This window comes from Salinicoccus carnicancri Crm, from assembly GCF_000330705.1.
Classification (GTDB): Bacteria; Bacillota; Bacilli; order Staphylococcales; family Salinicoccaceae; genus Salinicoccus; species Salinicoccus carnicancri.
On sequence record NZ_ANAM01000006.1, the window covers coordinates 1 to 461,373 of the forward strand.

General features: G+C 48.0%; 486 protein-coding genes, 2 tRNA genes, 1 other RNA gene, 3 pseudogenes, 5 riboswitches and 1 other annotated feature (1 of these 498 only partly in view). Of the genes and pseudogenes, 412 read left to right on the plus strand and 80 right to left on the minus strand.

The window, feature by feature from the left end:
• The 3 genes from C792_RS14960 to C792_RS0104820 all read left to right on the plus strand — a co-directional run.
• A partial coding sequence (locus C792_RS14960; protein WP_017548316.1) for a helix-turn-helix domain-containing protein occupies positions 1-868 on the plus strand: 868 nt, incomplete at its 5' end.
• Positions 869-2,929: 2,061 nt separating this feature from the next.
• Positions 2,930-3,244, plus strand: coding sequence for a hypothetical protein (locus C792_RS0104815; protein ID WP_017548319.1), 315 nt, complete (start codon positions 2,930-2,932; stop codon positions 3,242-3,244).
• Positions 3,245-3,255: 11 nt separating this feature from the next.
• Positions 3,256-3,732, plus strand: a complete 477-nt coding sequence (locus C792_RS0104820) for a hypothetical protein (protein ID WP_017548320.1) — start codon at positions 3,256-3,258, stop codon at positions 3,730-3,732.
• 386 nt (positions 3,733-4,118) lie between these two features.
• On the opposite strand, the gene C792_RS0104825 is transcribed toward C792_RS0104820, so the two are convergent.
• The 4 genes from C792_RS0104825 to C792_RS0104845 all read right to left on the minus strand — a co-directional run bounded on the left by C792_RS0104825 (position 4,119) and on the right by C792_RS0104845 (position 6,235).
• Entirely contained in the window at positions 4,119-4,406 is a 288-nt protein-coding gene (locus C792_RS0104825) for a hypothetical protein (RefSeq protein ID WP_017548321.1), read from the minus strand.
• A 655-nt stretch (positions 4,407-5,061) separates the two neighbouring features.
• The gene (locus tag C792_RS0104835; RefSeq protein WP_017548323.1) at positions 5,062-5,811 is read right to left on the minus strand and encodes a phospholipase A2 family protein; all 750 of its coding nucleotides are present in this window, start codon (positions 5,809-5,811) and stop codon (positions 5,062-5,064) included.
• A 23-nt stretch (positions 5,812-5,834) separates the two neighbouring features.
• Positions 5,835-5,909: transfer RNA gene (locus C792_RS0104840), tRNA-Cys, on the minus strand.
• 71 nt (positions 5,910-5,980) lie between these two features.
• Positions 5,981-6,235, minus strand: coding sequence for a glutaredoxin family protein (locus C792_RS0104845; RefSeq protein ID WP_017548324.1), 255 nt, complete (start codon positions 6,233-6,235; stop codon positions 5,981-5,983).
• Positions 6,236-6,445: 210 nt separating this feature from the next.
• Between C792_RS0104845 and C792_RS0104850 the strand changes: the two genes are divergently transcribed.
• Genes C792_RS0104850 through C792_RS0104860 form a run of 3 tightly spaced genes read left to right on the plus strand, consistent with a single transcriptional unit; the run spans position 6,446 to position 7,460 of the window.
• Complete coding sequence (locus tag C792_RS0104850; protein WP_017548325.1) at positions 6,446-7,000, plus strand: sigma-70 family RNA polymerase sigma factor; 555 nt, start codon at positions 6,446-6,448, stop codon at positions 6,998-7,000.
• A gap of 15 nt (positions 7,001-7,015) precedes the next feature.
• Positions 7,016-7,264 carry a hypothetical protein gene (locus C792_RS0104855; protein ID WP_017548326.1) on the plus strand — a complete coding sequence of 83 codons (249 nt, stop codon included), beginning with the start codon at positions 7,016-7,018 and terminating at the stop codon, positions 7,262-7,264.
• A gap of 16 nt (positions 7,265-7,280) precedes the next feature.
• Entirely contained in the window at positions 7,281-7,460 is a 180-nt protein-coding gene (locus tag C792_RS0104860) for a hypothetical protein (RefSeq protein ID WP_017548327.1), read from the plus strand.
• 324 nt (positions 7,461-7,784) lie between these two features.
• Here C792_RS0104860 and C792_RS14865 read toward each other — a convergent pair whose 3' ends face one another.
• The 3 genes and pseudogenes from C792_RS14865 to C792_RS0104870 all read right to left on the minus strand — a co-directional run bounded on the left by C792_RS14865 (position 7,785) and on the right by C792_RS0104870 (position 8,928).
• Positions 7,785-7,898, minus strand: a complete 114-nt coding sequence (locus C792_RS14865) for a type I toxin-antitoxin system Fst family toxin (protein WP_380569808.1) — start codon at positions 7,896-7,898, stop codon at positions 7,785-7,787.
• An 85-nt stretch (positions 7,899-7,983) separates the two neighbouring features.
• Positions 7,984-8,115: pseudogene (locus C792_RS14735) on the minus strand (helix-turn-helix domain-containing protein); the annotation flags it as partial.
• 138 nt (positions 8,116-8,253) lie between these two features.
• Positions 8,254-8,928: an IS6-like element IS257 family transposase gene (locus tag C792_RS0104870; protein ID WP_017548329.1), complete on the minus strand. Its 675-nt coding sequence runs from the start codon at positions 8,926-8,928 to the stop codon at positions 8,254-8,256.
• Between the two features lie 99 nt (positions 8,929-9,027).
• On the opposite strand from C792_RS0104870, the gene C792_RS0104875 reads away from it, so the two are divergent.
• Positions 9,028-9,309, plus strand: a complete 282-nt coding sequence (locus tag C792_RS0104875) for a hypothetical protein (protein WP_017548330.1) — start codon at positions 9,028-9,030, stop codon at positions 9,307-9,309.
• Positions 9,310-9,443: 134 nt separating this feature from the next.
• Here C792_RS0104875 and C792_RS0104880 read toward each other — a convergent pair whose 3' ends face one another.
• From C792_RS0104880 to C792_RS0104890, 3 genes are all read right to left on the minus strand, one after another.
• Complete coding sequence (locus C792_RS0104880; RefSeq protein WP_017548331.1) at positions 9,444-10,157, minus strand: hypothetical protein; 714 nt, start codon at positions 10,155-10,157, stop codon at positions 9,444-9,446.
• Positions 10,158-10,317: 160 nt separating this feature from the next.
• Positions 10,318-10,389: transfer RNA gene (locus C792_RS0104885), tRNA-Cys, on the minus strand.
• Between the two features lie 71 nt (positions 10,390-10,460).
• Positions 10,461-10,715, minus strand: coding sequence for a glutaredoxin family protein (locus C792_RS0104890; RefSeq protein ID WP_017548332.1), 255 nt, complete (start codon positions 10,713-10,715; stop codon positions 10,461-10,463).
• Between the two features lie 210 nt (positions 10,716-10,925).
• On the opposite strand from C792_RS0104890, the gene C792_RS0104895 reads away from it, so the two are divergent.
• Positions 10,926-11,480, plus strand: coding sequence for a sigma-70 family RNA polymerase sigma factor (locus tag C792_RS0104895; protein ID WP_017548333.1), 555 nt, complete (start codon positions 10,926-10,928; stop codon positions 11,478-11,480).
• A gap of 15 nt (positions 11,481-11,495) precedes the next feature.
• Entirely contained in the window at positions 11,496-11,741 is a 246-nt protein-coding gene (locus C792_RS14285; RefSeq protein WP_017548334.1) for a hypothetical protein, read from the plus strand.
• Between the two features lie 367 nt (positions 11,742-12,108).
• Here C792_RS14285 and chbG read toward each other — a convergent pair whose 3' ends face one another.
• Positions 12,109-12,813, minus strand: coding sequence for a chitin disaccharide deacetylase (gene chbG, locus C792_RS0104905; RefSeq protein ID WP_017548335.1), 705 nt, complete (start codon positions 12,811-12,813; stop codon positions 12,109-12,111).
• 19 nt (positions 12,814-12,832) lie between these two features.
• A complete protein-coding gene (locus C792_RS0104910) occupies positions 12,833-13,552 on the minus strand; it encodes a GntR family transcriptional regulator (protein ID WP_017548336.1) in 720 nt (239 codons plus the stop codon).
• 166 nt (positions 13,553-13,718) lie between these two features.
• Here C792_RS0104910 and C792_RS0104915 point away from each other — a divergent pair, with 166 nt between their 5' ends.
• The 5 genes from C792_RS0104915 to C792_RS0104940 all read left to right on the plus strand — a co-directional run bounded on the left by C792_RS0104915 (position 13,719) and on the right by C792_RS0104940 (position 18,030).
• Positions 13,719-15,050 carry a 6-phospho-beta-glucosidase gene (locus C792_RS0104915; RefSeq protein ID WP_017548337.1) on the plus strand — a complete coding sequence of 444 codons (1,332 nt, stop codon included), beginning with the start codon at positions 13,719-13,721 and terminating at the stop codon, positions 15,048-15,050.
• On the plus strand, positions 15,043-16,329 hold the full coding sequence (locus tag C792_RS0104920) for a PTS sugar transporter subunit IIC (protein ID WP_017548338.1): 1,287 nt from the start codon (positions 15,043-15,045) through the stop codon (positions 16,327-16,329). Before C792_RS0104915 ends, C792_RS0104920 begins: the two co-directional genes overlap by 8 nt.
• Before the next feature lie 3 nt (positions 16,330-16,332).
• Positions 16,333-16,671: a PTS lactose/cellobiose transporter subunit IIA gene (locus C792_RS0104925; protein WP_017548339.1), complete on the plus strand. Its 339-nt coding sequence runs from the start codon at positions 16,333-16,335 to the stop codon at positions 16,669-16,671.
• Positions 16,671-16,976, plus strand: a complete 306-nt coding sequence (locus C792_RS0104930; protein WP_026090234.1) for a PTS sugar transporter subunit IIB — start codon at positions 16,671-16,673, stop codon at positions 16,974-16,976. The genes C792_RS0104925 and C792_RS0104930 overlap by 1 nt, the downstream gene beginning before the upstream one ends.
• A 403-nt stretch (positions 16,977-17,379) precedes the next feature.
• Positions 17,380-18,030, plus strand: coding sequence for an HAD-IA family hydrolase (locus C792_RS0104940; RefSeq protein ID WP_017548342.1), 651 nt, complete (start codon positions 17,380-17,382; stop codon positions 18,028-18,030).
• 95 nt (positions 18,031-18,125) lie between these two features.
• Here the strand turns inward: C792_RS0104940 and C792_RS0104945 are convergent, their stop codons facing one another.
• Positions 18,126-19,058 carry an aldo/keto reductase gene (locus tag C792_RS0104945; protein ID WP_017548343.1) on the minus strand — a complete coding sequence of 311 codons (933 nt, stop codon included), beginning with the start codon at positions 19,056-19,058 and terminating at the stop codon, positions 18,126-18,128.
• Positions 19,059-19,242: 184 nt separating this feature from the next.
• Between C792_RS0104945 and C792_RS0104950 the strand changes: the two genes are divergently transcribed.
• A complete protein-coding gene (locus C792_RS0104950; RefSeq protein WP_026090235.1) occupies positions 19,243-20,703 on the plus strand; it encodes a protein adenylyltransferase SelO in 1,461 nt (486 codons plus the stop codon).
• Between the two features lie 26 nt (positions 20,704-20,729).
• Here C792_RS0104950 and C792_RS0104955 read toward each other — a convergent pair whose 3' ends face one another.
• Positions 20,730-21,311 carry a pyridoxamine 5'-phosphate oxidase family protein gene (locus C792_RS0104955; RefSeq protein ID WP_026090236.1) on the minus strand — a complete coding sequence of 194 codons (582 nt, stop codon included), beginning with the start codon at positions 21,309-21,311 and terminating at the stop codon, positions 20,730-20,732.
• Between the two features lie 399 nt (positions 21,312-21,710).
• The gene (locus tag C792_RS0104960) at positions 21,711-21,926 is read right to left on the minus strand and encodes a hypothetical protein (protein WP_017548346.1); all 216 of its coding nucleotides are present in this window, start codon (positions 21,924-21,926) and stop codon (positions 21,711-21,713) included.
• 261 nt (positions 21,927-22,187) lie between these two features.
• Between C792_RS0104960 and C792_RS0104970 the strand changes: the two genes are divergently transcribed.
• Both C792_RS0104970 and C792_RS0104975 read left to right on the plus strand, forming a co-directional pair.
• Positions 22,188-23,966 carry an SLC13 family permease gene (locus C792_RS0104970; RefSeq protein ID WP_017548348.1) on the plus strand — a complete coding sequence of 593 codons (1,779 nt, stop codon included), beginning with the start codon at positions 22,188-22,190 and terminating at the stop codon, positions 23,964-23,966.
• A 60-nt stretch (positions 23,967-24,026) separates the two neighbouring features.
• Entirely contained in the window at positions 24,027-25,001 is a 975-nt protein-coding gene (locus tag C792_RS0104975; RefSeq protein WP_017548349.1) for an LLM class flavin-dependent oxidoreductase, read from the plus strand.
• 45 nt (positions 25,002-25,046) lie between these two features.
• On the opposite strand, the gene C792_RS0104980 is transcribed toward C792_RS0104975, so the two are convergent.
• From C792_RS0104980 to C792_RS0104990, 3 genes are all read right to left on the minus strand, one after another.
• Entirely contained in the window at positions 25,047-25,613 is a 567-nt protein-coding gene (locus C792_RS0104980) for an NADPH-dependent FMN reductase (RefSeq protein WP_017548350.1), read from the minus strand.
• A 12-nt stretch (positions 25,614-25,625) separates the two neighbouring features.
• Positions 25,626-26,681 carry an LLM class flavin-dependent oxidoreductase gene (locus tag C792_RS0104985; RefSeq protein WP_017548351.1) on the minus strand — a complete coding sequence of 352 codons (1,056 nt, stop codon included), beginning with the start codon at positions 26,679-26,681 and terminating at the stop codon, positions 25,626-25,628.
• Between the two features lie 140 nt (positions 26,682-26,821).
• A complete protein-coding gene (locus tag C792_RS0104990) occupies positions 26,822-28,123 on the minus strand; it encodes an acetamidase/formamidase family protein (protein WP_017548352.1) in 1,302 nt (433 codons plus the stop codon).
• A 410-nt stretch (positions 28,124-28,533) separates the two neighbouring features.
• Between C792_RS0104990 and C792_RS0105000 the strand changes: the two genes are divergently transcribed.
• The 6 genes from C792_RS0105000 (at position 28,534) to C792_RS15030 (ending at position 39,029) form a co-directional block, all read left to right on the plus strand.
• Positions 28,534-30,153 (plus strand): SLC13 family permease, encoded by a 1,620-nt coding sequence (locus C792_RS0105000; protein ID WP_017548353.1) that lies wholly within the window; start codon positions 28,534-28,536, stop codon positions 30,151-30,153.
• 157 nt (positions 30,154-30,310) lie between these two features.
• Positions 30,311-31,744, plus strand: coding sequence for an APC family permease (locus C792_RS0105005; RefSeq protein WP_017548354.1), 1,434 nt, complete (start codon positions 30,311-30,313; stop codon positions 31,742-31,744).
• A 158-nt stretch (positions 31,745-31,902) separates the two neighbouring features.
• Positions 31,903-32,625, plus strand: coding sequence for a hypothetical protein (locus C792_RS0105010; RefSeq protein ID WP_017548355.1), 723 nt, complete (start codon positions 31,903-31,905; stop codon positions 32,623-32,625).
• A 194-nt stretch (positions 32,626-32,819) separates the two neighbouring features.
• A complete protein-coding gene (locus tag C792_RS0105015) occupies positions 32,820-34,445 on the plus strand; it encodes a hypothetical protein (protein WP_017548356.1) in 1,626 nt (541 codons plus the stop codon).
• A gap of 149 nt (positions 34,446-34,594) precedes the next feature.
• Complete coding sequence (locus tag C792_RS15060; RefSeq protein WP_020379991.1) at positions 34,595-36,760, plus strand: adhesive domain-containing protein; 2,166 nt, start codon at positions 34,595-34,597, stop codon at positions 36,758-36,760.
• Positions 36,744-39,029 carry an Ig-like domain-containing protein gene (locus C792_RS15030; protein ID WP_020379992.1) on the plus strand — a complete coding sequence of 762 codons (2,286 nt, stop codon included), beginning with the start codon at positions 36,744-36,746 and terminating at the stop codon, positions 39,027-39,029. Before C792_RS15060 ends, C792_RS15030 begins: the two co-directional genes overlap by 17 nt.
• 122 nt (positions 39,030-39,151) lie before the next feature.
• Here C792_RS15030 and C792_RS0105030 read toward each other — a convergent pair whose 3' ends face one another.
• From C792_RS0105030 to C792_RS0105040, 3 genes are all read right to left on the minus strand, one after another.
• The gene (locus C792_RS0105030) at positions 39,152-39,376 is read right to left on the minus strand and encodes a hypothetical protein (protein WP_017548357.1); all 225 of its coding nucleotides are present in this window, start codon (positions 39,374-39,376) and stop codon (positions 39,152-39,154) included.
• A 190-nt stretch (positions 39,377-39,566) separates the two neighbouring features.
• The gene (locus C792_RS0105035) at positions 39,567-39,746 is read right to left on the minus strand and encodes a CsbD family protein (protein ID WP_017548358.1); all 180 of its coding nucleotides are present in this window, start codon (positions 39,744-39,746) and stop codon (positions 39,567-39,569) included.
• A 34-nt stretch (positions 39,747-39,780) separates the two neighbouring features.
• On the minus strand, positions 39,781-39,996 hold the full coding sequence (locus C792_RS0105040) for a hypothetical protein (protein WP_017548359.1): 216 nt from the start codon (positions 39,994-39,996) through the stop codon (positions 39,781-39,783).
• A gap of 95 nt (positions 39,997-40,091) precedes the next feature.
• Between C792_RS0105040 and C792_RS0105045 the strand changes: the two genes are divergently transcribed.
• The gene (locus C792_RS0105045) at positions 40,092-40,547 is read left to right on the plus strand and encodes a hypothetical protein (protein ID WP_017548360.1); all 456 of its coding nucleotides are present in this window, start codon (positions 40,092-40,094) and stop codon (positions 40,545-40,547) included.
• Positions 40,548-40,569: 22 nt separating this feature from the next.
• Here the strand turns inward: C792_RS0105045 and C792_RS0105050 are convergent, their stop codons facing one another.
• The gene (locus C792_RS0105050) at positions 40,570-40,809 is read right to left on the minus strand and encodes a hypothetical protein (protein WP_017548361.1); all 240 of its coding nucleotides are present in this window, start codon (positions 40,807-40,809) and stop codon (positions 40,570-40,572) included.
• A gap of 164 nt (positions 40,810-40,973) precedes the next feature.
• Here C792_RS0105050 and C792_RS0105055 point away from each other — a divergent pair, with 164 nt between their 5' ends.
• Entirely contained in the window at positions 40,974-41,486 is a 513-nt protein-coding gene (locus C792_RS0105055; protein ID WP_017548362.1) for a type 1 glutamine amidotransferase domain-containing protein, read from the plus strand.
• Positions 41,487-41,538: 52 nt separating this feature from the next.
• Here C792_RS0105055 and C792_RS0105060 read toward each other — a convergent pair whose 3' ends face one another.
• Positions 41,539-42,276, minus strand: coding sequence for an immunoglobulin-like domain-containing protein (locus C792_RS0105060; RefSeq protein ID WP_156811647.1), 738 nt, complete (start codon positions 42,274-42,276; stop codon positions 41,539-41,541).
• 5 nt (positions 42,277-42,281) lie between these two features.
• Positions 42,282-42,698: an RrF2 family transcriptional regulator gene (locus tag C792_RS0105065; RefSeq protein WP_017548364.1), complete on the minus strand. Its 417-nt coding sequence runs from the start codon at positions 42,696-42,698 to the stop codon at positions 42,282-42,284.
• A gap of 183 nt (positions 42,699-42,881) precedes the next feature.
• On the opposite strand from C792_RS0105065, the gene C792_RS0105070 reads away from it, so the two are divergent.
• The 6 genes from C792_RS0105070 (at position 42,882) to C792_RS0105095 (ending at position 48,178) form a co-directional block, all read left to right on the plus strand.
• Entirely contained in the window at positions 42,882-44,015 is a 1,134-nt protein-coding gene (locus tag C792_RS0105070; protein WP_017548365.1) for a globin domain-containing protein, read from the plus strand.
• Between the two features lie 154 nt (positions 44,016-44,169).
• Positions 44,170-44,856 (plus strand): response regulator transcription factor, encoded by a 687-nt coding sequence (locus tag C792_RS0105075; protein ID WP_017548366.1) that lies wholly within the window; start codon positions 44,170-44,172, stop codon positions 44,854-44,856.
• Complete coding sequence (locus tag C792_RS14295; RefSeq protein ID WP_017548367.1) at positions 44,856-46,295, plus strand: sensor histidine kinase; 1,440 nt, start codon at positions 44,856-44,858, stop codon at positions 46,293-46,295. Before C792_RS0105075 ends, C792_RS14295 begins: the two co-directional genes overlap by 1 nt.
• Positions 46,296-46,381: 86 nt before the next feature.
• On the plus strand, positions 46,382-46,774 hold the full coding sequence (locus C792_RS0105085) for a hypothetical protein (protein ID WP_017548368.1): 393 nt from the start codon (positions 46,382-46,384) through the stop codon (positions 46,772-46,774).
• A gap of 95 nt (positions 46,775-46,869) precedes the next feature.
• A complete protein-coding gene (locus C792_RS0105090; RefSeq protein WP_017548369.1) occupies positions 46,870-47,826 on the plus strand; it encodes a calcium/sodium antiporter in 957 nt (318 codons plus the stop codon).
• 127 nt (positions 47,827-47,953) lie between these two features.
• Positions 47,954-48,178: a hypothetical protein gene (locus tag C792_RS0105095; protein WP_017548370.1), complete on the plus strand. Its 225-nt coding sequence runs from the start codon at positions 47,954-47,956 to the stop codon at positions 48,176-48,178.
• Between the two features lie 144 nt (positions 48,179-48,322).
• Here the strand turns inward: C792_RS0105095 and C792_RS0105100 are convergent, their stop codons facing one another.
• Entirely contained in the window at positions 48,323-49,174 is an 852-nt protein-coding gene (locus tag C792_RS0105100) for a bifunctional 5,10-methylenetetrahydrofolate dehydrogenase/5,10-methenyltetrahydrofolate cyclohydrolase (RefSeq protein WP_017548371.1), read from the minus strand.
• Positions 49,175-49,503: 329 nt separating this feature from the next.
• On the opposite strand from C792_RS0105100, the gene purE reads away from it, so the two are divergent.
• The 11 genes from purE (at position 49,504) to purD (ending at position 60,666) form a co-directional block, all read left to right on the plus strand.
• Positions 49,504-49,986, plus strand: a complete 483-nt coding sequence (gene purE / locus C792_RS0105105; protein ID WP_026090237.1) for a 5-(carboxyamino)imidazole ribonucleotide mutase — start codon at positions 49,504-49,506, stop codon at positions 49,984-49,986.
• Entirely contained in the window at positions 49,973-51,097 is a 1,125-nt protein-coding gene (purK, locus tag C792_RS0105110) for a 5-(carboxyamino)imidazole ribonucleotide synthase (protein WP_017548373.1), read from the plus strand. Before purE ends, purK begins: the two co-directional genes overlap by 14 nt.
• Entirely contained in the window at positions 51,094-51,798 is a 705-nt protein-coding gene (gene purC / locus C792_RS0105115) for a phosphoribosylaminoimidazolesuccinocarboxamide synthase (RefSeq protein WP_026090238.1), read from the plus strand. The genes purK and purC overlap by 4 nt, the downstream gene beginning before the upstream one ends.
• Positions 51,798-52,055 carry a phosphoribosylformylglycinamidine synthase subunit PurS gene (purS, locus tag C792_RS0105120; RefSeq protein ID WP_017548375.1) on the plus strand — a complete coding sequence of 86 codons (258 nt, stop codon included), beginning with the start codon at positions 51,798-51,800 and terminating at the stop codon, positions 52,053-52,055. Before purC ends, purS begins: the two co-directional genes overlap by 1 nt.
• Positions 52,052-52,732, plus strand: coding sequence for a phosphoribosylformylglycinamidine synthase subunit PurQ (gene purQ, locus C792_RS0105125; protein WP_017548376.1), 681 nt, complete (start codon positions 52,052-52,054; stop codon positions 52,730-52,732). The genes purS and purQ overlap by 4 nt, the downstream gene beginning before the upstream one ends.
• Positions 52,716-54,896, plus strand: a complete 2,181-nt coding sequence (gene purL, locus C792_RS0105130) for a phosphoribosylformylglycinamidine synthase subunit PurL (protein ID WP_017548377.1) — start codon at positions 52,716-52,718, stop codon at positions 54,894-54,896. Before purQ ends, purL begins: the two co-directional genes overlap by 17 nt.
• On the plus strand, positions 54,875-56,293 hold the full coding sequence (gene purF, locus C792_RS0105135; protein ID WP_017548378.1) for an amidophosphoribosyltransferase: 1,419 nt from the start codon (positions 54,875-54,877) through the stop codon (positions 56,291-56,293). The genes purL and purF overlap by 22 nt, the downstream gene beginning before the upstream one ends.
• Position 56,294: 1 nt before the next feature.
• Entirely contained in the window at positions 56,295-57,317 is a 1,023-nt protein-coding gene (gene purM / locus C792_RS0105140) for a phosphoribosylformylglycinamidine cyclo-ligase (protein WP_017548379.1), read from the plus strand.
• Positions 57,307-57,876: a phosphoribosylglycinamide formyltransferase gene (gene purN, locus C792_RS0105145; RefSeq protein WP_017548380.1), complete on the plus strand. Its 570-nt coding sequence runs from the start codon at positions 57,307-57,309 to the stop codon at positions 57,874-57,876. The genes purM and purN overlap by 11 nt, the downstream gene beginning before the upstream one ends.
• The gene (gene purH / locus C792_RS0105150) at positions 57,876-59,354 is read left to right on the plus strand and encodes a bifunctional phosphoribosylaminoimidazolecarboxamide formyltransferase/IMP cyclohydrolase (RefSeq protein WP_017548381.1); all 1,479 of its coding nucleotides are present in this window, start codon (positions 57,876-57,878) and stop codon (positions 59,352-59,354) included. The genes purN and purH overlap by 1 nt, the downstream gene beginning before the upstream one ends.
• 67 nt (positions 59,355-59,421) lie before the next feature.
• Positions 59,422-60,666, plus strand: coding sequence for a phosphoribosylamine--glycine ligase (purD, locus tag C792_RS0105155; protein ID WP_017548382.1), 1,245 nt, complete (start codon positions 59,422-59,424; stop codon positions 60,664-60,666).
• 219 nt (positions 60,667-60,885) lie between these two features.
• Here purD and C792_RS0105160 read toward each other — a convergent pair whose 3' ends face one another.
• A complete protein-coding gene (locus C792_RS0105160; RefSeq protein WP_017548383.1) occupies positions 60,886-61,077 on the minus strand; it encodes a hypothetical protein in 192 nt (63 codons plus the stop codon).
• Positions 61,078-61,272: 195 nt separating this feature from the next.
• Here C792_RS0105160 and auxA point away from each other — a divergent pair, with 195 nt between their 5' ends.
• From auxA to C792_RS0105210, 10 genes are all read left to right on the plus strand, one after another.
• Positions 61,273-62,517 (plus strand): lipoteichoic acid stability factor AuxA, encoded by a 1,245-nt coding sequence (auxA, locus tag C792_RS0105165; RefSeq protein WP_017548384.1) that lies wholly within the window; start codon positions 61,273-61,275, stop codon positions 62,515-62,517.
• Positions 62,495-63,400: a formimidoylglutamase gene (locus C792_RS0105170; RefSeq protein WP_017548385.1), complete on the plus strand. Its 906-nt coding sequence runs from the start codon at positions 62,495-62,497 to the stop codon at positions 63,398-63,400. The genes auxA and C792_RS0105170 overlap by 23 nt, the downstream gene beginning before the upstream one ends.
• Positions 63,397-64,569, plus strand: a complete 1,173-nt coding sequence (locus C792_RS0105175) for a class I SAM-dependent rRNA methyltransferase (RefSeq protein ID WP_017548386.1) — start codon at positions 63,397-63,399, stop codon at positions 64,567-64,569. The genes C792_RS0105170 and C792_RS0105175 overlap by 4 nt, the downstream gene beginning before the upstream one ends.
• 80 nt (positions 64,570-64,649) lie before the next feature.
• Positions 64,650-65,105 (plus strand): hypothetical protein, encoded by a 456-nt coding sequence (locus tag C792_RS0105180; RefSeq protein ID WP_017548387.1) that lies wholly within the window; start codon positions 64,650-64,652, stop codon positions 65,103-65,105.
• A gap of 228 nt (positions 65,106-65,333) precedes the next feature.
• Positions 65,334-65,600 (plus strand): phosphocarrier protein HPr, encoded by a 267-nt coding sequence (locus C792_RS0105185; RefSeq protein ID WP_017548388.1) that lies wholly within the window; start codon positions 65,334-65,336, stop codon positions 65,598-65,600.
• Positions 65,600-67,327 (plus strand): phosphoenolpyruvate--protein phosphotransferase, encoded by a 1,728-nt coding sequence (ptsP, locus tag C792_RS0105190; RefSeq protein ID WP_017548389.1) that lies wholly within the window; start codon positions 65,600-65,602, stop codon positions 67,325-67,327. The genes C792_RS0105185 and ptsP overlap by 1 nt, the downstream gene beginning before the upstream one ends.
• Before the next feature lie 191 nt (positions 67,328-67,518).
• Positions 67,519-68,820, plus strand: coding sequence for an MFS transporter (locus tag C792_RS0105195; protein WP_017548390.1), 1,302 nt, complete (start codon positions 67,519-67,521; stop codon positions 68,818-68,820).
• 132 nt (positions 68,821-68,952) lie between these two features.
• Positions 68,953-70,302 carry a cytochrome ubiquinol oxidase subunit I gene (locus tag C792_RS0105200; protein WP_017548391.1) on the plus strand — a complete coding sequence of 450 codons (1,350 nt, stop codon included), beginning with the start codon at positions 68,953-68,955 and terminating at the stop codon, positions 70,300-70,302.
• Positions 70,302-71,327 carry a cytochrome d ubiquinol oxidase subunit II gene (locus tag C792_RS0105205; protein WP_017548392.1) on the plus strand — a complete coding sequence of 342 codons (1,026 nt, stop codon included), beginning with the start codon at positions 70,302-70,304 and terminating at the stop codon, positions 71,325-71,327. The genes C792_RS0105200 and C792_RS0105205 overlap by 1 nt, the downstream gene beginning before the upstream one ends.
• A 39-nt stretch (positions 71,328-71,366) precedes the next feature.
• Entirely contained in the window at positions 71,367-72,029 is a 663-nt protein-coding gene (locus C792_RS0105210) for a potassium channel family protein (RefSeq protein ID WP_017548393.1), read from the plus strand.
• Positions 72,030-72,082: 53 nt separating this feature from the next.
• On the opposite strand, the gene rnjA is transcribed toward C792_RS0105210, so the two are convergent.
• Both rnjA and C792_RS0105220 read right to left on the minus strand, forming a co-directional pair.
• Positions 72,083-73,777, minus strand: a complete 1,695-nt coding sequence (gene rnjA, locus C792_RS0105215; protein WP_017548394.1) for a ribonuclease J1 — start codon at positions 73,775-73,777, stop codon at positions 72,083-72,085.
• A complete protein-coding gene (locus C792_RS0105220) occupies positions 73,777-73,992 on the minus strand; it encodes a DNA-dependent RNA polymerase subunit epsilon (protein WP_017548395.1) in 216 nt (71 codons plus the stop codon). The genes rnjA and C792_RS0105220 overlap by 1 nt, the downstream gene beginning before the upstream one ends.
• A gap of 300 nt (positions 73,993-74,292) precedes the next feature.
• Here C792_RS0105220 and C792_RS0105230 point away from each other — a divergent pair, with 300 nt between their 5' ends.
• On the plus strand, positions 74,293-74,556 hold the full coding sequence (locus C792_RS0105230; protein WP_017548397.1) for a hypothetical protein: 264 nt from the start codon (positions 74,293-74,295) through the stop codon (positions 74,554-74,556).
• 28 nt (positions 74,557-74,584) lie between these two features.
• Here the strand turns inward: C792_RS0105230 and def are convergent, their stop codons facing one another.
• On the minus strand, positions 74,585-75,139 hold the full coding sequence (gene def, locus C792_RS0105235) for a peptide deformylase (RefSeq protein ID WP_017548398.1): 555 nt from the start codon (positions 75,137-75,139) through the stop codon (positions 74,585-74,587).
• Between the two features lie 113 nt (positions 75,140-75,252).
• Between def and C792_RS0105240 the strand changes: the two genes are divergently transcribed.
• The 7 genes from C792_RS0105240 (at position 75,253) to C792_RS14640 (ending at position 82,407) form a co-directional block, all read left to right on the plus strand.
• Positions 75,253-75,879, plus strand: coding sequence for a YkyA family protein (locus tag C792_RS0105240; RefSeq protein WP_017548399.1), 627 nt, complete (start codon positions 75,253-75,255; stop codon positions 75,877-75,879).
• A gap of 169 nt (positions 75,880-76,048) precedes the next feature.
• A complete protein-coding gene (gene pdhA, locus C792_RS0105245; RefSeq protein WP_017548400.1) occupies positions 76,049-77,155 on the plus strand; it encodes a pyruvate dehydrogenase (acetyl-transferring) E1 component subunit alpha in 1,107 nt (368 codons plus the stop codon).
• A 3-nt stretch (positions 77,156-77,158) separates the two neighbouring features.
• The gene (locus C792_RS0105250; RefSeq protein WP_017548401.1) at positions 77,159-78,136 is read left to right on the plus strand and encodes an alpha-ketoacid dehydrogenase subunit beta; all 978 of its coding nucleotides are present in this window, start codon (positions 77,159-77,161) and stop codon (positions 78,134-78,136) included.
• 24 nt (positions 78,137-78,160) lie between these two features.
• The gene (locus C792_RS0105255; protein WP_017548402.1) at positions 78,161-79,465 is read left to right on the plus strand and encodes a dihydrolipoamide acetyltransferase family protein; all 1,305 of its coding nucleotides are present in this window, start codon (positions 78,161-78,163) and stop codon (positions 79,463-79,465) included.
• A gap of 6 nt (positions 79,466-79,471) precedes the next feature.
• Positions 79,472-80,878 carry a dihydrolipoyl dehydrogenase gene (lpdA, locus tag C792_RS0105260; RefSeq protein ID WP_017548403.1) on the plus strand — a complete coding sequence of 469 codons (1,407 nt, stop codon included), beginning with the start codon at positions 79,472-79,474 and terminating at the stop codon, positions 80,876-80,878.
• Positions 80,879-80,944: 66 nt separating this feature from the next.
• Complete coding sequence (locus C792_RS0105265; protein WP_017548404.1) at positions 80,945-81,220, plus strand: UPF0223 family protein; 276 nt, start codon at positions 80,945-80,947, stop codon at positions 81,218-81,220.
• A gap of 143 nt (positions 81,221-81,363) precedes the next feature.
• Positions 81,364-82,407, plus strand: a complete 1,044-nt coding sequence (locus tag C792_RS14640) for a DUF4064 domain-containing protein (protein ID WP_017548405.1) — start codon at positions 81,364-81,366, stop codon at positions 82,405-82,407.
• A gap of 48 nt (positions 82,408-82,455) precedes the next feature.
• Here C792_RS14640 and C792_RS14305 read toward each other — a convergent pair whose 3' ends face one another.
• Positions 82,456-83,094 (minus strand): TetR/AcrR family transcriptional regulator, encoded by a 639-nt coding sequence (locus tag C792_RS14305; RefSeq protein WP_017548406.1) that lies wholly within the window; start codon positions 83,092-83,094, stop codon positions 82,456-82,458.
• 269 nt (positions 83,095-83,363) lie between these two features.
• Here C792_RS14305 and C792_RS0105280 point away from each other — a divergent pair, with 269 nt between their 5' ends.
• From C792_RS0105280 to ilvA, 10 genes are all read left to right on the plus strand, one after another.
• The gene (locus C792_RS0105280) at positions 83,364-84,344 is read left to right on the plus strand and encodes a bile acid:sodium symporter family protein (RefSeq protein ID WP_017548407.1); all 981 of its coding nucleotides are present in this window, start codon (positions 83,364-83,366) and stop codon (positions 84,342-84,344) included.
• Positions 84,345-84,379: 35 nt separating this feature from the next.
• Positions 84,380-86,083 carry a dihydroxy-acid dehydratase gene (ilvD, locus tag C792_RS0105285; RefSeq protein ID WP_017548408.1) on the plus strand — a complete coding sequence of 568 codons (1,704 nt, stop codon included), beginning with the start codon at positions 84,380-84,382 and terminating at the stop codon, positions 86,081-86,083.
• 605 nt (positions 86,084-86,688) lie between these two features.
• On the plus strand, positions 86,689-88,428 hold the full coding sequence (gene ilvB / locus C792_RS0105290) for a biosynthetic-type acetolactate synthase large subunit (protein WP_017548409.1): 1,740 nt from the start codon (positions 86,689-86,691) through the stop codon (positions 88,426-88,428).
• Complete coding sequence (gene ilvN / locus C792_RS0105295; protein ID WP_017548410.1) at positions 88,416-88,937, plus strand: acetolactate synthase small subunit; 522 nt, start codon at positions 88,416-88,418, stop codon at positions 88,935-88,937. Before ilvB ends, ilvN begins: the two co-directional genes overlap by 13 nt.
• A gap of 70 nt (positions 88,938-89,007) precedes the next feature.
• Entirely contained in the window at positions 89,008-90,042 is a 1,035-nt protein-coding gene (gene ilvC, locus C792_RS0105300) for a ketol-acid reductoisomerase (RefSeq protein WP_017548411.1), read from the plus strand.
• Positions 90,029-91,576, plus strand: coding sequence for a 2-isopropylmalate synthase (locus tag C792_RS0105305; protein ID WP_017548412.1), 1,548 nt, complete (start codon positions 90,029-90,031; stop codon positions 91,574-91,576). Before ilvC ends, C792_RS0105305 begins: the two co-directional genes overlap by 14 nt.
• 23 nt (positions 91,577-91,599) lie before the next feature.
• Positions 91,600-92,706 (plus strand): 3-isopropylmalate dehydrogenase, encoded by a 1,107-nt coding sequence (leuB, locus tag C792_RS0105310; protein ID WP_017548413.1) that lies wholly within the window; start codon positions 91,600-91,602, stop codon positions 92,704-92,706.
• A gap of 17 nt (positions 92,707-92,723) precedes the next feature.
• Complete coding sequence (gene leuC, locus C792_RS0105315; RefSeq protein ID WP_017548414.1) at positions 92,724-94,127, plus strand: 3-isopropylmalate dehydratase large subunit; 1,404 nt, start codon at positions 92,724-92,726, stop codon at positions 94,125-94,127.
• Between the two features lie 11 nt (positions 94,128-94,138).
• Positions 94,139-94,762 carry a 3-isopropylmalate dehydratase small subunit gene (gene leuD / locus C792_RS0105320; RefSeq protein ID WP_017548415.1) on the plus strand — a complete coding sequence of 208 codons (624 nt, stop codon included), beginning with the start codon at positions 94,139-94,141 and terminating at the stop codon, positions 94,760-94,762.
• 91 nt (positions 94,763-94,853) lie between these two features.
• Positions 94,854-95,813: a threonine ammonia-lyase gene (ilvA, locus tag C792_RS0105325; protein WP_017548416.1), complete on the plus strand. Its 960-nt coding sequence runs from the start codon at positions 94,854-94,856 to the stop codon at positions 95,811-95,813.
• 109 nt (positions 95,814-95,922) lie between these two features.
• Here the strand turns inward: ilvA and C792_RS0105330 are convergent, their stop codons facing one another.
• Complete coding sequence (locus C792_RS0105330; protein WP_017548417.1) at positions 95,923-96,531, minus strand: YktB family protein; 609 nt, start codon at positions 96,529-96,531, stop codon at positions 95,923-95,925.
• A 77-nt stretch (positions 96,532-96,608) separates the two neighbouring features.
• Here C792_RS0105330 and C792_RS0105335 point away from each other — a divergent pair, with 77 nt between their 5' ends.
• The gene (locus tag C792_RS0105335) at positions 96,609-97,424 is read left to right on the plus strand and encodes an inositol monophosphatase family protein (protein ID WP_017548418.1); all 816 of its coding nucleotides are present in this window, start codon (positions 96,609-96,611) and stop codon (positions 97,422-97,424) included.
• Between the two features lie 304 nt (positions 97,425-97,728).
• Here the strand turns inward: C792_RS0105335 and C792_RS0105345 are convergent, their stop codons facing one another.
• Both C792_RS0105345 and C792_RS0105350 read right to left on the minus strand, forming a co-directional pair.
• A complete protein-coding gene (locus tag C792_RS0105345) occupies positions 97,729-98,292 on the minus strand; it encodes a hypothetical protein (RefSeq protein WP_017548420.1) in 564 nt (187 codons plus the stop codon).
• A 174-nt stretch (positions 98,293-98,466) separates the two neighbouring features.
• Positions 98,467-98,658 carry a DUF5325 family protein gene (locus C792_RS0105350; protein WP_017548421.1) on the minus strand — a complete coding sequence of 64 codons (192 nt, stop codon included), beginning with the start codon at positions 98,656-98,658 and terminating at the stop codon, positions 98,467-98,469.
• A gap of 159 nt (positions 98,659-98,817) precedes the next feature.
• Here C792_RS0105350 and typA point away from each other — a divergent pair, with 159 nt between their 5' ends.
• Positions 98,818-100,662 (plus strand): translational GTPase TypA, encoded by a 1,845-nt coding sequence (typA, locus tag C792_RS0105355; protein WP_026090240.1) that lies wholly within the window; start codon positions 98,818-98,820, stop codon positions 100,660-100,662.
• A gap of 24 nt (positions 100,663-100,686) precedes the next feature.
• Complete coding sequence (locus C792_RS0105360) at positions 100,687-101,016, plus strand: YlaH-like family protein (protein ID WP_017548423.1); 330 nt, start codon at positions 100,687-100,689, stop codon at positions 101,014-101,016.
• Positions 101,017-101,089: 73 nt separating this feature from the next.
• On the opposite strand, the gene C792_RS0105365 is transcribed toward C792_RS0105360, so the two are convergent.
• Positions 101,090-101,572 (minus strand): hypothetical protein, encoded by a 483-nt coding sequence (locus C792_RS0105365; protein WP_017548424.1) that lies wholly within the window; start codon positions 101,570-101,572, stop codon positions 101,090-101,092.
• 147 nt (positions 101,573-101,719) lie between these two features.
• On the opposite strand from C792_RS0105365, the gene C792_RS0105370 reads away from it, so the two are divergent.
• From C792_RS0105370 to C792_RS0105385, 4 genes are all read left to right on the plus strand, one after another.
• Positions 101,720-102,007, plus strand: coding sequence for an Fpa/YlaN family protein (locus C792_RS0105370; RefSeq protein WP_017548425.1), 288 nt, complete (start codon positions 101,720-101,722; stop codon positions 102,005-102,007).
• Positions 102,008-102,049: 42 nt separating this feature from the next.
• A complete protein-coding gene (locus tag C792_RS0105375) occupies positions 102,050-103,243 on the plus strand; it encodes an FtsW/RodA/SpoVE family cell cycle protein (protein WP_017548426.1) in 1,194 nt (397 codons plus the stop codon).
• Between the two features lie 74 nt (positions 103,244-103,317).
• A complete protein-coding gene (locus C792_RS0105380) occupies positions 103,318-104,145 on the plus strand; it encodes a hypothetical protein (protein ID WP_017548427.1) in 828 nt (275 codons plus the stop codon).
• A 152-nt stretch (positions 104,146-104,297) separates the two neighbouring features.
• Positions 104,298-107,732 carry a pyruvate carboxylase gene (locus C792_RS0105385; protein WP_017548428.1) on the plus strand — a complete coding sequence of 1,145 codons (3,435 nt, stop codon included), beginning with the start codon at positions 104,298-104,300 and terminating at the stop codon, positions 107,730-107,732.
• A 39-nt stretch (positions 107,733-107,771) separates the two neighbouring features.
• Here C792_RS0105385 and C792_RS0105390 read toward each other — a convergent pair whose 3' ends face one another.
• On the minus strand, positions 107,772-108,665 hold the full coding sequence (locus C792_RS0105390) for a COX15/CtaA family protein (protein ID WP_017548429.1): 894 nt from the start codon (positions 108,663-108,665) through the stop codon (positions 107,772-107,774).
• Positions 108,666-108,974: 309 nt separating this feature from the next.
• Between C792_RS0105390 and cyoE the strand changes: the two genes are divergently transcribed.
• From cyoE to C792_RS0105425, 7 genes are all read left to right on the plus strand, one after another.
• Positions 108,975-109,895 carry a heme o synthase gene (gene cyoE / locus C792_RS0105395; protein ID WP_017548430.1) on the plus strand — a complete coding sequence of 307 codons (921 nt, stop codon included), beginning with the start codon at positions 108,975-108,977 and terminating at the stop codon, positions 109,893-109,895.
• Positions 109,896-109,923: 28 nt separating this feature from the next.
• Positions 109,924-111,069, plus strand: a complete 1,146-nt coding sequence (gene coxB, locus C792_RS0105400; RefSeq protein ID WP_026090243.1) for a cytochrome c oxidase subunit II — start codon at positions 109,924-109,926, stop codon at positions 111,067-111,069.
• 2 nt (positions 111,070-111,071) lie between these two features.
• Positions 111,072-112,988, plus strand: coding sequence for a cytochrome c oxidase subunit I (locus tag C792_RS0105405; protein ID WP_017548432.1), 1,917 nt, complete (start codon positions 111,072-111,074; stop codon positions 112,986-112,988).
• The gene (locus C792_RS0105410; protein WP_017548433.1) at positions 112,988-113,614 is read left to right on the plus strand and encodes a cytochrome c oxidase subunit 3; all 627 of its coding nucleotides are present in this window, start codon (positions 112,988-112,990) and stop codon (positions 113,612-113,614) included. The genes C792_RS0105405 and C792_RS0105410 overlap by 1 nt, the downstream gene beginning before the upstream one ends.
• A 1-nt stretch (position 113,615) precedes the next feature.
• Positions 113,616-113,960 carry a cytochrome C oxidase subunit IV family protein gene (locus C792_RS0105415; RefSeq protein ID WP_017548434.1) on the plus strand — a complete coding sequence of 115 codons (345 nt, stop codon included), beginning with the start codon at positions 113,616-113,618 and terminating at the stop codon, positions 113,958-113,960.
• Between the two features lie 117 nt (positions 113,961-114,077).
• Complete coding sequence (gene ctaG / locus C792_RS0105420) at positions 114,078-115,040, plus strand: cytochrome c oxidase assembly factor CtaG (protein WP_040608716.1); 963 nt, start codon at positions 114,078-114,080, stop codon at positions 115,038-115,040.
• A gap of 20 nt (positions 115,041-115,060) precedes the next feature.
• Positions 115,061-115,519 carry a DUF420 domain-containing protein gene (locus C792_RS0105425; RefSeq protein ID WP_017548436.1) on the plus strand — a complete coding sequence of 153 codons (459 nt, stop codon included), beginning with the start codon at positions 115,061-115,063 and terminating at the stop codon, positions 115,517-115,519.
• Positions 115,520-115,602: 83 nt separating this feature from the next.
• On the opposite strand, the gene C792_RS0105430 is transcribed toward C792_RS0105425, so the two are convergent.
• Complete coding sequence (locus tag C792_RS0105430) at positions 115,603-115,959, minus strand: YugN family protein (protein ID WP_017548437.1); 357 nt, start codon at positions 115,957-115,959, stop codon at positions 115,603-115,605.
• Positions 115,960-116,102: 143 nt separating this feature from the next.
• Between C792_RS0105430 and C792_RS0105435 the strand changes: the two genes are divergently transcribed.
• Positions 116,103-116,546 carry a YlbF/YmcA family competence regulator gene (locus C792_RS0105435; protein ID WP_017548438.1) on the plus strand — a complete coding sequence of 148 codons (444 nt, stop codon included), beginning with the start codon at positions 116,103-116,105 and terminating at the stop codon, positions 116,544-116,546.
• A gap of 86 nt (positions 116,547-116,632) precedes the next feature.
• Here C792_RS0105435 and C792_RS0105440 read toward each other — a convergent pair whose 3' ends face one another.
• Positions 116,633-117,553 carry a glycerophosphodiester phosphodiesterase family protein gene (locus C792_RS0105440; RefSeq protein ID WP_017548439.1) on the minus strand — a complete coding sequence of 307 codons (921 nt, stop codon included), beginning with the start codon at positions 117,551-117,553 and terminating at the stop codon, positions 116,633-116,635.
• An 89-nt stretch (positions 117,554-117,642) separates the two neighbouring features.
• Here C792_RS0105440 and C792_RS0105445 point away from each other — a divergent pair, with 89 nt between their 5' ends.
• Positions 117,643-117,906: a DUF2129 domain-containing protein gene (locus C792_RS0105445; RefSeq protein WP_017548440.1), complete on the plus strand. Its 264-nt coding sequence runs from the start codon at positions 117,643-117,645 to the stop codon at positions 117,904-117,906.
• A gap of 3 nt (positions 117,907-117,909) precedes the next feature.
• Here the strand turns inward: C792_RS0105445 and C792_RS0105450 are convergent, their stop codons facing one another.
• A complete protein-coding gene (locus C792_RS0105450) occupies positions 117,910-118,278 on the minus strand; it encodes a DUF7147 family protein (protein ID WP_017548441.1) in 369 nt (122 codons plus the stop codon).
• Positions 118,279-118,338: 60 nt separating this feature from the next.
• Between C792_RS0105450 and rsmD the strand changes: the two genes are divergently transcribed.
• Both rsmD and coaD read left to right on the plus strand, forming a co-directional pair.
• Positions 118,339-118,875 (plus strand): 16S rRNA (guanine(966)-N(2))-methyltransferase RsmD, encoded by a 537-nt coding sequence (gene rsmD, locus C792_RS0105455; RefSeq protein ID WP_017548442.1) that lies wholly within the window; start codon positions 118,339-118,341, stop codon positions 118,873-118,875.
• A gap of 2 nt (positions 118,876-118,877) precedes the next feature.
• Entirely contained in the window at positions 118,878-119,363 is a 486-nt protein-coding gene (coaD, locus tag C792_RS0105460) for a pantetheine-phosphate adenylyltransferase (protein WP_017548443.1), read from the plus strand.
• Here coaD and C792_RS0105465 read toward each other — a convergent pair.
• Positions 119,338-120,486 carry a nucleotidyltransferase gene (locus C792_RS0105465; RefSeq protein ID WP_017548444.1) on the minus strand — a complete coding sequence of 383 codons (1,149 nt, stop codon included), beginning with the start codon at positions 120,484-120,486 and terminating at the stop codon, positions 119,338-119,340. The genes coaD and C792_RS0105465 overlap by 26 nt on opposite strands.
• A 137-nt stretch (positions 120,487-120,623) precedes the next feature.
• Here C792_RS0105465 and C792_RS0105470 point away from each other — a divergent pair, with 137 nt between their 5' ends.
• A complete protein-coding gene (locus C792_RS0105470; RefSeq protein ID WP_017548445.1) occupies positions 120,624-121,145 on the plus strand; it encodes a YceD family protein in 522 nt (173 codons plus the stop codon).
• 3 nt (positions 121,146-121,148) lie between these two features.
• Positions 121,149-121,322 carry a 50S ribosomal protein L32 gene (gene rpmF / locus C792_RS0105475; RefSeq protein ID WP_017548446.1) on the plus strand — a complete coding sequence of 58 codons (174 nt, stop codon included), beginning with the start codon at positions 121,149-121,151 and terminating at the stop codon, positions 121,320-121,322.
• Between the two features lie 62 nt (positions 121,323-121,384).
• Here the strand turns inward: rpmF and C792_RS0105480 are convergent, their stop codons facing one another.
• A complete protein-coding gene (locus tag C792_RS0105480; RefSeq protein ID WP_017548447.1) occupies positions 121,385-121,852 on the minus strand; it encodes an N-acetyltransferase in 468 nt (155 codons plus the stop codon).
• Positions 121,853-121,966: 114 nt separating this feature from the next.
• Between C792_RS0105480 and bshC the strand changes: the two genes are divergently transcribed.
• From bshC to pyrE, 29 genes are all read left to right on the plus strand, one after another.
• The gene (gene bshC, locus C792_RS0105485) at positions 121,967-123,550 is read left to right on the plus strand and encodes a bacillithiol biosynthesis cysteine-adding enzyme BshC (RefSeq protein WP_017548448.1); all 1,584 of its coding nucleotides are present in this window, start codon (positions 121,967-121,969) and stop codon (positions 123,548-123,550) included.
• Positions 123,551-123,694: 144 nt separating this feature from the next.
• Positions 123,695-124,126, plus strand: a complete 432-nt coding sequence (gene mraZ / locus C792_RS0105490; RefSeq protein WP_017548449.1) for a division/cell wall cluster transcriptional repressor MraZ — start codon at positions 123,695-123,697, stop codon at positions 124,124-124,126.
• A gap of 11 nt (positions 124,127-124,137) precedes the next feature.
• Positions 124,138-125,067: a 16S rRNA (cytosine(1402)-N(4))-methyltransferase RsmH gene (gene rsmH / locus C792_RS0105495; RefSeq protein ID WP_017548450.1), complete on the plus strand. Its 930-nt coding sequence runs from the start codon at positions 124,138-124,140 to the stop codon at positions 125,065-125,067.
• 11 nt (positions 125,068-125,078) lie between these two features.
• Positions 125,079-125,459, plus strand: a complete 381-nt coding sequence (gene ftsL, locus C792_RS0105500) for a cell division protein FtsL (RefSeq protein WP_017548451.1) — start codon at positions 125,079-125,081, stop codon at positions 125,457-125,459.
• Positions 125,446-127,596 carry a penicillin-binding transpeptidase domain-containing protein gene (locus C792_RS0105505; RefSeq protein ID WP_026090245.1) on the plus strand — a complete coding sequence of 717 codons (2,151 nt, stop codon included), beginning with the start codon at positions 125,446-125,448 and terminating at the stop codon, positions 127,594-127,596. Before ftsL ends, C792_RS0105505 begins: the two co-directional genes overlap by 14 nt.
• Positions 127,597-127,607: 11 nt before the next feature.
• The gene (gene mraY, locus C792_RS0105510) at positions 127,608-128,585 is read left to right on the plus strand and encodes a phospho-N-acetylmuramoyl-pentapeptide-transferase (RefSeq protein WP_017548453.1); all 978 of its coding nucleotides are present in this window, start codon (positions 127,608-127,610) and stop codon (positions 128,583-128,585) included.
• Positions 128,586-129,926, plus strand: a complete 1,341-nt coding sequence (murD, locus tag C792_RS0105515) for a UDP-N-acetylmuramoyl-L-alanine--D-glutamate ligase (protein ID WP_017548454.1) — start codon at positions 128,586-128,588, stop codon at positions 129,924-129,926.
• Positions 129,927-129,943: 17 nt separating this feature from the next.
• Positions 129,944-131,176, plus strand: coding sequence for a cell division protein FtsQ/DivIB (locus C792_RS0105520; protein WP_017548455.1), 1,233 nt, complete (start codon positions 129,944-129,946; stop codon positions 131,174-131,176).
• A gap of 113 nt (positions 131,177-131,289) precedes the next feature.
• Positions 131,290-132,750, plus strand: coding sequence for a cell division protein FtsA (ftsA, locus tag C792_RS0105525; protein ID WP_017548456.1), 1,461 nt, complete (start codon positions 131,290-131,292; stop codon positions 132,748-132,750).
• Positions 132,751-132,776: 26 nt separating this feature from the next.
• The gene (gene ftsZ, locus C792_RS0105530; protein WP_017548457.1) at positions 132,777-133,916 is read left to right on the plus strand and encodes a cell division protein FtsZ; all 1,140 of its coding nucleotides are present in this window, start codon (positions 132,777-132,779) and stop codon (positions 133,914-133,916) included.
• 56 nt (positions 133,917-133,972) lie between these two features.
• Positions 133,973-134,746, plus strand: coding sequence for a purine nucleoside phosphorylase YfiH/LACC1 family protein (locus C792_RS0105535; RefSeq protein ID WP_040608717.1), 774 nt, complete (start codon positions 133,973-133,975; stop codon positions 134,744-134,746).
• A gap of 4 nt (positions 134,747-134,750) precedes the next feature.
• Entirely contained in the window at positions 134,751-135,392 is a 642-nt protein-coding gene (locus tag C792_RS0105540; protein ID WP_017548459.1) for a YggS family pyridoxal phosphate-dependent enzyme, read from the plus strand.
• Between the two features lie 5 nt (positions 135,393-135,397).
• Positions 135,398-135,997, plus strand: coding sequence for a cell division protein SepF (locus tag C792_RS15090; RefSeq protein ID WP_017548460.1), 600 nt, complete (start codon positions 135,398-135,400; stop codon positions 135,995-135,997).
• 11 nt (positions 135,998-136,008) lie between these two features.
• A complete protein-coding gene (locus C792_RS0105550) occupies positions 136,009-136,314 on the plus strand; it encodes a YggT family protein (protein ID WP_017548461.1) in 306 nt (101 codons plus the stop codon).
• A 112-nt stretch (positions 136,315-136,426) separates the two neighbouring features.
• A complete protein-coding gene (locus C792_RS0105555) occupies positions 136,427-137,209 on the plus strand; it encodes a YlmH family RNA-binding protein (RefSeq protein ID WP_017548462.1) in 783 nt (260 codons plus the stop codon).
• Positions 137,210-137,230: 21 nt separating this feature from the next.
• Positions 137,231-137,740, plus strand: a complete 510-nt coding sequence (locus tag C792_RS0105560; protein ID WP_017548463.1) for a DivIVA domain-containing protein — start codon at positions 137,231-137,233, stop codon at positions 137,738-137,740.
• 267 nt (positions 137,741-138,007) lie between these two features.
• Positions 138,008-140,746, plus strand: a complete 2,739-nt coding sequence (gene ileS / locus C792_RS0105565) for an isoleucine--tRNA ligase (protein WP_017548464.1) — start codon at positions 138,008-138,010, stop codon at positions 140,744-140,746.
• 9 nt (positions 140,747-140,755) lie between these two features.
• Positions 140,756-141,241 carry a signal peptidase II gene (gene lspA, locus C792_RS0105570; protein WP_017548465.1) on the plus strand — a complete coding sequence of 162 codons (486 nt, stop codon included), beginning with the start codon at positions 140,756-140,758 and terminating at the stop codon, positions 141,239-141,241.
• Positions 141,228-142,133 (plus strand): RluA family pseudouridine synthase, encoded by a 906-nt coding sequence (locus C792_RS0105575; RefSeq protein WP_017548466.1) that lies wholly within the window; start codon positions 141,228-141,230, stop codon positions 142,131-142,133. Before lspA ends, C792_RS0105575 begins: the two co-directional genes overlap by 14 nt.
• Positions 142,134-142,349: 216 nt before the next feature.
• Entirely contained in the window at positions 142,350-142,877 is a 528-nt protein-coding gene (gene pyrR / locus C792_RS0105580; protein WP_017548467.1) for a bifunctional pyr operon transcriptional regulator/uracil phosphoribosyltransferase PyrR, read from the plus strand.
• 26 nt (positions 142,878-142,903) lie between these two features.
• Positions 142,904-144,220 (plus strand): uracil-xanthine permease family protein, encoded by a 1,317-nt coding sequence (locus C792_RS0105585; RefSeq protein ID WP_026090247.1) that lies wholly within the window; start codon positions 142,904-142,906, stop codon positions 144,218-144,220.
• Positions 144,213-145,094: an aspartate carbamoyltransferase catalytic subunit gene (locus tag C792_RS0105590; RefSeq protein WP_017548469.1), complete on the plus strand. Its 882-nt coding sequence runs from the start codon at positions 144,213-144,215 to the stop codon at positions 145,092-145,094. Before C792_RS0105585 ends, C792_RS0105590 begins: the two co-directional genes overlap by 8 nt.
• On the plus strand, positions 145,095-146,369 hold the full coding sequence (locus C792_RS0105595) for a dihydroorotase (protein WP_017548470.1): 1,275 nt from the start codon (positions 145,095-145,097) through the stop codon (positions 146,367-146,369). It abuts the gene before it with no gap.
• Complete coding sequence (carA, locus tag C792_RS0105600; RefSeq protein WP_017548471.1) at positions 146,369-147,460, plus strand: glutamine-hydrolyzing carbamoyl-phosphate synthase small subunit; 1,092 nt, start codon at positions 146,369-146,371, stop codon at positions 147,458-147,460. The genes C792_RS0105595 and carA overlap by 1 nt, the downstream gene beginning before the upstream one ends.
• Positions 147,453-150,629, plus strand: a complete 3,177-nt coding sequence (gene carB / locus C792_RS0105605) for a carbamoyl-phosphate synthase large subunit (RefSeq protein ID WP_017548472.1) — start codon at positions 147,453-147,455, stop codon at positions 150,627-150,629. The genes carA and carB overlap by 8 nt, the downstream gene beginning before the upstream one ends.
• A gap of 8 nt (positions 150,630-150,637) precedes the next feature.
• Complete coding sequence (locus C792_RS0105610) at positions 150,638-151,387, plus strand: dihydroorotate dehydrogenase electron transfer subunit (protein WP_017548473.1); 750 nt, start codon at positions 150,638-150,640, stop codon at positions 151,385-151,387.
• Positions 151,388-151,440: 53 nt separating this feature from the next.
• Entirely contained in the window at positions 151,441-152,322 is an 882-nt protein-coding gene (locus tag C792_RS0105615; RefSeq protein WP_051021718.1) for a dihydroorotate dehydrogenase, read from the plus strand.
• Positions 152,319-153,023, plus strand: a complete 705-nt coding sequence (gene pyrF / locus C792_RS0105620; RefSeq protein WP_017548475.1) for an orotidine-5'-phosphate decarboxylase — start codon at positions 152,319-152,321, stop codon at positions 153,021-153,023. Before C792_RS0105615 ends, pyrF begins: the two co-directional genes overlap by 4 nt.
• Positions 153,020-153,628 (plus strand): orotate phosphoribosyltransferase, encoded by a 609-nt coding sequence (pyrE, locus tag C792_RS0105625; RefSeq protein ID WP_017548476.1) that lies wholly within the window; start codon positions 153,020-153,022, stop codon positions 153,626-153,628. Before pyrF ends, pyrE begins: the two co-directional genes overlap by 4 nt.
• A gap of 124 nt (positions 153,629-153,752) precedes the next feature.
• Here pyrE and C792_RS0105630 read toward each other — a convergent pair whose 3' ends face one another.
• Together C792_RS0105630 and pulA are read right to left on the minus strand one after the other, a co-directional pair.
• Positions 153,753-155,396, minus strand: a complete 1,644-nt coding sequence (locus C792_RS0105630; protein WP_017548477.1) for a phospho-sugar mutase — start codon at positions 155,394-155,396, stop codon at positions 153,753-153,755.
• The gene (pulA, locus tag C792_RS14310; protein WP_017548478.1) at positions 155,389-157,485 is read right to left on the minus strand and encodes a type I pullulanase; all 2,097 of its coding nucleotides are present in this window, start codon (positions 157,483-157,485) and stop codon (positions 155,389-155,391) included. Before pulA ends, C792_RS0105630 begins: the two co-directional genes overlap by 8 nt.
• A 168-nt stretch (positions 157,486-157,653) precedes the next feature.
• Between pulA and glgB the strand changes: the two genes are divergently transcribed.
• Genes glgB through C792_RS0105655 form a run of 4 tightly spaced genes read left to right on the plus strand, consistent with a single transcriptional unit; the run spans position 157,654 to position 163,267 of the window.
• On the plus strand, positions 157,654-159,582 hold the full coding sequence (glgB, locus tag C792_RS0105640; protein ID WP_017548479.1) for a 1,4-alpha-glucan branching protein GlgB: 1,929 nt from the start codon (positions 157,654-157,656) through the stop codon (positions 159,580-159,582).
• A 1-nt stretch (position 159,583) separates the two neighbouring features.
• The gene (locus C792_RS0105645; RefSeq protein WP_017548480.1) at positions 159,584-160,741 is read left to right on the plus strand and encodes a glucose-1-phosphate adenylyltransferase; all 1,158 of its coding nucleotides are present in this window, start codon (positions 159,584-159,586) and stop codon (positions 160,739-160,741) included.
• On the plus strand, positions 160,734-161,840 hold the full coding sequence (gene glgD, locus C792_RS0105650) for a glucose-1-phosphate adenylyltransferase subunit GlgD (protein ID WP_017548481.1): 1,107 nt from the start codon (positions 160,734-160,736) through the stop codon (positions 161,838-161,840). The genes C792_RS0105645 and glgD overlap by 8 nt, the downstream gene beginning before the upstream one ends.
• Before the next feature lie 20 nt (positions 161,841-161,860).
• On the plus strand, positions 161,861-163,267 hold the full coding sequence (locus C792_RS0105655) for a glycogen synthase (protein WP_017548482.1): 1,407 nt from the start codon (positions 161,861-161,863) through the stop codon (positions 163,265-163,267).
• Positions 163,268-163,369: 102 nt separating this feature from the next.
• Here the strand turns inward: C792_RS0105655 and C792_RS0105660 are convergent, their stop codons facing one another.
• Positions 163,370-165,067, minus strand: coding sequence for an Rqc2 family fibronectin-binding protein (locus C792_RS0105660; protein ID WP_017548483.1), 1,698 nt, complete (start codon positions 165,065-165,067; stop codon positions 163,370-163,372).
• Positions 165,068-165,206: 139 nt separating this feature from the next.
• Here C792_RS0105660 and gmk point away from each other — a divergent pair, with 139 nt between their 5' ends.
• From gmk to C792_RS0105710, 10 genes are all read left to right on the plus strand, one after another.
• Positions 165,207-165,827 (plus strand): guanylate kinase, encoded by a 621-nt coding sequence (gene gmk / locus C792_RS0105665; protein WP_017548484.1) that lies wholly within the window; start codon positions 165,207-165,209, stop codon positions 165,825-165,827.
• Entirely contained in the window at positions 165,827-166,021 is a 195-nt protein-coding gene (gene rpoZ, locus C792_RS0105670; protein WP_017548485.1) for a DNA-directed RNA polymerase subunit omega, read from the plus strand. Before gmk ends, rpoZ begins: the two co-directional genes overlap by 1 nt.
• 40 nt (positions 166,022-166,061) lie before the next feature.
• Positions 166,062-167,252 carry a bifunctional phosphopantothenoylcysteine decarboxylase/phosphopantothenate--cysteine ligase CoaBC gene (coaBC, locus tag C792_RS0105675; RefSeq protein ID WP_017548486.1) on the plus strand — a complete coding sequence of 397 codons (1,191 nt, stop codon included), beginning with the start codon at positions 166,062-166,064 and terminating at the stop codon, positions 167,250-167,252.
• The gene (gene priA, locus C792_RS0105680; RefSeq protein ID WP_017548487.1) at positions 167,252-169,630 is read left to right on the plus strand and encodes a primosomal protein N'; all 2,379 of its coding nucleotides are present in this window, start codon (positions 167,252-167,254) and stop codon (positions 169,628-169,630) included. Before coaBC ends, priA begins: the two co-directional genes overlap by 1 nt.
• 12 nt (positions 169,631-169,642) lie before the next feature.
• Complete coding sequence (gene fmt / locus C792_RS0105685; protein WP_017548488.1) at positions 169,643-170,587, plus strand: methionyl-tRNA formyltransferase; 945 nt, start codon at positions 169,643-169,645, stop codon at positions 170,585-170,587.
• A complete protein-coding gene (gene rsmB, locus C792_RS0105690; RefSeq protein ID WP_017548489.1) occupies positions 170,588-171,889 on the plus strand; it encodes a 16S rRNA (cytosine(967)-C(5))-methyltransferase RsmB in 1,302 nt (433 codons plus the stop codon).
• Between the two features lie 2 nt (positions 171,890-171,891).
• Positions 171,892-172,995 (plus strand): dual-specificity RNA methyltransferase RlmN, encoded by a 1,104-nt coding sequence (gene rlmN, locus C792_RS0105695; protein ID WP_017548490.1) that lies wholly within the window; start codon positions 171,892-171,894, stop codon positions 172,993-172,995.
• Positions 172,996-172,998: 3 nt separating this feature from the next.
• On the plus strand, positions 172,999-173,745 hold the full coding sequence (locus C792_RS0105700) for a Stp1/IreP family PP2C-type Ser/Thr phosphatase (RefSeq protein ID WP_017548491.1): 747 nt from the start codon (positions 172,999-173,001) through the stop codon (positions 173,743-173,745).
• Positions 173,742-175,721 (plus strand): Stk1 family PASTA domain-containing Ser/Thr kinase, encoded by a 1,980-nt coding sequence (pknB, locus tag C792_RS0105705; RefSeq protein ID WP_026090249.1) that lies wholly within the window; start codon positions 173,742-173,744, stop codon positions 175,719-175,721. The genes C792_RS0105700 and pknB overlap by 4 nt, the downstream gene beginning before the upstream one ends.
• A gap of 67 nt (positions 175,722-175,788) precedes the next feature.
• On the plus strand, positions 175,789-177,060 hold the full coding sequence (locus C792_RS0105710) for a cytochrome P450 (RefSeq protein ID WP_017548493.1): 1,272 nt from the start codon (positions 175,789-175,791) through the stop codon (positions 177,058-177,060).
• 92 nt (positions 177,061-177,152) lie between these two features.
• On the opposite strand, the gene C792_RS0105715 is transcribed toward C792_RS0105710, so the two are convergent.
• Entirely contained in the window at positions 177,153-177,458 is a 306-nt protein-coding gene (locus C792_RS0105715) for a rhodanese-like domain-containing protein (protein ID WP_017548494.1), read from the minus strand.
• Positions 177,459-177,554: 96 nt separating this feature from the next.
• Here C792_RS0105715 and rsgA point away from each other — a divergent pair, with 96 nt between their 5' ends.
• Genes rsgA through C792_RS0105735 form a run of 4 tightly spaced genes read left to right on the plus strand, consistent with a single transcriptional unit; the run spans position 177,555 to position 180,423 of the window.
• Entirely contained in the window at positions 177,555-178,421 is an 867-nt protein-coding gene (rsgA, locus tag C792_RS0105720; protein WP_017548495.1) for a ribosome small subunit-dependent GTPase A, read from the plus strand.
• A 2-nt stretch (positions 178,422-178,423) separates the two neighbouring features.
• Positions 178,424-179,068 carry a ribulose-phosphate 3-epimerase gene (rpe, locus tag C792_RS0105725; RefSeq protein WP_017548496.1) on the plus strand — a complete coding sequence of 215 codons (645 nt, stop codon included), beginning with the start codon at positions 178,424-178,426 and terminating at the stop codon, positions 179,066-179,068.
• A gap of 11 nt (positions 179,069-179,079) precedes the next feature.
• A complete protein-coding gene (locus C792_RS0105730; protein WP_245537519.1) occupies positions 179,080-179,703 on the plus strand; it encodes a thiamine diphosphokinase in 624 nt (207 codons plus the stop codon).
• A gap of 18 nt (positions 179,704-179,721) precedes the next feature.
• A complete protein-coding gene (locus tag C792_RS0105735) occupies positions 179,722-180,423 on the plus strand; it encodes a DUF554 domain-containing protein (protein WP_017548498.1) in 702 nt (233 codons plus the stop codon).
• Between the two features lie 103 nt (positions 180,424-180,526).
• On the opposite strand, the gene rpmB is transcribed toward C792_RS0105735, so the two are convergent.
• Positions 180,527-180,715 (minus strand): 50S ribosomal protein L28, encoded by a 189-nt coding sequence (rpmB, locus tag C792_RS0105740; RefSeq protein WP_017548499.1) that lies wholly within the window; start codon positions 180,713-180,715, stop codon positions 180,527-180,529.
• Positions 180,716-180,910: 195 nt separating this feature from the next.
• Here rpmB and C792_RS0105745 point away from each other — a divergent pair, with 195 nt between their 5' ends.
• The 21 genes from C792_RS0105745 to rplS all read left to right on the plus strand — a co-directional run bounded on the left by C792_RS0105745 (position 180,911) and on the right by rplS (position 200,285).
• Complete coding sequence (locus tag C792_RS0105745; protein ID WP_017548500.1) at positions 180,911-181,279, plus strand: Asp23/Gls24 family envelope stress response protein; 369 nt, start codon at positions 180,911-180,913, stop codon at positions 181,277-181,279.
• A gap of 22 nt (positions 181,280-181,301) precedes the next feature.
• The gene (locus tag C792_RS0105750) at positions 181,302-182,936 is read left to right on the plus strand and encodes a DAK2 domain-containing protein (protein ID WP_017548501.1); all 1,635 of its coding nucleotides are present in this window, start codon (positions 181,302-181,304) and stop codon (positions 182,934-182,936) included.
• 70 nt (positions 182,937-183,006) lie between these two features.
• Positions 183,007-183,672 (plus strand): L-serine ammonia-lyase, iron-sulfur-dependent subunit beta, encoded by a 666-nt coding sequence (gene sdaAB / locus C792_RS0105755; protein ID WP_017548502.1) that lies wholly within the window; start codon positions 183,007-183,009, stop codon positions 183,670-183,672.
• A 13-nt stretch (positions 183,673-183,685) separates the two neighbouring features.
• Entirely contained in the window at positions 183,686-184,558 is an 873-nt protein-coding gene (sdaAA, locus tag C792_RS0105760) for an L-serine ammonia-lyase, iron-sulfur-dependent, subunit alpha (protein WP_017548503.1), read from the plus strand.
• Positions 184,558-186,531 (plus strand): ATP-dependent DNA helicase RecG, encoded by a 1,974-nt coding sequence (gene recG / locus C792_RS14315; RefSeq protein WP_017548504.1) that lies wholly within the window; start codon positions 184,558-184,560, stop codon positions 186,529-186,531. Before sdaAA ends, recG begins: the two co-directional genes overlap by 1 nt.
• A complete protein-coding gene (locus C792_RS0105770) occupies positions 186,528-187,172 on the plus strand; it encodes a class A sortase (protein ID WP_017548505.1) in 645 nt (214 codons plus the stop codon). The genes recG and C792_RS0105770 overlap by 4 nt, the downstream gene beginning before the upstream one ends.
• A gap of 127 nt (positions 187,173-187,299) precedes the next feature.
• Positions 187,300-187,881, plus strand: a complete 582-nt coding sequence (gene fapR, locus C792_RS0105775; RefSeq protein ID WP_017548506.1) for a transcription factor FapR — start codon at positions 187,300-187,302, stop codon at positions 187,879-187,881.
• Positions 187,874-188,854 (plus strand): phosphate acyltransferase PlsX, encoded by a 981-nt coding sequence (plsX, locus tag C792_RS0105780; protein WP_017548507.1) that lies wholly within the window; start codon positions 187,874-187,876, stop codon positions 188,852-188,854. The genes fapR and plsX overlap by 8 nt, the downstream gene beginning before the upstream one ends.
• Positions 188,851-189,756, plus strand: coding sequence for an ACP S-malonyltransferase (fabD, locus tag C792_RS0105785; protein ID WP_017548508.1), 906 nt, complete (start codon positions 188,851-188,853; stop codon positions 189,754-189,756). The genes plsX and fabD overlap by 4 nt, the downstream gene beginning before the upstream one ends.
• Entirely contained in the window at positions 189,749-190,483 is a 735-nt protein-coding gene (fabG, locus tag C792_RS0105790) for a 3-oxoacyl-[acyl-carrier-protein] reductase (RefSeq protein ID WP_017548509.1), read from the plus strand. The genes fabD and fabG overlap by 8 nt, the downstream gene beginning before the upstream one ends.
• A 33-nt stretch (positions 190,484-190,516) precedes the next feature.
• Entirely contained in the window at positions 190,517-190,753 is a 237-nt protein-coding gene (locus tag C792_RS0105795; protein WP_017548510.1) for an acyl carrier protein, read from the plus strand.
• A gap of 95 nt (positions 190,754-190,848) precedes the next feature.
• The gene (rnc, locus tag C792_RS0105800) at positions 190,849-191,616 is read left to right on the plus strand and encodes a ribonuclease III (protein ID WP_017548511.1); all 768 of its coding nucleotides are present in this window, start codon (positions 190,849-190,851) and stop codon (positions 191,614-191,616) included.
• Entirely contained in the window at positions 191,616-195,170 is a 3,555-nt protein-coding gene (smc, locus tag C792_RS0105805) for a chromosome segregation protein SMC (RefSeq protein ID WP_017548512.1), read from the plus strand. Before rnc ends, smc begins: the two co-directional genes overlap by 1 nt.
• Positions 195,167-196,276 carry a signal recognition particle-docking protein FtsY gene (gene ftsY / locus C792_RS0105810; protein ID WP_017548513.1) on the plus strand — a complete coding sequence of 370 codons (1,110 nt, stop codon included), beginning with the start codon at positions 195,167-195,169 and terminating at the stop codon, positions 196,274-196,276. The genes smc and ftsY overlap by 4 nt, the downstream gene beginning before the upstream one ends.
• Complete coding sequence (locus C792_RS0105815; RefSeq protein WP_017548514.1) at positions 196,276-196,611, plus strand: putative DNA-binding protein; 336 nt, start codon at positions 196,276-196,278, stop codon at positions 196,609-196,611. The genes ftsY and C792_RS0105815 overlap by 1 nt, the downstream gene beginning before the upstream one ends.
• Before the next feature lie 11 nt (positions 196,612-196,622).
• The gene (ffh, locus tag C792_RS0105820; RefSeq protein ID WP_017548515.1) at positions 196,623-197,969 is read left to right on the plus strand and encodes a signal recognition particle protein; all 1,347 of its coding nucleotides are present in this window, start codon (positions 196,623-196,625) and stop codon (positions 197,967-197,969) included.
• A 99-nt stretch (positions 197,970-198,068) separates the two neighbouring features.
• The gene (gene rpsP / locus C792_RS0105825) at positions 198,069-198,344 is read left to right on the plus strand and encodes a 30S ribosomal protein S16 (protein WP_017548516.1); all 276 of its coding nucleotides are present in this window, start codon (positions 198,069-198,071) and stop codon (positions 198,342-198,344) included.
• Positions 198,345-198,350: 6 nt separating this feature from the next.
• A complete protein-coding gene (locus tag C792_RS0105830) occupies positions 198,351-198,578 on the plus strand; it encodes a KH domain-containing protein (protein ID WP_017548517.1) in 228 nt (75 codons plus the stop codon).
• A 61-nt stretch (positions 198,579-198,639) separates the two neighbouring features.
• Entirely contained in the window at positions 198,640-199,134 is a 495-nt protein-coding gene (gene rimM, locus C792_RS0105835; protein ID WP_017548518.1) for a ribosome maturation factor RimM, read from the plus strand.
• Positions 199,131-199,799: a tRNA (guanosine(37)-N1)-methyltransferase TrmD gene (trmD, locus tag C792_RS0105840; RefSeq protein WP_017548519.1), complete on the plus strand. Its 669-nt coding sequence runs from the start codon at positions 199,131-199,133 to the stop codon at positions 199,797-199,799. The genes rimM and trmD overlap by 4 nt, the downstream gene beginning before the upstream one ends.
• Before the next feature lie 138 nt (positions 199,800-199,937).
• Complete coding sequence (rplS, locus tag C792_RS0105845) at positions 199,938-200,285, plus strand: 50S ribosomal protein L19 (RefSeq protein WP_017548520.1); 348 nt, start codon at positions 199,938-199,940, stop codon at positions 200,283-200,285.
• Between the two features lie 157 nt (positions 200,286-200,442).
• Here the strand turns inward: rplS and C792_RS0105850 are convergent, their stop codons facing one another.
• From C792_RS0105850 to C792_RS0105860, 3 genes are read right to left on the minus strand one after another with little or no spacing between them, the layout of a single operon-like run.
• Positions 200,443-203,088: a YfhO family protein gene (locus tag C792_RS0105850; protein WP_017548521.1), complete on the minus strand. Its 2,646-nt coding sequence runs from the start codon at positions 203,086-203,088 to the stop codon at positions 200,443-200,445.
• Positions 203,089-203,090: 2 nt separating this feature from the next.
• Positions 203,091-203,477, minus strand: coding sequence for a GtrA family protein (locus C792_RS0105855; RefSeq protein ID WP_017548522.1), 387 nt, complete (start codon positions 203,475-203,477; stop codon positions 203,091-203,093).
• Positions 203,464-204,411, minus strand: a complete 948-nt coding sequence (locus tag C792_RS0105860; protein ID WP_017548523.1) for a glycosyltransferase family 2 protein — start codon at positions 204,409-204,411, stop codon at positions 203,464-203,466. The genes C792_RS0105855 and C792_RS0105860 overlap by 14 nt, the downstream gene beginning before the upstream one ends.
• 90 nt (positions 204,412-204,501) lie before the next feature.
• Here C792_RS0105860 and ylqF point away from each other — a divergent pair, with 90 nt between their 5' ends.
• From ylqF to rny, 41 genes are all read left to right on the plus strand, one after another.
• On the plus strand, positions 204,502-205,353 hold the full coding sequence (gene ylqF, locus C792_RS0105865; protein ID WP_017548524.1) for a ribosome biogenesis GTPase YlqF: 852 nt from the start codon (positions 204,502-204,504) through the stop codon (positions 205,351-205,353).
• Positions 205,354-206,118, plus strand: a complete 765-nt coding sequence (locus C792_RS0105870) for a ribonuclease HII (RefSeq protein ID WP_017548525.1) — start codon at positions 205,354-205,356, stop codon at positions 206,116-206,118.
• A gap of 81 nt (positions 206,119-206,199) precedes the next feature.
• On the plus strand, positions 206,200-207,369 hold the full coding sequence (gene sucC, locus C792_RS0105875) for an ADP-forming succinate--CoA ligase subunit beta (RefSeq protein WP_017548526.1): 1,170 nt from the start codon (positions 206,200-206,202) through the stop codon (positions 207,367-207,369).
• Between the two features lie 17 nt (positions 207,370-207,386).
• Positions 207,387-208,295 (plus strand): succinate--CoA ligase subunit alpha, encoded by a 909-nt coding sequence (sucD, locus tag C792_RS0105880; protein WP_017548527.1) that lies wholly within the window; start codon positions 207,387-207,389, stop codon positions 208,293-208,295.
• A gap of 159 nt (positions 208,296-208,454) precedes the next feature.
• A complete protein-coding gene (dprA, locus tag C792_RS0105885; RefSeq protein ID WP_017548528.1) occupies positions 208,455-209,291 on the plus strand; it encodes a DNA-processing protein DprA in 837 nt (278 codons plus the stop codon).
• 69 nt (positions 209,292-209,360) lie between these two features.
• Positions 209,361-211,427, plus strand: a complete 2,067-nt coding sequence (gene topA, locus C792_RS0105890; protein ID WP_017548529.1) for a type I DNA topoisomerase — start codon at positions 209,361-209,363, stop codon at positions 211,425-211,427.
• 217 nt (positions 211,428-211,644) lie between these two features.
• On the plus strand, positions 211,645-212,520 hold the full coding sequence (gene xerC, locus C792_RS0105895) for a tyrosine recombinase XerC (protein ID WP_040608718.1): 876 nt from the start codon (positions 211,645-211,647) through the stop codon (positions 212,518-212,520).
• An 11-nt stretch (positions 212,521-212,531) separates the two neighbouring features.
• Positions 212,532-213,071 (plus strand): ATP-dependent protease subunit HslV, encoded by a 540-nt coding sequence (gene hslV / locus C792_RS0105900; RefSeq protein ID WP_017548531.1) that lies wholly within the window; start codon positions 212,532-212,534, stop codon positions 213,069-213,071.
• Positions 213,072-213,085: 14 nt separating this feature from the next.
• The gene (gene hslU, locus C792_RS0105905) at positions 213,086-214,456 is read left to right on the plus strand and encodes an ATP-dependent protease ATPase subunit HslU (RefSeq protein ID WP_017548532.1); all 1,371 of its coding nucleotides are present in this window, start codon (positions 213,086-213,088) and stop codon (positions 214,454-214,456) included.
• Between the two features lie 18 nt (positions 214,457-214,474).
• Positions 214,475-215,245: a GTP-sensing pleiotropic transcriptional regulator CodY gene (gene codY / locus C792_RS0105910; RefSeq protein ID WP_017548533.1), complete on the plus strand. Its 771-nt coding sequence runs from the start codon at positions 214,475-214,477 to the stop codon at positions 215,243-215,245.
• Between the two features lie 150 nt (positions 215,246-215,395).
• On the plus strand, positions 215,396-216,163 hold the full coding sequence (rpsB, locus tag C792_RS0105915) for a 30S ribosomal protein S2 (RefSeq protein ID WP_017548534.1): 768 nt from the start codon (positions 215,396-215,398) through the stop codon (positions 216,161-216,163).
• A gap of 110 nt (positions 216,164-216,273) precedes the next feature.
• Positions 216,274-217,152 (plus strand): translation elongation factor Ts, encoded by an 879-nt coding sequence (tsf, locus tag C792_RS0105920; RefSeq protein WP_017548535.1) that lies wholly within the window; start codon positions 216,274-216,276, stop codon positions 217,150-217,152.
• Positions 217,153-217,221: 69 nt separating this feature from the next.
• On the plus strand, positions 217,222-217,944 hold the full coding sequence (pyrH, locus tag C792_RS0105925) for a UMP kinase (RefSeq protein ID WP_017548536.1): 723 nt from the start codon (positions 217,222-217,224) through the stop codon (positions 217,942-217,944).
• Between the two features lie 15 nt (positions 217,945-217,959).
• Positions 217,960-218,517 (plus strand): ribosome recycling factor, encoded by a 558-nt coding sequence (gene frr, locus C792_RS0105930; RefSeq protein ID WP_017548537.1) that lies wholly within the window; start codon positions 217,960-217,962, stop codon positions 218,515-218,517.
• Between the two features lie 126 nt (positions 218,518-218,643).
• Positions 218,644-219,396: an undecaprenyl pyrophosphate synthase gene (locus C792_RS0105935; protein WP_017548538.1), complete on the plus strand. Its 753-nt coding sequence runs from the start codon at positions 218,644-218,646 to the stop codon at positions 219,394-219,396.
• Position 219,397: 1 nt separating this feature from the next.
• Positions 219,398-220,186 carry a phosphatidate cytidylyltransferase gene (locus tag C792_RS0105940; RefSeq protein WP_017548539.1) on the plus strand — a complete coding sequence of 263 codons (789 nt, stop codon included), beginning with the start codon at positions 219,398-219,400 and terminating at the stop codon, positions 220,184-220,186.
• Positions 220,187-220,209: 23 nt separating this feature from the next.
• Positions 220,210-221,334 (plus strand): 1-deoxy-D-xylulose-5-phosphate reductoisomerase, encoded by a 1,125-nt coding sequence (gene dxr / locus C792_RS0105945; protein WP_017548540.1) that lies wholly within the window; start codon positions 220,210-220,212, stop codon positions 221,332-221,334.
• 4 nt (positions 221,335-221,338) lie between these two features.
• Complete coding sequence (rseP, locus tag C792_RS0105950) at positions 221,339-222,622, plus strand: RIP metalloprotease RseP (protein ID WP_017548541.1); 1,284 nt, start codon at positions 221,339-221,341, stop codon at positions 222,620-222,622.
• Between the two features lie 12 nt (positions 222,623-222,634).
• A complete protein-coding gene (locus C792_RS0105955) occupies positions 222,635-224,323 on the plus strand; it encodes a proline--tRNA ligase (protein WP_017548542.1) in 1,689 nt (562 codons plus the stop codon).
• Between the two features lie 57 nt (positions 224,324-224,380).
• A complete protein-coding gene (locus tag C792_RS0105960) occupies positions 224,381-228,661 on the plus strand; it encodes a PolC-type DNA polymerase III (protein ID WP_017548543.1) in 4,281 nt (1,426 codons plus the stop codon).
• Positions 228,662-228,780: 119 nt separating this feature from the next.
• Positions 228,781-229,248: a ribosome maturation factor RimP gene (gene rimP, locus C792_RS0105965; RefSeq protein ID WP_026090253.1), complete on the plus strand. Its 468-nt coding sequence runs from the start codon at positions 228,781-228,783 to the stop codon at positions 229,246-229,248.
• Positions 229,249-229,264: 16 nt separating this feature from the next.
• Entirely contained in the window at positions 229,265-230,335 is a 1,071-nt protein-coding gene (gene nusA / locus C792_RS0105970) for a transcription termination factor NusA (protein WP_017548545.1), read from the plus strand.
• A 19-nt stretch (positions 230,336-230,354) separates the two neighbouring features.
• Positions 230,355-230,639, plus strand: coding sequence for an RNase P modulator RnpM (rnpM, locus tag C792_RS0105975; RefSeq protein WP_017548546.1), 285 nt, complete (start codon positions 230,355-230,357; stop codon positions 230,637-230,639).
• On the plus strand, positions 230,636-230,944 hold the full coding sequence (locus C792_RS0105980; RefSeq protein WP_017548547.1) for a L7Ae/L30e/S12e/Gadd45 family ribosomal protein: 309 nt from the start codon (positions 230,636-230,638) through the stop codon (positions 230,942-230,944). The genes rnpM and C792_RS0105980 overlap by 4 nt, the downstream gene beginning before the upstream one ends.
• A 4-nt stretch (positions 230,945-230,948) precedes the next feature.
• Positions 230,949-233,117, plus strand: coding sequence for a translation initiation factor IF-2 (gene infB, locus C792_RS0105985; protein WP_017548548.1), 2,169 nt, complete (start codon positions 230,949-230,951; stop codon positions 233,115-233,117).
• Positions 233,118-233,123: 6 nt separating this feature from the next.
• A complete protein-coding gene (gene rbfA, locus C792_RS0105990; RefSeq protein WP_017548549.1) occupies positions 233,124-233,459 on the plus strand; it encodes a 30S ribosome-binding factor RbfA in 336 nt (111 codons plus the stop codon).
• A 52-nt stretch (positions 233,460-233,511) separates the two neighbouring features.
• A complete protein-coding gene (gene truB, locus C792_RS0105995; protein ID WP_017548550.1) occupies positions 233,512-234,435 on the plus strand; it encodes a tRNA pseudouridine(55) synthase TruB in 924 nt (307 codons plus the stop codon).
• On the plus strand, positions 234,432-235,373 hold the full coding sequence (locus C792_RS0106000; RefSeq protein WP_017548551.1) for a bifunctional riboflavin kinase/FAD synthetase: 942 nt from the start codon (positions 234,432-234,434) through the stop codon (positions 235,371-235,373). Before truB ends, C792_RS0106000 begins: the two co-directional genes overlap by 4 nt.
• Positions 235,374-235,472: 99 nt before the next feature.
• A complete protein-coding gene (gene rpsO, locus C792_RS0106005) occupies positions 235,473-235,742 on the plus strand; it encodes a 30S ribosomal protein S15 (protein WP_017548552.1) in 270 nt (89 codons plus the stop codon).
• A gap of 108 nt (positions 235,743-235,850) precedes the next feature.
• On the plus strand, positions 235,851-237,962 hold the full coding sequence (gene pnp, locus C792_RS0106010) for a polyribonucleotide nucleotidyltransferase (protein WP_156811656.1): 2,112 nt from the start codon (positions 235,851-235,853) through the stop codon (positions 237,960-237,962).
• Position 237,963: 1 nt separating this feature from the next.
• Entirely contained in the window at positions 237,964-238,221 is a 258-nt protein-coding gene (locus C792_RS0106015; RefSeq protein ID WP_017548554.1) for a hypothetical protein, read from the plus strand.
• Between the two features lie 18 nt (positions 238,222-238,239).
• Positions 238,240-239,913, plus strand: a complete 1,674-nt coding sequence (locus C792_RS0106020; RefSeq protein ID WP_017548555.1) for a ribonuclease J — start codon at positions 238,240-238,242, stop codon at positions 239,911-239,913.
• Positions 239,914-239,968: 55 nt separating this feature from the next.
• Positions 239,969-242,386, plus strand: a complete 2,418-nt coding sequence (locus C792_RS0106025; protein ID WP_017548556.1) for an FtsK/SpoIIIE family DNA translocase — start codon at positions 239,969-239,971, stop codon at positions 242,384-242,386.
• Between the two features lie 10 nt (positions 242,387-242,396).
• Positions 242,397-243,671 carry an EF-P 5-aminopentanol modification-associated protein YfmF gene (yfmF, locus tag C792_RS0106030; protein WP_017548557.1) on the plus strand — a complete coding sequence of 425 codons (1,275 nt, stop codon included), beginning with the start codon at positions 242,397-242,399 and terminating at the stop codon, positions 243,669-243,671.
• Entirely contained in the window at positions 243,646-244,935 is a 1,290-nt protein-coding gene (yfmH, locus tag C792_RS0106035; protein ID WP_245537520.1) for an EF-P 5-aminopentanol modification-associated protein YfmH, read from the plus strand. The genes yfmF and yfmH overlap by 26 nt, the downstream gene beginning before the upstream one ends.
• On the plus strand, positions 244,928-245,614 hold the full coding sequence (locus C792_RS0106040) for an SDR family NAD(P)-dependent oxidoreductase (protein WP_017548559.1): 687 nt from the start codon (positions 244,928-244,930) through the stop codon (positions 245,612-245,614). Before yfmH ends, C792_RS0106040 begins: the two co-directional genes overlap by 8 nt.
• Positions 245,611-246,435, plus strand: coding sequence for a DUF3388 domain-containing protein (locus C792_RS0106045; RefSeq protein WP_017548560.1), 825 nt, complete (start codon positions 245,611-245,613; stop codon positions 246,433-246,435). The genes C792_RS0106040 and C792_RS0106045 overlap by 4 nt, the downstream gene beginning before the upstream one ends.
• Positions 246,436-246,443: 8 nt before the next feature.
• The gene (locus C792_RS0106050) at positions 246,444-247,268 is read left to right on the plus strand and encodes a helix-turn-helix domain-containing protein (RefSeq protein WP_017548561.1); all 825 of its coding nucleotides are present in this window, start codon (positions 246,444-246,446) and stop codon (positions 247,266-247,268) included.
• 4 nt (positions 247,269-247,272) lie between these two features.
• Positions 247,273-247,860 carry a CDP-diacylglycerol--glycerol-3-phosphate 3-phosphatidyltransferase gene (gene pgsA / locus C792_RS0106055; RefSeq protein ID WP_017548562.1) on the plus strand — a complete coding sequence of 196 codons (588 nt, stop codon included), beginning with the start codon at positions 247,273-247,275 and terminating at the stop codon, positions 247,858-247,860.
• Positions 247,861-248,029: 169 nt separating this feature from the next.
• The gene (gene recA / locus C792_RS0106060) at positions 248,030-249,091 is read left to right on the plus strand and encodes a recombinase RecA (RefSeq protein ID WP_017548563.1); all 1,062 of its coding nucleotides are present in this window, start codon (positions 248,030-248,032) and stop codon (positions 249,089-249,091) included.
• A gap of 163 nt (positions 249,092-249,254) precedes the next feature.
• The gene (gene rny / locus C792_RS0106065; RefSeq protein ID WP_017548564.1) at positions 249,255-250,814 is read left to right on the plus strand and encodes a ribonuclease Y; all 1,560 of its coding nucleotides are present in this window, start codon (positions 249,255-249,257) and stop codon (positions 250,812-250,814) included.
• Positions 250,815-250,861: 47 nt separating this feature from the next.
• Here the strand turns inward: rny and C792_RS0106070 are convergent, their stop codons facing one another.
• A complete protein-coding gene (locus C792_RS0106070) occupies positions 250,862-251,074 on the minus strand; it encodes a hypothetical protein (protein WP_017548565.1) in 213 nt (70 codons plus the stop codon).
• Between the two features lie 86 nt (positions 251,075-251,160).
• On the opposite strand from C792_RS0106070, the gene C792_RS0106075 reads away from it, so the two are divergent.
• The 15 genes from C792_RS0106075 (at position 251,161) to hfq (ending at position 268,846) form a co-directional block, all read left to right on the plus strand.
• Entirely contained in the window at positions 251,161-251,934 is a 774-nt protein-coding gene (locus C792_RS0106075) for a TIGR00282 family metallophosphoesterase (protein ID WP_017548566.1), read from the plus strand.
• Between the two features lie 87 nt (positions 251,935-252,021).
• On the plus strand, positions 252,022-253,761 hold the full coding sequence (locus C792_RS0106080) for a 2-oxoacid:acceptor oxidoreductase subunit alpha (RefSeq protein ID WP_017548567.1): 1,740 nt from the start codon (positions 252,022-252,024) through the stop codon (positions 253,759-253,761).
• Positions 253,761-254,627: a 2-oxoacid:ferredoxin oxidoreductase subunit beta gene (locus C792_RS0106085; protein WP_017548568.1), complete on the plus strand. Its 867-nt coding sequence runs from the start codon at positions 253,761-253,763 to the stop codon at positions 254,625-254,627. The genes C792_RS0106080 and C792_RS0106085 overlap by 1 nt, the downstream gene beginning before the upstream one ends.
• A gap of 121 nt (positions 254,628-254,748) precedes the next feature.
• Complete coding sequence (locus C792_RS0106090) at positions 254,749-256,470, plus strand: ABC transporter ATP-binding protein (RefSeq protein ID WP_017548569.1); 1,722 nt, start codon at positions 254,749-254,751, stop codon at positions 256,468-256,470.
• Positions 256,463-258,289: an ABC transporter ATP-binding protein gene (locus C792_RS0106095; protein ID WP_017548570.1), complete on the plus strand. Its 1,827-nt coding sequence runs from the start codon at positions 256,463-256,465 to the stop codon at positions 258,287-258,289. Before C792_RS0106090 ends, C792_RS0106095 begins: the two co-directional genes overlap by 8 nt.
• A 51-nt stretch (positions 258,290-258,340) precedes the next feature.
• Positions 258,341-258,433: riboswitch (TPP riboswitch) on the plus strand.
• A gap of 48 nt (positions 258,434-258,481) precedes the next feature.
• Entirely contained in the window at positions 258,482-259,078 is a 597-nt protein-coding gene (locus C792_RS0106100; protein ID WP_051021714.1) for an ECF transporter S component, read from the plus strand.
• A 3-nt stretch (positions 259,079-259,081) separates the two neighbouring features.
• Positions 259,082-260,506, plus strand: coding sequence for an ABC transporter ATP-binding protein (locus C792_RS0106105; protein WP_017548572.1), 1,425 nt, complete (start codon positions 259,082-259,084; stop codon positions 260,504-260,506).
• Positions 260,478-261,272, plus strand: a complete 795-nt coding sequence (locus C792_RS0106110; RefSeq protein ID WP_245537521.1) for an energy-coupling factor transporter transmembrane component T family protein — start codon at positions 260,478-260,480, stop codon at positions 261,270-261,272. Before C792_RS0106105 ends, C792_RS0106110 begins: the two co-directional genes overlap by 29 nt.
• 142 nt (positions 261,273-261,414) lie before the next feature.
• Positions 261,415-261,837 (plus strand): YlbF/YmcA family competence regulator, encoded by a 423-nt coding sequence (locus C792_RS0106115; protein WP_017548574.1) that lies wholly within the window; start codon positions 261,415-261,417, stop codon positions 261,835-261,837.
• A gap of 74 nt (positions 261,838-261,911) precedes the next feature.
• The gene (gene thiW, locus C792_RS0106120; protein ID WP_017548575.1) at positions 261,912-262,409 is read left to right on the plus strand and encodes an energy coupling factor transporter S component ThiW; all 498 of its coding nucleotides are present in this window, start codon (positions 261,912-261,914) and stop codon (positions 262,407-262,409) included.
• 41 nt (positions 262,410-262,450) lie between these two features.
• Entirely contained in the window at positions 262,451-264,967 is a 2,517-nt protein-coding gene (gene mutS, locus C792_RS0106125; RefSeq protein ID WP_017548576.1) for a DNA mismatch repair protein MutS, read from the plus strand.
• A gap of 4 nt (positions 264,968-264,971) precedes the next feature.
• Complete coding sequence (gene mutL / locus C792_RS0106130; RefSeq protein ID WP_017548577.1) at positions 264,972-266,837, plus strand: DNA mismatch repair endonuclease MutL; 1,866 nt, start codon at positions 264,972-264,974, stop codon at positions 266,835-266,837.
• A gap of 12 nt (positions 266,838-266,849) precedes the next feature.
• A complete protein-coding gene (locus tag C792_RS0106135; protein ID WP_017548578.1) occupies positions 266,850-267,725 on the plus strand; it encodes an alpha/beta fold hydrolase in 876 nt (291 codons plus the stop codon).
• A complete protein-coding gene (gene miaA / locus C792_RS0106140) occupies positions 267,718-268,662 on the plus strand; it encodes a tRNA (adenosine(37)-N6)-dimethylallyltransferase MiaA (protein ID WP_017548579.1) in 945 nt (314 codons plus the stop codon). Before C792_RS0106135 ends, miaA begins: the two co-directional genes overlap by 8 nt.
• Entirely contained in the window at positions 268,649-268,846 is a 198-nt protein-coding gene (gene hfq / locus C792_RS14320) for an RNA chaperone Hfq (protein WP_040608735.1), read from the plus strand. Before miaA ends, hfq begins: the two co-directional genes overlap by 14 nt.
• A gap of 48 nt (positions 268,847-268,894) precedes the next feature.
• Here the strand turns inward: hfq and C792_RS0106150 are convergent, their stop codons facing one another.
• A complete protein-coding gene (locus C792_RS0106150) occupies positions 268,895-269,386 on the minus strand; it encodes a glutathione peroxidase (RefSeq protein WP_026090257.1) in 492 nt (163 codons plus the stop codon).
• 133 nt (positions 269,387-269,519) lie between these two features.
• Between C792_RS0106150 and hflX the strand changes: the two genes are divergently transcribed.
• The 7 genes from hflX (at position 269,520) to C792_RS0106185 (ending at position 275,709) form a co-directional block, all read left to right on the plus strand.
• Positions 269,520-270,755 carry a GTPase HflX gene (gene hflX / locus C792_RS0106155; RefSeq protein ID WP_017548582.1) on the plus strand — a complete coding sequence of 412 codons (1,236 nt, stop codon included), beginning with the start codon at positions 269,520-269,522 and terminating at the stop codon, positions 270,753-270,755.
• Positions 270,756-270,804: 49 nt separating this feature from the next.
• Entirely contained in the window at positions 270,805-272,016 is a 1,212-nt protein-coding gene (locus C792_RS0106160; RefSeq protein WP_026090258.1) for a methionine gamma-lyase family protein, read from the plus strand.
• Between the two features lie 98 nt (positions 272,017-272,114).
• A riboswitch (SAM riboswitch) is annotated at positions 272,115-272,224 on the plus strand.
• Positions 272,225-272,320: 96 nt separating this feature from the next.
• Positions 272,321-273,703 (plus strand): LLM class flavin-dependent oxidoreductase, encoded by a 1,383-nt coding sequence (locus C792_RS0106165; protein WP_017548584.1) that lies wholly within the window; start codon positions 272,321-272,323, stop codon positions 273,701-273,703.
• A gap of 114 nt (positions 273,704-273,817) precedes the next feature.
• The gene (locus C792_RS0106170; RefSeq protein WP_017548585.1) at positions 273,818-274,300 is read left to right on the plus strand and encodes a DUF2975 domain-containing protein; all 483 of its coding nucleotides are present in this window, start codon (positions 273,818-273,820) and stop codon (positions 274,298-274,300) included.
• Between the two features lie 11 nt (positions 274,301-274,311).
• Positions 274,312-274,533, plus strand: coding sequence for a helix-turn-helix domain-containing protein (locus C792_RS0106175; protein ID WP_017548586.1), 222 nt, complete (start codon positions 274,312-274,314; stop codon positions 274,531-274,533).
• A gap of 63 nt (positions 274,534-274,596) precedes the next feature.
• Positions 274,597-275,283, plus strand: coding sequence for a cyclase family protein (locus C792_RS0106180; RefSeq protein WP_017548587.1), 687 nt, complete (start codon positions 274,597-274,599; stop codon positions 275,281-275,283).
• A 159-nt stretch (positions 275,284-275,442) separates the two neighbouring features.
• Positions 275,443-275,709: a hypothetical protein gene (locus tag C792_RS0106185; RefSeq protein WP_017548588.1), complete on the plus strand. Its 267-nt coding sequence runs from the start codon at positions 275,443-275,445 to the stop codon at positions 275,707-275,709.
• Positions 275,710-275,734: 25 nt separating this feature from the next.
• Here the strand turns inward: C792_RS0106185 and C792_RS0106190 are convergent, their stop codons facing one another.
• Entirely contained in the window at positions 275,735-276,601 is an 867-nt protein-coding gene (locus C792_RS0106190; RefSeq protein WP_017548589.1) for a 2-dehydropantoate 2-reductase N-terminal domain-containing protein, read from the minus strand.
• 89 nt (positions 276,602-276,690) lie between these two features.
• Here C792_RS0106190 and panB point away from each other — a divergent pair, with 89 nt between their 5' ends.
• The 4 genes from panB to C792_RS0106210 are packed head-to-tail and all read left to right on the plus strand — an operon-like array spanning position 276,691 to position 279,765.
• Positions 276,691-277,497: a 3-methyl-2-oxobutanoate hydroxymethyltransferase gene (panB, locus tag C792_RS0106195; RefSeq protein ID WP_017548590.1), complete on the plus strand. Its 807-nt coding sequence runs from the start codon at positions 276,691-276,693 to the stop codon at positions 277,495-277,497.
• Complete coding sequence (gene panC, locus C792_RS0106200; RefSeq protein WP_017548591.1) at positions 277,494-278,342, plus strand: pantoate--beta-alanine ligase; 849 nt, start codon at positions 277,494-277,496, stop codon at positions 278,340-278,342. The genes panB and panC overlap by 4 nt, the downstream gene beginning before the upstream one ends.
• A complete protein-coding gene (gene panD, locus C792_RS0106205; RefSeq protein ID WP_017548592.1) occupies positions 278,335-278,727 on the plus strand; it encodes an aspartate 1-decarboxylase in 393 nt (130 codons plus the stop codon). Before panC ends, panD begins: the two co-directional genes overlap by 8 nt.
• Positions 278,728-278,775: 48 nt before the next feature.
• Positions 278,776-279,765 (plus strand): CAP domain-containing protein, encoded by a 990-nt coding sequence (locus tag C792_RS0106210; RefSeq protein WP_017548593.1) that lies wholly within the window; start codon positions 278,776-278,778, stop codon positions 279,763-279,765.
• A 310-nt stretch (positions 279,766-280,075) separates the two neighbouring features.
• Here C792_RS0106210 and lexA read toward each other — a convergent pair whose 3' ends face one another.
• The gene (gene lexA / locus C792_RS0106220; protein ID WP_017548594.1) at positions 280,076-280,690 is read right to left on the minus strand and encodes a transcriptional repressor LexA; all 615 of its coding nucleotides are present in this window, start codon (positions 280,688-280,690) and stop codon (positions 280,076-280,078) included.
• A gap of 139 nt (positions 280,691-280,829) precedes the next feature.
• Between lexA and C792_RS0106225 the strand changes: the two genes are divergently transcribed.
• The 6 genes from C792_RS0106225 to C792_RS0106250 all read left to right on the plus strand — a co-directional run bounded on the left by C792_RS0106225 (position 280,830) and on the right by C792_RS0106250 (position 287,330).
• On the plus strand, positions 280,830-281,078 hold the full coding sequence (locus C792_RS0106225) for a hypothetical protein (protein WP_017548595.1): 249 nt from the start codon (positions 280,830-280,832) through the stop codon (positions 281,076-281,078).
• 73 nt (positions 281,079-281,151) lie between these two features.
• Positions 281,152-281,388, plus strand: a complete 237-nt coding sequence (locus tag C792_RS0106230) for a DUF896 domain-containing protein (protein WP_017548596.1) — start codon at positions 281,152-281,154, stop codon at positions 281,386-281,388.
• Between the two features lie 13 nt (positions 281,389-281,401).
• Positions 281,402-283,387 carry a transketolase gene (gene tkt / locus C792_RS0106235; RefSeq protein WP_017548597.1) on the plus strand — a complete coding sequence of 662 codons (1,986 nt, stop codon included), beginning with the start codon at positions 281,402-281,404 and terminating at the stop codon, positions 283,385-283,387.
• A 66-nt stretch (positions 283,388-283,453) separates the two neighbouring features.
• Positions 283,454-283,711, plus strand: a complete 258-nt coding sequence (locus C792_RS0106240; protein ID WP_017548598.1) for a YneF family protein — start codon at positions 283,454-283,456, stop codon at positions 283,709-283,711.
• A 229-nt stretch (positions 283,712-283,940) separates the two neighbouring features.
• Positions 283,941-285,650 (plus strand): glutathione ABC transporter substrate-binding protein, encoded by a 1,710-nt coding sequence (locus tag C792_RS0106245; RefSeq protein ID WP_017548599.1) that lies wholly within the window; start codon positions 283,941-283,943, stop codon positions 285,648-285,650.
• A gap of 147 nt (positions 285,651-285,797) precedes the next feature.
• Complete coding sequence (locus C792_RS0106250; RefSeq protein WP_017548600.1) at positions 285,798-287,330, plus strand: AbgT family transporter; 1,533 nt, start codon at positions 285,798-285,800, stop codon at positions 287,328-287,330.
• Positions 287,331-287,417: 87 nt separating this feature from the next.
• Here C792_RS0106250 and C792_RS0106255 read toward each other — a convergent pair whose 3' ends face one another.
• Positions 287,418-288,470, minus strand: coding sequence for a homocysteine S-methyltransferase family protein (locus tag C792_RS0106255; protein WP_017548601.1), 1,053 nt, complete (start codon positions 288,468-288,470; stop codon positions 287,418-287,420).
• Between the two features lie 108 nt (positions 288,471-288,578).
• Positions 288,579-288,679, minus strand: a riboswitch (SAM riboswitch).
• Positions 288,680-288,843: 164 nt separating this feature from the next.
• Positions 288,844-288,939: riboswitch (TPP riboswitch) on the plus strand.
• Between the two features lie 107 nt (positions 288,940-289,046).
• On the opposite strand from C792_RS0106255, the gene C792_RS0106260 reads away from it, so the two are divergent.
• The 9 genes from C792_RS0106260 (at position 289,047) to C792_RS0106300 (ending at position 297,780) form a co-directional block, all read left to right on the plus strand.
• A complete protein-coding gene (locus C792_RS0106260; RefSeq protein ID WP_017548602.1) occupies positions 289,047-289,661 on the plus strand; it encodes a thiamine phosphate synthase in 615 nt (204 codons plus the stop codon).
• The gene (thiO, locus tag C792_RS0106265; protein WP_017548603.1) at positions 289,658-290,788 is read left to right on the plus strand and encodes a glycine oxidase ThiO; all 1,131 of its coding nucleotides are present in this window, start codon (positions 289,658-289,660) and stop codon (positions 290,786-290,788) included. Before C792_RS0106260 ends, thiO begins: the two co-directional genes overlap by 4 nt.
• Complete coding sequence (gene thiS, locus C792_RS0106270) at positions 290,785-290,994, plus strand: sulfur carrier protein ThiS (RefSeq protein ID WP_017548604.1); 210 nt, start codon at positions 290,785-290,787, stop codon at positions 290,992-290,994. The genes thiO and thiS overlap by 4 nt, the downstream gene beginning before the upstream one ends.
• Positions 290,995-290,996: 2 nt before the next feature.
• On the plus strand, positions 290,997-291,767 hold the full coding sequence (locus tag C792_RS0106275) for a thiazole synthase (protein ID WP_017548605.1): 771 nt from the start codon (positions 290,997-290,999) through the stop codon (positions 291,765-291,767).
• Positions 291,754-292,779 (plus strand): ThiF family adenylyltransferase, encoded by a 1,026-nt coding sequence (locus tag C792_RS0106280; RefSeq protein WP_017548606.1) that lies wholly within the window; start codon positions 291,754-291,756, stop codon positions 292,777-292,779. The genes C792_RS0106275 and C792_RS0106280 overlap by 14 nt, the downstream gene beginning before the upstream one ends.
• A 173-nt stretch (positions 292,780-292,952) precedes the next feature.
• Positions 292,953-294,728: an ABC transporter ATP-binding protein gene (locus C792_RS0106285; RefSeq protein WP_026090261.1), complete on the plus strand. Its 1,776-nt coding sequence runs from the start codon at positions 292,953-292,955 to the stop codon at positions 294,726-294,728.
• A complete protein-coding gene (locus tag C792_RS0106290; RefSeq protein ID WP_017548609.1) occupies positions 294,728-296,509 on the plus strand; it encodes an ABC transporter ATP-binding protein in 1,782 nt (593 codons plus the stop codon). Before C792_RS0106285 ends, C792_RS0106290 begins: the two co-directional genes overlap by 1 nt.
• A 79-nt stretch (positions 296,510-296,588) precedes the next feature.
• Positions 296,589-297,293, plus strand: coding sequence for a cytochrome c biogenesis protein CcdA (locus C792_RS0106295; protein WP_017548610.1), 705 nt, complete (start codon positions 296,589-296,591; stop codon positions 297,291-297,293).
• A 1-nt stretch (position 297,294) separates the two neighbouring features.
• Entirely contained in the window at positions 297,295-297,780 is a 486-nt protein-coding gene (locus C792_RS0106300; RefSeq protein ID WP_017548611.1) for a CcdC family protein, read from the plus strand.
• On the opposite strand, the gene C792_RS0106305 is transcribed toward C792_RS0106300, so the two are convergent.
• Positions 297,772-298,266: a DUF2621 family protein gene (locus C792_RS0106305; protein ID WP_017548612.1), complete on the minus strand. Its 495-nt coding sequence runs from the start codon at positions 298,264-298,266 to the stop codon at positions 297,772-297,774. The two genes, C792_RS0106300 and C792_RS0106305, sit on opposite strands and share 9 nt — an antisense overlap.
• A gap of 91 nt (positions 298,267-298,357) precedes the next feature.
• On the opposite strand from C792_RS0106305, the gene C792_RS0106310 reads away from it, so the two are divergent.
• Complete coding sequence (locus C792_RS0106310; RefSeq protein ID WP_017548613.1) at positions 298,358-298,558, plus strand: DUF1659 domain-containing protein; 201 nt, start codon at positions 298,358-298,360, stop codon at positions 298,556-298,558.
• A gap of 26 nt (positions 298,559-298,584) precedes the next feature.
• Positions 298,585-298,755 carry a DUF2922 domain-containing protein gene (locus C792_RS14745; protein WP_017548614.1) on the plus strand — a complete coding sequence of 57 codons (171 nt, stop codon included), beginning with the start codon at positions 298,585-298,587 and terminating at the stop codon, positions 298,753-298,755.
• An 8-nt stretch (positions 298,756-298,763) separates the two neighbouring features.
• Here C792_RS14745 and C792_RS0106320 read toward each other — a convergent pair whose 3' ends face one another.
• Genes C792_RS0106320 through C792_RS14325 form a run of 3 tightly spaced genes read right to left on the minus strand, consistent with a single transcriptional unit; the run spans position 298,764 to position 300,989 of the window.
• Positions 298,764-300,152 (minus strand): recombinase family protein, encoded by a 1,389-nt coding sequence (locus C792_RS0106320; protein WP_017548615.1) that lies wholly within the window; start codon positions 300,150-300,152, stop codon positions 298,764-298,766.
• A gap of 3 nt (positions 300,153-300,155) precedes the next feature.
• On the minus strand, positions 300,156-300,641 hold the full coding sequence (locus C792_RS0106325) for an ImmA/IrrE family metallo-endopeptidase (protein WP_017548616.1): 486 nt from the start codon (positions 300,639-300,641) through the stop codon (positions 300,156-300,158).
• Between the two features lie 15 nt (positions 300,642-300,656).
• Positions 300,657-300,989: a helix-turn-helix domain-containing protein gene (locus tag C792_RS14325; RefSeq protein ID WP_017548617.1), complete on the minus strand. Its 333-nt coding sequence runs from the start codon at positions 300,987-300,989 to the stop codon at positions 300,657-300,659.
• A gap of 160 nt (positions 300,990-301,149) precedes the next feature.
• On the opposite strand from C792_RS14325, the gene C792_RS0106335 reads away from it, so the two are divergent.
• The 28 genes from C792_RS0106335 (at position 301,150) to C792_RS0106480 (ending at position 311,723) form a co-directional block, all read left to right on the plus strand.
• The gene (locus tag C792_RS0106335) at positions 301,150-301,368 is read left to right on the plus strand and encodes a helix-turn-helix domain-containing protein (RefSeq protein ID WP_017548618.1); all 219 of its coding nucleotides are present in this window, start codon (positions 301,150-301,152) and stop codon (positions 301,366-301,368) included.
• 156 nt (positions 301,369-301,524) lie between these two features.
• Complete coding sequence (locus tag C792_RS0106345; protein ID WP_017548620.1) at positions 301,525-301,704, plus strand: hypothetical protein; 180 nt, start codon at positions 301,525-301,527, stop codon at positions 301,702-301,704.
• Positions 301,701-301,898: a hypothetical protein gene (locus tag C792_RS0106350; RefSeq protein WP_017548621.1), complete on the plus strand. Its 198-nt coding sequence runs from the start codon at positions 301,701-301,703 to the stop codon at positions 301,896-301,898. Before C792_RS0106345 ends, C792_RS0106350 begins: the two co-directional genes overlap by 4 nt.
• Positions 301,895-302,620: a phage repressor protein gene (locus C792_RS0106355; protein WP_017548622.1), complete on the plus strand. Its 726-nt coding sequence runs from the start codon at positions 301,895-301,897 to the stop codon at positions 302,618-302,620. Before C792_RS0106350 ends, C792_RS0106355 begins: the two co-directional genes overlap by 4 nt.
• On the plus strand, positions 302,613-302,831 hold the full coding sequence (locus tag C792_RS0106360; RefSeq protein WP_017548623.1) for a hypothetical protein: 219 nt from the start codon (positions 302,613-302,615) through the stop codon (positions 302,829-302,831). The genes C792_RS0106355 and C792_RS0106360 overlap by 8 nt, the downstream gene beginning before the upstream one ends.
• The gene (locus C792_RS0106365; RefSeq protein WP_017548624.1) at positions 302,831-303,016 is read left to right on the plus strand and encodes a hypothetical protein; all 186 of its coding nucleotides are present in this window, start codon (positions 302,831-302,833) and stop codon (positions 303,014-303,016) included. Before C792_RS0106360 ends, C792_RS0106365 begins: the two co-directional genes overlap by 1 nt.
• A 75-nt stretch (positions 303,017-303,091) precedes the next feature.
• Positions 303,092-303,793, plus strand: a complete 702-nt coding sequence (locus C792_RS0106370; protein WP_017548625.1) for a helix-turn-helix domain-containing protein — start codon at positions 303,092-303,094, stop codon at positions 303,791-303,793.
• Between the two features lie 8 nt (positions 303,794-303,801).
• Entirely contained in the window at positions 303,802-304,149 is a 348-nt protein-coding gene (locus C792_RS0106375) for a hypothetical protein (protein ID WP_017548626.1), read from the plus strand.
• On the plus strand, positions 304,142-305,410 hold the full coding sequence (locus C792_RS14330; protein WP_017548627.1) for a DnaB-like helicase C-terminal domain-containing protein: 1,269 nt from the start codon (positions 304,142-304,144) through the stop codon (positions 305,408-305,410). Before C792_RS0106375 ends, C792_RS14330 begins: the two co-directional genes overlap by 8 nt.
• Before the next feature lie 5 nt (positions 305,411-305,415).
• Positions 305,416-305,745, plus strand: coding sequence for a hypothetical protein (locus C792_RS0106385; protein ID WP_017548628.1), 330 nt, complete (start codon positions 305,416-305,418; stop codon positions 305,743-305,745).
• Positions 305,720-305,956 carry a hypothetical protein gene (locus C792_RS0106390; RefSeq protein ID WP_017548629.1) on the plus strand — a complete coding sequence of 79 codons (237 nt, stop codon included), beginning with the start codon at positions 305,720-305,722 and terminating at the stop codon, positions 305,954-305,956. The genes C792_RS0106385 and C792_RS0106390 overlap by 26 nt, the downstream gene beginning before the upstream one ends.
• Positions 305,956-306,156, plus strand: coding sequence for a hypothetical protein (locus tag C792_RS0106395; RefSeq protein ID WP_017548630.1), 201 nt, complete (start codon positions 305,956-305,958; stop codon positions 306,154-306,156). Before C792_RS0106390 ends, C792_RS0106395 begins: the two co-directional genes overlap by 1 nt.
• Positions 306,153-306,410: a hypothetical protein gene (locus C792_RS0106400; RefSeq protein WP_017548631.1), complete on the plus strand. Its 258-nt coding sequence runs from the start codon at positions 306,153-306,155 to the stop codon at positions 306,408-306,410. The genes C792_RS0106395 and C792_RS0106400 overlap by 4 nt, the downstream gene beginning before the upstream one ends.
• A complete protein-coding gene (locus C792_RS0106405; protein WP_017548632.1) occupies positions 306,411-306,614 on the plus strand; it encodes a hypothetical protein in 204 nt (67 codons plus the stop codon).
• Positions 306,611-306,832 carry a hypothetical protein gene (locus C792_RS0106410; RefSeq protein ID WP_017548633.1) on the plus strand — a complete coding sequence of 74 codons (222 nt, stop codon included), beginning with the start codon at positions 306,611-306,613 and terminating at the stop codon, positions 306,830-306,832. Before C792_RS0106405 ends, C792_RS0106410 begins: the two co-directional genes overlap by 4 nt.
• 12 nt (positions 306,833-306,844) lie before the next feature.
• Positions 306,845-307,357, plus strand: coding sequence for a hypothetical protein (locus C792_RS0106415; protein ID WP_017548634.1), 513 nt, complete (start codon positions 306,845-306,847; stop codon positions 307,355-307,357).
• Positions 307,357-307,662, plus strand: coding sequence for a hypothetical protein (locus C792_RS0106420; protein WP_017548635.1), 306 nt, complete (start codon positions 307,357-307,359; stop codon positions 307,660-307,662). Before C792_RS0106415 ends, C792_RS0106420 begins: the two co-directional genes overlap by 1 nt.
• Positions 307,659-307,892, plus strand: coding sequence for a hypothetical protein (locus tag C792_RS0106425; protein ID WP_017548636.1), 234 nt, complete (start codon positions 307,659-307,661; stop codon positions 307,890-307,892). The genes C792_RS0106420 and C792_RS0106425 overlap by 4 nt, the downstream gene beginning before the upstream one ends.
• A gap of 1 nt (position 307,893) precedes the next feature.
• Positions 307,894-308,067 (plus strand): hypothetical protein, encoded by a 174-nt coding sequence (locus tag C792_RS14880; protein WP_017548637.1) that lies wholly within the window; start codon positions 307,894-307,896, stop codon positions 308,065-308,067.
• Positions 308,068-308,069: 2 nt separating this feature from the next.
• The gene (locus C792_RS0106435; protein ID WP_017548638.1) at positions 308,070-308,291 is read left to right on the plus strand and encodes a hypothetical protein; all 222 of its coding nucleotides are present in this window, start codon (positions 308,070-308,072) and stop codon (positions 308,289-308,291) included.
• The gene (locus C792_RS0106440; protein WP_017548639.1) at positions 308,288-308,476 is read left to right on the plus strand and encodes a hypothetical protein; all 189 of its coding nucleotides are present in this window, start codon (positions 308,288-308,290) and stop codon (positions 308,474-308,476) included. The genes C792_RS0106435 and C792_RS0106440 overlap by 4 nt, the downstream gene beginning before the upstream one ends.
• A complete protein-coding gene (gene dut / locus C792_RS0106445; protein WP_017548640.1) occupies positions 308,473-308,937 on the plus strand; it encodes a dUTP diphosphatase in 465 nt (154 codons plus the stop codon). Before C792_RS0106440 ends, dut begins: the two co-directional genes overlap by 4 nt.
• 180 nt (positions 308,938-309,117) lie before the next feature.
• Positions 309,118-309,576, plus strand: coding sequence for an ArpU family phage packaging/lysis transcriptional regulator (locus C792_RS0106455; RefSeq protein ID WP_017548642.1), 459 nt, complete (start codon positions 309,118-309,120; stop codon positions 309,574-309,576).
• Positions 309,573-310,124, plus strand: coding sequence for a tyrosine-type recombinase/integrase (locus tag C792_RS0106460; protein WP_017548643.1), 552 nt, complete (start codon positions 309,573-309,575; stop codon positions 310,122-310,124). Before C792_RS0106455 ends, C792_RS0106460 begins: the two co-directional genes overlap by 4 nt.
• A gap of 168 nt (positions 310,125-310,292) precedes the next feature.
• On the plus strand, positions 310,293-310,937 hold the full coding sequence (locus C792_RS0106465) for a hypothetical protein (RefSeq protein WP_017548644.1): 645 nt from the start codon (positions 310,293-310,295) through the stop codon (positions 310,935-310,937).
• A gap of 5 nt (positions 310,938-310,942) precedes the next feature.
• Positions 310,943-311,218: a hypothetical protein gene (locus tag C792_RS14335; protein WP_017548645.1), complete on the plus strand. Its 276-nt coding sequence runs from the start codon at positions 310,943-310,945 to the stop codon at positions 311,216-311,218.
• On the plus strand, positions 311,215-311,376 hold the full coding sequence (locus C792_RS14885) for a hypothetical protein (protein ID WP_017548646.1): 162 nt from the start codon (positions 311,215-311,217) through the stop codon (positions 311,374-311,376). The genes C792_RS14335 and C792_RS14885 overlap by 4 nt, the downstream gene beginning before the upstream one ends.
• Positions 311,377-311,381: 5 nt before the next feature.
• Positions 311,382-311,723 carry a hypothetical protein gene (locus tag C792_RS0106480; protein ID WP_017548647.1) on the plus strand — a complete coding sequence of 114 codons (342 nt, stop codon included), beginning with the start codon at positions 311,382-311,384 and terminating at the stop codon, positions 311,721-311,723.
• Between the two features lie 20 nt (positions 311,724-311,743).
• Here C792_RS0106480 and C792_RS0106485 read toward each other — a convergent pair whose 3' ends face one another.
• Entirely contained in the window at positions 311,744-312,538 is a 795-nt protein-coding gene (locus C792_RS0106485) for a hypothetical protein (RefSeq protein ID WP_017548648.1), read from the minus strand.
• A 284-nt stretch (positions 312,539-312,822) separates the two neighbouring features.
• Here C792_RS0106485 and C792_RS0106490 point away from each other — a divergent pair, with 284 nt between their 5' ends.
• The 17 genes from C792_RS0106490 to C792_RS0106570 all read left to right on the plus strand — a co-directional run bounded on the left by C792_RS0106490 (position 312,823) and on the right by C792_RS0106570 (position 327,463).
• Complete coding sequence (locus C792_RS0106490; RefSeq protein ID WP_017548649.1) at positions 312,823-313,167, plus strand: HNH endonuclease; 345 nt, start codon at positions 312,823-312,825, stop codon at positions 313,165-313,167.
• Between the two features lie 21 nt (positions 313,168-313,188).
• On the plus strand, positions 313,189-313,362 hold the full coding sequence (locus C792_RS14890) for a hypothetical protein (RefSeq protein WP_017548650.1): 174 nt from the start codon (positions 313,189-313,191) through the stop codon (positions 313,360-313,362).
• A 181-nt stretch (positions 313,363-313,543) separates the two neighbouring features.
• Positions 313,544-313,927 (plus strand): hypothetical protein, encoded by a 384-nt coding sequence (locus tag C792_RS0106500; RefSeq protein WP_017548651.1) that lies wholly within the window; start codon positions 313,544-313,546, stop codon positions 313,925-313,927.
• On the plus strand, positions 313,927-315,645 hold the full coding sequence (locus tag C792_RS0106505) for a terminase large subunit (RefSeq protein WP_017548652.1): 1,719 nt from the start codon (positions 313,927-313,929) through the stop codon (positions 315,643-315,645). Before C792_RS0106500 ends, C792_RS0106505 begins: the two co-directional genes overlap by 1 nt.
• Positions 315,646-315,659: 14 nt before the next feature.
• Positions 315,660-316,925: a phage portal protein gene (locus tag C792_RS0106510; protein ID WP_017548653.1), complete on the plus strand. Its 1,266-nt coding sequence runs from the start codon at positions 315,660-315,662 to the stop codon at positions 316,923-316,925.
• Entirely contained in the window at positions 316,903-317,553 is a 651-nt protein-coding gene (locus C792_RS0106515) for an HK97 family phage prohead protease (RefSeq protein ID WP_017548654.1), read from the plus strand. Before C792_RS0106510 ends, C792_RS0106515 begins: the two co-directional genes overlap by 23 nt.
• Entirely contained in the window at positions 317,546-318,796 is a 1,251-nt protein-coding gene (locus tag C792_RS0106520) for a phage major capsid protein (RefSeq protein WP_017548655.1), read from the plus strand. Before C792_RS0106515 ends, C792_RS0106520 begins: the two co-directional genes overlap by 8 nt.
• Positions 318,797-318,968: 172 nt before the next feature.
• Entirely contained in the window at positions 318,969-319,208 is a 240-nt protein-coding gene (locus tag C792_RS0106525) for a hypothetical protein (RefSeq protein ID WP_017548656.1), read from the plus strand.
• A 2-nt stretch (positions 319,209-319,210) separates the two neighbouring features.
• Positions 319,211-319,501, plus strand: a complete 291-nt coding sequence (locus C792_RS14340) for a head-tail connector protein (RefSeq protein WP_017548657.1) — start codon at positions 319,211-319,213, stop codon at positions 319,499-319,501.
• Positions 319,485-319,841 carry a head-tail adaptor protein gene (locus C792_RS0106535; RefSeq protein ID WP_017548658.1) on the plus strand — a complete coding sequence of 119 codons (357 nt, stop codon included), beginning with the start codon at positions 319,485-319,487 and terminating at the stop codon, positions 319,839-319,841. Before C792_RS14340 ends, C792_RS0106535 begins: the two co-directional genes overlap by 17 nt.
• Positions 319,838-320,233, plus strand: a complete 396-nt coding sequence (locus C792_RS0106540) for a hypothetical protein (RefSeq protein WP_017548659.1) — start codon at positions 319,838-319,840, stop codon at positions 320,231-320,233. The genes C792_RS0106535 and C792_RS0106540 overlap by 4 nt, the downstream gene beginning before the upstream one ends.
• A complete protein-coding gene (locus tag C792_RS0106545; RefSeq protein ID WP_017548660.1) occupies positions 320,230-320,625 on the plus strand; it encodes a hypothetical protein in 396 nt (131 codons plus the stop codon). Before C792_RS0106540 ends, C792_RS0106545 begins: the two co-directional genes overlap by 4 nt.
• Before the next feature lie 12 nt (positions 320,626-320,637).
• Positions 320,638-321,219, plus strand: a complete 582-nt coding sequence (locus C792_RS0106550) for a phage tail protein (protein ID WP_017548661.1) — start codon at positions 320,638-320,640, stop codon at positions 321,217-321,219.
• Between the two features lie 69 nt (positions 321,220-321,288).
• Positions 321,289-321,642 carry a phage tail assembly chaperone G gene (gene gpG, locus C792_RS0106555; protein ID WP_017548662.1) on the plus strand — a complete coding sequence of 118 codons (354 nt, stop codon included), beginning with the start codon at positions 321,289-321,291 and terminating at the stop codon, positions 321,640-321,642.
• Between the two features lie 16 nt (positions 321,643-321,658).
• Positions 321,659-321,793, plus strand: a complete 135-nt coding sequence (locus C792_RS15095; RefSeq protein WP_017548663.1) for a hypothetical protein — start codon at positions 321,659-321,661, stop codon at positions 321,791-321,793.
• A 17-nt stretch (positions 321,794-321,810) separates the two neighbouring features.
• Positions 321,811-326,649: a phage tail tape measure protein gene (locus tag C792_RS14645; RefSeq protein ID WP_017548664.1), complete on the plus strand. Its 4,839-nt coding sequence runs from the start codon at positions 321,811-321,813 to the stop codon at positions 326,647-326,649.
• Positions 326,639-327,463: a phage tail family protein gene (locus C792_RS0106570; protein ID WP_017548665.1), complete on the plus strand. Its 825-nt coding sequence runs from the start codon at positions 326,639-326,641 to the stop codon at positions 327,461-327,463. Before C792_RS14645 ends, C792_RS0106570 begins: the two co-directional genes overlap by 11 nt.
• Positions 327,464-327,559: 96 nt before the next feature.
• Here C792_RS0106570 and C792_RS0106580 read toward each other — a convergent pair whose 3' ends face one another.
• Positions 327,560-327,820 (minus strand): hypothetical protein, encoded by a 261-nt coding sequence (locus C792_RS0106580; RefSeq protein WP_017548667.1) that lies wholly within the window; start codon positions 327,818-327,820, stop codon positions 327,560-327,562.
• 115 nt (positions 327,821-327,935) lie between these two features.
• Here C792_RS0106580 and C792_RS0106585 point away from each other — a divergent pair, with 115 nt between their 5' ends.
• The 36 genes and pseudogenes from C792_RS0106585 to C792_RS0106765 all read left to right on the plus strand — a co-directional run bounded on the left by C792_RS0106585 (position 327,936) and on the right by C792_RS0106765 (position 358,918).
• The gene (locus tag C792_RS0106585; RefSeq protein ID WP_017548668.1) at positions 327,936-330,362 is read left to right on the plus strand and encodes a M14 family zinc carboxypeptidase; all 2,427 of its coding nucleotides are present in this window, start codon (positions 327,936-327,938) and stop codon (positions 330,360-330,362) included.
• 4 nt (positions 330,363-330,366) lie between these two features.
• A complete protein-coding gene (locus C792_RS0106590) occupies positions 330,367-332,253 on the plus strand; it encodes a phage tail protein (RefSeq protein ID WP_017548669.1) in 1,887 nt (628 codons plus the stop codon).
• Between the two features lie 12 nt (positions 332,254-332,265).
• The gene (locus C792_RS0106595) at positions 332,266-332,556 is read left to right on the plus strand and encodes a hypothetical protein (RefSeq protein WP_017548670.1); all 291 of its coding nucleotides are present in this window, start codon (positions 332,266-332,268) and stop codon (positions 332,554-332,556) included.
• Between the two features lie 58 nt (positions 332,557-332,614).
• Positions 332,615-332,995 carry a hypothetical protein gene (locus C792_RS0106600; RefSeq protein WP_017548671.1) on the plus strand — a complete coding sequence of 127 codons (381 nt, stop codon included), beginning with the start codon at positions 332,615-332,617 and terminating at the stop codon, positions 332,993-332,995.
• Between the two features lie 179 nt (positions 332,996-333,174).
• Complete coding sequence (locus tag C792_RS0106610) at positions 333,175-333,474, plus strand: hypothetical protein (protein WP_017548672.1); 300 nt, start codon at positions 333,175-333,177, stop codon at positions 333,472-333,474.
• Between the two features lie 50 nt (positions 333,475-333,524).
• Positions 333,525-334,994: a peptidoglycan DD-metalloendopeptidase family protein gene (locus tag C792_RS14650; RefSeq protein ID WP_017548673.1), complete on the plus strand. Its 1,470-nt coding sequence runs from the start codon at positions 333,525-333,527 to the stop codon at positions 334,992-334,994.
• 169 nt (positions 334,995-335,163) lie between these two features.
• The gene (locus tag C792_RS0106620) at positions 335,164-335,460 is read left to right on the plus strand and encodes a DUF3467 domain-containing protein (RefSeq protein ID WP_017548674.1); all 297 of its coding nucleotides are present in this window, start codon (positions 335,164-335,166) and stop codon (positions 335,458-335,460) included.
• Positions 335,461-335,587: 127 nt separating this feature from the next.
• Positions 335,588-335,860 (plus strand): hypothetical protein, encoded by a 273-nt coding sequence (locus C792_RS14655; RefSeq protein WP_017548675.1) that lies wholly within the window; start codon positions 335,588-335,590, stop codon positions 335,858-335,860.
• An 87-nt stretch (positions 335,861-335,947) separates the two neighbouring features.
• Positions 335,948-336,325: a YolD-like family protein gene (locus tag C792_RS14355; protein WP_017548676.1), complete on the plus strand. Its 378-nt coding sequence runs from the start codon at positions 335,948-335,950 to the stop codon at positions 336,323-336,325.
• Positions 336,326-336,627: 302 nt separating this feature from the next.
• Positions 336,628-337,095: a hypothetical protein gene (locus C792_RS0106635; RefSeq protein WP_017548677.1), complete on the plus strand. Its 468-nt coding sequence runs from the start codon at positions 336,628-336,630 to the stop codon at positions 337,093-337,095.
• A 35-nt stretch (positions 337,096-337,130) separates the two neighbouring features.
• The gene (locus C792_RS0106640) at positions 337,131-337,931 is read left to right on the plus strand and encodes a YqiA/YcfP family alpha/beta fold hydrolase (RefSeq protein WP_026090265.1); all 801 of its coding nucleotides are present in this window, start codon (positions 337,131-337,133) and stop codon (positions 337,929-337,931) included.
• 218 nt (positions 337,932-338,149) lie between these two features.
• Complete coding sequence (locus C792_RS14750) at positions 338,150-338,269, plus strand: YvrJ family protein (RefSeq protein ID WP_017548679.1); 120 nt, start codon at positions 338,150-338,152, stop codon at positions 338,267-338,269.
• A 67-nt stretch (positions 338,270-338,336) separates the two neighbouring features.
• Positions 338,337-339,455 (plus strand): exonuclease SbcCD subunit D, encoded by a 1,119-nt coding sequence (locus C792_RS0106650; protein ID WP_017548680.1) that lies wholly within the window; start codon positions 338,337-338,339, stop codon positions 339,453-339,455.
• A complete protein-coding gene (locus C792_RS0106655; protein WP_017548681.1) occupies positions 339,442-342,456 on the plus strand; it encodes an AAA family ATPase in 3,015 nt (1,004 codons plus the stop codon). The genes C792_RS0106650 and C792_RS0106655 overlap by 14 nt, the downstream gene beginning before the upstream one ends.
• A 152-nt stretch (positions 342,457-342,608) precedes the next feature.
• On the plus strand, positions 342,609-343,220 hold the full coding sequence (locus C792_RS0106660) for an SCO family protein (RefSeq protein ID WP_017548682.1): 612 nt from the start codon (positions 342,609-342,611) through the stop codon (positions 343,218-343,220).
• A gap of 99 nt (positions 343,221-343,319) precedes the next feature.
• The gene (locus tag C792_RS0106665) at positions 343,320-344,261 is read left to right on the plus strand and encodes a nucleoside hydrolase (protein ID WP_017548683.1); all 942 of its coding nucleotides are present in this window, start codon (positions 343,320-343,322) and stop codon (positions 344,259-344,261) included.
• Positions 344,262-344,399: 138 nt separating this feature from the next.
• Positions 344,400-344,624: pseudogene (locus C792_RS15155) on the plus strand (PfkB family carbohydrate kinase); the annotation flags it as partial.
• Positions 344,625-344,652: 28 nt separating this feature from the next.
• On the plus strand, positions 344,653-344,775 hold the full coding sequence (locus C792_RS15100) for a hypothetical protein (RefSeq protein WP_281166629.1): 123 nt from the start codon (positions 344,653-344,655) through the stop codon (positions 344,773-344,775).
• 237 nt (positions 344,776-345,012) lie between these two features.
• On the plus strand, positions 345,013-345,798 hold the full coding sequence (locus C792_RS0106675) for a transporter substrate-binding domain-containing protein (RefSeq protein WP_026090266.1): 786 nt from the start codon (positions 345,013-345,015) through the stop codon (positions 345,796-345,798).
• Positions 345,799-345,825: 27 nt separating this feature from the next.
• Positions 345,826-346,557, plus strand: a complete 732-nt coding sequence (locus tag C792_RS0106680) for a glucose 1-dehydrogenase (protein ID WP_017548686.1) — start codon at positions 345,826-345,828, stop codon at positions 346,555-346,557.
• Positions 346,558-346,572: 15 nt separating this feature from the next.
• Positions 346,573-347,412 carry an amidohydrolase family protein gene (locus C792_RS0106685; RefSeq protein ID WP_017548687.1) on the plus strand — a complete coding sequence of 280 codons (840 nt, stop codon included), beginning with the start codon at positions 346,573-346,575 and terminating at the stop codon, positions 347,410-347,412.
• Positions 347,413-347,546: 134 nt separating this feature from the next.
• On the plus strand, positions 347,547-348,029 hold the full coding sequence (locus C792_RS0106690) for an RrF2 family transcriptional regulator (protein ID WP_017548688.1): 483 nt from the start codon (positions 347,547-347,549) through the stop codon (positions 348,027-348,029).
• Positions 348,030-348,053: 24 nt separating this feature from the next.
• The gene (locus tag C792_RS0106695) at positions 348,054-349,025 is read left to right on the plus strand and encodes an LLM class oxidoreductase (RefSeq protein WP_026090267.1); all 972 of its coding nucleotides are present in this window, start codon (positions 348,054-348,056) and stop codon (positions 349,023-349,025) included.
• 17 nt (positions 349,026-349,042) lie between these two features.
• Positions 349,043-349,276, plus strand: coding sequence for a DUF896 domain-containing protein (locus tag C792_RS0106700; RefSeq protein WP_017548690.1), 234 nt, complete (start codon positions 349,043-349,045; stop codon positions 349,274-349,276).
• A gap of 21 nt (positions 349,277-349,297) precedes the next feature.
• Positions 349,298-350,290: an LLM class flavin-dependent oxidoreductase gene (locus tag C792_RS0106705; protein WP_017548691.1), complete on the plus strand. Its 993-nt coding sequence runs from the start codon at positions 349,298-349,300 to the stop codon at positions 350,288-350,290.
• Between the two features lie 168 nt (positions 350,291-350,458).
• Entirely contained in the window at positions 350,459-350,929 is a 471-nt protein-coding gene (locus tag C792_RS14360) for a nucleoside 2-deoxyribosyltransferase (RefSeq protein WP_017548692.1), read from the plus strand.
• A complete protein-coding gene (locus tag C792_RS0106715; protein WP_017548693.1) occupies positions 350,929-351,408 on the plus strand; it encodes a SprT-like domain-containing protein in 480 nt (159 codons plus the stop codon). Before C792_RS14360 ends, C792_RS0106715 begins: the two co-directional genes overlap by 1 nt.
• A gap of 159 nt (positions 351,409-351,567) precedes the next feature.
• The gene (locus C792_RS0106720; protein ID WP_169315526.1) at positions 351,568-353,295 is read left to right on the plus strand and encodes a DUF2207 domain-containing protein; all 1,728 of its coding nucleotides are present in this window, start codon (positions 351,568-351,570) and stop codon (positions 353,293-353,295) included.
• Between the two features lie 266 nt (positions 353,296-353,561).
• Positions 353,562-354,278 (plus strand): prepilin peptidase, encoded by a 717-nt coding sequence (locus tag C792_RS0106725; protein WP_017548695.1) that lies wholly within the window; start codon positions 353,562-353,564, stop codon positions 354,276-354,278.
• Positions 354,275-354,958 carry a RadC family protein gene (radC, locus tag C792_RS0106730; RefSeq protein WP_017548696.1) on the plus strand — a complete coding sequence of 228 codons (684 nt, stop codon included), beginning with the start codon at positions 354,275-354,277 and terminating at the stop codon, positions 354,956-354,958. The genes C792_RS0106725 and radC overlap by 4 nt, the downstream gene beginning before the upstream one ends.
• An 11-nt stretch (positions 354,959-354,969) precedes the next feature.
• Entirely contained in the window at positions 354,970-355,332 is a 363-nt protein-coding gene (locus C792_RS0106735; protein ID WP_017548697.1) for a hypothetical protein, read from the plus strand.
• A gap of 88 nt (positions 355,333-355,420) precedes the next feature.
• Positions 355,421-356,035 (plus strand): PH domain-containing protein, encoded by a 615-nt coding sequence (locus C792_RS0106740; protein WP_017548698.1) that lies wholly within the window; start codon positions 355,421-355,423, stop codon positions 356,033-356,035.
• A 323-nt stretch (positions 356,036-356,358) separates the two neighbouring features.
• Complete coding sequence (locus C792_RS15105; RefSeq protein ID WP_017548699.1) at positions 356,359-356,940, plus strand: sugar O-acetyltransferase; 582 nt, start codon at positions 356,359-356,361, stop codon at positions 356,938-356,940.
• A gap of 94 nt (positions 356,941-357,034) precedes the next feature.
• On the plus strand, positions 357,035-357,781 hold the full coding sequence (locus tag C792_RS0106755) for an SDR family oxidoreductase (RefSeq protein ID WP_017548701.1): 747 nt from the start codon (positions 357,035-357,037) through the stop codon (positions 357,779-357,781).
• A 13-nt stretch (positions 357,782-357,794) separates the two neighbouring features.
• Positions 357,795-358,193 (plus strand): MerR family transcriptional regulator, encoded by a 399-nt coding sequence (locus C792_RS0106760; RefSeq protein WP_017548702.1) that lies wholly within the window; start codon positions 357,795-357,797, stop codon positions 358,191-358,193.
• A complete protein-coding gene (locus tag C792_RS0106765) occupies positions 358,190-358,918 on the plus strand; it encodes a dihydrofolate reductase family protein (protein ID WP_017548703.1) in 729 nt (242 codons plus the stop codon). The genes C792_RS0106760 and C792_RS0106765 overlap by 4 nt, the downstream gene beginning before the upstream one ends.
• Positions 358,919-358,995: 77 nt before the next feature.
• Here C792_RS0106765 and C792_RS0106770 read toward each other — a convergent pair whose 3' ends face one another.
• Positions 358,996-359,370, minus strand: coding sequence for a VOC family protein (locus C792_RS0106770; RefSeq protein ID WP_017548704.1), 375 nt, complete (start codon positions 359,368-359,370; stop codon positions 358,996-358,998).
• A 187-nt stretch (positions 359,371-359,557) separates the two neighbouring features.
• On the opposite strand from C792_RS0106770, the gene C792_RS15110 reads away from it, so the two are divergent.
• A complete protein-coding gene (locus tag C792_RS15110; RefSeq protein ID WP_017548705.1) occupies positions 359,558-359,692 on the plus strand; it encodes a hypothetical protein in 135 nt (44 codons plus the stop codon).
• A gap of 51 nt (positions 359,693-359,743) precedes the next feature.
• Positions 359,744-360,853, plus strand: coding sequence for a uracil/xanthine transporter (locus tag C792_RS14365; RefSeq protein ID WP_017548706.1), 1,110 nt, complete (start codon positions 359,744-359,746; stop codon positions 360,851-360,853).
• Between the two features lie 112 nt (positions 360,854-360,965).
• Here the strand turns inward: C792_RS14365 and C792_RS0106780 are convergent, their stop codons facing one another.
• Entirely contained in the window at positions 360,966-361,586 is a 621-nt protein-coding gene (locus tag C792_RS0106780) for an NAD(P)-dependent oxidoreductase (RefSeq protein ID WP_017548707.1), read from the minus strand.
• 556 nt (positions 361,587-362,142) lie between these two features.
• On the opposite strand from C792_RS0106780, the gene C792_RS0106785 reads away from it, so the two are divergent.
• From C792_RS0106785 to C792_RS0106910, 26 genes are all read left to right on the plus strand, one after another.
• Positions 362,143-363,876, plus strand: a complete 1,734-nt coding sequence (locus C792_RS0106785; RefSeq protein ID WP_017548708.1) for an ABC transporter ATP-binding protein — start codon at positions 362,143-362,145, stop codon at positions 363,874-363,876.
• Positions 363,876-365,618: an ABC transporter ATP-binding protein gene (locus tag C792_RS0106790; protein ID WP_017548709.1), complete on the plus strand. Its 1,743-nt coding sequence runs from the start codon at positions 363,876-363,878 to the stop codon at positions 365,616-365,618. The genes C792_RS0106785 and C792_RS0106790 overlap by 1 nt, the downstream gene beginning before the upstream one ends.
• 52 nt (positions 365,619-365,670) lie before the next feature.
• Positions 365,671-365,774, plus strand: a riboswitch (SAM riboswitch).
• Positions 365,775-365,836: 62 nt separating this feature from the next.
• Positions 365,837-366,850 carry a methionine ABC transporter ATP-binding protein gene (locus C792_RS0106795; protein ID WP_017548710.1) on the plus strand — a complete coding sequence of 338 codons (1,014 nt, stop codon included), beginning with the start codon at positions 365,837-365,839 and terminating at the stop codon, positions 366,848-366,850.
• On the plus strand, positions 366,843-367,502 hold the full coding sequence (locus C792_RS0106800; protein ID WP_017548711.1) for a methionine ABC transporter permease: 660 nt from the start codon (positions 366,843-366,845) through the stop codon (positions 367,500-367,502). Before C792_RS0106795 ends, C792_RS0106800 begins: the two co-directional genes overlap by 8 nt.
• Positions 367,503-368,306: a MetQ/NlpA family ABC transporter substrate-binding protein gene (locus C792_RS0106805; protein WP_017548712.1), complete on the plus strand. Its 804-nt coding sequence runs from the start codon at positions 367,503-367,505 to the stop codon at positions 368,304-368,306.
• Positions 368,307-369,461: an aminotransferase class I/II-fold pyridoxal phosphate-dependent enzyme gene (locus C792_RS0106810; protein ID WP_017548713.1), complete on the plus strand. Its 1,155-nt coding sequence runs from the start codon at positions 368,307-368,309 to the stop codon at positions 369,459-369,461.
• Between the two features lie 288 nt (positions 369,462-369,749).
• Complete coding sequence (mreC, locus tag C792_RS0106815; RefSeq protein WP_017548714.1) at positions 369,750-370,598, plus strand: rod shape-determining protein MreC; 849 nt, start codon at positions 369,750-369,752, stop codon at positions 370,596-370,598.
• Between the two features lies 1 nt (position 370,599).
• Positions 370,600-371,118 carry a rod shape-determining protein MreD gene (mreD, locus tag C792_RS0106820; protein ID WP_017548715.1) on the plus strand — a complete coding sequence of 173 codons (519 nt, stop codon included), beginning with the start codon at positions 370,600-370,602 and terminating at the stop codon, positions 371,116-371,118.
• Positions 371,119-371,160: 42 nt separating this feature from the next.
• Positions 371,161-371,234: a sequence feature (ribosomal protein L21 leader region), on the plus strand.
• Between the two features lie 12 nt (positions 371,235-371,246).
• Positions 371,247-371,555 carry a 50S ribosomal protein L21 gene (gene rplU, locus C792_RS0106825; RefSeq protein WP_017548716.1) on the plus strand — a complete coding sequence of 103 codons (309 nt, stop codon included), beginning with the start codon at positions 371,247-371,249 and terminating at the stop codon, positions 371,553-371,555.
• Positions 371,555-371,875, plus strand: coding sequence for a ribosomal-processing cysteine protease Prp (locus tag C792_RS0106830; protein ID WP_017548717.1), 321 nt, complete (start codon positions 371,555-371,557; stop codon positions 371,873-371,875). Before rplU ends, C792_RS0106830 begins: the two co-directional genes overlap by 1 nt.
• Positions 371,876-371,885: 10 nt before the next feature.
• Positions 371,886-372,170, plus strand: coding sequence for a 50S ribosomal protein L27 (gene rpmA, locus C792_RS0106835; RefSeq protein WP_017548718.1), 285 nt, complete (start codon positions 371,886-371,888; stop codon positions 372,168-372,170).
• A 93-nt stretch (positions 372,171-372,263) separates the two neighbouring features.
• On the plus strand, positions 372,264-373,544 hold the full coding sequence (obgE, locus tag C792_RS0106840) for a GTPase ObgE (protein ID WP_017548719.1): 1,281 nt from the start codon (positions 372,264-372,266) through the stop codon (positions 373,542-373,544).
• A 10-nt stretch (positions 373,545-373,554) separates the two neighbouring features.
• Complete coding sequence (ruvA, locus tag C792_RS0106845) at positions 373,555-374,142, plus strand: Holliday junction branch migration protein RuvA (RefSeq protein WP_017548720.1); 588 nt, start codon at positions 373,555-373,557, stop codon at positions 374,140-374,142.
• A gap of 12 nt (positions 374,143-374,154) precedes the next feature.
• Positions 374,155-375,174, plus strand: a complete 1,020-nt coding sequence (gene ruvB, locus C792_RS0106850) for a Holliday junction branch migration DNA helicase RuvB (protein WP_017548721.1) — start codon at positions 374,155-374,157, stop codon at positions 375,172-375,174.
• A 3-nt stretch (positions 375,175-375,177) separates the two neighbouring features.
• A complete protein-coding gene (gene queA / locus C792_RS0106855) occupies positions 375,178-376,212 on the plus strand; it encodes a tRNA preQ1(34) S-adenosylmethionine ribosyltransferase-isomerase QueA (RefSeq protein WP_017548722.1) in 1,035 nt (344 codons plus the stop codon).
• Entirely contained in the window at positions 376,209-377,357 is a 1,149-nt protein-coding gene (gene tgt, locus C792_RS0106860; protein ID WP_026090270.1) for a tRNA guanosine(34) transglycosylase Tgt, read from the plus strand. The genes queA and tgt overlap by 4 nt, the downstream gene beginning before the upstream one ends.
• 21 nt (positions 377,358-377,378) lie before the next feature.
• Complete coding sequence (yajC, locus tag C792_RS0106865) at positions 377,379-377,642, plus strand: preprotein translocase subunit YajC (RefSeq protein ID WP_017548724.1); 264 nt, start codon at positions 377,379-377,381, stop codon at positions 377,640-377,642.
• Positions 377,643-377,746: 104 nt separating this feature from the next.
• Positions 377,747-380,026: a protein translocase subunit SecDF gene (gene secDF / locus C792_RS0106870; protein ID WP_017548725.1), complete on the plus strand. Its 2,280-nt coding sequence runs from the start codon at positions 377,747-377,749 to the stop codon at positions 380,024-380,026.
• A gap of 47 nt (positions 380,027-380,073) precedes the next feature.
• Positions 380,074-382,317 (plus strand): single-stranded-DNA-specific exonuclease RecJ, encoded by a 2,244-nt coding sequence (gene recJ, locus C792_RS0106875; RefSeq protein WP_017548726.1) that lies wholly within the window; start codon positions 380,074-380,076, stop codon positions 382,315-382,317.
• Positions 382,318-382,329: 12 nt separating this feature from the next.
• A complete protein-coding gene (locus tag C792_RS0106880; protein ID WP_017548727.1) occupies positions 382,330-382,848 on the plus strand; it encodes an adenine phosphoribosyltransferase in 519 nt (172 codons plus the stop codon).
• A gap of 107 nt (positions 382,849-382,955) precedes the next feature.
• The gene (locus tag C792_RS0106885) at positions 382,956-385,133 is read left to right on the plus strand and encodes a RelA/SpoT family protein (RefSeq protein ID WP_017548728.1); all 2,178 of its coding nucleotides are present in this window, start codon (positions 382,956-382,958) and stop codon (positions 385,131-385,133) included.
• 9 nt (positions 385,134-385,142) lie between these two features.
• On the plus strand, positions 385,143-385,595 hold the full coding sequence (gene dtd, locus C792_RS0106890) for a D-aminoacyl-tRNA deacylase (protein WP_017548729.1): 453 nt from the start codon (positions 385,143-385,145) through the stop codon (positions 385,593-385,595).
• Positions 385,595-386,317, plus strand: a complete 723-nt coding sequence (locus C792_RS0106895; protein WP_017548730.1) for an N-acetylmuramoyl-L-alanine amidase family protein — start codon at positions 385,595-385,597, stop codon at positions 386,315-386,317. Before dtd ends, C792_RS0106895 begins: the two co-directional genes overlap by 1 nt.
• 300 nt (positions 386,318-386,617) lie before the next feature.
• Positions 386,618-387,880, plus strand: coding sequence for a histidine--tRNA ligase (gene hisS / locus C792_RS0106900; RefSeq protein ID WP_017548731.1), 1,263 nt, complete (start codon positions 386,618-386,620; stop codon positions 387,878-387,880).
• Between the two features lie 2 nt (positions 387,881-387,882).
• Positions 387,883-389,640, plus strand: a complete 1,758-nt coding sequence (gene aspS, locus C792_RS0106905) for an aspartate--tRNA ligase (RefSeq protein ID WP_017548732.1) — start codon at positions 387,883-387,885, stop codon at positions 389,638-389,640.
• 112 nt (positions 389,641-389,752) lie between these two features.
• Positions 389,753-390,481, plus strand: a complete 729-nt coding sequence (locus tag C792_RS0106910) for a metallophosphoesterase family protein (protein ID WP_017548733.1) — start codon at positions 389,753-389,755, stop codon at positions 390,479-390,481.
• A gap of 52 nt (positions 390,482-390,533) precedes the next feature.
• Here C792_RS0106910 and C792_RS0106915 read toward each other — a convergent pair whose 3' ends face one another.
• The 5 genes from C792_RS0106915 to C792_RS0106935 form a co-directional block, all read right to left on the minus strand.
• The gene (locus C792_RS0106915) at positions 390,534-391,025 is read right to left on the minus strand and encodes a DUF4188 domain-containing protein (RefSeq protein WP_017548734.1); all 492 of its coding nucleotides are present in this window, start codon (positions 391,023-391,025) and stop codon (positions 390,534-390,536) included.
• A gap of 4 nt (positions 391,026-391,029) precedes the next feature.
• On the minus strand, positions 391,030-391,491 hold the full coding sequence (locus C792_RS0106920; RefSeq protein WP_017548735.1) for a DUF3021 domain-containing protein: 462 nt from the start codon (positions 391,489-391,491) through the stop codon (positions 391,030-391,032).
• Complete coding sequence (locus C792_RS0106925) at positions 391,488-391,928, minus strand: LytTR family DNA-binding domain-containing protein (RefSeq protein ID WP_017548736.1); 441 nt, start codon at positions 391,926-391,928, stop codon at positions 391,488-391,490. The genes C792_RS0106920 and C792_RS0106925 overlap by 4 nt, the downstream gene beginning before the upstream one ends.
• Before the next feature lie 185 nt (positions 391,929-392,113).
• Entirely contained in the window at positions 392,114-392,578 is a 465-nt protein-coding gene (locus C792_RS0106930) for a GNAT family N-acetyltransferase (protein WP_017548737.1), read from the minus strand.
• 19 nt (positions 392,579-392,597) lie between these two features.
• The gene (locus C792_RS0106935; RefSeq protein WP_017548738.1) at positions 392,598-393,629 is read right to left on the minus strand and encodes a S66 family peptidase; all 1,032 of its coding nucleotides are present in this window, start codon (positions 393,627-393,629) and stop codon (positions 392,598-392,600) included.
• 151 nt (positions 393,630-393,780) lie between these two features.
• Here C792_RS0106935 and aac(6') point away from each other — a divergent pair, with 151 nt between their 5' ends.
• From aac(6') to C792_RS0106960, 5 genes are read left to right on the plus strand one after another with little or no spacing between them, the layout of a single operon-like run.
• Positions 393,781-394,212, plus strand: coding sequence for an aminoglycoside 6'-N-acetyltransferase (gene aac(6') / locus C792_RS0106940; protein WP_017548739.1), 432 nt, complete (start codon positions 393,781-393,783; stop codon positions 394,210-394,212).
• 47 nt (positions 394,213-394,259) lie between these two features.
• Entirely contained in the window at positions 394,260-395,135 is an 876-nt protein-coding gene (locus C792_RS0106945; RefSeq protein ID WP_017548740.1) for a DMT family transporter, read from the plus strand.
• Positions 395,136-395,164: 29 nt separating this feature from the next.
• Positions 395,165-395,809 carry a uridine kinase family protein gene (locus C792_RS0106950; RefSeq protein ID WP_017548741.1) on the plus strand — a complete coding sequence of 215 codons (645 nt, stop codon included), beginning with the start codon at positions 395,165-395,167 and terminating at the stop codon, positions 395,807-395,809.
• A 31-nt stretch (positions 395,810-395,840) separates the two neighbouring features.
• Positions 395,841-396,227: a hypothetical protein gene (locus tag C792_RS0106955; protein ID WP_156172370.1), complete on the plus strand. Its 387-nt coding sequence runs from the start codon at positions 395,841-395,843 to the stop codon at positions 396,225-396,227.
• Between the two features lie 50 nt (positions 396,228-396,277).
• Complete coding sequence (locus C792_RS0106960; RefSeq protein WP_017548743.1) at positions 396,278-397,156, plus strand: YitT family protein; 879 nt, start codon at positions 396,278-396,280, stop codon at positions 397,154-397,156.
• Between the two features lie 40 nt (positions 397,157-397,196).
• Here the strand turns inward: C792_RS0106960 and C792_RS0106965 are convergent, their stop codons facing one another.
• A complete protein-coding gene (locus C792_RS0106965; RefSeq protein WP_017548744.1) occupies positions 397,197-398,204 on the minus strand; it encodes an NADP-dependent oxidoreductase in 1,008 nt (335 codons plus the stop codon).
• 183 nt (positions 398,205-398,387) lie between these two features.
• Between C792_RS0106965 and C792_RS0106970 the strand changes: the two genes are divergently transcribed.
• Positions 398,388-399,149, plus strand: a complete 762-nt coding sequence (locus tag C792_RS0106970) for a MerR family transcriptional regulator (protein ID WP_017548745.1) — start codon at positions 398,388-398,390, stop codon at positions 399,147-399,149.
• Positions 399,150-399,212: 63 nt separating this feature from the next.
• Here C792_RS0106970 and C792_RS14370 read toward each other — a convergent pair whose 3' ends face one another.
• Positions 399,213-399,683: an HAD hydrolase-like protein gene (locus C792_RS14370; protein ID WP_083854846.1), complete on the minus strand. Its 471-nt coding sequence runs from the start codon at positions 399,681-399,683 to the stop codon at positions 399,213-399,215.
• An 89-nt stretch (positions 399,684-399,772) separates the two neighbouring features.
• Here C792_RS14370 and C792_RS0106980 point away from each other — a divergent pair, with 89 nt between their 5' ends.
• Complete coding sequence (locus tag C792_RS0106980; RefSeq protein WP_017548747.1) at positions 399,773-400,732, plus strand: IS30 family transposase; 960 nt, start codon at positions 399,773-399,775, stop codon at positions 400,730-400,732.
• Here C792_RS0106980 and C792_RS0106985 read toward each other — a convergent pair.
• Positions 400,719-400,928: an HAD hydrolase-like protein gene (locus C792_RS0106985; RefSeq protein WP_017548748.1), complete on the minus strand. Its 210-nt coding sequence runs from the start codon at positions 400,926-400,928 to the stop codon at positions 400,719-400,721. The genes C792_RS0106980 and C792_RS0106985 overlap by 14 nt on opposite strands.
• A 412-nt stretch (positions 400,929-401,340) precedes the next feature.
• On the opposite strand from C792_RS0106985, the gene C792_RS14375 reads away from it, so the two are divergent.
• Together C792_RS14375 and C792_RS14660 are read left to right on the plus strand one after the other, a co-directional pair.
• A complete protein-coding gene (locus tag C792_RS14375; RefSeq protein ID WP_040608720.1) occupies positions 401,341-401,718 on the plus strand; it encodes a DUF6241 domain-containing protein in 378 nt (125 codons plus the stop codon).
• Positions 401,719-401,795: 77 nt separating this feature from the next.
• Positions 401,796-402,359: a DUF6241 domain-containing protein gene (locus C792_RS14660; protein ID WP_017548751.1), complete on the plus strand. Its 564-nt coding sequence runs from the start codon at positions 401,796-401,798 to the stop codon at positions 402,357-402,359.
• Between the two features lie 35 nt (positions 402,360-402,394).
• Here the strand turns inward: C792_RS14660 and C792_RS0107005 are convergent, their stop codons facing one another.
• Entirely contained in the window at positions 402,395-403,012 is a 618-nt protein-coding gene (locus C792_RS0107005) for a phosphotransferase family protein (protein WP_017548752.1), read from the minus strand.
• Between the two features lie 104 nt (positions 403,013-403,116).
• Between C792_RS0107005 and C792_RS0107010 the strand changes: the two genes are divergently transcribed.
• Both C792_RS0107010 and C792_RS0107015 read left to right on the plus strand, forming a co-directional pair.
• Positions 403,117-403,611, plus strand: coding sequence for a GNAT family N-acetyltransferase (locus tag C792_RS0107010; protein ID WP_017548753.1), 495 nt, complete (start codon positions 403,117-403,119; stop codon positions 403,609-403,611).
• A 36-nt stretch (positions 403,612-403,647) separates the two neighbouring features.
• Positions 403,648-404,097, plus strand: coding sequence for an ASCH domain-containing protein (locus C792_RS0107015; RefSeq protein ID WP_017548754.1), 450 nt, complete (start codon positions 403,648-403,650; stop codon positions 404,095-404,097).
• Positions 404,098-404,147: 50 nt separating this feature from the next.
• Here the strand turns inward: C792_RS0107015 and C792_RS0107020 are convergent, their stop codons facing one another.
• Both C792_RS0107020 and C792_RS0107025 read right to left on the minus strand, forming a co-directional pair.
• On the minus strand, positions 404,148-405,662 hold the full coding sequence (locus C792_RS0107020) for an ABC transporter permease/substrate-binding protein (protein ID WP_017548755.1): 1,515 nt from the start codon (positions 405,660-405,662) through the stop codon (positions 404,148-404,150).
• A gap of 245 nt (positions 405,663-405,907) precedes the next feature.
• Positions 405,908-406,618 (minus strand): annotated as a pseudogene (locus tag C792_RS0107025) (ABC transporter ATP-binding protein); the annotation flags it as partial.
• Positions 406,619-406,861: 243 nt separating this feature from the next.
• Here C792_RS0107025 and ssrS point away from each other — a divergent pair.
• Positions 406,862-407,053: non-coding RNA, 6S RNA (gene ssrS, locus C792_RS14755), on the plus strand.
• 84 nt (positions 407,054-407,137) lie between these two features.
• Here the strand turns inward: ssrS and C792_RS0107030 are convergent.
• On the minus strand, positions 407,138-408,406 hold the full coding sequence (locus C792_RS0107030) for a replication-associated recombination protein A (protein WP_017548757.1): 1,269 nt from the start codon (positions 408,404-408,406) through the stop codon (positions 407,138-407,140).
• Positions 408,407-408,487: 81 nt separating this feature from the next.
• On the opposite strand from C792_RS0107030, the gene C792_RS0107035 reads away from it, so the two are divergent.
• Positions 408,488-408,904 carry an RrF2 family transcriptional regulator gene (locus C792_RS0107035; RefSeq protein WP_026090271.1) on the plus strand — a complete coding sequence of 139 codons (417 nt, stop codon included), beginning with the start codon at positions 408,488-408,490 and terminating at the stop codon, positions 408,902-408,904.
• Positions 408,905-408,939: 35 nt separating this feature from the next.
• Here C792_RS0107035 and C792_RS0107040 read toward each other — a convergent pair whose 3' ends face one another.
• Both C792_RS0107040 and C792_RS0107045 read right to left on the minus strand, forming a co-directional pair.
• Complete coding sequence (locus tag C792_RS0107040; RefSeq protein WP_017548759.1) at positions 408,940-410,625, minus strand: ABC1 kinase family protein; 1,686 nt, start codon at positions 410,623-410,625, stop codon at positions 408,940-408,942.
• A 110-nt stretch (positions 410,626-410,735) separates the two neighbouring features.
• A complete protein-coding gene (locus C792_RS0107045) occupies positions 410,736-412,100 on the minus strand; it encodes an aspartate kinase (protein ID WP_026090272.1) in 1,365 nt (454 codons plus the stop codon).
• 155 nt (positions 412,101-412,255) lie between these two features.
• Between C792_RS0107045 and C792_RS14385 the strand changes: the two genes are divergently transcribed.
• The 3 genes from C792_RS14385 to thrB are packed head-to-tail and all read left to right on the plus strand — an operon-like array spanning position 412,256 to position 415,419.
• A complete protein-coding gene (locus C792_RS14385; protein ID WP_017548761.1) occupies positions 412,256-413,482 on the plus strand; it encodes a homoserine dehydrogenase in 1,227 nt (408 codons plus the stop codon).
• A gap of 1 nt (position 413,483) precedes the next feature.
• Complete coding sequence (gene thrC / locus C792_RS0107055; RefSeq protein WP_017548762.1) at positions 413,484-414,566, plus strand: threonine synthase; 1,083 nt, start codon at positions 413,484-413,486, stop codon at positions 414,564-414,566.
• Positions 414,547-415,419, plus strand: coding sequence for a homoserine kinase (gene thrB / locus C792_RS0107060; protein WP_017548763.1), 873 nt, complete (start codon positions 414,547-414,549; stop codon positions 415,417-415,419). Before thrC ends, thrB begins: the two co-directional genes overlap by 20 nt.
• A gap of 41 nt (positions 415,420-415,460) precedes the next feature.
• Here thrB and C792_RS0107065 read toward each other — a convergent pair whose 3' ends face one another.
• A complete protein-coding gene (locus C792_RS0107065; RefSeq protein ID WP_017548764.1) occupies positions 415,461-416,459 on the minus strand; it encodes an LLM class flavin-dependent oxidoreductase in 999 nt (332 codons plus the stop codon).
• A gap of 144 nt (positions 416,460-416,603) precedes the next feature.
• On the opposite strand from C792_RS0107065, the gene C792_RS0107070 reads away from it, so the two are divergent.
• The 24 genes from C792_RS0107070 to C792_RS0107190 all read left to right on the plus strand — a co-directional run bounded on the left by C792_RS0107070 (position 416,604) and on the right by C792_RS0107190 (position 438,188).
• The gene (locus C792_RS0107070; protein WP_017548765.1) at positions 416,604-417,731 is read left to right on the plus strand and encodes an aminotransferase class V-fold PLP-dependent enzyme; all 1,128 of its coding nucleotides are present in this window, start codon (positions 416,604-416,606) and stop codon (positions 417,729-417,731) included.
• Positions 417,732-417,758: 27 nt separating this feature from the next.
• Positions 417,759-418,865 carry a tRNA 2-thiouridine(34) synthase MnmA gene (gene mnmA / locus C792_RS0107075; protein ID WP_017548766.1) on the plus strand — a complete coding sequence of 369 codons (1,107 nt, stop codon included), beginning with the start codon at positions 417,759-417,761 and terminating at the stop codon, positions 418,863-418,865.
• Positions 418,865-419,512, plus strand: a complete 648-nt coding sequence (locus tag C792_RS0107080; protein ID WP_017548767.1) for a tetratricopeptide repeat protein — start codon at positions 418,865-418,867, stop codon at positions 419,510-419,512. Before mnmA ends, C792_RS0107080 begins: the two co-directional genes overlap by 1 nt.
• Positions 419,513-419,536: 24 nt before the next feature.
• Entirely contained in the window at positions 419,537-421,903 is a 2,367-nt protein-coding gene (gene recD2 / locus C792_RS0107085) for an SF1B family DNA helicase RecD2 (RefSeq protein ID WP_017548768.1), read from the plus strand.
• A gap of 251 nt (positions 421,904-422,154) precedes the next feature.
• The gene (gene alaS / locus C792_RS0107090; RefSeq protein ID WP_017548769.1) at positions 422,155-424,785 is read left to right on the plus strand and encodes an alanine--tRNA ligase; all 2,631 of its coding nucleotides are present in this window, start codon (positions 422,155-422,157) and stop codon (positions 424,783-424,785) included.
• A 55-nt stretch (positions 424,786-424,840) separates the two neighbouring features.
• A complete protein-coding gene (locus C792_RS0107095) occupies positions 424,841-425,104 on the plus strand; it encodes an IreB family regulatory phosphoprotein (protein WP_017548770.1) in 264 nt (87 codons plus the stop codon).
• Entirely contained in the window at positions 425,097-425,528 is a 432-nt protein-coding gene (gene ruvX / locus C792_RS0107100; RefSeq protein WP_017548771.1) for a Holliday junction resolvase RuvX, read from the plus strand. Before C792_RS0107095 ends, ruvX begins: the two co-directional genes overlap by 8 nt.
• Before the next feature lie 3 nt (positions 425,529-425,531).
• Positions 425,532-425,837: a DUF1292 domain-containing protein gene (locus C792_RS0107105; protein ID WP_017548772.1), complete on the plus strand. Its 306-nt coding sequence runs from the start codon at positions 425,532-425,534 to the stop codon at positions 425,835-425,837.
• Positions 425,838-425,907: 70 nt separating this feature from the next.
• Positions 425,908-427,038, plus strand: a complete 1,131-nt coding sequence (mltG, locus tag C792_RS0107110) for an endolytic transglycosylase MltG (RefSeq protein WP_017548773.1) — start codon at positions 425,908-425,910, stop codon at positions 427,036-427,038.
• Positions 427,039-427,149: 111 nt separating this feature from the next.
• Positions 427,150-427,788 carry an O-methyltransferase gene (locus C792_RS0107115; protein WP_017548774.1) on the plus strand — a complete coding sequence of 213 codons (639 nt, stop codon included), beginning with the start codon at positions 427,150-427,152 and terminating at the stop codon, positions 427,786-427,788.
• Positions 427,785-428,405, plus strand: coding sequence for a uridine kinase (gene udk, locus C792_RS0107120; protein WP_017548775.1), 621 nt, complete (start codon positions 427,785-427,787; stop codon positions 428,403-428,405). The genes C792_RS0107115 and udk overlap by 4 nt, the downstream gene beginning before the upstream one ends.
• Before the next feature lie 37 nt (positions 428,406-428,442).
• The gene (gene greA, locus C792_RS0107125; protein WP_017548776.1) at positions 428,443-428,919 is read left to right on the plus strand and encodes a transcription elongation factor GreA; all 477 of its coding nucleotides are present in this window, start codon (positions 428,443-428,445) and stop codon (positions 428,917-428,919) included.
• Complete coding sequence (locus tag C792_RS0107130; protein WP_017548777.1) at positions 428,912-429,616, plus strand: 5'-methylthioadenosine/adenosylhomocysteine nucleosidase; 705 nt, start codon at positions 428,912-428,914, stop codon at positions 429,614-429,616. The genes greA and C792_RS0107130 overlap by 8 nt, the downstream gene beginning before the upstream one ends.
• A 193-nt stretch (positions 429,617-429,809) precedes the next feature.
• Positions 429,810-430,334: a YqeG family HAD IIIA-type phosphatase gene (locus tag C792_RS0107140; protein WP_017548779.1), complete on the plus strand. Its 525-nt coding sequence runs from the start codon at positions 429,810-429,812 to the stop codon at positions 430,332-430,334.
• Positions 430,335-430,337: 3 nt separating this feature from the next.
• Positions 430,338-431,444, plus strand: a complete 1,107-nt coding sequence (gene yqeH, locus C792_RS0107145; RefSeq protein WP_017548780.1) for a ribosome biogenesis GTPase YqeH — start codon at positions 430,338-430,340, stop codon at positions 431,442-431,444.
• Positions 431,444-432,253, plus strand: coding sequence for a shikimate dehydrogenase (gene aroE, locus C792_RS0107150; protein WP_017548781.1), 810 nt, complete (start codon positions 431,444-431,446; stop codon positions 432,251-432,253). The genes yqeH and aroE overlap by 1 nt, the downstream gene beginning before the upstream one ends.
• Positions 432,250-432,546, plus strand: a complete 297-nt coding sequence (yhbY, locus tag C792_RS0107155) for a ribosome assembly RNA-binding protein YhbY (RefSeq protein WP_017548782.1) — start codon at positions 432,250-432,252, stop codon at positions 432,544-432,546. The genes aroE and yhbY overlap by 4 nt, the downstream gene beginning before the upstream one ends.
• The gene (gene nadD / locus C792_RS0107160; protein WP_017548783.1) at positions 432,543-433,106 is read left to right on the plus strand and encodes a nicotinate (nicotinamide) nucleotide adenylyltransferase; all 564 of its coding nucleotides are present in this window, start codon (positions 432,543-432,545) and stop codon (positions 433,104-433,106) included. Before yhbY ends, nadD begins: the two co-directional genes overlap by 4 nt.
• On the plus strand, positions 433,096-433,665 hold the full coding sequence (gene yqeK, locus C792_RS0107165; RefSeq protein WP_017548784.1) for a bis(5'-nucleosyl)-tetraphosphatase (symmetrical) YqeK: 570 nt from the start codon (positions 433,096-433,098) through the stop codon (positions 433,663-433,665). Before nadD ends, yqeK begins: the two co-directional genes overlap by 11 nt.
• A gap of 4 nt (positions 433,666-433,669) precedes the next feature.
• On the plus strand, positions 433,670-434,005 hold the full coding sequence (gene rsfS / locus C792_RS0107170; protein ID WP_017548785.1) for a ribosome silencing factor: 336 nt from the start codon (positions 433,670-433,672) through the stop codon (positions 434,003-434,005).
• A complete protein-coding gene (locus tag C792_RS0107175) occupies positions 433,992-434,735 on the plus strand; it encodes a class I SAM-dependent DNA methyltransferase (RefSeq protein WP_040608722.1) in 744 nt (247 codons plus the stop codon). Before rsfS ends, C792_RS0107175 begins: the two co-directional genes overlap by 14 nt.
• Before the next feature lie 111 nt (positions 434,736-434,846).
• A complete protein-coding gene (locus C792_RS0107180; protein WP_017548787.1) occupies positions 434,847-435,464 on the plus strand; it encodes a helix-hairpin-helix domain-containing protein in 618 nt (205 codons plus the stop codon).
• 19 nt (positions 435,465-435,483) lie between these two features.
• Entirely contained in the window at positions 435,484-435,948 is a 465-nt protein-coding gene (locus C792_RS0107185; RefSeq protein ID WP_026090276.1) for a ComE operon protein 2, read from the plus strand.
• A 77-nt stretch (positions 435,949-436,025) separates the two neighbouring features.
• Positions 436,026-438,188 (plus strand): DNA internalization-related competence protein ComEC/Rec2, encoded by a 2,163-nt coding sequence (locus C792_RS0107190; RefSeq protein WP_245537522.1) that lies wholly within the window; start codon positions 436,026-436,028, stop codon positions 438,186-438,188.
• A 14-nt stretch (positions 438,189-438,202) separates the two neighbouring features.
• On the opposite strand, the gene C792_RS14760 is transcribed toward C792_RS0107190, so the two are convergent.
• Positions 438,203-438,340, minus strand: coding sequence for a YqzM family protein (locus C792_RS14760; protein ID WP_017548790.1), 138 nt, complete (start codon positions 438,338-438,340; stop codon positions 438,203-438,205).
• Positions 438,341-438,432: 92 nt separating this feature from the next.
• Between C792_RS14760 and holA the strand changes: the two genes are divergently transcribed.
• Positions 438,433-439,395, plus strand: coding sequence for a DNA polymerase III subunit delta (holA, locus tag C792_RS0107200; protein WP_017548791.1), 963 nt, complete (start codon positions 438,433-438,435; stop codon positions 439,393-439,395).
• A 61-nt stretch (positions 439,396-439,456) separates the two neighbouring features.
• On the opposite strand, the gene rpsT is transcribed toward holA, so the two are convergent.
• Positions 439,457-439,702: a 30S ribosomal protein S20 gene (gene rpsT, locus C792_RS0107205; protein ID WP_017548792.1), complete on the minus strand. Its 246-nt coding sequence runs from the start codon at positions 439,700-439,702 to the stop codon at positions 439,457-439,459.
• Between the two features lie 161 nt (positions 439,703-439,863).
• Between rpsT and lepA the strand changes: the two genes are divergently transcribed.
• From lepA to C792_RS0107295, 17 genes are all read left to right on the plus strand, one after another.
• Complete coding sequence (gene lepA, locus C792_RS0107215; protein ID WP_017548794.1) at positions 439,864-441,687, plus strand: translation elongation factor 4; 1,824 nt, start codon at positions 439,864-439,866, stop codon at positions 441,685-441,687.
• Positions 441,688-441,730: 43 nt separating this feature from the next.
• Entirely contained in the window at positions 441,731-442,849 is a 1,119-nt protein-coding gene (hemW, locus tag C792_RS0107220; protein WP_026090277.1) for a radical SAM family heme chaperone HemW, read from the plus strand.
• 96 nt (positions 442,850-442,945) lie between these two features.
• The gene (gene hrcA / locus C792_RS0107225) at positions 442,946-443,932 is read left to right on the plus strand and encodes a heat-inducible transcriptional repressor HrcA (protein ID WP_017548796.1); all 987 of its coding nucleotides are present in this window, start codon (positions 442,946-442,948) and stop codon (positions 443,930-443,932) included.
• 5 nt (positions 443,933-443,937) lie between these two features.
• Positions 443,938-444,522, plus strand: a complete 585-nt coding sequence (gene grpE, locus C792_RS0107230) for a nucleotide exchange factor GrpE (RefSeq protein ID WP_017548797.1) — start codon at positions 443,938-443,940, stop codon at positions 444,520-444,522.
• 48 nt (positions 444,523-444,570) lie between these two features.
• Positions 444,571-446,409, plus strand: coding sequence for a molecular chaperone DnaK (gene dnaK / locus C792_RS0107235; RefSeq protein ID WP_017548798.1), 1,839 nt, complete (start codon positions 444,571-444,573; stop codon positions 446,407-446,409).
• Between the two features lie 95 nt (positions 446,410-446,504).
• Positions 446,505-447,632: a molecular chaperone DnaJ gene (gene dnaJ, locus C792_RS0107240; protein WP_017548799.1), complete on the plus strand. Its 1,128-nt coding sequence runs from the start codon at positions 446,505-446,507 to the stop codon at positions 447,630-447,632.
• Positions 447,633-447,634: 2 nt separating this feature from the next.
• Positions 447,635-448,567: a 50S ribosomal protein L11 methyltransferase gene (gene prmA, locus C792_RS0107245; protein WP_017548800.1), complete on the plus strand. Its 933-nt coding sequence runs from the start codon at positions 447,635-447,637 to the stop codon at positions 448,565-448,567.
• A 4-nt stretch (positions 448,568-448,571) separates the two neighbouring features.
• On the plus strand, positions 448,572-449,309 hold the full coding sequence (locus tag C792_RS0107250) for an RsmE family RNA methyltransferase (protein ID WP_017548801.1): 738 nt from the start codon (positions 448,572-448,574) through the stop codon (positions 449,307-449,309).
• Positions 449,310-449,380: 71 nt separating this feature from the next.
• On the plus strand, positions 449,381-450,733 hold the full coding sequence (gene mtaB / locus C792_RS0107255; RefSeq protein WP_017548802.1) for a tRNA (N(6)-L-threonylcarbamoyladenosine(37)-C(2))-methylthiotransferase MtaB: 1,353 nt from the start codon (positions 449,381-449,383) through the stop codon (positions 450,731-450,733).
• 81 nt (positions 450,734-450,814) lie between these two features.
• On the plus strand, positions 450,815-451,480 hold the full coding sequence (deoC, locus tag C792_RS0107260; RefSeq protein WP_017548803.1) for a deoxyribose-phosphate aldolase: 666 nt from the start codon (positions 450,815-450,817) through the stop codon (positions 451,478-451,480).
• 104 nt (positions 451,481-451,584) lie between these two features.
• Entirely contained in the window at positions 451,585-451,761 is a 177-nt protein-coding gene (rpsU, locus tag C792_RS0107265; RefSeq protein WP_017548804.1) for a 30S ribosomal protein S21, read from the plus strand.
• 122 nt (positions 451,762-451,883) lie between these two features.
• A complete protein-coding gene (locus C792_RS0107270; protein WP_017548805.1) occupies positions 451,884-452,579 on the plus strand; it encodes an NfeD family protein in 696 nt (231 codons plus the stop codon).
• A gap of 24 nt (positions 452,580-452,603) precedes the next feature.
• The gene (floA, locus tag C792_RS0107275; protein ID WP_017548806.1) at positions 452,604-453,614 is read left to right on the plus strand and encodes a flotillin-like protein FloA; all 1,011 of its coding nucleotides are present in this window, start codon (positions 452,604-452,606) and stop codon (positions 453,612-453,614) included.
• A gap of 11 nt (positions 453,615-453,625) precedes the next feature.
• Positions 453,626-454,351 carry a hypothetical protein gene (locus C792_RS0107280; RefSeq protein WP_017548807.1) on the plus strand — a complete coding sequence of 242 codons (726 nt, stop codon included), beginning with the start codon at positions 453,626-453,628 and terminating at the stop codon, positions 454,349-454,351.
• A gap of 102 nt (positions 454,352-454,453) precedes the next feature.
• Entirely contained in the window at positions 454,454-455,224 is a 771-nt protein-coding gene (locus tag C792_RS0107285; RefSeq protein WP_017548808.1) for a DeoR/GlpR family DNA-binding transcription regulator, read from the plus strand.
• A complete protein-coding gene (gene pfkB, locus C792_RS0107290; protein WP_017548809.1) occupies positions 455,202-456,116 on the plus strand; it encodes a 1-phosphofructokinase in 915 nt (304 codons plus the stop codon). The genes C792_RS0107285 and pfkB overlap by 23 nt, the downstream gene beginning before the upstream one ends.
• On the plus strand, positions 456,116-457,999 hold the full coding sequence (locus C792_RS0107295; protein ID WP_017548810.1) for a PTS fructose transporter subunit IIABC: 1,884 nt from the start codon (positions 456,116-456,118) through the stop codon (positions 457,997-457,999). The genes pfkB and C792_RS0107295 overlap by 1 nt, the downstream gene beginning before the upstream one ends.
• A 68-nt stretch (positions 458,000-458,067) precedes the next feature.
• Here C792_RS0107295 and C792_RS0107300 read toward each other — a convergent pair whose 3' ends face one another.
• Complete coding sequence (locus tag C792_RS0107300) at positions 458,068-458,559, minus strand: small multi-drug export protein (protein ID WP_017548811.1); 492 nt, start codon at positions 458,557-458,559, stop codon at positions 458,068-458,070.
• A gap of 134 nt (positions 458,560-458,693) precedes the next feature.
• Between C792_RS0107300 and C792_RS0107305 the strand changes: the two genes are divergently transcribed.
• On the plus strand, positions 458,694-459,872 hold the full coding sequence (locus C792_RS0107305; protein ID WP_017548812.1) for a M20 metallopeptidase family protein: 1,179 nt from the start codon (positions 458,694-458,696) through the stop codon (positions 459,870-459,872).
• 36 nt (positions 459,873-459,908) lie between these two features.
• Here C792_RS0107305 and C792_RS0107310 read toward each other — a convergent pair whose 3' ends face one another.
• Positions 459,909-460,484 carry a tetratricopeptide repeat protein gene (locus C792_RS0107310; RefSeq protein ID WP_017548813.1) on the minus strand — a complete coding sequence of 192 codons (576 nt, stop codon included), beginning with the start codon at positions 460,482-460,484 and terminating at the stop codon, positions 459,909-459,911.
• A gap of 185 nt (positions 460,485-460,669) precedes the next feature.
• Between C792_RS0107310 and C792_RS0107315 the strand changes: the two genes are divergently transcribed.
• Positions 460,670-460,942, plus strand: coding sequence for a GNAT family N-acetyltransferase (locus tag C792_RS0107315; RefSeq protein ID WP_017548814.1), 273 nt, complete (start codon positions 460,670-460,672; stop codon positions 460,940-460,942).
• A gap of 87 nt (positions 460,943-461,029) precedes the next feature.
• Positions 461,030-461,373: the 5' portion of a DNA topoisomerase III gene (locus C792_RS0107320; RefSeq protein ID WP_017548815.1), read on the plus strand. It continues 1,840 nt past the right edge of the window; only the first 344 of its 2,184 coding nucleotides appear in the window; the start codon lies at positions 461,030-461,032; its stop codon lies beyond the right edge, outside the window.

Genomic DNA, 461,373 nt, shown 5'->3' on the forward strand with positions numbered 1-461,373 from the left:
CTTCACCGACTACCAGAACTTCGACAGCATCCAAGAAATGGATGCGACCGTCCGCCAATTCAATGCCCGTATCAGCAAACCGCACTATGAAACGCTCAATGTCTTGAAACAACATTCCTGTAAGGTGATTGGAGTGTCACATCTGAAGGTGGCGACGATTGCCAATGCGGTGAGGCGGTCGACCCGTGCCATCCACCGTCACCTCAAATACTTGGCCGACAATGGCTTCATTACAGTGGCCAACACCTCCCGTAAAAAATCCGGCGGCAAGGGCGCCAACATCTACATCATCAATACCGTGGAACAACAAAAAGCCCTGCAAAAAAAGAAAGTGTCATATCGTAAAGTGTCATATCGTGAACAGGTAAAACACACCATCAAAACCCAGCAGGCCCAAGCCTTTGAGTACATCAAGGTTAAAAAACAAACTATGTATTCTTTAAAACTATTAACTACTCTGTTTAGTAGTACTACCCGTAGATATAAGCGCATGAAAAATAAATTGAGATTGGAACGCATCGAAAACATCAAATCAGCCACATTCGACAACCACATCGTACCAAGCCGGGTTTATCAGCAGTTTAAACCCTTCTTCAGTGATGCCCAACTCACTACACTGTATAAAACCGCAATCAATAGCTTAAAAACATTTGATCTTGATGCAGAACAACAAAGGGATGCCATCGTATATGGCATGGAATCGCTCGTAAAAGCAATGAAACGCTATCACAAACACGCAAGGGAACCGGTATATAATATCTATGCTTACTTGAATCGTACACTGCTCCATATCGGTTTTAATGCAGAGTTCTATGATGATATTTATGCCTATACCGATGCAGAAAGTTTTAGAAAAATTCTCTCTTAAATGCAATACCTGTACATCAACCACATTTTAACAATGGCAAATGGTTTAAATCTAACGACCAATAAAAAAAACCACGATATTATCGTGGTTCGGATTAGTTCGGTTTTGGTGAGCACTGGAAACTCGGGATAACCCCCTGTATTAATATTGTTTTATTTGATATTGATTGTAACAGGTAAAAGTAAAAATCAACCATGAAAATTCTCAGACTGAGGTGAGTAAATGGATATGTATCAATTAGTCCTCGTAAATCACCTGATAATTCGTGTCGGCTAAATCGATTTTAACAATATCAAATGCCTCATACCAATCACCTTGCTGAATTAATTTTTTGATCGTAGACATTAAAAAGGCATCGGAAAAATCACCAGTGTAAGGGTCATCTGAGTGTTTCTCTTTGTCTAATTCTTTAAGATATTCTAAAGCAAATTGCGGTTCGTCATTCCAAAACTGTCTGGCATTGCTTTCAATCCATGAATCAACATAATCATCTTTCTCTTGTTCATTTAATTGTTGCAGGCGTTCAGGGTCTCCATTTTGATCTATATCAAACAGATATCCTTGACTTGATCATCGTGATGAAAACTTGAAAGCAGTCCATCACCCAAAGAAAAATTGGGGGTGGGTCTAATAGATTTATATCCAGAAGAATAATACATGTGATAGTCGGGAGTACCCATTTAAGATATGTTTATCCTGAATGTTATATGCGCTTTGGCATTGTATGTAGAATGATTTTTTCTTTAAATGCTCAAAAATCACTTTAAATTTGCGTATATACTTTTATATATATTTGTATTATTACACCGAAATAAGGCCGTTTTTATATATAAAATCATATATACTTAGCCGAAAACCGTCCGGAAGAAAAATATGTCGGCACTGCCGACATATCAAGAGGTTTGAGGTTTTGCAGGATAGAAATCCGGAAAAACCTCCTTATGCTCTTACTTAAATTAGCTGTTTTCTAATTTTGAATTGTTTCCTGGTATTTAAACTAACTTGAAGTTAGATGCCTTTTTAAAGTTCAAAAAGCCTGTATGAGCGTTTAAATGAATTTAAAGGGTACTTTTATTGGTCTTTAGAATAAGATAACGTGTGAGGGTGCACTTATACGTCGCATACAACGTTTCTGTGTAAATTTTTCTCGCCTGCGCTCAAAAAACAGTGGAGATCCATTTATGCCGAGAAAACTTTTGGAGGGAAAAGCAACCCTGGATAAACTAAAAAGCCGGTAGGCATCTTTTGGGTTTTTAGGGTTGCCCTTGGTTCACACCAAAAGGAAATTGGAATAAATTCATGGGGGTAAATTATGAAAAACTTTTTCTACAGGACATTACTTGCGATTGCTATTGTCATTCTTTTTTATTTAATTTTTAATATTAAACCTAACGGATTTATATTACTCATACTTAGTTTGTGTATTTTTTATTTATTTGTGATGTTTTTTAAGAATATTTTTGTAGGAAAAAGCAAAGAAAAAGAGAGGAATTTTTAAGAGGTTTTGATCGGTTTTTTCTTATCTTGATACTATACGTCATATCTTTTTCAGTTGCTTTTATCTAAAAGAATAAGATATGACTTTAATGCTATAACTTTGTAATATTCAATACGAATATATATCATCAACTTTGAAAATATTTAATCTTTGTAATATTTTGATCCCTGAATTGCTTAACTTAAGTAATTTATATGATGACGAACAAAGAAAAAAGCAAGATAGAAGCAAGCTTGCTTCGCCTTATTCGGGGATAGAATCTTTTGAAGAAGACATAAAAGATATCGAAAATGACATTGAAGGACGTGAGGAAAAGCTTTCAATCCTTGAAGCAAATCTCTCAAATTGATTTTTTAAGTAAGAGCATAAGGAGGTTTTGCATGCATTGCTGCATTTCAAACCGCAAACCCCTTGATATGCCGGCAGTGCCGGCGATATTTTTTCTTCCGGATGATTTTCAATTAAATGTACACGTTTTTGTACATAAAACAGGGCTATTTGTGGTATAATAATACAAAGGTACATTTTTTTGTACATCTAAATTTAAAAAGGAGTGGGACATTTTGGCGCGAATCGATGTAAAAGATTTTGATGAACAGGTCATGGTTCAGTTAAAAATGATTGCGAAAGAAAGAGGCATCCCTTTCAGTGAATTGGTCAGAGAAGTATTAGAAAAATATGTAGAAGACCGGATATTATCTTCTTCTATCACGAAGTTTGAAGTCGCATTAAGGAATACGCAGATCAGTTTAGATGCAAATACGGAAGCATATAACCAATTCATCGAAGAAAATAAACGGTTCCGAGGGTTCTTCATTGATTTACTGACTAAAGAAGAACTACAGCTTGATGAAGATAATTATGATGTGTCCAATTAAGGAGGAGCTTTATGATTTCAAAACGATATGATTTTGAAGCAGATACCGTTTCAAAGATACACACGATAAAGACGGCCAAAGGAATCAAAACAGAAAAAGAGGTTTTAATCCGGGCATTGGATCATTACCTGCTTTCAGAAATGATTGAGTATGAATCCGTTGAATTTAAAACATTGCAGAAGATGAATGAGATAGAATCCCAACTCGAAAAGTTGAACAGCAAAATGAACCATGTGGATCTCGGCGTCAGCGTCAACAACTTATTCCTGGCTGCTGAATTTGAAATCGCGCGGCATCCGAGAGCAATTATTGATAGAGATACTCTGGAAGGATACTATTTTTCTGAAGCTAAAAAAGAAATTCAAAAGATGATTCGCACAAAAGATCAGGAGAACCGCATAAAACAATCGAAGCACGATGACAGGAAAGCTACAGATTCCAGAAAGAAATTTCAAGTGAGTGATGACGATGATTGGTTGAATATTTAATTGCGTATACTAGACATACTTAAAAAATACTCTTGAAAGCGTAATAGTTTAGTAAAAAGAAGTGCTTTAAAATGAAGTCACAGAATTCTGTTCCTTAAATTAGGTTGTAGGAATATTATGAAGGAAGGGTGTGAGGGGGTTGTTTCTCCTTCAAGGCAAGTGATAAGTTTTGCATCACAGTAAGGGACATTGTCGCCGAAAACTCTCCAATACGCGTTATGTCCCTGGCAATGATTATCTGTTGCATTGATAGGAATGTTCCTGCCGTCAGTTAAACCAACGTCACATTCAGGGTCGCAATGTTTCTGTTCTTCAGTCATTCGGGTATCTGTTGGAAACTGTGCACGCAAAGGATCTTCAACTTGAGCGATTTTCCACAATTCTTTTTATACACCAAATATTAGTGTGACAAAGATGTTGTACGCAATTGGAAACAAAAATAATATGATATTAAAAATAATACCAATCATTGATAATTGATCTTTTCGATATCTATATGCGATAAAACCAATAATTGCTCCTATTGGACATAAAAACATAGGCATAACTAGTGGCAGTCCTTCAATTTTTTTTATGGGAACAATCCCCAGTAAGAAGTTCAAAATGAGTATTGATACGATAGTGGGGATTAAAATCGAAAGAATTCCTAAGATGTTTATCTTCTCGTTTTTCATTAAAAAATCCTCCGTTCATTACTGATAAAAAATCAAAAATAGCTTTATAAAAAAACATAATAATATTTAAGAACACTAAAGTAATAAGTCCGGACAAATGAAGAAAAAGCCTGAAGAAAAGGTTCTTCAAGCTTTTTCGTTTAAAGAGAATTAGAGATTTCTTTAAAATTTTTTATTAACTATTTAATAATCGGTGGACATGCCAGATACAATATAAATAAATAAAAAGAAGATACCGAATGCTATTGCTAAAAAGAGAGAGATCCCAGGAAGAAAATTATTTTCTGATTTTTTTATAAGACCAACTACAGAGAAAATTAAAGACAGAACTAATAATATAAGAATCACAGATATTTCCACGGTGGGACTTAATCCAATGATTGTTCCTCTTAACATAATAATCATAAAAAGAATAATAGAAAGGAGTATACTATATAATGAGATTTCACTCATCCAAGAATATTTTTTCATAAATGATTAATACCTTCTTTACTAAGAGTATTCTTTTTCACCATAACATATACAAAAGTAATAAAAAATTATTAATATGTAGCAAGAAAAATACTGGATATAAAATCTTTTATTTAAGACTTTACATCCAGTATTTTACTACATTGGAGAATTCATCTTGGTGTTATTTTCCTTACTATACATACTACGTATAGCATCCATCTGAAAAAGCTCTAAAACGAATCCCCAATCCCATGATGGTATCACCTGGGGCGGAATAACTGCCCAAACAGTTTAATAGTAGCTCATGACATGTGCAGGACGAGGTTGTCCCTGCAATTAAACAGTCATCATGTTGCTCACAGCAGCCATCGACAGTATTAATTGGATCTCCGCCTCCCGCTGATTCATTATCCCCACAATAAGCACCGCAATGATTGTATGTTACTCCTTCAAATTGGCAACAACTGCCACTTGCAGTGCAAGTATGAGCATCTCCAATAGCCGAAGGTTTTATAATATTTTCTTCATTCTCAGAGTTAATGATTGAAAATTCAGGGATATACTCTGGTTGTTTATATCCTTCTTCTACCATCTCATCAAATACAAGTTCATGATTTATAAATTTTTGATGATGGTAAAGATCATATTTTTCTTTATACTTCCATACTTTTTCAATTAGTTTTCTACTTTCATTTCTATTTTTGAGATTCATCAATAAAACTTGCACGTTTTCGTTATAATATAAATATCTAATGGTAAGTTCATCGAACAATTCGCCTGAATCTTCAAATGTTGAAATAACTGCCATTCTTTGTTGAATGTTATTTATTTCGTTATTAAAACTTTCAACACCTGCCTTTAATTCTTGATCTGATAATACCTTGCTGTCGTTAAACATTTCGTTATACTGCGAATACTCAGTGGGTTTTAAAAATTTTCCTTTTTGTAACATTATAATTCCTCCTCTTATAATTTTGGAGGCGATACCCGGGTTCGAACCGGGGAATAAAGGTTTTGCAGACCTTTGCCTTGCCACTTGGCTACATCGCCGTCTCTCTCAAACATGTTCTACTTATAAAAGAGCGTTCAAAGTAATAAATCACAACCTGCTGAAAGAAAGATTAAATATTTTCTTTTAGCATTCTTTCTAATTTCTTGCGTTGAAAGCCTTGCACCGATGCTGTGACTCCGTCTGAATTGATAACAACGGTCAATGGCGTTCCCGTCCCTCCTTGTTGAAAAAATTCCTCACGATGCTCCGGATCCGATACTTCTTTCGTGACAAAGGTATATCCTTCTTGCTCCATCCAATCAATTTGGCGGTGACAGTGCAGACAAGTGTCCTGAATATATACAGTAGGTTCCAAATGACTCATGATTATCTTCTCCTTTTCTTCGTGTTTTGGCTTACATATATAAAAGAGAGATAAATTATCCAAAACACAACCTGAGTTAAAAAATGGTTGTGTTTTTAGTTTTCCATCTTCCTTTTATAAGTACATAAACATATAGAAGTATTTGAAAATATTTGAAGAATATGCTACTTTTAATACGAACGTATGTTCGCATTAAAGCGAGGTGTTTAAATGTATTCGACCTGTGAGTATCAAACGCCACCCCCGTATCACAAGCTTTGGCAGTCATTTTTAAGCCAAGAAGAAAACAAAAGGTTACTATATCGTTATATTCGTCAACCAAATAAAGAACGAAGGAAAACCCTCGAACAAACATTTCAACAATTTATTTTTGAACGCCGATTTATTTCTTATTTTGCAAAAACCATTCATTATACAGCCGTGCAATTTGATAAAAGGGAACGTCGTTTTCTAGACCGTAATCAACGGTATTTGGACGCGCCAATGGGAGAAGGACGTCCAACTGGAGAAATTCCCGCCGCAATGCCTGAGTATGATTCGAATGCGTATACCTTGGAGGGCCATATGTTTTCGAATTTTCTTTCTTCCGCATGGGAGCAGTTAACAGAGAAACAGCAACACGTATTGGATTTATCTTTTGTATACGGCTATACAGATACCGAAATTGGAACAATGTTTAATCAGAGTCAGCAATCGATTTCTCGTTTGAAACAACGGGCACTTCAGCATATGCGCCGATGGTATGACCAGAAACAGTATGAATAAGAAGGAGGATCTTTTATGCAGGAGCAACCAGCATTCACTACGCTAGTTCAGGAAATTCAAAACCGTGAGTATGAGGAACAAGAAGAACCATTAGATAGGGTATTTGAACGATTACAACCCAAAATCCAACACGCCTTATTTCAGACATCGCCAGATCGACGAGAGGATCTGGAACAAGAAATTCGTATAAAACTAATAGAAATCACTCGGGATTACCAGTGGAAAGAAAATCCGGAAATCGACCATTTTATCCGATGGGATTAATAGAAGGAGGGTGCGTATGAATACAGAAATTTTTGATTGCTGGTGTCGATGCCGGGGGTTAAGTTCTTCGATTACACAAATGCTCGATAACGAAAATTTAACCGTGGAAGAAAAAGCATTATTGTATGACACGTTGATTGATATTCAAACAGCTGCAAATAAGATTCAACAGTTCTGTACAATGCCTTTAGAATAAGAATGTCCGTGAGCATTAGAAATCATAAGCTGATCTTTCATGGAGATGAAGCAAACGACGAAGCAGGGTTTTTCGAAAAAAAAAACTACATTTGGAAAAAAGGATGATAGATAGAGCGATTTTAAGACAAGTTAGGTGTGTTGATATGGATAGAGAGGCATAACTTACCTTTAAATGGCTCTGTAGACCTTGGTTTATTTACGAGGCAACGTGAAAATGCTATAATATAAGTAATCAAACATTGTTGCTTAACATGGCACACCAAACCCCCAATCTATGGCAGTAGATTGGGGGTTATTTGGTGTTATCGGTATAGTCATCTAGTTAGTCTTCACGATTATCCAACCAATACGAGAATAATGTGATTACTGCACCGACTAAAATTGGTGCAATAAGGAACTCAAACATTGTTGCAAACATGGTGTCACCTCCTTCCATGCTATCCGCACAGAAGTGAACTAGATGACTTCATCGATTTTATCATATAAAAAATTTTTGAATACAGGGCATTTATATAGTGGTACTAGTTTAAATTGTTCTTGATTATATAGATTGTTTGTCTTGTAATCCCTGCCTTTTTCGCAATTTGAGATATCGCAATACCTTCGTTCAATTGAGAAACCACCCGATGATAAATAAGTCTTTTTTGCCGGTCTCTGTTGGAAGAACTGTCTAGCTTATTTTGACAAATGAAGTATAAATAACGATTGTTTTTGAGACGGTTCATTAGTGAGGGTTCTGTTGCAAAGTAAAAAAATATAGCTAACCACTAATTTATCATGTCAGTGTTCGCTTAACTTGCTAGCATGATGCTAATTTCGTGGCATGGCGAAAATCCGTAGATCTGAAGAGACCTGCGGTTCTTTTTATATAGAGCGTAAATACATTCAATACCTTTTAAAGTATTCTTTGCTGTATTGATACTTTGATACCTTGTCTTTCTTACTTTAATATAACGGTGATCTTGCTCAATGAGGTTATTCAGATATTTCGATGTACAATGACAGTCAGGTTTAAGTTTAAAAGCTTTAATTACTTTAGCCATTGCTACCTTCGTTGAAGGTGCCTGATCTGTAATTACCTTTTGAGGTTTACCAAATTGTTTAATGAGACGTTTGATAAACGCATATGCTGAATGATTATCTCGTTGCTTACGCAACCAAATATCTAATGTATGTCCCTCTGCATCAATGGCACGATATAAATAACTCCATTTTCCTTTTATTTTGATGTACGTCTCATCAATACGCCATTTGTAATAAGCTTTTTTATGCTTTTTCTTCCAAATTTGATATAAAATTGGGGCATATTCTTGAACCCAACGGTAGACCGTTGAATGATGAACGTTTACACCACGTTCCCTTAATATTTCAGATATATCACGATAACTCAATGCATATCTTAGATAGTAGCCAACGGCTACAGTGATAACATCCTTGTTAAATTGTTTATATCTGAAATAGTTCATACAGAAGACTCCTTTTTGTTAAAATTATACTATAAATTCAACTTTGCAACAGAATCGAAACAAGTCTATTTCTAATTTGATGAAGATTGGAGAGTTAGTATGAAAAGTTGGTATATTCATGGTTTAAATATAATTGTTCTAGTTGCTATGTCAGTATTTGGTCTATTTGCTCTGTTTGGAAATGCAATGAGTGCTGTCTCATCTCCTAGCATCAATTTTGCAGTCTACACTTCTTTTTTACTGTGGGGAATTTTTTATGGCATTCAGCTTTTAAAGAAAAATAATATTTGGAGGATTACTTGGTTTTTAGTTTCCCTAACTGTTTTATGGTATTGGTTGTTTGGAGGGGGAGCTTCATTTTGGAATATGATATTCGGATAAACTAGATGAAATGCTTACAGCTAAGAAATTAAATGCAAAGACCCTAGCTTTAATAAGTAGAATCTTTGCATTTTTATACTGTCTTTAAAAATATTCTCAGAAATATAATGTTTTAGTCTGCATTAGGCCCACTTTTACCAATATTGTTCATAATCACAAGCTGCCACGGCTGCGGCTGCACGAATCCCTGCTCCCATGATTGAATCTCCTGGACACGAGTTAATAGAATAGCAATAGTTTAAATTTTCATCGCAATAGCATCTGTCATCATTATCTCTTCCCTGTAAACAGTCATCATGTGTTTCACAACATGCATCACAGTTATTTATATGCCCACCGCCGCCTGCTGATTCGTGGTCTCCGCAATTAGCACCGCAATGATTATATGTTTGAGCTTCAAATTGACAACAACTGCCACTGGCAGTACAAGTATGGAGGTCACCAATACCTAAAGTTTGGACATTTTCAAATTCAGCAATATCCTCTGGTTTTCCATATCCATTATCTTCATCTCTCTCTACGGTTAATTTTCCATTAAAATATTTTTTATGGGTAAATTTATCCTTGCTTTCGTCATATTCCCAAAGTTTTTCCGTGAATTCAACAGTATTATTATTGTGGTCTTTTGTTTCGGCCACTAGCAACTGTGATTCTTCATTGATATAGTAATATGACGTTATTATCTTAAAGTATAAATCTCCATCTATACCTATTTCGGAAACAGCAATAGCTGGTGTCACATCCTTGCTTTTATCAATTTTTTTCCTCACCAAGTCACTCTGCTTCAAATCACCTGCCACATTCTGAGCTTGTTGCAAAGTTATGAAATTTCTTTTAGATTGTTCCATTAATCTTCCTCCTTTAAATAGTTTTTGAAATTTCTTTCTTCATTATTTTTCTTTGATCTGTACTCTTCCATAATTCAGGCACAACAGTGGCTTGAATACCCCAAGGAAGCTCCGTGGTATTGTTTAAATAAATATACTTTTCACCTCCTGAATTTTAATAAGGCAATGCCCGGATTCGAACCGGAGAATCAAGGTTTTGCAGACCTTCGCCTTACCACTTGGCTACATCGCCGTCTCTCTCAAACATGTTCTACTTATAAAAGAGGGTTCAAAGTAATAAATCACAACCTGCTGAAAGAAAGATTAAATATTTTCTTTCAGCATTCTTTCTAATTTCTTGCGTTGAAAGCCTTGCACCGATGTTGCGACTCCGTCTGAATTGATAACAACGGTCAATGGCGTTCCCGTCCCTCCTTGTTGAAAAAATTCCTCACGATGCGCCGGATCCGATACTTCTTTCGTGACAAAGGCATATCCTTCTTGCTCCATCCAATCAATTTGGCGGTGACAGTGCAGACAAGTGTCCTGAATATATACAGTAGGTTCCAAATGACTCATGATTATCTTCTCCTTTTCTTCGTGTTTTAGCTTACATATATAAAAGAGAGATAAACGCTCCAAAACACAACTTCAGGTAAAAAATGGTTGTGTTTTTAGTTTTCTATCTTCCTTTTATAAGTACATAAACATATAGAAGTATTTGAAAATATTTGAAGAATATGCTACTTTTAATGCGAACGCATGTTCGCATTAAAGCGAGGTGTTTAAATGGATTCGACCTGTGAGTATCAAACGCCACCCCCGTATCACAAGCTTTGGCAGTCATTTTTACGCCATCAAGAAAACAAGGGATTACTATATCGTTATGTTCGACAACCAAACGAAGAACGAAGAAAAACCCTCGAACAAACCTTTCAACAATTTATTTTTGAACACCGATTTATTTCGTATTTTGCAAAAACCATTCATTATACAGCCATACAATTTGATAAAAAAGAACGTCGTTTTCTAGACCGTAATCAACGTTATCTGGATGCGCCAATGGGAGAAGGGCATTCTGTTGGAGAAATTCCGTCTACAGTGTCTGAGTATGGTTCAAGTTCGCATACCTTGGAAGATCATATGTTTTCGAGTGTCCTTTCTTCGGCATGGGAACAGTTGACAAAGAAACAGCAACGGGTATTGGATTTATCCTTTGTATATGGCTATACAGATACCGAAATTGGAGAAATGTTTAACCAGAGCCAGCAATCGATTTCACGTTTAAAACAACGGGCACTTCGAAATATGCGTCAATGGTATGTGCAGAAACAGTATGGATAAGAAGGAGGTGCTTTCATGGAGAAGCAACCAGCGTTTGCCACGCTCGTTCAGGAAATTCAAGATCTGGAGTATAAAGCACAGGAAGAACCATTGGATATATTATTTGAGCGATTACAACCCAAAATCCAACACGCCTTATTTCAGACATCGCCAGACCGGCGAGAGGATCTGGAACAAGAAATTCGTATAAAACTAATGGAAATCACGCGGAACTATCAATGGAAAGAAAGTCCGGAAATCGACCGTTTATTGGAACATTAGAAGTAGATAAAATATGGTTGGTTTTATTATAGATTGCGGGTACAAAAACACGTACACTTATCTTTGTGCAATATTTAAAAAACTTATTGAGTTTTTGTACTCTGGCCAGGGCTTGTGAGATCTAATTAGAGAATAGAATACATATACCTCCTTACCGGGAGATGAGTAAGGAGGTAATATCATGAGCTGAATTGGTTATGCCAGGGTCAGTACGAAGGATCACAATTTATATAGTCAAATTGATGTGTATCACGGGTCGCTCTTTTTATGTGCCCAGCTTAATTTTACAATCAGCGAGCTGTCTAGATTATGGGTCACAGTTCATCTTTCCTTGAAGAGCCTTTTCTTATAGATATTTCCTGATATTCTACGGGGTTTCCATGTCTGCCCATTCAGGCACTTCCATATTACATAAAAGGTGCAATTCTTTTTCTCTCTGTTCAACGTAAGAACTTACTGTCTCCAGTTTTTCATCCGCAAACCCGGGGTGTGTCATAATTTCTACAGAAGCTGCCTGGGGAAGTTTGATATTTTGGAAAAGGTCAGAATAAATGCCTTCTCCGTAAAACCCGGTCCATAAACTGTCTGTGAGCAGCAGTTCTCGGTGGTCCTGTAAAGATGGAACGTACCGGACCGGGACTTGGTATTCATCAGCAAGGGTAAGAACTATATCTTTCAATGGTTCCCATCCGTGAATATGGTGATGGCTGTCCAAGTGATGAAGGGATAGTCCGGTGTTCACAAAAGCGTCGATTTGGGCGCGCCATTCCCTTTCTGCTTCTTGAAGGTTCGGGGCTTCCATGTTGTTAAAGGCGCTTGTGTAATAAAATGTGCCATCTTCATTTACCAGGCTTTCCACATTTGTAGAAAGCGGTTTTCCAGCAGTTAAGACCAGATGCACTCCTACGTGAAGCGTAGGGGTGTTTTTGGCTTGTTCAATAGCATAATCAACCGCCTGACCGTTCATCATCATGGTCGTTGATTGAACAATCCCCTTTTGGTGAGCCTTCACTATCCCATCTGTAACGCCTTTCGTTAAGCCGAAATCGTCTGCATTGATCAACACCTTCATGGCTTTCTCTCCTCCTCTGTCAGTCATAATTCCTTTCGATCGTGAAGTTTGTTTTATCACCTCTGAAATAGGATCTTGAAAATTCGACTTTTCTTCCTTCTTTATCTTCTGTGATTGTTTCGATATAGAAACATGGGTGACCAGGCTCACACTGAAGAATAGAGGACACTTGTTCATCTGCCAGCGTAATTTCTATATGTTCCGTTGTTTTGTGGATAGAAACGTTAAATTCTTCTGCTAATGCTTCGAATAGAGACGTTTCTGCATGATTTTTGGTAACGCCTGGGGCAATGGTCCAAGGAATGTACGAAATTTCATATTGCGTAGGTTCTTCATTTACATAGCGTTTCCTTTCAATACGCTGGATCGGATCATTTGGTGAAACTGTCAAAGATTGAGCTAATCGTTCCTCGGCTGGAATGACTTTGATATCTATAAGAGAGATATCCGGCTTCTTTCCTTGAGTAGTCACCTGCTCATTGAAACTGTCCATCGTGGGGGAGAGGGTCTGATTTACTTTCTTTTCTGCAACGAATGTCCCTTTTCCCTGTTTGCGGACCAGGTGCCCTTCGAGTGTCAGTTGATGAAGGGCCGAGCGTACGGTCGTCCGGCTGACTTCATATGTTTGACAGAGCTCTAACTCGGTAGGGATCTTCTCCCCTTTTTGGAAATCTCCTGATTTGATTTGGTTTAAGAGATCATCTTTGATACAGGCATGCAGTGATTGGTTTTTATCCATAAGGCGAATCCCTTCTGTATTGATATTATATCAAGTGTACATGATGATACAATTCAATACAATCCATTTAATTGTAGTTACAACTTATAAAAAGTTTGGACATTTAAAAAGTTGTATGATACATTTTTGTTAAGCGTTTTCAAATAAAGGGGAAGGAGTTCTGTTTATGGGACTAAAAGTTGTTGTAATAGGCGGAGGATCGAGTTATACACCTGAAATCATCGAAGGGCTGATTCAGCGTCAGGAACAATTTCCGGTAACGGACATTGTTCTTGTTGATGTGGAAGAAGGAAAAAGGAAATTGGAGACCATCGGTCGATTAGGAAAGAGGATGATAGAAAAAGCGGATGTGTCCATTCAGTTGTCATGGACGATGGATCGCCGTAAAGCATTGGAAGGGGCTGACTTCGTTTCCACCCAAATACGTGTCGGTGGTCTTGATGCACGGATGAAGGATGAACTTATCCCTCTGAAACACGGCTACATCGGGCAGGAAACAAACGGAGCCGGAGGAATAATGAAGGCATTCAGAACCATCCCTGTTCTCATGGAGCTGGCTGAAGAAGTGCAGAACATCTGTCCGGAAGCTTGGATTATCAATTTCACAAACCCAGCTGGGATTGTAACGGAAGCGTTGCTGAAACATTCTCCTCATAAGAAGATCATCGGGGTATGCAATGTTCCGTTCAATATGAGGCATTCAACGGCAGAGATGCTTCAAGCAGAACCGGAAGATGTACAGATTGATTTTGTGGGAATGAACCATTTTGTTTTTGGCAGACGAGTCTACGTCAAGGGAGTCGATGTCACGAAGGAAGTGATGACGAAGCTGTCGGAAGGCAGCTTGGACTATTCACCTGCCAACATCATAAATCTCGGTTGGTCGAGGACTTTTATAGAAGCCATGCAGTTATTACCGAATCCGTATCATCAGTACTATTTTCAGACGGCGGAGGTATTAAGAAAAGACAAAGAAGGCTTGCGGGACAAGGGGACCCGGGCTGAGCAGGTTATGGAGCTCGAAAAATCGCTGTTTTCCATTTACGAAGATCCAGGGTTGAACAAGAAGCCTGAAGAACTGGGGGAGCGCGGGGGAGCGTTCTATAGTGAGGTGGCCTGCAACCTTATGGACTCGCTCTATAATGATCGGAGCGATATCCAGACCGTAAATACATTGAATAAAGGAGCTGTACCGGAGTTGCCCTATGATTCTGTCGTCGAAGTCAATGCTGTGATAACGAGTCACGGGCCGGTACCATTGTCAACCGAAGGGATACCTATCGAGGTGAGAGGAATCATGCATCAAATGAAAGCATTTGAAGAGCTGACCATTCAAGCTGCAATTTCCGGGACCTATCATGACGCTTATCGGGCTTTTTTGATGAACCCTTTAATCATGCATGAAGGTGACAGCAAAGTGCTATTGGATGAATTATTGAAAGTTCATCGTGATCATTTGCCTCAGTTTTCTAAAGAGGAGGGGAGCATAGATGAATAGTTCGTTGATGCAGAACTTCATAAAAGTAGCAGGGTTCATTGGATCTCAACGTCATCTGGTTGCTGTGCGTGATGGGTTTATTTCTATTATGCCATTGATAATTATTGGATCTCTTGCGATTCTGATCAATAACTTTCCTCCCCTCGGAGGATTCAGCTTCGTAGGATGGATGGACGGTATATTTGGCGAAGGAAACTGGCAAGCCGTCGGCGGAAGTATTTGGAATGGGACCTTTGCCATACTTGGGTTACTTGTAGCTTTTTCAATCGCTTATAACCTTGCTAAGAGCTACGGCGTAGATAGTTTATCTGCAGCCCTTATTTCGGCAGGGTCCTATATCATGCTGGTGCCATGGACAGAAGATGGGGGATTGACCGTAGCATGGCTTGGCGCTCAGGGGCTTTTCGTAGGAATCATCATTTCTATCATAACAACAGAACTGTTCCGGTTACTGGTCCAATCAAAACTTACAATTTCCATGCCGGAAGGGGTGCCGGAAGGAGTCATTAAATCGTTTCGGGCACTGATTCCGGCTACAATTATCTTATTGCTTATTGGGCTGTTTCAAGCAATCATCAGTGTCTTTATTGAACTGAGTGTTTTTGAAATAATTTTCCAAGTGATCCAGCAACCACTTCAAGGGATTGGAAACACATTGCCTGCTGCCATCGTGATCGCATTCCTGAATCACATTTTGTGGTTCTTTGGCCTTCATGGTACGAACATTATCGGCTCCGTTATCGAACCCTTATATCTTCCATTGATTGAAGAGAATCTGGAGATGTTTAAAAACGGTGTGCCGGCCACGGAAGTTCCGAATCTTGTTACGAAGCCGTTTCTCGATTCCTTTGTGTTCATGGGTGGTTCGGGAACAACGATTGCTCTTTTGATAGCGATATTTATCGTATTACGTCATGAGCAAAAGCATCCATATAATGAAGTAGCGAAAGTAGGTGCGCCTGCAAGTCTATTTAACATCAATGAACCGGTTATTTTCGGTCTGCCCATCGTCCTGAATCCGATCATGCTCATTCCGTTCATTCTCGTTCCTGTAACGTTGACGGTCATGTCTTACGTAGCATTGGCTTCCGGAATTGTACCTAGAACTGTGGCTATCGTTCCATGGACAACGCCGCCAATTTTGAGCGGGTATCTCGTAACAGGGGGCAGTTGGCGAGGAATAGCTTTACAAATTGTCAATTTGGCCGTCGCAATCGCAATTTATATTCCGTTTGTCACAGCAGGAGCACGTGCTTTGAAACAAAATAAGGAGGCGTAGAAAATGAGTGATACCATCGAAAATTTAGAAGAGGTTTCTTTCAAGATTATTTTACATGCAGGAAATGCCAGATCTAGTGCCATGAAAGCAATCAGTCTTGCCAAAGAATATAAATTCAAAGAGGCTGGTGCTGAATTGGAAGAAGCTGAATCGGAAACGACGAAGGCGCATCATGAACAAACGAAGTTGCTTAAAAATGAGGCGGACGGAAAGAAAAACGACATCAGTGTCATATTGATACACGCCCAGGATCATTTGATGACGTCTATGACAGTGAAAGATCTTGCCAGAGAAATAATAGACATGCACCGGAAAATGCAAATATTGGAGGGGGAATCATGATGAGGATAATACTGGTTTGTTCGGCGGGGATGTCTACATCGATCCTTGTGCGGAAAATGCGTAACGCTGCTGAGGAAAGAGGGATGGAAGCTGATGTGAATGCAATGCCGGAGTCCGAACTTCATGCGCATGCAGGAAATGTTGATGTCGTTCTGATCGGTCCACAGGTTCGATACCTTGAGGATCAAATCAAAGAAAAGGTGAAGGGCTATGACGTTGCAGTGGCTGTGATTGATCAAATGGCTTACGGTATGGCCAGGGGGGAGAAGGTATTGGATCAAGCGCTGGAACTTAAATCCGAATAACATACAGGGGAAATGTAAGAAGGGGAGAGGCACTTATGTGCCTCTCCCCTTCTACAATCCGAGGTTCCAAGGTGGTACAGCTGTCACCCCGGATATTGTTTCTAACGCAGAGGCACCAGAAAAGTTGGTGCTGGACGAAGACTTGTGGAGTGGTTGCTGGACAGCAATTGAAGGAAGTGCTGAAATGATTCGAAATTTAGCTGACTTTACCGAAGAAGAAGGTCAAAAAGTGTGGAAAGATCTCATACACTGGAACCTAGTTTTAAAAATCTTCGTTTGTCAAAATAAGTAGGAGCAGTCAGCGAATCAGCAAAAATCCCAAATCGCACGCTTTATATTTGGTTCAAGTATCATGGAAGCTGTGATAGTATATGTGAAAATACAATTGTAAGGATGTGTTTGCATGAGTATCGGTGTAATTCTGGATTTTGACGGCACGATCATCGACAGTGAAACGAATCTATATAATGCGATCAATAGAAATCTTGCAGACAGGGGGCACAAGCCTCTGGAAATAGAGAGGTATAAAGAATCGATTGGCTCGGAGTCCGACGAACTGGATGACTATATATTGGAACGTGTGGGCGAGGAGGGCGTGCGTGCGATTGCCGAAGATCACCTGCGTACTTGTCTTGATCTGGAATGCTATCCGCACATTTTGAAACTGATGGACTATTGCAGGAACAATGGAATCCCGATGGCAGTGGCGACGAGCAGCAGGCGTGAGGATATCACCCCGTTGCTTCAACATTTCGGCATTCTTGATGCATTTGTCAGCGTGCGCGGCAAGGAGGACGTGGAACATGTGAAGCCGGATCCTGCACTCTACCGGCTCGCCGGGGAGGATCTGGGGCTCCCGTCTGCCAATATTTACGCCATCGAAGACACGGTGAATGGTTCGCTTGCGGCAGTCCGTGCGGGCATGAATGCCATCGTGCTGACGAATGAGATGACCGGAGACATGGATTTCGGCATGGTGGATTATTTCGCAAAAGACATCAAGTCCGAGGAAATCATTGCAATACTGGAGGGTGAACCTGCCGTAACGGAATAGAATGTAATCCGGATCCGGGCTCATAGTGGATATGAGCCTTATTTTTGTTTAATGGTGTAAAAAAAGACAGCCGGAGCTGTCTTCTTGAAACTTGGTTATGAGAATATATTATCAATCTGTGCAACCTCTTCGCGCGTCAGTTCGACGTCTTGTGCCTTCAGGTTGCTCAACACCTGTTCGGAGCGTTTGGCGCCGGGAATGATCACATCGATGACATCTCTGGTGAGATACCATGCCAGTACGACATGGGCGATGTCGACGCCTTTTCCTTCAGCGATCGGACGGAGTTTTTCCACTTTATCGATGTTGCTTTCGAATTCTCCGCTCTGGAAGGCCGGCAGGTTTTCACGCAGGTCCTTGAATGTGTCTTCTTTCGTGAATTTACCTGTCAGGAGGCCGGATGCCAGCGGGAAGAACGGAACGAATGATATGCCCTGTTCTTTCAGATAAGGGAACAGTTCATCTTCCGCCCCGCGATTCAGCAGGTTGTATTCCCCCTGGAACACATCGACATGACCGTCTTTGTTCGCCTCTTTCAACTGATCGGGAGAGAAGTTGGATACGCCGATGGCGCGTATTTTGCCTTCATCCTTCAATTGTTTGAGGGCGGCGACCGCCTGATCCTTCGGTGTTCCTTCATCAGGATAGTGGAGGTACATCAGATCGATATAGTCGGTCTGAAGACGTTCCAGGCTTTTTTCCACTTCCTCTTTCAGGAATGTCGGTTCGTTGCTCTGGGACATGTCATCACCGTCGAAGACCGGTGAGATTTTCGTCGCGATGACGAGTGAGTCACGTTTTCCGGTTTCTTTCACAGCTTCGCCGACGAGCTCCTCGGAACGGCCGGCACCGTAAAGATAGGCAGTGTCTATGAAGTCAATGCCATTTTCAATTGCAGTTTTGACAAGGTCCTTGCCCGCCTGTTCATCGAGGTCCGGGAAAAGATTGTGTCCGCCGACTGCATTCGTACCCAGCCCGATCGGGTTAACGTTCAAATCAGATTTACCAATTTTAACTTCTTTCCTCATAATATCAACCTTCCTTCCTTTGATACGGGTGAAATCCTACCCACTCCATCCAGAATAGGAAACATTCATGATTAATGCAAAAATATTGATTGGCATTTCATGTTGTCCTGAAATCGTTTGTTAGGGGTGAAGGCTGTTAGATGGTAGAATGAAGACAGCGACCCACAGTGAAAGAAGGGATAATATGGATCCATTCGGATTTAATTTTGATAACACTTTTGAATTGCTGCCGGACAGCTTCTATCGCAAAGCAGGCGCGACGCCTGTGGATTTTCCCGAGATCGTCGCCTTCAACAGTACTTTGGCAGCGGAGCTCGGGCTTGATGAAGAGACGCTCCAGACGGATGAGGGGAAGCAGGTTTTTGCAGGCAACGATATGCCAGAAGGCGCCTCGTCAATTTCCCAGGCCTATGCGGGCCATCAGTTCGGCAATCTGTCGATGCTCGGTGACGGCCGGGCGGTGCTGATCGGGGAACAGGTGACGCCGGAGGGGGAGCGGTTTGATCTGCAGCTGAAAGGCTCAGGCCGTACGGTTTTCTCAAGGTCGGGTGACGGCCGGGCGCCAATCGGACCGATGCTCCGCGAGTACATCATCAGCGAAGCGATTCATGCCCTCGGCATCAAGACCTCAAGGAGTCTTGCGGTTGTAACGACCGGGGAAGGGGTGACCCGCGAGGAAATCCTGCCGGGCGGCATACTGACCCGCGTGGCCAAGAGTCATCTGCGTGTCGGCACGTTCGAGTATGCAGTCAGGACGGGTAATGAGACGGATATCAAAACGCTTGCGGATTACGCGATCAGCAGGCACTATCCGGAACTTGAGGAACTGCCTGACAGTGATAAATATATGTCATTCCTGAAATCGGTCATCCGGAACCAGGCAGCACTCATATCAGACTGGATGTTGGTGGGATTCATCCATGGGGTGATGAACACCGATAACATGACAATCAGTGGCGAGACGATCGACTACGGCCCATGCGCGTTCATGGACGCCTATCATCCGGAGACGGTATACAGTTCGATTGACATCAACGGGAGGTACAAGTACCAGAACCAGCCGGCAATCGGACAGTGGAACCTGGCACGGTTTGCTGAGACTTTATTGACGCTGATCGCTGATGATAAGGATGAGGCGATAACGCTTGCCCAGGATGCATTGTCGGAATACGGCAGATTGTATGAAGGGTTCTGGCTCGATGGTATGCGGAAGAAACTTGGTCTGACTGAGGAGTCCGAAGACGACGAGGCGTTCATCACAGAACTGCTGGACATGATGGTGGCGGCTGAAGCCGACTACACACAGGTGTTCAGGATGATGGCGCACGGACGGCCTGAAAAAACCGCGCTTGCGAAAGCGGAAGGTTTCGGTGAATGGCATAGTAGATGGCAGCAGAAGCTCGGAAGCCAGAAGACGGGAATCGAGGCGGCTTATGAACTGATGAAATCGGTGAATCCGGCAGTCATCCCGAGGAACCATCTCGTGGAGAAAGCACTGGATGAAGCGATGCATTACGGCGATTACAGCCATTTCAACAAATTGAATGAGGTGCTGGCAAAGCCTTATGATGATTCACACGAGGATGTATTTAAAACCCCGCCTGAAGCATCGGAAGCCGTGCTTCAGACATTTTGCGGAACTTGATGAGTGAGGGGATTTCCCCTCACTCATTATTTTTTGACGTCGAAGTAGTCCCCGCTGTTTTTCTTTCGGGATTCTGGATCGGAAATCCCCGCCTGTTTCTTCATGACGGGAATATGCTTTGAACAATGGATGTACGCTTCATGGACATCGACGGCGACCCAGCGTTCGGCACGGCCCTGCTCGATGTCCTGCATAAGCCGGATGTTTTCTTCGGTGAGTCCGAGTGTGTGCAGTGCATCATGCTCCACTATATGTGCTGCACCGTTTATATGAAGTCCGATCTGATCCTCTGTAAAATCGATGAACATGAGGCCGATATGCGGGTTTTCAAGAATATTTCCCATGCTTGCCATGACACCGTTTCCACGGTATTCAGGATAGATCAGTGTCCTGTCATCCAGGACCCTCACGAAACCGGGCTGTCCTGCCCTGAGTGATGAATCGCAGTTTCCTGCAGCATCCGATGTTGAAATGAAGAGCAGATCACGCGCTGCAATGAATTCCTTCATGCGCGGGTTGAGGAAATCAATCATCTGATTGTTGTAGAATGCATCCGCCCGCCGCTTTGTACCATACTTTTCCTGGAGTTCCTTTTCACCTTGTGACATTACAACAGACCTTTCTTTGTATACATAAAACGGCTGCACCGTCCGGCGCAGCCGAGTCATATTTTAGGGGAGGTAAAATGTGTTACACCACTAATGTGATGTACATAGAATATAGTACCTCACCTCTTTAAAGTAAAGTAAATACCATTGCAGCCGCAATAATTCATAATATGTTCAATAATGACGATTTTTGCGATTCCCTGTACGCCGGGGGCAGTTGGAATACTTACTCCCTGCGCCTGGTTGCGGGTCATACTGTCTCTTGTTCCCGGCTCCTGATTGTTAAACCGGCTGGCGGAATCCCAATGACTGCGGGACCTTCTGTGCGGTTCTCTGCCGGCTCACAGTGTTAACAATCAGCATCGGTATTCACCTTTGATCAGCCCCCGGATTTTGGTCTCAATGAATCAGTCTGTGTGAACATTGGTATTTGAAAAATGCCGCCCTGTTCTTGCTTGGCATGCCGCATTCTGTACATACATATTTGTCGGGGGCTCCCTTGTCATAGCTTTTGACGATGTTTCCATGCCGGCATTTCTCAGGTACATTCAGCATGGAAATGTTCCCTTTTTCCATCAGCATGGTGCTGATGTCATCTTTGGAAAACTTCTCCATTTCCTTACCTCCTTTTCTCCCTGATAATGATTTCCTGATTGTAATATTTTTTATAACCGATTTTGAGGCGTTTAATCATGGTAATATGAAAAAATACAACTTGAAGCGGTTTCATTTTAAAATTTTCCCGCTTTGGCATATATATGTATTCACATGAATATTAAACGGAAATTTCAGACAAAAATGATTCCTGCGTTTCTGTCCATATGCTATCATATGAGGTAATAAGAGGAACGAACACCTGGGATGGGGGGGATGGATATGACCGGAGAAATGATATTTGTCGCATTGATGATAGTGGTTATGCTGATCATGCTGCTGTTTGAAGTGATGCGTGCAGATTTCACAGTGTTTTCCTTCCTGGTCATCTTCCTGTTGACGGGTGTGATTTCAACAGAGCAGGCACTCAGCGGTTTTTCCAACGAGGGTATGCTGACCGTACTTCTCCTGTTCATCGTGGCAGGGGCGATACAGAAGCACGGCATCATTGAAAATTTCATCAACAGGATTCTCAATGACAGCCGAAGTCCGAGAAAATCCATGCTGAAACTGCTGACGCCGGTCGCTGTTTCCTCCGGGTTCCTGAACAATACGCCCATCGTCGTTACGCTGACCCCCATCATCAAGAACTGGTGTCAGAAAAACGGCATATCGCCTTCCAAATTTCTGATTCCGCTTTCCTATATGACAATACTCGGCGGTACGATAACCCTGATCGGGACATCGACGACCCTTATCGTCCATGGGCTGCTTATTCAGTCCGGACTCGAGGGCTTCTCATTTTTCCAGCTGTCGGTTGTCGGTATACCGATTACAATATCCGGCCTCATATATATCCTGACAATCGGCTACCTGCTTCTGCCGAGTACACTCGGTGCGAAGGAGCAGATCAGGCAGGAAGTGAAGGAATTTCTGGCCGAGGCGGTCGTTGAGAGGGACTTTGAATATATCGGCTCCCATATCATCGATGCTTCCACCACATCTCTCAAAAATGTATACATCATCGAAATCATCCGGGAGGAGGAGCGTATTTTTCCGGTTACCCCGACGACGATCATCCGTGAAGGGGACCACCTCCTGTTTTCGGGAACCTTGAATACGATTGCCGACCTCCAGAAGCAAAAAGGGCTCAATGTGATCACCGGTACGAACGAAACTCTGGAGAGCCTGAACTATGGTGATAACCATCTGGTTGAAGCGGTCGTCTCCCATCAGTCATCGATGGTCTCCCATTCCCTGAAATCGTCGATGTTCCGCAATAGATACAACGCAGGTGTCATTGCGGTCCACCGCAACAATGAACGGATCAAAAGCCGTGTGGGGGATATCATCATGAAGCCCGGTGACACACTTTTGATGCTTTGCGGTGAAAGGTTCCTCGAGGATCACATGCATTCCTCGGATTTCTATGTAATGACGTCGGTCTCGCCGCCTGATTCACTGAAACAGAACAGCGTGAAAGGGTGGATTGCAATCATCCTGCTGCTTGCCATGGTCAGTTCCGTCACTTTCGGCCTGCTCAGCATGTTTGAAGCGATGCTGATTGCAGTGGTCATTCTTCTTGGGTTCAAGCTCATCGATGCAGAGGAGGCATTCAGATATATACAGGTGAATGTACTCCTTCTGATAGCCAGCGCATTTGGTGTGGGTGCCGCCCTCACACAGTCGGGGCTGGCACAGCTGATAGCTGAAAACATGGTGGCGTTCGCAAGGCCCTTCGGCATTATAGGAATCATCGTCATTCTGTATATCGTGACCAATATATTCACCGAGCTGATTACCAACAGTGCAGCAGCGGTCCTCATGTTCCCGATAGCGCTTGAAATTTCCTCGCAGATGGACAGCGATCATATCGGATTCGTCGTACTGATTGCCGTTGCAGGTTCTGCGAGTTTCATTACACCGATCGGCTATCAGACAAACCTCATAGTGTATGGGCCCGGCGGGTACAAATTCTCGGACTACATCAAAGTCGGCACCCCTCTGTCACTCATTACCATGGTGATTGCGACATTCATCATTTATACAGTCTGGTTCTGAAAAGTATATTGGAGAAAGATGGATTCCATCTGATAAACTGATTTTAAGGAGCATCAATGAATGAGAATTGGAATATTGGATCAGATGCCACAGCCAAAAGGGCGGACGGCTGAAGAGACTGCGGCTGGTGCGCTTGAGATGGCCCGTCATGCAGAAAATATGGGTTATGGAAGCTATTGGTTCGCAGAGCACCATGCGACCCGCGGCATGGTATCGAGTTCACCGGAAATCATGATGGCCGCTGCTGCGGCACGGACTGAGAGTATAAAAGTCGGGTCTGGCGGCATTCTTCTGCCCCAGTACAGTGCATATAAGGTAGCAGCACAAATATCACAGCTCGAATCTCTGTATCCGGGAAGGATAGAGGCCGGTGTCGGGCGTTCCACAGGCGGAGGCGAGTTCGTCAGGAAAAGGCTTGCCGATTTCAAGCACAATCAGATGGGGGACTATCCGGAGAAACTGGAAGCTTTGACCGGCTATCTCAACAAAGAAGGGCAGATCAGGGCGGCACCGAGGACAGAAGGCAAGCCGGATCTCTATGCCCTCGGCCTCGGGGAGAACAGTGCAGAACTGGCGGCATCTCTCGGTATCGGATATGTTTTTGGACATTTCATCAAGCCGGACAGGGGTGCAGAAGCACTTGAAGCATACCGCAGGAGTTTCAGACCGGGACTGCTCGGATCACCGAAGGCGAAGGCATGCGTGTTCGTTGTCTGCGGCGAGGATGATGAACATGCAGAGTACCTCTCGGCATCACAGCATATCTGGCTGTTGAACGTGGAAAAAGGACTGGACAGCCAGGTGCCGGATGTCACAACTGCACAGGAGCGCATGGCCTCATTGAGCGAAAAGGAAAAAGAAAGTGTCGGGAAGAACAGGAAACGGATGATCATCGGCGGTCCTGAAAAAGTCAAAAGGGAACTTGACAATGTCAGTGAAATCTACCAGTGTGAAGACTGGCTGCTGCTCTGTAATCTGTATGACTGGGAAGAGAAGCGGAAATCTTTTGAACGCATAAGCAAGCTTTACTTATGAACGAAACCCCGGCGGATATCAGATCTGATATCCGCCGGGGTTTTGTCAGAACCCGTATGATGCTTCCTTCACTTCTTTTATCTTCCTGTAGGTTTCTGCCAGGAGCAGGGTTTCTTCTGCCAGTCTGTCGATGCGGAATATGACGTCGTCATCGATGATTTCCCCGTTTGCAAAGTATCGTTCTTCTATGAACACATAGGACTGCAGGATCTGTGCTTTCATATATCCGATTATCGGTTTCAGCTGGTTTTCAGGGATGAGGAAGTGTTTCGATGATCCTGCTGTGACAAGCATGCTCACTGTCTTATCCCTGAGACCGTCCTGGGGAAGCAGGTCGAAGACGTTTTTCAGTGCACCCGGGATGGAAGCCTGGAAAATGGGTGTGCCGATGACTATGGCATCAGCTTCCATCAGGGTTTTGGTGACATATCCCGTATCTCCGCCATAATCCAGAAAATTGCGGCCGTCACTGAATTGTATATCAAAGTCCGACAGATCAAGGAGTTCAGTATCATGCTCCGGATGGTTCCTGTTGAAAGATGCTTTTACATATTCCATCGCAGTCCGTGTTTTGGAACCTGCAACGGAACCGGCTAATATTACGATGTTCATGGAAGGTGCCTCCTATTTTTTCGTATGTTTTCTGATTGCCGGCAGTATTTCACTGCCGATGAGATCGATGTTACGTTTCAGCTTGTCGAATGGGACGCCGCCGAAATCCATCTGGCCGATATAGCGCTGATGACCGAACACTTCATGCTGGAAGAGTATCTTTTCGATGATCTCCTGCGGACTGCCGACATTCATGACATCTCTCGGATCCGCCCCCTGTGCGAAATGCTGTCTGGGATATCCGCGGCCGTTCGTACGGATCATGCCGTCATTGATGTGCGGATAGACCTCCCTCTGTGCTTGCTGTGTTGTTTCTGCGGGGTAGAAGAATCCTGCGGTCGCCACCGGCAGGCTGTCCGGGTCGTATCCGCTTCGTGCAGCAGCCTGTCTGTATACATCAATCGTGTATTTATATGAAGACACTGGGCCTCCGAGTGTTGCCAGGAACATGGGAACGCCGGCCCGTCCGGCTTTTTCAGCACTTGCAGGGGGACCGCCGACTGCCCGCCAGATGGGCATCGAGCCATTTTTCGGGCGGGGGAGTATCCGGGCATTGCGCAGCGGTTTCCGGAATTGTCCTTCCCAGTTGATGACTTCGTTCTCATTGATAAGGCGGAGAAGATCGAACTTCTCCTCATAAAGTGCTTCGTAATCATGCAGGTCGTAGCCGAGCAGTTCAAAGTTGCCGACTCTGGATGCCCGCCCGGCGATGATCTCCGCCCTGCCGTCTGATATGAGATCGATCGTTGCAAAATCTTCATACACCCGGACGGGATCCAGTGTACTGATGATGGTGGAAGAGCTCGCGATCTTGATTTTCTCTGTCGCCTGGGCGATGGCACCGAGCACAACCGAATGTGCCTGGGTCGTAAAGTATTCCTGATGGCTTTCACCGACTGTGAAGAGATCGACGCCGGCCTGTTCGGCGAGCCTGGCGATTTCTATGATTTCCTTTAGGCGCTGCCCGGCCGAAATACGTTCACCGGTATGCGGGTTGTGGAGATGGTCCCCCAATGTATAGAGACCGAATTCAAGGCCATAGTCTTTGTCTATCCTGTATTGATCCATCCAATTCATTCCTTTTTATAAGTGAGTTACCATATATAAATTATAACGGAATGGATGATTTTATACATCCAGGACGAAAGTATGAAAGTGGAGCACAATAAAAATCAGTGAACCCTAAAGAGGGATGCACTGACGAAAAACTACAGATATGCATTCCTGACTGTATTCCAGAGTCCGGCCTGTCTGAGATGTGTTTTTGGTGCCAGGAACGTCACGGTCACAACCCCGGGGTTCCTGCCGATATCGATTGACCCGTTGATGGTTGCCCGGTTCATGATTTCCGGCACTGTCACATTGAATAGCGTTGCTGCGCGAGCCATGCCATTTTCAGTTGCTGCGTTCAGATCTGCGCCCGTGCCGATGAATGAGACAGGATAGCTTTCTTCGATTTCAGCCATGTTCCATTTACCGGCAAGCTCCTTTGCCCTTTTCAGTTCATTTCCGGTGAATGGTTTTGCAAGCGGCGGCAGGTCCTCAGTGAGCGGGAGCAGTACCGGGCCCGTGAGATGCGTCCCCTTGATGACTTCGATCTGCAGGTCCACGATGCCGGCGACATCTGTCGTATGCCCGGCAATTTCACCATTCCCCTGCATTGCATGCATATCCCCGAGATATACCCCGCCCCCGGGAACTTTTACCGGACAGATCAGCACGGCACCTTCCCGGACACGGTTTATGTCCATATGTCCATCGGTGCGTTCTTCAAGCTGTTCTTCGGTCATGCTGTAGTCGTGTGGCGCGTCGATCAGGAATTGTCCGAAGTCCCCGGCATTATGGGAGTCGGGGAAGGCACGGGAGGGCGTGGTCCCCAGCTGGCCGAGGAATGGGATGACCCTTGCCATGGCACCGACGATGTCATGCGGTGCGAAAGTCACTACGGGATGCTGTATGGAATTTTCAGGAGTGCACATGTATTTCTTGCCTTCCCGGGCGATGATTTCCGCATTTTCCTTGTTAAGGGTCAGGCCTATGGTCCGCTGTCTGTCAAAAGCCATCGTATAGGCATTCGTGAAGGTGAACGGCGTGACATCTTCGCCACATTCGGCACACCTTACCGCACCCTGGCCGATACCTTCGACTTTCGATTTCGGGTTTTTTGCACCGCAGCTGGGGCATACGCCGGCGACAAACGGGTCGCCCGTGAACCGGCCTTCCATCGGCTTGTCATTGCCCGAAGCGGTGGCGTCTGACGTCACACGGATTGAATTGATATGAATCGCCACCGCATCACCGGCTTCCGCCCCCTCCACATAGACCGGTTTCGTCACCTCATGGCCGCCTTTCAGTTCAGGTGTGATCATCGGCCCCCAGCAGCCCGGTGCAGTATTGGCCACGATGTGGCCGCCGTCCTTCACAAAATAGCGCATCTCTTCTTCCGGATCCAGTATGCCGTTGGTAAACTCGTCAACAAATACAGTATGTCTTGCTTTTCGTTCTGCCATTTGATACAGCTCCTTCCGGGTATATTATCAATACTTCCATTTTATCACGACAGCGGGGAAAGGGCTTTCATTATGCATGTGTGCCTTCCATCACAGTAAGGCTGCCGTATCATTACACGATATTTACATTTCCTTAATTCGAATTTCATATTCGCCTGTTATATTGTAATCAGCCTCAGATACTCCTCCAGTAATCTGTTGGCTGTACATGCATTGTACTCCCATCCCTCTTGTCTGCCTTATAAAAAATATTCCTGATTGATGCACTGCCATGCCGGCAGTGCATTTTTTCTTCCGGAAGATGATGTATCAGATATTTCATTTGCATCATTAAAATAAAGATAGTAAAATTTCTGAAAATATGATAATGTTTTTTAAGATATTGAATTCAGTCTATTAGGAGGTAAAATGTGAGCGATTCCAAAGTTAAAAAATCTTATGACAATCTGTGGCGTGAATCCAAAAAGACGAAATCACTGCTGAAGTTCTTCAGTGTGAACGAGTCTAAAAAACACGCTGAAAAGGGCAGCTATTCTACCGATGATGAGGGGCCTGAAAAGTCCTATAACCGTCTCCAGCTGACCGGGCTGATACTGGGGCCGGTGCTTTTCATCCTGACACTCCTGTTTTTGGAAGCCGAAGGGCTGGACAGTGCGGGTGTGTTCGTTGTCGCTTCAACACTATGGATTGCGAGCTGGTGGATCACTGAAGCCATACCGATTCCGGCTACATCCCTCATGCCCCTGTTCCTGTTCCCGATGGGCGGTGTCATGGACAGCGGCACGACAACCAGCTCCTACGGCAATGACATCATCTTCCTGTTCCTCGGCGGTTTCCTGATTGCGCTGGCGATGGAGAGATGGAATCTACATACCCGGATTGCACTGTCGATCATCAATGCGATCGGGACAACGACGGCGACCATCCTTCTAGGCTTCATGATCGCAACGGGGCTGCTCTCCATGTTCGTGAGTAACACCGCAGCGGTGATGATCATGATTCCGATCGGTATGGCGATCATCAATGAAGCGAACGCCCTTACCGAATCCGGTATGGAAGCGGATCTGAAAATGTTTGAGAAATCCCTTGTACTCGGTATTGGCTATGCCGGCACCATCGGGGGGCTTGGGACATTGATCGGTACACCGCCGCTCATCATCATGGCGGGCCAGCTGAAAGAGATCTTCGATCTGGACCTGAGTTTCGCACAGTGGATGATGTTCGGTGTGCCGATTGTCATCATCTTCCTTGGACTCGCATGGGCTTATATGAACTATGTTGCTTTCAGGCATAATATGAAACAGTTGCCCGGCGGCAAGAAGATCATCACAAGTGAACTTGAGAAACTGGGCAAAATATCAAGAGAAGAGATTCTCGTACTGATCGTCTTCCTGTTTGCCGCATTCATGTGGATCACACGCGGATTCATCTGGGAGAACATCGAAGTGACTTCAATGCTCACTGACGGAGCGATTGCGATGCTGGCTGCAGTGATCCTGTTCCTGCTGCCGACAAAAAGGGGCTCAAAGCGAATACTCGACTGGTCAGTTGCAAGAGAACTCCCATGGGGCGTGCTCCTTCTTTTCGGAGGCGGTCTTGCGCTTGCGGCGGCGATTGTGGAAACCGGTGTGGACCAGTGGCTGGGTGAACTGCTTAGCCAGGTTGAAGGGGTACACATCGTCATTGTCATAGCCATCGTTGCACTGGGCATCCTGTTCCTCACTGAAATCACTTCCAACACGGCAACGGCAACAATGATCATCCCGGTGCTTGCAGGTCTTGCGATTGCACTGGAAGTCCATCCGCTTACGCTGATGGTACCGGCAGCAATGGCAGCGAACTGCGCATTCATGCTTCCGGTGGGCACACCGCCGAATGCCATCGTGTTCGGTACGAATAAGATCAGCATCCAGGAAATGGCGAAAACAGGCTTTGCACTCAACATAGCTGCGGTTGTGCTGATCGTTATCTTTGTATACCTTCTGATGCCGGTTATATTCGGCATCGACCTGATGAATTTCAGCGGATGATGTAAAGAGGGAGGTGCAGCAAAATGCTGCACCTCCCTCTCTGTATTTCATCCCGTCTCCGTGTCCGTCCCAATCGCAATTTTACGTTTACACCCTATTCTGATAGGATATAATCTATAGAGAAAAGTTAAGCATAACAGGGGAGTTAAAATCAATCATGGTACAAGATAATACCGCTTTTAAACGTGAAGAACTTGAAACGACGATGTCGAAACGGTTCATCTGGGCGATTGCCTACGGTTCGAGCATCGGCTGGGGAGCATTCATCCTGCCGGGAGACTGGCTGATTTCATCGGGGACACTCGGATCCACTCTGGGCATAACGATCGGCGGACTGCTGATGCTGATCATTGCCGTGGCCTATGGCGCACTGACGAGCAAGTTTCCGGTTTCGGGAGGGGAGTTCGCTTTCAGCTACGTCGGATTCGGACGGAATGTCAGTTTCATCGCTTCATGGTTCCTGGCACTCGGTTACATATGTGTCGTCGCACTCAATGCCAGTGCATTCAGTCTGCTGTTTAAGTTCATACTCCCTGATTTCCTTGAAATAGGCTATCTGTATACGATTGCAGGCTGGGATGTCTATATAATGGAAGTTCTTCTGACATCACTTGTCCTCATAGCATTTGCCTTCATCGGCATCAAAGGCAGTGGACTGTCCGGAAACATCCAGTTCATTTTCTGTATGTTCATGGCCGCAGTCGTTGCGACTCTGTTCGTGAGATCTTTCTTTGTCGGTGAGTTCTCACTCGAGAATGCGCAGCCTCTGTTCAATAATGAGAGCGGCATATGGACATCAATCATCCTGATTGTTGCGATTGCACCCTGGATGTATGTCGGTTTCGATAATATCCCGCAGGCAGCCGAAGAATTCAAATTCAGCGCAGACAAGACGTTCAGGCTGATCGTCTTCGGCATCATTGCATCAATCATCACTTACGTCCTGATGATTCTTGTCACGTCATGGATCTATCCGGACCAGGAACAGATCGGCGGTGCCCTTTGGGTGACGGGGTCCGTCGTACAGACCTCCATGGGAGGACTCGGCATGGCACTGCTCGCACTCGCGATATCATTCGGCATCTTTACAGGGCTCAACGGGTTCTTCATGTCCTCATCGAGGCTTCTGTTCGCACTCGGCCGTGCCCACTTCATACCGTCAGTGTTCGCGAGACTGCACCACAAGAATAAAACGCCGTACGTCGCAGTACTCTTCGTCATGACTGTGTGCCTGGCCGCACCGTGGCTCGGACGCACGGCCCTCAGCTGGATTGTCGATATGTCATCCACAGGTGTATCGGTTGCATTTCTTGTGACCAGCCTCGTTGCGGCGAAATTCTTCAGCAGCAGGGAAAACTTCAATCTGCTGTATGTCATCTTCGGATGGCTCGGTGCGGTCATCTCGATCGTATTCCTTGTGCTGCTGCTGTATCCGGGTTCACCGGCATCGCTCACAGCGCCGTCCTACCTTGCGCTCGGTGCCTGGGTGGCACTCGGTGCACTGTTCTTCATAATCCAGTACAGAAAGCTCAACTCGATGAAAAAAGAGGAGCTGGATTATCTGATATTGAATGAGAAAAATGATAAGTAGAACCATGCAGCACCCGGATACATTCAGCCGGGTGCTTTTTTCGTCATGCAAATGATTGCGTACCCGGAATCGTTCTTTTTCTAATGTTACAATCATGTTACAATGAAAAACGATGTTTCGATAACCGGACAATTTTTTCAAATCAGGGAGACGACAAAGTGAAAGCAAAATTTTTGATATTCGCATCCGTCTTTTTATGCAGTTGCGGCCAGGGTGAGGGACAGGAAATTAAACAGGGGAGCCACAAGGCCAATCCGCCTGCACTTACCACGATGGATAATTACAGTCTGCCGACGGATACCGCCGACAGCCGGGAAACGATGTCTGACAGCGGACACCCGGAACTGAAGACGGCCGGTTTGGACGGGAAGCATGCCGGTACACCGATGAATGCATCAGACGGTGCCGGAGCGGCCGATATGGAAGAACTGGCGAGCACAGTGAACGGCATCCAGTCGGATATTACAGCAATATGGAACAACGTGTTCATCCCGATGTATCAGCAGTATAATTCTGACGGCATAAGCAGGGACAGAGTGGCAGGTGAACTCGAAACCCTGCATGGGGAATATGATGAGCTCGAGGAGCGGGTGAATAACATAAAAGTCGCAGATGCATTTTCCCCAGAACACAAGGAAGAGATGGAAGAAATGAAATCGGATCTGGCACTCGCAATCTCCAACAGGACACTCGCATTGATAGAATTCAAACTGATGAACACTTCTGGGGACACCCGGATGCATTCAGAACTCCTTGAAATACATACGGAAAACAGCCGTAAATATATGAGCAGTGCAGCAATCCATATGAAAACGCTGGAAGAGCTGCCCGCAGAAGGCAATTCCGCATCCGGGGGAAAACCCGCAGCTACAAGCAGATGACAGTCTCAGGCCGCCCGTAAATGGCGGCCTGTTTTTATGAAATCACAGAATGGAAAATTCAGATATTTTACCATACCCAGTATCTGTTAATGTATACTGGATGTATGGTGTGTTGAAAAACGGCAGGTTTGCAGACAGTGGAAAAATGAGAATAAAACATAAAATGATGACCCGTATACAAAGGAGCAATTGACATGGACCTGGGATTGATAGAAGACATCAGAAGCAGATCAGAACATGAAGGTGATAAATGGCTTTTCATATCTCTCGGTTTTCCGGGCAGAAGGGCCCACGTATTCAAACTGAAAAATAACAGTTATCTCATCGCCAAAGTGAAAGATGAGATGAAGAAATTGAAAGACAGCGGCTATGATACCGAATGGCTGAGGGTGGACCTGATAACATCAGAGGAGAAAATCAAATTCACAGACTTACATGATGAAATGATAAAGACCAGAAGAAATTATGTAGACTACGGGATTGCTTTCGATCCGGACTACAGCCTAGCCTTCCTTCCGGAAGAAATTAACGCAAATGCATTCATCCGTCCGGTGCCGGGCAAAGATCACCGGACCCTTTTCATGTGCGAACGTAACATAAACACTTATTTGAAAAAGTTCAAGTCGTACCGGGGAATTTATTTTCATAAGAAATATGCAAATAGATCGGTCACCAAATTTTATACAAAAGGCTATCTGGTAGAGGACGGTAAAATTTACGATCTTATTCCGGACGGTCATATGCACGGCATAAGGAAAATTGGTGCCAACCAATCAAAATCGGAGTACCGGCGGCTCGTAAAAACTGCGACAAAATATCTGTCGGATCAGCTCAATGAAAATGGCCGCTATGAGTACGGGAAGTTCCCCCATTTCGATAAGAACATTGGGTTCTACAATATACTGAGACATACATCGAGTACATATTCCCTGCTCGAGGGACTGGAATACCTTAATGATAAGTCGGGGATAGAGTGGGCAAAAAAATCACTTGATTATCTGCTTGAAAATTATATGCATATCGATCCAGAGGAGAAAGAAGCGGCATATATATTCGACGACACTAAAAACATCAATGAAATCAAACTTGGACAGAACGGTGTTGCACTCATTGCCCTGACAAAGTATATGTCCATGACCGGCAGTGAAGAGTACCTGGATGCAGCGAAAAAGATCGCACGGGGCACGATGCGGATGATAGGGGAAGACGGTGACACGGTACACGTACTCAATTATCCGGAACTCACGGTAAAGGAAGAGAAGCGTGTCATCTATTATGATGGTGAAGCGGCATTCGGTCTGATGCGCCTGTATCAGCTCGATCAAAATCCGGAATGGCTCGAATATGTCGAGATACTGTTCAATCATTTCATTGAAAATGATTACTGGAAATATTCCGATCACTGGCTCAGCTATTGTACTTATGAACTGACAAAAGTAAAACCGGAGGAAAAGTATTTCATCTTCGGCCTGAAGAACATCTCCAAGCGGTTGAATTATATATATCAGAGGGAGACTACCTTCCCGACATTCCTGGAGATGCTGATGGCTGGGTATAAGATGGTGGAACTGATGAAAGAAAAAGGCAAACAGCATATCGTAGGTGAATATCTCGATGAAGAAAAATTCAATGAGACAATTGAAAAACGCGTGGATTACCAGCGTACAGGATACTTCTATCCAGAGGTGGCGATGTATTTCAAAAATCCGGGCAGCATCCTCGGCAGCTTCTTCATAAAGCACCATGGCTACAGAGTCCGTATAGATGATGTCCAGCACTATATCTCAGGTTACATACAATACCTCGAGAACTACAAATGATTAAAAAAGATGTAAAATTCTGTTTTTAGCGTTTCTTTTCCTTACATGCTTTGATAATATATGAATTAGGTGACAAAAGATCAACATTTTGTCACCTTTTTTAGAATCATCTGCATCAGAAAGTTTTGACAAAACGGAGGAGGAAGGAAATGTCGAGTAAGAACAGGAAGAAATCTCTTAGAAATTACGATTACAAGAAGGCATTCAAACGCAAATCCGAACACTCTTTGATGAAAAAAGTAGGTATGTCTGTCATAGCGGCCAATCTCATGGTTGGACCTGTCGGCTCATACATATCAAATACCGGCGGGGTTAATTATCTGCCACAGGAAAACGTAGCAGAAGCGGCGTCACTGGCAGAAGTGCAGCTGCTGACAGATGTGACAATCGACGCAGAGCGCAATGACCCGGCAGCCGGAGAACCGTATAATTTGAATCTTAATCTGAATGGAACGGGTCTGGCGGATGCAGAGCTGGTCAGCCCCGATAGAACCGTCGTATTCCATGCGCCGGAATTGGCCGGTCAGCTGCAGCATAGTGGGGGTACTGCGACTGTGCAGGTGGATATACTGCCGATCAATCTCGAAGAGGATCTGCCAACTTTATATGGTCTTATCAATCCAATCACCGACACTTTGACTACTTCTATAACTACTATTACAAGTCTTTTAGCAGCAAATCCCTTAGTTACCTTAAATGGGATTGATGAATTAAATGAATCACTCGATGCTCTGAATAATTTGGATGACTCACTGGATAATTTATTGTCATATGAAGATAACGTAGAATACACAGTTGGTCCGGATGGAGAGATAGTTGTATCATTTAGCGATGGTTTAGGAAACCATCTCGATACTGCTGTCAATGATTTAGTTCTACAACTATTGAATGATGTAGTTGATGCCATTGGCAACTTAAATGCAACCGGGGTAGGCAGCGGCATACTTAATCCAGTGCTAGACACTTTAAGTGGGCTGGTGGATAGCACTGTCCTTCCATTAGTAAATCAGATCACTACTGGGACCGTTGATCTAACTTCTGATTTAGCAAGTGTACAGGTTATCGGGAACACCAATGTTAACCTGGATGTACTTGTAAATAACCCGCCCGGTGATGTAGAAGGGACGACGCCCGTCCTGGGTGCCGGTATCCAGGACTCTGTGATTGATGCTGCATTGCTCAACTCTTTACAGAGCCAGGATACAGTGACCTTCCCCGAGCAAGCCGATGATGTTGCTCCGGTCCTGGACCCTGCAACAATTGAAGGCACATCTGAGACAGGCTATACCGTTTCAGGTACAGGCGAAGAACCGGGGGATACAGTCAATGTCACCAATGCGGACGGTACGAATGTTGGCACAGGCACCATTGATGCGGAAGGCAACTATTCAATTGCTTTGACTGAAGCCGTATCGCCGAATGAAGTCCTGGATGTCCAGGCCATTGATGAGGCGGGAAATGAAAGTAACACCGTCCAGGTTACTGTACCGGATGATCCGGATGCGACAGCGCCTGTGCTGGATTCAGTAGATATTGAAGGCACATCTGAGACAGGCTATACCGTTTCAGGTACAGGCGAAGAACCGGGGGATACAGTCAATGTCACCAATGCGGACGGTACGAATGTTGGTACAGGCACCATTGATGCGGAAGGCAACTATTCAGTTGAATTGACAGGCGAAGTGACGCCGGGTGAACCATTGAGTGTCCAGGCAGTAGACGAAGCGGGCAATACTAGTGATTCACTCGAAGTTGTAGTCCCGGATGATCCGGACGCGACTGCACCTGTTCTTGGGTCAGCGGAAATTGATGGGAACACTGTAGATGGTTATACCGTTTCCGGTGATGCACAGGAGCCGGGCGATACGGTCAACGTATTTGACTCAGAAGGGAATCCAGTAGGCACTGCAGATATTGATGAAAATGGACTATATAATGTTGATATTCCTTCTGGAACTGTTGAAATTGGGGAAGAACTTACAGTAATTGCTGTAGATGAAGCAGGAAACGAAAGTGACCCGCTAGCTGTTATTGTACCTGAAGACGATGATGACACCGACGCCGATGCCGACGCAGATGCCGACGCTGACGCCGACGCAGATGCTGACGCAGATGCCGACGCAGATGCTGACGCCGACGCCGACGCGGATGCGGACGCTGACGCCGATGCCGACGCCGACGCCGATGCGGATGCGGATGCTGACGCTGATGCGGATGCTGACGCCGATGCAGATGCGGACGCTGATGCCGATGCCGATTCCGACGCCGATGCCGATTCCGACGCGGATGCCGACGCGGATGCCGACGCCGACTGATGCGGACGCTGACGCCGACGCGGATGCTGATGCGGACGCTGATGCGGATGCTGACGCCGATGCTGACGCCGACGCTGACGCCGATGCCGACGCCGACGCCGATGCGGATGCGGATGCTGACGCGGATGCGGACGCTGATGCGGATGCTGACGCCGATGCAGATGCGGACGCTGATGCCGATGCCGATTCCGACGCCGATGCCGATGCCGACGCCGATGCGGATGCGGATGCTGACGCCGATGCCGATGCCGACGCCGATGCGGATGCGGATGCTGACGCCGATGCGGATGCCGACGCTGACGCTGATGCGGATGCGGATGCCGACGCTGACGCCGACGCTGACGCTGATGCCGACGCTGATGCGGATAGTGACGGCGATCAGGATGTTGTACCGGAACTATCAGATGTAAATATTGATGGTGACTATGTAGCTGGATACAATATCACAGGGCAGACTGAACCTGGTCAAACTCTTATATTCACTAATGAAGAAAATGAAGAAATCGCACAGCTTGTAGCGGATGAAAATGGCAGTTTCACTCAGTACTTCACCAGGGATGAAGTTAATGAAGATGAAAATATCACTGTTGTATCTGTAAATGAGGATGGAGCAGAAAGTGAGCCGGCAGTCGTAAAAGTCCCTGTATCTGTACTTGAAGCTCCTGTTTCTGAAGACATTTATGAAGATGAAACAGTTATCGAAGGAGAAGGCATAGCTGGTTCTGAAGTTACAGCATATGTAGATGGTAATGAAGTTGGATCAAGCTCTGTATCTCAACCGATGTCACTATTCAGTACCATCGTGCAAATTGAAAATGATGGAGCTTTCACTATTGAGTTAGATGACACACTTCCCGTAGGAACAGAAATTACTCTGGCTCAAATGCTTGATGGAAAAGTGAGTGAAACATCGATAATAACAGTTCTACCATTAGATGATACTGACGCCGATGCGGATGCTGACGCCGATGCGGATGCGGATGCCGATGCAGATGCTGACGCCGACGCGGATGCCGATGCTGATGCGGACGCTGATGCTGATGCGGACGCGGATGCGGATGCTGATGCCGACGCCGACGCGGATGCGGATGCTGATGCGGACGCTGATGCGGATGCGGATGCCGACGCCGACGCGGATGCGGACGCAGATGCCGACGCGGATGCGGACGCTGATGCGGATGCGGACGCCGATGCGGACGCTGATGCGGATGCGGATGCGGACGCTGATGCCGATGCTGATGCCGACGCGGATGCTGATGCCGATGCGGATGCTGACGCCGACGCGGATGCTGATGCCGATGCGGATGCTGACGCGGATGCTGATGCGGATGCTGATGCCGATGCGGATGCGGACGCCGATGCTGATGCCGACGCGGATGCGGATGCCGATGCTGATGCGGACGCGGATGCCGACGCTGATGCAGATGCCGACGCGGATGCTGATGCCGATGCGGATGCTGACGCCGACGCGGATGCTGATGCTGACGCCGATGCGGACGCTGACGCTGATGCCGATGCCGACTCAGATGATCAAGAGGATACAACTCCGCCTGAACTTGGCGATGTGGGCATTGATGGCAACGAAACGGATGGCTATGAGGTTTCCGGATCTACTGAACCTGCATCTGCGGTTACAGTGACTGACGCTGATGGTAATGTTGTGGGTACTGGGACTGCTGATGATGAGGGTAACTTCTCAGTTGGTGTTTCTGCCGACGATGTGGATCCTGGTGAGGATCTGTCAGTGACAGCTTCTGATGATGCCGGCAACGAAAGTGATCCGGCGGTCGTAACTGTACCTTCCGGAGGTGAAGGTGATGGTATTGATACTACTGGACCTGTTCTCGGGAATATTGGCATCACAGGTGATTCTTCATCCGGCTACACGGTAACGGGTGAAGTGAATGAGCCGGGTGTCGTGTCAATCTACGATGCTGATGGTAATCTGATTGCTGAAGCTGAAACAGGCGAAGATGGTACTTTCCAAGCTGATATCGGAAGTGATGCAGTGTCTCCTGGAGATTTACTGACAGTGGCAGCTGAAGATGAAGCTGGAAATACAGGACAGACTGCCGATGTGACGGTTCCCGGTGATGAAGCTGGAGCTGGAACTGACGGTGATCAGGTTGATGATGAGTCAACTGCTGCCGCTGGTTCTGATTCCCTGCCGAATACAGGGGTTCCTGCAGCTCCAATCGGGGCAGCAGCAGCGCTTCTGCTTGTGGCGGGTACAGTGCTCACATTCTTCAGAAGAAAACCGAATAAATAATCAAGGACAATTTTACAGCGGCCGTTTTGGCCGCTGTATTTTTATGTCCAACATTTCCCCATTATAAATACCCGGTCTCTGTTGAAACCGGGCATGGGGTAGTGTAATCATTTTAATGAATATTATTTGTTTTCTTCTTCGTCGTTTTCGTCGCCACCCAATTTATCCATGGCGCTGTCGCCCTTTTCTTTGGCGCTGTTCCATTTTTCATTGTCGCCAAGGTGTTCATCACCATGTTCTTTTGCTGTGTCCCAGCCCTGCTGGACATCTTCTTTGCTTGTGTTGTCTTTGAGTTCGTTAACCTTGTCTTTTGCCTTGTCAAATAGTCCTTTTTTTTCTTCTGCCATGTTAAACATCTCCTTTTAATGAGTGATGTTTTTCCTTACCCTATCTATACAAGCAGTCAAACATGATATTCGAACTTTCATGTTTTTTGAGGTTCCTGGCTGCAGTACCAGGTCTGTCTGCATATACTTGGTTGAACTGGTTATCGACTGTTTTTCCTGGGCTTTCACTTTCAACTGTATCTCTGTCCGGTCATTTCTCTCTGAACATGTCTTTTCCTTTTTCCTTGATATCTTTTGCGGCATTTTTCACTTTGCCTTCTGTCTCCTGGCGCTTTCCTTCATTTTTGGTCTTTTCATCATCCAGTGCATCACCGGCAGCCTTTTTCGCTTTGCCGATGAATTCATCTTTCTTGCCATTATCCCCAGTCATTTCATTTCACCTCATTTTCGATTCCTTTTCCATTTTATCTGTTGCCTGAATCATGACGGTTGTCGTGGAATACGCTTTTGTCGGTTTCTTCATCGTAATAGTATTCCTTGCCGAGTCTGTTGTAGTCATCGAGATGATCCTGTTCCCTGTCTTCATATCCGTAGTCGTCTTCCTTATCTCTGTACTGGTATTCTTTCGGCAGGTCTTCCTGCCGTTTGGCGGGTTCGTCTTTCCTGTCCTTTGCTGCCATATCAACCAGCTCCTTATATAGATAAATTACCCGGCTGATTCTGCATGAAACATGGAGTGGCGGGGTAGAGTGCTGTAAAGACGAGGTGGTATTGTATGTATTTCATCAATGGCAAATTTAACAGTACGTTCCGGGATTATGACCTGTATAAGAAGCTCGGGATTATCAGTGTGAGCGGAAAGAGCAATATACATGACATAATGGGAATCGCAAAAGGGGAGATCATCGCACTTTATTCCACCAGATACGGTTACCTTGGCGCCGGCAGGGTCAAGGCGTCTGCGGTACCGCTTGAAACGATTGAAATGCACCAGGGAGGGCTCATGATCGACCGGGACGAGTACCCGTTCAGGGAAATCATGAGAATCAACCCTCATTTCGGCAGTGAGGAATATGTCCTCAGGGTGGACTGGCTGGCACTGGTTCCGGAGCTTGATGACGGTCTGTTGGACGATGGACTTTTTGTCGGCGGCAAACCGGTCGAGAAGATTGAAGATGAACGGACCAGGGCCTGGGTCATAGATACATTCAAACTGGATGTGGAAGTATAAAAAAAGACCCTTGCGGGCCAGTTTAGGAAGCTTTCTGTGAGAGCTTCCGGTCACCATCTGCGGTGAGTTCGATGTTGCTGTAGTAGAAATCGTATGCGAATGGTGTAAGTACGATCAGACCTTTTTGTTCCATCATCTTCATATGGAAATCGACGGTTCTGATATCGTATTCGGACATGCTTGTATTTGGATAGTCGAACACATCGTGTTTGACGTTGTATAGAATCTTGTATTCAAGTTCCTCATCATATGAGAATTGCATATCATCACTCCTGCCATACAATTATAAGAACGCCTGTTCGTTTTGTCAAATGACCTTATATGTCTTTTTCATATAAAATGTCCGCGGAATGTTTAGGAATTGACGGTACGTGGAAGATATAGTGTGTAGAAAGAATAAGGACATTTCCAAAGGAGAGATGTATTGTGGCAAAAAAAGTAGCAGTAATCATGACGGATATGGTTGAAGATGTAGAATATACAAGCCCGGTGGAGGCACTTGAAGCCGAAGGGCATGAAGTTGAAGTCATCTCCACCGAAGCCGGTGAAATCGAAGGCAAACAGGGCGGCAAATTCAAAGCCGACAAATCTATCGCCGACGTAAATGCGGACGATTATGATGCGATTCTGATTCCGGGCGGATTCTCACCGGATCTTCTGCGCTCAGATGAAGAGGGACGTTTCGGCAAGTTTGCAGCGAACTTCCTGCAGAATGATAAACCAACGTTCGCAATCTGTCACGGCCCGCAGGTGTTGATTGATACGGATCTGGTGAATGACCGTAACATGACCGCGTTCCGTTCGGTGAGGAAGGACCTTGAAAACGCCGGAGCGAAAGTACAGGATGCATCTGTCGTTGTCTGCAGCAATCTTGTAACCAGCCGTACGCCTGATGACCTTCCGGACTTCAATGCTGAAATCAAAAATCAGCTTGCATAAAAATGAACGACAGAAACCGCAGCGGAATCCCCGCTGCGGTTTCTTTTTTGCATCATTCCACTGTGACAGTCCTGGCCTTGGCATGGGAATCGCCGAAGTGGTCGAATACTGCATAGGCAATCGTGTATTCCCCCGGCTGGTCCGTGTTGACCTCGCCTGAAATGTACAGTTTGTTTGTGATATCACTGCCGTCTACATCAATGATCTGGATGTCTTCCTTCGGATCGAATTCATCCCCCTGCTGGATGGTGATGTCATCGAGGCCGAGGAAGGTGATTTTCGAGGAAGATTCCGGATCGGATTCTTCTTCTGCACTTTCCCCTGAGAGCTGCTCTTCTGTCGGCGGCACCATAGGCACCGTGTCACTCTCTGCATCCGATACCTGTATCTGGCGGGTGTATTCATACCAGTTGCCGCTGGAATTTTCCACCCTGTAGGATACGGTATAATTGCCGGCCCTGTCCGTATTCACACTGTTGTCGGTCACTTCAATGCTATCTGTGATGTTGCCGTCGGAACTGTCGACGGCATAGACGCCGGCCAGCGGATCGAATTCATCCCCGACCTGCACATTGATGGTTTCCGTCCCTTTGAGGGCGGGGACGCTGCCACTGTGGGATGAGATTTCCTCTTCCATCGTCGGCCCGTCATAATCCGCATATTTTGAATCCGTGCTGCTGTCGGACTCACTGACTTCTTCTGTATCTATGCTTTTATCAATGAAGTCCCCCGTAATCGGTGCCGCAGGCAGCAGTCCTGCCATGACTTTCAGCATCGTTTTTGAATTCATCTTCATCACCCCGGAATTCCGCTTGGAAGTATATCTTCCAATGTATAGTTATCGAGCACTTCAAGATAGGCTTTCAATGCATCCCCCAGTACGAACTTCAGGCTGCATACCGGTGTCAGTACGCACTGGTTGTTTTCGGCATTGAAGCATTCCGCCATGTGGAAGTTGTCTTCCGTACTGCGGACGACCTCTCCTATGTTCAAATCCTCTGGTTCATAGTTTAGCATAATCCCCCCGCCCCGGCCACGGACAGTTCTGACGTATCCGAGCTTCGAAAGGTGATGGACGACTTTGGTCAGATGATTTTTCGATATATTGTAAAAGTCTGCGATTTCATCAATCTGGATTTTCTTTTCCGTTTCCTTCATCCCCAGGTACATGAGCACCCGCAGGGAGTAGTCGGTGTACAAAGTGAGCTTCATTCTCATCAACTCCTCCAGAAGATTATACACGGAATTGTCATTTTAATAAAACATCCCATCTTATGTAAGCGATTTTGTGAACGATATGTGAAAATAGTAACAAAGGTCTTGAAAAAGTAAACATACACCCTTACACTAAAGATGCATTAAAAATATATGTTTTATAAAAAGGGGCTTGAACACATGATTGCTGAAGCTAAAAGACAGATTATCAAAGAAACCGTACCGGTTCTCGAAGAACACGGAACTGAAATTACGACAGTATTCTACAAAAGGATGTTTGAAGCACACCCTGAACTTCTCGACATCTTCAACAAGACGAACCAGAAAGTCGGAGACCAGCCGAAGGCACTGGCAATGACGGTGCTTGCTGCGGCAAGGCACATCGAAGATATCGAAGCCATTGTACCTGCAGTAATGGGGATCGCACATAAGCACCGTGCACTTGAAGTGCTGCCGGAACATTATCCGATTGTCGGCAAATATCTCCTCGCAGCAATCCGGGAAGTGCTGGGTGACGCTGCGACACCTGAAATCATCGATGCGTGGGGAGAGTACTACGGCAAGATCGCCGATGTATTCATCGGCATTGAAAAAGAGATGTATGATACTGCGGCCTGGGACGGCTTCAAACCGTTCATCGTCAAGAAGAAGGAGCAGGTGACACCGGACATCGTCAGGTTCACTGTGGATTCCGACGAAGTGGAGAAAACGTTCACAGCCGGCCAGTACATCACCGTCAAAGTGAAGCCGGAAGGCTACGGCAACACTGCCCTCCGCCACTACTCAATCTGTTCAATCGACAAAGAGGATGGCATCCGATTTGCCGTCAAACGCGAAGCGGTCAAGGGCAGGGAAGGAGTCGTTTCCAACTACATGCATGACGAGATCGAGGAGGGTGATGCACTGTTCATGTCAGCGCCTGCCGGCGACTTCAAAGTCGGGGAGGATCATGACAGACTGCTCTTCATCGCAGGCGGCGTCGGTGCGACGCCGGTGATGTCCATGGCGGAAGATGCCGTGGCCAAAGGCAAGGATGTCAAATATATCTACAGCTGCATAAACGCTGACCATCAGCCATTCAAGGACCAGATGGCTGCAATCCGGGAAAAGGGTGCTGACCTTAAAGTCAAATTCAGCGAAACAGAAGGCTTCCTGGACAAAGGGGACTTCAAAGATATAGAGGACAGGCAGGTTTACATCTGTGGATCCATGGGCTTCATGGGAACAATGATGAAGGAGCTCAAGGAGATGGGGGTCGACGAGAGCCGCATCCACTTCGAGCCGTTCGGCCCGAAAATGAGTCTCGGCGCATAATGAATGCTTCCGGTACTTAAACGTCCACCGCATGGCGCGGTGGGCGTCTTTTTCTTTTATGCGGGTATGGGGCAGGGTGAGATTTTCATTTCTAAAATATTTATATTGTGTTTATATAAGTATGATAGAGTTTTTTTACGGAGGTGCATGGGTGATGGATAAAGTGATGGTGGTCGAGGATGATGCGAATATCCGCAATCTGGTTGTACTCTACCTGAAGAGAAACGGTTTCGATGTGACGGATTTCGGGGATGCAGACGGCGCCCTCCGGCATCTTGAGGATGAGGAAGTGGATATTGCGGTCGTGGATGTGATGATGCCCGGGATGGATGGGTTTGAACTGACACGCATCCTGAGCGGGGACCTTGAGACACCTGTGATTCTGCTCACCGCGAAAGGGCAGCTCGATGACAAGGAGGAGGGGTTCACAGCAGGGGCGGAGGATTATATAGTGAAACCCTTTGAACCGAAAGAGCTTCTGTTCCGGATACGTGCGGTGCTGAAGCGGGTCCGCCCTGTATCGGATACGAAGCTGTCATTTGCGGGGATGACGATCGACCGGGAGCATTATGAGGTGGAAGTCATGGGCCGCACGCACATGCTGCCGGTGAAGGAACTCGAGATGCTCGGCTGCCTGATGGAGACACCTGAAAAAGTGGTGACCCGCGAGCATCTCGCCGAAAGTGTGTGGGGTGATCTTGAAACGAGTACATATACGATCAATACCCATATGAACCGGCTGCGGCAGAAGCTCGGGAGATTCGGTGCAGAAGTGCGCGTGCTGACGGTGCGTGGTGTCGGTTACCGTCTGGAGCAGAGCGTTGCGGGGAGAGATCTTTGATGGATATGCTATATAAACGATTCATAGCGGTGCTTTTTGCCGTCGTTGGCGTCAGCCTGGCAGTGTCGCTGCTGGCATCGAATGTCCTCTATGCGGTCTACTCCAAGCCGAAGATGAATGAACAGATGCTCGGGACGGCTGAAAATCTGAAGGATGCGCTGGAGCAGGATATTCCGGCGGGTTCCGGTCTCACTGTGGCCATGGATATGCTCGATGCGCTGGACTACCAGGTGGTGCTGGTATCCGGCGACGGGGCGGATGATACAGGCGGTGGGGTGACGCTGACGGAAGGGCCGTTCAACAGCGGATACGAGGCGCACTTTGCCGGTATTCCGTTTGAGAGGACCGTCATGGAACAGTCGACGCTTAACTCGGTGCTGTCCGGCGGGGTGTACGAGGGAGAGGATGCCGCTGTGGCGAACTGGTTCATGATGGGGCATTTCATGAATGATGTGCGCAACACCGTCGGTGTGCCAGTCATGCTCGGCGGCGAACGCCACGCGCTGTTCATCAAGCAGGACAGCAGTCTGATGTTCAGTGAATTCCATATCATCCTGCTTGTGTTCTTTGTGACGGCGGTGCTGGTGAGCCTCATATTCATCATCGTGATGAGCCGCCGTCTGACAGAACCCCTGGGCCATCTCAGGACGGCGGCGAATGAAATCCGGCGGGAGAATTTCGACTATGACATCGCTCCCGGGAACTACAGCAGGGATGAGATCGGACAGCTTGCTGCAAGTCTCGATGCGATGAAGGGACAGCTGCAGGAAAACCATCACATGCGCCAGAAATTCATCAGTGATGTGACGCATGACCTCCAGTCGCCGCTGGTCAACATCCAAGGATACGCGAAGCTGCTTGAGGAGGGGGAAGTGGACGGCCACGAGGCGCGGGAAGCTGCCTCGGTCGTGCATTCGGAGGCGAAGCGGCTGTCCTCGCTGGCGAGGCAGCTTATGCTGCTCAACAAGTTCGATCACCAGTCCTATACGGCGAAGGTGGAGCCCATCCGGCTCGACTCGCAGATCCGGGATGTGATACGCGTGTTCCGCTGGCGGCTGGATGAATCCGGAGTCGACCTGTCCTATTCCCTGGACGAAGTGACGGTGGAATCCGACAGCGACCTCCTGTGGAATATATGGGACAACCTGGTATCCAACGCAGTGAAATATTCATCAGATGGTGATGAAATCGCCGTTACACTTAAGGATATGGGAGATAATGTCGAAATCAGTGTACGGGACACGGGCATGGGTATTCCGGAAGATGCACTTGATAAGGTGTTCGAACGGTTCTACCGCGTGGATGCTGCGCGTTCGAGTGAGGGCTCCGGCCTCGGTCTTGCGATCGTCCTGGAAACTGTGGAAATGCTTGGTGGCACGATTGATGTGGAGAGTACGCCGGGGGCCGGCACGGAATTCATCGTGAAGCTTTGGAAATGATTACAGGGAATGTTCCAGGGGCGGCGGTGTGTCCGTGGCGGCATGAATTTTATCAGAATAACGAATAAAGGGAGGAATTACGGAAAATGGAAAGAAAATGGGGAATCAACCTGATCAGGATTGCAACAGTATTCGGGCTGCTCGGTGTGTTCATCGGATCGCAGATGGCCGGGGAGATGGATTATGCGATGCGACCGATTCATACGCACATACTTCTTGTGGGATGGCTGTCGATGTTTGCATGGGGAGTATTCTACAGTATCTACACTGTTTCGAAGCCGCTGCTCGTGCATCTGCACTGTGTCTTCGGTATTGCGGGGGCCCTGGTTCTGACGTCGGGGATGTATTTCTATATGCTTAATCCGTTCGGATTCAATGAGACGTTCACAATCGTGTATTTCATCATCGGCGGCAGTATTACGCTGATTGCGTTTCTGTTGTTCGTTGTTGTCACGTTCTTTGTTGAAAATAGGAAATGATTGAAGATGCCTGCTTTTTGTATGAAAAGTGGGTTTTTTTGTCATTCTTCGGGAATAGAGGGATGATAGCCTGTATTTTAAAGGAGAGTGCATCTGTGTCTTATATTATACTTATTGCGGGATTCGTCCTCCTCATCAAGGGGGCGGACTATTTTGTGGAAGGTGCATCGAATATTGCGATCAAACTCAATGTATCGCCCCTGCTGGTCGGGCTGACGATCGTTGCCCTCGGCACAAGTTCACCCGAGGCAACGGTCAGCATACTGGCTGCGCTGGATGATAACGCCGGCATGGTGCTCGGCAACATCGTGGGAAGCAACCTTTTCAACATCACCATGGTGCTCGGGGTGACGGCGATGATCACCCCGCTCACCGTCAAGAGCGAAACAATCCGAAAGGAGATTCCCTTCTCACTGCTTGCAGCTGTCGTCCTGCTTATACTGATGGCGGACGTTTTCCTGAACGGGGCAGTGGAGAATATTGTCTCCCGCGGGGATGGTCTGATCATCCTCCTGTTCTTCAGTGTGTTTCTGTATTACGTCTTTGAAATGGCTATGAAGAACAGGTCTGAGGGCGGTGATGCGGTGGATACGGATGTTGGTGCTCCGTGGGGGAAGAACGCACTCTACACTGCTGGCGGACTCGCTGCAATCATATACGGAGGACGCCTTGTAGTGGACAGCGCCACTGAGATTGCACTTTCACTCGGAATGAGCGAGACGCTGGTCGGTCTTACAATTGTGGCCATTGGCACTTCACTCCCCGAGCTGATCACTTCCGTCACGGCTGCGATGAAGAATCAGGGAGACATCGCGATAGGGAATGCTGTCGGCAGCAGCATTTTCAACATCTTTTTTGTGGCGGGCAGTGCTGCATCAGTTGCCCCGCTGACACTGGATGCGAAAATCTTCACTGATATGTGGATCATGATACTTCTGACGGTGCTGCTGCTCATATTTTCAAGGACCCGCTACAACATCGGCCGGGGAGAAGGTTTTGTACTTGTATTTGCATACATCATCTACATGATCTTCATTATCATCAGGAACTGATCGGCCTGGCCATGTGTTAATCAATTTTCTCAGACTAAATAAAATACTTGATGGAACAAATAATCAAACCGGCCTTTTTCCGCATATATAGGGAAAGGGCTTTTTTATTGGAAGGAGGATTTGTTCAATGCGGAAGAAGACTTTGGAGCATCAGTGGCTGGAGGCAGCGGAATGCAGGCGGAGGCCGGACATCCGGGCCGGGGGAGCAGTCGTGTTAGTGAATGAACATTTGGAGCTGGAGACGAAATCACCTGCACTTGATCGGGTGGTGACACATAATCGTATCAGGAAGTATCTGATGGAGGTGGAAGGGGCGGCTGTTTATGAGATGTGTGAATTGCGGGTTTTGTGAAGGTAAAGAAAAAAGTGTCTGAGGACAATTTGTCAGTATGGGGTACAATCAATGGAATGAGAAGCGGCTGACCGTTGGCACAAACATAGATTAAAACCAAAAACCGCACCCTGTAAAAGGGTGCGGCCGTCTACTGCGGTAAAGCTATTCCACTCCGTTGTGCCATTTGGCGGCGAGTAATGTGTTGTTCAGCACCATGGTGATTGTGAGGGGGCCGACGCCGCCCGGGACTGGTGTGATCCAGCCGGCTTTTTCTTTGACGGCGTCGAAGTCTACATCGCCGACGAGTTTGTCGCCGACCATTGTGTTGCCGACATCGATCACAATTGCACCGTCTTTGACATGTTCGGCTTTGACGAGTGCCGGGGAGCCGACGGCACTGACGATGACGTCAAAGCCGCTCAGTTTATCGGTCATGTTCTTCGTGCGGGAGTGCATCAGTGTGACGGTTGCGTTCTGGTCGGTCAGCAGTTTTGCGACGGGCTGGCCAACGATGTGGGAGCGTCCGATGACGGCGACGTCTTTGCCTTCAAGCGGTCCTGTTTGCTTGAGGAGTTCCATGATGCCGAGTGGTGTACAGGGGATGAATGTGCGCTGGCCTGTATACATGCGGCCGATATTGACCGGACTGAAGCCGTCGACATCTTTATGGGGTGCAATGGATTCAAGCACCTTCTCTTCGCTGACATGCTCCGGCAGGGGAACCTGCACGAGAATTCCGCTGACATTGTCGTCGTTGTTCAGGCGGTCGAGTTCTTCCAGGACCTCGTCCTCGGTTACATCTTCATCCAGATGGACGATGTCTGATGTCATACCAATCTTTTCGGCCGCCCTGTTCTTCGACCGTACATAGCTCAGGGAGGCGCCATCATTGCCGGCTATGATGACTGTGAGGTTTGGCGTTATGCCGTTGTTCTTCAATTTTTCAACTTCTTCTGCGAGTCCGGCACGATAATCTTTGGCGATTTCGCGTCCGTTCAACAAATTTGCTGTCATTTTTAATTCTCCAATCTGTTTAGTCTGTCTCCCTCCATTATCCATAACTTGCCTGAAAATTTCCACAGTGAATCCTGATCGGCCGTTTGGGTCATACTGATACAAGCCGTTCCTGTGTTGCACTTATGGAAACAAAATACATAAAAATCTTCCGATTATACATAAAATCCGAACTTAATGGATGTGAGTTCAAACTCAATGTTCGTAAACACATACAATTAAAATGATTATATATAAATTGTTCGTTTTTCAGTTGAATAAACCGCCTGCTATTGTTAAACTTGGCATGAGTTGAAAACAAACATATTTCAAAGCGAGGTTATACTACTATGACTGTTGGAGTAATCATGGGCAGCTCTTCCGACTGGCCTGAGATGAAGCATGCATGTGATATGCTGGATCATTTCGGCGTGGCTTACGAGAAGAAAGTGGTGAGCGCGCACCGCACCCCGGAGATGATGGTGGACTATGCGAGAAATGCCAAATCGAACGGCATCGATGTGATCATCGCCGGCGCCGGCGGTGCGGCGCATCTGCCGGGGATGGTGGCGTCGATGACAAACGTCCCGGTAATCGGCATACCTATCGAGTCCAAAGCGCTGCATGGCATGGATTCGTTATTATCCATCGTGCAGATGCCGGGCGGCATTCCGGTCGCCACGACGGCAATCGGCAAGGCGGGCAGCAAGAATGCGGGGATACTGGCCGCGCGCATGCTTGCAGTGAACTCGCCGGAACTTTACGAAAAACTGGATGATTATCAGAAGTCACTCGAAGATAAAGTGGAGGAGATGCAGAATGACCTCAATTAAACTGGAACCGGGAGCAACGATAGGTATCATCGGCGGTGGACAGCTGGGCAAGATGATGGCACAGTCGGCACTCAGAATGGGCTACAGAGTGGCGGTCCTCGACCCTTCGGAGGATGCGCCGGCAAGTGCGACGAGCCACACTTTCATCAATGCGGAATTCGGCGACCTTGAAGCATTGAAATCGCTGTGCAAAATATCAGATGTCGTCACCTATGAATTTGAAAACATCGATGCGCGCATTCTGCACACACTGGTCGGCGACTACCATGTGCCGCAGGGGGCAGAGACGGTGCTCGCGCTGCAGAACCGTGAGACGGAAAAAGAGGCGATCAGTGCTTCCGGTGCGAAAATAGTCCCTTATGAAAAAGTGGCAGCAGCAGAGGATGTGCGCAGATTCATGGATACGCACGGTGCGCCTGTCATCGTCAAGACGGCAACGGGAGGATATGACGGAAAAGGACAGTATCTGCTGGAGACGGCGGCGGACATCGATCGGGCCGGCATTCCTTTTGATGAGACGGTGTTTGTGGCGGAAAAATATATCAGACTTGAGCGGGAAGTGTCCCTGACCATCGCCAGGAGTGTCAGCGGACAGGTCGTCTATTTCCCGCTGCAGGAAAATCTGCACAAGGACCAGGTCCTCTACCGCACGATCGTTCCATCCAGGGTGGATTATACGGAACAGGCACAGAGGGAAGCGGAAAAGATCATGGACGCGCTGCACTTTGTCGGGACATTCACCATCGAATTCTTCATCGATACAGACGGCATACTCTATGTGAACGAGATTGCGCCGCGGCCCCACAATTCCGGGCACTATTCGATTGAGGCATGCAATATCAGCCAGTTCGATGCGCACATCCTTTCTATACTGGGTCACCCGATGCCAGAAGTGCATCTCTATCAGAACGCGGTCATGATGAACCTCCTGGGTGAGGATCTGGACCGGCTGGACAATGAATTGTTCACGCATCCCGAATGGCACATCCATATATACGGCAAGACGGTGCGTAAGCCGGCCCGCAAGATGGGACATGTCACCGTACTCACCGGCAGCCTCGAAAATACACTGGAAGCGCTCAGCCGCGATTTCACAAAGGAGAGTAAGTGATGCTGCTGTATGAAGGAAAGGCAAAAAAAATCTTCAAGACTGAAGATCCCGAAGTGCTCCGCATTGAATATAAGGATGAAGTGACTGCCGGCAATGGTGCGAGACGTGATTTCATGGAAGGCAAAGGCCGGCTGAACAACCTGATTTCCTCCGATATCTTCAAATATCTTGAGAAAAACGGCGTCAAGTCCCATTTCATCGAACGCATCAGCGATACGGAACAGACGGTTAAGCCGGTGGGCATCATTCCGCTTGAAGTGACGGTGCGCAACAGGGCGGCAGGGAGCATCGTCAGGCGGCTCGGCTTTAAAAGAGGCGATGAATTCACACCGCCGCTTGTGGAATTTTATTATAAAGAAGATGCACTCGATGATCCGATACTGACTGATGACCACGTGCTGAAGCTCGGCCTTGCTACAAAAGAGGAGATCGGGGAACTTAAGGCGGCGGCGCTCAGAGTTAACAAAGCCCTCACCCGGATGATGGACATGATGGGCATGGAACTGGTCGATTTCAAAATCGAATTCGGCAGGGATAATGAGGGGGACATCCTCCTGGCCGATGAAATTTCACCGGATACATGCCGCATATGGGACATTGAGACTGATGAGAATTTCGACAAGGATGTCTACCGCAACAGGACAGGCTCACTGATCGACACTTATACAAAATTCTATGAAAAGATGGAGGCAGTAAAATAATGAAAAAGGTAGAACTTAAAGTGACATTACAGCAGCAGGTGCTCGATACACAGGGGGAGGCGCTGAACCGTGCAGTGCATGAACTCGGGCATGATGAAATCAGCAACATCCGTGTAGGGAAAATCCTGAATTTTGACATAGATGAAACCGGGGCGGACAACATTGACAGAATCGTCAAATCCCTGTCTGAACGCCTGTTTACCAATACGGTGATTGAAACGTATGAGTATACGATTATGGATGAGGTGTCGGAATGAAGAAATTCGCTGTAGTACAGTTTCCAGGCTCCAACTGTGACCGTGACCTGCTGAATGCCGTTTTGAAAGCGGGCGCTGAGGCAGAATTTGTAGACTACAGGGCGGCATCGCTCGCCGGATATGACGGTGTACTGATTCCCGGCGGTTTCTCCTTCGGCGACTATCTCCGCAGCGGAGCAATGGCGGCGGTCGCCCCGGTTACAAAAGCGATCGAAGAAGCGGCGGATGCGGGAAAGCCGGTTCTCGGCATATGCAACGGTTTCCAGATCCTGACCGAAATCGGGCTGCTGCCGGGTGCGCTCATCTTCAACGACCAGCACACTTTCGTCTCCCGCGACGAATCGCTGAAAATCGTCAACAATGAGACATTGTTCACCCGTGGCTACAGGCAGGATGAAGATATCGTGTACCCGGTGGCCCACGGTGAGGGCCACTACTACTGTGATGATGCAACATACGAAAGGCTCAAAGCGCACAACCAGATTGTACTGACATACAATGAAAACCCGAACGGCTCGAGGAATGATATTGCGGGAATCGTCAACGAACGCGGCAACGTGCTCGGTATGATGCCGCATCCTGAACGGGCGCTTGAGACGCTGCTCGGCAGCGACGATGGATTGAGATTATTTGAGGAATTGATCAGGTGGGAGGCAAATCATGTCCAGATTCATTGAACCAACGACAGAAGATATCAGAAACCAGAAACTCTATGCGGAAATGGGGCTGACGGATGCGGAATACGATAAGGTGATCGATATTCTCGGCCGTGAGCCGAACTACACGGAGCTCGGCATTTTCTCTGTAATGTGGAGTGAACATTGCTCGTACAAACATTCAAAACCTTTCCTTAAACAGTTCCCGACTTCCGGAGACCGCGTACTGATGGGACCGGGCGAAGGTGCGGGTGTTGTGGACATCGGTGACAACCAGGCGGTCGTATTCAAAGTTGAATCCCATAACCACCCGTCTGCAGTCGAACCCTATCAGGGAGCGGCAACAGGTGTCGGCGGCATCATCCGAGACATCGTCTCCATCGGTGCCCGTCCAATCGGGCTGCTCAATTCCCTCAGGTTCGGCGAGCTGACTGAAGCGAACAACCGCCGCCTGCTGCGGGGCGTCGTTTCCGGTATCGGCGGCTACGGCAACTGCATCGGCATACCGACAGTTTCCGGCGAAGTGGAGTTTGATCCCTCATACGACGGGAATCCGCTTGTAAATGCAATGTGCGTGGGCGTAATGGAACATGACAAAGTGCAGAAGGGTACGGCGAAAGGTGCAGGCAACAAGGTGATCTACGTCGGCCTCAAGACTGGGCGAGACGGCATCCATGGTGCAACATTCGCTTCAGAGGAGCTGAGCGAGGAATCGGAGTCCAAACGCCCGTCCGTGCAGATTGGCGATCCATTCACGGGCAAGAAGCTCATGGAAGCGACACTTGCGGCCATCGACCAGCCCGAACTCGTCGGCATCCAGGACATGGGTGCGGCCGGTCTTACTTCTTCCAGCTCTGAAATGGCGGCCAAAGGCGAAGCGGGCATGAACCTTTACCTGGATCAGGTGCCGGTGAGGGAAGAGGGGATTTCCCCATATGAAATGATGCTTTCCGAAACGCAGGAGCGCATGCTGCTTGTTGTTGAAGACGGTACGGAGCAGAAGTTCCTGGACATGTTCGAAGGTTTTGAGCTTGATGCGGCTGTGATCGGCGAGGTGACGGATTCGGACAGGCTGAAACTTTACTACGGAGATGAATTGTATGCGGATATCCCGGTACAGCCACTGTCCGACGAAGCACCGGTCTACATCTTGGAAGGAGAAAAACCGGAGACGGGTGAAAAGGTCTATGACTACTCAAAAGAGGATCTGAACCGAGTGTTCGATGAGCTGGTTGGCCATCCTACACATGGTTCCAAGCGCTACATCTACGAACAGTATGACAACCAGGTCGGTTCGAACACGGTGCAGAAGTCCGGGTTCGGCTCCGGTGTCGTCAGGGTTGAAGGAACACAGAAGGCGATAGCGATGGCAATCGACGGCAAGAGCCGCTATGTGTACGCGGATCCATACAATGGCGGCAAGGAAGTCGTCGCGCAGACGTTCAGAAGCATCATAGCGACTGGTGCAGAGCCGCTTGCGATGACGGACTGCCTGAACTACGGCAGCCCTGAAAACCCTGAAATCTACAACCAGCTTGAAGAATCGACGAAAGGGATGGCAGAAGCCTGCCGTGCACTCGCAACGCCGGTCGTCTCCGGCAACGTGAGCCTGTATAATGAAAACCGAACTGCTTCCATCCTGCCGACACCGGTCATCGGTATGGTCGGACTCATCGAGGATGTGAATTTCATGGACGGCCTGTCCATCGGAGCGGGCGACGCACTGTATCTGGTGGGTGAAACGGAGAAAGCATTCGCCGGCAGCCAGATCGAGAAACTGATTGATGATGAAGTGTCGAAGCAGGTCCGCAATATCGACCTTGAGCTTGAATACAGCCGTGGCATGGATCTGCGCCGGCGCCTTACAGAAGGTGATATCAGGAAGATATCCCCGGTGGGGCGCGGGGGCATCGCTGTCAAACTGGCACAGCTCGCCGCATACCATGGACTCGGAGTGGATGTTTCCATGGATGTCGACGGGGAGGATCTATTCGCCGAGAATGCATCAAGGTACATCGTCGTTTCGGATGCAGGAAAAGAAATCAAAGATGCGGTGCAGATAGGAAGACTGACAGCAGAAGGGGTCAGAATCAAAGCACGCGATGTGGAAATCAGCAGGGATCTTGCTGAAGTTGCAGAAGCGTGGGAAGGGGCAATCCCGAAATGTATGACATCCGTGGATTGAACGAAGAGTGCGGAATATTCGGAGTATGGAATCATGAGCGTGCAAGTGAGCTGACGTATATCGGTCTCCACAGCCTGCAGCACAGGGGCCAGGAGGGCGCTGGTATCGTATGCTCTAATGGCGAGTATCTGTTCGGCGCCCGCGGCATGGGTCTCCTGACCGATGCGCTGTCCAAGGACCAGCTGGTCTCCCTGCGCGAGTTCCCGCATGCCATCGGGCACGTGAGGTATGCGACGACCGGCGGCAGCGAGCTGTCCAACGTACAGCCTTTCCTGTTCAAGAGCCATCGTGGTGACCTTGGCCTCGCCCATAACGGCAACCTGGTGAACGCGGTAAGGCTCCGGGAGGCACTGGAGGATGATGGTGCGATTTTCCAGACGTCCTCCGATTCGGAAGTTCTGGCACATCTGCTGCGCAAGAATAAGAGCAGTGACAGGAAGACGCGCATGAAATCTGCACTCAGGCAGCTTAAGGGTGCATTCGCCTTGGTCGTGCTGGATGAGGATTCACTGACGATTGCGCTCGATGACCACGGCGTCCGCCCGCTCATGCTCGGTAAGATAGATGACTCATACTGTGTGGCCAGTGAGACGTGTGCATTTACGGCGACCGGTGCGGAGTATATCCGTGATATCGAGCCCGGGGAGCTGATTACACTGAGTGATGACGGCATCGATTTCGACAGATACACAGAGAGTGAGAAGCCGAATATGTGCTCGATGGAATATATATACTTCGCACGGGCGGATTCCGAATTCCGTCACACTTCAACATATACGATCCGCAAATCGCTCGGCAAACAACTGGCCAAAGAGATGGATGTGGATGCAGATATCGTCATCGGTGTCCCGGATTCGAGTCTGGCCGCAGCCAAGGGATTCTCGGAGGAGACAGGCATCAGGCAGGAGCAGGGGCTCCTGAAGAACCGCTACGTCGGCAGGACGTTCATATCCCCGGGGCAGGAAGCGCGTGAACGTGCTGTGCGCATGAAGCTCTCACCCGTGCGGGATGTTGTTGAAGGGAAACGGATCATCGTCATCGACGACTCCATCGTCCGGGGGACGACGAGCCGATTCATCGTTAAGGCACTCAGGAAGGCGGGGGCAAAAGAGGTGCATATGGGCGTATCTTCACCACCGCTTAAAAACCCATGTTTTTACGGCATCGATGTTTCCACCCATGCGGAAATCATTGCATCACAGAAATCCACTGAGGAGATCCGTGAGGAAATCGATGCGGACTCCCTGACATACCTGTCGGTGAATGCGATGCATGACGTCTATCGTTCATACGGTTCAAGAGGGCAGTGTGATGCATGCTTTACGGGGGATTATCCGATTGAAATCATCGACCAGGTCCTGCCTCAGGAAAAAGACCTGAAGACGAAAGGAGTCTGACATGTCAGAACAATACAAGAAGGCCGGTGTCGACATCGAAGCCGGCTATGAAGCGGTTGAAAGAATGAAGACCCATGTCCGGCGCACGATGCGCAGTGAAGTCATCGGGGGCCTGGGCGGCTTCGGTGCGGCATTCGACCTGTCCGCGCTCAATATGAAGTCGCCGGTGCTCGTATCGGGTACGGACGGTGTCGGCACGAAACTCAAGCTTGCAATCGATCACGGCCGTCACAATACCATCGGCATCGATGCGGTGGCGATGTGTGTAAACGATATACTGACAACCGGCGCCGAGCCGCTTTATTTCCTCGATTACATCGCTGTCAATAAAGTGGTTCCGGAAATGGTTGCTGACATCGTGGATGGTGTATCGGAAGGCTGCGTGCAGGCCGGCTGTGCACTGATCGGCGGGGAGACTGCCGAAATGGGAGAGATGTACGGCAGCGGTGAATACGATATCGCCGGCTTCGCCGCCGGCGCAGTGGAGAAGGATGAGTATATCGACGGCTCCGGCGTGAAGCCGGGTGACAGGATCATTGGACTGACTTCAAGCGGCATCCATTCCAACGGCTACAGTCTGGTGAGGAAACTCATTGCCGACAATGATATTGATGTAAACAAGGACCTTGACGGCAGATCCATCATCGATCAGCTGCTTGAACCGACGCGCATCTATGTAAAAAGTGTGCAGGCGCTCATGGCAAAAGTCGAAGTCAAAGCGATGAGCCATATTACCGGCGGGGGATTCATCGAAAACATTCCACGTGCGCTGCCCGGGCATCTCGGTGCTGATGTTGATGTGAGCGGCATTGAAGTGCCCCGCATCATCTCATGGCTGCTCGAACTCGGCGGAATCGACTCCCGAGAAGCATACAATGTTTTCAATATGGGGATTGGCTTCATAGTTGCAGTTGATGAAAAGGATGCGGACGAGGCACTCCGTGCACTTGAGTCGGCGGGTGAATCCCCACAGATCATCGGTACTGTAACCGGGGAAAGCGGAGTCAGGATCCATGGTCGTTAAAGCGGCGGTACTCGCCTCCGGCGGCGGTTCGAATTTCGAGAATCTTGTCAGGCATTCAGGCGGCATCGGCATGGATATTGAAGTCATGGTCACTGATCACGGGGAAGCCCATGCAATCAGGCGCGCCGGCAGGCTTGGGGTGCCAGTGCGCGTATTCCAGCGGGAAGATTTTGAGTCGGGGGCGGCCCATGAGCATGCGATACTCGAAGCACTGCATGAATTTGAAGTGGAGTATGTGCTGCTTGCAGGCTATATGCGCATACTCTCGCGCCATTTCATAGAGGCGTACGAGCACCGGATCATCAACCTTCATCCGTCCCTGCTCCCTTCATTCAAGGGTAGAAACGGGATAGCCGATGCATATGATTATGGGGTGAAGGTGACCGGTGTGACGGTCCATTTCGTGGATTCAGGTATAGACACAGGCGAAATCATTGCCCAGGAGGCGATTGAAATCTCTGAAAATGATACACTTGAACTGTTGGAGGAAAAAATCCACAGTCTCGAATATGAACTTTATCCAAAAGCGTTAAAAAAAGTGATTGAAGGTGTCGAATGATGAAAAAAGCATTGATCAGCGTTTCTGATAAAAGCGGTCTGGAAGCTTTCGTCCGCGGTCTTGCCCGGAATGACTATGAAATCTATTCGACCGGAGGGACAAAAAAGGCAATTGAATCCTTCGGTGTGGCAGTCGAAGGCGTAGACGCCCTGACAGATTTTGAAGAGATCATGGACGGCCGTGTCAAGACGCTCCATCCGGCAGTCCACGGCGGCATACTTGCCGACCGGGACAATCCGGAGCACATGGAGGAACTGAAGAAGAATGGCATTGAAACGATCGACCTTGTGGCCGTCAATCTCTATCCTTTCAAGGAGACCGTCAGGAAGGAAGGGATCTCAGAAAATGAAGCGGTCGAGAACATCGATATCGGCGGCCCGACGATGCTGCGCGCCGCAGCGAAGAATTTCAGGCATGTGACGACAGTCGTGGATCCCGAGGATTACGGGGAAGTGATCCAGAAGATAGAGGAGGACACGCTGGATATTACATACCGGCGGGGTCTGATGATCAAAGTGTTCAGCCACACGAATGATTACGACCAGGCGATCGTGAATCATTTCAGCCAGGCGGAGGAGGTGCTGCGCTATGGGGAGAATCCGCATCAGACCGCCCGTCTCGTCCGCACATCCGCTAAGCACAATACCATACTGAATGCGGATGTGCTTCACGGCAAGGCGCTTTCCTACAACAATCTGCGGGATGCGGATGCGGCCTTCGCGCTGGCAAAAAAATTCGACATGCCTGCAGCAGTGGCAGTAAAGCATATGAACCCGTGCGGTGTGGGTACAGGGGAGACGATTGCAGAGGCGTTCAAAAATGCGCATGAGGCAGACTCCCAGTCCATATTCGGCGGCATTGTTGCGCTGAACAAGACAATCGACAAAGAGACTGCCGAGCAGCTCCACAGCATCTTCCTCGAAGTGATCATCGCTCCCGGCTTCGATGAAGCGGCGTTAGAAGTGCTGACACAGAAGAAGAATGTCCGCCTGCTCGAAGTGGACTTCCATGAAGATGAGCATGCGGAGGAGTTCGTCAGTGTATCCGGGGGTTACCTTGTGCAGTCTGAGGATACCGGCTCGCTCAGGGAAGATGACATCAAAGTTGTTACAGAAGCCAGCCCGACCAGGGACCAGATGAAAGCCATGGCCCTTGCCTGGGAAGTGGCCAAACACGTCAAAAGTAACGCCATCGTCCTTGCGAACGACCGGCAGACAGTGGGGATCGGAGCGGGACAGATGAACCGCGTCGGTGCTCTGAAAATCGCAATCGACCGGGCGCTTGAGCTCGGAGATAATGTTGTCATGGCAAGCGACGGATTCTTCCCGATGCCGGATACCGTCGAGCTTGCGCATGAACACGGCATAAAGTCCATCATCCAGCCTGGTGGTTCCAAGCGGGATCAGGAATCCATCGACTACTGTGACGCTCATGACATGGCGATGGTCGTAACAGGCATGCGCCACTTCAAACATTAATATGCATATATAACAGATGGTCCCGAGCGGACATGGGAGTCCCTCTTACACTGAAAGGAGCAGACTTATGAATGTAGCGGTGATCGGCGGCGGAGGCCGCGAACACGCTCTGGTGAGAAAATTTGCAGAATCCAGTAAAGTAGACCGGATATTTGCGATACCGGGCAATGCCGGAATGTCAGATGTTGCCGAGGTGATCCACGGTGTTACGGAAAATGATTTCGAAGCCATTGCCGGCGTCTGTCTTGAGAATGAAGTCGAGTGGGTGGTTGTCGGACCGGAAGCGCCGCTGACTGCAGGAATCGTGGATTACCTCGAGGACGAACACGACATCAGAGTATTTGGCCCGAGAAAGAAAGAGGCGCAGATGGAGTCCTCCAAAGCCTTCACTAAAGAATTGATGGAGAAATACGATATACCGACGGCGAAGTTTGCACGCTTTGATGATTATGATGCGGCCCGTTCCCATATCGAAAGCGAGGGGGCCCCGATAGTCCTGAAAAAAGACGGGCTTGCGGCGGGCAAGGGCGTAGTGGTTGCGATGGATATGGACGAAGCGCTGGCCGGCCTGGATGAACTGATGGATGACGGCAGTCCGGTTGTGATCGAGGAATTCCTGGAAGGGGAAGAGTTCTCACTCATGGTTCTCGTCAATGGTGAATATACCCATTCGTTCGAGATGATTGCACAGGACCATAAGCGCGCATTCGACGGGGATACCGGTCCCAATACTGGCGGCATGGGTGCCTATGCACCCGTCAGCCATATCGATGAATCCCACCGTACTGAAGCGATCGAGAAAATCGTCAAGCCCGTTGCCAAAGGCATGGTGGAAGAGGGGCTTGAGTATTTCGGCATCCTCTATCTCGGTGCCATGGTGACTTCAGAAGGTGTCAAAGTGATAGAATTCAATGCACGCTTCGGGGACCCGGAGGCCCAGATCCTACTTTCGTTGATGGAGGATGATCTCGGAGAGGTACTGGAGAAAGTCCACCGTAAAGAGCCTTTCGAGCTCCGCTTCAAACCCGGATGCATGGTCGGTGTCATGCTCGCAAGTCATGGGTATCCGAAAGCCTATCAAAAAGATAAGTATGTAGAGTTCGATGCCGTCCGTGATGACTGCTATATCAGCGGGTTGCGCCAGGATATGGATGGTCTGTATATGACATCCGGCGGTCGGGTGCTGCTCGTCACCGGCTATGGCGAAACAGTGGACCAGGCAGTGAAGGCGGCATACGACAATGTCGGGCAGGTGAAGTTTGACGAGGGCGATCTGTTCTTCAGAAAAGACATTGCCCACAGGGCTTTATGATGAACCGGAACAATATAGGCACACTGCAATACCCCGGATGAGATGCGTCCGGGGTATTGCTTATTCCACAGGTATCCTGGGCCTCTTCAAACTGTTTTCCAGCAATTGAAACATATGCGGACTTCCAGTGCGAATTACAACGTCCCTGTTCAGTAAACTGTAACTTACAAATCAGAGTCCGCGGATACCTGGTACTGCTTTATGGTTTTTTCATTCAGCCTATTCAAATGAATCCTGGATTTCCTTTTCAGTCCTGTCGGTGCCTTCCTCGTCGCTTTCGAGGTCTTTGCCCTTCGGCACTTTGCGGTCTTCGTCATTTTCCACTTCATCCGCAGGATTCTCTTTCTCACGCGCCTTTTCGGCGGCATCTACCAGTTCTTCTTTTTTATCTTTCTCATCTTTGAAGCTCATTTGGTAATCACTCCCAATCAGGCATGGATATCATATAATGTTATTTCTTATCTGTATTACTATTAGATACCCAAGTGTCATGTATGATAAACATGTTTTACCGCCGGTGTGAAAGTTTATGTGTCCCCGGTACTATGATTCAATGCATTGTGAAGGATATTCCTCTATAATGGGAGTGGATTGAGGTGAAACTGAATGAAAAAGATCAAACAGCAGAGCGAAGTCTATACCAGTATACTGCTCGGTGTATTCTTTGTGCTGCTTGGCATATTCGTACTATTCAATACAGGGCATATCCGCATCGGAACAGCGGAAGTGGATGAGTCGGAAATCAGGACGGTCTTCGATCTGATAAATGCATTCTTCCTGGAAGGGACCACTGTCCTGAGCATGCTGATCGGTGAATTTCCAATCATCGCCGGTATACTCATCATAGTTTTTGGCGGTTTCATGCTGAAGGTTGCACAGACGATCAGACAGACGACAGAGTATGATACAGGCCTGTCGTTTTTCTTCATCGGCCTGTCATTCTTCCTGTTCATCATAACAACCGTCCTGATGCACCAGGTATACGGATGGTTCTCACTGCTGTATCTGCTGGCGTTCATCGTCCATATGCTTTATAACATATTCAATGAATACCTGGACCCCGCACACCGGAAAGAGCACTATATGATCATTCTTGCAGTGTACGGAATCGCCTATTTCTTTACGCAGAACGCTGTGTACTCCAATATTGAGAGGGCGACGACCCCTACGGACGTACTGTCTATAAACACTTTCTTTACACTTATCTGGGTGCTGTCGCTGCTCTCTCTCGGTGTCGGGGTGTTCCTGTCCAAGTCCAAAAACCTGCTCAAAAAACCGAGGAAAGAGGAGGATGCTGCACTGTCGCGGAAGAGCAGGCGCCAGAAGCTCGACCCGAACCAGTTCCTCGGATTCTCAGAAAAGCTTTATGATTTCCGGAACAGGCTGCTCGAGCGGACGAAAAAATTCCTTGAAGTCGACTTTCCGTCATGGCTGAAGGCAAACTATGTCGAACTCCTTTTGGGCACAATCGTCCTGTTCTTCATACTGATAGAGTTCAACAACCGCCACGGCGTATTCACAGAAGGATATTTCAGGATTTCGCAGATGAAATACATCTACGAATGGGTGAACCTGTTCCTGGCACTTGCGCTCGCTGCCGCCTATCTGTTCTTTACATTTTTCAATATGACACAGAACAAATTCTATCACAGGCAGATGATCATCATCGTACTCCTGTGGCTGAAGCTCACAACGAGCCTCTTCATCACACTGTTCAATGATGTCGAACTTTCACTTTTCATCCTGCCGTTCAACATCCTGCTCGTAATGGTGTCGACACCGCTTGTGCTTATCAGCATATTCAAAGACTTTGAAAGGGGTAATGATAATGAAAGGATTAAAGCATCATGAATACAGCGGCCGCGTTGATGATGAAAACAAACCGGAGCGGTTCCACCAGGTGGTAAAACAATGGGCGGAAGGCACCGGGAGCGGCAGACCGGTCTTCATCGGCTTTTGTTCCGAGGAAGGGGTGCGCCGCAACAAGGGACGACCCGGTGCGAAGGGGGGTCCATATAAAGTCAGGGAGAAGATGGCTTCCCTCCCCTATACAGATACCGTCTTCGACTACGGCAGCATCAGCGCCGAACAGGATCTGGAAGCATCACAGGAGGCGCTCGGTCAATGCGTGGCCGAAGTCTTCGCCAACGGCCAGTTTCCGATGATCGTGGGCGGTGGGCATGAGACTCTGTATGGCCATTATCTTGGCGTGCGCAGACATTATCCGGATGCCAGGGTCGCCGTCGTGAATCTGGATGCACATTTCGATATGCGGGATGAAGCCCCGTCTTCAGGCACTATGTTCCATCAGATACTGACCGGGGATGAAAACATCGACTATTTCGTGTTTGGCATCCAGTCCGGAGCGAATACAAAAACTTTATTCGACGCTGCAGATGCATTCGGTGTCAAATATGCACTGATCGAAGAAATGAGAAATACCGGGATATTTGAAGAGTCGCTTGAATCACTTGGGGAATATGACGCTGTATTTGCAACTCTGTGCATGGATTCCGTGCAGCAGGGAGTGGCTCCCGGGACGAGCGCGCCATCACCGAACGGCTTTACAGCGTCGGAAGTGCACGAGTTGGTCGGGAACCTTGCGAAACTTCCGAACATCGTGAGTTTCGACATCAGCGAAGTGGCACCACGGCTTGATATAGATGAACGTACCAGCGGACTGGCAGCCAGCCTGTTCCACAGGTTCATGATAGAAAAGGAGACTTTCAGATGAATACAGTCCAGCTGAAGCGTGGAATGGAGAAAGCATATGCCAACGGACAGCTCAACATCGAACGTGATGACCTGAGCGATGATACATTTTTAAAGGACGGGGAAATAGTCAGGGTGACCGATCACTTCGGCAGGCTCATCGGCATCGCCATGATCAGTTTCGAGCAGAAGACGGCCGGCTGGATACTGTCGGACAGGGAGGAAGCCATTGACCGTGATTTCATAGCAGCAAAGATTGAAGCGGCGATCGGTGCGAGAGGCCCTCTGTTCAACCAGGAGGATACGAATGCTTTCCGCCTGTTCAATGAAATCGGCGATGGCCTGGGCGGTCTCACAGTCGATTATTACGACAACCATCTGCTCGTGACTTTCTACAGCCGTGGCATCTATAAGATCCGCGACCTCATCATAAAGGAACTGATGGTAAGATTAAAACCGGATTCCATTACAGAACAGACCCGGTTCAGTGCGGATGGGCGCATGCAGATAGAAAACCGGCGGGTGAGCGGCAATGTGGAATTTCCGATTACCGTGCTCGAATCCGGACAGCGCTTTTTTGTCCATCTCGAGGATGGGCCGATGACAAGGCTGTTTCTGGACCAGCGGGAGACGCGCCGATCACTCATGAAAAACCAGACAGGGGGTCGGACTTTCCTCAATCTTTTCGCCTACAGCGGGACATTTTCAATCTCTGCCGCGCTTGGCGGCATGGCGACGACGAGCGTCGACCTTGCCAACCGGACGAAGGAACTCGTCACAGATAATTTCAACACCAATAATCTGCCGCTGGATGCGCATAGGATATATATAATGGAGACTTTTGAATTCCTGAAGTATGCAGCAAGGAACAACCACAGCTATGATACGATCCTGATCGATCCGCCGAGTTTCTCGAGATACAAGAAGAAAGTGTTCAAGGTGGACCGCGATTATCCAAAACTTATCATCGAAGCACTCAAAGTGCTTGATTGGGGCGGCACGCTGATTCTCAGCCAGAACCTAGAGACAGGCACATTGAACCAGTTCAAAAAGCAGATCGGCACCACGCTGGAGAAAGCGGGACGTTCATACACGATCAAGGATGCAAAGGGCCTGCCGAAAGATTTTGTGACGGTCAAAGGTTACAAAAAGGGGAAATACCTGAAAGTTGTAACGATGAGAGTGGACTGAAACCGTCAGGTTTAACATTAATATGAAAATGGGTATATATACGCATGTAACGAAAATTTACAGGCGAAGGAGTTTTGTTCATGAGTGCGTATCCGATGACAGATGCCCAGATATCGGAAAAAGAAAGGGAGGCGCGTGAACTGGTGAAGCGGAAAGCGCGTTTTTCCTCAATTGCTGCAGCACTGCCCATTCCGTTTCTCGATATCGGCACAGATATGAAACTGATGAATGACATAACGGGTGAGATAGAGGAAATATTCGAATTGGATCATAAACAGGTCAGCGGCATGCCGGATGATATGATGAACCGGGCAGCCGTGATGGCAACGAGCATGGGAAGTGAATTCGTCGGACGTCAGACGACAAAGTTCCTCATAAAAAGAGTCGTGAAAGGATCAAGCAGACGGGCTTTCCGGTTTGTTCCCATCATCGGACAGGCAGTGGGTGCATTCGTCAGCTATATGATGATGAAGAAGCTCGGGAATGATCATATCCAAAAATGCACCGCTGCTTTAAGGCAGCAGACATTGGTCTAATTTGTGAAAGGCATCCCTTCGGGGGTGCCTTTTGTCACCGGATATGATATAAATGGAGTGTGAGTCAAAATACGTCCCGCCAGGGACGGAAATTGTAAAGTTTATGTATGCAATGTTAGTGGTATATTGGCAATATCGGAATGAAACGTGATAGAATATATGTAATCATGTTTAACAATCATGAACTCACTTTAAATAAATCATAGCCAAGCAAAAGGAGACTGCATAATGGAACAAAAATCTTACTTGATCACAGACGAAACGGGAATCCACGCAAGGCCGGCAACAATCCTGGTACAGACAGCATCCAAATTCGATTCTGATATCCAGCTTGAATACAATGCCAAAAAGGTGAACCTCAAGTCCATCATGGGTGTAATGTCACTCGGCGTCGGGAAAGACTCTGAAGTCACTGTCTATGCTGAAGGGAAAGACGAAGCGGAGGCACTTGAAGCAATCACTGAAACTCTTTCTAAAGAAGGACTGACTGAATAATGTCTAAAATTCTCAAAGGGATTGGAGCAAGTGATGGCGTAGCGATCGCTGCGGCGTATTCACTTGAGGAACCGGACCTGACGATTCAGGAGACTTCCATTGAAGCCTCCCGGGCGGATCAGGAAGTTGAGCGTTTTAAAGGCGCTTTCAACCAATCCAAGGTTGAAGTAACCAAGATAAGAAATCATGCAGAGGAAGCGGTCGGCCCTGAGCATGCGGCGATTTTTGATGCGCACCTGCTCGTTCTGGACGATCCTGAATTTCTCGGACCGATTGAAGATGGCATCCGCAGCGAAAATAAAAGCGCTGCGCAGTCACTTGTTGACACACGTGACCAGTTTGTGGCCATTTTCGAAGGCATGGATAACGAATACATGAAGGAAAGGGCGGCGGACATAAAAGACGTGTCCAAGCGTGTCCTTGCCCATATTCTCGGCAAACAACTGCCGGATCCGAGCAATATCGACAAACCGGTTGTCATCGTGGCTGAAGATCTGACACCTTCAGATACAGCCCAGCTCGACAAGAAGTTCGTCAAAGGCTTTGTCACAAATATCGGCGGCCGAACCTCCCATTCCGCAATTATGTCACGTTCACTTGAAATCCCTGCAGTGGTGGGGACTAAGGAAGTTACTGAAGCTGTCAAAGTAGGTGATCAGATCATCGTTGACGGCAGTGCGGGTGACGTCATCGTGGAACCGTCTGAAAAGGAGATCAAGGCCTACGAAGAGAAAGCGGCTAAAGTAGAGGAAGAGAAAGCCGAGCTGCTGAAGCTGGTCGATGAACCATCCAAAACAATGGACGGCGTCGAAGTTGAGCTTGCAGCAAACATCGGGACACCGGATGACCTGGAAGGTGTCATTGCGAACGGTGGAGAAGGCATCGGACTGTACCGTACCGAATTCCTGTATATGGGCAGAAATGAAATCCCGAGTGAAGAGGAACAATATGAAGCCTACAAAAAAGTGCTGGAAGGCATGGACGGAAATCCCGTCGTTGTCCGTACGCTTGACGTAGGCGGGGACAAAGAGCTTCCTTACCTGGACCTGCCCAAGGAAATGAACCCGTTCCTCGGTTACCGTGCAGTGCGCATGACACTGGATAATCAGGAACTGTTCAGAACCCAGCTCCGGGCACTGCTGCGTGCAAGTGCGCACGGCAATCTGAAGATCATGTTCCCGATGATCGCTACAATCGATGAGTTCAACCGTGCGAAAGCACTCCTCATCGAAGAGAAAGAAAAACTCGTATCGGAAGGTACAGCTGTAAAAGAAGATATCGAAGTTGGTATCATGATTGAGATACCTTCTGCTGCAATCATTGCGGACCAGTTCGCGAAAGTTGTGGACTTCTTCTCCATTGGTACAAATGACCTCATCCAGTATACAATGGCGGCAGACCGCATGAACGAAGCAGTCAGCTACCTGTACCAGCCATATCATCCGGCACTTCTGCGACTGATCCAGATGGTGGTTAATGCAGCCCATAAAGAAGGAAAATGGGCAGGCATGTGCGGCGAAATGGCTGGGGATGAAAAAGCAATTCCATTGCTGCTCGGACTCGGCCTGGATGAATTCTCCATGAGCGCATCATCCATATTGAAAGCGCGCAAACAGATTTCCGGCCTCAAGAAAACAGACATGGAGCAGCTTGCGCTGTCTGCAGTTGAGTGTGCAGAGACAGACGAAGTGCTCGCGCTTGTCGAAGAGTATACAAACAGGGCATAACTGAATGAAAGACTCCCGTACCGATGGTGCGGGAGTCTTTGCGTGCTAGGGTATATCATCTTTGTCCAATCTATGATAGGAGGAGTGTCTTGCTTCGGTTCGCCACGGCAGTCCGGAATCTACTTATACAACAGCCTGCATACTCGAATACCGCAATCTGATATAATTAAAAGAAAAGTGAGGTGGCCGGTTTGAAAGATCAGTCCCGCAGTCCGATCCAGCTGTATCTTACTCTGCCGATCCTGGCATGGGCACTGTTTGATTTTGCGAATACGATTTTCAGTGCGAACATCGTGACTCTGTTTTTTCCTCAATACATAACTGAGACGGTGGGGACGGACCCGCGTCTTGAACAGATTGCTTCAACCATTATTGCATACGCCAACGCAGTATCTGCGGTGCTGCTCATTTTATTCTCGCCTCTTTACGGTGTGACGATGGACCGCACGGGCAGGCGGAAGAAGTATGTCATGATTTTCACTCTGATGTGTGTGGCTGCGACGATTATGATGGGAATTTTCGGCGGCATGGACTCGGGTACATGGTTCCGTCTGCCGAACGGGCTTGTGCTGACGATCATACTTTTCGTATTCGCCAAGTTCTGCTTCAGCTCGGGCAATGTATTCTATGATGGAATGCTGTCTGGGCTCGGCACCAAACGTGAGATTCCGCTCATTTCGGGATTCGGCGTCGCACTGGGCTATCTGGGGACTCTGTTCGGCATCTTCGCAGTCATCCTGATCATCGGTGACTCACCGACGTACCACACGTTCTGGCTGTCGGGAATCCTGTTCCTGATATTTGCGCTGCCAATATTCCTTGTCAATAAAGACCGCAAAATTGCCCCGGAGCCGAAACAGCCGTTTTTGAAGGGGTACAGGGATATCTATCATACTTTTCGTGAGGCGCGCCGGTACCCTTCGATATTCTTTTTCATGGTTGCATACTTTTTCGTCAATGATGCGCTGGCGACGGCGATTGCGATGATGCAGCCGTATGCGACGACTGTTGTCGGTTTTGAACCCGGCGCTTTCCTCGTGATCTTCATGGTGGCAACAGCCTTCAGCATCATCGGTGCCATCGTCTTCAGCTTCATCAACCGGAAGATCGGATCCAAGAAGACGTTCCTTTCAATCTCTGTTCTGCTTGCTGCGGCCATATTGATTGCAGCAGTGCCGCTGCCGATGTGGACATTCTGGATCGCTGCGTGCCTGTTCGGAATCGCGATGGGGTCAACCTGGGTGGTCAGCCGGACCATGATCATAGAACTGGCGCCGCCGGGCAGGGAAGGGCAGTTTTTCGGCCTGTTCGCCTTCAGTGCAAAGATGAGTGCAATCATGGGACCATTCATTTACGGTTCCATTATTCTGCTGCTCGCCGATTACGGAACCATCGCCTCCAGGATGGCAATCACGAGTCTGATGGTCATGATACTCATCGGTGTCTTTTTTCACATGAAAGTGAAGGAGACGCCGCCTGAGGCTGCTGAATGAGGGATGAGATTTATTGTCCGTGAAAATTGATAATTATTTCACAAAATTGTCATGGAAAACATATAGTTCTTATTATCAATGGGCCGGCTTACGGTCTATAATTAGGGGTAAGTTATTAGAGAGGTGATCTTGATGGATGATGTTATACTTGGGCGCGTACTGACAGCGACAACACTGGGCTTCCACATCATATTTGCAACTATAGGCGTCGGTATGCCAATCGTCTTCATGGTGCTTGAATTCCTCGGCATCAGGAAGAAGGATACGGATTACCTGACCATGGCACGCCGTATCGCAAAAGGATATACGGTTACTGTCGCAGTGGGGGTTGTGACCGGCACCATCATCGGTCTGCAACTGTCACTCATATGGCCTGATTTCATGAGGCTCGGCGGCCAGATCATTGCGCTGCCTCTGTTTATGGAAACATTCGCTTTCTTCTTCGAAGCGATTTTCCTCGGGATTTTCCTGTATACATGGGACCGTTTTAAAAATCCGTGGCATCACTGGCTCCTGAACATCCCGATTGTCATCGGTTCTTCGTTGTCCGCGGTGTTCATCACAACGGTGAACTCATTCATGAACACACCGGCGGGTTTTGATCTGGTGGACGGCGAACTGATCAACATTGACCCGCTGGCTGCGATGTTCAACCCGTCGACATGGGTGAGGGTGTTCCACGTCGTTGTGACTGCATATACAACGGCCATCTTCATCATTGCCGCAATCGGCGCATTCAAACTGCTCCGTTCCAAATTCGGTGAAGACCGTGAATACCATAAGAAAGGCCTCAAGGCGATGATGGTCGTCGGGCTTATCATGGCTGCACTGACTGCACTGGCAGGGGATTTTTCAGCAAAATTCCTGCATGAGCATCAGCCGGAAAAACTCGCTGCGATGGAGTGGCATTTTGAAACTGAGGAGAGTGCGGACCTCGTCCTTTTCGGTATGCTGGACGAGGATACCCAGGAAGTTAAGTATGAACTCAGGATACCCGGGTTCCTGAGCTTCCTTGCAGGCAACTCATTCGATACTGAAGTCACCGGATTGAACGATATACCGGAGGATGAACACCCGCCGCTTGTGATCCACTACTTCTTTGACATCATGGTGTTCTTCGGCATGTATGCACTCGGCATATCAGCCCTTTACTTCATAGCGAAGTTCACGAAACTGAATGAACACCATCCGGCGCTGCTTTACGCCTATGTGCTGACCGGGCCGCTGACTATGGCTTCGATCGAGGCCGGCTGGTTCCTTGCTGAGATGGGCCGCCAGCCATGGATCCTGCGCGGATATATGAGAGTCTCGGAAGCCGTCACCAACGCCGACGGCCTCGGCATCACGCTGATTGCATTCGCTGCCCTTTACGCGGTGCTCGGCTTTACATGCACCTATGTGCTCCTCAGGATGTTCAAGGGAAAAAGCGCCCAGCAGGAACGCTTCGACCTTTACGGCGAGCGCTATGGAGGAGGGATGTAATGAACTATGAAATCATCGGTGTCACAGTACTCTGGACGTTCCTGTACGGCTATATCATCATTGCGTCAATCGACTTCGGTGCGGGATTCTTCAACTTCTACAGCAAGATGACAGGGACGGATAATATCATCAGCCCGATCATCGGACGCTACCTGAATCCGGTATGGGAAGTGACGAACGTATTCTTCGTCTTCTTCTTCGTCGGGATTGTCGGATTCTATCCGGATACGGCGTATTATTACGGGACAGCACTACTGATTCCGGCAAGCATCGCACTGATACTGCTTTCCATACGGGGAAGCTACTACGCTTTCAATTCCTATAACAGGGAACAGAAAATGTCATGGGCGTTCCTCTACGGTGTAACGGGTCTGCTCATCCCGGCTTCGCTGTCGGTTGCCCTCGTCATCTCTGAAGGCGGTTATATCATTGAAGACGCGGACGGCATCCAGCTCAATCTTGAGGAACTGCTGTTCAGCACATATTCCTGGTCGGTCGTCTTTCTGGCTATCATCACTGTGCTTTATGTTTCAAGCGCGTTCCTGACATTCTATGCAAACCGGGCGCGGGCCAAAGAGGCGACGGAACTGACTCGGCGCTGGTTCCTCATCTGGACGCTGCCGATGCTTGTCATCACACAGTTCGTCTTCCTCGGGCTCCGCGACCATAACTATGAGCATTTCATGAATGCCCAGAATGTCTGGTACATGTTCGGTCTGAGCCTTGTATTTATGGGTATCGCCGTGTATATGATCTATAGGCGCATCAACTACGGGCTTGCTTTCATAATGATCATGCTGCAGTACGGTTTTGCATTTTTCGGCTACGGAATCAGCAAGATGCCCTACATTCTGTACCCTTATGTGGAAATAGACACTTCAGTCGTCAACGATGCGATGGCCATGTCGCTGACGGTGGTGTTCATACTCGGCCTGTTCATGCTCATACCGAGTCTCGGCCTTCTGCTCAGACTTTTCCTGTTCGATAAGGATTATGTACAGGGCAGAGATAAAAACAAGTACTAGAGTCATTCAATCTGACAAGTCATGAAGGGGAAATGAACGATGAATAAAGAATTTGCAGTAATCGGCCTGGGGCGTTTCGGCGGCAGTATTGTCAAAGAACTGAGAGAGCTGGAAACGGATGTCCTGGCCATAGATGTCGATGAGGAACGTGTGAATGAGTTTGCGGATATTGCCACTGAGACTGTGATCGGCAACACCACTGACGAAGCTGTGCTCAAAAACCTGGGTCTCCGTAATTTTGACAATGTCATCGTCGCAATCGGGGACAATATCCAGTCGAGTATACTGACGACCCTGCTGCTCAAGGATCTCGGAGTGAAAAAAGTGACCGTGAAGGCACAGAGTGATTATCATGCAAGGGTTCTCGATAAGATCGGTGCCGACGTGGTTGTCCATCCCGAGAGGGACATGGGCCGCCGCATCGCACACCGTCTGGTCTCTTCATCTGTACTCGATTACCTCGAGCTTTCCGATGAGCATTCCATCGTGGAGATATACGCCACTGAAAAGCTGTCTGGACAGTCTCTGCTCGACCTCGACATCAGAGCTGAATATGGTGTGAGCGTCATTGCCATCAAGCGGGGGGCTGACATCATCGTCAGCCCCGATCCGACGGTCAATATCAAGGATACCGACGTACTCATCGTCATCGGCAAGGATAATGATCTGAACAGGTTTGAAAAACTGCTCAATAGAGAATGATGGACAGCAAAAACCTCCCCCGTCTTCGTGACGGGGGAGGTTTTCTGGTTCATTTACTTTTTGACTGCGCCTGTTTCCTGGTCGACTCTCATGATCATTGGCAGGATCATCGGTCTTCTGCGCGTCTTCCTGTACAGATGATTGCTCAGTTCTTCGATGATAAGCTGCTTCACATGGTACCACTGTGCATTTTCCTTGGTGTTCAGAAGGTTGATCACATCGCCTTTGATTTTCTTTTCGGCACTGCGGATCAGACCGTAGGATTCTCTCATATACACAAAACCGCGTGAGATGATGTCCGGTCCGCTGAGCAGTTCGCCGGTCTTGAAATCGATGGAGACGACTACGATTGCGAGTCCTTCCTCGGAAAGATCCTTCCTGTCGCGGAGCACGATGTTTCCGATGTCGCCGATGCCGATCCCGTCCACGAATACCGTACCGGCCTGGATGCGGCCGAAATGTCTTGCACTGTCTTTCTTCAGTGCAAGCACGTCGCCGATTTCCATCAGGAAGATGTTCTCTGGATCCATGCCGGTGTTGACGGCAAGCTCCTTATGAAGATGGAGCATGCGGTATTCACCGTGGATAGGCATGAAATACTTCGGCTTGATCAGTCTCAGCATGAGTTTCTGCTCTTCCTGGGAACCATGCCCCGAAGTATGGATATTTGACAGTCTGCCGTGAATGACATCAGCGCCGGCTTTATACAGAGCGTTGATTGTACGGTTTACGCTCAGCGTGTTCCCCGGGATGGGGGAGGAGCTGAAGACGACGGTGTCATCTGGGATGATGCTGATCTGCCGGTGGGTACCGTTTGCGATCCTTGACAGGGCCGCCATCGGTTCGCCCTGGGAGCCGGTACAGAGTATCATGACCTTATGCTTTTCAATCTTATTGATCATTTTCGGTTCAATGAACGTTTCCGGCGGTGCCTTGATGTAGCCGAGCTCTGTGCCGATGCGGATATTGTTTTCCATGCTGCGGCCGAAGATGCAGATCTTACGGTCGAACTTTACTGCAGCATCAATCGCCTGCTGCACACGGTAGATGTTTGAAGCAAACGTTGCAAAGATGATCCTGCCTGCACACTTCCTGAAAATGTCTTCCACATTCTGCCCGACAGCTTTTTCACTGATCGTGAAGTTTGGTACTGTGGCGTTTGTGGAGTCGGAGAGCAGGCACAGGACACCCTCTTCACCGAGGCGGGCCATCTTAGCGATGTTGGCGGGTGCACCGACCGGTGTGAAGTCGAACTTGAAGTCGCCCGTATGGACGATATTGCCTTCCGGTGTCTTTACCACGACACCGTATGCTTCCGGTATGGAGTGGGTCGTGAGGTAGAATTCAACAGACATATGTTTGAATTTGAGCACCGTATCTTCCTCTATTGGGTTGAGTTGTGCAGTTCTCAGGAGGTGGTGCTCCTCCAGTTTATTGCGGATGAGTCCCAGTGCGAGCGGCCCGGAATATATCGGTACGTTGATTTCCTTGAGAAGGAATGGTATGCCGCCGATATGATCCTCGTGGCCGTGGGTGATGATCAGTGCGCTGATTCGCTCCTGGTTCTCTTTCAGATAGGTGTAGTCCGGAATGACGTAGTCGATACCGAGCTGTTCATCATCCGGGAACTTGATTCCGGCGTCGATGACGATAATTTCATCCTTATATTCAATGCAGTAGGTGTTCTTGCCGATTTCCCCGAGTCCCCCGAGGGCGAATACACCCACTTCACCTTTTTCAAGATTCATCAGACATTCTCCACATTGAAGTCAGCGTTGTTCTCACGTTCGTATGCCAGGTGATCGGGACTCAGTTCCTGTACGAATTCAATGTTGTAGCCGCTGTCCTTCAGCGACTGTCTGACCTCTGTTTCGGACGCCGCTTCAAAGTAGCGGGTCATTGTATCCTCGCGGATGATTCTGTTATCCAGTGACTCCTGGAAAAATACTTTAAAAACTCCCATTTGTTATTGACTCCTTTATAATATCTGTATAGTTTTCTTAAAATGAAGGGGTAATCCCCGCAATAAAAAAATGTGTGCTGCTCTGGACAGCACAAGGGCAGAGGACCTATTCGTCCTTCTTCATATATTCGTTGTTCAACAACCCTTTTCTACCGAGAATGCGTTTAAGTTTCTGCTTCAGCTTTTTTCGTAAACGTCTAAGCATACAGACCACATCCCTCATTCAGCTTAAGTTTATTTTACATTATAGACGTATGACATGCAAAGACTTTATAATAGAAGAAAGTGGAGGGATGGAATATGAAAGAAAAGCGTATCCTCGAGACAATCCTGCTGGAGCGGGAAAGGCAGGACCGCAGCATGGTGAGGCTCGAATTCAATGTGCACCCCGATGTCGTCGTCATGAACTTCATCTATGAAGATCCGGCGGATGATGGGGATGTACATAAGCAGCGTCATAACCATGATCCGGAACTGCTTGATGAAGAGACGTTTGAAGCACTCAAGAAAGAATTGTATGAACGGAGTATACCATTCAAACAAAGACGCGACGAGTTCATGTGAACCCGCCGCGTCTTTTTCATCTGGTGCTTCAGAATTCAACCGGCCGTGCGCCGATTTTGGGCTCCATCGGCATATCTTCATCGATCCTGTCATAGAACATGATGCCGTCCAGGTGGTCGAGTTCATGCTGGAGCACGACTGCGAGGTGCCCTTTCGCCTTGATTTCAACCGGCTTGCCCTCTGTGTCGAGCGCCTTGATCCTTATGCGCTGGTAGCGGTGCACCAGACCGGGGATATCTTCATCGACACTCAGGCAGCCTTCGCCGCCCGGGAGATAGGTTTCTGTCACGGAATGGCTTTTTACTTTCGGATTGATGAGCATATAGTCGTGTTCAGCCACGCCGTCCTCATTTTCCATATAGACGGCAAGCATCCTTTTGTCCAGGCCGATCTGGGGTGCGGCCAGGCCGACTCCGGGCCTGAGTCCGTATTTTTCGGCAGTCTCCTCATTTTGGGAGTTTACGAGGTAATCCCTCATTTCTTTGAGCTGGTTTACAGTCTCATCATCTATTTCTTCTATTTCCCCGACTTTCTTCCTGAGAATCGGATCCGGGTCGCGGACGATATCTTTTGCTGTGAGCATTCTTAACCCTCCTGTTTCATAAATACCCTCATTTATTATACTATAATATACGAGGGATTGTTATATTCACAAATTATTAATATTCAATCCAATTAATCTTTGGAGGTTGAAGTATGCGAAAAATGATAGCGGGTCTGGGGCTGACGGTTCTGTTCATCGCCGGTTGCTCTTCTGACGAAGACGAACTTCTGGATTTCTATAATGCGTTTCAAGAGACGGTTGAGGTGGAAAAGGAGATTGAGACGGTTTCCGAGGAGTTCAATTCCCTGGAGAGTGAGAAAGGGGAACTTCAGGAATCACTTCAGGATGCATCGAGGGAGGAACTGCCTGAAATCAGCTCAGAGCTCGTGGAAAACACCGAAGCCCGCATCGATCAGCTGGATGCCGAAGCCGGCGTAATGGGGGACAGCAGAAGTCGTATGGAAACGTCCACTCAATATATAGAGGAGATTTCCAATGAAACCAACAGGGACAAAGCGGAATCGCTTGTGGAAGCGATGGAGGCAAGATATCAGGCCCATGGCGATATGATTGAGAGCTACAAGTCTGTCCTGGAAAATGAGAAGGAGATTTTTGAATACCTCGGAGAGGAGGACGTTTCACAGGATGAAGTGGATGAACGCCTGAACGGATTGAACGAGCAATACCAGGAAGTTGAAGATACAGGGGCCGCATTCAGTGAAGAGACGGAGAAAGTGAACGAGCTGAAAAAAGAGATTCAGGATGTGATTGAAGGGTAATGAATGAAAGCGCTGTATTATACAACAGATTTCTCTGTTATATCACAGTTTATCCTGTTAAATCAACGTTTTAAAGGGCCTGTTATAGTAGCGGTCATTTTACTAATGTAACAGCATATGATAGAATATGGTTAATCAATGAAAATTTGAAAGGTATGGTGAACAGTTTATGGCACCGAAGAAAAAATTCGATCCTGTAAAAGTTTTGCAAGAGATCGAAAGTAAGTTTGAAATGTTCCAGATTCTCGATATGGACGGCAAGATTGTCAACGAACAGGAAATGCCCGACTTATCAGATGAGGAGCTTGTGGAATTGATGAAACGCATGGTTTGGACGCGTGTCCTGGACCAGCGCTCAATCTCGCTCAACCGTCAGGGACGCCTTGGTTTCTATGCACCTACTGCAGGCCAGGAAGCTTCCCAGCTGGCGAGCCAGTTCGCTCTTGATAAATCAGATTACATCCTGCCCGGGTACCGGGATGTACCACAGCTTATCTGGCAGGGCTTTCCTCTGACTCAGGCATTCCTGTTCTCAAGGGGACACTTCAAGGGGAACCAGTTCCCTGAAGGCATGAATGCGCTCAGTCCGCAGATCATCATCGGTGCGCAGTATGTACAGACTGCAGGTGTTGCGCTCGGCATCAAAAAGCGTGGCAAAGATCTGGTGGCCATCACTTACACAGGTGACGGCGGGACCTCCCAGGGTGACTTCTATGAAGGCATCAACTTTGCGAGTGCCTACGCTGCGCCGGCAATTTTCGTGATCCAGAACAACAACTATGCAATCTCCACTCCGCGTGAACTGCAGACCGCGGCAAAAACGCTTGCCCAAAAAGCGGTTGCATCAGGTGTGCCGGGCGTACTCGTTGACGGCATGGACCCGCTTGCGGTCTACAAAGTGACCAAGGATGCACGCGACCGTGCAGTGGCGGGTGAAGGTCCGACTGTAATCGAAACACTATGCTACCGCTATGGGCCGCATACGATGGCCGGAGACGACCCTACCCGCTACAGGACTTCCGATGAGGATTCAGACTGGGAGAAAAAAGATCCGCTCGTACGTTTCCGCAAGTTCCTCGAAGAGAAAGGTCTGTGGAGCGAAGAGAAGGAAAACGAAGTGATGGAACAGGCCAAAGAAGATGTCAAGGCTGCTATCAAAGAAGCAGACGCGACTGAAAAGCAGACTGTCACACAGCTGATGGATAATATGTATGAAGATATGCCTGCCAACTTGAAAGAGCAGTATGAAGTATATAAAGAAAAGGAGTCGAAATAATCAATGGCACAGATGACAATGATTCAGGCAATCACTGATGCGATGGCCACTGAATTGAAAAATGACGAGAACGTCCTCGTCTTCGGTGAAGACGTCGGTGTGAACGGTGGTGTGTTCCGTGCTACTGAAGGCCTTCAAAAAGAATTCGGGGAAGATCGCGTATTCGATACACCGCTTGCAGAAAGCGGACTGACTTCCCTGGGGCTCGGGGTTACGCTGGAGGGCTACCGTCCGGTTGTCGAAATCCAGTTCTTCGGCTTCCTTTTCGAGGCAATGGACGGCGTAGCCGGTCAGATTGCCCGTCACAGAGCACGTTCCGGGGCGTCCAAGGAAACGCCTGTAGTAATCCGTGCGCCATTCGGCGGCGGGGTTCACACACCTGAACTCCATGCTGACTCACTGGAAGGCCTCATGGCCCAGACGCCGGGCCTCAAAGTAGTCATCCCTTCCAATCCGGCGGATGCAAAAGGGCTGCTGATCGAAGCGATCCGCTCCAATGATCCGGTTGTATTCCTTGAGCACATGAAGCTCTACCGTTCGTTCCGTGAAGATGTACCGGATGAAGAGTACACAGTGGAAATCGGCAAGGCGAATGTCAAACAGGAAGGCGACGACATCACACTGATCGCGTACGGTGCAATGGTACAGGAAGCGATGAAAGCAGCTGAAGCCCTTGCAGAAGAGGACATCTCGGCTGAAGTCATCGACCTGAGGACCGTATCGCCGGTTGATTATGAAACGCTGGTCAAATCCGTTGAAAAGACGAACCGTGCGGTTGTCATCCAGGAAGCACAGCGCCAGGCGGGAGTTGCTGCGAACGTGGCATCAGAACTCTCAGAACGCGCCATACTGAGTCTGGAAGCACCGATCATGCGTGTCACAGCACCTGATACTGTCTATCCGTTCACACAGGCGGAAAGCATCTGGCTTCCGAACAAGGACGATATCATAGAGCGTGCTAAACAGGTAATGGATTTTTAATCACTACTAAAGGAGGAAGTTACTGTGGCATTTGAATTTAAACTGCCTGATATCGGTGAAGGTATCCACGAAGGTGAGATCGTAAAATGGTTCATCTCAGAAGGCGAAGAAATCAAAGAAGACGATGTGCTTGCAGAAGTACAGAACGACAAAGCTGTTGTTGAAATCCCGTCCCCGGTTGATGGTACAGTCAAGAAGCTTCATGTTGAAGAGGGTACTGTCACTACTGTCGGTGAAACGATTGTAACGATTGACGACGGTTCTGAAGGCAGCGGTGATGAAGGATCATCCGACGACAAGTCAGAAGAGAAACAGGAAGACTCTCAAAAAGAGGGGGCCGGTTCTGAAGAAGAGAAGAAAGAGGATACTTCAGAAGATAAGGAATCTGCCAAAAAAGAAACTTCCGGAGAGCGCGTCATAGCGATGCCTTCCGTACGCAAGTTTGCCCGCGACAATGACGTTGACATCAGCGAAGTGTCCGGCAGCGGCAAGAACGGCCGTGTGCTGAAAGAGGATGTTGAAGCGTTCAAGAATGGTGAACAGCCTTCTGGAACTGCAGAAGCAGAAGAAGCGGCACAGGAAGCACCAGCTTCCAAAGAGGCAAAACAGGCAGTGCCTGAAGGCCAGTATCCGGAAACACGCGAGAAGATGAGTGGCATGAGAAAAGCGATTGCCAAGGCAATGGTCAACTCCAAGCAGACGTCACCTCACGTAACACATCTGGATGAAGTGGAAGTGGAAGCGCTCTGGAACCACAGGAAGAGATTCAAGGATGTGGCAGCTGAACAGGGTGTCAAACTGACCTTCCTTCCGTATGTGGTGAAAGCGCTCGTATCCATGCTCAAGAAGTTCCCTGAGATGAATACTTCAATCGATAATGAAACATTTGAAGTAATCCAGAAACATTATTATAATGTTGGTATTGCTGCCGATACAGAAAAAGGTCTCGTTGTACCTGTAGTCAAAGATGCGGACAAGAAATCAATGTTCGAGATTTCTGATGAAATCAATCAGCTTGCCGGCAAAGCACGGGACGGCAAATTGAGCGGCGAGGAAATGAAAGGCGGATCCATGACGATTTCCAACCTTGGATCAGCAGGTGGACAATGGTTCACACCGGTTATCAACCAACCTGAAGTTGCAATTCTCGGCATAGGCCGTATTGAACAGAAACCAATGGTTGTAGATGGTGAAATCGTTGCTAAACCAGTTCTTGCACTTTCTATGAGCTACGACCACAGACAGATTGACGGTATGACAGCACAGAATGCATTGAACCATGTTAAGCGTCTGCTTAACAATCCGGAATTATTACTGATGGAGGGATAAGAGCATATGGTAGTTGGAGATTTTCCTATTGAAACTGATACTGTAGTAGTTGGCGCCGGTCCGGGCGGATATGTTGCAGCAATCCGTGCAGCACAGCTTGGCCAGAAAGTGACGATTGTCGAGAAAGGCGATCTTGGCGGTGTATGTCTGAACGTCGGATGTATTCCTTCCAAAGCAATGATCGCTTCCTCGCACCGCTTCCATCAGGCTCAGCACTCTGAGGACATGGGTGTTGTGACTGATGGCGTCAAACTGGACTTCTCAAAAGTGCAGTCGTTCAAAGACAGCGTAGTGAAGAAACTCGTTGGCGGGGTTGAAGGGCTGCTCAAAGGCAACAAAGTGGAAATCGTAAAAGGCGAAGCGTACTTCGTCGACTCTAACAAGATGAAAGTCATGGATGAAAAACAGTCCCAGACTTATGAATTCAAAAATGCAATTATCGCTACAGGTTCACGTCCGATTGAAATCCCAGGATTCAAATTCGGCAAGCGTGTGCTGGATTCCACAGGAGCGCTTGCTCTTGAGGAAAAACCTGAAAAGCTTGTCGTAATCGGCGGCGGCTACATCGGCTCAGAGCTTGGTACAGCCTATGCAAACTTCGGTACTGAAGTGACTATTCTCGAAGGTGCCAAAGACATCCTCGGCGGTTTCGAAAAACAGATGACCCAGGTTGTCAAAAAGAACCTCAAGAAAAAAGGCGTTACAGTCGAAACCGAAGCGATGGCACAATCTGCTGAGGAAACAGACAATGGCGTCAAAGTCACTTATGAAGTCAAAGGTGAAACGAAAGAACTCGAAGCTGACTATGTACTCGTCACTGTCGGACGCCGTCCTAACACGGACGAACTCGGTCTTGAAGAGCTTGGCATCAAGATGACTGACAAAGGTCTCGTGGAAGTGGACAAACAATCCAGGACTTCCATCGACAATATCTTTGCTATTGGTGATATCGTTCCAGGCCTCCCACTTGCACATAAGGCGAGCTATGAAGCCAAAGTTGCAGCAGAAGCGATTTCCGGTGAAAAATCCGAAGTGGACTACCTCGGGATTCCGGCTGTATGCTTCACTGAACCGGAACTTGCCACTGTCGGCCACAATGAAGCCAGTGCCAAAGAGGCAGGATTCGAAGTCAAAACAGGCAAATTCCCGTTCGCAGCCAACGGCCGCGCACTGGGCCTCAATGAAACAGACGGCTTCGTAAAACTTGTTTCCCGCAAAGAAGATGGACTTCTCATCGGTGCCCAGGTGGCAGGCACAGGAGCTTCAGATGTCATCGCCGAACTCGGCCTTGCTGTTGAGACGGGCATGACTGCGGAAGACATTTCCCTGACAATCCATGCGCATCCGACGCTCGGTGAAATTCCAATGGAGGCTGCAGATGTCCTCCTTGGCAAGCCGGTACACACTATGTAATCGTAAAATCATGAATCAGGCGTCCTTTCATAAGGGCGCCTTTTTTCATACTGGAGTGATGAATAGATGGCAGAAGAATACAGTTATCCGATCGATGCCGACTGGACGACCGAAGAAGTGATTGATGTCGTTGAGTTCTTTGAAGCAGTGGAAGCTGCTTTCGATAAAGGGGTAGACTCCCGTGTTCTTAAAGAGAGGTATGACAGATTTAAAAACGTGGTGCCCTCCAAGGCGGAAGAGAAGACGATATTCCGCGACTTTAAACAAAGCAGCGGCATGGAGGCATACCGGGCTGTGAAGCAGCTGAAGGATTTGGAGGAGGATGTGACGATAAAAGTCTGATCCGGCAGGCTGTGAAAAACACAGCCTGTTATTACATATCATACTCTTCATGGAATTTTACCAGATCGTATTAAGTATGTTTGATTAAAATATGACCTGTAGGGTATTATTCACTATGAAGGCATAAATATTTGGAGGATAATATGGCTAAAAAACACTACACACAAACTGTAGAACCTGTCAGCCGGATAGCTGAAAGAATTTTTGGCTGGCTGGCATGGATAGCACTGCTTGCGATTACAGGTCTAATTCTATTCTTTTCCCTTGTAATGGTGAATGACCCTGCAATCATCGAAACAGTCAGAATGCAGGTACAGGATGCAGTTGCGCAGCAGGGGTCGGGCGATCTCTCAGCTGACCAGATGACTGATGCAGTACTCAGCATGCTCAACAGTTCATGGATGGTTGCACTCTACCTTGCAGTGCCTCTGATCATCGGACTGTTTGGACTGCTTACTCTCAGACGGAGGATACTGTCCGGCTTCCTGCTGCTCATAGCAGGGGTGCTGACAGCACCGCTGGTATTTGCAGTCATTACGGGTCTCATCCCGTTGTTCTTCGTCATTGCAGCCATTCTGCTCTTTGTCCGCAAGGATCGCGTCATCACACACGATGATGGCTATCCTGCCGGAGAGGAAAGGAGACGGGAACGATTTGCGGAAGACCGCCGTACTCCAGAATCGGACAGGACGGCAGGCACTGGCTCACTGCGTGACCATGACCAGGATGACGTGAAAACCTATGAACGTGAACCGCAAAACCGCGACCGTTCATATGGGGAGGATGATCTGGAGTCGACCCGTCAGTACCGCGCGATCGATGATGAGACCGAGCGTGAATACAGGGACCGGCAAAAAGACGGTACAGCCGGACTGTCAGCATATGATGATGAACGTTCTGAGCGTGGTGATGACCGCTATGTGGATGAAGACAATATCGGCGGGGAACCGGACCGTTATGTCGATGGAAACATTGATTCCCAGGAAGCCACGGAACCAGTGACAGAGGAAGAATATACGAGACGTGGCGGCACGGGTCGCTTTAATGACGGAGTATCCGGGGATGATGGTGAAACTCCTGATGATACAGATGAAAAACGCCGCGGCTCCTTGAAGAACAGTGAATATGATTATGATGCTTCACGTGAAAGAAGGAATAACCTGGACCGTCGCAACAACGGTGAATAGCAGCAGATGAAAGCGGCACCCGGCCTGATTCAGGCCGGGTGCCGCTTTTTACTGCTGGGGCTTTAAATATTCGAGGTATATCCTGCTCACGGTTTCCAGCTGGTTTTCAGCTGACAGGCCACCGCTTAGATCGACGATTGGATGACTCATCGCAAGTTTTTGTGTATAGATGCTGAAATTATTGAGTATCGGCAGCATGATTTTTCTGCAGCACCTCTCAGAATGCAGTGAGCCGTCCTCTTTTCCCATATCGATCAGTTCCATGAAGTGGTCTGCAATCCGTCTGCGTGCGTTGAAGTAGGGGAGCATGTTGTCCATCGGATCCAATACATTGTCCGCGTAGACCAGGAAAGCACTATTGAATTTGGATTTCTTTGCTCCGGGGTGATTCTTTGAGTCTTTCATATATTTAAAGCAGTCTTCAAGCTTCTCGTATGCTGTACGGCCGGGCTGGTCCAATATATTTTTGAAAGCATCTGCTTCTGATTCCATTATTGAAGTCGCTACTGCTAAAATCAGCTGCTTCTTTTTAGGAAAGTACCGGAATAACGTGGCGATTCCAATACCTTCGGCATCGGCAATATCCTGCATATGCACTGCGTTGAAGCCCTTTTTTATGAAAAGTTCTTCGGCAGTACTGATTATGCCGGAACGACGACGCTCTTTATTAGCTTCGCGTAATCCCATTCTGCTGTCTCCTTTTAATAATCTATAATCATTATAATATAAAACCCGGAATTTATATATCAAAATCATATAGTTTTTTGTGACCGTTTGTAAGCGATGCCAAAGCAAGGGGAGTTATTGATCATCCCCCTCCAGCAGTCCTTGCGTATTTAAAAGATTCGAAAGATTTTAACTAAACATCTAGGATAATTTTGAATTATCTGCTAATATACTCTTTATAGTTTCAAGCGAAACTGAATGAACTTCTGTCCAATGAAGGAGGGCCTGTAATGAATGCTGTATCCAGATTCAGCCAGTTTGTGGGAAACACTTTCGCAGTCTGGGTGATTTTATTTGCAGTAGTATCGTTTTTATTCCCCGGAGGATTTACATGGATTGGTGCCTATATCAATCTGCTTCTCGGGATCATAATGTTCGGTATGGGGCTTACATTGAAGCCTGGGGATTTCAAAAGGGTGTTGAATGCCCCGAAAATCGTATTTATCGTGGTCATTGCCCAATATACGATCATGCCGATCATTGCACTTGGGCTCGTCATGCTGTTCCAGCTTCCGCCTGAAATCGCGGTGGGTGTAATCCTGGTCGGGTGCACACCGGGAGGGACGTCCTCCAATGTCATGACATATCTTGCGAAAGGGAATACGGCACTGTCCGTCACGGCCACGGCTGTATCCACTGTACTTGCCCCGGTGCTGACCCCGGCGCTCACACTGATCCTTGCCAGTGCATGGCTGCCTGTATCTTTCATGGATCTGTTCGTATCCATCGTCCAGATTGTCCTGGTTCCTGTCATTCTGGGGCTTGTCGTGAGGTACCTTGCAGGTGACCGCATTGAAAAAGGCATTGCAATATTGCCGCTCATATCAGTGATCGGCATCGTCGGTGTTGTCGCAGCAGTCGTTTCAGCCAACACTGATGCGATCGTCCAATCCGGGCTTCTCATATTCCTGGTTGTGATACTGCATAATATGGTCGGGTATACCGTCGGATTCCTGGCTGCCAGAGTATCGGGTCTGAAACTTGCGGATCAGAAAGCGACCTCGATAGAAGTCGGCATGCAGAACTCCGGCCTTGCCGCTGCTTTGTCAGCAGCACATTTCTCACCGCTGTCCGCAGTGCCGGCGGCACTGTTCAGTGTCTGGCATAATATTTCAGGTTCGCTGATTGCCACCTGGATGAGTAAAAAGACTGACGGCAGTGAAGAGGCTGGAGTGACACAGGAGCCGAAAGCGGACAGAGTACGCACATAAAAAGAGATGAAGGTAAATGAAAGGTGGTCCACAGTATGTCTACTGAGGGAAAAACAAAAAAAGATCTACGGATCAAAAGCCATGTCTATACTGAAAGCAACGTGAAAGCGCCGAACCGGGCGATGCTCCGGGCGGTTGGATTGACTGATGAAAGTTTTACAAAGCCGCAGATTGGCGTTGCGAGTACATGGGCGGAAGTGACGCCCTGCAACATACATCTGAACGACCTTGCACTTGAAGCCAAGAAAGGGGCACAGGAGGCAGGCGGTGTACCGCTTCAGTTCAACACGATCACAGTATCTGACGGAATCTCCATGGGTACGCAGGGCATGCGCTATTCACTGCCGTCCCGTGATCTGATCGCGGATTCCATCGAGACGGTCGTCGGTGCGGAGAACCTGGACGGACTTGTTGCCATCGGAGCGTGCGACAAGAACATACCCGGCTGTGCAATTGCGATTGCGAATGCTGAAGTGCCTGCCGTATTCGCCTACGGCGGCACCATTGCGCCGGGGAACCTGCGCGGTACTGACATCGATCTGGTTTCAGTTTTTGAAGGTGTCGGCAAGCACAATAACGGTGATATCGACGACAAAGAGCTGAATGCCATAGAGTGCAGTGCCTGTCCGGGAGCCGGTGCCTGCGGCGGCATGTATACTGCGAATACCATGGCTTCCGCGATGGAGGCGATGGGGATGAGCCTGCCCGGCAGTGCCTCCAACCCTGCTGAGTCCAAAGCGAAAGCCGAGGATCTAAAAGCAGCCGGTGAAGCGGTATACAATCTGCTTGAGAAGGAAATATATCCAAAAGATATCATGACAAAAGAAGCGTTTGAAAACGCAATTACTGTCGTCATGGCACTTGGCGGCTCAACGAATGCCATCCTCCATATCCTTGCGATTGCACATGCGGCTGAAGTGGACGTTACAATCGACGATTTCAACCGTCTGCAGGAGAGTGTGCCTCATCTGGCAGACCTGAAGCCGAGCGGCCGCTATGTAATGCAGGATCTGTATAAGGCGGGCGGTGTACAAGGCGTCATGAAAATGCTTCACAGGGAAGGTTACATCCACGGCGGCTGCATGACAGTTACAGGCAGGACGGTTGCCGAGAACCTGGCGGAAGTGGACGACCTTAAAGAGGGTCAGGATGTCATCATGCCGCTTGACAATCCGAAACGCGCAGACGGACCGCTGATCGTGCTGAAAGGGAACCTTTCACCGACAGGGGCAGTGGCGAAAGTTTCCGGTGTCAAAGTGAAACATCACCAGGGACCGGCGCGGGTTTTCGATAACGAAAAAGAGGCGACAGATGCGGTACTCAACAATGAAATCAAGGAAGGGGACGTACTTGTCATCCGCTATGTCGGACCAAAAGGCGGACCGGGGATGCCTGAGATGCTTTCCGTATCCAGTCTGCTCGTCGGCAAAGGCATGGGGGAGAAGGTGGCACTTCTGACAGACGGCCGGTTCTCCGGCGGGACACATGGACTTGTAGTGGGGCACATCTCACCTGAAGCGCAGGCCGGCGGTCCGATCGCCTTCCTCCGTGAAGGTGATCTCGTCACTGTGGATTCCGACAAAAAGGAAATATCATTCGATGTAACTGATGAGGAGATCGACAGGCGCAGAAAAGAATGGAAAGCACCTGAACTGTATAAAAAAGGTGTGCTGGGGAAATATGCACATAATGTGACGTGCTCTTCCCAGGGTGCTGTTACTGATTTCCTCACAAAATAAAGCATGATGGGAACCTCTCCGGAACTTTCGGGGAGGTTTTTCTATTGAAAGCAAAAATATTTAAGAAAAATTGTTTTTTTCTAAACCTTGATATGTAGCCAATGTAAGCGATAACAAAATCAGAAATATCAGACGATTTAAAATAATTTAATATTTAGGTGTTGATTTCTTATTCCAAACGTTATAAGATTACTTTCAATATCACATATCAGAAATGTCTGATAGCTTTTCGGATACACATACAGGAAAACGACGATGGGACATTATGATTACAAGTGACATTTACCAGAGACCCGGGAGCTGCTGGAACCCGGGAATGTCAGAATCATGATTCTCGACCCTGAGTGCCGGACTGAAAGATGAGTTCATCGAATAGGCCGAGCCGGGTGCAGGGCACCCGTTACCAAAAAGGACTGCCGTCGGCAGTCCAGGAGGCATCCACCGTAAGGTGAATGCAGATTTGGGTGGTACCGTGAAAAAGGACTCTTTTCTCCCCATGCTGATACTTATTTCAAATAGGTGTCTTCAGGGAGGAAAGAGTCTTTTATTATTACAAAGCTTTCACAGGAACCTTTCCAGTGTGAAATACAAGGAGGTAAGTGGTAATGAGAACTCAGACAAAGAGTGAAATGAAAATTGAAGCGCAGGAGCAGAAGCTAAGGACGGGCGCAGACCTGTTCATCGAGTCGCTGGTTGAACAGGGTGTCGATACAGTATTCGGTTATCCGGGTGGTGCTGTACTTCCAATATACGATGCGCTGCACCGTGCGGAAGCGCCGTTCCAGCATATACTGTGCAGACATGAACAGGGGCTCATCCATGCAGCAGAGGGATATGCAAGGGTTACAGGTAAGCCGGGCGTCGTCATTGCCACTTCCGGTCCGGGGGCGACCAACCTGGTCACAGGCATTACAGATGCGATGATGGATTCGCTGCCGGTGGTTGTCTTCACCGGTCAGGTATCCACGGCAGTCATCGGTTCTGATGCTTTCCAGGAAGCGGATGTCATCGGGGTGACGACACCGATCACGAAACATAACTATCAGGTTACGGACCTCAAGGAACTCCCGCGGATCATAAACGCTGCATTCCATATCGCGACGACGGGAAGACCCGGCCCGGTTGTTGTGGATATACCCAAAAACATTGCACAGGAAATTTCCGGAGAAACTTTCAGCGGTGATTTCCATCTGCCGGGGTATCAGCCGACATACAGGCCGAACCCGCTGCAGATCAGAAGGCTGGCTGATGCACTTGCATCGGCGAAGCGGCCGGTCCTGCTGGCAGGAGCCGGCGTGAATTTTTCCGGGGCAGACGGGGAGCTGCTCGAATTTGCAGAAAAGCACAGACTCCCGGTAACGACCACGCTGCTCGGAATCGGCAGCTTCCCGGGCGGCCACAGACAGGCGCTCGGCATGGCGGGTATGCATGGGTCGTACGCCGCCAATATGGCAATCTATGAGGCGGATCTGCTCATCAATATCGGAGCAAGATTCGACGATCGCCTGACCGGTGCACTGCAGCATTTTGCTCCGGAGGCGAAAGTTGCCCATGTCGATATCGACCCGGCCGAGATCGGCAAAAATGTCGAAACGGACATCCCGGTGGTCGGAGATGCCAAAGAGGCACTTCAGGGATTGCTTGAAACGCACATTGAAAAAGCGGACTGTACGGAGTGGTACAGTCGTGTAATGGATAATAAAGACAGCAGCCCATTCTGGTTCGAACGTTCGGATGAGCTGATTTCACCGCAGTGGCTGATCGAGGAGCTGCATCGCGAAACAGACGGTCAGGCCATCGTGACAACGGATGTCGGACAGCACCAGATGTGGGCGGCGCAGTTCTATCAGTTCAATGAACCCCATAAATGGGTGACTTCGGGCGGACTGGGGACGATGGGATTCGGCTTGCCGGCAGCCATCGGTGCACAGCTCGGCCGTCCCCGGGAGACGGTGGTCTCAATCGTAGGGGATGGTGGTTTCCAGATGACGATGCAGGAACTTGCGGTCATCAAACAGCACCGGCTGCCAATCAAAGTCATCATTGTCAATAATGAAGCACTCGGTATGGTAAGGCAGTGGCAGGAGAAGTTTTATGAAGAACGGTATTCCTCATCGCTGATGACTGAAAACCCGGACTTCGTCAAACTGGCCGAAGGGTTCGGCATCAGAGGAATAAGGGTTTCGAATGAAGCGGAGGTTCCTGCGGTGGTGAATGAAATCTTCTCTTATGACGGGCCGGTGCTGGTAGACGCCAGAGTGCAGAAATTGGATAAGGTATTCCCGATGGTTGCACCGGGCAAGGGCAACCACGAAATGCTGGGGGTGAGAAGATGCAGCGAATAATTACAGCCACAGTCCAGAACTCAAGCGGTGTCCTGAACAGGATTACAGGGATGCTGTCCAAAAGGGCGTTCAACATCGAGAGCATCACAGTCGGGACTTCCGAAACAGCAGGAATTTCAAAAATGACCTTTGTCGTGGATGTGCCGGACGAGAACAAGATTGAACAGCTGACAAAGCAGCTGAACAAACAGATTGATGTACTGAAGGTCAATGACATCACCGATTATTCGATCGTAGCCAGGGAACTTGCACTGATAAAGGTGGGGAGTACAAGCGCAACACGCTCTGAGATACAGGGCATAATCGAACCCTTCCGGGCAAGGGTGCTCGATATCTCCCGGGACAGCATGATCATCGAAGTGACCGGCAAACCGGATAAGATAGATGCCTTGGCGGACCTGCTCCGGCCATACGGCATCATCGAACTCAAGCGAACAGGTGTTACTGCTTTCCGTCGGGGGAAGCAACCCGCCAGACAGATCCAGGACTTCAGCACATTAAGCATCTGAGCGGGAAAGAACCGGAACATTCATATGGAAAATATTAAAAATACACTCAAAAATTGGAAGGAAGATTATAATGACACAAGTATTCTATGACAAAGACATCAACAAAACGGCACTCGAGGGCAAAAAAGTGGCTATTGTCGGCTACGGCTCACAGGGACATGCACATGCACAGAACCTTAGGGATAGCGGATATGAAGTCGTTGTAGGACTCCGTCCGGGAAAATCGCAGGAGAAGGCGCGGGAAGATGGTTTTGACACGAAAGCGGTGGCGGAGGCAGTGGCTGAAGCGGATGTCACCATGGTATTGCTGCCGGATGAGAATCAGCCGAAAGTATACGAGGACAGTATCAAAGACAACTTGAAATCAGGCAGTGCGCTAGCATTCGCCCACGGCTTCAACATCCATTTCAACCAGGTTGTGCCAAGAGAGGATATCGACGTGTTCCTTGTTGCACCGAAAGGTCCTGGACATCTTGTACGCAGAACGTATGAAGAGGAAGCAGGCGTTCCCGCACTGTACGGTGTGTTCCAGGACGTGACGGGCAATGCGACGGACGTGGCGATGGCCTATGCAGCCGGAATCGGGGCAGCGAGAGCGGGTGTACTTGAAACTTCCTTCCAGGAAGAGACGGAAACGGATCTCTTCGGGGAGCAGGCTGTACTCTGCGGCGGACTCACAAGTCTTGTCAAAGCCGGGTTTGAAACATTGACAGAAGCGGGATACCAGCCGGAGGTCGCTTATTTCGAATGTCTCCATGAGATGAAGCTCATCGTTGACCTTATGTATGAAGGCGGCATGGAAAACATGCGCTACTCCATCTCCGATACGGCACAGTGGGGGGATTTCGTATCCGGACCGCGTGTAGTCAATGACGAAACCAAAGCACGCATGAAAGAGGTGCTTTCGGAAATCCAGAGCGGTGAATTCGCCAAAGGCTGGATTCTTGAGAACAAGGCGGGACGTCCTCAGTATAATGCGATCAATAATAAGGAGTATCAGCATCCAATCACAAAAGTAGGTCAGGACCTGCGCGAATTGATGCCATTTGTCAAACAGCCGGTCAGTGGCAAAAAGAAAGAAGGGGATGTTCATGTCACGAATTAGGATCTTTGATACTACACTCCGGGACGGTGAACAGTCCCCGGGTGTCAATCTGAATAAGATGGAGAAGCTTGAAATTGCAAAGCAGCTGGAAAAGTTGGGCGTGGATGTCATGGAAGCCGGTTTTCCGGCCGCCTCGGAAGGTGATTTCCAGGCGGTGAGACTGATCGCCGATACTGTAACGGATGTATCGGTGACAGCACTCGCCCGTACGAGGAAAGAAGATATCGACCGTGCATGGGAAGCGTTGAAAAATACACCGAACCCGCGGATCCACATTTTCCTTGCGACATCTCCGATCCATATGGAATACAAGCTGAAGATGACACCCGAAGAGGTGATAAAGCAGTCTGTGGACATGGTCAGATATGCTCGTGAAAGATTCTCTGAGGTGGAATGGTCCGCAGAGGATGCCACCCGTTCTGACTGGGATTTCATGGCGAACATCATCGAGCAGGTCATTGATGTCGGTGCAACGGTGATTAATCTGCCGGATACTGTAGGGTATACTACACCGGATGAATACGGCAGGATGTTCAAGTATATGAAGGAAAATGTGCCCAACATCGCAAAGGCTGACCTGTCCTGCCATTGTCACAATGACCTTGGCCTGGCAGCGGCAAATACGATGGCGGCCATTGAAAATGGCGCCACGCAGGTCGAGGGTACCATCAACGGGATTGGCGAGCGTGCCGGCAACGTCGCGTTGGAAGAAGTAGCGGTGGCGCTTCATATACGCGCCGATCGTTACAACTATGAAACAGGCCTCAAGCTCGATGAAATCAAACGGACAAGCGATCTGATTGCCAAGCTTTCAGGCATGTATGTGCAGGCGAACAAGGCGATCATCGGACGCAATGCATATGCACATGAATCCGGCATCCACCAGGACGGAGTCCTGAAAAACGCAGAAACCTATGAAATAATCACGCCGGAACTCGTCGGCGTATCGTCGAATACACTGTTCATGGGCAAGCATTCCGGAAAGCATGCATTCAAGGATAAAGTCAAAGAGTTCGGTGTAGAAATGACGGATGAAGAAGTGAAGAGCACCTTCAGACGGTTCAAGGAGCTTACCGACCATAAACGTGAAGTGACGGATGACGATATTTATACTCTGATCATGGAAACGAAGACTGCACATTCAGCAGTGAACAAATACAGTCTGGAAAACTTCCAGGTGAACTACGGTACGGCAAACATCACTACGGCGACTGTTTCACTCAGCACACCAGCCGGTAGGACGGTGCAGACTGCGGCGACGGGCAACGGCAGCGTAGAAGCACTGTACAAGACGATACAGGAACTCATTGATGCAGAACTCAAGCTGCTCGACTACCAGCTCAACTCCGTAGGCGGCGGTAAGGACGCACTAGCAGAATCCCACGTACAGCTCCTGGTAAACGGAGAGAGGACCAACGGACGCGGCACTGCGCAGGATGTCATCGAAGCATCTGCAAATGCCTACATCAATGCAGTCAACAGATATCTCATAACAGCACAGGCATCTAAAGAAAAGGAAGCAGTCAACGGATAAAATTTTAGGATGGAGGGGTTCGGATGAAAAAGCAGATTATAATGTTGCCGGGTGACGGCGTCGGGAAAGAAATAATGGAAGGTGCCAGAGCAGTGCTCAATGCTGTGGCGGGTGAACACCATCACGAATTCATCTTCCATGAACATGCGATCGGCGGAAGTGCAATCGACCGCTATGGTACACCGCTTCCTGAAGAAACTGTAAAGGCATGCAGCAGTGCGGATTCTGTGCTGCTCGGTGCGGTCGGAGGTCCGAAATGGGATCATGTGGAAGCGTCGAAAAGACCTGAACGAGGCTTGCTCGGAATACGCAAGTCACTCGGACTCTTTGCGAATCTGCGTCCCGTGACAGGATTCAGTTCCCTCGTACATTCCTCTCCATTAAAAACTGAAATCGTTGACGGCTGTGACATCCTGATTGTACGCGAACTGACCGGCGGACTCTATTTCGGCAAACCAAGCGAAAGAAGGGAAGGCGGCCGGACGGTTATAGATACTCTCAAGTATACCCGTGAGGAAATGGAGCGAATTGTTGACAAAGGGTTTGAGTCGGCCAAAATGAGACGCGGGAAACTCACATCCGTGGACAAGGCAAATGTCCTTGAATCCAGCCGGATGTGGAGGGAAGTGGTCGATGAGAAAGCCCGTGACCATCCGGAGGTGGAAGTTGAACACCTGCTTGTTGATGCAGCTGCCATGAAGCTGATCATAAACCCGAGACAGTTCGATGTCATTGTGACAGAAAATCTCTTCGGTGACATACTGAGTGATGAGGCCTCGGTATTGACGGGATCGCTCGGTATGCTGCCATCGGCGAGCATCCGCACAGACGGTATCGGATTGTATGAACCTGTGCACGGGTCTGCCCCCGACATCGCCGGCCAGGATATCGCAAATCCGCTAGGCATGATACTTTCAGCGGCAATGATGCTCCGGCATTCATTTGGGATGGAAGACGAGGCGGATGAAATAGAACGTGCAGTCAGTGACACGCTTGAGGGCGGATACCATACAGCCGACCTGGATATAGAAGGCGGCCGCATAGTCGGCACCCGTGAGATGGTGGAAAAGGTGATCGAGAATCTTTCGACCAAAAGCATTTCGAATGCAATTTGCAGCTCATATATGTAAGGAAAAGGTGTATTGATATGGGAAAAACAATTATTGAAAAAATCTGGGAAAATCATATAGTGCATTCAGAGGCAGATAAGCCGGATCTGATTTATATCGATCAGCACCTTGTCCATGAAGTGACTTCACCGCAGGCTTTTGAAGGGCTGCGTCTGAATGATCGCAAAGTCCGCCGGCCTGATCTGACATATGCCACGATGGACCATAACGTTCCAACCCGGGACAGGGATGTCATCAAGGATGAAATATCGAAGAAACAGATGGAGACGCTCAGGAAAAATTGTGCGGACTTCGGTATCAGGCTTGCTGATATGTATCATCCCGACCAGGGCATCGTCCACGTCATCGGGCCGCAGCTCGGACTCACCCAGCCGGGCAAGACAATCGTTTGCGGTGACAGCCACACTTCCACGCACGGTGCCTTTGGTGCCCTGGCATTCGGCATCGGTACAAGTGAAGTGGAGCATGTACTCGCCACTCAGACCTTGATGCAGTCCGAACCGAAGACGATGAATGTCAGGGTGAATGGTAATCTTGAAGCGGGTGTGACTGCGAAAGACCTGATTCTGGCGATCATTGCAAAATTCGGAGTGAAATTCGGCACCGGCCACGTCATTGAATATACGGGGGAAGCAATCCGGAACCTGTCAATGGAAGGACGCATGACGGTCTGCAACATGTCCATCGAAGGCGGTGCCCGTGCGGGGCTGATCAGTCCCGATGCGACAACGGTGGAATTCCTGAGGGGACGGGAATATGTGCCCGAAGGGGAGGCATTTGACTCGCTGGCCGGGAAATGGCTGGAGCTGGCAACGGATGAAGATGCAGAGTACGATGTCACTCTTGAAATCGATGCTGCCGAAGTCGAACCCCAGGTATCATGGGGGACGAATCCAGGCATGGTCGTGCCTATCAGTGCGGCGACGCCTAAAATTTCCAATGTTGAGAACAAGGATGAAGTCAGAAGAGCTCTTGAATATATGGGGCTCGGGGAGGATCAGCCGATTACTTCCATTGAAATCGATCATGTGTTCATCGGCTCCTGTACGAACTCCAGACTTCCGGATCTTCAGAATGCAGCGGATATCGTGAAGGGCCACCGTGTCAAAGAGGGGGTCCGGGCGATTGTTGTTCCGGGGTCGTTCAGCGTCAAGATGCAGGCGGAAGAACTGGGCTTGGACAGAATATTCAAGGATGCCGGATTCGAATGGAGGGAATCAGGGTGCAGCATGTGCCTTGCGATGAACGATGATATCGTTCCTTCGGGCGGGCGCTGTGCATCCACTTCAAACCGCAACTTTGAAGGCAGACAGGGATCGGGTGCACGCACGCACCTTGTCAGCCCGGAAATGGCTGCTGTTGCTGCCATTGAAGGAACTTTCACGGATGTAAGAAAATTCACAGCCGGTGTGCCAAGTTAGGAGAAGATAATATGGAAGCAATCAGTGAACATAGAGGAAAGGTGTTCCCTCTTGAAAGAAGCAATGTGGATACGGACCAGATTATTCCGAAACAGTTTCTGAAACGGGTTGAAAGGACCGGATTCGGACAGTTTGTATTTCACAACTGGCGTTTCGATGAGGACGGAAACAGACGCGATGGTTTTGAACTGGATGAAGCGAAGTTCGAAGGTGCATCCGTTCTCCTCGCGGGCGAAAACTTCGGCTGCGGGTCTTCCCGTGAGCACGCCCCGTGGGCGCTCCTGGATTATGGATTCAGAGTGATCATTGCACCAAGCTATGCGGATATCTTCTACAATAATGCATTCAAGAACGGCATCATCCTCATCAAGGCGGATGAGGATAAGGTCTGGGATTGGATGCAGAAATCGGAGGATGGCACATACAACATCCATGTAGACCTGAAACAGCAGAAAATTACAGATGATGATGGAATTGCCGTACCTTTTGATATCCCGGGTTACCATAAGGAGAAACTTCTGAACGGCTGGGATGACATCGCATTGACCTTACTGCTCGACGAGAAAATCAAAGAATACGAGGGCAAGCAGCCCAAAGCTGTGACACCCCTCGCCAACGATGGGATTTTTAAATGATATAAATTTAAATCCAAAATAACTGATCAAGGAGAGTGACTTACATGGGGATTTCCTGACTGGTGGATTAGTCCATGACGCCTGGAAGCGTTTGGACCCTGTAGTCCATCAAACACCGATACGCACATCAGCTACTACGAATCTGCGCACTGGCAAAAACATCTATTTCAAAATGGAGAACCAGCAAAAAACCGGGGCTTTTAAATTCAGGGGCGCCAGCTACAAGCTTATGCGCCTCTCCCCGAAAGAACTTGACCGCGGCGTAATCACTGCGTCAGCAGGCAATCACGCCCAGGGGCTTGCCCTTGCTGCATATAAACTGGGTGTGAAAGCAACGATCTATATGGCAGAGGCAACACCCGAAGCAAAAGTAGAAGCAACAAGAGGATATGGTGCCGAAGTCGTACTCACCGGCGAAAGTTTCCAGGAGGCTTTTGAAGCTTCGCTGAAGCAGCAGGAAAGATGCGGTGCCACATATGTCCATCCCTTTGACGACTATGACATCATGGCGGGCCAGGGGACGATTGCCCTCGAGCTGCTCGAGCAGGTAAATACGATTGATACCATCGTTGTGCCTATCGGAGGCGGCGGTCTCATCAGCGGTATCGCTGTCGGTGCCAAATCGGTGAATCCGGATATAAAAGTCATCGGAGTGCAGGCAAAAGCTGCACCTGCAATGCATACCGCTTATCACCGAGGTGTCGTCAAAAAGCTGGATAAAGTCTCTACGATTGCCGAGGGCATCGCTGTAAAACAGCCTGGCGAAAATACACTGCCGCTCATCAACAATTATGTTGATGACATAATAACGGTGAGTGAAGAGGAAATTGCAGACGCCATAGTGAATATGCTCGAACGTGGCAAATCATTGGTTGAAGGCGCAGGTGCAGCTGCATTCGCGGGATTATTGTCACACAATGATCAGATCGATTCCAGGCATTGTGGAGTAATCGTCAGCGGCGGCAATTTTGATATCAGCCGTATGGCCGAGATACAGTCGCTCGCAAATCAGTTGAAACCCGAACAGTCCCATGCAGCCCTCTCATTCTAAATTCTGCAATATGCGGAAGCTGCAAGGATCCATGCCCGCCACTCAGTGTGGCGGGTTATTTTTACATATATGAACCGGATCGACCAATTCCGATCCGGTTCATATATCATCAGTATATCCTGACAAGCTTGTCCATCACCGCTTCCAGGTCTTTGATGAATGTTTCGTCACTTCCAAATGCTTCATCATCCGGACGATATACTTTTCCGACCAGAAACTCACCTTTTTTGACATTTTTCAGTCGGAGCAGACCAGATTCAAGATCTTCATCACTCATCTCGGAAAGGGCTGTCTTCTCCGGTTTCATGTGGTCGAGGGACACTTGATAACTCTGCGGGAAATCACGGAAAACCTCGAAGTCATCAAGCCACTTGTCTGCAGCAGCCTTTTTGTCCGGAGATTCGTATATGACCCCGTACATGCAGAAAGCGTGGTCGCCGAACAGTCCGATCTGGAAGTGCGGCATCATCTTGTAGCCGCGCGGGTTTGTGCTGAAGCTGACCCATGTGTCATCCGGCGGGTTTACTTTTCTGCGGGCATGTTTTGCCACATGCGCAAATTGTTCCTCCCCCGTGAGTTCTGTCAGATATTCACTGAAATGGCTCCCCAGGTTCTCAAGTTTCGGACGGATATTTTCTATAAGAGCCTCCATTCGCGGTTCCAGGCCCTCGATGTTGAATACTTTAAAATCTTTTTCTGTAAAATGGTAATCTGGCATTATACGGCTCCTTTCAAAACATTACTTATATGATAGAATAATCGATAACGGCAATCAAACATTTGAGGTGGACATTTATGGAAATTTACGAGTTTGGAAAAGAACTGATCAGTGAAGCGGGCGATTTCATCAGAGGAAGGATGCTTGAGGATTTCAGGGTTGATGCAAAGCTGAACCCGAATGACCTGGTTACTGATGTAGATCATGAAACCGAAGCGTTCATATACGAGCGGATACTTGAACACTGGCCGGAGCACAGGATTATAGGCGAGGAAGGCCACGGCACAGATGTAGAAGATACGCGTGGTGTCCTCTGGATAGTAGATCCGATTGACGGTACACTGAATTTTGTGCACCAGCTTCAGAACTTCGCCATTTCCATTGGTGTCTATATCGACGGCAAACCATATGCCGGTTTTATCCTTGATGTCATGAATGACAACCTGTACCACGCCTTGGCAGGGCAAGGGGCATATAAGAATGACGTTCGCCTTGGCAGGGTACAGGGTACACACCTCTCGAAGTCGCTCGTTTCACTCAATTCGAACTGGGTGGTCAAAGAAGGAATCGGGCATACGTTCACCGAAATTGTGAGAGATGCCCGTAGCACACGATCCTACGGTTCGGCAGCGCTCGATTTCGTAAATACAGCCCAGGGTATAGTAAGCGCTGCGCTTTTCTTCAGGCTGCATCCATGGGATTACGCAGCAGGTATGATCATTCTGGCTGAGACAGGCGGTGTCATGACAAACCTGCTTGGTGAAGAGATCAGTATTCTGAGAAAGGGCAGCGTGCTTGCAGGGAATCCTGAAATCCATGAAGAACTGAAGCAGTATTTCACACGTGATGAGAAGTTCATTGACAGTCACCGGAAGGCTCACGGCGAAAAATAATATATACGTTCCTTATTGTCCAGCTTCCTGAAGCTGGACTTTATTACTTTCTGCAGTGTATATTCGGTGAGACCAATATTAATGTGTTCTTTTATGTCCCGCCTTGTATATACTTCATCCGGTATGATTTTCGTATAATTAAGGAAATAGTGCCGGATCTGATTTTCAACCCCAACCACAACTCCGCAGTCACTGCACATGAAAAGCCTGCTGCTCAGAATATCCATATCAAATGAATGGCAGTCGGAGCATTTGATACCTTTTCTATAGCTTTCCATGTTCACAGTGTATTCTCTGCAGCTTTTCAGAATTTTGTCGAAGCCGGGTGATGGTTCTTTTTTCTGATCACCGCCGAATGCTCTATCGCTTTCAGGTAATACGGCAGGTTCTTCACATCGAGGAACAGGTCGGAACGCCTGCCCTGCAGACCGAATTTGCTGTTCATCATCACATATTTCAAAATGATGGGACGCTGGTATTTCCCTTCATCGATAAGTTGGGAGCGGAACATTTCATAAATGCGTTCGCTCCTGTTCAAATCAAGCGCCGCTTCATGATTGTCCCTGCAAAGTATGTTGAATGGGTTGATATAGAACTCACCTGCAAGATCGTGCAGGACGAAGAGGTAGTAGCAGTAATCCGTAACGATGAGCACATTGACGATTTCATAGTCGCTGTCGATGAGCATTTCCGTGTGCCAGTGTATACTCATGTTCTGCGTTTTGATCCTGGCCAGTTCCCTTTCGAATCTTGCCTCCAGCTTTTCCATGCGCTGCATCGCGCGGAATTCCTGCTTTTCCGTATCGGAGAAGGGGAGCCGGTTGTAGAGGAATTCATACACTTTCAGTTTTTCATGCTTTTCTCTCATTTCTGTCACTCCTGTCAGTTGAATTACAGCTATTGTCGGCTCTGAGTGAATTTTATGCAAAGCGCAGAATTTTGAAAATGGGCATGAAAAAAGGAGGGTTTCAGGAAAACAGTGACCTGTTTCCCATAATCCTCCTGTTCAGCGGGCAGAAGCCCGATATTTGCATTTGCAGTGCTACAGCCAGCCGTTTTCCCTGTATCTCTTCTTCAGTGTGAAACCGATGCCGAAGATGGCGATGAACAGTACAACAGACAATATGGCCATGATGGGCATTGCTTCCGCAATGAATACAGAGAAAGCGACCATCATCAGGACGGCAAGTGTCGCAAGCACCGCAAAAATCGCTTTCGATTTTTTTTGAGCCATGCATAAACATCCCTTTCGAAGTGCTTTCAGGCGATATTATACCATAATTCCATCCGTATTTATATGGAATCCCCTGTATTTGCAGGGTGTAATTATAGTTCATATTATGATATAATAGTTAAGTTATGAAAGAGTAATTCTAAAAACGAAGGGAAAGTCCTGATGAATTCCAGAGAAGATATCCGCAATATTGCAATTATTGCACACGTAGACCATGGTAAAACGACACTTGTTGACCAGCTGCTCAAACAATCCGGTATATTCCGTGAGAATGAGCACGTGGAAGAACGGGCTATGGACTCCAACGATATAGAACGCGAGCGCGGTATTACAATACTTGCGAAGAACACGGCAATCGATTACAAAGGTACGAGAATAAATATCCTGGATACGCCCGGGCACGCAGACTTCGGCGGTGAAGTGGAGCGTATCATGAAAATGGTGGATGGTGTCATCCTCGTCGTCGATGCATACGAGGGCACAATGCCGCAGACACGTTTTGTGTTGAAAAAGGCGCTCGAACAGGACCTCAAACCGCTTGTCGTCCTCAACAAGATCGACAAGGGAACCGCACGCCCGGAGGAAGTCGTCGATGAAGTATTGGAGCTTTTCATCGAACTCGACGCCAACGATGAGCAGCTTGAATTCCCGGTTGCGTATGCATCGGCAGTGAACGGTACTGCGAGTCTCGATGCAAAAAAACAGGATGAGAACATGCAGTCCATATATGACATGATCGTCGAGCACATACCGGCCCCTGTCGACAACAGTGATGAGCCATTGCAGTTCCAGATTGCACTGCTCGACTACAATGACTACGTCGGCCGTATAGGTGTCGGACGCGTATTCCGCGGCGAGATCAAAGTTGGGCAGCACGTATCGCTCATGAAAAAAGACGGCTCCATCAAAAACTTCAGGGTGACCAAGCTGTTCGGTTTCTTCGGCCTGAACAGGCTGGAAATCGAGAGCGCCAAAGCAGGGGACCTGATTGCTGTCAGCGGCATGGAGGATATCAATGTCGGTGAGACTGTCACGCCTATTGACCATCAGGAAGCACTGCCGGTACTGCACATCGATGAACCGACTCTGCAGATGACATTCTCTGTCAACAGTTCACCATTTGCCGGACGCGAGGGGAAATATGTGACAGCACGCCAGATTGAGGAACGACTTGCTCAGCAGCTTGAAACCGATGTATCCCTCCGTGTCGACGAGACGGACCGGCCGGATGCGTGGAAAGTCTCCGGACGCGGCGAACTCCACCTGTCCATCCTTGTGGAGAACATGCGCCGTGAAGGCTATGAGCTCCAGGTCTCAAAACCGGAGGTCATCGTAAAGGAAGTGGACGGTGTAAAATGCGAGCCATATGAACGTGTACAGGTCGATGTGCCGGAAGAGCACACAGGAAGTGTCATCGAGTCACTCGGGCAGAGAAAAGGCGAGATGATCGATATGATGAACACCGGCAACGGACAGACACGCATCCAGTTTGATGTGCCCGCCCGCGGTCTTATCGGGTACCGCACCGAGTTCATGTCAATGACGCGCGGATATGGTATAATGAACCATACATTCGAAGACTACCGTCCCCTGTTCAAAGGACGCATCGGCGGCCGCCACAACGGTGTGCTGGTATCCATGGACAAAGGTGTGGCATCAACATATGCGATACTCCAGCTCGAAGACCGGGGGGAGAACTTCATGGAGCCGGGTACGGAAGTATATGAAGGCATGATCGTCGGACAGAATACACGCGATAATGACCTTACTGTCAACATCACCAAGGTCAAAGCGGCAAACAACATCCGCTCTGCGACGAAAGAGCAGACGTCCACGATGAAAAAGCCGAGAATACTGACACTTGAAGAAGCGCTAGAATTCATCAACGACGATGAACTGGTGGAAGTGACACCGGAAACAGTGCGCCTCAGAAAGCAGATCCTTGGAAAAAGTGAACGTGAAAAAGCGCAAAAGCAAAATAAGTACAAACTTGAAGCGGAGTGAGTATAATTGTTTCTCCCAGTCTTGATGAATGTCAGTGTCACTGAGCGGCTGACATTTTTCGGCAGAATCTACGGTCTGGATACAAACCCCCAGACAGGCATGTGGTATTTATTCATCACAATCTATCTGTTATGCATACTTGTGTATGTCCTCGGATTTGCCAGAAAGATAAAACTCTGGCAAAATGTAGTGATTTACATCGTCATGTTCGTCGGCTGCATCATGCTGACGTTTTTTGGAGCATTCCTGCCGGTGGCCGAAAGTCTGGCCGTTGCAGCAGTCGTACTCGGACTGTACCGCTTCAGGCTTCATCAGGAGAGGAAAGCGGGAAACATCAAAACCTCCAAAAAATGATATACTGGATTTCGGAGCACCCTGCGTGGGGTGCTCTTTTTTTGCACAAAAAAAGCAGCCGTTACGGCTGCGGTCAATCGAATTTGATACCTGTGACATGGATTAGCTTTTCTTTTATCTCCCCGTTTTCGATGACCAGGATATCCACCATGCCATCGTCATAGAGGCGCCTGCCTTCGTGGCTGAACTGTGCATATATGAGTCGGCGGTCACTGTAGGGGATGATGGATGCGCCTTCGTCATGAGTGAAGGTGATCATGGCATCTTCGCCGCGTTCGGGTTCCGTATACTCGAAGAACGGTTCCAGGCAGATGATGAATGTCCCTTCGAGAAGATCCTTCTTTTTGAATTTCTTCTCGGATTTGAGAGTCGGCGGCTTGGATGAACCTTCTATGATCTGACGGTTCCATTCCGTCGAGTCCTCGAACCTGATCTCTTCCTTATCTGACTCTTTTGCCAGCACTTTCTCAAGCTCTTCCTTGCGGTCGTCAAATATCCATGCGGATGGGTCCAGTGTAATCTGGTAGCGGACATTGCCCAATATTTGTATAATCATTATCTTCTCTCCTTACACTATAATTATAACAGACTTGCAGATTGAAAATAAATGACATTTGCACTTTTATGAGCTCTGTAATTGCTTGCTTTTTTGTACTCTGTGAGATAGAATTTTATAGAGAGTTCGAGGAAAGGGGATTTTTTCGTGTCCAGTAAAGAAGAATTAAGTAAACAGGCATATGAGCAGCTCGAGAAGGACGCGGAGAAGATTGTCCAGCTCATAGAGGTTCAGATGGATAATCTGACAATGCCCCAGTGTCCTGTCTATGAAGAGGTTCTAGACACTCAGATGTTCGGCCTGTCCAAGGAAGTGCATTTCGCATCGAGGCTTGGCCTGATTGATCCGGTAGTTGGACATGAACTTTTGGAACGGCTTGAGCAGGAAGTTTCCAAAGTGCATGATGCATATATGAGAGACGAGAATAGAGTCTAAAGAGATTTTGATCTTTAGACTTTTTTTAAATGAGGGATTGTTTTGACATTCATTAAGGACTTCTTCAACTACGTTAAGGTGTATTCCAAATACGTGGATTTCACCATTGTGATTACATATGTTCTGCTCAGCCTGGTCGGGCTGACGATGATATACAGCGCCAGTATGGTGGTTGCATCAAAGAGCGATATCACCGGCGGTAATCCGAGCCATTATTATACCAGGCAGATAGTATCCATGATACTGGGTTACGGCATTGTTTTCGTCATGGCGTATTTCATGTCAGGGGAATTCCTCAGGAATAAATACTTCCAGATGCTCGCGACGGTGGCCATACTGCTTCTGCTGATCGTCACAGTCATTTTCGGTACGGAAGTGAACGGTGAGAAAAACTGGATCCGCCTTGCCGGATTCAATTTCCAGACATCCGAGTTCTTCAAAATAGTGACGATATTGTATCTGTCATATATTTATGATCGCAAGAAAGACCGGTTGAAACGGCTGGAATGGGGGCATCTTGCTCCCGTCGGATTCATAGGCATGTGTACGATGCTCGTCATTTCCAATGACTTCGGCACGGGGCTTGTGATTGTCGGTATCATCGCGGGCATATTCATCTATTCAGGCATCCCGCTGAGATTCCTGCTGAAAGTCGGCACGGCACTGTCACTCGCCGCCGGCGCTGTTGGTGTAATCATCTACCTGATCAAAGGGAGCATCCTGTCTCCGCACCAGTCGGCACGGATTGATACATTCCTGCACCCATTCAACGATCCGACGGGGACAGGATATCAGCTGACCAATGCACTTGTTTCCATTTCGCACGGAGGGGTTACAGGCACCGGACTCGGGAACGGCATCATGAAGCTTGGCTATCTGCCGGAACCTCACACCGACTTCATATTCGCGGTCATCGCTGAAGAGCTCGGTCTGATCGGTGTCATTGTCATACTCGTCCTGTATCTGGTCATCGTCATAAAAGCATTGAGGTATGCTGCGATCTCAAAAGATAAATTCTACAGTCTCGTCTGTATGGGTGTCGCAATCTACATCACCTTCCAGCTGTTTGTAAACCTCGGCGGCATTTCCAAGCTGATACCGCTGACCGGCGTACCGCTGCCGCTGCTGAGCTACGGAGGTTCTTCATTCTTGAGCATATCCATAGCCATCGGACTGCTTGTCATTTCAGCCAAGCATGTCAAAAAGGAAGAGATTGCGAAAAAAGGGAAGATATAGAGTCCCGGAACAGAAGGAATATTGGACAGTCCACCGCAAGTGGACTGTCTTTTATATAGAAGGGGAGTTTTTGGATGGGAATAACAGTACTCGGCAGAAAGCTGCAGATTGACGGAAACAGGGCAGCAGCAGATTATGCTGCATATGAAGATCCTGCTGCATACCATAAAGGCGGAGATGTGTGGCATTTTGTCGACCTGAAAGATGCAGCCGGGCGCATTGCCCGTATTGCTGTCATACGAAACGGGGGGCTCGAGGACGGAATGTCTGCAAAGGCTCCCCTTTCCCGGAAAATAATCAAAGATGAAGTCCGGGGTCTTCTGGATGATGAATCTCTTTTGAAAGAACGCTTCCGCACCGCCAGGCGGACCCGCGGGCTTTTCCGAACTCTGACTGAAGTGGCGTCACAGGACAGCCGGTACGTGACGCTCAGGGAACATGTTGAAATGATGATGCAGCTTGAAGGCAAACTTGAGTCGGCACTCGTCATTCTAAAGGGGACGATGGCGGATATAGCTGAAACCGGATCATACGATGAAGAGAAGATGGAGGCTTGTCTGGATGATTATGTGCGGAACTACCTTTTCCCGCTGGAATATGAAATCCAGGTGAAAGGATATCTTTTGCAGGCGGTCTATTCTGACCTCCACGCCGATCTCGAAGCGAAAAGATTCAGGCTCGGCCGGTACAGATCAGGCAGGCTGAGGAAGCATGCGGAAATGATGGCGGGACTGGATATGAAAAACACGCCGTGGGTCACCATACTGGAAGAAAATCTGGAAAAGCCGATGGATGACAACACCGGTGATGAAAAAATGATCGCTGCTCTGAAGAGGCATCTCAAAAGACAGTCAGAACTGAAAGCGGAGAGTATCATATACAATGAGGCCGGCTGCATCTGAGCAGCCGGCCTATTATAGGATGGACGTGAATCAAGTCATGCCGGCCTTTTTGAAAACGTTTACATTTGTAAAAAGTAAAAATGGTGGTGAATATTATTGTATATATTCTGAATATTTATTATAATTAGCTATTATGTGGAAGGGGGATTAACATGAAAAAGATTAATAAGCTCATGGCGGCAAACCGTGGGGAGATAGCCATCCGGATATTCCGGGCATGTACAGAGCTCGATATCACGACGGTTGCCATCTACAGTAATGAAGATAAAGGGGCATTACATAGATACAAGGCGGATGAAGCGTATCTGGTCGGGGAGGACCTCTCTCCAACTGAAAGCTACCTCAATATTGAAGCCATCATCAAGGTCGCAAAAGATGCCGGTGTGGATGCAATCCATCCGGGTTATGGCTTTTTAAGTGAAAACAAGGAGTTTGCAAAGCGGTGTGAAGAGGAGGGTATCATCTTCGTCGGACCGGAACTCCGTCATCTGGATATGTTCGGTGACAAGGTCAAAGCGCGTGAGACGGCACTGGCTACAGGTCTTCCGGTCATCCCGGGTACGGACAGTGCAGTCCAATCCTATGAAGAAGTCGAGACATTCATCGAGGAGCATGGCTATCCGATCATCATCAAGGCGATTTCAGGCGGCGGTGGAAAAGGCATGCGCATCGTAACAGAAGATGACAATCTGAAAGACAGCTACGAGCGTGCCAAAAGTGAAGCCGACAAGTCGTTCGGGAACAGCGATGTCTATCTGGAGAAATACATCGACCGTCCGAAGCATATCGAAGTGCAGATCCTTGGCGACAATGAAGGGAATGTTGTCCATCTGTATGAACGCGACTGTTCAGTGCAGCGCCGCCACCAGAAAGTCGTAGAAGTGGCACCGTCGGTCGGACTGACAAAGACAATGCGCGAGAAAATATGTGAGGCGGCCAAAGACATGTCCCAAAAGGTCGGATATGTGAACGCCGGTACTGTAGAATTCCTAGTGTCGGGTGATGAGTTCTATTTCATCGAAGTGAACCCAAGGGTACAGGTTGAGCACACGATCACCGAGATGGTGACAGGTGTCGATATCGTGCGGACGCAGATTCAGATTGCCGATGGCAACAGCCTGTTTGGCGGTGTCATCAATATGCCTGCACAGGAAGATATCCCTCTGATGGGATATGCGGTCCAGTGCCGTATTACGACTGAGGATCCTCTCAACGACTTCATGCCGGATACGGGTGAAATCATGGCGTACCGTTCCGCAGGCGGCTTCGGTGTGCGTGTCGATGCAGGTGATGGATTCCAGGGTGCGGTCATTTCACCTTACTATGACTCACTGCTTGTAAAACTGTCGACCCACGGCCTCACATACAAGGATGCGAATGATAAGATGGCGCGGAGCCTCAAGGAGATGCGTATACGCGGCATCAAGACGAACCTGCAGTTCCTGACAAATGTCATCGGCGATGAAAGTTTCCGTAAAGGTGACTATTCCACAAAGTTCATCGATACGACACCGTCCCTTTTCGTGTTTGAAAAGCCGAAGGACAGGGGTACGAAGACACTGGAGTATATATCAACGATCACAGTGAACGGATTCCCCGGGGTCGATAAACGCGACAAGCCGGTGTTTGAAAAACCGAGAATTCCGGATTTCAAGCCTGAAGTACAGGATGGCACAAAGCAGATTCTCGACAAGGAAGGACCAAAAGGGCTTGCGAAGTGGCTGAAGGAGCAGGATGATGCGCTGATCACGGATACGACGATGCGTGATGCCCATCAGTCCCTGCTGACGACCCGCATGCGCACATATGACATGAAAAAGATTGCACCGTATACCGCACATGATCTGAAAGATGCCTTCTCACTTGAGATGTGGGGGGGAGCGACATTCGATGTTGCGTACAATTTCCTTAAAGAAGATCCATGGAGACGCCTGGAAACACTCCGGAAGGAAATTCCGAATGTACTGTTCCAGATGCTGCTCCGCGCTTCAAATGCAGTGGGCTACAAAAATTATCCGGATAATGTGGTCGAGAAATTCGTGAAGGAAAGTGCCGCATCAGGCATCGATGTGTTCCGGATATTCGATTCACTGAACTGGCTTGAGGCGATGAAGCATCCAATCGAAGCGGTGCTGAAAACAGGCAAGGTGGCAGAGGGTGCCATCTGTTATACAGGGGATATTCTGGATCCCGGACGCTCAGACATCTATACGCTTGATTACTATAAAAACATGGCGAAGGAATTGGAGGCACAGGGTGTCCACATCCTTGCCATCAAAGATATGGCGGGGCTGCTCAAACCTGAAGCTGCATACGAACTGGTCGGTGAGCTGAAGGCAACCGTCGATATCCCGATCCATCTGCATTCACACGATACGAGCGGCAACGGCATCATGATGTACTCCAAGGCGATCGAAGCCGGAGTGGACGTCGTGGATACGGCTCTTGGTGCGCTGAGCGGCCTGACCTCCCAGCCGAGTGCGAACAGCCTGTATTACGCCCAGTCCGGCAACGGCAGACAGATACGGGCTGACATTGAAGGACTGGAGAGGCTCAGTGAGTACTGGGAGGATGTCAGGAAGTACTATACCGATTTTGAAAGCGACATAAAGAGTCCGCATACTGAGATCTACAAGCATGAGATGCCGGGCGGCCAGTACTCCAACCTTCTCAGCCAGGCGAAATCCATGGGCCTCGGAGACCGTTACGGTGAAGTGAAGAAGATGTATCAGAGAGTCAATATGATGTTTGGCGACATAGTCAAAGTGACACCTTCATCCAAAGTGGTCGGTGATATGGCACTGTTCATGGTACAAAACGACCTGGATGAAGAAAGTGTCATCTCACGCGGTCCGCATCTTGATTTCCCGGATTCCGTGGTCAGCTTCTTCAAAGGTGAGATCGGCAGACCGGTCACAGGGTTCGATGAAGAACTCCAGAAAACGGTGCTGAAAGGGACGGAACCATTGGCAGAACGTGCCGGTAAAGTGCTGGAACCTGTGGATTTCCTTGAACTCAAGGAAGAGATGTCCCAATTCTGTGAGCATGATATCACGGATAAGGATCTGCTCTCATACGCGCTCTATCCGAAAGTATACAGGGAATTCCTGGCGACAAACCAGAGGTACGGTAACGTGGAAGTTCTTGATACACCGACGTTCCTGTTCGGCATGCGGAAGAATGAAATACTTGAGATCGAGATTGACAAAGGCAAGACACTCATCGTGAATCTCCTTTCAATCGGACATGTTCACGAGGACGGCTACCGCTGGATGTACTTCGAACTCAACGGGTTCCCAAGAAAAGTATATATCAAGGATGAAAATGTCGAGTCCAAAGTGGCAAAACTGAAAAAGGCGGACCCGACCGACGTCGGCCATATCGGTGCCCAGATGCCGGGTACGGTCAGTGCAATCAAATTCAAGGCAGGAGAGGAATTCAAGAAAGGGGATATCATCATCATCACGGAGGCGATGAAGATGGAGAACTCCGTCAAAGCACCATTTGACGGCAAGGTGAGCGAAGTGTTCATTGAAGCCGGGGATGCTGTTGAATCCATGGATCTGATGATGACTGTTGAAAAATAGATGTAAAAAAGCGATCCCGCGGGATCGCTTTTTTTGAGTCTACTTTGCCCTTGAAAGCAGCATGATGAAGTAGCACAGCAGTCCGAAAAGAAGGGTGATGAACAATGCGTGCAGCAGTGCTATGAATATGTTCACCAGTGTGAACACACTGAGCATCCCTGTTGTCGCCTGCAGCAGCACGAGGATGAAGGCCAGGATCCATCCGTTCCTGATTACCCTGTATCTGCTGTAATGTCTTATCGCATGCAGCATTATGATGAAAATCCATATGACTACTATACCTGCAAGGGCACGGTGGCCCATCTGCACCCACTGGTAGAAGTCCATCGCCCAGAACTGTCCGGGCTGACAGTGCGGCCAGCTCAGACAGGCGAGTGAAGATTCGGTATGTCTGACGAGGGCTCCGCTGTAGACCACCAGATATATATATATCGTCAGGAAGATCGTGTTGTACCTGAGGAACGGACCGAAAGCCATGATTTCTGCTTCAAATTTGGTATCAACTTCAAAGATGAGCAGCGTAAGCAGCAGTACCGCGGCGAAGCTGATGAGTGATATTCCGAAATGTGCTGCGAGAATGAAATCATTTTGTCCCCACATTACTGCTGCAGCACCAATCAGAGCCTGTGCCAGGATGAAGCCGATGCTGAGTGCGACGAGGAATTTCGTCTCTCTCTTATGCGGGATGACTTTCAGAACCATGTAGCTCAGCACCCCGACCAGTATTATTGCGATGCCTGATACACCTCTGTGGGCAAGTTCGATGATGGTTTCAATCGGCCAGTCGGTCGGTATGAGCTTTCCGTGGCACAGGGGCCAGGATTGACCGCATCCTTCGGCTGACCCCGTCTTGGTGACAAGGGCGCCTCCGATTTGAACAAAGACCATCATGAGCGTTGTTACCGCAGCCACAATTTTCAAGTTTTTATACAATGGTAACACCTCAATAATTCAAATGCTTTTTGTGGTATCAGAATTACAATATATATGAAAGAACCCGTCAGAGCAAATGTTAATCTTCTGAAATGCCCTTAACAATTCTGGAATATATGGTAAAATCGATATGTACAGAAGCTCTCTAACAAGTATAAAACAGATTGGCGTTTTCCATGTGGCACATTCATGAACAATTTTTGAACAATATAAAATGTAACGAATTTATTTCAGAAATGTATAGTAAATGTGACCTTTTTAATTTATTATTAAATATAAATGTGTTTATTGGCGAAAGGAGGCGTATGGATGCAAAGTGATGTATATGGAAATGATGTGCATCATGTCGACAAGGAAATAACTTTCAAAGCTGTAAAGACCTTGGTAAAGGAAGGGATCATAAAAGCGAACCTGGTGCCCGCTTTTGCTGCCGGTTTCCTGGCGGTGATGTATTACGGACAGTCTTTCTTCGCAAATATTCCCATCCTTCTGCTCATGATTCTCGCAACTGCACTGGTCATCGGCGGCGTTGCCGCACTCAATAATTTCTATGACCGTGATATCGATTCAGTAATGGAATCGAAGCTCGACAGACCGAGTGTCGACGGCACTTTCAGTGTCGGACAGATACTGAAAACCGGTTTTTCGATGCTGATTGCGGGTGAGATCATTTTGTTCATGATCAATCCGACAGCTGGAACGCTTGGACTGATTGCCGCTTTTGGATATGCAGTCGTCTACTCGATCTTTGCAAAAAGGCATCTGCTGTCCAATACAGTAATCGGTGCGATTCCCGGAGCGATGCCGCCTTTGATCGGCTGGGCCGTAATCGACCCGGGCCTGCACATGCTTGCCTGGGCGATGTTCATTGTAATGTTCATATGGCAGCCGCCGCATTTTTATGCGCTGGCCATCAGACGGAGTGATGAATACAGCGAGGCTGGCGTACCAATGCTTCCTTCCGTAAAAGGAAATCACCGAACACGGGTATCCATCATATCCTGGGTGGCACTTCTTTTGTTCACACCGCTGCTCATGATGGAACTCGGCTTGTGGTTTGCCGGGCTTGCCACGCTGCTGAATGCCGCCTGGCTCCTTGTTGCTCTCAACAGGTTCCGCCGCATTGAAGACTATAACCGCTATGCCGGTCGGGTATTTGTCTTCTCATTGAACTACATTATCATTTTCTTTGTAATGATCATCATTGCCGGCCTATTATTTAATTTCTAAAGCTTAGTATGAAAGAGGGGCTATTTACATGAAAAATCGTTGGATGAATGCCAAATGGATAGGTCTTTTATCTGTCCTAATGGTGTTTCTGTCGGGTTGTGGTAAGAATCATCTTAGTACACTGAAGCCTGCTGGTGAGGTTGGGCAGGAACAGTTTAACCTGATGCTTCTGTCAATCATCATCATGATCCTGGTAATCCTGGTTGTTGTTGTACTCTTTACATTTGCACTGACAAAGAGCCGCAGAAGCAAAGTCGGTGAGGAGTTTGAACCGAAGGATATTGCCGGAAACCACACGCTGGAAGTAATCTGGACAAGTATCCCTATACTGCTGCTCATCATTCTTGCCATACCTACTATCTACTTTACGTTCAAACAGGCAGATACACAGGCCATGGAAACCGAAGATGGCGAATTGAACGGGGAAGAAGTTATCGTCAACGTAACAGCGCATCAGTACTGGTGGGAATTCGAGTATCCGAACCAGGAAGTGGTCACTTCCCAGGAACTTGTAGTACCGACTGATACGAAAGTATACTTCAACCTTCAGGGTGCGGATGTGAAACACTCATTCTGGGTGCCTGCCGCCGGAGGTAAGATGGATACGAACATAGACGGAATTAACAGTTTTTACTTAGTCTTTGACGATGACAAGGCGCAGGATTCCAACCGTCTCTTCTACGGTAAATGTGCGGAACTGTGCGGACCTTCACACGCATTGATGGATTTCAAGGTCGAAGCGCTTCCTCAGGAAGAATATGAACAGTGGCTTGCCGACATGCAGGCTGTTGAAGAACCTGCACAGGCATCAACCGAAGACGCAGCCGAAGGACAGGAAATCTTCAATAACTCATGTATCGGATGTCACGCTGTAACACCTCAGGGTGCCGGCGCACAAGGGCCGAACCTTGCAAACTTCGGTGACCGGGATCTCATAGCAGGCTATCTTGAACACGACAAGGAGAACCTGGTGGACTGGATCTCCGATCCTGAAAGCCTGAAACCGGGCAACAAGATGACAGGTGCATATGACCTGTCCGAAGAAGAGATAGATAAAGTCGCTGAATATCTGATGGAACTGAATGTTGAGGAAGGTTCCGGAGATGTCAGTACGTTAAAAGAAAATGCTGAAGAATCTTCAGAGGAAGAGTCATCAGAAGAGGGGGGTAACTGATAATGGCATCCGCAACTACAAAGAGAAGTGTCGGTTCTGTAATATGGGATTACATGACTACAGTCGACCATAAAAAAATAGCAATCCTTTATCTGATTGCCGGTGGATTCTTCTTTGCTCTGGGCGGTATAGAAGCAATGCTGATTCGTATTCAGCTTGCCGTACCAAACAGCGACTTCCTGTCTGCAGGACTGTTCAACGAAGTAATCACCATGCATGGTACAACGATGATATTCCTGGCTGCAATGCCGCTTTTGTTCGCGTTCATGAACGCCACGGTGCCATTGCAGATCGGGGCACGTGACGTAGCCTTCCCATTCCTTAACTCACTGGGTGTCTGGCTGTTCATCTTCGGCGGTATCTTCCTGAACCTTTCATGGTTCATGGGAGGGGCGCCGGACGCAGGCTGGACGAGCTATGCTTCACTTTCAATCAATTCACCTGGACATGGTATCGACTTTTACGCAGTCGGGCTTCAGATTGCCGGTGCAGGTACGCTGATTTCAGGTATCAACTTTGTCACTACAATCATTTCAATGAGAGCACCGGGTATGACCTACATGAGGATGCCGCTGATGACATGGACAACACTTGTGGCTTCAGTGCTCATCGTATTCGCATTCCCGCCGCTTACAGTAGGCATTTTCCTGCTTACATTTGACCGTATGTTCGGATCCAGTTTCTTCCTTGTTGAAACCGGGGGCAACACGATCATCTGGGAGCATCTGTTCTGGATCTTCGGGCACCCTGAAGTTTACATCCTGATCCTGCCGGCATTCGGTATTTTCTCGGAAATATTCGCGACGTTTGCGCGTAAGAGGCTGTTTGGCTACTCTGCGATGGTATTTGCGACCGTACTGATCGGCTTCTTCGGGTTCATGGTGTGGGCCCACCACATGTTCACAGTTGGACTCGGGCCGACTGCCAACGCAATTTTTGCAGTAGCCACAATGGCTATCGCCGTACCAACGGGTATCAAGATCTTCAACTGGATATTCACCATATGGGGCGGCTCGATCGAGTTTACGACCCCGATGCTCTATGCACTGGCATTCATCCCGTCATTCGTCATGGGCGGGGTTACAGGTATCATGCAGGCAGCTGCACCGGCCGACTATCAGTACCATGACTCATACTTCATCGTAGCGCACTTCCACTACGTTATCGTTGGCGGTGTAGTCTTTGCACTCCTTGCCGGTCTGCACTACTACTGGCCGTTGATGTTCAGCACGATGCTCAGCGAGAAGCTCGGCAAGATTACATTCGTGCTGTTCGTTGCAGGATTCCATGTGACATTCCTGATCCAGCACTTCCTTGGTCTTTGGGGCATGCCGCGCCGCGTGTTCACTTACCTGGATGGGCAGGGATATAACACCGCGAACTTGATATCCACCGTGGGAGCAATCATGATGGCGGTTGCCGTCATCATCCTGCTGATCAACATCATCATCACTGTTGCTAAGAACGAAAAAGTCGGGCGCGACCCTTGGGGCGACGGACGTACACTTGAATGGTCCCTTCCACTTCCGGTTCCGCACTACAATTTTGCACAGACACCGCTTATCCGCGGCCTTGATGCATACTGGATCGAGAAGAAGGAAAACGGCGGCAAGATGATGCCGGCCGAATCCCTGGAGGACTTCCATATGCCGAATGGTTCCATCATTCCATTCATACTGTCCTTCGGTCTCTTCGTCGCAGGATTTGGTGCACTGCACTTCGCTTCCGGTAAAGACTGGGCCATCGATGCAGTGGCGGATCTGCCGAATCATCCTTGGGCACTTCCAGTCCTTATCGCGGGCCTCGCGATTGTATTCATCTCAATGGGTGTCCGTTCCTGGAAGGATGACCTCGGCCACTACGTGAAAAAAGAAGAGGTACTTAAAGATCTTGAAGAACAAGAAAGGGGTGCGAAATAATGGCTAACATGGAATATAATGTGCCGTCAGAAAGATGGCCGGCACACCCGGAAACGGCAACACTTGAAGGTAAAAACAAATTTATCGGTTTCTGGACTTTCCTTGCCGGTGAGACTGCACTTTTCGCATCTCTCTTTGCAACATACCTTGCACTCAAAGACTCTGTGCCAAGCGACGACCATCTGCTTGCCGCAGACCTGTTCCACCTGGAGCTCGCATTTGTCATGACGATGTTCCTGTTGACTTCGTCGCTGACAAGTGTCTATGCAGTCTATCACATGAGAAACAACAACTTCTCAAAAATGCAGCTGTGGCTTGGTGTGACTGTACTGCTCGGGCTTGGGTTCCTGGCACTTGAGATCTATGAGTTCATCGAATACACCCATCTCGGACATACGTTCCGTTCCAGTGCATTCGGCAGTGCATTCTATTTCCTGATCGGTACACACGGTTTCCACGTATGTATCGGCCTGGTCTGGATCACGCTCCTCATCCTGCGTAACGCAAAGCGCGGTCTGTCCGTCTACACTGCAGCGAAAGTGAACACTGCAGCACTGTACTGGCACTTCATCGACGTTGTGTGGGTCTTCATCTTCACAATAGTCTACCTGTTGGGAGTGATGTAATATGGCAGAAATCAAACAAGAAGCGATTTCGCAAAAGAAGCTTGAATACATCAGGCGTGAGCGCACGAAGGAAATGCGTCAGCAGATGGTTTCCTTCGCCCTCATGATCTTCCTGACTTTTGTGGCATTCGGTCTGGTGGCGATGGATCTCGATGCATCGTTTGTCATCCCGATTGTAATCGGTATGGCATTCCTGCAGGTCATCCTTCAGTTCTATTACTTCATGCACATGAAAGACAAGGGTCATGAATACATCAAACTCATGATGCTTACAGGCATGTTCTTTGCGATTGCATTCGTAACGACATTCATCTATATCGTATGGATCGGAGCTCCGATCGAGTAGGACAGCAAAGAGGCCGGCACATTTGTGCCGGCCTCCTTTGTCATCATATTGTCACCTGTAGGCGCTTGATGCGATCGGGGTTTGATTCTATACTTGAAATAAGCGAATTTTTAAAGGATGATCAGTTTGGAAAATATATCGTCTATATCCATATTCGGCTTCGTGGCAAACTGGAGCCCTTATTTCTTCTTGTTCACTGTCCTTTTGACAGTATTCTATTTCCTGATTACTAAAAAGTGGTACCGGAACTTTGAAGGGGGCAGACCACTCAGAGTGAAAGAAGGTGCCGTCTTCGTCACCAGCATGGTCCTTCTGTACGGTATGTACGGGGCGCCAGTCGATATACTGAGCCACATATTGTTCAGTTTCCATATGCTGCAGATGGCGGTTGTATTCCTTCTCATTGCACCGCTGATGTTCTATGCGGTGCCTGAATATATATGGAAAGCTTTTGTGAATCTGCCTGTCGTGAAACAAGTATTCCTGATTACCAAAAAACCGCTTGTGACACTCATCCTGTTCAATGGCGTATTCTCCATCTACCACCTGCCTGTGGTTCTGGATTTCCTTAAGCAGAGCGGGACGCTGCACTCGGCATTCAATGCGCTTCTGTTCCTGCTTGCGATACTCATGTTCTATCCGGTATTCAACAAAGTCGAACCGAGGGAGAATCACATGGGCGGCCTGTTCAAGATGCTCTATGTTTTCGGTATCGGAGCGCTGCTCACACCTGCCTGCGGACTGATCATTTTCGCCGGAACACCTCTTTATGAGACGTATACGGACGGAGATGCATGGCTGTCGGCGATGGAGCTCTGCGTACCTTCCGGTGTACTTGACGGCCTGCGCGGTCAGGGTCTGATTTCAGGACCCGAATACTTTACGGATACGACACCTGTCATGGATCAGCAGACAGGCGGTATCATCATGAAGGTGCTGCAGGAAGTGTTCTTCGGCTTCATGCTCGGCTTCATCTTCTTCAAGTGGTTCAGGGAAGAGCGCATGGATGAAGAGGAGACGACCAGACGCTCTGTTGAAAATGCCCGTATCCAAAAAGAACTATTCAACCAATACAGATAACCAGTAAGGAGAAATACACCGTGCATCTATTACCAACAATAAGTACTTTTTTCATTGTGCTCAGTGCCATCTTCATGGCAGCCGGCATTGTCAGGGTCAAAAAGCACCGGGATATTGGCGGCCATCAGAAAATGATGAAATACGCCGCTGTCAGTGCAATCATATTCTTCATAATATATGTATCGCGCACGATATTCATCGGCAACACAGCCTTCGGCGGTCCGGATTATCTGGTGCCGTTCTACACGGTGTTCCTCATCTTCCACATTGTGCTCGCAACATCGGGCGCTTTCCTGGGCGGGACACAGATCTATTTCGGTGCCAAGGAGAAACTCTCGAAACACAGGAAACTCGCACCGTGGGCTTCAGTCATCTGGTTCGGCACAGCAGTCACAGGCGTCATGGTTTATGTGCTGCTCTATGTGCTTTATCCGGGCGGCGAAACTACATCGCTGATCAGGGCGATCCTGCAGAACTGATTTTGAACGGATCCGTCAGGGTCCGTTTTTTTATAGGCAAATAAAAACAGGACACCGTAGTGTCCTGCAGATGTGTCATCGTTTTAAACGAGCGCTTTCAAGTCCTTGACGACAGCCCTGATCTTCTCGACTGCATGGTCGACGATGCGGTCCGGGAAATGTTCATCCGCACCGTACTCGATGCCGGTCGGATAGTAATGTTTACCCATGTAAGGGTCCATAAGCTGGAGGACTGCGTTATTGGCACCCACATCGCCTTCCAGGGTATAGCCTGGAAGACGTAAGTAGTAGATCCCCTCCGGCACCTCATATTTGAAGTCATAGGTCATCCGTTCATAGTCCCAGGAACCCCCGAGTACGAGACCGTTTTTGTTCATTGTGTCTTGCAGTATATCCTGAGAAATAACCATCGTCTCAAGACCAGAGTTTTCAAATACCATGAAATTTCCTCCCTAAGCATTTTGCATTACTTTAATTTTAATCCATATCCATAAGACTTGCAAATGGAATTTAAGCATTTTGGAAAAACCGGTGTAGAAGGGAGGTATTACAGTATGATACCATTGGGGGAGAGGTGATGTGTATGATAACTGAAAAGGAACTGGAAATCATGGATCAGCTCGATGCCTTGAACAGCAAGGTTATGGAGACTACGGAATACAGGCACTATTGCAAATACAGGGAACTGCTGGATACTGATCCGGCGGCAGCCGGACTTATATATCGTTTTACAAAAATGAAAGAGGAGTTCGAGGAAGTGCAGAGATTCGGTAAATATCATCCGGATTTCAGTACGAAAAGAAGGGAAATCAACCAGTTCAAAAAAGAGCTGGATATGAATCCGGTCGTCATGGAGTACCGGAAAGCGGAGTATCAGCTCCAGGCGCTCCTTGATGAAATACTCTATCATGTGAGCATCGGCGTGAGCCAAAATGTCAATGTGGTCAGCAGTAATCCGTTCTTCTCTGTCGGAGGGGAGTCCGGATGCTCGACCGGCGGCAGCTGCGGCTGCCAGACGGCGATATAGAATGAAGACGAATGAAGACGGTCCATCGGGCTGTCTTTTTTATTATGGCAAAATAAAAGCCCCCCTCACCGGGGGGGGGGACAGTATTAATATCTTTCGTTCAGAAGATGATGGCTGATGTCAGGGAAATCGGTCACGATGGAATGGGCGCCTTTTTGGATGAGTGAATCCATTTCATCCATCTCATTGATCACCCAGTAGCCGACCGCAACGTTCAGACTCTGAAGGTAGTCTATGAAACCTTCGCGGTCAAGCGGTATATTGTTGTATCTCGGCGGAATCTGGAAAGTATCCGCTTTTGGTGTATACAGGTGTTTGAAGCAGGTTGAATATGCGAGGTACGCATTCCGGACCTGGTCTTCGCCGGCACCAAGCGCCACATCGTCGCCTGAATAGAGACGGAAGCGCTCAATCTGTTCATCGTGGAAACTTGTCACCAATACACGGTCCACAACATCAAGCTCCGTCGTCAGCCTGTACAGAAGGCTCGGCATCAGACTGCCTTCATAGGATTCAGGAGTATCCTTGATATCGATGTTGATGAGCTTATCCGGGTATTTGCGGATGAGCTCTCTGAGTGTGACGATTTTCGCATCCTCTGATCCCCTGAACGGATGATTGCCTTCGACATCACGGAAGTGGTAGCCGAAGTCGAGGGCACGCAGTTCGTCGAGTGTCATATTGCTGACACGGCCGGCACCGTTTGACGTCCGGTCGACGTATGCGTCATGGAAGACAACAATTTCTTCATCCTTGGTCATGCGGACATCAACTTCGAAGCCATCCACATCGAATTCCGATGCTTTGTCGAATGCTGCAACAGTGTGTTCAGGTGCAAGTCCCATTCCTCCGCGGTGTGCGAAAACATAGGGGGAACGGTGTCTGAAGTAAGGCTTGATATCACGAATCTTCGTTTCGCTCATGAGTTTCGTACCGACCCAAAGACCTCCGATGACACCACCGGCAACACCCACGGCTGTTAAAAATCCTTTGAAACACTTGTTCATAATTCATTGCCTCCAGTAATAGATTCATTTTAAAACTGCTCACTAACATGGTATCATATCTTTATATAAATTTATAAGGTGGGAGTACGATGCTCAAAGCGCGCATTGGCATTTATATATATTTTAAACAAAATAAGTTTATACGACAATTGAAACGGCACGGCCACCTCATATACGTGAATAAAGATAAAAAGTACTTACTATTATATATATACGAATCCGAACTTTCTCAAACAATGAAAACACTGGAACAGCTTAAATACGTCAGGGAAGTCGTCGTAAGTGAATACCCGAATATAAGACGGGAGTACAGTACTGAAAACTATGAGGCGAAGGACTACCGTGTCATCTGAGCGTCAGAGGGGCGGAATCAGATGGTTCAGCCGCAGTACTCCGGTGATATACTGATAGAACTGTCCACGTTCATAAAAATCTTCGGGGTCCCGTGTGGAAAATTCGACGACCGGGATATTGGCGGTTTCACACCATCTGCGGATCATCACGTATTTCCCGCCTTCCCCGGCATTGTACCGGATTCCGTTGTAGATGGCATAGATGGCCTGGAAATTACCGCGGACCGGCTGCATGACGAGCAGGAATGTGGAAAGTTTCCCCTCTGTATGTAAAAAAATTGCTTTGTCTATGCGTGTCTGATTGTGGGCAACCAGCGCTTCCAGTTCGAACAGGTCGCCGTACCCTTCACCAAGTGTGATGAATTTTTGCATGCTTATCAACTCCCATCACCAGTTTAAACCAACCCCGGGAGGAAAGAAAGAGGATTTAGAGTGAGAATCATCAGTGGAAAATACAAAGCGAGGAAAATCGAAACATTGAATTCGAATGATACCCGCCCGACAACCGATAAGGTGAGGGAGAATGTCTTCAATATACTGGGGCCGGTGGAAGGTGATGTCCTTGACCTGTTTGCGGGAAGTGGCGCGCTGGGCCTTGAGTCTCTCAGCAGAGGGGCGGAGTCTGCAGTGTTCATCGACGGTGCCGGGGATGCTGTCGGCATACTGAGGAAAAATGCAAAAGACATGCAGGAGCATGTTGAAATATTCAGGAACGACTACCGGCGTGCGCTCAAAGCGCTGGCCAAGCGCGGCAGGCACTTCGACCTGATATTCCTCGACCCGCCGTATCATAAAGGGATAGTAGCAGATGCCCTTGCCATGATCAGTGAGCTCGGTATACTGGACACGGGCGGCAGGATCGTTGTGGAGACCCATAGGGACGAGAGCTACAGGCCGGGGCCATTCATGAGTATCAAAGAGGCCGTCTATGGCACGGTTAAAGTAAATGTACTTGTAAAGGAAGGGTAAACATGGGAAGAATCGCAGTATGTCCGGGGAGCTTTGATCCTATTACATACGGACACTTGGATATTATCGAAAGAACGAGCAGAGTATTCGACACAGTGTATGTTTCAGTGCTGAAGAATTCATCAAAACAGGGGCTTTTCACACCGGAGGAACGCGTTGAGCTGATCAGGAAGGTGACCAGTGACCTGCCGAATGTGGAAGTCAGGGAGTTCAACGGACTGCTCATAGATTTCTGCCAGGAGGTCGGGGCGGGTTCCATCGTCCGTGGACTGCGGGCGGTCAGTGACTTTGAATATGAAATGCAGCTGACATCCATGAATAGGAAACTCGACAGCAGCATAGAAACGATTTATATGATGACAAATAACAATTATTCCTTCATATCTTCATCAATTGTCAAAGAAGTGGCAAAATACGGCGGCAAGACAGAGGATGTCGTACCGCCGCTTGTAGAAGAGGCACTCAAGGAGAAGTTCGCCCGGCAATGATCACCGGTGTGTTGAAATCATTTCTGTCAGAGCCGGAAAAAACGTTATAGATGTCAGTCGCCGCAATTTCCGGCATGACGGAATTGCGGTTTTTGCTGTTTACGTTCGTGATGATCTCGAGATCTTCCGGCAGCTGCCGGAGATACTCCTGTCCCGTCCGGTTCATGGCAAGCACCCGGACGGCGTCCGGCAGGACATAATCTTTCATTTTGTCCTTCGTAATGTTCAGGAGGATGGAAATCATGAGGCGGTTTAGGCGGGTCCTCGTATAACGCTTGGTCTTGACATCATTGATGAAGGAATCGTATGAATTGTGATGTCTGACCCGGTCCTTTATCCGGTGTTCGAGCCCTTCTGTCATCATGTAGATTCCGCGGAGTTCCATATGGCTCATGCGGCTGATGATGATTTTCAGACTGTCGAAAATATCCGCATTGGACAGCGGGGTGCCGTTTGCTATCTCCCCGGCAAGTGTTTTTGGCATATACCGTGCAGCTTCTGTCAGCCGGTTTTCCATCAGTGCCTTCCTGAGACTCGTGGCGCTGGAAAAACGGGATTCAGATAGATTCTCATCATCAAAGCGGTTGCCGAGCCGCGGTATGGTCAGCGGTTCGATATCCGCCCCGAGTGCATCGATGGCCCCGATGTATGACAGGCCGAGTATATTGTTGGATCCGCTGAACAGGTCGGAACCGATGGCTTTGTCCACGGCACGCGGATAGCTGTAGCCCTCTTTCATCAGCGCAGTCATAGTGCGTTTTATATCAGAACTTCTCAGTCTCGTGTGAATATCCTTCAGATCTTCGATGTCACCGGACTCGCTGCCGAATACGATATGGGTGCTTTGGAGCAGTGCGGCCGCATGCACACCGCCCAGGGCGAAGTCATCGGCATAGCTTACGGCATTGTAGAGCGGAAGTTCAACAACCAGATCGACATGTTTGACGGCCGCTTCCGCTCGGGTGAATTTATCAGTGATGGCAATTTCCCCGCGCTGTGTAAAGTTGCCCGACATGATTGCGATGACGACGTCCGCGCCCGTCAGTCTGCGCGAAGCTTCGATATGGTGTATATGTCCGTTATGGAACGGGTTGTATTCGGTGATTAAAGATGTGATAATCATCTATGAAACTCCTTTCCTGTGCATCATAATTGTAACAGATGGCAGAGTGGTTATAATGTGTTGTGTTAAGAAAATAACTTGACAGAAGACCTTGTTAACTGTACAATGTTTTTTGTGCTCATAAGAGGTGAAACTATATGAGATGGTCATTGACACAGCTGAAAAAGTTCAGTAATGAAAGTATCGCTGTGAACGAAAAAGTCCAGTTCAAAGAAATAACAGACCGCAAAGATGTGCTCGGCCTCTCCGAGACATCTGTCGAGGGTGAAATGCATGTCGGCGCGAGCCGGATTGGTGCAGATCTCACAATCGATACTGTGGTCCATATGCTCGATAGCCGGACATCGGAGAATATCGAGGTTCCGCTCCACATCGAATCCTATGAGGAATTTGATGAAGAGGCGGAAGAGACCGATGAATTGGATGAAAATGTTCATCCGGTGACCCACACTTTGGATTTGGAACCCGTGGTCCGTGAACTTATCGTCGTCAATCTTCCGAATGTTGTGACAGAAAGTGATGAAGTTCCTGCCGGCGGCAGGAACTGGTCCGTCATGACAGAAGACGAACTGGCGGATGAGGAAGAACAGAAAGTGGATCCAAGATTATCAAAGCTTAAGTCACTGCTGGAAAGTGACAATGAGAATAAGGAGGATTAAGACATGGCAGTACCTAAGAGAAGAACCTCAATTACACGTAAAAGAAAACGCCGTACGCACCAGAAACTTTCAGTGCCGGGCATGGTGGAATGCCCGAACTGCGGAGAGATGAAGCTTTCCCACCGCGTATGCAAAGAGTGCGGCAGCTATAAAGGTGAAGATGTCGCAGCCAACTAAGCGACAGTGGCAAAGAGAGCCGTTGATGTTCAACATCAACGGCTCTCTTTTATTATGTGCGGCTATTGATTCAGTACATAGCCTTTCGGGTACCATACGAGTGGATCGTCCGCCATATCGCGTTCAATATCATATTTGAGTGTTTCAAAACCATGCTTCTCAAAGAACGGTCTCGCGTTCTGACGGCTGATCGCCTTGATGGGCATTTTAAAGCTTTTGGCGTAGTCGATCATTTCACTGCCGAATCCTTTGTCCTGGTACTTTTCAAGGACTTCGAGCTTCCAGATGACCATGTATTCGTGGGGCGGATCGAAAATCGGCTGGTTGTTATCCTCTTTCGTGTAGAGGCACATGCGGGCGGCAAGATTGTCGCCGACATAGATGCCGTAGAAAGGTGAGTTGATATCAGCATCAATCATGTTCCCTTCAAGCTCTTTTGTCATCTGGAGTTCCTGCGCACCATACTCCCTGAATTTCTTGAAATCTTCCACAGTCTTGTAGTTTATTGCCAAGTTTTTTACTTCTGCCATTGTTATTCTCTCCTTTGTCATCATTATAGTATAGTTCTCTGAAATCATTCAATTGTTTTATAAGCATATAGTATTTATAATTAGATTAGCATATTTTGATGAAGGAGTTTGGTTATGGAGATCGAATGTATGGACTTCCAGCAGGATCGCTTTACACAGCGTTTCAACGAGGGGGATGAATCCCTGCTTAAATATTACCAGGGCCTCTCCTATGACAAGGAGAGCATCGATACTGTGCTCGGGAGACCTGTACATAAGCATACAGAGGAGCTTGCCGGCATAATCAGGAGCGAAATGTCGCCATATGGACTGAGCAGGTCCCAGGAAGATAATATAGAAAGACTGGGGAAAGGGCAGCGTGTGGTCATCGGCGGCCAGCAGGCGGGCCTTTTTATGAGTCCGGCATATATCATCCACAAGATCATCACCCTCCTGGTGCTGGTCGAGGAAATAAAGAAAGACCATGGCTACGAGGCAGTTCCCGTATTCTGGGTAGCCGGTGAGGACCATGATTTTGAAGAGGTGAACCATACACATATATATGACGGCGACCACAGAAGGAAGCGCAAAATATCATATAAGCCGAATCTCTCGGTGCCGATGAGCCTCGGGTTCTACAAGTATGATAAGGCCGAGATGAAAAGGGTCCTGTACAGGATTGCAGAAAGCTGCGGTGATTCAGATTTCCTGAAAGGCAAAAAGGACGAAGTCGAGAGGATGATAGAGTCGAACGACTACTGGACGGAACTTTTCCACGCGCTCGTCCATGATACATTCAAAGATGAAGGGCTGCTCATATTCAATGCCCACTCAAAGAAGGTCCGCCAGCTTGAGATTCCCATGTTCGAGGCGATGATCCAAAGACGCAAGGAGATGGATGCCGCCTTCAGGGAAGGGCAGGCTGCCTTCGACAGGGAAGCGGGCATAGACAGGATGATAGAAACGGACACGAATGTTCACTTGTTCACCGGTTCCGAGTACACTCGTACATTGCTGACATATGAAGAAGGCAGATTCATCTCGGACGAGGCTCCGGCAGACGAGCGGGAACTTATGAGACGTCTCGGGGAAACGCCGGAAACGTTCAGCAACAATGTTGTGACCCGGCCGCTCATGCAGGAGATGCTCTTCAATACCCTTATTTTTGCAGGCGGCGGTGCAGAGGTGAAATACTGGGGTGAACTCCATAAAGTGTTTGAAACATTCGATGTGCCGATGCCGATCGTCTTGAAACGTATGGAGATTGTCCACGAAGACATGCGGATTGAAAAGCTCAAGGACGAGTATGGGCTGGCGCTTTCTGCCGGAATGCCCGATGATATTGGAAGAAGCAAGGAGGCGCTCATCGAATCGCATACCGACATCGCCTTCCTCGATGAAGTGGAGGAAATCGGGGGAAGGCTGGCCCGGGACTACACCGACCTCAAAGAAAAGGAGGGAGGGCAGTACCGGCAGCTTATAGAAGCGAATATGAAGGCGCACCAGAAGCAGCTGGACTACCTCAAAAGGAGATATCAGCTCACAGTCCGACGCAGTCTGCGCCGGCAATTGAATGACCTTGACGAAGTGGCGGAGAAACTGATGCCGGGCGGTGCGCTTCAGGAACGTGTGTATCATCCATGGATGTTCCAGGGACACACCCCCACTCTCCCTCCACTTTCATACACAACGCAGCTTACAGTCATAAAAACATTGTAATGACGGTTGTTAAAGACAGTTCTTCCAAAGTCGGAAGAACTGTCTTTTTTATTGTCTGAGAATAAAATAAGACGAACGGCATAGAAATTGTGGTATGAAGTGGGGAGATGTGGTAAATTATTTATAGAGGCGGAGGTGATGGACATGTTCATGGGAGAATTCAGGCACCAGCTCGATACAAAAGGAAGAATGATTGTTCCGAGCAGGTTCCGTGACGAATTGAAAGAACAGTTCATCATCACTCGTGGTCTTGATAAATGCCTGTTTGGATATACTATGGATGAATGGGCAAAGATCGAAGAGAAAATGAAGGCATTGCCGCTGACCAAAAAAGACGCAAGAAAATTCATGAGGCTGTTCTTTTCGGGTGCAACAGCTGTGGAGCTTGACAAACAGGGCAGGATCAATATCCCCCAGAACCTGAGGGATTACGCAGGATTGACAAAGGAATGCACGGTCATCGGCGTTTCCGGACGTATTGAAATCTGGGATTCTGCGGAGTGGGACGCTTTCTATGATGAATCCGAAGAGAATTTTGAAAACATTGCAGAAGATTTAATCGACTTTGATCTATAGGGTGTGAAAGAATGTTCAGGCACGAAACCGTTCTATTGGAAGAAACAGTGGATGGACTGGATGTACATCCGGAGGGTATCTATGTGGATGCCACCCTGGGCGGCGGAGGCCACTCCGAATATCTTCTTGACAAGCTGACAACAGGCAGGCTGATTGCATTCGACCAGGATGCGACGGCCATAAAGAATGCTGAGGGGAAATTCAGGGGACGGGAAAATCTGACGCTGATCCATTCCAATTTTGAAAATCTGCAGGAAGAACTCGACAGGATAAATGTACATAAAATTGATGGTATTTTATACGATCTCGGGGTATCGAGCCCGCAGTTCGATGTAACAGAACGGGGGTTCAGCCATTCCAGGGAAGCGAGGCTGGATATGAGGATGGACCAGAGCCGTGACCTCGATGCACATGAAATAGTCAACAGCTATTCATATGAACAGCTCGTCAGCATCTTTTTCCGATACGGAGAGGAGAAGTTCTCCAAAAAGATTGCGAGAGAAATAGAGCGCAGGCGGGCTGAAGCTCCGATTGAGACGACCACAGAGCTGACTGAAATAATCAAATCGCAGATTCCGCATAAGTTCAGAAGAACGGGCGGGCATCCTGCCAAACGTGTTTTCCAGGCACTGCGCATTGCAGTGAATGACGAACTCGGTGTGTTTGAACGTTCGCTTGAACAGGCGATAGAGCTCCTCGATAAAGGCGGAAGGGTCTCTGTCATAACGTTCCATTCGCTGGAAGACAGAATATGCAAACAGATGTTCATGGAATATGAGAAGGGTCCGGATCTGCCAAGGAACATGCCGGTGGTGCCGGAGGAATACCAGCCAATCTTAAAGCGGGTCAACAGAAAGCCGATCACGGCTGAAGCCGGGGCGGTCGAGGATAATCCGCGTGCAAGAAGCGCGAAGTTGCGAGTAGCAGAGAAACAGAGGTAGGGAGTGTTATCATGGCGGTAGAAAGTTATAGACGTAATGTCATGCCTGAGCCCCAGGTTGAACCGAAGACCCGGGAAAAATCCGGCACGAGGACCAGGACACGTGTCGTAAGCCTGAAAAAGGCGGAGACCCTGGTATATTTGGCACTGTTTGTTTTGATTGCGGCTGCTGCGATTTTTGTGCTATCTTTAAAAATGGAAGCCTATGAGCTGCAGACTGAAAAGGCCCAGCTTGAAAATGAAATTGCAATCAAGGAAGGCGAGATCAGCGAACTCAGGACGGAAGTGACGGACCTTGCATCCTACGACAGAATATATGAAAAGGCAAATGAACTCGGGCTCGATCTGAACAATGGAAATGTAAAGGTTGCTGAGAAGTATGGCAAGGATTAGATTCAAGCTTGGCGATAAAACAAAAAGACTATCTGTCGGTGCGCTCCTAATTTATCTTGGTATAGGAGTGCTTTTTGTTTGCATATTTTGGCAATTCAGCTATTTAATGATTGTCAAAACACTGGATGACGAAGATCTGGTGGCACACGGGCAGGACAAATTTTCACGTTCTGCCGAAATGGAGTCCGAACGCGGACAAATAACCGACAGGGAAGGGAACGTGCTTGCGAGCGACATGGAATCCTACCGTCTGGCGCTCATAACAGACTCTGACTATCCGAATCATGTCACGGATCCGGAAAAAGCGGCTGAAACACTTGCCGGTGTGATAGATATGGAACAAAAGGATATCGAAGCCCGTATCAAAGAGGGAATTGACAAGGAGCAGTTCCAGGTGGAATTCGGCAGGGAAGGCAGGGACCTTTCCTATAATCAGAAGAAGACGCTCGAGGAATCCGGGACCGCCGGGCTGGTCTTCGTACCTGAGACGAGGCGTTTCTACCCGAACGGTGACTTTGCCTCCCATCTCATCGGCTACGCTGAAGAGAGCGGCGGGGGCGATGAACTTTCGGGTCAGGTGGGTCTCGAGCGTGCCTATGACGATGTTTTAAACGGTCAGGACGGCACAATAGACTATACACAGGACCTGTGGGGGTATATCGTTCCGAATAGTGATACGGTGAAGCCGCCGCAAGACGGAGCAAATATGAAACTGACCATCGATTCGAACATCCAGCTCTACCTGGAGGATTCACTGGATACCATGGAAGAGCATTTTGAACCGGAGGAACTTTTCGCAGTTGTTGCCGATGCAGAATCGGGAGAGATTCTTGCGAGCGGACAGCGGCCTTCATTCAACCCGCGGACGCGTGAAGGATTCGGCAACAGCTGGTTGAACATGCTCTATCAGTACTCTTTCGAGCCTGGTTCCACGTTCAAGGTGTTCGGCCTGGCGGCTGCCATTGCAGAAGGGGAATATGATCCGAATGCGACGTATGAATCCGGTTCCTATGATGTGGACGGGCATACCATCTACGATTGGCAGAAAGAAGGGTGGGGCAATATTACCTACAACCAGGGGATGCAATATTCATCCAATGCACTGATGATGCTTCTGCAGGATAGAGTTGGTGAAGAGAAGATGCTCGAATACTACAGGAAATTCGGATTCGGCGAACCGACGGGATCGGAATTTCCCAATGAACCATCCGGCATCCTCGCCTGGGACAATGAACTTCAGAGAAAAACCACTGCCTTCGGTCAGAGTTCCACAGTCACCCCGATACAGATGATCCAGGGAATGACTGCGATATTGAACGGTGGAAAGATGAAGAAGCCGTACGTCGTTGATGAAATCACCGACCCTGAAACGGGTGAAGTAATCCATGACGGTAAAGAGACGGCCGTGCGTCAGGTCATTCCGAAAGAAGCGGCCGACAAGACGCAGGAAGAGATCAATACATTCGTCGGCGGTTCGGAAGACCATAATTCACAATACCTGCTGGATGATTACGAAGTTGCCGGCAAGTCCGGAACGGCACAGATCATCGATCCCGAGGGCGGCGGCTATATGGACGGCGATTACGAATTCCTGACGTCATTCCTCGGCTATGCTCCGGAGGATGACCCTGAGGTGATTGTCTACTACGGCATCAAACTTGCAAGCAAGAATAAATCCGATACATGGGATTATGGTGTCATGCACGGATTCAATCCGTTGATGGAACGCACTCTGAAATACCTTGAAGTGGAAGGTGCGGATGATGGTGAAGGCGGAGAAGCTGTTGAAGTCGGTGATTATACCGGACGGCAGCTATCTGAAGCAGAGCCGGCGGCCGAGGATACGATCCAGACGATCATCACCGGTGACGGCAAAGAGATTGTCGACCATTATCCGAAAAATGATACACTATTGCCATATGATACATTCTTTGTCAAAACGGATGGTGAACAGCTGATGCCTGATCTTCAGGGATTGTCGAAGCGGGAGGCACTGATGTTTGGCGAATTCATGGGAATCGATGTGTCAGTTGAAGGCGAAGGCTTCATCCAGGAGCAATCCGTCAAACCGGGTACACCGATTGATGGAGAGACATCGCTGGAGCTGACACTGTCATCGAATGACCCGAATGATTAGAGGAGGAAAAAATGTTTACACTACTACCATTATCTATTTTAGGGCTGGCTGCATTCATACTGACTGCTGTGCTCGTGCCGTTTTCCCTGCCGATCCTGAAGCGGTTGAAGTTCGGCCAGTCCATCAGGGAGGAAGGGCCAAAGAGCCATCAGGTCAAGACCGGCACGCCCACGATGGGCGGCCTGACATACCTGGTTCCAATGCTCGCGCTCGCGCTCATATCCCTGCTGTTTGCCGACGATGCCTATAAGATGCTTGTACTGATCATCGTCACTGTCGGTTTCGGCCTGATCGGGTTCATCGATGACTACATCATCGTTGTCAAAAAAGACAACACCGGCCTGACTTCTAGGCAGAAGTTCCTGGCACAGATAGCCGTCTCCGTCATCGTCTATTTCATACTTACATTTGCGATTCCGGACATTTCTCCTGCAGTCCATATTCCTGGCACAGGCATAAATATTCCGCTCGGAGTCCTGTTCATAGTATGGATTGTATTCTGGCAGGTCGGGTTCTCCAATGCTGTGAATCTGACAGACGGACTCGATGGCCTTGCAACAGGACTTTCGATCATTGCTTCCGCAAGCTTCCTCGCCATTGCACTGATGCGCGGGGAGATGGCTGTTGCGATTTTTTTGACCATCATGATCGGAGCACTGGCCGGATTCCTGCTGTTCAATAAATATCCGGCGAAGCTGTTCATGGGTGATACCGGCTCACTTGCCCTCGGCGGGATCATCGCGACTGTCTCCATCATGCTGAATGACAGTCTGCTGCTCCTCATCATCGGCATTGTGTTCGTCATCGAGACGGCATCTGTAATGCTGCAGGTTGCATCATTCAAACTGACGGGCAAAAGGATATTCAAAATGACGCCGATCCATCATCATTTCGAGCTCACCGGCTGGAGCGAATGGAAGATTGTCATCGTTTTCTGGGTGACAGGTGCAGTTTGCGGTGTAATCGGTGTATTGCTGGGGGCGCTCTAAATGGAAAAATATGACGGCTTCAAAAACAAGAGAGTGATTGTTCTGGGTTACGGCAGAAGCGGGCGGAGTGCTGTTTCTTCACTCGTGTCGCTCGGTGCGGATATTGTCCTTACAACCAATGAAGTACTTGCCGATGAGCGCCTCAGGCAGACGATGAAAGGGTGGGGCGTTGAAATTGTAGACGGCCATCATCCATCGAGTCTCCTGAACGATGCACAGCTTATCGTAAAAAATCCGGGGATCCCCTACGATATAGAGTTCCTTCAGGAAGCTGAAAAAAGAGGCATTCCGATCATAACGGAAGTCGAGATTGCCGGACATATTTCAGAGGCACCGATCATCGGCATTACAGGTACAAACGGCAAGACGACCGTGACCCATCTGATAGGGGAAATGCTGACTCATTCGGGCCTCAGTCCGATCCTTTGCGGTAACATCGGCTATCCGGCCACAAGTGCCGCAAAAGAGGCGGACGGAAATGATATTCTCGTAATGGAGCTTTCTTCATTCCAGCTTATGGGAATCATGGATTTCAAGCCGGATACAGCAGTCATCACCAACATATACAAAGCGCATATCGATTATCACGGATCGGTGGAGGCGTATGAAGCGGCGAAACTCAATCTTCTGAGGAATATGGGGGAAGATGACAGACTGGTTTTCAACGGCATGCAGAAGGGAAAACTCGACAGGCTTGACCACGCCATCGATGTTGAATTCTTCTCGATTGAAGGTGATGCAGCTGCCTGTATAAAGGACGGAAAGATTACCTATAAGGACAGACCGCTCATCCATGTGGATGATGTGAAGCTTTTGGGTGGCCATAACCATGAAAATATACTGGCTGCGGTAATCGCTGCAAAAATGCACGGGGCGACTGATGAAGGAATTGTAAAGACGCTCACCACCTTCGGAGGTATCCCGCACAGGATGGAGTATCTGGGTGCTGTCGGCGGGACCGATTATTACAATGACTCCAAGGCGACCAATAATCTGGCTACATCATTTGCGCTTAAGACATTCAAATCGCCTGTAATTTGGATTGCCGGAGGATTGGACAGGGGCCAGTCACTCGATGAACTCATTCCCCGCATGGAACGTGTCAGGACGATTATCACGTTCGGTGAAACGAAGGATAAATTCATTGCGCTGGCCGACAGGACAAACAAGGAAATTCTGACCGTGGAAAATCCATATGATGCAGCCGGACTTGCTTCATGCATAAGCGGTCCGGGGGATACGGTACTGTTTTCCCCTGCCTGCGCAAGCTGGGATCAATACAAAGATTATGAAGCACGGGGCGATCATTTCAAAGAAGGCTTCAGTAATTTGGAAGACTGAAATCAGGAGGTGAGCCGATGGAAGAACGTCCGGATATCAATGACCTGAAAAAAAGACTGAAAGATGACCGCACGGAAGGTAAGGACGAGCATGAAGATATGCTGAGGGCGCGTCTTGAAGGCGAACCCAATGAAGATGCTGCAGCGCCCGGGGAGGAACCTGGAGCCCCTGCTGAAATGGAGAAGGCAGGAAATGACAATCCAACAGCCGCTGCAGAAACTGAAACCGCAAGCCAGTATGAACAGGAAGAAGCCGAAGAGGGCTCAGATGAGATAGAGACATTCACCAGGGACGGCAAGCCGATTTCCGTCGATACCTACAACCGGACCGATGATGAAAAGGAAAAACATCGAACGGGACAAAAAGCGCGCCGTTTCGAAAAAACGGCAGCGAAAGAAAAAGTGAAAAAAGAGAGGAAACCTCTGAAGTCGTATTTCAGGAAGCCGAAGCGTGTACATGTCTATACGGGATTGATCATACTGGCTCTCATGATGTTCGGCGTGCTCGTCTGGTATGTTTTTTCCGATGCAAGTTCGGTCAAGGAAGTCAGTATTTCCGGCAACAGCCTGATCAATGATGAGGAGATTGCCGAAAGGCTGCAGTTTTCAGAAGGTGACAAGATGTTCAGCATCAATACAGACCGGGCGGAAGAGAACATTGCCCTTCTGCCTGCGATAGAGGAAGTCCATGTGGCGCGTTCCTGGTGGAACGGCGTGGATGTGAACATTTCAGAATACAGGCCACTCGGTTATGTCACCAACGACACAAACTACTACCCGGTCCTTGAAAATGCCAGGGTGCTGCGCGGTTATCCGGCACCGCCGAATGAGGCCCCCATCCTCCATTATTTCGAAGGTGAGGAATTTGACGCCCTGGTGGAAAGTCTGGGTAAAATCGACCCTTCGATACTTGGCGGAATATCGGAAATCTATTACCGTCCGTCTGAACAGTCATCTACACGGATCCATATGTTCATGAATGACGGGCAGGAAATTGTGGCCGACTATCGTACAATCGACAGCAAGATGAACTATTATATCGGCATGCGCGAAGAGATAGGCGACAGCAAAGAGGGTGTAATCGATCTTGAGATAGGCAGCAGTTTCCTGCCGTATGACAGTGCGGAGGCGGAAGATATAAAGCAGGGCATCTATGAAACGCCGGTCCAGGCGCAGTATATAGAAAATGTGAGTGGCTCTCTTGGCAATGTGAAGGAAGTATTGTCCGGTTTCGGGGACGGGGATGAGTGATTCCCCGTCCATTTTTTTACTGGACTATTCCCCCTAAATAGTTCACAATATATAAGGTATAATGTAAACTGTATATAGAGAAAACTGAAAAAGCTTGCTAGGAGGCAGACGAGTTGAAGGAACATTATTATGTCGCCCTTGATATCGGTTCCACCAGTGTCAAAGCGGTGGTCGGTGAAAAATTCCATGATGGTGTGAACGTCATCGGTACCGGTCAGACCTTCACTGATGGGATTTCCAGGGGAATGATCAAAGATTTTGAACTGGCAAGAAATGCTATAAAGGATACTATTAAAAAGGCGAAGATTTCATCAGGGATTGAAATTGATGAAGTCTTTCTTAAAATGCCGATAACCGGCACGGAGTTCAGGACTGGTGAAGAGGAACTACGTTTCGGTGGAAACTCCACGGAAATCACCGGGGAGCATATCGAAGAGCTCCTTGAAACGATCAGGGAGCGTGAGATGCACAGTGACAAAGAGGTCATCACTGTCTTCCCTAATTACTTCAGAGTGGATGATCTGCATGAAGTGGCCGATCCGAAGGAAATGATGGCAACCCAGTCGCTGTATGTGAATGCAGGCATCATACTAATCAACAGGTCACTACTGATGAATGCAGTCAAATGCGTTGAAGACTCGGGTCTGACCGTCCTGGATGTATACTCTGATGCTGTGAACTATCAGCATGTCCTGAGTGAATCCGAAGTTGAACTCGGTGGAGCGGTCATTGATATCGGCGCCGACCTGACCCAGTTCGGCTACTATGAGCGTGGTGCATTGAAATTTGCAGGCAGCCTTCCTGTCGGCGGCAGCCATATTACAAATGATTTGTCGGAGGCTTTCAATACACCGTTCGAAGTTGCGGAGAAAGTGAAGCACCAGTACGGTCATGCATTCTTCGACCTCGCTTCGGATGAAGATATCGTCAGACTTCCCCAGAGGGACGGAGAGCCTGATGTCGAGGTTACCCCGAAGGATCTGGCGGATATCATCGAACTCAGACTCGAAGAGATGCTTCTTGATGTATTCGCAGAACTTCAGACAGCCGGCATTACAAGAGTGAGCGGCGGATTCATAGTCACAGGCGGGACTGTCAACCTTCTCGGAGTCAAAGAACTTCTCCAGGACCTCGTAAGCGAAAAGATCAGGATCCATATTCCCAAACAGATGGGGGCAAGAAAGCCTGAATATACGAGCGCCATTTCAACCATATCCAGTGGAATAATGTTTGATGAACTACTTGAGTATGTTACAATTGATAATTATGAGACGGAGCCTGAGGAAGCTGTCGGGGAAACGCCGGCAGAGGATTCCGGGAGCTTCTTTACGGGACTGTTCAATAAGCGTAAGGAAAACAATGCCCGTCAGCTGGAGGAGGAAACTGATCAGTACTCCTACGATGGAGAAAGTGCCGAAACATCCGAGAAGGATGAAGAATATTCCGATTACGCTTATGAAGATGACCGGCCGGATGAACCTGTCACGAGAAGTGATGAGGAAACAAAACGGCCGGATAAACCCAAGGACTACCGTGGATATATGAAAAAATTATTTAAAAATCTGTTCGAGTAAGATGAATGACTGGGAGGAAAAATAAAATGTTAGAATTTGAGCAAGGTTTCAACCATATGGCTTCGTTGAAAGTCATCGGCGTAGGGGGCGGCGGAAACAACGCCGTCAACCGCATGATTGATGACGGCATGCAGAATGTGGAGTTCATCGCCATCAATACTGACGGACAGGCGCTGAATCTTTCAAAAGCTGAATCCAAAATCCAGGTCGGTGAAAAACTGACACGCGGTCTCGGTGCGGGCGCCAATCCGGATATCGGTAAAAAGGCGGCTGAGGAATCCCGTGAACAGATCGAAGATGCAATCCAAGGAGCGGACATGGTGTTCGTCACTGCCGGAATGGGCGGTGGAACAGGTACGGGGGCAGCACCGGTTGTAGCAAAGATTGCAAAAGAGATGGGTGCGCTTACTGTCGGTGTCGTTACAAGGCCGTTCTCATTCGAGGGAAGAAAACGCCAGACACAGGCAGCGGCGGGTGTAGATGCAATGAAGGCGTCAGTGGATACACTGATTGTCATCCCGAACGACAGGCTCCTAGATATCGTTGATAAATCCACGCCGATGATGGAAGCTTTCAAAGAAGCGGATAACGTACTCCGTCAGGGTGTACAGGGCATCTCCGACCTCATCGCTGTAAGCGGTGAAGTCAACCTCGATTTCGCAGATGTCAAGACGATCATGACGAACCAGGGTTCCGCACTCATGGGAATCGGTGTATCAAGTGGTGAAAACCGTGCAATCGAAGCGGCCAAAAAAGCCATTTCAAGCCCGCTCCTTGAAACATCGATCGTCGGTGCGCAGGGCGTTCTTATGAACATCACAGGCGGAGAGTCACTCTCGCTGTTCGAAGCCCAGGAATCCGCAGACATTGTACAGGATGCGGCAGATGAAGATGTGAACATGATCTTCGGTACAGTGATCAATCCTGAACTCGAGGATGAAATCGTGGTTACGGTCATTGCGACCGGCTTCAACGAAAAATCCGTAAACAGAACACCTGAAAGAGAAGAAAAACGGGATTCTGTTTCATCTCCGACCTCCCAGAGAGTCGATGATACACCGCCGTCACGACCGGCGCGTGAACCTGAAAGAAGCACTCCGGAAACGAAAGATGAAGACTACGAAGTGCCGACATTCCTTAGAAACCGTTCAAGACGCAGACGATAGAATAGAACTTAAGTCAGAAAGGCGAGCCTTTCTGACTTATTTTTTGAGGTGTGACGATGATGAATCTTGTAAACCACCGCCATCATGTCGGTTTTGAAAATCATGAAATATTGATGGGCTATACAAAAAGGGGAGGCGGCCGGAGCAATTATCCCAAGGACAGCTTCAACATGGCACTTTACATAGGTGACGAGGACAGAAATGTCCATTCACACCAGGATGCACTGGGTCAAGAAATCGGTTTTCCGCCTGAGGAATGGATACTGCCCATACAGAAACACGGCGGGAATATCCGGGAGGGCGGAACACAGGATGCAGGTGTGAATATAAGACGGCTGACCGGTGAACTTCATGATGTGGACGGCATATACACATATGATCCCCGCCTGCTGCTGACCATGAATTATGCAGATTGTGTGCCGGTCTATATGTGGAGCAGGAAAAACAGCTTTACCGCCCTGGTCCATGCAGGGTGGCGGGGGACATCACACAATATAACAGGCCGGATGGCTGGATATTATGACGGCGATCCTGCCGATCTGGAAGTTGTCATCGGTGTGGCGATCAACGGTTCCTGTTATACTGTGGATAATAAGGTCATCGATGCGCTGGAATCTGCCGGCCTGCCCGCATGGGCATTCGAGGCGCATCAGGGCGGGTTCGACCTGGATCTGAAGGCTGTGAACCGACATCAGGCGGTCATGGCAGGCGTGGATGCCCGCTCGGTGCATGTCACTGAAATTGGAACTGAAGAGACGGAGAAATTCTTCTCTTACCGTCTTGAGTCGGGCGACACAGGACGCGCCCTTGCATTCATCGGGAGGAAATAGATAAATGATCAGAGAGAATTACACACGTATCAAAGAGGAAACGGGTGATGATGCGACAATCATTGCCGTGACGAAATACCATACTGTCGAAGAGGCCCTGGAAGCTTATGATGCAGGTATACGGGATTTCGGCGAAAACCGTCCGGAAGGATTCCGCGAGAAACGGGAGGCGCTGCCCGCGGATGCAAATGTGCACTTCATAGGCACCCTCCAGTCGCGCAAAGTGAAACTGATTGCGGACGATCTTTATTACCTGCATTCGCTTGACCGTGAGTCGGTCGCAAAAAAAATTGAACAATACAGCGATCATACTGTAAAATGTTTTATACAAGTCAATGTCTCCGGCGAAGATTCAAAACACGGGCTTGCTCCGGCGGATGTCCCTGGATTCCTCGGTGCTCTCAGAGACTGCGAAAAGATCGAAGTCATCGGTCTGATGACCATGGCACCGAATACTGGAGACAGGCAGCTGATAGATGATGTTTTCAGGAGGCTTTCGGAGCTGAACCGGGAGCTTTCTGCGGAAAACGGCGGCAATATTCAGATCAGTGAGCTCAGCATGGGGATGAGCAATGACTATGACATTGCACTCCGCCATGGTGCGACCTTCGTCCGGATCGGCAGCAAAATTATGGGAAGCAGGTGAATGCCATGGCCATCAAGAAATTTTTTAAAGATATGTTCGTAGTGGAATACGAAGAAGACGTCCCGGCAGAAACTCAGGAGCCGGAGAAAAAGAAATCCCAGGCAAATCCAAAGGTGACCAGTTTTGAGCAATCAGCCAAAAAACGCCCAGCTCCTGTGGAAACTGAAAAAGACGGGGATAAGAAACAGGCGAAGGGCCAGGGTGCCAGGGAAAAGAAGATGACGGAAGGCACCCGGGGTCCCGACAGAAGAAAATCAGCTGCAGGGCGCCGGGAGAAAGACAAGAACACAATCAGGAACGAGAAGGAGACGAAACTGATGACGGCAGAAACGAGCAATACGAAAGTTTGTCTTTTCGAACCGAGGGTTTTTTCAGAAACACAGGATATTGCCGATGAGCTGAAGGCTGAACGTGCAGCACTTGTTAATCTGTCCAAAGTGGACCATGGTCCGAAGATGCGCATTGTCGATTTTCTGAGTGGAACGGTATATGCGCTTGACGGTGATATTCAGAAAGTCGGAAGCGACATCTTCCTGTGCACTCCGAACAGTGTAGGTGTAGAAGGGGAAATCAGCGGACAGAAAGACCACTCAGAAGAAATTTAAGGAGAGTTATTTTGGATAATCAATTAATCATTGAAATACTTTTGTTTATAAGGAACTTCATCAATACAGTATTCCCCATCTTCACATGGGGACTGATCATATACATTCTGAGTTCGTGGCTGCCGGCACTGCGTGAATCCGCGTTCGGCCGGATACTCGGGAAAATCTACGAACCGATATTGGAACCGGTCAGGAATCTGATCCCGCCTCTCGGAGGGATGCTCGACCTTTCCCCGATCATCCTTCTTATCGGGCTGAAATTATTCCAAAGCGGCCTGAACTCCATTTTCCAGGCGATCATCACGGCACTGGTCTGAACCGAATATGAGGTATGGGCGCCCGGGACGGATATGTCATGAATGCGTATCCCGGAGCGCCCAATTTTTATATGCAGCACGAGTATCAAAGTAGGATGGCGGAGGATGAATGATGAAAGAGATCTATCAGCATTTCAGGAAAGAAGAACATGATAGGATTACGATGCTGAACGGTAAGTTTGAAATAGCGTCCAGGGATTACTACCCGGTCCTCCTGGATTTCCTTGATCCCCGGGAGCGGAAGATTGTACGCAGTATCGCCGGTTCATATCCGGATCTGAGGGTCGAATTTTACGGCGGAGGCACAGGGGAGCGGGAACGTGAGCGTGCGATGATAATCCCGGAATTGCTCGAAGCAGCGAAGGATGACTTTGAGGTGCTGGTATTTGAAATAGGCTATCCCGAAAAATTCGTCACGCTGACCCACCGCAATGTTCTCGGCGCTGTCATGAATGTCGGACTCGACCGATCCCTCATTGGTGACATCATAACAGGGGACAGGATCCAGCTCGCAATCGCGGCACCCTATGCGCCGATGTTCGAAGAGACGCTCAGCAGGATAAAAAATGCACCGGTGACCCTCACCGAAATCCCCCATGAATCATTCATGGATCCTGTGGATGATGGAAAGAGCCACGTCATACTGTCGTCATCATTCAGGCTGGATACCGTCATTTCGGAGGTCATCAACGAAGGCAGGGCCAAGTCCAAAAGCCGCGTGGAGAAGGGCAGAGTGAAGGTGAATCATTCGATTGTTAACGAACCATCGTTTATAATGGAAACCGGCGATATCATATCGGTGAGGCACTTCGGCCGTTTTGTCATCGATTCCCTGATTGCAGAAACCAGGAAAGGGAAGTACCGCATTCTGGTTAGACTGTACAGAGACGGGTAAACACAAGTTGAGGTGAAGGATATGGATAGAGAGGAAGCGGTGAACAGGAAGTTCGCAACAGTATACCGCGGATTGGATGAAAAAGAGGTGCGCGACCACCTGAAAAGGCTGCAGGATGAAATTGAATCCCGTGAGGAGAAAATCAGGCAGCTTGAAGGTCTGCTTGATGACCGCGAGGAGAACCTGAACAGTTTCAGAAATGTCGAAACGAGCATCAACGAGGCAATCCTTACTGCCCAGCGTGCAGGGGATGAGACTAAGCGCATTGCCAGTGACCGTGCCGAAGAGATAGTTGCGGGGGCTTCGGCAGAACGCGAACGCATCATTGAGGATGCGATGGCACGCGCCCGTAACATAGCGTCACAGACAGAGGATATGAAACGGCAGTCCAAAGTTTTCAGGGCGAGGTTCAAAATGCTCGTCGAAGCACAGCTAGACCTTCTCAAATCGGAGGATTGGGACTATCTTCTCGATTTTGAGCAGAATCAGGCACACCGGCTGGACGACAGGGAGCCGGGGTCCGGCGAATGACATATTGACGGATTGTCAAATATTTAGCATAATAATAGTATTGTTAGACATGCAGGCGTCATTGAGTGATACCAGCGACCGGAGGATGGTGAGAGCTCCGGCTCAGGGTGACGGTGCTGATATCACTAATGATGTATTTGAATATACTGGACAAGTGGACTCATGTCGTGGGTCAATGAGGGTGGTACCGCGGATATTCATTCGCCCCTGTTGAAACACGGCATGAGTCCTTTTTAATGACAATACATTTGAAAAGGAGTTAGGAAAATGGACTATAAAGACACATTGCTGATGCCAAAGACGAAATTCAAGATGCGCGGCGGCCTTGTCAATAAAGAACCGCAGATGCAAAAAGAGTGGGCTGAAGCCAACCTTTACGAAAAGAAACTGAAACAGAACGAAGGCAACACGCGGTATGTGCTTCATGACGGCCCGCCGTATGCGAACGGTTCGCTCCACATGGGTCATGCCCTGAACAAGATCATCAAGGACATCATCATCAGAAACAAGCAGATGCGCGGTTTCTATGCCCCGTATGTTCCCGGGTGGGACACTCACGGCCTGCCGATAGAGCAGGCGCTGACAAACAAAGGCGTGGACCGCAAAAGCATGTCCATCGAGGAATTCAGGAACAAATGCATCGAATTTGCGAATACGCAGATCGATCAGCAGCGCGAAGGATTCAAACGCATGGGAATCGATGGTGAGTGGGACAATCCTTATCTGACATATAAGCCGGAATTCGAAGCCGCGCAGGTCCGGGTGTTAAAAGATATGGTCGGAAAAGGTCTGATCTACAAAGGGAAAAAGCCGATCTACTGGTCTCCTGTAAGCGAATCCTCGCTTGCTGAAGCTGAACTTGAATATAAGGACAAACGTTCGCCGTCAATCTATGTCGCCTTTGATGTGGAAGATGGTAAAGGCGTGGTGGATTCCGGAGTCAAAATCGTCATCTGGACAACCACTCCTTGGACGATCCCGTCCAACCTGGGCATTGCTGTCCACCCAGAACTGAACTATGTACAGTTCAACTATGAAGGGGCGGAGTATATCGTAGCGGAAGGCCTTCTTGACTCATTCTGCGAGGATGCTGATCTCAACAAGGAAAAAGTTGTGCGCACCAGGGAATTCAAAGGTTCAGAACTTGAATATATAACGGCAAAACATCCACTTTTCGACAGGTCGAGCCTTGTGGTCCTCGGCGAGCATGTCACACTCGACGGTGGAACAGGCTGTGTTCATACTGCCCCGGGACACGGTGACGATGACTTCATCATCGGCCAGAAATATGAACTGGGTGTATTAAGTCCTGTCGACGACAAAGGGGTGTTCACAAATGAAGCGGGCAAATATGAAGGGCTTTTCTATGACAAGGCCAACAAAGTGATTACAGAAGATCTTGAAGCGGCCGGTGCACTTGTGAAAATGAACTTCATCACGCACTCCTATCCACATGATTGGAGGTCGAAGACGCCCGTCATCTTCCGTGCGACACCACAGTGGTTTGCTTCAATAAAAAATGTGCGCCAGGATATCATCGATGCCCTTGATGATACAAAGTTCCAGGTGGAATGGAACCGCAGGCGCATGTCGAACATGATCAAAAACCGTGGTGACTGGGTCATTTCCCGCCAGCGTGTATGGGGTGTACCGCTGCCGTTCTTCTATGCAGAAAGTGGAGAGGAAATCGTCGATACCGGAGTCATTGAACATGTTGCCGCCCTGTTCGAAGAGCACGGTTCGAACATCTGGTTCGAATGGGATGCAAAAGCGCTTCTGCCGGAAGGGTTTACGCACCAGGGCTCACCGAATGGTGAATTCACAAAAGAGACGGATATCATGGATGTATGGTTCGATTCCGGTTCCACCCACCGTGGTGTGCTCACAACGCGGGACTATCTCACATATCCGGCAGACCTTTATTTTGAAGGTTCCGACCAATACCGTGGATGGTTCAATTCTTCAATCATCACCAGCGTGGCGACCAGGGGAATCGCCCCTTACAAGGAACTTCTGAGCCACGGGTTCGTCATGGACGGACAGGGCAGGAAGATGTCCAAGTCCGTTGGGAACGTGATACTGCCTGAGAAAGTGATGAAGCAGATGGGGGCTGACATCATCCGTCTGTGGGTAATGTCATCTGACTTCGAGGAGGATGTGAGGATTTCAGACGACATCCTGAAGCAGGTCTCCGAAGTGTACCGCAAGGTCAGGAACACATTCAGGTTCCTGCTCGGAAACGTGGCGGACTTCAATCCATCGGAAGATGCGATCCGGTATGATGACATGATGGAAGTCGACCAGTTCATGTATCAGCGCTTCAATGAAATGATCAACCTGATGCGCGACTGCTATGAAAGGTACGACTATGTATCCATGTACCAGGCACTCCAGAACTACATCAATGTCGACCTGTCGAACTTCTATCTGGACTACGGCAAGGACATTCTCTACATCGAACAGGAGAATGCACACATCAGGCGCAGCATGCAGACGGTCCTGTATAAGATTGTGACGGAACTAAACCGGCTCCTCGCACCGGTCCTTGTGCATACATCAGAAGAGATCCACCGGCACACACCGCATGTGGAAAAGGAAAGTGTACATCTTGAGTATCTGCCGGAAGAGGCGGAAGTTGATGAAAAACTCGTTCAGAAGTGGAAGGAATTCATGGCCGTGCGCGATGATGTATTCAAAGCCCTTGAATCGGCAAGGAATGAAAAGGTGATCGGCAAATCACTCGAGGCAAAAGTTTATGTGACACGTCCTGACGGATTTGACTTTTCTGATATCAACGGCAGTCTCGAGCAGCTGTTCATCGTATCCCAGGTCGAAGTCGCGGATGCGCTTTTCGACGGCATTGAATATGACAATGTCACTGTCAAAGTGGAGCATGCGGAAGGCACACGCTGCGAACGCTGCTGGAACTATTCCACGGCAGAGTCAATCAATGAAGGTGACGATGATATCTGTCCGAGATGCCGCAGTGTTGTCGATGCGCTGTAGGAGGGGCTCATGAAAAGCTATAGAATCATACCGATGGCCCTCTTTGCCGCCTTTCTGATCGGGCTGGATCAGCTGACCAAATTTCTGGTTGTCACCCGGATGGAGGAGGGTGAGTCCATACCGGTCCTCGGAAAATACCTTGCGATCACTTCCCACCGCAACAGTGGTGCCGCCTGGGGGATGCTCCAGGGGCAGATGATCTTCTTTTATATCATCACTGTGGTCGTACTCGCCATTTTGGTTTATGTGTACATCAGGGAAGCAAAAGATAATTTACTGCTGCAGACTGCCATCGTGATGCTCGCTGCCGGTTCATTCGGCAATTTCATCGACCGCATTCTGTTCCAGGAAGTAGTGGATTTTGTTGACGTACTCCTGATCTTCTACGACTTTCCGATCTTCAATGTTGCCGACAGTGCACTGACTGTCGGCGTCGTGCTGATGATCGTTGAATTCTTCTTTATGGGAAAAGGTGAAAAAGATGCAGGAAATTAAAGTGACACATGCAGAGGATGGTCTCAGGATAGACCGTTTCCTTGCGGGAGTCGTGCCGGATACATCCCGCAGTGACATGCAGGGGCGTATCAAAGAAGGCATAGTACTGGTAAACGGGAACACTGTGAAACCGAATTACAGAGTGAAGAAGGATGACCTGGTGAAAGTGGATGAGCGTGAGCTTGTCGAAAGCGACATCGTCCCTGAAGACCTTGGTCTTGATATCGTCCATGAAGACGATCATGTGGCCGTTGTGTACAAGCCGCGCGGCATGGTGGTGCACCCCGCCGCCGGCCACACTTCCGGTACGCTCGTCAACGGTCTGATGCACCAGTTGGATAACCTGTCCGGCATCAACGGTGAATTGAGGCCCGGTATCGTGCACAGGATTGACAAGGATACGAGCGGGTTGCTCATGGTGGCCAAAGACGATGTGACGCACCGGGCGCTTGTCGATCAGCTTGTGGACAAGTCCGTGACGCGCAGATATACTGCACTGGTCCACGGCGTGATCCCCCATGACAAGGGAACAATCGAGGCGCCGATCGGCAGGAACCCGAAAGAGCGCCAGGCAATGGCCGTAGTGGATGATGGCAAGGAAGCTGTGACGCATTTCAATGTGATTGAACGCTTCGATGATTTCACTCTGGTGGAATGCATACTCGAGACCGGCCGCACTCATCAGATTCGCGTCCACATGAAATACATCGGCTACCCCCTTGCCGGCGATCCGAAGTACGGACAGCGCAAAACACTTGATACAGACGGTCAGATGCTCCATGCGGGCACCATCGGATTCGTCCACCCGGCGAAGGATGAGTATATGGAATTTACGTCGCCGCTGCCGGATGAATTCGAAGATATCATTTCAGAACTTGAACACAAATCCTGATAAATCCTTGACTTTGGAATTCATTAGGCATAGACTGTTATAGAAAAGTGAATAGAAAATGTCTTTAAACGGAGTCCCGTGAGGCTCCAAAGACATGATATGGACGGATGCATCCTGCCCGCGGGCGGGACTGCAGGTTTTTTGGGATACGTGTATACTCATGTCTTTGGACATGAGTATTTTTTTATACAAAAATTCGGATAGGAGACAGGGAAAATGAAAAAGAGAACGATTCTGGATGAATCACAGATCACAAGATCACTGACGCGCATATCACATGAAATACTGGAACGGAATAAAGGGACGGAGGGCCTCGTATTCGTCGGAGTCAAAACGAGAGGGGAGTTCCTGGCCAACCGTCTTCAGAAGAAGGTCGAGGAGATAGACGGTGTCACGATTCCGACAGGCACACTGGACATTACAGCCTACCGGGATGACAAGGAACCTGATACCGATGCACTGGCGGATGCGATAGACATCGATGTTGCGCTTGATGGCAGACATGTCATCATCGTCGATGATGTACTCTATACCGGCCGCACCATCCGGGCGGCGATGGATGCGATACTGAACCGGGTGCGGCCATCGAAAATATCCCTTGCAGTCCTGATAGACCGCGGGCACAGGGAGCTGCCGATCCGGGCAGATTACGCCGGCAAGAATATCCCGACCGCACGGGATGAAAAGATAAGTGTCAATCTGGAAGAATACGATGATGTGAACGAAGTGGTCATCAGCGAATAACGGGGGGATCCTGAATGGAAGAGAAAGTGGAGAATGAAGAGATGTACGAAAGAACCACGGAGCCCGTCCTCGATGTTGGAGATCGGCCCACCCCGAGCCAGTGGCTGCTCCTGAGCTCACAGCATCTGTTCGCCATGTTCGGTGCGACAGTGCTCGTGCCGTTTCTGACCGGGCTGCCTGTCTCAGCTGCACTCATTGCGAGCGGGGTCGGTACGCTGCTCTACATAATGATCACGAAAGGTCAGATTCCGGCCTATCTTGGATCAAGTTTTGCATTCATACTGCCCATCACGATCGCGCTCGGGTCAAACAGTCTCGGTGAAGTGCTCACAGCATTGTTTGCGAGCGGGGTGCTGTACGTAATCATCGGGCTTGTGATCAAAATATTCGGTGTCAGATGGCTGATGCACCTGCTGCCTCCGGTGGTGGTCGGCCCGGTCATCATGGTCATCGGCCTCGGCCTTGCACCGGTGGCTGTGGATATGGCGATGTATACGGATTCCGGCAATCAGGAAGGCTACAGCATGACCTATATATTCGTCGCATTCGTCACGCTCGCAATCACGATACTCGCAAGCGTCTTCCTGCGCGGTGTCCTCGGCCTGATACCGATACTGATCGGAATCATCGGGGGATACATTACAGCGGTGTCCACGGGCATAGTGGATTTCACACAAATCATGGAAACCGGCTGGTTCCATATGCCGGATGTCTATATCCCGTTCGTTTCATATGAGCCAACAGTCAATCCGGGACTTCTCGCCGTAATGCTGCCGATTGTCTTTGTAACGGTCAGTGAACATATCGGCCACCAGGTAGTCATCAACAAAGTTGTCGGCAGGAATTTCTTCAAGAATCCGGGGCTGCACCGCTCACTGGCCGGCGACGGCGTCGCTACGATGTTTGCAGGCATAATCGGCGGGCCGCCGACAACGACTTACGGGGAGAACATCGGGGTGCTGGCTATCACAAGGATATTCAGCGTATGGGTCATCGGCGGGGCTGCCGTTCTTGCCATTATACTCGGCTTTGTCGGTAAGTTCACCGCTGTTGTACAGAGTATACCGTCACCTGTGATGGGCGGGGTTTCCATACTGCTGTTCGGCATAATCGCAGCTAGCGGGCTCAGGATGCTGATCGATGCACAGATCGACCTTGATTCCAAAAGGAATCTCAGCATCGTATCCGTCATACTGGTCGTCGGCATAGGAAAGGCACATCTCGATTTCACGATTGGTGACATCCCCTTCAACCTCGAAGGGATGGCGCTCGCTGCACTCACAGGCATCATACTGAATGCAATTCTGCCAGACGACAAGGAGGAACCGGTAACCCATGGATAATCTGCTTTCAATGGAACATATGGATGAGGAGGAGGTCATGCGCCTCATCAGACGGGCGCTTGAGATGAAGGCCGGCAATTATATGCCTTATCAGGAGCCCAGATATATCGCAAACCTATTTTTTGAAAATTCGACGCGGACGAAAACGAGTTTCGAGATGGCTGAGCTGAAGATGGACGTCACATCGATTCCTTTCGATGTGAATTACAGTTCCGTTTCAAAAGGGGAGACACTTTACGACACATGCAAGACACTCGAATCGCTCGGTGCGGATGCATTGGTCATCCGGCACTCTGAAAAGGAGTATTATGGGCAGCTTACGGGTCTCGGCATCCCGGTGATAAATGCCGGCGACGGCAGCGGATCGCATCCGACACAGTCTCTGCTCGACCTGATGACGATTTACGAGCGGTTCGGCACTTTCCGCGGTCTCAAAATCGTCATCGCCGGCGACATCGTCCACAGCCGTGTTGCCCACAGCAACCAGCAGGCGCTCGAACGGCTCGGGGCGGATGTATGTTTCTCAGCACCTCCTGAATGGGTCGACCATGATGCCCTTGTGCCATATAAGGAACTCGATGAGGTGATCGGAAATGCGGACGTGATTATGCTGCTCCGTGTGCAGCACGAGCGGCATGATGTCGCAGCGAAGTTTACAAAGGAAGACTATAACAGGAAGTACGGGATGAACCTTGCGCGGTACGGCCTCATGAAAAAGGATGCAATAATCATGCATCCCGCCCCGGTCAACCGTGGCGCTGAGATATCGGAAGAACTTGTTGAAAGCGAAAAATCGGTCATTTTTGAACAGATGAAAAATGGTGTTTTTGCACGCATGAGTGTACTACAGGAAATTCTGGGGAGTGTTGAATAGATGAGTCTGCTTTTGAAAAATGGAATGATACTGGAACAGGGCGGAAAAGTGAGAAGAGATTTACTTATCGAAAACGGCAAAATTGAGCGGATGGATGAAAGAATAGAGGCAGAGGCAGAGGAAATAATGGATCTTGGAGGAAAACTTGTCACACCGGGGTTCGTGGATGTCCATGTCCATCTCCGTGAACCGGGGGGTGAACATAAGGAAACGATAGAGACGGGGACACTGGCAGCAGCAAGAGGCGGTTTCACCGCTGTCTGTCCGATGCCGAACACACGGCCCGTACCTGACAATGTGGAAACGATGAACAGGCTCCGGCAACGGATCAGGGAGACGGCGCATGTCAAAGTGCTGCCCTATGCCTCGATCACCATACGCCAGCTCGGCCGTGAACTGGTCGATTTCGAAGGTCTGAAGGAAGCGGGCGCATTCGCCTTCACCGATGATGGTGTCGGTGTACAGAGTGCTGACATGATGCTCCGGGCGATGTACAAAGGTGCAGAAACAGGCATGCCGATCGTCGCCCATACCGAAGAGAACACACTGATCCACGGCGGTGCAGTACATGAGGGTGAAACGAGTGAAAAACTGGATATACCAGGCATCCCGGCAGTGACCGAATCCGTCCATATCGCAAGGGACATACTGCTCGCGGAAGCGGCGGGCTGCCACTACCATGTGTGTCATGTGAGTACAAAGGAAAGCGTGCGTATAATCCGGGACGCCAAGCGGGCCGGCATCCATGTGACGGCGGAAGTCACGCCGCACCATCTTGTCCTGGACGATACGGATATTACCGGCAAAGACCCGAATTTCAAGATGAACCCGCCGCTCAGGGCACCGGCAGACCGCGAGGCACTTATCGAAGGGCTGCTTGATGGCACGATCGACTTCATCGCAACAGACCATGCACCTCATGCCGAAGAGGAGAAGGCGGTTGGCATAGAGACTGCCCCGTTTGGCATCACCGGCAGTGAAAATGCCTTCCAGCTCCTTTATACGAAACTGGTGAGAGCCGGGGTATTTACACTCCATCAGTTGGTGGAATGGCTGACAGTCAGGCCGTCCGAAGTTTTCGGACTCGGCATGGGTGTCCTCACAGAAGGACAGGCTGCCGATATTACGGTGATCGATCTCGGGAAGCAGTACGTTCTGGACAAAAATGAATTCTACAGCAAGGCAAGGAACACGCCATTTCACGGAGAACAGCTTGAAGCGGATATCTACATGACAATTGTCGACGGCAACGTGGCATACAAGGAGGAAAAATAATGCTTACAGAGAAAAGGTACCTGGTATTGGAAGACGGTACAGTCTATGAAGGATACAGATTCGGGAGCGACCGTACTGCAGAAGGGGAACTGGTTTTTAATACGGCCATGACCGGTGCACAGGAAATAATTACAGACCTGTCGTATACCGATCAGATCATCACATTCAGCTACCCGCTGATCGGGAACACGGGCGTTAACATCGAGGACAACGAAACGCTCGTCCCCTCGGCGAGAGGGGTTGTCGTAAGAGAAGCGTGCAGCGAGCCGTCGAATTTCAGGGCATCCGAATCACTGGATTCTTTTCTCAGAAGGCATAACATACCGGGAATCAGCGGAGTGGATACGCGGAGCATTACGAGAAAGATCAGGGACAAGGGCGTCATGAAAGCCGTCATGACAGATGACGAAAACCATGAAGAGCTGGTCGGGCTGCTTCAGAATGCAAGTTTCAGGACGGATCAGGTTAAGCGGGTATCCACCAGGGCACCGTATATTTCAACCGGACCCGGGAAACGTGTGGTACTTGTCGACTATGGTAAGAAAGAGAATATCGTAAGATCACTCAATACGCACGGCTGTGACGTCACAGTCGTCCCGCATGATACCACAGCGGAAGACATTCTGAAGATGAAACCCGATGGCGTGATGCTCTCAAACGGGCCGGGTGACCCGGAAGATGTGGAGGCGGGTATCCGCACTGTGAAAAATCTAATCGGCAGGGTACCTTTATTCGGCATATGCCTTGGCCATCAGCTCATCGGCCTCGCCTGCGGCGCGAAGACCTTCAAGATGAAATTCGGACACAGGGGAAGCAACCAGCCGGTCATCAATCATGCAACGGGCAGGGTCGAGATCACTGCGCAGAATCACGGTTTCGCAATCGATGCCGACTCGCTCGGGAGCACCGGGCTTGAAATCACGCACACCGCACTGAACGACAGGACGGTCGAAGGCGTCAGACATGTCAAGCATCCTGTGTTCTCCGTCCAGTACCACCCCGAGGCATCTGCAGGACCGCATGATTCGGAATATCTTTTCGGTGAATTCGTAAATATGATGGAAACAAAAAAGGAGGCTAACAATGCCTAAACGTACAGACATCAAAACAATCATGGTAATAGGCAGTGGCCCGATCATCATCGGCCAGGCAGCAGAATTCGACTACGCAGGTACACAGGCCTGCCTTGCTCTCAGGGAAGAGGGTTACCGGGTCATCCTTGTAAACTCGAATCCGGCGACGATCATGACGGATAAGGAGATTGCCGATGTGGTCTACATAGAGCCGCTGACGACAGATTTCCTTTCCAGGATCATCCGCAAGGAACAGCCCGATGCCCTCCTGCCGACTCTCGGCGGGCAGGTCGGTCTGAACATGGCTGTTGAGCTTGATGGGCTTGGTGTTCTCGAAGAGAACAGCGTCGAGCTGCTCGGTACGAGACTGGATTCCATCAAACAGGCGGAGGACCGTGATCTGTTCAGGACACTCATGAACCAGATGGAGGTTCCTGTGCCGGAATCGGATATCATCAATACTGTAGAACAGGCCTATGATTTTGTCGGGAAGGTGGGCTATCCGTTCATCGTCCGTCCGGCATTCACGATGGGGGGCACAGGCGGCGGCATATGCTATAACGAGGACGACCTTACGGAAATCGTGGCGAACGGGCTGAAATATTCACCTGTCAGCCAGTGCCTGGTCGAAAAGTCCATCGCCGGTTTCAAGGAAGTAGAATACGAAGTGATGAGGGACTCGAATGATAATGCCATCGTCGTATGTAACATGGAAAATATCGACCCTGTCGGCATCCATACCGGCGATTCCATCGTCGTTGCCCCGACGCAGACGCTGACGGACAAGGAGAACCAGATGCTGCGTGATGTGTCACTCGATGTCATCCGCGAGCTCGGCATCGAGGGCGGCTGTAACGTTCAGCTTGCCCTCGACCCGAATTCATTCGACTACTATATCATCGAAGTGAATCCGAGGGTCTCAAGGTCATCCGCCCTGGCTTCGAAGGCGACAGGGTATCCGATCGCAAAGCTTGCTGCCAAGATTGCAGTCGGACTGACGCTGGATGAGATGATCAACCCGGTGACGGAAACGAGCTATGCCGCCTTTGAACCGGCTATCGACTATGTGGTATCGAAAATACCGCGTTTTCCGTTCGACAAGTTTGCCAAGGGTGCACGCAAACTCGGGACACAGATGAAGGCGACCGGTGAAGTAATGGCCATCGGCCGTACGTATGAGGAATCGCTCTTAAAAGCGATCCGTTCCCTTGAATACGGAGTGCATCATCTTGGCCTGCCGAACGGTGACGAGTTTGAGCTGGACTACATCATCCGCATGATCGAGGCACAGAGTGATGAAAGGCTGTTCTACATTGGCGAGGCGCTGAGACGCGGGGTTTCCATGGAGGAAATCCATGAATGGACCATGATAGACATGTTCTTTTTGAGGAAGTTCCAGCATATCATCGACATTGAACATGAGCTGAAAGAGAATACCGGTTCCATTCCGCATCTGAAATGGGCGAAGGAGTACGGCTTCAGCGACAGGGTCATTGCACATCGCTGGAATACTGATAAATCTGCGGTGTTCAGGTTGCGCAGGGAGAACGGAATCATGCCTGTCTATAAGATGGTGGATACATGCGCTGCGGAATTTGAATCGGCCACCCCATATTTCTATGGTACCTACGAGTTTGAAAACGAATCGGTGAGAAGCGACAGGAAAAAAATCCTGGTGCTCGGCAGCGGACCGATCCGCATCGGTCAGGGGGTTGAGTTCGACTATGCGACAGTCCATGCCGTATGGGCCATACAGGAAGCAGGGTACGAGGCAATTATCGTCAACAACAACCCGGAAACCGTGTCAACGGACTTTTCAATCTCCGACAAACTTTATTTCGAACCTCTGACGCATGAAGACGTGATGAACATCATCGAACACGAACAGCCTGAAGGCGTGGTTGTCCAGTTCGGAGGCCAGACGGCGATCAACCTGGCCGACAAGCTGGAAGAGGACGGCGTGAAAATTCTCGGCACGACGCTCGATGATCTTGACAGGGCGGAGAACAGGAAACGGTTCGAACAGCTGCTGCATGACATCGACGTTCCGCAGCCGCTCGGGAAGACAGCGACCAATGAAGAAGAGGCGCTCGGAAATGCCGAATACATCGGCTATCCGGTACTTGTGCGCCCAAGCTATGTGCTGGGTGGACGTGCAATGGAAATCGTCTATAACGAAACGGAACTGAAAAACTATATGAGGGACGCCGTCAAGGCCTCCCCGGAACACCCGGTGCTGATTGATCGCTACCTGACCGGCAAGGAGATTGAGGTGGATGCCATCAGCGACGGTGAGAAAGTGATCATCCCGGGCATCATGGAGCATATCGAGCGCGCGGGTGTGCACTCCGGTGATTCCATCGCGGTCTATCCGCCGGTGACACTCTCCGACAGTGAAACCGATACGCTCAGGGATTATACAGAGAGGCTGGCGCTCGGGTTGAATACGGTCGGGCTGATCAATATACAGTTCGTCCTCTCAGATGGTGAAATCTATGTGCTCGAAGTCAATCCGAGAGCGAGCCGTACAGTGCCGTTCATGAGCAAGATCACTGGAATCCCTATGGCAAACCTTGCAATGAAGGCCATCCTCGGGATGAAAATCGAAGAGGTCGGATTCCAGCCGGGACTGGCACCGTTCAAGGAAGGCTATCATGTCAAAGCCCCCGTGTTCAGCTTCAGCAAGCTGAAAAACGTTGACATCACACTCGGACCGGAGATGAAATCGACCGGTGAGGTCATGGGTAAGGATATGAGTCTGAACAAGGCACTTTTCAAGGGGCTTGTCGCAAGCGGTCTTGAAGTGAAAGACCACGGCACTGTTCTGTTCACTGTGGCGGACAAAGACAAGGAAGAAGCGGTGGAGCTTGCCCGCAGGCTGTCCCAGTGCGGTTACAGACTGATGGCGACAGAAGGCACCGGCAGGACGCTTGGGAAACATGGCATTCCATTCATCACAGTTGACAAAGTGGGAGCGGGACAGACCAGCCTGCTGCGTGCGATACAGGGCGGCAGTGTGCAGATTGTCGTCAACACGATGACAAAAGGCAAGCAGGTTGAACGCGACGGCTTCCGCATCCGGAGGGAATCCGTGGAAAACGGCATACCATGCCTGACATCCCTTGATACGGCGCGGACGCTTGTGGAAGTGATTGAAAGCATGACATTCAATATGGAAAAAATGTAGGTGATGGAATGAAGAATCTGATGAACATTAAGAGCCAGAGCCGGATTGCAGATCACATATATGAAATGGTGCTTGAAGGTCCCATCACTTCGGGCATGAAGACCCCCGGCCAGTTTGTGCATGTTCGTGTGCCTGGCTCGACCGAGCATGTCCTGAGACGCCCGATCTCCATTGCGGATATCGACCGCGGGCAGTCACGGTTTACGATTGTCTACCGTGCTGAAGGCGGGGGGACTACGAAGATGTCAGAGCTCGGTGCAGGGGATACACTGGACATCCTCTCCCCGCTCGGCAACGGCTATCCGCTTGAGGCGAACGACCATGTCCTCATCATAGGCGGCGGAATCGGTGTACCGCCTTTGTATGAACTGTCGAAGCAGCTGAATGCGATGGGAGTGAGGACGACGCATGTGCTCGGCTTCAACTCAAAGAAAGATGTCTTCTACGAAAGCAGGTTCAAGGCACTCGGGGAGACCCATGTGGCAACCGCAGACGGTTCATATGGCACCGAAGGGTTCGTCACGGATGTCATCAGGGAGCTAAGAGACGACTTCGACCTGTTCTACGCCTGCGGTCCCAAGGTCATGCTGAAAGTGCTGTCGGAAACGATGGACCTTGATGGATACATTTCCCTCGAGGAACGCATGGGATGCGGTTTCGGGGTATGCTATGCCTGTGTGTGTGAAAAAACAGATGGCGAATACATCAAACTGTGTACAGAAGGGCCAGTATTCAAAAAAGGGGAGATTGTCCTGTGAACAGTGAAAGACTCAATATCAGACTGCCCGGCCTAGATCTTAAAAATCCGGTCATGCCGGCGTCCGGCTGTTTTAGTTTCGGGGAGGAATTTTCAAAGCTGTATGATCTGTCGCATCTTGGCGCCATCATGGTCAAGGCGGCGACACATGAACCGAGGTCCGGCAACCCGACACCGCGTGTAGCGGAGACTTCAAGCGGCATGCTCAATGCCATCGGCCTCCAGAATCCGGGTGTGGATCATATCGTGGAACATGAGTTAAGGTATCTAGAACAGTTTGACGTGCCCATCATCGCCAATGTTGCCGGGACTGCCATCGAGGATTACAGGATGGTTGCGGATAAGATTTCCAAGGCGGGGAATGTCAGAGCGCTGGAACTTAACATCTCCTGTCCCAATGTCAAGGAAGGCGGCATCCAGTTTGGCACTGATCCCGAGACGGCACGGCGCCTGAGTGCCGCCGTGAAGGAAGTGTCGGACGTGCCGGTATACGTGAAGCTGTCACCGAATGTAACGGATATCACCGCCATGGCAAAAAGTGTGGCTGATGTTGCGGACGGCCTGACTATGATCAATACGCTCGTCGGCATGCGGCTCGGACGTGACGGCAGGCCGATCATCTCCAACATTACAGGGGGGCTGAGCGGTCCCGCAATAAAACCTGTCAGCCTTAACATGATCTATCAGGTGCGGCAGCACCTTCCGGATATCCCCATCATTGGAATGGGCGGCATTGCGGACACCGATGATGTCCTGGATTACATTTCCGTCGGAGCGGATGCGGTTGCAGTCGGCACGATGAACTTCACCAATCCATATATATGTCCGGAACTGATCAGTGATCTTGACCGGAGAGTGGAGGAAATGGGTCTTGCCCACCTGCATGACATAAAAGGCAGGGCGTATAAAACGCTGCAGGGGAGTGGTTTTCAGTGAACAGGCCGATCATAGCGCTTGATTTTGGCACGTTTCAGGAAGTGAAGCACTTCCTGAAACGGTTCAACGAGCCTCTTTTCGTCAAAATCGGAATGGAACTCTATCTGCAGAACGGGCCGGATATCATAAAGGAGGTCAGGGCGATGGGTCATGACATTTTCCTTGACCTGAAGCTGTATGACATTCCGAATACGGTCGAAAAAGCCATGGCCGGGCTCGCAGGTCTTGATGTGCAGATGACGAATGTGCATGCCCAGGGCGGCAGCGTCATGATGCAGCGCGCACTTGAAGCTTTCAAATCCGGCAACCCGGACGGCATCCTGATTGCGGTTACGCAGTTGACTTCGATGGGTGAAAGGAATGTGAGAGAAGAGCAGCAGTCTATTCTCAAGCTTGAAGACAGTGTGAAACACTATGCCGGACTTGCACGTGCAGCTGGCCTTGACGGTGTCGTTTCGTCGCCGCTTGAAGCAAAGATGATCCATGAGTGCTGCGGCGGGGATTTCCTCACTGTCACGCCCGGCATCAGGCTGCAGCGGGACGCGAAAGATGATCAGGTCCGGGTCGTCACACCGGCCGATGCAAACAGGCTCGGCACCGACTATATCGTGGTCGGCCGGTCGGTTACGCAGGCGGAGGACCCTGCTGAGAGATACAGGATGGTAAAAGAAATGTGGGAAAGCGGGGACGAATTGCCATGAAGGGAAAAATAGCGGAAATACTTCTGGATATAAATGCGGTGGAGCTGAGACCGGACGATCCATTTACATGGTCGAGCGGAATCGTTTCGCCGATATACTGTGATAACAGGAAAGTCATCGGCGATGTCCATGCACGCGCAGAAATTGCGGATGCATTCACGTCACTGATCGAGCGGCATGCACCGGACGTGGAAGTCATTGCAGGGACTTCCACTGCAGGCATTCCGCATGCTGCCTATATCAGCGAGCGTATGAATCTGCCGATGTGTTATGTGCGCGGATCCAGGAAAAAGCACGGCAAAGGCAATCAGATTGAAGGAGCGGATGTATCCGGCCGCAAAGTTGTTGTCATCGAAGATCTGATTTCAACCGGAGGCTCAAGCCTCGAGGCGGTATGGGCGCTCAGGGAGAACGGCGCTGAAGTGATGAGTGTATTCGCCATCTTCACCTACGGCATCAAAAAGGCGGCCGATGCATTCGAAGCGGCTGAGGTGTCATTCCATACGCTGAGCGGCCTCGATGCACTTCTTGACATCAGCATGAAAAAAGGTACGCTGGATGAAGGGAATAAGCAGGCCGTCATCGATTTCAAGAACAGCCTGTGAATTAAAAATAAGAATCTATAGCACAAGACCCGCACGTCAGTCTCCCCGGGAGCATGATGTGCGGGTCTTGTGCTATAGATTTACTGCATATCGGCTTTTTAAGTATTCTTTTGCATATAGACGCCTAAACACCAAAAATCATATCATTGATGATCTTGCCCTCCTGTTCGATCTGTGTGCTGTCCAGTGATACATATAGCTTTATTTTGGGCTCAGTACCCGAAGGTCTGAGGGCAATCCAGCCGTCTTTGAAATGGAGTTTGATGACATTGGCTTCGGGGAGATCGATTTCTTCACTGTTTCCTGAGCTATCGGTACGTCTGCCGAGGAGGAAATCCTCGACCAGGATGACTTCCCGCCTGCCGATCTCTTTGGGCGTATTACTTCTGAAATTGCTCATGATCTCGTCGATGTATTCACGGCCTTCTGTTCCCTCGAATGTATGGCTGTACAGGACTTCCATAATACGTCCATGTTCCTCGTATATGTCCTCCAGCTGATCGACGAGCGTCCGCCCCTCATTCCTGAGTCCGGCTGCCATGGATATGATGTAGGGCACGACCTGGATGGCGTCTTTATCCCTGACGAATGGTTCGAGCAGGTAGCCGTAGCTCTCCTCATAGCCGAGCACAAACTGCTTATCAGACTCATTTTCCAGAGACTTTATCCGTTCGCCGATATATTTGAAGCCGGTCAGCACTTCGATCATTTCCCCACCTGCCGCTTCTGTAATTTTACGGCCGAGATCGCTCGTAACGATGGATTTTATGACCACAGGCGTTTTACCTCTCTTTTCCTTCATGCGCTGATCCAGCAATAGAATCCCGAGCTGGTTGCCATTCAGATGCACATACCTGTCTTCATGCCTGACGATCACGCCCATCCTGTCTGCATCGGGGTCTGTGGCAATCAGCAGATCTGCACCGGTCTCACGCCCGAGCACCTTCGAGTATTCGAAGGATTCCGGGCTCTCCGGGTTCGGGGAAGTGGTGGTCGGGAAGTCGCCATCAGGCACACACTGTTCAGTTACAAGTGAGTAGTCATTGAATCCGAGAGAATCAAGCAGTTCGGGAACGATGGGAACGCTTGTTCCATGAAGGCTTGAGAACACGATGGAAAGCTCCGATTCAGGGATGCTGCCGATGAAGCTGGTGACATGATTCCTGTAGCTGTCCACCACTTCACCTGATACATACTGGATGATCCCTTCCCCAAGACCGTCTTCGAACGGTTGGCTTCCGATAGAGAATACATCCTCGATCGCATTGATCTTTTCGCTGAGGGCGGCAGCCGGTGCATCGATCAGTTGCGCGCCGTCCGGCCCGTATACTTTTATGCCATTGTATTCGGGCGGATTATGGCTCGCTGTGATCATTACTCCGATGGAAGCGCCGTAACTGCGTATGAAAAACGAAAGTTCAGGTGTCGAAGTGTACTGCTTTGTCACCTTGACTGAAATGCCGTTGTGTGCAAGGACTGAAGCCATGGTCTGTGAAAATTCGATGGAGAAATGTCTTGTATCATAACCGATTACAACAACCGGGTCAGATTCATCTTTCAGTGAATGTGCAAGACCAAGTGCCACCTTTTCGACAGTGTAGCGGTTCAGGCGGTTTGGCCCAAGCCCGATTTTCCCTCTGATGCCTGCCGTCCCAAAAGACAGTGTGCCGCCAAATGATTCCTCCTTGTCAGCCGTACTCAGTGCCTCATAACTTTTCCTGTCTATGAAACTTCCGCTGATGTGGTCTTCCCATTGTTTTCTATCCATTTAATCCACGCTCCTCAATGTTTATAGATTCACTGCCTGACCTTGCAAGGATTACGACTTCGTAACCTTTTATATAAAAACTGTTTCTATAGATGGCTTTATCCGTATTCCGCTGATTGGAAAGCCTGATGCCGAATGCCTCATCACTTCCCAAGGAGAGTTCCGCCGAAGTCTCCGCCGGATTGATCAGAATCGTGAAATCACTGTCCCTGTATCTGATTCTGGCCCCGAATACCCGGGGCATGCGGTCGAATGAAAGGAGAGTCACCGCTTTCTCCACGGATTCCCGGTCCTTCAGTCTGAATACCGGTTCAGATTTTCTGAATGCAATGAGGGATTTCACAAATTCAATATTATCCTGATATCTGGCACGCCGGTTCCAGTCCATCCTGTTCAGCATGTCGCTCAGATTGTAAGTATTGCCGTGACCGAATTTGGTCCGGAAGAATTCCTGGCCGGCATGCAGAAACGGTGTGCCGAATGACAGAAGCACGAGCGCCGTGGCAAGCTGATGCTGGCTTTCAAGCACATACTGGCGTTTGCCGGAGGAATACCTCAGGCGGTCATATAATGTGTGGTTGTCATGGACTTCCACATAATTGATGCTCATATCTGCGGAAAAATCTTCAAATGAGCCGGTGAACAATTTGCGGATTGCATCTATCCCTGCACCTTCACCATTCACATACCCTTTTGCAGCAAGCTCAAAATTAGCGCCTTTGACTGCATCCCTGAAATGATCGTTGAAAAAATGTATGGATGCGGGACGGTCCAAGGAATCTGGCAGTGTCTTTTTGGATTGATCGAGCGCGGTCGGCAGATCCCATCCTTCACCGAGCAGAAATATTTCACGGTCCTGACGCCGGGCGATTTCTGCGACACCCTGCATCGTTTCGATATCGAGCGCGCCCATCAGGTCGAACCTGAAGCCGTCCACCCTGTAATGATCGAGCCAGAATGAGATGGTATCGTGGATGAATCGTCTTGCCATCAGCTTTTCAGAAGCAAAATCATTGCCCACGCCTGTGCCGTTTGACAGGGAAAGGTCGGCATTATGCCTGAAATAGTAGCCCGGGACAAGCTTTTCAAAACTGGAGTTTTCCACTTCATAAACGTGGTTGAGCACCACATCGAGGATGACTTTCATGCCGTTTTCATGCACAGCTTTCACCAGTTCCTGCAATTCGAGCACCCGGATCAGCGGGTTGTTCGGATCGGTGGCATAACTGCCTTCAGGGACCATGAAGAACTTCGGGTCGTATCCCCAGTTATAGCTTTTCGAAGCATTGAGTTCATCGACGGTGGGAAAGTCATTGACAGGCATGAACTCGACATGGGTGATACCGAGTTCCTTCAAATAGTTGAGGCCGCTCGAAAGGCCGTGTTCTGTGAAGGCATATTCAGCCATCCCGGAATACTTCCCCCGGTGTTCTTTTTTCACCCCGCTGTTTTGGTGGACGGTCATATCCCGTATGTGTATTTCGTAGATGATGGCCCCATCATTTTGGGCATCAGGGACGGGATGTTTCCTGAAGCCCGGGTTAAGCCGTTCGAAATCAATTACCATGGCTTCCCGCGAGTTCGCTGATACACCTTTGACGTAGGGGTCGATGACGAAATGCGTCACATCATTATGGCTGACTTCGTAGTGGTAGTGACTGCCGTGGCAGTCTGAATGGACTGTAATTTCAAAATAGCCGCCCCTTTTTTCCATTTCCTTCACTTCGTTATCAAGCAGCAGACGGCAGATGACTGCGGTCGGCGCAAATACTCTGAACACCGTATGCGTTCCCGTGTAGGTTACGCCCATTTCTTCGGCGGTCGAATACTTCATATCGAAATCGATGGAATGGATGTACGTTCCGTTAAGCAGCGGGTACATTCTCCCTTCATATTCTATATGGGAAAATTGATCGAGGCCGATATCCTCTTTATATTTCAGGCGGACCTGTCCGTCTGAAACCACTTCGCTTTCCCGCTCCAACAGCGCCCCGTCCTGCAGCAGATTTATATTCCCATAGTTCAATTCATGACCATCAAAAGGTCTGACTGTAATTTCATCAGATGAGTCAAGGTAGGCTCTGAGCATAGATTCCCCACATCCCTTTTCAGGAGAGTATTTTAAACGGAATAATAAAAAATATTAATTTTTTGAAAATTTTGATAGAATTATATTAATACAGGTTTTTTCTTTCTGAACAGTAGTATACTTACGAATAAGGGTATAACTACAGTATAACCGAAAGGGGGGATTTTTTTGAGCATAGATGACTTTGATCTCGACAAATATCTTTTCCATCAGGGGAATCATTACCATGCCTATGAATTTATGGGCGCCCATCCTGAGCCGGAAGGGAAAATACGATTCATCACATGGGCGCCGAAAGCGGATCATGTGCAGCTCGCGTGTGATGTGAATGACTACACCGGCAGGGGCATGGACTTTGAACGGCTGGGAGATAACGGCCTGTGGATATTCAGGAGCGGGGAATTGTCCATCGGTGACACTTACAAATACAGGATCCACTTTGACGGAACTTCCCATCTCAAGTCAGACCCTTACGGCTTCTATCATGAAATTCGGCCGGCTACCGCAAGCATCATCCATGCGGATGAATTCGAATTTACAGATGATGCCTGGCTCAACCGGCGCAGCGGCTCGAATGTCTACCGGTCTCCGATAAGCATATATGAAATGCATATGGGAACGTGGATGAAGCATGAGGTCACCGAAACAGAAGGACTTACAGATGATGAACTGACCGACCTTGCCCATTATTCCTACAGGGAAACGGCAGAGGAGCTGATTCCTTATCTCAGGGAGATGGGATACACCCACGTGGAGTTTCTGCCGCTTACAGAATACCCTTTTGACCTGTCATGGGGATACCAGGTGACGGGTTACTTCTCTGCAACAAGCCGCTACGGTGACCCTGAAGGGCTGAAATTCCTGATCAATGAACTGCACCGGGCGGAGATAGGAGTGATCATGGATTACGTCCCCGCCCATTTTTGCAGGGATGACCATGGCCTGCGTCTGTTTGACGGCACACCAACCTACGAACATCCGGATCCGCGCATTGCGGATAAAAGACAGTGGGGGACGCTGACATTCGACTACGGCCGCCCGGAAATCCAGTCATTCCTCATCTCGGCTGCGATGTTCTGGTTCAGGGAATTCCACGTGGACGGTCTCCGTATAGATGCTGTGCACAGCATGATCGACCTGAACTTTGAAAATCATGAACCGCACGAGAAAATCTACAACAGTGACGGTACAGAGGTTAACAGAGAAGGTGTGAGTTTCCTGAAAAAGCTCAATACGGCGGTCTTCGCTTACGATGAATCACTGCTCATGATGGCGGAGGACTCTTCGGATACACCAATGGTAACCTCGCCTGTGGATGCCGGAGGTCTGGGATTCAACTTCAAATGGGACCTGGGCTGGATGCATGACAGGCTCTCCTATATGGACAAGGATTTCAGCGACAGGGATTATTTCCACAACCGTATGACGTTCTCTCTTGCCTATAAGTACCATGAAAACTATGTACTGCCATTGTCACATGATGAGGTGGTCCATGGAAAAAAATCCATTGTGGGGAAGATGTACGGGGACCAGTGGCAGCAGTTTGCCCAGGCACGTCTCCTGTACGGCAGCCAGGTGTCGGAGCCGGGCAAGCAGCTTTTATTCATGGGACAGGAAATCGGAATGTATCATGAATGGAAGGACAAAGAGCAGGTCGATTGGCATCTGCTGGACTATCCCTATCACCGGACACTGAAAAGATATGTGCAGTCACTGAACGGGCTCTACAGGGCTAATCCCGAATTCTACAGGGCAGATTATGATCCGGACGGGTTCAGGTGGCTCGTTGTCGATGACAAAGTACATTCTGTCTTCAGCTACGTGAGACGGTCGGGTGCGGAATTCAAAGTCTGCATACTGAATTACAGGCCGGTTGCTTACCATGATTTTAAAATTCCAGTACCGTCACCGGGCACGTACAGGGAAGTATTCAACAGTGACAGTACGGAATTTTCCGGTTCCGGTGTAACGAATCCCGGCCGGCATTTCAGCTTCGATGAACACCATATCAGGGAAAATCAGCATATAAAGGTTACGGTGGCACCTCTGGCGTTCCAAGTATTCGAAATAGAAAATAATCCAGATGGAGGTTTTTAATATGACGTCCAAAGTTGTAGCCATGCTTTTGGCCGGAGGAAAGGGAACAAGGCTTGGGGAATTGACAAAAGACCTTGCAAAACCGGCAGTCCCGTTCGGCGGCAAGTACAGGATCATCGACTTTACGATGAGCAACCTGGCCAACTCGGGTATTTCGACGGTCGGAGTGGTGGTGCAGTACTCCCCGCTCATGCTCAATAAACACATCGGTATCGGCAAGCCGTGGGGACTGGAGAGGCAGACCGGTGGTGTCAGTGTACTTGCACCCTTCTCTGATAAGGGGGGAGGTTCATGGTTTTCCGGGACAGCGGATGCCATCGTCAAAAATTTGAAGTATGTCGAACAGTTCGAACCGGATGAGCTGCTGATACTGAGCGGTGATCATGTATATCAGATGGATTATACGAAAATGCTTGACTTCCACAGGTCCAGGGGAGCGGATGCGACAATTTCGGTCATTGAAGTTCCGATGGAGGAAGCGGACCGTTTTGGCATTCTGAATACCAATGAAGACTTCAGCATCTATGAATTTGATGAGAAGCCCGAAAATCCGAAAAACAATCTTGCTTCCATGGGGATCTATATTTTCAGATGGGATATTATAAGGTCATATCTTCTCGAGGATGAAAAGGATGAATTGAGCGATCACGATTTCGGCAAGAATATCATACCGAAAATGCTTTTGGATGAGAGGCGTTTATTCGCCTACAGATTCGTCGGCTACTGGAAGGATGTCGGAACTGTTACCAGTTACTGGGAAGCGAACATGGATCTCCTCAAGGAGGATTTCCAGACGCTGCTCAGGTCCAATTCATGGGCGACTTATCCGAATGAAGAGAACAGGCCGCCGGAATATATAGGAGAGACTGCTGAAGTCACCAATTCGCTGATTTCCTCCGGTTCCTTCATAGAGGGCAGAATCGAAGATTCAGTCCTGTTCACAGGCGTCAGGACATGCGGGGGCACGGAAGTGAAATCTTCCATCATACTGCCTGATGCCGTGATTGGCAATAATGTCATACTGGAGCGGGTCATTGTGACCACCGGACTCAGGGTGCCGGCGGGGACCGTGGTGCGGGCGGCTGGTGATGACCCCGTTGTATTGAGTGAAGGCACTTTGGGAGACTATCTGCATAAGGGGGGCGGAAAAAATGAATAGAGATGTCCTTGGACTGGTGAATCTGCAAGCGGAACAGGATGACCTGGATGAGCTGACATATTTCAGAAGCGGAGGCTCTGTGCCGTTCATGGGAAGATATCGACTGATTGATTTCGCATTGACAAACATGTCTCACTCCGGCATAAAGACTGTCGGTGTATTCGCCGGCAATAAATTCAGATCGCTGCTCGATCATCTGAGCCGCAAGGAGGACTTCGGTTTCGAGGGCAGGAACTCGAGGATATTCATCCTGCCCCCGGATTGGAACGATCCTTCGGACATTTCAGAAGGGGACCTGAGGCACTTCCATAACCACTGGGACCTGTTCGACCGTTTCAAAGGCGACCACGTCATGGTTACGGGCTCGCAGTTCATTACGAACACCAATTGCAGGGGGGCAATCCGGTATCATAAAGAGCAGGATAATGATATCACCTTCATCGCAGAGAGGCGGCCGCAGGAAGACATCCCCGGCGCACCGGCCCTGAAAATCCTGACGGAGGGAGACAGTCTTACCGGTTTCAACAATAGCAGTGATCACAATCATATCTATACGGGTATTTTCATAATCAAAAAGCAGGTACTGCTCGACATAGTGCGCTACTGCATCGACAACTACAAAACGAATCTGTTCCACAACGGCATCCGTGAGCAGCTGGACCGCTTCCGTACCGGCTATTTTGACATTGAAGGGTCGACCTATTATTTCCATAATGTCCAGGCATATTTCAAAAACAGCATGTCGCTGCTCGTCAAGGAGAGGTACCAGGATTTCTTCCATGGCGAAAACCTTGTAAAAACGAAGATCAGTACAAACCCGCCGGCGTTGTACAAGAAGGGCAGTGATGTAAAATCTTCAATTGTCGCCAACGGTGTAGTGATTGAAGGCAAGGTGGAATCCTCGGTCATTTCCAGAAATGCGGCGATTGGAGAAGGGGCAACCGTCAAAAACTCAGTGGTATTTGCGAATTGTTCGATCGGCCGGGGGGCATACCTGGAAAATGTAATATTGGATAAAGGCGTGACTATTACAGAAGACCGCAGACTCATTGGTTCAGAAGATAAACCGTACATCGTTGCGAAGCGGTCCACGATTTAAAAGAAGGAGGCGGCAGTTACATGAAACATGTGCTTTTTGCAGCGAGTGAATGCACTCCGTTTATAAAGTCCGGGGGGCTGGCGGATGTCGCCGGCAGTCTGCCCCAGGCACTGGCAGAACAGGGGATGGGAGTTTCTGTCATACTGCCGCTCTACAAGGAGATCATAGAGTCCGGTTACCGTCCTGATATGGAGGAAGTCATTGTCTTCAGCACCCCGGTAGGCTGGCGCAACCAGTATACGCGAATACTGAAGCTTAATGACCGGGGTGTCGACTACTATTTTGTCGACAATGAATACTATTTCAACCGTGACGGTCTGTACGGCTATGTCGATGACGGCGAGCGATTCATCTTTTTCTCCAGTGCAATCATAGAGTTCATGTACCGCACAGAAGAACATTTCGACGTGCTGCACTGCCATGACTGGCAGACCGGTGCCGCTGTAGCGATCGGCAGCATCAAACGGCCGCATCCTGGGATGAAGACGGTCTATACGATCCATAACATAAAATATCAGGGATGGTTCGAACATTCAGGATTCGGGGAAATGCTCGATCTCGGCATGGAACATTTTGCAGGATTTGAATGGCGCGGGATGATGAACATGATGAAGGCGGCAATCTATCATGCGGATATTATAACGACGGTTTCGCAAACATATGTGGATGAAATTCTTACCCCCTTTTTCGGAGAAGGGCTGGAAACGGTGCTTGCCGACAGGCGCGGCGATCTGTACGGCATCCTCAACGGTCTGGACACAAAGGGCTATGATCCGCTCTCGGATCCTGCCATCAGCTCGCACTTCAGCTCTTCACGCGCCGGCAAACTGGAGAATAAGACAGCCATGCAGGGAGCGCTTGGATTCAAAGTGGATGAACGCATACCGATGTATGGCATCGTCACCCGGCTTGTTGCCCAAAAAGGGCTGGACCTCATCAGACACATCATGCATGGATTTCTTGAATCAGACGTCCAGCTTGTGGTCCTCGGCTCCGGTGATACTGAATATGAAGAGTATTTCAGGTCACTTGAAGCGCGTTTCCCCGGGAAAGTCCACGTTAAAGTCGGTTTCAGTGAACCATTCGCCAGGAGAATCTATGCCTCGGGTGACTTCTTCATCATGCCGAGCCTTTTTGAACCATGCGGTCTCGGCCAGCTGATTGCGATCCGCTATTTGAGTGCGCCGATCGTAAGGGAGACCGGGGGGCTGAAGGACACAGTCATACCGTATGATGAATATGACCATACAGGGAACGGCCTGTCATTTGCCAATTACAATGCGCATGAATTGCTGGACAGGCTCGAGTACAGCCTGAGATTGTACAGGATGCCGGAACATATGGATGCACTGTGCAGGAACATGGCGGCTTCCGACTACAGTTGGGCGGCTTCCGCACAGCACTATGTGGAATTGTATGATAAATGAAGCGGTGCCTCCTCATTGAGAGGGATTGCCTTCGCCAAAGGGGTACCCTGCCAAAAATTAAAAAATACGGACCGTAATCGGCCCGTATATCCATGATGGAGTTCATTTCACTGCCATGCTGTCGACTTTTTTCTTCTCGGGGGTCACGAACACAGTCTGCTGGTCTGTATATGTGACAAATCCGGGTTTGGCCCCGCTGATCTTGTGTACATGCCTGATTTCTGTGAAATCGACGGGTACGGATTCGGATTCCTTCGCCTTTGAGAAGTAGGAGGCAAGCATGGCGGCCTCCAGTATGTCCTGCTCTTCGATCTGACCAGGTGGATGGGTAAGGACGACATGTGAGCCGGGAATGTCTTTTGTATGGAACCACAGGTGGTTGTTCTGTGCTTTCCTCGATGTCAGATAATCGTTCTGCTTGTTGTTCTTGCCCACCAGCACGTCCAGACCATTGGTTGTCCGGAACTGGTGCAGCTGGATATGACGGTTCTTCTTTTTCTTCCCTCTGTTCTTTCTCGCCTTGATGATTCCCTGTTCATACAGTTCGTCACGGATTTCACCGACCTCCTCTTCTGTTGTGATCTCTTCCATCTGATGGAGCAGGTTCGAGAAGTACTCCATATCCATACGCGCCTGGTCGAGCTGCTTTGCCGCCTCGCTTTCACGCTTTTTCAGCTTGTTGTACCTGCTGTAGTATTTCTGGGCATTGTCACTCGGTGAAATATCCGGGTCGAGTGGTATGGTGGCTTCTCCGCCTGTGTAATAGTCGAGAACCGTAACGGAATCCTGGTGTGGCTGCACCTGATGCATGTAGGCGGTGAGCAGTTCCCCGTATTTCTGATGTACATCTTTCTCAGCCGCTTCCCCCAGGTCTCCCTTCAGTTTTTCTATCTTCCGCTCCGTGCGCTCATATTCCCGGCTGATGACATTCAGGTAATCATTCGCCTTCTGCTTGATCAGTGCAGTCTGGTAGCGGTTGTGATAGTAATGGTCCGCGAGCTCAGACAGCGTACCGAAAGTTTCAGAGGGTTCCCCGAGATGCCCAAGGGGTGTATGATAAAATGTCTCGCTGCCGCCCCCCTCATAAAGGGAGGGGCGGATTTCCCCGGCCTTGGCGAGTGTCTCCCTGACTGCCGGCACGATATTCCGTATGTTGAAGTGCCCGGCGTTGTACTCGATTTCCCGGACGAACAACGGACTGAATCCCTCAACGGCGGCAAGGATCTGCCTGCTCACCTTGCCGCTGTTGAAATCAATACGGGAAGGCAGCTTTTCTATTTCCTCCGTCCTCGGATTGAGCTTTTCCGCCGTCGGGGGTGCCTTGTATGCGAACCCCGGCATGATCGTGCGGGCATTGTTGTTTGGTGTCAGGTGCTTGATGCCTTCCAATATATTATATTGTTCATCGGTGATGATGATGTTCGAGTGCCTGCCCATGATCTCGAGGATGAGTATGCGCCCGACGTCATCCCCGATCTCATTGCGGGACTGGATATGGAATTCCACCCGCCGGTCGTTGCCGATCTGCCGGATGCTTTTGATGATGCCGCCTTCGATATGTTTTCTCGCGACGCGCAGGAACATCGGCGGGTCGAACGGGAATTCATACTTCTGATGCGTCAGATGGAAACGTGCATACATCGGGTGTGCACTGATCAGGAGATTATGATTTGCCCGCTGCGAGCGGATTTTGAGTATAAGGGATGTATCATCCATCTGCTGGATCTTATTGATCTTGCCTTTTTCCAATATTGAAAGTTCGTCGGTGAGTGCATGGACAAAGTTGCCGTCAAATGCCATTGGCTGTTCCTCCTGTGATTTGCTATCCTGTATTTTAACATGAAATGGGTGAGTTTGGTCGATGCAGTGATTTTATGATGAATTTCAGGCTTGGATATGATACATTAAGAGATAATCACAAATAGAAAGGTTACGTGTTATGACTTCAGAAAAAGGACTTCTAATTGTTCTTTCCGGACCGTCCGGTGTCGGCAAAGGTACTGTGAGAAAGGCGATTTTCGATCACCCGGATACGGATTTCAAGTACTCGATCTCAATGACAACAAGACAGATGCGTGAAGGGGAAGTGGATGGCATCGACTATTTCTTTAAGACAAGGGAAGAGTTCGAATTGCTCATTGACCAGGACAAGTTTATCGAGTATGCCGAATATGTCGGCAACTACTACGGGACTCCTGTAGAATATGTGGAACAGACAATGGCGGATGGACATGATGTATTCCTGGAAATTGAAGTCGAAGGTGCCAAACAGGTCAGGGAAAAATTCCCGGACGCTCTGTTCATCTTCCTTGCGCCCCCGAATCTTACACAGTTGGAGGAACGGCTCGTCAACCGCGGTACGGATTCACCGGATATCATCAGACACCGGATAGATGAGGCCAAACGTGAGCTGAAACTCATGAACCTGTATGATTATGTTGTGGTGAACGACGATGTCGATGCTGCCCGCCAGCGTGTCCAATGCATCGTGGAAGCATCCCATATGAGGCGTGCACGTGTAGAATCTAAATTAAGAATGCTGCTGGAGGTTAATAATTAATGCTTTACCCATCAATCCATGAACTGAAAAAGAATGTCGATTCCAAATATCTCGTCGTGACCATGGCTGCCAAACGCGCACGACACCTGCAGGATGAACCCGAAGATCTGATTTTGGATGAGTATAAGACACTCAAGACTGTAAGTCGGGCTTTAGAGGAAATCGCAGAAAACAAAGTGACAGAACAACGCTAGCTGACAATTCATTGTCAGCTTTTTTTAAAGAGGTGAGGACATGGCAAATATTGTAATAGGTGTGACAGGCGGCATCGCTGCCTATAAAGCAATCGATCTTACGAGTAAACTGATACAGTCCGGACATGCAGTCCGTGTCGTGCTCACGGATAATGCACTTGAATTCGTAACGCCTCTTGCCTTCCAGGCAATCGGGCGCAATCATGTTTATACGAATACATTCAAAGAGGAAGATCCTTCTGTCATCTCCCATATAAAAATTGGGGAGTGGGCGGATGCAATCGCTGTTGTTCCGGTCACTGCAAATACGATCGGCAAGCTGGCAAACGGGATTTATGACAATATGCTGCTCAATGTACTTGCTGCAAACACGAAACCCGTCATCATGGCCCCCGCCATGAACGTGCATATGTACAACCAGCCGGCCGTCCGCCGCAATATAGAACTGCTTATGGGAGAGGGCTATCATTTCATCGATGCGGAATCGGGTTTCCTTGCCTGCGGCTATAATGCAAAAGGCAGGATGGCAAACGTCCCTGAAATAAAAGCCTATATAGAGGATATGCTGACGGTTGAGAAGACGCTTGAGGGCAAAAAAGTGCTCATCACAGCAGGCCCGACCCGGGAGGCCATCGACCCGATCCGTTATCTGACCAACCATTCCAGCGGCAAGATGGGATATGCGATCGCTGAAGCGGCCTCTGCGCGCGGCGCGGATGTCGTACTCGTCTCAGGCCCGGTCAACCTGCCCGCGCCGCCCGGTGTGACAGTGATCGATGTGGAGTCGACTGCGGATATGTTCGAGGCGGTCAAAAGCCATATGGATTCGGATCTCGGCATTTTCACCGCGGCCGTCAGTGATTTCACACCAAGGGACGTACAGAGTTCCAAAATGAAGAAATCAGAAGATGATGATGAACTGTCCATTGAACTGAAAAAGACAGAGGACATTCTCCAGTATGCAGGGGATCATAAAGGGGATATGTTCGTTGTGGGATTTGCCGCGGAGACTGACAATGTGCGCAAGTACGCCTCAGCCAAACTGGAAAAGAAAAATGCAGACTGCATCGTCATGAATGATGTATCGAACAAAGAGATAGGGATGAACAGTGATGATAACGAGGTCATCATGCTGTTCAGAGACGGTTTTGAACAGCCTTATCCGAAGATGGACAAGCAGGCGCTCGGTGCAGAGATCATCGGTACGGTCGTCAAGAGGTGGCGGGGTTGATGTTTGCTTCAGTAATAGTTGATGTACCGAGTAAAAGCGTCAACCAGGTTTTCGATTACCGGATACCGGAGGGCATGCAGGGCATCGTCAAAGTCGGGCACAGGGTCCTCGTGCCGTTCGGCCGCCGGACGATACAGGGCTATGTGATGAACATGAAGGATACCGCGGATTTCGATCCGTCCAGGATAAAGCCGGTTGCAAGGACATTGGATATCGAGCCGGTTCTGACCGAAGAGATGATCGTGATTGCGAAATATCTTGCGGAATACTACGTCGACCAGTATATCAGTGTCATTGAGACCATCCTTCCCGCCGCGCTGAAGGCAAATTACAAAAAGATCATCCGTCCCACTGCTGATGACAGGGAAGCGGCACAGGCGCTGTCATCGCTTGGTTTTTCAAAAGAAGCGGAAACGCGCCGTCTCACAGCAGAACAGCTGAATATCCTGCGTCCTTACCTGAAATCCGGTGCACTCGCTGAGGAAACGGTGATGACCCAGCATACCCGCAAAAAGACGGCGCTTGGTGTTTATTCGCTGAAAGTGCCGGAACCGAACCTGGGCCGGGCTAAAAAGCAGGCTGAACTGCTTGAGCGCATCGATATGTCATCCGAACCCGTGCTAATCAGAGACCTCAGCGCAGAGGGCTATTCGAATGCCATGGTGAACGCGCTATACAAAAAGGGACTCATCGATAAAGTGGACGTCGAAGTCGAACGCGACCCGTACTCCGGCCGGATCTTTGAGTATGACCGGCCGAAGGTCATGAACGAGGAACAGCAGCATGCCTATGATGAAATCACCGCATCCATGGACACGGAGACTGCAGACACCTTCCTGCTCCATGGCATCACGGGCAGCGGCAAGACGGAAGTCTACCTTCAGGTCATCCAAAAAGTGCTGGAAGGGGGGCAGTCGGCGATCATGCTTGTGCCTGAAATCGCACTGACACCGCAGATGGTGAACCGCTTCAAGATGCGCTTCGGAGATGATGTGGCGGTGCTCCACTCCGGCCTGTCCGCCGGTGAGAAATATGATGAATGGCGCAAGATCAAAGAAGGCCGTGCAAGAGTGTCCGTCGGTGCACGGAGCAGTGTGTTTGCACCGTTTGAGGATGTCGGGGTCATCATCATCGATGAAGAGCACGAAACAACATACAAACAGGGTGACCGGCCGATGTATCATGCGGCAGAGGTTGCGAAATTCAGAAGCCGGCGCCACAGGTGTCCGCTTATCCTCGGTACAGCGACACCGAGCCTCGAAACATATGCAAGAAGTGAAAAAGGCGTATACAGACGCCTTGAGCTCACCGAAAGGGCAGGGGCGAAAGTGCTGCCCGAAGTCCGGGTCGTCGACATGTCGGAAGAGCACCGCACGGGAAACACTTCGATCATATCCAAACAGCTCCATGACGCGATACAGGACCGGATTGAAAAACGGGAGCAGACGGTCCTGCTTTTGAACCGGAGGGGCTATTCGAATTTCCAGATATGCCAGAACTGCGGGCATGTGCCAATGTGCCCGAACTGCGACATATCACTCACATATCACAAGTCCAACAGTTCGCTTCTGTGCCATTACTGTGGCTATGAGTCAGCCGTCAGCAGACAGTGTGACAACTGTTCGGGCACTGATGTGACGTTCCGGGGCACGGGCACCGAGAAAGTGGAGGAGATATTGCGCGATATGTTCGACACCGATGTCGTCAGGATGGACAATGACACCACGCGCCGCAAAGGCATGCACGAGAAGCTGCTGGACCAGTTTGAAAAAGAGGAGATACCAATCTTGCTCGGGACACAGATGATTGCCAAAGGCCTGGACTATCCGAAAGTGACGCTTGTCGGTGTGCTGAATGCGGATACGATGCTCAATCTTCCGGATTTCCGGGCGAATGAAAAGACATTCCAGCTTCTGACCCAGGTATCAGGGCGTGCGGGGCGGCACGAGCTGAGCGGTGAGGTCATCTTCCAGACTTATAATCCATCGCACTATGCGATAGAGCTTGCCCGTCACAATGACTACCGCAGTTTCTATGAAAAGGAAATGGCATTCCGGCGCATGGCACGGTATTCGCCGTTCTATTTCCATGTATTGTTCACGGTTTCCAGTGAAGAGGTGAGGAAGTGCCTGGATGCCACAAGTCATATACACAAAACACTTGCCGGGGCGATGAGTGGACAGTCAATCATTGTCGGTCCCTCACCGAGCCCGATAGAGCGCATAAACCGCCAGCACCGTTTCCAGATACTGCTGAAGTACAAGCGGGAGCCGGCACTGCTTGACATCCTCACCGCATTGGATGAGGAATATCACGAAAAATACAAGAAGGAAGGCGTCTCCCTGAAAATAGATGTCAATCCGCTTGTAATTATGTAGGAGGCACCATTTATGAACGAAACCATCATTTTCATGGGTACACCCGATTTCTCCGTGCCGGTGCTCAGGGCACTGCACGAGAATCATGGAGTCTCCATGGTCATCAGCCAACCGGACAAGCCCGTGGGGCGAAAGCGCATATTGACACCGCCGCCGGTTGCGGCTGCAGCGGAAGGCATGGGCATCCCCCTTTTCCAACCAGAGCGGATCAAGGATTTTGGAGCGGTTGACAAGATAAGGGAAATGAATCCGGACCTCATCATTACTGCAGCATATGGCCAGATACTTCCCAAAGAACTGCTTGACATCCCGCGGCTCGGCGCCGTGAATGTCCATGCCTCACTGCTTCCGCGCCACAGGGGCGGCGCCCCCATCCATCGTGCGATACTCGAAGGAGACCGGGAGAGCGGTGTATCCATCATGTATATGGCCGAAGGACTGGACTCGGGTGATGTCATCAGCCAAAGTGCCGTACAGATCACAGATGATGACAATACGGGCACGCTCCATGACCGTCTGAGCACAATCGGTGCAAAACTGCTGCTTGAGACACTGCCGTCCATATTGGACGGGACGAATGACCGGGCGCCCCAGGACCCGGCGGAAGTGACTGTCAGTCCGAACATCCAAAAGGAAGATGAACGGCTTGACTGGACGCGGGATGCGCGGGCCGTGTTCAACCACATACGGGGCCTGTCACCATGGCCCGGTGCATACACGATGCTTGATGGTAAGCGTCTTAAAATCTACGGTGCACTCAAACCGGCAGGCAGTACATCTGAAATGCCAGGCACCATCACCGGCATTACAGAGCGGGGGTTTACAGTTGCGTGCGGTGATGGCCGGGCTGTGGAAGTGACGGAAGTCCAGCTCTCCGGCAAGAAGAAGTCGCCTGCGCATCATTTTGCAGCAGGAAGACAGGATCTGACCGGCACAGTCATGGGGCAGGTGGATTAGATGAATGTGAGAGAACTTGCACTAAAAGCATATACACGTATTACTGAAGAGGGCGGCTACAGCAACATCGTCCTCAATGACATCATTGGAGAAAATTCGCTGGACCCTTCAGACAGGGGGTTATTGACCGAGATCGTCTATGGTACAATTTCAAAGCGACTGACAATTGAATTCTATATAAAACCCTACATCAGAAAGAAGATCAGGCGCTGGCAGAAAAGCCTGCTGTACCTCTCCGTCTACCAGATAATATGGCTGGAACGCGTGCCGAACTACGCTGTGATCAATGAAGCGGCGGATATCGCCAAATCGATCGGCGGGCCGGGTCATGCCAATGTCATAAACGGCATACTCAGGAATTTCGAACGCAATCCCCTCCGTGACATCAACAGTGTAAAGAAAGATATTTCAAGGCTGTCGATAGAAACCAGCATCCCGCAGTGGATATTGAAACAGTGGGAGGTGCATCATGGCCTGGAGGGGGCGTCTGAGATCGCCCATGCCCTCGAAGCCCATCCTGAAATGTACATCCGCACGAACACATCGCGCATATCCCGCACAGAACTCCTTGAAAGATTGCAGCTTGACGGTCACGATGTAGAAGAGAGCACTCTGCACGCCGATGCGATCAGAGTGCGCGGCGGAGATATACTGCGGTCACCCCTGTACAAGGAAGGAAATTTCAGCATCCAGGATCTGAGTTCGATGCTTGTGAACACCGCACTTGAACCGGAGCCGGACGATACGGTGCTCGACGCCTGCAGCGCACCGGGGGGCAAAGGGCTCCATGCACTTGAAAAGATGCCGGACGGGCATATTGATATGTCGGATATACACGAGCATAAAATTCCGCTGATCAAAGCCCAGGCGAAGCGGCTCGGGCTCACAAATTTCAGCGCATTCCGTGGTGATGCTTCATCCGACGACTATCCCCGGCTGTATGACCGCATCATCGTTGACGCACCATGTTCGGGGCTCGGTGTGATCAGAAGGAAACCGGAAATCAGGTATGAACGCACAGAACAGGATATAGAGCCGCTTGTAGAACTGCAGCTGGAAATACTGAATCACGTTAAAAACTATTTAAAGCCTGGCGGGATACTCGTCTATTCCACATGCACCATCCACCAGATGGAAAATGAAAATGTGGCCTTCACTTTCAAAAAGCAGAATGAAGATATGGAGTTTGATCCATTTACCATCGACGCACTCGGCTTTGAAGGGCACTTCAGACAGATTCTGCCCCAGGAAGCGGGCACCGATGGGTTCTTCATCGCCAGGTTCAGGAAGAAGGAAAAGTAATCATGATAGAAAGACCACCTAAAAAAGAGATCAGGAACTACAAATTGCCGGAATTCGACCAGCCGTCGATCTATTCGCTGTCAAAGGATGAACTGAAAGAGCTTGCAGTGGAATGGGGAGAGGCGGACTACAGAGGGGAGCAGATATTTGAATGGCTCTATGTCCACCGGACGGACCATTTCGACGGGATGCTGAACCTGCCGAAACCGTTCCGTGAAAAGCTTGCTCGAAACTACAACATGGACAGCCTGGAGACCGTGGTGCGGCAGGAAAGCAAAGACGGTACGATGAAGTTTTTATTCCGCCTGAGGGACGGCTATACGATCGAGACCGTCCTGATGCGTCACGACTACGGCAATTCGGTCTGTGTCACAACACAGGTAGGCTGCCGCATCGGCTGCAGCTTCTGCGCTTCGACGCTTGGAGGGTTGAAGCGTAACCTTGAAGCGGGCGAAATCGTTTCCCAGGTACTGAAGATTCAAAAAGCCCTGGATGAAACGGATGAGCGGGTGAGCAGCATCGTCATCATGGGCATCGGGGAGCCGTTTGAGAACTACAACCAGATGATGAAATTCCTCCGCGTCGTCAATCATGACGACGGCCTGAACATCGGCGCGCGCCACATCACCGTATCGACAAGCGGCATCGTGCCGAGGATATATGATTTTGCGGAGGAGGATATCCAGATCAATTTCGCAGTCAGCCTGCATGCTGCAGATAATGAAATACGCAGCAGACTGATGCCTATAAACAGGGCGTATGATATCGATAAGCTGATGGATTCCCTGAAGTACTATCAGCAGGTCACAGGCCGCAGGGTCACATTCGAGTATGGGCTGTTCGGCGGTGTGAACGACCAGCCCCATCATGCGCGGGAATTGAGCGAGCTGATAAAGGATCTGAAATGCCATGTCAACCTGATTCCCGTGAACCATGTACCGGAACGCAATTATGTCCGGACGAGCCGTGATGATATTTTTGAATTTCTTGAAACATTGAACGCATGCGGTGTCAATGCAACTCTCAGGCGCGAACAGGGCACCGACATCGATGCAGCCTGCGGGCAGCTCAGGGCAAAGGAATCAAAAGAAGAGACGGAGGAATGAACCTTGAGAGTAGTTGAAAAGAGCATTTGCGGAAACTTCAGAAGTACGAACGAAGATGTGACCGGTATTTTCCATAATGGTACCGGGCAGCTCCTGATCATGGTTTCTGACGGCATGGGCGGCCACCAGTATGGTGATGTGGCCAGTAAATTCGTGCTGGATGAAATCGGCGAAGCATGGAGAGCGGAAAACCTGCTCGATGTACAGACCGGTGAACAGTATCTGCGCAATCTGGTGATGAAAGTGAACCGCAGCCTGTTCGACTACCAGGAGGAGAACCCTCAGTACCGGGGAATGGGCACGACGCTTGTCCTGGCAGCTTTCATAGATGAGACGATCATCGTGCTGAACGTCGGTGATTCCAGGGCCTATGTCATGAATCCGAGATCCATAGAGCAGGTGACGAAGGACCATTCGTTCGTCAACCTGCTTGTGGATGCAGGCGAAATCACAGCAGAGGAAGCAAAGAGGCATCCGAAGAAAAACATCATCACCAAAGCGATGGGGACAGATCGCCTCATACAGGCGGATGTTTTCAGACTGAGGAACAGGCAGTATGACTATCTGATGGTTGCATCCGACGGACTGACGGATGAGATGGCAACGGATGAGATACACAGCCTGACATATGCATCAGGGAAAGAACTGTCCGACAGGGCGGAGGGAATGGTTCGCAGGGCGGAGAAAAACGGTTCCACTGATAATATCAGCCTTGTCCTGGCCGATCTGAAAGCGAGTGAAACAGAGTGATAGGAAGAGTGGTATCAGAACGCTATAAAATCTTAAAGTACCTGGGCGGCGGCATGAGTTCCGTCTATTTAGCGAGTGATATCATACTGGGCCGCGAAGTGGTCGTCAAGCTGATCAAGGTGGACCATCATGACCGTAACAAGTCTAAAGCACGCTTTCAGCGTGAAGTGGAAAGTACCATCCAGCTGTCCCATCCGAATATAGTGAGTGTACTGGATGTCGATGAATCAGACGAATACCATCTTCTGGTCACAGAAGTGGTGAGGGGGCCGACGCTCAAGGAGTACATACGCGACAATCACCCGATTCCGCTGGATGAGGCTGTAAGGATTGCATTGATGGTGCTCGGGGGCATCAGACACGCGCATCAGGCCGGTATCATCCACAGGGACATCAAACCCCAGAATATTCTGCTGGATGAAGAGCACCGGGTGAAAATCACGGATTTCGGCATTGCCAAGGCCCTGAGTGAAACGCGTATGACGGAGACGAACCAGGTGATGGGCTCTGTACAGTACATTTCCCCTGAACAGGCAAAAGGGCGCCAGACAGATGAGCGGACCGACATCTATTCTTTCGGGGTCGTCCTTTTCGAACTGCTGTCGGGACGGCTTCCATTCGAGGGTGAGACACCGGTATCTGTGGCGCTGAAGCATATTTCCGAACCGGTGCCTGATATTCTTGAGTACCGGGATGTACCCCGCGGCCTGATAAACATCATTTTAAAATGTACCGAAAAGGACCCGTATGACAGGTACAGACACGCCGATGATGTCATAAAGGCAATCGGTGAATACAGGGATAATGATGCCCCGTACACACCTTCTGCTAAAATGGATGATGAAAACACGGTGGTTACATCAGTGGCCGCCCCGGTACAGGCCGGCGCGCCGCCGGAAGAAGAGGAAGCGGACAGAGAAGAAAAGCCCCGGAAGAGACGCCTGTTTTTATTATGGCTGATCCCGATTCTTCTCCTCCTGTCCGCCGGCGGGGTGCTTGCGTCAGCCTTCTGGCCCGAGCAGACCGTGGCCATGCCTGATTTTGAGGATTCCACCATGGGGGAAGCAGAACAGCTGCTTGATGAAAATAATCTGATCAAGGGCGAAGTCAGCGAGGAATATGATGACTCCATAGAAGGGGAACATATCATCAGCACTTCCCCTGGGGCCGGGACAGAAATCGAAGAGGGGACGGCTGTGGATTTTGTCATGAGCCTCGGAGAAGAGCCGTACAAGATGGAGGATTTCACGGGGGAGAACTATGATGATGTCAGCAATGATATCAATTCGCTTGGATTTGGTGCGGTGAACATAGAGGAACAGTATGATGAAAGTGAACCGGGGACGATCCTGTCACAATCCATTGAGCCGGAAGATGAAGTGCATCCCGGCGAAGAGGACTTGATCCTCACAGTGTCACAGGGGCTCGAGCCGATCGAAGTCACCGATTATACAGAAGAGCCGTATGAGACTGCACATGAACAATTGACATCCCAGGGGTTCAATGTCGAAGTTTCCAATGAACTTTACAACGATGATGTGCCGGAGGGCCATATCATCAGCCAGAGCCCGAACTATGGCGACTTCCTTCCAGGTTCGACCATCCAGATGGTTGTATCCCGCGGCCAGGAGCCCGGTGAGAAGCAGTATGTACAAAACATCACGATCCCTTATCTGAAAGAGGAGGGTTCATCCGCAGAGGAAGCTGAAGAAGATCCGTCGGAAGAAGAGTCTTCGGAGAGTGGAAAAGGTGACAAGGAAGAAAACGCTTCAGAAGAGGACTCAGAACCTGAGCCGCAAACTGTTGAAATTTTCATCGAAGACAAGGATAATGACATCAGTACGGCCGCCGACACCTTTGAAATGACTGAAGAAAGAGAGTACAGCATCGATCTGACGATTGAAGAGGGGGAGACGGCTTCCTACAAAGTTGTAATCGACGGTGAGACTGAAATAGAAGATGAGATTCCATATTAGTAATTGTTGGCATTGGGTCAACTGTTTATATATAATGGTATGGAAACTGAAATTTGGAGGAGAGTTTATGGGCACAATTAGCAGAGACAAAGGTCTCGACAACACTCTGAAAGTTATGAAACAGGGCTATCTCTATATGACCAACCAGAGGAAGCGCCTTGGAAGTGAAAATATTTTTGAAACACGGGCACTCGGCGGAAAAAAGATTATTGTCATCAGCGGTAAAGATGCTGCTGAATTGTTCTATGACAACGACAAGATCGAACGTTCCGGCACACTGCCAAAACGTGTCGTGAATACATTGTTCGGTAAAGGGGCAATCCACACGACCACGGGTAAAAAGCATATTGACAGAAAAGCCCTGTTCATGTCCCTCATGACTGAAGGCAACCTGAAGCATCTGAGGGAACTGACACGCAACCATTGGTACATGAATACCCAGAAGATGGAACAGATGGAACAGATCAACATCTACCGTGAGTCCATCGTGCAGCTGACCAAGATCGGGACCAAATGGGCCGGCGTACAGGCACCTGAGGAGAAGATTGAAGAGATTGCGACTGACATGGATGTCATGATCGACTCCTTCAAAGGTCTCGGCGGAAAATTCAAAGGATATAAAGCGTCTGTGGATGCCCGCAAACGTGTTGAGGACTGGCTTGAAGATCAGATCATCCAAACACGCAAAGGCAAAATATTCCCTCCGGAGGGCACTGCACTGTATGAATTCGCCCACTGGGAAGACTATAAAGGAAATCCGATGGATTCCAGGCTCTGCGCAATCGACCTGATGAACACATTCCGCCCGCTCATCGCCATCAACCGCTTTGTTTCATTCGGTCTCCTTGCGATGCATGAGCATCCGATTACGCGGGAGAAGATCAAGTCCGATGATGACTATGCATACATGTTCTCCCAGGAAGTAAGAAGGTTCTATCCGTTCGTTCCTTTCCTGCCTGCCAAAGCAAAAACGGACATACAGTTCGAAGGGCATCCAATTGAAAAGGATACAATGATTGTTCTCGATATATATGGAACGATGCACCGCGAGGACGTATTTGAAAACCCGGATGATTTCTATCCGGAGCGTTTCAGGGACTGGGACGGCAGCCCGTTTGATCTCATACCGCAGGGCGGTGGAGACTATTACACGAACCACCGTTGTGCCGGAGAGTGGATGACGATCATCATCATGGAAGAGACGATGAAATACTTTGCCGGTCGTGTGACCTATGATGTGCCTGAACAGGATCTTACCGTAGACCTTAACAGTATTCCAGGCTATGTGAAAAGCGGATTCATCATTGAAAATCTCCGTGAAGTCGTGGACCGCAAATAATAGGACGGATCAAGGCAGTACCGCACAGGTGCTGCTTTTTTGCATGAAAAAGCCGGGTTCCATATGGAACCCGGCTTTCATGCCTCAAAGTGTCAAATATGGTTGACCGGCCCTTCGTAGGATGACATGCCCCCCAGCACGTTCACAGCCTCGTAACCGTTTTCGAGCAGATAGTTCTGCACGTTTTCACTGCGTTTCCCCGATCGGCAGATGACATAGTATTTCTTGTCCTTATCGAGGCTTGCTAAGGTACTCTCGAAGTTTGACATTGGATAATGGACCGCCCCGGGGATGAATCCTGTTTCCTCGAGCTCCGGCGTTTCCCTGACATCTATGAGGACATTGCCTTCGTTCCTGACTGCATCGCCGACTTTGCTGATATCAATTGTTTCTGCCATTTTAATGCGCCTCCTGATATAGTAATACACTACATATTTTATCATAAAGAATTAAACTGTTATAATAAAGTAAAACAGTCCAAACAGGGGTGAGGTATGATAAAAGGCAGAATCATCAAGGCGTTGAGCGGATTTTATTATGTGGAGAATGACGGTGCCGTCTATGAGACCCGTGCGAGAGGGAAGTTCAGAAAGACGCAGGAGACACCGCTTGTCGGGGATTTCGTAACGTTCCAGATAGAAAATGAAAGCGGCGGCTATATAAATGAAATACATGAGCGGAAAAATTCACTCATCCGTCCGCCGGTGGCGAACATCGACCAGCTCCTCGTGACGATGAGCATGAAATCCCCGGACTTCAACTACTATCTTCTGGACCGTTTCCTCGCCTATGCAGAAGCCCACGATATGGAGCCTGTGATCATCATTACAAAAAAGGACCTTGATGACGATCCGACAAAGCACGAGGAGATCAGGGGGGTATATGCAAACATCTATCCCGTGCATTTCACTGATCAGGAACACATCGGTGAAGACCTGAAAGGGATCTTCCGGGACAGGCTGAGTGTGCTGGCCGGACAATCCGGCGTGGGGAAGTCGACCCTGCTCAATACGCTTGTGCCGGATCTTGGGCTCGGCACGGGTGAGATATCAGGTGCGCTGAACCGCGGCAGGCATACGACACGGCATGTCGAACTCGTCCGTACCGGCGGTGGTCTGATAGCCGATACCCCGGGTTTCAGTACGATAGAATTCACGGATATCGATAAATACAATATCAAGTACTGCTTCCCTGATTTCAATGAGTACAGTACATCATGCAAATTCAGGGAATGCTCCCACATCAATGAGCCAAAATGCGGTGTGAAAGCTGCCGTCGCTTCCGGTGAACTCACCCGGAGCCGTTACAGCAGCTACCTTGCCATCCATCAGGAAATAGAAAACAGAAAAGAGAGGTACTGAACATGGTTAAAATACTGCCCTCGCTGCTTGCAGCGGATTTTACAGCTTTGGGTGAAAATATCAGGGATATGGAGGCGGCAGGTGCCGATATCTTCCATCTCGATATAATGGACGGCCGGTTCGTCCCGAATATCTCCTACGGCCTGCCGGTGGTGGAGGCCATTGCAAAAGAGGCATCCATTCCGCTCGATGTACATCTTATGACACAGGACCCGGGACAGTTCATTCCGGAATTTGCGGATATGGGGGTGGACATGGTGTCATTCCATGTGGAAGCGACCCCCCACCCGCACCGTGTCATGCAGCTGATACAGAACCGCGGGATGAAAGCCGGGATTGTACTCAATCCCCACACTTCCGCAGACAGCATCAGGTATCTTCTGCCTGAGGTGGACTATGTGCTTGTCATGACAGTGAACCCGGGATTCGGCGGCCAGGAGTTCATTTCTTCCTGCGTGGATAAAATCAGTGAGCTCGATGGAATGAGGAAAAAACATGGATATGATTTTGAAATAGAAGTGGACGGCGGCATCAATGATGAAACCGCCGCAATATGTACAGGGGCAGGCGCCGGACTGCTTGTCAGCGGCTCACATCTGTTCAGTTCCCCGGACTGGAAACAGGCTGTCGCTGCACTGAAAGGATAGATGATATGCACATGAATGTAATAGTACGTGCTGAAGCGGATTATACTGAGGAAATACTAAAAGAAAGGGCCGGAGAATCCTGGGCAGGGGTGGACCACGGTGTGGTGCTGCTGCTTGAGGCCGGAATCATGCCGGAGTACAGTTACGGTGACTTTGATTCGATTACTGAAGCGGAGAGGGAGTTCATCACCAGGCAGCTGGATATAGATCCTGTGCCCGCTGAAAAGGACGATACCGACCTCGCCCTCTGTCTGGGCGATCTCGTGGGGAGGGGGTACAGTACCATCAATGTTTTCGGTGCGACGGGCGGCAGGATGGATCATGCCCTGGGGAACATCCACCTGCTCATGCATGAAGCACTCCGCACCACGGATATAAGGGTCATCGACCGGCAGAATGTGGTAAGCCTGCTTACTCCGGGTGCACATGAAGTATTGCGTCAGGAGGGAATGGAATATATATCCTTCCTGCCATTTAATGATGAAACCGTGCTGTCGCTCGAGGGCTTCAAGTATGAACTTGATGAAGAGCGGCTTGGATTCGGCACAACGCTCACTATAAGCAACGAATTTATCAATAATAAAGGGAATGTGTATACAGACAGTGACATTCTTATGATACAATCCATAGACTAGCATGAAAGAGGTGATCGGATGATGTTCATGGGTGCAGTTGCCAACGGTCTGGCAATTGTCATTGGGGGCCTGCTGGGCCTGATATTCACTTTCATACCCGAACCGATAAAAGATTCAATCATGAAGATCCAGGCGCTTGTCATCATGACACTCGGGATTCAGATGGTTGTCGAGGCGGAGGATATCATCGTGACACTCCTCAGTCTGATCATCGGTGTGGTCATAGGGGAAGTGATCCGTCTTGAAGAGCAGCTGAACCGCTTCGGACACTGGATGGAGTTCAAGCTCGGGGATAAGCATGCCGGCAACCTTTCCCAGGGATTCGTCTCGGGTACACTCGTATTCATCGTCGGTGCGATGGCAATCGTCGGCGGGCTTGATGCAGGACTCAGAGGATCGAACGAAGTACTGTACACCAAATCGATTATGGATTTCTTCATTGCCATAGTCATGACCACGACCTACGGTCTCGGAGTGATCATTTCCGGAGTGCCGGCCTTCCTCTATGAATCGGGAATCATCGTTTCCGCTTCACAGATTGCCCGTCTCATCCCGGAGTATATACTCGATCAGATGATACTTCAGGTATCGGCGACCGGCGGTGTCATCCTGCTGGCCATCGGTCTCAATATGCTGAACGTGACGCAAATGAGAGTGGGGAATATGATTCCCTCCATCTTCACGGCAATGGCAATGGTCTACATCATAAATATTTTCTGAATCAGTCCCCGGACCGCCATCCGGGGGTTTTTTTGCACCCCGGATGGTATAATGAGGATATAAAAAATCCACCCGGGATACCCCGGATGGATCGTGTACGGCATTATACGCGCTGTACTTTGCCAGATTTGAGTGCACGGGCGGAAACCCAGACTTTTTTCGGTTTACCGTCAACCATGATTCTTACTTTCTGAAGGTTCGCACCGAAGCTTCTCTTGTTGGCGTTCATAGCGTGTGAACGGTTGTTCCCGGAAGCTGCTTTGCGTCCTGTGAAATAGCAGATTTTAGACATGTTGTCATCTCCCTCTTATAAAGATTTAGGTAATGATTGATTGCTTTATTCATAGCATACTATAATATAATACATGATTGGAACTTGATTGACAAGTGATTTTATATTCATATGAAAATGGAAAACTGTCGGATTAAGCTTGTATTTACAGCATATTTTTGATTATAATTAAATGATGTGTCAGGGGGGAACGATATGACATTGGAAATAAGGAACGAGATGGGCAGTATAGACATTGCAATCGATGTAATCGCAAACATTGCCGGCAACGCCGTAGTGGAGAGCTATGGAGTGGTGGGAATGGCGTCAAAGCACCAGGTGCGCGACGGTTTTGCAGAGCTGCTCGGTAAAGAAAATTATGCACGCGGTGTAATCATTGAAAATAACGAAGGCAGTCTGGATGTGGACCTGTATATCATAGTCGGATACGGCATCAAAATATCCGAGGTGGCAGCGAATGTCCAGTCCACTGTTAAATATAATCTTGAAAAGACACTCGGACTGAATATCAATGCTGTGAATATTTATGTGCAGGGAGTCAGGATCATCAATTCTGAGGATTGATCAGGGAGGATTTACGATAGCAATGAATAAGATAGATGGCAGAATGTTTAAAAATATGATTTTGAGTGGTGCCGAAAATCTCCGGCAGCATGCTGAATATGTGGATTCATTAAACGTCTTCCCTGTCCCGGACGGTGATACAGGCACGAATATGAACCTTTCGATGACTTCCGGGGCGAATGAGGTCGAGGATAAGGACGAAACCCACATCGGAACAATCGGGAAATATTATTCGAAAGGGCTGCTGATGGGTGCGAGGGGCAATTCCGGCGTCATCCTGTCACAGTTGTTCAGAGGATTTTCAAAAGCGATCGAGGGCAAGGCTGAAATAGGTGCCCCGGAATTCGCAGATGCGCTCGAGGCTGGCGTGAGGACAGCATACAAGGCAGTCATGAAACCGGTCGAGGGCACGATCCTCACGGTTGCCAAGGATTCATCTGCCGTTGCAGAAGGTGCTGCAGGTAAAGACGGTTCTGTAATCAGCGTGATGGAAGCCGTGATCAAAGAGGCGAAGGCTTCGCTCGAACGCACCCCGGACCTGCTGCCGGTCTTAAAGGAAGTCGGCGTCGTGGATTCCGGCGGCCAGGGGCTTGTCTATGTGTATGAAGGGTTCCTTGCCGCGCTCAAGGGCGAGAAGCTGGAAATGAGGAGCACGAAAGTGGATACGGAAACATTCGTCGAGGATGTACATGAATTCGAGGAATTCATGACGGTCGAAGATATTGAATACGGCTTCTGTACCGAATTCATGGTACGCTTTGAAGAGGGGAAACGGGAATTCGACGAAGATGCATTCCGCAGCGATATGAGCGAATTCGGTGATTCCCTGCTCGTGATCTCGGATGATGAAATCGCAAAAGTCCATGTGCATACTGAAACACCGGGCGAGGCAATGACATACGGCGCGACGTACGGTGAACTCATCAAGATGAAGATTGAAAACATGCGTGAGCAGTTCCGGGCAATCCAGGAGAAAAAAGGTCCGAAAGAGAAGAAGTCATACGATACAGCTGTAATCACCGTATCGTCCGGAGAAGGAATCGACAAACTCTTCAGGAGCATCGGTGCCACACATATCATTGCCGGCGGACAGACGATGAACCCGTCCACAGAAGACATACTTAAGACCATCGAAGGTGAAGATGTCAAAAAGGCCATCATCCTCCCCAACAATAAAAACATAGTCATGGCTGCCGAACAGGCACGGGATATGCTGGATATTCCAGCGACCGTCATCCCGACCACATCTATCCCGGAAGGTCTCGCCGGCCTTCTGTCATATTCTCCCGAAGCATCGCTTCAGGACAACCAGGATGCCATGCAGGAATCCCTTGAATATGTGAAGACCGGACAGGTGACATATGCGGTTCGCGATACACAGATTGACGGCATGAAAATTAAAAAAGATCAGCATATGGGAATCAATGAAGGCGAAATCACAGCCGCGGATGATTCCCGGGAAAAAACATTGAAGACACTGATTGAATCAATGCTTGATGACGATTCTGAAATCGTAACGATCCTGATCGGCGAAGAGGGCAGCCGTGAAGAAGTGGACCGCATTGTGGAATCGATTGAAGCTGAATATGACGAGGTTGAATTTGAAGTTCACGATGGTCAGCAGCCGGTGTACAGTTACCTGCTATCTGTAGAATAGACATAATGGCCACACGGGTTGTACAATCCGTGTGGCCTTTTTGAAAAGAACGTCAATGAGGAGGATTACCATGAAATATAAAAGCGTATTTGACATTATCGGACCGGTGATGGTTGGACCATCATCCTCCCATACCGCCGGGGCGGCGAGAATCGGGCTCCTAGCCCGCAGCCTGTTCGGCGGACAGCCGGATCATGTGGATATATATCTTTACGGCTCATTCAGGGATACGTACAGGGGGCACGGCACCGATGTCGCACTCATCGGCGGGCTGCTCGGATTTGACACTGATGATGACCGTATCATCACAGCGGAGGAGAAGGCAAGGGAAGCCGGCATGCATGTCCAGTTCATAGAGATGGAGGAGGAACGGTCACACCCGAATACGGCACTCCTGCACCTTGTCAGAGGTCAGGAGCGGCTGACGGTGGAGGGCATCTCCATCGGCGGCGGCAAGATAGAGCTTGTAAGCATCAATGATTACGACATCAATGTATCGGGCAACTATCCGACGCTCCTCATTTTCCACAAGGATACTTTCGGTACGATTGCGCGTGTAACGACGATACTCGGCAACAACGAGATAAACGTCAGCCAGATGAATGTATCACGCAAGGAAAAAGGGGACATTGCACTGATGACGATCGAACTCGACGATGAAATCGAAGATTACATCATCGAAGAGATAAATGGAGCTGAAGGCGTCGACAGAGTCATAGAAATGGAAGAAAGCTAGGAGGGTCGGATATATGTTCAGCAGTATAGATCAATTGGTGGAAGCAGCTGTAACACAGGAAAAGTCAATTGCGGATGTGATGATCAGCCAGGAGATGGAAGTGACAGGCCGCTCTTACCTTGATGTGTATAAAGATATGGAAAGAAACCTTGAAGTGATGGAATCCGCAGTGGAGGAAGGCATCGGCGGTGTCACCAGTACGACCGGGCTGACGGGTATGGACGCTGTGAAGATGCAGAAATATATCGACAGCGGTAAGGGCCTGAGCGGCGACCTCACGCTGTATGCAATCGCCCATGCGGTCAGTACCAACGAAGTGAACGCAGCGATGGGCAAGATATGCGCGACACCGACCGCGGGATCTGCGGGTGTTGTGCCCGGAGTATTGTTCGCCATGAAGGAGAAACATGACGTGCCCCGTGAGGACATGGTCAAGTTCCTCTTCACTTCAGGTGCGTTCGGCTTCGTAGTGGCGAACAATGCAAGCATCTCTGGGGCTGCGGGCGGCTGCCAGGCGGAAGTGGGCAGTGCGAGCGCAATGGCGGCAGCCGCCCTTGTTGAAATGGCGGGCGGCACTCCGGCAATGAGTGCACATGGCTTTGCCATCGCACTTAAAAATATGCTTGGTCTGGTCTGCGATCCGGTGGCGGGGCTTGTGGAGGTTCCATGTGTGAAGCGTAATGCAGCAGGTGCGAGCAATGCGCTTACTGCAGCAGACATGGCACTTGCCGGCATCGAATCGAGGATTCCTGCAGATGAGGTCGTGGAGGCGATGTACAAGATCGGCCTCACGATGCCGTCGGCACTGCGTGAGACTGGACGCGGCGGTCTGGCGGGAACTCCGACCGGCCAGCGCCTGAAACAGGAAATATTCGGTGGTCAGTAATGGCCGCGATGTACCAGGTCATTACACCACAGAAACCGGCGGCCATCCTTAAGGGTGTCGGCCCGAAAATGGCGGAAAAACTCAGTTCAATAGGGATTGAAACAGTAAACGATGTGCTTTTCCATCTGCCTTCGAACTATGAGAACCTGAGCATCATGAACCTGGCGGATGCTGAGAACAATGATAGGGTCACTGTCATGGGGACTGTCATGACGGAACCTGCCGTCGCCTATTTCAGGGGCGGGAAAAACCGCCTGACGGTTTTCATGGAAATTGACGGAATCTATGTAAAGGTGACATTCTTCAACCAGCCTTATCTGAAAGATAAGCTTATCGTGGGCGAAGAGGTCAGACTGTCGGGGAAATATCTCAGGCACAAACTTGAAATCAATGGACAGAGGCTGATATACGAAGCAGGCGGGGGCTACCGCGTGACATACCCCATGGGGAAAGTGATGCATTCGAAGACCTTCAATAAAATTGTAGCAGAAGTATTCGGCGGGTTTTCATTCAACTATGATATTCCTGAAACCGTCAGGGACAAATATCGTCTGCTGTCGATGAGGGAGGCTCTCAGGCGGATCCATTTTCCGAAAAGCCCCGCTGACATAAAAGAGGGGCGCCGGACGATCAAGTTTTACGAGCTGTTCATGTTCCAGCTCAGGTTGATGGAGAGACGGCAGAAGGAGCGGGTCAGGAACGAGCGTTATATCATAGACTATGATATTGATGAACTGAAAGCTTTCATCGATACTCTGCCGTTCGGCCTCACCGGGGATCAGAAGAAGTGCACCAATGAAATATGCCGGGACTTGAAACAGAATGTCTCCATGCACCGCCTGCTTCAGGGTGATGTCGGAAGCGGCAAGACGATTGTTGCAGGCATCGCTGCATATGCAGTGAAGACAATCGGTGAACAGACGGCGGTAATGGTGCCGACGGAGGTGCTTGCAAACCAGCACTATCAGTCTTTCACTGATACGTTCGAGGACCGTCTCACGATTGCCAAACTGACCGGTACAACGACAAGGAAGGAAAAGATGGAGATTTCGAGCCGGCTTGAGTCGGGTGAAATCGATCTGATTGTGGGTACGCACGCATTGATCGAAGATGATGTACTGTTCAACCGGCTATCCCTCATCATCACCGATGAGCAGCACCGCTTCGGTGTCAACCAGCGCAAACGGCTGAACGACAAGGCACACCGTAAGAACGTGCTCTACATGACGGCAACGCCGATACCGAGGACACTTTCAATCACAACTTTCGGAGACATGGACGTCTCAATCATCAGGGAAATGCCGGAAGGGCGCAAGCCGGTTGAAACATACTGGAGGCGCTATGATGAGGTGGATGAAGTGATGGCGTCCATCGAATCGGAAGTGAGAAGCGGGCACAGTGCCTACATTGTCGCTCCGTTGATTGAAGAGTCCGAGACATTGGACCTTAAAAATGTCCAGGAAATCTACCACCTGTTCCTGGACTATTTCGGGGAGGAACAGGTTGAGCTGGTGCACGGGCGCATGAAACCGGCAGAAAAGAACGAAGGCATGGGTAGATTTGAGCGGCTCGAGAAGCCGGTCCTCGTCTCTACAACAGTAATCGAAGTCGGCATAAATGTTCCGAATGCAACATATATGGTGATCTTCAATGCCGAACGCTTCGGCCTCTCGACACTGCATCAACTGCGCGGCAGAGTCGGCAGAAGTGATATGCAGAGCTACTGTGCCCTCATCAGCGATCCGAAAACCGAGAATGCGAAGCAGAGGATCGATATAATGACGTCCACGACGGATGGTTTCGAGCTCAGTGAACAGGACCTTGAGATGCGGGGCCCCGGCGACTACTTCGGCGTCAGACAAAGTGGTCTGCCCGAATTCAAGGTTGCAGATCTTGCTGAAGATTACCGGATTCTCGAGCATGCACGTCTCAGTGCCATCGAACTGTCCGGAGAAATGAGGAAAGAGACATGAGGCTATTCCTGAGGATGGTCGGTGTCGCGATGATAATTTCAGCTGCCGTCCTTTTTTTCTGGCAGGATATACGCGAATTTTTCACCGACAGGGTCAATGACCGTATCATCGAGGCCTATCAGAATGGTGAGTCGTCGGTGGACGTCGGACGGTTCGAATCGATGATTACCGGTGTCAGCCCGGAAGCCGGGGATGAAGGTGAGGATGCCCGCGGGGACATCGATATCGGTGAAGGGATGGCCGGTGTATTGAAAATAGACTCCGCCGGCATCAATGAACCGGTATTCGAGGGACCTGTCACCGAGGATAAGATGAAAAGCGGCATTTCATTTGTGCATGAAAGGGACCATCTTGAGATGCAGAACATACCGATTGCCGGCCACCGCGTTGAAGGTGCCGGCATCCGTTTCAACTACCTGGACCGGGCGTCGGTCGGTGACCGGATTGAATTCATGACTGAGGACGGCACACGGGTATACGAGATCACTGATATATTTGATGTGAATCCATCCCAGGTGGAAGTCATGGACCAGCGGAAGGGTGAGCCGCAACAGCTTACACTGATCACATGCGAGGACTACAACCCGGAGACGCTTCTTTTCGAAAAAAGGATGATCGTGAAAGCGACTATAGTGGAATGAAAGTTAAAATGGTTACTTCCAGAGGGAAGCAGCCATTTTTTTGTGCCCTTTATATCAATTTTATTTGAAATCAGAAAGTCACTTATATATACTGATGTTAGTACCAACTACTAAATGAGGTCATCACATGGCAAGATACAAAAAAAGGGAACGGCAGGAACTCCTTTTGGAGAAAGTATCCACAGATCCTTTCCTGACTGATGAAAAGCTGAGCGAAGTTTTTGAAGTCAGCATACAGACGATCCGCCTGGACCGCCTCGAACTCAACATCCCTGAACTCAGGGAGCGCATCAAACACGTTGCGAGGGAAGAGACGGAAAAGATAAGGAGCCTATCACTGCAGGAAGTCATCGGTGAAATAATCGATATAGAACTGAACGATCATGCACTGTCGCTGTTCATAGTGGAAGACGGGCATGTATTCCAGAAGAATAAGATTACCCGGGGACACTATCTTTTTGCCCAGGCGAATTCGCTGTGTGTCGCTGTGATTGATGAGCCGCTGGCACTGACGAAGTCAGCCGATATAGAATTCACGCGGGCATCGAAGCTCGGTGACAAGGTGATTTCCAAAGCGGTGGTTGAGAAGATGGATGGGCATAGGGCGATAATCACCGTTACATCCAGAGTGGAACAGAGGCTTGTCTTCAAGGGGCGGTTTGAAATGTATTACACAGATGAAACTGATGAAGGTGAAAAATATGGTTAAAGTGGCAGTAGATCTGATGGGCGGCGACAACGCCCCTGCTGAAATTGAAAAGGGTGTCCTGGCCGCCGTCGGGGAAGATGAATCACTGGAAGTGAAGCTGTATGGCACAAAAGGTGCATATACGGGGGATCACCCACGTGTCGAATTCATAGAAGTGACGGAAAAAATAGAGTCGGATGACGATCCTGTCCGTTCTGTCAGAAGAAAAAAGGACAGTTCGCTTGTCAGGGCCTGCAAGGCGGTCAAAGACGGAGAGGTCACGGCATGCATCTCGGCAGGAAACACCGGGGCGCTGATGAGTGCCGGCCTTTTTGTCGTCGGGCGCATCCGGGGAATCGAACGGCCGGCGATCGGCACCCTGCTGCCGAGCACTGACGGACGCGGCATGATGCTTTTGGATATGGGCGCAAATGCTGAAAACAAACCGAAGCATCTCGAACAGTTTGCTTTAATGGCGGATATATACATGCGTGAAATTGCCGGGCGTGATAATCCGACGGTGGGCCTGGTCAATAACGGCAGTGAAGAGAACAAGGGCAGTGAATTGACCAAGGAGACATTCAAACTGCTCCGGGAGAGCGATGTGAATTTCATCGGCAACTTTGAAACGCGTGATATCCTCTCAGGGGATGTCGATATCGCTGTGACGGACGGTTTTACGGGAAATGTCGTACTGAAGACGATTGAGGGAACGGCTTCTGCGCTCATGAGTGAAATCAAGGACGTTTTCCTCAAGAGTACAAAGAACAAGATGGTCGCAATGGTCCTTAAAAATGATTTCAGGGCCGTGAAGGACCTGCTGGATTACAGACAGTACGGCGGCGCACCGCTGCTTGGGCTTGATGGTAATGTGCTCAAGGCACACGGGTCCAGCGACTCTGTCGCCATCGTCTCAGCCCTCAGGCAGGCAAGGAAGATGGCGGATTCACAGGCCATCTCAAAAATCAAAGAGAGAATCGAGGAGAATGCATGAAACGACTGATACTATTTCCGGGACAGGGCGCCCAGTACAGCGGGATGGCAAAAGACATCTATGAATCATCTTCAGAAGGCCGCACAGTTCTGGACGAAATTTTCATGAACGTGGATTTTGATCTGAAATCGATCATGTTCGAAGAAGATTCCCGTCTCAACCAGACGGAATACACACAGCCGGCATTGTTTGCCCACAGCATGGCGGTGCTTGCTGCCACCGGCATCAAAGGTGACATGGTCCTCGGGCACAGCCTGGGCGAGCTCCCTGCCCTTGTGCATGCAGGTGTGCTGAACATACAGGACGGCATCAGGATCGTCGCGAAGCGCGGAGCGCTCATGAGCGAGTCAGAGGGCGGCGGCATGGCTGCCGTCATCGGCATGGAGCTTGCGGATCTCAAGGAGTTATGCGATGAATTGTCCACGGAAGACCGGCGAGTACAGCCTGCCAACCTGAATGCACCGGATCAGACGGTGGTTTCGGGTGATGCATCACTGGTTGAAGAATTCGCAGTGAAAGCGAAGGAACGCGGTGCGAGACGTGTCATGCCGCTCAACGTCTCGGGGGCATTCCACTCCCATCTGATGGAGGATGCCAAAAGGGAATTCAGCAGGTTCGTGTCGGACATCGAATTCAGTGCGCCGGTCATACCGGTGATCCAGAATGTGTCCGCGAAGCCGGAGACGGAACCGGATGTCATCAAGGCACAGCTCATTGAACAGATGACAAGTCCTGTCCGTTTCACCGAGTGTGTCCAGGCAGCGGTGTCAGAAGGAGCAGAGGAAGCGGTGGAAGTCGGACCCAAGAAAGTCCTGAGCGGACTGATGAGAAAAATAGACCGTTCCGTAAATACGGTGAATATCGATACGATGGAACAGGCAAAGGAGTTTCTGAATGAGTAAAATTGCATTGGTAACCGGTGCTTCACGCGGTATAGGGAAAAGTATCGCACTCAGCCTCGGTAAAGAGTATACTGTTATCGTGAACTATTCCGGTTCGAAGGAAAAAGCGGATGAGACGGTGCGCAGGATCGCTGAAGCCGGCGGTTCGGCAGAGGCATACCAGTGTCACGTGCAGAACCATGATGATGTCAAGACGATGATCAAATACATCGCGGACACCTACGGCTCAATCGACCTCGTCGTCAACAATGCAGGAATCACCAAAGACAATCTTCTTATGAGGATGAAGTCCGACGAATGGGACCAGGTGATCGATGTGAACTTAAAAGGCGCATTCAATGTGATACAGAGTGTATCGAGGACGATGATCCGGCAGAAGGCCGGCAGAATCATCAATATCTCAAGCATCGTCGGCTCTTTGGGCAATCCGGGGCAGACTAACTATGTTGCGTCCAAGGCCGGCATCGACGGCATCACGAAATCGGCGGCGCGTGAGCTGGCGCCCAAAGGAATTACGGTCAACGCTGTTGCCCCGGGCTTCATCGAAAGTGATATGACGGATGTCCTGTCTGAGGATATAAGAAACCAGATGCTCTCCCAGATACCGCTCAATCATTTCGGTACCGGGGAGGATATTGCGGAGACTGTGAAGTTCCTTGCATCGGATGCTGCAAAGTACATCACAGGCCAGACCATCCATGTAAACGGCGGTATGTACATGGGGTAGGACCTGTGCTATTATTGGAGGGAGGTGAATTTGATGGCAAACTTTGATAAAGTAAAAGACATTATTGTCGACAAACTTGGTATTGATGAAGAGAAAGTGACTCAGGAAGCATCTTTCAAAGATGACCTCGGCGCTGACTCTTTGGATATTGCTGAATTGGTTATGGAGCTCGAAGACGAATTCGAAATGGAAATTCCGGATGAGGAAGCTGAAAAGATCAACACAGTAGGCGATGCTCTTAACTACATTGACAAATTGGAAGCAAACTAATCATAAAATCCACTTTCCGGAGTGGATTTTATTTTTGTGTGAAAACTTTTATTAAACGGTATATTCATTTAGAATAAGGTGATGGAGTGAACGTTATGGAATTTAAGGAAATAGAAAGTATAATTGAAAAAGATGATCATGCCAAAGCGGGGCTTGCATCCTTCCGCAGGGAACTGGCAGGTTTTCTTGAACGGACGGATCTTGCGGCCGGGGATGAGGCACTCTATGTTCAGGCCTTCATGCACAGCTCATATATAAACGATCTGCAGCTCAATAAGATCCATAATAACGAGAGACTGGAATTTCTCGGCGATGCAGTACTAGAATTGATGGTTTCAGACTATATATACAACAGGTTCAGTGAATTGCCGGAAGGCGATCTTACAAAGCTGAGAGCCAATATCGTGTGTGAACCCTCACTTGTAGTATTCGCCTCTAAACTGCGCATGGAGCCGCTCATCATGCTCGGCCGCGGAGAGGAAAAGACTGGTGGCAGGAAACGGCCTTCCATAATATCCGATACTTTCGAGGCATTTCTCGGTGCGCTCTATCTGGATCAGGGGAGCCCGGCTGTATGGACGTTCCTTGAGAAGTTTGTCTTCCCCGAAGTGAAGGATGCGAAGTATAATGCAGTAGTGGATTACAAGACAGCGCTGCAGGAGCATATGCACAGGAATTACCGTAAAGCAGTGGAATACAAGCTCATAGAGGCGACGGGACCGAGCCATGACAAGACATTTGTCACAGGCGTCTATATGGAGGGCAGGATGATCGGAAAAGGCTTCGGGCGGTCCAAAAAAGAATCTGAACAGCGTGCTGCCGAACAGGCATTGAGTGAAACGGATGGCGGGGAGAATCACTGATGGTATATTTGAAAGCGATAGAGGCCCACGGCTTCAAATCATTTGCGGATAAAGTGAATATCAAATTCGATTCGGGTGTGACGGCAGTCGTCGGCCCGAATGGCAGCGGCAAAAGCAATATCACGGATGCGATCCGCTGGGTGCTCGGCGAACAGTCGGCCCGGACCATACGCGGTGTGAAGATGGAGGATGTCATCTTCAACGGCACATCCGGCAGGAAGGCCATGAACTATGCGCAGGTAGGTCTCGTGCTGGACAACAAATCCCGCAAACTGGCAATAGATGCGGATAAAGTGACCATCACACGAAAACTCTACAGGAACGGTGACAGTGAGTACTACATCAATGAGGACAAATGCAGGCTGAAGGAAATCAACGAGCTTTTCCTCGATTCCGGCCTCGGGAAAAACGCCTATAACATCATTTCCCAGGGGGAGGTCGATGAAGTGCTGAAGGCGCGGCCTGAACAGCGCAGAAGCCTGATTGAAGAGACTGCTGGCGTGATGAAATACAAACTGAGAAAGAAAGAGTCGGAAAAGCGGCTCGAAGACACCGCACAGAACCTGAACCGTGTGAATGATATCATACAGGAGCTTGAATCCCGCGTAACGCGGCTCGAGCGGGAAAGTGCGGTTGCCGAAGAATACCTGGCGCTCAAAGAAGAGATGAGCCGCAGCGATATTGAAGTGACAGTCTACGACATCAATGCCCTCGCAAACCTCCTCCACAAGGAGGAGGCGGCTTATCACGCAACAGAGAAGAGAACTTCTGAATGCCGGGATGCGCTGGAAGAGATGAACCGGAAAATGTCGGAGCTCCGGGGCGCCCGTGACAAATATGACAGTGAAAACAAAGAGCTGAACAACCGGCTTGTTGAACTGTCCAAACGTCTTGAGAATACCAGCGGGCGTATCGATCTCTACAAAGAACGCAAAACCAACAAAGGACAGCTGGTGGAAGAACTCAAGGTACGTCTCTCTGAACAGAATTCGAGGGTTGAGTCCCTCGACGCCCAAAAGGCTGAGGTGGACGGTACAGCTGAATCACTGAATGCGCGTGCATCACAGCTTAAAAGCTCCCTTGAAGAGTCGAAGGAGCAGCAACGCTATCTTACAGAGGATCAGGGAGAAGAAATTGAACAGCTCAAAGACAGCTATTATGATCTGATGGTGGAGAAGACGACGCTCGAGAATGACCGGCGCCGGGAAGAGACGGAACAATCCCGTCTCGACGGCAGTCTGCGCCAGAAAGAGGAACGTCTCGCAATACTCAGGCAGGATTATGAAAAAGAGGCCGCGGATCACGGGGGCCTGGTTGAGGAGAAAGAGAAGACCAAGGCAGAGCTTGAGGAGGCAAGGGAGAGATACCTTGCTGAAAAAAAGGCGCTCACAGAGCTCAACCGGAAATACGATGAAGAGCAGGAAAAGCTGCATAAGGCAAAACGTTTCATCGAGCAGCAGGCTTCAAAGCTTGAAATGCTCAAAAATATGCAGAATGAATACCGCGGCTACTATCCGGGTGTCCGTGCCATCCTGAAAAATCGGGACAGGGTGGGCGGTGTGCGCGGCTCGGTAGGTGAACTGATCTCGACTGAGAACAGATATATGGCGGCGCTTGATACTGCACTGGGTGCCCAGGCGCAGAACATAATCATGGTCAGTGAACAGGATGCCAAAAAGGCAATCAGCTATCTCAAGGAGAAAAAAAGCGGCTTTGCCACATTCCTGCCGATGGATGTCATCCGTCCGAGATCACTTTCCGGAGATATACGCCGGCAGGTTGAAAACTCGCATATAGAGGCACAGGTCCTTGCCGACATCGCGGTCGCAGACCATGACATCAGCGATGTCGTCCATCATCTGCTGGGGACGACGATTGTTACAGAAAACATAGACGATGCAGGTGCCCTTGCAAGGCAGATCAACCACCGTGCGCGCATCGTCACCCTGGACGGTGAGACAATCATGCCCGGCGGTGCGATGAGCGGCGGCTCGAAGAATACAAAAGGTTCCATCATCGAGAGCCAGAGGGAAATGGCGGAAACAAAAGAGAAGCTTTCGGAATACGAAGGAAAACTCGAACGTCTGAAAACGGTCGTCAGCAATCTCGGCGAAGAAGTTTCGGGACAGATGGAAAAAGTGTCAAAACAGGAGAGTGCGGGCGAAAAGCTTGCCGAAAGGCACGAGGAGGCGGAATCTGCTGCTAACAGGCTGGGCTATCAGCTCGAGGCGAAAACGGAAACCATGGCGGTGCTTGAAGATGAACTGAAATCACTCGGACGCACGGAGGAAGTGCGTGACTACGCCGGTCTTATCAAGGAGGCGGAGGAAAAGCTGGCCGGACTCGACGAACGCATTCGCCTGATGAGCGCGTCCGACAAGGAGAAGAAAGAGAAACTGGCTTCCCTCACTGATGAAGCGCACGCTGCCGAGCGTGAGTATACAGCAGTCAAAGAACGCATCAGCTACAACAGTGCTGAGCAGGAAAGGATTGCCTCAGAGCTTGAAGCGGCGCGTGAAGCGGTCAGGGAGACAGAATCGCAGCAGCAGATGATCTCAGAAGACCTTGAAGGCATGGATATTGATGCCCTGGAGAAGGAGAAGCGGGAACTCTCTCTGGAGGTGGAAAAACTGTACGAGAAGACGGATGCCATATCCGGCCGCCAGCATGAAATCAGGATGGAATATAACGAAATCACGGAAAAGCGTGACCGGATTTCCAAAGAGCTTGAAGAATGTCAGGAAATATTGCGTAATCATACAGGCAAAAAAGAGAAGCTGGATGTTAAAATGGAACAGAAGATTGAATATCTTTCCGAAAACTACAGGCTCACCTATGAAAGAGCGAAAGAGGAATATGATGATTTTTCTGATATCGATCAGAAACGTATGCAGATTTCACTCAATAAGAAAAGCATCGAGGAACTCGGCCCTGTGAACCTGGGGGCCATCGAGGAATTCGAACGTGTCAATGAACGCTACAGCTTCCTGAAGACACAGGAGGCGGATTTGCTGGAAGCGCGTTCGACACTGCTTGAAGTGATCAGTGAAATGGACGGGGAAGTCGCTGTCAGATTCAGGGAGGCCTTCCGGCAGGTTAATGAACACTTCGGCGAAGTGTTCAAGGAGATGTTCGGCGGCGGACAGGCGGAGCTTAGGCTTACGGATGAAGATGACTATCTGGAATCCGGTGTGGAGATCTATGCCCAGCCGCCCGGCAAGAAGCTGTCATCACTGTCGCTGCTCTCAGGCGGCGAACGCGCGCTGACTGCGATCAGTCTGCTGTTCAGCATATTGAAAGTGCGCGTGAGTCCATTCATCATCCTGGATGAGGTGGAGGCGGCACTGGATGAATCGAACGTATTGCGCTATGCGAAATATTTGAAACAGCTTGCGGAAAATACACAGTTCATCGTCATCACCCACAGAAAGGGCACAATGGAAGAGAGTGACCGGCTGTTCGGTGTGACGATGCAGGAGCGCGGTGTCAGCCAGCTCATAAGTGTTGACCTTAAGAACTACGAAGAAAAAGTGAGAGAGGAAGAGACGGTGTGAGCTTTCTTAAACGATTGAAAGACAGATTCCAGCCAAGCAGGGAGAAAGAGGCTGCCGGAAAGTCGGTGGAGGAACAGAATGAGAAACTCGATGACGGGCTGATCAGCATCGAGGAATTCGAGGAATGGGAGCAGGAACAGATCGGCTATAAATTCAAAGCCGGTCTTGAGAAGAGCCGTGAGAAGTTCCAGAATGAAATCAATGAACTGATGGCGCGCTACCGTACGGTGGATGAGGACTTCTTCGAAGCTTTGGAGGAGGTCCTGATCGGAGCTGATGTCGGTTTCAACACTGTGATGGAACTGACGGATGAACTGCGCCATGTGGCGAAGGTTGAGAATATCACTGAAAGCCGTGACCTCAAGGAGACAATCGTTGAAAAGATGGTCGAAATCTATGAGCGTAATGACGACCTTCCCGAAACGGTCAATATACAGGAGGATGACCTGACAGTCATTCTTGTTGTCGGCGTGAACGGCGTCGGCAAGACGACGAGCATCGGCAAACTCGCCTACAAATACAAGCAGGAAGGCAAAAATGTCATGCTTGCCGCCGGCGATACTTTCCGTGCCGGGGCGATCAACCAGCTGAAGGTATGGGGGAGCCGTGTGGATGTGGACGTTATCAGCCAGTCAGAGGGCAGCGACCCGGCAGCAGTCATGTTCGATGCCATCAATGCTGCAAAAAAACGCGGGACGGATGTGCTGATCTGTGATACTGCAGGACGGCTGCAGAACAAAGGTAACCTGATGAATGAACTTTCCAAGATGAAGAACGTCATCCAGAAAACCGTACCTGACGCACCGCATGAATCACTGCTTGTACTGGATGCCACAACCGGACAGAACGCTCTGAGCCAGGCCAAGGCTTTCAAGGAAGTGACGGATGTATCCGGGATCGTCCTGACAAAGCTCGACGGCACCGCAAAAGGCGGGATCGTGCTCGCCATCAGAAATGAGCTTGGCATCCCTGTCAAATTCGTCGGACTCGGTGAACAGCTGGATGACCTGCAGGAATTCAGTGCAGAGAACTATGTTTACGGACTGTTTGCTGATATGATATCAAATGCAGAGGAACTGGATGATTCAGGCGGGGATGATGTATAATGACTGAAGAACTCGAACGCACGATGCGGATGAATCATCTCTATGACTTTTACAATTCTCTGCTTACGGATAAGCAGAGACGGTACATCGAACTTTATTATCTGGAGGATTTTGCCTTCAGTGAAATTGCGGAAGAACTTGATGTCACACGTCAGGCGGTCTATGACAACCTGAAACGTTCGAAGGACCTTCTGGAGCATTATGAGGAAAACCTAGGGATGTACAAAAATTTCGAATCAAGGCACACGCTTATAAATCAGCTTAAAAATAAACTGGGAGAATCGATGGACTCTGAAACGAGGGAGATTCTGAACCGGTTGGAAGCATTGGATTAGGAGGAAGAAATATGGCTTTTGAAGGATTGGGAGAACGTCTCCAGGCCACGATGGACCGCATCAAGAGCAAAGGCAAGGTGTCCGAGTCGGACATCAAGGTCATGATGCGAGAAGTGCGTCTCGCACTTCTTGAAGCGGACGTCAACTTCAAAGTGGTCAAGCAGTTTATCAATCAGGTGAAAGAACGTGCGCTCGGTTCTGACGTCATGCAGTCCCTGACACCGGGCCAGCAGGTCATCAAGATTGTAAAAGAGGAACTGACCGACCTGATGGGCGGAGACAACCAGAAGATCAACCTCAGTCAGAAACCGCCGACCGTCATCATGATGGTCGGTCTGCAGGGTGCAGGTAAGACAACCACTGCAGGTAAGCTTGCGCTTCATTTGAGGAAGAATTACAACAAGAAACCGCTGCTCGTTGCGGGTGACATATACCGTCCGGCGGCAATCGACCAGCTCGAGACGGTCGGCAGGCAGATTGATGTTCCGGTGTTTGCCCTCGGGGATCAGGTGAAGCCGCAGCAGATCGTCACCGAGGCGCTGGACCACGCCAGGGCGGAGCACCAGGATACGGTCATCATCGATACGGCAGGTCGGCTGCATATCGATGAGGGTCTGATGAATGAGCTTAAGGATATAAAGGAGATTGCCAAACCCGATGAAATCATGCTGGTGGTCGATTCCATGACCGGCCAGGATGCTGTCAATGTTGCAGAGTCATTCAATGATATGCTTGATATTACAGGTGTGACACTGACGAAGCTTGATGGGGACACGCGAGGTGGTGCGGCATTGTCCATCCGTTCGGTGACCGACAAGCCGATCAAGTTCGCGGGTATGTCAGAGAAGATGGACGGCCTTGAGACTTTCCATCCGGACCGTATGGCCCAGAGGATACTCGGCATGGGCGATGTGCTGTCCATCATCGAAAAAGCACAGGCGACAGTGGATGAAGATGAGCAGAAAGTACTTCAGCAGAAAATCAAGGACCAGAGTTTCACTCTGGATGATTTCCTCGAACAGATGGACCAGGTCAAGAATCTCGGCCCGCTTGATGATCTGCTCAAGATGATGCCGGGAGCAAACAAGATCAAAGGTCTCGACAAGATGCAGATGAGCGGCAATGAGATCGATCATGTGCAGGCCATCATCCGTTCCATGACGATGGATGAGCGCGAGAATCCTTCGAAGATCAACGCGAGCCGTAAAAAGCGCATCGCACGCGGTTCCGGAAGGACACTCCAGGAAGTGAACCGGCTGCTCAAACAATTCAATGAAATGAAGAAGATGATGAAGCAGATGACAAGCCAGAAAGGGAAGAAAAAGAATCCTTTCGGAAACATGGGGCTGCCATTTTAAAATCCCAAAACCCGTAAAGAGAAAAGTCTTTACAGGGTTTTGTTTTTCTGTTATAGTTATAAAAGTGAAATTGAGATATAGAAAGGAGTCAACATAACAATGGCAGTTAAACTTAGACTGACACGCATGGGTTCCAAAAGAAATCCATACTACCGTATCGTAGTCGCTGATTCCCGCAGCCCGAGAGATGGCCGCATCATCGAACAGATCGGAAGCTACAACCCGGTGTCCAAAGAGGCAGAAAACGTGACGCTTGATGAAGACAAAGCGCTTGAATGGCTGCAGAATGGTGCGAAACCAAGTGATACAGTTCGCAACATCCTCAGCAATAAAGGTGTAATGGAACGTTACCACAACGCGAAACTCGGGAAGTAATCCCCTATGAAACAATTACTTCAAACAATTCTTGAACCGATGCTGGAACATCCCGAGGCGCTGAAGATCGAAAGTGAGGAGACGGAACATAGCGTATCCTATAAGATTGAAGTCCATGAGGACGATGTGGGCCGTGTGATCGGCAGACGCGGACGTGTCATAAAAGCGGTGCGTACCATCGTGTCGGGCGCGAATCACGGCAGTTCAAAGAAAGTGTTTGTTGATGTAGATTAGGCACACCGCCCGGTGTGCCTTTTTTATTCATGACGAATAAATGATTAAGAGGTGCAAGCTGATGAAGATCAATATCGGACGACTGGTGAGCTTCCACGGGGTGCAGGGTGAAGTCAAGGTGTTGAGCGATTCCGACTTCACAGAAGAACGCTTTGCCCCGGGAAGTGAAGTGGAGATAAAAGGCGGATCTTACGTCATAGACAGCTACCGGGTACACAAGAACTTCCATATGCTGAAGTTCCGCGGTGTGACGAACCTGAACCAGGTCGAGCACCTGAAGGGCGCCGGTCTGATGCAGGAGGACGATGCCGTTGAAATCGAGCTTGAGGAAAATGAATTTCACTACCGGGAAATCATAGGCCTTGATGTGATGATCGAAGAGACATCTGAGAAAATAGGGCAGGTTACTGATATTTTCGAAACGGGGGCGAATGATGTCTGGGTGGTCAAAGGCGACAGTGAGTACATGATTCCGTACATCGAAGATGTCGTAAAGGAAGTCGATCTGGAGAATTCACGGATCTTCATCTCGCCGATGGAGGGAATGCTTGAATGAATATCCATTACCTGACACTGTTTCCGGAAATGTATGAAGGAGTGCTGAACACTTCCATATTGAAGCGTGCGAAGGAAAAAGGCATCGTCGATTACAATCTCATCAACTTCCGGGACTATTCAGAAAGCAAGCACAACAAGGTGGATGATTATCCATACGGCGGAGGGGCGGGCATGGTACTGAAACCCGAGCCGGTCTTCAATGCCATGGATGCACTCGACCTTGCCAGTCCGCGTGTCATACTGATGTGTCCGCAGGGACAGCCGTTCAATCAGAAAATGGCAGAATCCCTGAGTGGGGAAGATGACATCGTATTCATATGCGGCCACTACGAAGGCTATGATGAGCGCATCCGTACGCTTGTCACCGATGAAGTATCCATCGGTGATTACGTCCTGACCGGCGGTGAGCTCGCCAGCATGACGATGACGGATGCCGTCGTACGGCTGATCCCCGGTGTACTGAGCCGCGAAGAGAGCCACCAGGAGGATTCATTCTCAACGGGGATGCTCGAACACCCGCATTACACCCGCCCCCGCGAGTACCGCGGGATGCAGGTTCCCGACGTGCTTCTGAACGGCAACCATAAACTGATAGAGGAATGGCGTTATGAACAGAGCCTCATGCGCACGCGGGAAAGGCGGCCGGACCTTTTGGACAACTAGAATATACGTACAATTTATGGAAAAGCCGTTGAAAGCATGAAATAATTATGGTAATATTATACGAGTGTCTGAGTACACACATACACAACAATCCGCTGCTATGACGGGCAAGATGGTTGGAAGAAGGAGAAGATAGTCATGTCACAGGAATTAATCAATGAGCTGACAAAAGATCAGCTGAAAACAGATTTGCCGCAATTCAAAGCCGGAGACACAGTACGTGTCCACGTACGTATCGTCGAAGGAAGCCGTGAGCGTATCCAGGTCTTCGAAGGTGTTGTAATCAAACGCCGTGGCGGAGGCATCTCAGAAACATTCACAGTGCGTAAAATTTCCTACGGTGTAGGAGTTGAGCGTACATTCCCTGTACACACGCCGAAAATCGAGAAACTTGAAGTTACTCGCCGCGGCCGCGTACGTCGTGCGAAACTTTACTACCTGCGCAGCCTGCGTGGTAAAGCAGCGCGTATCAGAGAACTCCGCTAATAGTCCGGAGGAACGGGCCCCTGCTTCCTGTTTGAGGAATCAGGGGCTCTTATATATCCGCACCAACGGTTTTTATCCGCTGGTGCGGATTTGTTGGCTGTCACCGGTTTGAAAACTGCATTCATTGGAGTTTTGCCAATATGCAAAAGGCACGGAATCATTTGCGATTCCGTGCCTTTCTTCTATTCATAAATCTGCATAAGAATTTACGCACCCCGAACAGGTTCACATAGATGAATGCGCCGAGAAGTGAGAGTGCCGAAATGATCAGGGTGATCCAGTAATAAGGAGGGGTATAGCTTATTCTGATGGATGTATCGGCAGGCCCCACTTCAAAGGCAGTCATGAGGTAGTTTGCCCGGAAGGCGCCGAGGTCACCGCTATCGTTTCCGGTGACTGTCATGCCGTCTCGGTACATGATGGGGACGACGGCAAGACCCGGCCGCTTTCCATCGAGTGTGATTTCGTACGAATTCGGGTGTTCGGTGACTTCATAGGACACGTCACTTCTGTGGCTGGCGTCCTCCAGCCTGCTGTAGTCTTCTATATAGATGCCCTCAATATCGACTTCGTATTCACCGGATGACAACTGGATCGGTATGGTTTCAGCAATTTCTGCGCGGTACAGAAGGTCGTCTGCATATGTTCTGTACTTGCTGGTGGCGAACAGCCGGTCGTTCTGATAGCCGTCGACATCGACGGTGAATCTTTTGACAGGATCGACGAGTTCGATGTGCAGTTCGATGTATACATCCGCCTTGTCCGCCGGAGCGTCCGGCACCCCGCTGAAATCGAGGCGCAGTCCGCCGCCGTCGTCATGGACTTCGAGTGCCTGACCGTCGAAGTCGGCATTGAATGCCTCCACACCGACTTCATCCAGTACATTTTCAGGGGCGGCCATCACGCTGTTTGACGGATGGGCGTCAGTGACCACGCCTTCAAGCATCGCATGCTCGCGCTGCAGCGGTGTTGTCAGGTCGTCCGGATCGTAGACCCGGTCACTGAAGCGGATGAAGTCAAGCGGCAGCATGTTTTCATGGATGGTGTAAGTCCCGTCCGACAGAACCGGGCGGAACCGGGAAGGGATCAGGCCAGCATCCTCTTCACGCATCAGGTAATCCGTGCTGAACAGGGAATAAAGATTGTTCCTTGACTGGAATGAGGCATACCGGCTGATGGATTCATGCGTGAAGTTCACTTTAAGGTCGTTGTAGTAGAAATCGATGATTTCCCCGTTGATGATGCTCGAATACATGCTGGTGCCGCTGAATCTCATGTACATCGGTGTGTTGTCCTGCTCCCTTACCCTGTAGTCTATTTTCTGTTCCGGCTCTTTCATTTTCTTGATATGGTCTATGTTGTACTGCTGCAGTTCACTTCTGTAGTGATTGCTGTTGATATAGAAAAGGTGGTTCCTGTCGGTGATGCCGGGGTGATAGATTTCCTCATCCGTATGGGAGGCACTGACCACCCCAGTGAAAATGATGACCAATGCAGCGAGTGCCAGGGTCAAGGTCCTGCGCTCTTTATCTGCCGTTACGACGGCGAGACCCGCAAACTGGACGAGCGGTACAAGCCACAGCCAGACGACCATTTCATCTGCAATCCAGACCGACAGCCCGAGCAGTATATATACGGGAATCATACTCAGTGCATATGTTTTCAAAGGCACCTGCCGGAGATTGGAAAGGTACTGCGCAATCAGCACCCCGTGGAAGAACACAAGCATGTAATGCCAGCGTTTCTGCGGCTGCTGGAAGCCGTTGAAGAATGTATCCACGTACGGCGATACTGTAAATATCATGAATACGATGGTCAGTAAGGCGAACAGCTTGTAGTAGTAATTCCTGTAGAGGACCGGTGTGAAAAGTGCCTGCACGGCCAGAAACAGTATGACGACCAGGTAGTTTTCGTAGAATATATTATCCTGCGGTCCAAGGTCGGCGATGAATGGCACTTCCACCATGTATTCCCTGGAGTCGTTGTTCAGGAATCCACGGACGGCATGGAAGAATGCCACAGTGGATATGCCGAAACCGATGATGGCCGAAGGAATGGATAATTTCAGTACCCGCCCCGCCCTGAGCTCTCCATCACGTCTTGCACACAGTCTGATCACCAGATAGACGACCGAGATGATCAGCTGGAAGTATGCGAAGTAGAAATTGTTGATGAGTGTGAGCGCAACGGCAAACACCAAGAGTGCCGGCCGGCCTTTCCTGATGAGCAATTCAAGTGCCAGGAATGTCAGCGGCAGCCAGATGAAGACATCACTGAAGAATGACCAGAAAATGGTGAACCTGAAATAGGTCGGTGAAGCTGCGAATATGAATCCGCCAAGCACTGCATACACTGGTCTGACGCCGATGATCTTCAGGAATTTATATGTGAAGAAGATGATGGCGAACGTTTTCATAATGGATATGAAAAAGCCGTTGAGTGCCCAGAATTCGACTGTTCCGGTATCGTAGCCGAATAAAAATTCACCGATCCTGACAAAGATGACGTTGATGTGATAGATGACATTCGTCGAATAATAGTAGGCGAGATCCGTATAGAAATCCCCGCCGAGTCCGAAATCCATATCAAAAAACAGTGTGCCCTCTTTGAACTTTTCATAGAGGTAGAGCTGCATCGGCAGCATCTGCTCCAGTCCGTCGTTGGCGCCGGTCATGAATATCTTCTGTTTTTCATCATCCGGGTCAATCAGGCGCCAGAGTACGTAAGCGTGTGACAGTATTGCCAAAAAGGCGATGAGCATCAGATACCGGAAACGTTTTGCGAGCAGGATCAGCTTCTTCATTTTCAAACCTCTTTATCCTTGAGCACCCACCGGGTGATTGTATATGTAACAGGCACAGTGACAATCAGGACAGGAAGGGGTGCGATGATTTCATTCCAGCCGAATGTATCGACGAATATATACAGAAGCAGTGTCTGCATGCCCATGTTGACCACCTGGGTGAGCGGGAATTTCAAAAATCGTGGCCAGGTCGGACGTACCCTGTAGACAAAGTGGCAGTTCAGGAAGTACGAAATGACAAATGCCGACAAAAAGCCAGTGACATGGGACAACAGATAGGGGAGCCCTGACCAGAGCAGCAACGTATAGATTACATAATAATTGACGGTGTTGAGCAGCCCCGTCAGGATGAACCGTATGAACTCACAGCTCTTTTCATTTCGTTTCATGCAAATCGTCCTTTTCCTGTGATTCACAATCAGACTCCTCGGTGATGATGAAATTCGGCCTGTTCTTGGTTTCTATATATATCCTGCCGACATATTCACCGATGATGCCGAGTGAGAAGAGTTGTACGCTGCCGAGCAGGAGCAGACTGGCAATGATGGTGAAATATCCGGGCTCATCCACACCGTATATCAGTATATTGACGAAGATATAGAGGATATAGGCCAGTGATATGAGAAGGACCACAAGGCCAAGATGGAAACAGATGCGGAGCGGCCGGTGATTGTAGGCGCTGATGCCATCCACCGCATAATCGAAAAGCTTGAAAGGGTTGAATCTCGATTTTCCATTCGTGCGTCCTACGTGATTGAATTCCACTACTTTCTTGCCGAACCCGACCCATTCGAAAATCCCCTTCGAGAAGCGGTTATTTTCGCTGAGGAGCAGGATGGCATCGATCACTTTGCGTGAGATGAGGCGGAAGTCGCCTTCACCGTCCACAAGACGGACGGTGCTCGTGCTGTTCATCACTCTGTAGAACAGGTTCGCCGGTATGCGTTTCATGAGCGGTTCTCCGCTCCTGTTCCGTTTGGCGATCACCTGGTCGTAACCCGCCTCGAAATGAGCGTTCATCTCTGCGATTATGGCGGGGGGATGCTGGAGGTCACCGTCCATGATGACAGCCGCTTCACCGCACGCTTTCCCGAGTCCTGCGATGATGGCCGATTCCTTGCCGAAATTGCGGGAGAAAGAGATGTACCTGACATGCCGGCTGCCGAGGCTTTTTATCGTCTCAAGTGTATCATCCACCGAGCCGTCATCAATGAAGATGATCTCATGCTCTTTTCGGATCACGTGCATCACCGCCCGGATTTCATCATGCAGCACGGGGATGTTCCGCGCTTCATTAAGAACAGGAACTATGATTGACAGCATTTCTCCGCCTCCTCAGGATTTATTAAATGATGATTGTATTATATAATATAGAGATGAATTAATGAAACATAAGGAACGAAGGTGAAGGCAATGAGTATAAACTGGTTTCCGGGCCACATGGCCAAAGCGCGCAGGGAAATAGAAGAGAATTTGAAGAAGATAGATGTTGTCATTGAAATACTGGATGCAAGAATTCCGGCTTCCAGCCATAACCCGATGCTGGATGAAGTGACCCGGCACAAGCCCCGGGTGGTCATTCTCAATAAGAAGGACATGGCGGACGAAGCAGCGACGAAATCATGGATTTCAAGGTTTGAGAAGGACGGAAAGCATCCGGTTGCGATCAACGGCAGGGACAATCAGATCATCCGCAAGATCGAGCCGCTCGCAATCGAAGCAACAGAAGAGATGTTTGAGAAGATGGCTGCCAAAGGCATCAACAGAAGGGCCATTCGTGCGATGATAATCGGCATCCCGAATGTCGGCAAATCGACGGTCATCAATAACATTGCAAAAAAGAAGGTCGCACAGACCGGCAACACACCGGGAGTGACAAAGCGCCAGCAGTGGATCAAGGCGGGCACACGCATGGAGCTTCTCGATACGCCGGGCATACTGTGGCCGAAGTTCGCAGACGAGGAAACAGGGAAAAAGCTCTCCCTGACCGGTGCCATCAAAGATACAGTCGTACCGCTTGATGAAGTGGCGATCTACGGTATGAACTTCCTGCTTGAGCATGACAGGGAGGCTTTCAACAGTTTCTACAATATAGATGCGGATGTGGACGCAGACATTGTGGAGACATACGAGGCAATCGGCAGATCTCGGGGGCTGAAGGCCGGGGGAGACGAAATCAACTATGAAGCGGTTACGAACAGGATCATCTATGATATCAGGAATGCAAAAATCGGCAGATATACATTCGACCGGGCGGTGGACTGATTGAAGTCCGTACGTGAAATCACTGCAGAGATCGCCGGTTTCTCTACGCTCCAGGAGATAGAGAACTGCAACTATAAGGAAGACAGCCGTAAAGGTGTAAAGGATGCGCTCGGCAAGCAGAGGCGGCGGATCGAAAAAGAACAGATGCTCCTGGGAAAATATGAAGAGATGCGCCGGTATGAACGTGAACTTGAACCGGACTGCAGCTGCATTGCGGGCGTGGATGAAGCAGGGCGCGGACCGATTGCCGGGGAAGTCGTGGCTGCTGCCGTCATACTGCCCGAGGGGTTTTTACTGCCGGGGCTGGATGATTCAAAGAAGCTGTCAGCTAAAAAGCGTGAGGCTTTCCGTGATATCATCATGCGTGAGGCGCATGTCGGTACCGGCATCGCAGATGCCGGTGAAATAGATGACCTCAACATATATGCGGCTTCAAGGCTTGCGATGCAGAGGGCTGTGGAAAACCTCGCCGTCGGGCCGGACCATCTTCTCGTGGATGCGATGACAATTGGTGCCGGAGTGGATGAGACAGCCATCATAAAAGGGGATGCGAACTCTGTGTCCATCGCCGCTGCGAGTGTCATTGCCAAGACGACACGCGACAGGATGATGGCGGAATATGACAGGCTGTACCCGGGCTACCATTTTTCAGGTAACAAAGGTTATGGAACGAAGGACCATCTGGCAGGGCTTGAAAACTTTGGTGTCACGCCGATACACAGGAGAACCTTCGAACCGGTCAAAAGTTTGATTCTAAAGCATTAATTTAATTTCATCAGTTTACTTTGATGAAATCCTTTTCTATAATTGAATGGTAAGGTTTAAAAAAGTCTTAGGAGGATGAACATGAATATCCATGAGTATCAAGGGAAAGAAATTTTTCGCTCCATGGGCGTAGCTGTGCCTGAAGGCAGCGTGGCATATACACCTGAGGAAGCAGTGGACGTTGCAAAAACACTCGATTCTGATGTGTATGTTGTAAAAGCTCAGATCCATGCAGGCGGCCGCGGGAAAGCCGGCGGTGTCAAAATTGCCAAGTCGATCGATGAGGTAAGGGAATATGCCAAGGAACTGCTTGGCAAAGTTCTCGTTACACATCAGACAGGTCCTGAAGGCAAGGAAGTCAAAAGGCTCCTGATCGAAGAAGGGTGCGATATCCAGAATGAATTCTACATCGGTTTCGTCATAGACCGTGCAACTGACCGCGTCGTTCTGATGGGGTCCGAAGAGGGCGGTACGGAAATTGAGGAAGTGGCTGAAAAAACACCTGAAAAGATCTTCAAGGAAGTCATCGATCCTGTCGTCGGCCTGATGCCGTACCAGGCGAAACGCCTTGCATTCAACATAAATATCCCTAAAGAGTCCGTTAACAAGGCGGCTAAACTCATGCTTTCACTGTACAATGTATTTACAGAGAAAGATTGTGCAATCGTGGAAATCAACCCGCTTGTATCCACCGGTTCGGGAGATGTTCTTGCGCTCGATGCGAAGATCAACTTTGATGAGAACGCACTGTTCCGCAACAAGGATATTGTAGAACTCCGCGACCTCGATGAAGAGGATCCGAAGGAAATCGAGGCGTCAAAATATGATCTTTCATATGTTGCACTGGATGGAAATATCGGCTGCATGGTGAACGGTGCAGGCCTTGCGATGGCAACTATGGATACGATCAACCATTTCGGCGGAAAACCTGCCAACTTCCTTGATGTAGGGGGCGGTGCAACAACTGAGAAAGTTACTGAAGCATTCAAGATCATCCTCGGTGATGAAGGTGTCAGAGGCATCTTTGTCAATATCTTCGGCGGCATCATGAAGTGTGACGTCATTGCTGAAGGTGTAGTGGAGGCAGTCAAGAATGTCGGTCTTGATATTCCGCTTGTAGTGCGTCTTGAAGGAACGAACGTCGAGAGAGGCAAGGAAATCCTTGACGGTTCGGACTTCGACATCATCCCTGCAAGCACTATGGCGGAAGGCGCTCAAAAAATCATTGAAGCGGTCAACCAAAATAAATAATAACGGAGGAATCTACTGTGGGTGTATTTATCGATAAAGATACGAAAGTACTGGTACAAGGTATAACAGGTTCAACAGCGCTGTTCCACACAAAACAGATGCTCGAATACGGCACTAAGATCGTTGCCGGCGTCACTCCAGGCAAAGGCGGCCTGGAAGTGGAAGGCGTCCCTGTGTACAATACTGTTGAAGAAGCTAAAGAAGCAACGGGTGCAAATGTTTCTGTAATCTATGTCCCGGCACCGTTCGCAGCGGATGCGATCGTAGAGGCGGCAGATGCCGAACTTGATATGGCAATCTGTATTACGGAGCACATCCCTGTGCTCGACATGGTCAAAGTGAAACGCTACCTCGAGGACAAGAGCACTCGCCTCGTGGGACCGAACTGTCCGGGTGTAATCACAGCCGACGAGTCCAAGATCGGCATCATGCCTGGATATATTCACAAAAAAGGCCACGTGGGCGTAGTCAGCCGTTCCGGCACACTTACTTATGAAGCCGTTCACCAGCTGACCGAAGCGGGAATTGGCCAGACGACTGCCGTCGGTATCGGCGGGGACCCTGTCAACGGAACAGACTTCATAGATTCACTTAAAGCTTTCAATGAAGACCCTGAAACTTATGCGGTCGTCATGATCGGTGAAATCGGCGGTACTGCCGAAGAGGAAGCTGCGGAGTGGGTCAAGGAAAATATGACCAAGCCTGTAGTGGGCTTCATCGGCGGTGTAACTGCACCTCCGGGCAAGCGCATGGGCCATGCCGGCGCCATCATCTCAGGTGGTAAAGGGACTGCTGACGAGAAGATCAAGACCATGAATTCATGCGGCATCGAAACAGCGGACACGCCGTCCGAAATCGGTGAAACACTGATAGAGCGTATCAAACAGGAAGACGGACTTTATGAAAAATGTCTGACTGTAAAGTAATTGAAATATAAATCACTGATGTGATGATGAAAGAGGAGAATCCCCGGCGGATTTCTCCTCTTTTTTACTTTTATTGACAGTGGATGTATCAGAACATTAACATGTGTGCTGTCGTTTTTCTTCTATAATATATGTAAAACATAAAACAGGAGGAAGAAGATGAAGATGCTTTCTATGAGCCTCGCCGGTGTCACTCCACATGAATATGCAGCACTTTTGGGGAAGGATAGAAGGATTGACAGACAGAAACTTGCTGAAAAGTTGAGGTTTGCCGGACAGCTGGACGAGGATTATCTAAAAAGGAACATGAGGGAGAACAATATTTCAGTGATCACCATCGAAGACGGAATCTATCCCTCAGGCCTAAGGCAAATCTATGATCCGCCCTACTTAATCTATTGCAGGGGAGATGTCGGATTATTGAATGAACCGCTGCTCGGTGTGGTCGGAAGCAGAAAGTCAACCAGTTACTCCAGGACGGTGTTAACTGATATTTTACCCCATTTTAAAAATAAAATTTCAATAGTTTCAGGGCTTGCCTACGGTGCAGATGAGATGGCGCATGAAATTTCCATCAATGCCGGGCTCAAAACGATCGGTGTGCTGGCTTTCGGTTTCGATTTCCATTACCCTGCGACGACAAAAAAATTAAGGGGCATAATGGAAAAATACCATCTGGTCATCAGTGAATATCCCCCTTCTGCAGGTATTGAAAAATGGAAGTTCATTGCAAGAAACCGCATCATAGCAGGAATTTCAGAAGGTGTACTGGTTACGGAAGCCGAGGAACGGAGCGGGAGTCTTATTACATTGGACATGGCTCTGAATGAAAACAGGCACGCCTACTGCATCCCCGGCAACATCACGTCGAAATTATCAGCCGGGACAAATTCAAGGATACGTGAAGGGGCGAAACCGGTCATATGTGCGGGAGATGTTTTAGAAGATTTTTCCTGTGGAGTTTCATCTCCATCTGAAAAAATAAAACTTTTATAGTTGACAAACAATTTTGGTTCACTGTATTATTTGGATTTGAAAAGACCAGAAAAAAGGAGGCAGTCGAAAATGGCGGATAATTTGGTTATTGTCGAATCGCCGGCCAAAGCCAAAACCATCGAAAAGTATCTTGGTAAACGATACAAAGTCGTAGCTTCGATGGGGCATGTTCGAGATTTGCCTCGCAGTCAAACGGGGATAGATACGGAAAATAATTACGAGCCTAAATACATTACCATTCGCGGCAAAGGTCCACTTCTAAAAGATCTGAAGAAGGAAGCCAAAAAAGCGAAGAAAATATACCTGGCAAGTGACCCGGACCGCGAAGGTGAAGCCATTGCCTGGCATTTGAGCCATGCGCTTGGTGACGATAAAGATTATTACAGAGTTGTTTTCAACGAAATAACGAAAGATGCAGTAAAAGAGAGTTTCAAACATCCCGGGGAAATCAACCAGCAGCTGGTGGATGCCCAGCAGGCAAGGCGCATACTGGACCGGCTGGTAGGATACAACATTTCACCTGTACTATGGAAGAAAGTGAAAAAAGGTCTGTCAGCCGGGCGTGTGCAGTCAGTTGCACTGAGGCTTGTTATTGACCGTGAAAACGAAATACGGAATTTCAAGCCTGAAGAATACTGGACGATTACATCTCAGTTCAAACATGGACGCAGTTCTTTTGAGGGTAAATTCAACCGTCTTAAAGACGAAAAGATCAAGCTCAAAACAAAAGATGACGTGGACAAAGTGCTCGCACAGCTTGAGGGGAATGAATTTAACGTAGATTCCGTCGAGAAGAAAGAGAAGAAAAGGTTCCCGGCGCAGCCGTTCACGACTTCATCACTGCAGCAGGAAGCAGCGCGCAAACTGAACTTCAAAGCACGGAAGACGATGATGACCGCCCAGCAGCTGTATGAGGGGATTGATATCAAGCGCGAAGGCACAGTGGGTCTGATCACATATATGAGAACAGACTCTACAAGGATCTCGCCCGTTGCCCAAAAAGAGGCGACGGATTTCATACAGAAGGAATATGGTGATGAATATGTCGGCCGTAAAAAGTCGGCCAAACAGTCCGAATCAAGCCAGGATGCACACGAGGCTGTCCGGCCGACTTCCGCCAACCGTACACCGGCGAATATGAAACAGTATCTTTCCCGTGATCAGTACAGGCTCTACAAACTGATATGGGACCGTTTCATAGCAAGCAACATGGCTCCGGCCATACTCGATACCGTCAAGATGGACCTTTCCAACAACGGCGTCATCTTCAGAAGCAATGGACAGACGATCAAGTTTAAGGGATTCATGCAGATTTATATTGAAGGAAATGACGACGGTGACGAAGACATGAACAACCGTCTTCCGGAAATTGCCGAAAATGAAACAGTAAAAAGTGAAAAAGTCGAACCGAAGCAGCACTTCACGCAGCCACCGCCAAGATTTACCGAGGCGAGACTGGTAAAAACACTTGAAGAGCTGGGCATCGGCAGGCCGTCAACCTACGCACCAACCATCGATACTATACAAAAGCGCAATTATGTGAAGATGGATCAGAAGCGTTTCATGCCCACTGAAATCGGGGAGATTGTCAACCAGTCCATGAACGAATACTTCCCGGACATCATCGATGTAGACTTCACACGGACGATGGAAAAAAGTCTGGATGATATCGCAGAAGGCGATGCATCCTGGGTCAAGGTCATAGACGATTTCTACAAGGATTTCAGTCCTCAGGTGGAACGTGCGGATGAAGAGATGGAGAAAATCGAAATCAAGGATGAGCCGGCAGGCGAGGATTGTGAGAAATGCGGTTCACCGATGGTCTATAAGATGGGCCGCTATGGCAAGTTCATGGCCTGCTCCAACTTCCCCGACTGCAGAAACACAAAAGCCATCGTCAAGACGATCGGGGTCAAGTGCCCGAAATGCAAAGATGGTGAAGTGGTTGAGAGGAAATCCAAAAAAAACCGGATCTTCTATGGATGCGACCAGTATCCTGAGTGCGATTTCATTTCGTGGGACCGTCCTATCGGCAGGAACTGTCCGAAATGCGATCATTATCTCGTGGAGACGAAAAAAGGCAAAACGGCAAAAGTCAAATGTACAAACTGTGATTACGAAGAAAAAGCCGAGTAAATTGAAATACCCATATGCGGATATGGGTATTTTTTGCTTGTTCAAAAAATGTTTTAATAATATTCATTAAATTTTGTGCATTTTTGTCGCAGATAGTTTACAATATATGATTGGGAACTGGAGAACGATGTCAAAAGGACTCATTTAGATGCGAACTTCTTATCATTTGTATGATTTTTTGTAATTGTGATAAGATTCAGATAAAGGAGGTGGGCGTATCCGCTACCTTGACCAGTTTCTGGATCAGCTGGCATTCCAGCGCAACATGTCGGAACACACCGTGACGAATTATAAAAAGGATATCCTCGAATTTGAAAAATTCCTGAAAGTAGAATCGCTTACGCCGGAGCATTTCAAATACATGGACGCCAGAAACTATCTCAACAGGCTCTATGAAAAAAAACTGAAGAAAACTACGGTATCCAGGAAGATATCTTCGTTGAGGAGCTTTTATAATTATCTGCTGGACCGCAATATTGTGGCTGCCAACCCATTCCGCAGCCTGCCTAACCCGAAGCAGGAAAAGCCGTTGCCGGGTTTTCTTTACGAGAATGAGATCAGTGCGCTGTTCGATGGTCTGGACCGGACTTCAGGCATGTATACGAGAGACCTTGCCCTGCTGGAACTACTCTATGCAACAGGCATCCGTGCTTCCGAACTTCTGGGTCTGAACCTGTCAGATATCGACTTTGACCATTCATTCATCAAAGTGCGTGGCAAGGGCGGCAAAGAAAGGGTTGTCCCTTTTGGGAGCAGGGCATCGTGTGCCCTTTGTGACTACATTGAGGCCCACCGGAAGGCGATTGATGACGGTGGAGCGTTCTGGATCAATCACAGGGGCGGCCCACTGACTTCCCGCGGGCTGAGGTATGTTCTTGATATGATGGTCAAAAAGAGTGCGAGTGATCTTCATATACATCCGCACAAGATCAGGCACAGTTTTGCGACGCACATGCTCAATAATGGAGCGGACCTCAGGGCGGTGCAGGATCTGCTCGGACATGAATCTCTTTCTACAACCCAGAGATATACGCATGTCTCCAAAGAACAGCTGAGGAAGACGTATTTGGAACATCATCCAGCAAATAAGTAAGAGGTGGGAAAATGGCTATTAAAGGAACGACGATATTCGCCATCCGTCATCAGGACAGGATGGCGATGGCCGGTGACGGCCAGGTCACACTTGGCAACCAGGTAGTGATGAAGCATACTGCACGGAAGGTCAGACGCCTGTTCGACGACAAAGTCGTAGCGGGCTTTGCGGGCAGTGTGGCCGATGCATTCACACTGTTTGAAAAATTCGAGGCCAACCTCCATGCATATAACGGAAACCTGGCGCGTGCCGCTGTTGAACTTGCCAAAGAGTGGCGGGGGGATAAGATCCTCCGGCAGCTCGAGGCGATGCTGATTGTCATGGATAAGGAGTCCATGCTGCTGGTAAGCGGCACGGGTGAGGTCATCGAGCCGGACGACGGCATACTTGCCATCGGCAGCGGCGGCAACTATGCGCTGGCTGCGGGACGGGCGATGAAACGACACGGTGAAGGTCTTGATGCGGAAACAATCGCCCGGGACAGCCTTCATGTTGCCAGTGAAATATGTGTGTTCACCAATGATAATATCATTGTGGAAACGATAGATTAAAGGAGCGTCTATAAGTGAAACAGAATCTTTCTCCACGTGAGATAACTGCACGTCTTGATGAGGATATCATCGGTCAGGATGATGCGAAGCGCAAAGTTGCGATAGCAATGCGGAACAGATTCAGAAGGATGCAGCTCGATGACGGGCTGAAAGACGAAGTGATTCCCAAGAACATTCTTATGATTGGACCGACAGGAGTAGGGAAAACGGAGATAGCAAGACGGATGGCGAAGCTTACAGGAGCGCCCTTCACAAAAGTGGAAGCGACGAAGTTCACTGAAGTGGGCTACGTCGGCCGGGATGTTGAAAGCATGGTGCGCGATCTCGTTGAAGCAGGCGTCCGGATTGTCAAGGACCGGCAGATGGAGATCGTCTCCGAAGATGCCGCGAACCTGGCCGAAGAACGGCTGGTCGGTCTGCTTGCACCGGGAGTGAAACGCACCAAGCAGTCGAATAATCCTTTTGAGATGCTCATGAACCAGCAGGGCGGTGAGGAATATGAAGAGGTGACGGATGAGGTGCGGCAAAAGCGCATGTCACTCCGTGACAAACTGAAAGCGGGACTTCTGGAAGATGAAAAAGTGACGGTCGAAGTTGAGCAGAGCCAGAACCCGATGGGCATGATGATGCCCGACATGGATGAAGGCGGTATGCAGGACATGCTGAAGCAGTTCATGCCGAAAAAAAAGCACAAGCGCACGATACCTGTTAAAAAGGCCCGTGAATACTTGCAGCGTGAAGAAGCGGAGAAGATCATTGATACCGACACGGTGAATTCTGAAGCGATAGAACTTGCCGAAACAATGGGCATCATATTCATCGACGAGATGGACAAGATCGCCAAGGGCGGACAGAACTCAGGCGATGTTTCGCGTGAAGGCGTCCAGCGGGACATCCTGCCGATTGTCGAAGGCAGTACGATCCAGACCAAATACGGTCCGGTGGATACCGATCACATCCTGTTCATCGGCGCCGGAGCATTCCATGTCGCCAAACCGAGCGACCTGATACCGGAGCTCCAGGGGCGCTTCCCGATCCGGGTCGAACTGGGAAAGCTGAAAGCGGAGGACTTCGAAAATATTTTGAGGGAACCGAGGAGTTCCCTGCTGAAACAGTATGAAGCCCTGCTGTCGACAGAAGGTGTAACGATTTCGTTCACCGATGAAGCTGTTGGCGAACTTGCACAAATCGCATTCGAGGTAAATTCGGATACGGATGATATCGGGGCGCGGCGCCTGCACACGATACTCGAGACTCTGCTTGAAGAACTGCTTTTTGAAGCAAGCGGAATGCAGGGCGCACATGTTGAAATCACAAGGCAGTACGTAACAGCAAGACTGGACAAAATAAAATCAGACAAGAATCTGAGCGCATTTATCTTATAATCATAAAGGAGAAAAAGAATGAACAGTCTATTACAGAAAACAAGGGAAATCAACAAACTGATACAGGGGAACAAGGGGATCAAGGTCGACTTCAAGGAAGTGTCGGAAATTGTAAGCAGCGTACTTGTATGTAATGCATTCATCGTATCCCGCAAAGGCAAAGTGCTGGGATTCGGCGTGAACTCAGAAATCACGAACCCAAGGATCAGGGAAATGCTCGAAAATCGCAGGTTCCCTGACGAGTATGTAAGCAAAATCATGAAGCTCGATGAAACACACGAAAACATCAAGTTCGAAGATCCGATGACAATCTTCCCGGCAGAAGATTCTTTCCAGGATTCCGAAACATGCATCGTTCCGATCAGCGGAGGCGGTGAACGTCTCGGCACACTGATCCTCGGACGCGTCACTGAAGCGTTCTCGGAAGATGACCTGGTTCTTGCGGAATATGCAGGCACTGTAGTCGGCATGGAAGTGCTGAGGGAGAAGCAGGAGGAAATCGAGAAGAAAGCGCGTGACAAAGCGAGCATCGCGATGGCCATCCGCTCCCTTTCCTATTCAGAACGGGAAGCGATAGAGCACATCTTCGAAGAACTCGACGCAGACGAAGGACTGCTTGTCGCTTCCAAAGTTGCCGACCGCGTGGGCATTACACGTTCAGTCATCGTCAACGCACTGCGCAAGCTTGAAAGTGCAGGCGTTATCGAATCAAGGTCACTCGGCATGAAAGGTACATTCATCAAAGTCAAGAAAGAGGACTTCCTTCCCGAACTCAGAAAGGAAAGCTGATTTTAATGTTTGATTTAAACATTGGAATATGATATATTATTAAACGGCTGAATTACAGCCCCATTACACACAGTACTGTCAATTGCTGACAGGTGCCGTTTGGTCGTCACCATAGCAGTACTGGAGGAAAAACCTGAGGAGGAAATATCAATGGCAGTTATTACTATGAAACAATTGCTCGAAGCTGGTGTACATTTCGGTCACCAGACTCGCCGCTGGAACCCTAAGATGAAGAGATACATCTTCACTGAAAGGAACGGCATCTATATCATCGACCTGCAGAAAACGGTCAAGAAAGTGGCAGAAGCATACGACTTCGTGAAAAGCATTTCCGAAGACGGAGGCAAGATTCTGTTTGTAGGTACTAAGAAACAGGCTCAGGAAGCGATCAGAGAAGAAGCCGAAAGAGCTGGCCAGCTTTTCGTAAACGAAAGATGGCTCGGTGGTATCCTCACCAACTACAAAACAATCTCCAAGCGCATCAAGCGCATCTCTGAAATCGAAAAGATGGAAGCGGATGGAACTTTTGATGTACTTCCTAAAAAAGAAGTCACTGAACTCCGCAAAGAGTATGATCGTCTGAACAAATTCCTCGGCGGAATCCGTGAGATGAAAGAAATGCCTAAGGCGCTGTTCATCGTGGATCCCAGGAAAGAACGCAACGCAATCATGGAAGCCAAAAAACTCAACATTCCAATCGTTGCAATGGTCGACACTAACTGTGATCCGGACGAAATCGATTATGTCATCCCTGCAAACGACGATGCAATCCGTGCTGTAAGGCTTATGACAAGCAAAATGGCGGATGCTGTCCTGGAAGGACAGCAAGGCGTTTCCGATGAGGAAATTGCACAGGAACAGAACATCGACATGTCAGAAGCCTCTGAAGAAGAGACTGCTGAAGCAGGCGAAAGATAATAAAGTTTTGAAACAACGGTGATAAGTATATTATTCTTATCACCTTTTTTTAAAGATGGACAGACTGTTTCCATCGGCATATGAAAAACATTAGTACAGGAGGATGTATTATGGCTATTTCAGCAAAATTAGTTAAAGAACTACGTGAAAAAACAGGTGCAGGCATGATGGACTGCAAAAAAGCTCTTCAGGAAACTGACGGTGACCTTGACAAAGCGGCTGACTACCTTCGTGAAAAAGGTATCTCCAAAGCTGCCAAAAAGGCAGACCGCATTGCGGCTGAAGGCCTTGTCGGCGTAAAATCCAGGGGCAACTCTGCAGCAATCGTTGAAATCAACTCTGAAACTGACTTCGTTGCAAGGAACGAAGGCTTCCAGAATCTGGTCAACGATGTTGCAAACCACATCCTTGAAACGAAGCCGGCGGATCTTGAAACATTGAATGCTTCTGAAATGAACGGCAAGAAAGTTGAAGATGTCATCACTGAAGCGGTATCCAAAATCGGTGAAAAACTGACTCTCAGAAGATTTGCAGTGGCTGAGAAGACGGACGACGATTCATTCGGTGAATATCTCCACATGGGCGGCCGCATCGGCGTGCTCACGATCGTCGAAGGTTCCACGGATTCTGAAGCTGCAAAGGATGTTGCCATGCATGCAGCTGCACTGAACCCTAAATACGTTTCCAAGGATGATGTATCCCAGGAAGAACTGGCTCATGAAAGAGAAGTTCTGAAGCAGCAGGCCCTGAACGAAGGCAAACCGGAAAACATCGTCGACAAGATGGTTGAAGGAAGAATGCGCAAGTATCTTGAAGAAATCTGCATCGTCGACCAGCCGTTCGTCAAAGATTCAGATCAGACTGTGGAACAGTTCCTGAAATCCAAAGGCGGTACGCTTAAAAACTTTATCCGTTTTGAAGTTGGGGAAGGTATCGAGAAGAGGGAAGAAAACTTCGCTGACGAAGTTCTCGGTCAGGTCAATAAGTAATGAAAAAGACACTTCGGTGTCTTTTTTTCTAAATGAATATTCAACAATAATAGATAAGGATGAAGATATATGCCTGAAACTTCCAAATATAATCGTATCGTACTGAAGTTGAGCGGAGAAGCACTGGCGGGGGATGAAGGCTTCGGCATCAATCCGGTGGTCATCAAAAACATTGCAGAGCAGGTTGCAGAAGCCAAGGAGCTCGGCGTAGAAATCGCGGTCATCGTAGGCGGCGGCAACATTTGGCGCGGCAAGATCGGGAGCGATCTTGGAATGGACCGCGGCACTGCGGATTACATGGGCATGCTTGCCACTGTGATGAACTCCCTTGCACTGCAGGACAGCCTCGAACAGCTCAGCTGTGAAACACGTGTGCTCACCTCGATTGAAATGAAACAGGTTGCTGAGCCTTATATCAGAAGGCGTGCAATCAGACACCTTGAAAAAGGCCGCATTGTAATCTTCGCCGCAGGCATCGGCAATCCTTACTTCTCCACTGATACAACTGCGGCGCTCCGTGCGGCGGAAGTGGAGGCAGATGTAATCCTGATGGGCAAAAACAATGTGGACGGTGTTTATTCCGCCGATCCGAAATTCAACAGCGGAGCCTATAAGTACGATACACTGACATATATGGAAATGCTGCAGGAGAATCTCCAGGTGATGGATGCCACAGCTTCATCCTTTTGTATGGACAATGATATACCGCTTGTGGTATTTTCGATTACAGAAGATGGTAATATCAAGCGTGCTGTGTCAGGAGAGACAATCGGTACGTTTATCAAAAAGTAATGGGAGAGAAAGACAATGAGTGAAGCAGTATTAAAAGATGCAAAAGGGAAGATGCAGAAATCCCTTGAAAGCCTGCAGCGTGACCTTGCGGCAATCCGTACAGGGCGTGCCAATTCAAGCATGCTTGACCGTGTGACAGTGGATTATTATGGTGCACCGACACCCATCAACCAGCTGGCAGGTATTGCGGTGCCTGAAGCACGTATGCTTACAGTGACCCCTTATGACAAAGGTTCTGTCGATGATGTGCTGAAAGCGATCCAACAGGCCGACCTCGGCGTCAATCCGACAAGCGACGGCACGATGATCCGCATCACTGTACCACAGCTGACTGAAGAACGCCGTAAGGAATTCGTCAAGGATGCACGCCGGGAAGGCGAAAATGCCAAAGTTGCAATACGCAATATCCGCCGTGAAGCGAATGATGAGTTCAAGAAGATGGAGAAAGATGGCGATATCAGTGAAGATGAACTGAGGAGCTATAATGATGATGTCCAGAAGCTCACTGATGACTACATCGCAAAAGTCGACTCTGCATGTGATGATAAAGAGAAGGACATTTTGGAAGTTTAATCTATCCTTTACAGGCGGGATTTCCTGCCTGTTTTTTTATGTCCCCCGCTTTGCGGGGGATAAAGTGATTGAGGACAGTTTGCTCACGATGTATACTATTAAATATAATGCTTTTGGAGGATTAACATGTTTGGTTGGAAGAAGCAGAAGCAATCAGCAGGAACAAGGGCGCTGCCGGAACATATCGCGATCATCATGGATGGCAACGGCAGGTATGCCAAACAAAGGAACAGGCCGAGGGTCAACGGCCATTACGAGGGCATGCAGAATGTCAAGCGTATCACACGGCATGCGTCGGATATCGGCATCAAGTATTTGACGCTCTATGCTTTTTCCACGGAAAACTGGAGCAGGCCGAAAAATGAAGTCAGCTACCTGATGAAGCTGCCGGGGGATTTCCTCGGAGCGTTTCTTCCTGAACTTATCGAAAAAAATGTTAAAGTGGTAACGATAGGAAATGGTGATTCACTGCCCGGCCATACTGTGAAAGCAGTGGCGGAAGCTGTGGAGAAGACACGGGACAATACCGGTCTGACACTCGTTTTCGCACTGAACTACGGCGGCCGCGATGAATTGGTCAGGGGCATAAGAGAAATTGCCGAAGAAGTTTCGACAGGGAAGCTGGCTATAGAAGATATCAGCCAGGCAACTGTAGATCGTCATCTGTACACCACACACATGCCGGAACCGGAAATGATGATACGCACCAGCGGTGAATACCGCCTGAGCAATTTCCTGCTCTGGCAGTCATCCTACAGTGAATTGTTCTTCACAGATACATTCTGGCCGGAATTTACAGCAGATGAACTTGATGAAATGATTTCACAGTACCAGAAACGCTCAAGAAGGTTCGGAGGCCTGGACGAAGAGGAGGTATAACATGAAGACGAGAACAATCACAGCCATAATCGCCCTGCTGCTGTTCATCCCGATGGTGGTGATCGGCTCATGGCCCATGCTCATTTTAGTCTATTTTCTTGCTTATACCGCCCTCTATGAAATATTGAAGATGAACCGCATACATATCCTCTCCATCCCAGGTATGCTCTCCATGATCGCATTGTTCATCGTCATGGTGCCGCATGAAAACTATGCGCCGAACATCTCGGCTTTCCAGGGTGATATGATCATCGGCATGGCACTCGTCATGCTGAGTTTCACCGTCGTGAGCAAAAACAGATTTTCATTCGTTGACATGGGTTTCTGTGTACTTGCAGTAGCCTACGTCGGCATCGGTTTCATGTATTTTTACGAAACACGTGAAGCAGGCCTGATATACATACTCTACGGACTGCTCATCGTCTGGGTGACGGATACCGGTGCCTATTTGGCCGGCAGGGCGATGGGGAGAAGGAAACTCTGGCCTCAGATCAGCCCGAATAAAACCGTTGAAGGGTTTCTGGGCGGGATACTGTGCAGCCTGCTCCTTGCGCTCCTATTCTTTGTGACAGGCTGGATCCAGGGGACGAACGTATTCCTGTTTGTCTTCCTGACGATGATACTGAGCATGTTCGGCCAGCTCGGAGACCTGGTCGAGTCCGCACTGAAACGCCACTTTGATGTTAAGGATTCAGGCAGGCTCCTGCCGGGTCACGGGGGGATCCTGGACCGCTTTGACAGTTTCATCTTCGTGCTCCCTCTGATGAACATACTGCCGCTCATAAACTAAGAGATTGATAAGGTGAATGTTATATGAAAAAGATATCCATACTCGGTGCGACGGGTTCCGTAGGCACTCAGGCTTTAGAAGTGATCAGCTCCAACCCGGAGTCATTTTCGCTCTGCAGCATTTCAGCAGGCAGGAACATAGCGAAACTGGAAGAGATCATAGAAGAATTCAGCCCCTCCCTTGTCAGTGTGATGGACGACAATGCCAGAAAGTCATTGGCGTCGAAATACACTGACATTGAATTTTTATCGGGAAGGGAAGGGCTTCTAGCCATAGCGGATGATGATTCCGACATGCTGCTGACAGCAATCCTGGGCAGTATCGGCCTCGAACCCACCCTGGCTGCGATAGATGCAGGGAAAGACATCGCGCTCGCAAATAAGGAGACGCTTGTTGCCGCCGGAGAAACCGTGATGGCAAGGGCGAGGGAAAAGGGTGTGGAGATCGTGCCTGTGGATTCCGAGCATTCCGCCGTCTTCCAGTGTCTCCGCGGTGAGAGGCTGAGTGAGATGAAACGCATCATCCTGACAGCGAGCGGGGGCTCCTTCAGGGACCTCACACGGGAGGAGCTCTCCGGGGTCACACTTGAAATGGCACTCAACCACCCGAACTGGTCGATGGGTCAGAAAATCACAATCGATTCCGCCACTATGATGAATAAAGGACTTGAGGTCATAGAAGCGAAATGGCTCTTTGATGCTGATGTGGAACAGATTTCAACGATACTCCACAGGGAGAGCACCATCCATTCCATGGTGGAGTTCAACGACAACAGCATCATGGCACAGATGGGCACAGCGGACATGAAGACAGCGATACAGTTTGCCTTCAGTCACCCGGACAGGCTGCCTGCACCCAACCCGATGGATCTGGAAGGGATGACACAGCTCAATTTCCGTCCAATGGACCTCGAGCGTTTCAGAATGCTGCAGTATGCCTATGATGCACTCCGGACAGGAGGCACGATGCCGGCAGTTATGAATGCAGCGAACGAATATGCGGTCGCAAAATTCCTGGACGGTGAAATATCTTTTACAGAGATAGAAAAGGTAGTAGAATTGCGGATGAATGAACACAATCCGGTGCAGAATCCGGATATCGAAACCATTCTGTATTATGATCGGCTGTACAAGTCCGATATGAGGTGATTAAATGATCGGCATTTTAGCATTCATAGTAGTTTTCGGCGTGCTTGTGACCGCGCACGAACTGGGACATATGATCGTGGCGAAACGCGCCGGTATCATGTGCCCCGAATTTGCCATCGGCATGGGTCCAAAGCTCTTTTCATATAAATACAACGATACACAGTATACGCTCCGGCTGCTGCCGATCGGTGGATATGTCCGCATGGCTGCCGAGGAGATGGAAGTCAATCCATTGAATTCCGGCATGCGGATCCAGCTCAAGGTGAATGACAGAAACGAAATCACGCACATCATCCTTGATGACAAGCATAACTTTACACATATCGAGGAAGTTGAAGTGGTCGAATCCGACATCAAAGACAAAATGACCGTGAAGGCACTGAGGCTGCATGACAGTGAGGAAATAAGCTACAGCATTGCCCATGAAGCCTATTTCGTCCAGAATTCAGAACTGGAGCGTATCGCACCCCGCTCTGCAAGATTCGAATCCAAATCGGTCTTTGCAAGATTCATGACACTTTTTGCGGGGCCGGCGATGAACTTTGTCCTTGCATTCGTACTGTTCACATTGCTCTTTTACATCAACGGCAAGCCTTCGGAAGAACCGGTTGTGGGAGTCGTGGCGGATGATACCCCGGCTGAGGAAGCCGGACTAGAGGAAGGGGACAGGCTGCTCAGCATTAATGGAACCGAGGTTGACAGCTGGGACCATATGTCACAGATCATCCAGGATAAAGGGGAATCCGAACTTGACATCGTCGTTCAGAATGACGGTGAGGAAAGGACACTGGAGATGACCCCTGTCGTCGATGCTACCGAACTGCCCGACGGGGAGACGGTGGAGCGGCTGATCATCGGCATCGGTGCCGCAAATGAACATGGGACTCTGTCACCACTATGGTGGGGCGTGCAAGAGACCTACGAGATGGGGACGATGATCTTCCACCTTGTCGTGGATATGTTCATCAGTATATTCGAAGGGACGTTCTCGTTTGATATGCTGAACGGGCCTGTCGGCATATATAAAGTCACCGAAGAGGTGGCTGCCCAGGGTCTGATGACACTGATCAACTTTACGGCAATACTGAGTGTCAATCTCGGCATAATGAACCTGCTGCCGATTCCGGCGCTTGACGGAGGCCGCATCCTGTTTGTGCTGTACGAGGGCATATTCAAAAAACCGCTCAACAAGAAAGTGGAAATAAATATCCAGCTCATCGGTGTGCTCTTCGTATTGATGGTGATGATACTGGTAACATGGAACGATATAAAAACATTTTTCCTTTAGGAGTGAAGTCCAATGAAACAATCCAGAATGTTTATACCCACGATGCGGGAAACACCGCAGGATGCAGACAGCCTCAGTCATCGCTACATGCTGAAGTCGGGCATGATCAAGCAGATGGCGGCGGGCATCTACACGTATCTTCCGATTACGAAGCTCGTGCTCAACAACATCGAACAGATTGTACGTGAAGAGATGAATGAAATCGGTGGAGTGGAGATCCACATGCCGGTACTGCACCCTAAAGAACTTTGGGAAGAATCCGGAAGATGGCAGGCGTACGGATCTGAACTGATGCGCATGAAAGACCGCCACGAACGGGACTTTGCACTCGGCCCGACCCACGAGGAAATCGTTACGGCGCTTCTCCGCGATGAACTAAAAAGCTATAAGAAGCTGCCGCTCACCCTTTTTCAGATACAGACGAAATTCCGCGACGAATTAAGGCCCCGCTTCGGTCTGCTTCGCGGACGCGAGTTCATCATGAAGGATGCTTATTCCTTCCACAGTGATGAAGCCTCGCTCGATGAAACGTACAACGATATGTACAGGGCATATTCGAACATCTTCAGTCGCGTCGGCCTGAATTACCGCGCTGTGGAAGCAGATTCCGGCTCCATCGGCGGCAGCCACACCCATGAATTCATGGCATTATCGGAAATCGGCGAGGATATCATCGTCTACACCGACGAAAGCGGCTATGCATCAAACATCGAGAAGGCGGCATGCGTCATCCCGGAAGTGGTTGACAATGCGGCACAGAAAGTGCTTGATAAAGTGCCGACACCGGGTGTCGATTCCTGCCTGTCACTTGCTGAACATCTGAACATCGGTCTGATGGATACGACCAAGACGATGGTGGTTAGCATAGACGGTGAATTCGTCATGATCCTTATCCGCGGCGATCATGAACTGAACGACATCAAAGTAAGGGACTACTTCGGTGCTGAAAATGCAGAATTTGCCACAGATGCAGAAATCAGGGAGATAATGGCCGCTGCCCCCGGCAGCCTAGGACCCGTTGGGTCATCCATCCCGGTATACCTTGATCATCAGGTGGATGTGATGTACAACTATCCAGTGGGGGCGAACACTGATGGATACCATTACACCAATGCCAATCACGGCCGTGATTTTGAAGTTGCAGGCACGGGTGATTTCCGCTTCATCACAGAAGGGGAGATGGCAGAGGATGGAAGCGGTGAAGTGAAATTCATGAAAGGGATCGAAGTGGGACAAGTATTCAAGCTCGGTACAAAATATTCCGAATCCATGAACCTCAACGTGCTGAATGAAAATGGCCGCAGCGTCCCCGTCCTGATGGGATGCTACGGCATAGGGATTTCCCGTACGCTCTCTGCGATCATTGAAAGCCACCATGACGACCGCGGCATCATCTGGCCGAAGTCGGTGACTCCGTTCGATATCCACATCATTACGGCCAACCCAAAAGACCTGGACGCCCAGGATGCGGCTGACAAACTGTATGAAGCGCTCGGCCGTGAATACAGGGTGCTCTATGATGACAGGAAAGAACGCGCCGGCGTCAAGTTCGCTGATTCCGATCTGATCGGTCTGCCGTACAGGGTAGTCATCGGCCGCAGTATCAAGGATGGAAGAGTGGAAGTAAAGGCACGTGACAGCGAAGAAACGGTCGAAGTGGAAATCGGACAGGTCACAGAATATTTTAAAGCAAACTATTAGAAAGAAATTTTCAGCGCGTAAATCATGGATTTGCGCGCTTTTACAGGAGTGTTGTCAGTGAAAGGGAAGGAACAGTTCAAAGTGCTTCTTGCACAGGCGGGCATACAGGATAATGATCATTTATCCGGCGGCCAGCTTGAGAAGATAGTAGCGGACGACGATGAAAGAATATGGGAATTCCATATCCATTTTGACAGAATGATTCCGGCTTCCCTGAGGAACCTGATGGAAGGAAGTATCAGGGAGGCTTTCCATTCCATCGCAGCAGCGAAAATTTTCATTACCGCGGATTCCTATGACGATAAGGACATCATCGACTACCTGGAGTATGCGCTCACAGAAGTGAAGGTGAACGAGAATATCCGGTTTCAGCTGATGAACTGTGACAAGGAGTTCAAAGACGGGGTGCTGACCTTCTCGGTCCAGAACGACATCGAAGTGGCGCATTTCAACAAGCATATCAACGGCAACCTGACTGCCGTCTACAAATCCCTCGGACTGCCGATCACAGCCATCGATTTCAGGGCGGATGCAAACCTTGACAGCGACAAGCGTACAAAGCTTGAAGCACGTCTGAAAGAAGAGAAGACCGAGCTCGTGCAGGGCTTTATCGAAAACCGCAAAGAAATGGAAGAGGAAAGGGAGAGCCGCAGGGAAGAAGTTGTCAAACAGATTGGAAAATCCATGGATCTGAATGGTGTGAGACCGCTGCATGAAGTCGTTGATGAGGAGTTCAACGTCAAAGTGGAAGGTGTCATTTTCGACAGCGAAGTCAGGGAGCTCAGAACCGGACGGAAAATCCTGCAACTCAAGATTACCGACTATACGGATTCCATTGCCGCCAAAATGTTCTCAAGACATGGTAAGAACGACGAGGATGTTTTTGATGCACTTTCCAAAAATGACTGGGTCGTCATCGAAGGGAATGTGGAATATGACGAGTTTGCAAGGGATATGGTACTCATGATCCGCAATCTCAACGTTATCCACAAGCCGGCCAAAAAGGACACCATGGAGGACAAGCGAGTCGAACTGCACCTGCATACCGAAATGAGCCAGATGGATGCGCTCCGGAATATCGGGGACTATGTACAGCGTGCAAAGGACTATGGCCACAAGGCGATTGCCATTACGGATCACAGCAATGTCCAGGCATTTCCGGATGCGTTCCATGCCGCCCGGGCAGCGGGTATCAAGATGATCTACGGCATGGAAGGAATGCTTGTTGACGACGGTGCACCGATTGCATACAAACCGCAGGACATCATCCTGGAAAATCATGATTTTGTGGTATTTGATGTGGAGACCACCGGACTGTCATCCAAATATGATCAGATCATCGAGCTTGCAGGCACCAAAGTGAGGAACGGGGAAATCGTCGACCGTTTCGAACGTTTCAGCAACCCTGGTGAACCGCTGACAGAAACCATCAAGGAGATTACAGGCATCACCGACGACATGCTGGCCGGTGCGCCGCCGATCGATGAAGTGATCAGTGATTTCAAAGAATGGGTCGGGGACGCGATATTCGTCGCCCACAACGCAAGTTTCGATATGGGGTTCATCGAGGCCGCATATCAGCAGGTCGGCTTAGGGTCGTATACGAACGGTGTCATCGATACGCTTGAGCTCTCCCGCACAATAAATAAGGATTTCAAAAAGCATGGCCTGAATATCCTCGCGAAGAAGTACAATGTGGAACTGACCCAGCACCACAGGGCAATCTACGATGCCGAGGCGACTGCCTATATCTTCATCAAGATGTTGACGCAGATCAGGAAACTCGGCGTGGAAAACCATAGGGAAATCAACAGCACGCTGGCGGATCCGGATTCCTACAAGCGCTCGATGCCGACGCACGTCACGATCCTGGTCAAAAATCAGACAGGTCTTAAAAACCTCTTCAAGATTGTCTCGGAATCACTTACGGACAACTTCTACAAATCCGCGCGCATCAAAAAACAGCTTCTCGAGCAATATCGTGAGGGACTCCTCGTCGGGAGTGCCTGTGATTCAGGTGAAGTATTCACCGCCATGATGCAGAAACCGTATGAAGAGGCGAAAAAAGCCGCAAAATTCTATGACTATCTTGAAGTGTTCCCGAAAGCCCTGTACAGGCGTCTTCTGGATAGGGAAATCATACGTGATGAAGGCACACTCGAGGAAATCATAAAGAACATTATCAGGCTGGGCGCTGAGCTGGATAAACCGGTTGTTGCGACCGGCAACGTCCATTATCTGGCCGAGTCGGAAAAGCTCTGCCGGGATATTCTGGTCAAGAGTAATCCGGGTAATCCACTAAGCCGCGGCACACTGCCGGATGCGCAGTTCAGGACGACGGCAGAGATGTATGAGGAATTTGCATTCCTTGATGAGGAGACGCGCCGCGAGGTCGTCATCGACGCACCGAACCGGGTTGCAGACAGTATCGATGAAGTCAGTCCGATCAGAGATGATCTCTATACACCGAATATCGACGGTGCGAATGAAGAGATGCGCAATCTCAGCTACACCAACGCCAAAGCGCTCTACGGCGAAGATTTGCCGCAGATTGTGACGGACCGTCTGGAGACGGAACTTGAAAGTATCATCGGCAATGGCTTTGCGGTCATATACCTGATTAGTCAGAAACTGGTGAAGAAATCGCTTGATGATGGCTATCTCGTCGGTTCGAGGGGATCGGTCGGCTCGAGTTTCGTAGCCACGATGACAGAAATCACAGAAGTGAACCCACTGCCGCCGCACTATGTATGCCCTGGTTGCAAACAGTCGGAATTCTTTACGGACGGCAGTGTGAGCTCGGGCTATGACCTGCCGGATAAAGAGTGCACCGGCTGCGGTCTCCCGCTGATCAAGGAAGGACAGGATATCCCGTTCGAAACATTCCTCGGCTTCAAAGGGGACAAAGTGCCGGATATCGACCTCAACTTCAGCGGTGATTACCAGGCGGAGGCGCACAACTATACAAAAGTGCTGTTCGGTGAGGACAAGGTTTTCCGCGCCGGAACAATCGGCACCGTCGCCGAGAAGACCGCATTCGGCTATGTCAAAGGCTATCTGAACGACAACGGGCTGCAGCGCAGAGGCGCCGAAATCGACAGGCTTGTACTGGGCTGCACGGGCGTCAAACGGACGACGGGACAGCACCCGGGCGGGATCATCGTCGTCCCGGATGACATGGATATATACGATTTCACACCGATACAGTATCCGGCCAACGACACTGAAGCAGAATGGAAGACGACGCACTTCGATTTCCACTCGATTGACAGCAATCTGCTCAAGCTCGATATACTCGGTCATGATGATCCGACGATGATCCGCATGCTGCAGGACCTCTCGGGCATCGACCCGAAAACGCTGCCTGTGGATGACAAGGAAACCATGTCTTTATTCAGCTCGCCGGAAACGCTTGGTGTGACCGAGGAGGACATCGTCTGTCGTACAGGCACACTCGGCGTTCCAGAGTTCGGGACCGGGTTTGTAAGACAGATGCTTGAAGATACACGTCCGTCGACCTTCAGTGAACTGGTCCAGATATCCGGCCTGTCCCACGGGACGGACGTATGGCTCGGCAATGCACAGGATCTGATCAGAAGCGGGACATGCGACCTTAAAAATGTGATCGGCTGCCGGGATGACATCATGGTCTTTCTCATGTACCAGGGGCTTGAACCTTCTCTTGCCTTCAATATCATGGAGAAGGTGAGGAAAGGGAAGGGGCTGTCCGAGGAGCATGAGGCTGCGATGAAAGAGCAGGGTGTGCCGGACTGGTACATCGGTTCGTGCAAGAAGATCAAATACATGTTCCCCAAAGCCCACGCAGCTGCGTATGTGCTCATGGCTGTGCGTATTGCTTATTTCAAAGTGCACTATCCGCTGTATTATTACGCAAGCTACTTCAGCGTCCGTGCTTCGGATTTCGACCTACTGACGATGGTCAAGGACAAGTCGACCATCCGCCACAGGGTGAAGGAGATGAACCAGAATTTCCAGGAACTCACCAAGAAGGAGAAGGACACACTGGTCGTGCTCGAGATTGCCAATGAGATGGCACAGCGTGGCTACAGGGTGAAACCTGTGGATGTGGAGAAATCCTACAGCTTTGATTTCAGGATAGAGGATGATGCGTTGATACCGCCGTTTGTCGCAGTGCCGGGACTCGGAGCGAACGTTGCAAAACGGATTGTAGAGACGCGGGAGACGGAGCCGTTCATTTCCAAGGAGGATCTGAACAAACGCGCAGGCGTCTCACAGAAGATCATCGATTACATGACCGAAATGGGCAGTCTGGATCATCTGCCGGACAAGGCGCAGCTCTCAATATTCGACATGTAGCTTGATGTTGCGGCGAATCCAGCCGTATGGTATAATTATTATGATATTAAGACTCACGTCACACGGAGAAGAACGGGCCTGCCCGTTCTTCTCTTAGTTTTGAAGGAGGCGAACGGACAATGAATCGCACTGAGCAAAACGTTATGGACAAAGCACAGCCGGTTGTCGAAACGTTGGGGTACAAGCTTATAGAAGTGGAGTATGTCAAGGAAGGTCCTGATTTCTTCCTCAGGCTCTACCTGGACAAGAAGGGCGGTATCTCACTGGAAGACTGCGCTCAGGCAAGTGAAGTCCTAGGCGAAAAGCTTGATGAATGGGATCTCATCAAAGGAGGATATTTCCTGGATGTTTCTTCGCCGGGAGCCGAACGTCCCATCAAGGACGATGAAGATCTTGAGATGACCCTTGATCACGGAATCTATGTCAAAACCTACCAGCAGATTGCCGGGGAGAAGGAATGGACAGGCGTCCTGAAATCCTACGATGAGAAATCTGTGACTGTGGAGTACAGGGTCAAGACACGCACTAAAACAATTACCATTGAAAGAGGAAAGATAGCCACTATTAGAAAGGCGGTCTTAATATGATTGGAGGCGCTGGACAGTGAACCAGGAATTATTGAATGCAATCGAATACCTTGAAAAGGAAAAGAGCATTCCGAGGGAAGTGCTGATTGAAACGATTGAAGCGGCACTCATGACGGCTTATAAGAAAAATTATACACAGCATAAGAATGTAAAGGTTGACCTGAACATTGAAAATGGATCATACCGTGTGATTTCGAGGAAGGATGTCGTGGAGGAAGTTGAGGATCCAACTGCCGAAATCGATCTTGCGACTGCCCGCACAGTCAACCCGGCCTATGAAATCGGAGATCCATACGATGAGGATGTGACGCCGAAGGACTTCAACCGTGTCGGTGCCCAGGCTGCAAAGCAGGCAGTAATGCAGCGTCTTCGTGATGCTGAACGCGGCATATTGTACAATGAATTCATCGATAGGGAAGATGAAGTGATGACTGGTCTGATTGACCGTGTCGATAATCGCTTTGTCCATATCCAGCTCGGCCGCACGGATGCTGTGCTCAGTGAATCCGAAAGGATGCCGAATGAGACCTATACACCGAATGAACGCATCAAAGTATATGTCAACAAGGTCGAACAGACGACAAAAGGGCCGCAGATCTTCGTCTCAAGGACACATCCCAACCTTCTGAAGCGTCTGTTTGAAAAAGAAGTGCCTGAAATTTATGACGGCACAGTGGAAATCATGAGTGTGGCGCGTGAAGCGGGCGAACGCTCCAAAATCAGTGTCCATGCCGGCAATCCGGATGTGGATGCTGTCGGCTCATGCGTGGGTGCGAAAGGAACACGCGTCGAAGCGATTGTCAATGAACTTGCCGGAGAGAAAATCGACATCGTACTCTGGGATGAGGATCCCAAAGTGTTTGTCAAAAATGCCCTGAGCCCCTCCCAGGTTGTGGATGTCATCGTTGATGAGGAAAACCAGTCGACGATGGTGATCGTCCCGGACAACCAGCTGTCGCTCGCCATTGGCAAGAAAGGTCAGAATGCACGCCTTGCCGCGAAGCTTACCGGCTGGAAGATCGATATCAAAAGTGAATCTGACGCTGCGGCTGAATCTGATGCTGCAGAAGAAGGCAGTGAAGAATAAAGTTTGGGGTGAATGACTTATGAAAAAGAGAGTGCCACTCAGAAAATGCATACTGACCCAGGAAATGCATCCCAAAAAAGACCTGCTCAGAATCGTGGTCAACAAAGAAAATGAAGTGTTTGCGGATGCTACCGGCAAAAAGAACGGACGGGGCAGCTATGTTGTAAAAGACCTTGAAAAAGTGAAAAATGCCCGCGAGGGCAAGGTGCTTGAATCCCGGCTCGGCTTCGCCACTGAAAAACTCGACCCGGTGTATGATGAAATCATCCGTCTGATCTACAGAGAGGACATCCCCAAGAGATGATGGATAAGATACTCAACCTGCTCGGGCTTGCAAAACGTGCAGGCAGGCTGACGACCGGAGAGGAAAAGACGATGGAATCGGTCAGGGACCGCTCAGCAAAGCTTGTCTTCCTGGCATCGGATGCAGGCGCCAGCACAGCCAAGAAAATTAAAGATAAATGCAGCTACTATGATATACCGCTGATTGATGAGTATGCCAACGAGGAGCTCAGTCAGGCGACAGGTGCATCCAACAGGGTGGTGCTGTCAATCACGGACCCAGGCTTCAGTAAAAAGATGCTGGAGCTCCAGGAGAAAGGAAAGTGATTCAATGAGTAAGATCAGAATTCACGAATATGCAAAAGAAAACGGAGTTTCCTCCAAAGAGGTCATGGAATTCCTCCAGAACAAAGGAATCGAAGTGAACAGCCATATGAAATCATTGGAAGATGAGGAAATTACCGTTCTGAATAAGAAATTCAAGAAAAATCCAGCCAAACCTGACGCGGGAAAAGAGAAAAAGCCGGCTCAGAATAAATCCCAGGGGCAGAAGTCCTCAAACACCTCCGGCAATAATCAGAACCAGGGTCAGAACAGAAGTTCAAGCAGTAAAGGCCCCCAGAACAAAGGCCAGGGCCAGAACAGAGGACCCCAGAACAAAAGGAACCAGAAAAACAGACGACATAAACCAGGACAAAAAGGGTTGAAAAGGAATCAGAACCAAAAGCCCGCGCCTAAAAAAGAAGTGGAGCTGCCCAGGGAATTCAAATACCAGGAAGGCATCACTGTTGGAGAACTTGCTGAAAAAATCGGTGTAGATGCTTCCAAGATCGTGAAAGACCTGTTCATGGTAGGCGTCATGACAAACATCAACCAGTCGCTTGACAACGATTCAGTGGAACTGATCGCATCAGATCACGGCTTCACAGCGGAACTTGAAGTTGTTGTCGACAATACCGACCTTGAAAATTATTTCGAGCTCGGTGATGACCTGGATGAAGAGAGACCGAGTGTCGTAACAATCATGGGCCACGTCGACCACGGTAAAACAACATTGCTTGACTCCATCCGCCACACTAAAGTGACAGCGGGCGAAGCCGGAGGCATCACGCAGCACATCGGTGCGTACCAGATTGAAAACAAAGGCAAAAAGATCACTTTCCTCGATACACCGGGACACGCGGCATTCACTACGATGCGCTCCAGAGGTGCACAGGTCACTGATATTACGATTCTCGTTGTGGCAGCGGATGATGGGGTAATGCCTCAGACCATCGAAGCCATCAACCATGCCAAAGCGGCGGAAGTACCAATCATCGTAGCGGTCAACAAAGTGGATAAACCGACTGCAAACCCTGACCGCGTCATGACTGAACTGGGGGAACACGGCCTTTACCCCGAGGACTGGGGCGGTGACACCATCTTCGTACATCTTTCTGCGTTGAGCGGCGACGGTATTGAGGATCTGCTTGAGATGATTACACTTGTCGGCGAAGTCGAAGAACTCAAGACGAAAAGCGACATGCCCGCAATCGGTACAGTGATTGAAGCGGAACTTGATAAATCGCGCGGACCGGCTGCATCGCTTCTGGTACAGCACGGAACACTCCGTGTCGGCGATTCCATCGTAGTCGGAAATACATTTGGCAAGGTTCGTGCCATGGTAAGTGATACCGGCAGCAGGATCCAGGCGGCAGGGCCGTCGACGCCTGTTGAAATCACCGGCCTCAATGATGTGCCACTCGCTGGCGACCGGTTCGTCGTATTCACGGACGACAAGAAAGCGCGCAGCATCGGTGAGGCGCGCTCCGAGCAGCAGGTGGTGAAAGACCGGGAGCAGACGCAGAAAGTGAGCATCGATAATCTGTTTGAGCAGATGAAGGAAGGTGAGATGAAAGATCTCAACCTGATCATCAAAGGTGACGTCCAGGGCTCAGTGGAGGCGCTCAGCGCATCCCTGATGAAAATTGATGTGGAAGGTATCAATGTACGTATCATCCATACCGGCGTCGGTGCCATCAACGAATCTGACGTTACGCTTGCTTCTGCATCGAGCGCAATCATCATCGGCTTCAACGTCCGTCCGGACGTCAACGCCAAAAAAGCGGCTGACCGTGAAAAAGTTGATCTCAGGCTCCACAGCATCATCTACAAGGTGATCGAGGAAATCGAATCCGCGATGAAAGGCATGCTGGATCCTGAATATGAAGAGAAAGTGATCGGCAATGTCGAAGTGCGTCAGACATTCAAAGTATCCAAAGTGGGCACCATTGCCGGCGCCTATGTGACAGATGGCAAAATCACACGTGATTCAAGTGTAAGAGTCATCAGGGAGGGTATAGTCATCTATGAAGGTGAACTGGATACCCTGAAACGCTTTAAGGATGATGCGAAGGAAGTCGCAGCAGGCTATGAGTGCGGCATAACCATCAAGAAGTTCAACGACCTTAAAGAGGGAGACCAGATCGAGCCTTATATCATGGTCGAGATTGAAAGGTGATAATCTATGAGTAACAGGCAGGAACGAGTCGCTGAAGAAATCAAGAAAGTGGTGAGTGAGGCGCTCAGGACAAAGGTTGATAACCCGGACATCGGCATGGTGACCGTCACTGATGTGGAGCTGACCAAAGAGATGGAGACTGCGACAATCTATTATACGTCCCTAAATGACAATAAAGACGAAGTGGCTGCTGCCCTGGAGAAATCAAAAGGGCTCATCCGTTCTGAAGTTGCCAGGGAGATAAGGATCAGGAAGGCACCGGAACTTGCTTTCAAATATGATAATTCCATCGAATACGGCAATAAGATTGAATCATTGCTGAATGAGATCAAAGATCAATAAGCCTGCGGGGGTCATCCCCCGGGCTTTTATTTTTACATATGGAGGTGGCGGGATGCTTCATGGTGTAATCCCGATTGATAAGCCGCGCGGCATGACAAGCCATGACGTGGTCTTTAAGATGCGGAAGATACTCGGCATAAAAAAAGTGGGTCATACCGGTACGCTGGATCCGGAAGTGACCGGTGTGTTGCCGATCTGTATCGGTGAGGGTACCAAACTGACAGAATATATGCAGGCAAAGGAAAAAAGCTATATTGCCCGTGTGACACTTGGACTTTCCACGGATACAGAGGACCAGACCGGAACGGTGACGGGCACGAGTGATGTGTCAGAGCTGACAGATGATGATATCGACAGTGTAGTCACTTCTTTTCCGTCGGACTACGAGCAGCAGGTCCCGATGTACTCATCTGTCAAGGTGAACGGCAGGAAACTGTATGAATATGCAAGGGAAGGAGAGACGGTGGAACGTCCGAGAAGGACTGTGAAGATATACAGTCTGGAGAGGGTCTCTGAAATAACCAGGAGAGACGGCCTCATCCATTTCGACGTGGAGGCTTCCTGTTCAAAGGGGACATACATGAGGACGCTTGCGGTTGATATCGGAAGAGGGCTGGACGTACATGCACATATGTCGAAGCTCGTACGCACCTCTTCCTGCGGCATTAGCATCGACAGGGCGATCACGCTTGAGGATCTTCAGGATATGGATCACAGGAAAGCTGTAGTGCCGCTGCTTGAAATACTGAAAGATGCACCTTTGGTGGATATAATGGATGCGGAATTTTTATTCAGAATCCAAAATGGGCAGAAAATGCCCAAATCTGATATCATGGACAGTGTTGAAGATGACGAGGCAGAATACGTCGTCTTTACGCACGGGGGGCGTCCACTCGGTGTGTATTATCCGCACCCGGACAAACCCGGCGAAATGAAACCATACCAAATGTTCAATATCCAAGAGGCGATGAAATGAAAACTATCCGACTGTATTATCCATTAGACAACCTGCAGGAAGAACTGCAGGATTCAGCTGCTGCGATCGGCTTTTTTGACGGTCTTCACAGAGGACATCAGGACGTTATAAATGAAATGATCGAGATTGCTGATGAAAAGGGGCTTAAAAAAGCGGTAATGACATTTGATCCGCATCCATCAGTGGTGCTCAGTCCCAAAAAGCAGCGCACGACGTATCTCACCCCCCTTGATATCAAACTGGAAATGCTCGAGGGAATGGGCATCGACTACTGTTTCATCATCAATTTTTCAAGTGCCTTTGCGTCACTGGAGCCTGATTATTTCGTTCAGGAGTACTTGATCGACAATAAGGTGAAGGAAGTGATTGCCGGATTCGACTTCTCATATGGCCGCTATGGTAAAGGTGATATCGATGCACTCAGGGCTTATGATGATTTCGGTACGACTGCTGTTGCCAAACTGACGACAGGTGATGAAAAGATTTCCACGACGAAGCTGAGGGAGGACCTGGCAAACTGCAGGCTCGAAGAGGTGAATGATGCCCTGGGCAGACCGTTTGAAGTGCAGGGGGTCGTGGTGCAGGGGGAAAAACGCGGACGTACGATAGGGTTTCCGACAGCAAACGTGGAACCGGAATACAGGTACCATCTGCCGGCAAAGGGCGTCTATGCTGTGACACTGAAACTCAACAATGAGGACGAAATCTATAAAGGTGTCTGCAATGTCGGCGTCAAACCCACCTTCCACGACAATATGTCGCGCGTATCGATCGAGGTGCATCTGTTTGATTTCAACCGGAGTATATACGGAGAAAATGTGACGGTGTACTGGCACAATTTCATCCGGGAAGAGCGGAAATTCTCAGGAATCGGGGAGCTGACCGCGCAAATCGGAAAAGATAAGGAAAAAGCGGTGGAACTGCTTGAAAATCTCTGACTTGTGCCGTATAATGAATCAAGTGCCTTATCTTGGTGGACAGAGTCTCCGACATCCACTCGGATACAGGTGAACAACAATTAAAGGAGGCGTTTCTTAATGGCAATTTCACAAGAACGCAAAAACGAACTTATCCAGGAATACCGTACACACGAATCCGACACAGGGTCACCTGAAGTGCAGATCGCTGTCCTGACAGCAGAAATCACTGCACTGAACGAACACCTTGGCACTCACAAGAAAGACCACCACTCAAGACGCGGTCTTCTTAAAATGGTAGGACGCAGGAAACACCTGCTCAACTATCTTCGTGAAAAAGATATTCAAAGATACCGTGAACTTATCGGAAGACTTGGTCTGCGCCGCTGATTCACGTCGGGCATATCCCTCGGGTATGCCTTTTTTTTATGTATATTTTTTTGCAAAAGTGATATGATTGAAATAAGCAGCCATACTAAGGAGAGTAGACAAATTATGATAGAATCAACAAAAAAGGTATACGAAACACAGTGGGGCAGACATAAGCTCACAGTGGAATACGGTGAAGTTGCCAAACAGGCCAACGGCGCCGTATTGGTACGCTATGGGGAAACAGTGGTACTCAGTACCGCGACATCCTCGAAAGAGCCGAGGGATCTGCCCTTCTTTCCATTGACTGTGGCATATGAAGAGAAATTGTATGCTGCCGGTAAAATACCGGGCGGCTTCAATAAGCGTGAGGGGCGGCCGAGCGAAGAGGCGACACTGACGAGCCGCCTCATCGACCGCCCGATCAGACCTCTATTCCCGGATGGCTACAGACATGATATACAGGTCATGAATATTGTATTATCCGTCGATCCCGATGCATCCCCGCAGATGGCGGCAATGCTTGGTGCTTCCATGGCACTCGGTGTGAGCGACATACCGTTCGACGGCCCGATTGCAGGTGTTACCGTCGGACTGGTTGATGGTGAATTCATCATCAATCCTTCAACTGAAGAGATGGAGAAATCCGAGATCGACCTGCAGGTGGCGGGCACGAAAGATGCCGTGAACATGGTTGAAGCGGATGCCAAAGAAGTCAGTGAGGACATCATGCTCGAAGCAATCATGTTCGGCCACGCGAGCATCAGGGAGATGGTCGGCTTCCAGGAGGAGATACTTTCCCAGCTCGACATCGTCAAAAAGAGCTTCGAACTGCCGGAACAAAATGCCGCACTCACTGTGGACATGGAAGAGAAGGCGGAATCCATGGGCCTTTACAGTGCAATTCAGGATGCCGATAAACAAACACGTGAAGAAGCGATAAACGAAGCCAAGGACAGCATACTCCGCACACTGGATGAAGAAGCGGAAGACTATGAAGAGACATATGCCGAGGCGTCCGAAATCATTGAAAAGCTTCTGAAGAATGAAGTGCGCAGGCTGATCACTGACGAGAAAATCCGCCCGGACGGCCGGGAGCCTTCAGAGATCAGACCGCTCAATTCACAGGTCGGGATACTGCCGAGGACGCACGGTTCAGGTCTGTTCACACGCGGTCAGACCCAGGCATTGTCAATCGCCACCCTCGGTGCACTCGGGGAACATCAGATCATCGACGGTCTCGGTGTGGAGGAAAACAAACGCTATATGCACCACTATAACTTCCCGAATTTCTCAGTCGGGGAGACAGGGCCGATCCGGGGGCCGGGCAGACGTGAAATCGGTCACGGTGCCCTTGGTGAACGTGCACTTCTGCAGGTCATCCCTGATGAAACGGTGTTTCCGTATACAATACGTGTCGTATCCGAAGTACTCGAATCAAATGGCTCCAGTTCACAGGCGTCCATATGCGGCTCCACACTTGCCCTCATGGACGCCGGTGTGCCGATCAAGGCACCGGTTGCCGGTATTGCAATGGGGCTTGTCATGAATGATGACAAATATACGATTCTATCGGACATCCAGGGCATGGAAGATGCATTGGGTGACATGGACTTCAAAGTTGCCGGGACAGAGAAGGGTATCACTGCCATTCAGATGGATATTAAGATCGAAGGGCTGAGCGAAGGTATCCTGAGAGAAGCGCTTGCACAGGCGCGTGAAGGCAGGGGCAGAATCCTTGAAAATATGCTGGCTACAATCAGCGGACCGCGGACCGAACTGAGCAAATATGCACCCAAGGTGGAAGTTATGCATATCAATCCTGACAAGATCAGGGATGTCATTGGCCCAGGTGGTAAAAAAATCAATGAAATCATTGATGAAACCGGCGCGAAACTCGACATTGAACAGGACGGCACAGTCTATATCGGGCACAGTGATTCTGCAATGATCGACCGGGCTAAGAAAATCATCGAGGATCTCACACGCGTCGCCGAAGTCGGACAGGTCTATATGGGTGAAGTCAGACGCATTGAAAAATTCGGAGCATTCGTCAATCTGTTCCCGGGCAAAGATGCACTGGTCCATATTTCACAGCTTGATAATAAACGTGTTGCAAAAGTTGAAGATGTGGTGAAAATCGGGGATAAATTCCTCGTGAAAGTGACGAATATTGATAACCAGGGAAGAGTGAATGCATCAAGGAAGGAATTACTTGAAGACAAAAAGGAGAGTAATTAATGTGATTTTCGATAGAATAGAGCTCAATGGCACCGAATATGACATTACCGGACAGCTGAGAATCAAAGAGGATAACGAAGTGAAAATCATTTTTGATGACCTGATGTTCAGCAATACTCTGAAGGAAATGGCAAATAAAAAAGAAAAAGCGGATTCTCTCGTTTTAAAAAACAGCGAGGAAACAAGATACGATACGAAAAATGTATACGTGTCCCACCTTACGATTGATGGTGAACATTATCATGCCACTTTCAAGTAGGATTTAGGAGGAAATATTTTGAATGCATCAAAAAAAGAAAAGGCGAATATACAGATAATCCCCCTCGGCGGTGTCGGCGAAATCGCCAAAAACATGTACATTGTAGAAGTGGACGAGGAAATGTTTATACTCGATGCGGGGCTGATGTTCCCCGAGGACGAGATGCTCGGGGTCGATATAGTCATACCGGACATTTCCTACGTCCGTGAAAACAAACACAGGCTGAAGGGTATATTCCTTTCCCACGGGCACGAGGATTCAATCGGAGCAATACCTTACATCATCGAAGAGCTGAACGCCCCGATATATGGTTCCAAGCTTACCCTCGCACTTGTCAAAGACAGGCTCAGGGCAAAGGGTGTAAACAAGAAGTTCAAGTTTTATACAATCAACAGCAAATCCCGTATGAAATTCAAGAATGCCGAAATGGTCTTTTTTGAAACAAGCCACAGTATTCCTGATTCATATGGCGTCAGTGTCGAAACGAAATACGGTTCCATCGTCTACACGGGGGAATTCAAGTTCGACCAGAGCCTGAAGGGTGATTACGGCTATAACATGGCAAAGATGTATGACATTGCACAAAAAGATATTCTTGCATTGATAAGCGACTCGACCGAAGCGGAAAAGCGCGGCTACAACACACCGGAAAATGTTATTGAAGAGCATATCCTGGACGGATTCGCCAAAGCGCAGGGCCGCGTCATCGTTTCATGCTACGCATCCAATTTTGTACGCATCCAGCAGGTTCTGACGAATGCCGCCAAGACGAACAGGAAAGTATCTTTCCTCGGCAGGACCCTTGAGAATTCCTTCAAGGTTGCACGGAACATGGGCTTCTTCGATATTCCGGAAGGACTGCTCGTGCCCAGCCATGAAATAGAAAACTACCCGGACAATGAGGTGGTCATCGTTGCCACAGGGTCACAGGGTGAACCGATAGAGGCCCTTGGTATCATGTCGCGCGGCCAACATGAAGTGACGAATATAAAAGAGGGAGATATCGTCTATATCCTGACGACACCTTCTTCCAATATGGAAGTCGTGCTGTACAGCACGATGAATGAATTGGTGAAAGCCGGCGCTTCGCTTGTCACGCCTGAACAGAACATACATGCATCCGGCCACGGTCTTAGTGAAGAGTTGAAAATGATGCTCAATGTCATGAATCCCACTTATTTCATCCCGGTACAGGGTGAATTCAAAATGCAGATTGCCCATGCCAGATTGGCGGCGGAATCCGGTGTGCTGCCGGAAAACATCTTCCTGCTTGAAAAAGGGGACGTTGCCTCCTACGACGGCAAGCAGATGATCAGTGCTGAAAAAGTGGCCGCGGGCAATGTACTGATTGATGGAAGCGGCGTGGGCGATGTCGGCAATATTGTCCTCCGTGACAGAAGGTTGCTCAGTGAGGATGGTATCTTCATCGCCGTCATCACAATCGATCCAAAAGAACGGAGGATTATGGCGGGGCCGGAGATCCAATCAAGAGGTTTCGTCTACGTGAAAGAAAGCGAGGATCTCCTGAAAGATGCAGAGGAACGTGTATACAATATCGTGCTCGATTCATTGGATGAAAAGAAACTGGAGTGGAGTACGCTCAAACAGAGCATCCGCGACGACCTCGGCAAGTATCTGTATGAAAATACGAAACGCCGCCCGATGATCATTCCAATCATATCTGAAATATAAAATCATGAGACTGTCAATCCCGGCAGTCTCATTATAAATCTGAGAGGAGCATAGCATGGCACGAAAGCGAAAAAAGACGACGAAAACGAAAAGGAAACGAAATAATAGGAGCTACTATTCCATTTCCGCTTTCATTCTCATCGTCATCCTGTTCATAACCATTTTCCAACTGGGTGTCGTGGGTGCATACATAGATGCGCTCTTTGCCTACCTCTTCGGTACAAGCAGGTATTTTACATACCTGATACTGTTTCTGGCAGGAATATATCTTGCTGCGGAGCAGAAAATCCCGTTCACGAGAAGGATGGGCGGGTATCTTCTGCTGCAGTTCGGCCTGCTGTTTTTATTCCATTCGCTGCTCTATCTCATGAACCGTGAGCGGATAGAGAACTATTTCACTCTAGGTGAAACGATTGAAACAATCCAGGCTGACGGAATCATGCATTTCTTCGGCGGCGGCATCATCGGCCAGCTGCTGTTCCAGTTTTCTTCAACCAGTGTCTCATTGATCGGCACATTCATCCTTGGCCTGATATTCATCTATTTCAGCTATCTGATCATCACTTCAAAGGATATTGAACAGGCGCTTGCAAAAGACCTTGCAAACTTTGGGAAGGGTCTCAGGCAGATCAGCCTTCTCATCGCCCAGGGAACTGTAAAGGCGGGCCACGGTTTAAAACAACTTTTCGGCCTGCTGTTCGAAGGAAGGAAGGAGCAGAAAGCTGCAGCCGGTCATGAGACGGCCGTGAAGACAGGGGGAAATCGCAAAAATGAGAAGGCAGACTCGCAAAAGGACGGCCAGTTGCCTAAAAACATCGATGATTTCGAGCCGGATGAGTCTCTTATCGAGGATATGAATGCATTTGAGCCGGAAGTAAGGCCGGATGCTCCGCCGGAGAAGAGAGAGACGGAGAAGGACACACTCACTTCATCCAAGATTGATACTGAAAGCAGCGAACCGCAAAAGATCGAATATGAATCTGAGGATCCTGCTTCTATGCCTGATGAAGCCGGTATGGCGCCTGATGGAGAAGGCGAAATCGAAACTTTCGATGAAGGCGAACTGAATGCACTGAAACAGTATGAACTGCCGGGCCTCACGATGCTCAGGGATGCTGAATCGACCGAGAAGGTAAGCAACAAAGAGGTGCTTAAGCAGGGCAGGATACTTGAGGAGACTCTCAAGAACTTCGGTGTAAATGCCAAAGTGTCAAAAATCAGGATCGGTCCTGCGGTAACGCAGTTCGAAATCCAGCCGGACATCGGTGTGAAAGTCAGCAAGATTATCAATCTGCAGAACGATATTGCACTGAGTCTCGCTGCAAAGGATATACGTATCGAAGCGCCCATCCCTGGCAAATCCGCCGTGGGCATCGAAGTGCCGAATTCCGTCATCAGCATGGTGACCCTGAGGGAGGTGCTCAAGCGGAAGAATTCCGGAAACCTGCTTGAAGTTGCGCTGGGAAAAGATATTTCAGGCAGTCCGATCACCGCCGAACTGAACAAGATGCCCCACCTGCTTGTTGCCGGTGCCACCGGCAGCGGTAAATCCGTATGTATTAACGGCATCATCATCAGCCTTTTGATGAAGGCGAAGCCGCATGAAGTCAAATTGATGATGATCGACCCGAAAATGGTGGAGCTCAATGTCTACAATGGCATTCCGCACCTCCTGTCACCGGTAGTGACGAACCCGCAGAAAGCGAGCGATGCACTGGAGCGGATCGTAAGCGAAATGGAGCGCAGGTATGACCTGTTCTCCCATTCGGGCACAAGGAATATCGAAGCGTATAACCAGTATCTGGAAAGGGAAAGTGAAGATCCTGAGAAGGTTCAGAAACTCCCGTATATCGTAGTGATCATCGATGAGCTTGCCGACCTGATGATGGTGGCTTCGAAAGATGTGGAGGCATCGATCACCCGGATTGCCCAGATGGCACGGGCAGCAGGGATCCATCTGATCATCGCGACCCAAAGACCGTCTGTCGACGTAATTACTGGTATAATCAAAGCAAACATCCCGTCAAGGATAGCCTTCAGTGTCAGTTCTTCAACAGATTCCAGGACAATCATCGATGCACAGGGGGCAGAGAAACTTCTCGGACGCGGGGACATGCTGTTCCTGCCTTCTGGAAGATCCAAGCCGCTCCGTGTGCAGGGGGCGTTCCTCTCTGATGATGAAGTGACGGATATCGTCGAATATATCACCGGTCAGATGAAGGCCAACTACGAGAAATCGATCATGAACAAACCGGTTGAGAAAGCACCGGTGGAATCAGAAGATGAACTTTATCCGGATGCCAAATGGTTTGTCATAGAAGAACAGCGGGCAAGTGCATCACTGCTGCAGCGTCAGTTCAGAATAGGCTACAACCGTGCAGCGCGTCTTGTGGATGACCTGGAGGCAAACGGTGTCATCGGACCGAGCAGCGGAAGCAAACCCCGCAGCGTGCTGATAGAGAATGAAGAGTGAGGAGCATATCATGTATAACATCACTAAAAATGAAGTGAATCATATACCTGCTGTAATCATCAATACCGACAAGTTCAAGACGATCACCATCCAGCTGCATTTCAGGAGCCGCCTGGAACGGGCAAGGGTGACAAAGCGCAATCTGCTTTCACGCATGATGGTGAAGCGGACCATGCGTCATCAATCCGAAGCGGAACTTTTGAATCACCTTGCCCATTATTACGGTGCCCATCTGACGACGAATGTCGGACGTAAGGGGCAGGATCATATAGTCACATTCAGCATGGAATTCGTAAACGACAAATTCATAAGGGAGGATCTGGACATACCGCATGAAATGTGCAGGGTGCTGAAGGATATGCTCAGGGCACCTTTCAATTACGATGAAGAGACCAGGGGGTTTTTCGAGCGTGAAAAGCGCCTGTATAAAAACAGGCTGAAGAGTATGAAGGACAACCGTGCACAGTCAAGTTTCCAGGCGATGGTCGATACGATGTTTGCGGACGAAGACTATAAGTACCTCTCCCATGGTGTATTGGAGGATGTGGATGACATTACACTCCAGGACCTGAAAGAAGAGCATGCGGAAATGATGGCCGGTGATGACCTGGTCATAATGACCGCAGGCAGTGTGGAGGAATCCACCATGCTTGATAACCTTTCGCTCATCCATGAAAGGGAACAGGCGAAAGAGGTGGATCACGAGCCGTATGCCTACAGGGCGGTAACGGAAGTGAAACGGGCATCCGACACTCAGAAAATCGAACAGGCCAAGCTCAACATGGGCTTCCGGGCAAAACTGGGTTCACCGGAATCCCATATGGCGTTCAATGTGCTCAACCAGATGTTCGGCGGCACAGCTTCCTCGTATCTATTCCGCAACATCCGGGAAAAAGAGAGCCTTGCATATCAGATCAGCTCCCAGACAGATATGAGGAACGGCTATATGTTTGTCATGGGCGGGGTGGATGCTGAAAATGTGGAAAAGGCCGAGGCAGGTATACTTGAAGAGCTCGACCGTTTCAGAAAAGGTGATTTCGAAGATGCCTTCATGGATGAGATCAAAGGTATGATGCGTGTGAACAGAAAAGAAGTAATGGATAAGCCGAAAGGTCTGATTGCACTCGAGTACAACCAGCTTCTCAAAAAGCCGGATACCCCGTCGTGGGAAGCGCAGCTCGAGCGCGTGGATCGTGAACTGATCATAGAAATAAGTAACAGAATCCAACTGGATACTGTATATGTACTGACGAGGAGGGATGAAGATGCAGACGCGGGAGTATAATGGCATAGATGAAAAAGTGTACAGTCATACATGCAGTAACGGGCTGGAGATTTTCATCATTCCAAAGCGCGGCTACAGCAAAAAGTTTGCGACCTATACAACAAAATACGGATCCATGGATGATTTTTTCCGTGTGGACGGCAGTGAATTCATGGTTCCGGACGGCATTGCACATTTTCTTGAGCATAAAATGTTCGAAAAAGAGGATGGCGATGTATTCAACCTGTTTTCGAAGCACGGTGCGAATGCCAATGCATTCACTTCATATGACCGTACATCCTATCTGTTCAGCACGACAGAAGATTTCATCAAAAACCTGGATTTGCTCATGAACATGGTGGAGCAGCCGTATTTCACCGATGAAACGGTGGCGCGTGAAGTTGGCATCATCAACGAAGAGATAAAGATGTATCAGGATAATCCCGGATACAGACTCTATTTTGAAACGCTCAATCAGATGTATCATGAACTCCCTGTCAAAACGGACATTGCAGGAACACTCGAATCCATCAGTGAGATTACAAAAGAGCACCTGTTCAAATGCCATTCGACTTTCTATCACCCGTCCAACATGGTGATGATCCTGGTCGGGGATCTTGATGCGGAAGCATTGATTTCACATATCGAGGATCACCAGGAGAGCCGCGGCATCACACATATTCCATCCATTGAACGGCTGCTGCCCGCCGAGCCTGCCGATATTGCAATGAAGCATAAAGTACTTGAGATGGACGTCCAGGACACGAAAGTGATGATAGGTTTCAAGAAGCGGCAGAATCTGGCGGATGCATCCGACCGCCTTCTCCGCGACCTTTCGATGATGTTTGCACTTGATATGGTATTCGGGGAGCAGTCACCCTATTATTATGAACTCATGGATGCCGGGCTGATAGATGATTCCTTCAGCTTCAGCCATATTGAAGAAAAATCATTTGCACATACTTTACTGACCTCCACAACAGAGGAACCGGAGAAGTTGGCAGAACGTGTGAGTGAGATCATCAGTGAGGTGAGCGCTGGGGAATTCTTCACTGAAGAAAAACTTTCCAACCAGAAACGGGAAGTACTCGGTGACTATCTGTCCAGTCTGAACTCGCCTGAGTACATTGCAAATCAATTCACCAAGTACCACCTTGACGGCTATGATCTGTACAGGCTGCCTGAAATCATAGAGAGCATCACCCCGGATGATGCCAGAAAACACTTTATCGATGTCATGGACCCGGATAAAATGGTAGAGTGTATATTGAAACCGCATGGCTAGATATGTCATCACGGGCAGCACGGGGGATATCGGAAGTGCAGTCCATGAAATGCTGGAATCCCATGAAATCATCTCTTTTTCCAAATCGAGGAAGCCACTTTACAGCAGTACACATCATCATATCGACCTGGCAAAGCCCTTTTCGGAAGAAGCGCTTGAAAAAGCATTCTCGGGCATCGGCAGTGTGGACGGACTTATATGGTGTCCGGGTGAGAGCCTTTATAATCTCATACAGGATACCGCACTGGAGGAAGTGGATGCACAGTACAATCTTGCCATCCGTTCCCTCGTGGCATTCGTCAGGGTCCTGCTTCCGAAACTCAGGAAGAGCGCTTCCGGCCGCATCATTGTCATCACATCGGTCTGGGGCCGTAATGGTGCAAGCTTTGAGAGCGTATATGCTTCGATGAAAGGGGCGCAGGAGGCGCTTGTGAAATCCCTTGCCAAGGAACTCTCTGCTACGGACATTACGGTGAACGGCATAGCCCCGGGTGCAGTCGAAGGGGGGATGACTGGCCTGCTGTCGGCAGAGGACAGGGCTTTCCTCCTTGAAGAACTGCCGCAGTCCCGTTTTGTAAGCACGGTGGAAATCGCCCATGCGGTCCGCTATCTGCTCGATCCGAAGGCGGCATCGGTCAATGGTGAAATTATGAATATCAATGGGGGTTGGTATACATGAATGCAGAAAAAAAAGATATGTATCCCGAGAGGAATATCGAACAGTACATGGAGTACGAAATCATAAACAACCGTCCGGGCCTGCTGGGTGATGTTTCGTCGCTGCTCGGCAACCTCGGCATCAGCATCAATACGATAAACGGTGTCGAAAACAGAAGGAGGGGGCTTTTGGTCCGTACGGATGAGCTCAATAAACTCAGGCGCTTCCAGCTGATGAGTGGATACATCGATGATATCAACATCCTGAAGATCAGAAAACCCAGGGTGCGCGACAGACTGGCAGTCCGTCACGGAAGATTCATCAAGCGGGCCGAGGAGGATAAGAAGGTTTTCAGGTTCACACGTGAGGAGATCGGCATACTGGTTGATTTCCTCGCTGAAATATTCCAGGAACGGGGCCATCGTCTGATAGGCATAAGGGGAATGCCCCGTGTCGGCAAGACCGAATCCATCGTCGCGGGCAGTGTCACAGCAAAAAAGAAATGGCTTTTCCTGTCTTCCACTCTCATTAAGCAGACGGAAAGATCCAGTCTCCTGAAAGGGGAATATAATGACAAAAACGTCTTCATCATCGACGGTGCTGTGACCACAAATTCAACTTCGGAGGGACATAAGAACCTGATCAGGGAAATCATGAGTTATCCCGCCATCAAAGTAGTGGAGCATCCCGACCTGTTTATCGAGGGGATGCATTATACCCTTGAAGATTTTGACTATATCATCGAACTTCGTGAAGATGAGAACCAGGAGATCACATACGAGAAACACAAGAAGAAACACTGGTTCCAGAATGAGGACATGGATTTCTTTGGTGGAATTTAGGAGGTACCATGAAACTCGGAACATATTTGAAAGATAAACGTGAGAAATCCGGCATAACGCTAAAGGAGATGCAGGAGAGATCCGGCATAAGGAAAGACATCATAAAACAGCTGGAGACCGGCGATTTCAACAACCTCCCGGACCCCAGGCATGCCCGTTTCCTGATCAGGCAATATACTGTGGCGATCGGCCTTGACGGAGAGGCTCTGATGGAGAAGCATGCAGATGAGTTCGCTGATGAGGCTGTGGAAAGTAAAAAAAGGCAGCAGAACGATAATGAAGATTACCAGTATTTGAAAAAGGTGCTTATCAGCTTCATGATCATGATTGCTGTTTTATTCGTAGGATGGATGATTCTTCTGCAGATCGGGTCACAGGCTGAAATATTCGACCAGAAACCCGTCTATGATGTAGGGCAGACGGAAATCAATGAAGAGGAGACCGCCGATGAGGAACAGACCGGGGAAACGGCTCAGACTGAGGAGGATACTGAAGAGGAGACCGCCGAAGAGCCGTCCGGTGCGGATTACTCCTTTACAGGATCTGATGGCAACACACTGTTCTACGACATCAATGCGGATGGCCCCGTGACGATTTCACTTGAAGGTGAAAACGCATCATGGGTGACCCTGACCGATGATGCCGGCAATACCTACGCATACGAAGAGCTGACTGAAGGGGAATATGAAATATCCGAAGAGGCAAATATACTGTACCTTACGCTTGGGAATGCACCTGGCTTCAACGTCGAGATCGATGGCGAAACGCTTGATGACAGCCAGAGCGGAGATGCGGTCACCGTCTATTATCAATTCAACATAGTAAAGGAGTAAGCTTATGAATATCCCAAATCAATTGACAGTGTTCAGGGTAGTGCTGATCCCCGTGTTCCTCGTATTCGCTCTGATCGACTTCGGATGGGGGGAAATCTCCTTCCTGCGCGGTGAAGAAATCCTGGTTGAGCAGTTCATGGCTGCAATCATCTTTGTTGTTGCCGCACTGACGGATTTTCTTGACGGATACCTCGCAAGGAAATGGAACCTTATCACAAACATGGGAAAATTCCTTGATCCGCTGGCGGATAAGCTTCTCGTCACGACAGGGCTGATCGTGCTGGTGGAATGGCAGGTGATATCATCCTGGATCGCCGTTGTCATCATCGCCCGTGAATTTGCGGTGACCGGATTGAGGTTACTCCAGATTGAACAAGGCTATGTAAGTGCTGCCGGGCAATTGGGCAAGATAAAGACAACGTTCCAGATGATTGCCCTCGTGCTGCTGCTGCCGGGTGATATGTTTACGGGCTATATACCGTTCTCCCCGGGAATCACAGCCATGTACATTGCGGTATTTTTCACAATCTTGTCCGGGCTGGAATACTTCTACAAGGGCAGGGCGGTATTTCTTGAAGATAAGGGCAAATGAGTTTTGCGGCAAAAACCTGCAGTAATCCGGTAACGGGGATGCAAACAGCACAATAACGCCAAAGATGCGAACAGATTGAAGAAAGCGGCACCGAAAAGCGAATATATGTTCGCTTTTTATTTTTGTACGTGATATAATAAAGAGCGAAAAGAAATAATGGAGGGTTATTATGGACGAGAGACAAAAAGCGATTGAAACAGTGATAAAGAACATGGAGAAGTCGTTCGGTAAAGGGGCGGTCATGAAGCTCGGTGATGAGACAGGCCGTAAAGTTTCCACAGTATCCAGCGGATCCATCACCCTGGACAACGCACTTGGGGTCGGTGGATATCCAAAAGGCAGAATCGTCGAAGTCTATGGTCCGGAATCCTCCGGTAAAACGACGGTTGCCCTTCATGCAATCGCTGCAGCACAGAAAGAAGGCGGTATCGCCGCTTTCATCGATGCAGAACACGCACTTGATCCCGAGTATGCGAAAAACCTCGGCGTTGATATAGAAAACCTTTATCTGTCCCAGCCGGATACCGGCGAACAGGGACTGGAGATAGCTGAGGCATTCGTAAGGAGCGGTGCGGTGGATATGGTTGTCGTCGATTCTGTTGCAGCGCTCACGCCGCGGGCGGAGATAGAAGGTGAGATGGGCGACGCCCATGTCGGCCTCCAGGCACGTCTCATGTCGCAGGCCCTGAGAAAACTTTCAGGTGCAATTTCCAAGAGTAACACGACAGCCATATTCATCAACCAGATCAGGGAAAAGGTCGGCGTGATGTTCGGCAATCCGGAAACTACTCCGGGCGGACGGGCTCTCAAATTCTACAGCTCTGTCCGGCTTGAGGTGCGCCGTGCTGAACAGCTCAAACTCGGTCAGGAAATTGTGGGTAACCGCACGAAGATCAAAGTTGTCAAAAACAAGGTTGCGCCGCCATTCCGTGTGGCTGAAGTGGATATCATGTACGGCCTTGGCATTTCCAAGACCGGTGAGCTCATCGACCTCGGTGCAGAACATGAAATCATCCAGAAGAGCGGTGCATGGTATTCCTATGAGGGAGAACGGCTCGGCCAGGGCAAGGAGAATGTCAAAGAGCATTTGAAAAACAACCCCGACCTGCTTGCTGAGATCGAAGGCAAGCTCCGTAATGCCCTCGGTTTCGGGGAAAAGCAAGAGGGAGACTCCGAAGAACAGGATGACAATGCAACACAGCCTGATTCGCTCTTCGAGGATAAAGAATAATAGGGACGGGATCCCCCGATGACAATCAGGCACCTGAATGGAAATAGACCGTTCTGGTGCTTGATTTTATTTACATTTATCTTTAGAATTGATTATATATAATATTACGTTCGACCTATATTATATAAAACAATAGCTAGAGCCTGTTAGGGAGGTGTTTATTGTGGACATGATAGACATTTTCTTAATCTTGCTTGGCATTATTCTAGGTGTTGTAATCGGATATTTTATCGTCAGAAACACTTTGACTAAACGGCAGCAGGAGGCGCGGACTTCCGCAGAACATATTATAAGTGAAGCGGAGAAGGAAGCGGACAGCCTCAGGAAAGAAAAGCTGCTCGAGGCAAAAGAGGAGACCCAGAATCTAAAGGATGCCTTTGAGCGCGACTCCAATGAAAAGCGGGAAGACCTCAAAGCGCAGGAATCCAGGCTTCTCCAGCGGGAGCAGTCGCTTGATCGTAAAAGCGAGGTCCTTGATAAAAAGGATGAAGTGCTGGAGAGCAAAGAAGCCAAAATTGAAGAAAAACAGCAAATGGTTGATGCCGAGGATCAGAAGATTAAAGAAATCATCAGTCGGCAAGAAGATGAATTATCCCGCATCTCCGGACTCTCACGTGATGAAGCACGTAACGAAATCTTCACTGAAGTGGAGAAAGAACTGTCACACGATATGGCCGTAATGGTTAAAGAGAAAGAAGATCAGATGAAACTTGATGTGGATAAGAAAGCGAAGGAACTCCTTGCTGTGACAGCACAGCGCTATGCAGCGGAGTATACGAGCGAGTCCACAGTATCTGTTGTAAACCTTCCGAATGATGAGATGAAGGGCCGTATTATCGGCCGGGAAGGTCGTAACATACGAACACTTGAGACATTGACCGGCGTCGACCTCATCATCGATGATACACCGGAAGCCGTCATACTCTCAGGTTTTGATCCGATTCGCCGTGCCATCGCCAAAAACGCACTGGAAGCGCTGGTTGAGGATGGAAGGATCCATCCCGGCCGCATTGAAGAAATGGTGGACAAGGCGAAACGCAATATGGAATCGGATATCAGGGATGCCGGTGAAGCTGCCGCATTCGAACTTGATATCCACAATCTCCACCCGGAACTTGTCAAGCATCTCGGCAAGATGAAATACCGCCTGAGCTATGGTCAGAATGTGCTCAAGCATTCTGTTGAAGTCGGCTATCTTGCAGGAATGCTTGCCGGTGAACTTGGTGAAGACATCCAGCTTGCAAGACGCGCGGGGCTGATGCATGACATCGGTAAGGCGATCGACCACGAAGTGGAAGGCAGCCATGTCGAAATCGGTGTTGAACTGGCAAAACGCTACAAAGAGCATCCGACAGTCATCAACTCCATCCATTCGCATCACGGTGATGTGGAACCGACGAGCATCATCTCCATCATCGTAGCAGCGGCCGATGCACTCAGTGCAGCCAGACCGGGTGCAAGGCGGGAGACGCTTGAAAACTATGTGAAGCGTCTGGAAAAACTAGAGGCCATAGCCGAAGGCTACGAAGGTGTGGAGAAGACATTCGCAATCCAGGCCGGACGCGAAATACGCGTCATGGTCAAACCGGATGAACTGGATGATCTCAGCGCACACAGACTGGCAAGAGATATCAAGAAACAGGTTGAAGATGAATTGCAATATCCAGGGCACATCAAAGTGACAGTGGTCCGAGAGATGAGGGCAGTGGAATATGCCAAATAGAAAAACCAGCAGGTAACCCTGCTGGTTTTTCTTGTTTTTTCATTCGGTTAAATATTGATTTCGATATCTCTTATACTATTGAAAGCCTCACTTGTTTCCTGGGTATTATTCGAAAAACGTTCATATTTTTCAGCCAGTTTGTAGGCGCTGAGATAGAGTTCAAGACTGTCCTTGGCCTTATCTTCAATAGATTCACTTTCGGAAGGATTGGCCAATAATGTGAATTTGGCAAACTCCCTGGGGTCAATGGATAATGTCAAATTATTCACTCCTAATTAATTTATAGGTAATACATACCCCAAAGCATGTATAATGAAACATGAAATTATAAAAAAGGATGAATTTGATGCGTATTTTATTTATCGGGGATATTGTCGGTAAGGTCGGCAGAAGAATGCTGAGTGAAAATCTGATGAATCTTAAGAAGGAACACGGAGCTAATTTTACAATAGTTAATGGTGAAAATGCCGCCCACGGGAAAGGGATAACGGAGCGGATTTACAAAGAGATACTGGGCTATGGAGCGGATTTCATTACACTTGGCAACCATACGTTTGCCAAGCGTGAGATATATGATGTACTGGACCGGGATGTCAGGATGGTCCGGCCCGCCAATTATCCGGAAGGCGTTCCGGGGAAAGGGTACGGCATCGTGAATGTTAATGGCAGAAAACTTCTGATCATGAATCTGCAGGGCAGAAGTTTCATGCCGGCAATCGACTGTCCGTTCAAAAAAGCGGATGCCATCCTGGAGCATGTGGAGGCGGATGAAATATTTGTGGATTTCCACAGTGAAACGACGAGTGAAAGTCTTGCGATGGGTCACTATCTCGACGGCAGGGCGGATGCAGTGGTGGGGACACACACCCATGTACAGACGAATGACGAACAGGTACTTCCGGGCGGGACCAAGTATATTACAGATGCGGGGATGACCGGCTTCAAAGACGGCATACTCGGAATCCGCAAAGAGGAGGTCATCGACCGTTTCCTCTACCAGTTGCCTGTCAGGCACAATGTCCCCGAGGAAGGTGCGGGGATCCTGTCCGGTGTCATCATCGATACGAAAACACATAAGATAGACAAGATCAGGATAGAGGAAAAGAGTGCTAGGCCGTAGGGCTGATTTTGTGTGAATCGGTGCGGTGAATATCGAAAAACAGTCTCGATTCTGATATATTAACATAAGGACAAGGAGGCAATATGTATGAAAGAACAATTGTCATGGAAAGTCGGCGGCCAGCAGGGTGAAGGGATCGAATCGACGGGTGAGATCTTTTCCACGACCCTTAACAGGATGGGATACCATCTCTATAGCTACAGACATTTCTCGAGCCGCATCAAAGGCGGCCACACAAATAATAATGTAAGGATCTCTGCCAAAGAAGTAAGGGCAGTGAGTGATAATATCAATATACTGGTTGCATTCGACCAGCAGACCATAGACCTCAACGCACATGAACTGGTGGACGGCGGGGTCATCATAGCGGACAGCAAGTTCAATCCGACGAAGGACGAATCGCTGGATGTTCAGCTCATACCGATTCCGTTCACTGAAACAGCCAAGGAGCTCGGCAGCCAGCTGATGAAGAACATGGTTGCCATCGGTGCCAGTGCCCGGCTAATGAACCTTGAGATGCAGCCGTTCCGTGACATGATCTATACGATGTTCATCCGTAAGGGGGAACAGATTGTAGACAGCAACAATGAAGCGCTGAAAGAGGGATACGAGCTGATGGACAGCGCAATGGCTGACATTTCGGGGGATTTCGAAATGGTGCCGTCTGAACAGGAGGAACGCCTGTTTCTCATCGGCAACGATGCCATCAGTTTCGGTGCACTGAACGCGGGTGTGCGTTTCATGGCGGCATACCCGATCACGCCGGCAAGTGAAATCATGGAATACATGATTGAGAATCTGCCGAAGGTCGGAGGCACTGTGATTCAGACCGAAGACGAAATATCGGCGGTGACTATGGCGATCGGTTCAAACTACGCCGGCGCGCGCAGCTTCACATCTTCCGCCGGTCCGGGTCTCTCCCTGATGATGGAATCCATCGGGCTTTCCGGCATGACGGAAACACCTCTTGTAATCATCGATACGATGCGCGGCGGACCGTCCACCGGACTTCCGACAAAGCAGGAGCAGTCGGATCTGATGCAGATGATTTACGGGACGCATGGGGACATACCGAAAGTCGTGCTCGCACCGTCTGATGTCGAAGATGCCTTCTATACGACAATCGATGCCTTCAATATTGCAGAATATTACCAGGTTCCGGTAATCCTGCTTTCCGACCTGCAGATGTCACTCGGCAAGCAGTCATCCAGACCCTTCGACCTGTCTTCGGTTGAAATCAGCAGAGGTAAGACGATTACCGAGGATCTGGAACGGGACGAAACAGAGTATTTCGAACGCTACAGCGATGAGAAGGATGGCATTTCAAGCCGTCCGATCCCCGGCGTCAAAGGTGGTATCCATCATGTGACCGGCGTTGAGCACAGTACGACCGGCACACCAAATGAAAGTGCCGACAACCGTCAGGTGCAGATGGACAAGCGGATGAGGAAGCTCAAGGACTTCACGATGGATGAACCGTTCAAAGTGAAGGGCACTGTCGGGAGTGAACTCCTCGTCATCAGCTTCCTGAGTGTCAACGGTGTCGTACAGGAAGCAGCTGAACGCCTGGATGCGGATATTACGACAATCAGCCTCAAGCAGATCCATCCATTCCCGATCGATGCACTCCGTCCGTACCTTGACGGTGCAGAGGAGATACTCGTCATCGAACAGAATTACAGCGGACAGCTGAACAGTGTACTGAAGATGAACTACCACGGACACGACCGCATCAAGTCACATGTCAAATATGACGGTACACCTTTCAAGCCGAATGAAATTGAAACTCATATGAGCTCAATTCTAAAAATTAAGGAAGTGTTGTAATGGCTACATTCAAAGATTTCAGGAATAATATAAAGCCGAACTGGTGCCCCGGCTGCGGCGATTTCAGTGTTCAGGCCGCCATTCAGAAGGCATGTGCTGCCAACGGACTCGAGCCGGATGAGCTGGCAGTCATTACCGGCATCGGATGCAGCGGACGCCTGAGCGGCTACATCAAATCATACGGTTTCCATGCTACTCACGGACGCAGCCTGCCGGTTGCGCAGGGCGTCAAGATGGCAAATGACGAACTCACAGTCATCGCCTCCGGCGGTGACGGCGACGGGTTTGCCATCGGTATGGGACATACCGTCCATGCACTGAAAAGGAACATCGACATTACCTATATCGTCATGGACAACCAGATATACGGACTCACGAAGGGACAGACTTCCCCTTCATCCGAAAAGGGGTTCGTCACAAAATCCACACCGAACGGTTCCATCGAGAACGCAATACAGCCGATCAGGACCGCGATGGCGAGCGGTGCAACCTTCATCGCACAGAGTGTAAGCTCCGACATCAAGCAGCTCACTGCCATCATACAGGAGGCGATGAACCATAAAGGGTTCAGTTTTGTCAACGTCTTCAGCCCGTGTGTCACCTATAACAAAGTGAACACATACGACTGGTTCAAAGAGAATCTGACTGCTGTTGAGGATATCGGAGACTACGATAATACAGACCAGAAAGCAGCGATGAATCACATCATGGAACATGAGGGCCTCTTAAAAGGCATCATCTATCAGAATAAAGAAGCCTCCTCATATCAGGAACTGATTGAGGGCTATCTCGATCGTCCGACAGTCAAAAAGGAGATGACCCTTGAGAGGGAGACATTCGATGATCTGATGGCTGCCTTCAGATAAGCCAGTATACATCCCGGGTAAAATTGCCCGGGATGTATTTTTTAATTTGTATATGAAAAAATTTTGAATTGTGTCATAATTGGGATAATAGTTCGGTAACCGAAAGAAGTGGGTGGGATGATTGCTTACGGTATATAAATTTGCTCTGACTTATAAATGGTACATATTCGTTGCACTGTCCTTCATGAGCATAGAGCTCGCAGTGGAACTCGCGCAACCTTATCTTATATCAAAAGTCATTGATGACGGCATCGTGTCCGGTGATATCAATACTGTATGGTTCTATCTTATGGTGATGTTCCTGCTCAGCATTGCTGCATTCTTAAGCGGTGTGATCAATTCATTCTTTTCAAGCCACATTGCCAACGCTTTCAGCTATGATCTCCGGACTGCACTTTTCAGGAGGATCCAGTACTTTACACTGACGACTCTGTCGAAGTTTCCGACATCAAGTCTGATCACCAGGATGACACAGGATGTACTGCAGACGGAAATGCTTCTTTACATGTCACTCAGGATTGTGCTGCGTGCGCCGCTGATGGTCGTAGGTTCGCTGATCATGTCATTTGTGATCAATCCGACGCTCGGGTTCTATCTTTCCTTGCTGACGCCGTTGCTGCTTCTGTTCCTGATCATCGTGTCCATTAAAGGGGGGAAGGTATTCCTGCGCGTACAAAAACGCCTGGATAAAATCAACCGTTTCATCCAGCAGAATCTGGAAGGGGTCAGACTGATCAAGGCCAATGATCGCGGATTGTTCGAGATGAAAAAATTCCAGGAAGTTGCGGGGAGGCTGAGGGATGACACTGTCTATGCGCTCAGACTGATGGAATCGATCATGCCCATGCTGCTTCTCATCATCAACGGCAGCCTTCTCGTCGTCATATGGATGGCGTCCGACATGCTGCGGTCGGATACAGTCCAGGTCGGGGAAGTTGTCGCTGTCATCAACTACGGACTCAGAATGCAGGGCGGTTTTTCAATGTTCGCGTTCATCATAATGGCATTCAGCCGTTCCAAGGCGTCAAGCGAGCGCATGGAAGAGGTACTGAAGTCACCTGTCAGCATCAACAAGAAAGATGGGACGCTGAAAGAGGACAGGGCAGGGACTGTCAGGTTTGACAACGTCTCATTCAGGTATCCCGGGTCCGCGAGATATATTTTGAAAGATATCACATTCGATGTCGCAGCCGATGAAAAGTTTGTCATCATGGGCGGCACCGGATCCGGCAAGAGTACGCTGCTCAGCCTGATTCCGAAGATGTATGATGTCAAGGAAGGGAAAATATATGTGAATGACAAGAGTCTAGAGGATTGGGAAGAGGATGATCTGAGGCAGACGATCGGTTACGTCCCACAATCTGCAGTCCTGTTCTCAGGCAGCATCTATGAAAACCTTTTGTGGGGCAACCTTGAAGCTGAAGAGTCGGAAGTCCTCACATCCACCGAAAAGGCGCAAATCCACAGTTCGATCGAGGCGTTCGACCACCGCTATGAAACACGGGTCGGCCAGAGGGGTGTCACTTTATCCGGCGGACAGAAGCAGCGGCTTTCCATTGCGCGTGCACTGGTCAGGAAACCGTCAATACTCATTTTGGACGACAGTACCTCAGCCCTTGATATCCGGACCGAGTCAGCTCTGTGGGAAGCACTGAAGGATGAAAATGCGACCCGCATCATAGTGACACAAAAAGTGGTCACTGCAAAATCGGCCGACCGTGTGCTGCTGCTTGACGGCGGTCAGGTCAGTGCGATTGGCACACATGATGAACTGATGGCTTCATCCGGACTTTACCGTTCGATTGCAGAGTCTCAGATGGAAGGTGGGCACCTCGATGATTGATTTTATCAGACGGCCTTTCGGCCATGATCCAGTCCTTGGAAAAGAGGATATCGGGAGGAGGAAACGGAAAGAAAATCAGCGGGCAAGTGACGTAGGCGGTACACTCAAGCGGATGTGGCAGTTCATTAGCGAGGAAAGGAAACTCCTATGTCTGATCATCATGCTCGTTGCACTCACAAGTCTGCTCAGCATCACCGGCCCCTTCCTTGTCGGCTATATTGTGGACAATTATTTCGTTCAGCGTGAGTTCGACGGCCTGTTCCGGATTCTGATGATCCTGCTCGCAACATATATTCTGCTCTCAGCCGCCCAGTACAGTGCGGCCTTCCTGATGGTCGGCCTTTCACAGCGTACGGTCTATAAGCTCAGGGACCGGCTTTTTTCACATATGCAAAATCTGCCTGTACACTTTTTTGACAAGCGGCAGCATGGTGAACTGATGAGCCGGATGACAAACGATATCGAGACGATATCCCAGACGCTCAATACTTCATTCATCCAGTTTACGACGAGTGTCGTCACATTGCTCGGGACGCTAAGCGTCATGCTCTATCTGAGTCCGCTGCTGACTCTGCTGACAGTTACAATCATACCTGTCCTCATACTGGCTGTGGGATTCATTACACGTCGTACCGGGCCACTGTATAAAAGACGGCAGCGTGCGACCGGTGAACTGAACGGATACATCGAGGAGATGGTATCCGGTCAGGAAATCGTCAAAGTGTTTTCGCAGGAGGAGACTGCGATAGAAAACTTCAACAAACGAGCCGGGAAGCTCCGTGACATCACATTCTGGGCATTTCTCTACGCGGGTCTCATACCGAAAGTGATGAATATGTTAAACAATATCAGTTTCACGATCGTCGCCGGGGCCGGCGGACTGCTCGTGTTCTATACCGACGGTGTGGTGACGATAGGCACCATTGTCGTCTTTGCCGAATATGCCAGGCAGTTCACGCGGCCACTCGCGGATCTCTCCAACCAGTTCAACCAGGTGCTGTCTGCGATTGCTGGGGCGGAACGGGTCTTCGGCATCATCGACACCGAACCGGAAGAGGATGAAGGCACAATCCGGGACAGGGAAATACGGGGTAGGATCGGTTTCAGGGATGTGACATTCTCCTATGATAAGGACCAGAAGTCGCCGACAATCAACAACCTCAGTTTCGACATCGCAGAAGGCGAATCGGTTGCCCTGATTGGTGCGACCGGTGCCGGCAAGACCACCGTGATGCAGCTGCTTGCGAGATTTTACGAGACGGACCGGGGTGAGGTAACGATCGACGGTGTCGCCATAACGGATTACAGGCGCACAGCTATAAGATCGCAGACCGCTTTCGTGCTTCAGGATCCTTATCTGTTCGAGTCGACAATCCGTGAAAATATCCGCTATGGAAAGCTAGACGCGACAGATGAAGAGGTTGCAGAAGCGGCGAAGCTTGCCAACGCCCACGGGTTTATCATGGAGCTTGAGGACGGCTACGATACGATGCTTGAAATGGATGAGGGGTTCGTCTCCCAGGGGCAGAAACAGCTGATTTCCATTGCCCGCGCATTGATCACCGATCCCGCCATACTGCTGCTCGATGAGGCGACCAGCAGTATCGATACAGTCACTGAACTCAAAATCCAGGAAGCACTCGAACGCCTGATGAAAGACAGGACGAGCATCATCATTGCGCACCGGCTGAATACGATCAAAGCTGTGGACCGGATATTCGTACTGGACCAGGGCGAGCTGGTCGAGAGCGGCAGCGAGGAAGAACTCATGGCGCTTGGCGGCCGGTACTACCGGATGATGACCGACAACCGAGGCTAGGCTTCACAAAATCATTCTTTTATATTATGATGGTATTAATCGAATAGAAGGCATGACCACTAGGGGTGTCCGCAGACGGACTGAGATTTACCCTTACTACCTGATCTAGATTATACTAGCGTAGGGAAGTGGCATATTTTTTAATATGCACACCACTCCGCTAGTGGTGTGCTTTTTATTTGAAAAATATCAATGGAGGTTTTTCTTTTGGCTTTACGAAAAGGGTTAACACTTACTGATGTATTGATTACAGTGGTAATCGCATTGGTCTTTGCAGTCATCTATTCGATATGGGGCGGTGTATATACGATGCTCCAGCCGCTCGGGCTCCACTTGAATGAGCTGGTCTACGGCATGTGGTTCATCGCTGCCGTAGTGGCCTATCTCATTATCAGGAAGCCCGGTGTGGCAATCATTGCGGAATTTGCAGCAGCATCCGGGGAGACCATCTTCATGCTGCAGTTCGATGTGATACTCATGATTTACGGACTGCTTCAGGGACTGGCTTGTGAAATCGTATTTGCAATTGTGAAGTATAAAAGCACTGCACTGATGGTTGCAGTGACAGCAGGAGTGGCTGCCGCATTGTCCACCCTGCCGCTCGACTGGTATTATGGCTATCTCGGACAGCTTGAGACATGGAACCTCATGCTGATGATCGGCTTCAGAGTGTTGAGTGGTGCACTGATTGCCGGCTGGCTGGCACATGCGCTCTACAGAGGGCTCGGGGAGACCGGGGTGCTCAAACTGGTGGGTGCCCCTGCCCCGGAACGCAGCGAGAGGCTGTAGAAGATGGTGATGGACATTGCAAATCTCAGGCTCAGGTTTGACGGGGAGGAGGAGAATCTCTTCCACGGTCTTGATATACGGGTGGAGGAAGGGGAGAAAGTACTCCTGCTCGGACCGAGCGGCTCCGGGAAGAGTACGCTCCTCAATATAATGGGTGGTTTGATCCCCCGTGTGATTGATGTACCGATGAAAGCCGACAGGCTTCATGTTTCGGATGACGGCGCATATGTATTCCAGGATCCGGATTCACAGTTCACGATGCCGACAGTCGGGGAAGAACTCGGATTTGTACTTGAGAACAAAGGCGTACCGCAATCGGAGATGGAGCAGGAGTTCACAACTGTCCTTGAAGCTGTCGGGCTGGATGTTTCTTTCGGAAAGGATATCCAGGAGCTCTCAGGCGGTATGAAGCAGAAACTTGCGATAGCCTCCGCCCTGCTCCAGGACTCGGATACGCTGTTCCTTGATGAACCGGCGAGTATGCTTGATGAAGGCTCTGCAAGACATGTCTGGGACACGGTTGAGAGCATATGGGAGAACCGTACTGTGGTAATCATCGAACACAGGGTGGAGTATATATGGGATAGAATGGATCGTGTAATCCTGATGGATGACTCGGGCGGAATTGTATGTCAGGGTACACCGGGAGATATGCTCACGAACCATGGAGATCTGCTTACAGCATTCGGTGTCTGGCACCCCCGTTCATGGGACGGCGCTCCGGCATTGCGGCGTGCGGAACCGTCAGAAGAAACGCTGCTCGAGGCAAACAGCCTGGATGTCAGACGGGGGAAGGATACCATCATAAAAGTGGACGGGATGAAGATCAAGAGAGGTGAATGGGTGACCATCGAGGGTGCGAACGGTACAGGCAAGACAAGCCTGCTGCTTGCATTGATGAAACTCATTCCATCTGCGGGTGACCTTCACTACCGGGGGAAGAAGATCAGGAAGACCAGGCATATTGCCGGCGCCGTATATCCGGTTTTCCAGAACCCGGAACTGCAGTTCATCACGAATAAAGTTTTCGATGAAGTTTTCATCAATCTTGAAATGCACTTCGACAAAACAGAGGCGATTCGGCAGACTGGAAAGTTGCTTGAGAGGTTCGGGCTGTCCGGTGTTTCGCATCTTCATCCTCTTGAAATATCGACAGGGCAGAAAAGGCGTCTGAGTGTAGCGACCGCTGCAGGAGGCGTGCCGGAGATCATCATGTTTGATGAGCCGACATTCGGCCTCGATCAGAGACAGACGTTCAGGCTATTGGAACTGTTTTCTGAAATGACCCGGGCGGGCAAGTCAATTGTCATGATCACGCATGATGAGGAAATCAAAAGGCGGTATCCATCAAGGCGGCTGCTGATCGAAGATGGAAGGCTCACGGAAAGGACAGGGGTGAATGATGCTGCAGTCAATCAGGAAATATGAAACATTTGTCAACCGCTGCAATCCCATCACTAAAGTCGGACTTGCAGCGGCACTTTTCCTAACAGTCGTTTTCATCCACAACCCGAACTACCTATTCCATCTTTCCCTGCTCCTGCTGCTTGCAATGATAATACTGTCCGGTGTGAAACTCCGGTATCTTGCAGCTCTGCTTGCGGTCATGCTTCTACTCGGCTTCATATCGAGCCTCTACATGATATTCTACGGCGAAGGCACGACCACACTGTACAGTTTCGGAATCATCCGCATTACCGAGGAGAGTTTCATCCGTGGCATCCATGTGATGATGCGTGGGCTTACAGTATCATTCTTCGGCGCACTCATCATTTTCACGACCCGCATCACGGATGTATTCTACAGCCTGATGCAGCAGCTGATGCTCAAGCCGAAATATGCCTATTCGTTCATGGCCGCGGTGCGCATGGTGCCAATCATCCTTTCGGAGTATGTGGCACTCAGACAGGCGAGGAAGGTGAGAAGGGCACTCATCCACAAAAAATATGTGACCGGGATGAAAGGGTTCAAAACGACGATCATCACACTGCTGAGCCAGAGCATAAGGCGTGCGTACCGCCTTGGAATTGCGATGGAATCGAAAGGCTTTGATGACGGACCGAGAACCTACTACCATCGGACGTCGTTTTCGATATCAGATATCTATCTCATTCTGTTCATTGGCGCATGCATCTTTGTGTCATTCCAGTTGGGCCAGATTATCACTCCGTTTGAGAGCACCGATGCAAGATAGGGATTTCTGGTCAAATAGCTTTGAAATATGGGCTGAAAACAGATATACTGTATAGGAGAATTTATTAATGGAAATGCACGTGCCGGTGTTTCAGAGTATGGGAACACTGATCGTTGCAATTTGATATAAAGGTGGAAGCAGGATGTATAGCAAAGATGAAATCGTAAATGAGGCAAAGCAGCTGGGCAAGATGATGTCAGAGACCGAGCAGGTTGAGTTCTTCAAGAAAGCGGAAGCGAAAATCCATGAGAACAAGGATGTCCGCGAGAAGATGGCGAGTCTGAAGAGTCTGCAGAAACAGGCCGTCAACTTCCAGAACTACGGCAAGGAACGGGCCTACAACCTCACAGAGGAGAAGATCAAAAAGATCGAAACAGAACTGGACGAGATGCCTATCGTCACACAGTTCAAGGAATCACAGGGGCAGGTCAACGAACTGCTCCAGATGGTGTCACACGCCATAAGCCAGACCGTGACGGATGAAATCATCACCACAACAGGCGGCGACCTGCTCCAAGGCGAAACAGGGGCGGCGATGAAAAACAAACCCAATCAGGGCAATTAAAAGCAGAATGAACGAGAGGTGAGGGACTGTACATCCGATTGGTGTACAGTCCTTTTATAAAATGGAGGCATCATATGACAAGGAAATTGACTTTAACTGGCGTATTCACAGCTTTGAACGTCGTGCTCAGCATGTTCATCATCATCCCCCTGGGACCGATAAGGGCTGCGCCCATCCAGCACCTGATCAATGTCATAAGCGTCGTATTCACAGGTCCCTGGGGAATCGTGCAGGCATTCCTGTCCTCGACGATACGCATTCTGATGGGCACGGGATCGCCGTTTGCATACCCCGGAAGCATGGTCGGCGCACTCCTTGGTTGGCTGCTCTACAGACGTTTTGGAAAACTTACGGCTGCAGCAGCCGGCGAGGTTGCAGGCACCGGGATTTTCGGTTCCATTGCCACCCTGCCGCTTATCATGGTGCTCGGACTTGAACTTGAATTCTTCTATGTCCTCGCACCGGCCTTCATGGTGAGTTCGCTGATAGGCGCTCTCATTTCATGGGCCCTGCTTGGGCAGCTTGAGAAAAAAGGTGTAATCGACCGCTTCAACAATGAAAGACGGACATGATATAATTCTAGGTATACAATCAGAACAATGGAAGTGTTGATATGCAGAAAGTAACACCGATGATGCAGCAGTATCTGAAGATAAAAGATGAGCATCCAGATGCTTTGCTACTATACCGGCTCGGGGACTTCTACGAACTTTTCTACGATGATGCAATCACCGCAAGCAAAGTGCTCGAAATCACCCTGACTTCACGTGACAAGAAGAAAGATCCCATACCGATGTGCGGTGTGCCCTACCACTCGGCGAAAGGGTATATAGAAAGGCTGATCGACCACGGATATAAAGTGGCAATCTGTGAGCAGATGGAAGACCCGAAGCAGGTAAAAGGCATGGTGAAACGGGAAGTGGTCCGCATCATCACCCCGGGAACGCTGATCGATGATTTCGGAATGGAGGATGGCCAAAGCAACTATATCCTCGCGCTAAGCGAAAATAGAGGCAGCTACATCACGGCCTATTCCGATATTTCCACCGGTGAGATAAATGCCTTTACAACAGATGACCCGGTCATACTCAAAAGTGAAATCGACCGAATCCGCCCGAGTGAGATTGTGTTGGAGGAGGGCATCACGGGCATACTTGCCGAACTGTATCAGGACCCGCCGTCCAATACACTGTACAGCAGCGATGAATTCCATGCGCTTGAATGCAGTGTGGAGATTACAGACGAGGAAAAAGAGACGCTGAGCCTCCTCATATCCTATATCCGTTCTGTAAATATGCGCGAATTGAAGCATTTCAGGACAGTGGAAAAGCATAAGATCAAAGAGACCATGCAGCTGAATTATGCTGCAATCTCCAACTTGGAACTATTGGAAAGCCTTCAGACGAAAAAGACGAAAGGGTCACTGTTCTGGTATCTGAATGAGACGGGTACACCGATGGGCAAGCGCAAGCTCAGAAAATGGGTGGAGCGCCCTCTGCTGAACGAAAGCATGATCATGCTGCGTCAGGACGCAGTCGAAGCACTGCTCGGCCATTTCCTCGAACGGGAGGACATGCGCGGCCTGCTTGAGGACGTCTATGACATCGAACGGCTGGTCGGCAGGCTGAGCTTCGGAAACATCGACGCAAAGGACCTGGTGCAGCTGAGGGACTCCCTCGGTGTCCTGCCGGATCTCCAATCCCTGCTTGCTGATACCGGCCTGCTCGAATCAGAACTCTTCACAGCGTTCGATCCGCTTCAGGATGTCCACGCCATCCTGAAGGAGAGCCTGAACGACTCACCGCCGAAAACCATAAGGGAAGGTGGCATCTTCAAGGATGGCTACAGTGAAAAGCTCGATGAATTGCGCTATATTTCGAATAACGGCCGTACATGGCTGAACGGCTATATTGAGGATGAGCGCGAGCGCACAGGGATAAAAAATCTAAAAGTCGGTTTCAACAAAGTGTTCGGGTATTACATCGAGATCTCCAAGGCCAATGCGGTGGGCTTTGATGCAGACGCGTTCGAATACAATAGAAAACAGACGTTGACCAATGCTGAACGCTTCATCACGCCGGAACTGAAAGAGATGGAATCCAAAATATTGAGCGCCCAGGATGAGGGCATCATACTCGAGCATAATCTGTTCAATGAGCTGAGGCTCGCGATGGAATCCTACATCGACAGGCTCCAGACGACAGCGGACCTGATCAGTACACTGGACTGTGTGTTATCATTCGCCACCGTTGCGAATGAATACCGACTTGTAAGACCGGAGTTCACGGAGGCTGAACTGGATATTGAAGAAGGGCGGCATCCTGTCGTGGAGAAGGTCATCGGTGAAAATACGTATGTACCGAATTCGCTCACGATGGATGATTCCACATTCGTCTATCTGATCACCGGACCGAACATGTCTGGTAAAAGCACATACATGCGCCAGACGGCGATCATCAGCATACTTGCCCAGATGGGTATGTATGTTCCTGCAAAATCCGCCAGGCTCCCGATCTTCGATCAGATTTTCACCCGTATCGGGGCAAGCGATGATCTTGCGAGCGGTAAGTCCACATTCATGATTGAGATGATGGAAGCGAATGATGCACTTAAAAACGCCACTCGGGACAGCCTGCTCATCTTCGATGAGATTGGCCGGGGCACATCCACATACGACGGCATGGCCCTGGCACAGTCGATGCTCGAATTCATCCATGATGAAATCGGGGCGAAGACTTTATTCTCCACGCATTATCATGAAATTACGAGACTCGGCCAGTCGCTGTCCGGCCTGAAGAACGTCCATGTCAAGGCGACGGAATACGACGGCAGACTGGTATTTCTCCACAAGGTGAAGCCGGGGGCGGTGGAGCGGAGCTACGGCATCCATGTGGCGCGGCTTGCAGAACTTCCTGGAAATGTGACGGACAGGGCAGACGAGCTGCTCCACATGTTTGAAAGCGGCACAGAAGCGCCTGCCCAACAGCTGGAACTGGCGCTTGATGATAACGAAGCATATGATGACCATCCGGTTGTCGATATGCTGAAGCAGACGGATATAAACAATCTGACGCCGATGGATGCACTGATGAAACTGAACGAGATGAAAAACAGGTTGAAAGGCGAGTGATGAGATGTCTTCAATCAGAGTGCTTGATCCAAAAATACAGAACAAAATAGCCGCAGGTGAAGTGGTGGAGCGTCCGAGTTCCGTCGTCAAGGAGCTGATTGAGAACGCCCTTGACGCAAATGCGGATGAAATCGAAGTGTTCATAGAGGAATCCGGGATGAAGCTGATCCGCATCGTCGATAATGGTGAGGGCATCCATCAGACGGATGCGCCCCTTTTGTTCCAGAGGCACGCCACGAGCAAGATAGATGATGATTACGACCTTTTCCAGATCAGGTCGCTTGGATTTCGAGGCGAGGCGCTGGCGAGTATCGGCGCTGTAGCCAAAGTGATGGTGGAGACAAAGCACCTGGAAGGAGAGCCGGTCACCATCCGGTTTGAAGGTGGGGAGCTGAAGGAACAGGGGCCGGGCAAAGAACGCCAGGGGACGGATATATCCATCAGTGAACTGTTCTTCAACACACCGGCCCGTCTTAAGTATGTCAGATCCATGCGGACCGAGAGCGGCAAAATTATTGATATCATCCAGAGGATGGCACTTGCCTACCCGGGTGTCAGCTTCAGACTGACACTCGATCACAATGAGAAGCTCTTCACGAAGGGCAACGGCAATTTAAAGGAGGTTATCAGTGACATATACGGCCTCAATATTGCCCGCCATGCTGTAAGAATCGAGGCTCAGGATGCTGATTTCAGAATAACGGGATATGCGATACGGCCGGAAGTGAACCGGAGCAACAGGAACTACATCAATCTTTCAGTGAACCAGCGGCATATAAGGAATTTCAGGCTGTCGCAGTCCATCATCAATGCCTACCATACTCTGCTTGCCAAGGAGAAGTACCCGATTGTCGTCATTGACCTGGAGATGGATCCGAAGATTGTGGATGTCAACGTCCACCCGGCCAAAATAGAAGTCCGATTCTCCAAAGAGAAGGAGCTGAATGACCTGCTTGAATCGGCCGTGCGTACATCACTCAAGGATGAAATGCTGATTCCGGATGTTTCAAAACAGGTTAAAGGGCCAAAGCCCAGAGCAGAGCAGTCTGCCATTGATTTCACTGTACGGGAAGCACCGGACCCTGCGGAACGCACACGCCATGATGAAGACAGGACGGCACCGGAGCCCGGGGCCTACAGGAGCGAACAGAGCGCGACATACAGGACATCGAACAGGCAGTCGGACGTTCCGCCCGCAAAAAAACCTGTGCCGGAACCTGCGGAAGAACCGCTCCCACAGGAAGAACCGGTGGATGAGCCACCGGGGGAAAAAAGGGTAAAGGAGAAGCTCCCATACCTTGAAATCGTGGGCCAGCTTCACGGCACATACATCATCCTGCAGAATGAGTCCGGGATGTATATGATGGACCAGCATGCTGCACAGGAACGTATAAAATATGAATTCTACTATGATCGTATCAATGCGGATGCAGATCCCGGCGTGCCGCTCCTCATCCCATATACCTTTGAGTTCCCGCTGGATGATATAATAACCATAGACGAAAAACTGAAAGATCTGAGTCGCCTGGGTTTTGAAATTGAAAAGAGCGGCGTGAAGCAGTATTCGGTGACCCGGCATCCTTCCTGGGTGGATGAAAGGAATCCGGAAGCCGACATTGAACAGCTGATCCATTTCGTGGCGGAGAAAGACCACTTCAGTGTGAGTGAATACCGCGAGGAGATGTCGATCATGATGAGCTGTAAACAATCCATAAAAGCGAACCACTATCTGGATAAAAGGCACATGGCAGCACTGCTTGAAGAACTCGGCAGGTGCGATTCACCGTATACCTGTCCGCACGGCAGACCGGTCATCATCCACATGACCACCTATGAAATAGAGCGGATGTTCAACCGAATAATGAAATAGGGGGAAGCAGGCATGAAGATCAGAGAGCAGTATATTGAAAATGAGGGCAGACGCATACGGGTCAAGGTTTTCATGCCCCGTCACCCCATCTGTGCCATCCAGGTCATGCACGGCATGGCGGAACATATGGAGAGATACGATGAGATGAACAGCTGGCTTGCCATGAATGACTGCATGGTCATCATGCATGACCACCGGGGACACGGCAGAGATGCAGAGAACCCGGGGCATTTTGATGATTTTGGACAGCTGCTCAGTGACGCGGCAGCAGTCTCCGGAATCATTCCCGGGACACTAAAAAAATTCATTCTCGGTCATTCCATGGGGTCCATTGCAGCCCGCAGGCTCCTGGAGCATTCCCTCTATGACGGAGGTATCATTGTGGGGACCGGCAACAAGGACAATTTCCTGGACAGTGCAGCAGTGCCCGGGCTGGCCGCCCTCGCCGGTGTCAGGGGAAGACAAAAATCGCGCGCAGTAAATACGCTTGCCTTCATCGGCTATGATGAGACATTCAGAGGTGTTCAAAAGAACAGGTGGCTCTGCAGTGATCCGAGAGTTGTAGGCATGTACAATGAAGATCCACTTTGCGGTTTCCTGATGTCGAATGGTGCGCTGTATGAAATTGTCAAAAATATCCGGGAGTCCGGGAAACAAAAGAATCTGAAGGCGCTTGCCCCTGATGTGCCCATACTTCTGATCGGCGGGAAAGATGATCCTTTTTCGAACTTCGGCAGGGATATACGGGTGCTCGCCCGGACACTGATCCGGTTTACAGATTCTGTGACAGTACAGCTCTATGATGACAGCAGGCATGAAGTCCTGTTCGAAAAGAACCGTGAACAGGTGTATAACAGATTATTCGAGTGGGTGATGAGGAATGTCTAAACTGAAGAAAGTTCTGATTCTGATAGGTCCGACAGCCATAGGCAAGACGGCGCTCAGTATTGAAATCGCCAAAAGGTTCAACCTTGAAGTCATCAGTGGTGACTCCATTCAGGTATACCGGGGGATGGATATCGGTACAGGCAAAATCAGAGAAGAGGAAAAGGCAGGTATCCGACATCATATGATCGATGTCATAGAACCGGAGTCCTCCTTTTCCGTCCAGGAGTTCCAAAAGCATGTGACTGAAATTATTGACGAGATACATGAGGACGACCGCATACCATTTATTGTCGGCGGCACGGGTCATTATATCCGTGCTCTGATTCATGGTTACGAATTTGATGAAGAGGATGACAAAGAGAAACGAGAATTGACGGAAACGCTCGAACAGCTGGGTTCGAGTGTTCTGCACGACCGCCTGAAGAAAATCGATCCGAAGATTGCCGCGGAAATCCATCCGAACAACCGCAAGCGGGTCATCCGCATGCTGGTGAAATTTGAACTGAGTGACAGGATAAGCAATCGAATCGGTCCCGGCTACACAGATGACATGAAATATGATACATTTATAGTAGGATTGACACGTGAACGGAAACATATACATGCGAATATCGAATCGCGGGTGGATCAGATGTTCGAACGCGGCCTTCCGGAAGAGGCGCGCCATCTGTTTGAAAACCGCTCCCCGTCAAAAACAGCCTCTGCTGCCATCGGATACAAGGAATTCCTGCCATATTTCGAGGGCGCTGCCGATCTGGAAAGTGTCAAAGAAATGATCAGGCAGCACACGAGGCAGTATGCCAAGCGTCAACTGACATTTTTCAGGAACCAGCTTCCGGTGAAATGGTATGATCTGGACAAAGTACAGAAGGATATAATCATGGAAGATATATATCAATTTCTGCATGCAAAGGAGAGAGAGAATCATGGCAAATGATAATTTGCAGGATAAGTTTCTCAAAGACTTCAAAGAATCTGGAGTGGAAGTGACCGTGTTTCTGGTAAATGGTTTCCAGTTGAGGGGATCAGTCATCGATTTCGACAAGTTTGTGATACAGCTTCATTCCGGCGGCAAGGATCATCTGATCTACAAACATGCAATAAGCACATTTCTCAAGTAATGGAGAAGCATCCTGTTCCAGAGATGGAAAGGATGCTTTTTAAGTGGCTCAGCCGAGACCGCGCAACAGGTTCTTGATATCATCTTCGAAGGAGAACGGCGCCCGCTGCGGTGCATATCTGAAGGCAATTTCCCCTTCCCGTGAAACCAGGAATTTTGTGAAATTCCATTTGATGCGGTTGATGAGCAGGCCGCTTTTGCCTTCGGTCAGGTATTTGTACAACGGATGTAGGGATTTGCCGACGACATCAGTCTTTTCCATTACCCTGAACGTTACGCCGTACTCATTATTATAATGTGCCTTTGCCTCACTTGAGCCGAGCGGTTCCTGATTCATGAAGTTATCCGAAGGGAAGGCCAGGATGACGAGCCCCTCGTCCTTATACCTCTGATGAAGTGTTTCAAGATCTGCAAGCTGATTTTTGAATCCGCACTCACTTGCGGTGTTGACAATCAGGACCACTTTGCCTTTAAAATCGGACATGCTTACGGTATTGCCTGCTTCGTCCTTTGCTTCCAGATCGTAAAAATTAGTTTTCATGCCGTACGCCCCTTTCTGATCATGGGCATAAATATAGTAATACTTTACACATCCAGGCAGCTGGTTAAACATGATTTTTTTAAATGTCACAATCAGGGTAATTGATATATAGACAGAAAATGGAGGTGCTGTTATGACAGAAGCATTCAAAGGAATCATCATAGCGGTTAACACACCCGGGAGGAAGGACATAGACTCCGAAGTGGATGAGCTGGTCAGTCTTGCAGAGTCGATCGGTATTCAAATTACAGGTACCCATGTCCAGAACAGGGCAGCAATGGATCCAAGGTCATATGCGGGGAGTGGTTTTTTAGATGAGGTTTCTTCGCAGTATAAGGACGGCTCGCTTGACTATGTCATAGTAAACGATGAGATTACGGCGAGTCAGAACCGGTCGATCGAAGATGTCATGGACACAAGGATCATTGACCGGACTCAGGTGATATTGGATATATTCAGCCTGAGGGCACACTCGAAAGCCGGGCAGCTTCAGGTTGAACTTGCCCAGCTGCAGTACCTTGTCCCACGCCTGAGAGGCCAGGGCATCAATCTTTCACGGCTCGGGGCCGGCATCGGTACGAGAGGGCCGGGGGAGACGAAACTTGAAACGGACAGGCGGCATATCAACCACCGTATCAAGGAGATCAGGAAGCAGCTGAAAGTTATCGAATCCCACCGCGAACGCTACAGGGAGAAGCGCAACCGGACTCAGGTGGTCAAAATTTCCCTGATCGGCTATACGAATGCGGGAAAATCCTCTCTGTTCAATACCATGGCACAAAGCGATACGCTGGAGGAGGATGCACTGTTTGCGACACTGGATCCGAAAACACGCAGGCTGATACTGCCGTCCGGATTCGAGTGTGTGATTTCAGATACGGTCGGTTTTATACAGAACCTGCCGACGACACTGGTCGAAAGTTTCAAGTCGACCCTTGAGGAGGCGGCGGACAGTGACTTTCTGATCCACGTAATCGACAACACTGCTGAAGACCTCGGGACACATTATGATACTGTGAAGTCGCTTGTCAGGCAGCTGGAAATGGAGAACATTCCGTCAGTTGTGTTCTTTAACAAGACGGATATAGATGCTGGAAGATACTATATCCCTTCCGAGACTCATGAATATATCCATAAGGATATGGATTCCGGTTATATCAACGCCCTGCTCGAAGCATTCATGAAAAAGCATATGGAACCGTACCAAACGGCCATACCGCTAGCCGAAACGCAGAAATTATATGACCTCAAGCGGCATACCATAGTGGAAGAGGAAATCCTTCAAGAAGAGGATGAGCAGTATTGCATAAAAGGTCATGAGCCGGAAGGTTCATGGAGTAAAAGAATTGTGGAAAGAAACGGGGAATAGCGGCGTGCAGAATACAAAAATTCAGATAGGGGCCTTGATAGACGGGGCAATGGATGACATAGCACCGATCATGGCGGAAAATAAAAGGACAGCCAGATTCAATTTCAACAAAGTGATGAAGGCTTTCCACGAAACCGGCGTGTCGGAGAGTGACTTCGCCGGGACGACCGGCTACGGCTATGATGATACAGGCCGGGATAAGCTCGAGGAAATATACAGACAGGTGTTCAGGAGCGAGGATGCGCTTGTGCGCAGCCAGATCATCTCGGGCACCCATGCGATCAGCCTCGCACTGCTCGCACTCCTGGAAACAGGGGATGAACTCATCTACATCAGCGGTGAACCGTATGACACTCTCGGGAAAGTGATTGGAACAGGGGCGGAGGACATCGGCAGTCTCATGGAGAAAGGTGTGCACTACCGGGCAATCGACCTGGTGGATGACAGTTTCGATGAGGAAAAAATCATGGAATCAATTTCAGCCAGGACGAAGATGATCGCCATCCAGCGGTCGCGCGGTTACAGTATGAGGAAATCGCTGACTATCAGTGAAATCGAAGCGATGATTACAAAAATAAAGGAAAGCTATCCTGAGGTCATAATATTTGTTGACAACTGCTACGGTGAATTTGTGGAAAGACGGGAGCCTGTTGAAGCCGGTGCAGATATCATCGCAGGCAGTCTGATCAAAAACCCGGGCGGCGGCATCGCGAAAATGGGCGGCTATATCGCAGGACGGAAAGATCTTATTGAACGCATCAGCTACAGGCTCACGGTGCCGGGCATCGGCAAGGAAATGGGAGCGAGCCTTACTGTGCTCACGGATATGTACCAGGGATTCTTCCTCGCACCGCATACTGTCATCGAAAGTTTGAATGGTGCAGTGCTGACCAGCCGTCTGTTCCAAAAGGTCGGGTTGAAAACCGATCCGGCACCGGATGCGGACAGGACCGACCTGATACAGAGCGTATCTTTCAATACGGAAGGGGAAATGATTACCTTTACCCAGATGATCCAGAAGGCATCCCCGGTGAATTCGCAGTTCCTGCCCGTGCCGAGCGATATACCGGGGTATGACAACCCCGTCATCATGGCAGCAGGTACTTTCGTGCAGGGGGCTTCGCTCGAACTCAGTGCAGACGGGCCGCTCCGTGCGCCGTATACAGTCTTTGTGCAGGGCGGGCTTGTATTCGAACATGTTGTCTATGCACTGGAAGAAGCACTCAGAGAGATGAAAGAGAAAGAAATGATCAGCTTTTAACCTGGTTTTTCAGTATGAATTAATTTTCTCAATATTTATATTTGACAGAATATTTAAACCCTGATATCATTACATCCAATATACAAATTAAATAGCATTCCTTATCAAGAGCAGGGGAGGAAATTGGTCCCGTGATCCTGCGGCAACCTCACTTAATTCCAAGTAGAAAGGTGCCCATTCCAACAAGCTTATGCTTGAAAGATGAGGAAGAGTGTCTGTGTAAACCTACCTCTTCCTTACGGGAAGAGGTTTTTTAAATCCTGGTTTTTTGATAGGGAATGCTTATGACAAGGAGAAATTATTTATGAAAAAGCAAATTCGTCTCAATGGATTCACTTTGAACTCTGTAGCACCGCATTCACCGGGATTATGGCGCCATCCGGAAGATCAGGGGCAGCGCCACGGGGATCTTGACTATTGGACGGACATGGCCAGGCTTTTGGAAAAAGGGAAATTTGATGCTGTGTTTCTTGCGGATGTGCTGGGAATCTATGATGTTTACGGAGACAGTCCCGATGCTGCAATCGAACATGCTGTGCAGGTGCCGCTCCACAATACGCTTCTTCAAATATCTGCCATGGCTGCAGTGACGGAACACATAGGTTTCGCCCCTACATATTCGGCAACCTATACAGAACCGTATAAGCTTGCACGTGATTTTTCAACACTGGATCATCTGACAAAAGGGCGTGTGGCGTGGAATATTGTAACATCATACTTGAAGAGTGAAGCGGTGAACCTCGGACTCGCAGACCAGATTGAACATGATAAGAGATACGACCGGGCAGATGAATACATGGATGTGGTCTATAAACTATGGGAGCATAGCTGGGAAGAGGATGCGGTTGAAGCCAACCGTGAAACCGGTGTCTATACAAATCCGGACAAAGTGCACCCGATCAACCATAAAGGAGACTATTTCAGTGTCCCGGGCAGCCATCTGGTGGAGCCTTCCCCGCAGCGGACGCCTGTCCTGTTCCAGGCGGGGGCATCAGAAAAAGGAAGAGCATTCGCAGCCAAACACGCAGAAGCCCTGTTTACCACACTGGCCAGCGACCTGGATGAATTGAAGGCATTTACAAAAGAGATCAGAGAACGTGCGGTAGATGCCGGGCGTGAAGCGGATGATATCAAAATATTCCCCGGCATCGTGCCGATTGTGGGGAAGACGGAAGAAGCGGCGCAGAAGAAATATGAAGAACTCCTGTCATATGTCAGCTACGAAGGGACAGCCGCGATGCTCTCCGGACATACCGGCGTAGACTTCTCCCGGTACGACCCGGATCAGTATGTGGAAGATGTGACAACGAATGCGTCGCACGGGTTCCTAAAGAAATATTCCTCAAGCACAACCCGGAAATGGACAGTGCGTGAGGCTGTACTGCATCACGGGCTCGGCATCGGCGCAACCAAAGTGGTCGGTACGCCCGATCAGATTGCCGATGCGCTTGAAGAAATGGCGAACGAGGGGGATGCAGACGGCTTCAACATCATTCAGGCTGCCAGTCCGGTGACATTCGAAGACTTCATCGAACATGTGGTTCCGGTACTGCAGAAACGCGGCAGCTACAGGACTGAATACGAAGCATCCACTTTACGGGAGAACCTCTTCGGCGCTGGCAGGGTACGTACTTCAAATAACCATCCCTCCAAGAAGATCGCCGGGTTATCCGGGGTGAACGTTTAAAACCTGTGATAAAATCCTCTGAATAGTGCAGAGGATTTTCTTTTTTCATTTTTTTATTGATATTCGATAAAAAATTATCTATAATCAATTTAAAATGAAAATGAGGTGAGCAACATGAAGCGCGGTTCGACTTTATTTTTGAAATTTTCCCTGGTCCTCATCGGGCTCCCTGTCCTGGTCATCTGTGTCGCGCTTGTGCCTGTCATATACAGGAATGTAAGTGATGGAATAGTGGCTTTTGACGGGGTTATGCTCTGTCTTTTGACAATTATGTATTTGGCGGCAATACCGTTTTATATGGCATTGTTCCAGGCATTCAGATTGTTAAGATATATTGATGGGAACGCGGCTTTTTCCAACCGGTCCGTCGTCGCTCTGAAAAAAATCAAGCTGCATGCTCTTACGATTACAGGACTTTATGTATTGAATCTGCCCTTTTTCTATGTTTTTGCCGAAATCGATGATGCACCGGGTGTGGTCATCATCGGTATGGCATTTGTATTCGCTCCGTTTGTAATTGCCGTGTTCGCGGCATTGCTTGAAATGCTGCTCTATGAAGCAATCAGGATGAAATCAGAAAACGATTTGACGGTGTGAGGTGTAGAAGGATGGCAATCATCATTAATATTGACGTGATGCTGGCAAAAAGAAAGATGAGCGTGACCGAACTTTCCAATGAAGTGGGAATCACAATGGCCAACCTGTCTGTACTGAAAAACGGTAAGGCAAAAGCTGTCCGTTTTTCGACTCTTGAAAGTATATGCAGAGCGCTGGAATGCCAGCCGGGTGACATACTGGAATACAGGCCGGATCAGAACGAAGGCGGCTAGATATGTAAAAAATCAACTTTATGCTATAATCTGGATAAATATGAATGAAGGGGATGAATCATTTTGAGTCGCTATGTAGAAATCGGCTATCCGATCCATGAGGATATGCCTGTGCATCCTGCCCTGCCGAAAGTGGGAATTGTGCCACGGGAACGCAAGGTGCACGGGGATGACTGGAATGGATCGGTTCTGAACATCTACCTGCATGCCGGAACGCATGTCGATGCACCATGGCATCATATGGATAACGGCAAGGGGATAGATGCCATTCCGATTGAAGACTTCATCTATGAAAAACCGCTGATGTTGGATGTTCCGCTTGGAAGGAACGGATTTGTTACGGTTGAGATGCTTAAGGAAAACAGTGAAGTGGAACAGGCGGACCTTCTGATATTCAATACCGGGCACTGGAAGTACAGGGATTCAGACATTGAAAGATATTCCAGCGATTTTCCGGCAGTGTCGCCGGAAGCAGCGGAATATATGCGTACACAGCTGCCGCATCTGAAGGCGGTTGCAATCGATACACTCAGCATAGAAAACCTGAATGAAGCCCGCAGCAACGGTTATTTTGTCCACCATGCATTTTTGGACCATGAAAAATATGAAGAACCGACGATGCTGATATATGAGGATGTAAATCCCGAGCCGCTCATCGGGAAACAATTGAAATCGGCCTTTGCTGCTCCTCTCAGAATAGTGGATCATGACGCATCTATAGTGAATGTAATTGTAGAAACGGTAGAATGAAAAACTGCGTGAAACCGGATTTAGGTCTGGCTTCACGCAGTTTTTCATGGCTGTCCCTGTATAATTCAAATAGTGAATAAATATTGTGTACTATTACATCATGAGATGTGTCATAATGATAGGTGAAAATGCGAGTTATGACAAAGGAGGGGAAACAGGATGTTTCAATTATTGTTCATCATGCTGGTGTGCTTTTTACTTACATTGGTCTACACGGTAGTAGCAGGAAGGTTTACAGACAGGAAGCTTATACTGTATATTCCGTCATTCATCGCAATTCTGTGGTTTCTGGGAACTTTATACTGGCATATTACAGCGCCGCCGGAAGGCATCCAGGGTCTGACCATATATTTTGTGACGCTGTTTGCGATTGCAACCATATCCTCAAACGTTTTTTCCTATATGATCTTTTCGGCCAGGAAATGACCTGACATGAAAGGGGCCGGCGATGTCATCCCCGTCCCCTTTCATATTCATGTGCATCGAGCAGTACAGTGCATATATCCAAAGCGGGCGTATCCAGGTTTCCTTTACGGTCATGCAGATACTTCTGGATGAACTCAAATTCCGTGGGCCTGCCTGCAGTGATGTCATAGTACATGCTGGTGCCCATTTCACGGTTATAGCCTCTGTATATATCCAGCGCCTTTTCCCTGAAGCCGGCTTCTATGATTTCTCCGTCCCGGTTGATGATTGCCATACCTTCGTCGAGCAGCCTTTTTGTCAGCTCTGCAACATTATGCTTATCGAAAATTTTGGCCGTATTCTGTGACAAGCCGGTCAGTGTGTTGATTCCGAGGTTGATCAGCAGCTTTTCGTACCTCAGCTTTTCAAAGTCAGCGGCCTTTATTATCTCAAGGTCCGTAATTTTCAAATCTTCGATAAGGGAGTCCAGATATTCATAGGCCTGACTGTCTATGATCAGCCTGGAATCCTGGAAATGTTCAACCATGTCCTCATGTTTCTGCCCGCTGATATAGACTGCCGCAGGGATGCTGTTTTTGAACCATGCTTCATATCCCATGCCGTTCTGGCACAGGACGACCTCCGTCCGGCTGTGGCACAGCTCCGGTATTCTGCGTGACAGCCTTTTCAATGCAGTGGCCTTGGTGGCCATAAAAAGCACGTCGAATTGTAATCCGTCGTGTGCGTTGATATTTTCTATCCCATATGGATAAAAGGTGGACTCTCCGTTTTCATATATCGTGAAACCACTCCGCTCTGTCCTGCCGAACAGTGTCACTTCATGCTCTGTCCTTTTAAGTTCACGGGCGATGATGCTGCCGACGGCGCCGATGCCGATTACTGCGATTTTCATTATATTTCTCCTTTGGAATAAGAGTGATGACTACATATCAGGATGTGTTAAAATAAGTATAATATACATAAAGCGAAAGGAGTAGCCTGATGAAGACTACTAATGAACTGATACAGATGAAACGGGATTCGGAAAAAATAACGATGGTGACGGCATATGATTATCCGGGTGCAAAACAGAGCGAAGCTGCCGGTTTGGATACGATTCTGGTTGGGGATTCACTCGGTATGACAGTTCTCGGGTATGACAGCACAGTTCAGGTTACCATGGATGATATGATCCACCATGCGAAAGCGGTGCGCCGTGGTGCACCGCATACATACACAGTGGTCGACATGCCGTTCGGTTCCTATCATACAAGCGATGATGAAGGGGTCGGAAATGCCCTGACACTGTACCAGTCCTCAGGAGCAAATGCTGTAAAGTTTGAAGGGGTCGGGTGTGTGGAGATAATCAGACGGGCTGTCCTGGCTGGAGTGCCGGTTGTGGCACATCTTGGGCTGACACCTCAGTCGGTCGGTGTGACGGGATTCAAAATGCAGGCAGGCTCACTAAAAGAGGCGGAGAAACTGGTTGCAGATGCAAAAAAAGTGGAGAAGGCGGGCGCATGCATGCTGGTGCTTGAAGCCATACCTGCAGATCTTGCAGAAAAAGTTACGGCATCACTGTCGATCCCGACGATCGGAATCGGTGCCGGAGCAGGGACAGACGGCCAGGTGCTTGTCTATCATGATGTGCTCCAGTACGGCACTGACAGGCTGCCGAAATTCGTCAAAGCATATGGTGATTTCAACAGTGCCGGGTCCCAGGCTCTCGCTCAATACGTAAAAGAAGTGAAGTCCGGTATCTTCCCGGATGCAGCGACAACCTATAAAAAAAGGGTGTTTGAAAAATGATGAAAACTTCGGATAATATAAAAGAAACCCGGGAATTACTGAAACCATACAGAGAAGGTAAAATCGCGCTCGTGCCGACGATGGGATACCTTCATGAGGGGCATATGACACTGGTGGAAGAAGCGAGGGAACATGCCGATTTCGTCGTGCTCAGCCTGTTTGTCAATCCGCTGCAGTTCGGTCCGGATGAAGACCTGGATACGTATCCCAGAGATCTCGCCCGGGACCTTAAAATCTGCGAAGAAAATGGCGTGGACTTTGTCTTCCATCCATCAGAAAAGGAAATGTATCCAAAGGTGCAGGAGCTTAAACTGAATCTCGCAAGCATGTCTTCGATACTGGACGGCATCAAGCGCCCGGGACACTTTGAAGGTGTGATTACGGTTGTAAACAAACTCTTCAATATCATTGAGCCCGACTTTGCCGTGTTTGGGGAAAAGGACCGGCAGCAGCTGATGATCATCCAGCGGATGGTGGAGGACTTCAATCATGATTTAGAAATCATCGGTGTCCCGACTGCACGGGAACCGGACGGCCTGGCCAAGAGCAGCAGGAACGTGAACCTTACAGATGTGGAGAGGGAGGAAGCGCCGGCAATCCATCAGGCGCTTGAGATCGGGCGTGACCTGGTGCAGGAAGGCGAGACCGATATAGAAAGCGTCAAAGAACGCATCGAGATGCATGTCATGGATCATACATCAGGTGAGATAGATGACCTGCAGATCTTCAGCCATCCCGATTTAAATACTATCCAAACAGTATCTGCTGATGTTATAATATTCATTGCTGTAAAGTTCGAACGTGTACGATTAATAGATAATATGTTGGTGATTATAAATGATTAGAACAATGATGAACGGCAAGATCCACCGGGCGGTGGTAACTGAAGCAAATCTCAATTACGTCGGAAGCATCACGATAGATCCACTCCTCATGGAAGCGGCGGACATACTGCCTGATGAAAAGGTGCAGATTGTGAACAATAATAATGGCGAGCGCCTGGAGACATACGTGATCGAAGGTGAGCGCCATTCCGGAGAAATCTGCCTGAATGGTGCCGCTGCAAGAAAAGTGCAGGTGGGTGATGTGGTCATTATCATCAGCTATGTCCAACTGGAACAGTCGGAGCTTTCAGACCACAAGCCGAACGTCGTGATTGTCGATGAGGAAAACAAAATAATTGTTGCAGACTATAAAGAGAAGAGAAAAACGGAATATACGGCGCATTAAGTAATTAGACAACGGTTTAATTACTTTTTTTGTAATTGGAGGTGCACCATGCTCAAAAAGGCATTATTATTCGTCCTCTTATATGTGATTGCTGTGCTGCTGGCCCCTGTAATCCAATCTTATGATTTCGAGGAGGGGATGAATGTCCAGTATGCCAAAAGCTGGCTTGAAAACCATGTCTATCCTGAATATGACAGGAGTGTCATCCACCAGGTGAACAGTACGCAGACACAGGATGTAGAGCTGGATATGGGAGAGGAATATCAAAGCGGGGACAATGAAGTACTGGACTCTGAATACAGCGGCAATTTTATCGTCGAGGATGAACCTGGTCTGTTCAGGCTGGTTCTCGTACAGGATGGAAAGGTTGCCGGCGGATATACGAACAGTGATGATGTATCCATCAGCAACATTAATATCGAAGACCTCGACCGTGAAAAGGTCAGGGAAACATACGGAGAGCCTGAGGAATATATACAGAAGGGCTGGAAACGCCTCAGGGTGAATGAAGAAGGCTTCGAGGTGTTCGACCTGAAGGGAAACTATGTCTATTTCTTCTATGACCTGCATCAGGAGGATAAAGTGAACGGCATGCTTCTGCTTGATAAAGACCAGGTCGCTTCGATTGAAACACTCTATAACAATCCGCCGGCAGAGGATAATTCACGTCTGAACCATCTTGTTGTGAACGCCTCGCGGATCGAATACGGGCTGGATCCACTCAGGGTCGATGAGAGAGCATCCAGTGCCGCTCTCGGTCACAGTACAGATATGGCACAAAATGACTATTTCGAACACGAATCACCGCAGGGGGTCACTTTGAAAGACCGCATCGAGGAAAGTGGTGCAGACTACCAGAAGGCAGGGGAGAACATAGCCATGGGCCACACATCTGTAATCTTTGCCCATCACAGTCTGCTCAATTCGCCGGATCACCGGGTGAATGTCCTGAGTCCTGATTTTACACACCTTGGTACTGGCACTGCATACGGAAGAGAGGATGTTCCATATTATACTGAAAACTATTTGCAAAAATAGATGATCGCCCACAAAAGAGTAAAACTATACTTTTTATCTGGTTTATAAATGGTTTTAAGGGGAATTTATATATTGGACCAGAAGTTTCCCGCTATCTGAAATCCATCCAAATTGAACGATTGAATGAGGGGATGCAATTGATGGGTAAGACGCAGGATAAGGATATAAGCGAAGATAAAAACATACTTGAACAGGTAAGGATAATACTCGGAAAATAAAAGAATACACCGGTTATACAAAGGATGGATTACCGGATAGTCAATATAAGAAGGGCGTATGCTTAAGCATACGCCCTTTAATTATGTGCCCTTCAGAATTCCCGGAACAGACCGACCACTTTGCCCAGTACTGTGACTGCATCCAGATATATTGGATCCATGGTCTGGTTTTCCGGCTGTAATCTGTAATAGCCACTCTCCTTATAGAACCTTTTCACCGTCGCCTCATCCTCTTCTGTCATGGCGACGATGATGTCGCCGTTATGGGCGATGTTCTGTTTTCTGACGATCACACGGTCCCCATCATGGATACCCGCTTCGATCATGCTGTCCCCGGCGACATTCAGCAGGAAAATCTCGCTGTTGTGGTTTGCAGTGAAATGCTCTGGAAGCGGGAAATACTCATCTACATTTTCGACTGCTGTAATCGGCAGGCCTGCTGTAACCTTACCGAGTACAGGCACCTGGATGACGGAAGCATACTGGCTGTTCTCCTCCATGACGATCTCGATTGCACGGGGTTTGGTAGGATCGCGTTTGATATATCCCTTATCCTGCAGTTTGGCAAGGTGTCCGTGTACAGTAGAACTTGACTGCAGGCCGACAGCATTGCCGATTTCCCGGACACTCGGCGGATACCCTTTATCCTGAACGGTCCTCTTGATGTACTGATAGATTTGCTTTTGTCTGTCCGTTAGCTCCTTCATATTATACCTCCAGATTTTATTAACCTAATTCTATCATACGAACGATGCCGTTACAAACATTTGTTCGCTTTGGTGTTGACCCGGAACACCCGTTCTGTTACCATTGTTATACAAACTTATGTTCCGGGGAGGATTTTTCATGACACTGAAAGAATTCCAGATGCTTTCCACTGTGTTCATATTCGTATTGGTTGCTGGTATCATTTTCATGCTGCAGTCCCATGACACGACGAACACACATTCCGATGTTGCCTATATAGATGAATTCCAGGTTGTCACTTTTGAAGACAAAAAGAACAGTAAAGATGAAACGGATGTTCCAGACGAAGACTATGCAGAAAACTCGAGAATGGACCAGCTGGTGGAACTGATAGGACTTATCAAATGAGGGTGAAAGTATGAGGATGGTCTCATACTTTTTTTTGTGGTAAATTATAATAGAATGGACGGGAGGGTTCATTATGTTGGAAAATCATAAGATTGAGCGTCTCAATGCGCTTGCGGCAAAGAAAAAATCCGGGACCATTTCAAAACGTGAGCTGCAGGAGCTTGAAGGGTTGAGGGAGGCGTATTTGAAAAATTTCAGATCTTCATTCAGGAAACAGGTGGAGAATACAAAGGTCATCGATCCTGAAGGAAAAGATGTAACTCCCCAAAAGCTGAAGCGCATACAGCAGGATGAGAATAATAAAAACTAAAGGAGCAAGTACTATGACTTTTGATAAAACAGATCAGCTGGCTATAAACACGATCAGGACACTTTCAATCGATGCAGTAGAGAAAGCGAACTCCGGTCACCCGGGCCTGCCCATGGGCGCGGCACCAATGGCGTATACTCTTTGGAGCCGCCATCTGAATTTCAATCCGAACTCAGTGAAATGGTTCGACAGGGACCGTTTTGTGCTGAGTGCCGGCCACGGTTCCATGCTTGTCTACAGCCTGCTGCATCTCTCCGGTGCACTTGAAATGGAAGAACTGAAGGAATTCAGACAGTATGAATCCAAAACGCCGGGTCATCCGGAATTCAAGCATACAGATGGTGTTGAGATCACTACCGGCCCTCTGGGCCAGGGGCTTGCGATGAGTGTCGGCATGGCAATGGCTGAAAAGCACCTTGCCGCGCGTTACAACCGCGATGGCTATGATGTTGTCGACCATTACACATATGTCATTGCAAGTGACGGGGACCTGATGGAGGGCATATCCCATGAGGCCTCCTCACTCGCAGGTCATGTTGGTCTGGATAAGCTGATCGTATTGTATGATTCCAATGATATTTCACTTGACGGCAATCTTGACATGAGTTTTTCCGAAGACGTGAAAAAGCGTTTTGAAGGGTATAACTGGCACTATATCAGAGTCGAAGACGGCAATGATGTTGAAGAGATCGACAGGGCGATCACCGAAGCCAAAACTTCTGACAAGCCTGTCATGATCGAAGTGAAGACGATAATCGGCTACGGTTCACCGAACAAACAGGGCAAAAGTGCCTCACATGGTGCGCCACTTGGTACGGATGAAAGGAACGCGGCATTTGAGCACTACGGTTTCGATCCCGATAAAACTTTCGAAGTGGACGAGTCCGTCTACGACCGCTTCAGTGAAACATTGAAAATGCGGGGTAATGCTAAAGAAGCAGAATGGATCAAAGTGATGGAAGATTATGCCGTGTCCCATCCGGAACTCCACAAAGAGTTTGAAGATGCAATCAGCGGTGTCCTTGCTGAAGGGTATGACAGAGATCTTCCGTACTATGAAGCGGGGGAAAAGAAAGCGACACGTGCCACTTCAAGTGATATGATCCAGGTGCTGTCAGAAACGGTTCCGACATTGTTCGGCGGTGCAGCAGACCTTGCGAGCAGCAACAAGACCAATGTCAAGGAAGAGGCGGACTTCTCCAAAGATGCTCCGGAAGGAAGAAACGTATGGTTTGGTGTCCGCGAATTCGGCATGGCGGCGGCATTGAACGGCATGGCGGCCCACGGCGGTGTCCGTCCATACGGCGGAACATTCTTTGTATTCAGTGATTATCTGAAGCCGGCACTCCGTCTGAGTGCATTGATGAAGCTTCCTGTAACCTATGTATTTACACATGACTCCATCGCTGTCGGCGAAGACGGTCCGACACATGAGCCTGTGGAACAGCTCGCAGGGCTACGTGCGATCCCGAACCTGAATACGATCCGTCCGGGAGACGGTAATGAGACACGTGCGGCATGGAAAGTGGCAATGGAGGCGGAAGATGCGCCAACAGCGCTTGTCCTGACACGCCAGGATGTCGAAGTGATCGATGTGCCTTACTCCAAAGTGGAAGAAGGCGTCAAAAAAGGCGGATATATCGCATATGATGAAGGTGACGAAGCAATCTTGTTCGCATCAGGGAGTGAAGTGCCGCTTGCAGTCAACGCGGCGAAGCAGCTCAAGACACAGGGTGTGAATGTCAAGGTGGCTTCCATTCCGAACATGCAGCAATTCCTGAAGCAGGATGGGGAATATATCGACAGTGTCCTCAACCCGCATATTGAAAACCGGACGGCCATCGAGATGGCGGCAAGCCATGGATGGCATCGTTTCGTCGGCATGAACGGCAAGCTGCACACCATCGATACGTATGGTGCAAGTGCTCCCGGCGACCTCGTAATCGAGAAATACGGCTTTACCGTTGAGAGGGTTCTCCAGACTGTACTAGACAAATAACTTGTTGAAAAACACCTGCTTTTAATGTAAACTTTATAATGGTCTACGAAGAAAGAGGTGAGCAGTTTGGCTACTTGGATTTGGATAATTATTGTTACAGTTGCACTCATCGGTGGCATTGCATTGGGATTCTTCCTCGCAAGAAAGTATATGATGGACTATCTTGAAAAGAACCCGCCTATTAATGAAGACATGCTCAGAATGATGATGATGCAGATGGGGCAGAAACCTTCCCAGAAGAAAATTAATCAGATGATGACAATGATGAATAAGCAAACGGATTCTAAAGAAGCGAAAAAGCGCGTCAAAGACGCGAAGAAATAGAAATAAAGCCTCCTGCATTATGCGGGGGGCTTATTTTTATCCGCATTGAATAAATATTTATTTTTCAAACACTTCACCCTAGTATGGATGAAGTGTTTTTTCATTATAAATGCTTATTCAAGAAATAAAATTACCAATATTATAAATCCTCTAATTTTTCTAAATATTCATTGATTGGGCATAATCATTCATATATAATTGAATTATACATTCGGGAGGAGGAAATTTGATGAACAGGAAATTTTTTGTATTTTTCTTTGTTCTTGTACTGACATTGGCGCTTGCAGCCTGTACTGATGACTCAGATGTGGACGATAGCGGTGATGAGAATACAGAGGGCGGAGAGGGGACAGATGAAGATGCTGCCGGCGGTGGGGGCAGTGGGGACCTGAATATTGCCATGATGGATGATGTAGTCACACTTGACCCGCATGGCAGTAATGATTCGGCTTCGGCGCAGGTCAGAAGGAATATATATGAAACGCTGGTCTTCCAGGAAACAGATATGGAACTCGCACCGGGGCTTGCAGAGGAATGGGAAGCGACAGAAGATGATGTTTGGAATTTGACACTCCGGGAAGGTACGACTTTCCATAACGGTTCGGAATTCACAGCTGATGATGTCAAGGCGACACTTGACCGTGTGCGTGACACTGCAGTTGCATCAGAAGTGGCATTCCTGTTTGAAATGATAGAAGAAGTGGAAGTGGTCGGGGACTATGAAGTCAATCTACATACAGAATTCCCTTTTGCTCCGCTTCCAAGCCATCTTGCCCATAACACGGCGGGCATAATGAGCAAGGACCTGATCGACCAGGATTATCAGGCGGCACTCGATGAGGCGGGTGTGGACATGACTGCGGATGAATACTACGGGCTGCGTGATGAAGGCGGATCTGAATATGAGGATGTTGCAGAGCAGATTTCAGAGCATACAAGCGGTGTAATCGGCTCACAGGCAGATGGTACGAACCATCTGATGCTGCAGTCGAGGTCTTCGGGAGATGAGACAGTCCTTGAGAAATTCGAAGATTTCCAGGGAGGGGAACGTAATTTTGAAACAGTCAGTTTCCGCGTCATACCTGAAAATGGTGCCCGTATGGCTGAACTTGAAACAGGCGGTATACAGATTGCCGGAGACGTCGATTCAAGCAGTGCTGTACGTGTGGCTGAAGGAGCCGACACAGAGCTTGTTGAACAGGAATCCGTAAGGATGTCCTATCTCGGCTTCAACACTGAGAAAGAACCATTTGATGATATCAAAGTCCGCCAGGCGATTTCCTACGCCATCGACCGGGACGAAATCATCTCCGGTGTATACGACGATATGGGAATCGCGGCTACCGGACCACTTGCCCCGGATGTATGGGGGTATGATGAAAACCTTGAAGGCATAGATTACGATATGGACCGCGCCAAGGAACTGCTTTCGGAAACAGATGTTGCTGACGGTTTCAGCACGACAATCTGGGTGGACGAAGATCCGCAGATCATCGACACTGCAGTATACATCCAGGAAAAACTGGCGGAGCTGAACATTGATGTCGATGTGGAACAGTTCGAGTGGGGGGCATATCTTGACCGAACCGCACAGGGCGATCATGACATGTTCATACTCGGCTGGACGACGGTGACTGCTGATGCCGACTACGGGCTGTACGCACTGTTCCATTCGAACAGTCACGGTGCGACAGGGAACCGTTCATTCTATACGAATGATGAAGTCGACAGCTTCCTTGATGAAGGCCGTACAGAGCCTGAGGAAGATGCGAGGTTTGAAGCATACAGCAATGCCCAGCAGATTCTGATAGAGGAAGCACCGGCGGCATATCTGTTCCATACCAACTTTGCACTGGGGGTCAATTCATCCCAGGTAAGCGGTGTAGATCTTGATCCGGTCGGTAATATCAGAATTGAAAATGTATCATTCAACGAATAAGCACAAAAACCCGAAGACAATTTTGTCTTCGGGTTTTTTTATGCATAAGTATTTACATTGCTGGTGTATTTGTATAGTATTGACCTATTGGCTTTATAGTTATATATTATCATTTGGTTATTTAAAGTAACTTATAGGAGCAAAGTTATGAAGAACAACAACAAAACATTAAATCTGCTGAACTGGATAGAAAACACGGGCAATAAACTCCCGCATCCCGTCACGATTTTTGCAGTTTTTACTCTGGCCGTAGTTGTATTGTCACATATTCTCTATGTGCTGGATGTCAGTGTGACATACAACGGTGTCAACAATGAGACGATGGAGCGTGAGATGGTAACAGTCGAGGCGATCAGTCTGCTGGTGCCCGAGGGCATCGCCTATATGTTCACGAGTGTGGTCGGGAACTTTACGACATTCGTGGCGCTCGGCCCTGTACTGGTGGCGATGCTCGGTGTGGGAATCGCTGAAAAGAGCGGGTATATCAGCGCATTCATGACAAATACGGTCACCCGGGCACCATCAAAACTTGTCACACCGATCGTAGTCCTGATGGGTGTGCTGTCAAATGCCGCAGCATCAGTGGGCTATGTCGTACTGGTCCCGCTTGGCGCAATCATCTTTCTCGGTTTCCGACGTCATCCGCTTGCAGGGCTGGCAGCAGCGTTCGCCGGTGTGTCAGGGGGATATTCCGCCAACCTTGTGCTCGGAACGAATGACCCGCTTCTCAGCGGTATTTCGACAGAGGCTGCCGGTCTGATCGACCCGGGCTATACGGTCCTTGCAACCGATAACTGGTTCTTCATGCTAGCCTCGACTTTCATCATCGTAATACTTGGAACATTGATTACGGATAAGCTGGTGGAACCGAGACTGGGGAATTATGACAAGGAGATTGAAGCTTCCGAAGGTGGTGGAATCACCACACTGGAAAGAAAAGGCCTGATGTGGGCGAATATTTCAGCCCTCGCTGTAATCAGCGGTGTCGCCCTTCTTGTATTGATACCGGGTGCACCGCTCCAGGGCGAGGACGGCAGTATCATAAACTCTCCATTCATCGACAGCATCATCTTCATCATGATGCTCATATTCCTGGTACCCGGCGTCGTTTACGGCATCGCCACCAAAGCCATAGAAAATGATAAAGATGTCGCAGAACTCATGACGGATTCACTCAGCACAATGTCAGGATTCATCGTCCTGATATTCTTTGCCGCCCAGTTTGTCGCATTCTTCAACTATACAAATCTTGGAACAATCATTGCGGTGAATGGTGCATCGATACTTGAAGCATTGAATTTAGGCGGAGTCCCCGTTTTGGTATCATTGATATTCATCACAGCACTCATAAATCTCTTCATGGCCGCAGATTCCGCAAAATGGGCCATTATGGCCCCGGTATTCGTACCGATGTTCATGCAGCTTGGAATAGCTCCCGAAGTCACTCAGGTAGCTTACAGAATAGGTGACTCATCAACAAATATCATCTCCCCGCTGATGCCCTTCTTTCCGCTGATCGTCGCATTCGCACAGCGCTACGGCAAAGAGAATGGCATAGGAACAGTTGTGTCACTCATGCTTCCCTATTCTGTAATATTCATCATCGTCTGGTCGGTATTCTTTGTAATATGGTATATGTTCGGCATTCCGACAGGGCCGGGAGCAAGTTTAAACTATTAAATTTTGAGCTGTGCAATTGCAGGCATCCAAGATATCAAAAACAAAAAAGCGAGAGGCAGGACACCGGTGTCCTGCCTCTCGCTTTTCTTATGCCTTCGTTCTGTATTCAGTGATATGTTCCTGAAGTGTTTCATCTTTACCAAACAGGAAATGCTTTTCCATGTCCGGTGAATATTTGGAATTGATTGTTTCCAAACCGACTGCTTCTGCGACAGCACGGAGCATGGCGGGTGAAGCGCCGCAGCAAAGTCCGATATAATTGATTCCTGAATCATGTGCTTCTTTTGCCCATTCCGCAAGTTCATACCTGTTGTGATACAGAGGATCGAGCGCTGTAGGGAACGTTGTGTCCGTTGGAAGACTGCAGCTGCATCCGCCGTCGGGCAGATTGAAGAATGTTGGATTTTCTTCAGTTGTACGATAAGGCAAGGGCAGGGCCCCGACATATCCTGCAGTATTTTTACGTATTTTTTCCAGGTAGGGCTGCATGGTATCCGGCCCCCTGAAGCAGTTCATGCCGACAACCAGTGCGCCATTGTCTTCAAGGATCCTGCAGGATTCCTCTACGGTATATCCATCGCGCAAGATGTTTTCGCCCATCAATCCGAGTGTGATGACAGCCGGCAGATCATACTTTTTAATCTCCTCCAGAGCGATTAATGCCTCTTCATGATAATAGTATGTTTCTCCGTTGATATAGTCCACGCCTTCATCTTTACACCATGAAACCATCTCATTGAATATGGCTCTTACCTTTTCTTTAGAGCCGGGATCATCGGGGTTGAATAAATTGGTGTTTGAAATATTGCCCGCGACCAGCGCTTCTTCTGACGGATGTTCTTTTGCGACTTCTTTCGCCAGTTTGATTGCATTCCTGTTCAATGGTTCAAGAAGCTCCTCTTTGCCGATGATACGCATCTTTTCACGGTGTGCATTGTATGTGAAGGCGAGGACCACATCGGATCCCGCATTCATATAATCACGGTAGACCTGTTTCAATGCTTCCGGATTTTCAAGTGCCACTTCCGGTACAAACGAACCTGCCTGAAGATAGCCTCTTCGTTCCAGTTCGAATAGATATCCTTCACCAACAATTACGGTACCTTGTTCCAGACGCTCCTTTAAACTTCTTTTGCTCATTGCTTTCGCCTCCTGATAATATTGATATTAATAGCCGGGAGATATTCGGGAATTTAAAATGCCCTCAGCTTTTGGGAAAGAAGAGGGCAATGTATATATTAAAGTCTCCTCTTATCTTCTAGCGTGATGCTACTGGAATTAGCACAGTGCAGTATATGCCTGTTGCCGAAGTGTCGCAGGGCCAGTCCCTCGACTTCTCTGGATAAGAAAGTGTGTCGGATATTTAATTGTTGTTTATCACTATAAACAGTAAAAATGTGAAAGTCAATACTAATTTGAAATATAATTTACTTTCCGAACTTTTAATAAAATGAAGCCATATATCTTTGAAAGTCTTTTGATGTATGATATTCTGAAATCAGAAAATTAAATAGATGGACACTGGGGGAGCCTTCTGGCTGAGACGATTTTCGGACCCTTGGAACCTGATCTGGGTAACACCAGCGTAGGGAAGTGGTGAAATTTGCTGAATATAATTTATGTAGAGACGAATATATTTTCAAAGCCACTCACCCTTGCGGGTGAGTGGCTTTTTTAGTGTTATCATCAATCAGCGCAGGAAAAAGGAGTACTTGAATGAATGGACAGCTGCATCTTATCAGTAATGGTAATTTTTCAAAACAGCATTTGGATATCCTGTTGAAAATTTACGATGAAATCGATTATTTCCATTTGCGTGAAAAGAAGAAGTCTGCTGCAGAGCTGCTTGAGATTCTTAATATGCTGGAAGCGGGAAATATGCCCCTGCACAAAGTGATTATAAATGACCGGATTGATATTTCGCTGATGAAGAAATGTGCAGGTGTACAGCTGGCATATCACAGTGCACCGAGTGCTCTGGTAAGAAAAAGTTTTCCGGAAATAATGATTGGACAATCCATACACTCATTGGAAGAGGCGAAGGGAGTCAGCGCAAATGATATTGATTTTCTAGTTTATGGTCATATCTTTGAAAGCCGGTCAAAAGTCGGAAAAACACCAAAGGGGATGCACCAGTTAAATAGCATTATTGATTGCATGCCTCTCCCGGTGATAGCGATTGGCGGCATAACACCGGGACGGGCTGAGGCTGTAATCAATGCAGGAGCCGCAGGGATCGCGGTAATGTCCGGAATCTGGCAGGCAGATGATCCGGTGAAAGCAGTCAGGGATTATGGGAAAGCTCTGAAGGGAGATGTAATCGAGAGATGATAAAAAAGTTTGACCAGATTATTGTGGGTGGTGGTGTGATTGGATGCTCGATAGCATATCAGCTGTCCAAAAGGGGATATCAGGTATTGGTTTTGGAAAGCGCCACGACAGGATGTGAAGCATCTAATTCTGCTGCAGGCATGTTGGGCGCACAAAATGAATTTACTGAAGAAGGCCCGCTATTCCGATTTGCCCGGGACAGCAGACATTTATTCAAAGAATTGTCTGATGAACTTATTTCAGAAACGGATATTGATATTCATTATGTCCATGAAGGCATTTTAAAACTGTCGTTTGATCAGCAGCAAAGTCGGCAGTTGGAGGAGATTGCCGCGTTTCAGAAAAGTATTGGTAATCCTGCATATATCCTTTCACGTGCAGAAGTCCTCGAGATGGAACCCGGTGTTACGTCCGAGGTGGCAAGTGCAGTCTATATGCCGGATGACGGACAGGTGTCTGCCCCAGACTTGAACAAAGCATTTTTAAAAGCGGCTCAAAATCGGGGAACGGTCATTCACGAAAATGAAAGGGTGGTCAAGCTATTAGTGACTGATGGATATATATACGGTGTGAGCACGGTCCATGCCGATTACCATGCAGACCAGGTTGTTATAGCAACAGGTGCATTCGGCTCCGGATTGCTTCCGGAAACCACTTCAACTATACCGGTAAAAGGAGAATGTCTAGAATTGCAAATGGAAAACCCGGTCATTCAGGCGACAGTTTCATCTGATGGCTGTTATCTGGTACCGAAACAGGGAGGGAAAGTGCTTGTGGGCGCCTCTTCACTGCCGGGCAGGACTGATAAGGAAATCAGTGCCAGGGCTGTTTCGCTACTTTTGGAAAAAGCATTCCTTATGGTACCTGAGTTATCGAAAGCAAGCATAAACAGATTATGGACGGGGATTCGCCCGGGAACTTCTGATGGTAAACCATATATGGGCGCGGTGCCTGATGTTCCAGGCTTATATATATCGGTCGGCCACTACCGCAATGGGATATTGCTTTCGCCGATTACAGGAGTCTATATGGCAGACCTGATTACGGGAAAGCGGGTGGATCCATCCTATTATGAAAGTTTTAATGCAGGACGTGTGAACGAATTTATCGGCAGGGGAGGTGGATGAAAATGAATTTGGTCATCAACGGAAACAGCATGGAACTGGGTGATGAAGTGAGCAGCGTCACGACGTTGCTTGAGCATCTAGGGCTGGCGGGGAAGCCGGTCATCATCGAACACAACCGAGACATACTGAAACAGGAACACCATCGTCAGAGAATGCTTGAAAATGGAGATACACTGGAAATTGTACATTTTGTCGGAGGAGGATGATTATGCTGAATATTGGACAATATCAATTTGAATCACGCTTGTTTCTGGGAACGGGAAAATACCCGGATTATGATATTCAAAAGCAGGCAGTGGAGAAATCACAAACAGAAGTACTCACCTTCTCTGTGAGAAGGATGAACATATTTGACCCATCCCTACCAAACTTCCTGGAAAAGATCGATCCAAAAAAATATAGGTTCCTGCCCAATACCGCCGGGGCGAAAAATGCCGAAGAAGCTGTGAGGATTGCCGGATTGGCTGCCGCTTCCGGGAGGTGTGACATGATTAAAGTGGAAGTGATCGGCTGTGACAGAACCTTGCTCCCGGATCCTGTGGAGACTTTGAAGGCAACCGATGAACTGTTGAAACAAGGATTTACTGTCCTGCCTTATACGTCGGATGATGTTGTGTTGGCACGGAAGCTGGAAGAAGCGGGTGCCCATGCCATAATGCCCGGTGCTTCCCCGATAGGAAGCGGCCGGGGGATTATCAATCCGTTGAATCTTTCGTTCATCATTGAACAGTCGAATGTTCCTGTCCTGGTTGATGCCGGGATTGGTTCCCCTGCTGATGCAGCATTTGCAATGGAGCTTGGGGCTGACGGTGTCCTGCTCAACACTGCAGTATCTGGTGCAGAAGATCCGGTGAAGATGGCTGAAGCGATGAAGCTTGCTGTCCGTGCAGGCAGGTCTGGATATGAAGCTGGCCGGATTTCAAAAAAAGGTTACGCTGTGGCGAGCAGTCCGGAGGAAGGTATCAGTGTCAGGGACTAACCGTTACCACCGTCAGACATTGTTTCAACCCATTGGTGAAACCGGACAGGACAGGCTGATGGCGAGCCATGTGCTCATTGTTGGTGCCGGTGCTTTGGGATCCGGCAGTGCCGAAGCTTTAGTACGGGCAGGAATTGGGAAACTGACGCTTATCGACCGTGATTATGTTGAAGAAAGCAATCTTCAGCGCCAACAATTATTCAGTGAACAGGATGCTCATGAAAAGCTGCCAAAAGCAATCGGGGCCAAGAACCGGTTGAATGATATCAATAGTACGGTTGAGGTCGAAGCGATCATAGCGGATGCAGGGACAGACCTGTTATCGGGACTTGCACCGGCCATTGACTTGATAATCGATGCGACTGATAATTTTGATATCAGGTTGCTGGTGAATGATATTTCACAAAAATTCGATGTGCCGTGGATATACGGTGCCTGTGTAGCGGGTTATGGAATGACTTTTACAATAATACCGGGTCATACACCCTGTCTTCAATGTCTGCAGGAATATCTGCCTTCCTCCGGTGCCACATGTGACAGCGCAGGAGTAATACAGCCGGCAGTGCAGCATGTTGTATCTTACCAGGTAACCGAAGCAATGAAACTTCTAACAGGGAACAGAGCACAAATATCCGGAAAATTGATTGCATTCGACCTTTGGAAAAATGAACACATGGAGATGGAGATAGAGAAGCTGAAGAAACCGGATTGTTCGTCATGTTCCGACAACAGGACCTATAGCCACCTGTCTTACGGAAATCAGACGAAAACCACGGTGATGTGTGGTCGGGACACAGTCCAGATTCGTCCGCAGGGTAGTATGGCCAGTCTAAGCGAAGTGGCAGAAAAGCTTAGGAGCAATAAAAACCTGCATCTGTCTTGGAACCCGTACCTCCTTTCAATCCAGGATGGAGATTTCCGGATCGTCCTCTTTCAGGACGGCAGGGCCTTGGTACATGGCACAATGGATGAAATGGAAGCGAAGAATGTATACTATCGCTATATGGGGTGAAAATCACAAAGAATATCAAAGATGGAATGTACCGATGCGGTTGCTAGTATGGCAGCCGTATTTTTTATGTATTATTCCAACATCAAAATCAGACCAAATGATTAGATGCATATTATTTCATTGTTCGAAATATATGGTAAAATTTAAGCTGAATCGAGAAAAGGGGGGATGGTATGCAGGTCTTCAGGAAACTTGGATGGTTTTTCAAAAGGGAATGGAGAAGCTATACCCTGGGTATTATTATGCTATTGCTTGTGGCCCTGTTGGAACTTGTTCCACCACAGGTTATTGGTTTTGTGATCGACCACATTACGGAGTCTACTTTAACCGGAAACATATTGATGCAATATGTCGTCCTACTTATTGGGGTTGCATTGCTTACATATATCGTAAGGTACTTCTGGCGAATAATGATCTTTGGTGCAAGTTACCGTCTGGGAAGGATTCTGAGGAACAGGCTCTACAGAAAATACTCTGAGATGAGTCCGGGATTTTATCAGAAAAGACGTACAGGAGATCTGATGGCACATGCTACCAATGATATTCAGGCAGTGCAGGCAACGGCGGGAGCAGGAATTCTGACGATTGCGGATTCATTGATTACCGGCGGAGCTGTTTTGATTACGATGGCGGTTACGATCAGTCCGAAACTGACTCTGATTACGATGATCCCTTTGCCGCTGATGGTGATACTGACGAGTTATTATGGAAGATTATTAAACAGGGGGTTTAAAAAGGCACAGGCGGCGTTCAGTAGACTGAATGACAAAACCCAGGAAAGTGTCGCGGGTATCAAAGTGACGAAGACTTTCGGTTATGAGGAGAGTGACCATGAGGATTTCCGCAGTCTGAGTGACGAAGTCGTCGAGAAGAACCTGAAGGTGTCGAAGGTGGATGCCTTGTTCGATCCGACAATCATGTCGGTGATCGGGATGAGTTACTTCCTGTCCATCCTGTTTGGTGCCCGGATGGTGCTCGATGAAACGATTTCCATCGGGCAGCTCGTAACATTTACAACATATCTCGGCATGATGGTCTGGCCGCTCCTTGCACTTGGGTGGTTCTTCAACCTTGTACAGCGCGGACGGGCATCATATGACCGGATTGAGGAAGTCATGCTGACAAGGAATGATATCGGAACAGATTACAGGATCGAAGACGCTCCGGATGGTGATATAGCATTCGATATTGGCGCCTTCAACTTCCCGGAGGATGAAACGGCCGGTTTGAGGGACATCGATTTTACAGTAGAAAAAGGGATGACACTGGGCATCGTCGGACGTACCGGTTCCGGCAAAAGTGCCCTCATCAGGCTCCTTCTCCGCGAGTTCGACACGGTGAATCCTGACGATATAATGTACGGCGGACATGCCATCCGGGACTATGAGCTGAAAAATTTGAGAAGCCGGTTCGGCTATGTGCCGCAGGACCATTTCCTGTTCTCTGCAACCATCAGGGATAACATCGCATTCAGCAATCCCGGGCTTGATGACAGAACAGTCAGTGAAGCGGCACGGCTCAGTCATATACACGATGACATCAAATCATTCCCGGATGGATACGGGACCGTGGTCGGGGAGCGTGGCGTGTCATTATCCGGTGGCCAGAAACAGCGGATTTCAATCGCCAGGGCGCTGGTGCTTGACCCTGAAGTGCTGATACTGGACGATTCACTGTCCGCTGTGGATGCAGAGACCGAGGAGAGGATTCTTGCCAATATGCAGTCGGCCAGGACAGGTAAGACGAACATCATTACGGCCCACCGCATGAGTGCCGTAAGCCATGCCGATCTGATCATCGTCATGGACCACGGTACGGTGATCGAGCGTGGAACACACGGGGAACTGATGGATCTGCAGGGCTGGTACCATGATACCTACAATGCCCAGGCGCTGCGCGAAGAGCTGGAAAGTTCTCTCGATGAACTTGTGGAAAGGGGGGATGAGTAATGGAGGAGAATACGTACAACCTCACCTTCAATGATCAGAAACGGGTACTCATCCGCCTGATGAAGTATACACTGCCGTTCAGGAAGGTCCTTATGGCAGGATTCCTTATGCTCATCATTTCGACGGTGGCGGGTGTCGCGACACCTTATATCGTCATGATTTTCATCGATGAATATTTGACGCCGGGAGTATTTCCAGAATCCGATATAACCTGGCTCATCGTCATCTTCTTCCTGGTTCAGGTGGTCGGAGCCGTTACGACATACATGCAGATCTACCTTTTCCAGTATCTTGCATTCAGGGTCATCCAGCAATTGAGGATTGATGCATTCAGCAAGATCGGCAGGCTGGGCATGCGTTATTTTGACAAAGTGCCGGGTGGCAGTGTGGTTTCAAGGCTCACCAATGATACAGAGGCGATTGTCGAGATGTTCATCGGAGTGCTGGCGACATTTCTCATGGCATTCTTCATGGTGATTTCCAGTTTCATCATGATGTTCGTACTGGATTTCAAACTGGCATTGTTTGCGCTCATATTCATGCCTGTCATCGTATTGATTCTTGCAGTCTACCGCCGGTATTCCGCCAACTTCTTCTCGCATGCGAGACAGCTTCTCAGTGACCTGAATGCAAAGCTCGCAGAAGGTATAGAGGGTATGAAGATCATCCAGGTCTTCAATCAGGAGAAACGGCTCAGGAATGAATTTGAGCAGATCAACGAAATGCACTACCGGTATAATATGAAGAACGTCAAACTCGACGGACTGCTTCTGCGGCCTGCGATCAGCATGATCAGTGTTCTGGCGATTGCACTGATCCTGTCATATTTCGGGCTCCTGAGCTTCGGCGGCACCGTCACTGCTGGTGTGGTATTTGCATTCCTGCAGTATATGGAACGTTTTTTCGAACCGATAAACCAGGTCAGCCAGAACCTGAATATTTTCCAGCAGGCACTGGTATCCGCAAGCAGGGTGTTTGCACTGATTGATGATGGCCGCACGGAGCCTGCGCAGAACGGAAATGAAGACTATGGCATCACAGCAGGCAGGGTCGAGTTCAGGAATGTCACTTTCAGCTATGACGGTAAAGTGGATGTCCTGAAGGACATTTCGTTCACGGCAGAGCCCGGGCAGACGGTGGCGCTGGTCGGCCATACCGGTTCCGGGAAAAGTTCGATCATCAATCTGTTCATGCGGTTCTATGAATTTGAAAAAGGGGAAATACTGATTGACGGACAATCGATCAGGGAACTGCCGAAAAAGGAGATGAAGGAGAAAATTGGTCTTGTGCTCCAGGACCCCTTCATCTTCTACGGGACCGTGGAGTCGAACATCCGGCTGTATCATCAGGATATGTCCTTCGGTCAGGTGAAGGAGGCGGCACGATTCGTAAGGGCTGATAAGTTCATACAGAAGCTGCCGGGTGACTACAGTCACAAAGTGATTGAAAAGGGCAGTGCGTTCTCAAGCGGTGAGCGCCAGCTCATCGCCTTCGCACGGACCATGGCGATGGATCCCAAAATACTGATCCTGGATGAGGCGACCGCAAACATCGACTCTGAAACTGAGGAGGAAATCCAGAAATCCCTTGAAAGGATGCAGCAGGGCCGGACGACGCTTGCGATCGCGCACAGATTATCAACCATTCAGGATGCCGATCAGATCATCGTCCTGAACCGCGGCGAGATCGCTGAAAGAGGGACGCACGATGAACTGATCAGGACCGGCGGCATCTATCACAAGATGTATCAGCTGCAGAACGGTCAGGGAGAAATGTCATAGAAAGTTCTAAAACAACTGTATAAACTATACAACAACCCCCGTTCCATCTGATAGAATATTTATGAATGGGGGTATTATCATGGGCAGTGAAGTAACATTCCTCCTTGCATTCGGAGCAGGTGTCCTGAGTTTTATCTCGCCCTGTGTGCTTCCGGTGTTTCCTGCGTTCGTCTCTTACATAACAGGGATGAGCTTCAACGAAGTGGAAAATAAAAAATTCAATGCAAGAGCGATATTCCATACACTTTTCTTCCTGATCGGATTCAGTCTGGTCTATATAGCACTCGGTTTTGGAACGGTTTTTCTGGGCGGTGTCCTGATTGAATATTCGAACCTGATCCGTCAGCTCGGCTCTATACTGATCATAATATTCGGACTGATCATCACCGGAGTGCTAAATTTTGACTTTCTGATGAAAGACAGAAAACTGCAATTCAAAAACAGGCCCTCGGGGTTTGTAGGGTCCGTATTCATCGGCATGGCATTTGCCGCAGGCTGGTCGCCGTGCAACGGGCCGATCATCGGTGCGATATTTGCAATGAGCGCCACCGAACCGAACAATGCCCTGGTTCTGATGATCGTCTACTGTCTCGGCTTTGCAGTGCCTTTCTTCATTTTAAGTTTCTTCGTCTCCCGCACGCGCTGGATGCTGAAATATTCCAATACCATCATGAAAGCGGGCGGTGTCATAATGATCCTGATGGGAGTTCTGCTGTACTTTGACGGACTGACACAGATCATCATCTGGCTGCAGCCGTTCTTCGGGGATTTCCAGGGGTTCTGATATGGGTATGGAAAATATATTATTCATAACAGCTTCCATAATGGCGGTTTTCATGGGCATTGGTGCAATCATAGTCAGGCAGAAGGCGGCGAAGCGTCCGCTCACGATGAAGAAAATATTGATTCCGCCCGTCATGATGTCGACCGGTGCACTGATGTATGTGTTTCCGTACTTTAGGCTGACGCCCGTCGAAATCGGGGAATCGGTGATAATGGGCGCCATCTTTTCCATACTGCTGGTGCTGACTACCAGATATGAAGAGAAGGACAGCGCGCTCTATGTAAAGCAATCCAGACTTTTCCCGCTCATACTTGTCACATTGCTCGTGCTGAGAATAATACTCAAAACGATTCTATCCATGAGTATCTCACCCGGAGAGATTGGCGGTATGTTCTTCCTGCTGGCATTTGTCATGATCGTCATATGGCGGCTCAGCATGTATATCAACCTGAGGGCATTCAAAAAGCAGCAGATCAGTTCATTCTGATCTGCTGCTTATTCTTTCTGTCTGTTCGAATATAGAAAATTTCTGCTTTTCATCATCCGCATACTGGAACAGGTCCTCGTACGGTGTATAATCTATCTCCAGTTCATTGAGCTTTTTCTTCATGAATTTATGGTCCTTTTTCGGCGTGGCAATGATATATCCCTTCATTATATGGTCGAGGGTGATTTCTCCTGCCCTGTCATCCAGTGCAATCTTTGATATCCTCCCGGCAATGCGTTCTTTGGCCACATCCCTGAACAGCTCGGGCACAGGGGAAACCAGTTCATTCAGCAAAGCTTTCGATTCTTCGTTCCATAATGGAAGGGCCTGCTGTATGTAATGATCCTGCCAGTCGAGTTCACTGTAGCCGTCCTCCCGGGGCAGTTTCTTTAAAAACTTTCTGAACATGAAATATCCGCCAATTATCATCAGTCCCAGCATGATGAATGTCCAAAGGACTATCAGCCATATAAAAATGTCGTTCATACGCTCACCTCCTAGCCATTATAAGATTTAAAAGTATAATTGTCCATCTAACAATTTGTGTCGATATATGGTGTGAAAGGAGGTGGAACACATGATCAAGAGCCTGAGTGCAAAGTTCTATTTCATTGAAGTCGACGGTGAAGGTGAGGAAAGGCTGCGTTTCAGATCCGTGAGGAACCTGGATACGAACGCAACGGATGCGGATATCAACACGCTTGCTGATATATACCAGAATCTGAGCAATGATTTCTATCCGACAGTGGAAAAAGAAGAAGTGTATGTAATCAAGTAGATTCAAAATCAGAGGAGGAATAATGAATGGATAAGAAACTGGTTGTTGTATTCAACACAGATGCAGACCGCCGTTTTACACTCAACATCAGCAATCCGGCTGATGATCTGACTGAGGAGACGCTCCTGCAGGAAGCAGGTCGCCTCATCTCCACCAATGCGCTCGCACCGACGCAGGGCAAGCCGGTATCAGTATAAACAGACCCTCAAAGTGTGAAATTATAGTAAATTTTAATATCGTTATTATCTATAACGATACGATCGATTAAAATATTTAACATATTACTCAATTCGGCATTACTGATATTCCTGAAATCAGTTGTTTGCAGTTTGTTCAACTCTTTTGCAGCAAGATCATTTTTGGGTTCATAATTTTTAAGGTTCTCTTCTACTGCTTTTTTCTCTTTGTTCAGTTTCTCCATCCTAGCATTTAATATATCTATCTGGATTGCGCCATCAATATACAAATCTGTTACCCTTTCAATTTGCTTAGTAATTTCTTTTAACTTATTTTTATAGACAGCGATTGTGTCATTATCTTCAAAGTGTTTTTCAAAATCTAAATCTTCAGATCTCAATTTATCAAGTTGAGTAAAAACTAATTCATGAAGTATATCAGCTCTGTGATTTTTGTTCATACATTTCTGCCTTTCTGGATATTTAGCGGCAGCAAATCTTCCAAAACAAGAATAGTAATCATATCTTCCTGGTCTATTTTTAGATGAAGGACGACTAGTATAATTTTTTCCGCACCAATCACACTTTATTAATCCTCTCAGAACAAAATTGGAGTCTTTTATCTTTGGTGTTCTGACTCTTCTTTTATCCCGGAATATTTGGACCATATCAAAAGTGTCTTTTGATACAATTCCTTCATGCTCTCCTTCATACTCCTTATTACTATGTTTGATTCGTCCGGCATAGAAAGAATTTTTCAATATAGCTGTCACCCGAGTATGATCTGGGAATATGTCGCCAAATTTTTGGTTAATGATATTTCTTATTTTAGTTGCACCATGTCCATCAAGATATAATGTATATACTTCTTTAACGATCTCAGCTTCGTATGGTTCAATAATCCAGTGCTTGTCTTTTCGTCTATAACCAAAAATTGTTCCCTGAGTATTACCACCGCCGTTCCAGCGTCCGAGTTTAGCGTTCTGTTCCTTACCCATCATTATGCGCTCTCTGATATTCTCTCGCTCTAGTTGAGCAAATACAGAGAGTATACCGATCATTGCCCGCCCGAAGGCTGTAGAGGTATCAAATGACTCGCTAATCGATATGAGAGAGGCTTCATACCGATTAAATACTTCTTCAATTAAGTGGAGAGTATCTTTTTGAGAACGGCTCAATCTATCCAATTTATAAACTAAAATAGATGAAATCTGACCTTGTTTTACATCTCTGATTAATCGTTGCATCTCGGGTCTATTTAATGATGCTCCTGAGTAACCATCATCTTTATAAACTTCAATGTTTGATAAGTCTTTTGCTTCCGCAAAAGCTCTTAAACGATTTTCTTGTCCTGCTATGGAGTGTCCATTTTCTGCTTGTTCTTTCGTTGATACTCTTATGTATAATGCAGTTTTCATAGATTATACCTCCTCTATATTCAAAGGTTCAAATTCGATTAGATAACCGTCATATTTAACGTAGGCACCAAATTGTTTTTTATAATCTTCAATCGCATCTTTAAAATATGTACGATCTATTTCAAGGTGAAGACATATCGCATACATGTCTCCCCAGTGTCCACTTTTATAACATTCAATTAATCGCTCTAAAGGCATAATTAACTTAACACCGTATCGTCTGGCCCTGACTTCTTGACGTGCTGAATCTAAATTGAATCTCTTTCCTTTATAATGAGTAATATCTCCATATGACGTAGCATGGTGTCCTAGCTCTTCAGCCAGAATACCGTTTTGTAAGTAATAATTTAAACGCCCGTCTATGACGATATTTCCATGTGGTATTTCCGTATCTCTTTCATATAAACCAGTCAATCCTTTCGGCATATCATAATCTACGTCAATTTCAACTTTTGGAAAATATGAAAGCAGTCTTTCTTTTGTTTGCATATAATCACTCCGAAGTTATTTTTTCTTTCTTCTTTGTTTTCTATATTTAATGTAGTCTAATATTTCTTCCATCTCTTCTTCGGTTACATCTTCATCAATATGAGCAGCAATCGTTTGGACACTTTCGTTTTCTTCCATTTCATTCGATTCTGTCCATCCCATTAAATATGCCGGAGAAGTTCTCAGCTTTTTTGCAATCTTCTCTAATGTGACAGCTGGCATTTTTTCTATATCTCCGTTTTCATACCTAAATATAGTAGCGCGCGAAACACCAGCAGCGATTGCTAAATCATCAGCGTTAATGTCCAATTGTTTTCTACGATGTTTGATCCTATCTCCAATATTCATTGAGCATTCCTCCTATTAATGAATCAAGTATATATTTAATGTTGCATAATTGCAACAAAGTAAATCTCATTTTTGCGATTTTATGTTTGACTTTGTATCCTGTTATGGTAAGATTATATTTAATAAGTCGCATAAATGCGATTTATAGGAGGTGTAACTAATGATTAATACATCAAAGCTGAAAGGCATAATAGTAGAAAAAGGAACCTCCCAAGAAGAAGTAGCTGAAGCCATTGGTATAAATCGTGCTACTTTCTATAGGAAGATGAAAAGAGGAGGAGTTAATTTCACAATTGGTGAAATTCAAAAGATGGTGGAAGTCATTCCACTTACTAATGAAGAAGCAATGTCTATTTTTTTTAATACTAAAGTCGCATAAATGCGATTAATAAAAGAGGTGAATATAGATGATGAAAAATGAGCTTAACGTATCAACTTATGATAAAGCCGGCACTCCTATTAATCTCGAAGAGGTGATGATACCGAATGACCTCGCACGAAAAATACTCACTATTTTGAGAAAGGAATTAGTCAGATGACTCTAAAACACTGGCTCATTACATTCGCCATAGCAATGTTCTTCTTCGCTGGAGTATTCGATCTCATCACACCGGAAGTCGTCGCCTGGATGCTGCTCATTTCATTCCTGGCTATTGCGCTCACAAGCATTTTTTCGGAAGTAAAAATAACCGATTGGAGGATTGATAAGAAATGATATTCACAGAAGTGAGTAATGAACAGTTCGAGGAACAATGCGAAACAATGATTTTTTCCAACCTCATCCACGGTACTGATTACAGCACATCTTACGAAACTCTCAACACAACAAAATTGTACGGTCACATGATATTCAGCAGTAAAGCAGAAGCAATGGCGTATCTGAAAAATAAAGGAGTGGCAGTGGAATGAACCCATTACAAGTATTCGATTTTGAAAACCAGAATGTACGAACAGTAGTAATAAAGGATGAACCTCACTTTATTGGTAGAGACGTTGCATCGATTCTTGGATATGCAAATTCAAGGGATGCGTTAACTCGACATGTAGATGAGGAGGACAGGGGAGTAGCGAAGCTCGACACCCCTGGAGGCAAGCAGAATCAAACAATCATTAATGAATCCGGACTTTACAGTCTCATTTTTGCAAGCAGACTTGATTCGGCTAAACGATTCAAACGCTGGGTGACATCTGAAGTGCTTCCGGCCATTCGTAAAACAGGGAGCTATGAAGTGACGAAAGATCCTCTGGAAATTATGAAATTGAGTATGAAGGCACTCGAACAGACCAATGAGGATGTGAAATCACTCAAAAGTGATGTGACGTATCTGAAAGATGAAGTGAAACTGGAAGTTGGAGAATATAACTTTCTCAGCAAGCATATAAACAGAGTGGTTAGAGAGACCATTTCAACCTTTGCATATGCCAATAACAATGAAGTGCGGTCTGAATTATATAAAGATATCAATAGTGGTGTGAACCAGGTAACAGGCGTGAAGACACGATCTCAATTAAAGCAGAAGCACTTTGATACAGCGTTTGATTTTATCAACCAATGGACGCCTTCCACAGCTACCAGGATGAAGGTCAAGCAGCTCACTATGAACCTCAATGAGGAGGCTGTCAATGATTAAAGAAATTGAAGCACTGAATGCTGACACAGGCACACTGGAACATTACGAGCTGCACAAGGTCAATTACAAAAAGAAAAACGGTGAGATTGATTCAGTGGAGCTCTTTCAAAACGGCAGTCTCGAAACGTATGTAAAAACAGGCAATGCGATTTTTTATTCAGACTATAAGGCAATCAGCATACCAGCGTATCAATTGAAGGGGGTTAGATGATGACTCTGAAAGAGAAAAAGGAAGTGCTCATAAACGATCTGAATCAGCAGGTAGCGCGACTGGATAAAGGCATTGATCGATGCGAAAAAGAAATTTCTAAGTACATGAAAGAAATCGAGAGTTATAAAGAAAATCGTCAATCGACACTTTCGCTACTGCACGAAATTAGAAAGATTAAGGCATAAAAAAACGTACTGATAGAGGTCAGTACGTCAGATAAAAACACACTTTTATTATAGCACGTCATGGAGGAAATGAGTATGGAAAATCATCCGAGCTACTTTGGGTTCATTACTGCTGAGGTCAGGTACGATGCTGATCTCACTGGTGATGAAAAGATATTATACGCTGAAATCACTGCCTTATCGAATAAGCATGGTTATTGCTACGCATCAAATGATTATTTCGCAAAGCTTTTCAGTGTAACTGATGTAACAGTCTCCAGGAGATTAAAGAAGCTAAAAGCAAGAGGTTACATCAATATCACTTATAAAAGAAATGGCACTGTAGTCACCAATCGAAAGATTTATCCATTAACACAAACGATAACGGCCGTTAACAATACTGATAATGGACCGTTAACAGATGAGGCAACGGCCGTTAACAGAACTGTTAAAGAGAATAATATAACTAGTAATAATATAACTAAGAATAAAATAACTAATAAAGAACATGAGCGTTTTGAGGACTTCTGGAATCTTTATAAAAAGAAAAAGAAAAGACCTCAAGCCATAAGAGCTTTCAATACAGCTATTCAAAATCACAGTTACGAAGATATTGAAAAAGGAGTCGTCTCTTATCTGAAAAGTATCAAGATAGGCGATGAAAGATATCAGGCGCATCCAGCTACATTCTTAAATAATGAGATGTATATGGACGATCACGACTATATCAAAGGCAATCTTTATGAATCCTCTGGAGAGAGTGCACCAGGCGACGATGATTTCCTGAATGGACTGTAGGTGATGATGTGGACAAAGAGGAAGCGAAAACAGTAATACGGACCATCAGAGCGTATTATCCGAACTTCATGGCAGACAACGATAGAGAGGTCGCACGGATCTGGATGTATAAACTCATGAAGGGCAATTTTGAAATGACGATGGCGAAGCTGGACCATTACGCAGAAAAAGAAACATTTGCTCCAAAGCTTGCCCATATCTTATATATCGAACCGAAAGAAAAAGTAGACAGTGAAATGATCGCATCCATCGAACAGGTTGAAAGAGAAAAGTCTGATCCTGAGCTCTCCCGGCAGCGTGATGAAAAACTAAAGAAACTCAGCGTATTGCTCAAGGGAGGTGCATCAGATGAATGAAATCGCAAACTTTACAGATGTGGAGTACTTCGAGAAGACAGTGCTGGCCAAAGCGTTGCTGTTTCCTGAACTGCGTAAACAGTTGCGGTTGCTTCCGGAATACTTCGATGATAACCGACATGGCGCAATCGCGAATAAACTGCAGAGTGACCTCGCATTTGATAAGCATCAGTTGATCAGTGAAGCCGTGAAGCTTCCAGAAGTATATGGAAATTATGATTTTGTCAGTCAGATTGCTTTTTTGGATATACCGACGGATAAAGGGTTCATTGGAGACCAGGAACAGGTCCTGAAGCATTACAAACATAGAGAAATTGCTAAGACAATGGATGCCTACACACAGGATCCCAGTTTCGATAACAGTATGGCCATGAGAAATAAGATTGACCATCTGGAACAGATTGACCTGGAGCAGGGCGATAAGAAGTTAGATACTCTCGCACAGGTATTCGATAGCCTCTATGAAGAAAATGCCACAACAATCATAAAGACCGGCATCGATGCAGTGGACAACCTGATTTCATTCGAACCGGCCCAGGTTAACATCATTGCCGGACGGCCTTCAATGGGTAAGACAGCTCTGGCATTGCAGATGGCATTGAATGTGGCAGACGAAACCACGCAGGTCATATTTTTCTCGCTTGAAACATCTGAAATCAAACTGACACATCGGATTCTTTCGAACATGTCCGGCGTACATCTTGAAAAATTCAAACAGCCGAGCAAAAGCATGACCAACGAGGACATTGATAAAGTCATCGCAGCCATTGAAATCTATCATGGCGCAAATATAAAAATAATAGATGATGCAAGGGTGAGCCCAAATCATATCAGGGCAGAAGCCAATAACATTCCTGAGGGCATGAATGGTGTGATATTCATCGACTACTTAACACTTATGAAATCGGATAATAAACATCACGATAAACGCCAAGAGGTCGAAGAGATATCCAGAGAATTGAAGATCATTGCCAAAGAACAGAATGTGACCATCAACGCATTATCTCAACTCTCCCGGGGACCTGAGAGCCGGCAGGACAAACGGCCGCTCATGAGCGACCTGAGGGAATCAGGACAGGTCGAACAGGATGCTGATATCGTCGCCCTGTGCTACCGGGATGATTATTACCTTAGAGATGAAGAAGAGAACCCCTCAGAGGGCAGCCAACTTGAAGTGATCATCTCCAAGAACAAAGATGGCGCGACCGGCACAGCACTGACGCAATTCTTCAAAACGACGCAAAGAATATTTACAGGGTGATGGGTATGCAGACAATCACAGACACATTGCAATCATTTGAGGAAATCATCCGCGAGGCGAACAATGATGCAGCAGTAAGGACCTTCACAGTCTATAAGTACTCATTGCTCTACCTGGTGCAGACAGACAAGCTTCAGATGAACGACAAGGCGGAGAAATTCATGGAAGGGTATTTGGAGGACTTCGCCACATACGACCACTACAAAGTGGCTCAGGCATATCTCATGAGAAACCAACGCCCTTTATTAAACTATACGCAATCTATTTATCACGGTGCCGGCGCTTGCCCGTGGCCAAGGAGGCATACAAATGGATTACAAAGAAGTGACCAATGAAGAATTTGAAACACTCTATGAACATATAAATCAACAAGAAGAAGATACATTGTACGCTTCAGATTTCGGCTCACACTACGAAGTAATGGACTTTGCAGAGGAATACGCCACTTTCAAATTTGAGGACGGCAGAGAAGCTAAGAGAGCCATTTCAGAGCGTTATCCATCCTGTAGGTTACAAGAACAAATAAATCTATTCGAGGTGATCTAATGAATATTAAACAGGGAGATAAATTTCAATATGAAAATACTAACGGTGATCAGGAAACAGTGGAAATCATTTCTACTATAGGTGACCATGTCGGCTACAAGCATATACAAGGGAGGTCGGCTTCCACAAGTATCCATGAGGACTTCTTTCAGCAACTGATAAAGAATGGCTACTTCAAGAGAATGGGGGAGGATGCATGAAGACTTTCAATCAAATAACTAAAAGTGAACTGTATGAAGAATATATTCACATGAAACGTCAGATCGAGTGGCTTCAGAAAAGATTGACACAGCAACATGAAGAGTTTCTACCACCAGAAATCAGAGACGAGCTACAGAGGCTGAATAAAGAGAATCATGACCTGACGGTGGAAACCAGACGATTGACAGCTGTAGTGAATGATTTGAGAAAAGAGTTGGCAGAGTATCAGAAAGATATCACGTGGGTCATGTAGATGCTATTCAGAGGACTCCTGAACCGCCGGCACATCTATAAAGCCGGCAAGCGATTTGCCACCATGATACCAGGCGCAGATGACGTGTTGATACTGCCGAACAAATACCAGGACGTTATCGCATATGAGAGTTTCGAGCTATGTTATCAGCATTACGAACGATGGTTAAAAGAAAATCATTTTGAAGAGAGGGATCCGGAATGAAAACCACACCGAACCTAATCAGCGGTGAATTGATGATCATTGAAAAACAAATGAGACACCACATACATGATTCATACGCTCGCATGTACTCCAAAGCATTCTACGATAAACACTTCGTCAAAGCACTTGGAAGACAGCTCACATATAAGCACATGGATAAAAACATTAATGTGTCTGCAACAGAAGATGATTACATCCTGGAAGTGAAACCAATATAAGGAGGTAAGGCGATGACAACTTTAGGTATTATATGGCTCATATGTCTATTGTGGATGACGGTGTCATTAATATTCTACCGTCCCAGAAAAATGGGCGGTCTGTATGACCATAAGCTGATTAAAGACCGGACTAAAACGAACTTTAATTTAATAGCGCTATATTTCAATCTTCGGAATGGAGAATTTATCGATAAAGATTTTCTGACTCGATTCAAACCCCTCACACCGCTCCAAAAGGAAATCCGGGAGGAAGAGCGCACCATTAAGCAGCTTGAAGCACAGAGAGCGGATATGGAGCGACTGGAGGAGCTGGTCCGGAAGAGAGTAATGTTGTTTGAGGAAGTGGGAGACAAGCATGTTGAGGGTGCAGGAGTGAGACTTACCAGCCACATAGTTGAACCGGATGGAATCACACATCAAAACACTTATTTCTGCCACAGATGTGAGAAGAATAAAACGTTGAACATGATGACTAAAGAAAATCCAATGATGCTTATCTGTAAAAAATGTGAGGAGGAAATTTAATGACCTACCAAACAAAATGCAAAGCCGACGGCTCATGTGTCGAACGCATAGACAGTCAGGCGGAGTCAATCAAGGCATATCAGGATGAGATTAACAGACTACGCACAATCGTGGAAAAAAAGACCGAAGCGATGGACAGGGCGGTTAAGCAGATTACGAATTGCCGGAAGTCGAGGCAAAGACTGTTCAACGAGAACAGCGGCCTGAAAGAGCGTATACGCAAGTTGGAGCGTCGTCAGCCGGTCGTGCTGCGGGAGGATGCTAACTGGGATTCAAGGCCGAGAGAGGAGTCGTGGGAGTTGTGATTACATTACTCACTTCCGCCGCCGTGCTACTGAACGTATTACTGCTGCTCATTTGCACGGTGTGCATGATGGAGATAAAAGAAAGGATTGATAAACGCCCGATCAATCAAAACACCGTGAATCCAATTCCGTGGATGTCAAGCAATACCAGAGAACACTCCGGACCCACAAAAGCGGAGGAAGAATTTTATTTCGGAGATGATGATAAGAAGAATAAGGGGGACGAATAGCATGACAACAGTAAAAGAAATGATGCAATTTCAGGAAGTTATCAATACCAAAGAATCGTTAAAGGTTAAAAAAGTAATTACTAAAGATGACCATGAATTTCTGGAGCTAAAAGATGAGCACAATAACAAAATCGAAATGAAATTCTATCCGGGATTTTATGAGGAGGACGAGTGAAAATGAGAACAGAAACAATCAATGCGGTCTTGGAACATTCCAAGAAAGACTTGACTTTAGATGACGTTGCGCACCTTTTTGAAGACGATGCTGATTTGGAGGACTTTATAGATGAGTATGATATTGAATTGAGAATGTTCTTGTCTAAAGTGATTCCCGAGGTCATGCAAAGGCTGAAAATGAGAATGGTATTTGCCAACTCTGGCGAGGAGGGCAATCAATGAACAAACACGTTGAAGAATTCAAAACAGATATGAGGATTAAATTAAACGATGCAAAGGAAACTCTAAAAGACAGAAGTAAACAAAGAGAGCATTACGAAAGGCTTGAAAAAGAAAGCCAAGAAGAAATTAAAATTATTGAAGAGTCATTACTCGTTATAGATACAGGGGAGGATTATCTGGCATGAACCAACTCAAAATAAAGAAACTCCATCCGGATGCGATGATTCCGACGAGGAGTCATCCACACGATGCGGGATTGGATTTATACGCACTGGAGGATACTAGAATACACAATGGGACTGTAGTATTAGTAAAAACAGGTATAGCAATAGATATACCGGAAGGTTATGAAGCTCAAGTCAGACCACGTTCTGGAATGACGCTTAAAACACCACTGCAAGTGCAACTTGGGACAATCGATTGTGGCTATGCAGGTGATGTTGGGGTGATAGTTAGAAGTTTCAAGAAACCGTCCGGCGGTGACCTAGTTTATAGACCGACAGATTATTTTGAAGACATTGAAGCAGGTGACAAGATAGCCCAACTCGTCATCAGTCCAATCGTCACGCCATCAGTTGAAATAGTGGAGGAATTTGAAAGTGAATCAGCAAGAGGCACAAACGGATTCGGATCAACAGGGAAGTAATATCCTGGAACAGGTCAAAGAAATATTAGGCAGGTGATATATGAACATCGGCGCTGCACTTGCACTGATCACTGTACTGTTTTGCATCTGGATCATCATACTCGTCATTATCGGAAACAATATGAATAAGTAAGGGAGCAGCGTCAACGCTCCTTTTCATCACATGAAGGAGGAAACTCAATGCTGCAGTTAGATATTCAAGATTTGGACTTTTTTGCCACTCGGGATGCGGTCTACGATTTACTCAAAGAATATAGAAAACTACTCATGATCGTTCCTGTGAGGGACATGCCATCAGTGACTCAATCATTCAGCTTCATTCCACCGTGCACCAATAAAAGCATGAACAGCATTGAGCAGTCTGCAGAGCGCAATATACGCAGGCAGCAGTTATTACAGAAACGGAATGAATTGATGGATAAACTGCATCATGCGATAGAGGAGCTCAAACCTTATGAAAAGCATATCATCGTGTATTCGCAGATGCAGGAAGACAAGATGATGGATGTAGACATCTATACCGAATTGGGCATCAGTCGTACCAAATACTACGAATTAAAGAATGATGCAATCGTCCGTCTGGCATTCTATCTGGGCATTGAGGTCTATGAAAGTGGAAAGGAGGATGACTATGCATGAACTTCGTTGAACCCATACGCAATACGGACATGATTGAAGCCATATTGAAGCATTTGAAGAATAAAAATGAACGGGACTACATCATGTTCCTCATCGGAATTTATTCCGGCCTGAGGATTTCAGACATACTCCAGCTGCGAGTGGAGCACATACACACAAATGACATACGGATCCGGGAGAAGAAGACAGGTAAGCAACGGAAGATTGTGTTGAATCGGCGACTGAAAGGGCCACTGCTTGAATACATCGAAGGCAAGGATAGCTGGGAGTATCTCATAAAGAGCCGTGAGGGCTTCAATCAGCCCATCCGGAGGGATAGAGCTTATCGCATCGTGAAAGACCTGGAGAACTACTTCCGGATGGATGCAGTGGGCACACATACACTGAGGAAGACGTTCGGCTATCACTATTACCAAGCCACGAAGGACGTGGGGACGCTGCAGAAGATATTCAACCATTCGCATCCTAACGTAACCCTGCAGTACATCGGGATCATCCAGGACGATATCGACACGGCCATGCGGGATTTCAAGTACACATACGACTAAAAGCATCACTTTAGTCGTATCTCTTTTAGCCGTCAGTGATTCATAATGCGACAACGTGTTTCTCATGTTTTGAGGGTATGGGCTCACACCTTATGTATCAAGGCGTTTAAGCGTTATTACCAGAAATACAGAATATAAGATATGTATTACTCAAGGGAGGATAAAGGAATGAATATAAATTTAAAAGAGTATCCAGTAATAAACTCACTGATAGAGGATGAAGGTTGCAGAATAACTTATGAAGAATCTGGAAGTTTGAAGGGTGATTTTAAAATTAGTTATCGTCTGGAATCATCAAGAGGCCGAAGAATTTCAGATGCATCTTCAATAGTTTCTAAAGAAAAGGCACTCAATTCTTTGGAACAGAGAGTGAGAAAGAAGATGAATGAAGAATATGATGATGCACGTCCATTCGATAATCTCCGAAAAGACATAAGAAGAATTAATTTGCTTCATGAAACAAAGCGTGGAAGTCATCCACAAGTCGGCGGTTATAGTGACCCAATGACATCGTGGGGAATAAACGAAGTAACAGATGTAGAAGAAACTGATGTAGAAATCAATCTCGGTGGCGCGGGTAACGTCATCATCAAATTTGATGCATTGAAAGATGGTAGCGGAGTATTAGTCAGTTCACAAGGCATCAGCGGTTTCTTCTTGAAGAACAGTATTGGGTTAGTGCTCGAAGCGATAGCCAGTTATTTATATGTAGACAAAGAAATTAGAAAAGCAGAAATGCAGAAGAAGATGGAACAATCAAGAACATATCAAAGACAGTTTAAGAATGCTTTAAAAAAAGCTAAGGGAGAGTGAGCAGGATGCCTAATATAACCCTTAAATTAAGCGAGGAAACATTATTCCAATTACTTCATGCAACCGCGCAATCCAGTTGTGGATATTTCACGTCATACGATGATAAGCCAATTCCCTTATCAATGTTACACTGCTGTGATTATAACGAGACGGTACACAAGTTATTAGAGCAACTGGCCGATTTAAAATTTGAGGATGAAGATAATAAAGAGTATTACGAGATATTGAAAAAAGAATATGCCGATACGCTTCGGGATTTGAATGGGAGTGATTCCGATTGAGGATATTCATCTGCGGAGTAATAGCTGCCCTGATCATCGGATTTGCATGGGGAGTGTTCATACCGGACGACGAATATCTAGAGTTAGGGAATCAAGCAGTTATTGCAGCATTCATTTGTGGGGCAGCATCACAAGCGATTAAACAATTTAAGGAGTGAGTAGAATGCAGATAAGAGACATCGACTTGATGATTAAGATATTAGATAACCCGATACGATATGAGGGAATACAAGAAGATTGGCATACTTCATACCAGTTATATCTGTTAGCTGATATGGGTTACATCGACGCAACGGTAGTAACAGTTGGCAGCGATAAAGAAATCTATTCTAATATTAAAGTCTCGTCAGTTGGTAAAGATTTCGTTTTTTTATTGGGCAACCGAAATATTTATAGAGCAGTTGATATAAGATTGAAGAGCAAAGGTTACAGCATTAAAAAAATGAACTTCGACATAATATTGAGGTTGGCAAAGAAAGAAATAGAGGAAATATTATATAAATAGAAACATTAAAGATGAAGAGATTATTTCTCCTCTTCATCTTTATCATATTCTTTAATATATTTTTTTGATGCTTTCCTTATAGGTTCTTCCCATGTAGAAAATAATAGATAGAAAAGATTTGTATCAGTAACAGATGTGTATATTAATATTCCCATGCTAAAATACAAATATCCTTTAGAAGCAGCTAATATTAACCAACGTTTAAGCTGATCGATATCAATATACTTATATGTTTCATCATCTAAGTCATCGACTGTTAACATAGATGTTTGGTAAATAAAAGTCCTACTCATCATTTCAGAAACATTATACATATCTTTTAGTGCATCGCTGATCGACGTAAGTGCTTTAGTATTCAAATTATTCAATGTTTCTTGCATTATAGAAGAACTTGATTGAATACGATTAATGAAGTCACTGTCAAATGAGCTTATTGTGGTAAGTGTAGGTGTTAAATTAACGGTTACTCTTTGATAAGAATTGATAGATGATGCTATTTTACTAAGGTAATCTGTATTAATCGCTTGACTAATAGCTCTCAAGTTTTCCGAATTAATCTTTTGTATATTATCAAAAGCATCTCTTGCCGCATTGAATGCAGGCATACTTTTTTGCATATTCATAGCAGTACTCATTCTATTCATAAAGGCTTGATTTTCTCTAATACCCTTTTCTATACTTTTGACTGGATTGACGATATTCGGGGTGATTCTTTTAGATATACTTTCTTTTTTAAGAATAGACTTATAGCAAACCAAACGATCTCTTGTCTGTCCATCTACCAAATTCCTTATTGGAACTTCAAAGCGCGACACATCATCATCTCCTTCATTGTTACCTTAATTATACATGCTAGTTCACCTTCCTCAATCATATAGTGTAAAAACTCGGACTTTTCCCGGACTTTCTGCGGACTATTTATGTACTTTAAATGAACACATTGCCGGCGCATACTCTTTATAATAGTAAGTGTAGTTGTATATCTACAGACCGTCTTGGGTACACTGTCACACACATTGTAAGACCGGGATGATTTCCATACTCACACTGAAGCTCACATGATCTGTGGGCTTCATCATTAATAGATAGGGTGATGCATATGTCTAACCGTAGACCACAAGAGTATGACTGGTTCTATCGTAAGCCTGCATGGTTGAAGCTAAGGCAGATGGCATTGAGTAGGGACAATGGACTGTGTGTCAGATGCTATAAACAGGGCAGGATAAAGAAGGCTGATGTGGTACATCACATCGTCTACCTTACTCAAGATATACAGAAGGGACTGGACCTGAACAACCTTGAGTGTCTGTGTCATGCTTGCCACAATGAAGAGCATGATGAACGATGGACAGGTAAGAAGTCCAAGTGGAAGAAGAACAGACGAAAGGGTTTGATGTTCAATGATGATGGTGACATCGTTGAAGAACATGAAATGATTTATTAAATCATAAAAGGAATGATTGATATGTCTAATCAATTGAAATCATTTAATGAGGAAACGAAAGAAGAAATCAAGTTAGATATGTTAAGAAGAACAGATAAGTTGATAAGTCTAATGATCATTAGAGTAAAAAAGTATCATGATCCTGAATTAGCTAAAGCAACAGCAAAGCTAATCGAATCAGCAAGCAAACTATAAAAAGAAAAGTAAAAGGTACCCCCCAGGTCTGAAAAACAAATCGAGGTCCGGGGGACCGAGATGGGGGACCATCAGAAAACACAAAGGGTCGCGCATGACCCCCCTCCCCAAATTGAGGACGATTCGCCAAATTATGGCTGGATCGTTCTTTTTATTTTTCCTTGAAAGGTGGTGAGAAGATGTGGTGACAAGAGCTAAAAAGACGAAAGAACAGCGGATTAGAACGGAATACAACCGAATAAAGAAAAGTTATAAACCGTTGCCAAAAGAGACACTGAACGTTGTCGAAGGTTTGATGCGCAGGGCGGCTTTTATGCGGGTTTCTCTGGAAGATATGGAAGAAGACCTCATGGAAAACGGCTCAGTTGAGTTATTTTCACAATCAGAAAGCCAAAAACCCTATGAAAGACAACGCCCGATGGCTCAATTGTATAACTCAATGAACGCAAACTATCAGAAGATTATCAGAGAGCTATCTTCTCACTTGCCGAAGGAGATTCAAGAGAAAATGGACAGCCCAGAAGACATCATGACGCGCTTTGCAAACATGCGAGGTGATGATTGATGACCGTTAAAACTAATATCAGTGATGAACTGAAAATATATCCACTCAATTACAATCCTATCCTGGAATATTGGAAACGGATTGAAAATGATGAAGAAATCGTCGGGGATAAAATCAAACGGCTTTATAAGAAGCTGGTCGATGATACCCATGATACGGATGGTCGATGGATGTATGATCCTAAACGGGGCAATCATCCGATTGAGTTTATAGAATCATTCTGCCGTCATTCCAAAGGTAAATGGGCCGGACAGAAAATTGAGTTGGAGCTCTGGCAAAAGGCGGGCATCGCTGCTGCATTTGGATTTGTGGACCGTATTGATAAACGTCGTAAATTCCAGGAAGTATTATGGATTGTTGCCCGTAAAAATGGAAAATCCACATTGGCCTCCGGTATTGCGCTTTATCTGATGATAGCAGACCAGGAAGGCGGTCCTGAAGTCTATGCTGCGGCAAGTAAAAAGGACCAGGCGAAGATTGTATGGAATGATGCGAAACGGATGGTTAAAAAATCTCCGTATCTCTCAAAAATTATAAAATCTCGAGTTTCTGATATGATTTCAAACTTCAATGACGGTGCATTTGTGCCACTCGGTCGTGATAGTGATACGCTCGATGGTTTGAACGTCCACGGTGCAATGATGGATGAAATTCATGCCTGGAAGATGATGGACCTCTACGATGTTATTTATGATGGTACTTCCGCGCGTGATAATCCAATGATTTTTGCAATAACCACCGCAGGTACGATAAGAGAAAGTGTATATGATATCAAATATGAAGAAGCTGAGAACATCATCAATGGTTTTGGAGATGAAGAAGGATATGAAAATGAGCGCTTCCTCCCCATTATCTACGAGTTGGATGAACGGAAGGAATGGACGGACCCAGGGGCGCATAAAAAAGCGAATCCAGGTCTCGGTACCATCAAACGTGCAGATCAATTACTCAATAAAATGAATAAAGCCATTAATAATCCTTTGTTGGTATCGAATCTACTGACGAAGGATTTTAATATACCAGCCACATCATCTGAAGCATGGCTCACATTTGAGCAGGCGAACAATAAGACGAAGTACGACATCGAAGAGATCCGTCCTTCTTATGCAATCGGGGGCAGTGACTTATCGAGCAATGTCGACTTGACGGCGGCGTGTGTTTTATTCCGAATACCGAATGATGAACACTATTACTTCAAGCATATGTACTGGATGCCGGAGGACCTGGTGGAACAAAGGGTGCGGGAGGACAAGATTCCATATGATAAATGGATTGAGCTTGGCTATGTCCGAACAACGCCCGGCAATAAGGTCCATTATGAGCATGTGGCAGACTGGTTTGATGAATTGAAAGAAGAATATGACCTCTACACCCCTTGGCATGGATATGATGCATGGTCAGCTGAATATTATGTGGAAGACATGAAAATGCGCAATGGTGGAGAGTCCATGGAAAAGGTCATACAAGGCAAAAAGACATTGAGTGGGCCGATGTTCCAGCTGGGTGCTGATTTGGAAAAGAAATTGATTGTCTACGATAATAATCCGGTAACAAAATGGTGTCTGACGAATACTTCAGTAGACATTGATAAAAATGGCAACATCCAACCAGACAAAGGGAAATCTCAGCGCAGGCGGATTGATGGTACTGCTGCAATGTTGAATGCCTATGTCGTCTATGACAGGCGACAGGAAGAGTATATGAACCTAATTTCCTAGAAAGGGGTGAAACGGTGGGTATTTTCGACAAAATATTTAAAACAGACAAGAAATTGATTGATAATCATGTGGCTCAAACGCAATTCAAGCTGATGAATGACTTTATTCCAATTTTTAATGAAATTGTGGATCCATACGAGTCGGCAACAGCGAGGAAAGCCATTCATACGATTGCTACCCATGCTGCCAAACTAAATGGCCGGCATATTCGACAGACGAGTGATGACAAGATTGAGCATAACGATAATTTGACCTATCTGCTGGGTGTCCGGCCAAATACATTCATGAGTGCATTTGATATGCAGTACAAAGTAGTTACAACGCTCCTACTGAGAAACAACGCCTTTATATATATCGACAGGAACAAAGAAGGGAAAATCATTGGATTTCATCCGGTCAATAATAAGAATTTCGAGATGATGGAATACCAGGGTGAGCTATATATTAAGTTTGAATTTCCTAATGGCAATAAATTCACTGCCCATTATGATGATTTCATTCATTTGAGGCGGTATTTTAATGATCATGACTTGCTTGGTTCCAGTAACAAGCCGATTCAGAACAAAATCCAAGTGATCCAGACGTCTGATGATTCAGTAGTCAATGCAGTGAAGCAATCCTCATTTCTCAGAGGAATCCTGAAGTACAATACCATGTTGAAAGAGGAGGATGTGAAGAAGCATAGGGACACATTCATCCGGGAGTACATGGACATCGAAGATCAGTCCGGTGTGGCCGCCCTCGATGCCAAAGCAGATTACAAAGAACTCAGTAACGAGCCGAAAATGACTAATGAAGCGCAGATGAAGTTCTTTGAAGAAGACATGCTGTCCTATTTCAATCTGAATACGAGCATTGTCAATTCGGACTATACAGAGGACCAGTGGAATGCCTTTTATGAAAGTGTCTTGGAGCCCATTGCGCTTCAGATGTCCCAAGAATTTACGAATAAAGTATTTACACGGAATGAGCAGAATTATGGTAATGAAATTTTATTCGATTCAAATAGAATCCAGTATGCATCTGTAAGAACGAAAATCGCACTCGTACAGTACATTTCTCCGTTGGGTGCATTGCGCTTGAACGAAGTAAGAGAGATGTTCAATCTGCCACCGATTGAAGGTGGGGACAAGATACTGCAATCCCTTAACTATGTGGACGCCACCAAGGCTGAACAGTATCAGAATGTTGATAAAAATGAGAAAGACGACATTAAAGATATGAATGACGATATTGATAATCCTGGAGGGGATCTAAATGACGACAAAGGAAAAGGTTAAACGTGAAAAACAGTTAAGACAGATGGAAGTCCGGCTGGCAGATGACGCAGTAGAACAGGATAAGATGATCGTTGAAGGTTATGCTGTTCGGTTCAATGATCCGGCAGTTCTTTGGACAGATGAATTCGGAAATGAATATAAGGAAATTATCGCCCGAGGCGCATTGGATGGCGCTGATCTATCTGATGTGCCTTTTAAATATAACCATTCAAACGAGACGATGATCATGGCGCGTACCCGTAATAATACGCTGCAGCTCACAATTGATGAATTTGGTTTGTTCATCCGCGCCGAGCTCGCAGACACATCTACAGGTAGAGATCTGTACACGTTAATCAAACGGGGCGACATCGATAAGATGAGCTTCGCTTTCACTGTGTTGGAGGACACATATGACCGCGATGCGCGTACCCGCACGATTAATAAGATTGACAAGCTGTTTGATGTTGCCGCAGTGGATTTCCCTGCATATGAAAGCACATCAATCAGTGCTCGAAGTTTCTTCGAACTGGAGAGGGAGAAGGAGGAAGCCCTGGAGAGGGATGCAGAGTCAAAACGTCAATTGGATATTCAACAACGCGAAAAACTAAAACTTAAATTAAAACTAGGAGGACTTGAACATGAATAGACTTAATGAAATTCTAGCACGTAAAAAAGAAATCAGAACGGCGCTTGACGGAGAAGAAAAGGTGGACTTTGAGAAATTGAATGCAGAAATCGATGAACTAGATAAAGAGCAACGCTCTATTGAGAAACGCCAGGAGGTGGCAAACCGTCTGAATAACGAAAATCTTGAAGGACGGAAGATTGTGACACCGGAAAACGATGAAAAAAACCAACGCGGCGGTAATAAGAACGTGATGCAAATGAGATGGAGCGAAGCAGTAGAATCTCCTGAATATCGCAGTGCCTGGTCAAAAGAAATGATGGGCAATAAGCTCACGAATGAAGAACGTGAATTAATGGATCACGTCAATACAGAATACCGTGCGGATTTCACTCACACGACTGAAAACAGTGAAGTGTTGATTCCGAAAACGATTGCTGACGGTATCTGGAAACAGGCTGAGGAAGTTTCTGCACTCTGGGCGGCAGTCAGAAAGCTACGCGTGCGCGGGAACCTTACTTTGATTACTGGTGAGAAGAGTGACAACGCTCGATTCTACGATGAGAATACGAAAGTTGAAACGGATGAGCTGAAATTCGGCGAGCTTAACTTGACTGGCCACGAGCTTGCGAAAGCCGTCGCCGTTTCCTGGAAACTCAAAAAGATGTCTGTTGAAGAATTTGTCAACTACATTGTCACTGAAATCGGTACGCGCATGGGTGAGGCGCTGTCCTACTCTGTATATGAAGGTAAAGGGAATGCACCGACTGACGGATCTAAACCAGAGCCAACAGGTATTAAAACGGCACTGCTTGCTGAAACTGATACGCCACGTGTCCTGGATGCAGCGACTGCCGGAGAACTGGTTTACACAGACCTTACTGGACTTCGTGCAGCGGTTAAATCAGTATATGCGCCTGGCTCCACAATCTACGCCAACAGCCTGACTGTATGGAACGTACTTGCAAATATCGTTGATGGTGTGGGTCGTCCACTGTTTATGGCTGATGCTATGAATGGTGGCGTTGGTCGCATCCTTGGCGTGTCTGTAGTCGAAGACGCTGGTATTCCAGAGGGTGAAATCCTTGTAGGTAATCTACAGCAAGGGTACACAGCAAACATCAACGAGGACATCACAATGTACACTGAAGACCATGTGAGAGAGCGTATTACGGATTACATGGGCTATGCCATTGTGGACGGTGCACCAAAGGACACTGAAGCATTCGCTATCCTGCGAGTCGGTGAAGCGCCTGTAGCATAAATGAGGGCATCCGTGAGGGTGCTCTTTTATTTTATAGAAGGGGATGATGGTTCTGTTTAACTATATAGCAGTTAATTGCCGATATGGCAGAAAGGAGCTCTGATCCACCTTATCTCGTATGGCACTAACGATAAAGTGCCTTTTATTATCCAAAATTTGAGGAGGAATATAAATGGCTAACGAAAGACAATATGAACGCAGAGTTGTGAAGGGCTTCCGAGGCAAAGAGGAAAACGAAAAATTGTTTGTTCGCAACTCCAAATTCAGAGGATCTAAAAAGCGTGTAGACGAGCTGACCAAAAAAGGACATCTCGCTGAAGTGGAAACGGCAGTTCCAAAGAACGACAAAGTGGAGACTGCATCTGCAAAAACTGAAACTAAAAAGGCGGCCAATAAAAAAGAGGGTGAATAATCATGAAGGTATCGCTCGAAGAAATGAAAGAGTTTTTACTCATTGACGGTACGCACCAGGATGCTGTTATTACAGGACTGATTGAAGCCTCTGAAGCCGAATTGTATGGATCTGGAGTAAGAGATATGGCTGAGGGAGATAAACTCTATCCACTGTATAAACTGGCAATTAAAATACTGGTGTCCAGATACTTCGAGGACCGGGGACAGATGGAGAAAACGAATGTCAACATGGATTATTTGATATCTAAGCTATCCATGTATCGAGGTGAAGAAAGTGCCGATAAACTTTAATGATCTAACCAACCGCGTCACTTTCTATACAACCGATTCCGGTGGATTTCTGCCCAGTGATGGAGAAGAAACGAAATATTATTCATGCTACGCTGCGATTGACAATGTATGGCTGAAAGACATTGAAATGGCAAAGTCGAACAATACGCTGAACGATGTAACTGTAAAAATCCGTGAAACGCAAGGTGAGTATGTCATCACTGATGAAATGACATTTACCATTGATGGTAGATACTACAGAGATGCCAAAGGGAATCCTAAAAAATTCAACATTAAAAGTGTGCAGCCGGATTATCAGGATCATCGCTTTGCAATCATCATCGGGGAGGCGGTCACATGAGCGGGAAAATAACCGGTTTCGATGACATGATGAAGGAAATTGAAATACGTCTGGGCCGTCCTGCAATGGAAAAGAAGGCGTCTGAAGTATTGCTTCCTGCTGCTGAAATTCCATATAAGAATATGCAGCGCAGCATGGAGAGTTTCAAAGACACCGGGGCTTCTATTCGAGAGATGAAGATTTCCAGTGTGCAGACAAGCCGTGGAAAGGTGATTGTCCGGATTTACTGGCAAGGGCCCAGGGATCGTTACAAGCTCATTCATCTCAACGAGCATGGCTATACCCGAAATGGCAAGCGGTACAGCCCGCCGGGGATCGGAAAGATTGCCGGCGCCATGCGGTCCAGTGAGAAACCATACTTTGATGAAGTGCAAAGGGGGCTGAATCGATGATTTTTATTTCTGAAATCCAGCAAAGGCTCTTGGAGTCTCCTTTGATTGTTGAAAAGGTGGGACCACGGATCTATGGATACCGAGCGGGAGAAAACAATGACACCTCTAATTTATATGTAATCATTCGACCTCTTGGGCCTCCGGCTCCTGAAAAGCCTGTGAGCGATAATTTCATGGCTGAGAGCCACCTGGTCAAAGTAGACGTGGAAGGCGCAGATCTGTTGGATGTACAGGCTGTACAAAACGAAATACGAAAGATCATGCACTCATTCGGTCTCAGGCAAATGCCTGATGGTCTGGATGAGTTTTTTGATGCGACAAAACACTATGTGGACAGTCGTAATTACTCGGGTATCCCGAATGAATTTTATTACAAATCAAAATTGATATAGGAGGAATTATATATGACAACAGTAGGATTTGAATCTGTAGAAGTAGGCGTATTTGATGCGTCAGGTGAAAACATCACTGAAACATTCGATTGGAGAGATGAGAACGGTGGTACGGTCAACATGACTATTACAGGACTTGAGCCGACAATATCCCGTGTATCCGCATCAAATAAGACAGTATGGCAGTCCAAGCGTGGTACTGGTCAGGTGACTAATACATTCGAGGCATTCAACCCGCCTAAAGATGATCTGGATATTGTGCTCGGCAGAGATGTTGACCTAAATAATTCTGCATGGGTAGGGGAAGATACACAGGCGCCATTTGTGGCCATGATTGCAAAGTCCAGCGATGTGGACGGCAATCCGGTATACTTTGCACTTACTAAAGGCCTGATGGGCTATAACGAGATCGCACTGACTACCAAAATGCAGGGTGAAGAACAGACACCATCTAATACTGCGTTGACAGGCTCATGGCAGGATGCAACTATCGACGGCAAGAGTCGTGTGTTTGGTGTGCATAAAGGCACTGAAGGCTATGATGCATTCCGTCAACTGGTCTTCCCAGGCCTACCAACTGAACCCGTAGCATAAACGATTGAGGCAGCTTGACTGCCTCTTTTTTATTTGCAAATAGAAAACACATAAAAAGGAGATATACACATGATCGAATTAGTACTGAAAGATAAAGACGGCAACGAAAAACACATTAAAAGAGAGAAAACGAACCTGATTGAAATGGAAAAATTTCTCGAGCTTAGATCAGAAGTGAATGAAGATTTTAAAAATGAAAATCATGATGAAATCAAGAATCTGAAAAGACAGGTGGAATTCATTGCATATATTTTCAGAGATCAAAAAGTAACTGAAGAAGATTTAATGACAGGAATGGATTCAGATGAATTTGATGATTACTTTGAAAAGCTGTGCAGACAGATATCTCCCAGTCACTTCAAACGATCAGACGAAATCAGAGAAAGAGCTAAGTCTGCAGGAAATAAAGGAAAATCTAAATAATATCCGCCGGTACTGTATGAAGCAGTATGGATGGACGATCCAGGAAGTGGATGGTTCGCCTTATGAAAAACTACTCACTTTAATTATTGAAAAAGAACAGCAGAAACAGGATGAAGTAATGAACGGTGCTGACTTCATCAATTCCTTGTAAGAAAGGAGGGTGAATAAATGGTAGATGAGGTTAGAGGCTTTAATATAGAACTCGGTCTGGATCATGCAGGCGTCGATAAAGGACTTAAGGATCTGCAACGGCAGATGAAAATCACAAACAGTGAGCTTGATAAGAACCTGTCCGCATTTCAACGTGGCGAGCAGTCTATGGAGCGTTATGAGGCGACGATTGAAGGCCTTAATCGCAAGATGAATGTGCAGCAGAACATCGTAGAAGAATCCAGACGAAAACTTGACTCGTTGAAGACTGCCTACGATAAACAGAAACAGGCACTGGATCAAGCTGGGCGTAATGTCGATAACCTAAAACGCAAATACGATACGTTGAATAAAACGTATGGCGAAGGTGCTAAAGAGCTTCGGGAATCTGAAAAAAGATTGAAATCTGTTGAAGCTGAATTTGATAAACTGTCTACTGCAACGGAGAAAGCTACCAAAGAGTATGAGAAAGTTACTCGGGAATTCGGGGAAGGCTCCAAAGAGTCGCAAGAAGCCGGCAGAGCTTTGAAAAAGCAAACCGATGAACTCCAAACTTTAACATTTGAAGTTGGCGATGCGCGAAAAGAATATGGCTTACTCAATAAGCAATATGGCGAAGGCTCCAAAGAATTAAGGGAGTCTGAAAAAGCACTATCAAGTGCAGAAGGTGAATACGGCAAGCTCAGCAAAGCTGTAGAAAAGACGTCCAAGGAAATTGACAATTCAGAGTTTTCTCTGAACAAAGCTGAACGTGAGTTGAATAAAATCCGTGGCAGTCTAGATCGTACTACGCAGAATATGCAGGAATTCCAACGGGAGCAAGAAGAAAACAATCGCACACTTGTAAAATTTGGCCGTGGGCTGCAGGATGGCGCAGATCATTTGGATAAATTCGGCGACCAGATGGACACAGTAGCTGAGAAGTCTGCATTACTCAGTGCTGTAGTGGCCGGTATTGGCATCTTTGCGGGGTCCAGCGCGTTATCAATGGAAAACTCCACAGTAAGGATGCAGAACAGCCTGGGGCTTACAGAAGATGCGGCTGCAGATCTCGCAGAAACATCGAAACGTATTTATGAAGACGGTTTCGGAGATTCGCTCGAGGAAGTGGATAGTGCGCTTTTGCAAGTTCGTCAGAATATCCGCGATCTGAATGATGAAGATTTAGAAAATATCACTCAAAAGGCACTTATCTTATCAAATACTTTTGATACAGATGTGAATGAAGTGACCAGAGCCGCCAATAACCTGATGGCCGGGTTCGGTATCGAAGCCGATGAAGCTTTTGATTTGATGGCTCATGGCGCTCAGAATGGTTTGAACTTCTCGAATGAGCTATTCGATAACCTAAGTGAGTATTCCACACTCTTCGGGACCATGGGATATAGTGCTGAGGAATACTTCCAGCTGCTTCAAGCTGGTCTCGATGCCGGTGCGTACAACTTGGATTACATTAACGATGTGATGAAGGAATTCCAGATTCGCATTAAAGACGGCTCCAAAGGCACAAGCGAAGCCATGGCTCAAATGAGCGAAGAAACACAAGGTGTATGGCAGTCCTTCCTTGATGGGGGAGCTACTGTGAAAGATGTTATGGCTGCAGTGACTGGTGATCTGGAAGGCATGGAAGACCAGACGAAAGCCAATGAGCTTGGTGTTCAGCTCTTTGGAACGAAATTTGAAGATCTCGAAGCCGAAGCAGTATATGCCCTGGGCAATGTAGACGGTGAACTGGAAGGCGTAAACGGCACGATGGATGAGATGGGAAGGAATATGGAAGAAAGCATCTCTCAACGTGCCCTGAGCTTATGGCGTGAAGCGAAAGACACCTTGATGCCACTTGGAGAAACACTGCTTGATGTGGCAGAAGATGCGCTTCCGGCATTCGAAAGAGCCATACAGACTACGACAGACACTATTGAAGACATGGAGCCCGAAACGCTCAAGAGTATCGCTGCGCTTGGCGGATTCTTGGTTATTGCTACACCAGTGGCAAAGGCATTCTCTGTCATCGCTAAAGGTGCTGCGCCTGTTATCAGAGGTGTGGGCAAGGTCACTGAAAAGTTGGGTAAGTTTGATGGCGGTGCTGCAAGAGCAGCAGGCTCTGCCGGTTTATTGGCAGGTGGTGCCGGAAAACTTGCCGGGGCCGTTGGATTACTGAATAACCCACTCGGATGGGCAGTCGGATTGGTTGCTGCAGTCGGTGGCGGATTCGCTATTGCCTACGACAAAGTGGACTGGTTCCGCAATAGTGTGGATCTTGCATTTGAAACGATGACTATATTCGCAGAAGGCATCTATGAGATGACCGCTCTGCCGTGGTTAGGCGAGCAATTCGGCAACCTGTGGGATAAAACAGAAGGCTTCAGAGAGTCTGTAACACTTACGATGGATGCGGTCGGTGCTGCTATTGGGGACACTTTCAATGAAAAAATCGTTGAACCATTCGAGAATTTCAAGGCAATGCATCGCGAAGCCGGTGAATCTGTAGATGTATTTGAGGAAGGCGTTTCAGAGGCAACCACACTCGCACTTGAGGATTACGTCAACTTCTCTGTCAACGCCAAACTTGCGTTGGACGAACTTTATTATGGCCAACAGGAAGTCACACAGGCGCAAGTTGAAGATGTCCAGGAGAAATATTCTCTCATGAATGAAGAAGCCCTCCTGAAGCTCCAGGAACGTCGTGAGAACGAATTGGCAGAGCTTCAATTCCTTTTCGAAGAAACGGGCGTCCTTAATGATATAGAGCGTGAGCGCATCCTTGAAAAGACCAACGCACATTACAATACAGAAGAAGATCAACTCAATCAGAAGAATGAAAGAATCCAGGAGATTATTGCCCTGGCTATGGAAACAGAAGGCGGATTGCAATCTCATCATTATGAACAGATTGAAATGCTCCAGAATGATCATAATGAGCGGACTGTAGAAACCCTGTCTCAAGGCGAAATTGAGCAGCAGGCGATACTCGAAAGAATGCAAACAAACCAACTGGCTACATCAGAAGCTACCGTGGAACAGCTCATTGCAGATTCAGAGAAAGCTAAGAATAAAACTGTTAAAGATGCTGCAACCAAACGCGATGAAATCGTAGCTGAAGCGATCAGACAGAGAGACGAGACTGGAAACTTATCTGAAGAAGAAGCGCAAAAAATCATTGATGAAGCTGAAAAGCAATATAACGAAACAGTTAGAAATGCTGAAAACAAACATGCTGATGTCATTTCTGAAGCTGCTGCCCAAGCTGCAGAACATGGTGTCATCGTGGATGGAGAGACTGGAGATATTCTCTCGAAATGGGATGTATTTGCCATGACACTTTCCGGCGTGATGAACAACGTCAAAGATAATACGGTTCAGAAATGGAAAGATATGTGGGCAGAGGTCAAAGGCTGGGTTGAAGATGGCGTCAATGGCGTCGCGAGACTTTACAACTGGCTTATGGATCAGCTCGGTTTGGATGGCGCGAAACTGAATCCGATAAATATTACAGGGTACTCCTCCAATACACAAGGTGGATATACGCGTCTGCCGTCATACGCCACCGGAACAAACTACCACCCAGGTGGTTTGGCACTCGTCAATGATGGCGGCGGCCCTGAAATCATTCAGACGCCGGACGGTCAAATGTTCATGACGCATGGAGAAAATGTCTTAACAGACATGCCTGCAGGTTCCACAGTGTACCCGCATACGAAGACAAAAGAAATTGTGAACAACATGATTCCGAAATATGCTGAAGGTACTGGCGGTTGGTTAGATGAATTAAAGAAGTTAAGGATTGGTATAGGTGCTGCTGCTTCGGCAACAGGGGACACTCTTGCAGGGAAAGCATCGTCAGCTTGGGATTCAGGAATGAGCAAAGCCGGAGAGGTCCTCGGAAAAGGTGCAGCTACGGCTACAACTCTCGTTTCTGACGTGATGTCATACGCAAATAATCCAGGTGCACTTATCGAAAAGATGCTGGGACAATTCGGCGTTGTCAATCCATTGGGCGGACTGCACGGCGAAATACTATCTCACATGATAGGAAACTTCACATCTGCACTTACAGATAAAGCCAAAGAGATGTTCGCAGCCACTGCCACACCGGTGCCGGGCATACTGGATCCAAGCAACATCAGTTACCATTATGGGCACACAGCGAAGTACACCGCTGAGACCGGACGATACTGGCATAGTGGTGTGGACTTCCCATTTGTGTATCAATCAGTACGGACACCGATTGGCGGTACAGTGACGCATCAGCCGTTCGATTCTGATGGGTACGGTAAATGGCTCACATTGAATAACGGTGGCACAAAACTCACATTCGCTCACTTATCAGCCTATGGCACCTCAAACGGAGAACAGGTGGGTCCAGGCGATGTTATTGGTACGTCTGGTAATACAGGTTTCTCCACCGGACCTCACTTGCACTTTGAGTATGCAGATAATGGCAGAACGAAGAACCCAGCGCCATGGCTTGGCAGTTATGAGAATGGCGGTCTGCTGTCACAGCACGGCTTATACGAAGGCGCAGAAGGCAACAAGATGGAGATGGTTCTACCACTTACCAACAGAAATCGATCCATTGAATTGATGGAACAGGCGAAAGCATTGATGGGTATGAATAATCATCAGGCTGCTGCAGGTGGAGGAAATTCTGAAATCATCAGCAAACTCGAAGAGCAATTGAAAGTGATGAATGGCAGCCTGAAACATTATAAACAGATGGTTGAATTGCTGATATCTATTAATGCCAAAGAATTACACATCGGGGATGACGAAATCGGTCAATCTACTGATAGATATAATCAACGTCAATCATCAAAACAAAGAATGAAATCAGGGAGGTTAAACTATGGGCTTTAAAGTTTATGACAGTGAAATGAATGAAGTGCGCCTCCCTGGTGATACGTATCTGCATTATGGCTCTTATCCATTGAAACTAGAGATATCCGGATTCGATTATGAAAAGCGTGGAAGAAAAACTGTAGTAACAGGAAGACAAGCGCTTATCCGGGGTTTTATTATTTCATCCGATCCAATTGATATGGATATGAAAATGAGTAATGTATATGCGTTTTTCAGACGGCTTGGAGAGTTTTATGTAGCGAAAGAAAGTGAACCATTCAAGCTCTTGAAAGTTGAAGCTAATCAATCATACACATTGGAATCAGAAAACAATGGTGTGCTAACTGAATTCGAAATACCATTGACTGTTCAAAAGCCATATTTCAAACAATCCCTCCACACCACTTTAGACATCGACTCCGAAGGCATCCGCTTTAACGACAAATGGGGCTACGGTATGGGATTGAGCAGTGACAGTGGACAGTGGAAATATTCTTTCATCAACACTGATCCTTACTTTTATAATGCCGGCACTGAAGAAGTGAAACTCATTAAGCAAAAAGAAAGTGAGATTACTTTAATCTTCAATGGCAGTACTTTAAACGGACTAGTTGATATCGATGACGGTATAACTACATTCAAGTTATTTAGGAATGTCGTTGCGGGTGATGTATTAAGAATTAAAGGGCATCAGATTACGCTGAATGGCGATAATGTGGCTGGGGATACGAATCGGCAATTCTTGACTGTTAAAAGAGGATGGAATAACTGGGATGTCAGAGGGGTAACGGATTTTGAATTTAAGATAGATTACAGGTATTTATATGATTAGGAGGGATATACATGATAAGGAAATTAATTGAAAAATTAAGCCCTCGTAGAAAAAAACGAGGACTTAAAATAATTAGACCGGATAGTTATAACAGAATTAATTTTTAAACGCATCAAATTTTTGAGCATCGTAAAAATCGGTATGACCACATTTAGAGCACTGCAAGGCTAAAAATGGGTAGTGCTTTCCGAATTCTTCCGGTTTCATCTCAGCTGAATCATCAAAAGGCAGCCTGAATGTTGAAGGGTTGAATGATTTTTGAATTTGACAGTGCGGACACTTGGGCAGACCGATTTTACTTTCTAATTCAAGGGCAATATCGTCAAACTTTGGATTATAATACTGTGACTCTCTCATAAGTTTCACCTCCAATCTAATTACAGATTATACCAGATTGGAATTACAATTTTAGAAATATTTAGCATCTCACTTTTGTGAGGTGCTTTTTTATTACTCAAAAAGGAGTGAGGAAATGGCTAGAAACGTTATAGGATCAGAGCATGACGACGAAAACCGTAATAAGCATAATGATAACTATAAGCAATTGTTTGATTTCATACCGCTAATAAATAATTTGAAAGAGAATTTGAATAACTTCCTGAATGGGACGAACGTTGTAAGCAATGGAATGATCAAAGACGGCGCCATTACCACAGCAAAGTTAAATAATTTATCGGTATCGACAGAAAAACTCGGAAGTCGCTCGGTGACGAACGAAAAATTGGCAGATGGTGCGGTAAATAATTATAAGCTTGCTAATAAATCGGTGACGCAATCCAAAATAGATGAAGGCGCGGTTGATTTAACGAAGTTTAGCGCCGAAGTCAATACCTATATGGATCAAAAGAGTAATGACGATATTGACGTAGATTTTGAGCTAGGCGGATGGAATACAGGCGGAAGTAAAGTAACTGGAAGTAACCCTGTGAATGTACGCGCGATTGTGCCTATATTTTTGAGAAAGGGCATGAAGCTGACTCAAACGCCAAATGCTTATTATGAGTATGAACTCATTGAACGCAGTACCAGCGTTGTAGGCGACGGCTTCTACGTAGATCGTACAGGGTATATTCCATTCGGCACTGACTACACGATAGAGCGGAATAACTTCTACTATCTATTCATCAGACGTAAAGACGGTGCAGTAATGACTGCAGATGATGTCGTTACAATAAACGCTCGTTTTAACAATATAGTGATGGATTACTACGCTCTTGTAGGCATTGATCATATAGGATTCGAACTCGGCGGATGGAATACGGGCGGGGCGAAAGTGACTGGAGAAAATCCGGTTAATATACGCTCTTCTGAACCCATTTATCTAAGGGCCGGAGAGGAAATGAAACCGGGACACTCAAATGAATATATGTATGAACTATTAATAAGAGAAACGAACATACCCGCAGATGACAGTTATATAGACAGAACCGGAAAAATGAACTTTGATAATGCTTATAAAGCTGATCATGACGGATATCATTATCTTGTCGTTCATAACAATGATAATCGGGCTATGGAATTATCAGATGTGAATACAATTGATGATCTGTTTAATAATTACTCTGGAATCGATAAAACATATATCATAAATCTGTTGAATGAGTATGGATTAATTAGAGATGTAGAATTTGCAAAAGGCGGATGGAATACAGGCGGAACTAGAATAGTTAGTGATGCCCCGATAAACGTGAGTCCGACACAATTGCAAAACGTTCTTCCTGGTCAATCTATAAATTTCGTTAAAAATACCTCATACGAATATGAGCTGTTCCTGAGAAAAAATGACGCATTCGTTGAAAGAACAGGATACATGCCATTTGGAGATAGTTATGTTTTCGATGACAAATATGAAATTGCCATAAACGTAAGAAGAGCCGATCAATCGCCAGTTAATAAATCTGATGTCACAGAGGTTTCAACGCATTTCAGTGGTATTAGTCATAGTAAATCATCGGATAACCAGGAAGTGGTATCAAAATTCAGTGTAGTAGGGAATCTGAACGCTTACAATTCCAACGATATAGATAATTACTTCGCTCACCCGAATACGATGACTCCACAGGAATTTAATGAGGCGTTTATTTCATTATCTGATGAAAATAACGATATATTCTCTTCTGAGCTTCTAGGGCAAGATGATTATGGATATAATATTTATAAATTTGAGACTCATCCGCATGAGATGCTGAAGTCTTCGGCCTGGAATACAGTTCCGACCGAAGAAACAGGAGAACCATTGAGTATACCAAAGATAATCATTACAAGCGGGATACACGGCAGAGAAAAAAATGCGAACTACGCCGTGTATTATTTCTTTAAGCAGCTACTTGAAAACAGAGATGACGAGACGCTGAATACACTGCTCATGAATGTTCAGTTTGTAATCGTTCCTTTAGTGTGTCCTTCTGGTTTCGCTGATGTGACTTATGATAATAGGAACGGAATAAACTTGAACAGGGACTTTCCACCCTACGGGTCTGCATCCCAACCTGAGACTGTATTGTTAAAACAGGTGCTGGACGGGAATTCAGATGCAGACTATCATCTGGACTTCCATAACCATACAGCACACGACACTGTAATAGGCTACTCACTTACCGATGATGATAGCTTGGCCAGACTAACTACTAATGCTTATAAATACATTGGCAGACAATGGCAAATTAAAATTCCGGAGTTCCCCCAGGACAGAACTTATCAATGGGCGTACACATCTGGCGCGAATGTGGGTACCGTGGGTAGATACAGTCAAAGTCAGTTAGGCATTCCTTCATCTATAATTGAAACGGGCGTAGAAAATCCTTGGATTATGGAAGATAAGAATGGTGCGAATGCTACACAAATTGGCGTCGATCTCCTGGCCAATACGATAATCGGAATTCTTCAAGCGAGAAGGTGATTAGATGCTTTCAGTAAAATCTTTGGACGGGCGATGGTTTCCCGCAGAGGCACAAGTCCCACGTACCCGGGTAATTGGAGAGCGGGAAATATCGCTCTCTTTTTTACACTCTGAAATCAATGATGTCTTTCTTTCTGAAATTGAAACCGGATGGATCGCAGAGTTTCAAGGGGATGAATATTGGCTGTACAATCCGCAGGAGGACATACACGGGAATAAATCATTCGAGTGTCTGTTCGATTTAGTCAGGCAGGGTAATAAGGTATGGCACATCGATGATGTAGAAGATAAGTCGATGACGATTGAAAACAGTATCGGCCCGTTATTCAACGACCTCCCGGACTACACATTACAGATTATCGATAATTTCTATGCGAATACGATGAATTACTCTAATCGCCAGACAACGACTGAGCGGTTTTTGTATTTCATTGAACGACACGAAGCCGAGTTTGAAATCCCCATCGGCAGTAAGACAGTGCAAATCAGGAATGAAGTCGGTACTCGTCGGGATGATCTGATGATTCATGAGGACGATAATCTGATTGATTTGCAGTTGAATACACAGGATGACTCATTCTGTACTACGGTTACTGGTTACTACGATTTTGACGATGAAGGGAACCCACAGAAGTCTGTGATTTACCGAAGCAGCTTGGCTGATAAGTATGGAGATATCCCTGGGGAGCCGATTCTGGATGATCGTTACAACAATAGAGATGCGGTCTATGAAGCTGCAAGGAAAAGGCAAGAAAGCTCATATCAACTTTCGTTTGAAGTGTCCTCTGAATTATTTGAGACACCCGTGAACGAGGGCGATTACGTGCCTTTGGTTATTCCTTCGAAATCCATCAATATGCATATCCGTGTAGTGGAAATCAATGAACTATTTGATGAGGACGAAAATCTAATTGAAGCGACTTACAGCTTTGGGAATGAGAATATCAGTCAGCTCTATAGAAAGGCTCAGTATGATGCGCTGATGGATGTGAATGACATCTTGAGAGGAAAGAAACCACTGCCGCCGTCTGTGCTCCCTAAAGCGTTCAAGCGAGCATTTGAAGTAATCCGTGGGGATGATGATTCGGTCATTGAATATCGAAAAGATCGTTTAATCGGGCATCACGACAAGAATGCCGGCAATGCCGTGGAACTGAATGTCAGTGGTCTGCAATTTATCAGGAATGGCAATCCTCGTAGTGCCATCACTTATGAAGGTGTGGTTACTGAAGCATTGACTGCAGGCACTATTGATACGAACCGGATTCGCATTGTGGGCGCAGAAGGTTTTTTCTATATCAGTGGCGATGAACTGATTGCACGGGATTATAATAACCCTGAGAAGTGGACAGAAATCAGACCATCGGGCGTAACGACGAAGGGATCCTTTACGAATCTGCGTCCTGATTACTTTGTAGATTCTAACGGCAAAGAGTGGGGCAAACAGATGGAGGACGGACTTACAAATAATGACGAAACGATTCAAAGGAATCAATTTATATACCCCGATGTCACATACTTTTCCGGTCAAAGGTATTACTTGAATAATGCGATGGTGTCCATAGATTCTAATTACACTATAGAAAACTGCCATTTTACCCACAACAGAAAATTCTTGAAAATCGGAATCGGGATAAATATGGAGGGGGATTCGGGTTCAAACAGGGTTTTGATAGATGTCGTAGAGATTTCCACAGGGCAAGTAGTGGAGTCAGTCAATGAATTTATTAGAGCGGCTGACTCCACAAAATGGTTGAATATCACTTTTGAAATGGGTGTTCCGGATTATGTAACTGAAAAAGCGTATCAGATTAGAATAGGTAGTACACTTCGGACGACGACTGGAACATTAATAAGTGCGATTATAAACAGAGTTTCACAGTTCGGTTAAGGAGGCGATTGCATGAGCAAATGGAAAGTATTTTACAGAATTGAAAATGGGGTTTATGAACCTAAACGTTCTGGCAAAACGCCTGTCCCCACTGAAAATTACGATAAAGTCATACAGGTGCCGGAAGAAATTGCGATGCAAATTCTAAAGTTTGATTTCGATGGGGAAAAGCTCACGAGAAAAGAAGGGCACAGGATTTTAACACTTGAAGAACTGCATGAGAAGTATAACCAAGAGAATGTTAATCAATTACCGAGTGATAACGAATCGGTTAGTAATGACGATATTGAAATCATATTATAAGAGTCTGCTCAATGGAGTAAGACTTTTTATTATGCAGAAAGGGGTGTGGTGATGCATTTTGGAGACGTTAAATAAGCGTGTCGATTATTTGGAGGAGGATATCCGGGAAATCAACCAAAAATTGAAAGACCAGGAATCGAAATTAAATGCGAAAATCGACAACAATCACAACGAGATAAAGATGCTAATTAAGGAAACGGAACTCTACAACAGAGAGAAGACGACAAAGCTATTTGACGGACTGGAGCGTTTGACAGATGCACAGCATAAACAGACGCTGGCCACAAATAATCTTGTTCATGAGACACGAGAAAATAAAAACTCCATCGACGAATTCAAAGATTCAGATAAGTGGAAAACCCGGACGATTGCCGGTTTTGCGATATCCATCATCCTAATGGTAATCGGCACATTCTGGGGGATGTTTTTCCCAATGTAAATAATGAAGGAGGGGATTCTTATGTGTTTCCTATGCTGTATGTTTTTTAGAAAATGTGGCAGATAATATGCGAGGGGGATTACATGAATGAGGACATCAAAGAGATGCTTTTTAATGTGGGGTTGATTATTGTCATCACTACGATAATGCATATATTCATTTTTTAGGAGGTGTTTAACATGGATCAAAAACAACACACAGTCACAGACCGCAAGATTGAGCAGGAAGTCCGCAATACAGCCACCGGCGACCTCATCAGGCAGATAGGTGCTATTCTATTGGCGCTGTCCTCATTCTTGGCCGTGATGGGGTATTCTTTTGAGTGGCTCACGCCGGACAGCATCAATGCGCTGTTGGTCGTTCTCTATGCTGTGGCCGGCTTTGGCTATACGGCGTTTGAGATATACAAGAACCATTTTGCGGGCGTTAAGGCGCAGGAACAGGCAAAAGCGTTGAAAAAGCAAGGATTGAAGAAATAGGTGTCCACTGGATGCCTATTTTTTATGAATGAATTTAAGGAGATGTGGAAATGAATTTAATAGAATTCTATGAAAATGACGGCTTCCGCATTACATCAGACCCCCGTAAGTATGCGAGTGGTATATTCGGCAAACGGGATTACACTGTCAACGGCCACAATTATGACAGCTTCTGCGGTGGTTACCACAGGGCAGTCGATTTGAGCAATACGCATGGCGCGGATATCAGGGCGGCAGACGACGCACTTGTGGCCAACGGCACAAGGGATTATGGCACATTCGGCGGGCAAGCCGTACTCATCTATGAGCGGCTCGGCATACAAGTCATTTACGGGCATGTACAACGGCCGGTTAAACTTAAGCCGGGGCAACGGGTCAAAAAGGGCGATGTGATTGCCAAACAAGGCAACAGCCACAATCAGGGCGCCGGCGTATCAATGGCTTCTCACTTGCATTTACAGGTGCAGCATATTGAAGCACTGAATGAAAAAGACTTTACTTGCAAGGGGATTGATCCATTTAAAATTGACATCGATAAACCGGCCAAGAAGGAGAAGCAAACCGTCAAGGTGGATAACAAGGTGCATCTTATCATTGCCGGTCACGGTAATCAGCGCGATGGTTCATTCGACCCAGGCGCCACGGGATACATCACAAAAGGTGAACACAAATATGTCAGGGATGACCTGTTCCCGGCCATGAAGAAGTATCTTCCGAAAGGTGCAAAAGCCGTATTTTACGATGCTTTGAAAGTGTCTAATTACGGTAATCTGTCACAATTGGTTAAAAAGCACAACGCCGACCAGGTAACGGAAATCCATTTTGACGCTCACAGAACCGGCTCATCCGCCCGAGGTGGTCACGTCATCATCCACAGTGGTTATGATCCGGATGAATACGACCTAAGACTGCGTGACTCCATACAATCGATGGTGGGCGTTCGTTACAGCCATAAGGGGCACAAGGGTATCAGTGGCAGGAATAATCTGTACAACGTCAATGATGCCCGTCAGAATGGTATTGCATATCGCCTGATTGAACTCGGTTTCGGTACGAATAAGATTGATGCCGATATCATGACGAACAGAGTGGATGAGTATGCTGAAACGCTTGTGCAGTCACTATTCCTGTCCAGTGGCAGCGTGTCGAAAACGACGGTTAAACCAGCAGTACCAGTAATACCAGAAGAACCGAAGAAAGAAACGACAGCAAAGAAAACGCCATATACAGTGGGCGATTGGAAAAAGAATGCACACGGCACTCAATATATACAAGCGGTCGGTACGTTCACAGTCGGTAACACTCGTATAATGAGCCGGGCAAACGGGCCATTCGTAAGTAATCCTGAGGGCGGATGGTGCTATCCTGGGTACAAGATTAAGTACGCTTACCTGTGCAGACAGGATGACCATGTTTGGATTCAGTATGAACAGAACGGAGAATGGTGGTTCCTGCCATATAACACATGGAACAGTAGGACAGGCGCGGTTGGTAAAAATCCGTGGGGAACATTTAGCTAAAGCCAATAACGCACACACTAAGGGAATCAGCACCCCTTCGTGCTCTTTACACCTCTCCAGGACTTACACACCTGGGGAGGATACATAAAAGAATATATGTTCCGGCTACTAAGTTTTTACGCCCTCTGATAATATTATTACTAATACATATTGAAAGAGGGTAACAAAAATGGATGAGTCTTTAAATCCTAATCAAAGAAACGGTCAGAAACCAAGAAATTTACCTTTGTCAAAAGATGTTTTCTACGCCAATGGTGTGAATATTGATGTTAACCCCAACGAAATAACACTTACATTCGATCGTTTAGTACCCGGAGCAGAACCTGTTTCAACAACGGTGGTCATGAATCCTCAAGCGGTATATCAATTAAGAGATGGCTTTGCTCAATTAGCTAAGCAACATGAAGAATCTCTGAAAAAGATGAAAGAAACTGGATATTATGGCGAACCCCCACAAAATAATTGATATAGGTGATCACAGGTACGAACATAAAAGAGTGGAAGCCAGAGGGGATAAGAGTTATAAAACACATCTATCTTTTGCTCATTCATCCAATAACGCTTATAGTTATAGTAGTGGAGGTGGTGGAGACATGGAAAACTATATTACACGTCCTGAATTTGAAGAGCATAAAAGGCATTTAGATAGCAGATTTGATGGTATTTCGAAAGACATAACTATAGCTAAAGATCAAATCCTGAGTAAAATAGCTCAAGATAAAAAAGAAGAAGATAAAGAAAGAGAAAAGGATAGAAAAGAGTCCGAGAAAGAACGTAAAAGTGATAGAAAATGGTTCATCGGATTAACAGTAGCAACAAGTATGTCACTATTAGGCATTATCCTACAGGCCTTTAATGTAATATAATTTAACCACCTCACAGCAGGTGGTCTTTTTTCACTTTACAATACGAACATACGTTCTATATAATCATTTGTAAGAGGAGTGATTATCATGAGAGTAAATGAAAAACTCGACTACAGAGAAATGGATCCGTCAGAGTTGGATTCCAACATCCCCCGGGGCAGGGGCATGATTAAATGGCAGCCGTTTGCCACTATGCCGGAACAGTATGAGCGTGTGGCCGAGATGATAGAGGAGAATGCCAAAGTACCTGCACCTACCCACGATAATGAAACACTTGTCAGATTAGAAGAAGAGCTGCGTAGAAGTGTAGGGGAGACGGTCGTGCTTCGTTACTGGAATGACGGCTACGAGGTGCAGCTGGAGTGCCGCATCGAGTACATAGCGGATAGAGCAGGTATGGTGGTCGTCAGTAAAGGACGCGAAGTGATTCAAGTGGAGTTTAAAAACATTTATGAAATTGTATAGCTTTATTTTTGATTTAAGGCTATACTCAAGAGGAGTTTTCCAGACACTCAAAAGCTTCACTTAACCATCTTGTCGCACAGAAACGGCAGGGTGGTTTTATGTTATAATAGATACACTATGTTATGCCCTAATATAGTACTTCTCTGTCTGTTATGTCGTCCGGAAAAACGGCATAACAAAAGCCACTTACTAATTAAAGTAGGTGGTTTTTTTACTTCCTATTTAATCCCTCTACACTTTCGCTCTCCATTTTGATATATTTAATACAATTAATGATTAAGAAAATGATTGGAGGGACGTGCATGACCAATTATAACGATTTATATAATAAGGCAGAGAAGGAAGTAAAGAAAAATTATATTTTCGAGAAAATGACTAAAGAGTACTCGAAAGATATATTTGAAGAAATAGTAAGAGAAATTGAAAAAATGAATAAAAGCTTAATAATAAACGGCCACAAAACAGAACTAGATATAAATAGTTCTTTCTGTATTCTAAAGGCCAAAAGTCTAGACAATAGAGAGTTTGATCGGATTCTAAAGTATGAAATATATCCGCCATACGAAAGATACAAGGGTCAACATAAATATATTATAGACGAAACGATTACAACTGAATTGAATGGTGGATTAATTTTAAGGAACAATGTATGGGATGTAACGAAAGAGTATGAAACACACTATCTAGTGAGTGAAAGCAAAAAAGATGTAATGACAGTCGAAGAAGTGATGCAGTCGTCTTATGAATCGTTTATACGATACATTATTTAATAAATACATTGAGGTGGAACATGGCGGAGGAATATGTGGAAACAACTTATGAAAGCATGACTATCGACACGCTAAAAAAAGCTGGAGAAAAAATGATAAAAATCATTTATAAAGATGAGGATTTTTATTTCAAAACCTTCATCAAAGAGGATTCTAATCAGTTAATAATACATAATAATGGTGCTGTAGACCATACAAAAAGAAAACCTCCCGTAGCTCAAAGGTCGAGTTGGTCTGAAGATATTGAAGTAAATTGCATTTTCTTTGATGACAAAACCATTCACTTCAATGATTTGAATACTGGTTGGGGTGCTGGTAACATAAAACGTTTCTATCTAGAGGATTATTCAGCTATCACGAAGAAGGTACAAGAGTTATTGAGCATTAAATCGAAGAACGTTTTTTACTGGGGATCTAGCGCTGGTGGATATATGTCTATCATTTTATCTTCAATGCATCATCAAACATCCGCGATAGTGAACAATCCTCAGACTTTACTTTTAAACCATTACAAAGGCAAAATTGATAAGTTATTAAACGCTGCTTTTAATGGAATGTCTAAAGAGGATGCTTTCGGGAAATATCCCGAAAGATTTTCCGTTGTTGAGGCGATGAAGAAGTACGGGTATGCACCTATCATATATTATTTGCAAAATTATCAATTCGAATTTGATATGGCTAATCATTTTGAACCATTTAGAAAGTCTCTAAAAGAGGCAGGTATATCTGAAAAAGAAAATTATTATATTCTCTATAATGATTATGAAAGAGGACACTCTCCGCTGTCTAAAGAAGATACCTTGCAATATATCCATAAGATTTTAGATATAAAATAGTTGAATAGAAGAACTCTTCAGTACAAACAAAAAGGCATCCGTGCATTGTGGGATACCTTTTTTGTGCTGAGGGTGCAACTCCCTCCTAGATATTGTTAAATGTATTGTATCATCATTCTTTTGTAATGGAATTACTATTTATCAAAAAAGGAGCATCTTAGTGGGTCTGTTTACTCTGCCAAAATCGTCGAGCAGAACGTCACTGAACTCATCTGACCATGGAATGGGTTACACTGGTCAGCGATGTTGGATTTCCGGCTGCGATCACCTTCTTCCTCCTGTACAGGATGGAAAGCAAACTGGATGATCTCATAATATCCATCAGAGAGCTGCACTGAACAGAACCGTCCCCGAAATTTACCCGGGGGCGGTTTTTCTAGTATAATCATCTAGTGAGGTGTTGATATGAAAATTCTACATACTGCCGACTGGCACATCGGCAGAAGGCTCAATGGAACGGACCTGCTTTCTGATCAGATGCATGTGCTGGATCAGCTGGTCGAATATATAAAGGATGAAGGAATAGACCTCTGTGTAATAGCAGGGGATGTTTTCGACAGGAGCAATCCGTCGCAGGCGGCACTTGAACTTGTCAACGAGTATCTATACAGGATAAATATCGGGCTCGGCGTGCCTGTGCTTGCCATCAGCGGGAATCATGACTCAAGGTCCAGGCTGGATTACGGCAGCCGCTGGTTTGAAAAGAGCAATTACCATATGCGCACATCCATCAGGGACATACTGAAGCCGGTAGTCATTGATGACCACCATTTCTACATGATCCCCTACATGGATGTTCTGGAAGCGAAGCAGTATTTCATGGATGAATCGATTGTTTCACATCATGATGTCTACCGCAGGGTTACAGCAGAAATCCGCAATGTGATGGATTACGGCGCCCGCAACATCCTTGTCGGCCATATGTTCATGTCGGATGCAAAGGCGAGCGATTCTGAACGGCCTCTTTCAATCGGCCTGTCCGAGGAAGTGGGAACAGACCTTTTCACAGACTTCGACCTGGTCCTTCTCGGCCATCTCCATCATCCATTTGCGATCGCGCATGACTCTATTTTCTACAGCGGCTCCCTGCTCAAGTACTCTTTTTCCGAAGTCAGGCAGCCCAAAGGATTCAGAGTGATAGATACCGGGGAGGAGATTGAATGCCGGTTTGTGGCGACTGAATCGAAGTTTGACCTGGTCCACTACAAAGGCAGCTATGATGAGGTCATAAACGAAAAAGTCACTTTCCGGGACAAAAATGCATATTTCAAATTTGAACTCACGGGTCTTGAGACCATCAACGATCCGATGGCGAAAATCAAGATGATATATCCAAATACACTGGAGCTCCGGCCGGTGACAGAGGTCCGGGGAAACAGCATGAGCAAAGTGGATGTCAACCGCTCAAGCGACAGGGAGATATTTGATGCATTCATCGCACAGGTGCACGGGAGTGAACTCACAGAATATCAGCAGGGGTTATTCAAACAACTATTCAAAGGTGATATAGATGAAACCGATTAGACTGGACATGAAATACTTCGGACCTTTCGAGGATGAAACCATTGATTTCAGTTCCGTAAAAGACAGCATGTTCCTGATCAGCGGGCGGACAGGTTCAGGAAAGACGATGATCTTCGATGCCATCACCTATGCACTTTACGGCACGTTGTCAACATCCGACAGGATGGAAGGCTCCATCCGCAGCCAGTTTGCAACGGACAGTGACATCAGCAGGGTGAAGCTGACATTTGAAATCCGCGGCAGTCAGTATACGGTGGAGCGGACACTCAGCTATCAGAAGGAGGGCAGGAAGACTCCTGTCCCCCCGAAAGCCGCCATATATGATCAGGAAGGCGAAGTGCTCGATGGCAGCATCAGCGGAGTGAAAGAAAAAGTGATCGGCATCATCGGGCTCGATGCCGATCAGTTCAGGCAGATTCTCATTCTGCCGCAGGGGGAATTCAAGCGCCTGCTTGTATCCTCAAGTGAAAGTAAACAGGAGATACTCAGGACTTTATTCAGAACGGAGCGGTTTGTCCATTTCGAACTGCAGCTGAATGAACTGAAGAAGGAAAAACTGAAAAGTATCGAGCTTGTCGAAAGCCGGATTGAAGAACTGTTCAACACCCTGAGCGCAAACGGGGATGCGGAACTGCAGAAGCTGATCGATGCTGAATATCCGACGGCGGCTAAGCGTATCGAAGTCATAGAGGAAATCGGTACAACACTCGGTAACAGATATAGGATGCTGGAGGAAGCACTCCAAAAACTGAAGCAAGAGGCGACATCACTCAGGGAAACCATCAGCCGCAGGGAACGGCATAACGAGCAGGCTCTGAAACTCGCCAGTACGAAACAGGAATTGAAAGACCATGAAGAAAATGCAGCTGTGATAGAACGTCTGGAAACAGCTGTCAGACAGTACAGGAAAGTGAAGACGGTTGAATACGAACTTCGTTCGGAGCAGGACCTCATAAAACAGAAAGAGGAACTGGAAACACGGCTGAACACCATCGACACCGGTCTGAAAGAGCTGGAAACATCAGGCGAGGCGCTCCGGCAGACTCTGGACAAAATCAGCCGTTACAGGGAAGGCTATACGAAACTTGTGAAATGGATCAACAGTACAGAGCGGTTCGTCGAAGATCCGAGATTCAGGGATATGGACGGGGTGCTGCAGTCAAAAATGAAAGAACGGCAAAACCTTGCCTCTGATATAAAAGCGCAGGAAGCGAAACTTGCGGAAGCGAGACAGGAGGACGATTCGATCCATTGGGAACATGCAGAAAGCGAAATCCTGCGTAATGAATTGTCAGCGTCCGTTGCCGAGTGCCGGAAAATGCGTGAATGGATTGAGCGGGAAAACAAAAGCGCCGGATATGATGGAAAGAAGCAGGCGCTGGAAAAGGAAATTGTGGAGCTCCGTAAAAAAATGGAAGACACCGAAACAGCCATCAAAAAAATACAGGAAGATACTGGAAGCATGTACAGTCCGGAGGATAAAGCGCATATCGAACACCTTACGGGGCATCTGACTGAAGGCGGGGAATGCCCGGTCTGCAGGCAGACAGTTTCAGTTCTGCCCGGGGCACGGGACTATATGAGCGAGGAGGACGAAGCGAAGCTCACGGCGCTTGAAACAAAAAGACGGAAATGTGGCAATGCGCTGGAAACGGCGGAGAAGAATCTTGGAATCGTGGACGGCATACTCGGGTCCATGGAAAGGTATGATACTGAAAAACTTGAAAAGGAACTTGAGGCCGAAGAAAGACACCAGAATGAGGTCCAGAAGAAAATTGATGACAACCATAAAAGGTATGACAGGAAAAAGCAGCTCGATGAGGAAATGCGCAGGCTTGAGAGCAGCATCAGCGATAACAGGATCCGGATGAACAATGCGGAAAATGCTGTGGAACAGCAGAAATCACTCAAAAAGGAATTCAGTGAACAGACACAGTTTGAAACACGTGAGGAATTTCAAAAAGAGTTCCAGGCAAGGCAGCAGAAAGTGACACGCTACGAGAAACAGCAGGAGGAAGCCGAACAGGAGAGGCAGCGTTACCGGGAGGAGAAATCACGGCTTGAGGAGAACAGGGCAGCAGCCCGCAGACAGCTCTCTGAAATGAGCGGACAGCTGCAGGAGAACACCCACATCATAGATGATTTCCTGAAAGATAATGAATTTGCCGGCAGGAACGTTCTGTTTTCCATCCTCAAAAATACCGATGTAGATGAAGACGAGGAGAGGATAAGGGCATACCATACTCAAAAGGACATTTTGAAGAGCCGGATAAACGACCTTGAATCAGTTCTTGAGTCGACAGAAGAGATTCCGGTGGAGGAAGACAGGGAGAAGCTGAGCGTTCTGGACAAGGAAATAGAGACGAAAACAAATGACAATGCCCGTCTCTATGCCCAGATGCAGCATAATGGAAACATCAGGGAAAAGATCGGTGATTTTGCTGAGAAACATGAAGCTGAACTCGGTGAGGTCGATGAACTGGTCGAGCTGGTGAATGCTGTGTCCGGAAGGAACGGGCAGAAAGTATCGCTTGAGCGCTTTGTATTGACCTACTATCTGGACCGCATCCTGCATATTGCCAATATCAGGCTGCTTGAGATGACCAGCCACCGTTATGAGCTGAGGCGGAGCACAGAGAAAAGCAACCGCAAGACCGGTCTTGATATAGAAGTATTCGATTTCTACAATAACCGTGCAAGGCATATTTCCTCGCTTTCCGGAGGGGAGACATTCCAGGCCTCCCTGACACTTGCACTCGCCCTGAATGAAGCCTTGCAGCAGGAGTCCGGAGGCATCAGCCTTGACACCATGCTGATCGATGAAGGGTTCGGCACGCTCGACCCTGAAACCCTGGATATGGCAATCAGTACACTGATTGAATTGCAGACCAGCGGAAAGATGGTGGGCATCATCTCCCACGTCGAAGAACTGAAGGAACGGATGGAGAACATACTGGAAGTGAAAGCGGTGAACGAAAGAAGCACTGCGAATTTCAAATAGACACAGGGGCGGCACATGCCGCCTCTTTTTAACTCCGGGAACTAAAACGGTTTATATGTGCCACACAGTTTTCACAAAAAGACAAATTTTACGCTTGTCCATGGAATTTTATTTGATATAGTAAGATTAGTATTAATACGGAGGTATGTAAGATGAGAAAGCTTTTGTTCAGTGTTGTTATCCTTTCGATGATTTTGTCTGCATGTAATTCCTCCGGTGTTGAGGTAATGTCGAGATACGGCAATGAAATCAACGATTTCGAGGTCACCGATGAAAACGGTGAGACATTTACCCGTGAGGATTTGGAAGGTAAAGTATGGATCCTGGATTTCATCTTTACAAATTGTGCAACAGTCTGCCCGCCGATGACCTCCAATATGACACAGGTGGTCAATGAACTTGAATCCAAAGGTATAGAGGATTATGGCATACTCAGTTTCACCGTGGACCCCGAAACGGATACACCTGAAGTGATGACGGATTATCTGTCCCAATACGAAGTGCCGGAAGGCACGGAGTGGAAACTCCTGAACGGCTACGACTACGACTTCATCAGACAGTTCGCAGAGAAGAACTTCAAGACGATTGTAGCGCCGCCGCCCGAAGGCAGCAACCAGGTGACCCACGGCATCAGTTTCTACCTTATCGATCAGAATGGCAAAATACTTAAAGACTACTCCGGTGTGGATACCGGTGATACATCATTCCAGCTGGATGAGATCGTGTCGGACGTTGAGACCGTCGTGGAGGAAGGTCCGCAATAATATCAGCCGGAGCCCGCAGGACAGTGGGCTCCGGCTTTTTTGTCCCAAATCAGTTTGATTGGTAAAATGGTAAGGAATCTATTTTGGGAGGATCATTATATGGATAAGAGAAAAGTCATTCTGGACTGCGACCCGGGCCATGATGATGCGATTTCGGTCATCATCGCGGCTTCGGGGAGAAGCCCGCTTGAGATTGTGGGAATTACGACCGTTGCAGGCAATGTGGGAGTGGAGAAGAATACCGTCAATGCGCTGAAAATATGCGAATTGCTGGAACTGGATGTTCCCGTATTCCAGGGAGCGGCAGGTCCGATGGTGAAGCCAAGCGAGATAGCCACCGAAATACACGGAGATACAGGGATGGATGGTCCCGTATTGCCTGAGCCTGTTAAAATCAAAGAAGAGCAGCATGCTGTAGATTTCATAATTGAAAGTGTAAGATCTTCAAAGGGGAAGATGACACTCGTTCCAACCGGCCCGCTGACTAATATTGCGCTTGCATTGATCAAGGCCCCGGATATTAAAGACAACATAGAGGAGATTGTACTCATGGGCGGCGGTACATTCGGCAACTGGACACCTGCTGCGGAATTCAATATATATGTGGATGCGGAAGCGGCAAAGGTCGTTTTCGAAAGCGGTGTACCACTTGCCATGTTCGGACTCGATGTAACCCACCAGGTGATCGCTGACAAAGATATTCGACAGAGATTCAGCAGGTTGGAAGGTGAAATCGCGATCTTCGTGAATGAACTTCTTGAGTTTTTCGGCCAGGCATACAAAGACCATTTCGGTTTTGAAGGCGGGCCGATCCATGATGCCTGTACCACTATGTATCTGCTTCAACCGGACCTCTTCGACATGAAGCATGTAAATGTCAGCATAGAGACGAAAGGTGAGTTCACCTACGGCATGACCGCAGTGGATCTCCTTGGGACCACCGGACTTGAGCTGAATACGCTGTTTGCAGAATCGGTTGATCAGGAGAAGTTCTGGAATCTTTTTGAAGAGATATTGATTTCATACGATGGGGCACTATAACATGGATAGATCGAAAATTACAATAACATGAAGCGTAAATATGAATTTTGTGACGGTTGCGGATAATATGCCGGCACAGTGTGAGACTATAACCGGAGGACATTGTGAAACACTTCCCGGAGAACAGGTGCCAATCAGGCTGTTGCTGCGGCACAACTCGGTGCAGTAGGTAATGATGCCTTTGGCAGACTGTTGCTTGAAAATTTTGAAGAACAGAATGTATCGACAAAATTCATTTCCGAAGCAGCGGGTGTTTCATCAGGACTTGCAAACATTATCGTGTCCGATAAAGATAACAGAATCATCACCGGTTTTGAAAGTCTCGCCGCTCCCGGGACATCGCTCATGGCCGGTAGTCCGGAGCAGGTTGTGGAAAAAATCATGTGTCAGCATGAACTTTACGGACATAACAAGGTTCCTCGCACAGATGGGTATCGGCGGACTGCTTTTTGAAAACGTATCGAAAAACATAGAGATGCTTGCAGCTAAAGTAATGCCGCTGCTTAAAGAATGAAGCAATTCAAATAACAGAACCATTATTTTCAGGTATAGAATATCACAAGAACTTCCCGCTATTAACAGCGGGGAGTTTTTTAATTCCTTATAATATTTATCCACTTATAAAAGCAGTCTATATGCATACTGACGATTACCTATAATCAATCACATTGCTGCTGGCTATATTCAATGTTATATTTATTCATATACATAAAGCATAGTTTTATAGTAGGATTTATGGGGAGGAAGATGCATGAAGCGAGTTTTAGGGTTGTTTGTTTTATTAATGATGTTGGCATTATCCGCATGCAGCAACGGCGGCACTGCCGGAGCGGCTGATGATGATGTGATTACTGTCGCGACTACCCCGGATGGATATCCGCAAAATTATATGGAAGACGACGAACTGAAAGGGTTCAGTGTGGATGTCTACAAAGCGATATTCGAGGATTTGGGATACGAAATTGAATGGGAGACGACCGACTGGTCGGGTGCGCTTGCTTCCTTTGAAACCGGCAAGGCGGATACGCTGCTCAATTTCGCAGTGACACCGGAAAGAGCCGAAAAATATGACTACACAGATACTTATTATTTTTCAAGAGCGGGGCTTGGTGTCGCGGAAAATAATACGGAGATAGAATCTCTCGAGGATGTCAAAGGCAAAAAGGTGGGAAATGTCACTGGTTCCAATTACGGTGAAGTATTAAAAGAACAGGATTCTGAAGGCGAGATTGAGATCGTCAATTACGAAGGTGCCGATGTCATTCACCAGGATGTTGCCAATGGTAATGTCGATGCCTATGTGACAGGCAGAGAAATTCTTCTCGCACAGGTTAAGGACAAAGACATCCCGTTGAAAGTGGCGGCGGAGGCATTCGGTGAAAAAGAAGTGGCACTGCCTTTCGCAAAAACAGAGGAAAATGCGCAGCTGATTGAAGAGATTAACAGTACAATCGTCAAATTCAGGGAAGATGGCACATTGACTGAGATTTCCAATGAGTGGTTTGGCGAGGATGTTACGGTGAGCCAGGAAAATTAAAGTTCGTTTTGGAAAGGATTTTGGAAAATGGGCAGAGTTAACGGGAAAGTTGTGATTGTCACTGGCGGCACAGGCGGTATGGGCGCTTCACATGTTAAAAAATTTGTTTCGGAAGGGGCGCAGGTTGTTTTTACTGACCTCGACGAAGGAGCGGGCAGGGTGCTGCAGGATGAGATGGGTCCTCAATCTCTATTCATCAAGCAGGATGTCACTGATTCCGAATCGTGGAATAAAGTGATCGTAGAAACCGAAAAAAATTTGGGGCCTGTCAATGTCCTCGTCAACAATGCAGGCGTCAATTACAGTGAGGAAACTGAAGCATTTCCTGAGGATGAATACGATCGGGTGATTGAAGTGAATCAAAAGGCTGTTTTTCTGGGGATGAAAGCAGTGATTCCTTCCATGAAAAAAGCAGCGAGCGGTTCGATCATCAATATTTCTTCCATCGGCGGAATCCGGGGAAGGATGGAAAGTGTTGCCTACAGTGCTTCCAAATTTGCAGTGACCGGCATGACGAAGGTGGGTGCTCTGGAATTGGGAAAGTATGGGATACGGGTCAATTCCGTCCATCCCAGCCTGGTGAATACCGGACTTTTCTCTGAAAGCACAGGCGGAAAAGCGGTGGCATCCGACCGGCCTCTTGGCAGAGTGCTGACTAAGGAAGAAGTATCTGCTCTTGTGCTTTACCTGGCTTCGGATGAATCGAGTTATACAACGGGTGCCGAGCATGTGATTGATGGCGGATTAACTGCGAGATGAAGGAGAATTGTATATATGATAATCGATTTTAAGATGAAGGCACCCATCCCTGCGTGGGAAGTTTTGTTTGAAGCGGGCAAGACGCCGGTCATTGAGAAATTCAAAGCACTGGAAAATGTGGGTCTGGTACAGGCCCGTTCACTTGATGATGTTATTGGAGAAATGGACGGGCATGGGATTACCCATTCTGTGATTTTGGGCAGGAATAATGAGCCGGGCAGTTCGAACGCTGAACTTCTGGAGTTTTTATCGAGCCAAAAAGGAGAACGATTCTTTGGATTCATCGGGATTGAAGATATGACTGTGGAGGAATCGGTTGAAACTATCTATAAGTATGCAGCGACCGGTAAATTCCACGGTGTGGCTGCAAATCCGGCCAAGATCCGGCCATTGATGGGTATCGGTGACCCGAGTCTGGACCCGATATTTGAAGCATGCCTGGAACATGATCTGCCGTTTTGTATGACGCTGAGCCTGCTGATATCATTAACAAGCGAAAAACCGGATTATGATTATATCCATCCCAGGCAGCTGATCCGGGTTGCGGAGAAATATCCGGGCTTGAAACTGATCATTTCCCATGCGGCATGGCCGTTTGTACAGGAGTCCATTGCTGTGGCGATCCATTATCCGAACATTTACCTGTGTCCGGATTTTTATATCTCCTTCCCCGGCGGCTGGCAGTATGCGGAAGCCGCTGAGAGGGGACTCGAAGACCAGCTGATCTATGCCAGCTGCTACCCGAATGTTCCTTATGATTATGCAATGGAATATTACAGGAAACATGATCTGCCTGAGGACATAATAGAAAAAGTGATGAGCGGGAATGCGAAAAGGATATTGGGCATTGATTAGACAGTACACATTTGTGTGCTGTTTTTTTATACAGGCACAGATATTGTCTATTAATAAGAAATCTGTTAGAATTACTTATAAATTGGATAATCATTATCCGGTTTAACTATGATTAATGAGAAGCGGTGAATGAGATGCAGATGAAGACAGGTGTCGAACAGTCGGTATATGCCGTTCTTCTACTGAACATGCTGCCGGATAAGGCGGTGCTGCACAGTGAAGTGATCAGCGGACAGATTGGAGCGTCACCCACATATTTTCAAAAGCTATTGAGGAAATTGGTGAGTGCCGACCTGATTACTTCCGTACCCGGGGTGAAGGGTGGATTCAGGCTGAAAAAGGATCCTGAAGATATCCGGGTATATGATATTTATGTTGCAATCGAAGGGCAGCAGTCGCTGTACAGCCCGAGTGGCATCTTGAGTGATGTACTTGAACTGGAGTATGACGACCGGTGCTGTGTACTGGGTGAGCTGATGGAAGAAGCGGAGGAGTCATGGAAAGCGGTGCTGAAGAGGGAAACGATCGCCTCACTTGCTGAACAGGTGGAATCGGATCGTTTTGTGAACCATGTGACCGATCTGAAAAAATGGGTGGAAGAGAACATGGTGGTCTGATGAATATGGAATCGGGTGAGAGAATTGAAAAAGTTTGAATCACATAGAGGCTTTAACAGGACATTCAGGGAAGGAAGAATGACCCTTGGTCTCGGCTTTCCTCTTGAAGCATATACGGGCAGTTTTCCTGAGATGAATCTTGAGGAACAGATGAAGCATGCCAGGCGTGCTGAAGATTATGGGTTTGCCTCTTTGTCAGTAAGAGATGCACCCTTATATGACCCTGATTTCGGGGATGTCGGCGGGCTGTATGATCCATTCATGTTCCTGACGTATGTTGCAGCACATACCAGGGAAATAGCCCTGGTGACAGGCAGCATCGTGACTACATTGAGGAACCCCATCCATACGGCAAAGTCCGCAGCGACTTTGGAGAGTCTGTCAGGACAGCGGTTTTTATTCGGTGCAGCAAGCGGAGACCGCCCGGTGGAGTTTCCGGCCTTCAAAACGGATATTGATGACAAAGGAAAGCTTTTCAGGGAATCCCTTCAGGCCATGAGAAGGTTGTGGAGTGAAGAGTTTCCTAAAATCCAGACAGATCGCCTGAATTTGACGCACGGCGATGTGGTGCCAAAGCCGGAGCTGTCGGATATCCCTGTTTTCGGTACAGGGTACGGCGGGCAGACACTGGAATGGCTTGCAGAAAACACCGATGGCTGGTTTTTTTATCCCCAGGATTTACAGGGGCAAAAAGCACTGGTAGCAAAATGGCGGCAGGCAACAACAGAATTCAAACCTTTTGCACAGTCTCTGGCTGTCGACCTGTCGGAACGTCCGGGGGAAGCGCCAAAGAAGAAGCCCGTCGGTTTCCGTGCGGGGAGAAACTTTCTGATCGATTATCTCAATGCATATCAGGAAGCAGGGGTCAACCATGTGATGATCAGCCTGAAGGAAAGCAGCCGGCCGGCCGAAGAGGTCATACAGGAACTTGGTGAATATGTTGTACCTAAGTTCCCGGCCATCAGCAAACCAAAATTTACGTTTTTTAATAAATGAAAGGAAGAAGATAGAAAATGATCGCAGGATTGGACAGGATTAATGAACTTGCAAATAAACAGAAAACTGACGGACTGACGGAGACAGAAAGAGCAGAACAGAAAAAATTGAGAGAGGACTACCTGAAACAGATAAGAGGGCAGGTGCTTGATTCCTTTTCAGGATTGACAGTAGTCGATCCACTTGGCAATGATGTGACACCTGAAAAACTGAAAAGAGAACAGGAACTCACCAAGTCACTCGATATATGACGAAGAAAAGGATGATATTTAATGAGACTAAGTGTGCTGGATCAGGCGCCCGTCACAAAAGGAAACAATGCAGCAGATGCTTTGAAAAAAGCGGAGAAACTTGCAATACTTGCCGATGAACTCGGGTATCACCGCATGTGGATGGCGGAACACCACAGTCTGCCGTCACACGTCAGTTCAGCGCCCGAAGTCACAGCGACAAGACTGGCTGCGAAAACAGAGGATATCCGCATCGGCACGGGTGGTGTAATGATGATGCATTATTCGCCGCTGAAGATGGCTGAAGTGTTCAAGACGCTCAGTGCCTTTTCACCGGGAAGGATAGATTTCGGCGTCGGAAGAGCCCCCGGCGGAGATGGTCAAAGTATTTATGCATTGTCTGAGGGCAGACGGCCGCAGATGGACAATATGTATGAAAAATTCGCGATTGCGATGCAGTACATCAATGATGAAACACCTGATGGTAAACTGTACGGTTCTGTCAGGGCGACGCCGGGAAACGTCACTTTGCCGCAAGCCTGGATGCTGGGTTCCAGCGGTAACAGTGCAATCGCCACCGCAAGGCTCGGTGCCGGCTATTCATTTGCCCAATTTTTCAATGGAGACCTATCCAAAGGCATCCTTGATGCATACAAGGAAAATTTCGAACCCTCCGCGTTCATGGAAAAACCGGAGATCAATGTATGCTATATGGTCACTGCCGCAGAAACGAAGGAAGAAGCAGAATTCCAGGCACTGCCGCAGGACATCGCGAGCCTCAAGCTCATGAACGGACAGATTACACAGGCCATGACACCGGAAGAAGCGGCGGAGTACCCGTTGACTGAAATGGACAAGATGCGGATCCAGGATAGAAGGCACCTCCATATTGTCGGTTCGGCCGGAGACGTAGCAAAGCAACTGAGAGACGAACAGGAAATGTACGGTTTCGACGAAGCGATGATCTGCAGCATTCCACATTCACAGGAGAGGCGGCTGGATGTCTACAGGCTGCTTGCGAAAGAACTTTTTTAAACAATGGGAGTATGCTTCAAAAGAACAGATGGAAATGACATTCGTTTAGGTTGCCCCTTAGATGAATGTCATTTTTAGGATCAGCTGTTATATGCCGGATATATCTGTATTGTTTTTACGCTATACTCGGAATGGAAATCTGATATATTATTGAGAGAGGTGAAAGTGATGAAAATATATTTGGGAAGTCCGTTCTTTGACCAGGAACAGCTGCACAGAGTGAAAAGAGTGGAGAAGGCACTGGAAGAAAATAGTACTGTGACAGAGGTGTTTTCACCGAGACTGCAGCAGGTGGATCATCTGGAGCATGGCTCCGATGAATGGCGGGAAACTGTATATAATAATGATATCAAGCACGTCGAGTGGTGTGATGCAATAGTGGCTGTGCATGACTATGAGGGGAAGCACGTCGATCCGGGCACTGCATTTGAAATCGGCTATGCCAAGGCAAAAGGTAAATTCATCGTCCTTTACCAGGAAAAGGATCCCGAACATGAAGCTCCGGTGAATTTGATGCTGTCCGATTCTCTGGATGTCTACCTTCAGGATCTTGATGACTTGAAACAATATGATTTCAATGAAAGGAAGCCAATCCGCCTTGAAAAGTATTTCTTTGATGAAGTGGCAGAGGAAGAGTGATGGACTCCGGGACACTTAAAAGACATGCGGATGCGTTTCTTGAAAGAAATTTTGATATGCCGCTCGGCGTTCCTTTAAGAATTTCAAGCCGCATGAAATCAAGGCTTGGTGCATTCCAGGTAAAGTACATACGAGGCGGGGATGTAAAAACAGAGATAGTGATGTCCCATGAATTCATTGTCCATAATTCGGAAGAAGCGATCCTTGATGTCCTTTACCATGAATGTGTACATTATGCACTGTACACCCAGGATAAACCTTACAGGGATTCTGATGCCCTGTTCATCAGCACACTGGACAGGCTGGGGATTTCCAGGACGAGGACCTATGCCTATAAAGGCCGGAGCCACCTTTATGAATGCAGAAGATGCAGATACCGATTCAGTAAAAATATCAAGGGATATGAAAAAAGGTATATTTGCAGGAAATGCAGGGGAAAGTTCAGCTATGTGGGTGAACTCTCACCGGAGCATCTATGATATATTCTCCCGTCCAAACCGGAAACCGATTGAATATCGGATTTCGGTTTTTTAAATGAGAATGAAAAAATTCATCTTTCAATGTCGTCTTTACCGCGGAAAAATGAAATAATGAATGTAAGGATGACATTTACACCTTATATACGAAAGGGGAAAACGATGATGAAGCATCTGCTGAGTATGCTTTTTGCTCTGACAGCGGTTCTGATGCTGTCGCCGGATGCTGATGCGAATGAGATCAGCAATTTGGAAATGGACATAGAAATCAATGAAGACGGTTCTGTAAGCGTGACTGAGACACGTGAGGCGAATATGACAGAAGGCACCGAAAATTACATGACCTTCAATGAAGAGGATATGGGTGAAGTTGAAATCACTGATTTTTCAGTTGAGGGCTATACCGAACAATCCGAGTGGGACCCGGATGCAAATCTGGAAGAAAAGGCCGGAAAATATGGGATGATCGATACAGAAGACGGCACCGAACTCGTGTGGGGCATCGGCGAGTATGGTGAGCAGACATACGTTGTGCATTACACCCTTGAAAATGTGGTACGGAACCTCGAGGACGGTCAGTCATTGTACTGGAACTTCGATACATTCAGTGATCTGCCAACAGAGAATTTCACCATGAATGTGACCTCGGACAACCCGTTCGGTGAAGAAATGCAGTTCTGGGGATTCGGTTTTGAAGGTGATATCAGCCGGTCGGACGGTGGTATTACGTGGGATGCCGAAGAGTCACTGACCGATGCGAATGATGCCGTATTGCTCATGCATTTTCCGACGGGTACTTATGATACAGACGTGACTGATGACGGCACATTGGAAGAGGAGGCTGAAGCGGCGAAAAACGGTTCCATCTATGATGACGGCAGTATGAGCGGATTGGTAATCGGATCGATTGTCGGGGGCATGGTCGCCCTGGGGCTTGCAATGACACTCATCGCAAAGCGTTTTACTTCCAGGATGTCAAAAGCCGGTCATATCGATTCGGCAGCCGTTATCAAACGGAGGAATAAAGAAAACAAGACTGCGAATCCTCCACAAATTGACGATTATGCATCTGTTGCCTTTGCCCTCAAGCATCTTCAAATGGGAGGGTTCGAGGAAATATTCCAGGCTAGCTTGATGAAGTGGACGGATGAAGGGCGCATCACGATTGAAATCGACGGGAAGGACAGTAAAAAACTGGATAAGAGTAAATCTGAAATCATCATCCATGATTATCAAAAGGTTGAAACAGATAATTCAGAATCATTCAAAGAACTCAGTAAGAAATTGAAGGATATGGAACTTGGGGAAGATGGATACGAACCGATTCTGTGGCGCATGCTTTTGGATGCAGCGGATGATGACGGCCATATCGATGAGAAAAGATTTACGAAATGGTCGAAGGAAAATGCGAAATCAGTCAGCAAAGTTGCAGATGAAGTGACGAAGTATTCCCTTGAGCGGCTGGAAGCGGAAGAATATATTGAGTTTGATAAAGAGAAGATATTCGGTATTACAGTGCCAATCACAATACCGACAGAAAAAGGGGAGAGCCTCCTGGATCACCTTGTCCAGTACAGGAATCATCTCAAAGAGAACTACAGCCATGTCCTTGAAGATGAAAACTACAGACAGCATATGATCTGGAGCGTTCTCGCCGGCGAAGGTGAGGAAGTCAAGAAACACCTGGCCAAACTTACCCCTGAAGACAGTAGTGAAACATATCCGTCATACGTCCACTACTACTACGGGCCACATCTGGCAACCAAGAGCTGGTCGACAGGACTCGGTCAGGGCGGTTTCAACTCATCCGCAGCCTCCGGCAGTGGCGGCGCAACCGGCGCCGGCGGCGGAGCCGGAGCAGGCGGTGGAGGCGGCGGTGGTGCGAGGTAGCGCCACCTGGCTGTTGGAATATAAAGAGAGATGTATAGAGCTTCGGGAATCCCCGGAGCTTTTTACTTTGCAGTAGAAAAGGAATTTATATCTAGACAATTATGCATGATTTTAATGGTAAGAGTACAAAAACCAGAAATCTGTAATATATTTTTGAACAGATTTCAATTAAACAGACACTGAATAGCCAAGTATCGCATTACTGTATTTTTACAATGCTTGTAAAGGTGGCTATGATAGATATGGAATGATACGGAGGGGATATTATGGTGATATTGGTTTTAACTGGAGGCATGATTGCATCATTCATATATGCAGTAACTTCTATGGAAAGTACTAGTTTCATGTATAGAAGGAGCCAGTGTGACAGTTGTAACGGGAATCTAAGATGGCACCATTTGATACCGGTCTTAAGCTTTCTATTATTGAAAGGCAAGTGTAGATTTTGCAGGAAGAAAATAGATATCAGCTATCCATTATGTGAGATAATTGTAATCATTCTTTTTATCCTGCCTTTATTTTTTGAACTGGGGCTTGCAGACTATACCTTATATTATCTGTTTGTTGCACTTTTAGTACCAGTCTCTTTCTATGATTTTAGTACATTGACCATACCTAATCATATGAGTTTGCTGTTTTTGTTCACCGGTCTTTATTTGACGGAATTATATTATATAGAACCAATAAGGGATTTTTCCATAATACTTCTCTTGCATCTGGTATATTTTCTATTTTCCGGATCTATCGGGTATGGTGATATCAAGCTGTTTACAGTGTTGACTCTGATCAGTCCGGTGAACTTCTTCATTTATACAGTACTGCTCACTTATATAATTGGTGGTCTTTTTGTCATAGCGATCAATCTTTATAAAGAATACAAAAACCAGAAGATTCCACTTGTCCCCTTCATTTCCACCGCCGCTGTTCTTTGCTTTTTCCTGTATGAAGAATTCAATCTTATTTATTATGGAGGCTTCCTATGACAATGATGATTAAAGAGATGCATACAACGGACAAACCGCGTGAGAGGCTCATGACGTACGGGGCCGATAAGCTTACAAACCAGGAACTGCTTGCCATAATAATAAACACCGGAAGCAGAGATGAATCCAGTATTACTGTTGCCAACAGGATCATAAAAGACATGAAGTCCATCCGGGAGCTTCGCAATTTAACATATCAGGAACTTATACAGTTAAAAGGCATCGGGGCTGCCAAAGCAATTACCATTCTCGCAGTTATAGAAATTGCGATAAGGATGCATACACACTCACAGGAAGAGGATGTATATATAAAGAGTCCGGAGGATGTATGTGATCTTCTTATGGAGAAGCTGAGATACTATCAGCAGGAACATTTTGTTGTATTATTTCTTTCCACAAAAAATATGATCATTCACCAGCAGACACTGTTCAAAGGATCGTTGAACAGTTCCATTGTACACCCGAGAGAAATATATAAAGAAGCAGTGAAGAGAAGTGCAGCAGCGATCATTTGCGTTCATAATCATCCAAGCGGGGATCCCTCCCCATCAAGAGAGGATATTGAAGTAACTAAAAGGCTGCATGAATGTGGTGATATTATCGGTGTTGATTTTCTGGACCATATAATCATAGGGTCGGGAAAGTATATCAGCCTGAAGGAAATGAATTACATAAAATAGGAGGCATACAAATGGGACTTGATATGTATATTTATCTTGAGGACAAGGAAACGAAAGAGGTTATTGAATACAGCTATTACAGGAAGTTCAATGCACTGCAGGGTTATTTCGTTAAGCAATACGAACTTGAAAACTGTGGCAAAGTGCAACTGACTTATAAAATGATTAATGAGATATATTTGATGCTGAACGAAATACGGCACAACCCTGAAAAAGCGCATCTTCTTTTGCCGACATTTCCTGGACCATTTTTTGGTTCCTATAAGTATGATCAGATCTATCATGCATATGTCCATCAGGCGGCGGGTGATTTCTATCATGCCAAATTCCTCGATTACGGAAAATACAATTTGTATTTCACATCAGACTGGTAGGGGAACAGGATATCCCTCGCATTCCTTATACCAGTATTGTTATACTTGGCTTTCAAATATTAAAATCTTTCATCGAAAGGAAGTTCCTATGTTTAAGAAAATGGCTTCGGATGCTCTCGGCTTGTCTGATATCGGCAAGATTATCGACCCGGTTGATTTTGACAAGACGGATGCGGATGATTATGTAAGGCATGAAGATGATGAACAGATCTATTTTCTGATCAAGACCAAGATGGACGAGTACTGCTTCACAAACCTGGCAATCATCCATGTGGATGGCGAGAAGGCGACCTCTTCAAAGCGTACACTGAAACGCTACCCCTATACGCAATATGAAGTGAACGATGTTCTGCTTGAAACAGCGGGCACGATTGATATCGACATCCAGATCAAGTTCAACATGGGCAATGTACCGTTTGTCATTGATGTTCAAAAGAATGAAATTGATCGTCTGAAAGATCTGTACAAAGCATTGCTCTTCATTTCCGAACAGGCATATGAAAACAAAATCGTCAGCAGACATGCTGAACAGAGTATTGACAAAGCGGTCCAGATTCTTCAGAATTCACGTCTCGGCGAGGGGGATACTGCCGATCAGTACAAGGCTCTGACTGAATTCAGCTTTGACTGGTACAAGCGGGCCTATGAAAAGTATCAAAAGCAGGACTATGGTAAAATCTTCGAAAGATATATCAATAATTAAAAGCGAGCAGACAGGGCAGCAAGTCTATTTCATAATAGATCTGCTGCCTTTTATATTCCGGAAAAACCGTTCTGAACCAAGTTGAAAATTTTGACTTTGAGTCCGCTTGTGGGTATATGATGAGTATATGACATCCTGCCCGGGTATGGTACTCTGCAACTGAAAATGATTTGTTTGAGGGGCCGGGGGTCAGGTGGCCTCAGATTTTGGGTTGGCTGGGGAATGCCTTATATTGTGTATTATGCGTTTATAAAGCTGTTATACAGCAGATGTGGTCCATCGGGCATACTAGAGACAGGAAAAAATAGGAAGTGAGGATATTAATGGAACTTGAAAAATTATTATCGATAATGGAGGATGAAGGTGTCCTTCATGCCGGTTCGGAAGCCAACAAAGCAATGAGCGAGGTTTCAGAGCAGACAAGATTTTTATGTGCACAGCTGAATAATGGCGTGTATACGGATGAAGAGGTCAGAGTTCAGGTTTCAAGGATAATTGGTCAGGAACTGGATGAAGGTTTCTCCTTGTTTTTACCTTTCACTTCCGATTTCGGAAAAAACATTCGTATGGGGAATAATGTTTTCATTAACTCCGGATGCCGATTCCAGGATCAAGGTGGCATTACTATCGGTGATGAGAGTCTGATAGGACATAATGTCGTTTTCGCAACCATCAATCATGATCTTGACCCTGAAAACAGGGGCACCATGCATCTGAAGCCGATTGTACTTGAAAAGAGATCGTGGATCGGTTCGCATGCAACGATACTTCCAGGGGTAACGATCGGGGAGAATTCTGTTGTTGGCGCAGGTTCTGTCGTGACCAGGGATGTTCCGCCAAATACGATTGTTGCCGGCAATCCTGCCAAGTTCAGATCGTATTTGGAGGAAAAGGAAGAAAAATGAATCAAGATTTGAAGAAGAAGCGGTCAAAATGGTTTGCCTTGGAGTTCACTCCAAGGTTTATTGTGTATAGTATACAGAAAGGAGCGAAATAATCATGGCAATTAAAGATAAAGTAATAATCATAACAGGTGCATCATCAGGTATTGGTGAAGAGACAGCGAAGCTCCTGGCTTCAAAGGGAGCGAAAGTGGTACTGGGTGCCCGTCGTGAAGAAAGGCTTCAGCAAATCAGTGAAGAAATCAAAAGTGACGGCGGAGACTCTGCGTATAGAGTGACAGATGTTGTAAAACCGGAAGATAACGAAGAGCTTGTCAAGCTTGCGAAGGAGACATACGGTAAAGTTGATGTCATTTTCCTGAATGCTGGTTTGATGCCAAACTCACCGTTGTCCGCCCTTAAAGTTGATGAATGGAACGATATGGTTGATGTCAACCTCAAAGGTGTATTAAATGGAATTGCGGCGGTAATGTCTGTATTCCAGGAGCAAAAATATGGCCAGGTGATTACTACATCATCAGTTGCCGGTTTGAAAAGCTACCCCGGGGGTGCGGTATACGGTGCGACAAAATGGGCTGTGCGGAATCTGATGGAAGTTTTACGAATGGAATCGGGTCTGGAAGGAAATAATATCCGCACAGCAACAATCTATCCTGCAGCGATCAATACTGAATTGCTGGAAACAATTACGGACAAAGAAACACTGGATGGTGCAACTGAAATGTATGACCAGTATGCAATTACGCCGGACCGTATCGCAAATGTCGTTGAATTTGCCATCGATCAGCCCGAGGATGTCAATATCAATGAGTTCACTGTAGGTCCGACGGACCAGCCATGGTAACAGGAGGGGTTGAGTGAATATAAAAGAGGTCAGCAATAGTCATAACATCTCTTCGGACACGTTGAGGTATTGGGAACGTGCCGGGGCAATACCACCGGTCAGCAGGGATCGGAATGGCCACAGGGATTATGATGCCGAAGATCTGAACTGGGTGCACTTTACCAAATGTATGCGGGATATCGGTGTGTCCATCGAACGGATCATCGAGTATATCTCTCTTTTCAAACAGGGGGACAGTACAATTCCAATGAGGAAGGAACTATTGATCGACCAGCGGGATGAATTGGCAGAAAAACTCCGTGTATTAAATAGTAACTATGAAATGCTCAACCGTAAAATAGACACCTATGACGAACATATGCTTTCCTATGAATGGAAATTGAGGGCATATGAGAAGGAGGGACAGAAATGAACAGGCCTTATACAATCATACACACACATACCTCGATTGACGGCAACCTTGATATCATGGGTTTGACTGAATTTGAAGAAGCCAGCCGTCAGTACCAGGAGATGTCACTTGATCCAAAAAAACAACAGTTCGGAGTTCAGGCCTACCTGAATGGCAAAACGTCGACAGAAGATAATATTACGCACTATCAGAAACCGGATGTGGACGAAACGGCTGACACAGTACCCTATGGAGATTACATCGCAGACCCTGATGCTCCGATGTTTTATCTGGCAATGGATACCCGGGGAGAATTGGCCTTTGAAGAAAATACTTTTGGCTACGGCGGAGTACAGTCCCACATAGTAGTTGTGATAACGGAGCGGGTGCAAAATTCATATAAAGATTTTCTCAGGAAGAAGAACATTTCATATATCATAGCCGGAGAGGAACAGATCGACTATGATGTGATGTTGGATAAATGCTGTCGCCTTCTTGGTATTCAAAGATTGATGGTCGGCGGGGGAGGGACAATCAACTGGTCAATGGTTCAAAACAGGCTGGTCGATGAAGTCAGTGTCATACTGGCACCCATTGCAAACGGCGATCCGGATGGAAACCGTTTCTTTGTCGCGAAATCACCATTTTCAACCGTCGAAGAAACAGCTTTTAAACTGGAATCTGTCAAAGAGTTGGAACACGGGACATTATGGATCCGATATACTGTAAAAGATGAAATGGGATAAAACAATTGTATGCATTTGAAATGTTCAAAAGCGGGTACCGGACAGCTTCCGGTACCCGCTTAGTGTTAAATTAATCGCTACATGACAAGCACATTGTACTTGTGACCATCCAGGTCCGTGAACAGGCAACCGTAGTATCCTCTGATTTCAGCAGGGCCTTCCAGTACCCGGCCGCCATTCGAAGTAATCCTTTTACAGAGGTCATCCACTTCTTTGTTTCTTTCCATGTTGAATGATACTATGAATTCGTTGCCGGCTTTGGTGTCAGTAAGCTCTCCGCCCATGAATGACTGGAGAACATCTTCCCTGAAAAGCAATATCGGCTGTTCACCAGCGATAACCTGTGCGAGGGCCTCATCTTCACCCGCATTTACTTCAAAGCCTATGTGTTTGAAGAAATCCATGGAAGCCCGGACGTCTTTGACAGGAATGTTCAGCCAGTATGATTTCATATTTTCACCTCCCAGTGTTAATCATATTTAACGATTTTATTGCCTGTTCTGTCAAATTAAGCCATCCAGCCTGACCGCTCCCATTCTAGCGACCTAATCATCGCTTTCTTATCATTGATTACTTTCAAGATGATTTTTGAAGTTGAAGGCACAGAGATAATTATTACAGGAAGAGAGGAAGGTAGTGATGAAAGAGTTGTTACAACCAGGTAACTGGCTTTCGGGTCTTCAATGGCTCTTTTTTATTTTTACGAATATTGTTGTGATACCGATTACGGTGGGTGCCGCTTTTGAACTGCCCCAGGAAAGGATTGCCGGCTGACTTCAACTGTCATTCATTGTAACGGGAATGGCATGCATAGCGCAGGCACTGATGGGCCATAAACGTGCGATAATGGAAGGGCAGTCAGGGCTCTGGTGGGGTGTCATTCTGATGCTGACAACTACTGCAGCTGCACAGGGAATCCCCCTGGATGTCTTGGGAGGCAGTCTAACCACAGGGGTTATTATCTCGGCTGGATTGACAATAATTATTGGTTTGAGCGGGGCAGGACCTTACCTTGCTAAACTGTTTAATCCGGCTGTCATGGGTGTATTCATGTTCTTATTTGGCTGTCAGTTGATCGGCATATTTTTAAAGGGCATGCTGGGCATCCCTTTTGGTAATGATGTGCAAGGTGCAAAAATAGATCTATCCATCTCTCTGTTCTCGATCATTATTGCAGCCATTGTGGCGATCATCAGTATTAAAGCCCCTTCAAGCGTAAGAAGCTATGGCTTGTTAATCGGTATAGTGATTGGATGGATGGGGTTCAGCCTCATTTTTGAGCAGCAAGACGCGATGAGCGGGACAGTCACGCCAAGTATGGAATTATTTCCGCTCGGGGATCCGGTGTGGAACACGGGAATAATCATAACGACAGTGCTGACGGGGTTATTGAATACGGCCAATACATTCGGTGCACTTAAGGGGACTGATGGTTTGTATCAGACGGAGTCCGGGAAACTTCAAATGCGATCATCCTTTACGATCACGGGAATCTTCACCGGTTTGGCGGGCCTGCTTGGACTTGTGCCCTATGCACCTTATGTATCATCAATCGGTTTTCTCAATCAGACTGGGATTATTAAAAGGCTGCCCTTTGTCCTCGGCGGTTTTATGTTTTTTGTAATGGGAGTGATTCCGCCGATTGGTCATTTTTTCTCTATGCTGCCTCTAAGCGTCGGCAGTGCGGTATTGTTCGTTGCCTACCTGCAGATGCTCAATTCATCGTTTAGTTTCTTCCGGGAGGTTGAATTTACTACACTCAACATCTATCGTTCAGCCATTCCACTGTTTGTCGGAATTCTCATTATGACATTTCCCGCCTCCTATTTCGAAAGCCTGCCGGATTTTCTTCAACCATTGATCAGCAGCGGGCTGCTGGTTGGAATTACGCTGGCACTCATGCTTGAAAATTTAATGGATTGGGACAAAGTCTGATTGAAAAATAAAAAATGAGTCGATGCATGGCAAACCCTCCAATACAGCATGGTGGATTTATATAAACGAAGTCCCTGTCAAATCCACAATGTGCCTTGACCATATTGATTCATCAGTAGGTGATGCCGGCCCGCGAATTTACATAACTGTCATCTTCGATCTGACTGAACGCAAATTCCGCGGTATCCGGTACAGAGATGCTCTTCCCATTTGCAGGCAGGAAATTCTGTTCTACCCGATATTCTCCGGTATATTCACCATCAGGAAGATACGTGGGACAGACAATTGTCCAATCGAGTCCTGAACTTTCCAGCATTTCATAGACTTTGTGGTGTTCACGTGCTGCTCTTGTGGTCCTGCGCTTTGATTCACTCGACTGGTACCTTAGTTTTCCGGGTTCAGAGCGGCTGTCGAGTATTCCGGCTGTGCCGATTGTTATGATGCGTCCGACTCCTTCCTGCCGCATGGCATCTATGATGGACGGCATGCTCTCCGACAGTGTGGTGCCGCCGTCTGTTCCAAGGGCACTGATGACCAGTTCGGCTTTTTCCATCGCTTTTCTGATATTTTCATCTTCCAGGACGCTCCCTTGGGTGATGTCCAGTTTTTCATCGCAGATTTTTATCTTATCCGCATTGCGGACAAGTGCGTTGACATGGTATCCGGCTCCAAGTGAAAGGTTGAGTAGGTGGCTTCCGACGCGTCCGGTGGCGCCGAGCAACAGTATTTTCATTTTTGGATGCTCCTTTGCTTCTGGTGTCATTGCAATACAAATGTCCCTTTTGTTTTAAAAAGCCTGTTTGGCCAGGTTTTATATTACAGAAATGTTACATCACCGTAACATTTGTAAAATGTGTTGAAAACCGAAATTTATTACGATATGATGAACATGTCTTAAAAATAACATATAAAGGAGGACAACCTGATGTTTAACTCAGCTCAAGTCATGAACAACAAATTTCATAATGGTGCCTCCTTTGATAGAGCCTGATTATTCATCATAACCTGCTCTAGATATCATATACATTATTATCTTATCTGTATTAGGGAGGCTAATGCCTCCCTATTTTTATGCAATTTTTCAGTGTGCACAAAAATGGTGCGCACTTTTTTTGTTGTTATTTTTAAGAAAATTCAGAATTTATGGGGTGGCGTATTATGTTGAAATCCAAGATGGAAAGGCACTGTGAAAACGTATCTCAAGATTACGGGCAACTGAGAATACCAAGGGGTTTTATCGGAGATAACTGTTGATAAAGGCCCTGGTCATGGAACAGGGTGGTTAAATCATGTTTGAATTTCTTATTAGGTTGAAATGGTTTTTTAAAGAGAATAAGTGGCGTTATATTTCAATCCTCCTCGTGCTGATCATCGTCAACATACTTGAGGTGATTCCGGCACAGCTGATCGGGCGGGCGATTGATTTCATAAGTACGGGAGAAATCACAGGGATGCTGATGTGGCAGCTGATCATCGCATTTGCCGCGGTCATCCTGCTGAGCTACGCCGGCGGATTCCTGTGGCAGTACATGCTTATCGGAGGTGCGGTGAAGATTGAGAGCATAATCCGGATGAAGCTGATGCGGAAATTCCTCATGATGTCACCGGCCTTTTTCGAGAAGAATAAAACCGGTGATCTGATGGCACGGGCGACGAACGATCTCCGGAGTGTCCATCAGGCGACTGCATGGGGTGTGCTCACGCTCATTGATGCGACGACTTTCATGGGAACGATCATCCTTGCGATGGGGGTGACGGTGTCATGGGAGCTGACTTTCTATGCACTGCTTCCGCTCCCGCTGCTTGCCCTGATAGAAGCGAGGTTGGGCGGGAAAATCAACGCGGCGCATAAGGAGAGCCAGGAAGCTTTCAGCGATATGAACAATTCCGTACTGGAAGTGGTCGAAGGTGTGAGGCTTACGCGCAGCTATGTCCAGGAGAAAGACGAGCGCAGGCGCTTTTTGGCAATGACTGACGGATATCTCGACAGGTTCATGAAAGTGGAGCGGCTAGACGCATTGTTCCAGCCGCTCACGATCCTTGTTACCATGGTGAGCTTCATGGTGGCTCTGGGTTACGGTGCAATCCTGGCAAACAGGGGGGTCATCACAATCGGTGACATCGTCACTTTCAACATCTACCTTAACATGCTCGTCTGGCCGATGTTTGCATTGGGCATGTTGTTCAATATTCTGCAGCGTGGCAATGCTTCACTGACCCGCATATACAGAGTGTTGGATACCGATGATGATGTGAATGATGACGGCAGTAATGTCATAGGAAGCACTGAAATGAATTTCGATGATGTATCTTTCACATATCCATTGAGCGGAAGAGAGAATCTCAAACAGATCAGCATCGAACTCAAATCAGGCCAGACACTCGGCATTGCCGGCAGGACCGGCAGCGGCAAGACGACGCTCATCAAGCAGCTGCTGAAGTATTATCCAAAAGCAGAGGGGCGCCTGGTCATAGACGGCAAGGATATCGGGCAGCTCGACAGAAAGGCACTGCGCGCGAAGATCGGATATGTGTCACAGGAAAACATCCTGTTCTCAAGGACTGTAAAGGAGAATATCAGGTTCGGCAATCCAGATGCGACGGAGGAGGAACTGCGGAAGGCCATCCACCTGAGCGCGCTGGATTCCGACCTGGAACGGATGCCGTATGGTCTTGACACGCTGGTCGGCGAAAAGGGGGTTGCCCTCTCCGGCGGTCAGAAACAGAGGATTTCAATAGCGAGAAGTCTGATAAAGGAGCCTGAAATCCTCATACTGGATGATGCACTCAGTGCAGTCGATGCAAAAACTGAAAAACGGATCATCGATAATATCAGGCGGTCAAGGAAAAACAAAACGACGGTCATAGTGACGCATCGGTTATCTGCAATTATTCATTCCGACGTCATCATCGTGATGGAGGACGGCCGGATTGTGGAAATGGGCACCCACGGTGAACTGGTGGAAAGCGGCGGCTGGTACAGTGAACAGAATGACTATTATCAGACAGGAGGTGCATACTGATGGCGGAAATGAAACGGTTGCTTGGCTATGCAATGGAATATAAGTGGATGTTTGCATCCGGGGTCATGCTCATGATCCTGATGGTCGGGTTTGAGCTGCTCGGCCCGTTCATCGCCATGATGATCCTGGATGATCACATCAAGGTCGGAGGGGGCAGCATTGAACTGGCGCCGATATTCAAGCTGCTGGGGCTTTTCTTTTCCATAAAAGTCCTTCATGCGGTCTTCAGCTACTTCCAGACGGTGATTCTGCAGAAATCGGGCGGCCTTGTCGTCCGCAAAATGCGGAATGATGTGTTCAGCCATGTGCAGAGGCTGCCAATCCGCTATTTTGATGATCTGCCTGCAGGCAGGGTGGTGGCCCGGATCACCAATGATACCGAGACAATCCTCGAGATGTTCAGCGTGGTGCTGCCGATGTTCATGGTAAGTGCTCTGACTGTCGGGACAATAACCGTCATAATATTCACCATCAATGTATGGACCGGGATCATGATGCTGGTCTTCATCCCTGTGATCATTCTGTGGATGGTCCTTTACCGGAAATATTCCAACGACTACAATCACAACAAGCGGGAGAGGAACAGCGATATGAACGCGATGATCAATGAATCGATCAACGGCATGCCGGTCATCCAGGTCTTCAACCGGGAACGCCAGATCGAAGAGGAATTCGGAAGGTTGAACGATGACTACGTAAAAAATTCGAAGCGGCTGATCAACCTCGAGAGTGCGACAGGCGAGAATCTGCTAGAGAGCTTCAGATCGCTCATATTCGCCGTCATGGTCTACATCTTTGCATCCGGTTTCCTCAATGATGCGCAGGCGCTCTCTGTCGGTACGATGTATGTGCTGGTGGATTATATCACGCGATTTTTCAACCCGCTCTACAACATCATCGGACAGTTGAACATATTCGAAGAGGCGCGGGTAGCCGCGGTGAAGGTCTTCGAACTGCTCGATGCCAGGACGGAGGAACAGGATGAAGGAGAACTCGGGGAGTTTGCCGGTGATATCCGGTTCAGGGATGTCAGCTTCTCCTATGACGGTGTGGAAAATGTGCTTGCTGATATAAACATTGAAGCGGCTCCAGGGGAGACGGTCGCCCTGGTTGGACATACAGGTTCCGGGAAGAGTTCCATCATAAACCTGCTGATGCGTTTTTACGACCCGGACGGGGGCCAGATACTCTTTGACGGGCGGGATACGACTGAGATCTCCAAACAGTCGCTCCGGCAGAGGATGTCCATTGTCCTGCAGGATCCCTTCATATACAGCGGTTCACTGCTTTATAACATCAGATTGAACAATGATGATATCAGTGTGGAAAAGGCGACGGATGCACTGGTCAGTGTCGGTGGAGGAGAGCTCCTCGGCAGGATGGATCAGGGCATCCACTCTGAGCTCACGGAAAGGGGTTCGACGCTTTCTCTCGGGGAACGGCAGCTGATTTCGTTCGCCCGTGCGCTTGCCTTCAATCCGAAAGTGCTCGTACTGGATGAAGCGACCAGCAACATCGATTCTGAAACAGAACAGATGATACAGCATGCGATGAAAGTCGTGAGCCGTGACCGGACGACATTCATCATTGCGCACAGACTGTCCACCGTGCAGCATTCAGACCAGATCGTCCTGCTTGAGGACGGCCGGATTGCTGAACAGGGGAATCACGACGCATTGATGAGGAACGGCGGGGAGTATTCACGGATGTATGAAATGCAAGTGACGGGAAAACCGGCATAGAGTATTGACTTTGCCGGTCTGTTGTTATAAAGTTGAAAACAATCAAATAATTCATTTATCCAGAGAAGTGGAGGGATCAGGCCCTGTGAAGCTTCAGCAGCGGACTCGGTTGGGTACTGTGCTAAATCCTGCAGGCAGAGGCCTGGCAGATAGAATCTAAACACCCATCTGCCGATGATCATGGCAGATGGGTTTTCTAATGGAAATGGAGTGGTTGAATGGGCATTGAGCTGCGGGGGGTATCTAAAACCTTCGAATTGAAAAACAGGAAAGTGGAGGCACTGAAACAGACGGACCTTTCGATAAAGGACGGGGAGATTTTCGGGCTGATCGGCTTCAGCGGGGCAGGTAAAAGTACTCTGCTGAGGGTGATCAACCTGTTGGAACGGCCGACGTCGGGGAGTGTCATTGTTAATGGCGTTGTTCTCGATAGTCTGACAGAAAAGGAGCTTCGTACGAGGCGGCAGAAGATCGGCATGATTTTCCAGCAGTTCAACCTGATCGAGTCGAAGACAGTATATGAAAATATAGAGTTCGTGCTTAAGGCGAGTAAACATGACAAGCGTAAAATGGCGGACAGGGTAAATGAGCTGCTCGAACTTGTGGGGCTCACCGACAAGATGCACTCATGGCCGAAGAACCTCTCAGGCGGCCAGAAACAGCGGGTCGGCATCGCACGTGCGCTGGCCAATGAGCCCGAGGTCCTGCTCTGTGACGAGGCGACCAGCGCACTGGACCCGGATACGACGAAGAATATACTCAGACTGCTGAAGAAAATCAACCATGATCTCGGTATAACAATCGTCCTCATCACACATGAAATGGAAGTCATCAAGGAAGTGGCGGACAGGGTCGGTGTCATGTCGGATGGAGAAATCATCGAGACGAATGATGTCTACAGCATTTTCAGCCATCCGCAGCATAATGTGACAAGAGGCTTCGTACAGGATATTTATGACTTTGTGATCCCTCCTCACATCAGAGAGACGGACAGTTCGCAGGTGATTACCATCAAGTTTCTGGATGAAAATGCGGAAGCGAACTATGTGAATCAGCTCTACCGTCATTTTGACCTGGATATCAGCATACTGAACGGGCGGATCGAATACATAAACGGCATGCCGCTCGGATTCCTGATGCTGCATGTCCAGGGTGATGGCGGTGAGATCGGTAACCTGAAGACGTTTATTACCGAATCCAGAGGCATAGAGGAGGCAGAAATATATGAGTAGACTGACAGAAATCCTGCCACTTTTGTACAGGGCGTTGCTTGAGACGACGCTGATGGTTTCCATTTCAATATTTTTCGCGGTGCTTATCGGCCTGCCGCTGGGCATTTTGCTGTACATGACTTCGAACCCGCTGCTCTTTGGGATGAAGCCGCTCAACGCATTTCTCGGCGCACTTACAAACGTGATCCGTTCATTCCCTTTCATCATACTGATTGTGGCGATAATGCCGCTTGCGACATGGCTGACCAATAGCTCGCACGGACCTGTCTTCGCGAGTGTGGCATTGTCCATTGCCTCAATACCTTTATTCGCAAGGCTGGCCGAGACGAGTTTCAATGGCATCGGGAAAGGGGTGATCGAAGCGAGTATCGCCGGCGGGGCATCATTGTTCCTCATCATTACGGACGTGCTGATTCCCGAAGCCAAACGAGGAATCACACAGGCAATCACACTGACGATCATTTCGGTTGTCGCTTTCAGTGCAACGGCAGGGGTTGTCGGGGGCGGCGGCATCGGCGACCTCGCAATCCGCTACGGATATTACAGGTATGATACAGTGACCATGGTGGCAACAGTGGTTGTACTGATCATCATCGTCCAGCTAATTCAGATCATCGGAGACTTTCTGAGTCACAGACAGGAGGGAAGGTAGATGCGCGGTATACTTACATTTCTAGGGGCGGCACTTCTGGTCATCATAACGACGAGCATACTTCTTTATGAAGACGAGGGCGAGGTTATTACAATCGGTGCGTCATCCGGACCGTACAGTGACATGGTCAACCTGGCTTTGAAACCGGCGCTTGAAGAACAGGGTTACACGGTGGAAATTGTGGAATACACAGATTACATCCAGCCGAATAATGCGCTGAACAACGGAGATCTGGATGCCAATCTGTATCAGAATGTATCTTTCATGAAAGATTTCAACGAAGAGAATGGCACTGAACTCTTGAACCTGATTCAGGTGCCGACAGCACCTATGGGTCTCTATTCCAGCGATTCCGATTCGCTCGAGTCGATCGCAAACGGTAGTGAAGTGGCGCTTCCGCTGGACCCGGTCAACTCTTCGAGAGGGTACCAGACACTCGAGGACGCCGGCCTGATTGAGATCAGTGAAGATGCCAATATGCTTGCGATTGAACAGGAGGACATTGTCCAGAACAACAAGAATCTGGAGTTTGTGTTCCAGGATTCCGGCCAGCTGCCGAGAAGCGTGGATCAGATCGGCTTGTCACTTGTGCCCGGCAACTATGCGCTGGCAAGCGGCATGGATCTCAACGATGCACTGCAGCTTGAACAGATGAACGAAAATTTCCGCAACCAGATTGTCATAAACGCGGAGGATGAGGACAGTAGCATGGCTGATGATCTCATCGCAGCTGTTGAATCTGATCATTTCAAACAGACAATCGACGAAGAGTTCAAAGGATTCGATAAACCGGAGGGGTTTTAAATGGCAAATGAAATGCTGAGAAGCATTCCACCGAGTTATTTTGGGAGTGCGATGGCGGGGGAACCCGCAAGAGGTGAACTGCCGCTTTTGAATCTGGCAGTCGGCATCCCGGACGGGGAGACACCGGATGTTATTAAGAAAGCGGTGGCTGATTCAGTGTATCTGCCTGAAAATCAGAGATATGGGGTATTCCGTGGAAAGCGCTCTTTTAAAGATGCAATCATAAGGCTTTACAAAAAACATTATGATGTCACCCTGCACGAGGAGAATATTGCGCTCTTGTACGGTACCAAAAGCGGCCTGGTGCAGTTCCCCATGACTTTCATCGAACCGGGCGAAGGCGTCTATCTGCCGAATCCCGGCTATCCGGATTACATGGCCGGCGTGAAGCTCGCCAGAGGTGAAATATATGACCTGCCGCTTCTGGCCGGGAATGATTTCCTGCCGGACTTTGATTCTTTGGACAAAGATGAACTTTCGAATGCCAGGCTGATCTATCTGAATTATCCCTCAAACCCGCTCGGTGCGGTGGCAACAAAAGAGTTTTTTGATGAAACGGTGGAAAGATTCAGAGGCACCAGGACGAGGATAGTCCATGATTTCGCCTATGCTGCATTTTCCTTTGACGAAAAACATCCGAGCATCCTATCGAGCGATCCATCGCTTGAGTGCTGCATGGAGATCTATTCGCTGTCCAAGGGGTTCAACATGTCTGGTTTCAGGGTCGGCTTTGCTGTCGGCAACAAAGAGATGGTCGAATCCATAAATCTGTACCAGGATCATACCCAGACCGGTATGTGGGGCGTGCTGCAGGATGCGTCGGTGGCAGCGCTCGAGCATGAGGAGGAAATACTCTCCATGCAACATGTAAAATTTCAAAAAAGGCGGGATTTTTTTGAAAAGGCCGTGATAGAATCGGGTATACCGCTGAACCCCCTGAAAGGTGGAATCTTCGGCTGGATCGCTGTGCCAAAGGGGTATGACGGTGAGAGCTTCGCCGACTTCCTTATCAGGGAAAAGTCGATTCTTGTCACGCCAGGCAGGCCTTTTGGCTCACGTGGGAAAAATTATATACGTATTTCTCTCGCAGTGGATGATGCGGTTCTGGATGCTGTCATAGAGCGTTTAGACACCATCAAAGAAATGTGGCGGTGATTTTTCCGTAAACTTTTCGCAAATTGCCCTTGAAACATCATCCACTAACATGTACCATTATAAATGTAACGAAATCGACATAAAAAGGTAGATTTTCCGACTCATCATCGTTGAATCATACCTTTGATAGAATCTGGTTTGAAACCTGTTCTAGATATCATATATATTATTATCTTATCTGTGATAGGGGGGCTTTTGCCCCTCTATTTTTTTGTATATGCTTTAAAAAAATCATGCGGATGTGGTATTCTTTTAAGCAGATATAATGGATTATGGAGGCGCCTTACTGTGAATAAGCTTTTCAACCGAAATAAGATGCTGATGATACTCTTTGGCATCATAGTACTCATTCTACTGATCGGATTTTCGATGGCTGACAGGGATTCGACGACCAAAGCTGAACAGTTCACCGCGGATGCGACAGCAGGTACCCAGACAGTGATCGGTGCCCCACTGAATTTTGTCGGCAATATTTTCTCGACCATATCAAAAAGTTTCGGTGCACTCGAGGAAAACGAAAAACTGCGGGCGAAGCTCGATATGCTGCCCCAGATGGAAGCGGATATAGAGCGCCTGGAGGCTGAGAATGAAGAGCTGCGCAATGCGCTCGATGTCAGCTCCAAAAGGGAGTATGATACGACGGCGGCCCGCGTGATTTCACGCTCACCCGACCAGTGGCTCGACAGTTTCACCATTGACAAAGGGAAGTCTGACGGCCTCACAGAAGGCATGGCTGTGATGACCACCGAAGGTCTGATAGGTACGGTCAGACGCGCAAACGGCGGAAGCAGCTACATAGAAATGCTCACGACTTCCGTTTCACAGAACAACCTGTCTGTGGAAATCATGCATGATGATGAACCGGTGTATGGAAATATCAGCAGGTACGACAATGAACGCAATCTGCTCGTCGTGGAGAATATCAAGAACCGGAGCGGTCTTGAAAAAGGAGACGAGGTGTTCACGAGCGGTCTGGTCGGTGATTTCCCGGAAGGGCTCATCATCGGCACGGTAGTGGAAGTCGAGAATGATGAATACGGACTGAGCCAGAATGCCTATGTCCAGCTGAAGAGCAATGTGGATGATATCGATACGGTATTCGTCCTGAACAGAAGTCCGGAATCGATGGAGGATTAGTATGAAGGCGATCATCATCTTCCTGTTCTCGCTCCTGTTCATGTACCTCGATTTTTTATTCGCGGAATTCAGTCCTGTAATGGTCAGCGGCCTTGAAGTCTATTTTGTGCCGCGGCTGCTGCTGATGTATGTGCTGCTGATTTCTATCTATGTGAGTCCGTCAATGAGCGCATTCATCGGGATTGTCACCGGCCTGATGCTCGATGTATACATCGGTTCTGTATACGGTGTCCACGCATTCGGCATGGTGGCGTTCGTTGCCTTCATGCATACGGCATTCCGTGTGTTCTATAAGGATTTTGTTGCGATGGCCTTCGTCATCCTGCTGCTCACTTTCCTGTATGAAACGTACATCTATTTCATTTACAGGGTGCTCGATCTCGTCTACATGCCGATTTTCGATTATCTGGCGCTGAGGGCGGCGCCCAGTCTGCTCCTCAATGCCCTCCTGTTTTTCTTTGTCTTTGTCATTGCGCTCAAGACATCGAAAGTCAGGAACAACCTGCGATCCAGACATTGACAGGCACCGGGGCAGTTGGTATAATGCAGTAGTTGGTGAATCTGTAGACATCAACCGCACAATTATGGGTCAAAGTGACATCTGTCCACCTGTAGATGGCGTGTCTTATTAAATCAGGAGGTGTAAGTATGTTTGCAATCATCGAAACTGGTGGTAAACAGCTGAAAGTTGAAGAAGGCCAAACAATCTACGTTGAAAAATTGAACGCAGAGGCAGGCGATTCATTCACTTTCGACAAAGTACTGTTTGTCGGCGGCGATTCCGTTAAAGTGGGTGCTCCGACTGTGGAAGGTGCAACTGTTTCCGCTAAAGTTGAAAAACATGGCCGTGGCAGGAAAATCAATGTTGTCAAGTTCAAGCGCAGGAAGAATTATTCCCGCAAGCAGGGACATCGCCAGCCATACACGAAGCTCACAATCGGAAAGATTGAAGCGTAATGATCAATGTATCCATAAATATCAACGACGAAGGCCGGGTTGAATCCTTCGACATGTCGGGTCACGCCCTGTTCGATGAACATGGCAGGGACATCGTCTGTGCAGGCGCTTCGGCAGTTGTGTTTGGATCTGTAAATGCAATCATCAATATGACTGAATCCGCCCCCTCCATCCAGATGGATGAAGATACAGGCTATTTCAGTTTCACGGCGCCTGATGCACCGGATGAGAAAATGCAGGTTCTTCTGGAAGGCATGATCATATCATTGAAAACGATCGAAGAAGAATACGGTGAACATATCAGACTTGTATATAAGTGAGGTGAAAGCAATGCTTAAACTCAATCTTCAGTTTTTCGCATCCAAAAAGGGTGTTGGTTCCACAAGGAACGGACGTGATTCCGTATCCAAACGCCTCGGTGTTAAAAGGCAGGACGGCCAGTTCGTAACAGGCGGTTCAATCCTTTTCCGTCAGCGTGGTACTAAAATCCACCCGGGCGAAAACGTAGGACGCGGCGGCGATGATACATTATTCGCCAAAATCGATGGTGTTGTCAAATTCGAACGCATCGGCAGGGATAAAAAACGTGTTTCCGTCTATCAGGAAGCTAAATAATTTATCTAACGGGCATCAGCTTCTGCTGATGTCCTTTTTCATTAAAGCAGTCATAGGGATTATGATATAATACGAAGGAATTGAGGTGAAATCATGTTCATAGATCAGGTGGATATATATTTGAAAGCAGGTGACGGCGGCAACGGGCTCGTTGCCTACCGCCGGGAAAAATACGTGCCGATGGGCGGTCCTGCAGGCGGTGACGGCGGCAATGGTGCAGATATCATTTTCGAAGTTGATGAAGGACTCCGGACTTTGATGGATTTCCGCTATCAGAGACATTTCAAGGCCCAAAGAGGCCAGAATGGCATGAGTGCAAATGCGCACGGGAAGAATTCGGAACCTCTGGTTTTGAAAGTGCCGCCGGGTACAGTGATCAAAAGGAAAGATACAGGAGAGACCCTTGCGGACCTGACTCAGCATGGGGCCCGGGCAGTTGTGGCAAAAGGCGGCCGTGGCGGCCGGGGGAACTCGCGCTTTGCGACTTCCAGGAACCCCGCGCCGGATTTTGCCGAAAACGGTGAACCCGGCGAGGAATTTGAAGTGATCATGGAGCTCAAGCTCATGGCTGATGTAGGTCTCGTCGGTTTCCCAAGTGTCGGCAAATCGACGATGCTGAGTGCGGTGTCAAAAGCAAAGCCGAAAATCGGAAACTATCCATTCACTACGATAAAGCCGAATCTTGGTGTGGTGGCAACCAGTGATGGCAGATCATTCGTCATGGCCGATCTGCCGGGTCTGATCGAAGGTGCTTCAGAAGGAACGGGGCTCGGTCATCAGTTCCTCAGGCATGTTGAGCGGACGAAAGTCATCGTCCATGTCATAGACATCAGCGGTACAGAAGGCAGGGATGCAGTCGAAGACTACAGGACAATCCGCAATGAAATGGCGCTGTACAATGAAAAGCTTATCCAGCGCCCGGAGGTTATCGTGCTCAATAAAGTGGATCTTGTATCGGATGAGGAGGTCTTCGACCGCTTTGAAAAGGAAGTCGGAGTGGACAGTGAGATCTATCGCATTTCTGCAGTCACACACCAGAATCTGGACGAAATGCTTTACAGAGTGGCCGATCTTCTCGAAGAAACGGATGCTGTCGAAGACATACCGGAAAATACGGACGAAAGAGTGGTCTACCGCCATGAAAAAGACAGGGATGCCTTTGAAATCACGCGCGATGATGACGGCGCTTACGTTGTTTCCGGTGCATCAATCGAGCGCATCTTCAAGATGACAGATTTCAACCGTGATGCGGCAGTACGCCGTTTTGCCCGTCAGATGCGTACCATGGGCATAGATGATGCCCTGCGTGACAGAGGGATCGAAGCCGGGGATACCGTGAGGATCCTGGGCGGGGAGTTTGAATTTGTAGAATGATGGTGATTTCATGTATCAGTATATAAAAGGTGTACTCAAGGAAGTGACACCGCAGTATATAACACTCGAGTCGGGCGGTATCGGCTATCTGATCCATGTGCCGAACCCGTTCAGGTTCGAATCATTGCTTGACAGCGAAGTGGCGATCTTCACCGATCTGATTGTGCGGGAGGACAGCCATACGCTGTACGGCTTCAAGGACATGGAAGAGAAGACACTTTTCCAGTCCCTCCTCAAAGTGACAGGAATCGGCCCGAAGAGCGCCATGGCAATACTTGCGGCTTCCACACCTGCAGGTGTCATCAATGCGATAGAAAATGAAGACCAGGCATATATGCAGAAGTTTCCCGGAGTCGGCAAAAAGACGGCAAGCCAGATTATACTGGATCTCAAGGGGAAACTGACACAGGGAGAAGCCCGGGAGGCAGAAGAGCAGAAAGACACGAATGAACATTACATCAGCGAGGCCCTTCTTGCGCTCGAAGCGCTCGGATACTCCAAACGTGAAATTACACGTATTGAAAAACATCTTAAGACCATTGATATAAATTCAGTGGATGAAGCAGTGAAGAGCGGACTAAAATTTTTAGTACAGTAATGGGGTGCTAGTATGGATGATCGTATTTTGGATGACGCCCAAATGAATGATGAGGAAAATGTGGAGTTGTCACTTAGGCCTGAACTTCTTGACCAGTACATAGGACAGGATACTCTGAAAGATAACCTTAAGATTTTCATCGAGGCGGCAAGGATAAGGGAAGAGGCGCTGGACCATGTCATACTTCATGGACCGCCGGGGCTCGGCAAGACCACCTTGTCCAATATCATAGCGTCTGAGCTTGGTGTGAATATCCGGACGACGTCCGGACCGGCGGTAGAGCGGGCAGGGGACCTGGCTGCGATACTCTCGAGCCTGGATGCAGGCGATGTACTCTTCATTGATGAGATACACCGTCTGCCCCGTGCCGTCGAGGAGGTCCTTTATTCTGCCATGGAGGATTTCTTTTTGGATGTTGTCATCGGAAAAGGCGAAGAGGCGAGGAGTATAAGGATCGATCTGCCCCCGTTTACGCTCGTCGGTGCAACGACGCGTTTCGGCAGCCTGTCAGCGCCGCTCCGGGATCGTTTCGGGGTGCAGCTCAGGCTGGAGTACTATGATGTGGACAGTCTCATTACGATTGTCAACCGGACGGCGGAGATCTTCGAAGTGTCGATCGATCCGGACAGCGCACTGGAACTGGCAAAACGCTCCCGGGGAACGCCGCGTATTGCCAACCGCCTGCTCCGGCGCGTAAGGGATTTCTCAATAGTCAAGCAGGAGGCTTCCATCACACTCGGGACGACGCACCATGCACTCAAGGTGCTGGAAGTTGACGGGCTGGGGCTTGACCCGGTCGACCACCGTATAATGACGACGATCATTGAAACGTACGGCGGCGGTCCGGTCGGCCTGGAGACAGTGGCAGTTTCGATCGGCGAAGAAGTGGTGACGCTGCTTGACGTCTACGAACCCTATCTGATCCAGCAGGGGTTTCTGGAGCGGACACCACGCGGACGCAAAGCGACCGCAAAAAGCCTGGATTATTTTAAATCGCACAGCGAGATAGATATTTTTAGAAATGAGGAATAGGGCTTGAAACTCGAAGAATTTGATTTTGACCTGCCGGAATCATTGATTGCACAGACGCCGCTCTCCGACCGTTCAGGCAGCAGGCTCCTGGCTTTGGACAAAGCGGACGGCAGCATAGAAGACAGGTATTTCACCGATATCACCGACTATCTTGAGGCCGGTGATACACTTGTCCTGAATGATACCAGGGTGCTTCCAGCCAGACTGTACGGAGTGAAGGCGGAAACCGGTGCAAAGATAGAAATGCTTATGCTGAAGCCGATCGAGAATGGCTATGAAGTACTGATCAAGCCGGCAAAACGTGTGAAACCGGGCACGGTGATCGTGTTCGGTGAAGGGTTGCTCAAGGCGGTCTGTACGGATGTTTTCGACGAAGGCATCCGGCATGTCGAACTGATCCATGATGGTGTGCTTGAAACTGTTCTTGATGCGCTTGGTGAAATGCCGCTGCCCCCCTACATCAAGGAGACCCTTGATGACAAGGAGAGATATCAGACAGTATATGCGAAAAACAGTGGGTCTGCAGCAGCGCCGACTGCCGGACTGCACTTTACAGAAGCACTTCTTGAGGAGATTGAAGCAAAGGGCATCAATATCGCCACGATTACACTGCACGTCGGCCTTGGTACATTCCGTCCTGTCAGTACAGATGATATCGAAGACCACAAGATGCATTCCGAATTCTACATTATGAATGAAGAGACGGCTGATCTGCTCAATAAAACCCGCGACAGCGGCAAAAGGATAATCAGCGTGGGTACGACAAGTACACGGACACTCGAGACTATCATACGGGATCACGGCGTGTTCACTGCTGCCAGCGGATTCACGGATATTTTCATATATCCCGGTTTCGACTACAGGGCAATCGATGTGTTGATTACGAATTTCCATCTGCCGAAATCGTCCCTGATGATGCTGGTCAGCGCCTTCTCAGGCCGTGATGTGATAATGGATGCGTACCGCCACGCGGTGGAGGCGGAATACAGGTTCTTCAGTTTCGGCGATGCGATGATTATTCATGAAGGGGATAGATGATGGCAATCAGATATGAACATATAAAAACATGCAGACAGACAGGGGCACGGCTCGGCAGGCTTCATACACCGCACGGCACAATCGATACCCCGATTTTCATGCCGGTCGGCACACTGGCCACGGTCAAGACGATGACGCCGGAAGAACTCGCTGACATCGGCAGCCAGATCATCTTGAGCAACACCTATCATCTGTGGCTGAGGCCGGGCAGTGACGTTGTCGCCGAGGCGGGCGGCCTTCATAAATTCATGAACTGGGACCGGCCGATTCTGACGGACTCCGGGGGCTTCCAGGTATTCAGCCTGAGCGACAGGCGTCAGATCGAGGAGACGGGTGTGCATTTCAGAAGCCACCTGGACGGCTCCAAACTGTTCCTGAGCCCTGAAAGGGCAATGGACACCCAGCATGACCTCGGTTCTGACATCATGATGTCGTTTGATGAGTGCCCGCCGCATCCGGCGGAGCACAAATATGTGAAAGATTCGATAGAGCGTACGAGCAGATGGGCGGAGCGCGGACTCAATCATCACATAAAAAACGGCATGGACAAATCCCAGGCCCTGTTCGGGATCGTACAGGGCGGGGAGTACAGCGACCTGCGTGCACAAAGTGCGAAGGATCTGGTTTCCATGGGCTTCCCGGGCTACTCGATCGGCGGGCTGTCTGTCGGGGAACCGAAACCGATCATGTACCGTGTACTTGAAGAGACCATTCCACATCTGCCTGAGGACAAACCGAGATACCTGATGGGTGTCGGCTCTCCCGATGCACTGATCGAAGGTGTGATACGGGGCATTGACATGTTCGACTGTGTACTGCCGACACGCATTGCGAGAAATGGCACGACAATGACTTCAAAAGGCCGTGTCGTCGTCAAGAAGAAAATGTATGAACGTGACTTTACGCCGCTTGATGAGCAGTGCGACTGCTACACCTGCAAAAATTACACGAAAGCGTATTTGCGCCACCTTTTCAAAACAGACGAAATTCTCGGTTTGAGGCTTACTACTTACCATAACCTTTATTTTCTGTTAAAATTGATGGAAGATGTTCGAAGTGCGATTTTAAATGATAATCTTATGGATTTCAAAGAAGCGTTTTTCGAATCTTATGGATTGAATGTTGAAAATCCGAAAAATTTCTAGTCAAGAGGAGAGATTTAGCAGATGGAATTTTTCATGGCCATCCTGCCGTTCCTGGTACTCATCCTGGTAATGTATTTCCTGATGATCCGTCCGGCACAAAAGAAACAGAAAGAAGTACAGAACATGCAGAACAATCTGCAAAAAGGTGACAAGATCATTACAATCGGAGGTATGCACGGCGAAGTTGAATCATTCGACCAGAAGCATATGTATGTCCGGACAGAAGACGCAGGCGGTGCAGTGCTCAAATTTGACCGTGTGGCGCTCAAGGAAATTGTAAAATAGATGCCGGGAGCTGACAGAATATTGTCAGCTTTTTTTGGTTTCACTTTAAGTGTACAATAGGTATAATTGACGCGTTGGTGAATCGTAGGAACAGGGGTGTAACATTGAAAACAAAATTTAGCAGAATAATAGCGTCACTCATGATTGTCGTCATCCTTTTTGCAGTAATCGGCCTTACTTTGAAGGACGTCGTGAAAGATGTGAATCTGGGACTCGACCTGCAGGGCGGCTTCGAAGTCCTCTATGAGGTGAACCCCCTTAATGAAGGGGATGAGATCGATGAAACAGCAGTCAAGAGTACTGCCAGCACACTTGAATCCAGGGTGAACGTGCTGGGTGTCTCTGAACCCAATATCTCCGTAGAGGGTGACAAGCGGATACGCGTACAGCTCGCAGGTGTCGATGATCAGCAGGAAGCACGGGAAATGCTGAGTACCCAGGCTGAACTCACCATCCGTGATGTCGATGACAACGTGCTGCTGTCAGGTGCAGACCTGGTGCAGGGCGGGGCGAGCCAGAACTTTGATGAAACCGGCAATCCGATGGTTTCACTTGAACTTAAAGACCCGGATCAGTTCCGGCAGATAACCGAAGACATTTCGCAAAAGCCGCAGGGTGAAAACCTGATGGTCATCTGGATGGATTTTGAGGAAGGCGAGGACAGTTTTGCCGAAGAGGTTCAGAAGGAAAATCCTGAGTTCGTCTCTGCCCCGAGTGTGTCCGGACCGATCAATTCATCGGAAGTCATGATCTCGGGTGGATTTTCCGGTGAGGAGGGTCTGGAGCGGGCGCAGAACATCTCCGCCCTCCTGAATGCCGGCTCGCTACCGGTGGAACTGGAAGAAATATATTCCAACTCTGTCGGTGCCCAGTTCGGTGAACAGGCACTGGATGAAACAGTGACGGCCGGACTGATCGGCGTGGCGCTTGTACTCATCTTCATGATCGCCTTCTACCGCCTGCCCGGCCTGGTGGCGGCTGTAACTCTCGCTGTCTACGTATATCTGACGATACTCGGGTTCAATACAATCAGCGGTGTCCTTACACTGCCGGGTATTGCGGCACTGATCCTCGGTGTCGGCATGGCGGTCGATGCGAACATCATCATGTATGAGAGGATCAAGGACGAACTGCGCATCGGACGCAATCTCAAGGCGGCCTATAAGAAGGCAAGCGCCCAGTCGCTATGGACCATCGTAGATGCCAATCTGACGACGCTGATCGCCGGGGTGGCACTGTTCATCTTCGGCACGAGCAGTGTCAAAGGCTTTGCGACGATGTTGCTTCTGTCCATACTTATGAGCTTCGTCACAGCGGTCTTCCTGACAAGGGTCCTGATTTCACTGATTGTGAAATCAGGGTACTTCAACAAAAAACTCAGCTGGTTCGGCATCAGGGACAGAACTCGGCATGACATTAACGAAGGCAAGGAGATCGAAGACCTGTCCACGCCGTGGGACCGCTTCGATTTCATAAAACACTATCGGAAATTCTTTGCTGCAAGTATTGCAATGATCATTGCCGGTGCCTTTGTACTGGCCATCTTCAGATTGAATCTAGGTATCGACTTTACAAGCGGTACACGGGCGGATATCACAACAGACGGTTCCGCCACAGTGGAGCAGGTGGAACAGGAACTTGAAGATATGGACATTCCGCCGACCAGCATAACGACTTCCGGTGATGACAGCTTTACCGCAAGGTATAACACCGACCTGTCGCAGGATCAGGTGACAGGCATGCAGGAAAGGTTCTCTGAACTTTTCGGCGCGGATCCGATGATCAGCACCGTGAGTCCGGTGATCGGCCAGGAGCTCGCACAGAATGCGATGTTTGCCCTGGCTCTTGCTGCAGTCGGTGTCATCCTCTACGCTTCTATCCGGTTCGAATGGCGTATGGGCCTGCCGGCCGTAATGGCACTGTTGCATGATGCTTTCATCATGATTGCGGTGTTCTCGATATTCCGCCTTGAGGTGGATATCACATTCATCGCTGCAGTGCTGACTATCGTCGGGTATTCGATCAATGATACAATCGTTACATTCGACCGCATCCGGGAGAATCTGCGCAAAGTCAAAGTCTTTGAGTCGGAAGATGAGGTCGACATGATCATCAACCGTTCGATGAGACAGACATTGACCAGATCCATAAATACGGTGCTCACGGTCATAATCGTCGTCGTGTTCCTGGTATTGTTCGGCAGCACAGCGATACTGAATTTCTCCATTGCTCTGCTTGTCGGCCTCATCAGTGGCGTTTATTCCTCAATGTTCATAGCGATCCAGTTGTGGGGCATTTTGAAAAAGCGCCAGCTACGTAAGAATGACGGCAGGATTGTGGTATATGAAGAGAAGAAGAAAGAAGAGGAAAAAATACTAGTATAAATACTGCGCCCGGGGAAACCCGGGCGTTTTCATAAGGTGGTAAAGTCATGTATCAGTCAAAATATGAATGGAAAGTCCGCAAAAAGACGGCGGATATGGAAGCATCCGCCGTCCAGGATTTCAAGTTGAACAGCCTGGAACAGACGGTTTTGGAAAACAGGGGCTATACAAGTGTTGAAGAGCTGAACAGAATCTTCCACCCGCAAACCTACGCCCCTTCGCTTGTATGGAGGATGGATGAGGCCAAAGTGCGTGTGGAGAAAGCAATCACAGATGACGAAAGCATCTTGATCTATGGCGATTTCGATGCCGACGGCATAACGAGTACCGTGCTGTTGCTGAATGCGCTCCGCCGCAGGACAGAGAACGTCGAATACATCATCCCGGACCGCATCACAGATGGATACGGACCGAACCGCGCAATTTTCGAAGAAGTTGTCGTCGGGCAGTTCGATCTTGTCATCACTGTCGATAATGGAATTTCCGGCGATAAGGAAATTGCATTTCTCTTGGAGCAGGGGGTGGATGTGATCGTTGTCGACCACCATTCCTTCGGCGAGAACATTCCTGATGTGACCATCATCCACCCGGATCATCCGGATGGCACGTATCCGTGCAGGGACCTTGCGGGTGTCGGTATCACCTATAAGCTTGTCCAGGCGCTCGGCCTTGACACACCGGAAGATCTTGCGCTTGTTGCCATCGGCACGGTGGCCGACCTCGTGCCGATGATCGACGAGAATAAAAAACTTGTCACAGGCGGGCTCGGCATACTGAATGACAGGCCGCCGCTCGGTGTGAAATCACTGCTCCGTGCCGCCGGACATGACGGGTTTGTCGATGAAGATACAGTCGGATTCACGCTTGCACCACGCCTGAATGCCACAGGCAGGCTTGGTGAAGCATCTCTGGGTGTTGAACTGCTGATGGAGCAGGACCCGGATACGGCCTATGAACTGTCCATGGCGGTGGAGCGGATGAACCAGGAACGCAGGCAGATAGTGGAGGAGATCTATGCAGAAGCGGCAGGGATGGTGGATGGCACGGAGCAGATCAACATCGTCTACCGGGACGGATGGCACCCCGGCGTCATCGGCATCGTCGCGTCACGGCTCGTCGATCAGTTCGGCAAGCCTGCCATCGTGTTCACACAGGACGGTGGCATCTTCCGGGGTTCCGCCCGCTCGATAGAAGGTGTCGATCTCCATGGTGTTCTGAAGGAGCACTCCCGGCACCATTCAAGCTACGGCGGACACTCCCAGGCACTCGGCATCGAAGTGGCGACCGGTGCGATGGAGCTTTTCAAAGAGGAAATGGAAACCTATTTTGAATCACTCGGTCTCGATCTCCGTCCGGTCAGACACATCGACTATCAGTTGAAACCGGGCAATCTGACAATGAAGGAATTCGAACGCTTTGAACGGCTGAAGCCTTTCGGTCAGGCTTTCAAATCCCCGGTTTTCATGGTCAATAATGCGAAGGTCGGCATGATCCGGCAGGTCGGCAAGGACAAGGCACACATCAAAATCACCATCCCTGAAATTGAACTTGATGTCATCGGATTCAATTTTGGCCATCTCGCGCGTGAAGTGGGGGACGGGGATACAATCAGTCTAATCGGTACAGTGAACATCAATGAATTCAATCAGAAACGCACGCTCCAGATGGTGCTGATGGACGCAGCTGTCGACACGGTACAGCTCATGGACATGAGGAGCAGGACAGATCAGAATTTTGATATGATAACACAGGATGACTGCTTCCTGATCGGTGAAGGCAGGGAGAAGAAAGGACCGAACTATTACCACTACGGCGAGCGGCTGCCGTTTGTCACCGGCAGTGTGGTGCTCCGCGATCTGCCCGACAGTCTGGACAACCTGACATACTCACTGGATGACATACATGTTTCCAAGATGATCCTGATTTTCCACAGCAACAGAGAGCTCTTCTTCAGCGGGATACCCGGAAGGAAAGATATAGAAAATCTTCATGAAGTCATCCAGGGCGCTGAAGACGGTTCAATCGACCTTGCCAGACACGCCCCGCCCCTGTCCAAAAAATTGGGCGTAACGATGACTTTTCTCAAAATGATGACAGATATCATGGAAGATTTGAGGATAATCGAGCTGAAAAATGGTATAGTATATAAGGGAAATGCCGATCTCGATTGGAACATCAATGAATCGGCACATTTCAGACTGCTGAACAGCCGTATGGAAGCTGAGACGCGTCTGAAGATGTCTTCGACGAATGAACTTAAACAGTATGTCAGAGCATTAATATCGAATTGAGTGGGTGTTACAATGGATTTGAAAAAGTATGTATCAGAAGTTCCGGACTGGCCCAAAAAGGGCGTGAGCTTCAAGGATATCACGACAATCATGGACAACGGTGAAGCATACGGCTATGCAACGGATCAGATTGTGGAATATGCCAGGGAGAAGGAAGTCGACATCGTCGTCGGCCCTGAAGCGAGGGGGTTCATCATCGGCTGCCCGGTTGCCTACAGCATGGGAATCGGCTTTGCTCCGGTCAGGAAAGAGGGCAAGCTGCCGCGTGAAGTGATCCGCTACGAATATGACCTGGAATATGGTTCGAATGTACTGACGATGCACAGCGACGCGATCAAACCCGGCCAGAGAGTACTGATTACAGATGATCTCCTTGCCACAGGCGGGACGATCGAAGCCACCATCAAGCTGATCGAATCACTCGGCGGTGAGGTGGCAGGAATTGCATTCCTGATAGAGCTCAGATATCTGGAAGGCAGGAAACGTCTTGAAGGATATGATACAATTTCTTTATTAACTTATGACGAGTAGCATCAAAAGTCTGTGTAAGCAGGCTTTTTTTGGTCATTCATTTATTTGAATCCTGTTTTATAGTATGATGATTCTAACTATTTCTTTCTGGAGAGGACGGTGAGGTCATGAATAAGGAATACCCATACACCAAAGATGATGTCATCTCCATGTGTGCAGGCTACATGGAGGAGCAGGACATCGTGATGGTGAAAAAAGCATATGAACTGGCCCGTGAAGCACATGAGGGGCAATACCGCAAAAATGGCCTTCCGTACATCCTCCATCCCGTGCAGGTGGCCGGCATACTGGCGGAACTAAAACTGGACGGGCCTACAATCATCGCAGGCTTCCTGCATGACGTCGTTGAAGACACACCGTATACATTCGGGGATCTCGAGGAGATGTTCAATAAGGAAGTGGCAGTGATTGTCGACGGTGTAACGAAGCTTGAAAAAGTCAAATACCGGTCCAAGCAGGAGGAGCAGGCGGAAAATCACCGTAAACTGTTCGTGGCGATTGCAAAGGATATCCGGGTAATACTCGTTAAACTTGCCGACAGGCTGCATAACATGCGTACATTGAAGGCGATGCCTGAAGCCAAGCAGGTCAGGACATCCCGGGAGACACTCGAAATATATGCACCGCTTGCGCACCGCCTCGGTATTTCAAGCATCAAGTGGGAACTTGAGGATACTGCGCTCAGATACATCGAGCCGCAGCAGTATTTCAAGATCGTCAGCATGATGAAGAAGAAGCGGAGCGAACGGGAGAGCGTCATCAACAGCGCAATAGACCGTATTGAAACCGAAATGGGAAAGACGGGGCTCGAGGGGCAGCTGTCCGGAAGGCCGAAGCATATATACAGCATCTACAAGAAGATGAAAAAACAGCATAAGCAATTCGACCAGATATTCGACCTGCTCGCCATCCGGGTGCTGGTATCGAGCATCAGGGACTGTTACGCGATACTCGGTGTCATTCATACGATATGGAAGCCGATGCCGGGGCGCTTCAAGGATTATATCGCCATGCCGAAGCCGAACATGTACCAGTCTCTCCATACGACAGTGGTCGGTCCGAACGGCGATCCGCTTGAAATCCAGATTCGAACCTACGATATGCATGAAATTGCCGAGAATGGGGTGGCCGCCCACTGGGCCTACAAGGAAGGCCGGGAACTCAAGGAGGCACCATCCCTGGCCAACCGGATCCACTGGTTCAAGGACCTTGTCGACCAGGAGACATCCTCACCGGATGCCGAAGAATTCATGGAGGCCCTGAAGACGGATCTTCTGAGCGACAAAGTATACGTCTTCACACCGAACGGCGACGTCGTCGAGCTGCCGCAGGGCGCAGTGCCGATCGACTTTGCCTACCAGGTGCACACGGAAGTGGGCAACAAGATGATCGGTGCGAAAGTCAACGGCAAGATAGTGCCGATCGACTATGAACTGTCCACAGGTGAAATTATTGAAATACGCACGAGCAAGCAGTCCTACGGACCGAGCATGGACTGGCTGAAGCTTGTCAAATCCTCAAGTGCCAAAAACAAGATCAGGGCCTTCTTCAAAAAGCAGGACCGGGTGAGCAATATCGAAAAGGGCCGGTTTGCCGTGGAACACGAGATCAAGAACAGGGAATACAAACCGGATGATATTCTGAAGAACCAGTATATAGAACCTGTTCTCGACCGCTACAATCTGTCGAGTGAAGACGATCTCTTTGCAATGGTCGGTTTCGGCGGTGTAACGGCGCAACAGGTGACAAACCGGCTCATGGAGAAGTTCAAAGTCACTGAGGATAAATCCAACCAGGTCGAGGAGATCGACCGGACGCACCACTACAAGGAGGTATCGACAGAGTCGGGGGTCTATGTTGAAGGCATGGACAATATGCTGATCAACCTGTCGAAATGCTGCAATCCGATTCCTGGTGATGATATCACCGGTTATATTACAAAAGGGCATGGTGTGAAGGTCCATGTCTCAACCTGTCCGAACATCAAAAATGAAACAGAACGGATCATCGACGTTGAATGGGTGCGTAATAAGGACCGGGACCGCAAATACCAGGCAGATCTTGAAATCACCGGCTATGACAGGCAGGGACTGGTCAACGAGGTGCTGAATGTCATCGCCAGCACGAAGTTCCCAATTACGCGGGTGAACGGCAGGGCAGACGTCGACAAGCATGCAAAGATCAGCCTGTCGGTCATGGTTCAGAACGTCGCCGACCTGTACAGGATTGTGGATAAGATAAAGCAGCTGCCTGATATATACAGCGTAGAACGCGTTTTCAAATGAGGTGAAAAAATGAGAGTGGTACTGCAGAGAGTTTCCAGTTCAACAGTAATCAGCAATGAATTCTTCAATGAGATCGGCAAAGGCTACTGTCTTCTGGTTGGTGTTTCGAATGAAGATACAGAAGCGGACGCCATCAAATTGGCCGAGAAGATTGCCGCCAGCAGGAACTTCGAGGACAGTGAGGGCAAGATCAACCTGTCCATCAAGGATGTCGGCGGTGAAATACTGAGCATCTCCCAATTTACGCTTTATGCCGATACCAGAAAAGGCAACCGGCCAAGCTTTACGAGAGCCGCCGGCAGGGAACATGCGGACAAGCTGTATAAATTATTCAATGAGACCCTTCAATCATATGATCTCACAGTCAAGACAGGCTTCTTTGGTGAAATGATGAATGTCAACATCAACAATGACGGTCCGATCACGATCCTCTACGAATCTGAAGGCGGAAAAGTCAAGTGATGGAAAGGTTTAAGCAGCTGTTCGGCAGAGCTTGCCGGGGAATCCTCAATTTCCTGAGGTATAAGAAACACGTTTATCTGCCCCCGGGTTTCTTTCTGATTCTGGCAGGCGTAGTCATCGGTGCTGCCGTCTTCATCTACAGTAAATTCATAGAAGAGGATTACACGCCGGTGGAAATGGAATTTGAAACAAAATCCTATGATCTAAGCGGACAGACGATCGTGCTTGATCCCGGACACGGGGGGAAGGATCCCGGTGCAACCAGCGCATCCAACATCAACGAAGCCCAGATTGTCTACAATATCGCTGACAAACTGCGCGAGAGGCTGGAGGAAAGCGGTGCCGAGGTGATACTTACCCGTGAGGAAGGGGAGTTTGTGTCACTTGACGGACGTAAGCAGGAAGGGGATCTCTTCATCAGTCTGCACAGTGATGCCATGGACGATCCGGCAATCACGGGGTTCACGACATATTATGCCTATCCGAATCAGAAAGAATTTGCCGAATCATTGAATGCATCACTTGATGAGTATTCGTATTTCCATAACAGGGGGAACCGTGAATATGGTTACCAGGTGATATGGCAGCTGGAGTATCCCGCTGCGCTTATCGAACTCGGTTATTTGAGCAACCGTTTCGACGATCATACAATCACGGACCCCTCCTACCAGGACCGGATGGCGGAAGCGATTATCGAGGGCATAGACAATTATTTGAATTGAATCCTTGACTTCATTGCCATAAATCAATATCATATAACTTAATCGAATGAGTGAATTCAATCACCCGGAGAGGTGGCCGCACGATTGTACAGAGAGATCTGCCCAGGCTGGAAGCAGATTCGTCAGACGGCCGTATACCGACACTCCGGCAGAATCCTGCAAACATGCAGGCGGTGGCAATCGTTAAAATGTAAGAGGGCTTATTCAAGCCGAATCAGGGTGGCAACGCGAGATGATCGTCCCTTATATCCGTCAGCGGATATAAGGGGCTTTTTATATTTTAGATGAGGAGTGAGCCATATGATCCAGATTCCAAGAGGTACACAGGATATATTACCCAAAGACAGTTATAAATGGCAGTTCATAGAAGAGAAGCTGCATGAAGTCGCTAAAAATTATAATTACAAAGAGATAAGGACACCGACTTTCGAATCCACTGAACTTTTTGTCAGGGGTGTCGGCGGTTCGACGGATATCGTCAACAAAGAGATGTACACATTCAGGGACAAAGGAGATCGCAGCCTGACCCTCAAGCCGGAAGGGACGGCGCCGGTTGTGAGGAGCTACATCGAGAATAAGATGCAGCATGATGTCGTACAGCCGACGAAGGTGTATTATATGGATCCGATGTTCAGGTATGAGCGCAAGCAGAAAGGCCGCTACCGCCAGTTCGTCCAGTTCGGCATTGAAGCGATTGGTGTCGAGGATCCGCTGATAGATGTGGAAGTCATCAGCATGCTGATGCACATCTATCAGTCATTCGGGCTCAAAGATCTGAAATTGTACATCAATTCAATCGGAGACCAGGACAGCCGTGCAGCGTATAACGAAGCGCTTGTGGATCACTTCAGGCCGTCCATAACAGAGTTCTGTGCAGATTGCCAGGTAAGGATCGATACAAACCCGATGCGCATACTCGACTGCAAAAAGGACCGGGATCATGCACTGATCAAGACGGCGCCGAGGATGTACGACTACCTTAACGAAGGGTCGAAAGCATATTTCGAGGAAGTGAAGTCGAACCTGGATGCGATCGGCATCGGCTATGAGGTTGACTATAACCTGGTCCGTGGACTCGATTACTATACGCATACTGCATTCGAAGTGATGAGTGATGCAGAAGGTTTCGGTGCGATTACCACACTGTGCGGCGGCGGACGCTATAACGGGCTGCTTGAAATGCTTGACGGACCGCACGAAACGGGCATTGGTTTTGCACTCAGCATCGAACGTCTGCTTCTGGCCCTCGAGGCTGAGGGCATAGAAATTCCGGAGCCTGAAGGCATAGACCTCTACATCTGTGCCCTGGATGAAAAAGCGGCGGTAAAAGCAAGCCACATCGTGCACACACTGCGTACGAAGGGCATCAGCTGTGATATTGACTACAAGAGGCGCAAGCTGAAGGCACAGATGAAGGATGCAGACAGGAAAGGGGCCGCCTACACAATCGTGCTCGGCGAGGAAGAACTGTCCACAGGGAATGTCGAACTGAAACATATGGGCTCGGGAGAATCCAAGACAGTTCATCTGGATGAGCTGCACACGCTACTGGAGGAGAAATAATCATGAGACATCATACAATTGAAGTGACAGAATCACAGACCGGTGAAAAAGTAACATTAAAAGGATGGGTACAGAAACGGCGTGATCTCGGCGGACTGATATTCATCGACCTGCGTGACCGTAAAGGTGTCATACAGGTAGTATTCAATCCGGAAATTTCCAAAGAGGCACTGGAAACGGCAGAGAGGATCCGTTCTGAATATGTCATCGAAGTTTCCGGCGAAGTACTTAAGCGCGATCCTTCCCAGGTTAACGAAAACATTGCAACCGGGAAGATCGAAATCCTTGCAGATGAAGTGACGGTACTCTCGAAAGCGGAGACACCACCGTTCCAGATCCTGGACGACTCGATCGGTGAGGATGTCAGACTCAAGTACCGCTATTTTGATTTAAGACGCAATAAGCTGCAGAATACTTTGAGGCTGCGCCATCAGATCAACAGAAGCGTAAGGAATTTCCTCGACAACGAGGAGTTTGTCGACATCGAAACGCCTGTGCTGTCAAAATCCACACCGGAGGGTGCACGTGATTATCTAGTACCATCCCGGGTACATGAAGGCGAGTTCTACGCACTGCCCCAGTCACCGCAGATTTACAAGCAGCTGCTGATGCTCTCCGGCATGGAAAAATACTATCAGATTGTCAAGTGTTTCCGTGACGAGGACCTGCGTGCGGACAGACAGCCGGAATTCACACAGATCGATATCGAGATGTCATTCATGGACCAGGAACAGATCATGGAACTCAACGAGAGACTTATCCGGCATGTGATGAAAACGGTAAAAGGAGTGGATATCGCGCTGCCGATACCTCGCATGACCTATGAACAGGCGATGGCTGAGTATGGTATAGACAAGCCGGATACGCGCTTCGGTCTCAAGCTCAATGACCTGAGCGAATTCAGCAGGACTGTGGACTTCAAAGTATTCCGTTCCACAGTGGAGAACGGTGGCATGGTCAAGGCTATCGTCGTCAAAGGAGAAGCCGACAGTTTCTCAAGGAAAGACATTGATAAGCTTGAAGCTTATGTGAAGACATACGGTGCCAAAGGTCTTGCATGGCTGAAAGTGAAGGACGGTGCACTGAACGGTCCGATTGCCAAGTTCTTCAACGAAGACAACCAGAAGGAACTTTCAGAAACATTGGGTCTGGAGGATGGGGATCTTACCCTGTTCGTTGCGGACAGTGCAAAAGTCGTACACGCTTCACTCGGCAACCTCCGGAATAAGCTGGCAAAAGATCTGGACCTTATCGAAGCGGATCAGTATAACTTCCTGTGGGTTACGGACTGGCCTCTGTTCGAGTACGATGAAGAGGCGGGCAGATACTTTGCCGCCCACCATCCATTCACATCCCCAAAGGCGGAGGATGTCGAACTGCTTGAAACAGAACCTGAAAAAGTGAAGGCCAACGCATATGACATAGTGTTGAACGGTTACGAGCTTGGCGGCGGATCCATCCGTATCCATGATGCACAAATGCAGCAGAAGATGTTCAGGGCACTGGGCTTCACGGATGAAGAGCGCGACGAACAGTTCGGTTTCCTCATCGAGGCATTCAAGTACGGCGCACCGCCGCACGGCGGAATCGCCTACGGACTGGACCGCCTTGTCATGCTCCTTGCAGGGACGGACAACATCCGTGACGTCATTGCCTTCCCTAAAACGGCAAGTGCGGCGGACCTCATGATGAGCGCACCGTCAGAAGTGGCAAAAGCACAACTGAAAGAACTGCATATTGAACTCGATACAGAAGATTAAAACAATACGGGATGGGGGCAGTTCATATGCCCTTATCCCGTTTTTATGTTTAAAACTGTCGTTTTGATACTATATATAACTATATAAATAATATTGAAGGTGGTGGAGTGAAGTGAAAATAGCATTCATATCTGATATCCACGGCAACGCAACAGCGCTGGAGGCTGTGCTCGCTGACATTGATAAAAATCAGGTGGACAGGATCGTCGTTATGGGAGATATTGCCTATCGTGGTCCGGAACCCAAAAAATCAATCGAACTTATCAGAAGCCTCGATACCGATGTCATCAAAGGAAATGCCGACGAATGGGTTCACCGGGGCATAAATGAAGGAGAAGTGCCCGACCAGGCACTCACAACGATGAGGGGGGAACGGGAATGGACAGTAAAACATCTGGCTGATGAAGACCTGGACTATCTCCGTAAACTTCCAGAAGAAATGACAGTCGCATTGACGGACGATATTAAGATCCACTGCTTCCATGCCACACCGGAGAGTCTGTTTGATGTTGTGAAGCCGACAGAATCAGAGGAGACACTGAATGACAGACTGATGCAGAACAATGAAGCGGACATCTATCTGTACGGCCATATACACCTGCCGTATATCAGACATGTCAAAGAGAAATGTGTGGCAAACCTGGGCAGTGTTGGCCTGCCGTTTGATGGGCGCAGTGAGGCGTCTTATCTGATTGTTGAAGGGGAAGACGACCGGTTCAGTACAGCCATACACCGTGTACCCTATGATGTCGGGAAAGTAAAGCAGCAATTGTCCGACGGAGAGTATCCCAATCTGGATTTCCTGACAGATGTTTTAGAACACGGGGCTTTGCCGCGGTAGAAATAAAAGGGTTTGGCAGAAATATGATTGCTGCCAAACCCTCTGTTACATACTATTCTTTGCCATCAGAGGTTCTTGTTTTTCTGCTTAGCCTCTCCCTCGCACTTTCAGTTCCCCTGGCGACCGGTTCATTGCCAAATGCCTTCCCCAGACCAAAGGCAGGCATATTGACATAGATCATTTCAGAACTGTTGGCAGGAATTCTATATGTCTCATGATAGAACCCCACAGCTGAATTACCCCTGACCCTTTTGTTGAACTTGCGCCAGGCCTTCAGATGATTCTGCATTCTGGCGTAATCAAACAGATCATCCGTGCTTTTCCAATATTGCAATGCAAGTGTCCTGCCGAGTCCGAAAAACAACTCCCCTGAAAGATACCCGAGGTCTTTGTTGCGTTCAAGTTCGGCAATCATCGGCGGCATGGCAAGGACAACCGGCAGCCATTTGTGAACAGCCAGCCAGTTATTGATGTTCATACCAATGAGGAAGACGGTAACTTCCTCGTTCTGGTCTGCTGTATGTCGCCCCTTATATACTCCCATATCATCACTTCTCCTTTCCTTTGTTAAGTTTTTCATTAATATCATCGACGAGAGTTTTGTGCCTGGTTCTCGCAATCAGCCAGATGACAGTATAGATGATCACGAACAGGGTGATGAAAGTCACCAGCCCTTCGGCAGTGAAAGGGAACCACCCGGCGAGTATGGCCAGCGGGAAGAACACCAGCAGCATGAGTGAAAAATGTGTGACCGTAGACATCGTGACACTCATATCAGTGTGCGAGAAGATCATATCTCCAAATGAGAATAATATCCCAATCATTCCCCAGATAGCGAGAACCACTATGAAGATTTGCAGGTCGTCCAGGTTTTGCGCATAGATCTCTCCCATCAGGGAGTGGGGATTCATGGGATAATACGTGCCCTCAGAAACGATAAACGAAAAGATCAATGAAATGATGATGCCGATGAATATGCCCGTTTTAAACCCTTCGTACAATCTCTTCATAAGCTTAATCTCTCCTTTATGGTTTTTAAGTACCGCCTCGATGAATAAGTGAATTCACCATTTGTCATGTAGATTTTGATCTGTCCGGAAGGAGTCATGGACAAATGGTCCAGGAAGTGGATGTTCACGATTTCGGATTTTGATATTTTGATGAAATCCACCCCGGTAAGTTCTTCAACCTCATACAGACGCTTATCAATCGAGAAAGTATGTTTGGAAGTCTGCATCCTCATCACCTTATCTTCGATGAAAAAGCGATGGACATCTTTCAGACTGATGCGATAGATTGTTTCATCCTTCCTGCCGTTCAGAATATCAGCGGTATTAACCGCTTCGATGCACCGTATTATTTTTTCAATATCATCAGTCATTTCCGCTGACTTGATAGAAATGGTATCTTCAGTTATTGTCGGATCGATATCAAGTTTGATTTTCATAAAGGCACCTCCTTATGATCAATTAAAGCAAACAGAGAGGAGTAATGAAAGACGGTTTCACCAAGCGGTTGATATAGAGAGCCAAGCGGTTTGAAAAGAGAGGCAAAATTAAAATCCAGTACAAAAATCGATGATTAATGGCACTGGATTTTATATCCGTAAGATTCAAACAGTCATTCACGATATTATTCGATTTCTGTCAGGTCATAGTGAAGAACATATTCGTTGAATTCTTCGTTAAATGAGTCATCTTTGAAGCCGAGATCGCGCAGCAGTCGTCCCATCCCGTCATTTCCATAAACGTAATCAGCGATAACAGTATCGTATTTTCCACTGTCTGATGCCATCTGTATTGCTTTTTGGACAGTTTGTCTGCCGAGCCCCCTCTGTTGATAATCCTTATCTATCATCATTCTCCATATCATGAACTCCCTTTCTGTTTCATCTATATCAATGAGTATGAAACCAATGACTTTTCCATCTGTCACAACTGCGTAGGGGAAGACATCGTTTTCATGTCTATAGAGATAGCATTCCGCCAGTGATCTGACGTTAGGTGCAACGAATTTATTCCTCTGCTGATACCCGTCAATTTCCAGGTTTATGACATCTGAAAAATTCTCTTCTGTGATTTCCATGAATTCAATCATATTTCACCTCCAGCGATGATTAGTCGATCACTGCATTCTCCAATATTCTGAATGTCAGATTTTCGGTGTCGATTTCTGACTGAAGACCATATGGCAATATGAACTTCGGTTCATTGTGTCCAAAGTTCATATTGTAGAGTACCGGCAGGTCTTCACGGCGGGCTTCCTTCAGTACCTGTCTCCAGACCTCTTTATAGTCTTCATAATGGACACCGTCCTGGGGTCTGCCGACAATTATGCCATTTAGTCTGTCAAATATGCCCATCATTGACAACGCCCTTAAATAATCCTCGAAGAAATCCGGTGTGATATGGACTTCTGATGTTTCCAGAAACAATATTGCATTATCAAAAGCTGAAGCATCAGGGAAAAGGTCGGTGCCGCGCATGCTGCCGATCAGTTCAAAGCAGCCGCCGATCAGATGGCCACGGGCAACACCTTTTCCGTTGATACTTTCGTAGCCGGGGTTGGTGAAGGACTTCCGTTCGATATCCCTGTTTTTTTCATCCCATTTCAGACCGAATCTGCGGACTGATTCAGACGGTTTTATCTCTCCGATGACATCGGTTTTGAACCATGTCTTTCTTATGGAGGCTACGGTGTAGTCATCCATCTCTATATTCTCTGCAAAATCCGTGAGCAGCGCAGGACCGTAGCTTGTAGAAATACCGTTATTGTAGAACATGAAATGGTTCGCAGTCGTGTCGGAATAACCTGTAAAGATCTTAGGGTTGCCTTTCAATGCTTCAAAATCGACATAGGGTTGGATGCGTATGGTCTCATTGCCGCCGATAGCACAGATTATCGCCTTTATGTCCGGATCCCTCAATGCCTCATTCAGATCTTCAGCACGTTTTTCCGGGTGATCGTATATATAATCCACCCCTTTCAATGCATGGGGCATGACTTTCACTTTGAGGCCGAAAACTTCTTCAAGTCTTTTTATCCCCTGCTCCGTACGCCATCTGATGGCGTCCTCGCCGGCCAGGCCGCTGGACAGGGAGACCAGGGCTACAGTATCCCCGGCGGAAAGTTTTTTGGGCTTGATCATAAAGATGCTCCTTTCAATGACTAAATATTCTAAAAACATATGGTACTATGATAACACGGGAAAATTCTGGCGGGGATTTTTATGAATCGCATAGAAGTTGAAAATCCGGTGGCGTTACCCGCTGTGAATAAAGATTAAAAGGAGGGAGTACATGATCATCGAGGCAACGGCTTCTCATATCGATGAAATGACCAAGCTTGCATCTGTGTTGTGGGATGAGGGGTATGAAATTCTAAAACCAGAAATTGAAGAGAATATATCCAAAGATGATACAGTACATTTCATGAAAATGGTTGATGATAATCCGGTGGCTTTTGCACACTGCGGGCTCAGGTATGATTATGTGGAAGGAACGGATTCATCACCGGTCGGGTATCTCGAAGGTGTTTTTGTGAAAGAAGAGCATCGTCTGAAGAATATTGCCTCGGAGCTGGTCACAGAGTGCGAGCAGTGGGCGAAGGATAGGGGGTGTATGGAATTTGCCAGTGACTGCGAACTTGATAACGCAGGAAGTCTTGAATTTCACTTGAAAAGCGGCTTTGAAGAGATGAACAGGATCGTCTGTTTCAGGAAAAGCATCTAGAAATCAGTACCCCATCACAGATTGAACAGGAGGGGGAGGTGTCGAACATGAAAAAGTCAGCTGTCACATTACTTGGTGTTGCTGTAATATGCATTGCTTTTGCAGCAATCTTCGTCAAGTTATCCGCCGCTTCCGCGAGTATCATCAGTATGTACAGAATGTTGTTTGCGAGTCTCCTGCTCATTCCAATCGTTTACCGTCATAGATCCGAATTCAACAGATTATCAGCCAGGGAGTGGCTGTCACTCATCATTGCCGGGGGATTCCTCGCATTGCATTTCGGATTCTGGTTTGAATCACTGCAGCTGACATCGGTGGCTAGTTCAACAGTCATATTGGCACTGCAGCCAATCGTCGCAATGATTGCCGCCTATCTGATCTATAGAGAGAGGGTCGCCAGAGCAGTTGCCATATCTGTTTTCATTTCATTTTCGGGGGTGCTCATCATCAGCTGGGGAGATTTCAGTTTTAGCGATATGAGCGCATTATCAGGTAATATGCTGTCATTTCTCAGTGTAGTCGCAGTCGTCTGCTACTTCATGATCGGCCAGAGATCTGTAAAGAATCTCAAGCACTGGGTGTACAGTTTTGTAGTATTCACATTCGCAGGATTTTTTTTGCTTGCCTTTAACCTGATTGCCCGGGAAGAAATGATGAGCTATCCACCGAGAGAGTGGATTTTGTTCCTCATGCTCGCCATATTCCCGACAATCGCACATGTGATATTCAATTCACTGCTTGACGCGGTCAGTCCTACAACGATTTCGATGAGCATGCTGTTGGAACCGGTCGGTGCGTCACTGCTCGCATATATGCTGCTGTCAGAGACACTGGACGTCCTTCAGTTGATTGGCGGTGTGATAATACTGATTGGCGTGTATTTCTTCCTGATGGCACAGAGAAAAAACAATTATATAAAATAAAGAGGCATCTATATGATGGAGGGGGACTTATGAAAGAACTGATAGATGGTGTTGTAGAGCATATACTTAAGAATGGAAACTGTGTCATGAGGGTGAGTGGACATGGTGCAGCAGGGAAAACAACACTTGCCCGGGCAGTTATGGAATGCCTGGAGCAGGACACATTCAATTATCTGAATACGGATGCCTATGTCATCCCTGGAGAGTACAGGAAGCCATTGAAGGCTTTTTACGGATTTGAAAATGAAGAATATAGAGGGAAAGTCACAGCATGCATGCCGGCCGCACATGAACTTGCCAGTCTGAAGCGCGATCTCCTGATGCTCAGAAGAGGGATGGATTTTCTAACCATCGATGCCGACTGGGCACCTGAAAAAATCATTCATGCCGACCGGCCTTTCACAATCGTCGATGGTATGAGCACTACATTCCTGGAAGATAGACTATTTGATCTATCCATCTACATCTATACGGACGGGGAGACAGAACTGGCGCGGCGGATGGAGCGGGACGTAAATGACAGGGGGAGATCATCAGAGGCACTGATCAGTTCCCACCATCAGAGGAGGATCCAATATGAATTGTTCATGCATGAGAAGCGGGATGAATTCGATATTGTGATCGATGATACTGTTGGCCGATTCACAGTAGAGAAAAACAGTGTAATGATATGAGGTGACAGATTTACGAGGGAAGGAAGATGACGTGAAATACCTTATTACCATAATGATGTTGTCCATGTTCCTTGCTGCATGCAACAGCCCATCAGAAGTGACCGGTATTACAGCAAGTGGTACAGAATCGACATTGGATTTACTGGAACAAAATGTGATAGAAAAGCCGGAGAGAGGGGATGTATTCCTAATACAAACCGAATCCCGGGAACAATTCATTTATGCATATGTCGAGAATGGTTCGGAAATCACAGTTAATGAAGAGGATGACACACTCAAGATTAATTTCCAGGAACCGAATGACGGTGGTGACACCATATTGCAGATGTTTGAATTGCAGACGGGAGATGGCATAGAATCACTGGGGTTTTATATCAACGAAACTGAGATATCTGTCAAAGAAGTGATCTATGAATGAAGTCATGGTGTGTTTGATTATATGAATCATGCAAAGGATGTTCCAAATTTATGAAAAATTTTAAATCACGGCGAATGCTCATCTTCATCGGCCGTATTATCATGACGGTGCTCGGAGCCTTCATCACCGCATATGGACTTGAATCTGTATTGATTCCCAACCAGGTTTCTGATGGAGGGATTACAGGAGTCAGCATCGTCGGCTCCAAGATGTTTGACATCAAGCTGGGATATCTGATTGCTGTATTGAACCTTCCGTTCATCTGGCTGGGATATAAACAGATTGGAGCCAAATTTTCTGCACTGTCCATCGTGGGAATATTTTCCCTCGCCATATTCACATCGATAATGCATCATATCCCGACGATCATAGAAGGAGATTCACTGCTAGTCACAATTGTCGGAGGTGTCATAATCGGCACCGGCATGGGCCTTGCACTGCGCAACGGCGGAGCACTTGACGGCATTGACATGTTTGCAGTTCTTTTGTCGAGGAAGCTTCCGTTCGGTACCAGCGACTTCATCCTGTTCCTGAACATATTCGTGTTCATACTTGTATCCACGGTATTCGGTTTTGAAGGGGCGATGCTTTCCGCCATCGCTTACTTCATCGCATCCAAAGTCATACATCTGATCGAAGAGGGGCTGAGTGGTTCCAAGACATTCACCATCATCACAAAATCACCACAGCCGATCATTGAGGAAATCAGGGAGGAGCTGGGGCGTACCTGCATCTATAACGAAGTACTGGGCGGCTATACGGACAAGGCGTTCACGCAGATCACTTGTGTCATCAACCGTCTGGAGGAACAGAAACTCAAGGAAATCGTCAGTGACAAGGATCCACACGCATTCATTGCCATCTATGACGTATCCGATGTCAAAAAAGGGGAGTTCATCAAGCAGGATCTGCAGAAGCATCAACAATAATGGCCTGGAGACAATCAGATTTTGTCTCCAGGCCATTATTCTAATCAAGTGAATCTGAAACTTTGACCACCTGCTTGCCGAAGTTATCACCGGTAAACAGGTTTCTGAAAGCCTCCGGCAGCCTGTCGAAACCTTCGTCAATCGTCACTTCGGAATGGACTTTTCCTTCCTGAACCCATTGTGCCAGCTGTTCACTGGCATCTTTGAAGTCATCTTTAAACTGTGCAACAAGAAAGCCCTGCATCAGTGCCTGTGATTTGATCAGTTTCTGCTGTACCCGAGGGCCGTTATCCTCCTTGCTGTTGTATGAAGAAATTGCGCCGCATACCGGTACCCTGGCGAATGTATTCAGGTGGTTGAACACTTCGTCGGAAACAGGGCCGCCGACGTTTTCAAAATATACATCGATGCCGTCAGGAACCGCTTCAGCAAGTCTTTCGGCAAAATCATCTTTCTTATAGTCGACACCCGCATCAAGACCGAGGGTTTCGGTGAGATAATCCACCTTCTCAGTGCCACCGGCGATGCCGACAACCCTGGCGCCTTTTATCTTCGCAATCTGACCCACGACAGAACCGACTGCACCAGATGCTGCAGAGACAACTACAGTTTCCCCTTCCTGCGGCTTGCCGATGTTCAGCAGGCCGCCGTAAGCAGTCTGTCCCGGCATGCCGAGTGTGCTCAGGTACAAATGAAGCGGCACATCAGTGGACGGCACTTTATTCACAGTATCTTCGGATACAATATTGAACTTCTTCCATGGAAGTACACCTGTGACTACGTCGCCCTCAGCAAACCCACCATTATTCGATTCAGTGACCCTTCCGACAATATGGCTTTCAATCGGTTTGTCCAATTCAAAAGGCCTGGCATATGATTTCGCATCATTCATCCTGCCACGCATATAAGGATCGACGGATATATAGACACTCTCAATTACTATTTCACCTGTGCCCGCTTCCCCGGTTTCCACATCCTCGTATCGGAATACACCGTCACCAGGCAGTCCCTCCGGGCGTTCAGCTAAAACAATCTGTTCATTATTCAAAGTAATCCTCCTCATATCATTTAAATCGTTACATGACTCCAATACCCGCTGCGGCGGATGTTAAAATCATCTTTTCCGACGAAGTAGGACAGGATAATAAAAATCCGAAAGATTTTTTCTGAAAAGCGTTGACATTGACGCTGCGTCAATCCATATACTGTGGGTTACAGGGAGGCGGTGGGTATGAAGTACACTGTGAAACAAGTCGCAGAGATGTCCGGGGTCAGTACACGCACACTGAGATATTATGATCAGATCGAACTCCTGAAGCCGAGTGAATACACTGATTCAGGATACAGAATCTATAAAGGAAGGGATATCGACAGATTGCAGCAGATTCTGCTGTACCGGTCGATGGAATTGAAACTGGAAGAGATAAGATGCATCCTCGACGATCCGGAATTCAGTACACTGCAGGCGTTGGAAGCACATTATCAAAAACTTCAGGAAGAACAGGAAAAGACAAGGAAGCTGATGGCTACTGTCCGGCGGACGATACAATATACAAAAGGAGAGATTGAAATGAGTGCAGAAGAAAAATTTGAAGGCTTCAAAAAAGCCGAAATCGAAGAAAACGAGAGAAAATACGGAGAGGAAATCAGAGAGAAATACGGAGAGGGGACAATAGACGAATCCAACCGGAAATATATGAACCTGAGTGAAGAAGATTTCAAAAAGATGCAGGATATCGAGAATGAGCTGTTTTCAAAGCTCGATCAGCTTTCAGAGACTGAGGAGATAGAGTCGCCCTTGGCGCGTGAAGTATATGAACTTCATAAAGGATGGATCATTTATTCATGGCCGAAGTACTCAGCAGAAGCACACAAGGGACTCGCACAGATGTATGTGGAAGATGAAAGATTCGCGAAATATTATAATGAGCGTGCCGGAAAAGAAATCGTCAGTCTACTGAGAGACTCGATAGAGAAGTATGCAGAAGATTAAAGAACGGTGAAAACCGTTCTTTTTTCATTGATTCACTGTAACTTGAAATTTTTTAGGGGGACTTCACTTAATCAAGTTTGTCAAATCTTTTAGAGAATCGATTACATAGTCGGCTTGTTTCAATTCTTCGTCTTTTGAAAAGTAGAATCTGCAACCTATCGTTTCTATGCCATTCTCCATGCCGGCTTTAAAATCGGATAATCGATCACCAATTATATACCTCGGCTGTATGTTTTCACTGACGATAATATGTCGTACCAACTCAGATTTGCTGCCACTGTTCAGTATGTTGATGCTGTATATATTTTTGATATATTTATCCAGCCCATGATAATTATAGATTGCTTTTAAATATTTCTCATCTCCATTACTGGCTATAAAAATATCATATCCTTTATCTTTTATGTCGGACAATGCAACCTCTACAAAATCGTAGAGTTTACTTTTACCGGTATTGATTGAATTTACTAATGATTTTTGGAACAGCCCATTCGCAAGCTCTGTATATCCTTTAGAGGAGGTATATACGCCGATTGTAAAATTAAGCTAGACACATAAAGAAAGCCACTCGTGATACACTCAAAATGTATTTCCGACCAAAGAAATCATAGGAGTGATCACGAATGACCTACACCCATCTTAGCACGGATGAACTGGTAATTATAGAATCTTATTTCCATCAGAATGCCTCTGTATCAAAGATTTCAGAACAGATTGGCCGAGCACGTCAGACCGTCCACAATGTGGTCACTTTCCTGAAAGACGGTCACACCGCATTGGATTTCTATAAGCGCTACAAGGCAAACAAGCAGCGTTGCGGTCGAAAACAGACGGTGCTGTCGAATGATCAACGCGCATATGTGGCAGAAAAGGTCGCGCAAGGATGGACGCCGGATGTGATTGTCGGTCGCCGTGAACAGCCGATCAACTGCTCCAGCCGCACATTGTACCGCATGTTCAAGCGCAAAGACTTTGATGTTTCCACCTTGCCGATGAAAGGAAAGCGAAAACCCAACGGCCATAAGGAACGCCGTGGGAGACAGGCTTTCAGACGGAAACTCTCTGACAGAAAGACGGACTACCCAGCATTCAAAGAAGCATTTGGACATCTGGAAGGCGATACCATTGTCGGCATCCATCATAAAAGTGCCGTTGTGACACTTGTAGAACGGCTGTCGAAAGTGATCATTACCCTCAAGCCCGAGGGCCGGACTGCAAAGGATATTGAAACAGTCATCAACGCATGGTTCCATCAGATTCCCAGAAATGTGTTCAAATCCATTACTTTCGACTGTGGTAAGGAATTCTCAAATTGGCAGTCAATGAGCAACCGAAATGATATTGATATTTACTTTGCCGACCCGGGCACGCCTTCCCAAAGAGGATTGAATGAACATTCCAATGGACTGCTTCGGAAAGACGGCCTGCCCAAGCATATGGATTTCAACACAGTGGATCAGAGGATGGTTGCTTCAGTAGCCTCCAAGAGAAACCACATACCCAGAAAGTCTTTGAACTACCAGACACCGCTGGAAGCATTTATGAGTTACATGGATGTAGGCAGGCTGTCTAGCTTATTTTGACAAACGAAGATAATAAATTCCTCCATACTTCACTTAGAGGAACACCCATTATTTCGTTATATTTTTCTATTGGATTTTCTATGTAAGGTACATTATGTTCATCCAATTTATTCAAGGTTTCTTTTAAAGAGCGCTCCAAAATCAATTCTGTTTGAAATAACGTACCATCCATATCAAATATTACCGCTTTGTTCATGAGTATAATCTCCAATCTATATTTATCAGTCTATTAGATTATAATCAATTACTGAGATACTGTCTTCGAAATGAATTTCATAAATTTACTCTCTTCTTCCATCAATTTATTTGTTTAATCGAATCAGAATCCCGCAGGGCGTTCAATAAATGAGCGTCCTTTTTATTTTGTCATTGAAAGTAACACAGTTACAGAAAATCGTCTATTTAGGATATTTCTAATTATGTTAAAGTAAAAATAAGGTAAATAATACAAATTAGAGGAAAGGGATTTCATGAACAACATATTGAAAGTAGCAATCACTTTTGGAACACTCTTAATTATAACAGGTGTAGTCATAATTTCTTTTTTCATTAACTCAAAAAATGACTTAAAAGAAACTGTATCGCTTACAGATGAAGAATAAAAGGAATTGGAACAATTGGCGTCCGGCGAAAAAGATTTCCAAGTGTCAAATGAATCCGAATCCGGTGTTTTAAGTGAAAGAATATTCTCCGACCGTCTTCACGGCATGACCCATCAAAAAGTGTATGCTGAAGAAAAATGGGGATACGCACCGATTACAGAAGAATCAATCGACAAAATGCTTGAAATACTTGAAAAATCCGAATACACACACCAAGAATTTTATAAAAAATCATTGATAGCTTGGAAAGACGGCGATTTTTCAAACGCTGTTAAAGTACACAATGTTATTTGGAATAATAAGGGCGGGAACGTTGGAAAAGCAGAACGTCTTTTGACCCCGAAAGAGGAAATGGAGTTTAGAGCAACACAAGACGGGACATAAGAGCGGATATTTTGACCTTTAATATAGAATAAATTCAAAAACGTAAACATGAATACAGACTGTCGAAAGGGGATTATATGAGAAATTCAATAAAAACAATCGCCGTGTTTTCAGGTATTATATTTTTAACGGCAGGAATCGTTTTCGCTTTGATTGTAACCGTAAATCCGTTCGGATACTTCGAAAGTGAAGGAAGTTCCGAATCGAACGAAGAATTAAATCAAGAAATCGCAGTCAGTTTCGAAGATAAGGCCGAATTCTCACCGGCAGAAATCGAAAACAAAGTCGTCGATATGGTTCATCGAATGAGCCATCAAAAAGTAAGGGCCGAAGAAAAGTGGGGTCATCTGAAAATAACGGAAGAAAGAATCAATGAAGTAATTGGTTTGTTAGAACAGTACAATGTTGAAGACAGGACGTTCCTTCATAAAGAAATGCTTAACTGGCGGGACGGCAACTTTTCAAATTCCGAAAAAGTTCATAACGTTCTAACTCAACCAGAATACAAACACGTAATGCAAAGCGGAAAAGCATACGGTTTATTATCGAAAGCAGAAGAACAAGACTATATCGAAAAGCATTTCACTGAAACGGACGACATACCAAAAGAGGAAGACGAAAGGTATCAAAACAGAAATTAATGATAAACACAGGACGTCCGAAAAGGCGTCTTTTTTTATCTTTTACAGTTAATAGTTATATAAACATTTTCCAGCATATTACCAATATGAAAATCTCCATGAAGTGGTACGTTATCAACATCTTGGAGCAATTCCCTGTATCGATTTAAATTGTTGAGCAATAGATATCCTTTCTCATATTTCAACTCGCATTCCTCATACATTTTTATATTCCTATCAATATTACTATTATATCTGTCGGGCCATGGAGCATATGATTGAATATTAATGTCGAAAGTATGGATTTTCCTGAGTATTTCCCCAAACTGGCCCCCCAATTCGTATTGCTGGTCTTTACTGAAACTGCTGATTTTTTGATACGCATCTTCGCCTTCAATCCATTCAAGAATAAGGTAGTAATAGCAGTTATCCAAGCATTCATCATGCCCGACAAGTTTATGTGTAGGCACATCATGCTCATGACTTTTAAGCAGAAATTCAACATGCGTGAGAACACGTTCTTTTTCCTCAATCGGTGACAACCTTAAGAGATATCTTTTCCCAAAATAGTCCTTGGCAATATATTTCACATCACCCGACCAGCCCTTTTTGAATGGTTCGAGACTTTCGATATTATATTCACTTAAATCTTTTTGTAATCTCTGCTTATCCATACTATAAAACCTTTCGTTGGAATCCTTCATTAATGTCATGAATTTTCTGATATAATTTTATTATACCAACGCATTACGATAACCGAAATAAGGAAGTGAGTGATATGAAAATTAGAGAATTACATGTAAACGATACAGAGCCTTTTATCGAACTGAATAAGAAAATCGATGATTCGGGATATATGTTATATGATCCGGGAGAAAGACAGATTACAGCAGACAAACAGAAAAAAGCGATAATGCAAATTAGTGAAGATGAATCGATGAAATTTTTAGTAGCAGAAATAGATGGCGCGCTTACAGGCTACATAGGAGCCTTCAGAGGTAAATTGAACAGGAATAAACATTCAGCATATCTGGTACTCGGTGTAGATGAAATTCACAGGGGAAAAGGGGTTGCCTCAAGGTTATTCAATGCACTATTTGCATGGGCAGAAAATGAAGGAGTATCCAGGCTGGAACTTACTGTGATTAAGGAGAATACACCGGCTTTTAATCTATATAAGAAAATGGGCTTTGTACTGGAAGGGGAGAAAGTCCATTCACTGATGATCGATGGTGAGCCTGTTAATGAATACTATCTGTATAAGATGATCTGACCGTCGATCATATCAATTTGAGGGGAGAATTCACATATGAACCGTGAAGCAAAAACATATTGGAACAATTATTGGGGAGATAAGAATGCGCCTGAATCGGTGACTGCCTGGCAGTTCGGAGACGATCCGGATTATCTTGCACAGCTGGTTGTGGATGGCATCAAGACTGCGACCTGCTCCGGGCGTATATTTTATGATCTTGAGAACGACCCCCTGCCGACTACGGAAGATTATAGTGTCATAATGAACAAGAGTGATGAACCGGTGGCGATCATCAAAACAACGGAAGTAGGTATAATGCCGATGAACGAGGTGCCGGAGGAATTTGCGGTTGCCGAAGGTGAAGGGGACAGGACCTATCAGTACTGGTGGGAGGCCCATGAAAAGTTCTTCAAAGAAGAACTGAAAGGTGTTGGTTACGAGTTCTCAGAAGATATGCTCCTGGTCTGTGAACGGTTTGAACTGGTGCATGTGCGAGATAACTAATACTTACGGGATATAAAACGACATCTGACTTATGCCAGATGTCGCTATTTCTATTCTATAAGTTCTGATTCCTGCAGGTAATCCTGTGCGACCTGGTAAGGGTCTTCACCTTCGACGGCGACCTGGTAGTTCATTTCCTGCATTTCTGTATCGCTTATCTGTCCGCTCAGCTCATTGAGCGGGTCGACGATTTCCGGATGTTCATCCAGGAATTCCTGTGTGAACAACGGGGCACCCTGGTAAGGGGGGAAGACGTTCTCGTCATCTTCAAGTATTACCATGTCGTACCGTCTGAGGTCTGCATCTGTCGAGTATGCATCCATGAGGTTGATGTCTCCATTGTTGATTGCCTGATATCTCAGTTTCGGCTCCATGGTCCGGACATTGCTGAAGTTCAGGTCATATGCTTCCTGTATGGCCGGATACCCGTCTTCGCGGTCGCTGAATTCCAGTGTGAATCCTGGATTGATCTGATCTTCGATTGTCTTCAGATCACTGATTGTCTCCAGGCCATGCTCCTCTGCGAACTCCCGTTTTACAGCAAGGGTGTATGTGTTGTTAAACTGCATGGGTTCGAGCAGCGTCATGTCAAACTGTTCTTCGAGGCTTGATTTGGCCTGTTCATAGACTTCGGCTTCATCTTTTGACTCCAGCGGTTCTTTGGTCAGTTCACCGAGTACTGTGCCGGTGAATTCAAGATATCCGTCGATGTCTCCGGACTCGAGTGCATTGAACAGGAATGATGTCTTGCCGAGTCCGTCTTCAACCTGTACGGTATAGTCCGTTTCTTCCTCGATCAGTATTTTATACATATTCGTGATTATGGATGGTTCTGTCCCGAGTTTCCCCGCGATGGTTATGGATTCGTTCTTCTGACCGAACATAGGTCCCACGGTTATCAGAAGCATCACAACAAGAATACTGCCGAGAGTGATGATGATCTTCCTGTACGAAAGATTCTGGATGATGCGCAGGACGACATCGAAAATGATCGCAAGCAGTGCTGCAGGTACTGCGCCGATTATAATGAGTGAAGCGTTGTTCCTGTCGATACCGAGCAGGATCAAATCACCGAGGCCGCCGGCGCCGATCAGTGCGGCGAGTGTGGCGGTGCCGATGATCAGCACCATGGCTGTGCGTACCCCGGCCATGATGACCGGCATCGCAATGGGCAATTCAACTTTCATAAGACGCCTCATTGTCTTCATGCCGATGCCCCTTGCTGCTTCGACAAGCGAGCCGTCGACTTCAATGATCCCGGTATAGGTATTCCTTAAGATCGGCAGCAGTGCATAGATGATCAGAGCGATCACCGCCGGCACTTTGCCGATGCCGAAAAGTGGGATCATCAGCCCGAGGAGGGCGAGAGAAGGGATCGTCTGCATCACTGCCGCAATGTTGATGACAATCTCGGATATTCTTCTCGTCTTGGTAAGTAATATGCCAAGCGGCACACCTATGAGTACTGCTATTAGGAGAGCGATGAATGACAGTTGTATATGTTCAATGAGTGTCGTCAGCAGTTCACCTTTTCTGGCATTCAAAGTATCGAGCAATGTATTCATCGGTCGTCACCTCTCTGTCTGTCAGCGAGGTATTTGAAGACATCGCGGCTGTTCAGGATTTTTTCAGCCCCATCGCCGCCATTCACAATTATACTGTCATGCTCGGACAGGTACTGGAAAACCACCTGGATCTGGGTGTCGGCCGGCACAACCGGATAATCAGAGTGGTCTGTTGGGGACTCAGGAGAATGATCTTGTGCAATATCCCCGATTGTCAACTGCTGCATTCTGTGGGCATCCAGGTCGCCGATGAAATCTTTGACGAAATCATTCCTGGGTGAGGTGAGGAATTCATCCGGTGTACCGATCTGTTCTGCGTGGCCCTCTTTCAGGAGACAGATCCTGTCGCCCAGTTTAAGTGCTTCCTGTATGTCATGCGTCACGAATACGATGGTCTTTTTGATCTTCTTCTGCAGTTCCACGAGATCATCCTGCAGTTTCTCCCGGCTGATCGGATCGAGGGCACTGAACGGCTCATCCATCAGAATGACCGGCGGGTCTGCAGCGAGGGCCCGGACGACGCCGACACGCTGCTGCTGGCCGCCGGAGAGCTCGGATGGTTTGCGGTTTTTGAACTGTTCCGGGTCCATCCCGACCATTTCCAGAAGTTCATCAATCCGTTTGTCGATATCCGTTTCGGACCATTTCTTCATGAGTGGTACCTGGGCGATGTTCTCCTTGATGGTCATATGCGGGAACAGGGCGATCTGCTGAAGGACATATCCGATGTCCCAGCGCATTTCATAGACCTGGTAGTCGCTGATCGGCCTGTCCTTGAAATAGATATATCCGTTTGTCAGCGGAATCAGTCGGTTGATCATCTTCAGGGTGGTGGTCTTTCCGCAGCCTGACGGACCGATCAGGACAAAAGTTTCACCTTCCTTTATATCGAAAGTCAGGTCATCGACTGCAGTTTTGTTGCCATACCGCTTTGTTACATTCTTAAATTGGATCATATTTACGCTCCTATCGGTTTGCCTATAAGAAAAGTATATAGAAAATTGGCTGCAATTAAAATATCCCGGCATATTTTCAAAATGCAGGCAATTGTCCATCTTTGGATATCATACCCGTAATGGAGAATATTATCGGGGAAATGTGGGATGGATGAACAGATATATGTGAAAAGCATTAATTTTATCAAAAATGGGCTTTTCAGTTTCTTTTTTCAATAGGGTGTGGTATTATACTTGTAACGGGAATACCTGAGAAGTTCGTGATGTGTTGAATTATATTTTGACCTAACACCTTTTTATACGGGAGCCCAATTGGTTTTCCTGCAAAAAACAAGCCTGCCAGCCAGGACGTTTGGAGCAGGAAACAGGGCACCCACCTGCAAATAGCAGGCCAAAATAATCAACAAATACACACGGCTTTAGCTCGGATATTCCAGTAAGTACCGGATGATTTCATCCGGTGCTTATTTTTTTGTCGAAATTTAAATGAAATGGAGCATCTTTTTGGATGCTCCATTTTTACATATTTTTAAGTTTGTTGTATATATCGTTTAGCTGTTTCTCGTATTTTGATACATCGGATGTATCAAAATATTTGTTTTTCGTCATCGTATCCGGCAGATACTGCTGTTTGACGACATGGTTCGGATAGTTGTGCGGATATTTGTAGCCGACGGCGTTGCCCAGTTTTTCCGCACTGGAGTAGTGACCGTCCCGCAGATGTTTTGGCACCGCGCCGATTTTGCCTTTTCTTATATCCGACAGCGCAGCATCTATGCTTTTGATTGCACTGTTCGACTTTGGCGACAGTGCGAGTTCAATGACGGCCTGTGAAAGGGGGATCCTTGCCTCCGGAAACCCGAGCCGCTCCGCTGACAGTATGGCATCGAGCGTTCGGCTGGCAAGCTGCGGATTGGCGAGCCCGATGTCCTCATAGCTGATGACGAGAAGCCTCCTTGCTATGGTTACAAGATCACCAGCTTCTATCAGCCTGGCCAGGTAGTGCAGGGCCGCATCGACATCACTGCCACGGATGGATTTCTGGAAGGCACTCATGACATCATAATGCTGATCTCCGTCCTTGTCATGCAGGAATGCTGATTTTTGCATGCAGGACTCTGCATCATCCAGTGTGATCGTCACTTTGCCGTCCTCATTTTTCTCCGTACTGAGGGCAGCGAGTTCAAGCGCATTGAGCGCACTCCGGACATCACCGTGGCTGGAAAGGACGAAATGCTCCATCGCCTTGTCCTCGATCTCGATATACATACTGCCAAGGCCGCGTTCTTCGTCCTCCATCGCCCTGCTTATGGAGACCCGGATATCTTCCTCCTCGAGTGAATTGAGTTCGAAGATCTGGCACCGGCTTCTGATTGCGGGGTTTATCGCATGGTAGGGATTTGACGTCGTTGCTCCAATGAGGACGATATTGCCGCTTTCCAGGTGGGGGAGGAGAAAATCCTGTTTCGCCTTGTCGAGCCTGTGGATCTCATCCAGCAGCAGGATGACAGAACCGCTCATTTTCCCTTCATCCGCCACAATCTGCATATCCTTTTTTGTGTTGGTTACCGCATTCAGTGTCCGGAATTTATAACTGGTAGAGCCCGCAATCGCACTGGCTATGCTGGTTTTCCCAATTCCGGGCGGGCCGTAGAGTATCATCGAAGACAGGCGTTTTGCATGCACCATCCTCCTGATGATGCCGCCTTCACCCACGAGATGCTGCTGGCCCAGCACTTCATCTATGGATTTCGGGCGCATTCTGAAACTGAGTGGCTGTGTTGACATATTTTCACCTGCTCCTGTGTATGTGTTATATTTATATTACTACAATATATTTTAACATGAACTTAAATGATGAGGTGCTTTATGAAAATCTCGACAAGAGGAAGATACGGACTATACTTTATGCTGGCTTTGGCTGAAGATTATGAAGTGAAGAAAAGAAGTGTGAAATCAGTTGCCGAAGAGCGGGGGATCAGTGACCTGTATCTGGAACAGATTGTAGCAAGTCTGAAGAAGGAAAACCTCGTAAAGAGTACACGGGGGGCATACGGCGGATATGAGCTGAATTTTCCTCCGGATGAGATCAAGGTAGGAAGGATCTTCCGGACATTGGAGGAGAACATTGTGGCAGTGGAAACGGACGAGAAGGATACCGAAACGGAGAGGTATCTCTGGAGAAGGGTCCGGGATGCGTTGCGGGACGTGCTCGACCATACGACGCTTGCCGATCTGCTGAGCCACTCGGAAGATGAAATTGATGATTATATGTTCTATATTTAAAATGCACCCGGAGGGGATCTCCGGGTGCATTTTTGTCAGAAGCGCCCTGATTTGAATATGGCGTAAAGCATACCCATGAACAGTATCATGGCGAGGATGAAACCGATCTCTATGACGGGGATGTTCCAGAAGATGTTGGTCTCGCCGCTCATCGCCTGGCCGATGATCAGTCCGACCATGATGATGCTGAATGACAGGAGTACTATACTGAATGACAGGCGGTTTCCCAGCTGGTCGAGGCGTCTCATATAGTGTTCGCTGCGCTTCAGTACGATTTCGACCGGTACCTGTCTTTTCTTCAGTGCTTTCGTGAATTCGTAGAGATTGCCGGAGGCACTGGCGAGATCATCGCTGAAGGCGGTCCACTGGTCTACTGCCCGGCCTGCTATGTTCTTCGGATTATATCTTTCTTTGAGCAGCTGTCTGCCGAAAGGTTCGGCGACATCGACGATGCTGAATTCCGGATCCAGTTTGCTGACAGTGCTCTCCAGTGTCAGTATGGTCTTGCCGAGTATCGTGAAGTCCGAAGGCAGTTTGATGCGGTGCTGGTTGGCGATGCCGAACAGGTCCTGTACCGCTTCACCCAAATGCATCTGGCTGAGCGGGATGTCATAGTATTTGTCCCTGAGCAGCTCGGCATCTTTGGTGAGCTGTTTCATATCGACATCATCGGGCACGACGCCCATGCGGGCGATTGCCCGGACCACACCGTCGGCATCTTTTTTCATCAGCGAGATGAGAAGGGTGCCGAAGTTCACTTTCATTTCCTTTGTCATCTTGCCGACCATGCCGAAGTCCATGAATGCGATGGTTTCACCCGGCAGTACATTGATGTTGCCCGGATGCGGGTCCCCGTGGAAGAATCCTTCGATCAGGATCTGATGGAAGACGGCATTTGTCACACGTTCGGCGAGTGTCGTGCGGGAATAGCCAAGTGCCTCAATGGAATCGAAGTCATTGATCCGGATGCCCTCGATGTATTCCATCGTGAGAACATTTTTTGTGGTGGCTTCCCAGTGGATTTCAGGGATGCAGACTGTCCTGTCCTCTGCAAACTGTTTGCTTAGCCTTTCGGTATTCCTTGCTTCTATCGTATAATCCAGCTCCTCCAGTATCGCGCGTGAAAATTCATCTATCATATCCTTCACCTGGTACTGTCTTGCCCAGTTCATGCGGGATTCTGCAAGGGAGGCAAGCCTGTGCAGTATCTCAAGGTCATTGCGGACAGTCTGTTCTATATCCGGCCGCTGGACTTTGATGGCTACGGTTTCGCCGCTCAGGAGTCTCCCTCTGTGAACTTGCCCTATGGAGGCGGAGCCGAGGGTCTTTTCCTCTATATACTCGAATATTTCGTCCTTCGTTGCCCCGAGGGAGGTTTCTATGATCGATACCGCATCTTCGTAAGGGAAGGGCGGGACATTGTTCTGCAGCTGTTCAAGCTCACTTATGATATCGTCAGGTACGAGGTCGGGACGGGTGCTCGCGATCTGTCCGATCTTGATGAAAGTAGGACCCATCTCTTCCAGGAAGAGCCGTATGCGTTCCCCTCTGGATTTTTCCTCGTTGTCGCTTTTCCCCTGGCGGAGCAGTATCCTCTTGGGCAGTGAAATCATTTCATCCAATGCAAGTTCCTCTACAATGAAACCGAACCCCGATTTGGAAAAGGCGACCGCAATTTCTCTGTATCTTCTTATGAACTTTATCCTTTTTTCGAAAATCATATTGACCTCCTGATTCAGATGGTGCTATTGCTCCTTTAATACCAGTATACCCGCAAAAAGGTGGATCATCTATTGAAATGCAAAAGGGCCTCCGGAGGGAAGCCCTTTTCCTATACACCCACATACTGGAAATAGTTGTTGTAGATTGCCTGCAATGCTTTTTCTTCATCTTCTATGGCTATTGCGAACATCATGCTGATTTCCGAAGCCCCCTGGTTGATCATGCTGATGTTAACATTGTTGTCGCTCAGGGCGCTTGTCGTTTTCGTGGCGATGCCGATGTGTTCTTTCATACCTTCACCGACAATCACAAGGAGGACCAGATCCTCTTCGACATACAAATCTTCCGGTTCAAGGTGCTCCTCGATGTCCTGCAGTATATCTTCGAGTTTCGTGTTGCCCTCGAACTGGTTACTCCTGATGATGACTGAAAGGTTGTCTATGCCTGAAGGGATATGTTCAATGTTGATTTCATGATCTTCCAGAATCTGCAGAAGCCGTCGTGTAAAGCCTATCTGCCTGTTCATCAGATATTTCCTGAGTGTAATCGAGGTGAATCCCTCATCGCAGCTGATGCCGATGACGGGCATTTCAGGTATGAATTCACGTTCGGCCACAATTTTGGTGCCTTCCACTTCCGGATCGTTCGTATTCCTTATCATGATCGGTGTTTTATTCTTGTACAGCGGTTCGATGGCTTCGTCATGGAAGACGCTGAATCCTGCGTATGACAGCTCACGCATTTCACGGTACGTAATCTCCTTGATGGCATGCGGACTCTCAATCATGCCCGGATGGGCGGAAAAGATGAAGCTTACATCAGTGAAGTTCTCATAGAGCTCCGCATTCACACCGCGTGCGACGATTGCTCCGGTGATGTCGGAGCCGCCGCGCGGAAATGTAACCACCCGCCCGGTTTCGGATACGCCGAAGAACCCGGGAATGACAAGGACGTGTTCGGAAAAGTCCAATTTTTGGAGGGCATCATATGATTCAGGGAGGAGCTGTGCGTTGGAGGGCTCATCCGTCACTTTGATGCCTGCCGCGCCGGGCGGCATGTATTTCGCAGGAACGCCTGATTTGTTCAGGAATTCGCCCAAGAGCTGTGCGTTGAAGTCCTCTCCGCAGGATTTAAGCGCATCGAGCAGCCGCTCCCTGTCTTGGATGGTCTCGAGATATTCATTCAAGGTCGCCTCGAAACCTGTCAGCAGTTCTCTGGATAGGTCCAGTTCATTGATGATCGATTCGAACCGCTGCAGAATCTGTTCCATAGCATCATCTGTCCTCAGACCGGTCACTTTGTTGCCGTGGAGGGCAATAAGCAGGTCCGTCACTTTTATATCATCATCAAACCTTTTGCCCGGGGCAGATACGACGACAATCCTTCTCGCCGGGTCACTTTCTATAATATTTGCAACTTTTCTCAACTGTTTGGCTTCTGAGAGGGAACTGCCTCCAAATTTGACTACTTTCATCATCGTTACACCCCGCTTGGAATTTTAAAATCAATAATACAACAAAAATTATGAATTGTGTAGACATTATTCTAAATACTTCTTGAATTTTTCAACTTTTCACTCTAATATGTTATCTTATACGGGATTCCAGAAACAGGAGGTATAGTGACAATATGAAAATAGCGCTACTTGGTTTGGGTACAGTCGGCACGGGTGTCGTCGATGTACTTGGAAGCAACAGAGAGAAGATCGCCGGACTGACTGGTGAATCACTCACCATCAGCCATGTCCTTGTCAACGATATCAATAAAAAGAGGAGCAGCGGACTGGACGGGGCGGTCATTACAGATGATATTGGAAAAATCATGGAGGATGACACTATAGATATTGTCATTGAAGTAATGGGCGGCATTGAACGCACCAAAAATATTCTGAAAGCGTTTCTTGAAAAAGGTGTGCATGTAATCAGTGCAAACAAGGATATGCTTGCTCAACATATAGATGAATTGGTTGAAACGGCCAATGAAAATAATGCACAATTGCTGTACGAGGCAAGTGTGGCCGGGGGCATCCCGGTTATCCACGGCATCGAGCACAGCCTGAACAGCAACCAGATCACAAAAGTGATGGGCATTCTGAATGGCACGACGAACTATATCCTGTCAAAGATGACAATCGACGGCTGGAGTTACGACCAGGCGCTGGATGATGCCAAGGAGAAGGGATACGCAGAGGCGGACCCGACAAACGATGTCGAAGGCATCGATGCCCAGCGGAAGATTGTCCTTCTCTCCCGCCTTGCCTATGGACGCACTGTCGATATCGGCACGGTACCGGTATCAGGCATCAGCGGTGTGGACATTGCCGACATCGAGTACGCTGCCCGGGAGAATCTGACCCTGAAATTGCTGGGCAAGAGTGAATTCAGGGATGGTGCGCTGTCAATCAGTGTCGAACCCGTACTGTTGCCGTCGGACCACCAGCTGGCCGGTGTGAACTATGAGAAGAATGCCGTGTTCGTAAACGGCAATGCGGTCGGTGAAGCGATGTTCTACGGTCCCGGCGCCGGCAGTCTGGAGACAGCATCCGCCGTTGTCTCGGACCTGATCAATGTGGTGCGGTCAAGGAGCGGCCGTCATAAGAATTTTGCACCGGACATGCCTGCTGCAATGGAAAACGGCATCGGCATGAATGAATACTACATCAGGATGAAAGGCAGCGGTGCCGATGACAATCTGACAGCTGCATTGGATGAGATGTCGCTCCGGTTTTCGCGCATCGATACAGAGTCGGATTTTGTCATCCGGACTGAACCGATAGAGTCTTCCCGGATTGATGAATTGGAACAGAATGATGCTGTAGACATTGCAGCAGTATATCAAATAGATGGAGTTGAATAGAATGGTGAACTGGCAGGGACTTATAAAAGAATATGCAGAATACCTTCCAGTGGGGGAAGGGACACCGCGTCTTACCCTGCATGAAGGGGATACACCGCTCATCCGCCTGGACACGCTGAGTGAAAAGTACGGTTCCGAGCTCTATGCGAAATATGAAGGAGCGAACCCGACAGGTTCGTTCAAGGATCGCGGTATGGTCATGGCAGTGGCAAAAGCGAAGGAAGAGGGGGCGCACACAGTAATCTGTGCCTCTACCGGCAATACGTCTGCTTCTGCTGCGGCTTACGCATCAAGGGCAGGTCTGAACACGATCGTCGTCATTCCGGAGGGGAAGATTGCACTCGGAAAACTTGCCCAGGCGATGATGTACGGTGCCAAGATCGTCTCCATTGAAGGCAACTTCGACGAAGCGCTTAAAATCGTACGTAAAATTGCGGAAGAGAAGAAGGGGATTGCCCTTGTCAACTCGGTGAATCCATACAGACTGGAAGGTCAGAAGTCCGCAGCATTTGAGATTGTCGATGCACTCGGCAAAGCGCCAGACTATCTGACGATACCTGTCGGCAATGCAGGGAATATCTCGGCATACTGGAAAGGGTTCAGGGAATATAACGAAAAGAAAGGTTCAAAGCTTCCGAAAATATACGGTTTTGAAGCAGAGGGGGCGGCGGCCATCGTCAACGACAAAGTGATTGAGCAGCCGGAGACGGTAGCGACTGCCATCCGTATCGGGAACCCTGCAAGCTGGAATCTCGCCGCAGCTGCGCGGGATGAATCCGGCGGGATGATTGAAGCGGTTTCGGATGATGAAATACTTGATGCATATGAACACCTTGCAGCGACAGAGGGTGTGTTCGCAGAACCGGGTTCGAACGCAGGTGTTGCCGGAATGATCCGGTCACTTGAAAACGGAAAAATCGAAAAAGGATCGACCGTAGTCACAGTGCTTACCGGAAATGGGCTGAAGGATCCCCAAACCGCCATAGACCGGATTACACAAAAGCCGAAAGTGCTTCCGAATGACGAGGGTCAGATCATAGACTATATAGAAAGCATCACCGAAAATGGCAACACACCAGTTTAAAGTGCCGGCTACGAGCGCAAACCTTGGTCCCGGGTTCGACTCCGTCGGCCTTGCGCTTGAAAAGTTCCTGTATATCGAAGCATCAGAGAGCGAACGGTGGGAAGTCAGGTTCCGCAACGATTTCCTGAAAGTGCTGCCGGATGATGAAACCAACCTCGTAATAGAGACCGCCGTAGATACCGCGCGGAAATACGGCTTGGAAATGCCGCCCCTCAGAATTTCCATGGGAAGCGAAATCCCCCTGACACACGGTATGGGGAGTTCTGCCTCAGCAATCGTTGCAGGCATCGAGCTTGCGAACTACTTCTGCGGATTGAATCTGAGTGAATTCGAAAAAGTTTTGAGAGGCAGTGAGATAGAAGGCCATCCGGATAATGTGGGGCCATCCGTTACAGGAGGTCTTTTTGTCGGCTATTATAAAGATGATGAACTCTTCTATAACACACTCGACCTCGACGGACTTGAAATCATCATGAGTGTCCCCGATTATGAAATCGATACTAAGGCCGCCCGCGGCGTTCTGCCTGAAATGTATCCCAGGCAGGATGCCGTGGACCAGAATGCCATCAGCAATGCACTGCTGATGGCGATGTTCGCAAAAGACTTTAGCTCTATGGGCCGTCTCATGATGAAGGACAGGCTGCATGAACCATATCGCAGGGAGTTGATCAGGGAATATCAACCGATCAGGCAGGCAGCACTCGGGGCGGGCGCATACGCGACGGTCATCAGCGGAGCAGGGCCGACACTTATGACAGTATGCGACCGGACGGATTCTGAAAGGGTGCTCGAGGCTCTAAGGAGTGTTCCGGACTGCATACATGAGTGCATCCGGCTCTATAAGAAGATATAGAGAAACCCGCGCAGGACAATTGTCCTGCGCGGGTTTCTCTGTTATCCATTGTATTTGGAGACTACTTCTTCGAATATATCATACGAGCGCTTCTGGGCGTCTTTGTCATAAATGTAGCTGACCGCCATGATTTCATCGACGTTGAACTGGGTCTGGAACAGTCTCAGCTTCTCCAGTACAGTATCATGACTGCCGAGCATCGCTACCGGGAACCTGCTCTCCACCGCCTGCTTTTCATAAGGAGACCAGAGTGGTTCCATGTCATCCACCGGCGGCTGGAGTTTCTTGCGTCCGCCGCGTATGACATTGAGTACAAACTGGGAGAGTGTGGTGCTCAAATACTTTGCCGCCTCGTCCGTATCCGCGCAGATGACATTGAGGCATGCGATCTTGTAAGGTTCGGACAACTGATCCGACGGTTCGAATTCCGCCTCATAAATCCTGAAAGCATCCTCCATCTGTCCCGGTGCAAAATGCGCGGCAAAGGCATACGGCAGACCGAGACGTGCCGCAATATGTGCAGAATCCGTGGAGGATCCGAGTATATAGAGCGGGAGATTGGCACCATTCCCGGGGAAGGCCACAACCTGGGTTTCCCTGTCCGAGAGGAAATCACGGATCTCTTCAACTTCCGAGCCGAAAGTATGGACCCCGTCATGGTTATTCCTTCTGATTGCAGCAGCGGTCCGCATGTCGGTGCCGGGCGCGCGTCCGAGGCCGATGTCGAGCCTGTCGCCGAATATCGCCTGCATCGTGCCGAACTCCTCGGCGACGATGAGCGGCGAGTGGTTCGGCAGCATGACGCCGCCGCTGCCCACACGTATGTTTTCTGTGTGGTGGAGTATATGATGGATCAGCTGCCTTGTGGCTGATGATGCGATGGATGTTGTATTATGGTGCTCCGCCACCCAGTATCTTGTGTATCCGGAGCCGTCGACGTGCTTTGCGAGGTCGACCATATCAGCGATTGCGTCACTGACCCCGTGGCCTTCGCGGACGGGTACAAGATTGAGCAGGGATGCGGATAATTTTTTTGGCATGACTTTTATTCCTCCTTCATAGAAATAATTATCAGCCAAAGGATTTATTTTGTCTAATAAACGGTTTGTAAAGTATTAAAAATGACTGTTCCATGTTAAAATTGTTTAGTGTATAATTAAATCTATTTGAAAAGCGGAGGGTGAATGGAAGTGGGAGTATATGCAGATTTTGCGGCAACGACACCGATGGATAAAGGAATCATGGAACAGATGCTTGAGGAATCAATGGAATTCGGCAATCCGTCAAGCATTCATAAAGTGGGCAAGCGTGCAAAAGCGAAACTTGAGCACTCCCGCAGGGAAACAGCAGGCCTGTTGAATGCGCATCCTTCCGAAATCACATTCACCAGCGGTGCCACCGAAGCGAACAACCTCGCCATCAGGGGCATCGTGTCGCGTTTTGATCATCCACATATCATAACAACTGAAATAGAGCACGCTTCTGTACTGAACACTTATGAAGCCCTTGAAGAGGCGGCTGATGTGACGTATATTCCGGCAACAGACAAAGGCACAGTCGACACCGCCGCTCTCAAAGCGGCGCTGAGAGAAGATACCGTACTTGTGTCGATCATGCTTGTAAACAACGAAACCGGTGTGATGCAGCCAATATATGAAATCGGTGAGATTCTGGCAGAACATGGTGCGAAGCTGCATGTTGATGCCGTTCAGGCGTTCGGACACATGGGTGTTGATGTAAAAGAGCTCGGTGTTGATCTTCTGACCCTCAGCGGCCATAAGATATACGGCCCTAAAGGGATCGGTGTGCTGTACAGGGAAAAAGATGTGATCCTCGCTCCGATGATCACCGGCGGCTCGCATGAAAAAGGCAGGCGGAGCGGCACTGAGAACAGCCTGTTCATAGGTGCAATGGCGGAAGCGATGAAAAAGGCGGATGCTGAAAGGACGGTGCGCAGCATCAAAGAGATGCAGCTGAAAGAGAAATTCCTGAACAACATGACGCATGCAGAAATCCCATTCGAAGTGAACGGTGATGTCAATCAGGCATCAAGCCATATCATCAATATTCATTTCCCGTGGGCGGATTCAGAATTCCTGCTTACTGCACTCGACATGGCGGATATCTATGTTTCCGGCGGTTCGGCATGCAGTGCGGGCACCGTGGAACCGTCGCATGTGCTTGAATCGATGTTCGGCGAAGATGCACGCGTCAAAAGGTCTGTGCGCTTCAGCTTTTCCCATCTGATGGAGGAAAAGGAAATAGACATTGTAACAGAATCTCTCAAGGATATATATGAAAGGCTTTCATAGAAAGACGATTTGAAAGGAATGAAAGAATTGGATAACAAAGATATTACCGTAGTGGTCGGCATGAGCGGGGGCGTGGACAGTTCCGTAACCGCCAAACTGCTGAAGGAGCAGGGGTATAACACAATAGGCATTTTCATGAAGAACTGGGATGATACGGATGAGTTCGGTGTATGCACTGCGACGTCGGATTATGAGGATGTCAGGCTCGTGGCCGAGGAAATCGGCATTCCGTATTATTCCGTGAATTTTGAGAAAGAGTATTACGACAGGGTCTTCCAGTACTTCCTCGATGAATATCAAAAAGGGAGGACGCCGAATCCTGATGTGATGTGCAATAAAGAAATCAAATTCAAGGCGTTTCTGGATCACGCGATGAAGCTCGGTGCAGATTATGTGGCAACGGGCCACTATGCACAGGTCATCCGTGATGAGCACGGTGTGAAGATGCTGCGCGGCGTGGATAACAACAAGGATCAGACCTATTTCCTGAACCAGCTTTCCACAGAACAATTGTCGAAAGTCATGTTTCCGCTTGGTCATCTGAACAAACCGGAAGTGAGGGAGCTTGCACAGAAGTATGACCTGGCGACGAAAGACAAGAAAGATTCCACAGGCATATGCTTCATCGGGGAGAGGGACTTCAAGGAGTTCCTGAGCGGCTATCTTCCGGCAAACCCGGGTCGCATGATAGAAATGGATACCGGTGAAGACAAAGGGCAGCATGACGGCCTGATGTACTACACTATCGGCCAGCGTCAGGGCCTCGGCATCGGCGGGGACGGCGGACCTTATTTTGTTGCGGGTAAGAATCTTGAAACAAATGAATTGTATGTTGTCTCCGGCTATGATAACCCTGCACTCTCTTCCTCCAGCCTGGAGGCATCCGGGCTGAACTTGATCAATGACATGCCGGAAACATTCGAATGCACTGCGAAATTCAGGTATCGCCAGGACGATGTGCCGGTCACAGTGACGCGTCTCGGCGCCGATGCGATCAAAGTGGACTTCCATGAGCCGGCCCGCGCGGTCACACCGGGACAGGCCGTGGTCCTCTATGACGGCGATGTATGTCTTGGCGGCGCGACGATCGACCGTGTGTTCAAAGATGCCAAAGTGCTGGAGTATCTTGGATAATGGCACTTGACTACGAAACCCTGATAACTGAAGGCAGAACAGAAGAGGCTATTGAGGCGATCTTTGCGGCGATTGAAAAAGAGCCGGAAGAGGAAGCCCACTACATCAACGGTGGCAACATGCTGCACCGTGCGGGCAAGGACGAGGAGGCGGAACGCTTTTTCCAGAAGGCGATTTCTCTCAATTCAGGCAGCACCAGCGCTTTTTATTCACTGGCGAACCTGTACTACGATCACGGCCGTTACGAAGAGGCTGTAAGGCTGTACCTGCTTGCATATTCCAGGAACGACAGGGATGCGGATCTGAACTTCATGCTCGCAATGTCGCATGTGCATCTTGGAGCAGCGGAAAAGGCGCTCCAGTTTTTTGAAACGGCACATGATGTGAAACCTGGTGATACTGATATCAGTTTCCAGTACGGGCTGCTCTGCTGCCGGCTGGGGCTGTATGACCCGGCTGAAAAGCTGCTCGGTAAAGTGACGGACAGAGAACAGCATGCCGATGCGGAATACAACATGGGGCTGTTGAAGCTCATGAAGTATGATGACAAAGATGCGGCCATCACCCATTTCGAGAGGGCCAAAGATATACAGGAAGACCATCATCTGGCGCACAACGCCATTAAAAATCTGAAAGATACCGAGTAAAGTCTCCAAGGAAAGTGATCCCGGATGGAACAGTCGACAATCTATGATGATATATATATCACGGGGGAAGTGGAACGCGTCATATTCATGAGTGAACAGACGCGTTTTGCTGTCCTCAAAGTGAATATAACCGAGACCAACACCCACTTCAATGACGAAGCCATTGTGACGGGTTATTTTCATGCCGTCTCAGAAGGTGACTCCTACCGGTTTTCCGGAAAGGTCACCAATCACACAAGGTACGGAGAGCAGTTCAGCGCAGATTCTTTCAAAAAGGAACTGCCGAATACTGTCCGGGGAGTCATCCAGTACCTCTCCGGTGATACATTCCCCGGAATCGGTGAAAAGACTGCCAAAAAGATTGTGGAATCACTCGGGGTGAATGCGCTTGAGAAGATATCGGATGACGCTTCTGTTCTTGAGGATGTGGGTGGACTGCAGAAAAGCAAGATGGAGATGATCCATCGAACAATCCTGGAAAACCGGCAGACCGAGCAGTCGGTGATCAGACTGACGGAACTCGGTTTCGGCCCCAGGATGAGCGCCAAAATTCTCAAGACATACCAGGATGAGACGATGGATATCATCGAAAAAGAGCCATACAGGCTTGTGATGGATATTGAAGGGATCGGTTTCGCCACTGCCGACAAGATTGCGATATCCGCAGGAATCGCCATGAACGATCCGGGGCGTCTGAAGGCCGGCATAATGTACGTGATGGAAACGACGATCATGGGTGATGGACATACATATATCGATATGGATGAATTGATCGTGCTTGCGGATGAGCTTCTCAGCAGGAACGGAAGCCGCAATTTCACCGATGACGAAATAAGGCAGGCGGTTGCAACGCTTTTGGACCGTGACCAGCTTGTTGAATATTCCGGCCGCATCTACATCCCCTCACTGTTCTACTCGGAATATAAATCCTCCGAACAGATCTACCGTCTGATCAACGACAGGACGGACATCTCGATCAGCGGGGAGAAGGCGGGGGATATGGTCACTGAAATCGGTGAACATTTCGGAATCGACTACAACACCAGGCAGAAAGAAGCGATCATCTCTGCTTTGACCAGAAAGATTTCGATCATCACCGGAGGACCGGGGACGGGCAAGACGACGATCGTCAAAGGGATCATCAATGCCTATCACCGGCTGCATAAGCTCAAGGATTATGAGGAGTACGAAAAGGATGAGTATCCGATACGGCTGATAGCCCCGACGGGCCGTGCTTCAAAAAGGCTGAGTGAAACTGCAGGCATCGGGGCATCAACCATCCACCGTCTCATCGGCTGGGGAATGGACACGGGCAAGGATGAGATCATCGATGCGGAAATTGATGCGGAACTGATCATAATAGATGAAATGTCCATGGTTGATACATGGCTGTTCTACCAGTTCATGAGAAATGTCAAACCGTATACGCTCCTCGTCTTCGTCGGCGACCGCGACCAGCTGCCGTCGGTGGGTCCGGGCACAGTATTCAAAGATCTGATTGCATCAGAGGTTGTTCCTGTAACAGAGCTCGACACCATCTACCGGCAGGGTGAGGGCTCCTCCATCATCCGGCTCGCCCACCAGATAAAGATGCGTGAACCGATGGACATCACTCAGAAATTCAGTGACCGGCTGTTCATTCCGGCCCGGGTCAATCAGATACCCGACCTCATTGAAAAGGTCGTCGACAAGGCAGTCGGCAAGGGATATGACATGCGGGACATCCAGGTCCTCGCCCCCATCTACAGGGGGAACGCCGGCATATCCAAACTAAATCAGATACTCCAGACGATACTCAATCCCAAAGAGGATGGTAAGAGTGAAATCGAATTCGGCGATGTCACTTTCCGTGAAGGGGACAAAGTCATCCAACTCGTCAACCGCGGCGAGGACAACGTATTCAACGGCGACTCCGGCATAATCGAATCCATCTTGTTCAAGGATCAGGATGAGGCCGAGAAAGATACGGTCATGGTGGATTTCGACGGCATCCACATCGCCTACGAACGGAAAGAACTGACGGAGTTGTCCCATGCCTACTGCACCAGTATCCATAAGGCACAGGGCAGTGAATATCCGATTGTCATTATGCCTGTTGTTAAAAGCTACTATCATATGCTGATGAAGAATATCGTATATACAGGGATTACACGTGCCAGGGAATCACTGATCATCTGCGGGGATGCGGAAGCTTTCTACGATGCACTCAGTCGCGAGGGGATAGAACGCAACACCTCGCTTCTGGAAATGATCCACTCACTGTTCGGAGTCAAAATTGGACAGCAGGAAAATGGCCTGGCGGAAGATGATGCCGTACTGACTGAGGACAATATGATGAAAATCCCGGCAATGATCAACATGGGGGAAGTATCCCCCTATGATTTCAATTGACAGGCGGGTTCTGAATATCTATAATCAGAGTCAAGAAAGCTGGAAAATCGAGTTGGCGATGCGCACTGGACAGAGACATTGTGGCTGGTGGAAACAATGATGCGTCCGTCACCGTGCTGTTTTCCGGTACAACGTGATAATACAGGAGTGATGGCTCAGGCCATAACTTGGGTGGTACCGCGGTCCAGATCGTCCCATTTTTGGGGGACGGTCTTTTTTTATTTCATAAATTTGGATATGGAGTGATACACATGAAAAAAAGAACAGGCAATGAATTAAGGGAGCTTTTCCTTGAATATTTTAAAAATATGGATCATATGGTCGAACCGAGTGCACCGCTCGTACCGATTGATGATGACTCCCTGCTGTGGATCAACTCGGGTGTTGCGACACTGAAAAAATATTTTGACGGCAGGGTGATACCGGAGAATCCGAAAATCGTGAATGCGCAAAAAGCGATCCGCACGAACGATATTGAGAACGTCGGTTTCACTGCCCGCCATCATACTTTCTTTGAAATGCTCGGCAACTTTTCGATCGGGGATTACTTCAAGAAGGAAGCGGTCGCATATGCATGGGATTTCCTGACGAATAAAGAATATATCGGATTCGATCCGGAACTGTTGTACGTGACGATCCATCCCGAGGATGAAGATGCGTACAGGATATGGAGCGAACATATCGGTCTTGAACCTTCCCGCATCATCCGCATAGAAGGCAACTTCTGGGACATCGGAGAAGGTCCGTGTGGGCCGAACAGTGAAATATTCTATGACCGGGGCCCGTCCTATGAACTGGATTCGCCGGCCGCGGAATTATATCCAGGAGGCGAGAACGAGAGATATCTTGAGATCTGGAATCTGGTGTTCAGTGAATTCAATCACAACAAGGACGGTTCATACACACCGCTTCCGAAAAAGAATATCGATACCGGCATGGGGCTTGAGAGGCTTGCCAGTGTCATCCAGGAGGCGCCGACAAACTTTGATACGGATTTGTTCACACCGATTCTTGCCTCCCTTGAGGAGATCAGCGGCAGCAGGTATGGCCGGGATGAAGTGGTGGATACTGCATTCAAAGTCATCAGTGATCATATAAGGACTGTCAGCTTTGCAGTGGCGGATGGGGCGCTTCCTTCAAACGAAGGGCGCGGTTACGTCCTTCGCCGTCTCATCAGGCGCGCTGTACGGTTCAGCAAGGACCTTAATATCAAACGTGCGTTCATGTACGAGCTTGTCGACACCGTGGCGGATGTCATGGGCGGATTCTACACCAACGTACGCGAGCGGCATGACTTCATCAAAGAAGTCATCAAGAAGGAAGAGGAACGCTTCCTTGTCACGCTCGATGAAGGCATCCGCATATATGAGGTTCTGCGTGATGAAGCCGAAAGGAACGATTCAATCATCAAAGGTGAAGATGCGTTCCGCCTCTATGACACATACGGCTTCCCTTATGAACTGACCAGGGAATATGCCGAGCAGGACGGGCTCAGTGTGGACGAGGAAGGTTTCATCGAGGAAATGAAGAAGCAGCGCGAACGCGCAAGGAGTGCGAGGAAATCGGGGGAATCCATGCAGGTACAGTCTGAAACGCTCGCCGGCATTACTGAACCGAGTGAGTTTACAGGCTATCAATCCAAAAAAGAGGAAGCTGTCCTCACCCATATCATCAAAGACGATAATGCGCTTGACTCGCTGGCGGAGACGGGTGAAGTTGAGCTTCTGTTCGACAGGACACCGTTCTATGCTGTAAGCGGTGGACAGGTGGCGGACAAAGGCACCATTGAGAACGGGGACTCAAGACTTGAAGTCACATCCGTCTACAAAGCACCGAACGGCCAGAATGTACATGTCGCAAAACTGCTCAGCGGCGTGATCAATACGGGCGAGACCTACACAATTGCTGTCAGCCGTGATGAGCGGAATTTCATCATCAAGAACCATACAGCGACACACCTGCTTCACCAGGCGCTCAAGGATACGCTCGGCGACCATGTTAATCAGGCAGGCTCCCTTGTGGAGAGTGAACGTCTGCGCTTTGACTTCTCCCACCTCGAAGGCCTGTCCGATTCAGAAATACAAACCATCGAGGAGATTGTGAACGAAAAGATATATGAAAACCTTGAAGTGCATATCTCTGAAATGCCGATTGAGGAGGCAAAGGAGAAGGGCGCAATGGCGCTTTTCGGCGAGAAATACGGCAATGTCGTGCGTGTTGTTGATATTGACGAATACTCCGTGGAACTCTGCGGCGGTATACATGTCGGTAACACTGCAGAAATCGGTCTGTTCAAGATTGTTTCAGAATCAGGCATCGGTGCAGGTGTGCGCCGGATTGAAGCGGCGACGAGCAGATATGCAGTGGATATCTATAAGGAAAAAGAGGAGCGCCTGAATGAAATTGCCGCCAAACTGAAAGTGAAGGAAAGCCAGGTTATGAAAAAGGTGGATTCAGTCCAGTCAGACATCCGTGAGCTGAAAGAGGAGAACAAGTCTCTCAAAGCCAGTAGGCAGAATGAGAAACTCGGTAATATCGATGCGCTGGCAGAAACGGTTGCAGGTGTCCGTGTAATCGCCGCTGAAGTCCCGGCGGGAAATGCAAAAGAACTAAGGGAAACGATGGATAATGTCAAGTCGAAAGTCCAGGATGCAGTCATCGCACTTGCATGCCAGAATGCGGGCAAGGTGTCACTTGTCGTAACTGTCCCGAAAGAGCTGACTGGAACAGTGAAGGCCGGGGACATCATGAAGGAGATGGCGGAAGCTGTCGGCGGAAAAGGCGGCGGCCGTCCGGATATGGCACAGGGCGGCGGAACAGATCCTTCCAATATAACAATTGCGTTACAATTGGCTAAAAACCACATTAAAAGTTCATTCTAGGCATTCAGAAATGCTATAATGGAATACAAATGCTAGTAGGATGGGAGTGCTGATTTTGAATCAATTTGACGAAACGATGAAGTTCAATGTTGAAGATACACAGGCACATGATGTCAAAGAAATACTCGCCAATGTCTATAACACCCTGGAGGAACGCGGCTATAATCCTATCAACCAGATTGTCGGCTATCTCCAGAGCGGCGATCCGGCCTATATTCCTCGCCATAACGAAGCGCGGAACCACATACGTCACGTGGACCGCGATGAGATTATGGAAGTTCTGGTCAGAACGTATATCGAGCGGGAGATAAATGACTAGGACGCTCGGCCTGGATGTTGGCACCAAAACGGTCGGGGTCGCCCTCAGTGATGCGCTGGGATGGACGGCCCAAGGTTTGACGACTCTGAAAATTGATTCTGAGAATGGTCATTTCGGCATTGACGAAGTGGTAAAAATAACAGAAGAGAATGATGTCTCCACAATTGTGGTCGGACTGCCAAAGCACATGAACAACTCTATAGGCGAGAGCGGTGAACGTTCCATCCATTATAGTAAATTGCTTGAAAACAGCATGCCAGATGTTAAAATACTATTATGGGATGAGCGTCTCAGCACCGCCGGTGCCGAGAGGACGCTGCTTGAAGCGGACGTCTCCCGCAAAAAAAGGAAAGCTGTGATCGACAAGATGGCCGCAGTGTTCATACTGCAGGGGTTTCTTGATAATCCGGCAAAAGGAGAATAACCAATGAGTCAGGAAGAAATGGATTTTAACCAGGAAGAAGAGCTTCTTACGTTGTACGACGAGGAAGGTAATGAAGTGCTGTACCGCAAAATGCTTGAATTCCATCATCCTGAATTTGAGAAAGACTATGTCATTCTCGCAGAAGAAGGCAACTTCTCAAATGATGATGAAGAGATTGAACTCATCCCGATGATAAATGTTGCCGATGAAGACGGCGAAGGCGGTAAATTCCTGCCGGTTGAAACAGATGATGAGTGGGATATGATCGAAGAAGTGGTCAATACCCAGATGGATGATCCGGAAGAGTAGGTCATCTGCAAAAGGTTACAGGATGGCTTCCAATTCTCATTGGAAGCTATTTTTGGGATAGGAGTTTTATATGAGTAGAAATGATGATATCAAATTTTCAAAGAATGTATCTTCCTACCTGTCATTGTTCGTCATCGGAATATTGGCAATTGGCCTGATCATTGCAGCAATCGTAGTTTACATGTACATAAAATCAGGTTCTGAGCCTCTCGATGCCAATTCGACCGAGACAAAACAGATCGTCATCGAACAGGGATCATCAGCCGGGATGATCGGTCAGCAGCTGGAAGATGAAGGTATCATAAGGAATGGCACGATGTTCGAATATTTCCTCAAGCTTAACAGCATCACCGATTATCATGCGGGGGAATATGAGCTGTCACCGAACATGGACTTCGAGCAGATTGCCAAAACATTGGAGTCCGGACGCATCTATCAGGAAGTACTGTATCGTCTGACAGTGCCGGAGGGCTATTCTGTCGAGGAGATTGCGGCCCAGGCTGAAGAGCAGCTGCCGGTTGCATCAGACCGGTTCATGGAGCTCATGGAGGATGAGGAATTCATCAAGTCCCTGATTGAGGACTATCCTGAAATGCTGTCTGATGAGATACTCGATGAAGATGTGAAGTACCCGCTTGAGGGTTACCTGTACCCGGCCACTTACGACATAACTGAGGAAGAACCGAAGATTGAAGACATCATCCGCAAGATGCTGGATGCGACACAGTCCAACAGCTACAGTGTCTATAACTCTGCGGACAGCTACAGCATCAATCTGGAAGGTGAAAACAAGGAGCTCACGTTCCATGAATTCCTGACATTTTCGTCGCTGGTGGAAAAAGAGGCGACTTCGCTTGCAGACCGTTCCAAAATTGCCAGCGTATTCCTGAACCGTATGTCTGAAAATCCGGCGATGCCGCTGCAGACCGACCCGACGGTTCTCTATGCGCTCGGCGAGCATCAGGAACGTACATTGTTCGAGGATCTCGAGGTCGAGGATCCTTATAACACATACATTCATACCGGCCTGCCGCCGGGTCCGATCGCGTCACCCGGGCTCGAGTCACTGCAGAGCGCAATGAATCCTTCGAATACTGATTACTATTATTTCCTTGCAGACAGTGAGGGCAACAATCACTTTGCCCGGACATTCGAAGAACATGTTGAGAACAGGGAAAAATATATAAATAATCAGGAGTAGATGATAAAAATCACCTTTTCAAGAGATATAAATTGTGCTACTATGAATTGTGATAAATATAGCAACTGATGACGAAAGTTATCAGTTGTATTTTTTATATGTGGTGAGGACATGGAAATATTTGAATATATTGAGAATATGAACAGCAGACCGGAACTGTTCCCTGACGTACTCGCCTATGCCAGGGAGCACAAAGTGCCGATCATGGATCCCGATGCCCTGCAGGTGATGAAGCATCATATGCACCTCACAGGTGCAGAGCGCATACTTGAAATTGGTACTGCAATCGGTTACAGTGCGCTGCATATGCTCTCTGTCAGTGATGCCGTGAAAGTCGTGACGATAGAGAAGGATGTGGACAGCCACAGAACGGCGAAAGATTTCTTCGGGTTATATGGAGTGGCCGGGAGAGTCGATCCGATACTTCGGGATGCCAAGGCAATCGATCCCGAAATGCTCAGAGGGCAGTTCGACATGCTGTTCATTGATGCGTCAAAGGGCAACAATGAATACTTCTTCGAAAATTTCAGTCCGTATGTAAAAGACGGGGGGCTCATCATAGTGGATAATATTCTGCTCAGGGGCCTTGTGGTCGAAGAGGAAATCCAGTCGAGGAACAGACGGCGCATGAAGGAGAAAGTCGATGCGTTCAATAAAAGGATTGCTGCATCGGGAATGTACTCATCATTCCTCCCGGTCGGGGACGGACTGCTTGTCATCAGTAAACAGGAAGAGGGAAAGAACGCATGAACAGACCGACGATTATTGGGATAGCCGGGGGGTCCGGATCGGGAAAGACCTCGGTTACCAGAAAAATAATGGAGGCACTCGATGGTCACAGCGTCGTTCTGATCGAGCAGGATTACTACTATAAAGATCAGAGTGAAAAGACTTTCGAGGAGCGTCTTGAGACCAACTATGACCATCCCTTCGCGTTCGACAACGACCTGCTCATTTCTCACGTCAGACAGCTTCTGGACCGGAAGGCCGTGGAAGTGCCGACATACAATTATGAAATCCATACGAGAAGTGACAGGACGATTCTGGTCGAGCCGAGAGATGTCATCATCATCGAGGGGATTTTCGCCCTCGAAAATGAAACACTCAGGAATCTGATGGACGTGAAACTATATGTCGATACTGATTCTGATATCAGGATCCTCCGCCGTATGCAGCGTGATATTGAAAAACGCGGCAGGACGATGGAGTCCGTCATCAACCAGTATTTGACGGTTGTCCGCCCGATGCATCTCCAGTTTATCGAGCCGACAAAGCGTTTCAGTGATGTCATCATCCCCGAAGGCGGGGAGAACAATGTCGCAATCGACCTGATAACAACCAAGATAAGAACATTGATAAATAATTAGAATCAGCTAAAATATAGAACTTTATGGAGGAATTACGATGGACTTGCAAAAAGAATTTCCGATGACACAGAGTGGTTATGAACAACTGCAGGAGGAGCTTGAGCAGCTTAAGACGGTCAAACGTCCTGAAGTGGTGGAAAAGATAAAAGTGGCAAGGAGTTTCGGCGATCTTTCCGAGAACTCCGAATACGACGCTGCCAAAGACGAGCAGGGGTTCGTCGAACAGGAAATCACGAAGATCGAGGACATGATCCGCCATGCCAAGATCATTGAAGAGAACAACAACAAAAACGAAGTGCAGCTCGGCAACACTGTGACATTCACTGAGCTTCCCGACGGAGACAAAGAGGAATACCAGATTGTGGGGAGCGCGGAAGCGAACCCGTTCGAAGGGAAAATTTCCAATGAGTCGCCAATCGCAAAGTCACTGCTTGGTGCAAAGCTCAAAGACGAGATCAATGTTCCGCTCCCGAACGGCAATGACATGAAAGTCAAGATTGTTTCCATTGACTGACAGTACGGTCATAGGAATCATCGGTGCGATGAAGCCTGAAGTTGATATCCTGAAGGAGTGGATGGATATCAGCGCCACAAACAGCATTGCGCATACGAAAGTATACCGGGGACAGCTTGCAGGCCGTGAAGTGGCTTTGGTAGAAAGTGGCATAGGCAAAGTGAATGCGAGCATGATCACCGCACTGCTCCTTGAGAAGTATGATGTGCGCATCGTCATCAATACGGGAGTTGCAGGCGCTCTGTCTGACCAACTGGATGTGACAGATATGGTGGTGAGTACCTCTGTACTTCACCATGATGTGGATGCAGTCGAATTCGGTTACGATCTCGGCCAGGTGCCGGGTATGCCGAAGCTCTATCTTGCGGACAAGGGGCTCTGCAAGCTTGCGCTTGAGGCAATCAGCAGCAATCCCGATATTAAAGGGCACGGGGGTCTCGTCGTGAGCGGGGATTCATTCATAAGCAGCAGGCGACAGAAGCAGGTAATCACCGGCAACTTCAGGCAGGCCCTTGCGGTGGACATGGAATCTGCAGCCATCGCACAGACATGCTACCAGTACTCGACCTCATTTGTCATCATCCGGTCGATTTCAGATAAAGCCGATGACAGCGCGGATATGACATATGATGAATTTTTGGCGAAAGCTTGTATTCATTCGTCTGAAGTTGTAAAATCATTATTGAAGGACTTGTAATTTGGAGGGATATCCATGCTTTTTCTCATGATCATTTCAATCGTCATTACAGTCGTTATCGGATACCTTGTATACAGGGATACTGAAACAGAGGATAATGAAATCGTTGAATAATCCATAAAGCGCCTTAATATATTAAGGCGCTTTTAATTTTGTGTTAAAATATAGGAAAACTCATCAGAGGTGCAATATAGTGAAGCTCTTGGAAAAATATTTCCTGCCCAGTGATTATGTGAAGCATTTTTACTCCATTACGCCTGAATATCTGAAGGCACGTGGCATCAGTGCAGTGATTACCGACCTTGACAATACGCTTGTCGGATTTGATGAAGCGCATGCCAATGACGTGGTCATCAATTGGTTCAAGACGCTGAATGTCCATGATATCAAAGTGACGATCGTATCCAATGGCAACAGGACCCGGGTGAGCGGGTTCTGCGATCCACATGACATCGATTATATATTCAGTGCAGGCAAGCCGCTTGGCAAATCATTCAGAAAAGCCGTCCGCATGATGGACGTTGACCCGTCATCCACTGTGATGATCGGCGATCAGCTCATGACTGATATTTTCGGTGCAAACAGGGCAGGGCTCGAAAGCATACTCGTCCTGCCGGTCAAAAAGAAAGACGGCTGGGCGACACTGCTCAACCGCAGGATCGAGAGGCGGATCATGAAGTACTTCGACCAAAAAGGTCTGATCAATTGGGGGGAATGAAATTTGGAACAGCTTAAATGTATCGGGTGCGGCGCTGTGCTGCAGTCGGAGGACGAAACGAAACCGGGCTTCATACCGGCAAGTGGCATTGGCCGCGAAGATGCAATATGTAAAAGGTGCTACCGCCTGAAGCACTACAATGAAGTGATGGACCTGGATGTGGATTCCGGAGAATTCTTGGCGATGCTCAATGCACTTTACGAGACGGACGGACTGATTGTGAAAGTGCTCGATGTCTTTGACTTCAATGGCAGCATCATTCCGTCGTTCAACAGGATTGTCGGAGATAAGAAAGTACTTGCAGTCATCAATAAGATCGATCTTCTGCCGAAGTCGGTCAACAGGAACAGGGTTGTACACAGGGCCAAGCACATGCTCAGCGAGGCCGGCATCAAAGCGGTCGACACCGTTGTCATCAGCGCGAAAAAGAACGAGGGCATAGATATGCTGGTCAAGAAGATGCAAGGCCTCGCACACGACCAGGATGTCTATGTGGTCGGTACGACAAACGTCGGGAAATCGACACTGATCAACAAACTGATCGAAAATACCACCGGTGACAAAGAGGTCATCACTACGAGCAAATTCCCGGGCACTACACTCGATCTCATCGATATCCCGCTCGGCGGGGATTCCTACATCTTCGACACACCGGGCGTGGTCGTGGACTCCCAGATGGCCCATTATGTTCATAAGGATTCTCTGAAGCACATTACGCCGGCCAAAGAGATAAAATCCATGGGATTCCAGCTCAATCCGGGACAGACTCTGTTCATTTCGAACCTTGCCCGCATCGACTTCACTGAAGGCGGTCGCAGCAGTTTCAATATATATGCTTCAGACAAGGTGAAAATCCACAGGACCAAGCTTGAAAATGCGGATGAATTCTATGACAGGCATTATAATGGCCTGCTTGCTCCGCCGGAAATAGACCGGCCGTACCTCTCCGAAGAGTTTGCGGCGTTCGAATTCACGACAGATTCTGACAGTGACATATCAATCAGCGGGCTGGCTTTCATCTCCACAGGCCCCGGAGTCACAGTGCGCGTAAGAGTGCCAAAAGGTGTGGATGTCGTTTTAAGACCGACTATATTTAAAGGTGGGGTATGATGGGTAGATATGCAGTAATAGGCCATCCGATTGGCCACACGCTGTCCCCGCTCATCCATCAGGCAAATTTTGAAGCAAAAGGGACATCGGATGAGTATAAGGCTCTGGACATCTCCCCGGACCAGCTTAAGTTCATCCGGGAGATCGCGGAAGAAGAATTGCTCGATGGATTCAACGTGACAATCCCCCATAAAGAGAGCATAATGGAGTTTTTGGATGACGTGGACGACGGTGCGAAGCTGATTGGTGCCGTCAATACCGTCTCTGTAGTGAAAGGTGTCTTCAAGGGCTATAATACGGATATATCCGGATACATGAATGCATTCACAGGGCGCTTCGGGGAAAAGAAGCGCCGCGTGCTGATCATCGGTGCCGGCGGCGCTGCAAAGGCTGTCCAGAAGGCGCACAGTGATCATGGCGATGACGTGACTGTGGCGGCCAGACACCGGGAGAGCTTCAGCCGGTTCAACACAGAGGACTTCAGCAGACTGCTCATAAGTGATATACAAGCAGACGCTCAGTATGACGCAATCATCAATGCGACACCAGTCGGCATGAAGCATGAAGATGTATTTTCGGTAATGGGCATTCCGCGTTCCATCGTCAAAGATGGGACAATCGGCATGGACTTGATATATCAGCCGGAAACGACGCCGTTTCTGACCCACTTTAACGAAGAAAAGGCGATGAACGGTCTGCCGATGCTGGTTTCACAGGCAATGGATGCCTATACCATCTGGACCGGAAAAGCGGGCGATTACGCCGCGGCAAATAAAAAATGCAAGGAATATTTTGGAGGTAAATCATGAATAATTTAACTTCACGCCAAGTGAAGCAGCTCAAATCCAAGGCACATCATCTGAGTCCGATTTTTCAGGTTGGAAAAAACGGGATTAATGAAAACTTTACGGAACAGATCAGTGATGTTCTGGAGAAAAGGGAGCTTATAAAAATATCGGTGCTGCAGAACTGTCTTGAAGACAAGGATGATATCGCGAAACAGATCAGTTATGCCACAGAGAGTCACATAGTGACGATCATCGGCAATACGATCATCCTCTACAAACAGTCGGAAAAAGCCGGGAAAATCAAACTGTCATGAAAACAGCCGTTTTTGGCGGGACTTTTGATCCGATCCATATCGGGCATATCCATGCAGTCGTGGAAGCGAAGATTGTTCTGGATCTGGACAGGATCATTTTCGTACCGGCACGGCAGTCCCCGCTCAAGACAGCATCCCCTGCAGGAGATGCACACCGTCTGGAAATGCTGCACCGGGCTACAGACGCTTATGATTTCATGGAGATCGATACCTTTGAGCTGAAACAGGAAGGGGTCAGCTACACCTATGACACGGCTTCGTACCTTTCGGAAAAATACCCGGAGGACGAACTTTATTTCCTCATGGGTGTGGATCAGTACCTTGATTTTGATAAATGGCATAATAATGATGAATTACTCAGACTGATGACGTTTGCTGTGATGGCCCGGGCTTATGAGGGCGTGACGGTGAAAGACCCTTTCATCCGGGTTCTGCAGCCGGTCGTGGAAGTTTCTTCGACGACCATACGAAAACGCATTGCTGAAGGCGGGATAGTGCGTCATCAGCTTAATGACACTGTCCATGACTATATAAAGGAGCAGAGATTGTATGAAGCGTAAGGAAGCAGTCAGGCTTGTGAAAGATAAGCTGCCGGAAAAGAGGTATAAACATTCGAGGCGTGTGGCTGAAACTGCCGAAGAGATGGCGAAGATCTTCGATGGCGATGCGGATAAATGCTATCTGGCGGGTATGCTCCACGACTATTCAAAATACGACGAGCTCAGCGACATGTACCAGTATGTGACCGAATATGAACTGGATCCGAACCTTCTGGGCTTCAAATCGGAAGTGCTGCACGGACCGGTTGCTGCGGTCAGGATGAGAGAGGAATTCGGTGTCGATGATGATGAGGTGTTCCAGGCTATTACGAACCATACTTCGGGCAGAGCCCAGATGATGCTGAACGAGAAGATCATTTTCGTCGCAGACTATATAGAACCTAAAAGGAGTCAGCCGGGTGTCGATTATATCCGTGATATCGTTTTTGAAAAACAGGACCTGGATTTCGCAGTATATGAAATTACCAAAGCGAACATACTGCACCTGGTGTCAAAAGACCGGCCGGTCTATATGAGGGCCGTAGACTGTCTGAACTACTACAATATGGTGAAGGAGTGAAACGATGCAGAGTGAAGAACTTTTGCAGTTGATGATCGAAGCATGTGATGATAAGCGTGCAGAAGATATAATGAAATTCAACGTGACGGAAACAAGCAGTGTGACCGACTATTATATCATCTGTCACGGGACTTCCGACAGGCAGGTACAGGCGATTGCCGACGAAATCAAGGAAGTTGCAAAGGATTATGGCATAGAACCTGTGGTCGAAGGCTACAGGGAGGCGAAATGGATACTGTGTGATGTTGACAATGTCGTCATCCATGTATTTCACAAACCTGAACGGGACTACTACAATCTTGAACGCCTGTTCCAGAATGGTGAGCATGTTGAAGTCTGATTCAACCTACAGGCAGTTCAGCAGGTACTATGATGAACTGACATATGATATGCCATATGCACTCTGGCTCGACATCATCCATCAATTCAGGGATGGGCGCCGCTCGTTGCTCGATATCGGCTGTGGGACCGGAAACCTTACCGGGAAGTTTGAGTATGAAGACATTTCCGCATTCGATCAGGCCGGGGCCATGATTTCACAAGCCAGGGAGAAGGGGCCGGAAGATATCGGATATTTTACAGATGACATGAGGTATTTTGAACTGGACAGGACATTTGATGTCATCTGTGCCACAGTCGACGTACTGAATTACTGCCGGGACCCTGAGGAAGTGATGAAGGTTTTTACCCAGGTGAAAAAGCATCTGTCTGATGACGGTGTCTTCATCTTTGATATACACAGCGCATACAAGATGGAGAATGAACTGAATGGTGTCACGTACAGTGATGAAACGGAACATATCACCTATATATGGCATGCAATACCTGGTGAGTCTCCCTTATCCGTCATTCATGACATGACTTTCTTTGTTCGTGATGAAGAGAGTGACAGTATGTACAGGCGCTTCAGTGAGGTGCATAGCCAGCGGACATACCGGCATAAGGATATGATCAGAATGATTGATGATGCCGGTCTTAAACTGGATTTTGCATTCAGTGATTTTGATATGTATAATCCAGTGACTGAAGTCTGTGACCGGGTATTCTATGTTGTCAAAAAAACTTTGTAGCCGTCAGGTTACAAAGTTTTTTTGAGTTATTTTATTTATTTGACGAAATAAATAATCAAAACAGGCCTTTTTATCCATATATATATAAAGAGCTTTTTAAGGAGGAGTATTATGGATATCAAGGTTTTCTGGAAGCGTTACAATCTCTATATTGCGGGCGGTCTTTTTCTCATCACTGCTGCTGCCCTGGCTTTTCTGATTTTTTTCGGCGATGACGGAGCTGAGGCAGTCGAACCGTTCCCAGTCCAGGAGGTCACTGAAGAAAGTGAAGAGGCACCGGTTGAGACTCTGGATGCCAGCATCTTTGTTGAAGTGAAGGGTGCGGTGGAGTATCCCGGCGTTTTTGAAATGCCGAAGGATGCCAGGGTGAAGAATGTGCTGGAAATGGCTCAGCCTGATGCCGCTGCCGATCTTTTGACTGTCAACCAGTCTATGAAACTGGCAGACGAGATGGTAATCTATGTGCCGAAGAAAGGCGAGGCCGGGGAATTCGACCCGGCTGCCGGCTTCGGATCCCAGGCAGATGCCGGAGATGATACAGTCAATATAAATACCGCAGGTGTTCCGGAGCTTACGAGTCTGAACGGGATCGGGGAGAAGAAGGCACAGCTTATCATCGATTACCGGGAGGAGAGCGGATTGTTCATGACGCCCGAGGATCTGATGAATGTACAGGGAATCGGAGAAAAAACTTTTGAAAGTCTCAAACCATATATTACAATAGATTAAAAGAGAGAAGCGGGGGATAATTTTGAGAATCGACTGGCATGATTATTTTTTGGCACAAAGTCACCTGCTCAGCCTCAGGTCAACATGTGAAAGGCTGAGGGTGGGTGCAACCATTGTTAAGGAAAACCGTGTCATAGCAGGTGGATATAATGGTTCGGTATCAGGCGAAGATCACTGCATTGATGTGGGATGTCTCCTCGAGGATGGACACTGCATACGCACCATCCATGCCGAGATCAACGCACTGCTGCAGTGTTCGAAGTTCGGTGTATCAACTGAAGGGGCGAGTGTCTACGTCACGCATTTTCCATGTATACACTGCACAAAATCACTCATACAGGCAGGCATCAGCAACATATATTATGCCAGGGACTACAAGAATCATGATTATGCCTTGTATCTCCTGGATAAGACGGGAGTCCATTACGAACGCATCGATTTCGATAATGAGCGCGTTGCCCATTATTTTGAGAGTATCGTATGATTGCCTTTCTGATCCTCCTGTCCATAATCAACGGCTACATCAGTCTCGGATCCCCACCTGTGGGGGTCTTTTTTATATTGATCTCAATTACAATCGCCTGGCGCAAGTTCCATTCTGTAAAAATAGTATCTGCATTTCTTCTGCTCACAGCCTTCACCATGATGGCTGTCTTTTTATTGCCGGACAATGTTGAGGAGGACCATGTGGCACATGTGACCGTAACAGGGTACAAGTATCACAGGGATGGTATCGCCCATGTTGTTACAAACGGGGAGAAAACTTATGACATGTTCCTGGATGATCCAGCGAGGCTTTCGGTCGGTTACACATGCAGCGATACTTTCCGGGTCACTGTGCCCGGGGAGGAGCGTAATTTCATAAAGAGGGACGAACGCCTTACCATGAAAATGAACGGGTTGGATGGACGCATCTATCATGATAGCATCGACCAGGATGATTGTGTCCCGGCAGAGAAGACATTCGGTATGCACCTGTCCGCTATGAGAGATAAGTATATAAACAGAATTCTCTCAAGGTCGGAGTATGACTATGCCTTCGATATTCTTACGTTGTCCATCGGCAATAAATCCTACATCACCCCGGATTTTTTCGATGCTCTGCAGAAACTCGGCATATATCATCTGTATGTCATTTCAGGAACCCATGTCGCTTTTGTCAGCGGTATATTGTTCTTTGTGCTCAAGCGCATGCGGTTCACGATAAATATGATAAAGGTAATCATGATCATCTGTCTGCTGCTGTTCCTCATGCTGAATTTCTTCAGCCCGAGTGTACTCAGGGCGGTATTGATGGCCATCATGCTGATCACCACCTCGTTCTTCAGGGCCAAGCCCTACCTGACAGTGATTTCGGTCACTGCAATCATCCAGGTACTGTACAACCCACTGGTGATGTATCATGCCGGGTTCCAGCTGTCCTATATCACTACCTGTCTCATCATACTAAGCCGGCCGTACTGGCAGGCGAAAGCACCATCCGTCCAGCTGATGGCGGTAACAGCCATTGCTGAAGTTTCAACCCTTACAGTGGTACTCCAGCAGTTCAATGAAGTAAGTGTCAGCGGCCTGGTCATGAATTTCATCTTCGTCCCCCTGTTCTCTTTCCTTATCTTTCCGATGGTGATCATCTACAACTTCATGGCATTCACTGTCTTTCCGGCATTTGCCGATGAAATTTATCATTTTGTGTTTACAGGGTTGAAGGAGTTCATCCTCTTTCTGTCAAATCTTTTCAAACACCGTTTTTCTGTTCAGAGTCCCAATGCTGTAGGGCTCATAATGCTCATTTTTCTGTCATATATGATCATGAGGGAAATATGTCTTGGCAATTTCAAAAGAATATGCGTGTATACCGCACTATTCATTTTCATCATCATTATACTGGACAGGGTCTCTTGGTATGACTATACCATCACGATGGTGGATGTAGGTCAGGGTGATGCGTTTATCGTGGAGGACCACAGGAATAATAAGACGGTTCTGATAGATACTGGCGGCAAGTTCTATCCGGAGGAGAACAGATTCCCGCTGTCCGAGAAAACAGTGCTTCCCTATCTGAAGGAGTCCGGAATCGACCGGCTGGATATGATGGTTCTGTCACACATGGACCTGGATCATACAGGGGAGGCTCTGCACATTCTGCAGAATAGACAGGTTGACCATATCTATGTAAATCCTGGAGATCCGGCATTCCAGGAGTGGTATCATACAGAGGGGATCGGCGATTATGAGGGGGATTTTGTCAATGCCATGGAGATAAAAGAGGTGAATATTGGTGGAATCAGGATGAAAAAGTTGTTTCCTGAGGAGAATCCCGGCGGTGATGACTCAAATCAGCATTCAATTGTGATGATGGTGAATACCGGGGGATTCAATTTCCTGTTCACCGGTGATGCCGATTCACAGATGGAGGAGAACATGATTGAAATGTATGGTCATCTTGAGATGGATGTATTAAAATTGGCACACCATGGTTCAAACACCTCGACAGGAGAACGATTTATCCAGAATACCGATTTCAGTTATGCGGTCATATCTGCCGGAGCAGATAACAGGTACGGCCACCCGCATCCTGAAGTGATCGGGCGACTCAAGCATGCACGGATTTTTGATACTTCAGAACACGGCATGGTCCGCTTCAACATCCGCGGGAATGAAATGTGTGTCGAAACAAAGCTTGCACCGGAGCTTGATCACTGCATAAAAAAAGAGCTGCATTAGCAGCTCGCAGATTACTACATGTCTGCAACGATCTGGAAGATCTGTGCGATGACGTAGATTACAGTCAGTCCTGCAAAACCTACAACAAATGCCAGGCCGGAATCAATTACATCATTGTTTTTGGATTGTACATGTTTTTCGAATTTATTCATGGAATTACCTCCTAAACATATCAATTACAGTATAGGATAAATCGCTTAAAAAAGCTATAATAGAATGAGAATAATATGGGAGTGACTCAATTTTGGAACGACTGCAGCTGATATATGGTTCAAATACCATGCGCATAACAGAGACTGCCAGGGAACTCGCCGGTTCATTCCTCGAAGAACCCGATGAATTCAGCCTTGTCACTCTGAACTACAAAGAAACCACGGTAGAGGCAATCATAGAAGAAGCACAGACACTGCCGTTCTTGTCCGACAGGAAGACGGTCGTCGTGAACGATGCCTTCTCATTTACCGGAGCGAGAGTAAAGTCGGAAGTGAACCATGACATCGACCGCCTCGTCGATTACCTGACGAATAAGAATGACGATACACTGCTCATATTCAAAGTCTTCAGTGAACAGCTGGATAACCGTAAGAAAATCACCAAGATAATGAAGCAGAAGGGGAATGTTACGGAAGTGGCCGAGATGAATGAGCAGGAAATCCGCCAGTATCTTTCCCGGATGCTCCGGGACAATGATGTGTCGATGGACAAGCGGGCGATGGATGCATTCATCAGCCGTACAGGCATCAGCTACGAAACAGTGACCAATGAAATGCATAAACTGATTTTGTATACGGAGGGGACGGTAACTGCCGGGGACGTGGAAGCAGTCGTCAGTGTCAGCCTGGAGCAGAACATTTTCAGGCTGACCGACCTCATCCTGTCTCAAAAGAAGGCACAGGCAATCGGACTGCTGCGGGAACTGATACTGCAGAAGGAGGAGCCGATGCAGCTGCTTCATCTGATCATCGGGCAGTTCAGGCTTTTATACCAGGTCAAGCTTCTGCTCTCACAGGGCTATCAGGCGGATAATATCGCACGCTCACTGAAAGTCCATCCATATAGAGTGAAACTCGCCAGCCGTGATGTGGGCAGGTACAGCCAGGCCGTGCTCGAAGGGAAGATGGTGATGTGCCGGGACATTGACTATAAATTCAAATCAAGCTATCTTGACAGGGAGACACTTTTCGAGCTGTTCGTGCTCGAAATATGAAATGAACCGGTGCAGGGCACCGGTTCATTTCTGTTCAAAAAAACCTTCCGCAGGGAAGGTTTTATTTTGACATGAGTTTTGATTTCATACGTGCAGCTTTGTTCGTATGAACAAGATTTTTCTTTGCTGCTTTATCAACATTTTTAACTGCTTCAGATACAAGTGCATCAACGTTTTCTGCATTGTTTTCTTTAGCGGTCATCGCACGCTTGACTGCAGTACGCATTTCATTTTTCTGGGCACTGTTCTGGGCATTTACCGCTTCGCTTGTTTTAACTCGTTTGATTGCTGATTTAATGTTAGGCATAGCATTCACCTCCATCCCGGACTTGTACAACTTTAATTGCAACAAAAGTTATTTTACCAAAGGTGTTCATCTTATGCAATATAAATGGGAAAATGAATTGAAGAAAAATTTGATTGTTGATATAATACAACCATTGTCAATAAGAGAAAGTTGGAAGATATATGAATGATCAAGAGCGTATTGAACGACAGGAAAAGATAAGGAATTTTTCAATCATTGCGCATATCGATCACGGTAAATCCACGTTGGCCGACCGTATTTTGGAAAATACCCAGTCAGTCGCCTCCAGAGAGATGAAGTCACAGCTTTTGGACTCGATGGATTTAGAGCGTGAGCGCGGTATCACAATTAAACTGAATGCCGTTCAGTTGAAATATACAGCCAAGGACGGCGAAGATTATATTTTTCATCTGATAGATACTCCGGGACACGTAGATTTTACATACGAGGTTTCCAGGTCCCTTGCTGCATGCGAGGGGGCGGTACTTGTAGTCGATGCTGCACAGGGGATCGAAGCCCAGACGCTTGCCAACGTCTATCTTGCTCTCGACAACGACCTCGAACTCATCCCGGTAATCAATAAAATAGACCTTCCGGCTGCCGATCCGGAGCGCATTGCGCAGGAAGTGGAGGATGTTGTTGGGCTGCCCAAAGAAGATGCAATCAAAGCATCTGCAAAAGCCAACATTGGCATAGAGGAGATACTTGAGAGTGTCGTGGAAACAGTGCCTGCTCCTGCAGGAGACCCTTCCGCACCATTGAAAGCGCTGATATTCGATTCCATATTCGATCCGTACAGGGGTGTCATCTCCTCGATCAGGATCATGGAAGGTACGGTGAGGGCCGGGGATAAGATCAGAATGATGGCGACGGGCAAGGAATTTGAAGTGGCCGAAGTCGGCATCAATACACCGAAACCGATGGCGGTGGAAGAATTGACGGTCGGCGATGTAGGTTTCCTCACTGCAGCCATCAAGACGGTCGGCGATTCACGTGTGGGGGATACGATAACACTTGCCGCCAACCCTGCTGCGACACCGCTCAAGGGGTATAAGAAGATGAATCCGATGGTATTCTGCGGCATGTTTCCGATCGATTCCAACAAATACAATGACCTCCGCGAGGCGCTGGAAAAACTTGAACTGAATGATTCGTCACTGGAGTATGAACCTGAAACCTCCCAGGCACTGGGCTTTGGTTTCCGGACAGGATTTCTCGGGCTGCTCCACATGGAGATAGTTCAGGAGCGCATAGAAAGGGAATTCGGCATCGAACTTATCGCCACCGCACCGTCGGTGATCTATGATGTCCATATGACTGACGGTTCGAAAGAGGTAGTGGACAACCCTTCACAGATGCCGGATCCGCAAAAAGTGGACCGCATCGAAGAGCCTTATGTGAAGGCGACGATCATGGTCCCGAGTGATTATGTCGGCTCGGTCATGGAGCTGTGCCAGAGGAAACGCGGCAACTTTGTCACTATGGATTATCTGGATGACATCCGCGTCAACATCATATATGAAATCCCGCTTTCTGAAATCGTATTTGATTTCTTCGATCAGCTGAAATCGAATACGAAAGGGTATGCATCCTTCGACTATGAACTGATCGGCTACAAGGAAAGCAGGCTCGTCAAGATGGATATCCTGCTGAATAATGAAAAGGTGGATGCACTGAGTTTCATCGTGCACCGCGACTTTGCCTATGAACGTGGCAAGCTCATCGTGGAAAAACTCAAGACACTGATTCCGCGCCAGCAGTTCGAAGTACCCGTACAGGCTGCCATCGGACAGAAAATCATCGCTCGTACCAACATCAAATCCATGGGCAAGAACGTCCTTTCCAAATGTTACGGAGGGGACATAAGCCGTAAACGCAAACTGCTTGAGAAACAAAAAGAAGGTAAGAAAAAAATGAAATCAGTCGGGAATGTGGAGATACCACAGGAAGCATTCCTCGCTGTTCTTAAAATGGATGAAGAGTAACAGCCACTGTATCAGTGGCTTTTCCTTTTGATTAGGAGTGAATTTGATGGTAGACAGCATGTATATCCATATCCCATTCTGCAACCGTATCTGCACCTACTGTGATTTCAACAAAGTGCTGATCGACAACCAGCCTGTGGATGCATATGTGGATGCATTGATCAAAGAGATGAGACAGATTGAGCCGATGACGCTGCGTACAATTTTTGTTGGCGGCGGCACTCCGACCGCTTTGAGCGAAGCACAGCTTGAAAAGCTGCTCCTTGAAATAGACAGCAGATTCACAGTGACGGAAGAGTTCAGTTTCGAGGCGAACCCGGATGAACTTACGATGGCAAAGCTCGATCTGCTTCATAACCACGGGGTGAACCGGATCAGTCTCGGTGTTCAGACATTCAATGATGAATTGCTGAAAGTTCTCGGGCGCTCGCACGGCTATGATGATATATTCCGGGCGATCAGCCACCTGGAGGAGATCGGGCTGACCAACTATTCGATAGACCTGATGTACAACCTCCCCGGCGAAACGATGGATGATATCAAAGACAGTCTGAAATATATTTCAGAACTTAAGCCGAAGCACATCTCATGGTATTCACTGATCATCGAACCGCATACTGTCTTTTACAACCGGATCCAAAAAGGGCAGATGAAAGTGGATGATGACGAAGCCGAAGGTGAAAAATATATGTATATCATGGGTGAGCTTGCCAAACTGGGCTACCCTCAGTACGAAATATCGAACTTCTCTGAGAAAGAATACGAATCTGCACATAATAAGACTTATTGGAAGAATGATGAATACTTTGGTCTCGGAGCGGGTAGTCACGGATATGTCGGCGGAAAACGGTATTACAATACAAAGCCGGTGAACCACTACATTCGGGCTATAGAGGAAAACGGTTCGGCGGTCAAGGAAACGGTTGAACTGACACTTAATGAGCAGATGGAGGAAGAAATGTTCCTCGGCCTGCGAATGAACAGGGGTGTCGATATGCGCCGCTTTGAGGAAAAGTACGGCAGGAGCCTGGATTCTGTGTACGGTGATGTAATCGATGATGAAAAAGGAAAAGGGAACCTCATGGAAAAGGATGGTTTCATCAGTCTGACGAAAGCGGGAAGGCTTGTCGGCAACAGTGTTTTCATCGGTTTTTTAAACTAAACCAACAAATAGGACCTTTAGGATTGACATACTTTGACCAATTTGATAAATTAATATTGGCACTTGAGGAGATGGAGTGCTAATGAGGTGATGTCAATGTTAACAGACAGACAGAAAATCATCCTCTATTCAATTGTGGATGATTTTTTGAATGTTTTGACGCCGATTAGCTCTAAACACCTGATTGACAAGTATAACCTTGATATCTCATCAGCGACCGTAAGAAACGACATGGCCAGGCTGGAAGCGGAAGGTTTTTTGACAAAACCTCATGCTTCCGCCGGGCGGATTCCCTCGAGGAAGGCGCTGAGGCATTATATCGGAATGCTGACAGATCAGCTGAGCGGAGAGACCGAATCCGGTCTGAAGCGTAAATCAGTTCTTGCTGATGGGATGGAGCACAACGAAATGAGTCAGGCGCTTGCCGACTTTTTCAGCGGGATGACGAGCTATCTGACGCAGGTTTCAATGACTGAAGAGGATGAGCTGGTGAAGGGAATCTACCTGACACCCATAGCGACATCTACATTACTTGTCATCATCGTCCTGGAGTCAGGGGCCATCAAGAAGATACCGGTCGGAATGAGTGAGGATATCACCATCCCGGATCTTGAAAAGTTGGGCAATGAGTTGAATTTTGCTGTTGTTGATCAGCCGCTCAGTAAGATGGCGGTCAGGATGATTGACAGAACTTCGGCAGATTCCCTCAATATTCTTAAGGCGGATATCATTGATGGCATTACGGACGGAATCAACGGACAGAAGCTTATCAGCGGCCGCTCAGGTTTCAATCACCTGATCCATCAGATCAACGAGGACACGAGCACCCTGCAGCTTCTGTATAATGATATGGAATCGGATCAGTTGAATGAACTCATCGATCTAAATACAATTGACGGTGTTGATGTATTCTTCGGGGATGAACTTAACAGGAACTATGATTCCATATCGGTAATTACCACGAACTTTGACATTTTTGGTCGAAGGGCAAATCTGATGGTTATCGGTCCCGAGATAATGAGTTACAAAGAAGTCATCAGACTGTTGTACTCGTTCAGGAACCAGGAACGTGAAAGGGAGTGACTGCAATGGCAGAAAAGGAAAAGAATGAAGAAGTAATCCAGGATGAAAACCTGACTTCTGATGAAGCGCAGCCTGATACTGCAGCTGACGCAGAAGAGACAGTAGGAGCATCGGCCGGGGAAGTGCCGGAGACGGATCCCAAAGATGCTGAAATAGAGTCGCTCAAAGAACAGGTGGAAGCAGAAGAAAACAAGTATCTGAAGATGCTTGCGGAATTCGAGAACTACAAGCGCCGTACAAAGCAGGAGGCCGAGCTGAACAACAAGTATAAAGACCAGGATATTGCAGAAAACCTCCTGCCGATACTCGACAATCTTGAGAGAGCGCTCAACATCGAAGGCGAAACGGAAGCCTTCAAATCACTTTCCAAAGGTGTGGAGATGGTCTACAATGATCTGGTCAACACACTCATGAGCCACGACATAAATGAAATCAAGGCAACGGGCGAAGTATTCGATCCGAACTACCATCAGGCTGTGATGACGGAGTCGTCCGGGGACGAACCGGGCATCATCATTGAGGAGTTCCAGAAAGGGTATACTCTGAAAGATCGTGTCATCCGTGCAAGCATGGTCAAAGTCAGTGAATAATTAAATTCATAATAATCATTTGAACTAGTAATTAGGAGGAATTTTTTCATGAGTAAAGTAATAGGAATTGACCTCGGTACTACAAACTCTGTTGTATCTGTTCTGGAAGGCGGCGAAGCCAAAGTCATCCAGAACCCGGAAGGCAACCGTACAACACCTTCTGTAGTATCCTTTAAAAATGGTGAAAAACAAGTGGGTGAAGTAGCCAAACGCCAGGCGATCACAAACCCGAATACCATCATGTCCGTCAAGAGGCATATGGGTACAGACTACAAGGAGAAAGTGGAGGGTAAAGAATATACACCGCAGGAAATTTCTGCAATGATCCTTCAGAACCTGAAAGAAACTGCAGAGAGCTACCTGGGTGAAAAAGTTTCCCAGGCAGTCGTCACTGTCCCTGCATATTTCAATGACTCCGAAAGACAGGCTACTAAGGACGCCGGACGCATTGCAGGCCTTGAAGTTGAACGTATCATCAACGAGCCGACAGCAGCTGCGCTTGCATATGGCCTTGACAATAAGGAGTCAGAAGAAAAAGTCCTGGTGTTCGACCTTGGCGGCGGTACTTTCGATGTCTCCATCCTTGAACTGGGTGATGGCGTATTCGAAGTGCTCTCCACTGCGGGCGACAACAGACTCGGCGGGGATGACTTTGATGACATCATCATCGACTTCCTTGTTGAAACATTCCAAAAAGAGAATGGCATCGATCTTTCCAAAGATAAAATGGCGATGCAGCGTCTGAAAGATGCAGCTGAAAAAGCTAAGAAAGATCTTTCAGGTGTATCTTCAACGCAGATTTCACTGCCGTTCATTTCTGCAGGTGAAGCAGGACCGCTGCACCTTGAAACTTCACTTACACGCGCGAAATTCGAGGAGCTTACTCACAAGCTTGTAGAACGTACGATGGGCCCTACACGCCAGGCGATCAAAGATGCCGGCATAGATAGAAATGAAATTGATGAAGTGATTCTTGTCGGCGGTTCTACACGTATTCCGTCTGTACAGGACGCAATCAAAAAAGAAGTGGGCAAGGACCCTAACAAGAGTGTCAACCCGGATGAAGTTGTGGCAATGGGTGCTGCAATCCAGGCCGGTGTTCTTTCCGGAGATGTTCAGGACGTAGTCCTTCTTGATGTGACTCCGCTGTCACTCGGCATTGAAACTATGGGCGGTGTTTCCACAGTGCTCATCGAAAGGAATACAACAATTCCGACAAGCAAGTCACAGGTATTCTCGACAGCATCTGACAATCAGCCCGCAGTTGATATCCATGTACTACAGGGTGAACGTCCAATGGCACAGGATAACAAAACTCTCGGACGATTCCAGCTTACGGATATTCCGCCTGCACCAAGAGGCGTCCCTCAGATCGAAGTGACATTCGACATCGACAAAAACGGTATTGTGAACGTTGCTGCAAAAGATCAGGGCACAGGCAAAGAGCAGAAGATTACCATCGAATCCAGCTCCAACCTTTCAGATGAGGATATCGACAGGATGGTCAAAGAAGCCGAAGAGAATGCTGAAGCGGATAAATCACGCCGTGAGGAAGTTGATCTGCGCAACGAAGCTGAACAGCTCACGTTTACTACAGATAAGACAATCGAAGACCTTGGCGATAAAGTGGAGGCTGAAGAAAAAGAAAAAGCCGAAGCTGCGAAAGAAGAGCTCAACAAAGCACTTGAAGGATCTGACCTCGAAGAGATCAAATCCAAAAAGGATGCATTACAGGAAATCGTACAGGGCATGTCCATGAAACTTTATGAACAGATGGCCCAGGAACAGCAGGCTGAAGGTGCTGAAGGCCAGGAGGCCGACGGGCAGTCTGACGACGATGTTGTCGATGCTGATTTCAAAGAAGTGGACGAAGACGATAAGAAATAATATATGATATTGAATGATGAATGAAGAAAGTCAAAGCCAACAGCATTGGCTTTGACTTTTTTAAATGATATAGTAAATAAGCTGGAGGCGATCAAATGGCGAAAAGAGACTATTATGATGTACTTGGAGTGGATAAGAATGCCTCTAAGGATGAAATTAAGAAGGCATACCGCAGACTCTCCAAAAAATATCACCCGGATATAAATAAAGAAGAAGGCTCGGACGAGAAATTTAAGGAAGCCTCCGAAGCCTACGAAACATTGAGCGACGATGACAAGCGTGCACAATATGACCGTTTCGGACATGAGGGAATGAACCAGCAGTTCGGCGGCGGTGGCGGTGGATTCTCCGGTGCCGGCGGCTTTGGCGGTTTTGAAGATATATTCAGTTCTTTCTTCGGCGGTGGCGGCCGCATGGATCCGAATGCTCCGAGAAAAGGTGACGACCTTCAGTATACGATGACGGTCAGCTTTGATGAAGCCGTCTTCGGAGTGACGAAGACCATCACCATAAAAAAGGAAGTCACCTGTGAAACATGTGACGGCAGCGGTGCCAAACCGGGGACTTCGAAATCGACATGTAAGATGTGTTCCGGTGCCGGTCGCGTAGCAGTTGAACAGAATACTCCTTTTGGCAGAATACAGACAGAGCGCACATGTCCGACATGTAACGGTACAGGCGAAGAAATCGAAGATCCATGCAACAACTGTAAAGGCGCAGGCACTGTGACAAAGGATGTCCAAATCGAAGTGACAGTCCCGGAAGGTGTCGACAACGGCCAGCAGATCCGTCTGCAGGGCAAAGGCGAACCTGGTGTAAACGGCGGACCGTCGGGAGATCTCTATATCGTATTCCGTGTGAGACCGGATAAAAGGTTCACACGTGACGGTGACGACATCCACTTTGAACAGCCGATATCATTTGCACAGGCGGCTCTTGGGGACGAAGTGAAAGTCCCGACAATCAATTCCGAAGTCGTGCTCACGATTCCTGCCGGTACGCAGTCAGGCAAACGTTTCCGTCTGAAGGAAAAAGGTGTCAAGAATGTCCATGGCTACGGATACGGCGATCAGTTTGTTACCATCAGTGTCGTAACACCTACCAAGCTTTCGGATAAGGAAGCAGACTTGTTCAGGCAGCTGGCAGAACACAGCGGGGAAGAGATTAATGAACAGAATGAGAATTTCTTCGATAAAACAAGACGATTTTTTAAGGGTGACTAATTATGAAATGGCATGAAGTTTCAATTAGCACGAAAAAGGCAAACGAGGATGCTTTCTCTTTATTCCTGAACGAAATAGCCAAAGGGATTTCTGTAGAGCATTCTCTGGACCTGCTCAAGGAAGGTGTAGAGGATTTCGACGACAAATACCGACTGGATCCCGACACGCTGCCAAAGGCGGATATCCGCATACTCGTCTACTTCGACGAAACAGAGGATATTGACGCCAGGCTCGCAGAAATCCACAGTTTCATGGCGAGTGCCGGTCTGGAGTGCAAAGAGGATATCCATATAGAGAGTACCATCATCGATGAAGAGGACTGGGAAAACGAGTGGAAGAAATACTTCCACAGCTTCAGGGTTTCGGATAACTTCGTCATCGTACCCTCATGGGAAATCGACGATTATGAATTCAGGGAAGCAGACAGGCTGATAAAGCTGGATCCTGGCATGGCCTTCGGTACGGGCGACCACCCGACGACAGGCATGTGCCTGAAATTCATCGAGCATGCTGTCAGACCGGAACACAAGATCATTGATGTCGGGACCGGATCCGGCATACTGACGATCGGCGCGCACCTCATGGGTGCGAGAGACCTGAAGGCGACCGACATAGACGAGCTGTCACTGAAGGTCGCCAGGGAAAACTTTGAGCTTAATGAATGTGCCGGGGATGTGACTGTTGAAACCGGCGATCTTCTGACGTCTGAAGATGACCAGTATGACATTATCATTGCGAATATCCTTGCCCATATCATCGACCAGATGATAGATGATGCATTTGAGACTCTGAAATTCGGAGGGGTTTTCATCGCATCCGGCATTATTACGAAACGCCGTGATGATATCATCCAGCATATGGAGGCAGCAGGCTTCAAAATCGCTGAAATCCTCGAGGAAAATGGTTGGGTGAGCATCATGGCCAGGAAGGCATGATTATATGCAGAGGTATTTTACGGACGAAGAACTGACTGCCGGCGCGGTGTACATGTCTGGCACCGACACGCATCATATGAAGAATGTGATGCGTTTCAAGCCGGGCCAGGAATTCCATATGGTCGATATTAACCGGACCGCCTTTCTCTGTGAAGTGACAGAGACGGATGATCATGTATATTACAGAGTGGTTTCCGCGGTCGAAGAGTCACCGGAACTGCCGGTCAGGACGAGTATATTCTGTCCGCTTCTGAAAGGTGAGAAGTTCGAATGGATGATACAGAAGTCAACGGAGCTCGGTGCATTCGACTTCCACATTTTCGAAGCGGACAGGGGCATAGTGAAACTTGACGGAAAAAAACGTGCAAAGCGCCTTGAACGCTATGGAAAGGTGATCAGGGAAGCCGGTGAACAGAGCCGGCGGAACATGCTTCCCCATATAAATTTCGGGAAAGCGCTGAAAAACACGGATTTCGGTGCATTCGATGCAGTGATCTTTGCGTACGAAGGCAATGTCGGAAATCCGGCCGCCGGCCTGGAGCGGGTGCTTGGAACAATCCGGCCTGGGGACAGTATCGCCCTGGTCTTCGGACCGGAAGGCGGATTCAGTGACAATGAAGCCGGATTGATGGAGAGATTCCATTCTGTCCGGCTGGGAGCACGGATACTCCGGGCTGAAACGGCCCCTCTGTATGCACTCTCAGCAATAAGTCATCATTTTGAACAGCCCGCCTCTCATTGAAGAATGAGGCGGGCTGTGCTATTATGTCAAGAAGATGAAATCATCAAATATACAAGGAAAGATCTGATTATATGAACGGAAAAACGATCGCATTTCACACTTTAGGGTGTAAAGTGAATCATTATGAAACAGAAGCAATGTGGCAGGTTTTCAAGGATGATGGATACAGCCGTGTTGATTTCGATCAGAATGCGGATGTTTTCGTGATCAACACCTGTACAGTCACCAACACCGGGGACAAGAAGAGCAGGCAGGTCATAAGGCGCGCAATCAGGAAAAATCCGGATGCCGTTGTCTGTGTCACAGGGTGCTATGCACAGACCGCGCCCAAAGATATCATGGACATACCGGGCGTCGACATCATCATAGGGACAGAGGACCGTGACAAACTCCTCGGCTATGTCGACCAGTACCACAAGGAACGCCAGCCGATCAATGGTGTAAAAAATATCATGAAGAAACGTACATATGAGGAGATGGATGTCCCTTATTTCACTGACCGTACGCGTGCGACCCTTAAAATACAGGAGGGCTGCAACAACTTCTGCACATTCTGCATCATCCCGTGGGCACGCGGCCTCATGCGCTCACGCGATCCCGAGAAAGTCGTCGAACAGGCCGCGCAGCTGGTGGATCAAGGGTACAAGGAGATTGTACTGACCGGTATCCACACCGGAGGATACGGCGAAGACCTGAAAGACTACAATCTGGCACAGCTGCTCCGTGACCTGGAAGAAGTCGACGGGTTGAACCGCCTCAGAATTTCAAGTATCGAAGCAAGCCAGCTTACCGATGAAGTCATTGATGTCATCAATGGCTCTAACAAAATCGTCCGTCACCTGCACATCCCGATCCAGTCCGGCAGTGATACTGTATTAAAACGCATGCGCAGGAAATATACGATGGAATTTTTCGAATCCCGCATCATCAAGCTCAAGGAAATCATGCCCAACGTGGCAATCACGAGTGATGTAATCGTGGGATTCCCGGGTGAGACCGAAGAGGAATTCATGGAGACATATGACTTCATCAGCAAGCACCATTTCTCGGAATTGCATGTTTTCCCTTACTCCATCCGGACAGGCACACCGGCAGCAAGGATGACCGACCAGGTGGATGAGAGTGTGAAAAGTGAACGTGTACACCGGCTGATTGAACTGTCGGATTCGCTGGCACAGAAATATGCTGAAATGTTCAAGGATGATGTGTTGGAAATCATTCCCGAGGAGGAAAAGGACGGAAGGCTTGTCGGCCATTCCGACAACTACCTCAAAGTGGAGGTTGAAGGTGATGCATCGCTTACAGGAGAGCTCGTCAAAGTCAAAATAACAGAACCTGGATACCCTGTGAGCAAAGGCGAAGTCGTCAAAGTGCTTGAAAAACCGATGGTGAAGGCCTATGCCTATCTTGAACGGACAATCTGATGAATACGGAGTCATTTTGTTGTATACTTGTATGAGAAAGCCCGGGGCGGGCTTCAGTTACGGAATCGGAGGAAAACAGACATGGAACTATCCAAATATATCGATCACACTTTACTAAAACCTGAAACGACACAGGATCAGATTTTCGAACTCTGCCAGGAGGCGATGGAGCATAATTTCATGAGTGTCTGCATCAGTCCTGCATGGGTGGCGACTGCTAAGGAAATATTGAAGGAGAGCGATGTCAAAGTATGCACCGTCATCGGTTTCCCGAGCGGAGCAGTTACGTCTGAAGTCAAGGCATTTGAGACGATGAACGCAGTGCAGAACGGTGCTGACGAAGTTGACATGGTAATCAATATCGGTGCGCTTAAATCCGGGAATGAGGATTATGTGTTCAATGACATCAAAGCTGTATGCGATGCTGCGGGTCAGGAGACGATCGTTAAAGTGATCATAGAAACGGCATTGCTCGACAGTGACGAAATCGTCAAAGCAAGTGAACTCAGCAAGAAGGTCGGCGCTGACTTCGTCAAGACATCAACCGGCTTCAACGGTGGAGGTGCCACAGTTGAGGACGTGACACTCATGAGGCTCACCGTAGGTGAGGAGATGGGTGTCAAAGCAAGCGGCGGCGTCCGTTCGTATGAAGATGCAAAAGCGATGATTGAAAGTGGTGCAACACGTATCGGAGCATCCAGCGGAATCGCCATAGTACAGGGCGGAACAAGTGACAGCGACTATTAATTTCCGGTTGACCGGTTTTTATCATTGTATTATAATATGTGAGTACATAGTATAATACTGTGTAAACTAGATAGGCTTTTGTTTATTCGGAGGGAGGGAAAATCATGTCTAAAACAGTTGTTAAAAAGAATGAACCAATTGAAGACGCGTTGCGCCGTTTCAAGCGCACAGTTTCAAAAAGCGGTACAATCCAGGAGGCTCGTAAAAGAGAATTTTACGAAAAGCCAAGTGTGAAACGCAAGAAGAAATCTGAAGCTGCCCGTAAACGCAAATTCAAGTAATCCGTCTCCCCCGGATAAATATCTATACAGAAGACAGCATAAATTTATATGCTGTCTTTTTTTTGTAATAATTTAAATAATTGTTTTATTAATGTATAATGAAGGTAATGGAGGGGATTCTAATGGTGGTTATTACAATAGTCCCGAGTGCATTTCTGCTGTCGAGTGTCCTGGCCGATTTCAGGGATGTAGTGACAATGCCATGGGTTGCCTTTATTTTACTAGCAGTTTTCTTCCTGGGTGTCATCTACCAGCTGTTTTCGGATAATGTGAATTTCACCGGGGTGATGGCCGTCCTGTCCATCATCGCCTTCTACTCCGGCCACCTGCTGATAAGTGATTACAGCGGACTCTCCCTTGCACTGTTCATCATCGGTACCATTTTCATCGTCGTGGAGTTTTTTGTCATCGGTGCCATCCTGGGCATTATCGGTGGCATCATGCTGCTCGTCAGTATTTTCCTGGTGAGTAACAATGTGGCCTTATTCAGCCTGTTCATGTTGGCTATCGTCATATTAGCAATCATAGAGTGGGTGATATTAGTGAAATTTAAAAAGAGTAAAATTCCGTTCCTCAACAAGTTCATACTGACTGATGCAACGGATGCCGAATCAGGGTATACTTCTTTTGACGACCGTTCATATCTTATTGGTGAACAGGCTGATGCGGAAACCGCTCTGAGACCGGCCGGCATCATCCGTCACGGGGATGAGCGCATTGATGCTGTTGCTGAAGGAGCGTTCATCGAGAGTGGCAGAAAAGTGAAAATCATTCATGTCGAAGGAACACGCGTAGTTGTACGTCCGGTGGAAGATTAATATCAATTGGAAGGAGTACAAAGCATGAACTTGTTCTTTATTACAGGATCGGGCCTGATGATCATATTCCTGGTCATCATTGCCTTTATCGTCATTTCATTCTTCCTGTCATTTGTTCCGATCGGCTTGTGGATTTCTGCAATTGCAGCAGGGGTCAATGTCGGTATCTTCTCCCTCGTCGGGATGAGACTCCGTCGTGTCAAACCGAAGCGGGTCATCGAACCGATGATCAAGGCGCACAAAGCAGGAATCAAAGTTGCTACGAACCAGCTTGAGTCACATTTCCTCGCGGGGGGGAATGTAGACAGGGTGGTCGATGCACTGATCGCAGCACAGCGTGCCAATATCAATCTTACATTTGAAAGGTGTGCGGCCATAGACCTTGCTGGCCGTGACGTACTGGAAGCCGTACAGATGAGTGTAAACCCGAAAGTCATCGAGACACCATTCATCAACGGTGTGGCTATGGACGGTATCGAAGTCAAGGCGAAATCACGCATCACCGTACGTGCAAATATCGACAGGCTCGTCGGTGGTGCGGGCGAAGATACAATTGTAGCCCGAGTGGGTGAAGGTATTGTTTCGACAATCGGTTCTTCGGAAAAGCATACAGCGGTTCTTGAGAATCCAGACAGCATCTCACAGACTGTCCTCTCAAAAGGCCTGGATTCAGGTACAGCATTTGAAATCCTTTCCATCGACATCGCAGATGTCGATATCGGCAAAAACATCGGTGCAGACCTTCAGACTGAACAGGCAGTTGCTGATAAGAACATTGCGCAGGCGAAAGCAGAAGAACGTCGTGCAATGGCCGTAGCACAGGAACAGGAAATGCAAGCCCGCGTACAGGAAATGAGGGCCAAAGTTGTAGAAGCTGAATCCAAAGTACCACTCGCATTTGCACAGGCGCTTGAAAGTGGAAATATCGGAGTTTCAGACTATTACAATCTGAAAAATGTCGAGGCGGACACCAGCATGAGGGATTCCATCAACAAAATGACAAATCCGACACGTTACAATGATGAAGACGAATAGGTCGTGATATCATGGAAATACTACCTCTCCTCATCTTTTTAGGCGGAATAATATACTCTGCCATTGCCAGTCAGAAAAACAAAGACAAGAAGGAGCAGAGGAATATAGACCCGGGCAAGCTGAACAATCCAAACAAGCGATCCAACCGTCCGTCGGCATCCGGCAGGCAGGAGAGTTCAAAGGGGTTCTTCGAACAGGTAAAAGGTGAACTGGAACGCTCATTCGGTACTTTTGATGAAAACACCGATTCACAGCAGAGGCAGTCTCAGTCGGAGAACATGGGATCCCATCCGGAAAACCAGTCTCCGGCGGGTTCTCAGAAGTCTAAACAGGAGCGTACGAGGTCAGACCGTCCGTTCGGCAGATCCCTCGAGAAAAAAGCCAGAGAATCCAGGACTGGCAGCAAAGCGATGGACTACTATGAGGATAAATTGCCTGCAGACCGGTCAAAGCCCAAAGAACGTGCACAGAAAGCCAAAGACTATGCATATGCGGAAGGAGTCGACCGTTCCGAAGCCGCAAAGCGTGTGAAAGACAGCGGCCGCGAGTCTGCAGAACGTTCCCGTTACTCTCTGGATGAAGATGATCTGTTCGGTGTATCAGCCGGTAAACCGGATCGTGAAAAAGGACAGAGCGAACCGGCACTGAGCAGAGGTGATCTGTCATTTGACAGAAAAGCTGTTCTCAACGGAATCATCTTTTCAGAAATACTCGGGAAACCCAAATCAAAAAGATAACGTCAGCAAAAGCTGGCGTTTTTTTTTGCTATTTATGATTGAAAATGATTATTTATGATTGACTTTGATTGTTAAGAATGCTATTTTGTAGATGGTGATGAAATGATAACGAATCAGAGATATGAAAAAATCATGGATTATCTGAATGAAAGAGGGACAGGGTCGGTCAATGATCTTGTTGATATAACAAACAGCAGTACGGCCACTGTGCGCAGGGATCTGACGTATCTTGAATCCAGAGGCATGTTGAAGCGGGTCCATGGGGGAGCCACAGTGGAACAGATGGAACGGGAAGAGGATTATACTGAGAAGTCGGTTAAAAACCTGTCCGAAAAGATCAAAATCGCTCAGATTGCTTCGGAAATGATCGAGGATGGAGATACTGTATTCATTGATGCGGGAACGACCACCTATGAAATGATGCCGTTCATAAAAGCATCGGACGTTACAGTTGTGACAAACAGCATCACACTGATCGACCAGCTGGTCAGAAACGGGCACAAAACCCACGTTTTGGGAGGCAGGGTGAAGCCGGCAACTAAAGCGGTGGTTGGTCATGATGTTATCGAAAAACTCAAAACCCTGTCCTTCGATAAGTGTTTCGTAGGAGTGAACGCAATTGATATCCATCACGGCTTCACCACACCGGATGAAGATGAAGCCCATATCAAAAGAACGGCTGTAGAACAGGCCCGGAGGGCTTTTGTGCTTGCGGACAGCTCTAAATTTGAAAGAAGTGCATTCGTCAAATTCGCATCACTGGCGGAGGCATCAATCATCACTGAGAATCCTGACCACCCGTATCTTATAAGGGCAGGATCAGGCGCAGAAATCACAGGAGGCAAAAGCAATGATCTATACAGTGACGTTTAACCCCTCGCTTGACTATGTAGTGAGACTGGACGAAGTTGATATCGGAGCTCTGAACAGGACCGGCGATACGGAAAAGTATGCCGGTGGAAAAGGCATCAATGTATCAAGGGTATTGAAGCAGCTCGGAAGGGAATCGACAGCCCTTGGATTCTGCGGTGGTTTTACCGGAGGATTCATCAAAGATGCTTTGGAATCGCAGGGAATATCCCACCGGTTCATCGAAATCGAAGAGGACACAAGGATCAATATAAAACTCAAGACTGCATCTGAAACAGAAATTAATGCAGATGGTCCGAAAATCACGGACGAAAACATAGAATCGTTGAAAGATCAGCTGGCCGGACTCACCGGCGATGATCATGTCATATTTGCAGGAAGTGTACCGAAAGGGCATGATCGTCTGTACGAGGAGCTCTCGCGTCTGCTGTTTGAAAAAGATGTATCATTCTCCATAGACACAGAAGGCGGGAAACTGACTTCGACTTTGCAATATAACCCCTACCTTATCAAACCGAATCTTTTCGAGCTTGAAGGGATTGCAGGCAGGAAGCTTGTCTGCGATACGGATATAGTAGAAGCAGCACAGGAACTGATTGAACGGGGAGCATCGAATGTTCTCGTCACTCTTGGCGGCAAAGGTGCAGTTTTTGTAAATCCCGATGTCCGGCTGCGGATTCCGTCCCCGGAGGGAGTACTGAGAAATTCAGTCGGCGCCGGAGATTCCACTGTGGCTGGTTTTATCGCAGTGTATAGAAGGGGCATAGAAGAACGTATACGTTATGCGATTGCCAGCGGCAGCGCCACGGCTTTCAGTGACGATCTTGCCTCGGGCCACGAAATCGAGGCACTCGTGCCTCATATAGAAATCAATTCAATCGAAGGGGTGGAATGATGAGAATAACTGAATTGCTGACTACTGATACAATCAACATGAATGTCAGTTCCGGGAACAAGGATTCTGTCATTGGGGAACTGGTACAGGGGCTCTATGATGCCCGCAGAATTACGGATAAAGACAAATTTGAAGCCGCAATCCACAGGAGGGAATCACAAAGTACAACAGGTGTCGGAGATGGCATTGCCATTCCCCATGCCCAGACAGGCGAAGTCGTCGCCCCCGCCATCATGTTTGGAAGAAGTGAAGCAGGTATTGATTACGACTCCATGGACGGACAGCCTGCATTTTTATTCTTCATGATAGCGGCACCGGAGGGTCAGGCTACTACTCATCTTGATGCATTGGCCAAGCTGTCTGCCATATTGATGAACGGGGAGGCAAGGGATCAGCTGATGGCTGCCAAGTCACCTGAAGATATCATCAATACGGTTGATCATTTTGATGACTCGGAGTCATCGGAGGAAGAAGCAGGGAGCTCAGGAGCATCCGACCGGCCCTTCCTCGTAGCCGTTACCGCCTGCCCGACAGGGATTGCCCATACCTACATGGCGGCAGACGCAATAAAGAAAAGAGCGGGCGAGCTCGGCATTGATATTAAAGTCGAAACAAACGGTTCGGCAGGGGTCAAGAACCCGCTGACGGCCGAAGATATAGAAAGGGCTTCTGGCATCATCGTTGCTGCCGACACAAATGTGGAAATGGCGCGATTTGACGGTAAGAATGTGGTAGAGGTCCCTGTCGCAGACGGCATCAAGCGCCCTGAAGAACTGATAAACGAGTCTATGGACAGCGCCAGGCCAAAATATTCTGCCGGATCGAAAAAAAAGGTTGATGCGGAATCGAACAGTGGTTCAAAAGGAAAACCATCCGTCTATAAGCACCTGATGAACGGTGTATCCAACATGCTGCCCTTCGTCGTGGCAGGTGGTATACTGATTGCAGTGAGCTTCATGTTCGGCATACATTCAGCAAATCCGGATCATGCGGACTACAATCCGGTGGCTGAAATGATCAACTTTATCGGTTCAAATGCCTTTGAACTGATGATACCTATATTGGCCGGTTTCATTGCCATGAGCATCGCAGACAGACCTGGCCTTGCTCCCGGCATGGTCGGAGGCCTGATGGCATCTGCGATGGGTTCAGGCTTCCTCGGCGGGCTTATTGCCGGATTCCTTGCGGGCTTCCTGATGGTTGGCATCAAGAAAGCACTTGAAAATCTTCCCCAGGTACTGGATGGACTGAAGCCGGTTCTTTTATATCCGCTTCTGGGCGTATTTCTGACCGGTGTCATCATGTACTATATCGTCGATCCGCCGGCGAGTGCACTGAATGACTGGATGAACACGACACTCAGCAACATGAGCGGTGGAAATATCGTTCTTCTCGGAGCGATTGTCGGTGGCATGATGGCGGTAGACATGGGTGGACCGGTCAACAAGGCGGCCTACGCATTCGGCATCGCTGCACTATCCGCCGGCAACCCGGAACCGATTACAGCAGCCATGATCGGTGGTATGGTGCCGCCACTGGCCATTGCTTTTGCAACGATGGTGTTCAGGAACCGATTCACGCAGGTTGAACGTTCATCGGGGCCGACAAACCTGATCATGGGCGCCTCCTTCATCACAGAAGGTGCAATACCGTTCGCTGCTGCCGACCCGATACGTGTCATCCCTTCAATGATCATCGGTTCTGCAACAGCCGGCGCACTGGCAATGGCCTTTGCAACATCGATCAACGCACCGCACGGCGGTCTGTTCGTCGCCCTTACAATCGGTGAAGGAAAGCTGATGTTCCTTGCAGCTTTGCTCATCGGGGCAATCCTGTCAGGTGTGATTCTCGGACTTCTTAAGAAACCTGTTGAACAGAACTGACTTTACAATTAAAAACTGGACCAACATGAAAACCGGACCGGCAAATGCCGGTCCGGTTTTTCGTCTGTTTACTGATCCAGTACATCTTTCAGGAACTGTCTGTCACCGAGCCCGATTATATCGATCCCGTAATATAAGAGTATGGAAATTGTGACAGTGGATACTGTGACGCTGAGAGTCACCCACCAGAATGTCGCCTTCCGGGAGCCGCCAAGGATGACTGCCATGAGCGCAGTGAAATGGCTGCCCACGAAGAACGGACCGATGAATGCCAGGCCGGGCAGACCGAATTTCCGGAAAATACTTTCCGCCCGCTCACTTTTCCTGCTCTTGTCTTTTCCTGCCTTTTCACGCTTGTGCAGATACCATTTTTTACTCCGGTCCATCATGGTGATGAGGATAAGGAGGGTCAGGAGGTTGCCGGCAATACCGATGATATTGGTCATGAAGAAATTCATGCCGCCGACGATGCCGATCGGAACGACAATGAATGCTTCGAGAAGCGGAACGGCGGAAAGGATGAATACGATGATATAGGCGATCAGCAATGAGATGTTCATAGTACCTCCAGTATTTCAAATATAATTAAATTATAAACGAATACCACGCATAAGAAAAATGATGTTGGCAGCAATGCAGTCTTATTTGAAAAATGATATACTTATTGAAAATTCTAAAATCAGGGTGATGGAATATGGACATATCAAGAGAAATCATTGACGATGCAATAGACTTCAGAAGAATACTGCACAGAAACCCGGAACTCAGCACCATGGAGCAGGGAACATCCAGGCGTATACGCGCCCAGCTGGAGAAGCTGGGTATTCCTTATAAAGACGGGTTTGCCGGTACAGGCATACTCGGAATCATAGAAGGGGAACACCCGGGCAGGACAGTGGGCCTCAGAGCGGATATTGATGCGTTGCCGATCGATGAAATGTCGGGAGAGGATTTCAGTTCGGAAAACCCCGGCGTCATGCATGCATGTGGGCATGACGCCCATACTTCGATGCTGATTGCGACTGCACGTGTACTCCAGGGACGCATTGACGAAATACATGGAACTGTATTGCTTATCTTCCAGCCTGCCGAAGAGCTGTCCCCTGTGGGAGGCTCCCAAAGGATGATGGATGATGGTGTATTTGAAGACTATACACCTGACGTCCTGATTGGACAGCATGTATGGCCGGGGCTCGAAGTGGGGAAATTTGGGGTGATGTCCGGTCCGATCATGGGCAACTCGGATAAATTTTTCCTGAAGATAAAGGGTTCCGGTGGACATGCATCCATGCCTCATGACACCGTGGATGCAATCATCGTTGCTAACCAGGTCGTTTCATCTCTCCAGACAATTGTAAGCAGGAATGCCGATCCCATGGAACCGGCAGTCGTGACTGTCGGCCGTTTTGAAGGTGGTACAAAACATAATGTCATTGCGGAGTCGGTCGAAATAGAGGGAACCATCCGTACGCAGTCAGACACGATGAAACAGCTTGCAAAAAAACGCTTCTTTGAAATTGTTGAAAAGGTGACCGGGGCGATGGATGCCGAAGTGGAGATACAATTTGATGACGGATACCCCGCCACAGTGAATACTGAAAAATGGGCAGACAGGCTCTATGAGACTGTGCGCACATTATACGGAGAGGACGCACTACCCAGAGTGAATCCAAGTCTCGCAGGTGAAGATTTCAGCAGATTCCTGCAAAAGTATCCCGGTGTCTACTATTGGCTGGGCAGTTCGGTCGGAGAAGGGCAGAAGCCGCTTCACAATCCTGCATTCAGATTCAATGAAGACGCCATCCATTACGGAGTGAGCGTAATGAGCCAGGCGGCCATTGATACTCTGAACACATTGAATGAGGCTGAATGAAAATAGAACCCGTCCCGCAGATACGGGACGGGATTGTCATACCTGGGCGTTGATTTTATCATCGCAGTATTCCAGGGCTTTACTTGCGGATCCGGCCAGCACCGGATCGCTATTTTGAATTGCCAGTGATCGGGCGTCATCAAAAGCTGCTCTCGCCCAGTTGTAATGCCGCATTTCCATATAGCATTTCCCGCGCTGATATTCCAGAGCTCCTGTGTATCGGTCATAACCATGCCTGTTGATGATGGTCTCAGCTTTTTCGAAGCACAACAGTGCCTTTTTGTATTCATTGGCATATATATAGCTTACAGCGAGGTTTATGAAGGATTTCACCTGCCTGCGTTCATTATCTGACAGCAGACGCAGGTTCTCTGAATGATAATGGATGGACTCATCCGGCTTGTTTATTATTCTGTAAAGGTTACCCAATGAATTGGTTGCGAACAGTTTCTCCTCTACTGACAGCTGATCCTGCTCCATCTGTTCCTCGAGATTGAATATGATATCCAGTACTTTTTCATCATCGTATACCTGTTCCCGCAGATTCTGACCCGGGTCATAATAAGTATGCTGAAATACATCATCAACTATTTTCTCCATCGAATGATTCATCCATATCATCCCCTCTGTTTTTAATGTGACCCTCCATGACTGTTAACTTTTTACACGTATAGCATACCACTAACTCAATAATGGGGAAAGCGGTAACAATATGCAGCTGGGTCTGGATGTTTGAAACATACGCATTAGGTAAATAGACCAGTAATGATAATGCACATTATGAGGGAGGAAGCGACTTGAATATCAAAAAAGGTGATAATAAATTCTTCATCGGCGAAGACGAGCTCAACCCGGAAGGTGAACTTATTTTTGATACTGATGATAAAGGGGACTATGTCATCAAACACACGGAAGTGAAAGACGGCCTGAGTGGACAGGGAGCGGGAAAAAGACTTGTGGATACGATGGTCGACTTTGCCCGCCAGGAAGATAAGAAGATAAAGGCGGAATGTCCTTTTGCCAGAAGTGTTATGGAAAAAGATGATGATTACAGACAGCTTCTCAAATAACCAGCAATGCCGGGCCTGTCATTACCCGGCATTTTCTCCGTAGTATAAATGGTGTATACTGTCAGGGTATGCGAAAGGATGATAATATTGGCGAAAAGTGTAGTATTGGCTGAAAAACCTTCGGTCGCACGTGATATTGCAGGCGTGCTGAAGTGTCATAAAAAAGGGAATGGATACCTTGAAGGGGATAAGTACATAGTGACATGGGCACTCGGCCATCTGGTAACACTGGCAGACCCGGAAAGCTACGATAAAAAGTATAAACAGTGGAAACTTGAAGATCTGCCCATGCTCCCGGAACCATTGAAGCTGACGGTCATCAAAAAATCAGGTAAGCAGTTCAATGCAGTAAAATCACAGCTCATCCGCAAAGATGTAGACAGAATCATCGTCGCCACCGATGCGGGCAGGGAAGGCGAATTGGTTGCAAG

Coding starts and splice junctions, on each gene's coding strand:
- C792_RS0104820 (WP_017548320.1), top strand. CDS start 3,256: ATGATTTCAAAACGATATGATTTTGAAGCAGATACCGTTTCAAAGATA.
- C792_RS0104825 (WP_017548321.1), bottom strand. CDS start 4,406: ATGAAAAACGAGAAGATAAACATCTTAGGAATTCTTTCGATTTTAATC.
- C792_RS0104835 (WP_017548323.1), bottom strand. CDS start 5,811: ATGTTACAAAAAGGAAAATTTTTAAAACCCACTGAGTATTCGCAGTAT.
- C792_RS0104845 (WP_017548324.1), bottom strand. CDS start 6,235: ATGAGTCATTTGGAACCTACTGTATATATTCAGGACACTTGTCTGCAC.
- C792_RS0104850 (WP_017548325.1), top strand. CDS start 6,446: ATGTATTCGACCTGTGAGTATCAAACGCCACCCCCGTATCACAAGCTT.
- C792_RS0104855 (WP_017548326.1), top strand. CDS start 7,016: ATGCAGGAGCAACCAGCATTCACTACGCTAGTTCAGGAAATTCAAAAC.
- C792_RS0104860 (WP_017548327.1), top strand. CDS start 7,281: ATGAATACAGAAATTTTTGATTGCTGGTGTCGATGCCGGGGGTTAAGT.
- C792_RS14865 (WP_380569808.1), bottom strand. CDS start 7,898: ATGGAAGGAGGTGACACCATGTTTGCAACAATGTTTGAGTTCCTTATT.
- C792_RS0104870 (WP_017548329.1), bottom strand. CDS start 8,928: ATGAACTATTTCAGATATAAACAATTTAACAAGGATGTTATCACTGTA.
- C792_RS0104875 (WP_017548330.1), top strand. CDS start 9,028: ATGAAAAGTTGGTATATTCATGGTTTAAATATAATTGTTCTAGTTGCT.
- C792_RS0104880 (WP_017548331.1), bottom strand. CDS start 10,157: ATGGAACAATCTAAAAGAAATTTCATAACTTTGCAACAAGCTCAGAAT.
- C792_RS0104890 (WP_017548332.1), bottom strand. CDS start 10,715: ATGAGTCATTTGGAACCTACTGTATATATTCAGGACACTTGTCTGCAC.
- C792_RS0104895 (WP_017548333.1), top strand. CDS start 10,926: ATGGATTCGACCTGTGAGTATCAAACGCCACCCCCGTATCACAAGCTT.
- C792_RS14285 (WP_017548334.1), top strand. CDS start 11,496: ATGGAGAAGCAACCAGCGTTTGCCACGCTCGTTCAGGAAATTCAAGAT.
- chbG (WP_017548335.1), bottom strand. CDS start 12,813: ATGAAGGTGTTGATCAATGCAGACGATTTCGGCTTAACGAAAGGCGTT.
- C792_RS0104910 (WP_017548336.1), bottom strand. CDS start 13,552: ATGGATAAAAACCAATCACTGCATGCCTGTATCAAAGATGATCTCTTA.
- C792_RS0104915 (WP_017548337.1), top strand. CDS start 13,719: ATGGGACTAAAAGTTGTTGTAATAGGCGGAGGATCGAGTTATACACCT.
- C792_RS0104920 (WP_017548338.1), top strand. CDS start 15,043: ATGAATAGTTCGTTGATGCAGAACTTCATAAAAGTAGCAGGGTTCATT.
- C792_RS0104925 (WP_017548339.1), top strand. CDS start 16,333: ATGAGTGATACCATCGAAAATTTAGAAGAGGTTTCTTTCAAGATTATT.
- C792_RS0104930 (WP_026090234.1), top strand. CDS start 16,671: ATGAGGATAATACTGGTTTGTTCGGCGGGGATGTCTACATCGATCCTT.
- C792_RS0104940 (WP_017548342.1), top strand. CDS start 17,380: ATGAGTATCGGTGTAATTCTGGATTTTGACGGCACGATCATCGACAGT.
- C792_RS0104945 (WP_017548343.1), bottom strand. CDS start 19,058: ATGAGGAAAGAAGTTAAAATTGGTAAATCTGATTTGAACGTTAACCCG.
- C792_RS0104950 (WP_026090235.1), top strand. CDS start 19,243: ATGGATCCATTCGGATTTAATTTTGATAACACTTTTGAATTGCTGCCG.
- C792_RS0104955 (WP_026090236.1), bottom strand. CDS start 21,311: ATGTCACAAGGTGAAAAGGAACTCCAGGAAAAGTATGGTACAAAGCGG.
- C792_RS0104960 (WP_017548346.1), bottom strand. CDS start 21,926: ATGGAGAAGTTTTCCAAAGATGACATCAGCACCATGCTGATGGAAAAA.
- C792_RS0104970 (WP_017548348.1), top strand. CDS start 22,188: ATGACCGGAGAAATGATATTTGTCGCATTGATGATAGTGGTTATGCTG.
- C792_RS0104975 (WP_017548349.1), top strand. CDS start 24,027: ATGAGAATTGGAATATTGGATCAGATGCCACAGCCAAAAGGGCGGACG.
- C792_RS0104980 (WP_017548350.1), bottom strand. CDS start 25,613: ATGAACATCGTAATATTAGCCGGTTCCGTTGCAGGTTCCAAAACACGG.
- C792_RS0104985 (WP_017548351.1), bottom strand. CDS start 26,681: ATGGATCAATACAGGATAGACAAAGACTATGGCCTTGAATTCGGTCTC.
- C792_RS0104990 (WP_017548352.1), bottom strand. CDS start 28,123: ATGGCAGAACGAAAAGCAAGACATACTGTATTTGTTGACGAGTTTACC.
- C792_RS0105005 (WP_017548354.1), top strand. CDS start 30,311: ATGGTACAAGATAATACCGCTTTTAAACGTGAAGAACTTGAAACGACG.
- C792_RS0105015 (WP_017548356.1), top strand. CDS start 32,820: ATGGACCTGGGATTGATAGAAGACATCAGAAGCAGATCAGAACATGAA.
- C792_RS15060 (WP_020379991.1), top strand. CDS start 34,595: ATGTCGAGTAAGAACAGGAAGAAATCTCTTAGAAATTACGATTACAAG.
- C792_RS15030 (WP_020379992.1), top strand. CDS start 36,744: ATGCCGACGCCGACTGATGCGGACGCTGACGCCGACGCGGATGCTGAT.
- C792_RS0105030 (WP_017548357.1), bottom strand. CDS start 39,376: ATGGCAGAAGAAAAAAAAGGACTATTTGACAAGGCAAAAGACAAGGTT.
- C792_RS0105035 (WP_017548358.1), bottom strand. CDS start 39,746: ATGACTGGGGATAATGGCAAGAAAGATGAATTCATCGGCAAAGCGAAA.
- C792_RS0105040 (WP_017548359.1), bottom strand. CDS start 39,996: ATGGCAGCAAAGGACAGGAAAGACGAACCCGCCAAACGGCAGGAAGAC.
- C792_RS0105045 (WP_017548360.1), top strand. CDS start 40,092: ATGTATTTCATCAATGGCAAATTTAACAGTACGTTCCGGGATTATGAC.
- C792_RS0105050 (WP_017548361.1), bottom strand. CDS start 40,809: ATGCAATTCTCATATGATGAGGAACTTGAATACAAGATTCTATACAAC.
- C792_RS0105060 (WP_156811647.1), bottom strand. CDS start 42,276: ATGAATTCAAAAACGATGCTGAAAGTCATGGCAGGACTGCTGCCTGCG.
- C792_RS0105065 (WP_017548364.1), bottom strand. CDS start 42,698: ATGAAGCTCACTTTGTACACCGACTACTCCCTGCGGGTGCTCATGTAC.
- C792_RS0105070 (WP_017548365.1), top strand. CDS start 42,882: ATGATTGCTGAAGCTAAAAGACAGATTATCAAAGAAACCGTACCGGTT.
- C792_RS0105075 (WP_017548366.1), top strand. CDS start 44,170: ATGGATAAAGTGATGGTGGTCGAGGATGATGCGAATATCCGCAATCTG.
- C792_RS14295 (WP_017548367.1), top strand. CDS start 44,856: ATGGATATGCTATATAAACGATTCATAGCGGTGCTTTTTGCCGTCGTT.
- C792_RS0105085 (WP_017548368.1), top strand. CDS start 46,382: ATGGAAAGAAAATGGGGAATCAACCTGATCAGGATTGCAACAGTATTC.
- C792_RS0105095 (WP_017548370.1), top strand. CDS start 47,954: ATGCGGAAGAAGACTTTGGAGCATCAGTGGCTGGAGGCAGCGGAATGC.
- C792_RS0105100 (WP_017548371.1), bottom strand. CDS start 49,174: ATGACAGCAAATTTGTTGAACGGACGCGAAATCGCCAAAGATTATCGT.
- purE (WP_026090237.1), top strand. CDS start 49,504: ATGACTGTTGGAGTAATCATGGGCAGCTCTTCCGACTGGCCTGAGATG.
- purK (WP_017548373.1), top strand. CDS start 49,973: ATGACCTCAATTAAACTGGAACCGGGAGCAACGATAGGTATCATCGGC.
- purS (WP_017548375.1), top strand. CDS start 51,798: ATGAAAAAGGTAGAACTTAAAGTGACATTACAGCAGCAGGTGCTCGAT.
- purQ (WP_017548376.1), top strand. CDS start 52,052: ATGAAGAAATTCGCTGTAGTACAGTTTCCAGGCTCCAACTGTGACCGT.
- purL (WP_017548377.1), top strand. CDS start 52,716: ATGTCCAGATTCATTGAACCAACGACAGAAGATATCAGAAACCAGAAA.
- purF (WP_017548378.1), top strand. CDS start 54,875: ATGTATGACATCCGTGGATTGAACGAAGAGTGCGGAATATTCGGAGTA.
- purM (WP_017548379.1), top strand. CDS start 56,295: ATGTCAGAACAATACAAGAAGGCCGGTGTCGACATCGAAGCCGGCTAT.
- purN (WP_017548380.1), top strand. CDS start 57,307: ATGGTCGTTAAAGCGGCGGTACTCGCCTCCGGCGGCGGTTCGAATTTC.
- purH (WP_017548381.1), top strand. CDS start 57,876: ATGAAAAAAGCATTGATCAGCGTTTCTGATAAAAGCGGTCTGGAAGCT.
- purD (WP_017548382.1), top strand. CDS start 59,422: ATGAATGTAGCGGTGATCGGCGGCGGAGGCCGCGAACACGCTCTGGTG.
- C792_RS0105160 (WP_017548383.1), bottom strand. CDS start 61,077: ATGAGCTTCAAAGATGAGAAAGATAAAAAAGAAGAACTGGTAGATGCC.
- auxA (WP_017548384.1), top strand. CDS start 61,273: ATGAAAAAGATCAAACAGCAGAGCGAAGTCTATACCAGTATACTGCTC.
- C792_RS0105170 (WP_017548385.1), top strand. CDS start 62,495: ATGAAAGGATTAAAGCATCATGAATACAGCGGCCGCGTTGATGATGAA.
- C792_RS0105175 (WP_017548386.1), top strand. CDS start 63,397: ATGAATACAGTCCAGCTGAAGCGTGGAATGGAGAAAGCATATGCCAAC.
- C792_RS0105180 (WP_017548387.1), top strand. CDS start 64,650: ATGAGTGCGTATCCGATGACAGATGCCCAGATATCGGAAAAAGAAAGG.
- C792_RS0105185 (WP_017548388.1), top strand. CDS start 65,334: ATGGAACAAAAATCTTACTTGATCACAGACGAAACGGGAATCCACGCA.
- ptsP (WP_017548389.1), top strand. CDS start 65,600: ATGTCTAAAATTCTCAAAGGGATTGGAGCAAGTGATGGCGTAGCGATC.
- C792_RS0105200 (WP_017548391.1), top strand. CDS start 68,953: ATGGATGATGTTATACTTGGGCGCGTACTGACAGCGACAACACTGGGC.
- C792_RS0105205 (WP_017548392.1), top strand. CDS start 70,302: ATGAACTATGAAATCATCGGTGTCACAGTACTCTGGACGTTCCTGTAC.
- C792_RS0105210 (WP_017548393.1), top strand. CDS start 71,367: ATGAATAAAGAATTTGCAGTAATCGGCCTGGGGCGTTTCGGCGGCAGT.
- rnjA (WP_017548394.1), bottom strand. CDS start 73,777: ATGAATCTTGAAAAAGGTGAAGTGGGTGTATTCGCCCTCGGGGGACTC.
- C792_RS0105220 (WP_017548395.1), bottom strand. CDS start 73,992: ATGGGAGTTTTTAAAGTATTTTTCCAGGAGTCACTGGATAACAGAATC.
- C792_RS0105230 (WP_017548397.1), top strand. CDS start 74,293: ATGAAAGAAAAGCGTATCCTCGAGACAATCCTGCTGGAGCGGGAAAGG.
- def (WP_017548398.1), bottom strand. CDS start 75,139: ATGCTCACAGCAAAAGATATCGTCCGCGACCCGGATCCGATTCTCAGG.
- C792_RS0105240 (WP_017548399.1), top strand. CDS start 75,253: ATGCGAAAAATGATAGCGGGTCTGGGGCTGACGGTTCTGTTCATCGCC.
- pdhA (WP_017548400.1), top strand. CDS start 76,049: ATGGCACCGAAGAAAAAATTCGATCCTGTAAAAGTTTTGCAAGAGATC.
- C792_RS0105250 (WP_017548401.1), top strand. CDS start 77,159: ATGGCACAGATGACAATGATTCAGGCAATCACTGATGCGATGGCCACT.
- lpdA (WP_017548403.1), top strand. CDS start 79,472: ATGGTAGTTGGAGATTTTCCTATTGAAACTGATACTGTAGTAGTTGGC.
- C792_RS0105265 (WP_017548404.1), top strand. CDS start 80,945: ATGGCAGAAGAATACAGTTATCCGATCGATGCCGACTGGACGACCGAA.
- C792_RS14640 (WP_017548405.1), top strand. CDS start 81,364: ATGGCTAAAAAACACTACACACAAACTGTAGAACCTGTCAGCCGGATA.
- C792_RS14305 (WP_017548406.1), bottom strand. CDS start 83,094: ATGGGATTACGCGAAGCTAATAAAGAGCGTCGTCGTTCCGGCATAATC.
- C792_RS0105280 (WP_017548407.1), top strand. CDS start 83,364: ATGAATGCTGTATCCAGATTCAGCCAGTTTGTGGGAAACACTTTCGCA.
- ilvD (WP_017548408.1), top strand. CDS start 84,380: ATGTCTACTGAGGGAAAAACAAAAAAAGATCTACGGATCAAAAGCCAT.
- ilvB (WP_017548409.1), top strand. CDS start 86,689: ATGAGAACTCAGACAAAGAGTGAAATGAAAATTGAAGCGCAGGAGCAG.
- ilvN (WP_017548410.1), top strand. CDS start 88,416: ATGCAGCGAATAATTACAGCCACAGTCCAGAACTCAAGCGGTGTCCTG.
- ilvC (WP_017548411.1), top strand. CDS start 89,008: ATGACACAAGTATTCTATGACAAAGACATCAACAAAACGGCACTCGAG.
- C792_RS0105305 (WP_017548412.1), top strand. CDS start 90,029: ATGTCACGAATTAGGATCTTTGATACTACACTCCGGGACGGTGAACAG.
- leuB (WP_017548413.1), top strand. CDS start 91,600: ATGAAAAAGCAGATTATAATGTTGCCGGGTGACGGCGTCGGGAAAGAA.
- leuC (WP_017548414.1), top strand. CDS start 92,724: ATGGGAAAAACAATTATTGAAAAAATCTGGGAAAATCATATAGTGCAT.
- leuD (WP_017548415.1), top strand. CDS start 94,139: ATGGAAGCAATCAGTGAACATAGAGGAAAGGTGTTCCCTCTTGAAAGA.
- C792_RS0105330 (WP_017548417.1), bottom strand. CDS start 96,531: ATGCCAGATTACCATTTTACAGAAAAAGATTTTAAAGTATTCAACATC.
- C792_RS0105335 (WP_017548418.1), top strand. CDS start 96,609: ATGGAAATTTACGAGTTTGGAAAAGAACTGATCAGTGAAGCGGGCGAT.
- C792_RS0105345 (WP_017548420.1), bottom strand. CDS start 98,292: ATGAGAGAAAAGCATGAAAAACTGAAAGTGTATGAATTCCTCTACAAC.
- C792_RS0105350 (WP_017548421.1), bottom strand. CDS start 98,658: ATGGCTCAAAAAAAATCGAAAGCGATTTTTGCGGTGCTTGCGACACTT.
- C792_RS0105360 (WP_017548423.1), top strand. CDS start 100,687: ATGAATGTCAGTGTCACTGAGCGGCTGACATTTTTCGGCAGAATCTAC.
- C792_RS0105365 (WP_017548424.1), bottom strand. CDS start 101,572: ATGATTATACAAATATTGGGCAATGTCCGCTACCAGATTACACTGGAC.
- C792_RS0105380 (WP_017548427.1), top strand. CDS start 103,318: ATGGGAATAACAGTACTCGGCAGAAAGCTGCAGATTGACGGAAACAGG.
- C792_RS0105385 (WP_017548428.1), top strand. CDS start 104,298: ATGAAAAAGATTAATAAGCTCATGGCGGCAAACCGTGGGGAGATAGCC.
- cyoE (WP_017548430.1), top strand. CDS start 108,975: ATGCAAAGTGATGTATATGGAAATGATGTGCATCATGTCGACAAGGAA.
- coxB (WP_026090243.1), top strand. CDS start 109,924: ATGAAAAATCGTTGGATGAATGCCAAATGGATAGGTCTTTTATCTGTC.
- C792_RS0105405 (WP_017548432.1), top strand. CDS start 111,072: ATGGCATCCGCAACTACAAAGAGAAGTGTCGGTTCTGTAATATGGGAT.
- C792_RS0105410 (WP_017548433.1), top strand. CDS start 112,988: ATGGCTAACATGGAATATAATGTGCCGTCAGAAAGATGGCCGGCACAC.
- C792_RS0105415 (WP_017548434.1), top strand. CDS start 113,616: ATGGCAGAAATCAAACAAGAAGCGATTTCGCAAAAGAAGCTTGAATAC.
- ctaG (WP_040608716.1), top strand. CDS start 114,078: ATGATCAGTTTGGAAAATATATCGTCTATATCCATATTCGGCTTCGTG.
- C792_RS0105430 (WP_017548437.1), bottom strand. CDS start 115,959: ATGGTATTTGAAAACTCTGGTCTTGAGACGATGGTTATTTCTCAGGAT.
- C792_RS0105435 (WP_017548438.1), top strand. CDS start 116,103: ATGATAACTGAAAAGGAACTGGAAATCATGGATCAGCTCGATGCCTTG.
- C792_RS0105440 (WP_017548439.1), bottom strand. CDS start 117,553: ATGAACAAGTGTTTCAAAGGATTTTTAACAGCCGTGGGTGTTGCCGGT.
- C792_RS0105445 (WP_017548440.1), top strand. CDS start 117,643: ATGCTCAAAGCGCGCATTGGCATTTATATATATTTTAAACAAAATAAG.
- C792_RS0105450 (WP_017548441.1), bottom strand. CDS start 118,278: ATGCAAAAATTCATCACACTTGGTGAAGGGTACGGCGACCTGTTCGAA.
- coaD (WP_017548443.1), top strand. CDS start 118,878: ATGGGAAGAATCGCAGTATGTCCGGGGAGCTTTGATCCTATTACATAC.
- C792_RS0105465 (WP_017548444.1), bottom strand. CDS start 120,486: ATGATTATCACATCTTTAATCACCGAATACAACCCGTTCCATAACGGA.
- C792_RS0105470 (WP_017548445.1), top strand. CDS start 120,624: ATGAGATGGTCATTGACACAGCTGAAAAAGTTCAGTAATGAAAGTATC.
- rpmF (WP_017548446.1), top strand. CDS start 121,149: ATGGCAGTACCTAAGAGAAGAACCTCAATTACACGTAAAAGAAAACGC.
- C792_RS0105480 (WP_017548447.1), bottom strand. CDS start 121,852: ATGGCAGAAGTAAAAAACTTGGCAATAAACTACAAGACTGTGGAAGAT.
- bshC (WP_017548448.1), top strand. CDS start 121,967: ATGGAGATCGAATGTATGGACTTCCAGCAGGATCGCTTTACACAGCGT.
- mraZ (WP_017548449.1), top strand. CDS start 123,695: ATGTTCATGGGAGAATTCAGGCACCAGCTCGATACAAAAGGAAGAATG.
- rsmH (WP_017548450.1), top strand. CDS start 124,138: ATGTTCAGGCACGAAACCGTTCTATTGGAAGAAACAGTGGATGGACTG.
- ftsL (WP_017548451.1), top strand. CDS start 125,079: ATGGCGGTAGAAAGTTATAGACGTAATGTCATGCCTGAGCCCCAGGTT.
- C792_RS0105505 (WP_026090245.1), top strand. CDS start 125,446: ATGGCAAGGATTAGATTCAAGCTTGGCGATAAAACAAAAAGACTATCT.
- mraY (WP_017548453.1), top strand. CDS start 127,608: ATGTTTACACTACTACCATTATCTATTTTAGGGCTGGCTGCATTCATA.
- murD (WP_017548454.1), top strand. CDS start 128,586: ATGGAAAAATATGACGGCTTCAAAAACAAGAGAGTGATTGTTCTGGGT.
- C792_RS0105520 (WP_017548455.1), top strand. CDS start 129,944: ATGGAAGAACGTCCGGATATCAATGACCTGAAAAAAAGACTGAAAGAT.
- ftsZ (WP_017548457.1), top strand. CDS start 132,777: ATGTTAGAATTTGAGCAAGGTTTCAACCATATGGCTTCGTTGAAAGTC.
- C792_RS0105535 (WP_040608717.1), top strand. CDS start 133,973: ATGATGAATCTTGTAAACCACCGCCATCATGTCGGTTTTGAAAATCAT.
- C792_RS0105540 (WP_017548459.1), top strand. CDS start 134,751: ATGATCAGAGAGAATTACACACGTATCAAAGAGGAAACGGGTGATGAT.
- C792_RS15090 (WP_017548460.1), top strand. CDS start 135,398: ATGGCCATCAAGAAATTTTTTAAAGATATGTTCGTAGTGGAATACGAA.
- C792_RS0105555 (WP_017548462.1), top strand. CDS start 136,427: ATGAAAGAGATCTATCAGCATTTCAGGAAAGAAGAACATGATAGGATT.
- C792_RS0105560 (WP_017548463.1), top strand. CDS start 137,231: ATGGATAGAGAGGAAGCGGTGAACAGGAAGTTCGCAACAGTATACCGC.
- ileS (WP_017548464.1), top strand. CDS start 138,008: ATGGACTATAAAGACACATTGCTGATGCCAAAGACGAAATTCAAGATG.
- lspA (WP_017548465.1), top strand. CDS start 140,756: ATGAAAAGCTATAGAATCATACCGATGGCCCTCTTTGCCGCCTTTCTG.
- C792_RS0105575 (WP_017548466.1), top strand. CDS start 141,228: ATGCAGGAAATTAAAGTGACACATGCAGAGGATGGTCTCAGGATAGAC.
- pyrR (WP_017548467.1), top strand. CDS start 142,350: ATGAAAAAGAGAACGATTCTGGATGAATCACAGATCACAAGATCACTG.
- C792_RS0105590 (WP_017548469.1), top strand. CDS start 144,213: ATGGATAATCTGCTTTCAATGGAACATATGGATGAGGAGGAGGTCATG.
- C792_RS0105595 (WP_017548470.1), top strand. CDS start 145,095: ATGAGTCTGCTTTTGAAAAATGGAATGATACTGGAACAGGGCGGAAAA.
- carA (WP_017548471.1), top strand. CDS start 146,369: ATGCTTACAGAGAAAAGGTACCTGGTATTGGAAGACGGTACAGTCTAT.
- carB (WP_017548472.1), top strand. CDS start 147,453: ATGCCTAAACGTACAGACATCAAAACAATCATGGTAATAGGCAGTGGC.
- C792_RS0105610 (WP_017548473.1), top strand. CDS start 150,638: ATGAAGAATCTGATGAACATTAAGAGCCAGAGCCGGATTGCAGATCAC.
- C792_RS0105615 (WP_051021718.1), top strand. CDS start 151,441: ATGCCGGCGTCCGGCTGTTTTAGTTTCGGGGAGGAATTTTCAAAGCTG.
- pyrE (WP_017548476.1), top strand. CDS start 153,020: ATGAAGGGAAAAATAGCGGAAATACTTCTGGATATAAATGCGGTGGAG.
- C792_RS0105630 (WP_017548477.1), bottom strand. CDS start 155,396: ATGGATAGAAAACAATGGGAAGACCACATCAGCGGAAGTTTCATAGAC.
- pulA (WP_017548478.1), bottom strand. CDS start 157,485: ATGCTCAGAGCCTACCTTGACTCATCTGATGAAATTACAGTCAGACCT.
- C792_RS0105645 (WP_017548480.1), top strand. CDS start 159,584: ATGACGTCCAAAGTTGTAGCCATGCTTTTGGCCGGAGGAAAGGGAACA.
- glgD (WP_017548481.1), top strand. CDS start 160,734: ATGAATAGAGATGTCCTTGGACTGGTGAATCTGCAAGCGGAACAGGAT.
- C792_RS0105655 (WP_017548482.1), top strand. CDS start 161,861: ATGAAACATGTGCTTTTTGCAGCGAGTGAATGCACTCCGTTTATAAAG.
- C792_RS0105660 (WP_017548483.1), bottom strand. CDS start 165,067: ATGGCATTTGACGGCAACTTTGTCCATGCACTCACCGACGAACTTTCA.
- gmk (WP_017548484.1), top strand. CDS start 165,207: ATGACTTCAGAAAAAGGACTTCTAATTGTTCTTTCCGGACCGTCCGGT.
- rpoZ (WP_017548485.1), top strand. CDS start 165,827: ATGCTTTACCCATCAATCCATGAACTGAAAAAGAATGTCGATTCCAAA.
- coaBC (WP_017548486.1), top strand. CDS start 166,062: ATGGCAAATATTGTAATAGGTGTGACAGGCGGCATCGCTGCCTATAAA.
- priA (WP_017548487.1), top strand. CDS start 167,252: ATGTTTGCTTCAGTAATAGTTGATGTACCGAGTAAAAGCGTCAACCAG.
- fmt (WP_017548488.1), top strand. CDS start 169,643: ATGAACGAAACCATCATTTTCATGGGTACACCCGATTTCTCCGTGCCG.
- rsmB (WP_017548489.1), top strand. CDS start 170,588: ATGAATGTGAGAGAACTTGCACTAAAAGCATATACACGTATTACTGAA.
- rlmN (WP_017548490.1), top strand. CDS start 171,892: ATGATAGAAAGACCACCTAAAAAAGAGATCAGGAACTACAAATTGCCG.
- C792_RS0105710 (WP_017548493.1), top strand. CDS start 175,789: ATGGGCACAATTAGCAGAGACAAAGGTCTCGACAACACTCTGAAAGTT.
- C792_RS0105715 (WP_017548494.1), bottom strand. CDS start 177,458: ATGGCAGAAACAATTGATATCAGCAAAGTCGGCGATGCAGTCAGGAAC.
- rsgA (WP_017548495.1), top strand. CDS start 177,555: ATGATAAAAGGCAGAATCATCAAGGCGTTGAGCGGATTTTATTATGTG.
- rpe (WP_017548496.1), top strand. CDS start 178,424: ATGGTTAAAATACTGCCCTCGCTGCTTGCAGCGGATTTTACAGCTTTG.
- C792_RS0105730 (WP_245537519.1), top strand. CDS start 179,080: ATGAATGTAATAGTACGTGCTGAAGCGGATTATACTGAGGAAATACTA.
- C792_RS0105735 (WP_017548498.1), top strand. CDS start 179,722: ATGATGTTCATGGGTGCAGTTGCCAACGGTCTGGCAATTGTCATTGGG.
- rpmB (WP_017548499.1), bottom strand. CDS start 180,715: ATGTCTAAAATCTGCTATTTCACAGGACGCAAAGCAGCTTCCGGGAAC.
- C792_RS0105745 (WP_017548500.1), top strand. CDS start 180,911: ATGACATTGGAAATAAGGAACGAGATGGGCAGTATAGACATTGCAATC.
- C792_RS0105750 (WP_017548501.1), top strand. CDS start 181,302: ATGAATAAGATAGATGGCAGAATGTTTAAAAATATGATTTTGAGTGGT.
- sdaAB (WP_017548502.1), top strand. CDS start 183,007: ATGAAATATAAAAGCGTATTTGACATTATCGGACCGGTGATGGTTGGA.
- sdaAA (WP_017548503.1), top strand. CDS start 183,686: ATGTTCAGCAGTATAGATCAATTGGTGGAAGCAGCTGTAACACAGGAA.
- recG (WP_017548504.1), top strand. CDS start 184,558: ATGGCCGCGATGTACCAGGTCATTACACCACAGAAACCGGCGGCCATC.
- C792_RS0105770 (WP_017548505.1), top strand. CDS start 186,528: ATGAGGCTATTCCTGAGGATGGTCGGTGTCGCGATGATAATTTCAGCT.
- fapR (WP_017548506.1), top strand. CDS start 187,300: ATGGCAAGATACAAAAAAAGGGAACGGCAGGAACTCCTTTTGGAGAAA.
- plsX (WP_017548507.1), top strand. CDS start 187,874: ATGGTTAAAGTGGCAGTAGATCTGATGGGCGGCGACAACGCCCCTGCT.
- fabD (WP_017548508.1), top strand. CDS start 188,851: ATGAAACGACTGATACTATTTCCGGGACAGGGCGCCCAGTACAGCGGG.
- fabG (WP_017548509.1), top strand. CDS start 189,749: ATGAGTAAAATTGCATTGGTAACCGGTGCTTCACGCGGTATAGGGAAA.
- C792_RS0105795 (WP_017548510.1), top strand. CDS start 190,517: ATGGCAAACTTTGATAAAGTAAAAGACATTATTGTCGACAAACTTGGT.
- rnc (WP_017548511.1), top strand. CDS start 190,849: ATGGAATTTAAGGAAATAGAAAGTATAATTGAAAAAGATGATCATGCC.
- smc (WP_017548512.1), top strand. CDS start 191,616: ATGGTATATTTGAAAGCGATAGAGGCCCACGGCTTCAAATCATTTGCG.
- C792_RS0105815 (WP_017548514.1), top strand. CDS start 196,276: ATGACTGAAGAACTCGAACGCACGATGCGGATGAATCATCTCTATGAC.
- ffh (WP_017548515.1), top strand. CDS start 196,623: ATGGCTTTTGAAGGATTGGGAGAACGTCTCCAGGCCACGATGGACCGC.
- rpsP (WP_017548516.1), top strand. CDS start 198,069: ATGGCAGTTAAACTTAGACTGACACGCATGGGTTCCAAAAGAAATCCA.
- C792_RS0105830 (WP_017548517.1), top strand. CDS start 198,351: ATGAAACAATTACTTCAAACAATTCTTGAACCGATGCTGGAACATCCC.
- rimM (WP_017548518.1), top strand. CDS start 198,640: ATGAAGATCAATATCGGACGACTGGTGAGCTTCCACGGGGTGCAGGGT.
- trmD (WP_017548519.1), top strand. CDS start 199,131: ATGAATATCCATTACCTGACACTGTTTCCGGAAATGTATGAAGGAGTG.
- rplS (WP_017548520.1), top strand. CDS start 199,938: ATGTCACAGGAATTAATCAATGAGCTGACAAAAGATCAGCTGAAAACA.
- C792_RS0105850 (WP_017548521.1), bottom strand. CDS start 203,088: ATGAAGAAGCTGATCCTGCTCGCAAAACGTTTCCGGTATCTGATGCTC.
- C792_RS0105855 (WP_017548522.1), bottom strand. CDS start 203,477: ATGAAACGAAATGAAAAGAGCTGTGAGTTCATACGGTTCATCCTGACG.
- C792_RS0105860 (WP_017548523.1), bottom strand. CDS start 204,411: ATGCTGTCAATCATAGTTCCTGTTCTTAATGAAGCGCGGAACATCCCC.
- ylqF (WP_017548524.1), top strand. CDS start 204,502: ATGAGTATAAACTGGTTTCCGGGCCACATGGCCAAAGCGCGCAGGGAA.
- sucC (WP_017548526.1), top strand. CDS start 206,200: ATGAATATCCATGAGTATCAAGGGAAAGAAATTTTTCGCTCCATGGGC.
- dprA (WP_017548528.1), top strand. CDS start 208,455: ATGAAGATGCTTTCTATGAGCCTCGCCGGTGTCACTCCACATGAATAT.
- topA (WP_017548529.1), top strand. CDS start 209,361: ATGGCGGATAATTTGGTTATTGTCGAATCGCCGGCCAAAGCCAAAACC.
- hslV (WP_017548531.1), top strand. CDS start 212,532: ATGGCTATTAAAGGAACGACGATATTCGCCATCCGTCATCAGGACAGG.
- codY (WP_017548533.1), top strand. CDS start 214,475: ATGAACAGTCTATTACAGAAAACAAGGGAAATCAACAAACTGATACAG.
- rpsB (WP_017548534.1), top strand. CDS start 215,396: ATGGCAGTTATTACTATGAAACAATTGCTCGAAGCTGGTGTACATTTC.
- tsf (WP_017548535.1), top strand. CDS start 216,274: ATGGCTATTTCAGCAAAATTAGTTAAAGAACTACGTGAAAAAACAGGT.
- pyrH (WP_017548536.1), top strand. CDS start 217,222: ATGCCTGAAACTTCCAAATATAATCGTATCGTACTGAAGTTGAGCGGA.
- frr (WP_017548537.1), top strand. CDS start 217,960: ATGAGTGAAGCAGTATTAAAAGATGCAAAAGGGAAGATGCAGAAATCC.
- C792_RS0105935 (WP_017548538.1), top strand. CDS start 218,644: ATGTTTGGTTGGAAGAAGCAGAAGCAATCAGCAGGAACAAGGGCGCTG.
- C792_RS0105940 (WP_017548539.1), top strand. CDS start 219,398: ATGAAGACGAGAACAATCACAGCCATAATCGCCCTGCTGCTGTTCATC.
- dxr (WP_017548540.1), top strand. CDS start 220,210: ATGAAAAAGATATCCATACTCGGTGCGACGGGTTCCGTAGGCACTCAG.
- rseP (WP_017548541.1), top strand. CDS start 221,339: ATGATCGGCATTTTAGCATTCATAGTAGTTTTCGGCGTGCTTGTGACC.
- C792_RS0105955 (WP_017548542.1), top strand. CDS start 222,635: ATGAAACAATCCAGAATGTTTATACCCACGATGCGGGAAACACCGCAG.
- rimP (WP_026090253.1), top strand. CDS start 228,781: ATGAATCGCACTGAGCAAAACGTTATGGACAAAGCACAGCCGGTTGTC.
- rnpM (WP_017548546.1), top strand. CDS start 230,355: ATGAAAAAGAGAGTGCCACTCAGAAAATGCATACTGACCCAGGAAATG.
- C792_RS0105980 (WP_017548547.1), top strand. CDS start 230,636: ATGATGGATAAGATACTCAACCTGCTCGGGCTTGCAAAACGTGCAGGC.
- infB (WP_017548548.1), top strand. CDS start 230,949: ATGAGTAAGATCAGAATTCACGAATATGCAAAAGAAAACGGAGTTTCC.
- rbfA (WP_017548549.1), top strand. CDS start 233,124: ATGAGTAACAGGCAGGAACGAGTCGCTGAAGAAATCAAGAAAGTGGTG.
- truB (WP_017548550.1), top strand. CDS start 233,512: ATGCTTCATGGTGTAATCCCGATTGATAAGCCGCGCGGCATGACAAGC.
- C792_RS0106000 (WP_017548551.1), top strand. CDS start 234,432: ATGAAAACTATCCGACTGTATTATCCATTAGACAACCTGCAGGAAGAA.
- rpsO (WP_017548552.1), top strand. CDS start 235,473: ATGGCAATTTCACAAGAACGCAAAAACGAACTTATCCAGGAATACCGT.
- C792_RS0106025 (WP_017548556.1), top strand. CDS start 239,969: ATGGCACGAAAGCGAAAAAAGACGACGAAAACGAAAAGGAAACGAAAT.
- yfmF (WP_017548557.1), top strand. CDS start 242,397: ATGTATAACATCACTAAAAATGAAGTGAATCATATACCTGCTGTAATC.
- yfmH (WP_245537520.1), top strand. CDS start 243,646: ATGAAGATGCAGACGCGGGAGTATAATGGCATAGATGAAAAAGTGTAC.
- C792_RS0106040 (WP_017548559.1), top strand. CDS start 244,928: ATGGCTAGATATGTCATCACGGGCAGCACGGGGGATATCGGAAGTGCA.
- C792_RS0106045 (WP_017548560.1), top strand. CDS start 245,611: ATGAATGCAGAAAAAAAAGATATGTATCCCGAGAGGAATATCGAACAG.
- C792_RS0106050 (WP_017548561.1), top strand. CDS start 246,444: ATGAAACTCGGAACATATTTGAAAGATAAACGTGAGAAATCCGGCATA.
- pgsA (WP_017548562.1), top strand. CDS start 247,273: ATGAATATCCCAAATCAATTGACAGTGTTCAGGGTAGTGCTGATCCCC.
- recA (WP_017548563.1), top strand. CDS start 248,030: ATGGACGAGAGACAAAAAGCGATTGAAACAGTGATAAAGAACATGGAG.
- C792_RS0106075 (WP_017548566.1), top strand. CDS start 251,161: ATGCGTATTTTATTTATCGGGGATATTGTCGGTAAGGTCGGCAGAAGA.
- C792_RS0106080 (WP_017548567.1), top strand. CDS start 252,022: ATGAAAGAACAATTGTCATGGAAAGTCGGCGGCCAGCAGGGTGAAGGG.
- C792_RS0106085 (WP_017548568.1), top strand. CDS start 253,761: ATGGCTACATTCAAAGATTTCAGGAATAATATAAAGCCGAACTGGTGC.
- C792_RS0106095 (WP_017548570.1), top strand. CDS start 256,463: ATGATTGATTTTATCAGACGGCCTTTCGGCCATGATCCAGTCCTTGGA.
- C792_RS0106100 (WP_051021714.1), top strand. CDS start 258,482: ATGGAGGTTTTTCTTTTGGCTTTACGAAAAGGGTTAACACTTACTGAT.
- C792_RS0106105 (WP_017548572.1), top strand. CDS start 259,082: ATGGTGATGGACATTGCAAATCTCAGGCTCAGGTTTGACGGGGAGGAG.
- C792_RS0106110 (WP_245537521.1), top strand. CDS start 260,478: ATGATGCTGCAGTCAATCAGGAAATATGAAACATTTGTCAACCGCTGC.
- C792_RS0106115 (WP_017548574.1), top strand. CDS start 261,415: ATGTATAGCAAAGATGAAATCGTAAATGAGGCAAAGCAGCTGGGCAAG.
- thiW (WP_017548575.1), top strand. CDS start 261,912: ATGACAAGGAAATTGACTTTAACTGGCGTATTCACAGCTTTGAACGTC.
- mutS (WP_017548576.1), top strand. CDS start 262,451: ATGCAGAAAGTAACACCGATGATGCAGCAGTATCTGAAGATAAAAGAT.
- mutL (WP_017548577.1), top strand. CDS start 264,972: ATGTCTTCAATCAGAGTGCTTGATCCAAAAATACAGAACAAAATAGCC.
- C792_RS0106135 (WP_017548578.1), top strand. CDS start 266,850: ATGAAGATCAGAGAGCAGTATATTGAAAATGAGGGCAGACGCATACGG.
- miaA (WP_017548579.1), top strand. CDS start 267,718: ATGTCTAAACTGAAGAAAGTTCTGATTCTGATAGGTCCGACAGCCATA.
- C792_RS0106150 (WP_026090257.1), bottom strand. CDS start 269,386: ATGAAAACTAATTTTTACGATCTGGAAGCAAAGGACGAAGCAGGCAAT.
- hflX (WP_017548582.1), top strand. CDS start 269,520: ATGACAGAAGCATTCAAAGGAATCATCATAGCGGTTAACACACCCGGG.
- C792_RS0106160 (WP_026090258.1), top strand. CDS start 270,805: ATGGATGACATAGCACCGATCATGGCGGAAAATAAAAGGACAGCCAGA.
- C792_RS0106165 (WP_017548584.1), top strand. CDS start 272,321: ATGAAAAAGCAAATTCGTCTCAATGGATTCACTTTGAACTCTGTAGCA.
- C792_RS0106170 (WP_017548585.1), top strand. CDS start 273,818: ATGAAGCGCGGTTCGACTTTATTTTTGAAATTTTCCCTGGTCCTCATC.
- C792_RS0106175 (WP_017548586.1), top strand. CDS start 274,312: ATGGCAATCATCATTAATATTGACGTGATGCTGGCAAAAAGAAAGATG.
- C792_RS0106185 (WP_017548588.1), top strand. CDS start 275,443: ATGTTTCAATTATTGTTCATCATGCTGGTGTGCTTTTTACTTACATTG.
- C792_RS0106190 (WP_017548589.1), bottom strand. CDS start 276,601: ATGAAAATCGCAGTAATCGGCATCGGCGCCGTCGGCAGCATCATCGCC.
- panB (WP_017548590.1), top strand. CDS start 276,691: ATGAAGACTACTAATGAACTGATACAGATGAAACGGGATTCGGAAAAA.
- panC (WP_017548591.1), top strand. CDS start 277,494: ATGATGAAAACTTCGGATAATATAAAAGAAACCCGGGAATTACTGAAA.
- panD (WP_017548592.1), top strand. CDS start 278,335: ATGATTAGAACAATGATGAACGGCAAGATCCACCGGGCGGTGGTAACT.
- C792_RS0106210 (WP_017548593.1), top strand. CDS start 278,776: ATGCTCAAAAAGGCATTATTATTCGTCCTCTTATATGTGATTGCTGTG.
- lexA (WP_017548594.1), bottom strand. CDS start 280,690: ATGAAGGAGCTAACGGACAGACAAAAGCAAATCTATCAGTACATCAAG.
- C792_RS0106225 (WP_017548595.1), top strand. CDS start 280,830: ATGACACTGAAAGAATTCCAGATGCTTTCCACTGTGTTCATATTCGTA.
- C792_RS0106230 (WP_017548596.1), top strand. CDS start 281,152: ATGTTGGAAAATCATAAGATTGAGCGTCTCAATGCGCTTGCGGCAAAG.
- tkt (WP_017548597.1), top strand. CDS start 281,402: ATGACTTTTGATAAAACAGATCAGCTGGCTATAAACACGATCAGGACA.
- C792_RS0106245 (WP_017548599.1), top strand. CDS start 283,941: ATGAACAGGAAATTTTTTGTATTTTTCTTTGTTCTTGTACTGACATTG.
- C792_RS0106250 (WP_017548600.1), top strand. CDS start 285,798: ATGAAGAACAACAACAAAACATTAAATCTGCTGAACTGGATAGAAAAC.
- C792_RS0106255 (WP_017548601.1), bottom strand. CDS start 288,470: ATGAGCAAAAGAAGTTTAAAGGAGCGTCTGGAACAAGGTACCGTAATT.
- C792_RS0106260 (WP_017548602.1), top strand. CDS start 289,047: ATGAATGGACAGCTGCATCTTATCAGTAATGGTAATTTTTCAAAACAG.
- thiO (WP_017548603.1), top strand. CDS start 289,658: ATGATAAAAAAGTTTGACCAGATTATTGTGGGTGGTGGTGTGATTGGA.
- thiS (WP_017548604.1), top strand. CDS start 290,785: ATGAAAATGAATTTGGTCATCAACGGAAACAGCATGGAACTGGGTGAT.
- C792_RS0106275 (WP_017548605.1), top strand. CDS start 290,997: ATGCTGAATATTGGACAATATCAATTTGAATCACGCTTGTTTCTGGGA.
- C792_RS0106285 (WP_026090261.1), top strand. CDS start 292,953: ATGCAGGTCTTCAGGAAACTTGGATGGTTTTTCAAAAGGGAATGGAGA.
- C792_RS0106290 (WP_017548609.1), top strand. CDS start 294,728: ATGGAGGAGAATACGTACAACCTCACCTTCAATGATCAGAAACGGGTA.
- C792_RS0106295 (WP_017548610.1), top strand. CDS start 296,589: ATGGGCAGTGAAGTAACATTCCTCCTTGCATTCGGAGCAGGTGTCCTG.
- C792_RS0106300 (WP_017548611.1), top strand. CDS start 297,295: ATGGGTATGGAAAATATATTATTCATAACAGCTTCCATAATGGCGGTT.
- C792_RS0106305 (WP_017548612.1), bottom strand. CDS start 298,266: ATGAACGACATTTTTATATGGCTGATAGTCCTTTGGACATTCATCATG.
- C792_RS0106310 (WP_017548613.1), top strand. CDS start 298,358: ATGATCAAGAGCCTGAGTGCAAAGTTCTATTTCATTGAAGTCGACGGT.
- C792_RS14745 (WP_017548614.1), top strand. CDS start 298,585: ATGGATAAGAAACTGGTTGTTGTATTCAACACAGATGCAGACCGCCGT.
- C792_RS0106320 (WP_017548615.1), bottom strand. CDS start 300,152: ATGAAAACTGCATTATACATAAGAGTATCAACGAAAGAACAAGCAGAA.
- C792_RS0106325 (WP_017548616.1), bottom strand. CDS start 300,641: ATGCAAACAAAAGAAAGACTGCTTTCATATTTTCCAAAAGTTGAAATT.
- C792_RS14325 (WP_017548617.1), bottom strand. CDS start 300,989: ATGAATATTGGAGATAGGATCAAACATCGTAGAAAACAATTGGACATT.
- C792_RS0106335 (WP_017548618.1), top strand. CDS start 301,150: ATGATTAATACATCAAAGCTGAAAGGCATAATAGTAGAAAAAGGAACC.
- C792_RS0106345 (WP_017548620.1), top strand. CDS start 301,525: ATGACTCTAAAACACTGGCTCATTACATTCGCCATAGCAATGTTCTTC.
- C792_RS0106350 (WP_017548621.1), top strand. CDS start 301,701: ATGATATTCACAGAAGTGAGTAATGAACAGTTCGAGGAACAATGCGAA.
- C792_RS0106355 (WP_017548622.1), top strand. CDS start 301,895: ATGAACCCATTACAAGTATTCGATTTTGAAAACCAGAATGTACGAACA.
- C792_RS0106360 (WP_017548623.1), top strand. CDS start 302,613: ATGATTAAAGAAATTGAAGCACTGAATGCTGACACAGGCACACTGGAA.
- C792_RS0106365 (WP_017548624.1), top strand. CDS start 302,831: ATGACTCTGAAAGAGAAAAAGGAAGTGCTCATAAACGATCTGAATCAG.
- C792_RS0106370 (WP_017548625.1), top strand. CDS start 303,092: ATGGAAAATCATCCGAGCTACTTTGGGTTCATTACTGCTGAGGTCAGG.
- C792_RS14330 (WP_017548627.1), top strand. CDS start 304,142: ATGAATGAAATCGCAAACTTTACAGATGTGGAGTACTTCGAGAAGACA.
- C792_RS0106385 (WP_017548628.1), top strand. CDS start 305,416: ATGCAGACAATCACAGACACATTGCAATCATTTGAGGAAATCATCCGC.
- C792_RS0106390 (WP_017548629.1), top strand. CDS start 305,720: ATGGATTACAAAGAAGTGACCAATGAAGAATTTGAAACACTCTATGAA.
- C792_RS0106395 (WP_017548630.1), top strand. CDS start 305,956: ATGAATATTAAACAGGGAGATAAATTTCAATATGAAAATACTAACGGT.
- C792_RS0106400 (WP_017548631.1), top strand. CDS start 306,153: ATGAAGACTTTCAATCAAATAACTAAAAGTGAACTGTATGAAGAATAT.
- C792_RS0106405 (WP_017548632.1), top strand. CDS start 306,411: ATGCTATTCAGAGGACTCCTGAACCGCCGGCACATCTATAAAGCCGGC.
- C792_RS0106410 (WP_017548633.1), top strand. CDS start 306,611: ATGAAAACCACACCGAACCTAATCAGCGGTGAATTGATGATCATTGAA.
- C792_RS0106415 (WP_017548634.1), top strand. CDS start 306,845: ATGACAACTTTAGGTATTATATGGCTCATATGTCTATTGTGGATGACG.
- C792_RS0106420 (WP_017548635.1), top strand. CDS start 307,357: ATGACCTACCAAACAAAATGCAAAGCCGACGGCTCATGTGTCGAACGC.
- C792_RS14880 (WP_017548637.1), top strand. CDS start 307,894: ATGACAACAGTAAAAGAAATGATGCAATTTCAGGAAGTTATCAATACC.
- C792_RS0106435 (WP_017548638.1), top strand. CDS start 308,070: ATGAGAACAGAAACAATCAATGCGGTCTTGGAACATTCCAAGAAAGAC.
- C792_RS0106440 (WP_017548639.1), top strand. CDS start 308,288: ATGAACAAACACGTTGAAGAATTCAAAACAGATATGAGGATTAAATTA.
- dut (WP_017548640.1), top strand. CDS start 308,473: ATGAACCAACTCAAAATAAAGAAACTCCATCCGGATGCGATGATTCCG.
- C792_RS0106455 (WP_017548642.1), top strand. CDS start 309,118: ATGCTGCAGTTAGATATTCAAGATTTGGACTTTTTTGCCACTCGGGAT.
- C792_RS0106460 (WP_017548643.1), top strand. CDS start 309,573: ATGAACTTCGTTGAACCCATACGCAATACGGACATGATTGAAGCCATA.
- C792_RS0106465 (WP_017548644.1), top strand. CDS start 310,293: ATGAATATAAATTTAAAAGAGTATCCAGTAATAAACTCACTGATAGAG.
- C792_RS14335 (WP_017548645.1), top strand. CDS start 310,943: ATGCCTAATATAACCCTTAAATTAAGCGAGGAAACATTATTCCAATTA.
- C792_RS0106480 (WP_017548647.1), top strand. CDS start 311,382: ATGCAGATAAGAGACATCGACTTGATGATTAAGATATTAGATAACCCG.
- C792_RS0106490 (WP_017548649.1), top strand. CDS start 312,823: ATGTCTAACCGTAGACCACAAGAGTATGACTGGTTCTATCGTAAGCCT.
- C792_RS14890 (WP_017548650.1), top strand. CDS start 313,189: ATGTCTAATCAATTGAAATCATTTAATGAGGAAACGAAAGAAGAAATC.
- C792_RS0106505 (WP_017548652.1), top strand. CDS start 313,927: ATGACCGTTAAAACTAATATCAGTGATGAACTGAAAATATATCCACTC.
- C792_RS0106515 (WP_017548654.1), top strand. CDS start 316,903: ATGACGACAAAGGAAAAGGTTAAACGTGAAAAACAGTTAAGACAGATG.
- C792_RS0106520 (WP_017548655.1), top strand. CDS start 317,546: ATGAATAGACTTAATGAAATTCTAGCACGTAAAAAAGAAATCAGAACG.
- C792_RS0106525 (WP_017548656.1), top strand. CDS start 318,969: ATGGCTAACGAAAGACAATATGAACGCAGAGTTGTGAAGGGCTTCCGA.
- C792_RS14340 (WP_017548657.1), top strand. CDS start 319,211: ATGAAGGTATCGCTCGAAGAAATGAAAGAGTTTTTACTCATTGACGGT.
- C792_RS0106540 (WP_017548659.1), top strand. CDS start 319,838: ATGAGCGGGAAAATAACCGGTTTCGATGACATGATGAAGGAAATTGAA.
- C792_RS0106545 (WP_017548660.1), top strand. CDS start 320,230: ATGATTTTTATTTCTGAAATCCAGCAAAGGCTCTTGGAGTCTCCTTTG.
- C792_RS0106550 (WP_017548661.1), top strand. CDS start 320,638: ATGACAACAGTAGGATTTGAATCTGTAGAAGTAGGCGTATTTGATGCG.
- gpG (WP_017548662.1), top strand. CDS start 321,289: ATGATCGAATTAGTACTGAAAGATAAAGACGGCAACGAAAAACACATT.
- C792_RS15095 (WP_017548663.1), top strand. CDS start 321,659: ATGAAGCAGTATGGATGGACGATCCAGGAAGTGGATGGTTCGCCTTAT.
- C792_RS14645 (WP_017548664.1), top strand. CDS start 321,811: ATGGTAGATGAGGTTAGAGGCTTTAATATAGAACTCGGTCTGGATCAT.
- C792_RS0106570 (WP_017548665.1), top strand. CDS start 326,639: ATGGGCTTTAAAGTTTATGACAGTGAAATGAATGAAGTGCGCCTCCCT.
- C792_RS0106580 (WP_017548667.1), bottom strand. CDS start 327,820: ATGAGAGAGTCACAGTATTATAATCCAAAGTTTGACGATATTGCCCTT.
- C792_RS0106585 (WP_017548668.1), top strand. CDS start 327,936: ATGGCTAGAAACGTTATAGGATCAGAGCATGACGACGAAAACCGTAAT.
- C792_RS0106590 (WP_017548669.1), top strand. CDS start 330,367: ATGCTTTCAGTAAAATCTTTGGACGGGCGATGGTTTCCCGCAGAGGCA.
- C792_RS0106595 (WP_017548670.1), top strand. CDS start 332,266: ATGAGCAAATGGAAAGTATTTTACAGAATTGAAAATGGGGTTTATGAA.
- C792_RS0106610 (WP_017548672.1), top strand. CDS start 333,175: ATGGATCAAAAACAACACACAGTCACAGACCGCAAGATTGAGCAGGAA.
- C792_RS14650 (WP_017548673.1), top strand. CDS start 333,525: ATGAATTTAATAGAATTCTATGAAAATGACGGCTTCCGCATTACATCA.
- C792_RS0106620 (WP_017548674.1), top strand. CDS start 335,164: ATGGATGAGTCTTTAAATCCTAATCAAAGAAACGGTCAGAAACCAAGA.
- C792_RS14655 (WP_017548675.1), top strand. CDS start 335,588: ATGGAAAACTATATTACACGTCCTGAATTTGAAGAGCATAAAAGGCAT.
- C792_RS14355 (WP_017548676.1), top strand. CDS start 335,948: ATGAGAGTAAATGAAAAACTCGACTACAGAGAAATGGATCCGTCAGAG.
- C792_RS0106635 (WP_017548677.1), top strand. CDS start 336,628: ATGACCAATTATAACGATTTATATAATAAGGCAGAGAAGGAAGTAAAG.
- C792_RS14750 (WP_017548679.1), top strand. CDS start 338,150: ATGGAATGGGTTACACTGGTCAGCGATGTTGGATTTCCGGCTGCGATC.
- C792_RS0106650 (WP_017548680.1), top strand. CDS start 338,337: ATGAAAATTCTACATACTGCCGACTGGCACATCGGCAGAAGGCTCAAT.
- C792_RS0106655 (WP_017548681.1), top strand. CDS start 339,442: ATGAAACCGATTAGACTGGACATGAAATACTTCGGACCTTTCGAGGAT.
- C792_RS0106660 (WP_017548682.1), top strand. CDS start 342,609: ATGAGAAAGCTTTTGTTCAGTGTTGTTATCCTTTCGATGATTTTGTCT.
- C792_RS0106665 (WP_017548683.1), top strand. CDS start 343,320: ATGGATAAGAGAAAAGTCATTCTGGACTGCGACCCGGGCCATGATGAT.
- C792_RS15100 (WP_281166629.1), top strand. CDS start 344,653: ATGAACTTTACGGACATAACAAGGTTCCTCGCACAGATGGGTATCGGC.
- C792_RS0106675 (WP_026090266.1), top strand. CDS start 345,013: ATGAAGCGAGTTTTAGGGTTGTTTGTTTTATTAATGATGTTGGCATTA.
- C792_RS0106680 (WP_017548686.1), top strand. CDS start 345,826: ATGGGCAGAGTTAACGGGAAAGTTGTGATTGTCACTGGCGGCACAGGC.
- C792_RS0106685 (WP_017548687.1), top strand. CDS start 346,573: ATGATAATCGATTTTAAGATGAAGGCACCCATCCCTGCGTGGGAAGTT.
- C792_RS0106690 (WP_017548688.1), top strand. CDS start 347,547: ATGCAGATGAAGACAGGTGTCGAACAGTCGGTATATGCCGTTCTTCTA.
- C792_RS0106700 (WP_017548690.1), top strand. CDS start 349,043: ATGATCGCAGGATTGGACAGGATTAATGAACTTGCAAATAAACAGAAA.
- C792_RS0106705 (WP_017548691.1), top strand. CDS start 349,298: ATGAGACTAAGTGTGCTGGATCAGGCGCCCGTCACAAAAGGAAACAAT.
- C792_RS14360 (WP_017548692.1), top strand. CDS start 350,459: ATGAAAATATATTTGGGAAGTCCGTTCTTTGACCAGGAACAGCTGCAC.
- C792_RS0106715 (WP_017548693.1), top strand. CDS start 350,929: ATGGACTCCGGGACACTTAAAAGACATGCGGATGCGTTTCTTGAAAGA.
- C792_RS0106720 (WP_169315526.1), top strand. CDS start 351,568: ATGATGAAGCATCTGCTGAGTATGCTTTTTGCTCTGACAGCGGTTCTG.
- C792_RS0106725 (WP_017548695.1), top strand. CDS start 353,562: ATGGTGATATTGGTTTTAACTGGAGGCATGATTGCATCATTCATATAT.
- radC (WP_017548696.1), top strand. CDS start 354,275: ATGACAATGATGATTAAAGAGATGCATACAACGGACAAACCGCGTGAG.
- C792_RS0106735 (WP_017548697.1), top strand. CDS start 354,970: ATGGGACTTGATATGTATATTTATCTTGAGGACAAGGAAACGAAAGAG.
- C792_RS0106740 (WP_017548698.1), top strand. CDS start 355,421: ATGTTTAAGAAAATGGCTTCGGATGCTCTCGGCTTGTCTGATATCGGC.
- C792_RS15105 (WP_017548699.1), top strand. CDS start 356,359: ATGGAACTTGAAAAATTATTATCGATAATGGAGGATGAAGGTGTCCTT.
- C792_RS0106755 (WP_017548701.1), top strand. CDS start 357,035: ATGGCAATTAAAGATAAAGTAATAATCATAACAGGTGCATCATCAGGT.
- C792_RS0106765 (WP_017548703.1), top strand. CDS start 358,190: ATGAACAGGCCTTATACAATCATACACACACATACCTCGATTGACGGC.
- C792_RS0106770 (WP_017548704.1), bottom strand. CDS start 359,370: ATGAAATCATACTGGCTGAACATTCCTGTCAAAGACGTCCGGGCTTCC.
- C792_RS15110 (WP_017548705.1), top strand. CDS start 359,558: ATGAAAGAGTTGTTACAACCAGGTAACTGGCTTTCGGGTCTTCAATGG.
- C792_RS14365 (WP_017548706.1), top strand. CDS start 359,744: ATGGGCCATAAACGTGCGATAATGGAAGGGCAGTCAGGGCTCTGGTGG.
- C792_RS0106780 (WP_017548707.1), bottom strand. CDS start 361,586: ATGAAAATACTGTTGCTCGGCGCCACCGGACGCGTCGGAAGCCACCTA.
- C792_RS0106785 (WP_017548708.1), top strand. CDS start 362,143: ATGTTTGAATTTCTTATTAGGTTGAAATGGTTTTTTAAAGAGAATAAG.
- C792_RS0106790 (WP_017548709.1), top strand. CDS start 363,876: ATGGCGGAAATGAAACGGTTGCTTGGCTATGCAATGGAATATAAGTGG.
- C792_RS0106795 (WP_017548710.1), top strand. CDS start 365,837: ATGGGCATTGAGCTGCGGGGGGTATCTAAAACCTTCGAATTGAAAAAC.
- C792_RS0106800 (WP_017548711.1), top strand. CDS start 366,843: ATGAGTAGACTGACAGAAATCCTGCCACTTTTGTACAGGGCGTTGCTT.
- C792_RS0106805 (WP_017548712.1), top strand. CDS start 367,503: ATGCGCGGTATACTTACATTTCTAGGGGCGGCACTTCTGGTCATCATA.
- C792_RS0106810 (WP_017548713.1), top strand. CDS start 368,307: ATGGCAAATGAAATGCTGAGAAGCATTCCACCGAGTTATTTTGGGAGT.
- mreD (WP_017548715.1), top strand. CDS start 370,600: ATGAAGGCGATCATCATCTTCCTGTTCTCGCTCCTGTTCATGTACCTC.
- rplU (WP_017548716.1), top strand. CDS start 371,247: ATGTTTGCAATCATCGAAACTGGTGGTAAACAGCTGAAAGTTGAAGAA.
- C792_RS0106830 (WP_017548717.1), top strand. CDS start 371,555: ATGATCAATGTATCCATAAATATCAACGACGAAGGCCGGGTTGAATCC.
- rpmA (WP_017548718.1), top strand. CDS start 371,886: ATGCTTAAACTCAATCTTCAGTTTTTCGCATCCAAAAAGGGTGTTGGT.
- obgE (WP_017548719.1), top strand. CDS start 372,264: ATGTTCATAGATCAGGTGGATATATATTTGAAAGCAGGTGACGGCGGC.
- ruvA (WP_017548720.1), top strand. CDS start 373,555: ATGTATCAGTATATAAAAGGTGTACTCAAGGAAGTGACACCGCAGTAT.
- ruvB (WP_017548721.1), top strand. CDS start 374,155: ATGGATGATCGTATTTTGGATGACGCCCAAATGAATGATGAGGAAAAT.
- tgt (WP_026090270.1), top strand. CDS start 376,209: ATGATGGCAATCAGATATGAACATATAAAAACATGCAGACAGACAGGG.
- yajC (WP_017548724.1), top strand. CDS start 377,379: ATGGAATTTTTCATGGCCATCCTGCCGTTCCTGGTACTCATCCTGGTA.
- recJ (WP_017548726.1), top strand. CDS start 380,074: ATGTATCAGTCAAAATATGAATGGAAAGTCCGCAAAAAGACGGCGGAT.
- C792_RS0106880 (WP_017548727.1), top strand. CDS start 382,330: ATGGATTTGAAAAAGTATGTATCAGAAGTTCCGGACTGGCCCAAAAAG.
- C792_RS0106885 (WP_017548728.1), top strand. CDS start 382,956: ATGAATAAGGAATACCCATACACCAAAGATGATGTCATCTCCATGTGT.
- dtd (WP_017548729.1), top strand. CDS start 385,143: ATGAGAGTGGTACTGCAGAGAGTTTCCAGTTCAACAGTAATCAGCAAT.
- C792_RS0106895 (WP_017548730.1), top strand. CDS start 385,595: ATGGAAAGGTTTAAGCAGCTGTTCGGCAGAGCTTGCCGGGGAATCCTC.
- hisS (WP_017548731.1), top strand. CDS start 386,618: ATGATCCAGATTCCAAGAGGTACACAGGATATATTACCCAAAGACAGT.
- aspS (WP_017548732.1), top strand. CDS start 387,883: ATGAGACATCATACAATTGAAGTGACAGAATCACAGACCGGTGAAAAA.
- C792_RS0106915 (WP_017548734.1), bottom strand. CDS start 391,025: ATGGGAGTATATAAGGGGCGACATACAGCAGACCAGAACGAGGAAGTT.
- C792_RS0106920 (WP_017548735.1), bottom strand. CDS start 391,491: ATGAAGAGATTGTACGAAGGGTTTAAAACGGGCATATTCATCGGCATC.
- C792_RS0106925 (WP_017548736.1), bottom strand. CDS start 391,928: ATGAAAATCAAACTTGATATCGATCCGACAATAACTGAAGATACCATT.
- C792_RS0106930 (WP_017548737.1), bottom strand. CDS start 392,578: ATGATTGAATTCATGGAAATCACAGAAGAGAATTTTTCAGATGTCATA.
- C792_RS0106935 (WP_017548738.1), bottom strand. CDS start 393,629: ATGATCAAGCCCAAAAAACTTTCCGCCGGGGATACTGTAGCCCTGGTC.
- C792_RS0106945 (WP_017548740.1), top strand. CDS start 394,260: ATGAAAAAGTCAGCTGTCACATTACTTGGTGTTGCTGTAATATGCATT.
- C792_RS0106950 (WP_017548741.1), top strand. CDS start 395,165: ATGAAAGAACTGATAGATGGTGTTGTAGAGCATATACTTAAGAATGGA.
- C792_RS0106960 (WP_017548743.1), top strand. CDS start 396,278: ATGAAAAATTTTAAATCACGGCGAATGCTCATCTTCATCGGCCGTATT.
- C792_RS0106970 (WP_017548745.1), top strand. CDS start 398,388: ATGAAGTACACTGTGAAACAAGTCGCAGAGATGTCCGGGGTCAGTACA.
- C792_RS0106980 (WP_017548747.1), top strand. CDS start 399,773: ATGACCTACACCCATCTTAGCACGGATGAACTGGTAATTATAGAATCT.
- C792_RS0106985 (WP_017548748.1), bottom strand. CDS start 400,928: ATGAACAAAGCGGTAATATTTGATATGGATGGTACGTTATTTCAAACA.
- C792_RS14660 (WP_017548751.1), top strand. CDS start 401,796: ATGAGAAATTCAATAAAAACAATCGCCGTGTTTTCAGGTATTATATTT.
- C792_RS0107005 (WP_017548752.1), bottom strand. CDS start 403,012: ATGGATAAGCAGAGATTACAAAAAGATTTAAGTGAATATAATATCGAA.
- C792_RS0107010 (WP_017548753.1), top strand. CDS start 403,117: ATGAAAATTAGAGAATTACATGTAAACGATACAGAGCCTTTTATCGAA.
- C792_RS0107015 (WP_017548754.1), top strand. CDS start 403,648: ATGAACCGTGAAGCAAAAACATATTGGAACAATTATTGGGGAGATAAG.
- C792_RS0107020 (WP_017548755.1), bottom strand. CDS start 405,662: ATGAATACATTGCTCGATACTTTGAATGCCAGAAAAGGTGAACTGCTG.
- C792_RS0107030 (WP_017548757.1), bottom strand. CDS start 408,406: ATGTCAACACAGCCACTCAGTTTCAGAATGCGCCCGAAATCCATAGAT.
- C792_RS0107035 (WP_026090271.1), top strand. CDS start 408,488: ATGAAAATCTCGACAAGAGGAAGATACGGACTATACTTTATGCTGGCT.
- C792_RS0107040 (WP_017548759.1), bottom strand. CDS start 410,625: ATGATTTTCGAAAAAAGGATAAAGTTCATAAGAAGATACAGAGAAATT.
- C792_RS0107045 (WP_026090272.1), bottom strand. CDS start 412,100: ATGAAAGTAGTCAAATTTGGAGGCAGTTCCCTCTCAGAAGCCAAACAG.
- C792_RS14385 (WP_017548761.1), top strand. CDS start 412,256: ATGAAAATAGCGCTACTTGGTTTGGGTACAGTCGGCACGGGTGTCGTC.
- thrC (WP_017548762.1), top strand. CDS start 413,484: ATGGTGAACTGGCAGGGACTTATAAAAGAATATGCAGAATACCTTCCA.
- thrB (WP_017548763.1), top strand. CDS start 414,547: ATGGCAACACACCAGTTTAAAGTGCCGGCTACGAGCGCAAACCTTGGT.
- C792_RS0107065 (WP_017548764.1), bottom strand. CDS start 416,459: ATGCCAAAAAAATTATCCGCATCCCTGCTCAATCTTGTACCCGTCCGC.
- C792_RS0107070 (WP_017548765.1), top strand. CDS start 416,604: ATGGAAGTGGGAGTATATGCAGATTTTGCGGCAACGACACCGATGGAT.
- C792_RS0107080 (WP_017548767.1), top strand. CDS start 418,865: ATGGCACTTGACTACGAAACCCTGATAACTGAAGGCAGAACAGAAGAG.
- recD2 (WP_017548768.1), top strand. CDS start 419,537: ATGGAACAGTCGACAATCTATGATGATATATATATCACGGGGGAAGTG.
- alaS (WP_017548769.1), top strand. CDS start 422,155: ATGAAAAAAAGAACAGGCAATGAATTAAGGGAGCTTTTCCTTGAATAT.
- ruvX (WP_017548771.1), top strand. CDS start 425,097: ATGACTAGGACGCTCGGCCTGGATGTTGGCACCAAAACGGTCGGGGTC.
- C792_RS0107105 (WP_017548772.1), top strand. CDS start 425,532: ATGAGTCAGGAAGAAATGGATTTTAACCAGGAAGAAGAGCTTCTTACG.
- mltG (WP_017548773.1), top strand. CDS start 425,908: ATGAGTAGAAATGATGATATCAAATTTTCAAAGAATGTATCTTCCTAC.
- C792_RS0107115 (WP_017548774.1), top strand. CDS start 427,150: ATGGAAATATTTGAATATATTGAGAATATGAACAGCAGACCGGAACTG.
- udk (WP_017548775.1), top strand. CDS start 427,785: ATGAACAGACCGACGATTATTGGGATAGCCGGGGGGTCCGGATCGGGA.
- greA (WP_017548776.1), top strand. CDS start 428,443: ATGGACTTGCAAAAAGAATTTCCGATGACACAGAGTGGTTATGAACAA.
- aroE (WP_017548781.1), top strand. CDS start 431,444: ATGGGTAGATATGCAGTAATAGGCCATCCGATTGGCCACACGCTGTCC.
- yhbY (WP_017548782.1), top strand. CDS start 432,250: ATGAATAATTTAACTTCACGCCAAGTGAAGCAGCTCAAATCCAAGGCA.
- nadD (WP_017548783.1), top strand. CDS start 432,543: ATGAAAACAGCCGTTTTTGGCGGGACTTTTGATCCGATCCATATCGGG.
- yqeK (WP_017548784.1), top strand. CDS start 433,096: ATGAAGCGTAAGGAAGCAGTCAGGCTTGTGAAAGATAAGCTGCCGGAA.
- rsfS (WP_017548785.1), top strand. CDS start 433,670: ATGCAGAGTGAAGAACTTTTGCAGTTGATGATCGAAGCATGTGATGAT.
- C792_RS0107175 (WP_040608722.1), top strand. CDS start 433,992: ATGTTGAAGTCTGATTCAACCTACAGGCAGTTCAGCAGGTACTATGAT.
- C792_RS0107180 (WP_017548787.1), top strand. CDS start 434,847: ATGGATATCAAGGTTTTCTGGAAGCGTTACAATCTCTATATTGCGGGC.
- C792_RS14760 (WP_017548790.1), bottom strand. CDS start 438,340: ATGAATAAATTCGAAAAACATGTACAATCCAAAAACAATGATGTAATT.
- rpsT (WP_017548792.1), bottom strand. CDS start 439,702: ATGCCTAACATTAAATCAGCAATCAAACGAGTTAAAACAAGCGAAGCG.
- lepA (WP_017548794.1), top strand. CDS start 439,864: ATGAATGATCAAGAGCGTATTGAACGACAGGAAAAGATAAGGAATTTT.
- hrcA (WP_017548796.1), top strand. CDS start 442,946: ATGTTAACAGACAGACAGAAAATCATCCTCTATTCAATTGTGGATGAT.
- grpE (WP_017548797.1), top strand. CDS start 443,938: ATGGCAGAAAAGGAAAAGAATGAAGAAGTAATCCAGGATGAAAACCTG.
- dnaK (WP_017548798.1), top strand. CDS start 444,571: ATGAGTAAAGTAATAGGAATTGACCTCGGTACTACAAACTCTGTTGTA.
- dnaJ (WP_017548799.1), top strand. CDS start 446,505: ATGGCGAAAAGAGACTATTATGATGTACTTGGAGTGGATAAGAATGCC.
- prmA (WP_017548800.1), top strand. CDS start 447,635: ATGAAATGGCATGAAGTTTCAATTAGCACGAAAAAGGCAAACGAGGAT.
- C792_RS0107250 (WP_017548801.1), top strand. CDS start 448,572: ATGCAGAGGTATTTTACGGACGAAGAACTGACTGCCGGCGCGGTGTAC.
- mtaB (WP_017548802.1), top strand. CDS start 449,381: ATGAACGGAAAAACGATCGCATTTCACACTTTAGGGTGTAAAGTGAAT.
- deoC (WP_017548803.1), top strand. CDS start 450,815: ATGGAACTATCCAAATATATCGATCACACTTTACTAAAACCTGAAACG.
- rpsU (WP_017548804.1), top strand. CDS start 451,585: ATGTCTAAAACAGTTGTTAAAAAGAATGAACCAATTGAAGACGCGTTG.
- C792_RS0107270 (WP_017548805.1), top strand. CDS start 451,884: ATGGTGGTTATTACAATAGTCCCGAGTGCATTTCTGCTGTCGAGTGTC.
- floA (WP_017548806.1), top strand. CDS start 452,604: ATGAACTTGTTCTTTATTACAGGATCGGGCCTGATGATCATATTCCTG.
- C792_RS0107280 (WP_017548807.1), top strand. CDS start 453,626: ATGGAAATACTACCTCTCCTCATCTTTTTAGGCGGAATAATATACTCT.
- C792_RS0107285 (WP_017548808.1), top strand. CDS start 454,454: ATGATAACGAATCAGAGATATGAAAAAATCATGGATTATCTGAATGAA.
- pfkB (WP_017548809.1), top strand. CDS start 455,202: ATGATCTATACAGTGACGTTTAACCCCTCGCTTGACTATGTAGTGAGA.
- C792_RS0107295 (WP_017548810.1), top strand. CDS start 456,116: ATGAGAATAACTGAATTGCTGACTACTGATACAATCAACATGAATGTC.
- C792_RS0107300 (WP_017548811.1), bottom strand. CDS start 458,559: ATGAACATCTCATTGCTGATCGCCTATATCATCGTATTCATCCTTTCC.
- C792_RS0107305 (WP_017548812.1), top strand. CDS start 458,694: ATGGACATATCAAGAGAAATCATTGACGATGCAATAGACTTCAGAAGA.
- C792_RS0107310 (WP_017548813.1), bottom strand. CDS start 460,484: ATGAATCATTCGATGGAGAAAATAGTTGATGATGTATTTCAGCATACT.